The organism is Streptomyces sp. NPDC048277, from assembly GCF_040652235.1.
Taxonomy (GTDB): domain Bacteria; phylum Actinomycetota; class Actinomycetes; order Streptomycetales; family Streptomycetaceae; genus Streptomyces.
Genome location: NZ_JBEZLQ010000001.1, coordinates 55332 through 472074, shown reverse-complemented (window position 1 = coordinate 472074; position 416743 = coordinate 55332). Strand labels below are relative to the sequence as shown.

The following is a 416743-nucleotide window of genomic DNA, read 5'->3' as shown; positions in this document are numbered from 1 at the left end:
GATCCGCATGGCCCGCGTGATCCGCATGGCCCGCGTGATCCGCATGGCCCGCGTGATCCGCATGGCCCGCGTGATCCGCATGGCCCGCGTGATCCGCATGGCCCGCGTGATCCGCGTGATCCGCGTGATCCGCATGGCCCGCGTCGTCCGCGTCGTCCGCGCGATCCGCGTCGTCCGCGTAGTCCGCGTAGTCCGGCTCGTCGAGCAGCAGGCGGGGGACCGCCGGTCCGTCCGGGAGTACGGCGGCCGTGGCGCCCTCGGTGATCAGCAGGGCGGGGGCGGCGTCGCCCAGCATGTAGGCGACGCGGTCGGCGGGCAGTCCGGGGTCCACCGGCAGATAGGCGGCGCCCGACTTCAGGACGGCCAGCAGCGCGACCACCATCTCGGTGGACCGGTGCAGGGCCACGGCCACGATCTGCTCCGGGCCGGCGCCCCGGGCCCGCAGCCGCGCGGCGAGCCGGTCGGCGCGGGCGTCGAGCTCGCGGTAGGTGAGCGCCTCCTCCTCGAAGACGGTGGCGGTCCGGTGCGGACTGCCGGCGGCCTGCCGCTCGAAGAGGTCCACCAGGGTGCCCTCGGGAACGGGGTGGGCGGTATCGTTCCACTCCCGCAGGATGCGGTGGCGCTCCTCGTCGGACAGCAGCTCGACCGCGCCGACCGGGAGGCCGGGCTGTTCGGCCGCCGCGGTGAGCAGCCGCCTCAGCGCGTCGGCCATGCCCTGTGCGGTGGACGTGTCCAGTACGTCGGGCCGGTGGTCCAGGTTGAGGCACAGCCGCTCGCCGGGCAGGACGACGAGGTTGACGGTGTAGTGGGTGGCGTCCGTGCCGTGGACGCCGGCGAGCGTCAGCCCCGCGGCCGCGCTGCTGAGGCTCTCCTCGTCGACCGGGTAGTTCTCGAAAGCCACGGCCGTGTCGAAGAGGGTGCCCAGTCCCGCCTGGCGCTGGATGTCGGCCAGGCCGAGGTGCTGGTGGTCGAGGAGCGGGGTCTGCTCGTCCTGGAACCGTGCCAGGGCCTCGATCAGCGGTTCGTGCTCCCTGATCCGGAAGCGCACCGGGAGCGTGTTGATCAGCAGGCCGACCATGCTCTCGATCCCCGGGAGGTCGGGCGTGCGCCCGGAGACCGTCCCGCCGAACACCACGTCGTCGCGGCCGGTGAACCGGCCCAGCAGGATCGCCCAGCAGCCCTGGACGACGCTGCTCAGCGTCACTCCGGCGGACCGGGCGCGGGCGGCGAGGCGCGCGGTGAGGCCGGCGTCCAGCTCGACGGGGATGCGCTCGGGCAGGACGCCGACGCGGTTGAGTTCGGTGCTCGCCAGGAGGGTCGGTTCCTCCAGTCCGTCCAGGGCCCGCTGCCAGGCGGCGGCCGCGGCGGCGCGGTCCTGGCGGGCGTGCCAGGCCAGGTACGACCGGAAGGGCGCGGCCGGCTCCGGCGTCCACGGGGTGTGCCCGGCGCGGGAGGCGTATGCGGCGAGGAGTTCCTTCAGCAGGACCGCGGCGGACCAGCCGTCCCAGAGGATGTGATGGTTGGTCATCACCAGGCGGTGTTCGGTCTCCCCCAGCCGGACGAGCGTGAAGCGCACCAGTGGCGGCCGGGCGAGGTCGAAGCGGCGCACCCGGTCCTCGCCGAGCAGGCGGTCCAGAGCCTCCTGCCGTTCCTCGTCCCCGAGACCGGACAGGTCCGTGACGTCGAGGGGGGTGTCCGCCCCGGCGAGGACGACCTGGACGGGTTCGGTCAGGCCGTGGTCGGTGAAGCCCGCCCGCAGGGCGTCGTGGCGTCGCAGCAGGGTGCGCAGCGACTCCCGGAGGGCCGGCACGTCCAGCGGGCCCCGCAGGTCGAGGATGAGCTGCCCGGTGTAGGCGTCGACGGTCTGCTCGTCGTACGAGGCGTGGAAGAACAGGCCTTCCTGGAGCGGCGAGAGCGGGAGGACGTCGGTCAGGCCGGGGTGGGCGTCCGCGAGCCGGTCCAACCCGATCTGGTCCAGCCCCACGAGGGGGCAGTCGCCCGAGGTGAGCCGGGGCGCCTCGGCCTCGGCGGAGCAGGCCGCGAGCAGCCTCAGGGCCTGGGCCCAGTCGTCGGCGAAGGCGGCGGCCTCCGTCTCGGAGAGCAGCGCCTGCGGCCAGGTCCACTGCGCGGTCAGTTTGGTGGCACCGGACTCCTCGCGCACCAGGACGTCGATCTGCAGGCAGTGTTCGGCCGGCATGTCCGGCGGGGTGTCGGCCCTGAGGGCGCCGTCCCCGGGCGCCGGGTGCCACGGGCCGGCGTCGGCGGCGGGGAACCGGCCGAGGTAGTTGAAGAGGATGGGCGGCTGCGGCAGTCGGGCCAGTTCGGTGCCGGCTGCCGGGTTGAGGTGGCGCAGCAGGCCGTAGCCGGCGCCGTCGGGCAGGGCCGCGAGGTTGTCCCGTACCCGGCGGGCGAGGTCGGCCAGCGCGGGGCCGCCGCGCCAGGCCGCGGTCAGGTCGAGCCCCCGCAGGTCGAGCCGTGCCGGGTACTGGGTGGTGAACCAGCCGACGGTGCGGGAGAGGTCGAGGCTGCCGGCCGGGTCGGCGTCGCGGCCGTGGCCCTCCAGGTCCACCAGGAGGGAGGCGATCTCGGCCGCCGGGCCGTCGGAGCGCTGCCGCCCGCGGTGCGCGGCCAGAGCCAGGGCCGCGAGCATCAGCCCGTCGGGGCCGGTGCGCAGGGTCGTGGGGGTGGTGGTCAGGAGCGGTTGGACGACCTCGTCGGGAAGGGTGACGGTCAGGGTGCGGGTGGTGGCCGCGGTGTCGCGTGCGGAATCGGGCACCCGGTCGGTCAGCGGGGCGGGGGTGGCGTCGGCAGGGGCGAGGATGTCGCGCCAGAGCGGAAGCTGTGCGGTGGTGGCCGGGTCGAGGGCCAGTGCGGACAGGCGCCGGGCCCAGGCGGGGAAGGAGGTCCCGACCGGCTGGAGCCGGACCGGCACGCCGGCGGACACCGCCGCCCAGGCCTCCGCCAGATCCGCCAGCAGCACACGCCAGGAGACACCGTCGACGACCAGGTGGTGCAGGCAGAGCAGAAGCCGGCCCGGCCGGTCACGGCCGAGGTCGAACCAGACGGCCTGCAGCACCGTTCCGGCCGCGGGATCCAGCCGTCCGGGCGCGGCCTCGGTCTCCTCCGCCACGGCCGCGCGGCGGGCTTCTTCATCGAGGCCGGCCAGGTCGACGCGGGTGAGATGGGCCGCCACCGGTACCCGGGGCTGGATGCGGCAGGCGGGGCGGGCGTCCGCGGTCGTCGCGGTGCGCAGGCGCAGCATCTCGTGGTGGTCGACGAGTGCTTGCAGGGCGGCCGTCAGGCGGTCCGGGTCGGCGTCGGCGGGGGTCTGCACGAGCACCGACTGGCTGAAGCGGTCCACGGGTGAGGGGGTGGCCAGCAGCCAGTGCATGATCGGGGTGAGGGGAACGTCGGGGGCCGCGTCGGTGGCGGGATCCGCCTCGTCGGCCGGTGCCGCCGCCTCGGCGGTGTTGCGGGCCAGCGCCGCCGGGGTGCGGTGGGCGAACACATCGCGCAACGTCATCGCCAGCCCGGCCGCCCGCGCCCGACTCACCAGAGTCAGCGCCGAGATACTGTCACCACCCAACTCGAAAAACGCCTCACCAGCACCCACCGACTCCCGCCCCAACACCTGCGCGAACAGACCGCGCAGCACCTCCTCCACGGCGGAAGCCGGACCGGCGGGAGCAGCCGCTGCTTCGGCGGCTTTACGGGCCAGCGCCGCCGGGGTGCGGTGGGCGAACACATCGCGCAACGTCATCGCCACCCCGGCCGCCCGCGCCCGACTCACCAGAGTCAGCGCCGAGATACTGTCACCACCCAACTCGAAAAACGCCTCACCAGCACCCACCGACTCCCGCCCCAACACCTGCGCGAACAGACCGCGCAGCACCTCCTCCACGGCGGAAGCCGGACCGGCGGAGCTCGGTGCCGAGGCCCTGTCGTCGGTCGGCTCGGGCGGCATGGTGAGTTCCGCGGCGAGGGCCTTGCGGTCCAGCTTTCCGCTGGTGGTCAGCGGCAGGCTCGCCCGGACCACGTAGCTGTGCGGGACCATGTAGCGGGGCAGCGCCTCGGTGAGGTGGGCCTGCAGGGTGGCGGGTACGGGTTCCGCGCCGTCGGCGCCGACCACATGGGCGACCAGCCGCTTGCCTCCGGTCGGCAGCTCCTGGACCAGGACGGCCGCCTGCGCGACAGCCGGGTGCCGGATCAACTCGGCCTCGATCTCGCCCAGTTCGATCCGGTGACCGTTGATCTTCACTTGCTGGTCGATCCGGCCGAGGAACTCCAGCTCTCCCTGGTCGTTCCAGCGGACCAGGTCGCCGGTGCGGTACATCCGCGTACCGGGGGCGGCGGACCAGGGGTCGGGGACGAACCGGTCGGCCGTCAGGGCGGAGCGGCCGAGGTAACCGCGTGCCAGTCCGTCGCCGGAGACGCACAGTTCGCCCGGAACCCCGGGCGGCACCAGACGCAGCTGGGCGTCCACCACGTACAGCCGGTGGTTGACCGTGGGCCGCCCGATCGGCGGGGCCGCGCCCCGCGAGGGTGCGGTGCAGCGGTGCATGGCCACCACGACCGTGGTCTCGGTGGGGCCGTAGGTGTTCCAGACCTCACGCCCGGGGGCCGCCCAGCGGTCCACGACGTCGCCGGACGGGGCCTCACCGCCGGTGGAGACGAAGGTGAGCGCGGGCAGGGCCGAGGGGTCGAGCAGCGGCATCAGGGCGGTGGGCAGGTCGGCGATGGTGACCGCCTGACCGGCCATCAGGGCCTGGAGCCCGTCGATGTCCAGCCGCTCCTCGTCGGTGGCCAGCACCAGCGTCCCGCCGCTGAGCAGCGCCCCGAACATCTCCAGGACGGAGACGTCGAAGGTGAGCGCCGCGAAGCCGAGGAAGCGGGCACCGGGGCCGACGCGGCAGGCGGCGAGGTTCTGCAGGGTGAAGCCGACGGCGGCGCCGTGGCTGACGACCACGCCCTTGGGCTGTCCCGTGCTGCCGGAGGTGTAGAGCATGTAGGCGGCGCGGGCGGGGTCGACGACGGCACCGGCGGCCGGGGTGAGATCCCCGGCTTCCGTCCCGCTCTCCGCCGACGGCTCCGACGGCTCGACCGGGACCACGGTACGGACGGCGGCGGGCAGCCGGTCGGCCAGTTGCGGTCGGCTCACCACGGTGTCGATCGCGGCGTCCTGGACGATGTACTCCAGGCGGCGCGGCGGCAGTCCCGGGTCGAGGGGGACGTAGCAGCCGCCCGCCTTGAGGACCGCCAGCACGGCGGTGACCATGCCCGGGGAACGGTCCACGCAGACGCCGACCGGGCGGTCCGGGCCGATGAGCGGCCGCAGCCGCCGGGCGACCTCCTCGGACCGCGCGTTCAGTTCGCGGTACGTCACCTGCTCGCCGTCGCAGACGACGGCCACCGCGTCCGGGGTGCGCCGGGCCTGCTCCTCGAAGAGCCGGTGCAGGCCATGGCCGGCGGGGACGGGTGCGGTGCCGCCGTCGCCGTACTCCATGAGCAGCCGGAGGTCGGCCGGGGAGAGGAGGTCGAGCCCGCCGACGGTGGTGTCCTCGGCGGCCCGCGCGAAGCGCCCGAAGAAGTCGGCGATACGGTCCTGGTGTGCGGCCAGTTCGTCGAGGTCGCAGCGGGCGGCGTCCACCTCGAACTGGAGGCCGACGGTGCCGTCGCCGCGCTCGTAGACGTTGGTGGAGAGGTAGTCGACCGGTCCGACGCTGAGGTTGTGGGCGGTCGCGGGGAGTCCCGCGAAGGTCACGTCGTAGTCGAACGACATGACGTTGACGGCGGCGTCCCACAGCTTGCGGCCGCTTTCGGCGAGGGCGAGGTCCCGCTTCAGATCGTCGACGGGGTAGTGCTGGTGGCGCAGCCCCTCGCGCACGGCCCTGGAGGTCTGGCGTACGAGGTCGTCGACCGTGGTGGCGGAGGTGACCGTGAGCCTCAGCGGAAGGATGTTGGAGAACATGCCGCGGCCGCTGCGGGCGGCGGGGGTGGTGCGGCCGGTCACCGGCAGGCCCAGGACCAGGTCCTCGGCTCCGCTGATCCGGTGCAGATAGGCGGCGGCCGCGGCCAGCACCACGACCGTCCACCGGGTCCGGGCCCGCCGGGCGACGGCCCGCAGCGCCTCGGCGGTCTCCGGCCCGAGGTCGCTCCTGCGGCGCAGCACCCGGCCCGAGGGGGCCACACCGGTCCGGCCGCCGAAGGCGACGGTCTCCGGCAGGTCCGCCGTCCGCTCCAGCCAGTAGGCCCGGTCCCGCGTGAACTGCTCCGACCGGCGGTAGGCCTGGTCCTCGGCCACGATCTGCCGCAACGGGACACCGGTGTAGGGGGCGATCGGGGTGCCGTCCACCAGCGCGGTGTACACCTCGGCGGCCCGGCGGATCATCATGGCGCCGGTGACGCCGTCGACGACGATGTGGTGGGGCGCGTGGAGCCAGTAGAAGCGCTCGGGTCCGGCCTGGAAGAGGACATGCCGGTCGAGCGGGTCGCGGGCGAGGTCGGTGGGCCGGGCGAGCACCGCCCGCATGTGCTCCTCGGCCGCGGCCCTGGGATCGGGACGGCCGCTGACGTCCACCACCTCCAGTTCCAGCGGCGGCATCCGCTGCGGAACCTGCCAGACCCGGCCGTCCTCCTCCTCGAAGCGCACATGCAGGCATTCGGTCTCGGCGATCATGATGCGCAGGGCTTTCCGGAAAATCCCGGGGTCGATCGCGCCGTGGATTTCCAGGTATTCGGCAATGTGGTAGTCGCAGCTCTCGGGATTGAGCTGCTGGGCAACCCAGATGCCGGCCTGCGGGGACGTCAGAGGTAGACGGTCGCGCTCCTCAGCAGACATGCGGTTGTCTCATCTCACTCGGCGGATCGACGGGCGACGTCGCGGTCGGCGTCCACTGTGCAAGGCGGGAAGAGAGCGCGGAAGTCACGGAAAACAGGCTCTTGACCGTCGAGAACGGCCTGCGGAAAACGCGTGACACAAAACCCCGGTACCGGAAATCCGCGTCTTTCCGCGCCCGTCCGTTTTGGCGACGCTGCCCCTGGCAACCAGGCTGCTTCAGGGAAGGAAAGCGACAGGATGACACCGGAGATCGAAGCTGCTTTCGCGGCGATCAGGGACGAGTACGGCGCCGGGTCGATCGACCGGGTCACCCAGATGCTCGACCCGGACCCGGACGGCCGGCACCCCTTGCAGAAGAAGGCCAAGTGGATCATGCCGGGCATCTCGCAGCGGCCCTGGCACGACCCGTACGGGCACCCCGAGATCGCACCCGTCGTGAGGGCTTTCGAGGCCGGGCACGCCGCGATCAAGGAGGAGCTCGCCTCGGCCTGGGCCGAGCGCCGGAGCCGCTTCTCCGACTACGAGCACTACCTGGTGCGGCAGGAGGACTGGCAGGCGCTCTACCTGTACCGGGCGGGCGGGCTGGTCCCGGAGTCCGGGCCGCTGGTCCCGACGGCCTTCCGGATCCTGCAGGAGACGGCCGTCGAGACGGAGAAGATCTGCCCGCTTCTGGAGAGCCACTTCTCCACGCTGCTGCCGGGCGCGGCCATCGCACCCCACTGCGACCTGTGGAACTTCAGCATCAACCTCCACCTCGCCATCGACATCCCCGAGGGATGCGGTATCAGCGTGGCCGGTGAGGCACGGCAGTGGAAGGAGGGCGAGTGCCTGCTGTTCGACTACTCCTTCGAGCACGAGGCGTGGAACCACGGCACCCGCCCCCGCGCCTGCCTCCTGGTCGACCTCTGGCACCCCGAGACCACCCTGCCGGAACGCCGGGCCCTCACCACCCTGGTCACCGAGGTGCGCCGCCTGACCGGCGAGGCGTGAGCCGCTCCGGCGCCCGGCGCCGGAGTGCCGCCGACACGACGGGAGACACGACGGGACACGTACCGTGATCCCCGGACTTCGGGCCAGGGAGCACGTCAGGGACAGCAGTACGCCCCTTGCGGGAGGCAAGGGGCGTACGGACTGCGACGGAGCCGGACGGACGTGGATGCCGGCCGTCGACCCGGGCCGGCCGGTCACCCGGCGCTCATATATGTCGCATCACTTGGTGTTGACGGTGACCTTGCCGTCGATGATGTCCTGCTTGGCCTTGTCGACGGCGTCGACGACCTTGGTCAGGGCCTTGTACTTCGGGTTGGTGTCGGCGAAGCCGACGCCGCCGGTCTTGAGGGTGCCCTCGACGACACCGCTCTCCGGCTTGCCGTTGTAGACCGACTTCACGAGGTCGTACACGGCGCCGCCGACGTTCTTCAGGGCCGAGCCCAGGATGTAGTCCTTGTACTTGGCGAGCGCGCTCTGGCTGTACTGGTCGGAGTCGACACCGATCGCCCAGATCTTGGCGGTGGCGGCGGCCTCGATCACGCCCTGGCCCGAGAGACCGGCCGCGTGGTAGATGACGTCTGCACCGGCGTCGATCTGGCCCTGCGCCGCGGCCTTGCCCTTGTCGGGGCTGGAGAAGCCGCCCTCCTGGGCCGTCTGGGTCAGGTACTGCGACTCGATCTTGATCTTCGGGTTGACCGACTTGGCGCCCTGGTCGAAGCCCGCCTCGAAGGTGCGGATGAGCGGTACGTCGACGCCGCCGATGAAGCCGATGTGGTCCTTCTTGGTGGCGGACGCCGCGGCCACACCGGCGAGGTACGAGGACTGCTCCGCGGCGAAGACCATGTCGACGACGTTCTTGGCCGTCACCTCGTTGTCGTCGATGATGCCGAAGGTGATCTTGGGGTACTTGGCCGCGACCTCCTTGACCGCGGGCGCGTAGGAGTAGCCGACCCCGATGATCGGGTTGTAGCCGGCCCTGGCCAGCGTGTCGAGGCGCTGCACCTTGTCGGCGTCGGACTCGCCGTCCTGCGGCTCGATGTCCCGGCCGCTGATGCCGAACTCCTTCTCGGCCTTCTGGAAGCCGGCGTAGGCGGCGTCGTTGAAGGACTGGTCGCCCTTGCCGCCGATGTCGTAGGCGAGGCCGATGCCCTTGCCGTTGTACTTGCCGGACGAGTTGGTGCTGGTGGCACCGGTGTCCTGGCTGGACTTACCGCACCCTGCGGCCGCGAGGGCGATGACGGCGACGGTCACCGCAGTTTGGGAGAACCTCGTCCTCCGAGAGACAGAACGCACAGCACGTACCCCTTCGTCCCCACGGCACCGTCACCGGCCCGCTTCCCCAACCGGCCACCCGCGGTGGCGATTTCGGCGCACAGTAACGCGCGTAGAAGCGGAGGGGAACGGGGTTTCTCCGGGCCGTTATCGAACCGTGCCGACTCCGGGTTACAAGGAGAGATCGCCGGTTACAGCGGGGTGACACAAGGGGGCGAAGAGGGACCCATCGGGCACCCCTTCGCCCCCTGCGGCGAACCCACGGCAAGCTGACCGTTTCTCCAGTCGTCTGATACGACTCCCGCTGGTACGACTACCGGGTCGCGTCGATGAGGGCGGCGGCCGTGAACAGCTCCACGCCCACGGTGATCGCCCGCTCGTCGGCGTCGAAGTCGCCCTGGTGGAGGTCCCGCACCGTCCGCTCCCCGGGGGGCCGCACGCCGAGCCGCGCCAGCGCGCCCGGCACCTGCTCCAGGTACCAGGAGAAGTCCTCGCCGCCGAGGCTCTGCTCGGTGCCCTCGATGGAGTCGGCACCGCGCCGGGCGGTCATCGCGTCCCGCAGCAGCTCGGTGATCACCGGGTCGTTGACGACGGGCGGCACCCCGCGCACGTAGGTGATCTCGGACTTGGCCCGGTGCAGGGTCGCGACCTCGTCGATCGCCGCGTGCACCACGTCCGGCGCCTGCCGCCAGGCCTCCAGGTCCAGGCAGCGCACGGTCCCGGACAGCTCGGCGTGCTGCGGGATCACGTTCGGCGCGTGACCGGACTCGATCCGCCCCCAGGTCACGGCGAGTCCGCTACGGCTGTCCACGCGCCGCCCGATGATCGCGGGCACGTCGACGGCGACGCGGGCGGCGGCGGTGACCAGGTCGGTGGTCAGATGCGGCCGGGCGGTGTGCCCGCCGGGCCCGTCGAGGGCCACCTCGATCCGGTCGCAGGCGCTGGTGATGGCCCCGGTGCGCAGGCCGATCCGGCCCGCGTCCACCTTGGGGTCGCAGTGCACGGCGATGATCCGCCCCACCCCGTCGAGGACCCCGCACTCGATGGCGTCGGCGGCACCACCGGGCAGCACCTCCTCGGCGGGCTGGAAGAGCAGCCGCACGGGCCGGGGCAGCAGCCCCCGCTCGTGCAGCTCGGCGAGAACCAGCCCGGCACCGAGCACCACGGCCGTGTGCACGTCGTGCCCGCAGGCATGCGCCCGGTCCGGCACGGTCGACCGGTAGGCGCACTCGGTCTTGGTGTCCGGGATGGGCAGCCCGTCGATGTCGGCCCGCAGGGCGAGCATGGGCAGCCCGTCCCCCACCGGCCCGATGTCACAGATGAGTCCGGTCCCCAGCGCGAGGACCCGCGGCCGCAGCCCGGCCTTCTCCAGCCGTTCCTTGATCGCGGCCGTGGTGCGGAACTCCTGGTTGCCGAGCTCGGGGTGCATGTGCAAGTCGCGGCGGAAGGCCACGAGTTCGGCGTGCAGCTCCTCGCTGAGCACGCCGGGGAGCACATCCCCGGGGAGGTCGGCCTCGGACTCTAGGGACATCAATTGGTTCACCCTCTGAAGGGTAGGACGCCCGGACGGTCAACTGACCCGAGATCAACAAAAGTTCAGCCCGTTAGGGGAAGAAAATCTGACCGCGGAAGCATGACCTCGGACGTGGCTGGGTAACACCTATGTTTCCTCTTCCACGCATACCACGCCTCTCGACGATCACGCCGGTCCTGTCCACGTACCGAAACGGGACCGTGCCGGAACGGCGACTTCCCCACACGCGGCTCACAGGCCCGGTAGCGTGCGCGACCGTGACGGACTCGGAGACGACCGACTTCATAGAAACCACCCGTACGTCCTACGACACGATCGCCAAGGACTACTCCGCCGAATTCCCCGGACTTCCCGACCGACCTGTGGACATGTCCCTGATCGGTGCCTTCGCCGAGCTGGTGAAGGCGAACGGCACCGCCCCCGTGGCCGACCTGGGCAGCGGCCCCGGCCACATCACCGCCCACCTGAACGACCTGGGGGTCCCCGCCTTCGGTATCGACCTCTCCCCCGCCATGGTCGCCCTGGCCCGCGAGAGCCACCCCGGCCTGCGCTTCCACCGGGGCTCGATGACGTCCCTTGACCTCCCCGACGAGACCCTGGGCGGCATCCTCGCCCTCTACTCGATCATCCACATCCCCGACACCCACCTCCCGGCGACCTTCGCCGGCTTCCACCGCGTCCTGGTCCCCGGCGGCCACGTCCTCCTCGCCTTCCAGAAGGGCGAACAGTCCGGCCTCCATGTCACGGAACGCTTCGGCCACGAGATCGACCTCCACTACCACTGGCGCCCGGCGTACGCGGTGAGCGACATGCTCGTGAAGGCGGGCATGGAGGTGGCGGCAACCCTGATCCGGGAACCACTGGGCCCGGAGAAGTGGCCCCGCGCATTCGTACTGGCCCGCAAGCCGGGCTGACGTCCGTTCACCCGACCGACGGCGCGCCGCCCGCGCGCCCGCGCCGGGAACAACTGCCTGGAGATCGCCTCCCGCCCGACCCACACGGCCATCCACACGGCCATCCGCGCGGTTCCGCCCCGTCCGCGTCGGCGGTCGGCGGCGTCCGGCCGGGGAGATCGGCCGGACGCCGTTCCGCTCCGGGTCTACGGCGCCGAGACGAGTGCCGGCTGGGACGACTCCTGGGTCACCGCCGACACGACCTTCGCGGTGCGGTGGGAGATCCGCCAGCCGTCCGGGGTGCGTACCAGGGTGTCGTCGTAGAAGCCGTGGAGCTCCAGGAACTTCTCGGGGTGCGCCCGGTCGGTCTGGAGGACGGCGTTGCCGTGGGAGCGGGCGGTGGCCGTGTCGCCGTCGACGGTGACGACGACGTTGCTGACGTGGTGCACGGTCAGGCCCAGGTCCGCGTGCCATTCGTCCATGAAGGTCGCGAGGTCCTCCCGGTTCGTCCAGGAGCCGGTGGGGAAGTCGGCCGTGACGTCGTCGGTGAAGCAGGTGCGGTACAGCGTCCAGTCCCTGAGGTCGATCGCGGTCGTGTACCGGGTCAGGACGTCGGAGATCGCGGTCCTGTCGTCTTGGTCGATGGGCATGGTGCTTCTTCCTTGTGGTCTTGGTATCGGTTCGTGGCCACGTGTCGATCCTCTGCCAGTCGGTATCCGTTGTGAAGTAGGCACCTTTTTGGTACCCAGGTTCCTCATGGATACCAATGAGCGGGCGGACGGGCTCACGGACGCCGAGTGGTTCGCCGCCCAGATGCGCGACTGCCCCACCCGTACGGTCGTCGAGGTGCTCGCCAGCAAGTGGGTGCTGTATGTGCTCGGCGCCCTCCAGCGCAGCGACGGGCCGATGCGTTTCAGCGAGCTGCGCCGTCTGCTGGACGGCATCACCCAGAAGATGCTCACCCAGACCCTGCGCGCCCTGGAGCGCGACGGTCTCGTCACCCGGGCCGTGTATCCCACGGTGCCGCCCCGGGTCGAGTACGCGCTCACCGAACTCGGCGCGGACATCGCGAGGTTGACCAACGCCCTCGCCGAGTGGTCCTACCTGCACACGGAGCAGATCCTGGCCGCCCGGGGGCGGTTCGACGCCCGTGGCGACGTGACGGAGCCCGTGTCGTCGTAGTTCCGAGGCTGCGGGGCGGGGCGCGGACGCACTCGCCGTCGGCCGAAGCGTTCGTTATAGTGAACGTATCGTTTAGTCGTATGGAGTGTGTGATGCAGGTCAGGACCTATCTAAAGGACACCTACGCGGAGCAGGCCGATACCCGGGTGATCGCCGTGGGCGAACGGGAGGGGCGGTCCTGGGCCGCCGTGGAGCACTGTCTCTTCCATCCGCAGGGCGGTGGGCAGCCCGCCGACCGCGGGTGGCTGGACGACGTCGAGGTCGTCCCCGTCCGGGACGAGTCGTCGGGGCTCGTCGTGGTCGTGGCCGCCGGCGAGGAGGGCGGGTGGCCCGGGTTCGCCGACGGGCAGCCGGTGCGGGCGCGGATCGATCTGGAGACGCGGCTGGCGCATGCTGCGCTGCACACGGCCGGGCATCTGATCGAGTCGGCGGGCCGTGCCCAGGGGTGGGAGCTGGCCGCGAACATCCACTTCCCCGGCCAGGCGCGCATCGAGTTCACCGCGCCGCGGCCGGACCCCCGGCCGGCCGAGCCCGAGGGCCGGGAGGAGGTGCTCGCCGAGCTGCGCAAGGCGGTCGACGCGGCCGTCGCCGAGGACCTGCCGGTGACCGCCGCGGTGGACGGGCAGGGGAGGCGCGTGGTGTCCCTGGGCGCCCTGCACTCGGCCCCCTGCGGCGGCACCCATGTGCGCGGCCTCGGCGACCTCATTGACGTGGAGCTGTCGCTGAAGGTGAAGCGGGGCCGCATCCGGGTGTCGTACTCCGCCGCGCACGGGCCGCGCCGATGACGCCGCCGCCCGGACAGTCGACGAGCAGCACCGCCGCCGCGGTGGGAGCGCAGATCCGCCGGCGCCGTGAACAGCGCGGGATGAGCGGGTCGGAGCTGGCCCGGCGCGCCGGTCTGAGCAAGGCGACGCTGTCGCAGCTGGAGGCCGGCCGGGGCAACCCGACGATCGAGACGCTCGACGCGCTCGCGATCGCGCTCAGGATCCCGCTGACCGACCTGCTGACCCGTGACACCGACCCCGGCCCGGTGTTCCTGGCCGGTACCGACCTCCCCGAGGACGAGGTCGGCCGGGAGCTGCTCCGCCGGATCAGCAGCGGCCACAGTCTGGAGATCTGGCGGCTGCGGATGCCCGCCCACACCGAACTGGCGGGCGTGCCGCACGCCACCGGCACCGTGGAGCACCTGCTCGTCGCCGCGGGCCGGCTGACCGCCGGCCCCTCCGACGCCCCGCGTCTGCTGGGGGCGGGCGACCTGCTCGCCTTCGCCGGAGACGCGCCCCACCTCTACCGCACCGAGACCGAACCGGCGGACGTCACCGTCGTCATCGCCTCGCCCATCGTCAGCTGACCGCCGGCCGACCGACAGCCGACCGACAGCCGACCGCCAACCGACCGACCACGGAAGCCGGAATCGCACCATGAGCACGAGCAGCAGCACGCCCTACGCCCATGCCTTCGCCAGCGACAACGTCGCCGGCGCGGCCCCCGAGATCATCGACGCCGTGGCCCGTGCCGCCGCCGGACCGGCCGCGCCCTACGGCGCGGACGGCATCACCGCCGACGTCCGGCGCCGTCTGTGCGAGATATTCGAGCGCGACGTCGACGTACTGATCGTCTCGTCCGGCTCCGCCGCCAACGCCCTGAGCCTGGCCGCCCTGACCCCGCCCTGGGGCAGTGTGCTGTGCCACCGCGACAGCCACATCAACAACGACGAGTGCGGTGCGCCCGAGTTCTTCACCGCGGGCGCCAAGCTCGTCCCGCTGCCCGGCGACGACGCGAAGATCGCCCCCGGTGCGCTGCGGGCGGCCGCCCGGCACAAGCGGGGGGACGTGCACAGCGTGGAGCCGTCCGTGGTGAGCGTCACGCAGGCCACCGAGAGCGGTGCCGTCTACTCGCTCGACGAACTCCGCACTCTCGGGGCGGTCGCCGAGGAGGCCGGACTGCGCCTGCACATGGACGGCGCGCGGTTCGCCGGCGCGGTCGCCGCGCTCGGCTGTACGCCCGCCGAGACGACCTGGCGGGCGGGTGTCGACCTGCTGTCCTTCGGGGCCACCAAGAACGGCACCATGACCGCCGACGCCATCGTCGTATTCGACCGCTCCCTCACCCCCGAACTGGCCTTCCGCGCCAAGCGCGCCGGCCAGCTCGCCGCCAAGACGCGTTTCCACGCGGCTCAGTTGGACGCCTATCTCACGGACGGCCTGTGGCTGCGGAACGCGGCCCACGCCAACGCCATGGCCGCCCGCCTCCAGGAGGGGCTCAAGACCGTGCCGGGTATCGACCTCCCGGGCACGGCCGAGGCCAACATCGTCTTCTGCCGGCTGCCCCAGCAGGCCATCGACGGGCTCCTGGCGGAGGGCTACGCCTTCTACCACGACCGCTGGGAGCCGGGAGTCGTCCGCCTCGTCACGTCCTTCGCGACCACGGCGCAGGACGTCGACGGCCTGGTCGACGCCGTCCGCCGCCTCACCGTCTGACGGCCGCCTCCGATGGTGCTGGCTACGACCCCGTCGGCGCGGGGGTCGCGCGGGTGAGGCGGGCGCGCAGGCGGGCCGCGTCCTGGACCGGGGGAAGGCCGTATGTGGACCGGTACTCGCGGTTGAACTGGGTGGGGCTGACGTAGCCGACGGCCTGGGCGATCTGGGCCGCCGAGGCGTCGCCGGCGATGAGGCGGCGGCGGGCCTCCTGGAGGCGCAGGTGCTTCTGGTAGCGGAGCGGGCTCATGCCGGTGGCCGCCTTGAAGTGCCGGTGCAGGCCGGCCGGGCTCATGTGCGCCACCGCCGCGATCTCGTCGATGCTGAGCGGCTCCGTGTAGCGGGCGCGGATCCAGCGGGCCACCTCGCGCACCCGGGTCGCGGTGGAGTCGGCCAGCGACCACTGGCGCAGGACGGGGCCGAGGGAGCTGCGCAGCAGCCGGTAGAGGATCTCGCTCTCGACGCGGGCGGCGAGCGGGCGGATGTCCTCGGGGGTGTCGAGGAGTTCGACCCAGCGGGTGACCGCGTCGGCGAGTTCGGGGGACATCGGGGCGGCGACCTGCGCGGGGGCGGCCGACGGGGTGGCCGACGGGGGCGTGTCGGCCAGCTCCAGCAGCAGTTCGGTGAGCGGCTCGCCGTCGAGGTGCAGGGACGCGGACCGGTACGGCACCTGCTCCAGGTCGGCGGTGACCGGCAGGTCGATGGTGGTGAGGAGCATCTCGCCGGGGCGGGCGACCCGGATCAGCTCCCCCGCGGCGGTGCGTTTCGTGCCGGCGGCGACGAAGCAGATCATCGGTTCGTACAGCAGATGGGCGGGCTCGACCGGCTCGTCGACGGAGGCCAGGGAGAGCCGGGGTACGGCGGTGTCCGTGCCCGGTGTCACGCAGTGCCGGTCGACGGCCGCGACGAGTCGGTCCAGCACAGTGCGCTCCGTCCCTGAAGGGTCCCTGAGAGGATCAGGCAATTGTATGCGAGCGGCGGCCCATGACCGCCGGGGTCCGCGTGCCTAGCGTTGACGGCATGGCAGAGCACACCACACACCTCCCGCAGCGCGCCCTCGGCACCCAGGGCCTCACGGCCGGCGCGATCGGTCTGGGCACCATGGGCATGACGATGGCCTACGGCACCCCGGACGAGCAGAGCAGCATCGCCACCCTCCACCGGGCCCACGAACTCGGCGTCACCCTGTTCGACACGGCCGAGCTGTACGGCCTGGGCACCGGCAGCAACGAGCAGCTCCTCGGGCGCGCGGTGAAGGGCTTCCGCGACGAGATCCTGATCGCGACCAAGTTCGGCTTCGACCTCTCCGACCCCAGCCGGATCGGACGCGGCCTGGACAGCCGCCCCGAGCACATCCGCGAGGTCACCGAGAACAGCCTGCGGCACCTGGGCACGGACCGCATCGACGTGCTGTACCAGCACCGGGTGGACCCCGACGTCCCCATCGAGGACGTGGCGGGCACGGTCGGCGAGCTGATCGCCGAAGGCAAGGTCCGGTTCCTCGGGCTGAGCGAGGCCGGCCCGGAGACCATCCGCAGGGCCCACGCCGTGCACCCGGTCTCGGTGCTCCAGACCGAGTACTCGGTGTTCGAACGGGCCGTGGAGGCCGAGATCCTGCCCGTGGTCCGGGAGCTGGGCATCGGCTTCGTGCCGTACTCCCCGCTGGGGCGCGGCTTCCTCACCGGCGCGGTCAAGCCGGCCGACGAGTACGACGCGGACGACATGCGGCGCACCATGGACGAGCGCTGGCTGCCCGGCAACTACGAGAAGAACGTCGCCGCGGTCCAGGAGCTGACCGCCCTGGCGGAGGGCAAGGGCGTCACGGTCACCCAGCTGGCGCTGGCCTGGCTGCTCGCGCAGGGCGACGACATCGTGCCCATCCCGGGCACCCGCAGCCCGCACCGCCTGGCGGAGAACGTGGCCGCCGCGCAGGTCACCCTCACACCCGAGGACCTGGCCCGTGTCCAGGAGATCCTGCCGCACGGAGCGGCCGGCTCCCGCTACCCCGCGGCGGTCATGCCCAGCTGGGAGTGATCAGGCCCCCGGGTGCCCCTGAGAACCACCGGCTACGCCGGGCTGGTCACCGCCGCCAGCCGGTGCACGTCCTTCGCCGTCCCGGTGACCCCGGAGAGGAACCCCTGGGCCCGGGGCGACGCGTTCTCCGTCAGCCAGGCCGGGTCGATGTCGCAGACGGCCACCCGGACGCCCGTGCCGACCAGGGCGAGGGGCAGCGTGTGCACGACGGTCGAGGGGAAGCTCAGGATCGTACGGCCGATGGGGCCGCGGCGGGCGATCAGCTCCAGGGGGAGGTCCGGGCGGACTATCTCCAGGCCCGTCTCGGCCGCCAGGCGGTGCAGCTTCTCCGTGCTCTCGCGGCGGTGGGCGAAGTAGCGGGTCGCGCCGTGGGCCTTGGCGAGGGTCTGGACGGCCTCCAGGTAGCGGTCGCCGTCCACGACCCCCGTCTCCACCAGCGAGGTGCCGACCATGTCCGCGCCCTTGGTGATGCGCGGCGGGCCGAAGCGGGCCCGGGTCCAGCCGAAGTCGTTCGCGGTGACCGTCACGCCCTCCGGCCGCTCCGTCATCGGCATGGAGGAGAAGACCTCCACCCGGCGGCGGGCGCTGGGGGTGAGGCGGCGGCGGGCGGAGGAGGAGACCGGCGCGAAGAGCAGGTCCCGGGCTCCGGGCCGGCCGCCCTTGCGGTGCCAGCGCACCAGGCGTTCGCCGCGCGCCAGCTGGGCGACGAACTCCATCGTCGCGGTGCCGTCGTCGACCACGACCAGGTCACGGGCGCGGGTGATCGTCAGCAGCAGTTGTACGTAGCGGGAGAACGGGTCCCCCATCACGATCCGGTCGGCCCGGCGGAGGGAACCCGCCAGGCCGCCGATCGTCTGGAAGGGCGCGGTCGTACCGCCCCGCGCCTCCTCCCAGCGCACCCGGTACCCCTCGTCCCGGGCCAGGTCCGCCATCCGGCGCAGCTGGCCCCGGGTCATGGGGTCGGTCGGGGACAGGACGACGATCGTGAGTTCCGCGCCGGGTGCGGATATACCGGATACCGAGCGCCGTACCTGGCTGGGCACGGTCGGCACCGGCTCCGCCGCTCCGCGCAGGGCGTGGACATGCGCCCACTCCAGCACGTTGAGCAGCTGCACCGGACTCTCGACGAACGCGAGGGTGTGGGGGCCGGTGTTCCCGGCGCGGGGGCTCATCGACGTACGACCGTCCCGTCGTCGTAACAAATGGATCAGACCTGGACCGGCTCGCCGGCGGCCGCGGCGATCTCCGCCTCGGCGACGACACCGGTGACGCGGCGCAGCTTCTTCATCGGGCCGAGCTCGGAGTCGTAGACCTTCTTGACGCCGTCGCCGAGGGACTCGGAGATGATGCGGATGTCGCGGACCAGGCGGGTGAGGCCCTGCGGCTCCACGGAGGCGGCCTGGTCGGAGCCCCACATGGCGCGGTCGAGGGTGATGTGACGCTCGACGAAGGTCGCCCCGAGCGCGACCGCGGCGAGGGTGGTCTGCAGGCCGGTCTCGTGGCCGGAGTAGCCGATCGGGACGTTCGGGTACTCCTTCTCCAGCGTGTTGATCACGCGGAGGTTGAGCTCGTCGGCCTTCGCCGGGTAGGTGGAGGTGGCGTGGCACATGAGGATGTTCTCGCTGCCCAGGACCTCGACCGCGTGGCGGATCTGCTTCGGGGTCGACATGCCCGTGGAGAGGATGACCGAACGGCCGGTGGCGCGCAGCGCCTTCAGCAGCTCGTCGTCCGTGAGGGAGGCGGAGGCGACCTTGTGGGCGGGGACGTCGAACTTCTCCAGGAAGGCGACGGCCTCGGTGTCCCACGGGGAGGCGAACCAGGCGATGTTCCTGCTCTTGCAGTACTCGTCGATCTGGCGGTACTCGTCCTCACCGAACTCCACACGGTGGCGGTAGTCGATGTAGGTCATGCGGCCCCAGGGGGTGTCGCGCTCGATGTCCCACTGGTCGCGCGGGGTGCAGATCTCCGGGGTGCGCTTCTGGAACTTGACGGCGTCACAGCCGGCCTCGGCGGCGACGTCGATCAGCTTGAAGGCGTTCTCCAGCTCACCGTTGTGGTTGATGCCGATCTCGCCGCAGATGTAGACGGGCTGACCGGGGCCGACCTCACGGGAACCGAACGTGCGCAGGCGGGAGTTGCTCATGACTGTGGGGTGTCCTTACTTCGGGAGGGAGTCGAGAGAGGGGCCGAGGATCCAGCTGGCGATCTCTCGGATCGCGCCGTCACCGCCGGGGAGGGTGGTGACCGCGCGTGCGGCGCCGCGTACGACGTCGTGGGCGCTCGCGACCGCCACGGGCCAGCCGGCTACGGCGAAGCACGGGAGGTCATTGACGTCGTTGCCGACATAGAGCACGCGCTCTGGAGCGATGCCCTGCTCCTCGCACCACTGCTTGAGTGCGAGGTCCTTTCGGTCGATGCCGTGCAGGACCGGGATCTGGAGTTTCCGGGCCCGGGCGGCGACGACCGGGTTCTGCTCCGTGGAGAGGACCAGCATCTTGAGCCCGCTCTTTCGCAGGGCGGCGATGCCGAGTCCGTCGCCGCGGTGCACGGAGACGAACTCCTTTCCATCGGCGTCGATCAGCACCCGGTCATCGGTCTGGGTGCCGTCGAAGTCCAGTACGACCGCGTCGACGTCGTCGGCGGTCGGGAGGGCGCCGGGGCGGTCCGCGTCGAAGAGCGGGGCCAGGGCGCGGGCGCGCGCGAGCTCGTGGTGGTCGTCGATCTCCAGGACGCGCGCGGGGTCGGTCCGCACCAGTTCGGTGTGGCCGAAGAAGCGGTGCTGGTGCTCGCGGAAGCCGTCGGCGCGCATCGCGTAGGCGGCGCCGGTCTCCAGGAAGTCCTGGGGGCGGTCCTGCCGGCGCGGGCGGAACGATTTGTCGTGGTTGACACCGAGGCCGCCGCTGGCCGAGGCCTCGTCGGCGCCCGCCGGCACCGGGGCGTGCACCTCGTCGCGCCACACGAAGCCGTGGAAGGGGGCGACGGTGAGGGCCGTGTCGGCGCCGTTCTCGACGACCGCGCCGGCCACCCCGTCGATGTCCTCGCGGACGATGAACGGGCTGGTGCACTGCACGAGCAGCACGACGTCGACCGGGGCGCCGTGCAGCGCCTCGTGGGCGTCCATGGCGTGCAGGACGGCGGCCTCGGAGGTGGCGGTGTCACCGGCGATGGCGGCGGGACGGAGCACCACCTCGGCGCCGGCCGAGCGGGCGGCGGCGGCGATCGCCTGGTCGTCGGTGGAGACGACCACGTCGGTCACCAGGCGGGAGGCGACGCACTCGCGGACCGCGCGGGCGACCAGCGGGACTCCGCCGACCGGGGCGAGGTTCTTCGCGGGGACGCCCTTCGAGCCGCCCCGGGCGGGGATCACGGCGAGGACGCGGGGCACAACGGCCCCTTCGGGGTGGGACATCGGCTCTGTTCCTTCGGGGACTGACGACGCAGACGGCTCTGACTGCGTCTGACGCGGGATCCGGTCGCTCACAGCTCTCCCATTCGACGGATCACGGGGGCCACCCGCTGGACGCCGTGGCGGTAGGCGCCGCGTGCGGCCCGGCGCACGATCTGGCGGACGGGGCCCGGGGCCTTGTCGGCGGCGGGCGCGCCGGGCAGCGGCACGCCGTCGGGGCCGAGGTGGTGGCGGGCCAGGATGCCGGGCAGGTAGCCGGGCGCGGTCTCGGGCGTGTAGTAGGGGTGCAGCGGCGGCAGCCCGCCGGGCCGGCCGAGCAGCTTCGCGATGCGTTCGCGGGCCGCGTCGAAGGCCCCCTCATAGGACCCTCCCCCAGAGGGGGTACCCCCAGCGGCGACGCCCTGCCGGGCGACCCACTCGGTGTCGGGCGCCGGGCGGTGGCCGGCGTCGAGCTGGTCCCAGGAGGCCAGGCAGCCGGAGCCGACGAAGTGGTGGTTGCCGAGCGCCTCGCGGATGCCGAGGTCGGTGAGGACCACGGTCGGGATCCGGCGGTGCAGGGACTCCAGCGCGGCCGTCGAGCTCATGGTGACCAGCAGGTCGGTGCGGTCGAGCACCTCGCCCATGTGCCCGTACACCAGCTTGAAGTTGGCGGGCACGTCCTTGCCCTGGACCAGCTTCTGGTACGGCAGTTCCTCGATGTGGGTGGTGTGCTCGCCGGGCTTGGAGCGCAGCTTGAGCAGCACCTCCCGCTCGGGGTGCTTGCGGGCGTGCTGGATCAGCCGGTCGAGCAGGTACGTACGGTCCTTGCGGCTGTCGGGGACCGACGGCTGCGCGGCGAACACCACGGTGTAGGGCTCGTGTTCACCTTCGTACGGCTCCCCGCCGAGGAAGGGCAGCGCGACCTCGGTGACCGAGGAGGAGTCGGCGCCGACCCCGTCGTACACCGCCCGGAAGCGGTCCGCGTCCTGGCGGGAGTTGGCGAGGACCAGGTCCGCGCCGTGCCGCAGCAGCAGGCCGTCGGCGAGCTTCTCGTAGACGACGCCGACATAGCCGGTGACGACGACGGGCCGCTTCTCACGGCCGGCCCAGGCGCTGCGCAGGCCGTGCAGCATGGCCTGCACCCCGCCGCCGACGAGGGAGAGGACGAGGAGGTCGTACGACTGCTGCTCCATCTCTCTCAGGAACTCGACGGCCGTGACCTCGCGGAGCGAGTCCGCGTGGACACCGACCTCCTGGAGCTGGCGGGCGGTGGGGGTGGCACGGCCCCGAAGGAGATAGCCGTCGAGCGCGATGTCCGGACTGTCGGTTTCGTTGGGAATCAGGCGCTTCGCGGTGAGCGCCCCCCACTTCCACCGAGTGTCGGAATCCGCCAGGACGGCCACCCGCAGGGACTTCGTTGCACTTGCTGGCACGTCGAAGACGCTAGGAAGCCATTCCGAGGATCTCCCTAACCCAAATCCAACAAACGGTTAACAACACGTCGACGAATGGCGAATCAGCTCGGGATCGCCCCTCGAAAAGTCCCGGTTCACGACCTCGCCACATGTCGTTCACCTGGTATCAAGGCGGCGGTCAAGACGTACGACGGGCGCTCCTCTAACGTCCCCCACGTGGTCAAGCTCTCCGTCATCGTGCCGTTCTACAACGTGCAGCAATACGCGCCCGACACCCTGAGGAGTCTGCGCGCGAACGCGCGTGACGACTTCGAATTCATTCTCGTCGACGACTGCTCGACCGACGGGACACCTGAGATTCTCGCGCGAGCCGAGCGCGAGCTGCCAGGTGCGGTCCATGTCAGACACGAGAAGAACGGAGGGCTGGCCACCGCGCGCAACACCGGCATCGACAAAGCGCGCGGCGAGTACGTGACCTTCCTGGACGGGGACGACTGGCTCGCGCCGGGCTACTACCCCGATCTCGTGGCCGCGATCGAGTCGCTGGGCTGCGACTTCGTGCGCACGGACCATGTCCAGTGCACCGCGCGGGCCCGGCTCGTGCAGCGCGCGCCGATCGGCCGCCGCAACGTCGTGATGAACCCGCGCGACGCGATCCTGCCCGCCGACCGGTCCACCTCCGTCGACTACGCGTACGCGTGGGCGGGTGTCTACCACCGCCGTCTGGTGGACAAGGGTCTCGTGCATTTCACCGACGGGCTCCGCACGGCCGAGGACCGGCCGTGGATCTGGAAGCTGCACCGGGAGGCCGAGTCCTTCGCCGCGGTGAACCTGCTCGGCGTCTTCTATCGTCGTGGCGTGGCCACGTCACTTACCCAGATCGGCGACGTCCGTCAGCTCGATTTCATTCGCGCGTTCGACCAGGTGATCGAGGAAACCGCACAGGACGCCGACGCGAAGGATCTCCTGCCGAAGGCCGTCCGCACGTATTGCGCCATCATTTCCCATCACCTGGGATCCATCGAAAGGTTCGAGCCCGCGGTGGCGAAGAAGCTGAAATCAATGAGTGCCGCGGCCCTGCGGCGCATGCCGCAGGACGTGCTCGACGACGCCCTGGACTCCATGGACCTCCAGCGCGCCACCAAGCTGCGCCGGCTGCGCCGCCGTCCCGCCCCCGCGGGAGCCGCCGCGTGACCACCCAGATCTTCCAGGCGTCCACCCTCTACGGCACGGCCACCCTCGCCGCCGCCCTGGACTCCGGCGCCTTCCGCCCGGCCGACCGGCGCATCCTGCTGGTCTGCAACAACGCGGCGACCCCCGAGACCACCCCGGGCCTGGACGAGGCGCCCGGCTTCGAGCGGCTGCGCGACCGCTTCGACGAGGTGATCTCGTACAACGAGACGATCTTCCCGTTCCACCCGGGCGGCTGGGCCCCGCGCGTCGACGACATGCCGCTGTGGGAACGCTTCCTGCGCCACGAGTGGCGGCTGGGCGACGACGACGTCGAGTTCGCCGTCGAGTCGATCCAGGTCAACCCCTCGCTCAGCCTCACCCAGATCTTCAACGGCGCCCCGGTCACGGTCTACGCCGACGGCCTGATGAGCTACGGCCCGACCCGCAACAAGATCGACCCGCTGGTCGGCACCCGCGTGGACCGCGTCCTGCACCTGGACCTGGTGCCGGGCCTCAAGCCCCTGCTGCTCACCGAGTTCGGCGTCGAGGGCGAGGTCGTCCCGACCGCCGCGTTCACCAAAGTGCTGGCCGAACTCGCGCCCAGCGGCGACGAGTTGCCCGACATCGACGAACCGGCGCTGCTGCTCGGCCAGTACCTCTCCGCGCTCGACATCCTCACCCCGGAGCAGGAGGAGAACCTGCACGTCCGGATGTTGCAGGGCGCCGTCGAACTCGGCCACACCAAGGTCGTGTTCAAGCCGCACCCCTCCGCCCCGGCCCGGTTCGCCCGGACCCTGGAGCAGGAGGCCGAGAAGCACAAGGTCGACCTGACCGTCCTGGACACCACGGTCCTCGCCGAGGTGCTGTACCAGAAGATGCGTCCCGCCCTGGTCGTCGGCTGCTTCTCCACCGCGCTGCTCACCGCGTCCGCGCTGTACGGCCTGCCGACCGCCCGCATCGGCACCGACACGCTCCTCGACAAGCTCACGCCGTACGAGAACAGCAACCGCGTCCCGGTCACCGTCGTCGACGCGCTGGTGCCCCTGCTCACCGACCGCAAGGCCGTCCAGGAGCAGCGTCCCGGCATGGGCGTCGAGGCGCTCGGCGAGCTGATCCGTGCGGTGGGCTTCGCGATGCAGCCGAAGATCTACCCGTATCTGCGCACCGAGACCGAGCGCTATCTGAGCAGGCATCTGAACGACCGCACCATCCGTTACTTCAAGCGCAAGCGGCTGACTTCGCTCGGGCTGCCCGGTGGGGTGCCCGCGCAGCTGGCGTTCCTGCCGCGCAACGCGACGGTTCGGCGGATGGCGCGTAAGGCGCGCAATCTGCGGCGGGTTGTGCGGAAGTAGGTTCCGCGTCGTTTCGTCTGCGGCGCCGTTGGGGCTGGTCGCGCAGTTCCCCGCGCCCCCAGGCGACGGCTGCGCCGCCGATCAGGGGCGGGTCCGGATCTCCGGACCCGCCCCTTCGGCGTTACCTGCCCAGGATCTTCTTGATCGTGGCGCGGTTGTCCTCGGTGACCTTCCAGAGCTGTTCCTGGCGGTCGTGGACGTCGGCGACCGTGCGGCTGTGGTTGTCGAGGATGCCGATCGCGCGCTCGGTGAGGATGTCGCCGAGGTCCTTCTCGTGGACCGAGACGCCCCACTCGGGCCGCTCGATGTCGTTCAGGAAGTACGCCATCTTCGGGTGCGAGATCAGCGAGATGATGGGCGTGCCGACGCCGAACGGGATCATGCCGGCGTGCCCGCGCATGCCGATGACCAGGCGGGTCTTGGCGTACGTCTCGCGGATCTCGTCGTTGGAGAAGTCGTACATCGGGATGACCGGCAGCGAGATGCCGTGCTCGCGGCGCAGGTCGAAGGCGATCTTCTCGTCGTCGAGGGAGTGCGCCACGCACTTGACCTCGGTGTGCTCGCCGATCTTGCGGACGGCCTTGGCCATCTCGGCGAGGAAGTGGCCGTAGTCGTGGCCGAAGCGCAGCCCCGCGCGGTCGTAGGCCGCGTTGAGCATGACCGTGTCCTCGCGGTACGACGGGTCGGTCCAGCCGGCCACCAGCTGACGCATGACGGTGGTCGGGCAGGGCTGGAAGACGACCTTGTCCTGGAGCTCCGGCGGGAGCATGCCGCGGACCTTGGCGATGGAGCCGTGGTTGCGCAGGCCGAAGAAGGAGGACTTCTCGACCAGCAGCCGCAGGCTCTGGTTGAAGCGCTGGGCCCGGTAGGACTGGCCGTCGAAGGCGTTGAAGCCGACCGCGTAGATCATGATCGGGACGTCGATGGCGCGCAGGTGCTCGTCCGGGACGTTCCACTGCCAGGCGCTGTTGCCGTTGGGCATGGTGTCCGGGATGAACAGACCGCCGCCGCCGATGACCAGACCCCGGCGGGCGTTGACGCGCTCCAGGGCGGCCCTGTCGAAGTACCGGTGGGCGTGCACGGAGTGCCAGCGCCGGGAGGTGGTGTCCGGGCCGAAGCCGAGCCGGACGGTCTCCGGGAGCAGCTTGTCGCCCGCGTTGCCCTGCCGGTCCATGTAGAACGCGACGTGCGCCAGCTGGTCCTCGGCGCTGCCCTGCTCCTGGGAGGGGACGGCGGCCGCGCGCTGCGCCCACAGGCGGCTGGAGCGGTGCGTGGGGTCCACGGTGAGGCCGGCGGTGGCGTACCGCAGGGCCTCGGTGTTGTCGCCGTGCACCCAGGCCATCTGGGCGAGCCGGGAGAACGCGGTGGCGGCCCGGTTGGGGGCGGCACTGGCGAGCAGCAGCTGGGTCTTGGCCTCCTCGTAGCGGGAGACGCTCATCAGGGCGTGCCCGAGCACCTCGTGCGGCCAGGCCTCGTCCAGCGGGATGCGGACGCTGCTCATGACGTCGACGGCGTCCTGGTAGTCGCCGGCGGAGACGTGCGCGGCGGCCACCTTGCGGGCGATCTCGACGTCACCGGTGCGGGCGACGTGCGGGGCGCCGAAGTGGACGACCAGGTCGTGGTGGAGGCCGCCGGAGGAGGCGAAGTAGGCCGCGTGGAACTCGGCGTCGGTCATCTCGAACTCGCGCCAGCGGTCCTCCGCCTGCGCGTAGCCGGACTCGCCGCCCTGCCAGGGCTTGTGCCGCCCGGTGAAGTGCAGGATCTTCGTGTCCTCCGGGACGGGGAGGTCGCCGGAGAGCCGCCGCTTGACGAAGTTGTACTTGGCGTCGAGGCGGACGAAGTCGCCGTCCAGGACGGCGTTCAGGATGCCCTGGTCGTGCTTGTCGAGCTCGTAGTCGCCGCTGCGGCCGGTCTTGTCGATCTTCGCGCAGAACTCGTCGGACAGGTACTCCTTCTGGATCACCAGAAGACCGGAGTTCAGCTTGTGCTGCCCGTAGAAGAACTGGGGCACGGCCGCGAGGCCCTCGCGCAGCTCCAGGAGCTCGCCGAGACCGCCGAGGACCACCATGTCGGTGTCCAGGGTGATGACGGTGTCGTAGTCCCGCAGCCGGAAGATGTCGAGGATGAAGTACGCCTTGCGGACCAGGTAGTTGTCCTGGTCGCCCTTGACGTACGAGTCGTAGTGCGTGTCGTTGACCCGCTGCAGCACGATGCGCGGGTGCAGGGCGCGGATCTTCGCGATGGAGGCCGGACGCAGGTCGTCGTAGAGCACGACGAAGTCCTCGCAGACGCCCGGGTTGGACAGGGCGAGGCTGCGCAGCAGGACCAGGAAGCCGGGCAGGTAGTTCTCGTCCACGTAGGACGCGAAGGCTATCCGGCGCTTCTTGGTGAGGGCGCTCGCGTCGGTGTTCGGTACCGCCGGGGTGAAGGTGGTCGTCATCGCAGGGAGATCCTCATGTCCGTCACGCTCTGGGCCCGCTGCATGACCCAGTCCTTCTCGCTGGTGTATTCGTGCACGGAGGTGATGGCGAGCTTCATGGCCTCCTGCACGCGGTACGCGCCGCTCTCGTAGAAGTCGAAGCCGATCAGGTCCAGGGTCGGGCTGACGTCCAGGAAGTCCAGCAGCCACAGCATGTTGAACCCGGAGGTCGGGATGCCCGACCAGGTGTCGGTGCTGATCTGCCCGATGTTGCGCATCGGCCAGCGCAGCGACTCGTCGCCGAGGAACTTCTGGGCGCCGGGCACCAGCTTGTTGCGCAGCGAGTGCTTCCAGTCGCCGGAGACGCCGCCGAAGATCAGCCGGGTGGTCACCGGCTTCTCCCAGTTGAAGGCGTGCTTGTGGATGCTGACGTGGATGTCGGTGCGCTCGCCGGTGTGCTTCGGGTCGATCTTGTACGAGTTGAAGCGCACGACCAGGTCGTAGTCGTCGATCTGCTTGCCGATGCCACTGGCGCCCACGCGGCCGGAGTTGGCGATCAGGCAGACGGACTTGCCGGCGATCTGGTTGCGGAACTCGCCGAGGCTGATCCACTGCACGCCGTCGACGGTCGGGTCGGCGACCGGGCCGCGCATCCGGACGCGGCGCTGCTCGGCGTAGAGCGCGACGGCCTCGCCGAGACCGGCGTCGTTGCCCTCGGCGAAGCGCATGTCCAGGTACTGGCTGAGGAGTTCCTGCCGGTCGTTCACCGGCGCCTCGTCCTCGGAGAGGGCGAGCAGCGCGCCGACCAGGCGGGGCTCGGCGGCCTTCCAGTCGCCGATGGCCTGGAGGGCGAGGCCCTCGGCCCAGGTGGCGGTGGAGGGCTCGCGGACGTGGTCCGCGGCGGCGGGCACCTGGCGCTTCAGGAGGTCGAGGAGTTCGCGTTCGCGTTCACCCGCGCGACGCATGCCGCTGATCCGGTTGGCGACGCCGAAGCCGTCGTCGGTGGTGAGCTCGAGGTAGCGCTCGTAGGCCTCGATGGCCTCGCGCTCCTCGCCGAGGCCCTCCAGGATGCGGGCGCGCAGCCGCCAGCCGGCCCGGGAGTTCTTGCGGTGCACGAGGACGGTGTCGCTGATCACCAGGGCGAGGTTCAACTCGTCGTTGTAACCGCACTCCAGGGCCTTGTTGGCGACGGCGAGCAGGGCGTCCAGCAGGTCGTTGTTGATACCGCCCGAGGGGGTCGCGGCGCCCTTGACGGCGCGCTTGAGCAGAGCGGTGGCACCACCGGCCGAGGCGGGTGCGGACGCGGTGGTGCCTTCGGTGGCGACCACGACCAGCAGCTTGCGCAGCTGCTCCGCGAGTTCGGCGCGACGACGGTCGAGGCTGCCGACGACTTTGCCGCTGTGCACGGCGCAGGCGTGCAGGCAGTCGTCCAGCTCCCCTCCGCGTGCTGGTGCCCGCCTGTTCTGGACCCTCGTCATAGCTCTCCTGATTTTGCCAAGCAAAGCTTGTGTAATGGCTGTGTGCGCTGAGGTGCCCCGCGCCAGGGGGGGATGGATGGAGAAACTAGGAAGCCAAAACGACCATATGGTTAACGAATCCCGACTGGTAAGAGAATGGTTAGGAGGTTCACCGCGCACTTCCTATGATTCGCCCAGCTGACGGTATTGGGCTTCCCACGTCCCGGGGACTCGGTCAACAGATCGGATGATTAACGGGGCACTGCCGGGTAGACGCTTCGAACCATGTCTCTCGCGACCCCCACACTGGCGCCCTCGCCTGCGAAGATCGCTGTCGCACCGGCCCCATCCGGACGGCGGCACACCCGGCTCCTGGCCCTCGACGGGCTACGGCTCGCCGCCGCCCTGATGGTCTGCCTCTACCACTACGCCGGACGCGGCGGAGTCGTCTCCGCGTCCTGGCACCAGAACCCCGCCCAGGTCTTCCCGACCCTGTCCCGGGCGGCCGTCTACGGCTGCCTCGGCGTCGAGTTCTTCTTCGTCATCAGCGGCTTCGTGATCTGTATGAGCAGCTGGGGCCGCTCCCTCGGCGACTTCTTCCGTTCCCGCGTCGCCCGCCTCTACCCCGCCTACTGGGTCGCGCTGGTGCTGGTCACCGGTGCGTCCCTGGTCCTGCCGGCCGTCGTCCACGCGGTCCGGGCCGACGAGTTCCTGGTCAACCTGACGATGCTGCAGCAGCCGTTGGGCGCCCCGCGCGTCCTCGGTGTCTGCTGGACCCTCTGGGTCGAGGTCCGCTTCTACGCCCTGTTCGCGCTGACGGTCGTCCTGCCGGGCGTCACCTACCGCAGGGTGGTGCTGTTCTGCTCGGTGTGGACCCTGGCGGCCGTCCTGTCCACCGCGGCCGGCGGCCCCTGGACCGAGCTGGTCGTGATGCCCGGGTACGCCCCCTACTTCATCGGCGGCCTGGCCCTCTACCTCGTCCACCGCTTCGGCAACCAGGCCCTCCCCTGGGGCATCGTGGCGCTCTCCTGGATCCTCGGACTGCGCATGGCCACACAGGGGTTGTGGCACGCGGACGCGCCCAGGAACCCGTATGCCGTGATGCTGGTCGTCACCCTGGCGTACGCCGCCGTGGCGGCGGTGGCGGCGGGCTGGACCCGGTGGGCGGCCTGGCCCTGGCTGACCACGGCCGGGGCGCTGACGTACCCCTTCTATCTGGTGCACGAACACCTGGGCTGGTTCGTGATCCGGGTGCTGCACCGGGGCTGGGGGGTACCGGCGTGGCCGACCCTGCTCGGCACGGTGGCAACGATGCTCGGCCTGGCATGGCTGATCCACCGGTTCGTGGAGAAACCCCTCGGCCCCCGGCTCAAACGGTCCCTGAAATCCGCACCGCCGGCGGCCGACCGGGCTTAGGGCGGTTTCAGGGCGGCGGAGAGATTCCCTCCGGATTTTCGGCCGGTATGCGGAGGAATGGATTCCTTGGCATTGTCCCGCAATGCGCGTCGCATACCGGCCGGCAATGTGTCGAAACCCTGAATTCCAGCATTCTTCCCGCTGTACAGAAGTAATCGTTCCGCTTATCCAGGTCAGCCGGAAACCGCTTGTGCGACGTGATCAGCTCTCCGTAGCGTGTGATCCGCAAGGAGCCAGTGATAACAGTCGGAACAAAGGAGAGTCCGTGAAGTCACGTTTCCGTTTGTCGGCTGCTGCCGCCGCGGCGGTGTCCCTGGCGGCGTTCGGCGTGGTGGGGATGTCGTCCTCGCCCGCGGCCGCCGCGTCGGCCACCTGCTTCGGTTACACGGGAAACGTCAACGACTACGGGTACAACTACGTCGACTGGCAGTACGGCCCCGACGAATGCTTCGGCGTCGCACCCTCCGGAACCATCTGGCACACCTGGTCGGGCGCCGGCGGCTGGAAGGAAATGCCGGGCAACGGCAAGGCCCTCAGCTTCGTCGCCTTCTTCGAGAGTTCCGCCGGAAAGGCCGTCAAGGTGGTGACGGCGGCCGGAAACTACTACTGCAACTACGACGACTACGCGACCAACACATGGGGCGGCTGGTACGCGACGAACACCGACCACTGCTGAATTCCCCGGGCCCGGTCCAGGGGCGATGTCACCGCATCGCCCGGGACCGGGCTTTTCGCGTTCGGCCGTCCGCCGGAGTCCACCGTTCAGCCGATTCCGTACCGCGCCCCGATTCCCGCGACCACCAGTTCCAGGCCCTCCTCGAAGTGGCGGTCGTAGTCCGCGAAGAGTTCGCCGCCCGCCGCCGCCGACAGGGGGAAATCGGCCAGCAGGCGTGCGCGCTCCGCCACGTCGTAGCCCTCCCGGCGCTCCCCCGGGAGGGGCTGCACGCCCTGCTCCTCGGTCACGAAGCCGACGGTGTAGGCGTTCACGGTCCGGCCCGCCGCCACCGCCTGGGCCAGGGTGAAGCCGGCCTCCGTCATGACCCGCAGGCTCGCCTCCTGCGCGGGGGCGTGGTCGATGCCCGTGAAGCGTGAGCCGCTGTAGACCTTGGCGCCGTCGCGGTAGCCGAGGAGGGCCGTACGCAGCCCCCGGCTCGTCCCGCGCAGGCGGTCCCGCCAGGTGCCGGCGGGGTCCAGCGGCGTGTCCGCGACCATCCGGCGGTACATCTCCGTCGCCATCTCGTCGAGCAGCGCCTGCTTGTCCTTGAAGTGCCAGTACAGGGCCGGGGCCTTGACGTCCAGCTCCCTGGCGATGGCCCGGAGGGTCAGGCCGTCCAGGCCGGTCTCGTTCAGCAGGCGCAGGGCCGTGTCGGCGACCCGTCCACGGTCCAGGGGCGCGCGTCGTTCCGTACTCACACTTGACACCTTAACAGCGTTAAGGGCAGCCTTGCGGTCGACGGCACTTAACAGCGTTAAGGAGATATGCGATGGATGTACTGATTGTCGGCGCCGGTCCCACCGGACTCACCCTCGGCATCGACCTGGCCCGGCGCGGAGTGGACGCGCTGGTCGTGGAGGCGGGCGAGAAGCTGTCCCCGGGCTCGCGCGGCAAGGGGATCCAGCCCCGGACGCAGGAGGTCTTCGACGACCTCGGGGTGCGCGACGCGATCCGTGCGGCGGGCGGCCCCTACCCGCCCCGGCTGCTCTGGAAGAACGGCGAACGGCTCGGGACGGAGCCGATGTTCGACGAGGTGACGGCGGACGAGGGCACGCCGTACACCGATCCGCTGATGATCGCGCAGTGGCGGACCCAGGAGGTGCTGTACGCGCGGCTGCGGGAACTGGGCGGCCGGGTCGGGTTCGGGCGCGGTGTGACGGACCTGGCGCAGGACGCGGAGGGGGTGACGGTCCGCTTCGCCGACGGCACGACGGCCCGGGCGCGGTACGTGGTGGCGGCGGACGGAGGACGGTCGACCGTACGGCGGGCGGTGGGCGTCGGCATGACGGGCGAGTCGGTCGACCCCAGCCCCTTCCTGGTGGCCGACCTGCGGGTGCGGGGCCTCGACCGCGGCCACTGGCACACCTTCGCCGGCGCCGACGGCAACGGGGTGGCGCTGTGCCCGCTGGCCGGCACGGAGGACTTCCAGCTGGCGGCGAGGCTGCCGGAGGGCACGGAACCCGACCTGTCCCTGGACGGGATACGGCGGCTGGTGACGACGTACACCCCGCTCGACCCGGCGGACGTCACCGAGCTGCGCTGGATCTCCGACTTCCGCACCCGCGCCGCCCTGGCCGACCGCTTCCGCGTGGGCCGGGTCTTCCTGGCCGGAGACGCGGCCCATGTCCACTCCCCGGCCGGCGGCCAGGGCCTGAACACCAGCGTCCAGGACGCCTACAACCTGGGCTGGAAACTGGGCGCGGTACTCGGCGGCGCCCCGGAGGAGCTCCTCGACACCTACGAGGAGGAGCGGCGCGCGAACGCCGCCGCCATGCTGGACCTCTCGACGGGCGTGCACCGGGGCGAGGTCCGGCGGGGCGAGGCGACGGTCCAACTGGGCCTCGGCTACCGGGACTCCTCGCTGTCGCGGGAGACGCGGGCGAACCCGGGGCCGGTGCGAGCCGGTGACCGTGCCCCTGACGGCCGGAACGCGGACGGGGTGCGGATGTTCGACGTGTTCCGGGGCCCGCACTGGACCCTGCTGACCCCGGACCCGGTCGACGGCGTCCCGGACCCGGTACACCGGCTCCCGGCCCCGGAGTCGTACGGGCCCGGAGTCTTCCTGGTCCGCCCGGACGGCTATGTGGGCTGGGCGGGCGGGACGGCCGCGGGGCTGCGGACGTACGCGGAGCGCACCGGGGCCCTCGGCGCCCTCGCCCGGTAGGACGCGCAGGTCAGGCGGCGGCGGTCCGGGGCCCCCGCTGAAGGAGACGCAGTGCGGCCCGTATCGCCGGGAGCAGCACCCAGCACAGCGACGCCCAGTGGGTGACGAACGCGACGGGTATCGAGACCAGGAACGTCACCATCATCGCGGTCAGCCAGCCCAGCGTGCCCGACACGGCCTCCGGCGCTCCGGAGGTCCGCAGCAGCCCGGACCTGCGCAGGTCGGCGAAGCCCAGCCGGAAGAACAGGCCCGTCAGGACCTGGTTGGCCGCGTACACGATGAACTGGACCTGGAACGCGTCGGCCTCACTGGTCAGCAGCTTCGTCGTGAACGGCGTGACGACGATCGCGAGCAGCCACAGCAGGTTCCAGCGGATGGCACCGCCGGAGACTCCGGTCACGTACCGGAACAGGCGCTGGTGGACCAGCCAGTGGATGGCGATGGCCCAGAAACTGACCAGGAACGCGCTGTACTCGGCCAGGTGGTCGCGCAGGAAGTGCAGTACGCCGCTGTTGCCGTGGACGTCCCCGGTGGGGACCGGCAGTTCCAGGGCGAGCAGGGTGATGGCGATGGCCACCACCGCGTCCGAGAAGTAGATCAACCGCTCCGGACTGACCGGCCGGTCCCCGTCGGGCGCCTCGTTCTCGACCATCTTCTGTTGCTTCCTTCTTCCTGCTGCGGGGTGGATCCGGGCGGTGGAACGGTCGGTGCGGTCACGCCAGGGCCTGCCCGGCAGCGGTCGCGGCGCGGGCCTTGGCCCGTGCCGCGTACCGGCCGCCGACGGCGAACGGGAGGACGAACGCCAGGACCTGGGCGGAGACGAGCGGCACGGTCGCGGAGTGGTCGTAGCCGACGACGACGGCGCAGGCGAGCGCGCCGAGCGCGAAGCCGGACGCCCAGATGGCGGTCAGAACCATGTTGACCCTGAGGAACCGGGGGGAGTCCCAGAACTCGCGGGGCACCTCGGCCCGGGCGAACACCAGGGTGAAGGGGCGGCGCACGGCCAGCGAGGCCAGGGCGGTGACCGCCAGGGTGCCGTTCGCCAGGGCACAGATCCAGTGCCGCAGTCCCGTACCGGGGTCGGCCAGCGCGACGGCGGCCATGACCACGAAGAACCCGCAGGTGACGGCGGTCAGCAGATCGACCGTCCGCGCGCGGAGCTGCAGGGCGAGCAGATACAGCGCGGCCAGGGCGGCGGCACCCGTGCCCAGCCGCCAGTCGACCGGGCTCAGGGCCGCGTAACACAGCCAGGGCGCGAAGCCGCGGACATAGTTCACCGCTTGTCTCCTTACGGACAGGGCGAGAACAGGGAGTGCGAGCGTCCAATGTTGGACGGTCCAAGCATGGCCGGTCGATCTTGCTCTGTCCACCCGTGACCGGTGAATTCCGGAACGGTAGGGTGAGGCCATGAGCTTGCCCCACGCCCTCCTCGGTCTCCTTGCCGAGCAGCCCGCCAGTGGATACGACCTGCTCAAGAGGTTCGAGACAGGTCTGGCCATCGTGTGGCCCGCCCAGAAGAGCCAGGTCTACGGCGAGTTGGCCAAGCTCAGCGAGAACGGTCTGATCGAGGTCACCGGCACCGGCGCACGCCACCGCCGCGAGTACGGCATCACCGACGCGGGGCGCGCGGAACTGCGCCGCTGGCTCACCGAGCCCGGCCTCGACCTCGCCTTCCGCAGCGCGGCCCTGCTCCGCGTCTTCTTCCTGTGGACCCTCACCCGCGAGGAAGGCGCCGGCTACCTGGAGAAGTTCGCGGAGACGAACCGCGAGCGGCTCGCCGCGCTGCAGTCCATCCACGACAACGCCGAATGGGCCGGGGACCCCGTCCAGGTCTGCGGCTGGCTCATCCTCGAATACGGCCTGCGCGGCTCCAAGACCTCGGCGGAATGGGCGAGTTGGGCCGCGGAGCAACTCACCGAACGCCTGTGAGCGGTGCGCTCAGGCGCTGGCCAGCGTCAGCTTCACCGCGAACCCCAGGAACAGCACCCCCGCCGCCGAGGTGGCCGTCGCCGACATCCGCTTCCGGCGGCGGAACGCGTCGGCCAGCCTGGTGCCGCTGAATATCAGCGCGCTCAGGTACAGGAAGCTCGCCAGCTGCGCGAACGCACCGAGCACCACGAACGACAGGGCGGGGTAGGCGTACCCCGGATCCACGAACTGCACGAAGAAGGCGACGAAGAACAGGATCGCCTTGGGGTTGAAGAGGCTGATCACCAGGGCGCGGCGGTACGGCCGCTCGTGGGCGGCGGCGACCGGTGCGGTCTCCTGCTGTGCCGCCTTCTCCTTCCGCGTCCGCCACATCCCCCACGCCGCCCGCAGCATGCCTATCGCCAGCCAGGTCAGGTAGCCGGCGCCCGCGTACTTCACGATCCCGAACAGCACGGCGTTGGCCTTGAGCAGCGAGGCGACCCCGGCCGCGGACAGCGTCATCAGCACGGTGTCCCCGCACCACACGCCCGCGGCGGCGGTGTAACCGGCGCGGACGCCCTGCCGGGCGGCGACGGACAGCACGTACAGGGAGTTGGGGCCGGGCAGCAGGACGATCAGGACGAGTCCTGCCAGATAGGTGGGGAGATCGATGACGCCGAACATGCGAAGAAGTCTCGCACGGAGGTCCGACAACGCCCCCAGCCGCGGGTCGGAAGACGCCGTCAGAAGGCGTCGGTCGGGACGTACACCCCCCACACCTCCCGCAGCGCGTTGCACACCTCCCCCACCGTCGCCCGGGCCCGCAGGGCTTTCTTCATCGGGTGGAGGACGTTGTCGTCGCCCTCGGCGGCCTTCTTCAGGGCGGCGAGCGCCGAGTCGACGGCCGACCGGTCCCGGTCGGCGCGCAGCCGCGCGAGGCGTGCCGCCTGCCGGGCCTCGATGGCCGGGTCGACGCGGAGCGGCTGGTACGGCTCCTCCTCGTCGAGCCGGAAGCGGTTGACGCCGACCACCACCCGGTCGCCCGCGTCCGTCTCCCGCGCGATGCGGTAGGCGTTGCGTTCGATCTCGGCCTTCTGGAAGCCGTGCTCGATCGCCGCCACCGCGCCGCCCAGGTCCTCGACCCTGCGCATCAGCCCGACGGCCGCGCCCTCCACGTCGTCCGTCATCCGCTCCACCGCGTAGGAACCCGCGAAGGGGTCCACGGTCGCCGTCACGTCGGTCTCGTACGCCAGGACCTGCTGGGTGCGCAGCGCCAGCCGCGCGCTCCTGTCCGTCGGCAGGGCGATCGCCTCGTCGAAGGAGTTGGTGTGCAGGGACTGGGTGCCGCCGAGGACCGCGGCCAGGGCCTGCACGGCCACCCGGACCAGGTTCACCTCCGGCTGCTGGGCCGTCAGCTGGACCCCTGCGGTCTGGGTGTGGAAGCGGAGCATCAGCGACCTGGGGTCGCGGGCGCCGAACTCCTCCCGCATCACCCGGGCCCAGATCCGGCGCGCCGCGCGGAACTTGGCGACCTCCTCCAGGAGGGTCGTACGGGCCACGAAGAAGAAGGACAGCCGGGGTGCGAAGTCGTCGACGTCCATGCCGGCCGCGACCGCCGTGCGCACGTACTCGATGCCGTCGGCGAGGGTGAAGGCGATCTCCTGCGCGGGGGACGCCCCGGCCTCGGCCATGTGGTAGCCGGAGATGGAGATGGTGTTCCACTTCGGGATGCCGGCCCGGCAGTACCTGAAGGTGTCCGCGACGAGGCGCAGGGAGGGCTTCGGGGGGTAGATGTACGTCCCCCGTGCGATGTACTCCTTCAGGATGTCGTTCTGGATCGTGCCGGTCAGCCGGTCGGCGCCGACGCCCTGCTCCTCCGCCACCAGCTGGTACAGCAGCAACAGCACGGCCGCCGGGGCGTTGATCGTCATCGACGTGGAGACGCGGTCCAGCGGGATCCCGTCGAACAGCACCCGCATGTCGTCGATCGAGTCGATCGCCACGCCCACCTTGCCGACCTCGCCGTGCGCGAGGGGTGCGTCGGAGTCGTGGCCCATCTGGGTGGGCAGGTCGAAGGCGACGGACAGGCCGGTGGTGCCGTGGGCGATCAGTTGCCGGTAGCGGGCGTTGGACTCCGCCGCCGTACCGAAGCCGGCGTACTGGCGCACGGTCCAGGGGCGGCCGGTGTACATCGTCGGGTAGACGCCCCTGGTGAAGGGGTACGACCCCGGGTCGCCGAGCTGCTCGGCCGGGTCCCAGCCCGCGAGGGCGGCCGGACCGTAGACCGGCTCGACGGGCAGCCCGGACTCCGACTCACGGACCATGACGGGTGACCTCCGCGGTGCGCCTGTTCGCCGGTACGTCTGTCACTCCCACCATGCCCCCTTGTTCGGCGGCGGTCACGCGGGGAAGCATCCACGGCATGAAGGTGACGGGGTTCTCAGGGATCGTGGGACGGCCCGGCGTCGCGGTCGCCTCGGCGGCCGTACTGGCGGTGCTGTGCGGGTGCACCGTGCGGCCGCCGGACGGCGCGGACGGCAAGCACGACTCGCCCGTCCACATCGAGCTGCCGCCCAGCCGGACGCCCGGCAAGGGGCCCAGCGGGACGACCGGCAGGACGGCCGGTACGGCTCCCGCCCCGGCCCCGTCCGCCGTCGACACCACCCCGCCGCACATCGTCTTCACCCGCGGTGACACCGGCACCGGCGTCCGTGAGCTCCAGGCCCGGCTGCGGCAGGCCGCCTGGCTGTTCGACGGGCCGACCGGGACGTACGACGACCTCACCGCGCGGGCCGTGAAGGGCTTCCAGGGCAAGCGCGGGCTGCCGCAGACGGGTGAGACCGACGCCGTGACCTGGCAGCGGCTGGTGCGGATGACGCACCGGCCGGGGACGTGGGAGCTGTATCTGATGGGCGGTCAGCCGGCCGCCGCGCCCGACCCGCGGTGCCTGACCGGGCGGGTGCTGTGCATCAGCAAGACCAGCCGGACGCTGCGCTGGATGATCGACGGGCGGACGGTGTCGACGATGTCGGTGCGGTTCGGGGCGCAGTACACCCCGACCCGTGAGGGGGTGTTCCAGGTCTACTGGAAGTCACGCCACCACTTCTCCACGCTCTACCACTCCCCGATGCCGTACGCGATGTTCTTCAGCGGCGGCCAGGCGGTGCACTACTCGTACGACTTCGCGGCCCGGGGCTACGCGGGCGGCTCGCACGGGTGCGTCAACGTGCGGGACGAGGCGGCGATCGCGGGTCTGTTCGCGCAGGTGAGGAACGGCGACAAGGTCGTCGTCTACTGGTGAGCGGGGAGCGAGGGGAGTTTGGGGCGCGGGCGGGACCGGGGGAACGTGTCCCGCCCGCGCCAATGCACGAGCCACGGGTACGGGGGGAACCCCGGCTCTGTGCGACGGCCGATGACCAGTCGGCTCATTCAGTACTGCGCCGCCGCCGCCGAAAACGTCACACCCCGCGCGAAAAAAGTTCGGCGAGTTCCGAAACCGCAGGTCACAGCGGTATGCAAAGGTCAGGGTGCGCCGGACGTCAGAGTGCGCTGTACGTCGGGCCGGGCGCGGCGGACGGCTGGTTCGGCAGCATGGGCGTGAAGGCCGTCGGGGCGGGTGAGGCCGCGCCGTTCTCGTGGTGGTCGTTGCCCCCGCCGTTGCCGCCCCCGTCACCCCCGTTGCCGTTCCCGTTGCCGTTGCCGCCCCGGCCCGGCCGGCTGTCGTCGCCGCCCTGGCCGTTGCTGTCGCCCTGGCCACCGCCGCCCCAGCCGGTGTCGTCGCCCTGCCCGCCGGAGGCGCCCTTGTCGTCGCCGGAGTTGTCGCCCTTGCCGGCCGCGCCGGTGCCGAGGACTGCCTTGCAGAACTTGTTCACGCGTTCGGTACCGCCCGCGAGGCCCTCCAGGGCGCGTCTGCGGTCGGCGCCCAGGGGCTTGCCCTCCTGGATGTCACGGCAGGAGGTGAGCGCACGGCCCCAGGCCTTCCCGGAGGTGCCCTTCGAGCCGGTGCCCCCGTCCTTCGCCCTGCCGGAGGGGTCGGGCGAGGACTGCGCGGAACCGCCGGTCGTCGTACCGGAGGAGGGCGCGCCGGTCTCGCCGCCGAGCAGGGACTCGGGCGAGGGCGAGCCGTGCGTGCGTCCGGGGGTGCCGGCGGCCGAGACGGAGGCGGCGGGTCCGGGGCGCTGGTCGCCGAACGGCGTCGGCAGGACGCCGGTGCCGGCGGCGACCGCGACCCCGCCGAGCATGCCGGCGGTCAGCGCGGCAGCCAGGCCGAACCGTGCGGGGCGGGCCCAGCGGGGGGCGCGGGGCCGCGGGGAGCCGGCGCCGATGCGGAAGAGGCCCGCGTCGGCGCCCCGTCCGGACCTGCCCGGCCGCGCCGCCACTGCGGTCCGCTCGTCCTCGGCGGATTCGCGCGCTTTGCGGAAGGCAGCCAGCGCACCTTCCTCACCAGGGAGTTCGGCGCCGGCCGGGGCGGTCCCCGCGGAGAGCGCGCCGAGCGCCTTGCCGAGGCGTTCTGCCTGGTCACGGGCGGAGGCGTCGACGGCTTCGAGCGACTCACCGCGCAGCAGACGTTCCGCCGTCGCCCGGTCCAGCCACTTGTTCTGCTCGTCGGCCATCACATGTCCTTCTGCGTCCGCGAACGCGTATGCGTCACACTGGCGGACGTCACCGCACGATCATCCGGTTCTCGCTGGGGCGGAAGCGCGTCCAGGACGCCCGCCGTCTCCGGGTCGGCGCCGAGCAGTTCCGCGAGTTTCTTCAGGCCCCGGTGGGCCGCCGTCCGGACGGCGCCGGCGCGTTTGCCGAGGGTCTCGGCGGCGGTCTTGGCGTCGAGGCCCACGACGACCCTGAGGACGACCGCCTCGGCCTGGTCCTGCGGCAGCCGGGCGATGAGGGAGAGCGTCGAATCGGTGGTGAGCGCCTCGATGGCCTCGCCCGCGGTGTCCGACTCGGCGGCCCGGCCCGCCAGTTCCGTCTCGTCGCCGCCGATCGCGGGGCGGCGGCCGCGCATCCGTATGTGGTCGAGGGCGCGGTTGCGGGCGATCCGGGCGGCCCAGCCGCGGAACCGGTCCGCGTCGCCGCTGAACCGGTCGAGGTCGCGGGCGATCTGCAGCCAGGCCTCGGAGGCGACGTCCTCGGCGTCCGGGTCGCCGACCAGCGTTCGGACGTATCCGAGCAGGCGTGGCTGGACAGCGCGGTAGACGATGCGGAACGCGGTCTCGTCCCCGTCCTGTGCCGCACGTACCGCGGCGGTCAGCTCCGCGTCGTCCCCCAGCACCCGATATCCCTCTTTGCGCCTAAACCGGCGCCGCTCTCGCGGACGTGGTTCCTCGCCGTCGTGGTTCCTCAATTGATGGTTGCGGTGTTCGGGGCCGTGGATGGTTGCGGTGGTCATGCGTCTTCTACGGCCCGGCGCGAACTGCACGTTACGCACTGAATCCGTTCCCCGTCCACGTCCGTACAAAGCGCAACTAACTCGTGACGCCCTGGGGTGTGACAGAAAACGCACTCATGGCGCTGAACAGAGTACGGACCGCCGCGCGGTCCGTACCGCGCGACGGCCGGGGCCTCTCCTGTGGGGGGTGGCGGCCCCGGCCGTTGCTTCGGTGCCGCTCGACGCGCCAACGTCGGGGCGCGCAGGGCCGGTTGATCGCCCGGCTCCCGATGCGCGGGATCAGTCGCCCTTGCCGCCCGCGGACTTGCCCTTGCCGGAGTTGCCCGTGGTGTCGGGCTTCTTCGTGTTGCCGGAATTGCCGGGCTTCTTCGCGGACGTCGTCGTCTGCGCCAGCAGCTCGGCGCAGTACGCGGTTACGTTCGTCTCACCGCCCGCGGCCCGGATCAGCCGCTGCCAGGCCGTCGAGTCCAGCGCCTTGCCGTTGTCCTTGACCTTCTCGTAGGCCCGGCAGTGGGCCTCGGTGTCCTTCGCGGTGACCGGGCGCTCGGACGGGCCGGTACGGCCGGGCGTGCCGGGGGCGTCCGAGGCGGGCCGGCCGGCGGAGGTGCCGGGGGCGGTGGCCGAGGGGCCGGACCGCCGGCCGCTGTCGTGGCCGCCGGAGGAGTGCACCGAGCCGATCGCCGCGACCGCGACCCCGCCCAGGGTGACGCTCGCCAGGGCCATCGTCACGGTGGCCTTCACCGAGCGGCGGGTGCGCCGCTGTTCGCGCGTCCGCCAGTCGTCCCGGCGCCGGGTCCGTGCCCGGTGCGCGCCGGCGTCCCGGGCGGTGCGGAACGCGGCCACCGCCCGCCGCTCGCCCTCGGTGTCCACGCCGTCGTCCCGGATGGCGGCGGCGAGCAGGACCTCCAGCGCCGCCCCGGCGGGCTCGGGCTCGGCCCCGGGGCCGAGCACATGGCCGTCGGGGCGCACGTGCCGCCGGCCGCGGCCCGCGTCGTCGCTTCGCCGTTCACCCATGTCCCTGTCCATCCCTGTCCGACGGCCGTTCGTGGGGGCCGCCCCTGCCGCCCTCGGCGTTCATGCCGCCGTCGGCGTTCATTTCGATTCCCCCAGCGTCCGGGGGTCCTCCTGCGTCACACCCGCCACGCCCAGCCGCCGGGCCAGGCCCTTCAGCCCGCGATGGGCGGCCGTGCGCACCGCGCCCGGCCGCTTGCCGAGGACCCGTGCGGCGGCGGGACCGTCGAGGCCCACCACCACGCGCAGCAGCACCGCCTCGGCCTGGTCGCGGGGCAGCGAGCGGACCAGTTCCAGGGCCCGCTCCGTGGAGAGCGCCTCCAGCGCCTGGTCGTACGTGCTGTGCGTGCCGGGCAGGTCCAGCAGGTCCTGCTCGTGGGCCGACGCCCGGGGGCGTACCTTGAGCCGGCGCAGATGGTCCAGGGCCCGGTGCCGGGCGATGGTCGCCGTCCAGCCCCGGAACCCGGCCCCGTCGCCCTTGAACCGGCCCAGGTCCCGGGCTATCTCCAGCCAGGCGTCGGCGGCCACGTCCTCGGCGTCGTCACCGACGATCCCGCGGAGATAGCCGAGCAGACCGGGCTGCACAAGCCGGTAGGCGACCGCGAAAGCGGCCTCGTCGCCTTCCTGGGCTCGCGCCACGGCTGCTCCCAGCTCGCCGTCGTACGCCTGCACGCGGCGGGTTTCCCCTCCTTGGCCCAACACGTTCCTCGTTCGTACCGAGTGCGAATCGGGCCCTGCCGAACCCGAACCGGCGCCGTGCGACACGTCCGGTCGTGTGCGCGGCCCCCACGATCACCAGCGTCCGCCCTCACCGAAGTGTCACAGCGGGCCCGATCGCGGCGGCGGCCGGTGACGAGTGACGTTTGGTCAGGTCCGGACGCTGTCTCTAAGAGTCACCTGTGCGACAGGTGTGTCAGGTGTGACAGTCATGGTCTTTCTTCTATGGGGTGGGACGAGTGAGTCCACGCGGGAAGCGTGCGTACAGACCGTTGAGCATGAGGCGACGGGCGTGGCTCACGCTCGGCGCGGTGGTCCTGGGCGGCGGGGGCGTGGTGACGTACGCCGTCGCCAGCCCGTCCTCCGGCCACGGGGCCGGCGGACAGGCCAAGCGGCCGGTGAAGGTCTACGACCTGACGCTGAAGGGCGCCACGAACGGCGGGCGGGAGCTGCCGCGCACGGACACCGAACGGTTCTCGATGCTCGGCGTCTCCTGGACGGGGGCGACGAAGCGACTGCACGGCACGGCCCAGGTACGCACCCGGAGCGTCGAGACCGGCCAGTGGTCCGGCTGGCACGATCTGGAGGCGGCCGACCCGCTGGAGGACCCGGAGGCCGGCCCCGACGCGCGCGGCGCGTCCGAGCCGCTGTGGGTCGGCCCCTCCGACGGCGTCCAGGTCCAGGTCGTCCACCGGGACGGCTCCACCAGCGCCGGTCTGCCCAGGGGACTCCAGGTGAACCTGGTCGACCCCGGGGTGGTGACCGCCGCGGAGACGAAGGCGGAGCCCGCCGCGTACATGGCGGACGCCACCCCGGGCGACAGCGCGTCGCCGACGGATTCCGCCTCGCCCGACGACTCGGCGTCCCCGGCCGACTCCGCCTCGCCCAGCGAATCGGCGACGGCCACCGAGTCCGTGACGCCCACCGACTCGGCGCCGGCCACCGACCCGGCCTCCCCGAGCGACTCCGCGTCCGCCGCACCGACGGACAGCGCCTCCGCGAGCCCGTCGGCCTCCACGCCCACCGCGCCGCCGTCCACCGTGCCCGAGCCGCCGATCGTCTCGCGCTCCGGCTGGGGCGCCGACGAGTCGCTGAGCCCGGACCCGTCGGACTACAACGCGGACGTGAAGGCCGTCTTCGTCCACCACACGGACGGGACGAACGACTACGCGTGCTCCGACTCCGCCGCGCTCGTGCGGGGCATCTACGCGTACCACACGCAGGTCAGCGGCTGGAACGACATCGGCTACAACTTCCTGGTCGACAAGTGCGGCACGATCTTCGAGGGCCGCAAGGGCGGGGTCGACCTGCCCGTGCTCGGCGCGCACACCTACGGCTGGAACCGGGAGGCGGCCGGTATCGCGGTGCTCGGTGACTACACCTCCATCGGCGCCACGGACGCGGCCCTGGCATCGGTCGCCCGCATCGCGGCCTGGAAACTCGGCCAGTACGGCGCCGACCCGGCCACGACCGTGCAGCTCAAGGCGGGCGCGACCCAGAAGAACTTCTTCGGCACCAGCTTCACCGCCGGCACCTCGTACACCTTCAACCGGATCTCCGGGCACCGCGACGGCTTCAACACCCAGTGCCCCGGCAACTCGCTCTACCCCCAGCTGCCGACCATCCGCGCCTGGGCGTCCGGACCGGTGCAGGGCCTCAAACTCACCTCGCTCTCCGGCGCGAGCCTGTCCGGCTCGACGTACTACACCAAGGGCGCGATCACGGCGAAGTGGTCGACCACCACGCCCGGTTCGCTGATCTCGAAGTTCCAGGTGCTGGTGGACGGCAAGGTCGCCGCCACCGCCGCCGGTACGGCGACCTCGGTGGGCGCCACGCTCGGCGCGGGCAGCCACACCGTCGCCGTACGGGCCGTGCACCAGTCGGGCAAGACCACGACGACCGCCGCGCTGACCGTCGTCACCGACACCACCGCGCCCGCCTTCACCACCGCGCCGACGCTCTCCCTGCGCACCGGCACCGTCAGCACCACCGCCGTCCCGGTCACCCTCGGCTGGAAGGCCACCGACAACGCGGCCCTGAAGTCGGTGAGCCTGCTGTCCCCGACGACGGCCACCTTCGGGCCGACCACGACCGGCTCCAGCCGCACCGCCAACTCCGGCACCGCGTCCGTCTGGTCGATGAAGGCGTACGACTACGCGGGCAACACCCGCACCTCGTCCCCGTCCTTCACCCCGGTGATCCTCCAGGAGACCTCGGCCGCCAAGTCCGGTACCTGGACGACCCGTTCGTCCACCAGCTACCTGGGCGGCAAGTCGTACTCCAGCGGCACCAAGGGCGCGAGCCTGAGCTGGACCTTCACCGGCCGGTCCGCCGCCTGGGTGGTCAGCAGGGCGTCCACCTCGGGTCAGGCGTACGTCTACGTCGACGGCACCAAGGTCGCGACCGTCGACCTGAAGTCCTCGACGACCTCCTACCGCCAGGCGGTCTGGACGAAGACCTGGTCGTCCAGTGCCAAGCACACCGTGAAGATCGTCGTCGTCGGCACCAGCGGCCGCCCGACGGTCACGACGGACGGCCTGGTGTACATCAAGTAGGTCTCAGGCAGATCAGCAGCTCAGGTGGCCGAGTCCACCGGTTCGGGCGTCCGTTCCTGCGCGGCTTGCGGGGCGGGCGCCCGGTCCGCGTTCACGACCACTGCGGCCACGAGCGCGGCCAGCAGCAGCGCCGTCATCGCCCACCAGGTGGCCACGTTGAAGCCGTGTACCGCGGCCTTCGCCTCAAGCAGCGCCCGGTTCGGGATGCTCGCGGCGTGCGCGGTGGCGTACCGGGTGGTGACGCTCGCGGCGATGGTGTTGAGCAGCGCCGTACCGATCGAACCGCCCACCTGCTGGGCGGTGTTGAAGGTGGCCGAGGCCGCGCCCGAGTCGCGCGGGGCGACCCCGCCGGTGGCCAGGGAGACGGAGGTCATCATCGCCGTGCCCATGCCGAGGCCGAGCATCAGCATGCCGGGCAGGATGTGCGAGGCGTAGGCCGGTTCGACCCCGACCTGGGCTATCAGCGCCAGCGCCCCGGCGGCCAGCAGCAGGCCCGGGACCATGAGCAGACGGGGCGGGACCCGGTGCAGCAGCCGGGCGGCGATCTGCGTGGAGCCGGTGACCATGCCGACGGTGATGGGGAGATAGGCGACGCCGGTCTTCACGGGCGAGTACCCGAGGACGCGTTGCATGTAGTACGTCAGGAAGAGGAAGACGCCGAACATGCCGATGGTGGTGAGCAGCACGGTGAGGAAGGCGCCGATGCGCTGCCGGTCGCGTACGACGGTCATCGGGAGCAGCGGGACCCGGGCGCGGGTCTGCCAGAGTCCGAAGAGACCGAGCAGCGCGACCCCGCCGAAGAGCAGGGTCAGCACCAGGGAGTCGTGCCAGCTCCGGGACTCCGCCTCGGAGAAGCCGTAGACCAGGGCGAGCATCCCGGCCGAGCCGAGCAGCGCGCCGGGGACGTCGAGGCGGGCGTCGGGGTGGCGGCCGCCGCCGGACAGCAGGACCCAGGCGCCGGCGAAGGCGACCAGCGCGATCGGCACGTTGACGTACAGGCACCAGCGCCAGTCCAGGTACTGGGTGAGGAAGCCGCCCGCGAGCAGCCCGACCGCGGCACCGGCGCCGATGATCGCGCCGAAGATGCCGAAGGCCTTGCCGCGGTCCTTGGGGTCGGTGAACGTCGTCGCCAGCAGCGACAGCGCGGCCGGGGCGAGCAGCGCGGCGAAGACGCCCTGCAGCGCCCGCGCCCCGAACAGCATCCCCTGGTTCACGGCGGCGCCGCCGAGCGCGGAGGCGGCCGCGAAGCCGACCAGGCCGGTCATGAACGCCATCTTGCGTCCGGCGAGGTCGGCGATCCGGCCGCCGAGCAGCAGCAGTCCGCCGAAGGCGAGCGTGTAGGCGGTGATGACCCACTGCCGGTTGCCGTCCGACATGTTCAGATCGGCCTGGGCGGAGGGGAGTGCGATATTGACGATGGTCATGTCGAGCACGACCATCAGCTGGGCCAGCGCGATGACGACCAGGGCCCACCAGCGTCGGTTGTCGGCCATGCGCCAATCGTGCTCCCGCACCGGCCACTTGGGAACGCTCGCGTTTCTTATTACGGGGTTTTTGCCAACTCCCGAGCCACCCCCGGCTACCCCATGGCATCCCGGCACAGCAGCCGCAGCGAGCCATGGCCGCCGTAGCACCGCCGGGCCTCCTCGATCGGGTCCCAGAGCCGGCCGTCGGGGGTGCGGATCCAGTGGTCGCCGCCGGACGCCCACCACTCGGCACCGGCCTGGCGGACGATCACCTCGCCGGCGTAGGCCCCGAGACCGCGCAGCATCTCCCGTACGGCGTCGTACGGCGCGCCCTCCCGGCGTATCTCCTCGACCACCCGGTCGACGCGCCACAGGCTCTGCGCGGAATAGTCGAGGCGGACCCGCGCGCCCTCGCGCATCATGGCCACCGCGTCCGCCGCCCACCGGGCCGGTTTCCCGGCGGCATGCGGCCTGCTCTGCTGCTGTGCTGTCACGTAGTGGGCTGTCACATAGGGAAGAGCGAGGTCAGCCGCGGTTTCGTCACCCTGGATCCGGGTGTTTCCCGCAACCGGCGCAACTCCCTCGCGACACGCTCACAGGTGGTTCACGCGCGGCCTCGGGCCCGGCGTGACACCACCGCGCGCAGCACCCGGCGCCCCTCCGTGGAGACGTCCAGTGCCCGGCGCAGGCCCGCGGCGCCGTGTCCCGCGAGCAGTTCGAGCACGGTGACCTGGCGGCGCAGCTCGGCGGCGACCAGCGGGGACATGCCGTCGGTGCCGCCCTCGCGGCCGGTGTCGGCCGGGGCCGCCGCGTCCCCGACGGGGTCGAGGAGCCGGTGGATCCGGAGCGAGGCGACGGAACAGGCGTCGGCCCACAGCCGGATGTCGGCGGCAGCCTGCGGGGCGGGCGCGGCGTCCAGCATCCGGCGGGCGAGCACCTCGGCCTCGTCGGTCTTGCCGGAAGCCTCTTCGGACGCGCCGAGGGCGCCGCGCGCCTTCTCCAGTCCCTCGCTCCAGTCGGAGCCGTCGGCGAGGCTCGCCCACAGCGGCCGCAGCACCAGGTCGTCCCCGCCGAGCAACGGCACGCACCGATCCAAACAGGCCAACCCGCTGGCGGCCAGTCCGCGTTCATCGGCCTGAGCGATCAGCTCCACCAGGCTCATCCCACGCCTCCACAACGGTACGTACCAAGGCGCCGACCTTTACGGAGCCCGCACTTCCCCTTACTGCGTGCAATGAACCGCCAGTGTCACAGCGGTACGACGCCCAGCGTATCGAGGAGCCCGGGGTAAGGGTTTTCGGCCAACGGCTGGGGCGGCGACGAATCAGAGCGCGGCCGGGACGGTGCCCGCCATCGCCTTCTCGTGCTGCATCCGGGTCAGCCGCACCACGACGAGGATCGCGAGGACGGCGGCGGCGATGTCGAGGGAGTCCGAGAGGATCAGCCGCAGGGCGCCGTCGCGGAGCTGGGCGGCGCCCTCCACGTCGTCGCCGGTCGTCGCGAGGGGGTCGGCGACCAGCGCGGCCAGCCACAGCGTCCACCAGGCGTTGACCAGCGTGTGCGAACGGGTCGTACCCCAGGGGCTGCTGGCGTCCCAGATGTCGAGGGTGATCCGGCGCGGGTACCAGAGGTTCACGACCGGCACGAACCAGCCGCCGATCGCCCAGCCCGGCGACTTGCTCTGCCGGAGCGGGTCCAGCACCTGGGCGTTGGCCCGTACCCGCTGGAACCAGCTCAGGTACACGATCCCGCAGGCGATCAGCGAACCCACCTGGGCACCGCCGGCGACGCCCAGCATCCGCTCGGCGCGGTCGGCCCGGCGGAACGCGGCGGCGCCGGTGTCGCCGTCCGCCAGCGCCCCCGTGGCGTCGTACTGGAGGAAGTCCGCCCAGACGGAGAACAGGTCGGCGGCCACGACCACCCCGAGCAGGACGACGGTGGCCCAGCCGAGGCCCACCGGCGAGCGCAGCCACAGACCCGGCGTGCTGCCGAAGACCGGGGCGGGTTCGGGCGAGTCGCCGAGGCAGCGGTGACACAGGGCGGAGCCGGGCGCGGCGGCGAAGTGGTGGCAGCGGGCGCAGATCAAGACGGTTCCCCCGGGGTGCGGTTGGGCACGGCGCCCTCCCCTGGCCCGCGCGCGGAAGCGGAACATACGGCGCGCCCACGCCGTACGTCCACCCCTGGTCCGTGGCGGATCAGCCCAGTTTGTTCGCGAGGCCCTTGAACTGCGTCCAGGACATCGACGGGGTGCGCGGGTCCCAGAGCTTCTGGATCGTGGCCCGCAGCGGCATCCGGATGCCGGCCGCGACCTGGTCCTGGGTCTGGGAGCCCGCGAGGTCGCACCAGACGGCGAAGGAGCCGCCGAGGATCCGGTCGTCGTACGCCGAGGACACGGCGGCGGTGCCGCGCAGCACCCGCGGGGTCCACTGCTGGTAGATCCGCTGCCCGGTCGGATAGACGAAGGTGTTGGGCTGCCCGAGGACGTAGTAGAGGAACTCGTCGTTGTAGTTGAGGACCTTCCGGCCCGCGCTCAGGTACTCCGCCGGCTGCCGGGCGCCGATCTCCTTGCCGGTCCAGTAGGCGACCTGGAGGTCCTGGGCGGGCTGCACGGAGGTGCCCCGGAAGAAGCCGTCGTTCCAGACCCGCATGGTCCGGTGGTGGGCGCGGACGGTGTCGGCGCGGGCGTTGAGCCAGCCGGTGGTGAGGTCGGCGACCGTGCCGGACGCGCCGTACTTCTGCCGTGCGGCGGCGGCGAGTTGCGGGTAGGAGGCCTGCGGGTTCGCGACGGTCAGGGCCTGGTACTCGTCGCCGCCGAGGTGCCAGTAGGAGCCGGGGAAGACACCCGCGTACTCGCCCAGCAGATCATCGACGATCTTCGCCGACCCGGGCTTGGAGATGTCGATGGCGCCCCTGGTGGCCACGCCCTGCGCGTTGCGGAGCTGCAGATCCGGGTGGGCGGCGATGACCGCGCCCAGATGCCCGGGCGAGTCGATCTCGGGCACGACCTGGATGTGCCGGCTGGCCGCGAGGGCGACGATCTCCTTGACCTGCGCCTTGCTGAGATGGTCCGGGGAGACGATCTCGGGGTGGGTGCTGGACTCGATCCGGAACCCCTGGTCGTCGGAGAAGTGCAGCCCGAACTGGTTGAACTTCAGATCGCCCAGCTCTTTTATCCGGTCCTCGATCCAGGCCGCGGTGAACGGCTTGCGCGCGATGTCCAGCATGAACCCGCGCTGCGGCTTGGCCGGCCGGTCCTTGACGACCCCCTCCGGGGCCGTGCCGCCGCCGTGCACCTCCTGCTTCAGCGTCCGGGTGCCGTAGAAGACGCCCGCGTCACCGGGCCCGCTGATCCGCACCGACCCGCCGCGCACGGTCATGGTGTACGACTCCGGGTCGCCCGTGCCGCCGATGTCGAGCCGGAGGTCCCCGGTCTTGACGTCCTCGTTCGCGCCCTTCTGCCCGGCGTACGACAACCCCAGCTCTCCCGCTATCAGCCGCCCCTCGTCGGCCAGCGCCGCGTTGCTCACCACGACCCGCCCGCCCTGCCGGGGGCGCCAGCCCGGCCCGCGGGCCGCGGTGTGGGAGCGGACGGCGGGGATGGTCCGCGGAGCCTGGGAGAGCGGATAGACGCGGGTGGGTGTGGGGCTGGGGGTCGGTGTCCCGGCCCTGGCCGCGGACGAGGCGGCCTGCCCGCTCCCGGACGGCCGCTGCGCGGTGCCGGCCAGCGGCTCGCCGTCGCTGTGACCCGAGGAGGCCCATACGCCGATACCCGTACCGAGCGCCACGGTTCCCACGAAGGCGGCGGCGACCACCGCCCGCTTCCGTGCGACCTGTCGTCCCGAGGGCCTACGCCTGTGCTGGCTCACAGCGCCACGCTACGACGCATCGCCCACTCAGACGTCATCCAACCGTTCCGAAACTCTCCCGTTCGGGTGAAAAACAAGCAACCAACGGACACGCCGTGAACGTCCTCGATAACGTCGATGACACATCTCTCACAGCTTTCCCTGCCACACCGCATGTGACGCGAGGACCCACGCTGCCCGCCCACCGCCTGCCCCACCTCCCCACTCCACTGGACGCGTTCAACGCCGCCCCCGCCGACGAGGCCGGCGCGCTGCTCCTGCACTGCCTGCACAGCCTGCGTTGGTCCCGCCGCATCACGGACCACCGCCCCTACCCCGACGCGGCCTCCCTCCTGGCAGCGGCGGACGAGGCGACGTACGACCTGTCCCCGGGGGACCTGTCGGAGGCGCTGGCGGGCGAGTGCCTGCCTGAACTGCCGGAGGACACGTACTCGGCGGCCCACACGGCCCTGACGGCGGCCCACGCGGCCTACGAGGCCAAGTTCGGGCACGTGTTCGTCATTTCCCTGGGCGACACACCGCCCGCGGAGTCACTCGACCGCGTCCTGGAGGGCATCCGATCACGTTTGACAAACGATCCGGAGGAAGAACGGGTCATCGCGGCGGAGGAACTCCGACGCCTCGCAAGAGGGCGGCTCGGGTCCCTACTGAGGGGCGCGGGGCAGTATCCATCAGCGGCTCCGCCGCGGGGCGCGACCAGCCCGAACGGCGCCGCACCCGGCAAATAACAGGACACCCCACCCCAGAAGCCGCCCGGCTAACCCATACGCGTGCCGATTTGATCACACCGGTAGGCCCGGCGTAAGCCCAGCACGAGCGCATCGCTACGATGCTGGGGGCCGGTGGACCGTACCCGGCCGGGCCCGACCGACAGCACAAGCCGGCGCGGCCCCAATCCCCGCTCCCGGAGGGACTTCCGTGCCGGCTGGAACGCTGTACCGCGGCCGGGAAGGAATGTGGTCCTGGGTGGCTCACCGAGTCACCGGCGTCCTCATTTTCTTCTTCCTGTTCGTTCACGTGCTGGACACCGCTCTCGTCCGCGTCTCGCCCGAGGACTACGACAAGGTCGTAGCCACGTACAAGACGCCGATCGTCGCACTGCTGGAGTACGGCCTCGTGGCCGCCATCCTCTTCCACGCCCTCAACGGCCTGCGCGTCATCGCCGTCGACTTCTGGTCGAAGGGCCCGCGCTACCAGAAGCAGATGCTCTGGACGGTCGTCGGTGTCTGGGTCGTCCTCATGGTCGGGGCCATCTACCCCGTTCTCGGCCACGCCGCTCGTGTCCTGTTCGGGAGCTGACGCAGATGTCGACCACTGAAACCCCCGCAGCCGGCGTCGGCCCCGTCGAGGGCGAGGCCCTCTACAACGTCGACAACCCGGCCCCGCTGATCGAGGCCCCGCGCAAGCGCACCAAGAAGACCCCGCGCTCCACCCGCGGCAACTTCGAGATGGCCGCCTGGCTGTTCATGCGCCTGTCCGGTGTCGTGCTGGTCGTCCTCGTCCTCGGCCACCTGCTGATCCAGCTGGTGCTCGACGGCGGTGTGTCGAAGATCGGCTTCGCCTTCGTGGCCGGCCGCTGGGCGAGCCCGTTCTGGCAGGTCTGGGACCTCCTGATGCTCTGGCTCGCGATGCTGCACGGCGCCAACGGCCTGCGCACGATCATCAACGACTACGCGGAGCGCGCGAACACCCGGCTGTGGCTCAAGGGCCTGCTCTACACCGCCACGGTGTTCACCATCCTGCTGGGCTCGCTGGTGATCTTCACCTTCGACCCGAACATCCGCTAGGTACGGGGCTGCGAGAATCATGAAGATCCACAAGTACGACACCGTCATCGTCGGCGCCGGCGGCGCGGGCATGCGCGCGGCCATCGAGTCGACGAAGCGCAGCCGCACCGCGGTCCTGACCAAGCTCTACCCCACCCGCTCCCACACGGGCGCCGCGCAGGGCGGTATGGCCGCCGCGCTCGCCAACGTGGAGGAGGACAACTGGGAGTGGCACACCTTCGACACGATCAAGGGCGGTGACTACCTGGTCGACCAGGACGCCGCCGAGATCCTGGCGAAGGAGGCCATCGACGCCGTCCTCGACCTGGAGAAGATGGGCCTGCCGTTCAACCGGACGCCCAACGGCACCATCGACCAGCGCCGGTTCGGCGGTCACAGCCGCAACCACGGCGAGGCCCCGGTCCGCCGGTCCTGCTACGCGGCCGACCGCACCGGCCACATGATCCTCCAGACGCTGTACCAGAACTGCGTCAAGGAGGGCGTGGAGTTCTTCAACGAGTTCTACGTCCTCGACCAGCTGATGACCGAGGAAGACGGCGTCAAGAAGTCCGCCGGCGTGGTCGCCTACGAGCTGGCCACCGGCGAGATCCACCTCTTCCAGGCGAAGTCGGTCATCTACGCCTCCGGCGGCACCGGCAAGTTCTTCAGGGTGACGTCCAACGCGCACACCCTGACCGGTGACGGCCAGGCCGCCTGCTACCGCCGTGGTCTGCCGCTGGAGGACATGGAGTTCTTCCAGTTCCACCCGACCGGCATCTGGCGCATGGGCATCCTGCTGACGGAGGGCGCCCGCGGTGAGGGCGGCATCCTCCGCAACAAGGACGGCGAGCGCTTCATGGAGAAGTACGCGCCGGTCATGAAGGACCTCGCGTCCCGTGACGTCGTGTCCCGCTCCATCTACACGGAGATCCGTGAGGGCCGCGGCTGCGGTCCCGAGGGCGACCACGTCTACCTCGACCTCACCCACCTCCCGCCGGAGCAGCTGGACGCGAAGCTCCCGGACATCACCGAGTTCGCGCGCACCTACCTCGGCATCGAGCCGTACACGGACCCGATCCCGATCCAGCCCACCGCGCACTACGCCATGGGCGGCATCCCGACGAACGTCGAGGGTGAGGTCCTGAGCGACAACACGACGGTCGTCCCGGGTCTGTACGCGGCCGGCGAGGTCGCCTGCGTGTCCGTCCACGGCGCCAACCGCCTGGGCACCAACTCGCTGCTCGACATCAACGTGTTCGGCCGCCGGGCGGGCATCGCGGCCGCCGAGTACGCGCACAAGGCCGAGTTCGTCGAACTCCCGGAGAACCCGGCCGAGTTCGTCGTCTCCCAGATCGAGCAGCTGCGCACCTCGACGGGCAACGAGCGGGTGGCCACGCTCCGCAGGGAGCTGCAGGACACCATGGACGCCAACGTCATGGTGTTCCGCACCGAGCAGACGATCAAGACGGCGGTCGAGAAGATCGCGGAGCTGCGCGAGCGCTACAAGAACGTCTCGATCCAGGACAAGGGCCGGCGTTTCAACACGGACCTCCTGGAGGCCATCGAGCTGGGCAACCTGCTCGACCTGGCCGAGGTGATGGCCGTCTCCGCCCTGGCCCGCAAGGAGTCCCGCGGCGGTCACTACCGCGAGGACTACCCCAACCGCGACGACGTCAACTTCATGCGCCACACCATGGCGTACCGCGAGGTGGGCGACGACGGCGCCGAGTCCATCCGTCTCGATTACAAGCCGGTCGTCCAGACCCGCTACCAGCCGATGGAGCGTAAGTACTGATGGCAACCCCCGTTCTGGACAAGGTGGAGGCGGAGTCCGCCGCGTCCCCCTACATCACGGTCACCTTCCGGGTCCGCCGCTTCAACCCGGAGGTCTCGGCCGAGGCGACCTGGGAAGACTTCCAGCTGGAGATCGACCCGAAGGAGCGCGTCCTCGACGGCCTCCACAAGATCAAGTGGGACGTCGACGGCACGCTGACCTTCCGCCGCTCCTGTGCGCACGGCATCTGCGGCTCGGACGCGATGCGGATCAACGGCAAGAACCGCCTCGCCTGCAAGACGCTGATCAAGGACATCAACCCCGAGAAGCCGATCACGGTCGAGCCCATCAAGGGCCTGACGGTCCTGAAGGACCTGGTCGTCGACATGGAGCCGTTCTTCCAGGCGTACCGGGACGTCATGCCGTTCCTGATCACCAAGGAGACGAACGAGCCGACGCGCGAGCGTCTCCAGTCGGCCGAGGACCGCGAGCGCTTCGACGACACCACGAAGTGCATCCTCTGCGCCGCCTGCACGTCCTCCTGCCCGGTGTTCTGGAACGACGGCCAGTACTTCGGCCCGGCCGCCATCGTCAACGCGCACCGCTTCATCTTCGACTCGCGTGACGAGGCGGGCGAGCAGCGCCTGGAGATCCTGAACGACCGCGACGGCGTCTGGCGCTGCCGCACGACCTTCAACTGCACGGACGCCTGCCCGCGCGGCATCGAGGTCACCAAGGCGATCCAGGAGGTGAAGCGAGCGCTGATCACGCGTCGCTTCTGATCCCCGCCGCACACCGCACCACCGAGGGCCCCGCTCCTGCCCAGGAGCGGGGCCCTCTGCGCGTGGCTCACGTCGGGGGTTCCGGTCCCGACCTAATCTGACTGCATGTCAGATGACGAGTCGTACGAACTGCTCGGGTTCGACAACGTGGTGGTCCCCGTCGGGGATCTCGCGGATGCCGTCGCCTTCTACGAGCGTGCCGGGTTCACCGTCGGTTTCCGGTTCGACGAGGGCGGGATCGCCCTGCTGAGGGTCGGAGGCGAGACGCCCGGGATTCTGCTGCGGGTCGAGGAGGGGCTGGGGTACCGGCCGGCGGTGTGGGGGTCGCCGCGGGTGTGGCTGGAGGTGCCGGATGCGCGGGCGGCGGCGCGGAGGCTGAAGGACGCGGGGATCGCCGTGCTCGACGAGCCGTTCTCCGTCGCCACCGGCTGGACCGTCGAGATCGCCGACCCCTGGGGGAACGTCCTCGGGTTCACGGACTACGTCAAGCGGCCGGAGCTCGCCCGGCGGACGTGAACGGGGTCACTCCACCACCGAGTTGAACGCGTTCAAAACCAGGTCTACAGTCATCCCTGTCAGCGTTTTGAACGCGTTCAAGAAGGGGTGGGGCATGGACCGTACCGTCATCGCCTACGTCATCTACCTGCTCGTCAGCATCGGGCTGACCGTCTGGGTGGCCCGCACGCTCAGCCACAACGGGCGGATCTTCCTCTCCGACGTCCTGCGCGGGAACGAGAAGCTCGCCGACGCCGTCAACCACCTTCTGGTGGTCGGCTTCTACCTCGTCAACCTCGGCTTCGTCGCCCTGTACCTGCACACCAGCGACACCATCGACGACACCCGCGGCATCTTCGAGGCCCTGTCGTCCAAGATCGGGGTCGTGCTGCTCGTGCTCGGCGTGATGCACCTCGGCAACGTGTACGTGCTCAACCGGATCCGGCGGCGCGGGGCGATGGACCGGGAGCAGATCCCGCCGGTTCCGCCGCAGGGCTGGACCGCACCGGCGGCCGGGGCGTGAGCACCGTGACCGCCACCGACGACCGGGGCGCCGTGCGCGTCCCGGTCCACGGGCTCACCGTCCTCTACGACGCCGAGTGCTCCCTCTGCAGCCACCTGCGCGACTGGCTCGTCCGGCAGCCGCAGCTGGTGCCGCTCACCCTCGTCCCCGCCGGGTCGGACGAGGCCCGGGCCCGGTTCCCCGGGCTGGACCACGCGGCCACCTTCGACGAGGTCACCGTCGTCGGCGACGGAGGGCAGGTGTACCGGGACACGGCCGCCTGGATCGTGGTCCTCTGGGCGCTGCGGGAGCAGCGGCCGCTCGCGCACCGGCTGAGCACGCCGACCGGGGCCCGGCTGGCCCGGGGGGCCGTCCTCGCCGCCGCCCGGTGGCGGGGCGCGCAGTGGGGCGGGAAGGTCTACCGGCGCGGGGACGGATGGTCGTACGACCCCGGTCTCGGGTGGACCTACGACCCTCCGGCCTGTGACGGCGGCGTCTGCGCCACTCATTAGGATCTGTCCGTGTCCGCGAAGAACGACGGTCCCGTCGAGGCCGGTGCCCAGAGCAAGTCCGAGCAGACCCGCGCGCTGATCCTGGAGACGGCGATGCGGCTGTTCCGGGAACGCGGCTACGAGAAGACCACGATGCGGGCCATCGCCACGGAGGCCGGGGTCTCCGTCGGCAACGCGTACTACTACTTCGCCGGCAAGGAACACCTGATCCAGGGCTTCTACGACCAGCTCGCCGCCGAGCACCGGGTGGCGGTCCGCGAGGTCCTGGACCGGGAGACCGACCTGGAGGCACGGCTCGCGGGCGTGCACAAGGTGTGGCTGGACATCGCCCAGCCGTACCACGAGTTCGCCGTCCACTTCTTCAAGAGCGCCGCCGACCCCGACAGCCCGCTCAGCCCCTTCTCCCCGGAGAGCGAGCACGCGCGCGAGGAGGCGATCAGCGTGCACCGGGAGGTGCTGGCCGGCGCGAAGACGAAGGTGGCACCCGAACTGCGGGACGTCCTCCCCGAGTTGATGTGGCTCTCCCAGATGGGCCTGGTCCTGTACTGGATCTTCGACCGGACGGAGGGCCGCGAGCGCAGCTACCGGCTGGCCGAGCGCGGAGCCCGGCTCACGGCTCGGGGAGTCTCGCTGGCCCGCTTCCGGATGCTACGACCGCTCGTCCTGGAGGTGCACGAACTGTTCACGGACTTCCTGCCGGGGATGACCCGGGTGCTGCCGGATCCGGGGGGCAAGGGGCGCCGGGGCGAGTGATCACTTTCGGGTGAACGGGGTCGAACGGGACACCGAGGGTGCCGCGTGCCTACGATGATGCTCTCGACACCAGCCCATGGGAGGCACGTGATGTCCGCAGCATCCGTCGAGTATCCCGAGCGTCCGGCGAGCAAAAGCCGCCCCATGACGCTCACCGAAGCTGCTGACCTGTTCAGGGACCGCATGCCGGGTTACCGCGTCGAGATCATCGGAGGCCAGCTCCTCGTGACCCCACCGCCGGACGGCCCCCACGGGGAGGTCCTCACTGACCTGATGCTTCCATTTCTCGCAGCAGGCCTGCACGGCAAGGAGTCCAGGCTGATTCAGGGCATCGGGCTGTCGCTCCCGGAGGGACCAGAGGACTACGCAATCCCAGATCTCTCGCTGGTCGACGCCGACTATGGTGAGCACCGCACTGAGAACGGCTGCTACGACCCTGCGTGCTTCCGCCTGGTCCTGGAGGTCACCTCCAGCAACTACCAACAAGATCTGCGAACCAAGGTGGCCACCTACGCTCAGGCGATGATCCCTGTCTACGTAATCATCGACCGAAAGCACAAGCGCCTCCACGTCCTCACCGACCTCACCAAGGACAGGTACGAAACCCATCGTGTCCACGCCCCCGGTGAGATCGTCAACCTGCCCGACTCCATCGGCGCCAAGGTCAGCCTCGACGTCGACGAGATCCTCAAGGCCGGTCAGCCGCGGACTAGTTGACCGCGTCCACCTCCCCCTCCGCCAGCTCCACGTCGTACACCACCGGCCCCTCCGTCACCGTCACGTGGCGGGCCTTCGAGCCGTACGACGAGGACGTCACCGCGAGCAGATACGAACCCGGGGACGGGACCGAGACGATGTAGGAGCCGTCCGCCAGGGATGTCACGTGGTCCAGTTGGCGGCCGCCCTTGGACATCAGGGTCACCGAGGCGTCCTCCACCGGGTCGCCGTCCGGGGTGCGGACGAAGCCGTGGATCGCCGTGGCCGGGCCGGTCGGCTCGACCGGCTCCGGGGCCGTCTCCTCCGCCGGCTCCACCGCCAGGTGCGGGAGCCGCTTCTCCAGCCAGTCCGGCAGCCACCAGTTGGAGCCGCCCAGCAGGTGCATCGCCGCCGGGACCAGGGCCGTACGGAGGATGAACGCGTCGAGCGCGACCGCCGCCGCCAGGCCCACGCCCGCCGTCGCCGCGCCCGAGTCACCGCTCAGGACGAAGGCCAGGAAGACGCAGACCATGATCAGGGCCGCCGAGTTGATGACGCGGCTGGTCTCCGCCAGGCCGACCCGGACCGCCCGCGCGTTGTCCTTCGTGTGCACCCACTCCTCGTGCATCCGGCTCACCAGGAACACCTGGTAGTCCATGGAGAGGCCGAAGAGGAGGGACAGCATGATGACGGGGAGGAACGCGTTGATCGGGCCCTCCTTGCCGAGGCCCAGCAGGTCCAGGCCCCAGCCCCACTGGAAGACCGCGACGAGGACGCCGAAGGAGGCGGCCGCCGCGATCAGGTTCATCAGGGCCGCCGTCAGCGGGACGACCAGGGAGCGGAAGGCGATCAGGAGCAGCAGGAAGCCCAGGCCGATGATCGTCGCGATGAAGAGGGGCAGCCGGTCGCCGGTGACGGTCGCGAAGTCCTTGGAGACCGCCGTCACGCCGCCCACGTGGGCCTCGGCGCCCGCCTTCGGGATCACCCGGTCGCGGAGGGTGTCGATGAGGTCGTCCGTCTCCTTCGACTGCGGGGACGTCGTCGGGACCACCTGGACGACCGTGACGCCCTGCGCCGGGGGCAGTTCGGCCACCTGGGCGACACCCTTGGTCGCCTTCAGGTCCTTGACCAGCGTGGCCGTGTCGCCGCCGACGCTGACCACCTGGAGCGGGCCGTTGAAGCCGGGGCCGAAGCCCTCGGCGAGCAGGTCGTAGGCCTTCCTGGTGGTCGTGGACGCGTCGTCGTTGCCCTGGTCGGTGGCGCCGAGGCGGAGGGAGAGGACCGGTATGGCCAGGACCGCCATGACGACCAGGGCCAGTGCGGCGATCCTGCGCGGGCGCTGCTGCACGTTCGCCGACCAGCGGGCCGCCAGGCCGCTCGCCCGCTCCGGTTCCGGACCCTCGGCGGCCAGCCTGCGGCGCTGGCGGCGGCTGAGGACGCGCGGGCCGAGGAAGCCGAGCAGGGCGGGGAGGAGGGTAGTGGCCGCCAGGACGCTGAGCACCACCGTCAGGGAGGTGCCGATGACCACGCCTTGCAGGAAGGCCAGCCGCGTGACCAGCATGCCGGCGAGCGCGATGCAGACCGTGCCGCCCGCGAACAGCACCGCCCGCCCCGAGGTGTTGAGGGCGGTGACCGCCGACTCCTCCGGGTCCATGCCCCGCAGGATGCCGCGCCGGTGCCGGGTGACGATGAACAGCGCGTAGTCGATGCCGACGCCGAGCCCGATCAGGGAGGCCAGCAGCGGGGCGATGTCCGGGATGTCGGTGGCGTGGCTGAGGAGCTGGGTGGAGAACAGGCCCATGCCGACGCCGAAGACGGCGATCGCGATGGGGAGCGTCATCGCGAAGAAGGAGCCGAAGGCCAGGAAGAGGACGACCGCGGCCGCGATGATGCCGACCATCTCGGAGAGGCCCTGCGGCGGCTCCTGGACGCGCTGGATGGCCTGGCCGCCCAACTCGACCTGGAGGCCGCCGCGTTCGGCGTGCTGCGCGGTGTCGAGTACCTTCTGGACCTGGTCCTTGGGGATCTCGTTCGCCCGCTTGGTGAAGGTGAGCTGGGCGTACGCGATCCTGCCGTCCGTGCTGATCTGCCCGGCGCCCCGGGTTCCGGCGTAGGGGCTGGTGACCGAGCCGACGCCCGGCAGCTTCGCGATCGTGTCCAGGGCCGGCTCGATACGGCTCCGGACCGCCTGGTCCCTCACCGAGCCCCCGGTGACCTTCCAGACCACGGTGTCCGTGTCACCGGACGTGTTCGGGAAGGCCTTCTCCATCAGGTCGTACGCGGTCTTGGAGTCCGTGTCGGGAAGGGAGAAGACGTTCGCGTAGTTCGTGCCCGCGGACGAGGCCGAGAAGCCCACGCCGAGGAGTGCCCCCACCCACAGCAACAGGACCACCAGCCGGTGCCGGTAGCACCACCGTGCCAATGCCGTCACGTTCAACAGCTCCTTGGAATCAATGTCGTTCGGTCGGTTGGTCCCCCAGGTCCTGGGCAACAGGATTGGCGGCGGAACGTGCGCGGGGACACGCGGCGCGCATGACTCTCAAGGAACTCCAAAGCTGCGGGCCCCCCGCTGTCGGCGGCGGCGCGGATACTGGGGGGCATGACGGCTCCAGGCAGCACCGTGCTGGTCGTGGAGGACGAGCCGAGCATCGCGGACGTCCTCGCCATCGCCCTGCGCTACCACCGGTTCGAGGTGATGACGGCCGGTACGGTCCGTGACGCCCTCGCGCTGACCGAGCGCACCCGCCCGGACGCGGCCCTGCTGGACGTCATGCTGCCGGACGGCGACGGGCGGGCGCTCGCCCGTGAACTGCGCGTCCGGCAGCCGGACCTGGCCCTCGTCTTCCTGACCGCGCGGGACGCCCCGGCCGAGATAGTCGGCGCCCTCGGCTACGGCGACGACTACATCACCAAGCCCTTCAACATCGACGAGGTCGTCGCCCGTATCGGCGCGGTGCTGCGCCGCACCCGCCCGGCCGACGTCATCCAGCAGCGCCCGCCGCTGCGCTACGGCGACCTCGAACTGGACGAGACGACGTACTCGGTGCACCGCGCGGGCCGCACGGTCGAGCTGACCCCGACCGAGTACGCCCTGCTGCGCTTCCTGGTGCGCAACGGCGGCCGGATCGTCCCCAAGGAGCAACTCCTCAAGCACGTCTGGCAGTACGAGCACGTGCCGTCCGAGTCGACCGTCGTGGAGACCTACATCAGCTATCTGCGGCGCAAGCTGGACACCCTGGGAACGCCGGGAGCGCCCGGACCGCCGGTGATCACCACCCGGCGGGGCGTCGGATACGGCCTGGCATGAGCCTCGGCAAGCGCCGGCACCGGCACGGGGTGCACTCGCTGCGCGGCAAGCTCACCCTGGCCAACGTCGGGCTCCTCGCCGTCGGCATCGTGGTGGCGGCCACGGTCAGCATCATGGGCATGCGGCTGTACCTGCTCGACCAGGTGGACTCCGAGCTGCTCAAGACGCGGACCTCGCTGGGGAGTTCGGGGCTCACCCTGCGGCAGGTGGACTCGCTGACCGCGCTCGGCGTGGTCCGCGACCGGATCGCCCCCTCGAAGTCCGATCCGACCCCGGACTCGATCTTCGCCGTCGTGGACACCAAGGGCGACGCCCTGGCCGTCTTCGAGATGACCCCGACCCGGGCCCAGCGCGAGCTCGCGGCCACCGTGCACGACCCGCGCGCCCTCGTCGCCGACCCCGACCCGCACGACGTCACCGTGCACGACGCGGCCTACCGGGTGACGGCGACCCGGCTCGCCGACGGCACGTACGTACTGATGGCCGCGTCCACGGAGCTGCTGCACAAGGGCATAGCGAAGGCGCTCAAGCTGGACTTCGCCGTCGGCGCGCTGCTGCTCGCGCTGCTGTGCTGTCTGACCATGTACAGCGTGCGGCGCCGGCTGCTGCCGCTGGAGGACATGGTGGAGACGTCGTCGGCGATAGCCGAGGGCGACCTGACCCGGCGGGTGCCGTCGAGCCAGCATCCGACGGAGGAGGTCGAGCAGTTGCGGCTCGCCCTCAACTCCATGCTGCACCAGGTGGAGACGGCGTACCGGACCCGGGAGCGCAGCGCGGCGCAGCTGCGCCGGTTCGTCGCGGACGCGTCGCACGAGCTGCGGACACCGCTCGCCGCGATCCGCGGCTATCTCCAGCTGTACGAGAAGGGGATGCTGCGCGAGCCCGGGGAGCGGCGGCGGGCCTGGGACCGGATGCACGGGGAGGTGGACCGGATGGGGCGGCTGGTCGACGAGCTGTTGCTGCTGGCGCGGCTCGACCAGCGGCCGGAGATCCGGTTCCAGAACGTCGACGTGAGCCGGCTGGTACGGGACGCGGCGGAGGATCTGCGGGCGCAGCAGCCGGGACGGCGGGTTGTCGTTTCGGCCGACGGGGCGGTGCTGGTGCGGGCCGATGAGTCGGGGCTGCGGCAGGTGTTGGGCAATCTGTTGGCCAACGTCCGTACGCATACGCCTGTCGAGGCGGCTGTGCGGTTGGGGGTGGAGAGGGAGGACGGGGTGGTGCGGGTGTGTGTCGCGGACGAGGGGCCGGGGTTGGGGGAAGAAGACGCCGGGCGGATCTTCGACCGGTTCTTCCGGGTGGGGAGTGCGGAGGGTAGCGGGCTGGGGATGGCGATCGTGCAGGGGGTGGTGGAGGCGCATGGTGGGGAGGTGTGTGTGCGGACGGCGCCTGGGGAGGGGCTGGCTGTGACGGTTACGTTGCGATCGGTCTGAGCCTTGGCTGCGGGCCGGTGGGGGCTGGTCGCGCCCACGCGGCGGTAGTCGCAAATCGAATACAGCCCCGCGCCCCTGAGGGGGCGCTGTAGTCAGCGCCCAAATGCAAGCCCCGGCCCGCCACCTCGAACTCCCGTTCCAGCAGCGGATGTCCGCCCGTCAGATCCAGTCCAGGCTCCACAGCCGGAACACACCCGTGCTGTCGTTCAGGTACTGGCTGCCGCCCACGTCCTCGCTGCTGACGACGTAGTCCGTGCGCTGCCAGAGCGGGATCAGCGGGACGTCGTCGGCCACGTCCGTCTGGATGTCGCGGAAGTCCTGGTCGACGCGGCTGCGGTCGGCGTACTGCTGGCTGTGCTGGATGAGCCGGTCGACGGCATTGTTGCTGTAGCCGGTGCTCATCACGGAGTTGCTGCCGACCAGGGAGGCGCCGAAGGTGTCCGGGTCGGGATAGTCGGCGACCCAGCCGACCGCCCAGGCGTCCATCTTGCCCTTGGCCCAGGACTCCTGGAAGTCGGTCCACTCGTAGCCCTTGACGTCGACCTTGAACAGGCCGCCCGCTTCCAGCTGCTTCTTCAGCGCCGCGGCCTCCTCGGCTCCCGAGCCGTGGCCGATGCCGTAGCCGAAGGAGAACTCGACCGGAGTGCTGACACCGGCCTCCTCCAGCAGCGCCTTCGCCTTGGCGACGCTCTGCGTCGGGTACGCGTCGAAGAAGGACGTGGTGTGGCCGGTGAGGCCGGTCGGGATCAGCGAGTACAACGGCACCACGGTCCCGTCGTACACGGTGGCGGCCAGGTCCTCGCGGTTGACCAGCCAGGCCAGCGCCCGGCGGACGAGGACGTCGTGCAGGGGCGAGTTCTTACGGGTGTTGAGGTACAGGTTGCGGGTCTCGGAGCTGTCGGACTCCGTGACGCGCTGGTCGGGGTCGCTCGGCGACAGCTTGGACACCATGCCCGGCGGCAGCGTGCGGGTGGCGACGTCGATCCGCTTGGCCTTGTACGCGCTGCTGAGCTTGGCCGAGTCGGTGAAGTAGTCCAGCCGGACGGGACGGCCGGTACCGCTGAGGTCGCCCTTGTAGCGGCCGTTGGGCTCCAGGGTCGCCTGCTTGCCCTTCGTGTACGACGTCAGGGTGTACGGGCCGGTGCCGTCGACCGAGGTACCGGTGCGGAGGCTGTCCGCCGGGTACTTGTCCTTGTCGACGATCGAACCGGCGCCGGTGGCCACCTTGAACGGGAACGTCGCGTCCGCGGCCGACAGGTGGAAGGTGACGGTCCTGCCGGAGGCGGTGACCGAGCGGAGCGTCGAGAGCAGCGAGGCCGGGCCGACGGGGTCGTTGATCTTCTTGACCCGGTCGAAGGAGTACTTCACGTCCTCGGCGGTCATCGTCCGGCCGCTCGGGAAGGTGATCCCGTCGCGCAGCACACAGCGGTACGTCTGCAGGCCGGAGTCCGTGAAGGCACAGCTCTCGGCCGCGTCCGGGACCGGCTTGACGCCGTCCGGCTCGAAGGTGAGCAGCGACTGGAAGACGTTGTTGTACAGCGCCCAGGAACCGGCGTCGTAGGCGCCGGCCGGGTCGAGCGAGGTGACGGCGTCGGTCGTGCCGACGGTGATCGTCTTGTTCTTGTTCTCCTGCGACGGCAACAGCTGCCAGCCGCCGATTCCCACGATCGCCAGTACGAGAAGCGTCACGAGAATCCGCATGCGAACAGATCGCATGGTCGGTGCCCTCCCCAGGACCTCCACAAACGCCACTCCCCTAAGTGACGCGGCTCACCTAATCACAGGTGTTTAAGGTGGGGGAAGAGTGATCTGACTAGATGAGGAAGAACTTACCGAGGGCTTGTTTCCGCCGGATTTCACAGCCCGTCCACAGGCAGTGCGGGCGGCGAACGGCGCAGTTCCGGTCAGGCGCGCTTCGACGCGAGTTCGATGACCGTGATGTCCGACGGGGCGCCCACCCGGGTGGGCGGGCCCCAGGCGCCGGCACCCCGGGAGACGTACAGCTGCGTGTCGCCGTAGCGGTCCAGTCCGGCGACCGTCGGGTTGGCCGCGGCCGCGATGAAGTTCCCCGGCCAGAGCTGGCCGCCGTGGGTGTGGCCGGAGAGCTGGAGGTCGACGTGGTGGCGGACGGCCTCGTGGATCTGGACGGGCTGGTGTGCGAGGAGCACGCAGGCGCGGGCCGGGTCGCGGCCGGCCAGCGCACGGTCGAAGTCCGGGCCCTGGCCGGTGCTTTCGCCGGCGAGGTCGTTCACTCCGGCGAGGTCGAAGTACGCCATTTCGGTACGGGCGTTCTCCAGCGGGTGCAGGCCCAGGGTGCGGACCTCTTCGACCCACTGCCGGGCGCCGGAGAAGTACTCGTGGTTGCCGGTGACGAAGAAGGCGCCGTGGCGTGCCGACAGCTGGGCGAGGGGGGCGGCGGCGGGGCCGAGGTCCTTCACGCTGCCGTCCACGAGGTCGCCGACGACCGCGATCAGGTCGGGCTGGGTGGCGTTGATCGTGTCCACGACCCGCTGCGCGAAGCCGCGGCCGAGGATGGGGCCCAGGTGGATGTCGCTGACGACGGCGATGCGGTAGCCGTGGGCGGCGCGGGGGAGTTTGGCGAGGGGGACGGTGACGCGTTTCACGCTGGGGCCGCGGAGTACTCCGTAGGTGCCGAGGCCGACGGTGGCCGTTGCTGCGGTGGCGGCTGCGCCGGCGACCACGCAGGAGACGAAGAGGCGGCGGGTGGGGGCGGGGTTTTGCGTGCGGGTGAGTTCTTTTGGGGGCGCTTCGGTCTGTGGTGACAGTTGCGCGCCGTCGTGGCTGGTCGCGCCGTTCCCCGCGCCCCTTTCGGGGCGCTCCGGTTCGGGGCGTTCGAGAGCGAAGCGTTTCGAAAGACGACTGACCAGCGGGCGTATCGCCTCCCCCGCCGCCACCGCCAGCAGCAGGTACAGGGACAGGACCATCCACAGGAAGCCGGGCCAGGCCAGTGCGCGTTGGAGGGGGAACGGGGCGTGGCCCACCTCGGTGAAGAGCGCCGCGAACATCAGGACCGGGCCGATGACGAAGACGGCCGTCCCGATGCGGCGCGGCCACGCCCAGCCCGCCGTCGTGTCGCGCACCAGACGGCGCCAGAGGTACCAGTACAGGGCCGCCACCACGGCCAGGGCGAGGAGCCCGAGGACGACGATCACCCTGTGGTGCCTCTCCCCTATGACGTACGGCGCAGTGCGCGTACTCCGCGCAACCCGATGACCCCGATGACCGTCCCCAATACGAAGGAAACGACGGCCAGTGTCAGATGGACCCAGAAGTACGCCGTGGGATGGCCGTTGTCGAAGGCGAGTCCGCTGCCGTCCTTGACGAGATTCTTGACGAAAGTGATCCAGATGAACCAGCTCCACACCCCGAACGCGAGCAGGAACCAGGAGACCGGGCGGCTGAGCTTCATGGGTTCAGTATCGCCGTCCGCTGTCCGGTTCCGATTCCGGGGTGGGGTGGGTGGCGGGACTTCGCCCTCCGTGCCGGGTACGTTCTCGTCCGTGCCCGCACCGAAGCCCTACGCCAGCCGATCTCTGCTGGTCGCCTCCGCCGCCCTGCTGTCCCTGTCGCTCACCGCGCCGGCCGCGCTCGCCGCGCCGACACCGAGGACGAGTCCGTCGGCCACCCCGCCGGCGCACATGTCGACGGTCGGCGGGACCCGGCTGGGCCGGTCCGGTACCCAGGTGAACCTGACCGCCGGGGTGCCGGTGCTGCCGAAGGACGTCACCGCGCGTTCCTGGATCGTCTCCGACGCCGAGTCGGGCGAGGTGCTCGCCGCGCACAACGCGCACTGGCGGCTGCCCCCGGCCAGCACCCTGAAGATGCTGTTCGCGGACACCGTGCTGCCCCGGTTCCCGAAGTCGACCCCGCACAAGGTGGTGCCGACCGACCTCGCGGGCATGGGCGCCGGTTCCAGCATGGTCGGGATAAAGGAGGGCCAGACGTACACGGTGCGGGATCTGTGGCTCGGGGTCTTCCTGCGCTCCGGAAACGACGCCGTGCACGTGCTGTCCGCGATGAACGGCGGTGTCGAGCAGACCGTCAAGGACATGCAGGACCATGCCGACGAACTCCAGGCGCTGGACACGCACGTGGTCACCCCGGACGGGTACGACGAGGCGGGGCAGGTGTCGTCGGCGTACGACCTGTCGCTGTTCGCCCGTTCCGGGCTGCAGAAGAAGGACTTCCGGGAGTACTGCTCGACCGTGCGGGCCAAGTTCCCGGGTGACACGACGAAGAACGCCAAGGGCCAGTCGGCGCGGGGCACCTTCGAGATCCAGAACACCAACCGGCTGCTGAGCGGCGACACCGACGTGTCGGTCTATCCGGGCATCGCGGGGGTGAAGAACGGCAACACCACCAACGCCGGCGCCACCTTCACCGGGGTCGCCGAGCGGGGCGGCAAGGTGCTGCTGGTCACGGTGATGAACCCGGAGAAGAAGGAGCACAACGAGGTCTACAAGGAGACCGCCAAGCTGTTCGACTGGGGTTTCCAGGCGGCCGGCAAGGTGACCCCGGTGGGTGAGCTGGTGCCGCCCAAGGGGGCGGTGGGCTCCAGTGGCCGGCCGGTGGCGAGCGCCTCGGCGACAGCGGCCGGTGCCGGGAAGACCACCGGGTCGAAGCCGGTGGCCGCGGCCTCCGCCAACGGTTCCGGCGGGGTCGGGGTGGCGCTGGCCGTCACGGCCGGGGTACTGGTGCTGCTCGCGGGCGCCGCCTTCCTGGTCAACCGCCGTTGGCCACTGCCGGATCTGGTGCGCCGACGGACTCGCCCCTGAACGCCTCCCGGCCGCTCTCCTCCGCCGTCCAGGCGGCACAGAACAGGACGAGTCTCGCCGTGAAGTTGATCCACAGCAGCAGGGCCACCGGGACGCCGAACGCGCCGTACATGCTCTTCGTGGCGACGCCCTGGATGTAGCCGCTGAGCAGCAGCTTGAGGAGTTCGAAGCCGACCGCGCCGATCAGGGCCCCGACCAGCAGGCGGCGGCGCGGCGGTTCGACTCCGGGCAGCAGCGTGAGGACGTAGAGCAGGAGCAGGAAGTCGGCGGTCACGGCGACGGTGAACGCGGCGATCCGCAGCAGCAGGGTGCCCCAGCCGTGTTCGGCGAGGCCGAGCTGCCGGGACGTCCAGCCGACCGCCGCCGAGGCGATCGTGGACACGGCGATCGTAGCGAGCACCGCGCCGCCGAAGCCGATCAGGATGCCGGCGTCCACCGCCTTGGCGAGGATCGGGTTCTCGTCCTTGTCGGGCAGCTCCCACACCGCGCGCAGGCAGTCCCGCATCTGGCCGACCCAGTTGATGCCGGTGAACAGCAGGACGGCACCGGCGATGAGACCGACGGTGCCGGCGTTGTGGACCAGGGAGTTGATGTCCAGCTGGTTGGAGATGCCGGGCACCTGGTCGGCGATCTTGTCCTGGAGGCTGTGCTGCTGCGACTCGCTCAGCGTGGCCGCGGCGATCACGGCTCCCAGCGTCAGCAGCGGGAACAGCGCGATGAAGCTGATGAACGTCATCGCGGCGGCCAACCGGCTCCACTTCACCCGGTCGAGGCGTTCGTACGACCGCCACGCGTGCGTGGTCATCAGCCAGCGTACGAGCGGGCCGACGACGGGGAGTTTTCTCAGCCAGTCCATGATCCGACTCTGCCCCCTGCGCGGAAGACCAATGTCCGGGTACCCCAGAAACGCAGGACTGTGGCGAGCGCCATGCCGACGACCGCGCCGGAGACGGTGTCGGCGCGCTGCGAGGTGAGGCCGAGTCCGTAGTGGCTGACGGCGAGGCAGAGCATCTGGACGAGGGCGCCGGCGAGGTTCACGGCGACGAAGACGGCGTAGGGGCGCACTCCGGTTGCGCGCGCGTGGCGGTAGGTGCCGCGCGCGTTGCCGAGGTAGGCGACCGTGCAGCCCGCCACGAAGGACAGGGACTTGGCGGTGAGCGGGTCGAGGGCGGCCGGGCCGCGCAGGCTCGTGAAGAGGGCGAGGTCGACGGCGTAGGCGAGCAGGCCGGCGGCGGCGAAGCCGATCAGCTCGCGCCGGTCCGTGCTCACCAGTGGGCCACCGCGAGGCCGTACATCGCCAGCCAGGCCAGGCCGATCAGGGCGAGGGCGCGGTCGCGCAGGACGACGTCCTCGGGTTCGCCGGCGGTGCCCCGGTCGGCGAAGACGGCGTACCGCAGGATCGCCAGGATGAAGGCGACCATGGACAGCTGACGCCAGGGCAGCAGGCCGTCCCCGTGCCCGGTGCCGTGCCCGGTGCCGGGTCCCGTGCCGTGTCCCTCCAGCGCCCACAGGCAGTAGGCGAGGACGGCGACTCCGGCCGCGAGCTGCCAGACGAAGCGGAGGTAGCCGGTGGTGTACTCGGTGAGCAACGCGCGCGTGGCGCCCGCTTTTCCGGCCATCTGGACGGCCTCGGAGTAGCGCTTGGCCGACACCATGAAGAGCGCGCCGAAGCCGGTGGTGATCAGGAACCAGCGGGACAGCGGGATGCCGAGCGCGACCCCGCCGATCGCCGCCCGCATCAGGAAGCCGGTGGTGACGACGACGAGGTCGACGACCAGGACGTGCTTCAGGGCGACGCAGTACGCCAGTTGCATGCCCAGGTAGGCGATCAGCAGGGCCGGCACGAGCGGCGGGGTCAGCCAGGCCGCGAGCAGCGGTCCCAGGGCCGCCAGGACGCCTCCGGCGGCGTAGGCGACGGGGACCGGGACCTGGCCGGCGGCGACCGGACGGCGGCACTTGACGGGGTGGGCGCGGTCGGCCTCGGCGTCGCGGGCGTCGTTGATCAGGTAGACGGCGGCGGCACAGGCCGTGAACAGGGCGAAGGTCACGGTGAGACGGAACAGCGCGTGCAGGGAGAACAGCTGGCCGGCGGCGGCCGGGGCGGCGATGACCAGGGTGTTCTTGACCCACTGCTTGGGGCGGGTGGTCCGCAGCAGGCCCGTGAGGAGTCCGCCGGGGGTGACACGCGCGCATGCCGGTCCGTGCGGCCGGGCGAGGTGGCCGCGCTGCTCGTGCAGAGTCGTTTCAGCAACCGCTTCGCCGGCCGCGTGGGCAGTCTCGGTCACGCGGGCCTCCCCGCGTACGAGGTGCCCGGCGCTCCCCCGCTCACCCAGCGCGCCCCGGCACGCGCGGTGAGCGCCCCGAGGGCCGCGCCCGCCGCCACGTCCGTGGGCCAGTGCACGCCGACGACCAGCCGGGCGAGGCACATGGCGGCCGCGACGGGTGTGCACGCGGATACGCCGAGCGCCCCGAAGGCGACGGCGGCGGCCGCGGCGGAGGTGGCGTGCGAGCTGGGGAAGGAGTGCCGGCCCGCGGTGCGCACCAGGGGCGGGACTTGCGTGGGGCGCGGACGGCGCACGATCCGTTTGACGGCCATACTGCCGAGGTGCGCGCCCGCGACGAGCGCCGTGCCGCGCAGCCAGGCGCCGCGCCGCGCGCCGTCCGCGGCGGCTCCGGCGAGGCCCGCCGCGAGCCAGAGCGCGCCGTGTTCACCGGCGAGGGAGAGACCGCGCGCGGCCGACGCGACGCGTGGATCGGCACCCCAGGCGTGCGCCGCGTAGAGGATCCGGTGGTCCATGTCGTCCATTGGACTCACTGTTCACCTTCACCCCGCCGAAGCTACGACCATATTGAGCGACATTCCGATAATCACCCGTTTCGGGGAGTCAGGCGACCCCCGGCGACCGACAGCGCCAATTGCCCGCGAATTACCCATAACGGGCGTTACGGTCGCCGTATGTCTGGAGACACCGCTTCCGTCACCGGCTGGGGCCGCACCGCCCCCACCGCCGCCCGCCTGATCCGTCCCCGGACCTACCAGGAGGCGGCGAACGCGATCCGGACCTGCGGAGCGCGCGGCGGTATCGCGCGGGGGCTGGGGCGGGCGTACGGGGACGCGGCGCAGAACGCCGGCGGTGCCGTGCTGGACATGACGGGCCTCGACCGCATCCACGCCATCGACGCGGACGGCGGCACGGTCCTGTGCGACGCGGGCGTCTCGCTGCACCGCCTGATGGAGGTGCTGCTGCCGCTCGGCTGGTTCGTCCCGGTGACCCCGGGGACCCGGCAGGTGACGGTGGGCGGCGCGATCGGCGCCGACATCCACGGCAAGAACCACCATGTCTCGGGATCCTTCTCCCGTCACGTGCTGTCCTTCGAACTCCTCACCGCCGACGGCCAGGTCCGTACGGTGAGCCGCGACACCCCGCTGTTCGACGCGACGGCCGGCGGCATGGGTCTGACCGGAGTGATCCTCACGGCGACCGTCCGCCTCCTCCCCGTCGAGACGTCGTACATGTCCGTCGACACCGAACGCGCCGCCGACCTCGACGACCTGATGGCCCGCCTCACCGCCACCGACCACCGCTACCGCTACTCCGTCGCCTGGATCGACCTGCTGGCGCGCGGGGCGGCGACCGGGCGCGCGGTGCTCACCCGGGGCGACCACGCGCCCCTGGAGGCGCTCGGCGAGAGCACGCGCGCCGGGCGCGCACCCCTTGCCTTCCGTCCCCGTCAGCTTCCGGCCGCCCCCGCCTTCGTCCCCGAGGGCCTCCTCGGCCGCACCAGCGTCGGCCTCTTCAACGAACTCTGGTACCGCAGGGCGCCACGCGCGCGTACCGGCCAGCTCCAGCGCATCTCCACCTTCTTCCACCCCCTGGACGGCGTCCCGCACTGGAACCGCGTCTACGGCCGGGGCGGCTTCGTCCAGTACCAGTTCGCCGTCGGACACGGCCGGGAGGACGTCCTGCGCCGGATCGTGACCCGGATCTCCGAGCGCCGCTGCCCGTCCTTCCTGGCCGTCCTCAAACGCTTCGGCGACGCCGACCCCGGCTGGCTCTCCTTCCCCGTGCCCGGCTGGACCCTCGCCCTCGACATCCCGGCCGCCCTTCCCGGCCTCGCGCCCTTCCTGGACGAACTGGACGAGGAGGTCGCGGCCGCCGGCGGCCGTGTCTACCTCGCCAAGGACTCCCGGCTGCGCCCGGAACTCCTCGCCGCGATGTACCCACGACTCCCCGAATTCCGCGCCCTGCGCGCGCGGTTGGACCCCCGCGGGGTGTTCGTCTCCGACCTGTCCCGCCGTCTCGGTCTCTAGCCCCCCGTCTTCAGGAGCTGTCGTGAAGGACGCCTTCGGAATGCCCCAGTCCCTGCTCGTCCTCGGCGGTACGTCCGAGATCGCGCTGGCCACCGCGCGCCGGCTGATCGCCCGCCGCACCCGCACGGTCTGGCTGGCGGGCCGCCCCTCCCCCGCGCTCGACCGGGCGGCCGAGCACCTGCGCGCCCTCGGCCCCGACGTCCACACGATCCCCTTCGACGCGCTGGACCCCGCGTCCCACGAGACGACCCTCGACAAGATCTTCGCCAACGGCGACATCGACATGGTCCTGCTCGCCTTCGGCATCCTCGGCGACCAGGCGACGGACGAACGCGAGCCGGTGAACGCGGTCCGGGTCGCCCAGACCAACTACACCGGCGCGGTCTCGGCGGGCCTGGTCAGCGCGCGGGCCCTGCAGGCCCAGGGCCACGGCTCGCTGGTGGTCCTGTCCTCGGTCGCCGGGGAACGGGCCAGGCGCTCCAACTTCATCTACGGCTCCAGCAAGGCGGGCCTCGACGCCTTCGCCCAGGGCCTGGGCGACGCGCTGCACGGGACGGGCGTGCACGTGATGGTCGTACGGCCGGGGTTCGTACGGTCGAAGATGACACAGGGCCTGGAGGAGGCCCCCCTGGCCACGACACCGGAGGCGGTGGCGACGGCGATCGAGGCGGGGCTGCGCAGGCGCTCGGAGGTGGTGTGGGTACCGGGGGCACTGAGAGTGGTGATGTCAGCGCTCAGGCACGCGCCACGGTCGGTGTTCCGACGCTTGCCGATCTGATTCCGCCCGGCTGCAACGCGCCCCTCAGGGGCGCTGGGGGTCCCCCCGGCCGAAGGCTGGGGGAGGAACTGCGCGACCAGCCCCCACCGGCCGGCAGGCTACCGACTGGCGATGGTCCCCCGCTCCACATGCCCCACCTGAGGAGGCACGACAGAGCCGGCGAACCTGTACTCGTGCAGCTTGCGCCACACGCCGTCGAGCCCCTGCTCGTGCAGCGCGAACCCGGTGCAGGGCCACTCGGCCTCGAAGTCCGCCAGCTCGACGAACGCCCGGTCCATCGCCGCCTCGTCGATCCCATGGGCAACGGTCACATGCGGGTGGTACGGGAACTGCAGCTCCCGGTCGAGCGGCCCCGACGCATCCCGCACCCGCGACTGAAGCCACGCGCAGTCGTCCACGCCCTGGACGACCCGGACGTACACCACCGGCGACAGCGGCCGGAACGTACCCGTACCAGACAGCCGCATCGGGAACGGCCGCCCCACGGCGGCCACTTCACCGAGATGCGCCTGCACGGCCGGCAGCTCGATGTCGGCGATCTCCGTAGGGGGGAGCAGCGTGACGTGCGTGGGGATGCCGTAGGCCGCGGCGTCGCCGAAGCCCGCGCGCCGCTCCTGGAGCAGGCTGCCGTGAGGCTCCGGGACCGCGATCGACACGCCGATCGTTACGGTCCCCACGTCATCTCCCGTCGGTCGTGGTGGTCGGACGCGTGTCGGGTTCGTACCCGGCCGTCCGGCTATCGACTGTACGGCCACGGCCGCCTTCCGGGCAGCCGTGGCCGAAGTGATGTGCAGCGCTCCCGCGCGACCCCCTGAGCGCCCCGAGCGCCCCCTGCGCCTCGCCCGGTGCGTCAGGTGCTTCGCTCAGTGCTTGGCGGGCAGAAAGCCCACCCGGTCGTAGGCCTGGGCCAGCGTCTCCGCGGCGACGGCACGGGCCTTCTCCGCGCCCTTGGCCAGGATCGAGTCGAGCGTCTCGGAGTCGTCCAGGTACTGCTGGGTGCGCTCGCGGAACGGGGTCACGAACTCGACCATGACCTCGGCGAGGTCGGTCTTGAGCGCGCCGTACATCTTGCCCTCGTACTCCTGCTCCAGCTCGGCGACCGTCTTGCCGGTGAGGGTGGAGTAGATGGTGAGGAGGTTGCTGACACCCGGCTTGTGCTCGGCGTCGTAGCGGATCACGGTGTCCGTGTCGGTGACCGCGCTCTTGACCTTCTTCGCCGTCGCCTTCGGGTCGTCGAGCAGGTTGATGAGGCCCTTCGGCGTGGGCGCCGACTTGCTCATCTTGATCGACGGGTCCTGGAGGTCGTAGATCTTCGCCGTCTCCTTGAGGATGTACGGCTTCGGGATGGTGAAGGTCTCGCCGAAGCGGCCGTTGAAGCGCTCGGCGAGGTCACGGGTGAGCTCGACGTGCTGGCGCTGGTCCTCGCCGACGGGGACCTCGTGGGCCTGGTAGAGCAGGATGTCGGCGACCTGGAGGATCGGGTACGTGAACAGGCCGACGCTCGCGCGGTCCGCGCCCTGCTTGGCCGCCTTGTCCTTGAACTGGGTCATCCGGCTGGCCTCGCCGAAGCCGGTCAGGCAGTTCATGACCCAGGCGAGCTGGGCGTGCTCGGGGACGTGGCTCTGCACGAAGAGGGTGCAGCGGTCCGGGTCCAGGCCGGCGGCGAGCAGCTGCGCGGCGGCGAGCCGGGTGTTGGCGCGCAGGTCGGCGGGGTCCTGCGGGATCGTGATCGCGTGCAGGTCGACGACCATGTAAAAGGCGTCGTGGGAATCCTGGAGGGCTACCCACTGGCGGACGGCGCCGAGGTAGTTGCCCAGGTGGAACGAGCCGGCGGTGGGCTGGATGCCGGAGAGCACGCGGGGTCGATCAGAGGCCATGCTCACCATTGTCTCAGAGAGCTCGGGTGGTTTCGGTGCGTGGGAAACCGCGGGCCGGTGGGGGCCGGTCGCGCCCTGCGGCGGAGCCGCAAATGAATGCGGCCCCGCGCCCCTAAAAGCAGGCCGGCTCAGCCCAGGTCGATCTCCGGGTACAGGGGGAAGCCGGCGACCAGGTCCGTCGCGCGCTGGGCGATCTCCGTGGACACCTTCTCGTCCAGGACGTGCGACGCCTTGCTCGGCGCTCCCGACTTCGTCGTGCCCGGCTCCGTCGCGGTCAGGACGCGGTCGATCAGGCCCGCGACCTCGTCCATCTCCGCCGTGCCCAGGCCGCGCGTGGTCAGCGCCGGGGTGCCGATGCGGATGCCGGAGGTGTACCAGGCGCCGTTCGGGTCGGCCGGGATCGCGTTGCGGTTGGTGACGATGCCGGAGTCGAGGAGGGCGGTCTCGGCCTGGCGGCCGGTGAGACCGTAGGAGGACTCGACGTCGATCAGGTTGAGGTGGTTGTCCGTGCCGCCCGTCACCAGCGTGGCGCCCCGGCGCATCAGGCCCTCGGCCAGCGCGCGCGAGTTGTCGACGATGCGCTGGGCGTAGTCCTGGAAGGCGGGCTGCCGGGCCTCGGCCAGGGCGACGGCCTTGGCCGCCATGACGTGCGGGAGCGGGCCGCCGAGGACCATCGGGCAGCCGCGGTCGACCTGGTCCTTGAGGGAGTCGTCGCACAGGACCATGCCGCCGCGCGGGCCGCGCAGCGACTTGTGGGTGGTCGTGGTCACGATCTGGGCGTGCGGGACCGGGTCGAAGTCGCCGGTCAGGACCTTGCCGGCGACCAGACCGGCGAAGTGCGCCATGTCGACCATGAGGGTCGCGCCGACCTCGTCGGCGATCTCGCGCATGATCCGGAAGTTCACCAGCCGGGGGTACGCGGAGTAGCCGGCGACGACGATCAGCGGCTTGAACTCGCGGGCCTGGGCGCGCAGCGCGTCGTAGTCGATGAGCCCGGTGGCCGGGTCGGTGCCGTACGACCGTTGGTCGAACATCTTGCCGGAGATGTTCGGGCGGAAGCCGTGGGTGAGGTGGCCGCCGGCGTCCAGGGACATGCCGAGCATCCGCTGGTTGCCGAAGGCCTGGCGCAGCTCGGCCCAGTCGGCCTCGGAGAGGTCGTTGACCTGGCGGGCGCCGGTCTTCGCCAGGAAGGGGACCTCGACGCGGTCGGCGAGGACGGCCCAGAAGGCGACCAGGTTGGCGTCGATGCCGGAGTGCGGCTGGACATAGGCGTGCCGGGCGCCGAACAGCTCGCGGGCGTGCTCGGCGGCGAGGCCCTCGACGGTGTCGACGTTGCGGCAGCCGGCGTAGAAGCGGCGGCCGATGGTGCCCTCGGCGTACTTGTCGCTGAACCAGTTGCCCATCGCGAGCAGGGTCGCCGGGGAGGCGTAGTTCTCGGAGGCGATCAGCTTGAGCATCTCGCGCTGGTCGGCGACCTCCTGGCCGATGGCGTCGGCGACGCGCGGCTCGACCGCGCGGATCACGTCGAGGGCGGCGCGGTACGCGGTGGACTCGGTGGACAGGGGTGCGGACTGGTCGGACATTCGGGACCTCCGGACATGGCGTTCGGCATTCACGGTTCGGCCCAGGCGCACGGCACTCGATCACACACGAGCCGCTCCCTGATGGTCGGTCCCATCCCAGCGCGCCAGTCACGGCCCGCCGATCACATTACCGGGCACGCCGGGCCCGGGGGCCGTGGCGTCCACCAGTCGGGCACGGACAGACGGTATTAAAGGGATCATCTCGCCGCGTTCTCTGGAGTCGCCGTGACCACTACGGAAGCCCTCATCGCCGCCGCCGACGCGCACAGCGCGCACAACTACCACCCGCTGCCGGTGGTGATCGCGACGGCGGACGGGGCCTGGATGACGGACGTCGAGGGGCGCCGGTACCTGGATTTCCTGGCGGGCTACTCGGCGCTGAACTTCGGGCACGGCCACCCTCGCCTGGTCGCGGCGGCGAAGGCCCAGCTGGAGCGGGTGACGCTGACGTCCCGGGCCTTCCACCACGACCGGTTCGCCGCGTTCTGCACGGAGCTGGCGGAGCTGTGCGGGATGGAGATGGTACTGCCGATGAACACGGGGGTCGAGGCGGTGGAGACCGCCGTGAAGACCGCGCGGAAGTGGGGGTACCGGGTCAAGCACGTGCCCGCGGAGATGGCGAAGGTGGTGGTCGCGAGCGGGAACTTCCACGGGCGTACGACGACCGTGATCAGTTTCTCGACCGATCCGGAGGCGCGGGCGGACTTCGGGCCGTACACGCCCGGCTTCGAGATCGTGCCGTACGGGGACCTGACCGCGATGCGGGCGGCGGTGACCGAGAACACGGTCGCCGTGCTGCTGGAACCGATCCAGGGCGAGTCGGGGGTGATCGTGCCGCCGGCCGGTTATCTGCCGGCGGTGCGGGAGCTGACCCGGGAGCGCAACGTGCTGTTCGTCGCCGACGAGATCCAGTCGGGGCTCGGGCGGACCGGACGGACGTTCGCCTGCGAGCACGAGGGGGTCGTACCGGATGTGTACGTCCTCGGGAAGGCGCTGGGGGGTGGGGTGCTGCCGGTGTCGGCGGTGGTGGCCAGTGCGGAGGTGCTCGGCGTGTTCCGGCCCGGCGAGCACGGGTCCACCTTCGGCGGGAATCCGCTGGCCTGCGCGGTGGGCCTGGAGGTGATCGCGATGCTGCGCACCGGGGAGTTCCAGGAGCGGGCGGCCGTGCTGGGCGAGGTGCTGCATCGGCGGCTGGCGGAGCTCGCGGGCAGCGGGCGGGTGACGGCCGTGCGGGGGCGGGGGCTGTGGGCGGGGGTGGACGTGGATCCGGCGGTGGGGTCGGGACGGGCGGTCTCGGAGCGGCTGCTGGAGCGGGGGGTGCTGGTGAAGGACACGCATGGGGCGACGGTGCGGGTGGCTCCGCCGTTGACCATCGAGGAGGAGGATCTGGAGTGGGGGATCGAGCAGTTGTGGGAGGTTTTGAGCGCCTGATGGGGTGCCGCTGAGGGTTTGATCGCGAGTACCGGTCCGTCGTGGCTTGTCGCGCAGTTCCCCGCGCCCCTTGAGGGGCGCTAAAGGATCACGTGGGGCAGGAAGCGGGCGTAGTCGTCCGTCACCAGACCCTGCGACTCCCTTATGCCCAGGCCCGCGGCCTCCTCCCCGACGACCCACGCACCCAGCACCACATGGTTGCCGTCGAAGTCGGGCAGCGGGGCCAACTGCTGGTAGCAGCAGGGCTCTTCGCGTACGACGGGAGGGCGGCCGGGCTCGTGCACGACCACGCCCGCGCCCTCCCGGCCCAGCAGGGGCTTGCTGACGTAACCCGTCGTGGCGGCCAGTTCCCTGGGCCCGTCCACGTACGCCGGGAGCAGGTTCGGGTGTCCTGGGAACAGCTCCCAGAGGATCGCCAGCAGTGCCTTGTTGCTCAGGAGCATCTTCCAGGCCGGCTCGATCCACATCGTCGTGCCGGTGCCGCCGCCGTTGTCCAGGGTGGCGAGGGCGTGGTCCGCGAAGGCGTCGGTCGTGAGCCATTCCCACGGATAGAGCTTGAAGCAGGCGCGGATGAACCGGAGCCGGTTGTCGACGAAGCGGCCGGAGAGGGTGTCCCAGCCGATCTCCTCCATGGAGATCCAGTCGGTGTCCAGGCCCGCCTGTTCGGCCGTCTCCTTCAGGTACGCGACCGTCATCAGGTCCTCACCGAGTTCGTCGGCGGAGGAGTGGGCGAAGTAGAGGGGGGCGTCCGGCGGGAGGAGGCGGGACTGCTTCCGCCAGGCGGCCACCAGGCGTTCGTGGAGGCTGTTCCACTGGTCGGCGCCCGGGAAGCGGTCCGCCATCCAGAACCACTGGGCCGAGGCCGCCTCCACCAGGGAGGTGGGGGTGTCGGCGTTGTACTCCAGGAGTTTCGCCGGGCCCGTGCCGTCGTAGCGGAGGTCGAAACGGCCGTAGAGGGAGGGGAGTTCGGAGCGGCGCCGCCAGGCCTCGGTCACGGCGGCCACCACGCGCGGGTCCGTGATGCCGAGGTCGGTGAAACGGTCCTTCGCCACGATGTGGCCGGCCGCCGCCAGGCACATCGTGTGCAGTTCCTCGACGGCCTCCTCCAGCGCCTCCACCTCCTCCAGGGTGAAGACGTAGTACGCGCTCTCGTCCCAGTACGGGCGCAGGACGCCGTCGGGGTGGCGGGTGAGGGGGTAGATCAGGCCCTGATCCTCGACGGTCCGCTGCCAGCCGGGGCGGGGGTCGGTCGTACGGCGGCACATGGAACCGGTCAGCCGCCGGAGCTGCCGTGACCGCTGCCGAAGCCGCCGCGGTGGACGCTGTGGCCGTCGCTCGACGAACCGCCCGAGCCCCCGCCGGACTCGCTGAACGAACCGCCCTTGACCCAGCCGCTGCGCTTCTTGCCGCCGTAGTAGTAGTCCGCGTTCACGGTGCTCTTGGTGGCGGTGCAGTTCTTGTCGGTGACGACCCGGTAGCCCTTGCCCGCGGTGTAGCTGCCGCGGTCGACGCAGCGCCTGTCGGGGTCGGAGGAGCAGGCGGTCAGGGCGGCGGCCAGGAGGCCCATACCGCCGAGGACGACCGTGCCCGAGCGCAGTTGCCGGCGCGCGTCCGCCATGTTCGTGCTCCCCCCGTGTGATCTTCGGAGACAGCTTAGACGAATGGTTTCGGCCAGCCCTGAATTGTCATGTACAGGTAAGAAAATCATGTGAAGCCACCGGAGATCCTGTCGGTGCTCCGCGCCCCGCGGGTACCGTCCAGCCTGCCCGTATGTGAACGATCAACTTCGACTCTACGCGCGCAGAACGACCGCCGCAGCACCACCATCAGCACCCGTACCCGCACCGCCATCCCTCTCTCCATCCCCCCACCGACGGAGGAATGACAGATGCCCGGCTTCGCCGCCTCGCGCCGCAAACTCACCACGGCCGCCGCCGTGTTCGGCCTGCTCGCCACCGGTGCCGCCGTCCAGGCCACCACCGCCGCGACCCCCGCCCACGCGGCCACCACCTACAACGTCCTGTTCGACGACGGCCACGCCGAGGAGGCCGGCAACGCGGACTGGATCATCTCCACCAGCAAGCCCGACCCGCTCGGCGAGGACTCCTCCCCGTCGAGTGAGACGGACTGGACCGGGGCGCTGTCGTCCTGGGGCGTCGCGCTCCAGCAGACCGGCGACTACAGCCTGAAGACCGCCACCAGCGCGCTGACGTACGGCGGTTCGTCGTCGACCGACCTGTCGAAGTTCGACGCGCTGGTGCTGCCCGAGCCCAACACCAAGTTCACGACCGCCGAGAAGACGGCGATCATGAAGTTCGTGAAGGCCGGCGGCGGGCTGTTCATGATCTCCGACCACAGCGGGGCCGACCGCAACAACGACGGCTACGACGCGGTCGAGATCCTCAACGACCTGATGACCAACAACAGCGTGGACAGCAACGACCCGTTCGGGTTCTCCATCGACTCGCTGGACATCAGCTCCGGCTACCCGAAGGCCATCAGCGACAGCAGCAACGCGGTGCTGCACGGCGGCTTCGGCACGGTCACCAAGAGCCTGATCGCCGACGGCACGACGGCCACCCTCACGCCCGCCGACAACGCGAACGTGAAGGGGCTGGTGTACCGCAGCGGTTACTCCGGGAACACCGGCGCCTTCTTCCTGACGTCGACGTACGGCAGCGGCCGGATCGCGTTCTGGGGCGACAGCTCGCCCATCGACGACGGCACCGGCCAGTCCGGCAACAAGCTGTACGACGGCTGGAACGACAGCGGCGCCACCAACGCCGCCCTCGCCCTCAACGCCACCGCCTGGCTGGCCGGCGCCAGCTGACGTACGGGGCGAAAGGGAGGAACGGGTCCGGGGGTCGATCACCCCGGGCCCGCTTCTTACTTTTCCGCCGACCGGCCTTTGCTCCCCTCCCCTAGAGTCCCTTTGTGCTCTTTGGAATGGTGTGCGCCCTCGCGGCCGCGATCTGCTTCGGTACGGCGACGGTCCTGCAGGCGGTGGCCGCGCGGGCGGCCGGTGACGGCGCGGGCGGGGAGGCCGCGCTGCTGCTGCGGGCCGTGCGGCAGTGGCGGTACATCGTCGGGCTGGGGCTGGACGGTCTCGGGTTCGTGTTCCAGATCCTCGCGTTGCGGTCGATTCCCATCTACGCCGTGAGCGCGGCCCTGGCGTCGTCCCTCGCGGTGACGGCGGTGGTCGCGGCGCGGCTGCTGCGGGTACGGCTGAGCGGCACCGAGTGGGCCGCGGTGGGGGTGGTGTGCGCGGGGCTCGCGATGCTGGGGCTGGCGTCGGGGCCGGAGGGGAACCGGGCGGGGACCGACGCGCTGACGTACGTGATGCTCGCGATCGCGGTGGGGGTGCTGCTGCTCGGGCTGGTCGGCGGGCGGCTGTCCGGGCGGTGGCGGGCGCTGGTCCTCGGGCTCGGCGCCGGGTTCGGGTTCGGGGTGGTGGAGGTGTCGGTCCGGCTGATCGACACCCTGCGGCCGGCCGGGCTGCTGGCCAACCCCGCGACGTACGCCCTGCTGATCGGTGGCGGCGGCGCCTTCATGCTGCTGACCTCGGCCCTGCAGCGCGGCTCGGTGACCACGGCGACGGCCGGCATGGTGATCGGCGAGACGATCGGCCCGGCGGCGGTGGGGGTGGTGTGGCTCGGGGACCGCACCCGGGAGGGCCTGGCCTGGCTCGGGGTGCTCGGGTTCACGGTGGCCGTGGCGGGGGCGCTGGCCCTGGCCCGGTTCGGGGAGGCGCCGGACACGGAGGGCGCCGACCCCGAGGCGGCGGAACCGGTCAGCCCATCGCGTCCGTGATCCCGTCCCAGAGGCGGGACCTGGCCTCCAGGGCGACGAGGACGGTCTCGACGGCCTCGTGCCAGCGCTGTTCGTCGGTGCCGCACAGGTCGGCGACCATCTGGAGGGCCATGGGGGTGTGCTCCTCGCCGTCGACCTCGATATGGCGGGCGAGGTAGTCACGGAAGAGCGGGAAGCGGTCGGTGCCCTCCTCCTTGACGACCTGGTCGAACATGTCCGGGATCAGGTCCTCGCGGGAGAAGGCGAACGCGGCGGCCCGGCAGTGCAGCGGGCGGTCGGCGATGATCTCGAAGGTCGTGCGCACGAACTCGGCGGCGGGGGCCGGGACCTGGGCCACGCGCAGGGCGGCCTGAACATCGTGGCCCTCGGCGACCAGCGCGACGAAGGTGTCGACGGGGGCGGTGTCGGCCGACGCCTCGGTCATGGCCGCGCGGTAGAGCTCGAAGTGGCTGGTGAAGCCGCCGTTCAGCGCGTCGCTCTCCTCGACCAGCACGATGTCGTTGATCAGCCGGCGCGCGACCGCGGAGCCGCGGGGCACCCAGGGCACGTCGACACAGGTCAGCTCCCGCTGGAGCGACTTGAGCAGGGACATGAAGTCCCAGACGGCGAAGACGTGGTGGGTCATGAACGTCGCCAGGCGATCCCGGTCGGATATCCGCCGGTAAAGCGGGTGGGCGGTCACTTCTTTTCGCGCGGATTCGATCACCGAACGCGCCTGATCAATTGCCTCGCGGCCATCTTCGGACAGATTCCAGACGTACCTCGACACGACGGCTCTCCTTTGTTCCGGGACGGCGATCGTGCAACTTTCACGAGCACCGGGCAAGCACTTTCCGGAATTCCACGAGAGTTACCCGAAGTAGTCGACGACAGAAGACGCCAAGCCCATAGAAAGCGCTATAAAAAGTTACGTTCCGGACACGTTGCGGGCGTCAAAAAATCTCGTTGAACCTTTGAACGCCATGTGTGTCCATTCCGTAAAGGACACCGTGACCAGTAATCCCGTCACCGTCACCGTGGCCTATCACGTGTTGCCGGGTCGCGAGGCCGACTTCCACTCCTGGGGGTGGGCCATGCTGGGCGCGAGCGCCCGTCAGCCGGGGTTCCTCGGCGGTGGCGTCCTTGTCGACCAGGAGGCGGAATGGCATGTCGTGTATCGCTTCGCCACCGAGGACTCGGCGCTGGCCTGGGAGAACTCCCTGGATCGCGGAGAGTGGGAGACCCGGACGAACGGCATCGCCCGGCCCACCGGCCGCCGTAGCGTGCGCGGCTCGAAGGTGTGGTTCGACTCGCTGGCCGGGCCGACTCCGCCGCCTCCGCCGCCCACCCCTCCGGCGAAATGGAAACTGTGGTTCATCAACATGAGCGCGGTTTTCCCACCGGTTCTGCTCTTCAATATCATCGTGATTCCCCATCTCGGTGGCCTGAATCCGCTCATTCGCACCCTGGTGCTCTGCCTCTGTGTGACCGCGCTTGTCACCTGGATTCTCATGCCGCGACTCCAGCGTTTCTTCAAGAAATGGCTGTACCCGCCGCTGCAGGCACTGCGCGGGCGGCACAAACGACGGGCCGCATAGGCCCGGGAACGACCCAAGGGAGGTGGGCGGGTGAAGACCCTGCTCATCGACAATTACGACTCGTACACCTACAACCTGTTCCAGCTGATCGCCGAGGTCAACGGCGAGGAACCGGTGGTGATCCGCAATGACGAGGGGGGCGGCACACCCGCCGGTCTCCCCTTACTCGCGGAGTTCGACAACGTGGTGGTGTCCCCGGGGCCCGGCCATCCGGGAAACAGCCGTGACTTCGGCATCAGCGCCCGGGTGATCGCCGAGTCCACGATCCCCGTGCTCGGCGTCTGCCTCGGCCACCAGGGCATCGCGCTCGGCGAGAAGGCCCGGGTGGCGCCCGCCCCGCAGCCGAGGCACGGGCATCTGACCAGAGTCCGGCACGACGGGCGGGACCTGTTCGAGGGGCTGACCCAGGACTTCACGGCCGTGCGCTACCACTCCCTCGCCGTGCACGAGCCGCTGCCCGCCACCCTGGAGGCCACCGCCTGGGCCGAGGACGGCGTCCTGATGGGCCTGCGCCACCGTCAGCGTCCGCTGTGGGGCGTGCAGTTCCACCCCGAGTCGGTGCTGACCGAGTACGGCCACCGGATGTTGGTCAACTTCCGCAACCTCACGGCCCGGCGGGCCCGCAGAGCCCGCACCAAGAACACCGCGGTCCCGCCGACGGTGGCGGTGATCCCGCGCCCCAGGTCCGCAACCGCACCACGCGGCTCCGCAGCCACCGCATCGGCCGCACCCAGCACGTCCGGGGCCGCGCCCGGCATGTCCGGGGCCGCGCCCGGCACGCCTGGGCCCGTGCCCACCGCCCCTGCCGCATCCGGCGCCCCCGGGTTCGTCCCGACCGCACCCGCCGCGGCCAGCACACCCGGGTCCGCCTCCACCGCACCCGCCGTAGCCGGCACGCTCGGGGCCGAACCCGCCACACCCGCCGCATCCGGCACCCCCGGGTCCACCCCCGCCGCCCCCCTTACCGCCCCCGCGGCAGCCATCCCGCGCCCCCGGCAAGGAGATGCCCCCCGGTCGGCGGATCACCCCCGGCAGGGGGACCGGCCCCGCCCCGTCTACCGGCTGCACACCCGTCAGATCTCCGGTGCCGTCGACACGGAGGCGGCCTTCTCCCGTCTCTTCGCCGCCTCGCCCCGGTCGTTCTGGCTGGACAGTTCGCTCGTCGAGCGGGGGCGGTCGCGCTTCTCCTTCCTGGGTGACGACAGCGGTCCGCTCGCCGAGTTCGTGCGGTACGACGTCACGGCCGGGCGCTGTGTGATCGAGCGGGCCGGACGGCCGCCGCGCAAGGTGTCCGCGAGCGTCTTCGACTATCTGAAGCGGCAGTTGACCAGCCGCCGGGTGGACGCCGACGGGCTGCCCTTCGACTTCACCGGCGGCTATGTCGGCTACTTCGGCTACGAGCTCAAGGCCGACTGCGGCTCCCCGAACCGGCACCGCGCCGACACCCCGGACGCCTGCTGGCTGTTCGCGGACCGGCTGATCGCCGTGGACCACGAGGAGGACGTCACCTACGCGGTCTGCCTGGCGGAGGACACCCCGCGGGCCGCCCGGGAGGCCGGGGAGTGGCTGGAGGCCACCCTGGCCCAGCTCACCTTCCTCGCCCCGGACGCTCCCCGGCCCGCCCCGCCCGCCGCCGAGGCGCCGGACCTGGAGGCCGCCGAACCCTGGCTGGTGCGGGACCGGGCAACCTACCTCGCGGACATCGAGGCCTGCCAACGGGAGCTGCGGGCCGGCACCAGCTACGAGGTCTGTCTGACCGACGCGGCCCGGCTGCCCGCCCCGGCCGACCCCTACGCCTTCTACCGGGAGCTGCGCCGCGTCAACCCGGCGCCGTACGGGGCCATGCTGCGCTTCGGCGACCTGGACGTGGCCGGTTCCTCACCGGAGCGGTTCCTGCGGATCACCCGGGACGGGGTGGCCGAGGCCAAGCCCATCAAGGGCACCGCACCGCGCGGGGCGACCCCCTTCGAGGACGACCGGCTGCGGGACGCGCTCGCGGCGGACGCCAAGACGCGCGCCGAGAACCTGATGATCGTCGACCTGCTCCGCAACGACCTGGGCCGGGTCTGCCGTACCGGAACCGTCCGCGTCCCGCGGCTGATGGCCACCGAGTCGTACGCGACCGTGCACCAGCTGGTGTCCACGGTGACCGGACGGCTGCGCGCGGACACGGACGCGGTGGACTGCGTGCGCGCCTGCTTCCCGGGCGGGTCGATGACCGGCGCCCCGAAGCTGCGCACGATGGAGATCATCGACAGCCTGGAGACCGAGGCCCGGGGCGTGTACTCGGGGGCGCTCGGCTACCTCGGGTGCAGCGGCGGCGCGGACCTCAACATCGTGATCCGCACGGCCGTGATCACCGGCGACCGGATGCAGCTGGGCGCGGGCGGGGCGATCGTCCTGGACTCCGACCCGGCCGCCGAGTACGACGAGATGCTGCTGAAGACGGCCGCGCAGATGCGGGCGCTGCGGGAGCACACGGAGGCCACGGCGGACGCCGTGGAGGAGGCCGCCCGATGACGCTGCCGCTGTCCCGCACGGACGCCCGCGCGAACGCCGACGCCCGCACGAACGCCGACGCCCGGCCGGACGCCCAGTCGGACCCGCGCGCGACCCCCCGGACGAACCCCCGGACGGGCACCCGTACGGACACCGTCAACCTCGCCGGCCACCTGGCCGACCTCGCCGAGCGGCAGGGCTGGGCCGGCCGCCCCGCCTTCCACCAGGGGCACCGCGCCTGGACCCACGGCGAGGTGCACGAGCTCGGGGCCCGGGCCGCCGGTGTCCTCGCCGCACACGGGGTCGGGCCCGGCGACCGGGTGGTGCTGGCGCTGCCGGACGGGATCGCCTGGGTGGTGGCCTTTCTCGCGGTCGCCCGGCTCGGGGCCGTCGCCGTGCTGGTCAACCCCGAACTGCCCGCCGCCGACCACGCGTTCATGGCCGCCGACACCGAGGCCGTGCTCTGCCTGACCGGACCGGGCGCGGAGGATCGTTTCACCGGCCGCCCCCGTCTCGGCGCCGACCAGCTGCTCGCGCTGGCCCCCGCCGCCGACCCGGCGCCCGTCCACCCGGTCGACGCGGACGGCCCGCTGTATGTGCAGTACACCTCGGGGACGACGGGCCGGCCCAAGGGTGTCGTGCACACCCACGCCCACCCGGCCGCCTACCACGACCTCATCGGACGGCGGCTGCTCGGCATCGCCCCGGACGACGTGACCCTGTCGGTGTCCAAGCTGTACTTCGCCTACGGCTTCGGGAACGCCTTCGTCTTCCCGCTCTTCTCGGGGTCCAGCGCCGTCCTGGTGGACCGGCGCCCGGCCCCGGCCGCGGTGGACGAGCTGGTCGCCCGGCACCGGGTGACCCTGCTGTACTCGGTGCCGTCCGCGTACGCGGCGCTGGTCGCCGACCGGGGCACCGGGCAGCACCAGACCTGCTTCGCCTCCGTACGGGCCGCCGTGTCGGCCGGCGAGGGGCTGCCGGCCGGGCTGGGCGACCGGGTCACGGAGCTGCTGGGCGCGCCGGTCCTGGAGCAGATCGGCTCCACCGAAGCCGGGCACGCCTTCTGCGCCAACAGCCTGGACCACGACCACCCGGGCACCGTGGGCCGTCCGGTGCCCGGGTTCGAGGTGGAGCTGCGCGACCGCGACGGACGGCCGGTGCCGGACGGCCACGAGGGCGAGCTGTGGGTGCGCGGGCCGACGGTGACGCCCGGCTATCTCGGCCGGCCCGAGGAGACCGCGCGCACCCTGGTCGGCGGCTGGCTGAACACCCATGACCGGGCGGTCCGCGAACCCGACGGCGCCTACCGCCACCTGGGCCGCTCCGACGACATGGAGATGGTCGGCGGGATCACCGTCTCCCCGCTGGAGGTGGAGGCCGTGCTGCGCACCCACCCGGCGGTGCGGGAGGTGGCGGTGGCCGTGGTCACCGGCCGGCTCCGCGCCTTCGTCGTGCCCGCCGTCACCCCGGCGCCGGAGGGGCTCCAGGAGGAGCTGCTGCGGCTGGCCCGGGAGCGGCTGGCCGCCTTCAAGGTCCCGCGCAGCGTCAGCGTCCTCCCCTCCCTGCCCCGCACCCCGACCGGGAAGCTCCGCCGCCATCTGGTCCGCCAGGGCGCCTGGTGACCGTGCCGGAACGAACGACCTGTCTGAAAGGAACGTCCCATGCAGGAGTCCCTCATCGGTGAGCGCGGGTTCTACCTGGGCCCGCTGTTCCGGCGGGCGGCCGACCGGCACGGCGGGGTGTTCGTCACCCTGGACCGGCCCCTGGACACCCACCCCGACCTCGGCGTCCACCTCAGCTACGGCGAACTGGCCGACGCGGTCGACGAGTTGTCGGCGCGGCTGTGGGCGGCCGGGGTACGGCCCGCCGAGCAGGTCGTCGTACACAAGACGGACAACGTCGACATCGTCCTGCTGACCTGCGCGATCTCCCGGATCGGCGCGGTACCCGTGCTGTTCTCCCCCGCACTGGCCGGCGAGGTGGTCGGCAAGATGCTGCCCAGGCTCCGGCAGCCGTGGCTGGTCACGGACGCGGCGAAACTCAAGGGCCTGGACGTGGCCGGGCTGGTCCGGCAGACCCTCACCGTCGACACCGTGCCCGGCATGGTGTCCCTGGCCGAGCACGCCGGTGCCGAGGTCCCGGCGCCGATCCGGCTGCACCCCCGCGAACCCGCCCTCATCACCCACAGCTCCGGCACCACCGGCGTCCCCAAACTCGCCGTGCACTGCCCCCAGACCATGTGGAACCGGCTGGTCCCGCAGCAGGCGATGGGCTGGCCCACCCGTGGCGAGGTCGCCGCGCTGCACATGTCGTTCGTGCACTCGCGCTTCTACCATCTGCTCGGCGTCCTGCTGCACTTCGGCAGCCCGCTGCTCCTGATCACCGACCCGGACCCGGCGAAGGTCGGCCCGATGCTGGCCCGGCACCGCCCCGGCATCGTCGAGACCCACCCCAACACCTTCGTGCTGTGGGAGGAACTGGCGGACGCGCCCGGTGCCCCGCTGTCGCGGGTCAAGTCGTACGGCTCGACGTTCGACGCGATCCACCCGCGCACGGTACGACGGCTGCTGGGCGCCTCGAAGCGCCGTACCCCCTGGCTGATCCAGCTGTACGGGCAGAGCGAGACGGGGCCGGTCGCCTTCCAGTGGTTCACCCGGCGGAGCGTGGCCCGTGCGGACGGGCGGCGGGTCGGGATCGGGATACCGGGCTTCACCCGCGTCCGGGTCACCGGCCCCGACGGGCAGCCGGTCGCGCCCGGGACACCCGGCCGGATCGAGGCCCGCACCCGCGGCCGCATCCTCACCTACCTCGGCGCCCGCGAGCAGTACGAGCGCCAGCTGGACGGCGAGTGGTGGCAGATGGGCGACATGGGCTACCGGAGCCGGCTGGGCGCGCTGCACCTGATCGACCGGGAGATCGACCAGATCGACTCCGTGCACAGCAATCTGGAGGTCGAGGACGTCCTCATGGACCGGCTGGAGGAGCTGCGTGAGGTCGTCATCGTGCCGGGCGCGGACCGGGAGCCGGTCCCGGTGGTGTGCGTCCGGGGCGAACGGCCGCTGGACCCGGAGCGCTGGCGGGAGGCGACCGCCGACCTGCCCGCGATGGCCGAGCCCCGGCAGTGGAAGTTCGAGGAGCTGCCGATGACGGCGACCTGGAAGGTGAAGCGGGTGGAGATCACCCGGATGCTGGCGGAGGGTGTGCGCGCGTGACACGGGTCGGCGCCCCGGTCGTCGTGGTCGGCGCCGGTCCGGTGGGCCTGTCGGCGGCCCTCGCGCTGCGCGCGCACGAGCTGCCGGTGGTGGTCCTGGAGGCGGACCCCGAGGACCGTGTACGGCCGGGCAGCCGCGCCCTGTTCGTGCACCGCGAGACCCTCGCGCTGCTCGACGCCATGCGGCCGGGGCTGGCCGAGGAGATCACCTCGTACGGGCGGACCTGGCACACCCGGCGCACCCTGTACCGGGGGCGGGAGGTGTACTCCCGCACCTTCCCGCCTCCTTCCGGCCGGCCGCCCTTCACCAGCCTGCGCCAGGTGGACACCGAGCGCTTCCTGCGGGCCGCGTGCGAGAAGGCGGGCGTGGAGTTCGTGTGGGACGCGCGGGTGACGCACGTCCGCACGACCGCCGAGGACGTCTCGCTGCTGTGCACGGACGGCCGGCAGTGGACGTCCGGGTACGTGATCGCGGCGGACGGCGCCCGCTCCGCCGTACGGGCCGGGCTCGGCATCCCCATGGAGGGCACGCACGGCGAGGGCTTCCACGTGGTCGTGGACGTGGCCGACCGGCCCGGCGAGGAGCTGCCGCTGGAGCGGGTCTTCCACTACGAGCACCCGGGGGTCGGCGGCCGCAGTGTGATGCGGGTGCCGTTCACCGGGGGTTTCCAGGTGGACCTGCAGTGCCATGCCGGGGACCGGGCGGAGGAGTACGGCACGGAGGAGGCCGTACGCCGCTGGCTGCCCGGGGTGGTGGGCGAGGGGCACGGAGACTACGCGGACCGGATCCTGTGGGTGTCGACGTACCGCTTCCTGCGCAAGGTCGCGGCCTCCTTCACCGACCCGCACCAGCGGGTGCTGCTGGTCGGGGAGGCCGCGCACCTCTTCCCGCCGTTCGGGGCGCGGGGCATGAACAGCGGGATCGCCGACGCGGCGGCGGCGGCGGACGCGGTCGCGGCGGCCGCCGCGGAGGCGGTGGCGACCGGGGCGGTGGCCGACTTCGCCGAGGTACGGCGGGCCGCGGGCCTGTTCAACAGCGAGGCGGCCGGGGTCGCCCTGGACCATCTGCGGCCCCGGCGCCGGATCGTACGGCTGCGGCAGCGCGCCGCCGCCGCGCTGGCGCCGGTCCTGCCGTCCTGCGGATCCTGGCTGGAGCACGCGCCGTACGGGCCGCGGCACGGGGCGCCCGCGCTGGCGGGCCGGAAGTACTGAGCCAGAAGTACTGAGCCGGAAGTACTGAGGAGGAGGCGAGCGTGGGCTCACAAGTGGCGTTCGGCGAGGGGCTGTTGACGTGGTCTCCGGACGACGGGCTGCGGCCGGCCGCGGACCCGGAGCCCGGCGGGCGGCTGCTCGTCGCGGACTCCTGGCTGGTCCGGGACGGCCGGGTGCGCGCCCTCGACCGGCACAAGGAGCGCTTCCTGCGGTCCTGCGGCGAGTGCGACGGGCCGCCGCCGCGCCGGCTGCTGGAATTCTGGCAGGACATGACGGCCGCGCTGCCCCGCACGGGCGAGTGGTTCCCGCGGGTCGAACTCGGCGCCGGTGCCCTCAGGCTGCGGCTGCGGCACGCACCGGCGCTGGGGTCCGGGATCCGGGTGTGGGCGACCGGTCAGTCCGATCCCCGGACCCTCCCCCGCCGCAAGGGACCGGACCTGGACATGCTGGCCCGGGTCCGCGGCCGGGCGTCCGGCGCCGGTGCGGAGGAGGCGGTGCTGGTCACGCCCTCCGGGATCGTGCTGGAGGCGGCCACCGCCAGTGTGCTGTGGTGGGAGGACGACACGCTGTGCCTGCCCTCGCCGCAGCTGCCCGTCCTGCCCGGGGTGACCGCCGCCCTGATCCAGGAACGGGCCCAGCGGTCCGGGATCCGGCTGGCCCACCGGGAGCGGACCGTGGCCGAGCTGGACGGCCGTGAGGTGTGGCTGGTCAACGCGCTGCACGGGATCCGGCCGGTCACGGGATGGATCGGCGAACCGCCGCGGGCGGCACGGGCGGCGCGCGCCGGGGAATGGCGGACATGGCTGGACGACATCATGGAGCCGCTGCCGAACGACTGAACCCGCCGTTGAACAGAGAATGCGCCGGATCGAATCCGACCCGGCGCATTTTCCGCTGCCCGAATTACCGATAACTGAATTAATTCTGCTTGGGCTGATAAGCGCCCGGAACCATGCGGGTGGCGATGGCGATCCGGTTGTAGGCGTTGATGACGGTGGCCGCCCAGACGAGGGCCGCGATCTGGGCCTCGTCGAAGACCTCGGCGGCCCCGGCGTACACCGCGTCCGGGACATGGCCGTCGGCGACGAAGGTCACGGCCTCGGTCAACTCCAGTGCGGAGCGCTCCCGTTCGGTGAAGAAGGGGGTCTCCCGCCAGGCGTTCAGCGCGTAGACGCGCTGCTCGGTCTCACCCTGGGCGCGGGCGTCCTTGGTGTGCATGTCGAGGCAGAACGCGCAGCCGTTCAGCTGGGAGGCGCGGATTCTGACCAGTTCGAGGAGTTCGGGTTCGACCTTGGCGTCCTGGGCCGCGGTGACGGCGGCGGCATGCAGGGAACCCATCGCCGCGGAGACGTCGGGGGTGATTTTCTTGAGGGCCACACGGGAAATCTGATCAGCATTGCTCATGAGGGAGACTCTAGCCTTCGGAATTGAATTCCGTGGCCCATTCCGAAAGCACCGCGCACAGGAGGTCCAGCGCCCCCGACCAGGCGTGGTCCGCGGGGGTGCCGTAGCCCAGCACGAGGGCGTCCGGCGTCTCGGCGGCGGCCTCGGGGTGGCGGTGGCGCGGGGTGAGGCCCTCGATGGCGAGGCCGCGTTCGGCGGCGGCCCGGATCACCCGGTGCTGGGTGCCGGGCGGGAGCAGCAGGACGGCGTGCAGCCCGGCCGCGATGCCGGTGACCCGGATCGCCGGGGCGCGCTCGGCGAGGGCCGCGACCAGCTCGTCCCGGCGCCGCCGGTAGCGGGAGCGGGCCGCCCGGACATGACGGTCGTAGGCCCCGGAGGTGAGGAACTCGGCGAGCGTCAGCTGGTCCAGCGCCCCGCACGTGTCCACACCGCCCTTGACCTCCGTCACCGCCCGGGCCACCGTCCGCGGCAGCACCATCCAGGCCAGCCGCAGCCCGGGCGCCAGGGACTTGCTGGCCGTGCCCAGGTAGACCACCTCGTCGGGGGCGAGGCCCTGAAGCGCGCCGACGGGCCGGCGGTCGTAACGGAACTCGCCGTCGTAGTCGTCCTCCAGGACCAGGCCGCCGGTGCGCCGCGCCCAGTCCACGACGGCCGCCCGCCGGTCGTGGTGCAGCGCCACGCCCATCGGGAACTGGTGGGAGGGCGTCAGCAGCACCGCGGCCGGGCCCTCGGCCAGTTCCCTGGTGTCGGTGCCGAGTTCGTCGAAGGGCAGCGCACGCATACGGATTCCGGCCGCCGTCAGCAGCTGCCAGTGCTCGTCGAGGCCGTACGACTCCACGGCGACCGTGTCCGTCCCACGTGCCCGCAGCATCCGGCCGAGCAGGCTCAGGCCGTGCGAGAACCCGGCGCAGATCACGATGCGTTCGGGGTCGGCGCGCACGCCCCGGGCACGGGCTAGATAGGAGGCGAGCGCGGTGCGCAGTTCGACGCGGCCGCGGGGATCGCCGTAGCCGAAGGCGTCGTACGGGGCGGCGGTGAGGGCGCGGCGGGCGGCCTTGAGCCACTCGGCGCGCGGGAAGGCGGAGACGTCGGGGAAGCCGGCCCGCAGGTCGTAGGCGGGGCCGTGGGCCGCGGTGCCGCCGGCCGTGGCGGTGGGGCGCGGACCCGGCGGCAGGGCCGGCACCCCGGTCGCCACCCGGGTGCCGGAGCCCTGCCGGGCGGTCAGCCAGCCCTCGGCGACCAGGTCGGCGATGGGGGTCCCCCCGCGCGAGCGAAGCCGAGCGTGGGGGAGTCGGCGACGGTGTTGCGGGCGATGCCCAGGTCGGCGGCGAGGGAGCGGGAGGAGGGCAGCCGGGTGCCGGGCACCAGCCGGCCGCTGCGGACGGCCTCGCGCAGCGCGTCGGTCAGGCCCCGGCGCAGGCCCGAGCCGGTCGGTTCCAGGTGCAGGTCGATCCCCAGAGCCGACCGAGCGGACCGAGTGGACCGAGTGGCCCAGGTTTTCCCCATGGAAATGGACCATACTCCTGGGCTGCCTGGCTCCTAGGCTGGAGACATGACCACCGAAGACACCACCCAGTACGTCCCCGAGCACACCCCCCGCCTCGCCTGGGCGCAGCACGCGCCCGAGGTGTACAAGGCGATGGTCCGGCTGGACGGAGCCGCCCGTAAGGGCCTGGACGCCAAGCTGTTCGAGCTGGTGAAGATCCGCGCCTCGCAGCTCAACCACTGTGCGTACTGCCTCGACATGCACACCAAGGACGCGCTCGCGGCGGGCGAGAGCATCCAGCGCATCGTTCAGCTCAGCGCGTGGGAGGAGTCGAAGCACTTCTACACCGAGCAGGAGCTCGCCGCGATCGAGCTGACCGAGGCCGTCACCGTGCTGACCGACGGTTTCGTGCCGGACGAGGTCTACGAGCGGGCCGCCAAGCACTTCGACGAGGTGCAGCTGACGCAGCTGATCGCCTCGATCATCGTGATCAACTCCTGGAACCGGTTCGCCGTGACGACCCGTATGGTCCCCGGGCACTACCGGCCCGGGGACCACGGATGACGGAGCTCTACGGCTGGGACACCCATGGCTTCCACACGGAGGGGTGGCTGTCCACCCACCTCTTCGCGGCCTCCTGGGGGCTCAGCTTCTGGTCGGCGATCATGAGGGAGACCTGGTCCTGGTCCTCGGTCGTCCACCTGAACTTCTTCAGGAAGGCCGCCGCCCTGCCGCCGGTCCGCGCGAAGTCCGCGTTGAGGTACTTCTGCAGCGGGGTGCGCGGGTAGGCGCAGGCGACCTTGGCCGCGTCGGCGTCGCAGCCCTCCTGGTACGCGGGGAGCCGCACCTCGGTCATCGGCACCTTCTTGAACAGCCACTGGGGCGCGTACCAGTAGGTGAGGAAGGGCTTCTTCTCCTTGGCGAACTGCTTGATCTGGGTGATCTGGGCGGCCTCGGAACCGGCGAAGACGACCTGGTAGTCCAGCTTCAGGTTGTTCACCAGCGCCTTGTCGTTGGTGACGTACGACGGTGAGCCGTCCAGGAGCTGCCCCTTGCCGCCGCTCTCCGCGGTGCGGAAGAGCGAGGCGTACTTGTTCAGGTTCTTCCAGTCCGTGATGTCGGGGTGCTGCTTGACGAGATACGTCGGCACGAACCACCCGATGTGCCCGGTGACCCCGAGCTCCCCGGCACGGCTGATGGTCTTCTTGTCCTCGACGTACCGCTTCTCCTGGTCCGGGTGCCCCCAGTCCTCCAGGATCGCGTCGACCCGCCCCTGGCTGAGCGCGTCCCAGGCGGGGACCTCGTCGACCTGCACGGTGTCGACGCGGTAGCCGAGCTTGTGCTCTAGGAGGTACTGGGCGACAGCCACGTTCGACTGCGCGCCGACCCAGGACTGCACGGACAGGGTGAGGGTCTTCGCCCCCTGGGCGTTGGCGAACGGCGAGGCCTGCCTGGTCATGTCGGCGGCACCGCACCCGGTGGTGAGGACGAGCACGGAGGAGGCGGCGACGAGTGTCGTACGGCGCATGGTCACGCTCCCTTCCTCGTACGGCGTTCCGTGGGCTGGGTGACCCGGTCGAGCATCAGCCCCAGACAGACGATGGCGGCGCCGGCCACCAGGCCCGTCGCCAGGTCGCCCTGGGCGAGCCCGAAGGCGACGTCGTACCCGAGCGCGCCACCGCCCACGAGCCCGCCGATGATGACGACGGCGAGGACGAGCACCACTCCCTGGTTGACGGCGAGCAGCAACGCGGGCCGGGCGAGCGGGAGTTGCACCTGCCACAGCTGCTGACGGCCGGTCGCGCCGAGCGAACGCGCGGACTCCAGGGCGGCGGGGTCGACCTGCCGCAGCCCCTGCGCGGTGATCCGTACGACGGCCGGCAGCGCGTAGACGACCGCCGCGGCGACCGCGGGGGCACGGCCGACGCCGAACAGGGCGACGACCGGGATCAGGTACACGAACTGCGGCATCGTCTGGAAGACGTCCAGGACCGGGCGGAGTGCCCGCTCGACGCGGTCGCTGCGGGCGGCGGCGACACCGGTCGCGAAACCGAGGACCAGCGTGACGGCGACGGCCGCGAGGACCTGCGAGAGCGTGTCCAGTGACGGCTCCCACACCCCCAGCACACCGATCGCGGCCATCGCCAGGACGGCGGTGAGCGCGGTGCGCCAGGTGCCGACCAGCCAGGCCAGGGCGGCGACGAGCAGCAGCACCGCCCACCAGGGCAGCCACTGGAGCCCGTCGCGGACGGGGTCGAGGATCCAGGCGGTGAAGTGCCCCGCCCAGTCGGCGGTGCCGCCGACGACCGGGACACCCGAGTACAGATGGGCGGTCATCCAGTCGACGGCGCGGTCGACCGGTTCGGCGAAGTTCAGGGTCCAGGCGGTGGGCCAGTCGAGACCGCCGAGGAGCCGGGCGGCGACCGCGACGGCCACGGTGGCGCCGAGGGCGTACGCCCAGGTACGCGGGTGGGGCCGGGTGTCGCCCCGCTCTCCCGCGGCCGCGGTGATGCGGTCCAGGACGACCGCGAGGAGCACGATCGGAACACCGGCGGCGAGGGCCGCGCCGACGTCGACCGAGGCGAGGGCCTGGTAGACGCGGTCGCCGAGGCCGCCGGCGCCGATGACGGAGGCGATGACCGCCATCGACAGCGCCATCATGATCGTCTGGTTGAGGCCGAGGAGGAGTTCCCTGCGGGCCAGCGGGAGACGGGCGGTCAGCAGCCGCTGCCGGGGGGTGGCGCCCAGCGACTCCACGGCCTCCAGGACTTCGGGGTCGGCGCCGCGCAGGCCGAGGGCGGTGAGCCGGGCCATGGGCGGGGCGGCGTAGACGACGGTGGCGAGGACGGCGGCGGGGACGCCGATGCCGAAGACCAGGACGACGGGGAGGAGGTACGCGAAGGCGGGGAGCACCTGCATGGTGTCGAGGACGGGGCGCAGGGCGCGGTCCAGCCGGCCGGAGAGCCCGGCACCGAGACCGAGCACGAAGCCGACGGCGACGGACGCGGACACGGCTACGGCCATCAGCGCGAGGGTCTGCATCGTCGGCACCCACATGCCGAGGGCACCGCAGACGAGGAACGCGACGCCCGTGCCGACGGCGAGCCGCGTACCGGCGACCCGGTGGGCGACGACGGCGGCGAGCACGGTCACGCCGGGCCAGCCCGCGGCGAGGAGGGTGAGGTAGACGGCGCGGACGGTGAGGACGACGGCGTTGCTGATGTAGCCGAAGAAGTAGAGGAAGAGGGGGTGGGTGTCGCGGTTGTCGATGACCCAGTTGCCGGCGGAGGTGAGAGGTCCGGACAGGCCGACGGTGAGGCCGTGCGGCCAGGCGGCGGACGCCCAGTGGGAGCGGGCGAGGGGGACGAGGACGGCGGCGACCAGGGCGAGGACGAGGAGCTTGCGTACGGCGGGACGGACCGTGCGCATGGCTCGCGGAGTGGGGACACTGATCGTCGCCATCAGACGCCCTCCGGGTCGGTGCGCGGGGCAGGGGGTGTCACTCGCCCGCGTCGGCGGGGTACCGCTGCACTTTCCAGCAGGCGCTGCGAGTCCCCGCCCAGGGGCGCGGGGAACTGCGCGACCGGCCCCCGCTCGGCCGCGGACGCACTGCTACCTGCGTCTACCTTCGCCACGACTCCGAGCAACGCGTCGGCGTCCACGACCCCGACGCACCGGTCCCCCTCCACAACACGCGCCGGGGCGCCGGCCCCCACCACCACGTCGATCGCCTCGGCGACCGTGGCCGCTGAGCTGACCGCCGGTCCCTCTCCGGTCCCCTCCCCCGCCGCGCGCATAGCGGAACGCACCGTCATCACCTGCTCGCGCGGTACGTCCCGTACGAACTCCCGGACGTAGTCGTCGGCCGGCGAGCCGACGATCTCCTCCGGGGTGCCCAGCTGGACCACCCGGCCGTCACGCATCAGGGCGATGCGGTCGCCCAGCTTCAGCGCCTCCGACAGGTCATGCGTGATGAAGACCATCGTGCGGCCCTCCTCGCGGTGCAGGCGCACGACCTCCTCCTGCATGTCCCGCCGGATCAGCGGGTCGAGCGCGCTGAACGGCTCGTCGAAGAGGAGCACTTCCGGGTCGACGGCCAACGCCCGTGCGAGGCCCACCCGTTGGCGCTGGCCGCCCGACAGCTGGCTCGGGCGGCGCTGTTCCATGCCGTCCAGGCCGACCTTGGCGACGACCTCGGCGGCCCGCTTCCGCCGCTCGGACCTGCCGACACCCTGGATCTCCAGGCCGTACGCCACGTTGTCGAGGACGGACCGGTGCGGCAGGAGCCCGAAGTGCTGGAAGACCATCGCGGCCCGGTGCCGGCGCAGTTCACGCAGCCGGCCCTTGTCCATCGCACGGACGTCCTCGCCGTCGATGGCGATCGTGCCGGCCGTCGGCTCGATGAGCCGCGTCAGACAGCGGACCAGCGTCGACTTCCCGGAACCCGACAGGCCCATCACCACGAAGACCTCGCCCTTGCGCACGTCGAAGGAGACGTCACGGACGGCCGCCGTACAGCCGGTGCGGGCGCGCAGGTCGGCGGGCGACAGCCCGGTCAGGCCCGGGTCCGCCGGGACGCGTTCGGCCTTCGGGCCGAAGACCTTCCACAGCCCGTCGACGGAGAAAACAGGAGCTGTGTTCATCACGCACCGCCCTTCAGCAGGTCCACGGCCCGCTCGCCGACCATCAGTACTCCGATCATCGGGTTCACGGCCGGCATGGCCGGGAAGACGGACGCGTCGGCGATGCGGATGCCGTCGAGGCCGCGGATGCGCAACTCGGGGTCGACGACGGCCTGTCGGTCGTCGGCCGCGCCCATCCGGCAGGTGCCCGCCGGGTGGTACACCGTGTGCGCGGCCTTCCGGGCGTACTCGCTCAGCTCCGCGTCGCCGACGATCTCCGGCCCGGGGCACACCTCGCGCTTCAGCCAGCCGGCCAGCGGCTCGGTGCGCGCGATCTCGCGGGCGATACGGATGCCGTCGACGAGGGTGCGGCCGTCGTAGTCGTCCTCGTCGGTGAAGTAGCGGAAGTCCAGCGCGGGCTTCACGGACGGGTCGGCGCTGGTCAGGTAGAGGCGGCCGCGGCTGTGCGGCTTGGGGATGTTCGGGGTCATCGAGACGCCGTACGGCGGGCGTTCGTAGCCCAGGCGTTCGGGGTTGTCCGTGAACGGGACCTGGTAGAAGTGGAACATCAGGTCGGGGCCCGCGTGTTCGGGGTCGCGGCGGACGAACAGGCCCGCGTCGGAGTCCATCGCGGAGTTCTCGGGGATGGGGCCGTGGGTCTCCCAGACGATCACCGACTCGGGGTGGTCGAGGAGGTTCTCGCCGACGCCGGGGAGGTCGTGCGCGACCGGGATGCCCAGGGCTTCGAGGTCCTGGGCCGGGCCTATGCCGGAGTGCAGCAGCAGCCGCGGGGAGTCGACTGCGCCCGCGCACAGGACGACCTCTTTGCGGGCCCGTATCAGCAGGTCCTCGCCGTCCTCGGTGCGGACGTGCACGCCGTCGGCGCGGGTGCCGTCCAGTTCCAGCCGGTGGGCCCAGGTCTCAAGGAGGATCGTGAGGTTGGGGCGCTCGTCCAGCACCGGGTGGAGGTAGGCCACGGACGCGCTGGACCGCTTGTTGTTCTCGGGGTGGTAGGCGAGGTCGAAGAAGCCGGCGCCCTCGGTGAACGGCCTGCGGTTGAAGCCCTCCACGCGCGGGACGCCCAGCGCCTCCTGCGCCGCGTCGACGAAGTCGCGGGCGATGGCGTTCCGGTCCTTCTCGTCGACCGGCACGATGTTGTTGAGGAGGCGGGCGTAGTACGCCTCCATCGGGACCGCGCCCCAGCCCTTGGCGCCGGCCGCCTCCCACTCGTCCCAGTCGGACGGGAGCGGCTTGAAGGAGATGAGGGTGTTGTGCGACGAACAGCCGCCCAGCACCCGGGCGCGGCTGTGCCGGATGTGGGAGTTGCCGCGCGGCTGTTCGGTGGTCGGGTAGTCGTAGTCCAGCTCGCCGCCGAGCAGGCCCATCCAGCGGCGCAGGGTGAGGACGTCGTCGCGGTCGACGTCACTGGGGCCGCCCTCGATGACGGCGACCGTGACATCGGGGTTCTCGGTGAGCCGGGAGGCGATGACGGAACCGGCGGTTCCGCCGCCTATGACGACGTAGTCGTAGGTGTGGGTGTAGGGCATGGGGAGGTACTCCAGGAAAGCTTTGTGCGTACGGCGGTCGGGTGGGCTCGCGTGGCTCAGCCGGCGAACCAGCGCACCGGCTTCGGCGCGAGGTTCTGGTAGACGTGCTTGGTCTCGCGGTACTCGGCGAGCCCGGCGGGGCCCAGCTCGCGGCCGGTGCCGCTCTTCCCGAAGCCGCCCCACTCCGCCTGCGGGAGGTAGGGGTGGAAGTCGTTGATCCAGACGGTGCCGTGGCGCAGCCGGCCGGCCACCCGGCGGGCGCGTCCCGCGTCGGCGGTCCAGACGGCGCCGGCGAGGCCGTACTCGGTGTCGTTGGCGAGGGCGACCGCCTCGTCCTCGGTGCGGAAGGTCTCGACCGTGAGGACCGGCCCGAAGACCTCCTCGCGTACGACCCGCATCTCGCGGTGGCACTGGTCGAGGACGGTCGGCTCGTAGAAGTAGCCGGTGGCGGGCCGGTCGGCGGCGGGGTCGGGGCGCCTGCCGCCGGAGCGCAGCACCGCGCCCTCGGCCAGCGCCGACGCGACGTACGCCTCGACCTTGGCGCGCTGCTGTTCGGAGACGAGGGGACCGCACTCGACGCCGTCCGCCGTACCGCGGCCCAGCCGGATCTTCGCCGCCCTGCGGGCGAGTTCGGCGACGAACCGCTCCCGGAGATGCTCCTCGACGATCAGTCGGGCGCCGGCCGAGCAGACCTGGCCGCTGTGGATGAACGCGGCGTTGAGGGCCTGGTCGACGGCGGTGTCGAAGCCCTCGTCGGTCGCGCAGGCGTCGGCGAAGACGACGTTGGGGTTCTTGCCGCCGAGTTCGAGGGCGACCTTCTTGACCGACACGGCGGCGGCCTGGGCGACCTTGACGCCGCTGACCAGTCCGCCGGTGAAGGAGACCAGGTCGACGTCGGGGTGCTCGGCAAGACGGGCGCCGACGGTGTGGCCGGGGCCGGTGACGAGGTTCGCGACTCCGGCGGGCAGCCCTGCCTCCGCGAGCAGGCCGACCAGCGCGATCGTGGTCAGCGGGGTGATCTCGCTCGGCTTGATCACGAAGGTGTTGCCGGCCGCGAGCGCCGGGGCGATCTTCCAGCTGGCCTGGAGCAGCGGGTAGTTCCAGGGGGTGATCAGGGCGCACACCCCGACCGGTTCGTGGACGACGACGCTGTGGATGTCGGCCGAGCCGGCGTCGACCACCCGGCCCGCGCCCTCCGCCGCCACCAGGTCGGCGAAGTAGCGGAAGGCGTCGGCGACGCAGTCGATGTCGACACGGCCTTCTTCGAGTGTCTTGCCCGCGTCGCGGCTCTCCAGGAGACCGAGCTCTTCACGGTCGCGTACGAGCAGGTCGGCCACCCGGCGGAGCAGGGCGGCGCGCTCGGCGACGGGGGTGCGGGGCCAGTCGCCGGTGTCGAAGGCGCGGCGGGCGGCGGCCACCGCCGCTTCCGCGTCCTTCTCGTCACCCTCGGCGACCGCGGCGAAGGGCAGCCCGTCCGCGGGGTCGATGATCTCGCGTGTCGCTCCGGAGACGGCTTCCAGCCATTCGTCTCCGACCCGGATGGTCGCTCGTGCCGTTCTGTCCGCCATGATCGGTATTGCCTTCCGTTCCTGTTCAGTGCCCCTGTGTGACACAGGAGTCACACTCGGGGACCGTCACCACCTGCCCGCGGCTCGGAATTGCATGCGCAATCGATGGCCGAAAGTGCGCTGCATCACTGAACAGTCGGTCGAACTCAGACAAATGCTCCATGGAAGGCACGGAAGGCATGGAAGGCACGGAGGGCATCGAGAGCACGGCGGGCGCCGAGGTTTCTCATGGCGTGGCGCTCGACGGCTCGGCGGGGGTGGCGTGCCGGGGCTGGCTCTTCGTCGAGATCTGGCCGACGAGTTCCCAGAAGCACACCAGAGCGGTGACGGGCGGAATCCCGAAGATCACTAAGGAGAGCAGCGCATGTGACGAGTGACTGACACACAGCGCCACGGCCACGACGGAGGCGGCCAGCACCACGCACCAGGACCGCCGGGTGCTCCGGCGCTGGACGGTGGCCCGCACCACGGAGAGCGCCGCCACGAACCACGGCCCGTACACGGTCAGCGGCCAGTACTGCGCCAGCCCCACGGGCAGCACCGACGAGGCGATCCCGCGCAGTTGCTCGTAGGAGTAGCAGACGGACCAGGTCAGCATGCACACCGCGCACAGCGAGACCGCCGCGATCAGGAGCGTGATGTGCGTGACGCGCCGGCCGCCGTCGAGCAGATGGGACTCATGGCGGATCCGCCGGCGGTTGCTACGGCGCCGGGTCGGCACGTCCAGCAGGGTGGGAGCCGCGCTCACACCGGTCGGTGCGGACAGTATCTGCGCCAGCTCCTCGACCGGGTCCCAGTCGCTCGGCGCGACGTCCGGCTCCGGGGCGCCCCAGGCGTGGTCGTAGAGACCTGCAGAGTCATAGCGACCGGTGTTGTCGTAGAGACCCGTGTGATCGTAGAGACCTGCAGGGTCGTAGAGACCCGCATGGTCGTAGAGACCGGTGTCGTGCTGAATCCCGTCCATCGGTAAACCTCCGCCCCCGCCTCAGAACGTTTTGTAAATATCTGCCATCGTCCGCCGATATTCTTTTTCCATCGCGTCGATTCTCTTCAGGAAATCATCGAGCAGGTCCGAGCATGAGGTGATATCCATACTGCCGGGCCAGCGGAGCGCGGCCATCGGGTGATCTTCGGCGGTACGCCAGTCCAATCGCGTCACGGTCACCTAACGACCGCCGCGCGGGGCTGGGTTTGGGGCGTTCGGGGGAATTCAGTCACCCGGAAGAGAACCTATAGAATGCCTGGCGGAACACAATGGAATAAATTCCGAATATGCGGCCGGTTACATTCCGTGAATACGGAGACGCACTCCGGTCGGCGACTCCCGTACGCGGCGGCGCGGCCAGGCAGGGCCGATACCGAGGGGCGGAGCCCGACACGCACTATCGCGTTCAAGAGGGAACGCGTACTATCGCGTTCCATCGGCGCCTGAGCAACTCCCCTCACCATACGGCCCGTTGAGGAGCCACCATGCCCGCACTCCTGAACCCCGTCCTCGATCTGCTGACGCTGCGCGGCACCGTCACCGAGGCCGAACAGATCACCGCCCGGATGCGCCGCCTGCGCATCGACGGCGACCAGCTCGCCGGCCTCGACGTCCGGCCCGGCCAGCAGGTGCGCGTCCTGGTCGCCGGGCTGACCCTTCGCACGTACTCGGTCTGGAGCTACGACCCGTCCGGCGTCGTCGAGTTGTGCGTACTGGACCACGCCGAGGGGGGACCGGGCAGCGAGTGGGGGCGGACCGTCGGGACGGGCGAACAGGTGCGGCTGCGCAAGCCCGAGGGCACCTTCACCCTGCGCCCCGAGGCCGCCCACCATGTCTTCGTCGGCGACGAGACGGCCTCGGTCGCCTTCGGCGCGATGCTCGCCGCGCTGCCGGAGGAGGCCCAGGTCTCCGGCTGCGTGGAGACGGAGACGGCCGCGGACCGGCTGCCGCTCGCGCACGGGGAGCGGATCGACTGGGTGCTCCGGGGCGGGAGTTCACTGCCGGAGGCGGTACGGCGGCTCGCCCCCGAGCCCGGCGGGATCGCGTATGTCGCCGGGGAGGCGCGGGCCGTGCAGGCGGTGCGGAAGGTGCTGGTCCAGGAGGCGGGGTGGGACCGGCGGGCGGTGCTCACTAAGCCGTTCTGGACGCCGGGGAAGAAGGGCATGGAGTGACGACGCTCAGGAGCACTGGGCGTCCGTGGGGCAGAAGGAGTCGACCGCGGCCGTGAGCGGCCCCCGGACCAGGCCGGCGGACAGACTCCCGGGACCGCTGGAGCGGATCGCGTAGAGCGTCCCGTCGGCGGCCTGGAAGCGGTGGTCGACGACCTGGCGGGCGCCCTTGGTCTTGTCGTCGTAGCGGTAGGACAGTTCGGCCCAGGTGTCGCCGGAGGTACGGTCCCCGGCCCGGTAGCCGGGCTGGCGGGAGTAGCCGTAGCCCGGATCGTTCTCGGCGAGGTCGAGGGACTCGGCCGGGGTGGCCTCGGAGAGCTCGAAGATCTGCAACTGGCGCCCGTCGGACGGGGAGTCGTAGTACACGACCGGCGCCTTCTCGCCCTGCTGCTGCCGCCGCGTCCAGCCCCGGGGGACGTCGAGGGTGTAGCCGACGGGATCGTGCGCGACGCGGTAGCCGGAGGGGACGGCGGAGCCGGGGGTCGTCTCGGACGCGGGGGAAGCGGGCGATTCCGGTGCCGGGACGCTCGCGCTCGCGCTCGGGGCCGGGGAGGCGCCGGTGCCGGTGCCGTGGTCTCGCCCCAGGTACCAGACGCCCAGGCCGGCGCCCGTGGCGACCAGCACCAGCGCGAGAACGGCGGCGGCCGTGCGGCCGGTGCGGCGGCGGGGCGGTACGTACCCGGCCGGCGGGGGCCGGTGGCCCGGGGAGGTGGGGGCCGCGGACCAGGGCGGCGGGGTGTAGCTGTGCTGCTCGTCCGGCGACACCGGCGGGGCCGAGAACCCGGCGGGGAGCGGGGGCAGCGCGGAGGGCTGCGTCGGCGTCGGCGCCGGCGCCCAGACGGGACGCCCACTCTCCGCACCGGGCTCACGACCGTCACCGTAACGCTCGTATCCGCCGGGCCGGTTGCTTTCCGGGCGCTCGGGGTACTCCGGGCGCTCCGAGTGCTCTGGATACTCCGGGTACTCCGGGCGCTCCGGGCGTCTCGGCCGGCCGGAGATTTCCGGCACCGGAGGTGCCTCCGCTCCGTTCCGGAGCTCGGTGCGATCCAAGTCCTCCGGCCGCAGCGGTACTTCCCGGCGCCCCGCCGCCTCGGGCCGGTCCGCAGTCTCCGGCGGCTTCGAGAACGCCACGCGCCCCGGGTCCTCCGGCGCCGGAGCCTCCGGGCGCCCTGCAGCCTCCGACCACCCCGCCGTCTCGGGTCGGCCCGCCTTCTCCGGCCGCTTCGAGAACTCCACGCGCCCCCGGCCCTCCGGCACCGGGACCTCCGGGCGCCCCGCCGCCTCCGACCACCCAGCCGCCTCCGACCACCCCGCCGCCTCGGGCCGGTCCGCCGCCTCCGGCCGACCCGTAGTCTCCGGTCGGCCCGCCCTCTCCGGCCGCTTCGAGAAATCCGCAGGACCCCGGTCCTCCGGCGCCGGGTCCTCCCGGCGCCCTGTCGGCTCCGGCCTTTCCTGGATCTCCCGGCGTTCCGCCGGCTCCGGCGCTTCCGGGTTCTCCCGGTGTCCTTGGGGCTCCTGGCCGTCTCCGTCGTTCCGTTCGTTCATCGCGAACCCCCCGATTCACTCCACCGCGTGGCCCTTTCGACGGTAGCGGCGGAAACGGGAACGGGCCCCGTTCCGGACGAAACCGGAGCGGGGCCCGTGTGGTGCGGGGTGGCTCAGATGAGGCCGAGGGCGCGGACCGCGTCGCGCTCCTCCGCCAGCTCCTGCACCGACGCGTCGATGCGGGCGCGGGAGAACTCGCTGATCTCCAGGCCCTGGACGATCTCGTACGTGCCGTCCTTGGTGGTGACCGGGAAGGAGGAGATCAGGCCCTCCGGGACGCCGTAGGAGCCGTCCGACGGGATGCCCATGGAGGTCCAGTCGCCGTCCGCGGTGCCGTTGACCCAGGTGTGGACGTGGTCGATGGCGGCGTTCGCGGCGGAGGCCGCGGAGGACGCGCCACGGGCCTCGATGATGGCCGCGCCGCGCTTGGCGACGGTCGGGATGAAGTCCTCGGCCAGCCACTTCTCGTCGTTGACGACCTCGGCCGCGTTCTTGCCGGCGACGGTCGCGTGGAAGATGTCGGGGTACTGGGTGGCGGAGTGGTTGCCCCAGATGGTCAGGCGCTTGATGTCGGCGACCGTCACACCCGTCTTCTTCGCGAGCTGGGTCAGCGCGCGGTTGTGGTCGAGGCGGGTCATCGCGGTGAAGCGCTCGGCCGGTACGTCCGGCGCGGCGGCCTGCGCGATCAGCGCGTTCGTGTTGGCCGGGTTGCCGACGACCAGGACCTTGATGTCGTCCGCGGCATGGTCGTTGATGGCCTTGCCCTGCGGCTTGAAGATGCCGCCGTTGGCCTCCAGGAGGTCACCGCGCTCCATGCCCTTGGTGCGGGGGCGGGCGCCGACGAGAAGGGCGACGTTGGCGCCGTCGAACGCGACGTTCGGGTCGTCGCTGATGTCGATGCCCTGGAGAAGGGGGAAGGCGCAGTCGTCGAGCTCCATGGCGGTGCCCTCGGCGGCCTTGAGCGCCGGGGTGATCTCCAGGAGGCGGAGCCGGACCGGCACGTCCGCGCCGAGCAGCTGGCCGGAGGCGATGCGGAAGAGCAGGGCGTAACCGATCTGGCCGGCCGCGCCGGTGACGGTGACGTTCACGGGAGTGCGGGTCATGGCGTTCTCCGTTGACAGCTGGCGGTGGGCGTCCTTGCCCTGGCGAGCGGACGTACAAATGATCGATCTCTTGGCATCAAGAGATCCACCGGTCAGGCTATCGCGCATCCCGGATGCCGGACGTGGAGGGGTGGGTGTGGCTCACCCCACACAGCGACGACGGGGCAAGGCGGCGGCCGCCCGTCCGGGAGAGGTGTGACAGGGCGGCCGCCACCCCGGGGTACCGGCGGTATCCGGATCCCGTGGGGGTTACGGTTCGCGTGCCCAGGAATCGGGGTGGCATTCCAGGGCGCCGCAAGTTTCTACGTCGTGCATCCCGTCCGCCCCGACGCCAGCGTGGCGCAGGCCTTCGCCTCTGTCGCGTCCTTCACCGCCACCATCGGCGTGTACGCGATCGTGTCGCCGGTGGCCGTGATGTCGCCGCGCTCCGTGGTGGTGCCGGCCGTGACCCTGACCGAGTCGCCCCGGGCGGCGCCGGTGATCCGGCCCCAGGCGGCGCCGCAGGCCCTGCTGTAGCGGACCTCCAGGGTGGTCGCGCCGACCGTGGCGGTCTTGGCGGTGGTCACGAGGTCGCCGCTGCAGCCCATGGCCTCCGCGTCCTTGCCGGTGCAGCCCGCGCCCGCGCACTTCACCCCGGCCGGCAGGCTGGTACCGGCGCCGGTGGACGGCGCGGCGGAGGCGGTGCCGCCCTGGTTCTTCTTCCCGCCGGAGTCGTTGCCGGTGAGGAAGAAGACGGCGGCGATGACGACGACCACGCCGACGGCCCCCGCGAGGAACATCGTCAGCCGCCGCCTGCCGCTCCCGGCAGCGGCCGGGCCGCCCCGGGGCGCGGCCGGCCCCCGGGAGCCGGTGCCCTCCCGGCGGTTCGCGTCGGGGGCCGTCGGCTGGGGCGGGATGGTGGGCGAGACACCCGCCGGCCCGGCGATGCCCGGCGCCGCGACGGCACTGCCCGCCCGACGCGGCGCCTTGGCACCCGACCCGGACCCGGCAGCGGATGCGGATGTGGCCGGCGGCGCCCCGAACTCCCCCAGCGCGGCCCGCGCCTGGGCGATCCGGATCGCCTCCATGGTCATGTCGTGGCGCTGCTCCGAACGGCTCCAGGCCCGTTCGGCCAGCTCCCACATGGTCGTGAGGTGGACGGGATTGGTGCCGGTGACCTCGGCGAGCGCGACGATCGCGCCCTTGGGTGCGAGCAGACGTCCGCCCAGGTACCGCTCCCAGGACGTCTTGCTGTAGCCGGTGCGGTCGGACAGTGCCGCGACGCTCAGCCCGCTGCGGTCCACGAGCCGTCGCAGCTGGGTCGCGAACTCCCTGACCTGCGGATCGAGTTCATCCGGCAGGGCTTTCCAACGAGGCATTGCTTCCCCCTCTTTCCCCCGGTCCTCTTTCCCCCGGTTCGGTGCCGTGTCCGCCCCCGAGCAGGGGGCGCACAGGAGCACTGGCCCGCCGGAATGCACCGTCGCACGCCGACCCCGACACGGTCCAATGAGCCATCGGCTCGTCCCGATTGGAGACGTTAGCCCGGTTGTGGGTCGGCTTCCTGACATATCCCCGAACTTGTCAACACATCGACACATCGGTCATCCAGCTGTGACCTCGCAGGTCACAGAGTGCTCAGCTCACCCGAGGACCACGGCACCGACGACCGTCACGAGGAGCAGCACGAGGAGCAGCAGCACGGCGTACAGCAGGAGCCGGCCGTGCGGCCGGGGGGCCGGTTCCGGTTCCGGCCGGTCCCACCAGGGGAGGGTCGGATCGTCCTCGTACTCCTCCGCGCCCGGCGGCCGTTCCGGCACGGTCGCCGGGCGCGGCCAGGCCTGGACGGCCAGTTCCCAGCGCACGGCATGCCGTTCGGCGTCCGCGCCGTCGAGGCCCGCGACCCGGCACAGCGCGACGACGGCCTGGCGCGGCGGCGGCTGCACGGCGTTGAGGTAGCGCTGCCAGGAGGACTTGCTGTACGCGGTGCGGGCGCCCAGCGAGACCAGGCTGAGCCCGGTGTCGTCCTTGAGGAGCCGGAGCTGCTCCACGAAGTGCCGTACCTCCGGCGGGAGCCCCTCCGGCAGCGGCTGCCAGCCGCCCATGACGCACCTCCACGGCTTCGCCCGTCGCCGGTCTCGTTGCCAGTTCGTTGCCAGTTCAGACCGGGTGACGACGGCGGGCCGCCGGACGGTTCCCGCAGGTTGCGGCCGTACGGGCGGTCCGTAGCGGAACCGTCACCTCTGTGCCACAGGCACGGTACGGCCGTTGAACGGGCCACGCGCGGTGGGAAGGCTGAATCCCGACGGCGGTCCGTCCTGCTCGGGGGAGGGGACGGGCCGCCCGCACGGTTCAGTTCGCCGGGCCGCCCGGCGTCACCAGCCCCGTCTCGTATGCCACCACCACCGCCTGCGCCCGGCTGCCCAGGTCGAGTTTGGTCATGGTGCGGTTGAGGTGGGTCTTCACGGTCGCCTCGCTGATGTAGAGGCGGTCGGCGATCTCCAGGTTGGACAGCCCGCGCGCGGTGAGCCTGAGAACCTCGACCTCGCGGGAGGTCAGCACCTCCAGGTCGGGCGGCGGCCCGGCGTGGACGTCGCCGCCGCGCTGCCGGGCGAAGGCCTCCACCAGGCGCCGGGTGACACTCGGCGCGAACAGGGCGTCACCGCCGTCCACCGCGGTGACGGCGGCCAGCAGCCGTTCGGGGCCGGAGTCCTTGAGCAGGAACCCGGAGGCGCCGGCGCGCAGCGCGCCGTACACGTACTCGTCGAGGTCGAAGGTGGTCAGCACGAGGACGCGCGGCGGCGGTCCTTCGGCCTGGGCGATGATGCGCTCGGTGGCCTCGATGCCGTTGACGCCGGGCATCCGGATGTCCATGAGGACGACGTCGGGCCGTGTCTCGGCGGCCAGCAGCACCGCCTCCGCGCCGTCCCCGGCCTCCCCGACCACCTCGAACCCGGGTGCGGCCTCCAGCAGCCCCACCAGGCCCGCGCGGATGAGGAACTGGTCGTCGACCACGAGCACTCTGGTCATCCGGTACGGTCGTCCCCCCGCCGTGCGAGTGTGGCCGAGGTCGGCAGGGTCAGCTCGACCGCGAAGCCGCCCTCGGGGCGTGGGCCGACGCTGATCGTCCCACCGTAGAGCTTGGCCCGCTCACGCATGCCGATCAAGCCATGTCCGGCGCCCGTTCGCACTCTGTCCGGATTCACCCCCTCCCCGTCGTCGAGGACGGACACGGTCAGGTCCTGCGGTCCGTACCGCAGCAGCACGCGCGCGTGGGCGCGGCCGGCGTGCTTGAGGACGTTGGTGAGCGCCTCCTGGACGACACGGTAGGCGCACAGCTCGACACCGGGCGGCAGCGGCCGGTGCTCGCCCTCGACCGCGTACTCGACGGGCAGTCCGCCGCTGCGCACCCGCTCGACCAGTTCGGCCAGCCGCTCCAGGGTGGGCATGGGCGCCCGCTCGGCGGCCCGCGGATCCTCCTCGCGCAGCACCTGGAGCATGCGGCGCAGCTCCTCCAGTGCCTCGCCGCTGGTGTCGGCGATGGTGCCGAGGGCGCCCCGCGCCTTGCCGGGATTCGACTCGAAGACGAACCGGGCGAGGCCCGCCTGCACCGAGATCACCGACATGTGGTGGGCGACGACGTCGTGCAACTCCCGTGCTATCCGCCCGCGTTCCTCGGCGACGGCCCGCCGTGCCCGCTCGGCCTGCTCGGCCCGCAGATGCCGGGTGAGTTCGGCGGAACGCTGGGCGAGATGCCCGAACCAGACGAGCACCGTGCAGTAGAGCAGCGCCTGCATGACGACGGACGCCATCGAGGAGTCGGCGGTGACGATCCCGGCGTACACCCACATCCCGGTCATGCAGACCGCACAGCCGACGGCGACCCGGACCGATCGCACCGACGCGATCGTGTACAGCGCCAGCATGGAGCCGAAGGTGCACACCACGGGCCAGTAGCCGAGGCTGACGTAGACGATCGAGGCGCCCTGCATGACGGCGAAGACCGCGACCGGCCACCGGCCCCGCAGGGCGACGGGCAGATGGGCCGCCCCGACCAGCGCGTACGCGCGCGCGTCGGGCATCGGCCACCCCTGCGTGGGCGACTCCCGCCCCAGCAGCACGGCCATCACGACCGTCATGCACGCGATCAGCGTGTCGACGGCCAGTGGGGGCGGGTTGCGGAGGCGCATCGCCGCAGCGTAACGCCGGGATCTTGGACGGCGAGTCAATCGCCGGGAGTACCGCGGAAGTTGTAGGGGGTTCAACCGGGAGAGGGATTCGCCGGGCGGACCGGAACCCTACCTTCGAACCAGGGGGAGGCAGGCCCGCACCCACCGGGGGAGGTGCGGGCCACGCCCTGCCCGAGCCCGGATTCCTAGTTCCGCATCGTGAAGTGCAGTGTGTCCTTCAGGTACGGGATCACCAGCCAGGGGTTCGGCTGCGCCATCAACGCCAGCAGCACGATCCCCAGCCCCAGCACCCCGTACGTCGCGATGTCAGTGAACCGTGACCGGACCGCCAGCATCCCCACGCTCGGCAGTATCCAGCGCATCACCGCCCCGGCGAGCAGCGCCGCCCCGATCAGCAGCGCGCCGACCCGGAAGTGGTCCAGCGAGGTCACCAGCAACCCCACCGCGACGGTCGCCAGGACGACCAGCAGCGGCCACTGCCGGGCCGGCGCCGGCAGGTCCCCCGACGCGGCCCGGCCGCCGCCCTCGGGCCGCGCGGTGTCCCGGGTGAACGACGGGAAGCGCCGGGTCGTACGACGCCCCGCACCGTGCTCGTGGCCGCGGTCAGCCGACACTGCGCTCCGCCGCCTCGACCACGTTGACGAGCAGCTGCGCCCGGGTCATCGGGCCGACGCCGCCGGGGTTCGGGGAGATCCACCCGGCGACCTCGGCGACCCCGGGGTGGACGTCGCCGACGATCTTGCCCTCGGCGTTGCGGGAGACACCGACGTCGAGGACGGCCGCGCCCGGCTTGACGTCCTCGGGACGGATCAGGTGCGGGGAGCCGGCGGCGGCGACGATGATGTCGGCGCGCTTCAGGTGCGAGGAGAGGTCGCGCGTGCCGGTGTGGCACTGCGTGACCGTCGCGTTCTCGCTGCGCCGGGTGAGCAGCAGCGGCATCGGGCGCCCGATGGTCACGCCGCGGCCGACGACCACGACCTCCGCGCCCTTGATCTCGACGCCGTGCCGGCGCAGCAGCGTGAGCACGCCGTTCGGGGTGCAGGGCAGCGGCGCGGGCTCGCCGAGCACCAGCCGGCCGAGGTTCATCGGGTGCAGGCCGTCGGCGTCCTTGTGCGGGTCCATCAGCTCCAGGATGCGGTTCTCGTCGATGCCCTTGGGCAGCGGGAGCTGGACGATGTAGCCGGTGCAGGCGGGGTCGTCGTTGAGCTCGCGGACGATCGCCTCGATCTCCTCCTGGGTCGCGGTGGCCGGGAGTTCGCGCTGGATGGAGGCGATGCCGACCTGCGCGCAGTCGCGGTGCTTGCCGGCGACGTACTTCTGGCTGCCGGGGTCGTCCCCGACGAGGATCGTGCCGAGGCCGGGCGTGACGCCCTTCTCCTTCAGCGCCGCCACGCGGGCGGTCAGATCGGACTTGATCGCGGCTGCGGTGGCCTTGCCATCGAGAATCTGGGCGGTCATGGCTCCATCCTCGCGGATGCCGGTCTCCCGGTTCCAGTCGGGTCTGCGGTCATGATCAATCATGTTGCACTTGCACAACACCTCGCTAATCGGACTGGACAACAACTCGCCCGTCCTCAACGATGAACGGCGCAGTATCGCGGTCCGGTGGGGGGACAAACCGCTCAGTTCATGACGTACCTCCGTCCTTGTCCGCGTCGTCCCCGCAGATCCAACGGAGGAAATCGGCCATGAGTTTCGGCTCGCCCAACAACCCCTACGGCCAGCAGCCCCAGAACCCGCAGCAGGGCCAGCCCGGCTACGGCTACCCGCAGCAGGGTCAGCCCGGCTACCAGCAGGCCCCGCAGGGTGTGCCCCCGCAGCAAGGCTACGGCTACCCCCAGCAGCCGGGCTATCCGCAGCAGGGCGGCTACGGCTACCCGCAGCAGGGGTACGGTGCGACACCGCCGTACGCGAACTGGGGTCAGCGCTTCCTCGGCACGCTCGTCGACGGCCTGGTCTTCCTGGTGCCGTACATCCTGGTGCTCTTCAGCAGCAAGGCCGCGGTGCTGGGGATCATCGGGGGCCTCGCGTTCCTCGGCCTCGCGATCTGGCAGCTGATCATGGAAGGCCGCACCGGCCAGACGGTCGGCAAGAAGGCGCTGGGCATCCGCCTGGTCAAGGAGGCCACCGGCCAGCCGATCGGTGTCGGCATGGCCTTCGTGCGCCGTATCGCCCACGCCCTGGACAGCATCGCCTGCTACCTGGGCTGGCTGTGGCCCGCGTGGGACGCCAAGCGCCAGACGTTCGCCGACAAGGTCTGCGGCACGATCGTGATCCGCAGCAACTGAGCGGGCACGTCGCACGCACTTCAAGGGCCGTGTCCCCCGCGCCGGGGGACACGGCCCTGGTGTTTACGCCTGGACGCCTGCGCGTCCGCGGCTCAGTGGAAGAAGTGCCGCGTCCCGGTGAAGTACATCGTCACGCCCGCCTTCTTCGCGGCCTCGACGACGAGTTCGTCACGGACCGAACCGCCCGGCTGCACCACGGCCTTCACCCCGGCCGCGGTGAGGATCTCCAGACCGTCGGGGAAGGGGAAGAACGCGTCGGAGGCGGCGTACGAGCCGCGCGCCCGCTCCTCGCCGGCCCGCTCGACCGCGAGCTTCGCGGAGTCCACGCGGTTGACCTGGCCCATGCCGACGCCGACCGAGGCACCGTCCTTGGCGAGCAGGATCGCGTTGGACTTCACCGCCCGGCAGGCCTTCCAGGCGAAGGCGAGGTCCGCCAGCTCCGCCGCGCCCAGCGCCTCGCCGGTCGCGAGGGTCCAGTTGGCCGGGTCGTCGCCGTCGGCCTGCAGCCGGTCGGTGACCTGGAGCAGGACACCGCCGTCGACGGGCTTGACCTCGACCGGGTCGGCGGGGGCGCCCGGGGCCTTCAGCACGCGGATGTTCTTCTTCTTGGCGAGGGCTTCGAGCGCCCCCTCCTCGTAGTCGGGCGCGACGATGACCTCGGTGAAGATCTCGGCGACCTGCTCGGCCATCTCCCGGCTCACCGGCCGGTTGACGGCGATGACCCCGCCGAACGCGGACAGCGGGTCGCAGGCGTGCGCCTTGCGGTGCGCCTCGGCGACGTCCGAACCGACCGCGATGCCACAGGGGTTGGCGTGCTTGATGATCGCGACGCACGGCTCGGCGTGGTCGTACGCGGCACGGCGCGCGGCGTCCGTGTCCGTGTAGTTGTTGTACGACATCTCCTTGCCGTGCAGCTGCTCGGCCTTGGCGAGGCCGCCGCCGCTGGCGTCGACGTAGAGGGCGGCGGGCTGGTGCGGGTTCTCGCCGTAGCGCAGGGTGTTCTCGCGCTCCCAGGTGGCGCCCAGGAAGTCCGGGAACTGCGAGTCGTCGACCGGGGCGTACTCCGAGGCGAACCAGGAGGCGACCGCCACGTCGTACGACGCCGTGTGCTGGAAGGCCTCGGCGGCGAGCCGCTTGCGGGTGGCGAGGTCGAAGCCGCCCTCCGCGACCGCGGCGAGGACGTCGGCGTACCGGGCCGGGCTGGTGACGACGGCGACCGAGGGGTGGTTCTTGGCGGCGGCGCGGACCATCGAGGGGCCGCCGATGTCGATCTGCTCGACGCACTCGTCCGGCGAGGCGCCCGAGGCGACGGTCTCGCGGAACGGGTAGAGGTTGACGACGACGAGGTCGAACGGGGCCACACCCAGCTCGTCGAGCTGCTTGCGGTGGCTGTCCAGGCGCAGGTCGGCGAGGATGCCGGCGTGGACCTTGGGGTGCAGGGTCTTCACCCGGCCGTCCAGGCACTCCGGGAAGCCGGTGAGCTCCTCGACCTTGGTGACGGGGACACCGGCGGCGGCGATACGGGAGGCGGTGGAGCCGGTGGAGACGAGCTCCACGCCCGCCTCGTGCAGCCCGCGGGCGAGCTCTTCGAGCCCGGTCTTGTCGTAGACGCTGACAAGCGCACGGCGGATGGCCCGCTTGGCGCTGCTCTCGGCGGTCACTGGATAACTACCTTTCGTCCCTCAATGCGATAGCCGTTGCGGGCGATCCGCCCCACGACCTCGACGAGCAGCCTTCGCTCGACGTCCTTGATGCGCTCGTGCAGAGCGCTCTCGTCGTCCTCGTCCCGGACCTCCACCACGCCCTGAGCGATGATCGGCCCGGTGTCGACGCCGTCGTCGACGAAGTGGACGGTGCAGCCGGTGACCCGGGCGCCGTACGCGAGTGCGTCCCGTACGCCGTGGGCCCCGGGGAAACTGGGCAGCAGGGCGGGGTGCGTGTTGACGGTCCGCCCGCCGAACCGCGCCAGGAACTCCTTGCCGACGATCTTCATGAACCCGGCGGAGATCACGAGGTCGGGCCGGTGGGCGGCGACGGCGTCGGCCAGCGCCCGGTCCCACTCCTCCCGGCTCCCGAAGTCCTTGACCCTGGTCACGAAGGTGGGCAGCCCGGCGCGCTCGGCACGCGCGAGCCCCTCGATGCCGTCGCGGTCGGCGCCCACGGCGACGACCTCGGCACCGTAGGCCTCGACCCCGGTCTCGGCGATGGCGTCGAGGAGCGCCTGGAGGTTGGTGCCGGATCCGGAGACCAGCACGACGAGGCGCTTGGCCACGGGCTTGGCGGCCACGGCGGGGCCCTTTCTCGGGGGAGCGTCGGTACGGCGGCCGGTCCCGCACGGTGTTTGTACATTCGTACGAGTGCTTCACGCCCCGGGATACGGGGAAGTCTACGAAGCGGCCGACCGTCAGCAACGATACCGGCACACCGGGCGGCCCCCACGGGACGGGGGCGTGGCCGGAAGGTAGCGTCTGGGAGGTACCGGGACGGGAACGTGTCCGGGATACGGCACGTTCACGAGGTAACCAGCCGTTTCATCTGCCGTATCGATCCGCCGTATTCATCTACCGCCGTATTCATCTAGGGGAAGACGCTCACTTGATGCCGGACCGCAGCCTGGGACTTCGCCTGCTCCCCCCGCAGTCGGTGCAGGGAGGGACGCGTTTCGCCGTGCTGTTGCGGGAGCGGCCGGTCTCTCCGCCGGACGCGCCCTCGGACCGGCCGAAGGGCGACCAGCAGGACGACAACCCCTTCGCCCCGCCGCCGGAGGGCACGCCGGACAGCCCGTGGCGGCCGCGCCGCCCCTCCGGTGACCGCGACGGGCAGTCGCCCTGGGGCAGCCAGTGGAGCGACCGCCAGCCCGGCCGGCAGTCCGGCGGCTTCGGTGAGCGTCCCGACGGCGGCCCGGGGGGCGGCGGCCAGGGCGGACCCGGCGGACCCGGCATGCGCTGGGACCCGACGGACCCGGCCCAGCGCCGCGCGCGGTACGCCCTGCTGTGCGGGATGTGGGCCTTCTTCTTCGCGCTCTTCAGCTGGCCGTACGTGGCACTGCTGCTGGGCGCGCTGGCCATCTACTGGGGCGTCAGCGCGCTGCGCACCAAGCCGCGCAACCCCGACGAGGCCGCCACCGGCCGCCCGCAGACGACGGCGGCGATCAGCGGCCTGGTCACGGCGTCCCTGGCGCTGTCCCTGGTGGCGGCGACCTTCACGGCCCAGCTGGTCTACCGCGACTACTACACGTGCGTCACGGACGCCCTCACCAACGAGGCCCAGCAGTCCTGCGACCATCTGCTCCCGAAGGAGCTGCGGACCATCCTGGGGAGCACGAACAGCTGACGGGACGGGCGGCGCGTCCGGTCACGACCGGTCCCTACCGTTCCCTGCCCTCGCCCCGCTCGGACGCCTCCCACGACGCCGCCCAGCGGTCCCTGCGCGCCACCTCGTCCTGCCAGACGCCCGACAAGGGGGCTGACCGGGTGTGGTCGTAAGGGTCGGTCGGCGGAACGCCGTACGGCTCGGCCGAGGAAACCCCGTACTGCTCGACCGGCAGCGCCTCGTACCGCTCGAACGTGTCGGCGTCGCCCCGGTCGGGCGGAAGCGCGGCCGCGGGAGCCGGGGGTGCCGGCGGTGCGGCGGTCTCCTTCTGCTTCTGCTTCTGCTTCTGCTTCTGCTTCTGCGCGGGCTGCTTCTCCCCCGCCGTCCGCGTGCTGCCGAACCCCAGCCAGGCCGCGAACGAGGCGATGCTCCGCCCCCGCCACGCCCGTACGCCCAGGACCGTCGACACCCCCACCCCGACGACCCAGGCGGCGCTCGCCGCGCCCGTCTGCCACCAGACCGGGCCGAAACGCGTGAGCCCGGAGACGCCCAGGGGACCACCCGCCAGTTCGGCCAGCGCCGCGAGCAGCAGCGCGCACAGCAGCGCGGCCAGCGCCACCACACCGGCCGTGCGCCCCGCCGACCAGCGCCGCTCGGCCGCCCGCCGCACCACGAACCACGCCACCGTCACCCCGGCCGCCACGGGCACCGTCAGGGCCAGCCAGTTCACCGGCGTCCCGGGCCCGCTCCCCGGTACGGCCGCCAGCAGGGGGAAGGGCGGGAGGAGCGGGGCCGGGTCGGAGGCCAGGGGGTTCACGACATGCCCGGCGCCGAGCGCGAAGCCGGGGCCGACGGCGTACGAGGCCGACCACACCGACGCGTTCGGGATGAGGCAGACGCAGAGGAGCAGGACGGCGCAGCGCCCCGTCCAGCCCGCCGTCAGCTGGAGGAAGGAGGCCCGTGTCGCCTCGCCGTGCGCCAGCAGCGACACCGCGAGCAGCAGCGTCCCGCCCCCGAAGAACACCGTCACCCCGGCGAGGGACGCGCGGACGGCCGTACCCCACCGCACCCGGGTGTCCCGCCCGAGCAGCATGCGCCGTACCGCCCGCGGCAGCAGCGGCAGCAGGCGCAGCAGCGGCTCGCGCGGACGGCCGTACGCCGTCCACACCCCGGCGCCCGCCGCGGCCGTCGCGAGCAGCGGCAGACACACCGCCACCCACCCCCACACGGGGCGCAGTTCACCGCCGGACGCGTAGAGCGCGGCGCAGCCGCCGACGCCGAGGTAGCCGGCGACGACCCCGGTCCACGCGGTACGGGCGCGGACCGGCGGGGGCGGGTCGATGTCGTCGGCGTCGCCGTCGTCGTCGGAGGCGTCCACCGCCTCGCGCGCGCTCCGGTACAGCAGCAGCACCGGCAGCACGAGCAGCAGCAGCGGCGTCACCGCCATCGGGGCCGGTACCCCGGACAGGGTCTGGATGCGGACCAGTTCGACCCCGTGGGCGAGGAGCCACAGCGCCACCGCGAGGTGCAGCGCGCCGCCCGGCCCGCTGTCGGGATACGGCGAACTGACCCACAGCGCCATCACCAGGACGGAGAAGCAGCCGAGCCCGAGCCCGGCCGCGAGCGCACCGCCCAGGAGGCTCGCGGCCAGCCCGGGGGAACGGTCGCGCAACCGGGTGAGCAGGGCCGACAACGACGGTCGGCGGACGGTCATGTTCATCACGACCGCCATGCTCCCAACGACACGCGCTTTCCCGTCGTAACAGGCGAACCGCCGAAGTGTCGCCCAATATACGTTTATGTGTTTTTTCGTAGGAAGGTGCGCACGGTGACGCAGAGCCCTGGCCACACCGACGAGGCACTACCGTCCCCCGCCCTGACGCCCGATCAGGCCTTCGACGCGCTGTACGCGTTCTGCGCCCCGGCCCTCGTACGGCAGACCTATCTGCTCACGGGGCGCCGGGAGCTGGCGCGGGAAGCGGTCGAGCGGGCCTTCCAACTCGCCTGGCAGAACTGGCCGCAGGTGGCCCGCGACCGGGACCCGGCCGGCTGGGTGCGGGCGGCGGCGCACGAGTGCGCGCTCTCGCCCTGGCACCAGTTCCGCCCGCGCTACCGCCACCCCGAATCCCCACCGGCCGACGCGGCCGACCGCGCCCTGCTGGACGCGTTGCTGACACTCCCGCCGTCGTACCGCCGCACGCTCCTGTTGTACGACGGCGTCGGGCTCGATCTGCCGGAGACGGCGGCGGAGACGGAGGCGAGCACGCCCGCGACGGCCGGCCGGCTCACACAGGCGCGCCGGGAGGTCGCGGCGCGGGTTCCGGAACTGGCGGACCCCGCGGTGCTGCACCGGCGGTTGACCGAACTGGCCTCGGTGGAGCGGTTGCGTGCCGCTCAGCCGCCGACGGTACGGACGTTCGCGGAACGCCGGACCCGTTTCTGGACCCGGTCGGCCCTCGCCTTCACGGCGGCGATCGTCGCGGCGACGACGCTGACGCTGCGGACGGCGCCGACGCACTACGAGGCGCCGATCGGCCCGGCACAGGCGATCAGCGGGGTGCCGGCGGAGGTGGGGATGGGGCCGCTGTCGGCGGGCGAACAGGCGCTGCGGGCGAAGCTGCGGGGGCAGGCCGAGAAGGGGCCGGAGAGACTGGTGCCGGTGGCGAGGTAGGCATGCCGTGGGCACAGCGGCACCCCGCAAGCGCGGGTGAGTAAACGTCGGCAGGCCCGCCCCCGCACCGGGGAACGGGCCTGCCGACGTTCAGCTGAACGCGTGTCGCGACGCTCAGCCCGCGAGGATCTCGCGCGCCAGCTTCGCCGTCTCCGTCGGGGTCTTGCCGACCTTGACGCCCGCGGCCTCCAGGGCCTCCTTCTTCGCCTGGGCAGTGCCCGACGAACCGGAGACGATGGCGCCGGCGTGACCCATGGTCTTGCCCTCCGGCGCGGTGAAGCCCGCGACGTAGCCGACGACCGGCTTGGTCACGTTCTCCTTGATGAACGCGGCGGCCCGCTCCTCGGCGTCGCCACCGATCTCACCGATCATCACGATGAGGTCGGTGTCGGGGTCGTCCTGGAACGCGGCGAGCGCGTCGATGTGCGTGGTGCCGATGATCGGGTCGCCACCGATGCCGACGGCGGTCGAGAAGCCGATGTCACGGAGCTCGTACATCATCTGGTACGTCAGCGTGCCGGACTTCGAGACCAGGCCGATACGGCCCGGCTTGGTGATGTCGCCCGGGATGATGCCGACGTTGGACTGGCCGACGGTGATGATGCCGGGGCAGTTCGGGCCGATGATCCGGGTCTTGTTGCCCTTCTTGCCGGCGTACGCCCAGAAGGACGCCGAGTCGTGCACGGCGATGCCCTCGGTGATCACGACGGCCAGCGGGATCTCGGCGTCGATGGCCTCGACGACCGCGTCCTTGGTGAACTTCTCCGGCACGAAGATGACGGAGACGTTGGCGCCGGTCTTCTCGATGGCCTCGGCGACCGTACCGAAGACCGGTACCTCGGTGCCGTCGAAGTCCACCGTCTGCCCCGCCTTGCGCGGGTTCACGCCGCCCACGACGTTGGTGCCGTCGCCCAGCATGAGCTTGGTGTGCTTCATGCCCGTCGAGCCGGTCATGCCCTGGACGATGACCTTGCTGTCCTTGTTGAGCCAGATAGCCATGGTGTGTTGTGTCCTCGTCCTGAGTGCTTACTTGGCGGCGTGGGCCAGCTCGGCGGCCTTGTCGGCCGCGCCGTCCATGGTGTCGACGCGCTGCACCAGCGGGTGCGCGGCGTCGGTGAGGATCTTGCGGCCCAGCTCGGCGTTGTTGCCGTCGAGACGGACGACGAGCGGCTTCGAGACGTTCTCGCCGCGGTCCTCGAGGAGCTTCAGGGCCTGCACGATGCCGTTGGCGACCTCGTCACAGGCGGTGATGCCACCGAACACGTTCACGAACACGGACTTGACGTCCGGGTCGCCCAGGATGATCTCCAGGCCGTTGGCCATGACCTGGGCGGAGGCGCCGCCGCCGATGTCGAGGAAGTTGGCGGGCTTCACGCCGCCGTGCTTCTCACCGGCGTACGCGACGACGTCCAGGGTGCTCATGACGAGACCGGCGCCGTTGCCGATGATGCCGACCTCGCCCTCGAGCTTGACGTAGTTGAGGTTCTTCTCCTTGGCGGCGGCCTCGAGCGGGTTGGCCGCGGCCTTGTCGTGCAGCTCGTCCCAGTCGTGACGGAACTCGGCGTTGTCGTCGAGCGACACCTTGCCGTCGAGGGCGATGACGTCACCGGAGGCGACCTTCGCGAGCGGGTTGACCTCGACGAGGAGGGCGTCCGACTTGATGAAGGTGTCCCAGAGGGTGACCAGGACGTCGGCGACCTTGTCGGCGACCTCGGCCGGGAACTTCGCGGCGGCGACGATCTCCTTGGCCTTGGCCAGGTCCACACCGTCGATCGCGTTGATCGGGGTCTGGGCGACGGCCTCGGGGCGGGTGGCCGCGACCTCCTCGATCTCCATACCGCCCTCGACGGAGGCGATGGAGAGGAAGGTGCGGTTCGCACGGTCGAGGAGGAAGGAGACGTAGTACTCCTCGAGGATCTCCGGGGCGGTCTCGGCGATCATCACCTTGTGGACCGTGTGGCCCTTGATGTCCATGCCGAGGATGTCCGTCGCACGGGCGACGGCCTCGTCCGCGGAGGCGGCCAGCTTGACGCCACCGGCCTTGCCACGACCACCGACCTTCACCTGCGCCTTGACGACGGACTTGCCGCCCAGCCGCTCGGTGATCTCGCGCGCCGCCTCAGGCGTGTCGATGACTTCACCGGCCAGCACCGGTACATCGTGCTTGGCGAAGAGGTCCCTCGCCTGGTACTCGAACAGGTCCACGCGCTTCCGTCCCTATCAGTGATCTCGCGGTTCGTTGGATGCGTGGGCGTGCCGCGAAGGGCAACGTGACGTCCGCATGGGTCACAGGGGAAGCGCACACGGTGTCCGAGCGCGCGGCATGTCCGTCTCGCAGGTTATCGCCGCTTGCAGGGGGTCCCTAAATCGAGGGTCACACCTGAGCGGTGATACCTGTCACATGATGCCGGGTATCCCGGGATTTCCTGGCACGGCGTGCCGCCTTGGCATGCCTTGGGGACGAAGTGCGAGGCCTCACCGGGCTGGGGTTGGCCCGGTGAGGCCTCAGGCCTTCAGGGCCGGCCTTAAGGAACGGCCCTGGAGGCTTGGCCGGCGATCACCGTCCCATGGGGATCGACCGGCCGGATCCGTGGGGCTCCGGCCCGGACGGACCGACGGTGTTCGGTCGTCCGGGCGCGGCCGCCCCTCGGAGTCAGACGGAGTAGGTCCTGGCGGCCTGCGGGCCGTGGACGTACTCCGGGGTCAGGGAGTCGGCGAGCTGCTGAACGCCGGTGACCGCGTGCGCGGCCAGCGGGGTACCGGTCGCGTCCTGCGCGAGCGGCGCGGCGGCCGCCACGACCGGCCGGACGTCGCTCACCACGCCGTGGGCCAGCGCCTCGGCGCCGCCGACGACCGGCCCGGCCAGGTCCTCCGCATAGGTGGCCACCTGACCGGTCACCCCGTACGCGAGCGGCGGGACGGCGCCCACGACCGGCCGGACGTCACCCACCACGCCGTGGGCCAGCGCCCGGGCGTCCGCCACGGCCTGCCCGGCGACCGGCACGACCCCGTGCACGGCGGTCGCGGCGACGGGCGGCAGCACGGCGCCGACGGCGTCCTGAGCGACCTCTCCGGTCAGCCCGGTGGCGTACGGCGGCACGTCCGCGACGGCCGGGTACACACCACCGACGACACCGACGGCGACACCCTGAACACCGGTCACGGCCTCCGTGGCGCTGCCATGGACGCCGGTCACGGCCTCCGCAGCGCTGCCGTGGACGCCGGTCACAGCCTCCGTAGCGGTGCCATGGACGCCGGTCACAGCCTCCGTAGCGGTGCCGTGGACGCCGGTCACCGCGTCCTCGGCGACCGGCAGCACCGCGGCGACGGCGCCGGTGGCCGTGCCCTCGACACCGACGACCGCGCCCCGGGCGACCGGCACGACTCCGGCGACCGCGCCGGTGGCGGCGCCCTCGACACCGACGACCGCGCCCTGGGCCACCGGCACGACTCCGGCGACCGCGCCGGTGGCGGCGCCCTCGACACCGCCGACCGCGCCCTGGGCCACCGGCACGACTCCGGCGACGGCGCCGGTGGCGGCGCCCCGCACTCCCCCGACCGCCGATCCGGCCACCGGCACCACGCCGTGCACCGCGTCGGCGGCCACCGGTGGAACGACCGCGGCGGCCGTGCCGGTGACGACCGGCGTCACCGTCCCCGGCACGGCCCGCACCGTGCCGACCACGTGCTGCCCGACCCCGTCGACCGTCCCGGTGACATGCCCGGGAACACCGACGACGGTCGCGCCGGCCGCGGTCGTCGCCCGGCCGGCCGTGCCGACGACGGGACCGGCGGTACGGCCCGCGCCGGCCACCGTGCTCCGCACCTTCGTGCGCACGGCCCCGTCGACGCCCTGCGCCTGGGTGCGGGCGGCCGCCTGGGTCGCCTGGAGCTTGGTCTGGGCGGCGGCCAGCGCCTGCTCGATCTCCGGGGCGAAGGAGGCGAGGGGGCCGAAGAGGTAGTCGATGTCGTCCCGGGGGACGGCCGGGGAGGCGGCGTCCGTGACGGCCTCGGCGGCCGTGTGGTGGGCGGTGTGCGCGGTGCGCCCCGCGTGGGCCCGGACCTCGGTCGCGGTCTCGGTGACGGTCGCGGCACCGGCCTCCGCCTCGGCCTCGGCCTTCGCCGCGCGGGCCGCCCGGGCGCCCTGGATGGCCTGGCCGCCCCTGATCCTGGCGGCCGCGGTGTGCCGGGCCTGGTCGGCGGTGCCGGTCGAGGTCCCGGTCGACTGCTGGGTGTCGTGCACGGTGGTCGTCGCCTTCGCTGTCGTGTCCGCGACCGTCGAGGTGACGGTGCCGGTGCCGGTGACGTCGGACACGACGCCGTCGACCGTGTCGGTGAGAGTGCCGGTCAGGCTGTCGGTGGCGTCCGATGCGGAGACGGTCGCGGCGGGCAGTTCGTCGGCGCTGGCCGCGGCCGAGCCGAGCGCCCACGCGCCGGTCACTCCGGCGGCTATGACGATGGAGCGGCGGATGTTCTTGTTCATGCGTGCGTCAGATCCTTCGGTGCTCCGGTGCGTTCGGGACGCGGACACGGAGCCGGGAGAGCCTCCGGCGGTGCCGGAAGCGCGGCTGGGGACATCGCCGTCCGGAAGATGCGAAGGGGGATCCGGGGAAGGGGATCCTCAGGGGGGTCCGGACGGACGGGCAGACCTGTTCCGCCCCCGCGCGACAGGTCTGGGGCGGGGAAGGGGGTCGCCGGTCCTAGCCGGGGAAGACGGGGATGTCCCGGAACCGGTCCCGGGTTCCGGCCGCGTCCGCACGCGCGGCGACACCGGGCGCGAGCCTCAGCGGCGCCCGGTCGACGAAGGTCACGGCGTACACGTCACCGTGTCGCGAGGCGGTGCCGTCGGCCGCCGACTTGCCCAGCGCGCCGTCCGGGTCTCCGGTGGGCGCGGGACGGGTGGGCGCGTCGACGGTGCGCACGGCACGGTGGGCGGCGGCACGCAGCGCCCGGTCCGAAGCACGGGTCACAACGGTGATCCGCGGCCCGTACGACACGGCGGCGGTCGCCGCTGCCTTCGTACGGGCCTTGTCCTGCCCGGCGTCGTGCGTGACCGGCGGCTGCGGCTGCCCGGGGCGAGGCGCCGAGGTGACCGGCGCGGGGAGCAACCCGCCCGGCAGCTCGGAGACGATCGGCAGCTCCGGCAGCTGCACCACCGGCGCGGCGGGCAGCACGGGCAGCTGCACCGGCAGCTCCGACACCTGCTGCACGGTCTCGCCGAGCGTCCGGGTCACGGTCGAGGTCACCGTCTCCGTCACGGAACGGACGACCGTGCGCACCTTGGGAAGCTTGGGAACCTCAAGCGCCTTGTCGACCACCGGAACCACGGGCACGGCCTCGGTGACGGGCTTCCGCGTCGCTGTCGCCCTGTGCGGCTGCTGCTTGGCCTTGTGGTGCGGCGCCAGTACGTCCCGCAGCGGCACGTTCTGGGTCACGACCGACGTCAACGACGGTGTCGAGGACACCCCTTCGGCCGCCTGCGCCTGCTCCCCGCACAGGAAGCCGAGCGCGAGCAGTCCGCCGACCAGCAGCGCCAGTTGCAGCGCACGCCGTCCCGTCGCCGTACGCAACACGCGCACGGCGGCACCGGACAGAACTGCTGGCGAGGTCAAGACGGGGAGGATCCTCCCGTGCGGCGGAACGGAGCAGAGGTGGCCCAGCGGCGTGAAGGCCGGTGAAAGACCAGTGGAGACTTCGATCCTTGCACGGGACTCCCGAGGTTGCGCAAGCCCCCCGTTACCGATGGGTAGTCATGTCCGTTTTGACGCCTGCCGCCGGGTATCACTGAGTCGACAAGTCACCCTCCTGATCTGGCCGGTTCAGGCACTCTCAGGCACCGGAATCGGCCGTTTCTCGATCGCCGCCGCCATCACCTCGGGGAACAGATCGGGCGTGCACGCGAACGCCGGTGCTCCCAGTGCCGCGAGTGCGGCCGCGTGCTCCCGGTCGTACGCCGGCGCCCCCTCGTCCGACAGCGCGAGCAGCGCCACGAACTGCACCCCCGACGCCTTCATCGCCGCCACCCGCTTGAGCATCTCGTTCCGTATCCCGCCCTCGTAGAGGTCGCTGATGAGGACGACCACGGTCTCGGCCGGCCGGGTGATCTGCGCCTGGCAGTACGCCAGTGCCCGGTTGATGTCCGTACCGCCGCCGAGCTGGGTGCCGAACAATACGTCCACCGGGTCGTCGAGCTGGTCGGTGAGGTCGACCACCGCCGTGTCGAACACGACGAGCCGGGTGTCGATCGACCGCATGGACGCCAGCACCGCCCCGAACACCGACGCGTACACCACCGACGCCGCCATCGACCCGGACTGGTCGATGCAGAGGACGACCTCCTTCTTCACCGACTGCGAAGCCCGCCCGTACCCGATGAGCCGCTCCGGCACGATCGTGCGGTACTCGGGCAGGTAGTGCTTGAGGTTGGCCGCGATGGTGCGGTTCCAGTCGATGTCGTGGTGGCGCGGCCGGTTGATGCGGGCACTGCGGTCGAGGGCGCCGGTGAGGGTGGCCCGGGTACGGGTGGCCAGCCGCTTCTCCAGGTCCTCGACGACCTTGCGCACGACCGCCCGTGCGGTCTCCTTCGTCGTCTCCGGCATCGCCTTGTTGAGCGAGAGCAGCGTGCCGACCAGGTGCACATCGGCCTCCACGGCCTCCAGCATCTCGGGTTCGAGCAGCAGCGCGGCCAGCCCGAGCCGGTCGATGGCGTCGCGCTGCATGACCTGGACGACGGAGGACGGGAAGTACGTCCGGATGTCCCCGAGCCAGCGTGCCACCGACGGCGCCGACGCCCCCAGCCCCGCCGAACGGTCCCGCCCCGACTGCGGTCTGTCCCCCTTCCCGTACAGCGCGGCCAGCGTCCCGTCCATCGCCGCGTCCCGCCCCGTCAGCGCGCACCCGGTCCCGTCGGCGGCCTCGCCCCCGAGCACCAGCCGCCACCGCCGCAGCCGCTCCCGCGCGGGGTCACCGGTTCCGGTTCCGATTCCGGTCCCGCTGCCGATGTCCGTCGCGTCCGTCGTCATCTCCCGGCCCCCACAAGGTCGTTGTCCGGATTCGTGTCGTCCTTCGTCTCATCTTTCGTCTCGCCGAGGCCGAGCAGCAGCCGCAGCACCGGCAGCACGGCGTCGGCGCGCTCGGTGTCCGCTTCGGCGCCGAAGCCCGGTATCGCGGCGGCCTGTCCGGGTCCCTGGGTCCGCTCCCCCGGTCCCCGGCACACCAGTTCGCCGAGCGTTCTGCGCACCCCCGGCTCGTACGCCGAGAACGTCCGCCGCAGCAGCGGCAGTACGTCCGTGAACGCGTCCGCCGGCACCCCGGTCAGCCAGGTGTCGACCAGGGCGAGCAGCCGCTCGTCGTGCACGAGCAGCATCCCGCCCCCGCCGTTCCCCCCGACGAACCCCTCGATCCAGGCGGCCGCGTCCGCCGGCGGGGTCCCCGGCGAGAGCACCAGCCCCATCAGCCGGGCCGCCTCCGGTGGCCCCAGCTCCCCCTCGTCCAGCAGAATCCGCACGGCCCGCCCGCGCAGCACCCCGGGCACGGTGTCCCGCCCGGAGAGGGTGCGCAGCACGGCCCGCCAGCGGCGGCGCAGGTCACGGTGGCCGGATTCGGACCCCTGCGCGGTCCCGGCCGCTGTCTCGCTCCCGGCCACGCTCCCGGTCTCGCCGAGCAACCCCACCGCCGTGTGCACCGCGTCCACATGGCCCCGCATCTCCTCCGCCGCGTCCGCGTCGAGGGCGGCACAGACCGGCGGGAGTCCGACGAAGACCCGTTCGGCGAGGCCCGCGGCGACCTCGGCGAGCGCCCCGGTGTCGGTGCCCCGTACATCGCCGTAGCGCAGGGAACGGACCAGGGCCGGGAGTGCCTGGGCGAGATGGCCGACGTCCGTGTCCAGCGCGGCCCGGTCGGCGAGCGCCCGCATCACCACCGGCAGTGCCTCGGGCAGACCGGCGAGCAGACAGTGCTCGGCGAGCGCGGTGACCTCGGCGAGGGCCCTCGCCTGCACCGCGTCGGCCTCCGCCCTGGCGGTCGCCGCGCCCTCCACGGTGGTCCCCCACACCCCGGCCTCGGCCACCCGCACCGACAACTCCGGCTCCCAGCGCAGCCGCCAGGTCTCCCGGAACGTCCCCGTGCTGCCCCGTGACTCGGCCGGCTCCCCCCAGCCGACGCCGAGCAGCCGCAGCCGGTGCAGCAGCCGGCTGCGCCCGGCGTCGGTCTCCTTGCGCAGGTCGAGCTCCAACTCCCGCTCCAGCGCCTCGGGCTTGAGCCGGAGCCGGCGCTGCTCCCGGGCCAGGTCCCGCTGCAACGGCACCGCGGGCGCCGCTTCCGGCACCTCCCCCAGCACGTCCCCGACCACCAGCCGGTCGTGCACCAGCGCCAGCGGAACGTCCGAACCCTCGCACAGCACCGCCCGCACCGCGTCCGTCGTCTCGCCCAGGCCGGGCAGCGGGCGGCCGCGCATCACCGCGAGGGTCTCGGCCAGCCGTACCGCCTCGATCACATGGGCGGAGGACACGATCCGGTCCTCCTCGCGGAGCAGTCCGGCGACCCTGGTGAGCCACCGTTCCACCGGCCGGTCCGGGGCCCGGAACAGGTGCCCGTACCAGCCAGGCGAGTCGATGCCCGCGCCGTAGCCGCTCGCCCGGGCCAGCCGCCGGTTGGTCCACGGCACCCAGGTCATGTCCGTCCTGACCTTGGGCAGCCCTTTCAGCAGCTCCTTGTCGGCCGCGACGCTGCTCTTCGCGCGCAGCGCCGGCACATGCCACGCCCCGCACACCACCGCGACCGCTTCTCCGAACTCCCGCTGCGCGGCTCGCAGCCGGAGTCGCATGTGCGCCTCCCGCACGGGATCCCGGTCGCGCCCTCCGGCCCCGTACGTCTCCCGCAGCGCGCCCATCGCCTCCTCGACCGCGGCGAAGGGCGCGAACACGTCCCGCTCGCCGGCCGCGTCCCGGTGCTCGACGACGTCCTCCCACCAGCGCTCGGGATCGTCGTAACCGGCGGCCTCGGCGAGGGCGGCGAGGGGGTCGACACGCATCAGCCGCTCGGCGTCGGGCCCGCCGGCCCCGCCCGCTGCTCCATCCGCTCCCGCCTCATCCGCCTCCGCCCCGTCCGCTCCCGCCTCGTCGCCGTCGGCCGCGGTGTCCTCTTCCCTCCCCCAGGCCAGGGTGTGGGTGGCCGGCAGGTCGATGAAGCGGGCCGGGACCTCGTGCTCCAGAGCCCAGCGGACGGCCACCCACTCGGGGCTGAAGTCGGCCAGCGGCCAGAACGCCGAGCGGCCGGGCTCGTCCACCGCGTGCGCGAGGAGTGCGACCGGTGGCCGCATCTCCGGGTCGGCGGCCAGCGGGATCAGCGCGTCGGCCTCGGGCGGCCCCTCGATCAGCACGGCCCTCGGCCGGGCGGCGTCCAGGGCGGCCCGCACCGCCCGCGCGGAGCCGGGCCCGTGGTGCCGTACCCCCAGGAGCAGCGGCCCGGTCCGCTCCCATGCGGAGTCGGTCATGCGCTCACCTCCCGGCAGGCACGGTAGAAGTCCTTCCAGTCGTCCCGCTCGCGGACGACCGTCTCCAGGTACTCCTGCCAGATGACCCGGTCGGCGGCCGGGTCGCGGACGACCGCGCCGAGGATGCCGGCCGCGACATCGCCGGCCCGGAGCACGCCGTCCCCGAAGTGGGCGGCCAGGGCGAGGCCGTTGGTGACGACGGAGATCGCCTCGGCCGTGGAGAGCGTGCCGCTCGGCGACTTCAGCTTGGTGCGGCCGTCGGCGGTGATGCCGTCGCGCAGCTCGCGGAAGACGGTCACGACCCGGCGGATCTCCGCGATGCCGTCGGGCACGGCGGGCAGGTCCAGGGAGCGGCCGAGCTGGTCGACACGGCGCGCGACGATCTCGACCTCGGCGTCGGGGCTCTCCGGCAGCGGCAGCACGACGGTGTTGAAGCGGCGGCGCAGGGCGCTGGACAGGTCGTTGACACCCCGGTCGCGGTCGTTGGCGGTGGCGATCAGGTTGAAGCCGCGGACCGCCTGCACCTCCTGGCCGAGCTCCGGGATCGGCAGGGTCTTCTCGGACAGGATCGTGATCAGCGTGTCCTGGACGTCGGCCGGGATCCGGGTCAGCTCCTCGACTCTCGCCGTCATGCCCTCCGCCATGGCCCGCATGACCGGGCTGGGCACGAGGGCGTCCCGGCTCGGGCCGTGGGCCAGCAGCTGGGCGTAGTTCCAGCCGTAGCGGATCGCCTCCTCCGGGGTGCCGGCCGTGCCCTGCACCAGCAGGGTCGAGTCGCCGCTGACGGCGGCGGCGAGGTGCTCGGAGACCCAGGTCTTGGCGGTGCCGGGCACGCCGAGCAGGAGCAGGGCGCGGTCGGTGGCGAGGGTGGTGACGGCGACCTCGACGATGCGGCGCGGGCCGACGTACTTCGGGGTGATCACCGTGCCGTCCGGCAGTACGCCGCCGAGGAGATAGGTGGCCACCGCCCACGGCGACAGCTTCCAGCGGGCCGGGCGCGGCCGGTCGTCCTGTGCGGCCAGTGCCGCGAGCTCGTCGGCGAAGGCGTGCTCGGCGTGCGGTCGCAGCGCGCTCTCGGTGGTCGTCGGGTCGGTCGGTTCCACGGACACAGTCATGGCTGAGGCCCCCTCCAGCTCGGCCGGTTCGGATCTGGTGTCCACCGTGCACCACGCCACTGACAATCGCTCTGACCTGCACAAACGCTGCCGTCGGGGCGATTGTCAGTGGCGGGATCTACCTTCGATGGCATGACTCAGCAGGGGGTGCGCTGGAGTGCGGACCAGGTGCTGGCACTGGCGCCTGACGCCGCGTCACGCAAAGCGGGAAGCAAACTCGGAGCGGCCGGGCCGTGGTCCGGGGCGGGGAGTTGCGAGGAGGGGACGGTAGAGGAGGGGACGGTAGAGGAGGGGACGGTATGGGGACTGTGCAAGGGCAGCGGCAGCAAGCCGTACCAGACGATCGTGGACATCGCGGACCCGGCCGGGCCCGCGTACAAGTGCAGTTGTCCGAGCCGGAAGTTCCCCTGCAAGCACGCCCTCGGGCTGCTCCTGCTGTGGGCCGGCGGGGACGACGCGGTGCCGACGGTGGAGCAGGCGCCGGACTGGGCGGAGCAGTGGATCGCGGGCCGGCGCAAGCGTGCGGGGGAGGAACGACCGGCGGGTGGCGGGAGTTCCGCCGCCGCTGACCCCGAGGCGGCCCGGCGGCGGGCGGAGAAGCGGGCCGAGCGGGTCACGGCGGGCGCCACGGAGCTGGAGCAGCGCCTGACCGACCTGCTGCGCGGCGGCCTGGCCGGGGCCGAGCAGTCGGGGTACGGGTTGTGGGAGGAGACGGCGGCCCGCATGGTCGACGCCCAGGCCCCCGGACTGGCCACCAGGGTGCGGGAGTTGGGGGCGATACCGGCCTCCGGCCCGGGCTGGCCGGTGCGGCTGCTGGAGGAGTGCGCGCTGCTGCACCTCCTCGACCAGGGCTGGCTGCACCGCGACCGGCTCCCGGAGGGCCTCGCGGCCACGGTCCGCTCCCGCATCGGCCTGCCCGCGTCGGCGGACGGCCCGCCGGTGCGCGACCGCTGGCTGGTCCTCGCGCAGTACGACACGGTGGACGCGAAGCTGACGACCCGCCGGATCTGGCTGCACGGCGCCGACTCGGGCCGTACGGCACTGCTCCTGTCCTACGGCGCGGCGGGCCGCGCCCCCGAGCTGGCGCTGCCGGTCGGTCTCGCCCTGGGGGCGGAGCTCTCCGCCTACCCCGGCGCGGGCCGGCACCGGGCGGCCCTGGGCGAGCGGTTCGCGGCGCCCGCGCCCCTCTCGATACGGCCGCCCGGCGTGCCGACGGCACAGGCGGCGGCCCGGTACGGGGAGGCCCTGCGCGAGGACCCGTGGCTGGAGTCGGTACCGGTGACGCTGGGCCGGGTCGTGCCCGTCCCGGACGGCGACTCCTGGCAACTGGCCGACGCGGAAACCGAGTTCGCGTTGCCGCTGTCTCCGGTCGCCCGTTCCAGGCCGGGCCTGTGGCGGCTGGTCGCGCTCTCCGGCGGCGCCCCGGTCACGGTCTTCGGCGAGTGCGGCCACCACGGCTTCACCCCGCTGACGGCCTGGCCGGAGGGGACGGGCGAGGCGGTACCGCTGTGCTGACCCGACCGACATCCGAGGCGGCTACAAAAAACCGCCCAACAGCCGAACCGAACCACATCGACCGGCCGGCACCCGTGCCACCCCAGCGAACCCGCCCGGCGCCCGGGCCGACGCGTCGGCACTACAGAAAGGGAACCCCGTGACCGCTTGGGAGGACCTTGTCACCACGGCGCTGCTGGGCACGGACCGGCGCCCGTACGCGACCGGCGGGTCCGGCCGCGAGGCTCCGGTAACCCTGTTGGACGAGGCGGCCGTGACGGCCGTACGCCGGCGGGCCGGGCTGCGTCCGGCACCGGCCGCGCGCCGCCCCGAACCCGCCCCCGAGGACCCGCGTCCCGCGCTGCCCGCCGCGGCGGCGCGCCGGCTGACGATGCTGCTGTCCGACCGCCCCGGCACCGGGACCGGCGGCCGCCGGGGCACCTCGCCCGACCTGATGGAGCTGTTGCCGCAGTGGCTGGCGACGGCCAACGCGCACGGGTACGCCGCGCCTCCCCAGGCGCTGCCCGCACTGCTGGACGCGGCTCGCGGCCGTACCGACCTGCGGCCCGCCGCGCTGGCCTTCGCCGGACCGCGCGCCCTGTGGCTGGCCCGGCTCAACCAGGACTGGCGGTTCGTCCTGCGCGCGGCCCCGGGAGGCGGTACGGCCCTGCCCGATCCCGAGGACGCCGAGGCGGTACGGCAGGTGTGGCAGGAGGGGTTGTTCGCCGAACGGGTCGCGTTGCTGGGCGCGCTGCGCGCCCGTACGCCCGAGGCGGCGCGCGAGTTGCTGGCCGGGACCTGGGCGACCGAGCGGGCCGAGGACCGGCTGATGTTCCTCGACTCGCTGCGCACGGGGCTGGCCGCGGGGGACGAGCCGTTCCTGGAGCAGGCGCTGTCCGACCGCAGCCGCAACGTGCGGACGACGGCTGCGGAGTTGCTGTCCGCGCTGCCGGGTTCGGCGCTGGCGGGGCGGATGGCGGTGCGGGCCGGGGCGTGTGTGGCGGTCGACCACACCGGGGACGGGCCGGTGATCGGGGTGGAGGCGCCGCCGGAGTGCGACGCGGGCATGGAGCGCGACGGGGTCGTGGCCAAGCCGCCGAGCGGTCGTGGCGAACGGTCCTGGTGGCTGGGGCAGTTGGTGGAGGCGACCCCGCTCACCACCTGGTCGGCGCGGCTCGGCGGCCGTACCCCCCGGGAGATCGTGGCGTTGCCGGTGGCGGACGGCTGGCAGGGCGAGTTGCACGCGGCCTGGTGCCGGGCCGCCGTACGGCAGCGGGACGCCGAGTGGGCGAGGGCGCTGCTCGGGGTTCCGGCGGCACCGGAGGCGGGCGGTCCGGGGGCCGTGTCCCTCGCCGAGCGGGCCAAGCTGCTGGGCACGCTGGAGGGCGGGGAACGGGCTGGCTGGGTGGCCGGCTTCATCGCGGCGCACGGTCTGTCGGAGGCGTTCCAGTTGCTGGGCGTGTGCGCCGTCCCGTGGTCCGAGGCGCTCGGCCGGTCCGTGGTGGACGCTCTCGACATCGCGCGGGACGCGGGGAGTTATCCCTGGAGCTTCAGCGGGGTGATGGGGCTGGCCGAGCGCTGCCTCGATCCGGCCGAGGCGTCCCGCCTGGACGGCCTGCTGGCGACACCGGACGAACGGGAGGACGCGTCACCGGGTGCCGGCGGCTACTGGGCGGAGGCGTTCCAGCGCCTGGTGACGACATTGAGACTGCGTGCGGCGATGCTGGAGGAACTGTTCCCACCGAACAGTCAAGCGCCCCTTGACTGAAGCGCGCCCCAAAGGAGCGCGAGGAACTGCGCGACCAGCCCCCACCGGCGCGCAGTTCCCCACGCACCGAAACCACCGATGTCGGCCTACCGCATCCGCGGCCTACGCCCCCGTCGGCTCCCGGACGTTCTCCCGTACCCACTCCACGATCGACGCCGTCGTCGCGCCCGGCGTGAAGATCGCGGCGACGCCCTTCTCCTTGAGGGGGGCGATGTCGTCCTCGGGGATGATGCCGCCGCCGAAGACGAGGATGTCCTCGGCGTCACGCTCCCTGAGGAGGTCGATGACCGCGGCGAACAGGGTGTTGTGGGCGCCGGAGAGGATGGAGAGGCCGATCGCGTCGGCGTCCTCCTGGATGGCCGTGTCGACGATCTGCTCCGGCGTCTGGTGGAGCCCGGTGTAGATGACCTCCATGCCCGCGTCGCGCAGCGCCCGCGCGATGACCTTGGCCCCGCGGTCATGGCCGTCGAGCCCCGGTTTGGCCACCACCACACGGATCGGACCGGCTGCCACACCCATCGCTGCCTCCATGACCATGAAACGAACGCGCCGACATCCATCCGCACCGACGAGTACCGCACGTCTGCCGCGAGCCGCCACCCGCCCGAAGTGAACGAACGTTGTCTCCAGCATCCCGCAACCGGCAGTTTCACGGAGGTTACCGAGGGGTAAATCACCCGCAGTGAGACACGTCAGGGAGCCGCAGCGTGGTCCGCGGGGGCACCAGGGGCAGGCAACGCGGCCCGTCGTCGTACCCCCGCCACCTCCGCTCGGCCTCCCATGAGAGCACGCGGGGGACAGAGGAGTCCTTCGCGCGCCGACAGGAGGTCGGCCGATGAAGGCCACCGAGGTACTGGAGCCCTTTCTCCCGCTCTGCCGTCGTCTCCTCCCCAGCAGACTCGCCGGTCTCTCACTGGCCCTGCTGAAGTCGACCGCCCTGGAGGCGGCCGTCCTCGCCGGGCATCTGCTGCTCTACCCGACCGGTCTCACTCCGGAGCGCCGCTCCCCCGTACCGCCCGCACGGCAGGACGGCACCGACCGGCTGCCGGTCCGCACGGCCCCGCCGGTCGTGCTGCTGCACGGCTTCATCGACAACCGCTCGGTCTTCGTCCTGCTGCGCCGCACCCTCGCCCAGCACGCCGGCCAGCGCGTCGAGTCGCTCAACTACTCGCCGCTGACCTGCGACATCCGCACCGCCGCCGAACTGCTCGGCCGGCACATAGAGGAGATCTGCGAGCGCACCGGCAGCCGCCGGGTCGACATCGTCGGGCACAGCCTCGGCGGGCTGATCGCGCGCTACTACGTCCAGCGCCTCGGCGGTGACCTCCGCGTCCGCACCCTGGTGACGCTCGGCTCCCCGCACTCGGGCACCCGGGTCGTGCCGCTCGCGGACGCGCACCCGATCGTGCGCCAGATGCGCCCCGGTTCGGAGGTGATCGAGGAGCTGACCCGGCCCGCGCCCGGCTGCCGTACCCGGTTCGTCAGTTTCTGGAGCGATCTCGACTCGCTGATGGACCCGGTGGAGACGGCCTGTATCGACCACCCGGACCTCATGGCGACGAACGTGCGCGTGACCGGGATCGGGCATCTCGCCCTGCCCGTCCACCCGGCGATCGCGACCGGAATACGGCAGGCACTCGACGAGGTGCACCCGGAGGAGCAGATGGCGGGCGGTCTGACGGTGGCCTGACGGCGAACCGGATGAGCCGGATGAGCCGGGCATTCGGGTCGGTTCGGGCGGGCAATGACCGCCCGGCGACGCCGACTTGGACCACCGGCTCATCGAACACTTCTCGAACACAAGGCCAAACCCGCGCCCGCCGTCCCCCGAAAGACGGGTGAATGCCCGTTTCCCGAAACCGCGAAACCTGTTGAAGATTGTCGCGCCCGCATACCGCCGGGTACAGTCGCCGCACTGCTCTGGCAGCCCCTGTTGTCGAGGCGAAAGAGAAGTTGGTGAACGACCGTCACCCGTCGGGGACCATGACCACCCCGGCTCCGGCCTCCGACGCCGACCCGGCGCACTACGCGCCGTACGGCACCCAGGAAGCCCAGTACGGCGACTTCACCACGTACGGCGACCACGCCGCTACGGGCGCCGCGTTCCACAGTGACCCGCTCTTCGGCAACCTGCCGGGCGGGGGCCAGACCACCGGCGCGTACGACACCACGCAGTGGCAGACGACCGGCCACCACACGCTGAACTACGACCCGTACGCGGCCCAGCACCACGCCGCCTACGACTCCGGTGCCTACGACAGCACCGCCTGGACCGTCCCGGCGCAGGGCACGGCCGCCGACGTCAGCGGGGAGTGGGACGCGAACGCCTGGCTCCAGCCCGACCAGTCGGCGATGAACGGCGCGACCCAGCAGTGGCAGTGGGGCACCCAGGCCTTCGACACCGGCGCGTACGACGCCACGCAGTGGAACTCCGACGGCACCCCGGCGCAGCCCGCCGAGCCCGAGCACGAGCACGGGGCACAGGCCGACGGCTCCTTCGACGCTCCGGCGACCCAGACGTTCGAGCAGCTCCCCTACGAGGAGTTCGCGGAGGACTTCCCGGACCAGGGGGAGTCGACCGCGACCGGTGAGCTACCTGCAGTAACGCCACTGCTGGAGGACCAGGAAGAGGTCACCCCGGCCACGGCGGTCCCGGCGACACGCGCCGGCTCCCGCGCGGGGGCGCGTTCCCGCCGTCGTACGCCCCCCAAGCGCTCCGCGCTGCTGACGGTCGCCGTGCCCTCCGCGTGTGTGATGGGGGTCGCCGGAATCGCGGCCGCCTCGGTCGGCACGTTCAGCGACGACGGCAAGGACACGACGGCGTCGGCCTCCGACGCGCAGTCGGTGAAACCGTCCACCGCCAACAGCAAGCTGGACGCCCAGCTGAGGACGCTCTCGGCGGGCGCCGACGACTTCGCCGACCGGGCCAGCCGCACGCAGGAGCGCATCGACCTCAAGGCCCAGCAGGAGGCCGAGAAGAAGAAGGCGGCGGCGGAGGCGGCCCGCAAGGAGCGGCTGCGCCCCAAGTACGTCCTCCCGGTCACGCAGAAGGGCCTCAGCGCCTACTTCGGCCAGGCCGGCGTGAACTGGATGTCCGTCCACACGGGCATCGACTTCCCCGTCTCCTACGGCACGACGGTCATGGCCGCGACCGACGGCGTCGTCTCCACCAAGTGGAACAGCGCCTACGGCAACATGATGATCGTGACGGCGAAGGACGGCACGGAGACGTGGTACTGCCACCTCTCGTCGTACCGGGTCGCCGCCGGTACGACCGTCAAGGCCGGCGATCCGATCGCGTACTCCGGCAACTCGGGCAACTCGACCGGCCCGCATCTGCACTTCGAGGTACGGCCGGCCGGTGGCGCCGCGATAGACCCGCTGCCGTGGCTGCGGAGCCACGGGCTCGACCCGACCTGATCCCGACCTGATCCCGATCCGATCGATGAGCCCCGCTTCCCGGAAGCGGGGCTCGTTCGTCTGCGGCTACAGCTTCTCGACCGGCGCGTACCGCAGCAGCAGCCGCTTCGGCTTGCTGTCCCCGAAGTCGATCGTCGCCTCCTCGTTCCCGCCGGTGCCCTTCACCGCGACGACCGTGCCGAGGCCGAACTGGTCGTGGGTGACCCGGTCGCCGACGGCCAGCGAGACTGTCGGCTTCTCCGAGGTCCGCCGGGTGGCGAACCCGGACGCGCCCGACGCCGAGGAGCGCGAGCGGGACGAGGAGAGCGAGGCGGCCACGCCCGACGCGGGCCCGGAGGACACCGGCGCCATCGCCCCCGTCCGCTTCCACTCCAGATACGCGCCCGGGATCTCCTCCAGGAAGCGCGAGGGCGGGTTGTACGACGGCTGGCCCCAGGCGCTGCGCATCGACGACCGGGTGAGGTACAGCCGCTCCCGCGCGCGCGTGATGCCCACGTACGCGAGGCGCCGCTCCTCCTCCAGTTCCTTGGTCTGGCCGAGGGCGCGCATGTGCGGGAAGACGCCGTCCTCCATGCCGGTCAGGAAGACCACCGGGAACTCGAGGCCCTTGGCGGTGTGCAGGGTCATCAGGGTGATGACGCCGTCGCCGTTCTCGTCGTCGTCGGGGATCTGGTCGGAGTCGGCGACCAGGGCCACCCGCTCCAGGAAGGCGGCGAGTCCGGTCGGTGTCTCGCCCTCGCCGGACTCCTGCTCGAACTCCAGGGCCACGGCGGCGAGTTCCTGGAGGTTCTCGATCCGGGTCTCGTCCTGCGGGTCCGTGGAGGCCTGCAACTCGGCGAGGTAGCCGGTGCGTTCGAGGACGGCTTCGAGCACGGTGGCCGGTCCGGCGCCCGACTCGACGATCGTACGGAGGTCCTCCATCAGCGTGTTGAACCGCTTGACCGCGTTCGTCGACCGCGCGGCCATGCCGTACGCCTCGTCGACGCGCTTGAGCGCCTGCGGGAAGCTGATCTTCTCGCGCTGGGAGAGCGCGTCGATCATCGCCTCCGCACGGTCGCCGATGCCGCGCTTGGGGACGTTGAGGATGCGGCGCAGCGGCACCGAGTCCTCGGGGTTGGCGAGGACGCGGAGGTAGGCCAGGACGTCCCGGACCTCCTTGCGCTCGTAGAAGCGCACACCGCCGACGACCTTGTAGGGCAGGCCGACGCGGATGAAGATCTCCTCGAAGACACGGGACTGGGCGTTGGTGCGGTAGAAGACGGCGACATCGCCCGCCTTCGCCTCGCCCGCGTCCGTCAGCCGGTCTATCTCGTCGGCGACGAACTGCGCCTCGTCGTGCTCGGTGTCGGCGACGTAACCGGTGATCTGCGCGCCCGCGCCCGCGTTGGTCCACAGGTTCTTGGGGCGGCGGGACTCGTTGCGCTCGATGACCGCGTTGGCGGCGGACAGGATCGTCTGCGTGGAGCGGTAGTTCTGCTCCAGGAGGATCGTCGTCGCGTTCGGGTAGTCCTCCTCGAACTGGAGGATGTTGCGGATCGTCGCACCCCGGAAGGCGTAGATCGACTGGTCGGCGTCACCGACCACGCAGAGCTCGGCGGGCTGGAGGTCGTGCTCGGCGGGCGGCTCGGCCTCGCCGCGGTCACCGGTGCCCACCAGCTCGCGCACCAGCGCGTACTGGGCGTGGTTGGTGTCCTGGTACTCGTCGACCAGGACGTGCCGGAAGCGTCGGTGGTAGTGCTCGGCGACGTCCGGGAAGGCGCGCAGCAGGTTGACCGTCGTCATGATCAGGTCGTCGAAGTCGAGGGCGTTCGCCTCGCGCAGCCGCGACTGGTAGAGCGCGTAGGCCTGGGCGAGGGTCTTCTCGAAACCGTCGCTCGCCTGGGCGGCGAAGTCCTCCTCGTCGATCAGCTCGTTCTTGAGGTTGCTGATCTTGGCGCTGAAGGACTTCGGCGGGAAGCGCTTCGGGTCGAGGTCCAGGTCGCGGCAGACCAGGGCCATCAGCCGCTTCGAGTCGGCCGCGTCGTAGATCGAGAAAGAGGAGGTGAAGCCGAGCTTCTTGCTCTCCCTGCGCAGGATCCGCACGCACGCGCTGTGGAAGGTCATCACCCACATCGCGTTCGCGCGCGGGCCGACGAGCTGCTCGACGCGCTCCTTCATCTCGCCCGCGGCCTTGTTGGTGAAGGTGATCGCGAGGATCTGGCCCGGGTGCACATGGCGCTCGCCGAGGAGGTGGGCGATGCGGTGGGTGAGCACGCGCGTCTTGCCGGAACCGGCGCCGGCCACGATGAGCAGCGGGGAGCCGGCGTGCACGACGGCCGCCCGCTGGTTGTCGTTGAGCCCCTCCAGGAGCGCGGCCGGGTCCAGGGCCGGGCGGGCGGCGCCGTCGCGGTAGTAGGCGTCCCGGTCCGGGGGCACGTCGAACTTCCCGCCGAACAGATCGTCCGGAATCGGCTCCGGTACGTGCTCGTCCTCGGGCGGCGGCGGGGGTTCCTCCTCGCGGCCGCGCGGGGGCTGGAGGTTCGCCAGGAAGCTGTCGTCAAAGAGGCTGCTCATCGCTCTCCGAGTCTAGGGCGCCCCACCGACAACCGGCCGCCGCCCCGAGAATTCACTCCGGTCACCCACCAGAATCACCCCGTCACGGTTGGCGATCACGCGCCGCGGGCACCCCCGCAACCGTCCGCCGGGCCACCGGCCGCTCAACCATTCCGGACAAGTCGCGCCATATACTCCTTGATCGACCGAGCGGATCGGGTCGCAACACAAAGGTCACGAAAATGTATCGGGCATATCGCACATCAACCTTCACACGGGCCACACGAGTTGGCTAGCGTGCCGGGCAGGCCGTACGACACCCACCGGCGAACGTCGCCGGGCCGTACGGCCTCCGCCGAGTCCGGTGCGCCGCCGCGCCGCCGGAGCCGGGGACCCACACCGACCTTGGGGTGAATCGGTCCCGACTTCCCACCGGGGAACGGACCGTAGGGCAACCCTTCCGAAGCACCCGCCCGAACCCGACAGCTAACTCGGTAGGCGGAACATGGAAGGAGTCGCCTCCGTTGGCGTCGCACCGCAAGTCCCGTCCCTCAGCAACGCGCGTAGCAGGCATACGCACCCCCGCCCTGGCCACCGCCGCCCTCACCTCCGTGGCCCTGCTCTCCCAGACGGCCAACGCCGCGCCCTCCGAGGACGGCAAGCCGAGCCTGGAGGAGGTCGAGAAGAAGGTCGACGCCCTCTACCGGCAGGCCGAGTCGGCGACCGAGAAGTACGACGCGGCCAAGGAGAAGACCGGTACCCAGCGCAAGCAGGTCGACACCCTGCTGGACGACGTCGCCAAGCGCACGGACCGGCTGAACAAGGCACGTGAGGAACTGGGATCGTTCGCCGCGGCCCAGTACCGGACCGGGACCGAGGTCCCCCAGACGGCGACCTTCCTGCTCGCGAACGATCCGCAGGACTACTTCGACCAGTCGCAGCTGATGCACCGGCTGACCTCGCGCCAGAAGGGCGCGGTCGACGACTACGCCACACAGCAGTCCGCGACCATGAAGAAGCGGCAGGAGGCCGCCAAGAGCCTCGAGACGCTCACCGAGACGCAGGACGAACTCAAGACCGCCAAGACCACCGTCCAGACGAAGCTGGCCTCCGCGCGGGAGCTGCTGTCGCAGCTGACGGCCCAGGAGAAGGCCCGGCTCGCGGAGATCGAGAAGCAGCAGCAGGAGGCGGCGGCCCGCAAGGCGGCGGAACTCGCGAAGCAGCAGGCGGCGGCCGCGGCCGCCGCCAAGCAGGACACGTCGTCGTCCTCGACGTCGTCCTCCAGCGGCTCCTCGTCCTCCTCGTCCTCCTCGTCCTCCTCCGCGTACGCCACGAAGGCCGCCAAGGCGATCGCCTTCGCCCGCGCGCAGATCGGCAAGCCGTACGTGTGGGGTGCGACCGGCCCCGGCTCCTACGACTGCTCCGGCCTCTCCCAGGCCGCCTGGAAGGCCGCGGGTGTCTCCCTGCCGCGCACCACGTACGACCAGGTGAACGCCGGCACCACCGTCTCCCTCGCCGACGCCCAGCCCGGCGACCTGGTCTTCTTCTACGACGACGTCAGCCACGTCGGTATCTACATCGGCAACGGCATGATGATCCACGCCCCGAAGCCCGGCGCGTACGTCCGGGAGGAGTCGATCTACTACGGGGGCGAGTCGATCATCCACAGTGTGGTGCGACCGGCCTGAGCCTGTCCCGTCTGCTTGAGGTACCGGGCGGGGGCGCGCACTGAGGATGTGAGCGCCCCCGCCCCCATCCCGCGCCCGCGCGGTTTTCGTGCTCCACGCGCGCGTGCCCCGCCCGCACCCCGGTCCGCGCTCCTTAGCATCGGGAACATGTCCGGCATTTCACCCCTCCGCGTCTGGTGGGCCCAGCGTGAGCCGGCGGCCGGGGCCGCCGTGATGGCCACCGGGATCGTGTCCGTGGCGCTGCATCTGGCGGGGGCGGAGATCCTGTCCCGGGTCATGCTGGTGCTGGCCTGCGCGGCCTGGATCGGGCTGGCCGCGGACTTCGTCGCACGGTTGGCACTCGACCGGCGGCGCTGGGTGACGGAGGCGAGGACACCGGGCGCGCTCACCGCCGTAGCGGCTACGACGGTGCTGGGGACGCGGTTCTCGCTGCTCGGCCGGCAGACCCTCGCCGAGGCCCTGCTGGCGCTGTCGACGGTGCTGTGGCCGCCGTTGCTCGTCCTCGTCGTACGGCACTGGAAGGAGCGGATGCCGGGGGCGGTATTCCTGGGCTGCGTGGCCACGCAGGGGCTCACCGTGCTGGGCGCGGTGCTGGCGGCGGCTCTGACCACGGCGTGGCTCGCGCATCTGTCGCTGGTGCTGTTCTGGCTGGGGCTGGCGTTCTACGGGCTCGCCGTGCCCCGGTTCGACTGGCGGCAGGTCGCCGAGGGGCCCGGCGACCAGTGGATCGCGGGTGGCGCGCTCGCGATCTCCGCGCTCGCCGGGGCGAAGCTGCTGGCGGCCGACAGTGCGCGGCTCTACCTGTGGAACGACGACGACCGCGGTGTGCTGCGCACGGTGACGGTGGCGCTGCTGGTCCTGGACCTGGCCTGGTGCGTCGTCCTGCTGGCCGCGGAGGTGGCGCGGCCCCGGCTGCGGTACGACGTGCGCCGCTGGGCGACGGTGTTCCCGCTGGGGATGACGGCGACGGCGACGCTGTCCGTCGCGGCCGCCGTGGGCATCCCGTGGCTGAGCCGGCCGGGGCGGGTGCTGGTGTGGGTCGCGCTGCTGGCATGGCTGGCGGTGGCCGCGGGAGCGGCGGGGGTCGCCCGCCCCGCGCTCAGGAAGGCTCTGTGACCGTCACGTCCACGGTGACCGTCACGTCCACAGTACGGCGATGAAGATGTTCGCCATGGTCAGCAGGCCCACCAGCCCGAAGGCACCCTTCTCCACCTTCTCGTCGTCGCGCTTCACGTAGACGAGGCCGAGGATGACGATCAGCAGCGCGAGCTTCACGCCGATCTTGATGGTGTTGACGTGATGGCCGTTCGCCTCGTTGAGGCCGACCAGGATCACGCCCGTGGCGAGCATGGTGAACGCGCCGTGCAGCATCCCGGGGACGAACCGGGCCGTGCCCTGGCCCATCGCCTTCATCTGGGTGAGGAAGCCGCCGAGGAGTGCGGCGATGCCGATGATGTGCAGGCCGACGAAGAGATGGATGAGTACGTCCATGGGTGCGGAGCCTAATCAGGCCCCCCTGGGGCGCCGGGCACCGGCCCCTCCCTTCGTGCCCGCGGCCGCACGCCTCCGGGGGGCCGCATATATGCACCCCATAGCACCCCGTGCGCTTCCTGTGTCCCGGAACCGCCGCTTCGGTCAGCACGCCTCGTGAAGCCGACGGCTCCGGACCGGAATCCCGGTCGCTTACCGTCAGGTAACGATCTGGTCACGCCAATTCCGCGCATCGCGTTACCAAGCCGACACAACCGGGCCTAGCGTCCTCCCCCAGGTGCCCGACTCCCCACCGCCGCCCGGGCCAGGGGCGGCAGTCGGACACCACCGCCGAGAAGGTCCGGCGGCGGTCCGCTCCCCCTGTGCGGGCCGCCGCCGGACGCGCAATCCGCATCCCCGCGGCCGTACGTGTGCTCCCCCTGGCGTTCGTACGGACGACACGGCGGTCGTACGAAAGGACGGGACAGTCCAGGTGGCAGCGCACCGCAAGCCCCGACAGCGCTCGCTCAGCGGCGGTACGGCCCGCACGGCCGCCACCCTCGCCCTGGCGGGCGCGGCCACCGCGACGGCCTTCGAAGGAACCGGAAACGCCGAGCCGCAGCTGACACCGGCGCAGGTGAAGGCCGAGGTGGACCGGCTGTACCAGGACGCCGAGGCGGCCACCCAGAAGTACGACGGCGCGAAGGACAGGGCCGATACGGCCCAGCGGCGGCTGAAGTCACTGCAGGACCAGACGGCCCGCAAGCAGGAAGACCTCAACTCCGCGCGGGACGCCCTCGGTTCGACAGCGGCCGCGCAGTACCGCGCCGGCGGGATCGACCCGGCCTGGCAACTGGCGCTGTCCAGCGATCCCGACCGGTACCTCGACGACGCCGCCTTCGCCGAACGGGCCGCCGACCGGCAGGCCGGTGCGGTGGCCCGGGTACGGCAACAACTGCGGGAGATCGAGCAGTTGCGGGGCGCGGCACATGTCGAGCTGACGTCGCTGCGGTCCCGGCAGGCCGAGCTGAGGCGGCAGAAGGACATCATCAACGGCAAGCTCGGCGAGGCCCGGAAGCTGCTGGACCGGCTGTCGCCGCAGCAGCAGGCGGCGGTCACGGCGGACGGCACGTCCTCGCGCGCCTCGCGCTCGGCCTCGGACGGCCGCGTCCCGCTGTCCGCCGGCGACGTCGCCGCCCCCGACTCCCGTGCCGCGGCCGCCGTGGCCTACGCCTACTCCAAGCTCGGCAGCCCCTATGTGTGGGGCGCGACCGGCCCCGACGCCTTCGACTGCTCGGGCCTCGCCCAGGCCGCCTACCGCTCCGCCGGTGTCTCGATCCCCCGCACCACCTACGCCCAGATCGACGCCGGCCACCGCGTCTCCCGCTCCGAACTCCAGCCGGGCGACCTGGTGTTCTTCTACTCGGGCGTCAGCCACGTCGGCATCTACATCGGCAACGGCCAGATGATCCACGCCCCGAACCCGTCGGCCCCGGTGCGGATCGCCCCCATCGACGAGATGCCGTTCGCGGGGGCGACGCGGGTCGTCTGAGCAGCCTCACGCGGCGCCCTGCGCGGCCTCAGACCAGGCGCCGCGCGGTCGCCCACCGGGTCAGCTCGTGCCGGTTGGACAGCTGCAGCTTCCGCAGGACCGCCGACACATGGGACTCGACCGTCTTCACGGAGATGAACAGCTGTTTGGCGATCTCCTTGTAGGCGTAGCCGCGCGCGATGAGACGCAGGACCTCGCGCTCGCGCTGGGTGAGGCGGTCGAGGTCCTCGTCGACCGGCGGGGCGTCGGTGGAGGCGAAGGCGTCCAGGACGAACCCGGCGAGCCGCGGGGAGAAGACGGCGTCGCCCTCCTGGACGCGGAAGATCGAGTCGACCAGGTCGGTGCCGGTGATCGTCTTGGTGACGTAGCCGCGGGCACCGCCCCGGATCACGCCGATCACGTCCTCCGCCGCGTCCGACACGGACAGCGCGAGGAAACGCACCGGCTGCTCGGCGTCCGCCATCAACGGGGCGCACCGGCGCAGTACCTCGACCCCGCCGCCGCCCGGCAGGTGCACATCGAGGAGGACCACCTCGGGCCGGGTCGCGGTGATCACCGTGACCGCCTGGTCGACATCGGCGGCCTCGCCGACCACCTCGACGCCGGTCTGCTCGGTCTGGCCGATCTCGGCCTGGACGCCCGTACGGAACATCCGGTGGTCGTCGACGAGGACCACACGCACCCGACGCCCGGCCTTCTCGGTGCCTTCCGCCGGGCCGTTCGCCTCGGTCGCGTCGCTCATGACGTCTTCTCCACCCTCTCCATCTCCAGCTCGACCTCCGTGCCGCCGCCCGGTACGGACCGCAGCCGTGCCGTGCCGCCGTGACGCTCCATGCGGCCGATGATCGATTCTCTGACGCCCATGCGGTCGACGGGTATCGAATCGAGATCGAAGCCGGGACCGCGGTCACGCACGGACACGAAGACCGTCCTGCCCTCGACCTCGGCGTAGACCTGGACGGCACCGCCCTCGCCACCGTACTTGGCGGCGTTGACCATCGCCTCGCGCGCGGCCTGCATCTGCGCGCCCGTCCCTTCGTCGAGCGGGCAGTCCCCGACCACCACGACCTCGATGGGGACGCCGTGCTTGTCCTCCACCTCCGCCGCGTTGCGCCGGACCGCGTCGGCGAGGGTGGCGGGCTCGTCGGCCTCGTCCTTGCCGGTTCCCTCGGGTTTGTAGAGCCAGGTGCGCAGGTCGCGCTCCTGGGCACGGGCGAGGCGCCGCACCTCGTTCGCGTTCTCCGCGTTGCGCTGGATCAGGGTCAGGGTGTGCAGCACGGAGTCGTGGACATGGGCCGCGACCTCGGCGCGCTCCTGGGCGCGGATGCGCATCAGCCGCTCCTCGGAGAGGTCCTGGGTCATCCGGACGAGATACGGCCCGGCGAGCAGCGTGATGCCGACGACCACGGCGAGCGCGGCCTGGAGCACCGCGCCGATGTGCGCGGTGGAGCCCTGCATGACGAAGACACCCGAGACGCCCGTGGCCACGAGCAGGACACCGAAGCCCGCGCGCAGCAGCGAGAGCGTACGGCGCCGGCTGCCGACCTCGACCCAGCGGGCCCGGCGGGCGTTGTCCGCCTGGCGCCAGACGAGGGCGACACCGGCGGCGACCAGGACCATGGGAAGGAGATACGCCTTGGCGCCGCTGGTCAGGTTGACACTGCCCACGAACACCATGGACACGACGACCATGAGGAGCAGCGCGGCGATCTGGCCCTTGTCCGGTTTCCGGGCGACGAGTCTGCGGCGGCCGTCCGCCGAGGTCTCCGTGGCGACCAGGGAGGGCGGCTTCTGGCCGCCGACCCCGCCGACGCCGAGGGGCACGAAGAACCAGAACGCGGCGTACAGCAGCGCGCCGAGCCCGTTGGCCATGAACAGGCCGACGAAGGCGAGCCGCACCCAGACGACGGGCAGCCCGAGATGCCCGGCGAGGCCCCGCGCCACTCCGCCGAGCCAGCGGCCGTCGCTGCTGCGGTAGAGCTTGCGCGGCGGCCGCGGGTCGTCGAGGGGCACTGCTGCGGCTTCCGGCATGCCATCGATGTTCACACGCCCGGAGTTGCGGAGCATCAGGGTCGACCCCCGATACTCCCCTGATCTTCGGATTTCCCCGCGGCGGGCCCCGGATTCCGCCGCCGAGGTCCGGTTCGAACGCTTCCCGGGACGGCCTCGGGGCAGATTTCAGGGTTCGGCCAGGGTCATCCCGACTGCCGCTGCGGCGGCGCGGCCGTCACCATTGACTCATGACTGATCACGAGCACGCCGCGACGGGTCCGGGACCCGGCCCCGGCCCGCGGCCCGCCCAGGGCACCGGGCCGTCGGATGCCGCGCCCGCCGCGGCGGAAGCGACCGCGACGGGAGCCGAAGCCACCGGCGCCGGAGCGGGTGCGGTCGACGAGGCGTCCCCGCGGTTCCGGCGCGACCGCCGGCACAAGATGATCGCGGGCGTGTGCGCGGGGCTCGGCCGCCACACCGACCTGGACCCCGTGATCTTCCGCATCACCCTCGCCGTGCTGGCCGCGACCGGCGGCATCGGCCTCCTCTTCTACGGCTTCGCCTGGCTCTTCGTGCCGTACGAGGACGAGGAGGAGAACGAGGTCCGCAAGCTGCTGACCGGCCGGGTCGACGGGCAGGCCCTGGCGGCCGTGCTGTTCGCGCTGGTCGGCTGCGGAGTACTGCTGACCATGATCGGGAACGGCCAGGTGCTGGCGTTCGCCGTCGTCCTCTCCCTGCTGCTGGCCGGCGCCGGGTACTGGTCGCGGCGGCGCGGCGCCCCCGATCCCGACCCGCTGGCCGCCCAGGCCGTCGCCGACGCCCCGCCCGAGGCCCAGGCGCCGCCGATATCGGTCACCTTCCCCTCGTGGTGGCGCGACCCGATCGTCAAGGACGGCACGCATGTCGGGGGCACCGGCTATCTGTGGGGCCCCTCCGAAGCCCGCGGCCGGGAGGCCCGGGCCCCCGGACTCGACTTCCGTCTGAGCACCCCGTGGGTCCACGCCCAGGACCTGCACGCCCGGCGCAGCGCGCCCCCGAAGCCGCGCGGGCCGCACTGGATCGGCGGCTGGATCTTCCTGCTGGCCCTGCTGGCGGGCGGCCTGGGCACGGGCCTGACCTGGGACACACACCCGCTGGGCACCAGCCTGCAGACCGGTCTGGCCTGTGCGCTGATCGTGTTCGGCCTGGGTACGGCGGTCAGCTCGTTCCTGGGGCGCACCGGGGCAGGCTCGCTGTTCCTGGCGCTGGTCACGGCGGCGCTCCTCACGGGGGCGACGGCCATGCCGTCCGACATCAGCACCCACTGGACGCGCGTGAGCTGGACACCGGCCACGGCGGCCGAGGTGTCGCCCTCGTACGACCTCGGGACGGGCGTGGCCACCCTGGATCTGACACACATACGCGTCGCCGAGGGGCGGACGGTGTCGACGGCGGCCGAGGTGGGCGCGGGCCGGCTGAGGATCGTGGTGCCGGCGGACGTGACCGTGCGGATGAGCATCGATGTGGGGGTGGGTGACATCCAGTTGCCCGGTGACGACAAGAAGGACGTGGACGTGGAGCCGGGCAGGCACAAGGACGTGACACTGCCGCCGACGAGCGGCACGAAGAACGCGGGCACGCTCGACCTGGATCTCCAGGTCGGCGCGGGACAGGTGGAGGTGAGCCGTGCTGCGGCATGAGTTCCAGCCCGGACGGCTGATCGCCGGGGTCTTCCTGACGGCGACGGGCATCGCCTACGCCGGGGACGCGGCGGGCCTGTGGCGGACCGACTGGTTCGCGGCCGTCCCCCTGATGGTGGCCGGCCTCTTCCTGGCAGGCGTGACCGCGTCCCTGACCCGGGCGATACGCAGGCGCCGCCGCGCACCCGGGGGATGAGAGCTAGAGGCCCACAGAGGCCCGCGCGGACCGGTGTCGGCGTCGGGCATGGAGCATCGCGTCCAGGGAGAGATAGGGGGCGCCCGCGAGGACCAGGGGCAGCCAGGCCATCAGGTAGGCGAGGTCGTTGCCGTAGTAGTACGGGGACGAGGACCAGCTCACCGTCAGCCAGAGGCTGAGCGAGATCAGCGCGCCGCCGAGCGCGGCCAGGCGGGCCAGCAGGCCGAACAGGGTGCCGAGGCCGACGGCGAGCTCGCCGATGGCGATCGCGGTGCCGAACCCGACGGGGTTCTTCAGGGCCAGGTCGACCAGGGCCGGGATGGCCGCGGAGTCACGGACCGCGCGCATGGTGTCCCCGATGGAGCCGGAGCCGCCGGATTTCAGGAAGGCGCTGTCGGTCAGTTTGTCCAGGCCGGCGTAGATGAAGGTGACGCCGAGGAAGATCCGCAAAGGAAGGAGGGCGTATCGGATGGCGGTGTCCCGCAGACCGCGGTCGCCGTCGAGGTAGGGGGGATGCGTGTCCGTACGAATGCCGTGAGTCATCGCCAGTAGCCGCCTCTCGCCGCTGTGCCCAGGCCCCTCAACAGACCATACGTACGGCAACCGGCCCCGGCTCAACCCCCTCCCGGACGTTTTTCCGAATTTCGGCCGGATCTTCGCTGCCGGGCACGGCTGAGGAAGGAGGGTGCGGAGGGTCAGATGTGGGCCCGGCCGGGCTCGGCCCTCAGTCGGTCACCTCGACCACGCACCGGTTGGTGGCCACGCCCGCCGCCGTCACCACCTGGACCTCCACCCAGCCGGGTTCCACGTCGGCGGGGACGGGGACGGTGAGGAGGCTGTCCGTGGGGTTGCTGAAGCCGCCGGTGACGGGGACCAGGGGGACATGGACGTTGACGGCGCCGACGCGGACGACCATGCGGGAGAGGCGGTCGGCGGCCTGGGCGCCGGGCGGGACGAAGCCGGTGCCGCGGATCTCGATGTCGTCGCCGGTGCGGATCGGGGCGTCCAGGTCGCCGGGCTCGCGGGCGCGGACGACGGAGAGGATCACGGGGCGGCCGCCGTCGGCGTACTTGCCGGCGAGGTAGGTCGCGGCGGAGATCAGGACCACCGTCGCGAGGCCCCAGGGCAGGTCGGGAAGCTGGTCGGGGCGGCGGGCGAGCCGTACGGCGGCGAAGACGAGGGCGACGGCGCTGATCACGACGTACTGGATGTCGGCGAAGGTGCCCCGGCCGGAGTCGTCGGTGAGCAGGTCGGCCGCGCGCGGGCGGTGGGCGCGCACTTTCTGCAGGCGCTGGCCGAGGATGCGCAGCCCGACCACCCGGCGCACCAGGACGGCGATACCGCTGACCACGGCCAGGACGGTGACCACACCGGCGCCGCGGGCGAGGTCGAGGCCGGAGATGAGGGAGTCGCGTTCGGCGTGAGAGGAGGCCGCGGCCAGACGGCCGGCCAGGACGAGGACGGCGTAGGCGACGAAGAGGACCCAGGAGGCGGCGACGGTGCGGGAGGTGGACATGCGGTTGTCCTCGCCGATGACAGGGGCGAGCACCCCGCCGCGCGAGCGGTGGAACCAGGAGGCGGCGGTGAGCGCGAGGGCCACGGTCAGGGCGGCGAGCAGTCCGGCGGTGCGGGCGCTGGTCCAGCCCGCGCCGATCGCGGTGGCGGTCTGGGTGAGAAGCAGGACCAGGACGGCTCCCCAGACGGTGTACGCGGTGCGCAGCCAGAGGCGGGCGAGCCAGGCCTCGCCCTCGGCGCGGCCGCGTTCGGCGACGACCTCGGCGGACTGGCTCAGTTCCTCGGAGACCCACTGGCGGGAGGCGGAGGCCGAGTGGGCCACCGCCGCGGGCAGCTCCGCCCCGGCCGCGAACTCGTCGCGTTTGAGGAGGAATTCGGCGACCGCCCGCCGGTGCCCCTCACGTGCCCCGTGCGGACAGTCCCCGCAGGCGCACCCGCCCCCGTGGACACCCGAACCGGTGCCCTGCCTCGCCTCCTGCACGGCCACGCCCGACGCCCGCCTTCCCCACGCCCCGAGGCACGACCGCGGACCGGTTCTCCCCGGGCCCGACGACGCCGTGCAACTCCCCTGTGTCGAGAGCGAATTGTGCCCTACGCCACCCCGTTCGCGTTCAGCAGGTTGGTCCCGACGGGTGAATGCTGCGGCCACCGTGTTGACCCGGCTGCGAGAATTTCTCCATGGCCGAGATCATCCAGCGGGACGGGACCTGGGCCTTCGACGGCAGCACGGTCCGGATCACGCCGGGACGCCACCGCTCCGTACCGCTGTTCCGGCAGACGTACGGGGAGATCGCCGTACCGCTGGAGGCGGTGTCGGGGGTGGTGTACGAGCCGGAGCGCAAGCGGGGGCGGCTCAGGATGCGGCTGCGCGAGGGCGCGGATCCGTTGCTGCAGGCGACGGGCGGACGGCTGCCGGAGGCGGCGGATCCGTACCGGCTGACGGTGGACGCGGACCGGTCCGGGGTGGCCGAGTACGTCGCGGAGGAGATCCGGCAGTCGCTGCTGCTGGACCAGATCCCCACGGAGCCGACGAAGGCGTATCTGCTGCCGGGGCCGCCGGTGCCGGTGTCGGTGCGGTCCTCGGACGGCACGGTGTCCTTCGACGGTACGCAGGTGCGCATCGACTGGGCCGACACCTCGGACCGGGTGAAGCGGGCGACCGGGCCGCGGATCATCGGCGTCGGCGAGCTGGTGCAGGTGGAGTGGCTGCCCAACTCCGGCTACGAGGACGGCTTCCTGCGGTTCGTGACCCGGGAGACGGTGTTCTCGAAGCTGCCGGCGGAGCGCGACCCGTACGCCCTCGACCTGTGGGGCAGCGTCCGCCGCGATCTGCTGACGGCGCTGGTCGCGGCGGCGGTCACGGCGCGGCTGCCGCATCCGTCGACCCGGCCGGGCACGGAGTACACCGACCGGGACCGGGCCACGGCGACCGTGCCGCGCCAGTCGGCCGACCACCACGACGTGCTGCTGCGCAGGCTGCGGGAGTTGGGCGAGCTGCACCGGGACGGGGTGCTCACGGACGAGGAGTTCGCGACGACGAAGGCGGCCGTGCTGCGGAGCTTCTGAGCCGGGGGTCAGCTGAGCAGGTCGGGTTCGCTGCGGCTGATGTCCTGCCACAGGGGCTGGTAGTTGATCCAGGCCACCAGGTCGCCGCCGAGCTGTTCACGGGTGGCCACGGCGAGTTTGTGGTCGATCAGGAGCGGGCGGCCGGCGGCCTTCGCGATCAGCTGGACCTGCGCGGACTTCTCCAGGGACAGGAACCACCAGGCGGCCGCGTCCACCGAGTCGCCGACGGTCAGCAGCCCGTGGTTGCGCAGCACCAGCGCCTTGCGGGAGCCGAGGGCGTTCGCGATCCGGCGGCCCTCCTCGGCGTCGACGGCGACGCCGGTGTAGGCGTCGTAGAGGGCGTGGTCCTCGTAGAAGGCGCAGCTCTCCTGGCTGATCGGGTCGAGCAGGTCGCCGAGGGCCGACAGGGCGCGGCCGTGCACGGAGTGACAGTGGGCGACGGCGACGACGTCCGGGCGGGCCGCGTGCACCTGGACGTGCACGGTGAAGGCGGCCTGGTTGACGTGGTAGCGGCCCTCGATCACCTGGCCGTCCTGGTTGGCCAGGACCAGGTCGCTCACGGTGACGTGCTTGAACGGCATGCCGAACGGGTTGACCCAGAAACAGTTGGAGTATTCGGGGTCGCGGGCGCTGATGTGCCCGGACACCCCGTCCTCGAGTCCGGTCCGGCCGAAGATCCGCAGCGCGCCCGCGAGCCGCTCCTTGCGATGCCGACGCTCGTCGTCGAGCGAGTCGTACATCGGCGGCATCGCGAACTGGAGCTGATCGGTGGGCAGCGGCAGGGGCGGAGTCGGCCCGTGCATAGGTCCTCCTGCACTGGGTGTGTGTTACGGGCGGAAGTTACCGCCGGTCAGTGCAGGAAAACAGAGCTGTTCTGTAAAGATGACGCGCGCGAGCAAATCACGACAGAAGATGTCGGGTATCGGCACCAGACTGGCTCGTATGACACGCACAACCCATGCGACCGGAACAGCCGGTGCCGCCTGGGCGGCCTTCGCCGCCGCCGCGCCCGAGCTGGCGCACACCGCACAGGAGCGCTTCGCCGCCCACCGCCACCACATCCTCGCCACGCTCCGCAAGGACGGCTCCCCGCGCACCTCGGGGCTGGAGGTCCAGTTCCTGGACGGCGAGCTCCGGTTCGGCATGATGCCGGACTCGGTGAAGGCCCTGGACCTGCTGCGGGACCCGAGGTTCGCGCTCCAGGCCAACCCCGGGGAGGGCACCGCGATGGGCGGCACCGGGGACGTACGGATCAGCGGCCGGGCGTACGAGGTGACGGACACGGCGGTGAAGGGGGCGTACGCGAAAGAGGTGGCACCGCCCGAGGGGCCGTTCCACCTCTTCCGTACCGAGCTGACGGAGGTCGTACGGACCTACGTCGAGGACGACACCTATCTGGTCGTCGAGGCCTGGCGGCCCGGTGAACCGGTGCGCATGGTCAAGCGCACCTGAACCCGGGCAGCGGAGCAGCGGGGCCTACTCCCACTCGATGGTGCCCGGCGGCTTCGAGGTGACGTCGAGGACGACCCGGTTGACGTCGCGGACCTCGTTGGTGATCCGGGTGGAGATCTTCGCGAGGACGTCGTACGGCAGCCGGGACCAGTCGGCCGTCATGGCGTCCTCGGAGGAGACCGGCCGCAGGACGATCGGGTGGCCGTAGGTGCGGCCGTCGCCCTGGACGCCGACGCTGCGGACGTCCGCGAGCAGGACCACCGGGCACTGCCAGATGTCGCGGTCGAGACCGGCGGCGGTCAGCTCCTCGCGGGCGATCGCGTCGGCGTCGCGGAGCAGGTCCAGACGCTCCTTGGTGACCTCGCCGACGATCCGGATGCCGAGCCCGGGGCCGGGGAACGGCTGGCGCTGGACGATCTCCTCCGGCAGGCCGAGCTCCTGGCCGACCATGCGGACCTCGTCCTTGAAAAGCTTGCGGAGCGGCTCGATGAGCTGGAATTCGAGGTCTTCCGGCAGGCCGCCGACGTTGTGGTGCGACTTGATGTTCGCGGTGCCGGTGCCGCCGCCGGACTCGACGACGTCCGGGTACAGGGTGCCCTGGACCAGGAACTCGACCGCCGGGCCCTCGTCCGCGATGATCTCGGCCTGGGCCTGCTCGAAGACGCGGATGAACTCGCGGCCGATGATCTTCCGCTTCTGCTCCGGGTCGGAGACACCGGCGAGCGCGTCGAGGAAGCGGGCCTCGGCGTCGACCACGACCAGCTTGACGCCGGTCGCGGCCACGAAGTCCTTCTCGACCTGCTCGGTCTCGCCCTTGCGCATCAGACCGTGGTCGACGTAGACGCAGGTCAGCTGGTCACCGATGGCGCGGCCGACGAGGGCCGCGGCCACCGCGGAGTCCACACCGCCGGACAGCCCGCAGATCGCGCGCCTGTCGCCGACCTGCTCGCGGATCGCGGCGACCTGCTCCTCGATGACGTTGCCGGTGGTCCAGTTCGGCTGCAGGCCCGCACCCCGGTACAGGAAGTGCTCCAGGACCTGCTGGCCGTGCGTGGAGTGCATGACCTCGGGGTGGTACTGGACGCCGTAGAGCTTCTTCTCGTCGTTCTCGAAGGCGGCGACCGGGACGACGTCCGTGGACGCGGTCACGGCGAAGCCCTCGGGGGCGGCGGAGCAGGCGTCGCCGTGCGACATCCACACGTGCTGCTCACCCGGGGTGCCCTCGAAGAGGGTGGACGCCGTCCTGGAGACATGCAGGTCGGTACGGCCGTACTCGCGGGCGCCGGTGTTGTCGACGGTGCCGCCGAGGACCTGTGCCATCAGCTGGAAGCCGTAGCACATGCCGAAGACGGGGACGCCGGCCTCGAAGAGCTCGCGATCCAGGCGGGGGGCGCCCTCCTCGTACACGGACGAGGGGCCGCCGGAGAGGATGATCGCCGCCGGGTTCTTGGCGAGCATCTCGGCGACCGGCATGGTGCTGGGCACGATCTCGCTGTAGACCCGGGCCTCGCGAACGCGACGGGCGATGAGCTGGGCGTACTGCGCGCCGAAGTCGACGACCAGGACGGTGTCGGGAGCGGCGGCAGCGGGAGTCGCTGATGACACGGGGTGCCTTCCGGCGGGTCGGGCGGGGGGCTGTGTCTACCGATTCTAACGGGGTGGGCGCGGGACACCGTGTCGTGTGCGGGAGGCTCCGCCGCCAGACCCCCGGGGGGACCTGTGGCATACTCGCCTTCATGCTTACGCAGACGACCTTCCTCTTTACCTATGGCAACCGGCCCACCGGCTGCCATGGTCGTGCTGCTTGAGCTACTGACAAGCGACTTCCCCAGGCGCCCCGGGCCGACAAGGTCCGGGGCGCCTGGTGTTTCTCCGGATCATCCTGTCGCTCCGGGGCACCCCCTTCAGACGAGGAGCCCCGACATGACCGGTGCCCGTACCCCCGAGGCCGCCGATGTGATCACCGGTGCGCGGGAGCGCATCGACGCGCTCGACGACCGGATCATCGGTCTGATCCAGGAACGGATGGCCGTCTCCGCCGTCGTCCAGGAGGCCCGGATCGCCTCCGGCGGCCGGCGCGTGAACCTGTCCCGGGAGATGGAGATCATCGGCCACTACAGCGAGGCGCTCGGCAAGCCCGGCACCGCCCTCGCCATGACGCTCCTGGAGCTCTGCCGCGGTCGGATCTGAGTCGTCGTATCTGAGTCGGGCGGATCTGAGTTCGGGGTCCTTCTCACCCGTACGGCGCGTGACCGGCACGCGAACCGCTTCGTTGGTGGGGTGTCCGTGTCAGCCAGGGGCGGGCCCGAAAGAACCACGCGTGGCTCACTGGGGCGATGAGGCGTACGGAACGTGCTGTGCGTCGTGGGACCTCGTTCCAGTCAAGTGACCGGACGGCAGGGGACAGCAGCCCGGTCACCCAAGAGACGGTCGGCTCCGGGGACGCCCGGGGCCGACCGGCGGAAAATCGCAAAAATGCACAAGGGCTGGGTCAAACGGTTGCGGAGGCCGCGTACATCCAGCACGATGCGTAGAAGGCTCCCAAGGCCTTCGGAGCTCCCAAGTCCCAGTTCAGGCAACGGTATTGCCGTGTGCCGACCGTCCGCCAAAGGTCGAGACCTGCCGTACGCCCCGAGCGCGCCGGGGCGCCGACCCGGGGCACGGACGGTGGTACAGGGCGCAGAGACCAGCGGCGCAACCCCCCGGCGCCGCTCCCAGGCACCGACGCTGCCCTGACGTCGGTGCTGACGAAAGAAGGGCCCCGCGGCTCCGTCCCGCGGGGCCCTTCGCCTGCCCGCACCTACGTACGGCTCACCGAGCCGCAGCCCTCCTGCCCCTTGCCGAGGGCGCGGCTGCGGTCGTACGGGTCGACCGCGGGGCCGGTCGGGGAGGCGCTGCCCGTCGGGGCCTGGGACGAGAACTGCGGGTGGAAGTAGCCGTCGTTGATGTCGCAGGCCGAGTTGCCGGCGTCCTCGTTGTAGCTCACCAGAGTCAGCTTGCCGGGGGTGACCTGGTAGTGCGTGGGGTCGGGGAGTTCGGTGTCGATGACGCGGCGCACGATGGTGCGGGCGACCTCGGTGGAGCCGTCGTTGCGGACGAGCGGGTAGACGAAGGTGTAGTCCGCGTGCACGGCCACCCCCTCGAACTTGCCCTTCGCGAAGGTGATCCGGCCGCGGATCTTGATGACCTTGCCCGCCAGCTTCAGGTGCTCCGGGTCGAACCGGCTGAAGAGGGAGAGCGGATCGTGGGTCTTGCTCGGGCTGCGCAGCGCGGTGTTGAGCTCGTCGAGCAGACCGGGCTGCTTCGGGTCGAGCACCGAGAGCGCGGCGTCCGGGTGGGCGCCGACCACGACCTCGGGGTCCAGGTTGGCTTCGACCAGCAGCTTCTTGGTCTGCTGGAGCGCCAGTTCCACCCGGTCCTTCGGGATCGGACCGAGCGCGGTGGCCTTCGGCAGCACGATGCCGGCCGCGCCGTCGGCCCAGCGCAGCGCCGGGGATCCGGCGAACGGGTGGGCGAGGGTGGGGGTTCCGGCGGCGACCGCGGAGGGCGGCGCGGTCGGGGCGGCGGTCTCGGCGGGCAGCGGCGAGGTGGCGCGGTCCGTACCGGAGGACGAACCGAAGGGATCGCCGGGGATCAGCGAGGGCCGCATCGCCACGACGGCCACGGCGATCGCCAGCGGCACCCCGATGAGCGCCCATGCCTTCCGGCGCCGGGCGGCCCGCCCGTTCGTCTCCTGCCAGGCGGGCCCGGTCCGCCACCCCTCGGGCTCCCCCTTCTCCCGCTTGAGCCGCTGGGCCACCTCACGGGCCCGGGCGGAGGGCTCCTTGGGAGCGGACTTGCGGATGTCCCGCTCGGAGTCGCGGATGAACTGCTCCCACACCTCGTCGGGTATGGAGGAGGACGACGGCTCGTCCCCCGACGAATCCTCGGACCGTCTGTCAGACATGACACTCTCTCGTTCGGCCGTTCGACGGGGGCGAGAATAACCTTGGAATCCGCTGTGTTCACCCCCGCCGTCGCGATCGGTCCTCGCGCCGCCCCGGAGCCTGCGCACACTCCGCGCCCCCACGCCGAAGTGACGACCGTCACATAAGAATCTGGTGAATGTGGAGGCAACCATTCACAGGATTCGCCGGTCACATCAGCGGAACCAGCGGTCACATCCATCGACCGCGTCTGATGCACGGGGGTCCCCATGAAGCTTCGCCGGGCCATGGCCGCGGCAGCCGCCACGGCTGCCCTCGCGCCGCTCGCCCTGCTGTCCGCGCCGGCCGCGTTCGCGGAGGACTCCGCGTCGCCGTCCGCGTCCGACAGCGCCCCGAGCGAGATCCCGAGCGACACGACGTCGGCTGCCCCGTCGGACTCCGCCTCACCGAGCGACAGCGGGCCGGCGTCCCCCTCCGCACCGCCCGCCGCCTCGCCGAGCGACACCACGAGCGCCAGTGCCTCCGCGTCCGCCTCGGCCGAGCCCTCCGAGTCGGCCGAGCCCAGCGAGGACCCGTCCGACCCGGACGTCCCCTACTGCGAGGACCTCGACGAGGACTTCGGCGACGCCAAGGTGTCCGCCGACATCAAGGGCCTGCCCGGAAAGATCGTCGCGGGCGACGGCTTCCACGGTTTCAGGCTGGTCGTGACGAACGAGTCGAAGGCCGACGTCGACGGCGTCGCCTTCTACGCCGAGATCGAGAACTACGAGTTCGACGAGTCGAAGTACCTCAGCCCGTACGTCGACCTGGAGTTCAAGAACCCCGGCACCGGCTCCTGGGAGCGCATCGGCAGCGACGACTGGGCCGGTGACTACTTCTTCTACGCGCCGAAGCTGAAGTCGGGCGCGAGCAAGTCGGTCGACCTGCGCGTCTCCATCGACGCCGAGGCGCCCGCCGGTGACGCCTACTCCTTCGGCTCGGGCGCCTACCTCGACAAGGTCGAGGGACAGGACTGCATCGCCGAGGGCTGGGCCCAGTACGACTTCACGGTCCTCGACGCCGGTTCGTCCAACGCCGACCCGGGCGAGGCCACGCCGAGCGACAACGGCGGCAAGGACTCCGTGAAGAAGCCGCAGGGCGATGTCTCCGCCCTGCCGACCGGCAACCTCGCCGAGACCGGCACCAGCTCGGCGCTCCCGGTCATCGGCCTCATCGGCGGGGTCGCCGTGGTGGCCGGTGCCGGCGCGGTGTTCGTCGTACGCCGCCGGAAGGCCGGCGCGGACTCATAGGCAAGGTCGCGCCGACCGGCGTAGCACGGCGGCGGCGCACCGATGGAGAGGGACCTGGGCTCGGAGGGGGGCTCAGGTCCCTTTTCGATGTGCGGCTACTTCTTCGGGGGTACGGCCGGGATGCCCAGGAACGGCAGCCGCAGCGCGCCGAAGGCCTCCGGCGGGACGGCGGGGTCGCGGGGCTCGACCGGCTTGAGGCGCTCGTACGCCGCCCCCTGCGCGGGGCGCGGATCCGGCTCGTCCTTGTTGGGCCAGTACGACATCGCGCGCTCGGCCTGCGCGGTGATGGTGAGGGACGGGTTCACACCCAGGTTCGCGGAGACGGCGGCGCCGTCGACCACCGAGATGCCCGGGTGGCCGTACAGCCGGTGGTACGGGTCGATGACCCCGGTCTCGCGTGAGTCGCCGATCGGGCAGCCGCCGAGGAAGTGGGCGGTGAGCGGGGTGCCCATCAGCTCGCCGACGTTGCTGCCGGCGAAGCCGTTGATCTCGGCGGCGAGCACGGTGGCGGCCTCCGAAGCCGCCTTGATCTGCTTGGGGTTGGGGGCGCCGTGGCCCTGGCGGGCGGTGAGCAGGCCCTTGCCTACGCCGTCCGGTTTCAGGTACGTCGTCAGGGAGTTGTCCAGCGACTGCATCACCAGGCCGATGATGGTCCGCTCCGACCAGCGCCGGTTGGAGAGCGAGCGCAGCACGAGGAGGGGGTGGCGGGCCGCGTTCGCCAGCCAGCCGAGGACACGGGAGGAGCCCTCCGCGTACGGCACCTGGAGGATCGACAGGCCGCCCATCGCGTTGGAGCCCTTGCCGTAGCGGACCGGTTCGATGTGCGTGTTCGCGTCCGGGTGGATGGAGGACGTGATCGCGACGCCCCGGGTGAAGTCGGCCTGTGGGGTGCCGTGGGCCTTGCGGTAGCGGCGGTTGTCGGTCTGGGCGCCGACCAGGGCCTCGGAGTTGGTGCGGGTGAGGTCGCCCAGCCGGTCGGAGAGGTACGGCAGCTGGCCGCCCGCCCTCATACGGTGCAGCAGGGTCTGGGTGCCGTACGTGCCGGCGGCGATGACGACCCGGCGGGCCTTGAAGGTCCGGCCCGCCGCCTTCTTGTCGTCGGTGGGCAGGGTCGCGACCGCGTAGCCGCCCTGCGAGTCGTCCGTGACGGACGCGACCGTCGTCATCGGGTGCACCACCGCGCCCGCCTTCTCGGCGAGGTGGAGGTAGTTCTCGTTGAGGGTGTTCTTCGCGCCGTGGCGGCAGCCGGTCATGCACTCGCCGCACTCGGTGCAGGCGTTGCGGGCGGGGCCCGCGCCGCCGAAGTAGGGGTCGGTGACCTGGTCGCCGGGTGCCGCCTTCGACTCGCCGTCGGCGTCCTTGCCGTCGCCGAAGAAGACGCCGACCGGGGCGAGGTGGAAGGTGTCGCCGACGCCCATCTTCTCCGCCGCCGCCTTCAGGTGGACGTCGGAGGGGGTCATGGTGGGGTTGAGCCGTACGCCGAGCATGCGCTGGGCCTGGTCGTAGTACGGCTTCAGCTCCTCCTGCCAGTCCGTGATGTCACGCCACTGGGGGTCGTCGAAGAAGGCCTTCGGCGGGACGTAGAGGGTGTTGGCGTAGTTGAGCGAGCCGCCGCCGACGCCTGCGCCCGCCAGGACCATGACGTTGCCGAGGAGGTGGATGCGCTGGATGCCGTAGCAGCCGAGCTGCGGGGCCCAGAGGTAGTTCTTGATGTCCCAGGAGTTCTTGGGGAGGGACTCGCGGGTGAAGCGGCGGCCCGCCTCCAGGACGCCGACGCGGTAGCCCTTCTCCGTGAGGCGAAGGGCGGTCACCGAGCCGCCGAAGCCGGAGCCGACGACTATGACGTCGTAATCGTAGGTGTCCTGGGGCACGGGGGCTCCTCGTCGAGTTTCGCGTGCGGGTGCTCGGTGGCTGGTCGCGCAGTTCCTCCCCCGGCGCCCTTGAAAACGGGTCGGCTAGCGCAGCCTCAGTGCCTTCATCACCTTCAGGCTCGTGCTCATGAAGGCCGCGTACTTCTCGTCGTCCATGCCCAGTGAGGGGGCCATCGGCAATAGGCGCTGCTGGGCGACCGTCTGGGCCTCGGTGTACTTGAGGATGCCCTCGGAGCCGTGGCGGCGGCCCAGCCCCGAGTCCTTCATGCCGCCCATCGGGGACTGGACGCTGCCGTAGGCGGGGGCGTAGCCCTCGTTGACGTTGACCGTGCCGGTGCGGAGGCGGGCGGCCACGGCGCGGCCCCGGCCGCCGTTCTTCGTCCAGACCGAGGAGTTGAGGCCGTACGGCGTGCCGTTGGCGTGCTCGACGGCCTCCTCGTCCGTCTTGAAGCGGTAGATGGAGACGACGGGGCCGAAGGTCTCCTCCGTGCAGACGGCCATCGCGTCCTCGACGCCGTCGAGGATCGTGGGCTCGTAGAAGTAGGGGCCGATGTCGGGGCGGGCGGTGCCGCCGGCGACGAGGGTCGCGCCCTTCTCCACGGCCTCCTCCACATGCCGCTTGACGGTCTCCAGCTGCCGTTCGCCGACCAGGGAGCCCATGTCGGCGCCGTAGGCGAGGGAGCGGCCGAGGCGCATCGCCTTGGTGCGGGCGGCGAACCGCTCGACGAAGGCGTCGGCGATGGACTCGTGGACGTACAGCCGCTCGATGGAGATGCAGAGCTGTCCGGCCGAGGAGAAGCAGGCACGGACCGCGCCGGCGGCCGCCTTCTCGATGTCGGCGTCGTCCAGGACCAGCATGGCGTTCTTGCCGCCGAGTTCGAGGGACACGCCGACCAGCCGGGCCGCCGCGCCCTGGGCGACCTCGCGCCCGGTGCGGGTGGAGCCGGTGAAGGAGACGTAGTCGGCGTGCTTGACGACCTCGGGGCCGACGACCGGGCCCTCGCCGAGCACCACCTGGAAGACGTCGGCGGGGAGACCGGCCTCGATGAGGAGGTCGCGGGCCCACAGGGCGGTCAGGCAGGTCTCCGTGTCCGGCTTCATGACGACGGCGTTGCCGGCGACGAAGGCGGGCAGCGCGTCCCCGACGGAGAGTTCGAGGGGGTAGTTCCAGGGGGCGATCTGGCCCACCACGCCCCGCGGGTGGCGCAGTTCGGTCACGCGGGTGAGGGTGGGCATGGCGCCCGCGTGCCGCTTGGGCCGGAGGTAGGCGGGGGCCTTGCGGCCGTAGTGGCGGGAGGCGACGGCGACGGCCTGCACCTCTTCGTGGGCGTGCAGCCGGGCCTTGCCGGTCTCCAGCTGGATGAGGTCGAGGACCTCGGCCTGGCGGGCCAGGATCAGGTCGTGGAAGCGGAGCAGGACGGCGGCGCGCTGCCGTACCGGCACCTTCGCCCACACGGCCTGGGCGGCACGGGCCGCGTCGTAGGCCTTGGCCACGTCCTCGGGGGTGGACTCGGGCAGGTCGGCCAGCTTCTCGCCGGTGAAGGGCGTGTGGTTGGCCGTACGACCGGAGCCGGCGACGCCCTTGGTGAGCTGGGCGACCAGCTCGGGTGTGACCACGTCGGCGGCCGTTCGGGCCCCTGCGGGGGCGGGGGCGAGGGGGTTCGTGCCGGTCGTGTCCGTACCGGTCTTCTCCGGGGCCTGCGAGTCCGTCATGAGCCGCAGGGTATTCGGGAGCGGGGCCTTTGGGTACCCGTGGGTAACCCGGTTTCACGGAGTGCACACACACCGCCAGTGATCACTGGCAGAGAATGTGCTGATCAGGGCGTTGGACGGAGACGATCAGCGCCGGTCAGCCGCGTTCCGGTTTTCTGGCGAGGAGAAGACCGAGGGCGGCGAGCGGGGTGAGGCGGCGGGGTTCGGAGGGCGCCGCGGGTGCCGGCACCGCGGTGAGGTCGGGTGCCGGTACCGGGGCCGGAGCCGGGGCCGGGGGCTCGGTCACCCACGCCGGCAGCTTCACCCGGGCGGCCTCCGCGAGCACCTCGGCGGCTTCCTGGGCCGTCGGCCGAGACTCCGGTTCGGCGGTGAGGAGCGCCGCGAGGAGCGGGCCGAGGGCGTCGTCATCGGTACCGCCGGTCGCCGCGCGGAGCAACGCGCCGAGGGACCACAGATCGGACGCGGGCCCGGCACAGCGCCCCTCGGCGCACTCCGGAGCGACGAAGTCGGCGTCGCCCCGCTCGCGTTGCCGGTGACCGATGCCGAAGTCGGTGACGACGACACGCCCGCCGTCCGCTTCGAGGAGCACGTTGGACGGCTTGAGGTCGCGGTGCACCATCCCGACACCGTGGGCGGCGTGCAGGGCCCCGAGGACGGCGAGCCCGATCCGAGCTGCCTCGGCAGCCGGCAGCGGCGCACGGGCGGCGAGGACGGAGCGCAGGGACTCCCCCTCCACCAACTCCATGACGATCCAGGGCAGTTCGTCCTCGAGGAGTACGTCGTGAATGGCGACGGCGGCCGGGTGGTCGACGCGGGCGGCGGCGCGGGCCTCGTGCAGCAACCGGTGTGCGGCCCGTTGCCGCTCCTCGTCCCGCGGATCACCGGCGAGCCGGGGCTCCTTGACGGCGACGTCCCGCTCGTCGTGTTCGTCACGGGCGCGCCACACGGTACCGGTCGGCCCGGAGCCGATGCGGTCGGCGAGCCGGTAGCGCCCGCCGATCAGACGTTCCTCGACCGGCTGTTCGCCGTGTTCGCTCATGCCACATGAGTACCTTGCGCACCACGCCCTTGTCGAAGCGGCGCGGTCAGAGGTGTACGGGCCGCGGGCCCCTCCCTGTGGAAGGGGCCCGCGGGCATCAGATGTCGACGCCTCCGATGCCGAGTTGGTCGATCTGGGTCGGGGTCAGGACGCCCGCGTAGGTGTGCACCTCGTCGATCGCCCCGGCCAGGTGGTCGGTCCCGCCGTCCGGCGTGAGGGTGCGGCCGACCTGGAGGGCGCCGGTGGGCGTCCAGGTGTCCGCACCGGTGACGCTCGCCGTGGCGGCGGGGTAGCCGCCGCCGATGTAGAGGCGGAGTTCGTCGGCCTTCTCGTCGTAGACCAGCGCGAGGTACTCGTCGCTCGACGCGGCCCAGTCGGCGGGCGCGCTGACCGTGGTGGTCGGCGCGCCGGCCCGGTCCTCGTGGGCCACCACGGCCTCCCAGGTCCGGGAGGAGGCGACATAGCGCAGCGTGAACAGGTTCGCGTGGGCGCCGGGCTGGGACAGCACGGTCATGTCGTGGTCGGCCGTGGCGGTGTCGACGCGGGCGTGCGCGGTGACCGAGAAACCGGCGTCGGTCGGGGTGACGGCGGTCGGGGTGCTCGCGTAGTCGCCGTCCCCGTCGAGGAGGAGGTCGCCGGTTCCCCACAGGGGGTAGGCGGCCGGGGTGCAGTCGGGGTTCCAGGCGCAGTCGTCGGTGTCCGTGTGGATGGCGGCGTCCCCGGCGAGGGCCAGCGGCTCACCGCCCGCGTGGGCGGGGCTGCTGCCGTCGGCGGCGGTGTCCAGGTCCCAGTAGCCGAGGCGCTGGGCCGAGCGCCGGGCCGCGTCGCCGGCCTCCCCGGCGACGAGGACACGGTCCCAGACGTTCACGTCGGTGAGCAGGCCGTGCCAGTGCCCGCCGGTCCCGTCGGCGCCGAGCCGCAGCGCCCCCGCACCGCCGCCCGCCACGACGTTCTCCGCCGTGCCGGCCGACGTGCCGTTCACATACAGCCGTACGGTCCGCTGCTCGGCGTCGTACACCCCGGCGAGGTGCGCCCACTCGCCCCGCTCGGGGGCACCGCCGGTGACGCGGGCGGTGCCGCCGTCCCGGGTGGGCACGGTGAAGGACCAGACCGGGGCCCCGGACGTGGGGTCGGCCGCCGTGCCGAGGGTGAAGGCGGAGGAACGGCTGACCGCGGTGCTGTCGCCGTCGAGCGCGTCGGGCCGTACCCAGGCGTCGACGGAGAAGGTGCCGCTCGTGTCGGCGGCCGGGTCGAGGCTCAGATACCCCTCGCCGGTCCCGTCGAGCGCGGCGGCGGAGGCCACGTCCGTGCCGGACGGGCCGGACGCGCCGAGGGTCACTCCGGTGCCGGCGACCGCGCCGGACGGCCGCTCCGGATCCCAGTGGGCGACGGCGGGCCGCCCGTCCTGGACGTTGACGTAGTACGTGGTGCGGGGGCTGACGTTCCCCGCCCCGTCGACGGCCTGGACCTGCAGGTAGGCGACCCCTTCGCGCTCGGGCATCCAGCGCAGCGAGACCGCGCCGCCGGGCTCCGCCGGGACGAGGGTCTTCGTCGAGGTGCCGAGCCAGTTGTAGCGGTAGGACACGACGTCGTCGGAGGCCGAGTCGATCGTGAAGGTCCCGTAGCGCCCCACACCGTCGTGCCAGTCGCCGTCGTCCGGATACTCGGCCGAGGAGACGACCGGCGCCTGCGGCGCGTCGAGGTCGTCCGCCGCGACCGCCGTGGCAGCCGTGGCGGCTGTTGCGCCCACGGTCAGTGCCGTGAGCGCGCACAGCACCGCGGCCCGCCCGAAAACGTAAGGTCTCGCCCTGCCCAAGGTCTCTCCCTCAAGTCCGTCACAAGTCCGGGTCAACACCGGACCAAGAGGAGGATGACCGCAACTCGCGGCTCCGGCAACGCATTTGAACCGGGGCCCCGCCCGTGCGGCCGGCCCCCGCCGGGTAAGACCACCCCGTGAACGACGCAAGAGAAGACTAAATACGGCTAAATGGAGAACCCCGTAAAATCGATGGAATGCCAAGAGTCAAGGTCAGCGTGATCGTTCCCGTCTACAACACCGGGAAGTACGTCGACGAGTGCGCCCCGTCGCTCCTCGGGCAGAGCCTGCCCGCCGACGCGTACGAGGTCATCTACGTCGACGACGGGTCGACGGACGACACACTGTCCCGGCTGGAGAAGATCGCCGCCGCGCACCCGAACGTCCAGGTGCACACCCGGCCGAACTCGGGCTGGCCCGGCGCGCCCCGCAACCTCGGCATGCGACACGCCAAGGGCGAGTACATCCAGTTCGTCGACCACGACGACACGCTCGGCCCCGAGGCCCTGGAGCGGCTGTACGAGCACGCGAAGCGCACCGACGCCGACGTCGTGCTCGGCAAGATGTCCAGCACCATGGTCCGGCCCCGCCGCCTCTTCCGGCACACGGTCGACGCCTGCACCATCGAGAACGACGAGCTCATGCAGAGCATGTCGCCGCACAAGATGTTCCGGCGGGCCTTCGTCGAGGAGCACGGCCTGCGCTTCCCCGAGGGGCCGTGGATCCTGGAGGACCTGCTCTTCGTCAGCGCCGCCTACCTCAAGGCCGAGCGGATCGCGATCCTCGCCGACTACCCCTGCTACTACTGGATGAAGCGGGACGACGGCGGCAACAACACCCAGCACCGGTTCAGCGCGAGACACGGCTTCTGGCCCAACGTCCGCACCGTCGTCCGCCAGATCAAGGACGGCACGCGGCCCTCGGACGACCTCGACGCCCTCCAGAACCGGCTCCTCCACCGGCTCTACCACGTCGAGATCCTCTCCCGGACCCGCGAGCCCGAGATCCTGCGCGAGGACCCCGCCGAGCAGCGGCCCCGCTTCGAGGCGGCCCGCGAACTGGCACGGACGGAGTTCCCGGCGGCCGTACGCGAGGGCCTGCCCGCCGTCTCCCGGCTGCGCGCCGAGTTCCTCGAACGCGACGACTTCGACGGAGCCGTCGCCCTCGCCGAACGCGTCCGGGCGGTCACGGCGCACAGCGAGGTCGGCGCCCCGCGCTGGGAGGACGGCCACCTGGTCGCCGAGGTGACCCTGAGCCTGCTGCGCGGCGACGGCGAGCCGCTGGTCCTCGTCGAACGGGACGGCAGGCAGTGGCTCGACCCGGAGCTGCTGGCCGGGGTGCCGGGCACCGAGGACGGCTGGGAGGTCCGCGATCCGTTCCGGCTGGCCTACGCCGAACTGGTGGTCAAGGACCGGGACCGCGAGGACTGGTGGTACCCGGAGGGCGACCTGGAGGTACGGCTGCGGCCCCTCGGTGAGGGGCGCTCGCAGCCCGTCGCCTCCGGGCGGCTGCGCCTCGACCCCGAACGGCTCGCCGGAGGGCGGCCGTTGGAGCGCGGGGTGCACGACGTGTGGGCGTATGTGCAGCTGCTGGGCATCGACCGGATGGTCCGGGTGACGGGCGAGGGCACAGCGGGGGCCCCGGCCGCCGGTCCGGCGGTGACCGGCGGGCGGCTGGCGCTGCCGTACTGGACGGGGAGCGGGCAGCTGGCCCTTGACATCGACCAGCGGCAGCGGACGGTGGGGGCGGACACGGCGGAGGCCGCGGCGGCGAACTCCGGGCGCGGGGAGGGGGCTTCGCTCCCCGTGCCGTACGTCGCGGCGACGGCCGGCACCCCGGCTCCCGTCAAGGTCACGGTGTCCACGGTGACGGTGAAGGCGGAGCTGGTCCCCGAGGCGGGAGCGGTCCAGCTGCGCCTCCCGGCCCGGCTGCAGCTGCCGTCCGGGCGGCACCCGGTGAAGCTCCCGAAGGCGTCGACGCCGGTCGCGTACGCGGTCGTTCGCAACGGTGCCGTGCTACGGCTGGAGGGCCCGGCGTACCGCCCCGGCGCCGCCCGGCGTCTCCTGGACGCGGTGAAGCGAACTCCGTGAGGGGCGCGGGGCGGTGTCCCGGTCCTCACCCCGCCGCGAACGTGTCGACCGCGACATCGAAGTACTCCCGCGCCTCCCGCACCTTCCCGACGGGCGCCGACACCCACACGTCGTACATCCGCCCGCCCTCCTCCCAGCACAGGTCGTAGGTGTGCCGGGGCCCCTCCGACGCGCTGAAGCCCTCCCAGCTGAACTCCCAGAAGGCGGCGGGGTGTCCGGCATGGGTGGTGTCGGTGACCCGGCCGTCGTGGTAGCCGGGGTTGGTGCTCGGCCCCTCGGCCGCCGCCCGGCGCATCACCGCCCCCGGTCCGCCGATCGCCGGCTCGGCGAGCCTGATACCGAGCCGGAAGGTCTGCCCCGGCGACATGTAGAAGACACGCTCGCCCTGCGGGTCGCGGGTGAAGTCCTCCGGTACGGCGAGGGAGAAGCCGGCCGGGTCCCGCGCGAGCCGGTAACCGGAGGGGGCGGTACGGGAGTCGGTGGGCGAGGCCGACGGGGACGCCGGCGGGGTCGACGGAGTGGACGAGGCGGACGAGGCGGACGAGGCGGACGAGGCGGACGAGGCGGACGAGGCGGACGAGGGTGCCGTGTACGACGTGGAGACGGCCGTCGTACCGCCGGGACCGGGGGCACCGCCGCCCCCGCCCACGTGGAACAGCAGCGCGGCCGCCGACACCCCCGCGCCGGCCATCGCGGCGACCAGCAGCGCGGCGACCAGCATCCCGCGGGGCGAGTACCGCGGCGGCACGGCCGGTTCCGCGGCGGGCGGCCGCGGCACGTCCCGCTGGGTCGGCGAGTACGACGCGACGCCCACGCTCCCCATCGGACTGGCGACCGCGACGGACCCCGACTCCAGGAACCCGCGCAGCATCCGCTCGGCCTCCGCCGCGCCCAGCCGCCGTTCCGGATCCCGCTCCAGCAGCCCTCGTACGACGGGCAGCAGCGGCTCCGCCTGGGCCGGTGGCCGGATCTCGTCGGAGACCACGGCGTGCAGGATCCCGCCGAGCGAGTCGCGCCGGAACGGCGACTCGCCGCTGAGCGCCGCGCACAGCAGCGCACCCAGCGACCACAGGTCGGACGCGGGCCCGGTACGGGAGCCGGACATCCGCTCGGGCGCGGTGTACTCGGGCGAGCCGACGAAGGAACCGGTCTCGGTGAGCGTGGTGGCGCCCGAGACCTGGGCGATACCGAAGTCGGTGAGCACGACACGCCCGGTGCCGGCCTCGACGAGGACGTTCGCCGGCTTGATGTCCCGGTGCAGCACCCCCGCCTCGTGCGCCGTCCGCAACGCGCTCAGCAGGTCGATCCCGATCCGCGCGGCCTCGGCCACGTCCACGGGCCCGCTGCGCGAGATCCGGTCGGCGAGCGAACCGCCGTCGATCAACTCCATGACGATGTACGGCCGTTCACCGTCCTCCACCACGTCGTGGACGACGATGATGTGCGGATGGTGGAGCTGTGCGACGGCCTGCGCCTCACGCAGGGTGCGGTCGCGGCGCAGCCGGGCGTCGTCGTCCGAGAGGGAGTCGTCGAGAGTGAGCTCCTTGACGGCGACCTGCCGCCCCAGCAACTGGTCGGTCGCCCGCCATACGACACCCATCCCGCCCCGCCCGAGCCGCGTTTCCAGGCGATACCGCCCCGCGACCAGACGTACGGCTTCCCCGTCGGTCCCCATGGCCCCATGATGCCCCGCCGGACGGATCTCTTCCGGACGGTGACCGGCCAAGTGTGCCGCCGCCCCGGAATCCGGCAGCGACCGTCAGCCGATTACGTGACCGATCGGCTCGTCTCCCGGCACCCTCACTGCTTGACTTCGCCCTCTCGCCAGCCCTGGAGGACGGAGGTGAACTGCTTGCTGGTGGTGGCCCAGTCGTCGACCGGTGAGGCCGTGAGGATCGCGTACTCGACACCGCCGCTGGTGAAGTAGCCGACGTCGATGCTGCGGTACGGCCCCGGGACCTTCGCGTCCTTCGCCAGCGCGGTCCACGTGTACTCCCAGCGGGCGCTCGGCAGATCGCGGTACACGTCCTTCTTCAGGCTCACCGTCTTGAAGTCCACCAGCTTCGCCTTGAGCTGCTCCTCCAGGTTGCGCATGTGGTCGTACGCGTTGTTGAAGTCCGGTGAGGTGTCGACGGCGACGCGTACGAGGTGCGTGCCCCCGTCGGGCGAGTAGTCGATCTGCTCCAGGCCGTCCGTCTTCTTGATGGACACCGAGCGCTTCCAGCCCGCGGGCAGGTACAGCGTGAAGCCCACGGGGTCGTCGTACTCCTGCCAGCCCGCGGGAATCGTGCCGTCCGGGGCCTTGGTCGCGCCCTGGGAGGAGGAGCTGGACGTGGCCGGCGAGACCGCGCTGCCGCTGTCGTCCTGCTGCTGCCCGGAGTCCCACTTCTGCAGGGCGACGGCCCCGCCGCCGCCGAGCAGCGCGGCCACGGCGACGACGAGCGCGAGCGTGCGCAGCCGGCGCCGCTTGGGCTGGACGGGCGCGGGGGCGGACGCCGAGGCGACCGCCGTCGGCGGGGACATGGAGCTGCCCGGGGGCCGCTGCCCGCCGTACGAGCCGTCGTACGTCCCGGCCTGCGAGCCCCCGTATGTCCCGGCCGGCGAACTGCCGTACGCCCCGTCCGGCGAGCCGCCGTACGAACTCCCGTACGGTCTCTGCTGCGAGCCTCCGGAGTCCAGCCAGGTCTCGCCGCCGGTCTGCGACTGCGTCTGCACATACGCCTGTGCCCCGCTCGGCCGCCGCCCCTCCGCCGCCTCGGCGAGCATCTGCTCGAGCTCTTCGGGGCCGGGCCGCTGGGCCGGTTCCTTGCGGAGCAGTGCGGTGATGACCGGCCCCAGCGGGCCCGCGTTCAGCGGCTCGCCGACCTCGTCCTCGACGACCGCCTGCATGGTGGTCAGCGGCGAGGTGCGGCGGAACGGCGAGCGCCCCTCCACCGCCGTGTACAGCGTCGCGCCCAGCGCCCACAGGTCGGAGGACGGCCCGGGGTCGTGCCCGCGCACGCGCTCCGGCGCGAGGTAGTCGACGGATCCGACGACCTCACCGGTCCGGGTGATCGTCGTGTCACCCTCGATCTGCGCGATGCCGAAGTCGGTGAGGAGGACCCGGCCGTCGCGGCCGATCAGCACGTTGCCCGGCTTGACGTCCCGGTGCAGCACACCGGCGCCGTGCGCGGCGCGCAGCGCGCGCAGCACCCACAGCCCGATCCGCGCGGCCTCCCGCGGCTCGATGCGCCCCTGTTCCTTGACCGCGTCGGCCAGCGAGTGCCCCTCGACCAGCTCCATGACGATCCACGGACGGCCGTCGTGTTCGAGTACGTCGTGGACGGTGACGACGGCGGAGTGGTTGATGCGCGCCGCGGCCCGGGCCTCGGCCCGGGTGCGGGCCAGCAGGACGGCCTGCTCGCTCTCGGAGACGTAGAGCGCGGCCGTCAACTCCTTGATGGCGACCGCCCGGTGCAGCACCTCGTCGTGGGCGCGCCACACCCGGCCCATGCCGCCGCTGCCGATGGTGTCGGCGATCCGGTAGCGGCCCGCGATGAGCAGGCCCTGCATCTGATTCACGTTGCCCCGCAATGCTCTTGTCAGGGTCAGACTAAGGACCGGCCTGCGGTCATGGAACAAGCGGGGTCCCACGGAGACAGCACTGTGACGGTTTTCGCTTTCACCGCGAAACGTGAACCGAATCCGTCCACCGGTACGGGAACCGCCCCGGGCAGCTACGCGTTGACGTAGCTCAGCCCGTGTACCTGTAGGACGCCGACGCCTGTTCGTACAGCGTGGTGACCTCGTCCCGTTGGGACTCCGGGCCGCGTACCTGCACGATGTGGTACCGCCCGTTGATCAGGAAGACCATGTTGCGCACGAACAGGTCGCCCTCCTGGCTGTCCGTCCAGGTGAACTGTCCCTCGGCGGACACCTGCTGGCCCACCGTGATGGTCCGCAGCCCGCCCGCCGTGGCCCAGCTGGAGTCGCGGTACGGCTGCAGCTCCGGCTCCTTGTCCCGCTGGTACGTCATCGGGTCGTTGCCGTACGTGGCCGCGCTGTCCCGCCCGGCCACGACGATCAGCTCGAACCTGCCGTGCGAGTAGATCACCTGGCCGCTGCCGTTCCTCGGCGTACGGCTCCAGCCCTTGGCGACGGCGATCCGGAAGCCGTCCGGGTCGTCGCGCAGGGTGAAGCCGTCGCCGACCGGGGCGCCGCCGGTCGAACCGGAGGTGGTCTGGGTCTCGGTGGACGGGGTCGCCGTCGGTGTGGGCGTCGGACTCGGGCTCGGCGCGGAACTGACCTGGCCGGCCGTGCCCGTCCGGTCACCGGTCGACGCGCCGCTGTCCTCCGCGCTGCCCTTCTTCGGCAGGAAGAGCATGGCGTACGCGACCGCCGCGGCCAGCAGGAGCAGGACCAGCAGAAGCAGCGTACGGCCCAGTCTGCGCGGGGACCCGGTCTGCTGCCGGGCCCGCTTGTGCCGGCCGTGCGGGCCGTTCGCCGGGAGCCCGGCCCGGCGCCAGCGCACCAGCTGCCCGCGCCGCCGGACGATCGGCAGCCGCTTGGGGTCGGTGGGCGGGGCGGCGACGACATAGGTGCCGGCGTCCGGCTCGGGCGCGGACCGCACCAGCGAGCGCAGCCAGCCGCGCAGCTCCTCGAAGTCCAGCCGCTCGGTGGGGTCCTGGCGCAGCAACGACTCCACGACCGGCCTCAGCGACCCGCACTCCTCCGCGAAGGCGGGCGGCTCCGCGCACACCAGCTGGACCAGTTCGGCCGTCGACTCCTCGGGGTACGGCGCGTGTCCCTGCACCGCGCGGAACAGCAGCGCGCCGAGCGCCCACAGGTCGGTGGCGGGTCCGATGGGCGCCGCCAGCTGCCAGTTCTCGTGCACGGGCCCGGCCTGCTCCGGCGCCCACCGCTCGGTCACCGGTCCGACCACGGTCATCCGCACCTGGCGGGCCCGCTCGGCGGCCAGCGCGGTGGCGGGCCCGCGCCGCGCGGGCGCGGGAGCGGCCTGCTCACCCCAGCGGGCCGGGCCCGGTGCGGGCAGCGCCGCCGGCTGCGGGTTCGAACGGGGGGCGGGCACATCGGCGCCGGGTGCCGGAAGGGCGGTGCGCTCCTGGCCGGCGCCCACCGCCGGGGTGCTGCCCGCGGTGGTACCCGGCTGGGGGCGCGGCACGGCGCCGTGCCAGGCCGAGGGCGCGCCCCGCACCCCGTAGGGATCGGCTATCTGCCCGGGCGGCCCGGCCGGTGCCTGCGGCTGCGCCTGCCCGTTGGCGTACGGCGGTTGGGCCGCGCCGTTGGCGTGTCCAGGGGCGTGCGGCGGCTGCGCGGCCCCGCTGTCGCCCTCGGCCGGCGGCCGGGCGCCGGGCAGTGCGGCCCGGCCGTTCTGCTGGGCGTCCTGGACCCGGGCGGCGGCCCTGGCGCCCGCCCGGTACGCGGCGATCGCCCCGGCGCGGGCGGCCCGGATGTCCGCACCGGTCTCCAGCGCCCGCCGCTCCACGGCGCCCGTACCGGTACCGCCCGAACCCTCCTCCGGACCGGCCCCCGGCAGTCCGCCGGCGGCCCGCGCCTGAATGGCGGCGCGCCTCGCGGCCTCGGCATCCACCTCCGGAACACCAGGCGCAGGAGCCTGTCCACCGACTCCGGCGGAACCTTCCGCCTGCCCGGCCGGACGGGGACCGTCGGCCTCCCCGCCGCCCTGTCCCTCGGGAACCGGCACCGGGTCGTACCCGCACAGCGCCTCCTCGGCCGCCCCGACCGCGAGGCCGGTCAGCATCACGCGGCCGTCGTCGCAGACGAGGACCGTGCGGGCGGTGATGTTGCGGTGCACCCAGCCGTGCGCGTGCAGGACCCGCAGCGCCATCAGCACGTCGGAGGCGACCTCGGCCGCCCGGTACGGGGTCAGCGGCTGCTCGGCGAGGACCGCCGCCAGCGACCGCGCGGCGACCGCCTCGCTGACGATCCACAGCGAACCGCCCTCGGCGAACACGTCGAAGACCTGGTCGAGCCGGGGGTGGTCGGGGATCCGGGCGGCGGCCTGCGCGGCCTCGACGGCGCGGCGCACGGCGGGATCGCTGGGCCGGCGTGTCGCGGTGCGGGCCGCCGGCGGCCGGCGCGTGCCGCGGTCACGGGCTGTGAACCCCTCGGGCAGCCCCTCCGCGTCGAGCACCTCCGCCTCGACGACCTCCGGCAACGGCACCTGGCGGACGAACACCTCCTGCCCGCTGTAGGTGTCGAAGGCCCGCGTCTCGGTGTGTTCGTACTCGTCGGAAGGGGGCAGCGGCAGGCGGTAGCGGTCGGCGAGCACCCGACCCGCATAGTCGTCCACGTTGCCTCCCCCGGCCGCCCGGTTGGTCAAATCCGTTCGTTTCACGGCCCGTTCTGTATGCATACCTGGATGCGTACGGTCCGCAACCACTCACGATACGTGCCGGAGGCAATTCGCATTGTGGGGATGCGAATTTGTCACTTGGGCTCGAAGGACGCCGTCAGTGTCTTCCAGGTGTCCTTGCGCAGCTCACTGCTCCAGTCGGCGGCCTTCGCGGTGTACATCAGCGCGTACCCCTGGCTGGAGCTGACGACGAACCCCCGGTCGACCGTGTGGTACTTGGTGCCGCCGTCGACGTAGGTGAACTCCCAGTCGGCCGTGTTCCAGCCGCGATAGCTGACCTGCGCTATCCGGATCTTCTGGTACTGGGAGCGCACCATGTAACGCTCCTGGTTCTCCCAGTCCGCCACCGGGTCGTCCTTGGGCGAACTGGTCCAGGCGATCAGCAGCTTCTGCCCGTCCGGCCCGGTGAAACGGTCACCGGCGGAGCTGCTGGTCTGGAACTTCCACCCCTTGGGCAGCCCGATCGAGTACCCCTGGCTCCCCTTGTACGTCTTCACCGCCGACCCGCTGTCACTGCCACTGGAGTTCGACGCCGAGGTGCCGTCGTCGCTCGACGCGTCCGAGCCCGCGGTGCTCCCGGAGGTCGCGGCCGCCGACGTGTCCCCGTCCGTCCGCGTCCCGCCGCTCGTGTCCTCCTTGGTGGAGGCACTCCCGCCGGACCCCGAACCGGAACCGGCGCTCGCGCTCGCACTCGCCCCCGAGGTCGCCACCGCCTTGGAACCGCCGCTCTTGCCGCTCCCCTTGCTGTTGCTGTCGTCGCCCAGCGTGAGGGCGAGCACGGTACCGAGCACCGCGAGCACCACGACCACGGCGATGATCACCAGGGTCCGCTTCGGCACCACGTCCGTGAGCGGTGCCCTGGGCACGGGCCGGGGCGCCAGGTCCAGGTCCGGCGGCGGCATCTGCGGCCACCCCGAACTCGCCTTCCCGGCGGCGGGCTTGGCCCCCGCCGACGAACCGGCCGAACCGGCCGCACCGGCCCCGCCTGCGGCAGCCGCTCCCCCGGCACCCACGGAAGCCGAACGCGCGCTCCCTACCGAGCCCGATCCAGCACCCGAACCGGTACCGGCACCCGTGCCGGCCGGGCCCGCCGTACCGGCCGCCTCGGCATCCTTACCGCCGCTCTTCGTCCTGGTCGCGGCGGAGGCACTCGCCGTCCCCGCGGCCTTCCCGCTCGCCGACCCCGCGGCCTTCCGCACGGACCGCAACGCCCCGCGCAGCTTCTCGCCGGCCTCCTCGCCCCGCTTGGCCCCGGCGCCCTTCTCCTCCAGCGGCGCGTCGGGCTGCGGAGGCAGCGGCACGACCCGTGTGGCGTCCGCCGGTGCCTCCTCCGGTGTGTTGATCACCGAGTTGAGCATCGCCCGCGCGCCCGCGTCGTCCAGCCGCTTGGCCGGGTCCTTGGTGAGCAGCCCGTAGATGACGTCCCTGAGCGGTCCCGCGTTCTTGGGCTCCTCCAGCGGCTCGGTCATCACCGCGGTCAGCGTGGCGATCGCCGACCCCTTGTCGTAGGGCGGGGCGCCCTCGACCGCCGCGTACAGCAGGCCGCCGAGCGACCACAGGTCGGCCGCCGGGCCGGGCTTGTGACCGCGGGCCCGCTCCGGGGAGATGTAGGAAGGGGCGCCGACGAGCATGCCGGTGGAGGTGATGGACGGGTCGCCCTCGACCTGGGCGATACCGAAGTCGGTGAGCACGACCCGGCCGTCGTGCTCGGAGATCAGCACGTTGGACGGCTTCACGTCCCGGTGCAGGATGCCCTCGCGGTGTGCCGACCGCAGCACGTCCAGGATCGCCAGGCCGACCTCGGCCGCGCGCCTCGGCTTCAGCAGGCCGTCCTCCCGGATGGCCTCGGCCAGCGACTTGCCCTCGACCAGCTCCATCACGATCCAGGGCCGGTCGTCCTCCTCGACCACGTCGAAGACCGTCACCGCGCTGTTGTTGCGGATCCGGGCGATCGCCTTGGCCTCGCGCAGGGTGCGCGTGATCAGGCGCCGCTTCTCCTCCTCGTCGATGTTCGACGGGAACCGCAGTTCCTTGACGGCCACCGTCCGCCCGAGGGTCTCGTCCTCGGCCCGCCACACCGTGCCCATGCCGCCGCGGCCGAGCACTCCCCCCAGCCGATACCGCCCGGCGAGAAGACGCTCGCTGTTGTCCTGACGAGTCTCCTGACGAGAAGTACCCGCCCGCTCCGCCTCCGACATGCGTCCCCTCATGCAACCCGCCCTGACAGAGCCTCCATTGTCCCTCACCCGACAAGTGCCCGACGCCCAGGGGGCCCCTGACCGCGCATCGGGGCCGGCCGAGCGGAACCCCCGGTGACGAGGGCGTCACCCGGGCGCGATGATGAGCCGCGACAAGGGAGGAACCGGGATGCCGCCGCTTCGGACACTGATGGCCATACCGGTCTTTCTCGCCCTGCTGCTCGCCCCGGTGACGGCCGGTTCCGCGTCCTCGACGGAGGCCACGAACCCGTTCCTGTCACAGTTCGTCACCAAAGGCGGAGTACCCGCCGCCGCTCTCCTGGACCGCGACGGCGACGACGTGCACTTCGCGGCCGCCGGCCGGGGCATCACCCGCGCCGACCACTTCCGCGCCGGCAGCATCACGAAGACCTTCATCGCCACGGTCGTCCTGCAACTGGCCGCGGAACACCGGCTGTCCCTGTCCGACCCCGTGGACCGCTATCTGCCCGGGCTGCTGCGCGGGCACGGCACCGACGGACGGCGCATCACCCTGCGCGCCCTGCTCAGCCACACCGGCGGACTCGCCGACTTCACCACGGTCACCCGGGGGGCCGTCCCTGTCACCCCGCTTCAGGCGGTGGGCATCTCGCTCTCCCTCCCCTCGACCCGGCTGGGCCGCTACTCGTACTCCAGCACCGACTACGTCGTGCTCGGCATGGTCATCCAGCGGGTCACCGGCCACTCCTACGCCGCCGAGGCCCGGCGCCGCATCATCATCCCCCTCCGTCTCACGGGCACGTCCTTCCCGGGCGCCCGCACCTCACTGCCCGCCCCGCACGGCCGCGCCTATACGGCCGACGGCGCCGACGTCACCGAGCTCGACCCGCGCGTGGCCGGCGCGGCGGGTGAGCTGGTGACCACGCTCGACGACCTGGACCGCTTCTACGCGGCGCTGCTGAGCGGCGAGCTGCTGCCCTCGCGATGGCTGCGCGAGATGCTCAACACCCGTGCCGCACATGGCGCGTACGGCCTGGGGATCTTTCCGGTGAAGCTGCCGTGCGGGACCACGGTGTGGGGGCACAACGGCCGGATCGCGGGCAGCTATGTGCGGAGCGCTGCCTCGATCGGCGGCCGGCATGTCCTCACGTTCCGTGTGAACACGACGGCGATCAGGGACCCGGACCTCGAACCCGCACTGCTCGCGGCCGAGTTCTGCCCTCGCCATGGGTAGAACGGCCGGGGTCCGGACGGAGATCCCGACGCCGGGTCGCCCGATCGGGTGATATGGACCGGCAGGGCGCCGCACCGGGCGGGGACTCACCGCGGCACGATGTCGGGTGCTCCCAGTCGCGCCGCGTCCGCCGTCTGGTCGTCCGGCTGGAGCTGGGACTCGCGTTCCGCCTCCACCCGCTTCTCGTAGTGCTCCACCTCCCGCTCGATCTGGTCCTTGTCCCAGCCGAGGACCGGTGCCATCAGCTCGGCGGCCTCGCGGGCGCTGCGGGTGCCGCGGTCGAAGGTCTCGATGGAGATGCGGGTGCGGCGGGTGAGGACGTCGTCGAGGTGGCGGGCGCCCTCGTGGGAGGCCGCGTAGACGACCTCGGCGCGCAGATAGTCGTCGGCGGCCGAGAGCGGCTCGCCCAGGCCGGGGTCGGCGGCGATCAGGTCGAGGACCTCCTCCGCCAACGAGCCGTATCGGTTCAGCAGGTGCTCGACGCGCACCACGTGGATGCCGGTGCGGGCGGCGATCCGGGCCCGTGCGTTCCACATCGCCCGGTAGCCCTCCGCGCCGAGCAGCGGGATGTCCTCGGTCACGCACTCGGCGACCCGCATGTCGAGCCCGTGCACCGCCTCGTCGACGGCGTCCTTGGCCATCACCCGGTACGTCGTGTACTTGCCGCCCGCGACGACCACGAGCCCCGGCACCGGATGGGCGACCGTGTGCTCGCGGGACAGCTTGCTGGTGGCGTCGGACTCGCCGGCCAGCAGCGGACGCAGCCCCGCGTACACGCCCTGGACGTCGTCGCGCGACAGCGGCACCGCGAGCACCGAGTTGACGTGGTTCAGCAGGTAGTCGATGTCGGCGCTGGAGGCGGCCGGATGGGCCTTGTCGAGGTCCCAGTCGGTGTCCGTCGTGCCGATGATCCAGTGCCGGCCCCAGGGGATGACGAACAGGACGGACTTCTCGGTGCGCAGGATCAGGCCGGTCGTGGAGTGGATGCGGTCCTTGGGGACGACGAGGTGGATGCCCTTGGAGGCGCGGACGTGGAACTGGCCGCGCTGGCCGACCATCGCCTGGGTGTCGTCGGTCCACACCCCGGTCGCGTTGACGACCTGCTGGGCGCGGATCTCGTACTCCCCGCCGCCCTCCACGTCCTGCACCCGGGCCCCGACCACCCGCTCGCCCTCGCGCAGGAACCCGGTGACGCGCGCGCGGTTGGCGGCCTTCGCGCCGTACGACACCGCCGTGCGCACCAGGGTCGCCGTGTAGCGGGCGTCGTCCATCTGGGCGTCGTAGTACTGGATGGCGCCGACCAGGGCGTCCTTGCGCAGCGCGGGTGCGACACGCAGTGCGTGACGGCGGGTCAGGTGACGGTGGGCGGGGAGGCCCCGGCCGTGTCCGCGGGCCATCGACATCGTGTCGTAGAGCGCGACGCCCGAGCCGGCGTACAGGCGCTCCCAGCCCTGGTGCTGGAGCGGGTAGAGGAAGGGCACCGGTTTGACCAGGTGCGGGGCGAGCCGCTCCAGCAGCAGGCCGCGCTCCTTCAGTGCCTCGCGGACCAGGGCGAAGTCGAGCATCTCCAGATAGCGCAGGCCGCCGTGGATCAGCTTGCTCGACCTGCTGGAGGTGCCGGAGGCCCAGTCACGGGCCTCGACGATGCCGGTGTTCAGGCCCCGGGTGACCGCGTCCAGCGCGGTGCCCGTGCCGACCACTCCGCCGCCCACGACCAGTACGTCCAGCTCGCGCTCGGCCATGGCCGCCAGGGACTCCACACGCTGCTTTGGCCCCAGTGTCGCTGTCCTCACCGCTGCCTCCCGCTCTGCCGCCATCGGTCATGGCTCGTCGTCGGTTCATCGGTCGCGTCGACCGCACCGGCAGCCGACGCCCCTGCCCAAATTCTGACCGGCATGACCGACTTCAGCCACCACTCGCCCCCAGCCTGTGGACAACGGTCCCCGAACCCCCGGAAGACACATGAACACAATCCCACATAACGTTCATATTTACTCCTAGTCTGACATTGCGCTTCGCTCGTTCTGTCCACAGGGCTTGCGCACCTGTCCCGTTTCGGTTACTGGGAGGACGGCCCACACCATGCCCGCAGACCTCGCCGTCATCGGACTCGGTCCCTACGGCCTGCCCCTCGCGCAGGCCGCGGTGGCCGCCGGCATCCCCACCATCGGGTACGCCACCGGTCCCGAGGCGGGCTCGCTCAGCCCCGCCGAGCTGCGCCGGATGCTCTCGGGGGGCTTCCGGCCGGCCAAGGACCCGGCCGAGCTGGGACGCGTCCGTACGGCCGTGATCTGCGCGCCCACCCCGCGCGGCGCCGACGGCCGACTCGACCTGAGCCAGGTGGAGGCCGCCGCCCGCACCCTGGCCGAGCGGCTGCGCCCGTACACGACGGTGATCCTGGAGTCGCCGGTCCCCCCGGGCACCACGGAGGACTTCCTGCGGCCCCTGCTGGAGAAGGGCTCGGGCCTGCGCGCGGGACGCGACTTCCACCTCGCCTGCTCCCCCAGCCGGGTGGATCCCGGCAACCGCGACTTCACTCCCGCCAACACTCCGAAGGTCATCGGCGGCCTCACACCCGCGTGCACCGAGTCGGCCGCCACGTTCTACGGCCGGCTCACCGACAAGGTGGTACGCGCGCGTGGCCTGCGCGAGGCCGAGACCGTGCAGCTCCTGGAGACCAACTTCCGGCACGTCAACATCGCGCTCGTCAACGAGATGGCCGTCCTCTGCCACGACCTGGGCGTCGACCTCTGGGACGTCATCCGCTGCGCGGAGACCAAGCCGTTCGGCTTCCAGGCCTTCCGCCCGGGCCCGGGTGTCGGCGGTCACGGCGTCCCCCAGGACCTGTCCGGCCTCGCGAGCCGCGGCCTGCGCATGGTGGAACTGGCCCAGCAGGTCAACACCCGGATGCCGGGTTACGTCGTCCAGCGCGCCGCCGCCCTCCTCAACGAGCACGGCAAGTCGGCCCGCGGCGCGCGCGTGCTGCTGCTCGGCGTCACCTACAAGGCCGACCTCGCCGACCAGCAGAGCAGCCCCGCCCAGGAGATCGCGATCCGGCTCATGGAACTCGGCGCCTCGGTCAGCTACCACGACCCGCACGTCTCGTCCTGGAGCGTCCTGGACCGACCGGTCCCGCGCGCGGACTCCCTCTACGAGGCGGCCGCCGACGCCGACCTGACGATCCTGGTCCAGCAGCACCGGACGTACGACCTCCAGGGCCTGTCGGTGAAGGCGCAGTTGCTGCTGGACACGCGCGGGGCGACACCGACGGGGGCGGCGCACCGGCTCTGAGCGGGCGCCGGGTGCGCGAAAACCCCAAGGGCGTTGTCACAGGCGGCTGTTAGTCTCCCCTCACTCGTCGCACAGATGTGTGCACGTCTCTTCACTTCACTGTTCTTCCAGTGCTTCGCCAGGGGGGATTTCTGTCATGAGCCAGTCAGCTCTACCACCACCGCAGCCCGAGCAGCAGGCGCCCGCGCCGTACGCCGTCCAGCCCGGCGCCGTACCCCCGCCGCCGGCGCCGCCCGCGCCGGCCCGGGGCAACATGGCCCTCGGCCTCGTCGCCGCCGTCGTCGCGGCCGTGGCCGCCGCCGCGCTCTACGGCGTGGTCATCGGCCTCACCAAGCACGAGATCGGCTGGGCGGCCGTCGGCGTGGGCTTCGTCATCGGCCTCGCGGCCGGCAGGCTCGGCGGCCGCAACCCGGTCCTCGCGATCACCGCGGTCGTCCTGGCCCTCGGCTCCGTCTACCTCGGCCAGCTCGTCGGCGAGGCGATGATCGGCGCCGACCAGCTCGACGTGGCGTTCTCCGAGGTGTTCTTCCAGCACTTCGGCGTCGTCCAGGACGCCTGGAAGGAGGAGGCCGACCCGCTGACCTTCGTCTTCTTCGCGATCGCGGGCTGGGCGGCGTTCTCGGGGGCACAGAAGGCGGCTCGCTGACCGGCGCGCGGGGGTGAAGGGGGGCGCGTGGGTGGTTGTGCCTCTGATGCTGGTGGCGCGCGGTTCCGTGGCGTGGGTAGCGTACGAGATCGGAGCCTGTCGGCCTGGCGGCGAGCTCCGGCCGGTAGCGGGTGTCCGCCCCTAGCTCACTTGGGGGCGGCCGCTCTCCAGTGCTGGGCTGCTGGAGGGAGTATCCGGTACCGTGCAAAAGGTGGAGCCCACCGCAGCGGGTACTGCAGCGGGCTCCTAGCCGGTTTATGGGTATCCGCCCCTAGTCTCTATAGGGGCGGCCACTCACCGGCCGTAAATCCACAAGACACACCTCCTCCGGAACTTGACCAGCCGAAGCCGGAGTCGATCCCAGCGGGTGGGCTTGCATAGACCCGGTAGGCGGTCCGTCTGGAACTCGGGCCGGGCCCCGAGGGCCGGGGTCCGGAACCATCTCCTTGGAAGGGGGCGCCCCAGAGAGCGGGTCGCCGATCGCGGACACTACCGCCCCACTCAGCCCGTTCAGCCCACATTCGCCCCGAACGCAACCGCACGCCCCCTCGTCGCAGAACGCGCCCCCACCAGCGCACTTGGGCATGCGAAAGGGCCGGTCACCCACTCGGGGTGACCGGCCCTTCGTCCGCCGTACGGCCTACCGCTTGTGCTGCGAGTCCGCCACCGTCACCTCGACGCGCTGGAACTCCTTCAGCTCGCTGTAGCCGGTCGTGGCCATCGCGCGGCGCAGGGCGCCGAAGAGGTTCATGGAGCCGTCGGGGGTGTGGGACGGGCCGGTGAGGATCTCCTCGATGGTGCCGACCGTGCCGAGGTCGACCTTCTTGCCGCGCGGGAGTTCCTCGTTGACCGCTTCCATGCCCCAGTGGTGGCCCTTGCCGGGACCGTCGGTCGCGCGGGCCAGCGGGGAGCCCATCATCACCGAGTCCGCGCCGCAGGCGATCGCCTTGGGGAGGTCGCCGGACCAGCCGACACCGCCGTCGGCGATGACGTGGACGTAGCGGCCGCCGGACTCGTCCATGTAGTCGCGGCGGGCCGCGGCCACGTCGGCGACGGCCGTCGCCATCGGGACCTGGATGCCCAGGACGTTGCGCGTGGTGTGCGCGGCGCCGCCGCCGAAGCCCACGAGCACACCCGCGGCACCGGTGCGCATCAGGTGCAGGGCCGCCGTGTAGGTGGCGCAGCCGCCGACGATCACCGGGACGTCGAGCTCGTAGATGAACTGCTTCAGGTTCAGCGGCTCGTGCGAGGACGAGACGTGCTCCGCGGAGACCGTCGTACCGCGGATGACGAAGATGTCGACGCCCGCGTCCACGACCGCCTTGGAGAACTGGGCGGTGCGCTGCGGGGAGAGCGCGGCCGCCGTGACCACGCCGGAGTCGCGCACCTCCTTGATGCGCGCGCCGATCAGCTCCTCCTTGATGGGGGCGGAGTAGATCTCCTGGAGGCGGCGGGTGGCGGTGTCGGCGTCCAGCCCGATGATCTCGTCGAGCAGCGGCTGCGGGTCCTCGTGCCGCGTCCAGAGGCCTTCGAGGTTGAGGACGCCGAGGCCGCCGAGCTCGCCGATGCGGATCGCGGTGGCCGGGGAGACGACCGAGTCCATGGGGGCGGCCAGGAACGGCAGCTCGAAGCGGTAGGCGTCGATCTGCCAGGCGATCGAGACCTCCTTCGGGTCCCGCGTACGGCGGCTGGGGACGACGGCGATGTCGTCGAAGGCGTACGCCCGGCGGCCGCGCTTGCCGCGCCCGATCTCGATCTCAGTCACGTCTGTGGCCTTTCCCTCTGCGTTTCAGCGTCTACCAGTATCGCCGACGGGTACGGCAAGGGCGGCCCCGGTGGGTCCGGGACCGCCCTGGAAAGGCTCTGCCGACTACAGCGGCCGACTACTTGCGGCTGTAGTTCGGCGCCTCGACCGTCATCTGGATGTCGTGCGGGTGGCTCTCCTTGAGGCCCGCCGCGGTGATCCGCACGAAGCGGCCCTTGGACTCCATCTCGTCCACGGTGGCCGCGCCCACATAGCCCATGGTCTGGCGCAGACCGCCGACCAGCTGGTGCAGCACGTTGGCCAGCGGGCCCCGGTAGGGCACCTGGCCCTCGATGCCCTCGGGGACGAGCTTGTCGTCGGAGGAGACCTCGGCCTGGAAGTAGCGGTCCTTCGAGTACGACCGGCCCTGGCCGCGCGACTGCATGGCGCCCAGCGAGCCCATGCCGCGGTACGACTTGAACTGCTTGCCGTTGATGAAGAGCAGCTCGCCCGGGGACTCCTCGCAGCCCGCGAGGAGGGAGCCCAGCATCACCGTGTCGGCGCCGGCCGCGAGGGCCTTGCCGATGTCGCCGGAGTACTGCAGGCCGCCGTCGCCGATCAGCGGGATACCGGCCGGGCCGGCGGCGAGGGACGCCTCGTAGATGGCGGTGACCTGTGGGACGCCGATGCCGGCGACCACGCGGGTGGTGCAGATCGAGCCGGGGCCCACGCCGACCTTGATGCCGTCGACACCGGCGTCGATCAGGGCCTGGGCGCCGTCGCGGGTGGCGACGTTGCCGCCGATCACGTCGACGTCCACGCTCGACTTGATCTTCGCCATCCAGCTGAGGGCGTTGCTGTTGTGGCCGTGCGAGGTGTCGACGACCAGGAAGTCCACGCCGGCCGCGGCGAGCGCCTGGGCGCGTTCGAGGGCCTCGGGGCTGGCGCCGACGGCGGCGCCGACGAGCAGGCGGCCCTCGGAGTCCTTGGCCGCGTTCGGGTACTTCTCGGCCTTGACGAAGTCCTTGACGGTGATCAGGCCCTTGAGGAGGCCCGCCTCGTCGACCAGCGGAAGCTTCTCGATCTTGTGCTTGCGCAGCAGCTCCATGGCCTCGACACCGGTGGTGCCGACCTTGCCGGTGATCAGCGGCATCGGGGTCATGACCTCGCGCACCTGGCGGCTGCGGTCGGACTCGAAGGCCATGTCGCGGTTGGTGACGATGCCGAGCAGCCTGCCGGCCGGGTCGGTCACGGGCACGCCGCTGATGCGGAACTTCGCGCACAGCGCGTCGGCCTCGGCGAGGGTCGCCTCCGGGTGCACCGTGATGGGGTCGCTGACCATGCCGGACTCGGACCGCTTGACCAGGTCGACCTGGTTGACCTGGTCCTCGACGGACAGGTTGCGGTGCAGCACGCCGACGCCGCCGAGGCGGGCCATCGCGATCGCCATGCGGGACTCGGTCACCTTGTCCATCGCCGCGGAGAGCAGCGGGATGTTGACCCGCACGTTGCGGGAGATGCGGGACGAGGTGTCGACCGCGTTGGGGAGCACCTCGGATGCGCCCGGCAGCAGCAGCACGTCGTCGTAGGTCAGCCCGAGTGTCGCGAATTTTCCGGGCACTCCGTCGACGTTGGCAGTCATGACACCTTCCCCAAATGGCCTTGAACGGTGCGGATGTCCATGCTAACGGGAAGCACGGGTCCCAAATTCCACGGTACGACTCAGCTTCGGGCTTCGTATGTTCGTACGGAAATGGGCGTACGCCTGTTCATCGGGGGTGCCGCAACCCGTTCGGCTACTGCCGTCTACTGCTCGGCCAGCGCCCGCAACCGGCTCAGCGCCCGGTGCTGGGCCACTCGCACCGCGCCCGGTGACATTCCCAACATCTGGCCGGTCTCCTCGGCGGTGAGGCCCACCGCGATGCGGAGCAGAAGCAGCTCGCGCTGGTTCTCCGGGAGGTTGGCCAGGAGTTTCTTGGCCCATTCGGCGTCGCTGCTGAGCAGCGCCCGCTCCTCGGGGCCGAGGGAGTCGTCGGGGCGTTCCGGCATCTCGTCCGAGGGGACGGCCGTGGAACCCGGGTGGCGCATCGCGGCCCGCTGCAGGTCGGCGACCTTGTGGGAGGCGATGGCGAAGACGAAGGCCTCGAAGGGGCGGCCGGTGTCGCGGTAGCGGGGCAGGGCGAGCAGGACCGCCACGCAGACCTCCTGGGCGAGGTCCTCGACGAAGTGGCGGGCGTCGCCCGGCAGGCGGGACAGGCGCGTGCGGCAGTAGCGCAGCGCGAGTGGGTGGACATGGGCGAGCAGGTCGTGCGTGGCCTGCTCGTCCCCGTCTACGGCGCGATGGACGAGAGCACCGATCGTCCCTACGGCAGTGACCGCCTCGTCCTCGCGCATCGGTCCATGGTGCCCTGCCGCCTCCGGCTGTGTGGCACCGCGTCCGTCGTTGTGCACCGAAGCGTTATGAGCAGGTGCGCCGGCACTCATCCCCTGCGCCCTCCCCTTCCGCTCGAACGACTCGTCCCCGAGAGACTCCACACCTCAAGGATGCGGCATCCGCGCCGAAACGAGCAGCGGCCCTCGGATGCTCCGTCTTGCGGACCCCGCCCACCGTGGGGTAGGCGGGTGCTTCCGGCCGGTCCGCGTCCCCGCTGCGGCGCAGCTCACCGCCGTACTAACGGACCAGTCCCCAGCGGAAGCCGAGGGCCACCGCGTGGGCGCGGTCGGAGGCGCCGAGTTTCTTGAACAGGCGCCGGGCGTGGGTCTTCACGGTGTCCTCGGAGAGGAACAGCTCGCGGCCGATCTCGGCGTTGGAGCGGCCGTGGCTCATGCCCTCCAGGACCTGGATCTCGCGCGCGGTGAGGGTGGGCGCGGCGCCCATCTCGGCCGAGCGCAGGCGCCGGGGCGCGAGGCGCCAGGTCGGGTCGGCGAGGGCCTGGGTCACGGTGGCCCGCAGCTCCGCGCGCGAGGCGTCCTTGTGCAGATAGCCGCGGGCGCCGGCGGCGACGGCCAGGGCCACGCCGTCCAGGTCCTCGGCGACCGTGAGCATGATGATGCGCGCGCCGGGGTCGGCGGACAGCAGCCGGCGCACGGTCTCGACGCCGCCCAGTCCGGGCATGCGCACGTCCATCAGGATCAGGTCGGATCGGTCGGCGCCCCAGCGGCGGAGGACTTCCTCGCCGTTGGCCGCCGTCGTCACGCGCTCGACGCCGGGCACGGTCGCCACCGCGCGGCGGAGCGCCTCTCGGGCAAGCGGGGAGTCGTCGCAGACGAGGACGGATGTCATGACCGCCCTCCGCAGCTGATGCGCGTCACCTTGAGCCTCCAGGCTGGTACGGAATCGTCACCTGTGCGGTCGAACGTCTCGGACGCCTGCCCGAGCGCTTGTTGCTTCAACCGCCACCGCACTCTCAACGACGGTCACTCGAAAGAGTTACGGGGCTGCATGCCGTCTTCGGCACTCTACGTGAGGGGGCGGACACGGTGGAGACATGGACGTCAGACCCTCAACTTTTCATCACATCCAATGCCCCATTTAGCCCTTTTTCTTCCCGTTTCACGGTGTCTGGGGCTAGATTGCCAATGAGTCATATTTTCATCTCTCTAGACCGGAGATGTACGGTCGTTGGCACCGTATCCGCCCAGAACGGCTACAAGGGGTCACGTAATGGCAGATTTCTCCCGCCTTCCCGGACCGAACGCGGACCTGTGGGACTGGCAGCTCCTCGCTGCCTGCCGTGGGGTCGACAGCTCGCTCTTCTTCCATCCCGAAGGCGAGCGCGGGGCGGCTCGGAGTGCCCGTGAGAACTCGGCCAAGGAGGTCTGCATGAGGTGCCCGGTCCGCGCGGAGTGCGCGGCGCACGCACTGGCTGTACGCGAGCCGTACGGTGTGTGGGGCGGCCTGACCGAGGACGAGCGCGAAGAGCTCATGGGGCGGGCGCGCAACAGGCTGGTGTCGGCGTCGACGACCAGCGGCAGCCCCGCCTCTGACACCTGAAGACGCCTGAAGACACCCGAAAGAACGTTTCTTCACATCAGGAGCGTCTCTTCCGGGCACGCGCGCGTGCCCGGCGTTCTCGTCACGCCCGCCGCGCCGCCCGGCCCAGTTGCTCCAGCGTCGCCGCCACGGCCGGCACCTGTGCCAGGTCGGGCAGGGTGAGGGCGACGATCTCCCGCCGCACCGCCGGTTCCAGCGCCACCGTGCGCGCGCCTCTCGGGCGTACCGACTCGATCGCCAGCTGGGGCAGGACGGCGACGCCCAGCCCCGCGCCGACCAGGCCGACCACGGCCGGGTAGTCGTCGGTGGCGAAGTCGATGCGGGGCGTGAAGCCCGCGCCCTCGCACACCTCGACGAGCTGTCCCCGGCAGCGCGGGCAGCCCGCGATCCAGGGCTCGTCGGCGAGTTCCCCGATGGCGACGGACTCCGCGCGGGCGAGCCGGTGCCGTTCGGGCACCAGGCCGACGAGGCGGTCCGTGAGCAGCGGCCGTACGACCAGGTCGGCCCATTCCTCGGCGCCGTCCGCACCCGTCGCGCCCTCGTAGCGGAAGGCCAGCGCGATGTCGCAGTCGCCGTCGCGCAGCAGCTCCACGGACTTCGGGGGCTCGGCCTCCTCCAGGGAGACGCGGGTGCCGGGGTGCGCCGCGCGCAGGGCGGCGAGGGCCGTCGGGACGAGGGTGGAGCTGCCGCTCGGGAAGGAGACCAGGCGGACCCGGCCGGCGCGCAGGCCGGCGATCGCGGCGACCTCCTCCTCGGCGGCGGTGAGCCCGGCGAGGATCCCGGAGGCGTGCCGGACCAGGGCCTCGCCGGCCTGGGTCAGGCGCATCTCGCGGCCGTTGCGCACCAGCAGCGGGGTGCCGACGGAGGCCTCCAGGGCCTTCATCTGCTGGCTGACGGCGGGCTGGGTGCAGCCCAGTTCGCGCCCCGCCGCCGAGAAGGAACCGGTGGTGGCGACGGCGCGCAGGACACGGAGATGACGGGCCTCGATCACCCTTCGAGCATAAGCGTGCATAAGGCGGGCTTGGACAGAACGCCCGATAACGCGTCGACGCTTTGAGGTGCGGTCCCGTACCGTCGGAGCATGGAGCTTCTCTCGGTCAACCTGGGACGCGCGCGTGCCGTGCCGTACACGGACCAGAAGGACGGCGTGACCGGCATCGACAAGCAGCCGGCGGACGGACCGGTGCGGGTGGCGGCGCCCGGGCCGAAGGGGGCCGCGGGCAGCGGGCTGGCCGGGGACGCGGTCTGCGATCTGCGTCATCACGGCGGCGACGACCAGGCGGTGTACGCGTACGCGCGCGAGGACCTCGACGACTGGGGCGAGGAGCTCGGCCGGCCGCTGGCGAACGGCTGTTTCGGTGAGAACCTCACGACAAACGGGCTGAACGTGTCGGAGGCGCTGATCGGCGAGCGCTGGCGGATCGGTTCCGAGGTCGTACTGGAGGTCACCTCCGGGCGCATCCCGTGCCGTACTTTTCAGGGCCATCTGGGCGAGCGGGGATGGGTGAAGAGGTTCACGCGGAAGGGTGCGACCGGTGCCTACCTCCGGGTGATCGAACCGGGTGAGATCAGAGCCGGCGACCCGATCGAGATCGTGCACCGTCCGGAGCACGGGGTGACGGCGGCGATGCAGTTCCGCGCGGTCACCACGGAGCGGGAGCTGCTGCCGCGGTTGCTCGCGGCGGGCGAGGCGCTGCACTCGGAGGCGCTGGCGCAGGCCCGGAAGTACGTGGCGGCGCAGCCGGCGGCAGGAAGGGACTGAACGGCCGTCACGCATATGCCGTTCACCAGCACTTCACCCTTCGGGAGAGCCGGTGCGCGCAGCGGACGCCGCCGGTCCGGGTAACTACCCTTGGGCCATGACAACGGCTCTGATTACGGGATCGACCGCGGGGATCGGTGCCGCGTTCGCGCGGCGGCTGGCGGCAGACGGGCACAACCTCGTCCTGGTGGCGCGGGACACCAAACGGCTGCGCGAACAGGCGACCGAGCTGCACGACCGGCACGGCATCGAGGCGGAGGTGCTCACCGCCGACCTCGCCGAGGACGCCGGCATCGAGTCGGTCGCCGCCCGCCTCGGCGACCGCAGGAACCCGATCGACCTGCTGGTCAACAACGCGGGCTTCGGGAACAAGGGCCGTTTCCTCGATGTGCCGATGGCCGACGAGCTGCGCATGCTCAAGGTGCACTGCGAGGCGGTGCTGCGGCTGACGGCGGCGGCGGTCGAGGGGATGCGGGAGCGCGGGCGCGGCGGTGTGGTGAACGTGGCGTCGGTGGCGGCCTTCGTGCCGCGCGGTACGTACGGCGCCTCGAAGTCGTGGGTCGTGCAGTTCACGCAGGGCGCGGCGCGCGATCTCGCGGACAGCGGGGTGCGGCTGATGGCGCTGGCGCCGGGGTTCGTCCGTACGGAGTTCCACGAGCGGGCCGGGATGGGCACGGACAACATCCCGGGCTGGATGTGGCTGGACGCGGACAAGCTGGTCGCGGCGGCGCTCGCCGACCTGGCCCGCGGGAGGACGCTGTCGATCCCGGACCCGCGGTACAAGGTGCTGACGGGCCTGGCGAGGATGGCACCGCGCGGCCTGGTGGGCGGGATCAGCTCGAAGACGGGGCGCAAGTACGGGCCGCAGTAGCAGTCGCAGTCGCCGTCGCGCAGGAACGGCGGCCGGGCCGGTGGGAAAATGGGCGTGAGGGACCGGACCCAGGGGGGCCGGAGGCGGTGTCATGACGTTCGTGCAGCTCATCGAGTGCAGAACCAGCCGACTGGACGAGATGAACCGGCTGATCGGCAGGTGGGTCGAGCAGACCAAGGGGAAGCGGACGGCGACGCACGCGGTGGTCGGCAGGGACCGCTCCGACGCGTCGCACGTCGTCGAGATCGTGGAGTTCCCGTCGTACGAGGAGGCGATGCGCAACTCGAACCTCCCCGAGACCGACCGGGTCTTCCACGAGTTGCTGGCGCTGTGCGACGAGATGCCGACGTTCACCGATCTGGACGTGGTGCGCGACGAACGGCTGTACGCCGGTACCGCGCGGCGGTACTTCGAGACGATCGCCGCGGCCGGCCCGCTGGCTCCGCTGGACGGTCTGCTCGCCGAGGACTGTCACGACCACGACCCGGGCAACGAGCAGGCCACCATCGGCATGGACGCGATCCGGCGCGAGATCGAGATGTGGCGGAGCGCCTTCGACTTCACGTTCCATGTCGAGGACCAGTTCACCCAGGACGACCGGGTGTGCACCAGGTGGATCTGGAAGGGCCGGCAGAAGGCGGAGTTCCTGGGGCTGCCGAACAGCCGGCAGCTGGTCAAGATGACCGGGACGACGATCCACCGCTTCGACGACGGCGGGAAGATCGCCGAGGCCTGGTGGGAGTACGACCGGCTCGGACTGATGGGTCAGCTCGGGGCACTGGACGCGCTGGAGAACTGAGACCACAGTGAAAGCCCGCGAGGGGCGAAGCCCCCGCTTCCGGCGGACGACCGGGAGCGGGGGCTTCTTCTGTCAGGCGGGAGTGCCTCAGTGCGCGTGGCCGTGGGAGTGGCCCGCGGCAGCGGCCTCTTCCTCTTCCTTCTTCTCGACGACCAGGGTCTCGGTCGTCAGGAGCAGGGAGGCGATGGAGGCGGCGTTCTCCAGGGCGGAGCGGGTGACCTTGACCGGGTCGATGACGCCGGCCTTGACCAGGTCGCCGTACTCGCCGGTGGCGGCGTTGAAGCCCTGGCCCTTGTCGAGCTCGGCGACCTTGGAGGTGATGACGTAGCCCTCCAGGCCGGCGTTCTCGGCGATCCAGCGCAGGGGCTCGACGACGGCGCGGCGGACGACGGCGACACCGGTCGCCTCGTCGCCGGTCTTGCCGAGGCCGTCCTCCAGGACCTTCGCGGCGTGGACGAGCGCGGAGCCGCCACCGGAGACGATGCCCTCCTCGACCGCGGCGCGGGTCGCGGAGATGGCGTCCTCCAGACGGTGCTTCTTCTCCTTCAGCTCCACCTCGGTGGCGGCGCCGACCTTGATCACGCACACGCCGCCGGCCAGCTTCGCGAGGCGCTCCTGGAGCTTCTCGCGGTCCCAGTCGGAGTCGGTGTTCTCGATCTCGGCCTTGATCTGGGCGACACGCCCGACGACGGCCTCGGAGTCACCGGCGCCGTCGACGACCGTGGTGTCGTCCTTGGTGACGGTGACGCGGCGGGCGGAGCCCAGCACGTCGGTGCCGACCTGGTCGAGCTTGAGGCCGACCTCCTCGGAGATGACCGTGGCGCCGGTGAGGATCGCCAGGTCCTGCAGCATCGCCTTGCGGCGGTCGCCGAAGCCGGGGGCCTTGACCGCGACCGCGTTGAAGGTGCCGCGGATCTTGTTCACCACGAGGGTGGAGAGGGCCTCGCCGTCCACGTCCTCGGCGATGATCAGCAGCGGCTTCGAGGCGTTGGACTGGATGATCTTCTCGAGCAGCGGCAGCAGGTCCGCGATGGAGGAGATCTTGCCCTGGTTGATGAGGATGTAGGGGTCCTCCAGGACGGCCTCCATGCGCTCCTGGTCCGTCACGAAGTACGGGGACAGGTAGCCCTTGTCGAAGGCCATGCCCTCGGTGAAGTCCAGCTCCAGACCGAAGGTGTTGGACTCCTCGACGGTGATGACACCGTCCTTGCCGACCTTGTCCATCGCCTCGGCGATGAGCTCGCCGACCTGCGTGTCCTGGGCGGACAGCGCGGCGACGGCGGCGATGTCGGACTTGTCCTCGATCGCGCGGGCCGAGGCGAGCAGGTCCTCGGAGACGGCGGCGACGGCGGCGTCGATGCCCTTCTTCAGGGCGGCCGGGGAGGCACCCGCGGCGACGTTCTTCAGGCCCTCGCGAACGAGCGCCTGGGCCAGCACGGTGGCGGTGGTCGTACCGTCACCCGCGATGTCGTTGGTCTTGGTCGCCACCTCCTTCACCAGCTGGGCGCCGAGGTTCTCGTACGGGTCGTCGATCTCGACCTCGCGGGCGATGGTGACGCCGTCGTTGGTGATGGTGGGGGCGCCGAACTTCTTGTCGATGACGACGTTGCGGCCCTTGGGGCCGATCGTCACCTTCACCGTGTCGGCAAGCTTGTTGACGCCGCGCTCAAGGGCGCGACGGGCGTCCTCGTCGAACTTCAGGATCTTCGCCATGGCAGCGGGAGCCCTCTCGGAATTCTGGGGTGAACAAGACTGCGCCCCTGGCACCCGGCTTCTCAAACGATCGCGGGGGCCAGGGGCGCAGCTTCAAGCGGAATGCTTGAGGTGGTAAGTCGCAGGCTTACTTCTCGATGATCGCGAGCACGTCGCGAGCCGAGAGGACGAGGTACTCGTCGCCGTTGTACTTCACCTCGGTGCCGCCGTACTTGCTGTAGAGCACGACGTCGCCGACCTTGACGTCGAGCGGCAGGCGCTCGCCGTTCTCGAAACGGCCCGGGCCCACGGCGAGGACGGCGCCCTCCTGGGGCTTCTCCTTCGCGGTGTCCGGGATGACCAGGCCGGAGGCCGTGGTCTGCTCGGCGTCGAGCGGCTGGACCACGATGCGGTCCTCAAGCGGCTTGATGGCAACCTTGGAGCTGGCGGTCGTCACGATCCGACCTCCCCCTTCGGAGATCTCACGGGGTTAACTGTCTGAGGTGGCGACCAGGTGGATCCGTCGTCGCGGGTGCCGGACCTGCCCGTCGCGTTGTTGGCACTCTCATCTGCCGAGTGCCAGAGCCGAGACTATGACCGCGATTAGCACTCGGTCAAGCGGAGTGCCAATTGCCTGCGGCGCGGCGCCGAAAAAGGGCGGCTGGAGTCGGTCGTCCTCGAACGCCGGACGGGCTGAGAGTCCTGCCTACAGGTAGTCCTCCAGCCGTCCCACCGTCAGGCCGCTCGCCTGGACCCGGCGGAGGAGGCGGGCCGTGCGTTCTCGCAGGGTGGGGCCCAGGGCCTCGTCGGGGCCGACCAGGATGATGTCGCCGGGGCGGAGCTGTTTCTCGCCGTTGCGGTACTCGATGCTGTCGGCGGTCATCGCCGCCCGCCACAGGACCACCGCCGTCACTCCGCAGTCGGCCGCCGCACGCAGGGTGGTGGTGTCGTACGTGCCGTAGGGCGGGCGGAAGAAGCGGGGGCGGATGCCGAAGCGGGACTTCAGCTTCTCCTGCTGGCCGCAGATCTCGGCGCGCTGGCCCGCGTACGGCAGGCCGGGCATGGCCGGGTGGTCGAGGGTGTGGTTCTGGACGCTCGCGCCCACCGACTGGAGCCGGGCGAAGTGGCCGTAGCCGGGGCCGACCACGCTGTCCGTGAGGAACATGCTCACCGGCAGGCGCAGTTCGCGGACCATGTCCACGAAGCGGGGGTCCTTCTCGGCGCCGTCGTCGTAGGTGAGGAAGACGACCCGGTCGGTGGTGGCGACGTGGTCGACGACCGGGGGCAGCGTGGCGTGGACGGAGAGCGGGTGGGACGGGGGGTGCGGGGCCGCCGGGAGGGGCGCGGTGAGGCCCCAGTGCCGGTACGGCTGTTCGCCCGCCGGGCTGTGCGGCCGAACCCCGTCCGCGGCCTTCTTGCCCAGCCGCTCGATGGGGTCCACGGACTGGGCACAGCTCGCGAGCAGGAGGGCGGCGGCGGTCAGGAGCGCCGCCGCCCTCGGGCGGCTCACAGGTAGTCCTCCAGGCGCGCCACCGCGTATCCCTCGCGTGTGACCTTGTTCAGGAAGCGGCGCATGTCGTCGACCATCGTGCCGTTCCACTCGTTCAGGCCCCGGAAGTGGGTGAGCACGATGTCCCCGGGGTGCAGGCTGCGGTCGTCCTCGCGGTACTCCCAGTGGTCGACGTACACCTCCTCGTCCCAGATCGGCGCGTACTTGATGCCGCAGGCCTTGGCGGCGCGCAGGGTGTCGCCGTTGTAGTTGCCGTAGGGCGGGCGGAAGACCGTCGGCGCCTTTCCGAACTCCCTCTTCATGATCGTCTGCATCCCGCAGATCTCGTGCTTCTGCTCCTCGTAGCTCAGGCCCGGCAGGTAGGGGTGGGTCAGGGTGTGGTTGTTCAGGGTGTGGCCCTCGGCCTGCATCGTCCGGAAGTAGCCGTAGTCGTCCTTGACCAGGTAGTTGCTGAGGAACGCGCTGTAGGGGATCTTCAGGTCGCTCATCATCCGGAGGAACCGCGGGTCCTTCTCGGCGCCGTCGTCGATCGTGAGGAAGACGACCTTCTGCCTGGTCGGGACCGTGGTGAAGACCGGGGGCAGGTCGTCCTCCTCCTGCCCGTCCACCTCGAAACCGGCGCGCGCGGTGATCCTCGGCTTGCGCTTCGGCGGGGCCGGGGGGCTGAGCGGGACCGCGTCCAGGTCCCACCTGCTGGTGGCGGCGATCAGGGCGGCACGGGAGTCGGGGGCGGCGGCGTGGTGCGCCTGCTGGCCGGCGGCGGGACGGGCGGCGGAGTCGGTGTCCGATCCCGCACAGCCGGACAGCAGGGCGGCGGCGGACGCGATGGACAGGAGACCCACCACGCCCGCTCTCAACCCATTTTTGTCATTTTGTACGACTGCTCGCATGGCGTCGGATCCTTCCAGGCCCCCGCCCGGAACCGGGGCAGACACCGCCGCCGGAGGCGAACCATCCACCGACTGGCCGACAATGAACCGGTGAACGAACCGGTGAACCTGGTGAACGACCCCCTCGCCCCCCTCCTCACCCCCGAGGGCCGCGCCCTCCTCGACGAGGTGCGCGGCACCGCGCCCGCCGACGAACTCGCCGTGGCCACCCGGCTGCGCCGCGAGCACCCGGCCGAGCTGGTGTCGGCGGCGCTCGCCCAGGCCCGGCTGCGGCAGCGGGCGGCGGCGAAGTTCGGGGACGCGGACGCGGACCGCATGTTCTTCACGCCGAACGGGGTCGAGCAGTCGACGCGGGCGAGTGTCGCCACGTACCGGGCGGAGCGGCTGAAGGCGCTCGGGGTGACCTCGGTCGCCGACCTGTGCTGCGGGATCGGGGGCGACGCGATCGCGCTCGCGCGGGCGGGGATCCGGGTGCTCGCCGTGGACCGGGATCCGGCGACGGCGGCCACGGCCCGGGCGAACGCCGACGCGCTCGGCCTCGCCGGCCTGGTCGAGGTACGGGAGGCGGACGTCCAGGAGGTGGACACGGCCGGCTACGACGCCGTGTTCGTCGACCCGGCCCGGCGCGGCGGCCGCGGCCGCATCTTCGACCCGGAGGCCTACTCGCCGCCCCTCTCCTGGGCGGTCGGGGCCGCGTCGACGGCCAGGGTCGCCGCGCTGAAGATCGCCCCCGGAGTCCCGCACGAGGCGATCCCGGCGGACGCCGAGGCGGAGTGGATCTCGGACGCGGGCGAGGTGAAGGAGGCGGTCCTCTGGTTCGGGACGGAACCGGGGGCGGTGCGCGCCACCCTCCTCCCCGGCCCGCGCACGCTGCTCGGCAGGGGCCTGCCCGATCCGCGCGTCCGGCCCGTGGGCCGTTACCTGTACGAACCCGACGGCGCCGTCATCCGCGCCCACCTGGTCGCCGAGGTGGCCGAACAGCTCGACGGCGGCCTGATCGACCCGACGATCGCGTACGTCACGGCGGACGCGCTCCACGCGACCAACTACGCGTCGGCGTACGAGATCACCGACCGCCTCCCGTTCAACGTGAAGAAGCTGAAGGCCCTGCTGCGGGAGCGCGAGGTCGGCGCCCTGACCGTGAAGAAGCGCGGGTCGGCCGTGGAGCCGGAGGAACTGCGCCGCAAGGCCCTGCCGAAGCCGCAGGGACGCAACACGGCGACCGTGTTCCTGACCCGGGTGGCGGGCGCCCCGACGATGCTGCTGGGCCACCCGGCGCGGTCCTGAGCGGTGCGGCGCGGTGCGCGGCGATGGGCCGCGATGGGCCGTCGGGTGTCTGCCGCACCGTCGTGGCTGGTCGCGCAGTTCCCCGCGCCCCTGAAGGGGCGCTCACCCTGGCCCCCTGCTTTCAGGGGCGCGGGGAACTGCGCGACCGGCCCATACCGGGCCGCACCCTGGCGACCGGGCTAGAGCTCTCGTGCCCGCCGCAGCAGCAGCTCGCGTTCGCGTTCGTTGCGGGCCAGTCGGGCAGCGCGTTCGAACTCGGTACGGGCCTCCGCCGTGCGGCCCAGGCGGGCGAGCAGGTCGCCCCGGACGCTGGGCAGCAAGTGGTAGTCGCGGAGGGCCGGTTCGGCCGTCAGCCGGTCCGCGATCTCCAGACCGGCCGCCGGTCCCCGCGCCATCGACACGGCCACGGCCCGGTTCAACTCGACGACGGGGGACGGGGACCGGACGGCCAGCAGCCCGTAGAGGGTGGCGATGGCCGTCCAGTCCGTCTCCTCGTACGTGTACGCGTGCGCGTGGCAGGCCGCGATGGCCGCCTGGAGGGCGTACGGCCCCGGGGCGCCGGTGGCCGTGGCGTCGGCGCGGGCCAGGGCCCTGATGCCCCTCGCGACGAGCATGCGGTTCCAGCGGCGGCGGTTCTGGTCCCTGAGGAGGACCGGTGCGCCGTCGGGGCCGGTGCGGGCGGCGGCCCGGGACGACTGGAACTCCAGCAGCGCGGTCAGGGCGTGCACCTCCGGTTCCTTCGGCATCAGGGAGGACAGCACCCGGGCCAGGCGCAGGGCGTCCTCGCAGAGCGACGGGCGCAGCCAGTCGTCGCCCGCCGTGGCCGCGTACCCCTCGTTGTAGATCAGGTAGATGACGTCCAGGACGGAGCCGAGACGGGCCTCGCGGTCCGGACCGTACGGCACCTCGAAGGCGATGTTCCTGCTCGCGAGGGTGCGCTTGGCGCGGACGATGCGCTGGGCGATCGTCGGTTCCGGGGTCAGGAACGCGCGGGCGATCTCGGCGGTGCTCAGGCCGCCGAGGAGGCGCAGGGTGAGGGCGGTGCGGGCCTCCGGCGACAGCACCGGATGGCAGGAGGTGAAGACGAGCCGGAGCAGGTCGTCGTCGATGTCGTCCGGGTCGGCGGGTTCCTCCGGCGGGGCGGTCGTCTCGGTGCTGCGGCCGATCTCCGCGAGCTTGCGGGCGTAGTTCTCCCGGCGCCGGACGAGGTCGACGGCGCGATGGCGGGCGGTGGCCATGAGCCAGGCGCCCGGGTTGTCGGGCACGCCGTCGCGGGGCCACTGCTCCAGGGCGGCGACCAGGGCGTCCTGCGCGAGTTCCTCCGCGATGCCGACGTCCCGGACGATCCGGGCGACGCCGGCGATCACGCGGGGCGACTCCAGCCGGAAGACGGTCTCGATGGCGTGCCGCGGGTCGGCCCCGGCGGGGGGCTGTGTGCTCACAGCCCCCCATGCAACACCCACCGTCGGACATGTGCCAGGAAGGTCAGCCCTCCGCGATCTCCCGCACCTCGCAGGTGACCGTCCAGAACTCCTCGTGCACCTTCAGGAACCGCTTGGTCCACTCCAGGGCCTCGGCCTTGTCCTTGCACTGCATGATCGCGTAACCGCCGACGACCTCCTTGGACTCGGTGAACGGCCCGTCGGTGACGGAGATCTTCCCGCCCTCCCAGTGCACCCGGGTGCCGTCGGCGGTCGGCGTCAGCCCGGCGGTGTCCAGCATCACGCCGGCCTTGGTGATCTCCTCGATCAGCTCCCCCATCCGCTGCATCAGCGCCTCGCTGGGGCCCTCGGCGGGGACGGAGCTCTCGTCGATGCGCACGAGCGACAGGTAACGGGGCATGGTGACTCCTCGGGATCCACTGCTGCGGGGTCTCTCCCCGCATCTCACCCTTGCGTCGAACGGCCCGCCGCCGGATCGACACGCCCGCCGGAATTCCCCGAAGTTTTTTTCCGCCCCGCCTACCGCACTGCCTACCGCACCGCCTACTGCAACGACTTCCACAGCTTGCTCGCCGCCGGCTCCTTCGCGATCACGCGGTTGGGATCCGAGGGCGCGGTCACCACGGGCATCATCACCGTCTTGACGTTGTCCGAGGTCAGGCCCTTCAGGCTCTGGCCCAGGCGCATCAGTTCGCTGAGGGAGTCCAGGCCGGTGTCGGTGGTGAGGCTGGAGGTGACCGCGTCGGCGACCTCGTAGAGCTTGGCCGGATCGGTGAGGAGGCTGATCGAGGCCATCCGGTCGAGGAGGGCCTTCACCAGTTTCTGCTGGAGGCCTATCCGGCCGAGGTCGCTGCCGTCGCCTATGCCGTGCCGGGTGCGGGCGAGGGCCAGGGCCGTGGTGCCGTCGAGGTGGTGGGTGCCCTTCTTCAGGTGCAGGTGGCTGTCGTCATCGTTGATGTCCTGGTCGGTCGTGACCGTCACCCCGCCGAGCGCGTCCACGAGCTTCGCGAAGCCCGAGAAGTCGATCTCCAGGTAGTGGTCCATACGGACGCCGGTGATCGACTCGACCGTCTTCACCGCGCACACCGCGCCGCCCACCGAATAGGCGCTGTTGAACATCGAGTTGTAGGCGACGGCCGTCGAGCCGCCGGAGGACAGCGGGCAGGAGGGGCGGGTGACCAGGGTGTCGCGCGGGATGCTGACGACGGTCGCCGACGTCCGGCCGGCGTCGATGTGCACGACCATCGCGGTGTCGGACCGGGCGCCCGAGCTGCTGCCGCCGCCGAGTTTCTTGTTCTCCTTGCCGCTGCGCGAGTCCGAGCCCAGCACCAGGATGTTCACGGAACCGGTGGGCAGCGGGGACGCGGAGGCCGACGCGGTCGCCGTGGGCGTCGTCACCGCCTTCGCCGGGCGGTCGTCCCCGAGCGCACTGTTGATGTCGACGCTCTTGATGTTGTCGTTGAGGTGCACATAGACCCACCCCGCGGCCGCGATGCCGAGCGTCATGACCCCCGCCAGGGTGAGACCGACGATCTTCAGCGCTCTGGACCGCCGGCCCACCCGTCTGCCCGCTTCGACTTGCTCCTCGTGTCCCGTCACGGGCAGGAACGTAAGTCCGAATTATTAGGGGAGTGTTAGTGGAAGCGTCGTGAAGAGGTTTTCTTCGGAAAATCTCACGCTTCTCAGTCCTCCCTTACCGTCGGCCCGCTCACCCGAGGGTCACCGTGGGCACCGGATTGCTCCCGCTCCAGGACGCGTTGAACCCGAAGGTCACCGAACTGCCGTCTCCGACAGTCCCGTTGTAGGAGGCGTTCGCACAGGACACGGCCGCGCCCGACTGGGTGCAGGTGGCGTTCCAGGCCTGCGTGATCTGCTGCCCGGCGCCGTACGTCCAGTTCACCTTCCACGAGGACAGCGCGGCCCCCGAGCAGGAGATGGTGACCTGGCCGGTGAAGCCGGTGTTCCACTGGCTGCTCACGCTGTAGGCGGCGGCGCAGGCACCGGTCGGCGGCGTGGTGGTCGTCCCGCCGAGCGCCTCCGAGATGCCGTAGTACGCCGGTTTCGGGGCGTAGTTCGCGTCGTACGGCGTCGCCGCCCCGTACCCGGGGAACGTGCTGTCCACCCAGGAGTCGGAGTCGGTGAAGCCCCACACGGTGACGTTGACGCAGCGGGTCACGGCCACGCACGCGGCCACCACCGACTTGAAGTCGGCCTTCTGCTGGGCGAGTTCGGTGCTGTCGGCGGGCAGCGCCATCCGGACGTCCAGCTCGGTGATCGCCACGTCGACGCCGAGGTCGGCGAAGCGCTGGATGTTCTGCTGGAGGGTGGCGGGGACCTGCCCGAGGATCAGGTGCGCCTGGAGCCCCACCCCGTCGATCGGGACGCCCGCCGCCTTCAGCGACTTGACCAGGTTGTACAGGGCCGTGCTCTTCGCGTTGACGCCCTCGACGTTGTAGTCGTTGATGTACAGCTTGGCGGCCGGGTCGGCCGCGTGTGCCCAGGTCAGGGCGTTGGCGATGTAGTCGGCGCCGAGGCCGTTGTACCAGAGGGTGGACCGGTAGGTGCCGTCCTCGTTGAAGGGCTCGTTGACGACGTCCCAGGCGGCGATCTCGCCCTTGTAGCGGCCGACCTCGGTGCTGATGTGGTTCTGCAGCAGGCTGCCGAGCTGGGCGGAGGTCCAGGTGCCGTTAACTCGATCGCGTGATGGTCGGCTTGCGGACTTGCAGTGGTTTGGGCTGTTCGGGCTACGGTGATCGTGCGATCTGGGACGCCGGGCATGGCGCCAGCGTGCGGGGCCCCCGTTCCACCGGAGTGATGGTTCGGGGCCTCCCCGTCGCCCCTGGCTATGCTCATATGGCCAGGTCGTGAGGGAACTGGCCTCCCGGGATCGGACCACGGACAGGTTCCGTGTCGCTGCCCCGGGGTCGAGTACGCCGGGGACCAGTGCGCCCAAGACCGTTCGGGGCGTGCGGCTGAGCGGACTCACTCCTGCTCAGTCCACAGGGACGGTAAGCCGATTCTCAGAGTCGCCTCAAGCTCCTCCGAAAGTTTCGGTCGACGAACCGATTGGCTTCGGGGGAGTATGGGGAGTGCCCACGCACCCGTCAGTACGTCAACTTCCGGCCACCTGCGTCACGGCGCCGCCGTGCTCGACCGCACCACCAGGCTCGTCGCCAGCTCCACCCGGGTCGCGGTCGTGGCCTCCTCCGCCCGCCCCATCTCCAGGACCAGCCGCGCCGCCGCCTCGGCCATCTCGGTCAGCGGCTGCCGTACGGTCGTCAGCGGCGGCCCCACCCAGCGGGCCACCGGCAGATCGTCGAACCCGACGATGCTCACGTCCTCCGGGATGCGCAGCCCCAGCTCACGCGCGGCCTCGTACAGCCCGAGGGCCTGGAGGTCGTTGCCGGTGAAGATCGCGGTGGGCCGGTCGGGCATGCGCAGCAGCTCCAGGCCGAGCCGGTAGCCGGCGTCGTGGTGGAAGTCGCCGGCCTTGATCAGCCCCTGGTCGACGGGCAGCCCTGCGGTCTCCAGGGCGGCCCGGTACCCGTCCACCCGGGCCCGGCTGCACATCATCCGGGAGGGCCCGCTGATCGCCCCGATGCGCCGGTGCCCCAGCTCGACGAGGTGCCGGGTGGCGGCGAGGCCCCCCTGCCAGTTGGTCGCCCCGATCGACGGCACGTCCGGCCCCGGATCGCCCGCCGGGTCCATCACCACGAACGGGATCGACCGGCTCATCAGCAGCGCCCGCTGCGACTCGTCGAGCCCGGACAGCACCAGCACCACCCCGTGCGGCCGCCGCGCCGCCACCTGGTCCGCCCAGGTCCGCCCCGGGGTCAGCCGCCCCGCGGACTCGCTCAGCACCACGCTCAGCCCGGCGTCCCGGGCCACGTTCTCCACTCCCCTGATGACCTCCATCGCCCAGGCGCTCTCCAGCTCGTGGAAGACCAGGTCGATCAACGGCGAACGGGAGGCCTCGGCGCGCCGGCGCCGGTAGCCGTAGGCGCGCAGCAGCTCCTCGACCCGGGTGCGGGTCGCCGGGGCGACATCGGCGCGGCCGTTGAGGACCTTCGAAACAGTCGGAGCGGACACGCCGGCCTCACGGGCGATTTCGGCGAGTGTCGCCGTCTGCGTTTCTGCGGGCTTCGGAGGCGTCATGCCCGCGATCGTATCCCTGCGCTCCCCCTTGACGAAGACCTTCGTGCGCCATAGGTTCCCGGAACATTCGGTGTGTGGTACGAAACATTCGCAGCAGCGTTCGTAGCAGAGATCCCGCGGAGAACCCGCGAGAGCAGAGACGGGAGTTTCATGACCACCGCTCCTTGGCGCGACCCCGCACTGCCCGCCACCGCCCGCGTCGACGACCTGCTCTCCCGGATGACCCTGGAGGAGAAGACCGCCCAGCTCTACGGCGTCTGGGTCGGTGCCGCCACCGACGGCGACGGAGTCGCCCCGCTGCAGCGCGAGATGACCGCCGACTACGACTGGGACGAGCTGATCACCCTCGGCCTCGGCCAGCTGACCCGTTCCTTCGGCACCGCCCCGGTGGCCCCGGCGCTGGGCGCGCGAGCACTGGCCCGCGCCCAGCGCCGGATCACCGAGGCCGGCCGCTTCGGCATCCCGGCGATCGCCCACGAGGAGTGCCTGGCCGGCTTCACGGCCTGGCAGGCCACGGCCTATCCCGTCCCGCTCGCCTGGGGAGCCGCCTTCGACCCGCCCCTGGTCGAGGAACTGGGCCGGAGGATAGGTGAGGACCTCCGCTCGGTCGGCGTCCACCAGGGCCTGGCCCCCGTCCTGGACGTGGTCCGCGACCCGCGCTGGGGACGGGTCGAGGAGACGATCGGCGAGGACCCGTACCTGGTCGGCACGGTCGGCACGGCGTACGTCCGGGGCCTGGAGTCGGCCGGGATCATCGCCACGCTCAAGCACTTCGCGGGCTACGCCTCCTCCGTCGGCGCCCGCAACCTCGCCCCGGTCCGGGCGGGGGTGCGGGAGTTCGCGGACGTCACCCTGCCCCCCTTCGAGATGGCCCTCCGCGAGGGCGGGGCGCGCTCGGTGATGGCGGCGTACAACGAGACGGACGGCGTACCGGCCTCCGCGGACCCCCGCCTGCTGACCGAACTCCTGCGCGACGAGTGGGACTTCGAGGGAACGGTGGTCGCCGACTACTTCGGCATCGGCTTCCTGCAGTCCCTCCACCGGGTGGCCGGTACGGAGGCGGAGGCGGCCCGACTGGCGCTCGCGGCGGGCATCGACGTCGAGCTCCCCACCCTGAAGTGTTACGGCCGCCCCCTGGTGGCAGCGGTCCGCGAGGGCACGATCCCGGAGTCGCTCGTCGACCGCGCGGCCCGCCGGGTCCTGCTCCAGAAGTGCGAGCTGGGACTGCTGGACGAGGACTGGGCGCCTGCGCAGGAGGCGGAGACCCCGATCGACCTCGACTCGACGGCGAACCGCGCGCTGGCCCGCCGCCTCGCCGAGGAGTCCGTGGTCCTGCTCGACAACCCCGACGGCGTACTCCCCCTGGCCCCCGACACCCGCATCGCCGTGGTCGGCCCCCGGGCCGCCGACGCCCTCGCCATGCTCGGCTGCTACTCCTTCCCCTCCCATGTCCTCACCCACCACCCCGAGGTGGACCTGGGCATCTCCATCCCCACGGTCCTCAAATCCCTGCGCGCCGAACTCCCCGACGCCAAGGTCACGTTCGCCGAGGGCTGCGACGTCTCGGACCCCGACACCTCCGGCTTCGAGGAGGCGGTGGCCCGCGCCGCGGAGGCGGACGTGTGCGTGGCGGTCCTGGGCGACCGCGCGGGCCTGTTCGGACGCGGCACCTCGGGCGAGGGCTGCGACGTGACCGACCTGGGCCTGCCCGGCGTGCAGGCCGGCCTGCTGGACGCACTGCTCTCGACGGGCGTCCCGGTGGTCCTCGTCCTCCTCACCGGGCGCCCGTACGCACTGGGCCGCTGGCACGGCCGGCTCGGCGCGGTGGTCCAGGCGTTCTTCCCCGGGGAGGAGGGCGGCCCGGCGGTGGCGGGAGTGCTGTCGGGCCGCGTCAACCCGTCGGGCCGCCTCCCGGTGAGCGTCCCGCACGTGCCGGGGGGCCAGCCGTGGACCTACCTCCAGCCCCCGCTCGGCCTCGCGGGCGAGGTCAGCAACCTGGACCCGACCCCGCTGTATCCCTTCGGGCACGGCCGCGGGTACACGACGTTCGCATGGGCCCTCGTCTCACCGGACACGGCCGAGATCACCACGGACGGCTCCTACGACGTGACGGTCACCGTCCGCAACACGGGTGAGCGCGCGGGCACGGAGGTCGTACAGCTGTACCTGCACGACCCGGTGGCCTCGGTGACCCGCCCGGACGTCCGGCTGATCGGCTACCAGCGGCTGGAGTTGCCTCCGGGCGAATCGGCGAGGCTGACCTTCCACTTCCACGCGGACCTGTCGGCGTTCACGGACCGGGAGGGGACGCGGGTGGTGGAACCGGGCGCGCTGGAGCTACGGCTGGCGGCGTCGAGCGCGGAGACCCGAGCCGTGACCCGACTCCAACTGACGGGCCCGGTACGACGATTGGGCCCCGACCGGATGCTGCGCTGCGAGACAGAGGTGAACTGACCGTCAGAACGCGTCAGCGTGCGCGACGAAGGGGGCCCAGGCGGCGGGGGTGAGGGTGAGGTGGGGGCGGGTGCGGTCTTTGGAGTCGCGGAGGTGGATGGTGCTGGGGGTGGGGGCGACGGCTACTTCTATGCAGTTGTCGCCCGCAGTGCCGCTGTAGCTGGACTTGAACCACGCGAGTTCAGTGGTGCTCATAGCTCTCCTCTGATGCGCTCCAGCAGGCCGACGGAGTCCAGGGGGCTGAGAGCCTGCGCGCGCAGTGTCGCATACCTGCGATGCAGGACGGCTGCCTCTTTCGGGTCGGCGATCAAGCGGCCGGTCTCCTGCCCCTCGGCGTAGGCCAGACGCCTTCCGTCCGGGGTCTCCAGCAAGGCCAAGGGACCGTCCAGCCCCGCATGTGCCCGGCAGTCGAGCGGCATGATCTGGACCTCGACGTTGCGCAGCTGGGCGTACCCGAGCATATGGTCCAGTTGCGCTCGTGCGACCTCGTCGTCACCCAGGCGCCGTCGCACAATGTGCTCGTCCATGACGAAACTGAACGAGGTGTTGGGGCGCTCGCGGAGCATCTGTTGGCGCTCCATGCGGGCTGCCGCCTGCGCCTCCACCTGTTCGTCCAACAACAACGGAATGCGGTTGCCGAACACCACACGCGCGTAGGTCTCACACTGCAACAGCCCCGGAACCAGACGGCATTCGTACGTCGCCAGGCTCACCGCTTCCTGTTCCAACGCGGCCCACTTCCGGAACCAGACCGCGAAGCCCGGTTGCCGCGCCACCTTCTCGAACGCCTTCCGCAGCGCCCCCGTGTTCCCCAGTGCCGCCTCCGCCAGCTCCACGAACCGCTGATCCGGCAGCCTCCGCCCCAACTCAATGGAAGCAACCGTGTGCTTGGACATATGGACGAGCGCGCCGAACTCCTCCCGGCTCAACCCCATATGCTCCCGCAGTCCCTGCAGGAACGCCCCGAATGTCTTCATACTGTCCGACGACTCGGGCTCACCATTCACCTCAACGCCACCGTTCATGCACCCAGGGTGACGGAGCCGGAGTCCTACTGTCCACGAAAGAGAGGAGTCAGGCGACGATGCAGGCGTCGGAGATCCCGCGTGCCGTGGCCGCGGCCATGTCGACCGCCTCGTCACTCGGCCTGCCGGCCGACGACGCGATCGTTCTTCAGGACTCGAACAGGCTCACTCTGCGTCTGCTGCCCTGTGACGTCCTGGCCCGGGTGGCCCCGGCAGCGCACCAGGCCGCCCGGTTCGAAGTCGATCTCGCGCTGCGGCTCGCGGAATCCGGGTGCCCCGTGGCGGCTCTGGAGCCGCGAGTGGAGCCACGCGTCCATGAGCGTGACGGCTTCACGGTCACGCTGTGGACCTACTACGAGCCCGTGGCACCGCACGAGATCCCACCGGCCGACTATGCCGACGCGCTCGGGCGGCTGCACGCCGGCATGCGCACGCTCGACGTCCCGACGCCGCACTTCACGGACCGGGTCGAACAGGCTCAGCGCCTCGTGGCGAACCGCGACCGCACTCCGGAACTCGCCGACGCGGACCGGCAGCTGCTCGGCGACACGTTACGACGCCTGAGCCGATCGATCGGCGAGCGCGGCGGCGCCGGGCAGTTGCTGCACGGCGAGCCCCACCCGGGCAATGTGCTCACCACGGAGAACGGGCTGCTGTTCACAGACCTTGAGACATGCTGCCGCGGGCCCGTCGAATTCGACCTCGCCCACGCGCCCGATGAAGTCGGCGAGCACTATCCGGGCGTCGATCAAGACGTGTTGCGCGAGTGCCGAATCCTCGTGCTGGCGATGATCACGACGTGGCGCTGGGACCGGGACGACCGACTGCCCGACGGACGCCGGCTGGGCACGGACTGGCTCGGTCAGATGCGAGCAGCCCTCGGTCGGGACTGATGCGGCACTAGCCCTCGTCCACCGACTCGAACCGCCAGCGGTGCACGGGCCGGGTGACCAACTCGCCGGGCGGGTCCGCGAGTTCGGGGAGGTCCGGGGAGTCGTACGACGCCTCCCACCACGTGATCACCAGCACCCGGTCCTGCGGTGCCCGGAAGGTCTCCCGGCGCAACGGGGCCTCGGGGAGCTTCTGTTCGCGCGCCCACGCGACGAGTTCCGCGCCCCGGCCCTGCACCGCCCGCGCCTCCCACATCAACGCGACCGTCACGAGTACAGGTTCTCCTTGCTGACCTCGTGGACGTGGTCGTGATCGTGGTTGCCCGGGACGTGCGGGTCCGTCACCGGGAGGGAGCTGTCCGCGGAGAGGTCCCAGCTCGACGCGGCCCGGTTGCGGGCGACCATCTCGGCGCCCAGCGCGGCCACCATCGCGCCGTTGTCCGTGCACAGCTTGGGGCGGGGGACGCGGAGCCGGATGCCCGCGGCCTCGCAGCGCTCCTGGGCCAGGGCGCGCAGCCGGGAGTTGGCGGCCACGCCGCCGCCGATCATCAGATGGTCGACGCCCTCGTCGCGGCAGGCGCGGACGGCCTTGCGGGTCAGGACGTCGACGACCGCTTCCTGGAAGGACGCGGACACATCGCGGACCGGGACCTCCTCGCCCGCCGCCCGCTTGGCCTCGATCCAGCGGGCCACGGCGGTCTTGAGACCGGAGAAGGAGAAGTCGTAGACGGGATCGCGGGGGCCGGTGAGGCCGCGCGGGAAGGCGATCGCCGAAGGGTCGCCCTCCTTCGCGTACCGGTCGATGACGGGACCGCCCGGGAAGCCCAGGTTCAGCACGCGCGCGATCTTGTCGAAGGCCTCGCCGGCCGCGTCGTCGATGGTCGCGCCGAGCGGTCGTACGTCGGAGGTGATGTCCGACGACAGCAGCAGGGACGAGTGACCGCCGGAGACCAGCAGCGCCATCGTCGGCTCGGGGAGCGGACCGTGTTCCAGCTGGTCGACGCAGATGTGGGAGGCGAGGTGGTTGACGCCGTACAGGGGCTTGCCGAGGGCGTACGCGAACGCCTTCGCCGCCGAGACGCCCACCAGCAGCGCGCCCGCGAGCCCCGGGCCGGCCGTGACCGCGATGCCGTCCAGGTCCCTCGCGCTCACGCCCGCGTCCTTCAGCGCGCGCTCGATGGTCGGGACCATCGCCTCCAGGTGCGCCCGGGACGCCACCTCCGGCACCACCCCGCCGAAGCGGGCGTGCTCGTCGACGGAGGAGGCGATGGCATCGGCCAGCAGGGTCGTGCCCCGGACGATGCCGACGCCGGTCTCGTCGCAGGAGGTCTCGATCCCCAGTACCAGGGGTTCGTCAGCCATTGATCTCGGTTCCTTGTACGGAGGAGGAAGGGTCGGTCAGCCGCATCACCAGGGCGTCCACGTTCCCCGGCTGGTAGTAGCCGCGTCTGAACCCGATGGGCTCGAAGCCGAACCGCTCGTAGAGCTTCTGGGCGCGGATGTTGTCGACCCGGCATTCGAGCATGACCTCGGCGCACTCGAAGGCGGTCGCGGCCCGCAGCAGTTCGGTGAGGAGTTCGCCGCCGAGCCCGGTGCCCCACTGGTCACGGCGTACGGCGATGGTCTGGATGTCGCCCAGTTCGCCCTGGGCGGCCAGCCCGGCGTACCCGGCGATCCGGTCGTCCTCAAGGGCGACGACGTACCGCCGGGTCGCCTCCGGTCCCCTCGCGTGCGCCAGTTCGGACCAGAACATCCCCCGCGACCAGGCGTCCTCGGGGAACAGGTCCCTCTCCAGCTCCAGGACCCGGTCGATGTCCCACCAGCGCATCTCGCGCAGCTGTGCCGTCACTTGGGCGTGACCACCTTGTAGTTCTTGGGCACCTGGGCGTCCGGGCGGCGCAGGTACAGCGGCCGGGGCGCGGGGAGTTCCTCGCCCGCGGCCAGCTTCTCGGCGGCGAGCGAGGCGAGGGCCGCGGCGGAGACGTTCTCGGGTTCGTGCACGACCGGGAAGGCGTCGGGGTAGAGCAGCGCGCCGGCGCCGACGGCGGGCAGCCCGGCCACCTTCTCCGCGATGTCCCCCGGCCTGTCCACGGCCGGTTCCGTGAGCCGGGTGCGCGAGTCGGCGTACGTCGCCCAGTAGACCTCTTTGCGACGGGCGTCGGTCGCCACGACGAACGGCCCCTTCTCGATGTCGGCCGCGTAGGCGAGCCCGTCGAGCGTGCACAGGCCGTGCACGGGCACGCCCAGCGCGAGCCCGAAGGTGTCCGCGGTCATCAGACCGACCCGCAGGCCGGTGTAGGGGCCGGGACCGATGCCTGTGACGATCCCGGTGACGGCGTCCAGCGTGACCCCGGCCTCGGCGAGGACGCGGTCGACGGCCGGCAGCAGCAGCTCGCCGTGCCGGCGCGCGTCCACCTGGCTCGACGAGGCGATGACGGCCGTACCGTCGTGCAGCGCGACGGTGACGGCGGGGGTGGCGGTATCCAGAGCGAGCAAGAGCACGCGAACAGCCTACGGCTCCTGCGCCGCGAGCACGGCGCCCGGGACGGAAGGTCACCGACTGCTACGGTCTGTACGAAGTACGACATATACGGCGAGACGTACAGCGGGATCGACGGCGAGGCAGAGGTGGCGCACGTGGCAGGGACCAGCTCGGGAATCGTGGCCGGCCTCACCGCGGCGGCCGTCGGGACGGTCGGTCTCCTCGCCTACCAGGCCTCGGCCACCGTCCCGCCCGGCCTGGGCGGCAGACCGGCGGCGAGCGGCATGCCCGGAGCGCCCGGGGCGTCGGCCTCCAAAGCCCCCCGCGACCGCCGCCACCCCACCGCCCTGCCGACGGCCTCCGGAACGGGTGAACGGGTGGTGTACTCGGTGGACGACGACCGGGTCTGGCTCGTCAACGAGCGGGGCCGCGTGGAGCGCACCTTCAAGGTGAACCCCGGCACCCTCGACCCGGCCCCCGGCGCCTACTGGGTGACGTCCCGCGCCAAGGCCGTGACGGGCACGGACGGCCTCCCCATCGAACACGTGGTCCGCTTCACCACGACGAAGGACGGCATGGCGATCGGCTTCAGCGCGGTCACCGCGAACGCGGCCACGGACCCCCCGGACCCGACGGTGAAAACGGGCGGCATCCGGGAAACCCGCCGAGACGGCGAAGCGGTATGGAAGTTCGCGACGATCGGCGTCAAGGTGATCGTGATCCGCTGAGCGCCCCGCGAGTTGAGCGCCCCGAAGGGGCGCGGGGAACTGCGCGCTCAGCCCCCACCGGCCCGCAGCATCCGCCTACGCCGCCTTACGTTTCTGCTCAACCCGCGGAGCGACCGGCGCTCTAGGCGGCCGAGACACCGCGTCAGCGGCCGCACAGGCCGCCAGCAGCTCACGCATCGACACTCCGGCCACCACAACCGGCGGCCTCTCCGGGCACGACCCCGTGGACATGGGCGCCTCCTGAGGTACGGGGGCGGATGTAGTTAGGTACACCTAACTACGAGCTGGGTACCATGTGACCACGCCCGATACGCCCGACGCAACATCTTGCCGACGCCCTGTCGGAATGTTCACGAGGTCCTCAGGCGGAGAGCACCCCCAGATCCACCCCGGCCCACCGCTCCCCCAGCCCCGCCAGGGTCACGTGCCGTACCTCGTCGGCCGTGTCCCCGACCGCCCGGTGGATCCGGACCATGAGCCGGTCCTCGGTCAGCTCCTCGACCTTGCCCTCGCCCCACTCCACGACGATCACGGAATCGGACAGCGAGACGTCGAGGTCGAGGTCCTCCATCTCGTCGAGCCCGCCGCCCAGGCGGTACGCGTCGACGTGGACGAGCGGCGGCCCGTCCCCCAGGGACGGATGCACGCGGGCGATGACGAACGTCGGCGAGGTGACGGCCCCGCGCACGCCGAGCCCCTCGCCCAGCCCGCGGGTCAGCGTCGTCTTGCCGGCGCCGAGCTCCCCGCTGAGCATCACGAGATCACCGGCGCGCAGCAACTTGGCCAGTCGGCGGCCCAGCTCCCCCATCTGTTCGGGAGAGGTGATGGTCAGCGGGGTCTCAGCAGAGTTGTGCGGTGCGGCGATTGATTCCATCGTCACTCACTTGCAGTAGTACACTGATGACATCCCGTGAGGGACCGGTCCGGGCTGGACCGCAGCCGGAAGGCTGGAAGCCACCTCTCAGGAGGAGGCGGAGTCACAGCCACTTACCGTAGCCGCAAGTGGCACTGCCCCAGCGCGGGCGAGCAAATCAGCGAGGCGGTCTATGACCACTTCCGGGTGCTCCAGCATGACCAGGTGCCCGGCGTCCGAGACGAGTACCAGCTCGGCGTCGGGCAGCAGGTCAGCGATGACCTCGCTGTGCTCGCTGGGCGTGACAAGGTCCTGCACCCCGGCCAGCACCAGCACGGGAATCTTCTGGAAGTGGGCGAGGGCCGCGGTCTTGTCGTGGTCGACGAAGGCCGGGTAGAACTCGGCGACCACGTCGATGGGCGTGGACTCGATCATCCGCTCGGCGAACCGCTCGACCGCCGGGTCGACGTCCCTGGACGCGAACGAGTACCGCTTGATGATCCCGGCGAAGAGGTCGGCCGTGACCCGTCGGCCCTTCTCCACCAGCGCGGCCTGCGCCCCCAGCGCCTTCAGTACTCCGGGCAGCACCCGGCGCACCGCGTTGACGCCGGCGACGGGCAGCCCGAAGGTGACCTCGCCGAGCCGTCCCGACGACGTACCCACGAAAGCCGTCGCCACGACCCGTTCGCGTACCAGCTCGGGGTACTGGGCGGCGAGCGCCATCACGGTCATGCCGCCCATCGAGTGCCCGACAAGGACGATGGGCCCTTCGGGAACAGCGGCGTCGAGCACGGCCTTCAGGTCCCGGCCGAGCTGGTCGATGGTGACGGGCACGCCGTCCTCGTGCTGGGCGACACCCCGCTCGGAGCGGCCGTGGCTGCGCTGGTCCCAGTGCACGGTGCGGACGACCCCGCGCAGGGCCGCGCGCTGGAAGTGCCAGGAGTCCTGGTTGAGGCAGTAGCCGTGGCTGAAGACGACGGTGACGGGAGCGGGCGCCTTGCGGCCGAAGAGCCGGCGGCGGCGCGGCGAGACGGCCGGGCCGAGGTCGGGTTCCACCTCGTCGACCTCGTAGTACAGCTCGGTGCCGTCGTCGGCGGACGCCTTGCCGGGGGTGCCGCGCAGCGTGCCGTACGGTCCCGCGGAGTCCAGGGCCAGCCGGGCCTTGCGGCGCATCCCGCGGCCGACGGTCATCCGCTCCAGGGCGACCCCGGCGGCCGCGCCCGCCGCGAGGACTCCTATGGCGGCGCCGGCGACGCCGGTCACCTTGCGCCAGTTCCCGCCGTCCACGCCCGTGGCGGAGGCGACGGCCGCCGCGGCGTCCGCTACGGCCTCCGCACTGCTCTCGCTCACGTACCGCTCCTCTTCGCCGTACTGCAGTTCGCTGGTTCGGTGATACGGGTGTTACTGACGAGGTGACTGGTGCTGCTGTTACAGGTGTAACCGGGTTGTGCCGCCGACGAACCCCGGAGGTCAGTTGCCGTCCCCTGGTTCTTGCCCACTCGGTTGCTCGTTCACATAGACGCGGGGAACCCGCGTTCCGATGCGCGTGACGATTTCGTACGCGATCGTGCCGGCGGCCTGGGCCCAGTCCTCGGCGGTGGGCTCGCCCTGGTCGCCGGGGCCGAACAGCACGGCCTCGGAGCCGACTTCGGGCTCGTCGCCGCCGAGGTCGACGACGAACTGGTCCATGGCGACGCGTCCGGCGACCGTCCGCCATTTGCCGCCGACCAGCACCGGCCCGGTGCCGGAGGCGTGCCGCGGGATGCCGTCCGCGTAGCCGACGGGGACGAGGCCGAGGGTGGTCTCGCCGGGCGTGACGTAGTGGTGCCCGTAGCTGACGCCGTGCCCGCCCGGTACGTGCTTCACCAGGGCGAGGGAGGCGGACAGGGTCATCACCGGGCGCAGGCCGAAGTCGGCCGCGCTGCCCAGCTCGGGGCTGGGCGAGACGCCGTAGAGCGCGATGCCCGTGCGGACCAGGTCGAAATGGGACTCGGGGAGGGTGAGGGTGGCCGGCGAGTTGGCGATGTGCCGCACCTCGGGGCGCACGCCCCGCTCCTCGGCGTGGCCGAGCATCTCCCGGAAGAGGGTGAGCTGGGCGGCGATGGAGGGGTGCCCGGGTTCGTCGGCGCAGGCGAAGTGGGACCACAGCCCGGTGATCCGGACCAGCCCCGCGGCCTCGGCGCGCAGCGCCTCGCCGACCAGTTCGGGCCAGTCGGCGGGCTGGCAGCCGTTGCGCCCGAGCCCGGTGTCGGCCTTGAGCTGCACACGGGCGGGGCGACCGGCCTCCTCGGCCGCCGCGGCCACCTCGCGCAGGGCCCACATCCCGCTCACCGACACGTCGAGGCCGGCCTCGACGGCCTGCCGCCACGGCCCGCCCGGGGTCCACAGCCAGCACATGATCCGCACGTCCGCGGGCAGCCCCGGGTCCGCGCGCAGCGCCAGGGCCTCCTCCGGGGTGGCCGTGCCCAGCCAGCTCGCGCCCGCCTCGACGGCGGCGCGGGCACACCGGACCGCCCCGTGGCCGTACGCGTCGGACTTGACCACGGCCATCAGGGCCGCGCCCGGCGCGAGGGCACGCAGGGTCCGCACATTGGCCCGCAGGGCGGCCAGATCGATCTCGGCGCGGGCGCGCAGGGGCGCGGTCGGTGCAGGTGCTGTCTCACTCATCGCGCCCCCAGTGTCTCAGAGGCCCCTGACAGCCCTCCGGCGCAGGCCCCCGTACAGGGCCCGGACACCTCAGGTACCCGTACGGTGGCCCCACACGTAGACCTTGTCGCCCTTCTTCAACACGCTCCACAGCTTCTTCGCGTCGCCGAGCCTGAGGTTCACGCACCCCCAGGAGCCGACGGTGGTGTAGATGGACCCGTAGACGGCGTGGAAGGCCTGTCCGCCGTCGAAGAACTGGGCGTACGGCATGGGCGAGTTGTACAGGGTCGACCAGTGGTTCTTGTGCCGCCAGTAGACGGAGTGCCAGCCGGCCCGCGTCGCGTACCCCTTGCGCCCGCTGCGCATCGGCACCGGCCCGAAGACGACCTTGCCGCCCTTCTGCACCCAGGTGACCTGGCGGTTGAGATCGACACAGGCGACCTTGTACGACTTCACGGGGCAGTTCTTCTGGGCGTTGGGGTTCTTCCTCGCCGAGAGGAGCATCATCTGGTACCAGGTCACCGGACCGGCGAACCCGATGGCGGGCTTGATGCTGTACTGCTTCTGGAACTTCTGGATGGCCTTGCAGTCGGCGGTGGACTGCTTCCCGTCCGCCTTCAGCCCCAGCCACTGCTCGATCTGCCTCTGGTACGGCCCCGTCAGCTTGGAGCAGCTCACCTTGGAGGCGGCGTCGCTGAGCGGCACGTACTCGATGAGGTCGTACGTCCCCGGCGGCGCCGCCTTGGGCTCGACGGCGTCCTCCTTGGCGCTGGGCGTGTACACCTTCGGCGGCAGCATCTGGTCGGGGGTGTCGATCTGCCAGGGCTGCGCCGGCCCGGGCGCGACTCCGGGCACCAGGTCCGACTCGGGGACGGCGGCGGGGGGTTCGGGAAGGGTGCCGGCGACGGCACTTCCGGCACCGAGGGAGAGAACGCTCACGACGGCGACGAGCCCGACCGCGGCACCGCGAGCCACACCACACCGATCACGCACGATTCGTCCACTGATCATGCGATCAGACAACCCCTCGGGGCCCGCGATTCCGGGGAGCCGCGCGGGGAGGTCACCCGGGGGATGCAGAGCGCCCCGTGAGGGGCGCGGGGAACTGCGCGACAAGCCCCCACACACCCGCAGTCGGACTACAGCCGAACCACCCCTAGGGTGACCTCTCGACCTACCGAGTCGGGCGGGCGGGTGGAAAAACCCCCCGCCAAGCCGCCCCCAGCTGCGCAGCAACCTCGTGGGCCACCGTCGGCGCCCCCTCCGCCGCGAACCGCCCCGCGAGCCCGTGCAGATACGCGGCCACACTCCCCGCGTCCCGCCCGTCCAGCCCGGACGCCAGCAGCGAACCCGCCAGTCCCGACAGCACATCCCCGCTCCCGGCGGTGGCGAGCCACGGCGTCCCCGTCGCGTTCACCCGTACGGCCGCGCCTCCCCCCGCCGAGGCCACCAGCGTCGTCGACCCCTTCAGCAGCACCGTCGCCCGATAGGCCGCCGCCAGCTCCCGCACCGCCGCGAGCCGGCCGGCCTCGACCTCCTCACGCCGTACCCCCAACAGCGCGGCGGCCTCCCCGGCGTGCGGCGTCATCAGCGTGGGCGCCGTACGCCCCCGCACCACGTCCCGGTCGGCCAGCCGCAGCCCGTCCGCGTCGACCAGCACCGGCACCTCCTCCGCCAGCACCTCGGCGACGGCGTCGGCGTCGTCGCCGACCCCCGGTCCGGCCACCCACGCCTGCACCCGCCCGGCCTTGCGCGGCCCCCCGTCCGACACCAGCGTCTCGGGAAAGCGGGCGAGCACCTCGTCCCCGGCGAACCCGACGTACCGTACGGCCCCCGCCCCGCCCCTGAGCGCCCCCGCGACGGCGAGCACGGCGGCGCCCGGATAGCGCGCCGACCCGGCCGCGATCCCGACCACGCCCCGCCGGTACTTGTCGCTCTCCGCCGACGGCGCCGGCAGCAGCCGCGCCACGTCCACGTCCTGCAACGCCTCCAGTTCGGCCTGCTCGGGCAGTTCGAGCCCGATGTCGACGAGCCGTACCGAACCCGCGTACTCCCGCGCGGGGTCGATCAGCAGCCCCGGCTTGTGCGTCCCGAAGGTGACGGTGAGGTCGGCCCGTACCGCCGCCCCCCGCACCTCACCGCTGTCCGCCTCGACCCCGCTGGGCAGGTCCACGGCGACGACGGCGGCCCGGGACCGCTCCACGACCGCGACCAGCGCGGCCGCGTCGGGCCGCAGCCCGCCCTTCCCGCCGATCCCCACGATCCCGTCGACGACGAGATCGGCCCGCAGGATCAACTCCTCACCGCCGGCGGCCCGTACGGTGGTCCCGCCCGCCCGGCGCAGCGCGGCCAGCCCGCCCGCGTGCGTGCGCTCCGGCGCCAGCAGCACGGCCGCGACCCCCGCGCCCCGCTTCGCCAGCCGGGCCCCGGCGTACAGCGCGTCGCCGCCGTTGTCCCCGCTGCCGACCAGCAGCACCACCCGGCTGCCGTACACCCGTCCGAGCAAGTCCGCGCAGGCGGCGGCCAGCCCGGCGGCGGCCCGCTGCATCAGCGCCCCCTCCGGCAGCCGCGCCATCAGCTCCCGCTCGGCCGCCCGTACCGTCTCCACGCTGTAAGCAGTCCGCATGCCCCGAGTCTCCCCCGGAACCGGCGGGCCGCGCATCCGCCGACGGCCCCGCGGGTCAGCCCTCCGCGATCACCACCGCCGACGCCACCCCCGCGTCGTGACTGAGCGACACATGCCACGACCGCACGCCGAGTTGCGCCGCGCACGCGGCCACGCTGCCCTTCACCTGCAGGCGCGGCCGGCCGCTGTCCTCGACGACGACCTCCGCGTCCGTCCAGAGCAGCCCGGGCGGTGCGCCCAGCGCCTTGGCCAGCGCCTCCTTCGCCGCGAACCGCACCGCGAGCGAGGCGACACCGCGCCGCTCCCCGCTCGGCAGAAACAGCTCCCGCTCCACGAACAGCCGCCCGGCCAGCCCGGGAGTCCGCTCCAGCGACTCCTTGAACCGGTCGATCTCGGCGACGTCGATTCCGACCCCGATGATGCTCATGGTCAGCACCCTAAGGTCACTCCACGGTGACCGACTTCGCCAGGTTGCGCGGCTGGTCCACCTCGTTGCCCCGGGCGGTGGCCAGTTCACAGGCGAAGACCTGGAGCGGGACCGTCGCGACGAGGGGCTGGAGAAGGGTCGGGGTGGCCGGGATGCGGATCAGGTGGTCGGCGTACGGGGCGACCGCCTCGTCGCCCTCCTCCGCGATCACGATCGTGCGGGCGCCGCGGGCGCGGATCTCCTGGATGTTGGAGACGATCTTGTCGTGCAGGACCGAGCGGCCGCGCGGCGAGGGCACGACCACGACCACCGGCAGGTCCTGCTCGACCAGCGCGATCGGGCCGTGCTTCAGCTCGCCCGCCGCGAAGCCCTCGGCGTGCATGTACGCCAGCTCCTTGAGCTTGAGCGCGCCTTCGAGGGCGACCGGGTAGCCGACGTGCCGGCCGAGGAAGAGCACCGTCTTCTTGTCGGCCAGGGAACGCGCCAGCGCCCGCACCGGCTCCATGGTCTCCAGGACCCGGTCCACCGCGTCGGAGATCCGGGACAGGTCCCGGATCACGGCGCCGATCTCGTCGCCCCACTTGGTGCCCCGCACCTGGCCGAGGTAGAGGGCCACCAGGTAGCAGGCGACCAACTGGGTGAGGAACGCCTTGGTGGAGGCGACCGCGACCTCCGGGCCCGCGTGGGTGTACAGCACCGCGTCCGACTCGCGCGGGATCGTCGAGCCGTTGGTGTTGCAGATGGCCAGCACCTTGGAGCCCTGCTCGCGGGCGTGCCGGAGGGCCATCAGGGTGTCCATCGTCTCGCCGGACTGCGAGATGGCGATGACGAGGGTGCGCGAGTCGAGGATGGGGTCGCGGTAGCGGAACTCGCTGGCCAGCTCCACCTCGCACGGGATGCGGGTCCAGTGCTCGATGGCGTACTTGGCGATCAGCCCGGCGTGGAAGGCCGTACCGCACGCCACGATGACGACCTTGCCGACCTCGCGCAGCTCGGCCGCGCTGATCCGGACCTCGTCGAGCTTCAGCGAGCCGTTCGCGTCGATGCGGCCCAGGAGCGTATCGGCGACCGCCTTGGGCTGCTCGGCGATCTCCTTGAGCATGAAGTAGTCATAACCCCCCTTTTCCGCCGCCGACGCGTCCCAGTCGACGTGGTACGGGCTGACGTCCGCCGGGGCGCCGTCGAAGCCCGTCACCGTCACGCCGTCCCGGCGCAGCTCCACTACCTGGTCCTGGCCCAGTTCGATCGCCGACCGCGTGTGGGCGATGAACGCGGCGACGTCCGAGGCGAGAAAGGCCTCGCCCTCTCCGACGCCCACCACGAGCGGGGAGTTCCGGCGCGCGCCCACGACCACGTCCGGCGCGTCGGCGTGCACCGCGACCAGCGTGAACGCGCCCTCCAGGCGCCGGCACACCAGCCGCATCGCCTCCGCGAGGTCGGCGGTGCCGGAGAACTCCTCGGCGATGAGGTGCGCGACCACCTCGGTGTCCGTCTCCGAGGCCAGGTCGTGGCCCCGCTCCGCCAACTCGGCGCGCAGCGCGGCGAAGTTCTCGATGATGCCGTTGTGGACGACGGCGACCCGGCCCGCGTTGTCGAGGTGCGGATGCGCGTTGGCGTCCGTCGGCCCGCCATGGGTGGCCCAGCGGGTGTGGCCGAGGCCGGTGGAGCCGGTCGGCAGCGGCCGCTCCAGCAGCTCCTTCTCCAGGTTGACCAGCTTCCCGGCCTTCTTCGCCGAGGCCAGCCCGCCGTCCGCGAGCACCGCGACACCGGCCGAGTCGTACCCCCGGTACTCCAGCCGCTTCAGCCCGGCGACCACCACATCGAGCGCCGACTGCGCCCCCACGTATCCCACGATTCCGCACATGGGCGGCAGCCTAGGTGCCGGACCCCGCCCGAACACGGCGCAGCGTGCCCGAAATCGGAAATTCGTCTGCCCGACCGGACCGCCCTACACCCCACGTGACCGACCCCACCCGCCGTTCCGTTCAAACTCCGTTAACAATGGAATGTGATCTCTCCGGTCTCCTCGATCTCCCGGAGCGCCCACCGGCACAGGCCGGAGGCGACTCCCTACGTCGACCTCACCCGTTCCGAGTGGAGCGCGCTGCGCGACAAGACGCCGCTGCCGCTCTCCGCCGAGGAGGTCGAGAAGCTGCGTGGCCTCGGCGACGTCATCGACCTCGACGAGGTGCGGGACATCTATCTGCCGCTGTCCCGGCTGCTCAATCTGTACGTCGGCGCCACGGACGGCCTCAGAACCGCGCTGAACACCTTCCTCGGCGAACAGGGCTCCCAGTCCGGCACCCCGTTCGTGATAGGCGTCGCCGGCTCCGTGGCCTGCGGCAAGTCCACCGTCTCGCGACTGCTGCAGGCCCTGCTCTCCCGCTGGCCCGAGCACCCGCGCGTCGAACTGGTCACGACGGACGGTTTCCTGCTCCCCACCAAGGAACTCGAAGCCCGCGGCCTGATGTCCCGCAAGGGCTTCCCCGAGTCGTACGACCGCCGGGCCCTCACCCGCTTCGTCGCCGACATCAAGGCGGGCAAGGACGAGGTCACCGCCCCCGTCTACTCCCACCTCATCTACGACATCGTCCCGGACCGCAAGCTCACGGTCCGCCGCCCCGACATCCTGATCGTCGAGGGCCTCAACGTCCTGCAGCCCGCGCTCCCCGGCAAGGACGGCCGCACCCGGGTCGGCCTCGCGGACTACTTCGACTTCAGCGTGTACGTCGACGCGAGCGCCGAGGACATCGAGAGCTGGTACCTCAACCGCTTCAGGAAACTGCGCCAGACCGCCTTCCAGGACCCGGACTCGTACTTCCGCAAGTACACCCAGGTGTCGGAGGAGGAGGCCCTGGACTACGCCCGCGGCCTCTGGCGGACCATCAACAAGCCCAACCTGGTGGAGAACATCGCCCCCACCCGCGGCCGCGCCACCCTGGTCGTCAGAAAGGGCCCGGACCACAAGGTGCAGCGGCTGAGGCTCCGCAAGCTCTGACACCCCCACCTGCCAGAGCCTGTTAGAAAGGCGCCATGCTGCATCTGCGCCTGATCACCCCGGCGGACCGCACGGACGACGTGGTCCGGCTGATCGAGACAACGGTCGGCACGGCCCACCTCGTCGTCCTGCCGGGCGCCGCCCGCAACCCCGCCGGAGACGTCGTGCTGTGCGACGTGGCCCGCGAGGCGGGCGACGAACTCATCGGCGCCCTAAGGGCGTTGGACCTCGACCGGACCGGCTCGATCGCCGTGGAGAACATCGACCTGTCCCTCTCCCACCGGGCCGACAAGGCCGAGGCGGAGGCGCCGGGCGAGGGCGCCGACGCGGTCCTGTGGGAGGGGCTGACGGACGCGACCCACGAGGAGTCGACGCTGTCCGTCACCTACGTCGCCTTCATCACGCTGGCCACGATGATCGCGGCCTGCGGCGTCGTCCTGGACAACGCGATCCTGATCGTGGGGGCGATGGCGGTGGGCCCGGAGTTCGGCCCGCTGGCCGGCATCTGCACGGCGCTGGTCCAGCGTCACCCCCGCCTGGCGCTCCGCTCCCTGACCGCACTGCTCGTCGGCTTCGCGGTGGCGATGCTGGCGACGGTCGGCTTCACCCACCTGATGGACGTCATGGGCCTGTTCACCAGGGTCCAGCTGGAGGCGGAGCGCCCGAACACCAACTTCATCTACCGCCCGGACGCGTTCTCGTTCGTGGTGGCGGTCCTGGCCGGTATCGCGGGCATACTCTCCCTGACCTCGGCCAAGTCGGGCGCGCTGGTGGGCGTGGCGATCTCGGTGACCACGGTCCCGGCAGCGGCCAACGCGGCGGTGGCCTTCGCGTACAGCGAGTACCGCCAGGCATGGGGCTCGACCGAGCAACTGCTCCTGAACCTGCTGGGAATCGTCCTGGCAGGCACGGCGACGCTCATCGCCCAGAAATGGCTGTGGAGAAAACCGAGCTAGGGGCCAACGCGCCCCAAAGGGGCGCTGGGGGTACCCCCGGCCGAAGGCTGGGGGAGGAACTGCGCGACCAGCCACGACGAACCGTCAGCCCGCCACGCACATCCCCGGCACCCCGAACCCGGAAAAACGACCTACCCCAGCGCGGACTTGACGGCGTCGGCCAACCGCCCCGCCACCGACCGGGCCTGCTCGATATCGGCCGCCTCGACCATCACCCGTACCAACGGCTCGGTCCCGGAGGGCCGGAGCAGGACCCGCCCCGTCGCCCCCAGCTCCCGCTCCGCCTCGGCGACCGCGGCGGCGAGGTCCGCCGAGGTCCGGACCCGGGCCCTGTCCACGTCCGGCACATTGATGAGCACCTGCGGCAGCCGCTCCATCACCCCGGCCAGCTCCCGCAGGGACTTCCCGGTCTGCGCGACCCGCGCCGCCAGCAGCAGCCCGGTCAGCGTGCCGTCGCCGGTCGTCGCGTGGTCGAGGATGATGACGTGCCCGGACTGCTCGCCGCCGAGGGCGTAGCCGTGCTCCTTCATCTCCTCCAGGACGTACCGGTCGCCGACCGCGGTCTGGACGAGCTGCAGCCCCTCCCGCTCCAGCGCCAGCTTGAAGCCGAGGTTGGACATCACGGTGGCGACGACGGTGTCGGCGCGCAGCGCGCCCCGCTCGCGCAGGGAGAGCGCGATTACGGCCATGATCTGGTCGCCGTCGATCTCCTCACCGGCGTGGTCGACGGCGAGACAGCGGTCCGCGTCCCCGTCGTGCGCGATGCCGAAGTCCGCCCCGTGCTCGACGACCGCGGCCTTCAGCGGGCCGAGATGCGTGGAGCCGCAGCCGGCGTTGATGTTGAGCCCGTCCGGCTCCGCGCCGATGGTGACGATCTCCGCGCCCGCCTGCCGGAACGCCTCCGGCGAGACCCCCGCGGCCGCGCCGTGCGCTTCGTCCAGAACGATCTTCAGACCGTCGAGCCGGTTCGGCAGGACGGACAGCAGGTGACCGACGTACTGCTCGGAGCCCTCGTCGTACGACCGCACCCGCCCGACGCCCGAGCCGGTCGGCCGCTCCCACGGCTCGCCGTGCCGGTGGGACTCGTACACGGCCTCGATCTTGTCCTCGAGCTCGTCGTCGAGCTTGTGCCCGCCGCGGGCGAGGAACTTGATGCCGTTGTCGGGCATGGCGTTGTGGCTGGCGGAGAGCATGACACCGAGGTCGGCGCCGAGCTCGCCGGTGAGGTAGGCGACGGCGGGTGTCGGCAGGACACCGACCCGCAGGACGTCCACGCCGGCGCTGGCCAGGCCCGCGACCACGGCCGCCTCCAGGAACTCCCCGGACGCACGCGGATCCCGTCCGACGACCGCCGTCGGCCGGTGGCCCTCGAACGTGCCCGTCTCGGCCAGCACGTGCGCCGCCGCGACGGACAGGCCGAGCGCCATTTCGGCGGTCAGGTCCGCGTTGGCGACACCGCGCACGCCGTCCGTGCCGAAGAGTCGTCCCACTTGTCCTCCTGAGGAAGCGTCCTTGCTGCCAGGACATGATGGCAGGCGCTTTGTCATGCGATCACACCAGCCTTTGAGCGTCTTGTGTCGTTATACGCCCTTGGCCGGGATAAACGAACGCCCCGACGGCACATGTGGCGTGCCGCCGGGGCGTTCGGAGTACGTGCAGGCGACTGAGATTAGCGCTTGCTGTACTGCGGGGCCTTGCGGGCCTTCTTCAGACCGGCCTTCTTGCGCTCGACCGCACGGTCGTCGCGCTTGAGGAAGCCGGCCTTCTTGAGCGGGCCGCGGTTGTTGTCGACGTCGGCCTCGTTCAGCGCGCGGGCGACACCGAGACGGAGCGCACCGGCCTGACCGGAGACACCGCCACCGGCGATGCGGGCGACGACGTCGTAACGGCCCTCGAGCTCGAGCACCTTGAAGGGCTCGTTGACTTCCTGCTGGTGCACCTTGTTCGGGAAGTAGTCCTCGAGGGTGCGACCGTTGATCTTCCACTTGCCGGTGCCCGGGACGATCCGGACGCGGGCGATGGCGTTCTTGCGACGGCCCAGGCCGGCGGCCGGCTGCGGGTCGCCGAAGCGGGACGCGAGAGACTCGGAGGTGTACTCGCCCTCGACGGGCACCTCGGACTCGGTGGTGTAGCTGTCGATGTCGACGAGCTCGGTCTCGGTCTCTTCGACCGGCTGCTCAACAGTGGTCTCGGCCACGATGCTCCTCAGATTCTTTTCTGTCTTAGGGGGTGGCCGGAACTACTGCGCGACCTGGGTGATCTCGAACGGCACCGGCTGCTGCGCAGCGTGCGGGTGCACGTCACCCTTGTAGACCTTCAGCTTCGAGAGCATCTGACGGCCCAGCGTGTTCTTGGGGAGCATGCCCTTGACGGCCTTCTCGATGGCCTTCTCGGGGTTCTTGTCCAGCAGCTCGTCGTAGCGGACGGAGCGCAGACCACCCGGGTAGCCGGAGTGGCGGTACGCCATCTTCTGGGTCCGCTTGTTGCCGGAGAGGTGCACCTTGTCGGCGTTGATGATGATGACGAAGTCACCGGTGTCGACGTGGGGCGCGTAGATCGGCTTGTGCTTGCCGCGGAGAAGGGACGCGGCGGTGGTGGCGAGACGGCCCAGGACGACGTCCTGAGCGTCAATGACGTGCCACTGGCGAGTCACATCGCCGGGCTTGGGGCTGTACGTACGCACTTCGCAGCCTTCTTCTTCAGTGGATGGGTGCTGACACATGGCATCACTGAAGCGATCGTGCAGCTGGGGACGACAATGCCGGGAACGATGCCCGTATGCCGCCCACTGGTAACTGCTCCAGGGAACCTAGGTAGAGGCCACTCCCGTGAAAATGAGCGAGCCAATACACAACGAAGAGCAAGCGTACAAGGACGGGCCCAGGCGGGTCAAAACGAGTCCCCGCGAGCCTCGGCGGCGCGCAATGACGCCGGGATGCTCCCCCGTGCCCCAAAGGTCCACTATCACCGTTCGTACTGTCGCACCGGCACCCCCTGTACGCCGTCTAAGATGCGCCCCATGACTTATGGGCAGGGGGGACCCCAGTCCCAGTGGGATCCCTGGAAACCGCAGTCTCAGCAGCCCTGGCGCGACAGCTCCGGACCCACTCCGGACTGGGCCGCGCTCGCGGATGCCTCGGAAACGCGGAACAAGCGGCGCAGAGTGCTGTTCATCGGCGGCGGTGTGGTCGCCACGCTGGCGATCGGCACCGCCGTCGCCATGGCCGTGGTGTCCGCGAACGGCGACAACACCGCCTCCGGCACGCCCACGAACCTGCCCGCGAGCCAGTCGCTGCCGAGCGACTCGGCGGACTCGGCGCCGTCCTTCGCGCCGACCAGCGCTCCGCCGCCGCTCGACCCGCAGGACTTCATAGCCAGCGTGCAGAAGGACACCGCACCGCTGAGCGCCGAGACCCTCTTCCCGGGCACCCAGCTGACCATGGGCGAGACGGTCTACAAGAAGGGCGCCACGGCCGACACCAAGAACTGCGCCTCGGTCGCCAAGGGCACCCTCGCCGGCGTCCTCACCAAGAACAACTGCACCCGGGTGCTGCGCGTCACGTACAGCAAGGACGGCGTCGCGGTGACGGTCGGCGTGGCCGTCTTCAACACCGAGGCCCAGGCCACCAAGGCCAAGACCCAGGCCGACAAGAAGGGCTTCGTCACGGCGCTCGCCGGCGCCGGTGTGAAGACCTTCTGCGACTCCGGCGTCTGCCGTACGACGGCCAACTCCTACGGCCGCTACGCCTACTTCACCACCACCGGCTTCGTCAACGGCAAGGACGTCACCACCAAGGACACCAAGGTCTTCCGGACCGGTGACGACCTGGCCGAGTTCACCTTCCGCCAGATACGCAGGCGCGGCGAGGCCCAGGCCTCGGCCGCCGCCAACCAGTGATCCCGGACACCTCCGGTCAGCTCCGCTCCCAGGAGACCTGCAGCACCGGCTCCTGGGGCTCGCCGCGCGCGACCGTGCGCGACGAGGGGCCGGCGGCGGTCCTGAAGACCCAGGTGCGGTAGGACCAGAAGCGGAACAGGGTCGCGATGCCGATGCCGAGGAACTTGCTGACGTTGTAGGCGAGCGTGCCCTGCCAGCCGAACCCGTAGGTGGTCGCGTAGAGGACCCCGTTCTCGATGACCAGGCCGACCGCGCTAAAGAAGAGGAAGAGACCCAGCTCCTTCCGGCCGCCGCGGTCGCCCCGATCACCGTCGAGGTCGCGGTCACGGTCCCGGTCGCGGTCCCGGTAGGCGAAGTACCGCAGGCCCACGTAGTTGCCCAGCACGGCGCAGGCCGTCGCGAGCACGCTCGCGCGCACCGGCTGCCAGTGGGCGACGGTCCTGACGAGGTTGAAGACCGCGAGATTGACGACGCATCCCGTGAGCCCCACCAGGCCGAACTTCGCGATCTCGCGGTACAGGCTCCCCCACCGGGAGGGGAGCGCGTGCCGCCCGCTCACTGTCCCGTACGGCTCTGCCGGTGGCGCAGGCGCAGCCGCAGCGGCATCACCGCGGACTCGATCTGGGTCGCGAGGCTCATCTTGGACACGCCCTCGGTCCGCTCCTCGAAGCGGATCGGGACCTCGACGGCGCGGTGCCCGGCCCGGACGGCCTTGAACTTCAGCTCGACCTGGAAGCTGTAGCCGGCACTGTCCAGGGTGGTCAGGTCCACGTCCTTCAGGGTGGCCGCGGACCACAGGTTGAATCCGGCCGTGATGTCCCGGATCTCGGTGCCGAGCACGGTCCGGGCGTAGCGGTTGGCGAACCGGGAGAGCAGGACGCGGTGCCTGCCCCACTCCTCGTCCAGCGAGCCGCCCGCCACGTACCGGCTGCCGACGACCAGGCCCGCCCCCTCGGTCAGGGCCGCGTCGAGCATCCGGACGACCGCCTCCGCGGGGTGGCTGCCGTCGGCGTCCATCTGGACGACGTACGCGGCGCCCTCCGCCAGCGCCGCGGTCATCCCGGCGACGTACGCCCGCCCGAGGCCGTCCTTCTCGGTCCGGTGCAGCACGCTCATGCGGTGCCGCCCGGCGGGCCGGCCGGCGTTGTACTTCTCCGCGAGCTCCTCGGCGATCCGCCCGGTGCCGTCCGGGCTGGAGTCGTCGACGATCTTCAGATGCAGCCCGGAGACGGGCAGGCCGAGGACCAGCTCCGCCATCCGGGGCAGGTTCGCCGCCTCGTTGTAGGTCGGCATCACCACGGTGACCGGTACGCCGGGGTCTCTGTCGAGCTCCGTCATGGTCTTCTCTTCTCCTCCCCCGGGAGACCCGTGGCGGGCCTCTCCCCAGCGGGCGCGGGTCTGCCCAGCGCCCGGAAATGCCAGCCCGCCGCGGTCCAGCGGTCCGCGTCGAGCGCACCCCGCCCGTCCACGATCCGCGGCCGGCCGACCAGCGTGGCGGCGCGCTCCGGGTCGATCTCCCGGAACTGCGGCCACTCCGTCAGATGCAGCACGAGGTCGGCCCCCCTGAGCGCCTCCTCGGCTGACAGGGCGTAGCCGAGCAGCGGGAACGCCTTGCGGGCGTTGTCCAGCGCCTCGGGGTCGTAGACCGTGACGTCGGCCCCCTCCAGGCGCAGCCGGGCGGCGACGTCGAGCGCGGGCGAGTCCCGGATGTCGTCCGAGTCCGGTTTGAAGGCCGCGCCGAGTACGGCGACACGGGCGCCCTGGACCGCACCCCCGCACAGTTCCCGGGCCAGTGCGACGACCTTGTCGCGGCGGCGCAGGTTGATCGCGTCGACCTCGCGCAGGAACGCCAGCGACACGCCCAGTTCGTCGGCGCGGTGGGCGAAGGCGCGGATGTCCTTGGGCAGGCAGCCGCCGCCGAAACCGACGCCGGCCCGCAGGAACTTACGGCCGATCCGGTCGTCGTACCCGATCGCCTCGGCGAGGACGCCGACGTCGCCGCCGGCCGCCTCGCAGACCTCGGCCATCGCGTTGATGAAGGAGATCTTGGTGGCGAGGAAGGCGTTGGCGGCCGTCTTGACCAGCTCGGCGGTCGGGAAGTCGGCGACCACGAGAGGGGCCCCGGCGGCCAGCACAGGCGCGTACACCGCGCGCAGAATCGATTCGGCACGTGCCGACCCCACCCCGAACACCAGCCGGTCGGGCCGCAGCGTGTCCTCGACCGCGAACCCCTCCCGCAGGAACTCGGGATTCCAGGCGACCTCGGCGTCGAGGGCCGCGGCCAGCCGCCCGGCCGTCCCGACCGGCACGGTCGACTTGCCGACGAGCAGCGCGCCGGGCGCCGCGTGCCCGGCGATCGCCGCGAAGGCCGCGTCGACGTAGGTCAGGTCGGCGCCCTCGGAACCGGACCGCTGCGGGGTGCCGACGCACACGAAGTGCACCTCGCCGAAGGCGCCCGCCTCCGCGTAGTCGGTCGTGAACCGCAGCCGCCCGCTCGCCGTGTGCTTCGCGATCAGCCCGGGCAGCCCCGGCTCGTGGAACGGCACCCGCCCCGCCCGCAGCGCGGCGACCTTGTCCGGGTCCACGTCGACCCCGAGCACCTCGTGCCCGAGCTCCGCCATGCAGGCGGCGTGGGTGGCACCGAGGTAGCCGGTGCCGATGACAGTGAGCCGCATGGGTACGGCCTTTCGTGACTGCGGAAGGGGACAGGAACAGCGGCGGGCGACCGGCTCATGACGTCTTCGTCCAGATCTGGTACGAGCCGGTACCGCCCGAGCTGAGCTCGAACGGGATCTTGCCGACCAGGCGGTAGCTCCCGTTCCTGGTCACCTGCTGTTCGAGGTAGTCCTCGAGGTCCGGCGTCGCGATGCCGTCCAGGACGACCAGGTCGAAGTAGCCGGCCTGGATGGCGAGCCGGTACCCCTCCTGTCCGTGGTGGATCGTGCCGTTCCTGTCCGAGTAGCCGATGCCGTACGTCGACGTCCACTGGTCCTGGTCCGTCTTGTCCCGCAGGTAGTAGACGGGCACCTCGTAGGTGGCGCCGAGGTACTTGCCCTTGGGCTTCATGTACGGCTCGATCGCCTTCACGAGCGGTGTGGAGTCCGGCCACAGACCGAACCGCCACTCCGACTGCGAGACACCGAGGCACAGCGCGGTGACCCAGAGCAGGATGCCCAGCTGCGGATAGCGGAAGTGCTTGCCGACCAGCCGGATCACGCCGACGCCGGCCATGGGGGCCGCGAAGAGCAGTCCGAAGTCGAGGTGCTTGTAGAGCGAGACGGACGTGCTGAGGTGGATCTGGTACGCCGGGGCCAGCAGGGCGGTGCCCGCCAGCACCAGGCCCGTCAGGGCACGCCAGCGCCAGCCGGGGCCCGCCAGGCCGTGGGAGCGCGGCGACTCGTTCATCCGGCCGCGCAGCGTGTAGGCGACCGCGCCCGCGACGGCGGCGGCGAACATCAGCCCGCCCCATTCCGCCGACTTCTGCACCAGGGACACGGCGGTGTCGGTGCCGTGGGCACGGTTGGTGGTCGTCTGCTTCACACCGGCGAGCACATCGGTGTACATCAGGCCGACGCCGGCCAGCGCGGCGGTGCCGAGGCCGAGCAGGGACGCCCGCAGCAGACACCGCCAGCCCTTGTGGTGCCAGGCGGTGAGCGCGGCGAGCACGACGAGGGTGGGCACGTACAGCGCGGACGCGTACTTCACCGCGACCGCCAGCACCATCACCGGCGCCGCGAGCAGCACGGCGATCGCGGGTGCCTTGTTGGTGCGGACGACGATCCACGCGGCCAGCGCCAGCAGGAAGATGGCCGGGGCGTCGTAGGTGGCGAACCAGCCGAGCACGATGGTCGGCTGGGTGACCGCGAACAGCGCCGCGGCGACCAGGGCGACCCGCTCGTTGAACATGCGCCGGGTGAAGGAGTACAGCAGCGCGGTCGCGCCCAGCATGCACACCAGGCTCAGCAGCCGGGCCCCGGACAGCCCGAAGTACCCGTCGACGACGGCCGCGACGACCGGGTACAGCATCGGCGAGCCGGAGAAGTACGACTCGTACCCGCTGTGCAGCGGGGTGCCGTTCGCCCAGTGCTCCATGATGTTGTGGCCCGCCGCGAGGTACAGGGCCTCGTCCTGGAACGCCGTGTTGGACAGCCGCAGCGACAGCACGGCCTGGATGAGCAGGACGACCGCCAGGACACCGCGGCTGACCCACGACCGCCGTCTGCTCGGGGTGTCGTCCCAGCCGGCGTCCGGCGTCTCGGGGATGTGGTAGCCGGGCTCGTCGTCCGGCACCTGCTGGTACTGGACCGTGCGCAGGGCGTACGTCGGCTGGTCGTCATGGCCGCTCTGCGGCTGCTGCGGGACGGCGGGCGCGTACGGCTGCTGAGGCTGCTGCCCCTGAGGGGGGTGCTGCCCGCCGTCGTACCCGTACCCGTACCCGTGCTCCGCCTGCTGGTACTGCTCCTGCTGGTACTGCTGCCGCGGCGCCCGGCCGTCGGAGTTGAACCAGCTGCCGTCGTCCTCGTAGGGATCGTAGGGCTGCGGTGTGTAGTGATCGGGGCGGGAGGTCATCACGGCTTCCGTACGTCGAAGCCGAAACGGTCGTCGGCGGCCAGGCGCTTGAACTCCTGCAGCGCCAGCGGGCTCGCCTCCAACCGCCAGTCGGCACGCTTCTTGTGGTTGAACCAGATGAAGCCGAGCATGGTGTCGTCGGCCTCCACGCCCGCGAACAGGTTGCGGATGTCGGCCCGGCGCCGCTCACCCGCCATCGCGGCGGTCTCCGCCAGGATCATGGGCTTCTTGGTGAAGGCACGGATCTCGTCGACGGTCGGCCCGAAGACGCTGCTGAAGGCGTTGTCCTGCCCGAGCGTCCAGTAGCCGACGAGGCCGACCCAGTCGACGTAGGCGTCGCCCGGGTAGTACGGCTCCAGCCGCACGCTCTTGGCCGGGTTGATGATGTTGGGCGTCCAGGCCCAGATCACGTTCGAGGCACCGGCGTCGAGGAACGTGTCGTGGATGTGCCGCCAGGCGGCCACGTACTGCTTGGGGGTGACGTACTTCGTACCCCACTTCTCCCAGTTGCCGTTGAACTCGTCGGCGAAGTCGATCACCACGGGCAGGTTCAGCTTGCGGACCGCGGTCGCGTACTTCTTGATGTACGCGTCCGACGTGCCGGCCGCGATGTCGGCGAGGGTGGCGTCGAAGGGCTCCCAGGACATCAGCGTCAGGGCGCCCTCCTTCCAGGCGTTGCGCACACCGCTGGCGTCGAAGCCGTCGCCCCAGGCCGCGTAGTACTCGACGAGGTTCGGCTGCTTGCCGGTCATCGCGGTGTACGCGTCGACGCCCTTCATGGAGGTCGGCGCGCCCTCGACGGCGGCTCCGTAGTACTTCTTCGCCGGCTTGAGCAGCGGTACGACGTCGTACGGGATGTCCGAGTCCGCGCTCTCCGACGAATCCGCGCCCTTCCCGGCCTGTCCGGCCTGTCCGGCGGATGAGGCCCTGCCCGAGCCGTCGAGCACGGAGCAGTCGCTGAGGGCGAGGACGCCGATCAGGACGGCCGCGAGCGCGGTACGTGTGCTGGTGAGGAGTCGCATGTCAGACAGCCGCCTTCTCCCGCGGCTGGACCAGCACACGGCCCACCACCAGGGCGTAGAAGAGTCCGGAGGTCAGGACCAGGGCGAAGTCCGGGGCGTCCATGGTGAACGTCCGGTAGACCGCTGCCACGACCCAGACCAGCGCGGTGCCGCCGCTCCAGACCCACATGCCGATCCAGAAGCGGCGGGTCTTGTTCTTCTTGGCACCGGAGGATCCCGTGGGCTGCCAGCCCATCCGGTTCTTGCGCAGGATGTCCCAGATGGCGAAGACGTGGGCCCAGCCGTACATCATGCGGGCGGCCCAGGCCTCCAGGCGGTAGGGCGCCTTGTGCCACATCGGGAAGATGATCGTGGTGTAGACGATGCTGGGTGCCACCAGGAGCAGATGCTCGACCTTCAGCTTCTCCGGCATCATCACCAGCAGCACGATCGGGATGACCGGCGCCGCGAAGGTGAACAGCGCCGTGTGGATGTAGTAGAAGAACCCGGACATGTAGCACAGGCGGCTGGAGAGCCTGATCTTGCGCTCCCAGAACTTCCTGCTGCCGAGCAGGCTCATCGATCCTGAGCACCAGCGGTACTGCTGGTTGAAGAAGGCACCGGCGGTGTCCGGGCACACGCCCGTCGAGACGGCGACCGGCACATAGCGCAGGTCCCAGCCGAGGCCCCGCAGGTCGAAGCCGGTGTGCACGTCCTCGGAGTGCTCGATCAGCGTCGTTCCGCCGTTGGTCTCCAGGGCGGCCCGCCGGTACACGGCGCAGGAGCCGACGCAGATCGCTCCGTCACTGCCCTGCCGGGAGACCTGCACGGACCGGTAGAACAGCTCCTGAACGGCGCCCGCGCCGCGCTCGATCCAGTTCTGCGAGTCGAGCACGCGGAAGTACTGCGGGGACTGCACGATACCGATGGACGGGTCCGACTCCATGTACGGCAGCAGCTCTTCGAGCAGGTCGGCGCGTGGCGTGAAGTCGGCGTCCAGGATGAGGATGTACTGGCCGTCGGACTGCCCGAACCCGAAGTGCAGATTGCCGGCCTTCTTGAACCAGCCGCGGTTCTCCCGGGTGCCGTAGCGGAACCCGAAATCGCGGGCCATCGCCTCCAGCTGGGGATCGGCGCCGTCGTCCAGCACGAACGGGACGCAGACGCCCGGGTAGTGGTCGGCCATCTGCCGCACGTGCCGCCAGGTGTTGTGGAGGACCTCGATGGGCTCCCCGCACACGGGCAGGAACACGTCCACCGTGGGGTAGACCTCGGGCCGCCAGTTGTGCACCAGCTGCTTGTGGTACGCGATGTCGAAGTCGCTGGTGAAACCATTCACCCGAAGGGATATCAGGTAGTAGATGACCGTGAAGACCAGCAGCGGCGTGTATATCCACAGCACCGGCGTGGACTGGGCCAGCTTGAACTGGCTCATCACGAGGCAGCAGAAGCTGATCAGCGAGCTGATCGTCAGGATCCACAGGTTCCGGCGGGCGTAGGAGTACTTCTCCCTGTCCGTGGGCGGCAGCGGCAGCAGCCCCAACGGAGCACCGTTGTCCCGCCCGGCCTTTCTTCGCCCGCCGCTCTGACGCGCGGCACGGCGCCCCCCGGCCCGTACCGGGCCAACTGAACTCATGAAGGAAACCACCCCATGGGCCCGACCGGCCCGTTGACCCCACCCTTGCCCGGCCCGCCCATGTCGAACTGGCGCCCGAGCGACGAAACAATATCCGAGAGGTGAGAAGGTCGTAAGAGGCAAGAGGTGGCTTACGCCCGGTAAGTTCGCAAATGCAGATTATATTCGTTGAAAATACAGCTAAGTGAGAGTTTTCACTTCCGGAACGCCACCGCCGAACCCGGATGTCTAGCCGCAGCACCCGCTCCGCAGCGGCAGCGACCGCTTGTTCCGCGCCTCCCTGTTCCGCGCGGCCAGCAGTTCGTCGGCCGGGTAGCCGACCTCCTCCAGGGTCAGCCCGTGCGGTCGTACGACGTGCACGGCCGAGTCCCTGACCCCCGCGGCCAGCACCTTCCCCGGCCACTCGGGCCCCCGGTGCCCGTCCCCCACGAACAGCAGCGCGCCGATCAGGGACCGCACCATGTTGTGGCAGAAGGCGTCGGCGCGCACGGTGGCCGTGATGATGCCGTCCGCCCCGCGCTGAAGGCTCAGCTCCTGGAGCGTCCGGATGGTCGTGGCCCCCTCCCGCCGCTTGCAGTACGCGGCGAAGTCGTGCTCGCCCAGCAGCCGCGCCGCCGCCTCGTTCATGGCCGCCACGTCCAGGGGCCAGTCGTGCCACAGGACGTGGTTGCGCAGCAGCGGGTCGACACCGCCGGGGTTGTCGGTCACGCGGTACGCGTAGCGGCGCCAGACGGCCGAGAAACGCGCGTTGAATCCCGCCGGAGCCTCCGTCAGGGACCACACCCGGACGTCCTTCGGAAGCCGTCCGGCGAGCCGCTTCAGCAGCTTCTCCCGGTGCTCCGCCCACAGCTCGCCCGGCAGGTCGACGTGCGCGACCTGCCCACGGGCGTGCACACCCGCGTCGGTACGTCCGGCCACGGTCAGCTCGTAGGTCGTGTCCTTGGTACGGGTCACCGTCCGAAGGGCGTCCTCGATCTCCCCCTGCACGGTCCGCTTCCCGCCGGCCTGCTTGGCCCACCCGTGGAAGTCGGACCCGTCGTAGGACAGGTCGAGACGGACACGCACGTAACCGGGCTGAACTTCGTCACTCACCGGACAATCCTCTCAGGACATGAAAGCGGGCCCGTCCCATAACGGAACGGGCCCACTCAAGCGCCCCGTCAGGGGCGCGGGGAACTGCGCGACCAGCCACGACGGACCGGCAGCCAAAGGACGGCTTACGCCTCCTTCGACTCCTCGGCGTCAGCCTCCGGCGCCGCGTCCTCGACGACCTCGTCGGCCTTGGTCTCCTCGACCTTGACCTCCTCGGCCTCCTTGACCGCACGCTTCGTCGCGGCCTCGGCCTCGCCGGTCGCCTGCTGCGCCACCGTCAGCGCCTCGACCAGCTCGATGACAGCCATGGGCGCGTTGTCGCCACGGCGGTTACCGATCTTGGTGATGCGGGTGTAGCCACCCGGACGGTTCTCGTAGCGCGGACCGATCTCGGTGAAGAGCGTGTGGACGACGCTCTTGTCCGTGATGACCTGGAGCACCTGACGGCGGTTGTGAAGGTCGCCCTTCTTCGCCTTGGTGACCAGACGCTCGGCGTACGGGCGCAGGCGGCGGGCCTTCGCCTCGGTGGTGGTGATACGGCCGTGCTCGAAGAGGCTCTTCGCCAGGTTCGCGAGGAGCAGCTTCTCGTGCGCGGCGCTGCCGCCCAGACGGGCACCCTTGGTGGGCTTCGGCATTGTTCTTCTCCTGTGTGTCTGCCCCGGCCGTGTCAGGTACCGAAGTCAGTATCCGAGCAGACGGTTGTCTGTCGGAGATCCGGGCGTCCTTTCAGACGCCCGGAGGGTCCACGCCCCGTCAGGGGCGCGGGGAACTGCGCGACCAGCCACAGCGGGCCCGCAGTCACAGTACCGGCCTCCTCGCGGAGCTCTCAGTACTGCTCGGTCTCGACGAACCCGGCATCCACGTCGTCGTCGGCGCCAAAGGCATCCGCCGCGGCCGTGGGGTCGAATCCGGGCGGGCTGTCCTTCAGGGCCAGGCCCATGCCGGCCAGCTTCGCCTTGACCTCGTCGATGGACTTCGCACCGAAGTTGCGGATGTCCAGCAGGTCCGCCTCGGAGCGGGCGACGAGCTCACCCACGGAGTGGATGCCCTCACGCTTGAGGCAGTTGTAGGAACGGACGGTCAGCTCGAGCTCCTCGATCGGGAGCGCGAGGTCGGCCGCCAGCGCCGCGTCCGTGGGGGACGGGCCCATGTCGATGCCCTCGGCGTCGATGTTCAGCTCGCGGGCGAGACCGAACAGCTCGACCAGGGTCTTGCCCGCGGAGGCCATGGCGTCACGGGGACGCATCGCCTGCTTGGTCTCGACGTCGACGATCAGCTTGTCGAAGTCGGTGCGCTGCTCGACACGGGTCGCCTCGACCTTGTACGTGACCTTCAGCACGGGGCTGTAGATGGAGTCGACCGGAATACGGCCGATCTCCTGGCCCACCTGCTTGTTCTGCACGGCGGAGACATAACCGCGGCCACGCTCGACCGTCAGCTCCATCTCCAGCTTGCCCTTGCCGTTCAGCGTGGCCAGCACCAGATCGGGGTTGTGCACCTCGACACCGGCCGGGGGCGCGATGTCGGCGGCGGTGACCAGACCCGGACCCTGCTTGCGCAGGTACATCACGACCGGCTCGTCGTGCTCCGAGGAGACGACCAGCTGCTTGATGTTGAGGATCAGGTCGGTGACGTCCTCCTTGACGCCCGGCACGGTGGTGAACTCGTGCAGCACGCCGTCGATCCGGATCGACGTGACAGCCGCTCCGGGAATCGAGGACAGGAGAGTACGACGGAGGGAGTTGCCGAGGGTGTAGCCGAAGCCCGGCTCCAGCGGCTCGATCACGAACCGGGAGCGGAACTCGTCGACGACCTCTTCGGTCAACGAGGGGCGCTGAGCGATCAGCATGTGTGGATCAGATCCTTCTTTCGTGGACGCCCGCTATTTGACGTCCGACGGAAACCGCACCCGTAGGAGTGCGGGTGATGCAAGGGTACGGGCGGCACGCCCTTACGGAGCAGTGCCGCCCGAATCCTCAAGCCTGCCGTGCGTCAGACGCGGCGACGCTTCGGCGGACGGCAGCCGTTGTGCGGGGTCGGGGTGACGTCCTGGATGGAGCCGACCTCGAGGCCCGTGGCCTGCAGGGAGCGGATCGCGGTCTCACGACCGGAACCCGGGCCCTTCACGAACACGTCGACCTTGCGCATGCCGTGCTCCTGGGCGCGGCGGGCAGCCGACTCGGCGGCCATCTGCGCGGCGAACGGCGTGGACTTCCGGGAGCCCTTGAAGCCGACGTGGCCGGCGGAGGCCCAGGAGATCACGTTGCCGGACGGGTCCGTGATCGAGACGATCGTGTTGTTGAACGTGCTCTTGATGTGCGCGTGGCCGTGAGCGACGTTCTTCTTTTCCTTGCGGCGCACCTTCTTGGCAGCGCCCTGACGACCCTTGGGGGGCATCTACAAACTCCTACGGGGAGGTGGTCGGTCCTACAGCGAAGACCGCTGATGAAGCGTTGTCCGCTGAGGACTACTTCTTGCCCGGCTTCTTCTTGCCGGCGATGGCGCGACGCGGGCCCTTGCGGGTGCGGGCGTTGGTGCTGGTGCGCTGACCACGGACGGGCAGACCACGACGGTGGCGCAGACCCTGGTAGCAGCCGATCTCGACCTTGCGGCGGATGTCGGCCTGGATCTCGCGACGGAGGTCACCCTCGGTCTTGATGTGGTTGTCGACGTACTCGCGAATGGCGACCAGCTGCTCTTCGGTCAGGTCGCGAACGCGGGTGTTCGGGTCGATACCGGTCTCCGCCAGCGTCTGCTGGGAGAGCGTCCGGCCGATGCCGAACACGTAGGTGAGGGCGACCTCCACGCGCTTTTCGCGCGGGATGTCAACACCGGAAACGCGTGCCATTCAATGGCTCCTGGTGATCTTCGGAGGTCTTCCACAAGACCGGATCCCAGCCGCCGTACCAGGTACGAACTGGGTCCCCGGCCTCCGAACCGGGGGTGTCGAGCCGTGACCGGCTCGGGTCCTGCGTATGAACATATTCAGCTTGCGTCGCGCGAAACTCTGCGATGAGTGCAGAGGGATCGGTCGTGCGTCAGCCCTGGCGCTGCTTGTGGCGCGGGTTCTCGCAGATGACCATGACCCGACCGTGACGGCGGATCACCCTGCACTTGTCGCAGATCTTCTTGACGCTCGGCTTGACCTTCATGGGATTGAGGTTCTCCGGGTCAGTGCCACCACCCCGCCGGAACGGGATGCGGGCAAGATCTACTTGTATCGGTAGACGATCCGGCCACGCGTCAGGTCGTACGGAGACAGCTCCACCACGACCCGGTCGTCAGGGAGGATGCGGATGTAGTGCATACGCATCTTGCCGCTGATGTGTGCCAGGACCTGGTGGCCGTTCTGGAGCTCGACCTTGAACATGGCGTTCGGAAGAGACTCGACGACAGTGCCCTCGATCTCGATGGCACCTTGCTTCTTGGCCACGCTTCGCCCTTCGAATCGACTACCTTGATCGACTCCCGTGCTTTCCCTCGCGGGCGCATGCGGACATGCGGGTGCACAAGAGCCGACGAGTCAGTCTACGTCAGCGCACCCGGAAAGACGAATCGAGAAAGACTGCCCCACCGGGCAGATCATTAAGCACGCGCGAGTGAAGCGCCCCGTCAGGGGCGCTGGGGGTACCCCCGGCCGAAGGCTGGGGGAGGAACTGCGCGACCGGCCACAGAAAACCCGCAGCCGCCACGCAACAGATCAGCCCACCCCAGTAGGCGAACTCAGCCCAACGGATCCGGCGCAGCGACGATCCCGTGCTCCGCCAGCTTCGCCCTGCCCCCGTCGGGAGACGTCAGCACCAGCGGACCCTCCGGCGTCAGCGCAACGCTGTGCTCCCAGTGCGACGACCATGTACCGTCCGTCGTGATCACGGTCCAGTCGTCCGACAGGACCTCCGTACGGGGCGTCCCCAGCGACACCATCGGCTCGATCGCCAGGCAGAACCCGGGGACCAGCTTCGGCCCCTTCCCCCGCCGCCGGTCGACGTAGTTCAGCAGGTGCGGGTCCATGTGCATCTCGGTGCCGATGCCGTGGCCGCCGTAGTCCTCGATGATCCCGTACTTGCCGCCGCCGGGCTTCGGCTGGCGGCGGATGTACGTCTCGATCGCCCTCGACACGTCCACCAGCCGCTGGCCCTGCTTCATCGCCGCGATGCCGGCCCACATCGACTCCTCGGTCACCCGGGAGAGCTCGATCAGCTCCGGGGCGTGACCGGAGCCCACGAACGCCGTGTAGGCCGCGTCGCCGTGCCAGCCGTCGACGATCGCGCCGCAGTCGATGGAGATGATGTCGCCGTCCTTGAGAACGACATCCTCAGAGGGGATGCCGTGGACGACCACGTCGTTGACGGACGTGCAGATGGTGGCCGGGAAGCCGCCGTAGCCGAGGAAGTTCGACTTCGCGCCGTGCTCGGCGAGGACCTTGCGGGCCACCTCGTCCAGGTCCTTGGTGCTGGCGCCGGGGACCGCCGCCTCACGCGTCGCCGCGTGGATGGCGGCGACGACCAGGCCCGCCGCACGCATCTTGGCGATCTGCTCGGGCGTCTTGATCTGCACCATGGATGGCCTGCGCTCTCCGTCACTCATGTCTACGTCGATGTCGACGTCAACCGAATATGTACACAACAGTACGGCCGCGGCACCCGAGCGGGCACCGCGGCCGGAACCGCCGTGGAACTACTTCTTGTCGTCCTCGTCCCGCCCCAGCGCGTCCAGCGCCCGCTGCGTGACCTCGTCCACCGGGCCCAGGGAGGAGATCGTACGGACCAGGCCCTGCGACTTGTAGTAGTCGATGATGGGCTCGGTCTGCGTGTGGTAGACCTCCAGCCGCGTGCGGACGGTGTCCTCGGAGTCGTCGTCGCGCTGGTAGAGCTCGCCGCCGCAGACGTCGCAGACACCCTCGACCTTCGGCGGGGTGTACGTGACGTGGAAGACGTGGGACGAGTCGTTGCGGCAGATGCGGCGGCCCGCGATCCGCTTGACGACCTCGTCCTCCGAGACCTCCAGGTCCAGGACGGCGTCCAGCTTGATGTTCTCGTTCTTCAGCAGCTCGTCGAGCGCCTCGGCCTGCGAGACGTTGCGCGGGAAGCCGTCGAGCAGGAAGCCGGGCTGGGCGTCCGACTGCTCCATGCGGTCCTTGGCCATCGCGATGGTGACCTCGTCGGGGACGAGGTTGCCGGCGTCCATGTAGGACTTCGCGAGTTTCCCGAGCTCCGTCTGCTGGCTGATGTTGGCGCGGAACAGGTCGCCCGTGGAGATGTGCGGGATCTTCAGCTCCTTGGCAAGGCGAACGGCTTGCGTTCCCTTACCGGCGCCAGGCGGCCCGACGAGGACGATTCGCATCAGCGGAGGAACCCTTCGTAATTGCGCTGCTGGAGCTGGCTCTCGATCTGCTTCACCGTTTCGAGGCCCACACCCACGATGATCAGGATGCTGGTGCCACCGAACGGGAAGTTGTTGCTCGCCCCAAAGCCCACCAACGCCATCGTCGGCACGAGAGCGATCAGCCCCAGATACAGCGAACCCGGCCAGGTGATCCGGTTGAGCACGTACGACAGGTACTCAGCGGTCGGTCGGCCAGCCCGGATGCCCGGGATGAAGCCACCATACTTCTTCATGTTGTCGGCTACTTCCTCGGGGTTGAAGGAGATAGCGACATAGAAGAACGCGAAGAAAACGATCAGCAAGAAGTACGAAACGATGTAAATGGGGTGGTCACCCTTGGTGAGGTTCTGGGTGATCCATGTCTTCCAGCCGGAATTACCGCCGGCGAACTGCGCCACGAGCGCCGGAATGTAGAGCAGCGACGAGGCGAAGATGACCGGAATCACACCGGCCTGGTTCACCTTGAGCGGGATGTACGTGGACGTCCCGCCGTAGGAACGGCGACCGATCATGCGCTTCGCGTACTGCACCGGGATACGGCGCTGGGCCTGCTCGACGAAGACCACCAGCGCGACCATGACCAGGCCCACCGCGATGACCGAGCCGAACTCGATCCAGCCGCCGGCCAGGGTGCCCTGCTTCTTGATGGCCCACAGCGCGGACGGGAAGGTCGCGGCGATCGAGATGAACATCAGGATCGACATGCCGTTGCCGATGCCGCGGTCGGTGATGAGCTCGCCGAGCCACATGACGACGGCCGTACCGGCGGTCATGCAGATGACCATCGTGATGGTGGTGAAGATCGCCTGGTCCGGGACGATGCTGGAGGCGACCGTGCAGCCGGAGAAGAGGGCGCCGCTGCGGGCGGTGGCGACCAGGCCGGTGCCCTGCAGGATGGCGAGCGCCACCGTCAGGTATCGGGTGTACTGCGTGATCTTCGCCGTACCCGCCTGGCCCTCCTTCTTCAGGGCCTCCAGGCGCGGGATGACCACCGTCAGCAGCTGAAGGATGATGCTGGCCGTGATGTACGGCATGATGCCGAGCGCGAAGATCGTGATCTGGAGCAGCGCGCCACCGCTGAACATGTTGACGAGACCGAACAGGCCCTGGTTGCCGGAGGCCTCGTTCACACACGTCTGGACGGCTTTGTAGTTGACGCCGGGGATCGGGATGTGGGTGCCGACCCGGTAGACCACGATGATGGCCAGCGTGAAGAGCAGCTTCTTGCGCAGGTCGGGCGTCCTGAACGCCCGGGCGAACGCGGTGAGCACGGTGCCTCCTGCGACCCCCGCGCAACTGCGTCAAGGGTGACGGTCTTGAGGTTCGACGAATAAGAAAAAGAGAACAGCGTTGGCCACCTTACCGGCGACCACGCCCCCCTAGGAACGACCAACCGGGGATACCCCATTGTGAGGTATCCCCGGTCGGGATTCGCTTACGTCATCGAGACGTCCGGAAAACTCAGACGAGCTCGGTGACGGTGCCGCCGGCGGCGGTGATCTTCTCCTTGGCGGAGCCGGAGACGGCGTCGACCGTCACCTGCAGCGCCACGGAGACCTCACCCTGGCCGAGGACCTTGACGAGGCTGTTCTTGCGAACGGCACCCTTGGCGACGAGACCCTCGACGGTGACCTCGCCACCCTCCGGGTACAGCGCGGCCAGCTTGTCGAGGTTCACGACCTGGTACTCGGTCTTGAACGGGTTCTTGAAGCCCTTCAGCTTCGGAAGGCGCATGTGGAGGGGCATCTGGCCACCCTCGAAGCGCTCCGGAACCTGGTAACGGGCCTTCGTGCCCTTGGTACCACGACCGGCCGTCTTACCCTTCGACGCCTCACCACGACCGACACGGGTCTTGGCGGTCTTGGCGCCGGGGGCCGGACGGAGGTTGTGGATCTTGAGCGGGTTGCTCTCCGCCATGATCAGTCGACCTCCTCAACCGTCACGAGGTGGCGGACGGTGTGCACCATGCCGCGGAACTCGGGGCGGTCCTCCTTGACGACCACGGTGTTGATCCCCTTGAGACCAAGCGACCGCAGGGTGTCACGGTGGTTCTGCTTGCTGCCGATGTACGACTTCGTCTGCGTGACCTTGAGGCGAGCCATTACGCACCCGCTCCCGCACGTGCACGCAGCAGGGCCGCGGGGGCGACGTCCTCGAGGGGCAGGCCGCGGCGGGCCGCGATCTCCTCGGGACGCTGCAGGCCCTTGAGGGCCTCCACGGTCGCGTGCACGATGTTGATCGCGTTGTCGGAGCCCAGGGACTTCGACAGGATGTCGTGAACGCCGGCGCACTCCAGGACGGCACGCACCGGGCCACCGGCGATAACGCCGGTACCGGGGGAAGCCGGCTTGAGCAGGACGACGCCCGCGGCCTTCTCACCCTGGATCGGGTGCGGGATGGTGCCCTGGATACGGGGGACCTTGAAGAAGTGCTTCTTGGCCTCCTCAACGCCCTTGGCGATGGCGGCCGGCACCTCCTTGGCCTTGCCGTAACCGACACCCACGGTGCCGTCACCGTCGCCCACCACGACCAGCGCGGTGAAGCTGAAGCGACGACCACCCTTCACAACCTTGGCGACGCGGTTGATCGCGACGACGCGCTCAACGTACGCGGTCTTCTCGGCGGCAGCAGCGCCGCCGTCACGGCCCTTCCGGTCCCGCCGCTCGCCGCCACCGGCACCGCCACCGCGGCGCTGGGGTCCAGCCATTGGATTACCTCTCTCTTTCCGCTAGCTACAAGCGGCTCAGAACTTGAGCCCGGCCTCGCGGGCGGCGTCCGCCAGGGCGGCGATGCGCCCGGCGTACTGGTTGCCACCACGGTCGAACACCACGGCCTCGACACCGGCGGCCTTGGCACGCTCGGCGACCAGGGCGCCGACCTGCTTGGCCTGCGAGGACTTGTCGCCCTCGCCACCGCGGACCGAGGTGTCCAGCGTGGACGCCGACGCCAGGGTGTGACCCTTGATGTCGTCGATCACCTGGGCCACGATGTGGCGGTTCGAGCGGGTAACGACCAGACGGGGACGCTCCGCCGTACCGGAAAGGTTCTTGCGGATCCGGATGTGACGGCGCTTGATCGCGGCGCGCTTGTAGGCGTCGCCCTTGAGGATCTTCTGTCCGTATGCCATGGCTTACTTACCCGCCTTTCCGACCTTGCGGCGGATGACTTCGCCCTCGTACTTGACGCCCTTGGCCTTGTACGGGTCGGGCTTGCGCAGCTTGCGGATGTTGGCCGCAACCTCGCCGACCTTCTGCTTGTCGATGCCCTCGACCTGGAAGCGGGTCGGGGTCTCCACCTTGAAGGTGATGCCCTCGGGCGCCTCGACGGTGATCGGGTGGCTGTAGCCGAGAGCGAACTCGAGGTTCGAACCCTTGGCGGTCACGCGGTAACCGACACCGCTGATCTCGAGCTTCTTCACGTAACCCTGGGTCACGCCGGTGATCATGTTCGCCACCAGCGTGCGGGACAGGCCGTGCAGGGCCTTGCTCTGACGCTCGTCGTTGGGGCGGGTCACCGCGAGAGTGCCGTCCTCGCCCTTGGCGATGTCGATCGGAGCCACGATGGTGTGGGTCAGCTCGCCCTTGGGGCCCTTGACCTGCACCGTGCGGCCGTCGATGGTGACGTCCACGCCGGCGGGAACCGCGATGGGGAGCTTGCCGATACGCGACATAGCTGTTTCCTCCGTTCCCTTCTGCTACCAGACGTAGGCGAGGACTTCCCCGCCTACGCCCTTCTTGCCGGCCTGCTTGTCGGTGAGGAGCCCGTGCGACGTGGAGATGATCGCCACGCCGAGGCCGCCCAGCACCTTCGGCAGGGAGGTGGACTTCGCGTACACCCGGAGACCGGGCTTGGAGATCCGCTTGATGCCCGCGATGGAGCGCTCACGGTTGGGACCGAACTTCAGGTCCAGGACGAGGTTCTTGCCGACCTCGGCGTCCTCGACCTTCCAGCCCGTGATGAAGCCCTCCTGCTGGAGGATCTCCGCGATGTGAGACTTGATCTTGGACGCCGGCATCGTCACGGAGTCGTGGTACGCCGAGTTCGCGTTCCGCAGACGCGTCAGCATGTCTGCGATCGGATCAGTCATGGTCATGAATTGGCCTGTGGCCTCTCTCGCCGGGGTTTCCTGGTGCGCCATCCCTCTCCCCGATCCGAGACGGGACGGGTGCGGCGCGGTGGACCTACGGCGTAGTAAGTCGTACGGGCGACCGTCAGGCGCCCAACCCTCCAAGCCTAAGCCATGGAAGGGAGGGCGCCTGACACGCCCATTGCTTACCGAGAGCCCTGGGAATCCCTAAAAAGGGGGATTACCAGGAGCTCTTGGTCACGCCCGGCAGCTCGCCACGGTGAGCCATCTCACGAAGGCACACGCGGCAGAGGCCGAACTTGCGGTACACGGAGTGCGGACGGCCGCAGCGCTGGCAGCGCGTGTAGCCACGCACACCGAACTTGGGCTTGCGGGCGGCCTTGGCAATCAGAGCCTTCTTCGCCATCTCGCTCACGCCTCCTTGAACGGGAAGCCGAGGTGACGAAGGAGCGCGCGGCCCTCAGCGTCGTTGGTCGCCGTGGTGACCACGGTGATGTCCATGCCCCGGGTACGGTCGATCTTGTCCTGGTCGATCTCGTGGAACATGACCTGCTCCGTGAGACCGAAGGTGTAGTTGCCACGGCCGTCGAACTGCTTGGGGGACAGACCACGGAAGTCGCGGATGCGCGGCAGCGCGAGCGACAGGGTGCGGTCCAGGAACTCCCACATGCGGTCGCCACGGAGCGTGACGTGGGCACCGATCGGCTGGCCCTCACGCAGCTTGAACTGCGCGATGGACTTGCGAGCCTTGGTGACCTGCGGCTTCTGACCAGTGATCGTGCTGAGGTCGCGGATGGCGCCCTCGATCAGCTTCGAGTCACGGGCGGCGTCGCCGACACCCATGTTGACCACGATCTTGACGAGACCGGGGATCTGCATGACGTTCTCGTACTTGAACTCGTCACGCAGCTTGCCCGCGATCTCCTCGCGGTACTTCTGCTTCAGACGCGGGCTGGTGGTGGTCGTCATCAGATGTCCTCACCCGTCCGCTTGGCAACGCGGATCTTGTTGCCTTCGTCGTCGAAGCGGTAACCGACACGCGTGACGACCTTCTGACCGTCCTTCTCAACGACCAGCTGGACGTTGGAGACGTGGACCGGCGCCTCGGTCGTGACGATGCCGCCGGCCTGCGAACCGCGAGCGGTCGGACCGGCCTTGGTGTGCTTCTTGACCCGGTTGACACCCTCGACCAGGACGCGGTCCTCGCGGGGGTAGGCCGCGATGACCTTGCCCTGCTTGCCCTTGTCCTTACCGGTGATGACCTGGACCAGGTCGCCCTTCTTGATCTTCATGCTTACAGCACCTCCGGCGCGAGCGAGATGATCTTCATGAACTTCTTCTCGCGCAGCTCCCGGCCGACCGGGCCGAAGATGCGGGTGCCACGAGGGTCGCCGTCGTTCTTCAGAATGACGGCGGCGTTCTCGTCGAAGCGGATGTACGAGCCGTCCGGACGGCGGCGCTCCTTGACGGTGCGAACGATGACCGCCTTGATGACGTCACCCTTCTTCACGTTGCCGCCGGGGATCGCGTCCTTGACGGTGGCGACGATGACGTCACCGATGCCCGCGTAGCGGCGACCGGAGCCACCGAGCACACGGATGCAAAGGATCTCCTTCGCACCAGTGTTGTCGGCGACGCGCAGTCGCGACTCCTGCTGGATCACGTCTATCTCCTGTGTGTCTGCCGGTTCCCCGGGAGCCGCTCAGCGGAGCGGCTCCCGGAGCCTGGCGGAACTGTCCTGCGAGGAATGCCCCGCAGGAGACTTACTTGGCCTTCTCGAGGATCTCGACGACGCGCCAGCGCTTCGTCGCGGACAGCGGCCGGGTCTCCATGAGGAGGACACGGTCGCCGACACCCGCGGCGTTCTGCTCGTCGTGCGCCTTGAGCTTGTTCGTACGGCGGATGACCTTGCCGTACAGCGCGTGCTTGACGCGGTCCTCGACAGCGACGACGACGGTCTTGTCCATCTTGTCGCTGACGACCAGACCCTCACGGGTCTTGCGGAAGCTACCGCGCGCCTCAGTGTTCTCAGTCACGTTGCTCTCGCTCATCAGGCGCTCTCCACCGTTTCGATGCCCAGCTCACGCTCGCGCATCAGGGTGTAGATCCGCGCGATGTCCTTGCGGACCGCCTTCAGACGGCCGTGGTTCTCGAGCTGTCCGGTCGCCGCCTGGAAGCGGAGGTTGAACAGCTCTTCCTTGGCCTCGCGGAGCTTGCCCAGAAGCTCCTCGTTGCCCAGCTCGCGCAGCTCGGACGCCTTGGTACCGGCCGACATCACGCTTCACCTGCCTCGCGCTTGACGATCCGGCACTTCATCGGCAGCTTGTGGGCCGCACGAGTGAGGGCCTCACGCGCAATCTTCTCGTTGGGGTACGACAGCTCGAACATCACGCGTCCGGGCTTGACGTTGGCGATCCACCACTCCGGGGAACCCTTACCGGAACCCATGCGGGTCTCGGCGGGCTTCTTGGTGAGGGGACGGTCCGGGTAGATGTTGATCCAGACCTTGCCACCACGCTTGATGTGACGCGTCATGGCGATACGAGCGGCCTCGATCTGACGGTTCGTCACGTAAGCCGGGGTGATGGCCTGGATGCCGTACTCGCCGAACGCAACCTGGGTACCGCCCTTGGCAGCGCCGTCGCGCTTCGGGTGGTGCTGCTTGCGGTGCTTGACCCTACGGGGGATCAGCATGACGGTCAGGCCTCCGTTCCGGTGCTCTCAGCCGGAGCGGCGGCGGGGGCCTCGGCCTTGGGGGCCTCGGCGCCGGCAGCCTGCTGCGGCTTGCGACCACGCCGCTCGCCACCGCGGCCACCACGGGCCGGGCGGTCGGCAGCGCCACCGCGGGCCGGGCGGTTACCCGCACGGGCGGCAGCGTTCTCGGCGCGGACCTCGGCGATGTTCTTGACGTCGCCCTTGTAGATCCAGACCTTCACACCGATACGGCCGAAGGTCGTCTTGGCCTCGAAGAAGCCGTAGTCCACGTTCGCGCGGAGCGTGTGCAGGGGCACACGGCCCTCGCGGTAGAACTCCGAGCGGGACATCTCGGCGCCGCCGAGGCGACCGCCGCACTGGATCTTGATGCCCTTGGCGCCGGCCTTCATCGCCGACTGCATGCTCTTGCGCATGGCACGGCGGAAGGAGACGCGGGAGGAGAGCTGCTCGGCAACGGCCTGAGCAACCAGCTGAGCGTCCGTCTCGGGGTTCTTGACCTCGAGGATGTTCAGCTGGACCTGCTTGCCCGTGAGCTTCTCGAGGTCACCGCGGATGCGGTCGGCCTCGGCGCCACGGCGGCCGATGACGATGCCCGGACGCGCGGTGTGGATGTCCACCCGCACACGGTCACGGGTGCGCTCGATCTCCACCTTCGAGATACCGGCGCGCTCCATGCCGGACGTCATCATCCGACGGATGGCGACGTCTTCCTTGACGTAGTCCTTGTACAGCTTGTCGGCGTACCACCGGGACTTGAAGTCCGTGGTGACACCGAGCCGGAACCCATGCGGGTTAACCTTCTGGCCCATTACCGGGTTCCTTCCTTGCTGCTGACGACCACGGTGATGTGGCTGGTCCGCTTGCGGATCCGGTAGGCGCGGCCCTGGGCACGCGGACGGAACCGCTTCAGGGTCGGGCCCTCGTCGACGTACGCCTCGGAGATGAAGAGGCTGTCGGCGTCGGTGTGGTCGTAGTTGTGCGCGGCGTTGGCGATGGCGCTGTCGAGCACCTTGCCGACGGGCACGGAGGCTGCCTGCGGAGCGAATCGCAGAACAGCCTGAGCCTCCGTGGCGTCCATGCCACGGATCAGGTCCACCACGCGGCGGGCCTTCATGGGCGTGACGCGGATGTACCGCGCCTGGGCCCTGGCTTCCATGGTTGTCCCTCTCAGTTACTTACGTGTCTGAATGCGATCCGCTGTTAGCGGCGCTTCGACTTCCGGTCGTCCTTGACGTGACCCCGGAAGGTGCGCGTCGGCGAGAACTCGCCGAGCTTGTGGCCGACCATCGACTCGGTGACGAACACCGGGATGTGGGTCTTGCCGTTGTGCACCGCCAGCGTGTGACCCAGCATGGCCGGGACGATCATGGAGCGGCGGGACCAGGTCTTGATGACGTTCTTGGTGCCGGCTTCGTTCTGGGCGTCCACCTTCTTGATCAGGTGGTCGTCGACGAAGGGCCCCTTCTTCAGGCTACGAGGCATCTCAACCCGTCCTTAGCGCTTCTTGTTCGTCTTGCGGCGGCGGACGATGTACTTGCTCGACGCCTTCTTGGGCGAGCGAGTACGGCCTTCCTTCTTGCCCCACGGGGACACGGGGTGACGGCCACCGGAGGTCCGGCCCTCACCACCACCGTGCGGGTGGTCGACCGGGTTCATGACGACACCACGGACGGTCGGGCGAACGCCCAGCCACCGCTTGCGGCCGGCCTTGCCCCAGTTGATGTTCGACTGCTCGGCGTTGCCGACCTCACCGACGGTGGCGCGGCAGCGCGCGTCCACCATGCGGATCTCGCCGGACGGCATACGGAGGGTCGCCATGGCGCCCTCACGGGCGAGCAGCTGCACCGAGGCACCCGCGGAGCGGGCGAACTTGGCGCCACCGCCGGGACGGAGCTCGATCGCGTGGACCGTGGTACCGACCGGGATGTTACGGAGGGCCAGGTTGTTGCCCGGCTTGATGTCGGCCCCGGGACCGTTCTCCACGGTGTCGCCCTGCTGCAGGTTGCGCGGGGCGAGGATGTAGCGCTTCTCGCCGTCCGCGTAGTGCAGCAGCGCGATGCGCGCGGTGCGGTTGGGGTCGTACTCGATGTGCGCGACCTTCGCCGGCACGCCGTCCTTGTCGTGACGACGGAAGTCGATCACTCGGTAGGCGCGCTTGTGTCCGCCACCCTGGTGGCGAACGGTCACACGACCGGCGTTGTTACGGCCGCCCTTGCTGTGCAGGGGGCGGACCAGCGACTTCTCCGGCGTGGACCGCGTGACCTCGACGAAGTCGGCGACGCTGGCGCCACGACGGCCCGGCGTAGTCGGCTTGTACTTGCGGATTCCCATTTCTCAGTCCTCGTCCGATATCGGACGATCCGACCCGCTTACGCGGTCGGACCGCCGAAGATGTCGATACGGTCGCCCTCAGCGAGGGTCACGATCGCGCGCTTGGAGCCCGCGCGCTGACCGAAACCGGTCTTGGTGCGCTTGCGCTTGCCCTGGCGGTTGAGGGTGTTGACCCCGGTGACCTTGACCGAGAAGACCGCCTGGACGGCCTGCTTGATCTGGGTCTTGTTGGCGCCCGGGGCGACGACGAACGTGTACTTGTTCTCGTCCAGGAGCGCGTAGCTCTTCTCCGAGACGACCGGCTTCAGCAGCACGTCACGGTGGTCCGTGAACGACTTGCTGATCGGGGTCTCGACGGTGTTCTTGCCCTCGGCCTCGTGGCGGCGCGCCTTGGCGACGCGCGCGGCCTTGGCGGCCTTCGCGGCCTTCGAGGCAATGCTCGGGTGACGGGTAGCCATCAGACCTCGGTCCCTTCGGTGTCGTTGGCCTTCGGGCCGGCGACGAAGGACTCGAGAGCGGCCTGGGTGAAGACCACGTCGTCCGAGACGATCACGTCGTACGTGTTCAGCTGGCCCGGCTCCAGGATGTGGACCTGGGGCAGGTTGCGGGCGGACAGCCACGCGGCCTCGTCGGCGCGGTCGACGACCAGGAGCAGGTTCTTGCGCTCCGAGATCTTGCCGAACAGCGTGCGAGCGGCCTTGGTGCTGGGGGTCTCGCCCTCGATCACGCCGGTGACGACGTGGATGCGGTTGTGGCGGGCCCGGTCGGTGAGGGCGTGGCGCAGGGCCGCGGCCTTCATCTTCTTCGGGGTCCGCTGCGAGTAGTCACGCGGCTGCGGGCCGTGGACGACGCCACCACCGGCGAACTGCGGCGCGCGGGTCGAGCCCTGACGGGCGCGGCCGGTGCCCTTCTGGCGGTACGGCTTCTTGCCGCCACCACGGACCTCGCCACGGGTCTTGGTCTTGTGCGTGCCCTGACGGGCGGCCGCGTTCTGCGCGACGACGACCTGGTGGATCAGCGGGATGCTGACCTTCTCCACGCCGAAGATCTCCGCGGGGAGCTCGACGCTACCGGTCTTCTCGCCGGCAGGCGAAAGGATGTCAACAGTGCTCATCGGTTACCTCAGGCCCCCTTGGCCGCGGTGCGGACCAGGACGAGGCCGCCGTTCGGACCGGGAACCGCGCCCTTGATGAGCAGCAGACCCTTCTCCGCGTCAACGGCGTGGACGGTCAGGTTCTGGGTGGTGACACGCTCGTTGCCCATGCGACCCGCCATGCGGAGGCCCTTGAACACGCGGCCCGGGGTGGCGCAGCCACCGATGGAACCGGGCGAGCGGTGCTTGCGCTGGGTGCCGTGACCGGCGCCGAGGCCCTTGAAGTTGTGACGCTTCATGACACCGGCGAAGCCCTTGCCCTTGCTCTTGCCGGTGACGTCGACCTTCACGCCGGCCTCGAAGACCTCGGCGGTGACTTCCTGGCCGAGCGTGTACTCGGAGGCGTCAGCCGTACGGATCTCGACGAGGTGGCGACGGGGGGTGACGTCGGCCTTCGCGAAGTGGCCCTTGAGGGGCTTGTTCACCTTGCGCGGGTCGATCTCGCCGAAGGCGATCTGGACCGACTCGTAGCCGTCGACGTCGTTGGTACGGACCTGGGTGACGACGTTGGGGCCGGCCTTGACGACGGTGACCGGAACAACACGGTTGTTCTCGTCCCACACCTGCGTCATGCCGAGCTTCTCGCCCAGGATGCCCTTGATCTGCTTAGCCATTCTCAGCTCACCGACCCTCAGAGCTTGATCTCGATGTCGACACCGGCCGGGAGGTCGAGTCGCATCAGAGAGTCAACGGTCTTGGGGGTGGGGTCGAGAATGTCGATCAGGCGCTTGTGCGTGCGCATCTCGAAGTGCTCGCGCGAGTCCTTGTACTTGTGCGGCGACTTGATGACGCAGTACACGTTCTTCTCAGTGGGCAGCGGCACCGGGCCCGCGACCGACGCACCAGTGCGGGTCACCGTCTCGACGATCTTCTTCGCCGAGGAGTCGATGACCTCGTGGTCGTAGGCCTTGAGCCGGATGCGGATCTTCTGTCCCGCCATGGCTACTCAGTAGTCCTGTCTCTGTTTAACGCTCTGGAACCCGGCGTCTTTTCGTATCCGTCTCCGACCCACGCGGTCGGGTGTGTCGCGCTCCCGCTGACAGAAATGTCCCTTGTTCGAACATCCCTGCGGGAATGCACACGGCCCTTCCGGAACCGCAGGCCGAGGGCGGAAGGCCCACCGGGCGCCTGGCCGGTGCCGCACCGCACTTCCCGAAAGATTCCCGTACGTCCGCCCCAGCGCTGCCGTGTGGCAGTTAAGGCGACGAGTACTGTGGGACTCGCTTCCGGTCCTCCCGGCGGGAGGCGCGCAGCATCAACACTCGACCGAGCAACCCCGCTAGTCTGCCATACGGGGCGGGGGGCTGGCCAATCGGGCCGGGGAGCATACCCCCGGAGTGACGCAGGTCAAACCCGGCCCCTCCCCGGCGGTGTTCCCGAGGGCCGCGGCCGATCCCGGCCGCACCGTAATCCACTCGCCCGCCGTCACCCCGCGCCCCTACGCTGACCAGGCACGTCGGCTGTCACGGGGGACGTTCACCATGCGTACGCACTATCCACGGACCCGGCATCTGCCCTGGTCGCCCGGCGCGACCGCCGATGATCTCCGGGTCACCGACCTGTCCGGCCTGCGCGGCCGCGAGGTCGTCGTGACCGAGAAGCTCGACGGCGAGAACACCACCCTGTACGCCGACGGTCTGCACGCCCGTTCGCTGGACTCGGCCCACCACCCCTCCCGCGCCTGGGTCAAGGCCCTCCAGGCCCGGATCAGCCACGGCATCCCCGAGGGGTGGCGGGTGTGCGGGGAGAACATGTTCGCCCGGCACTCGATCGCCTACGACGAGCTGGACAGCTATTTCTACGGCTTCTCGGTGTGGGACGGGGAGGGCCGCTGCCTGGACTGGGACCGGACGGCGGTCTTCCTGCGGGGGCTCGGCGTTCCCGTTCCCCGGGTGCTGTGGCGGGGCGTGTTCGACGAGCGGGCGCTGCGCGCTCTGCGGCTGGATCCCGGGCGGCAGGAGGGGTACGTCGTCCGGGTCGCGGACGGGTTCGCCGCGCAGGAGTTCGGCGAGCGCGTGGCCAAGTGGGTACGGGCGGGACACGTGCGGACGGACACGCACTGGATGCACGCGGCCGTCGTCGAGAACGGCCTCGGGGCGGGGGCGCCCCTGTGGGCGGTGCGATCGGGAGCGGCCGTCGACGCACGGGCACTGGAGGAGGCCGTGGGGCTGCCCGGCGAGGGGGACGCGCGGGCCCTCGCCCGCTTCGATCCGGCGGGACGATCGGGGGACGACCTGCTGACCGGCGTCCTGGCCACGCTGCTGCACGGCGGACGACGGGGACGGCTGGCGGCGCGGCTCGCCACGGTGGCGGGCATACCGCTCGCCCGCCGGGTCGCCGACCTCGTGGGGCTGCACCCGGCGCTGCACCGGCCGTATCCGGACGAGGACCGGCGGACCGGTCTGGTGCGCCTGTCGTACGCCGCCGACCTGGGCCTGCTGCACGCGGTCGCCCGGGCCACCGCGCACACGGACGCGGCGCGCGAGCAGGTGGAGTGGTCGGCGCTGCACGCCGAGGACGTGCGGAGCCTGGAGCTGCGGGAGGTGTTCGCCGGGCTGCCGGCCGACACGGCCGCCCGGTGCCGGGCCGAGGCCCGGGAGGCGTACGCGCTGGGGCGGATCGGCAGTGCCGACGAGGCCGTCGCCGCGACCTGGCGCCTGCGGTCCGGCGCGTTCCCGAAGCTGATCCAGACGGTCGGCCCGGCGGGCAGCGGCAAGAGCACCTTCGCCCGGGGACTCACGGGCGTGGACGCGTACGTCTCCCTGGACGACCTGCGCGAGGCGCGCGGCTCACGCGCCGACCAGCGGGCCAACGGCGAGGTCCTCCGCGAGGGAATCGACCGGCTGGACCGGGCCCTGGCCGCCGGCGGGACCGCGGTGTGGGACGCCACGTCCCTCAACAAGCAGCAGCGCTCGCTCGTACACACGGTCGCCCACCGCCGTGACGCCCTGATCACGCACGCCGTGGTCCTGGTGGACGAGGACGAGCTGGTACGGCGCAACACCCGCCGCGAGCACCCGGTGCCGCCCGAGGTGCTCACCGGCCAGCTGCGGCGCTTCGTCCCGCCGTATCCCGGGGACGCGCATCGCACCTGGTACATCGGGGCGAGCGGGACCGTCGAGGAAGAGGTCTGACCCGTGCGTACGAGCGAGGAGATCTATCACCGGGTGCGCTGGGACGCGCGCTTCGACCCGGCGCGCTTCGTCCTCGGCGTCCTCCAGCGCGGCGCCGCGACCAAGCGGGTCCCGCTGCCCGCGTTCGTGCCCGGGGGCGAGATCCCCTGGCACCGGGTGCTGTTCATCGAGGCCGACGGCGAGGTGGTGTGGGACCGGGCCACGGGGGTGGACCGGATCGACGCGACGGAGGCGGGGCGGGTCCGGGAGGCCCGGCTGCTCCGGGCGCCGTTCTTCACGGCGCGTACGCCGTACGCGTGGGACGGCGAGGACTGGCGGCCCGCGCGACGCGGGGACGCGTCCGGCGGTGTACGGGTATCCGGCGGTGTACGGCTGTCCGGCGGTGTGCGGGTACTGACCTGGAACACCCTCTGGGACCGGTACGACGCCGACCGCATCGACAGTGCCCGGCGCAGGCCTCTCCTGCTGCGGGCCCTGCGCGACGCGGACGTGGACGTGATCGCGTTGCAGGAGGTCGAGGCGGAACTCCTCGCCCTGCTGCTGGCCGAGGAGTGGGTGCGGGCGGGCTGGACCCTGGGCACGGACCCGCGGGGGCGGGACGTCGACGCGTGCGGTCTGCTGCTGCTGAGCCGGTTGCCCATCCGTGAGGCCGCGCACCACGAACTCGGCCCGCACAAGGCGGTGACCGCCCTCGTCGTGGAGGCGGGCGGACGGCCCGTGGTCATCGCGGCGACCCATCTGAGCAGCGACCACTCGGAGAACGGCGCGGAGCGGCGCACGGCGGAACTCACCCGCGTCGCCGAGGGGCTCGCGGGCGTGGACGCCGAGCTGGTCCTGATGGGCGACTTCAACGACGGCGGCCGCACACCGCAGGTGACGCTGGGCCTGCGGGACGCGTGGAGCGAGGTGCACGGCGCCGACGACACGACCCCGACCTTCGACCCGGCCGGCAATCCGCTGGCCGCGGTCTCGTCGCTGACGGGCCGGGCCTCGCGGCTGGACCGGGTGCTGCTGCGCGGGGAGGGGCTGCGGGTACGGTGCGCCGAACTGTGCGGTGACGTGCCGTCGGCGGAGGGGACGTACATCTCCGACCACTACGGTGTCCTGGCCGAGCTCGCGGTGGGCGTTCCGGAGGCGGACACCCTGGAGTACCTCGCCGAAGGGCCGACGCCCCGTACGGCACTGGCGTGGCTGCCTCCCGAGGAGCTGTGGGCCCCGCTGCAGGAGATCCGCCGGGACCACGACCCGCAGATCCGCCGCTGGCCACCGCATGTGAACCTGCTCTTCGGGTTCGTACCGGAACACGCCTTCGAGCGGGCGGCGGCGGTGCTCGCGGCGGCCGCCACCGCTCCCTTCGACGCCCGGCTGGAGGGGGTGCAGTGGTTCGGCCACCGGGACGACGCGACCGTCTGGCTCGACCCCGCGGCCGCGGGTGAGGAACCCTGGGCCGACCTGCACCGCACGCTCCTGCGCCACTTCCCGCGCTGCGGCGGCCGGCACCCGGGGTTCACCCCGCACCTCAGCCTGGGCCGCACCACCGACCCGAACACCCTGGCCGACGCCTGCGCGACCCGGCTCGCCCCGATGCCGGTGAGGGTCGGCGAGTTGGCACTGCTGTCGCGGCGCGGGGACGAGCCGATGCGGGTGCGGGCCACGGTGACGCTGGGAACGGGCGAGGTGCGGTGGACGGAGGAGGCCGCGGGGAGCGGGGCGCGGGACATGGTGGCGCGGCTGGCCGAGGAGACCACCCGCCGTGTCGAGGACGCGCTCCCCGACGGCGTCGTCCATGTCGTCGGCTCCCGGCGTATGGGCTGCGCGCTGCCCGGTGCGGACCTGGACCTGGTGGCGGTACTGCCCGGCACGGCCGAACTCCCCGCCGTACAGGCACGGTTGACCACAGCCTTCCCCGAGGCGACGGACGTGCGTGAGGTGGTCGGGGCCCGTGTACCCGGTCTGCGGCTGCGGATCGACGGGCTGGACGTGGACCTGGTCGTGGTCGCCGCGGGCTCGACGGACCCCGCGGAGGCGGTTTCACGCCGGACCGAGCTGGGCGAGGCGGCCGCGATCGCGCTCAGCGCGGTGAGCGACGCCGACGCGGTACTGGCCTCGGTGGGCGGGCACGGGCCTGCCTTCGCCCGGCTGGCCACGCAGGTCAAGGCATGGGCGAAGGCCCGGGGCCTGGACTCGGCACCGTTCGGAGGTCTGCCGGGCCTGGCCTGGTCGATCCTGGCCGCCCGCACCACGGCCGAGGCCGGCGACCTCGCACCGGGCGATCTCCTACGGCACTTCTTCGCGACGTGGGCGGCCTGGGACTGGCGGGAGCCGGTGGGCCGGACAGCCGATCGCCCCCAGCCCCTTCTCCCCGCCCCTCTCCCCCTCACCATCACGACACCCTCCGCTCCCGTACGCCCCTGCACCGACCAGGTGACGGCGGGCATGCGCGACCTGGTGGCCCAAGAGCTGTTCCGGGCCTGGGAGTTGCTGGAGGGAACCACGGACCCCTACCCCCGGGCCGAACTCCTCGCCCCTCCCCCGCTCCACCGCCGCCACGCGGCCTGGGCGGTCCTGACGGTGGGTGCGGACGCGGACGAGGGCCGGGTGCGGGGCAGGATGCGAGCCCTCGTCACCGACCTCTCGGCGTCGGCCCCCGACTGCCACGCCTGGCCCCGCCCCTTCACCACGCACCCCGTCCGCTACGCCATCGGCCTGGGCTCCACCCCGCCGACCGCCGCCGATCTCACGGCTCTCGCGGAACGCCGACTGCGCGGCCTGACCGGAGTCACGCTGACGCGGACCGAAGGGGGCGGGGTACCGACCCTGCGCTGACGCTCCACGTCGGACGGCGCGCGCTCAGAAGCCCCAGGGGTCGGGATGAGGCTTGGCCGCGGGGTCCTCGGACCAGGTCAGACCGAACCTCGATCTGGTCCCCGGTGAGCCCGAGGAGCCGATCGACGGCCCAGCCGTTCCTCACCGTTCCGCTTCGGCTTGGACGACCAGCCCGGTGGGTCGCTCCGCTTCGCCGCCCAAACGCTGCCAGCGCATGGCCGACTCTCGTCCGTGCCGTTCGGACACAGCGTCCCGTAGTCGCTCAGGCTCGGCAGAAGCCGGTAGACCGCCGGGCCCCCTCGGGGCTGCCAGACATACAGGGCGTACTCGTCCGGCTCGGAGCCCGGTGTACGGACGGGGACGAGCCGGCCGGTCTGGTCCAGCCGCTCCTGCCCGACCCGGTCGACAAGGCGTCGGCTCAGGATCGGGGCACCCGCTACACGGCGGAAGGGAGATCCATGGTCCCTTCCGGGGTGTCCGGGTCGGCCACGGTCACCATCGCTCCGCGCGACGTCGGAAGAACGCCTGGATCACAACTCGATCGGACGGTAGGCCAGTGCCTGATCCACCACTTCCTCAGCCGTGAGATCTCGGTCCGAATAGTAGATCAAATCGGTCACCCTAGGATGCGGCACGCTCTGCTTCAGTTCCTCCACCAGCGCATCCTCCTCCGCCTCGGGGAGACGTGCGTCAATGAGCTGCTGCACCATCTGAATGAGTTCTTCACGCGTTTTCGAGATCACGCAATTCACCCTCTCGACCTGATCCTGCTAACTGCCGAAATGGTAACCACCGTCCAGGACCTCCTTATGGTATCGCGGCGTTACGACCACCAGGTTGTCGAGGTCGTATACGCCGCCACCTCGCCCGATGGGTTGAACGTGATGCAGCACGTAACGCCCCTGGCCCGGAATGGCCTGATCGACAGCAGTGAAGGGCGCCTTCCCGTCGGCCATGGCCGTCTGGCCCGACTTCTTGAACTGTCCGGCCAGTTCCGGATTCTTGGAGACCTCTTCCCAGAACGCCGCCCTGAAGTGGTCAAAACTCTTGAACTCGCGCCCTTGCAGCCCGCGGGCCACCTGCCCGGGAATTCTCCCTGCATTTCCATGGCTCCCCCTCAGCCACTTGCCGGTGATATCCGGAAGCCGGTCGCCTCCTGTGACCATGCCCGGAGAATTGCGAAGCTCCGTCGCACTCTTCCGGGCCGCGATCGCGCAGGGCGTGAGGCCAAGCGGATCGCCCCATGTGTGCGGATTATGCACATATGCAACAGGATTGGGGGCCGGCTCCAGTCCGAGCGGGTCCTGGGTGAGATAGAGAGCCGTTTCAGGGTCGTAGTAACGAAAGCAGTTGTAGTGCAGGCCCGTTTCCGGGTCGTGGTACTGCCCCGGAAAACGGAGCGGCGTGTGAGCAGTGCTGTTCGCCGCCCACGCGGTGACACCCCACAGGGTGCTGCAGGCGCGCCCGGCGACGTTCCCGGTTTCGTCGACGAGTTCGGTCGGAGTGCCGACGACATCGGTGACGATCGCGAAGAAGCGGGCATCGACCTCGTCCTGGGGTGCGTCCGCGGCCGACATCCGCTCCGTCTGGGCCACCGGCGCCAAGCCTTGGTAGTCCCAGGTGAGGGTGACCAGGTTGTCGAGTGACGTCGATGTGGTGGTCTGTTCGCAGAGAGCCGTACCGTCCCAGGTGAACTCGACCCGTTCGACCACGGTGACACCGTCGTCGGCGAGCCGCAGTTTCGCCGCCCTGCGTCCCAACGGGTCGTATTTGTACCGCCAGTGCGAGCCGTCGGGCGTGATGACCGAGATGAGCCGGTCCTCGGCATCCCAGGTGTAACGCCAGGTGTCGGGCTTGCGGGACAGTCGCGTCTTCTGCCGCAGGGTCACCCGGCCGAGTTCGTCGTGTTCGTAGCGGACCTTCCCGGCCCGTGTAAGCCGTGTACCGCGGTATGCGCGCTCTCCGGTGGCTTCGTGGCCGGGGTGGGTGCCGGGCCAGTCGGCCTGAGTCTGGTTGCCGGCACTGTCGTAGGCGTAGGCCTCGGTCCAGTTGTCCGCCCGCACCGCGGTCACCCGCCCGGCGGCGTCCAGATCGAAGCGACGGCTTCCGAGGAACGAGCCGTCGACCCCGGTCAGATTCCCGTCGGCCCGGTAGGCAAAGGACCGGTGCAGGACGGACGGGCTGCCGGTGCCCGTGATCGTCTGGCTCGTCAGGCGCCCCGCCTCGTCGAACGCCTGGGCCAAGGTCGCGGCGGCGCCGATGCGCCGCGTCACCTCCCGGCCCGCCGCATCATGCTCGAAGTCGATGGCTCGTCCGGAGCTGACCAGACGGGTGAGCCGCCCCGCTTCGCCGTAGGTACGGCCGCTCGTGGCACCGGAAGGGGTGACACGGCCCACAAGCTGCCCCGCCACGTCATAGGAATGAGTCACGGTCCGTCCGTCGACCGTCTCGGCCAGGAGACGGCCGACGCTGTCGCGCTCAAGGATGAGCGCGCAGTCGGGTCCGGTGGCATGCGTGAGGTTGCCGAGCAGGTCGTACGCCCACGTGGTGACGGCCCCGCACGAGTCCTTGCGCACCAGCTGACCGAGGACGTCATAGGCGAAGGTGACGGTCTGGCCGAGTGCGTCGGTGCGGGAAACAAGGCGCCCGGCGGCATCGTGGGCATAAGTGAGGACGCGACCGTCGTAGTCGGTCTCCGATTTCAGACGACCGGCTCGGTCATAGTCGTAACTCCAGCTCAGGCCCAGAGGGTTGGTGACGCGGACGAGCCGCAGGGACGCGTCGTAGGAGAACTCGTGGCGGGACCCGTCCGGGCCTGTGCGGGCCGCGAGCAGATCGAAGTGGGTGTAGTCGGAACGGGACACCTGCCCCAACTGGTCGATGTGGCTGGTGCAGTTGCCTTCGCCGTCGTAGCTCCACTCCTCCACGGCACCGTCCGCTGTCGTACGGCGGCGAAGCCGACCCTCCGTCGACCAGGCCAGTCGCGTGGTGTGCCCCAGCTCATCGGTGAGGGTGACGGGGTTCCCGAACGCGTCACGTTCCCAGCTGGTGGCACCCAGCTGGTCGGTGACCTCAAGAGGCAGGCCCGCACGATCGCAACGCACGGTGGTCGTGCGGCCCAGAGGATCGGTGACGGTGAGGGGATGACCTTCTGGCGTGTAGGTGCTGCGAGCCGTTGCACCACCCGGATCGGTGATCGACGTGCAGTTACCGCGTTCGTCGTAGGAGTACCGCCATGAGCTGCCGTCCGGCAGGCTCACGCACGTGGTGAGATGGAGATCGTTGTACTCGTATCGGACCGTGACGCCGTCGGGTCCCGTGATCGCGACCGGCCGCCCCAGTTCGTTGACGCCGATCCTCGTGGTGTGGCCGAGCTGATCCGTCGTCGAGGTGACGTGCTGGTGGGCGTCATAGCCGGTGCGCACCATACCGCCCAGCGGGTCGATCTCGGCGATGACGAGGCATCGCTCGTCGACGACGAAACGACTGGTGGCACCGTCCGCGCCGGTGACCTCCGTGATACGGCAGTCGGGCCAGGCAGGGGCGGCCTGGTCGTAGACGAAGGTGTTGGCCATGTGCCCGGCCTCACCGCCTTGGGCGACGCACCGGTCCTGCTCGTCGTAGGTGTACGCATAGCGGCGGTGGTTCGTGTCCTGCCATGACGTGATGCGCTGCCGCTCGTCGTAGGTGAATCGCGTAGGCATGCCGGCCGAGTCGGCGACTTCGGTGAGGTTCCCGGCGATGTACCCGTACTGCTTGACCGTGACGTCCCGCCCGTCTTCGCCCGCGCCGACCAGTCCCAACCCGGTGACGTACCCGTCTTCCACGGTGACCTTGAGGTGATACCCACCGGAGTGCCGGATGGCCTGAGGAGCACCCTCGTCGTCGTAGTCGAAGTCGATGGTGTTGCGGTTGCGGTCGGCTATTCGCTCCACGAGCGCCACGCCACCGGCAGGAGCGGCGAAGCGACGGCTGATGCCCGTGAGCGGCTCGGTGATGAGGTAGCCACCCGCGTCCAGGCGGGTCAGCGGCCAGGAAGGGCCGCTCTCAGGAGTTACGGAGACCGCGGGCCCCCCGGGGTGCGGATACGCCAGCAGCATGCCGTCCTCGGTGACGAACACGACCCCGTGCTCGTCGATTTCGAGGCGCTGGTCGACCGTGGAGGACCAACTGGGTCCGAACCACCGCCCCGAGCGGCAACCCGATGAGGCACGGCGGGTGAAGTCAAAGGCCAGGGTTCCCGGCAAGGCGACATCGGTCTGAGCCAGGTACATGTGTCCCGTGGCCGGATCGATCGGGTCGCCGCATCCTTTGATCAGGCCCTTCAGCCTGCTGTAGGCGCCCTTTGAGCCTTCCGCGAGCAATCCTCGGGCGGACTTGAGGCCCCGCAGCCCTCCAGCCATCGCCTTCATGCCGCCCTTGATGTTCTTCAGTTCCTTGAGCCCCTTGGCGAGCTTGCCGAGGCTGGTGATGCCCTTGCCGCCGGGTATGCAGTCGAGTGCGGCGAAGGCCACGTCCCACAGGGATGCTTGGCCCTTGGAGTATTTGTAGAGGGTGTCCGCGAGGACCACGAGCGCGGCCACCAGCACGATCGCGCCGAGGATCGGCCCGCCGATGATCATCGCGATGATTCCGACGACCGCGACGACGACCTTGCAGACGGTGACGATGGTGTCCCAGTTGTCCTCGAACCAGTGGCCCACGTCCTGCCACCAGTGCCGGTTCGGGATCCCGGCATCCGAGGCCTCGTCGATCTTCCGCTTCGCCTCACCCGCAGCGTCGTCACGCATCTTCCGCGCGTCCTCGGCCATCTTCTTCGCGGCATCGAGGGCGCTCTGCGCGCTGGTGACGTCCGACTGGGCCTGGGTGTGGGCGGACTTGGCGCTCTGCACGTCCCGGGTGGCGGCCCGGACCTTGCCCTCGTCCGGCTTGTCGGCGCTGGACTTACTGCCGGTGGGGTCGTCCTTGTACTTGTCCGCTTCCTTCGTCGCCCGCGTCACCCACGAATCGGCCGAGGACAGACGGGACTTGGCGGAGGAGAGATCGGACTGGGCCTCCTTCGCCTTCGCCAGGGCCTTGTCGGCAAGCGCCTGCGCACGCTCCAGCTTCGGCCAGTAGTCCGCGAGCGCGTCACCGCACAGCTCGTACGACTTCTTCAGCTTCTTCAGGTTCTTCGGAACGTCCTTGAACTGCTCCTTGAACACCTCCGCCGACTTGCCCGCCCACTGCAGGAGCGTGTCCTCACCCGCCATCCCCTTCACCAGACGCAACGCGTCCGAGACATCGTCCGCGAAGGAGTGGAGCCGGGTGGCGAGGGTGCGGACGCGTTGCGGATCGCCGGGTGTCGGGTCCCTGTCGAGGTCGAGTGGATGCCAGTCCGCCGGTCGGTACCCCGCCATAACCCCGCAACCCCCGTCGCGTACGTCCCATCAACAAGCCTGTGCACACGCGAACTTACAAGGAACGGCCGTTCGAGGTGAAGCCCGATGGTTAAGGCAGCCGCGTCAGCAAGAGCTCAGCTTCGCGACCCGCGCAGCGCCTGCCGGCCGTCTTCGGCCGCGTCCGTGATGCACAGCCACCAGTACTCCAGCTTGTCGTGCACCCTCACATACAGCCGCAGACGCTTGAGCCACGGCGGCAGGTCCCGGTGGGGCACGAAGGTCAGGGTGTCCCTGATCGCGTCCTCGGCCGGGCCGCCGAGGCCCTCCGCGCGCAGTGCCGCGTACAGCTCCGGGGTCAGCCGGCCGTTGAGGCGGGCCGCGGTGCCGGCGGCGGTGAAGGCGTACCCTCGCTGGTTCCGGTCCGGCAGGCCGATCGCACGGACGATCCGCGGGGACGCCTCCTCCAGCGGGCAGTTGAAGGCCAGGCCGATCACCGCCGTACCGAGATGATCCTCGCCGCGCTCGAACGCGGCATCCCACTCCGCCGGGTCGTCGAGACCCAGCAGACCCTCGCCACTCGCCCAGTCCGGAGAGTCCACTCCGCTCAGTCCGCTCAGTCCGCTCAGTCCACGAACCGGAACGTCGACGTGATCGCGTCGAAGATGTCGAAGAAGGAGTCGGCGAGGTCGAGGACCTGGCTGCTGCCCGCCACCAGCGCGACCTTGCCCTCCTGGCCGGGGACCGGGATGAAGGTCTGCATCAGGACCGCTCGGATCGTGCGGCCCAGGCTGTCCTCGGGGATCGGGATGTCCTCGATGCCGTACGTCCGGGCCGCGGGGCCGACGCCGGGGATGTCGACGGTCGTCACCTTGCGCCAGGAGTCGCCCTCCCGGTGGGCCTCCTTGGGCGCGAGCTGGGCGGCGATGGCGGCCGGGTCGTTGGAGAGGGGCGCGCCCTCGCGTGTACGGCCGCCGACCAGCGACACCGTGACCGAGCCCGTGATCGGGGTGTCCCCGCCGAAGCTCTCCGCCATGCAGCCGCAGTACATCGCGCCCGACTTCCACGCGTCCGCCGCGGACTTGCGCAGGAAGCCGACGTAGGTGTCGCGGTACTGCGCGAGCTCCGGGTACTGCGCGACCCGCTCGTTCACCATCCGCCGGATCGAGTCGTCCCGCGACTCCGGCCGCACGTCGAACTCCCACCACGACTCCGGCACCTTGATCCGGAAACCGCCGCGCTCGATCGTGAGCGTCTCCATGTAGCGGGCCATGGTGTACGTCGTCCCCCGTCTGATGGTCTGATATACGGTGCGGCCAGACTACGAGATGCGCGAACGGGGGACGGTCACGTGGGCAAAGGCAAGAGCGACCTCGCGATACCGCTGAGCGAGCTGGAGGACTACGGCCGTCAGCTGCGTTCCATCAAGGAACGTCTCAACCACACCAAGAAGATGTTCGAGTCCTACCGGGACGACATCGGCAGCGGCACGGTCTACGACGCCCTCGACGACTTCGAGTCCAACTGGCACGACGGCCGCGAGGACATCACCAAGCAAATCGATTCGCTGGCCGACATGTCCGACACGGTGGTCCGCGAGTTCAAGAAGCTGGACGACGACCTCGCGAAGAAGGCGAAGGACGCGGTACGGCCGGAGGGCCAGCAGCAACCGCAGAGTGGCGGCGGGAACAAGGCGGAGTAGTCCGCGCTCTCCGGGGACAGACTCACGACGAGGCACGCCTGGGGAGGGTCGCCCAGCTGGCGGATCGGGCCCGCGCCGCCGACGTACCGGTGGTCTACCTGCGGCAGCAGTTCGGTCAGGTGCGCCCGGAGTGGCTCGAAGTTCATCCGACGCTGACGCCCCGGCCGGGGGACGTCGTCCTGGACAAGGACAGCGCGGACTCGTTCCTCGGCACGGCACTCGGCGAGGTCCTGGCCGAGCTGGCGGTACACCGTCTCGTCGTCACCGGCTACGCCTCCGACTTCTGCGTCGACTCCACCAGCCGCAGCGCACTCTCTCACGGCCGCGCAGATCGTCGCCCATCACAACGAGATCTTCTCGGGCATCCAGTACGCGGGTCGGTCGGTCACCGTGGCCCCTGCGGCGGAGGTCCGCTTCGGCGCCTCACCGGCCGTCTGAACGGTCGATGTCGTCCATGTTCCACGCCTGCGGCAGTTCGCCGCCGCAGAAGACACAGACGAAGTCGGCCTCCCGGACGATGTTGTGCTCCGCGCAGGTCGGGCAGCGGCGGAACACCACCTCGTGGGTGAAGGCGGCGGGGCGGCGGAGCGGGATGCCATCGAGTGCGCGGGCCACCGCGGTCCACGACGTGACGTCGGGGCAGTAGCCCGTCGACTGGTTACTCACCTCTCCCACCGACCAGTTACCTGCCTCGCTCACGAAGGCGATCTCCCCGGCGCCGAACACGGCCGCTCCGCCCGCGCAGGCCACGTGCTCGCTCCGGCGAGGGGCCAGTCGTAGCAGCCCGTCGAGGCCGACGACGTACGTAAACGGCTCGGTCAGCTCCGCCCGCGCCTGCCGTCCGGCCCACGCCTCGAAGTCGGCCACGGAGGTGATGCGGGTGCCGGGGTCCGTGGATCGCCGTGCCGTGACGGCGAGTTCGGCGGGGCCGACATAGCGGTAGCCGCGCTCCGGCGGGCCGCCGCCGAGCAGTTCCTCCAGCGTCCTGTCGTACGACCGGAACCCCGCCTTGACGTGGTCCGCAGTGGATGAGTCCGGGCGGAGCGCCGACGGCAGAAGGGCGACTCGCCACGTGCGGTGGACGTGGTGCGGGGTGATGTTCCCAGCCGGGTCCGCCAGGTCGCAGGCGGCGGTGAGGATCTCGATGACCTGGGGTGCGCCGGTAGCAGCGTCCGTACCCGCGTCGAGGGTCACTCCCACCAACATGTCCAGGAGCTCGGTCAGTTGGAGGTCGGCGGCCATGCGGCACATACGGCGTACGACCGACGGGGACGGGTCGTGCAGGCTCTCGACCCCAGTCACTCCTGCAGACCAGAGGACGAGGAGCGGCGCGGACAGGTCGTAGTCGCGGAAATAGCCCATCTCGTCGGCGATCGCCGCCGCCTCGTCACGGTCGAAGGCGCAGAGCGCGCAGACCGCGGTGAAGAGGCGGTCCCACTGCTGCCGTCTGCCCGCCAGGAACGCGCCGACCGAGACGTCGGCGAACGACCAGGTGCCGGTGGCGTTCAGCGCACCCACGGCCACGACCGCTCCGAGGGGTGCGAACAGCTCGCGGGCGTACCTCACTCGCCGACGACGGCCGCGTGGGAAAGGAAGGCCGTCCAGGTGGCGGGCGGGAAGGCGAGGTGGGGGCCGCGGGAGGGGGCCGCGGTGTTCTTGGAGTCGCGCACGTGGACGGTGGCGGGGCTGAGGGCGACTTCGACGCAGGAGTCGCCCTCGCTGCCACTGCTGTAGCTGCTCTTGAACCACGTCAGACCGGAGGCGTCCTCGGCCGAGGTCCTGCGGATCATGTCTCCCCCAGCAGTTGTTCGATGAAGGCCGTCGACTCACGCGGAGTGAGCGCCTGCGCCCGGATGATGCCATACCGCAGTTCAAGGATACGGAGCTGCTTCGGATCGGACACCGGTCGGCCGTTGGCCACTGCTGGCGAACGCCCCACCGCCGAGCCGTCCTCGGACTTCAGCACCTCGATTCCGCCGTCGACCCCGGCGTGCTCGTCACGGTCCATCGGCATCACCTGAAGCTCGACGTTCCGCAACTGCGCTGCCTCCAGCAGGTGTTCCAGCTGTTGACGGAGCACCGCGCGCCCGCCGAGCGGTCGCCGAAGCGTCCATTCCTCCAGGACGAAGCTGAGTTCGGGCGCCGGGTCCCGCGCGAAGACGGTCTTACGGGCCACGCGTGCGGCGATGAACCGCTCCACCTCGTCCCCGGTGTACGCCGGGCGACGCATCAGGAGCAGCCCGCGCGCGTATTCGGGTGTCTGCAACAACCCGTGGATGTGGAGCGGGTCGTAGAGCTGGAGCTCCACCGCACTCGCCTCCAGCTGCGCCAGGTCACGCACCTTCTTGGGGTACCGGACCCGCCCTACGTCCTCCTTCATCGCCGAGAGCAGCCCGCCCGCCCCCAGCACCTCGTCCGCCCTGTCCAGGTACTCCGGCCGGGGAATCCGCTTCCCACCTTCGATTTTGTAGACCATGTCCTCCCCGTACCCGACCGCCACCCCGAACTCGGCGGCCCGCATCCCCACCGCCTCCCGCCGCAGCTTCAGCTGGCGCCCGACGGTCGCGATGACCGCGACGCCCCACTCGTCATCAGGGTCCACCTCCCAACCCGGCTCGTCCGCCTCGCTCCTGAGCCGCCCCACCGCGCCGTCCACGCTCATCCCGCCACCCCTCAGTCGTACGACCGTGCCTCGACGACGCCCTACCCGTACGACCGCGTCCGACAGCCCGGACAGCGCCGGACAAGCAGCGGACAGTGACCGTACGCAACGACTCCGTCACTGTTCACGGTAGGCGCAGGCGGCCACGCTGAGTGACGTGAACCAGGAAATCTCCACCCCCCTCGACTGCCCGATCCGCAACTTCAGCGTGCTGCTGTCACCCACACGCAGAGGAGCCCGGCTGGCACGGCTGCTGGCGACCGAGCAACTGCGGTCCTGGGGGCTGCCGTCAGAAGACGCGGCGCACGTCGTCGCGGAACTCGCGGCCAACGCGGCGACGCACGGGCGGACGGCGGGCCGTGGTTTCCGGCTGTTGATGTACGTCGTCAGGAACACGGTCCGTATCGAGGTGACCGACACCTGCGAGGAGCACCGCCCCCGCGTGCAACTCCCCTCCGGGGAGGACGAGAACGGTCGCGGACTGGTGATCGTCGACGCCCTCGCCGACCGCTGGGGCGTCTCCCTCGGGCCCCGTCCCCGCAAGACCGTCTGGGCCGAAGTGACCGTCACGCGGTCCGCCGCGAGACGGTGACGCCCGCCGCCAAGTAGTTAAAAACCCCGGGGAAATTCCCCTCCCCAACCCCACCCGCCTCCCCGCCGCCGCCCGTCACCCTCCGGAGTGAACATGGCCAACTGGGCTGGATTCGGTGCCGGTTGCCGGGCATATGCTCGCCGCGACAACACCGGGTGACGGCCAGGGCAACACACGGTCACCCGTCATCCGCGACGCACATACGACGGCCCCCGGCCGGGACTAGCGATCCCGATCGAGGGCCTGACCACCTAGGAAGCACTACCTTCCCGATGGATGCAGAGCACACTAGCGCGCCCTCGCGCCCCCGGTCAGCCGTTCCCGGGTCGAACCCCTCGTACGGGGTGACCCACGTCAACGTCCGGCTCACCACGCGGTACACGGTGGTCGACAACCGCCTTCTCCAGCACCGCGAACTCTCCCTCACCGCGATCGGACTCGCCGGCCACATCCAGTCGCTGCCGACCGGTGCCCGCGTGGACATCAAGTCCCTGACCGGGCGCTTCCCGGAGGGCGAGGTGCGGATCGCGGCGGCGCTGCGCGAACTGGAGGCCCACGGCTACCTGTCCCGGACGCGTGAGCGGCTGCCGAACGGCCGGATGGTCTCGCGGACGGTGTCGTACAACCGGCCGACGGGGGCAGAGGAGGGACGAGAGGTTACGCCGCCACCGGCACCGGCACCGGCGCCCCGCCCGGATCGGACACATCCCCCGGCAGCACCGCCGCCGCGCCCGCCGAAGCCGCCTCTGCCGGAACCCACGCGCAGCACGCCCGATCCGCAGCGCACGGCCGCCACCCTCCTCTCCCGCCTCCACCACGACGACCCCCGCCTCCTCCTCCCCGAACGCGAGGTACGACGGCTCGCCCCGGCCGTCGACGCCTGGCTGGAACGCGGCGCCTCGCCCGAAGCCGTACGCCGCACCCTCACCTCCTGCCTCCCGGCCGAGCCGCTCCGCCACCCAGCGGGCCTCCTGGCCCACCGCCTCACGGAGTACCTGCCACCGCCACCACCGCCCGCCCCACCGCGTCCGCTCCCCTTCCAGGACTGCGACGGCTGCGACCGCCCGTTCCGCGCGGCGCAACCCGGCCGCTGCCGTGACTGCCGCACCCATCGGCCGCTGCAGAGAACGGCCTGACCACCCAGGTCCGTACGACTACGACGAGAGGCCTCGACCCCCCTCATGGTCAGTTCCCCGCACGAAGCGATGCACCGGATCTTCCAGCAGGATCCGGGGCTCTTCCCCCGAGCCGTAAGGGCGCTCGGCGTCTCCTTCGGCGATCCGGTCTCGGCGTCGCCGTTTCCCACGGACCTGACGGAGAACCGCCCCCTGGAACGCCGCGTCGACACACTCCTCCGCCTCGACACGGTGAAAGACGGCAGCTTCCTGCTCGCCGTGGAGGCCCAGGGAGGACAGGACGCCGACAAGCCCGCCAGCTGGGCCTATTACCTGGCGCATCTCTACGCCAAGTACAAGATGCCGGCGGTACTGCTGGTCGTCTGCCGGGACAGGCACACGGCCGCCTGGGCGGCACAGCAGGTCAGTCTGGGTCCCCCGCAGTGGCCCACCCTCACCCTGCGCCCGCTCGTCCTCGGCCCGGACACCGTGCCCGTCATCGACACTCCTGAAGCGGCCGCCAAGGACATCTCCCTCGCGGTGCTGTCGTCCGCGCTGCACAGCCGTGCGCCGGAGTCCGATGCCATACTGAAAGCACTGGCAGCCGCTCTGAAGGGCCTGCAGGCCGACGACGAAGACACCGCGAGCATCTACATCGAGCTCACCGAACAAGGCCTGGGCAAGACGCCGGCCGCAGACCTCTGGAGGCACCTCATGGCCGTCGACCTCTCCATCTTCCAGTCCCAGACGGCCCAGGCCCTGCGCGCCGAAGGCCGCTCAGAAGGCCTCTCCCACGGCCTCGCCGAAGCCCTCCTCGTCGTCCTCGCCGGTCGCGGCGTCGGCATCAGCGACGAAGCCCGCGACCGCATCACCTCCTGCGACGACCACGACACCCTCACCACCTGGCTGACCCGCGCCGCGACGGCCACCACCACCGCCGAACTCTTCGCCGACGCCGACGACTAGCCAGCCGAAGTAAAAGGACGGGTGAATTCCAGGTTATTTGGAATGGTCATCCCTCGAAAAGGCTACTCACATCTGCCTGTGAGCAGCCTTTTCAGAATATTTTCGGGGCCTGTGACATTCTCTGACCTTGGCTTTACCATCACCCAATGCGTATTTCCGAGGTCGAAGCCGCCAACGCCCGCATGCTGGCCCACGCACCGTCGGTCAGGCCGGTCGCCACCGGGGACATCATCCGCGTGCACCGCAAGAAGTTCCCGTACCGGGGCTACGTGGAGATCGAGTCGCCGTACTGTCCGCCGTTCGTGATGTTCTGCGTGAACGACGATGCGGTCGCCATGGACACGCTGTGGAACGGGACGTTCGGCTACGAGCCCGGCACCCTCGCCACCTGGTCCCGGCTGGCCGCGCGGAGTTCGACGATCGCGGACGTCGGCGCACACGTCGGCTACTTCTCGATGATCGCCGCGCTCGCCAACCCGCAGGCGAAGGTGCATTCCTTCGAACCGGTCGACCAGATCCACGCCCGGCTCTCGGTGAACGTCCGCTCCAACGGCCTCCAGAACGTCAAACTCCACCAGGCCGGCGTCTCCAGCGCGCCCGGCTGGGCCGACATCAGCGTCCGTTTCTCCGGGAACCTGCTCTCCACCGGCTCCACCCTGGAGGGCGCCGCCCCCGACGCCCAGCTCAAGCGCATCCAGCTCCTCACCCTCGACGAGGTGTTCGCCGACACCAGGCTGGAGCTCGTCAAGATCGACGTGGAGGGGCACGAGATGTCGGTGCTGCGCGGAGCCCGCCAGGTGCTGAAGCGCGACCGGCCGACCCTGGTGATGGAGGCCCTGGTCGACGCGGCCCTCGGCGAACTCGTCGCCGAGTTCGAGCCGTTCGGGTACGACGTCCACTGGATCGCCGAGCACGACGGTGCGTTGGTGCCCTGGAACGAGCCCCGGCCGCCGCACACCCGCAACCTGCTCTTCACTCCGCAGGCTCCGTAGCCTCCGTAGCCTCCGCGGGCTCCGCGGGCTTCATAGGGCTGAGGCTGTCCCCCACCCCCGTGCCACCCGTCTGCCGGATGGCCCGGACCCCCGGCGTCCGGCAACGTGATGGACGCAAGCGTCAGTCGCGTGTGGGTGGAAGGACGCCATCGTGCGAAACGTCGTCGGGACCGCAGCTCTTCTCCTCACCCTGGCCGTCGCCGTCTCGGCGCCGGAGGCACTCGAAGCCAGGGCGAGCAGGGACGGCGTGTGGCGTACGGACGGGTACGGCACCGTTCTCGCCGTCGACGGCCGGGGGATTCAGGAGTACCAGACGACCGCCGTCAGCTGTCTCAAGGGGGACTTCTCGGAGGCGGCGAAGCAGAGGACGTACGACTCCGACGGCGACGTCCTCACCATGCGGCTGGCAGCCGACGGCGAGCACGCGCAGCTCAGCGCGGACAGTTCGGTCGGGCATCGGCAGCTGCGACGGATCGCTTCCCTCCCCGCCGCCTGCACCCGCCCGCCCTCGACCGACCCCCGCACCGCCTTCGACGTCTTCTGGCAGTCCTTCGAGGAGAACTACCCCTTCTTCGCGGCCAAGGGCATCGACTGGCACGCGGCACGGGACCGCTACCGGCCCCTCGTGCACAAGGACACCACCCGCGCCGAACTCTTCGACGTCTTCAGCCGCATGATCACCCCGCTCCACGACGCACACGTTCTCGTCGAGGACGGCGACCGCCACTACGGCGTGGTGCGACCGGGCACCGTCGTACCGTCCCCGGAACTCGACGCCAAGGTGAAGAAGTTCGTCCTCGCCCACGACCTCAAGGGAGCCACCGACCGGCGGGACTTCGCGGACGGCCTCATCACCTTCGCGGACCTCGGCAAGGGCCTGGCGTATCTACGCATCGCCGACTTCGACGGATACGACCCGGACGACGACGCGCACTCCGCCGACCTCGCCGAACTCGACCGGGCACTGCACCCCCTCCTCACCGGCTCCCTCCGGGGCCTGATCATCGACCTCCGTGTCAACGGCGGCGGCTCCGACGCCCTCGGCATCCACATCGCCGAACGCCTCACGGACACGCCGTACGTCGCCTACTCCAAGCGCGCCCGCAACGACCCGGCCGACCCCACCAGGCACACGCGCCCCGAGCCGATCCCGGTCACCCCTGCGCGCGGCCCCCGCTACACCGGCCCGATCGCCCTCCTCACCGGCGGCTCGACGGTCAGCGCCGGCGAGACCTTCACCCAGGCCCTGATCGACCGCCCCGGCCGCACGATCCGCATCGGCCAGCCGACGCAGGGCGTCTTCTCGGACGTCCTGGTCCGCAACCTCCCCAACGGCATGTCCCTCTGGCTCCCGAACGAGGAGTACCTCACCCGCACCGGCCACACCTTCGACGGCCCCGGAATCCCACCACAGATCACCGAACCGGTCTTCACGGGCGACGAGTTCACGAGGGGACGGGACTCCGCGTTCGACCGGGCGGTGCTCTTGCTCAGGCCCGCCCCCTGACCTCTCCTACACCCGTCGGCTCTCCAGCGGGCCCAGATACGTCGGTGTCAGGCCGCCCGTGTCGATCACCAGCCGTTGCAGCACCACCGTGGGGTCCACCGCGCTGAACTTCAGGCGGTGGACCCCGGCGCGTGCGATGACGTGTCTCGTCGCCGAGCGGTTCACGTTGTCCGACGTGTTGCGTGCCCAGACCGTGTTCAGCAGGCCGTCGTCCGCGCCCGCCGTGATGTCCACCGGCCGGGGCTCGTCGTCGTCGAAGGACAGCGCGTAGTGCAGTCCCGCGGAGGACAGCGCCGGGTTGCGCGGCGACAGGTACGCCCACACCGTCACCTCACCCGCCGCCAGCAGGCTCACCTCGTACTCCAGACGGGGCGCGGAATCCGCGGTCCAGCCGCCGGTCACCGGCCACGCCGTCATCCCCGCCCCGGTCCGGCCGATCCCCTCCAGCCGGCGCCACTGCCCGACCGCGCGGTCGTAGTGCTCCGCGTCGATCGCCACATAGCCGCCCGCTTCGACGAAGCCCCGCAGGCCGCGGGCCGAGGGCCGCTCGGCGACGCACGTCACCGTCACCGACTCCCCCGCCCCGCTCACCGTCAGCACCCCGGAGGACCGTCCGGCCGGTGCCCGCGACCAGTGCACCCGGACCTCCAGCCTGACCTGCTGGGTCACCCGGCCCCGCGGCCGGTCCACCACCAGCCAAGGAACCGAGGAGTCCACCCGGTAGTCGAAGGGGGTACGGCCCCGGTTGAAGACCTCGACGTACTGCTGCGGCCTGGTCTGGTACGGGCTGAACGACGGCAAGAAGTCGACAGCCGTCCCCTCGTCGCCGTCCACCGACACCCCCAGCCCCGCCGCCTCCGGCACCTCGATCCGTCGTACCGCGGGGAAGAGCACGTCCGGCAGCGCCACGTTGTCCTTCTCCGGCTGCTGCCAGGGCGCGTTGGGGCCGTACCGGTCCACGTCGCCGTAGTCGATGTGGGGCTGGGTCTGGAAGCCCTTCCATTTGCCCCCGGCCACCTGGGAGTTGAAGCGGTCGGCCAGGGCGAAGTCCCGCTCCAGCCCCTGTTCCGCCTCCGCCGCGCGGTCGTTCGTCGCCGCCCTGCCCTGCCGGGCGTACCGGAGATTCGTGAACTCGGCCTCCCGCAGCGCGTACAGGTTCGCGGTCGCCGCCACCTCGTAGCCGACCAGCTCGAACCACGCGTCCTGCGCGGCCTCCGGCAGCCGGCGGGCGATCCGCGCCGCCCGCCGTCCCAGCTCCCGCCACTCCTCGGTGACCCGCTCCAACTCACGGTGGGCGAAGGAGAACGGCGTCTGCTGGTCGTCGTACACCACCTCGCCGGTGTCGGCGAGCGTGATCCGGCGGTTCAGCAGTTCCGGTTTGCGGCGGGCCTGCAACCGGCCGTACGCGGCGAGCAGTTCGGCCGTCTCCTCCGCCACCGCCGCGCCGAAGTTCTGTCGCGCGTACCGCCGTTCCCACTCGCCCAGTCGGTCGGCGTCCCAGCGCGACGGATCCCACGCGTAGGTGAGGAAGAACTCCGTCGGAAGCTCGTTGCCCTTCAGGTCGCCCACGTTCGCCACCCAGAGGCCGTGGTTGCCGTAGGCGTGCGCCTGGTGGAGCTGGTCCCAGACGTTGCGGAGGTTCGCCGTGTCGACCCACTTGTAGTTGCGGCCTGCTCCGACGTAGTCGAAGTGGTAGTAGAGGCCGTAGCCGCCGGCGCGCGGCTCGTCCGGGGAGGGGTGCTTGCGGATGTTGCCCCAGTTGTCGTCCGTCAGGACCACCGTGACATCGTCCGGTGCGCGCAGACCGCGGTCCCAGTAGCGCTGGACCTCCTTGTAGAGCGTCCACACCTGCGGGGTCTCGGCGGCCGGTCTCCCCGTCACCTCCTCGATGATCCCCCGCTGCGCCGCGATGATCTCCTGCATCAGCTCGATGCCGTCCCCGTCGGGGAGGCTGGTGTCGCCGTTGCCGCGCATGCCCAGCGTCACCACCCCCTCGAAGCCCTCGTCCACCATGCGCTGGATGCCGGCCCGCCAGTACGCCTTGATCGCCGACGAGTTGCGGCGGTACGACCACTCGCCCGTGCCTCCGTAGGGGTCGGTGCCGGCGCCCGCGTGCCGGTTCCACTCCTCGATCCCCCGCATCATCGGCGCCTCATGAGACGTGCCCATGACAACGCCGTACTCCGCGGCCCGCCGGTGGTTCTCCGGGTCGTCCTCCGCGAACGCCCTCCCCCACACCGCCGGCCAGAGGTAGTTGCCCTTCAGCCGCAGCAGCACCTCGAAAACGCGGGCGTAGAAGTCCGCGTTGAAGCCGCCCGGGTAGCCGGGTGCCTTGCCGGGGCCGAAGTGGGCGGGGGCCCAGGTCCCGAGCGCCGGGTTCTCGTCGTTGACGAAGAAGCCCCGATACCGCACCGCCGGCGTGCCCTGGGTGAAGCGGCCGGGCAGCACCCACACCCGGTCGCGGTGCACCGGCGGTACGTCGTCCCACCAGTACCAGGGCGAGACCCCGATGCCGTACGAGACGTCGTACGCCCCGAAGATCGTGCCGCGCGGATCGCTGCCCGCGATGACGAAGGCCCGGTCGACGCCGGGCAGGGGATGGTCGACCACCGTCTGGAGCGAGGTCTCCCAGCGGCCGCGGAGCCCCGACACGTCCAGTCTGCCGGCGGCCACCAGGCCGTCGATCAGGGGGCTGCGGCCGATCGTGCCGACCAGCACGGCGTGCCGGGCGATCGTCGCGCCCGGCCTGACGTCCGTCACCCGTTCGAGGTCGTCGCGGAGGTCGCCGGCCACCCGTACCACCCCCGGGTGGTCCTCGGCGCTCACCACGACCGGGGCGCCGACCAGCGAGAACGCCCCGCCGGTGAAGGAGATGTACGCACCCGGGTCCGTCACCCGCGGCTCATCGCCGGCGCCCTCGGCCCACGCGTTTCCCGACGACAGCACCGGTACCGCGGCCGCACCGACACCTGCGCCCAGCACAGCCCTCCGGCTGACAGACATGGCCCACCCCTCCACCCGAATTTGGTCAGCGGCATGACAAATAGTGGGGTGAGTGGCCCGTGCGAACCAGGGGTCGTACGCGCCGAATAGTTTCGAGCCGCACAGACATCCGGGAATGCCGAAGGGGCCCGTACGACCGAAGTCGTACGAGCCCCTTCAGAGTCCTGCCAGGTCAGCCCTTGCGGGCCGAGATCACTTGTTGATCTTGGTGACCTGGCCGGCGCCGACCGTGCGGCCACCCTCACGGATGGCGAACTTCAGGCCCTCTTCCATGGCGATGGGCTGGATGAGCTCCACCTTCATCTCGGTGTTGTCACCCGGCATGACCATCTCGGTGCCCTCGGGGAGGGTCACCACGCCGGTCACGTCCGTCGTACGGAAGTAGAACTGCGGACGGTAGTTGTTGAAGAACGGCGTGTGGCGGCCACCCTCGTCCTTGGAGAGGATGTAGGCCTGCGCCTCGAACTCGGTGTGCGGGGTGACCGAGCCCGGCTTGATGATGACCTGGCCGCGCTCGACGTCCTCGCGCTTGATGCCACGGAGGAGCAGACCGACGTTCTCACCGGCCTGGCCCTCGTCGAGCAGCTTGCGGAACATCTCGATGCCGGTGACCGTGGTGGTGGTCTTCTCGGTCTTGATGCCGATGATGTCGACGGTCTCGTTGACCTTGAGGACACCACGCTCGATACGACCGGTGACGACGGTGCCACGACCGGTGATCGTGAAGACGTCCTCGATCGGCATCAGGAACGGCTTGTCGACGTCACGCTCGGGCTGCGGGATGGACTCGTCGACGGCCTTCATCAGGTCGAGGACGGTCTGGGTCCACTCAGGGTCGCCCTCAAGAGCCTTGAGCGCGGAGACCTTGACGACCGGCAGGTCGTCGCCCGGGAACTCGTACTCGGAGAGCAGCTCACGGACCTCGAGCTCGACGAGCTCCATGATCTCCTCGTCGTCCACCATGTCGGCCTTGTTCAGGGCGACGACGATGTACGGAACGCCGACCTGGCGGGCCAGGAGCACGTGCTCCTTGGTCTGCGGCATCGGGCCGTCGGTGGCGGCGACAACCAGGATCGCGCCGTCCATCTGCGCGGCACCGGTGATCATGTTCTTGATGTAGTCCGCGTGACCCGGGCAGTCGACGTGGGCGTAGTGACGGGTCTCCGTCTGGTACTCGACGTGCGCGATGGAGATGGTGATACCGCGCTGACGCTCCTCGGGCGCCTTGTCGATGTTGTCGAACGCGGTGGCCTCGTTCAGGTCCGGGTACGCGTCGTGCAGCACCTTGGTAATGGCGGCCGTGAGGGTCGTCTTACCGTGGTCGATGTGACCGATGGTGCCGATGTTGACGTGCGGCTTAGTCCGCTCGAACTTCGCCTTCGCCACTGGGGTCCTCCTGTGGAGTGGTTCTGTACGCCTGGGTTCAGTCGGCGCCAGGTGATCTTTGCTGTTGGGTCCCGAACCCCGGGTCATTCCGCCACGAATGCGGAGGAACGACCCGTGAGGCTCCGGGGTCAAGCCTAAAGCGTGCTGCGCGGTGCGTTAAACGCGGTGCGTCACTCGCCCTTGGCCTTCGCGATGATCTCCTCGGCGACGTTCCGCGGAACCTCGGCGTAGGAGTCGAACTGCATGGAGTAGCTGGCCCGGCCGGACGTCTTGCTGCGCAGGTCGCCGACGTAACCGAACATCTCCGAGAGGGGCACGAGGCCCTTCACGACGCGGGCACCGGCCCGCTCCTCCATGGCCTGGATCTGACCACGGCGGGAGTTGATGTCGCCGATGACCTCACCCATGTAGTCCTCGGGCGTGGTGACCTCGACGGCCATCATCGGCTCGAGGAGCACGGGCTTGGCCTTGCGCGCGGCCTCCTTGAAGGCCTGCGAACCGGCGATCTTGAAGGCGAGCTCGGAGGAGTCGACCTCGTGGTAGCCACCGTCGAGAAGCGTGACGCGGACGCCCGTCATCTCGTAGCCGGCGAGGATGCCGAACTGCATGGCCTCCTGCGCACCGGCGTCGACCGAAGGGATGTACTCCTTCGGGATGCGACCACCGGTCACCTTGTTCACGAACTCGTACGACGCGTCGCCGCCCTCGATGGGCTCGATCGCGATCTGCACCTTGGCGAACTGACCGGTACCACCGGTCTGCTTCTTGTGGGTGTAGTCGACGCGGTCGACGGCCTGACGGATCGTCTCGCGGTACGCGACCTGCGGCTTGCCGACGTTGGCCTCGACCTTGAACTCACGGCGCATACGGTCGACCAGCACCTCGAGGTGCAGCTCGCCCATGCCACCGATGATGGTCTGGCCGGTCTCCTCGTCCGAGTGAACCTGGAACGACGGGTCCTCCTCGGCGAGGCGCTGGATCGCGATGCCGAGCTTCTCCTGGTCGCCCTTCGACTTGGGCTCGATGGCGACCTGGATGACCGGAGCCGGGAAGTCCATGGACTCCAGGATCACCGGGGCCTTGTCGTCGCACAGCGTCTCACCGGTCGTGGTCTGCTTGAGACCCATGACGGCGATGATGTCGCCGGCGCCCACCGACTCGATCTCCTCACGCTTGTTCGCGTGCATACGGTAGATCTTGCCGATGCGCTCCTTCTTGCCCTTGACGGAGTTCAGCACGGCGGTGCCGGACTCCAGGCGGCCCGAGTAGACCCGGACGAAGGTGAGCTTGCCGAGGTGCGGGTCGCTCATGATCTTGAACGCCAGCGCGGACAGCGGCTCGTCGTCGGACGGCTTGCGCTTGACCACGACCTCCGGGTCCTTGACGTCGTGACCCTCGATGGCCTCGACGTCCAGGGGGGAGGGCAGGTAGCGCACGACCGCGTCGAGCAGGGGCTGGACGCCCTTGTTCTTGAACGCGGTGCCACAGAACACCGGGGTGACGGTGATGTCCTTGGACTTGCCGGACGCGATGGTGATCCGACGGATCGCGGCGTACAGCTGCTCCACGGAAGGCTCCTGGCCCTCCAGGAACAGCTCCATGATCTCGTCGTCGTTCTCGGCGACGGTCTCGACCAGCTTGCCGCGGTACTCCTCGGCAGCCTCGGTGTGGGTGGCCGGGATGTCGACGACGTCGTACATCTCGCCCTTCTCCGCCTCCGCGGACCACACGAGCGCCTTCATCGTGACCAGGTCGACGACGCCCTTGAAGTCGGCCTCGGCACCGATCGGGAGCTGCATGACGATCGGCTGCGCGCCCAGGCGGTCGCTGATCATGTCGACACAGCGGTGGAACTCGGCACCGGTGCGGTCGAGCTTGTTGACGAAGCAGATACGGGGGACGCCGTAGCGGTCCGCCTGACGCCACACGGTCTCGGACTGCGGCTCGACACCCGCGACGCCGTCGAACACCGTCACCGCACCGTCGAGCACGCGGAGCGAACGCTCCACCTCGACGGTGAAGTCGACGTGACCCGGGGTGTCGATGATGTTGATGGTGTGGTCGACGTCTTCCAGCGGCCAGTGACAGGTGGTGGCAGCAGAGGTGATCGTGATGCCACGCTCCTGCTCCTGCTCCATCCAGTCCATGGTGGCAGCGCCGTCGTGGACCTCACCGATCTTGTACGACACACCGGTGTAGAACAGGATCCGCTCGGTCGTGGTCGTCTTGCCCGCGTCGATGTGGGCCATGATCCCGATGTTGCGGACCTTGGCCAGGTCAAGTGAAGTGGTAGCCATAAGGCTTCGGTCTTCTCTCGGTCTCGATGGGGGTAGCGACTACCAGCGGTAGTGCGCGAAGGCCTTGTTGGACTCGGCCATCTTGTGCGTGTCCTCGCGCTTCTTGACGGCCGCACCGAGGCCGTTCGAAGCGTCGAGAAGCTCGTTGAGCAGACGCTCGGTCATGGTCTTCTCGCGACGGGCGCGGGAGTAACCGACCAGCCAGCGCAGCGCGAGCGTGTTGGCGCGACCGGGCTTGACCTCGATCGGAACCTGGTACGTCGCACCACCGACACGGCGGGACTTGACCTCGAGGGTCGGCTTGATGTTCTCCAGCGCGCGCTTCAGCGTGATGACCGGGTCGTTGCTGGTCTTCTCGCGCAGACCCTCCATGGCGCCGTAGACGATGCGCTCGGCGGTGGAGCGCTTGCCGTTCAGCAGCACCTTGTTGATGAGGGAGGTCACCAGAGGAGAACCGTAGACCGGGTCGATGATGACCGGGCGCTTCGGGGCGGGGCCCTTACGAGGCATTCTTACTTCTCCTTCTTGGCGCCGTAGCGGCTGCGGGCCTGCTTGCGGTTCTTGACACCCTGGGTGTCGAGCGAGCCGCGGATGATCTTGTAGCGAACACCGGGCAGGTCCTTCACACGGCCGCCGCGCACGAGCACGATGGAGTGCTCCTGGAGGTTGTGTCCCTCACCCGGAATGTAAGCGGTGACCTCGATCCCGCTGGTCAGACGCACACGCGCGACCTTACGCAGGGCCGAGTTCGGCTTCTTCGGGGTGGTCGTGAACACACGCGTGCAGACGCCCCGGCGCTGAGGGGAACCCTCAAGTGCGGGCGTCTTGTTCTTCTCGACCTTGTCCTGCCGGCCCTTACGGACCAGCTGCTGGATCGTAGGCACTACTTCTCCGGTTTCTGTGTGCCGAATGGTGAAGCTAACCTGGAACATCGCCGACCCACGCGGTCGGGTGTGTCGGATTCCGCGGACTCCTGCCGGAAGGCAGAAGGGGGCGCGGATCGCGGTGGCCGCTTCGTCACTCAGGTGCGGTTTGAAGGCACGCACGAGGGTCAGGGCACACCCCAGGCACAAGGTCTGAGCGTACCCAGCGCAATCACTCCGGTCAAAACAAAAGGACGGGGACCGGTTGCGGAGGACCTGAGCTGCGGTTTTGAGAAGGGTTCCGATATACCACGAAGGCGAACGACACGCGAACGGAAGCGAAATCGACCTGCCACGGAGGAGGTGGGCGACCGCAGCGCCCCCTCAGGGGCGCGGGGCTGCATACATGTGCGGCTCCGCCGCGTGGGCGCGATCAACCACAATGAACCCGCAGCCGCCCGACCAGGCCGGCAGCCGCTACGGCGTTCTCCAGGGGGCTTCACGGTCATGAGCACGGTTCGGAGCGATACCGCAGCGACCACCGAAACCCCGCAGCCCTTTCGCCTCCCCCCGGCCCTCCGCCCCTACCTCCCACCCCTATCCCTCTACGCCGCCGCCAAGCTCACCGGCCTCCTGGTCTTCGCCTGGCTGCTGACCTACGCCGGCGACTTCCGCACCAAGGACCCCCGCTTCGGCGGCGGCGCCCACTGGTGGGACGTCCTGTCCACCTGGGACGGCTGGTGGTACCTCCAGGTCGCACAGAAGGGCTACCACCCCGAGCCGCTGCACCCCCTCGCCCCCGGCGGCCAGTTCGCCGCCGAACAGAACTCGGTCGCCTTCTTCCCCCTCTACCCCGGCCTGATCCGGGCCGTCTCTGAAGTCACGGGCCTCGGCCTCTACGGCGCGGCGATCCTCGTCTCGGTGCTGTGTTCGTTCGTGGCGGCGGCCGGCATCTACGCGGTGATCTCCCTGCTCGCCGGTACCCGGGCCGGCACCGTCGCCGCCGGCCTGTGGGCCGTGGCCCCCGCCGCCGGCGTCGAGTGGGCCGTCTACACGGAGTCCCTGTTCGTGGCGATCGCCGCCTGGACCTGCCACGCCGTGATGAAGCGCCGCTGGGTGGCGGCCGGCCTGCTCGCGTTCCTGTCCGGCCTGAGCCGCCCGACGGCGGCCGTGCTGATCGGCGCGGTGGGCCTGGCGGCGCTGGTGACCCTGCTACGACGCGACAGCCGACGCGAGCAGGGAGTGGCGGCCCCGCTGTACGCGGTGATCGCGGCCCCGCTCGGCCTGCTCACCTACCTCGCCTGGGTCGGCTGGTCGATGGGCGGCCTCGGCGCCTACTTCGCGTTGCAGCGTGAGGCCTGGGCCCACTACTTCGACTTCGGCGCGTACACCCTGGACGTGCTGCGGAACGTGGCGGTGGGGCACGGCGACTATCTCTTCGCCTACTCGGTACCGGACCTGATCGCCGTGCAGCTGGTGGTGGCGCTGCCGTTCCTGGTCGCGCTGATGCTGCGGAAACGTCCGCCGCTGGTGCTGACGGCGTACACCCTCGCCTCGATCGTGACGATCCTCGGCACCCAGCAGATGTTCGGCAACACCCCGCGCTACCTGCTCCCCGTCTTTCCCCTGCTCCTGGCCCCGGCGGCGGCGATGAGCCGGTTGCGGTGGCCGAGCCTGCTGGTGTTCTTCTCTACGGCGGCGGTGGCCTCGGGGTGGTACGCGCACTATGTGATCTTCGAGCTGGGGATTCCCTAGGGGCGGGGCCGGGGCAGCCGCGTTCCGTGGTCCCACCCCGGCCGCGTCCCTAGGGGGCGGGGCCGGGGCAGCCGCGTTCCGTGGTCCCACCCCGGCCGCGCCCCTGGTCCGCTGCGGACGGCGGACGGCCCCGGTCCGCTACGGCCGCCGGGCAGCCGCGCGTTCCGCCGCGAAGACGTCCTCCAGGCGGAACAGGGCCGCCCGGCCCGCCTTGCCGGCGGCCGTGAGATGGCCGAGCTGGACCCATTTGCGGATGGTCGCCGGGGCGACGCCGGCCTCCCGGGCGGCGAGGGGCCCGGGGACGAGAGTGGGTGAACCCTGGGTCGCCTTCACCGGTGGCTCCACTCCCCCTCGTCCCAGGCGTGCCGGTAGGCCGGGTCGTCGTGGCAGCCGCAGTCGGGGTCCGTACAGCGGCAGGCCGGGTTGACGCAGAGGACGGCGGCGCGGTCCGGGAAGGCGCGCAGGGAGACGGAGTCGCACCAGGGGCAGCGTCCGGAGACGCGGACGACGGTCTCGGTGTCGCCCAGGGCACGGGCGCAGCGCCGGGCCATCCGGCGGGTCTCGTCCCGGACGTGGGCGGCGAGGACGGGGTCGGCGGCGATGCCGTCGAGGAGGCCGACGATCCGGCGCAGCCGCTCGGGCACGGAGGCGCGGCGGACGCGCGGTAACCCGAGCCGGTCCCGTACCGCCTCCTCCAGCTCCACGACCCCGTCGGTGATGTCCCGGATGGTGTCGGAGATGTGCAGCCGCAGCGGCGCGGCGCTGTGACCGGGGGCGACGAGTCCGTGGGCCTGCTGGAGCTGCAGCGCCTCGGCGCGCTCCTCGCGGAGCCGGTCGGCGAGGTCGGCGGGGGGCGGGGCGGGTGTGGGCCGGTGGGCCGGGGTGGCGCCGCGGCCGGGAGCGAGCTCGACGGCCAGCTCGGGGAACTGCTGGAGGAGCAGGCCGATCCAGAGGGCGGCGTTGTCGGCGGCGGGGTCGTCGGAAGGTCGGTGTGCAGGGGCCGTACGACGGTCAGGCAACGGAGCCTCCGCGGCGCAGGGCGCCCTGGACGACCGGGCTCTGCACGACCGGGAGGAGCTGCGCGGGGATCTCGACCGGGCGGCCCCGGCGCCACAGCCGGCCGCCGCAGACGCCGTCGAACCAGTTGGCGGCGGGGGCGACGGCCTCCTCGCAGTCACGCCGGACCGGGCAGCGGGCGCAGGCCCGCAACGCGGGGGCAGCCTCCTTCACCTTCTTCGAGAAGACGACCCGGGGCGGAAGCCCGGCGCAGGCGGCCGCGGCCTGCCAGGCGGGTGGTGGGCATGAGCTGTCGATGACGGACATGGGGCCTCCCGATGCGGCTCCGGTGGGGCTGGTGTGAGGCGAGCGCCGTCCAGACTTACAGATTGCGCGCGCGCCCGCAACAAATATGCCCCTGACCCATTCGGGAGATCATGGAAGGATCGGGATCACCCGGGCGCTCCACCACCGAATCTCCCCCATATTGCGGGGATTTTCCTCAGTGCTTGCACGAGAGCACGTAATTCTGTGCGCGCAAGCAAGCTAAACTTGCTGCCCTCTAAAGGAAGCGAGCCCTCAGATGACCAGCCAGGATCTGGACGCGTTCGCCGCGTGGGTCGAAGACCTGATGCGCGACCGCGGCTACGACATCGACAGTCCACGCGGTGGCGGCAAGTCCCGGATAGCGGACGAGGCGGGGGTGCACCGGGCCGCCGTCACCCGCCTGCTGCAGCGCCAGAGCATGCCGGACCTGGAGACCACGCGCCGGCTCGCCCGTGTGCTGGGCGTCCAGGTCCGCGAGATGCTCATCCGCTCCGGCCGCCTGACGGCGGAGGAACTGTCCGACCCGCACGACTACTTGACCTCCCCGGCACCGAGCGCGGAGTTCGCCCGCCGGCCCACACTGGAGGAGGTCGCCGACCTGCTGGGGGTACCGGCGGACCGGCGGGAGATGTTCGTGCGGGTGGTGGAACAGTTCCTGCCCAACGACGCACACGACGAGCCGATGGGCGCGGCGACGACGACCGCGGACTGAACGCCCAACCGCTGGAAGCGCCACCGAGGACACCCGTGGGCCGACGGGTGCCCGCGCGGGCGCGACCAGCCACAACGCACCCGCAGCGAACCCCCTGCCCCAGCCCCCTCCCCCTCTCCTTCCATCACCTCGCAGATTTAGTTGCGTGCGCGCACGATCCCTGTCACAGTTGCTGCAGCGGCGGAGCTGTGCCCGGCGCCCCGCCCCCTCCGCACGCATCCCACCCGCTGCCCCGAGGTGATCCGGCATGACCACACCCACCCCACCCGCCTCGTTCCCCGACGTCGAGGCGATGATCGTCGACGTCCTGGAGGACGACGCGCGGCTCTCCGGCGCCACCGTCGCCGTACAGGCGCCGACCGGCTTCGACGGCACCACCGCCGCCGTCTTCGTGAACCGCCGCGGCGGTGCCTGGGTCGGCGAACGCCACGTCGACCAGCCGCTGATCGAGCTGGAGGTGTACGGCCCGACCAAGCAGGCCGCCCACGTCCTGGCCAACGACGCCCGCCAGATCCTGCTGTCCATGGCGAACAACCGCTACGGCACCAACCTCGTCACGGAGGTCGAGGAACAGGACGGCCCGCGCTGGCTGCCCGACTACCTCTACTCGGCGGCCAACCGCTACGTCACCGTGATGAAGGTGTACGTCGACGTCTACTGACCGTCGGCCCCACAGACCGAAGGCCCCGCCACCCCGGCGGGGCCTTCGTCGTACCCGGACACCCCCGGGTACGGCACCCCACCCGAACAACACGCCTCATTACAAGGAGAAACCACCATGGCAGGAACCAACTCCTCCGAGATCCGCATCGCCGGCGTAGGCCGCCTCTACGTCGCCACCGCCGACACCAAGGTGCCGACGACCTTCTCCTCCGACACCTCCGCCGACTGGGCGAGCTGGAAGAACCTCGGCTTCACCTCCGGCGACGGCGTCACCTTCTCCAAGAAGGACAAGCTGGAGCCGGTCGACGTGTGGCAGGCCGTCAGCCCGGTGCACTTCGTGTACTCGGACCGCGACCTGACCCTGAAGTTCTCGCTGATGCAGTTCAACGAGGACACGCTGCCGTTCTTCATGGGCGGCGGCACGGTGGACGCGGTGACCGGTTCGACCGGCGTCTACAAGTACGACATCGCCGACCGGCCGTTCGCCGACGTGCGCGCCCTCGGCCTGGAGTTCACGGACGTCCGGGCGAGCGACGGCACCACCGTCACCTACCGCTTCGGCATCCCGCGCGGCCAGGTCACCGCGGCGGACGACATCAAGCTGGCCCGCAAGTCGGCGGCCCAGCTCGGCATCACCTACACGGCGATGGCCGCCGCCGACGGCTCGGCGCTGGCCAGCTTCGTGATGAAGGACGCCGCGTACGCCGCGTCCTGACCCCCCGGGGTGGGGCGGCCCCCTGGTCCGCCCCACCCCGGACCCGTACCACTCACACCCTGTTTCCGCCTGAGGAGCACACATGACCCGTTTCGACGTCAACGCCGCGCGCGCCCAGCGCCTCGAAGCCCTCGGCCGTACCTGGTCGTTCGAACTCGACGACGAGAGCTACACCCTGCCCACCGAGCTGACCCGCGCGACCGCGAAGGCCCTGCGCAAGCTCGATGACAACGACGTGGACGGGCTGCTGCGCCTGCTGCTCGGCGAGAAGCAGTTCACCCGCTTCGAACAGCACGAGGTCACCATGCAGGACATCGCCGCCATCCTGGAGGCCTACGGCAAGGAGACCGGGCTCGGCCTGGGGGAAGACTGAGCCTCGTCGGGTTCGTCGAAGAACACGCCGAGGCCCTCGAAGCGGACCTGCTCCGCTACTACGGCACCGACCTGCTCGACTGGCACCGCGAGACGCTCACCGCACGGCGTCTCGCGCTGCTCATCAAGCACCTGCCGCGCGACAGCGCGCTGAACAGGGAGCTGCACGGCGAGGCCGCGGACTGGTCGGTCTCCGACCACCTCCTCGCCGCGGCCGTGGACCATCTGGCGGCCGCGAACTGGATGTTCGCGAGCGTCAACTCGGAGGAGGGCGACCAGCCGGAGCCTCCGGCACCGGTGCCGAGGCCGTCGTACGACGACGCGGCGCAACCGGCGGACGGCGAGGAACCGGAGCCGGCCGCGGCCGCCCCGCCCGCCTCGGACTCGGCCCCCTCGGCCGTACAACTGGCCCGCTTCTTCGGCTGATTCAGCTGTACGGCACCACCGCCCCGGTCGGCCCGCTCACTCGTCCCGGCGCCGACCGGGGGCCCGGCCCTCCAGCTCGTCCGCGAGGGCCCGGGCCTTGTCGGAGAGCCGGCGGCCGGGAGCATCGGCAGACTCCTGCTGCTCCCGCTCCCCACCGCCACCGTCCCCCCGGCGCCCCTTGTCCCGGCCACCGCCCGGACCGTCCCGGTTGAGGGGCGGCACACTGGGCCGTCCGTTCCGCCGTACGACCGAACGCCGTTCGGCGGCGGCCGGTACCGCCCGCTTCCCCCGCACCTCACGCGCGGACAGCAGGGTGTCGGCCCCGGGCCCGGCGTCCACGCCCTCGTCGCCGTCATCGAAGTCGTCGACGCCCTCGGCGTCCTCCACGGCCTCGATCTCGTCGACGATGCCGTCCCACGGTGTCGCGTCCGCGACGGACCGCTCCCGCTCCCCGCGCTGCTCTACCCGCGTCAATTCCGACGGCGGACGCAGAAGTTGGACATAGGGCAGCGGAATGACCTCGCCGCCCCGCTCGCCCTCCGCCCGGCGCGCGCGCCGAGGCCGGCGCCCGGTCCGGGCGTCCTCCTGCCCCTGCAGATAGGCGGCCGTGATCCGGTGTTCGTACGCCCGCCGCACCGCCGGGAGTTGCTCGTCGACCACATCGGCCCAGCCGGCGCTGTAGGAGGCCATCTCCCGCCGGTCGAGTTCACCGCGCGGAAGGATCACCAGGTCCTCGGGCTCGTACCCGAAACTCAGGACCAGTTCGGAGAGACGGGCGATGAGATGCGGCAGATCGGAGGCCTGTTCCAGCCAGTCGATCACGTGCCGTTGCCGCGCGTTGGTCGCGTCCCCGTCCACCCCGTAGGCCTTGCTCTCGTCCCTGCCCCCAGCGCGCCCCCCGCGCGAGGACGGCCGCCCGTTGGCCGTCCACCGTCGTATGACAGGCCCTCAGGTCCGTTGTCAGGCCACACCGTTCACTTTCGATTCACCGACGGGAGAACGGCCGGATCCTACTCCACGGATCTGACACAACATCCACTGCACCCCGGCATCACCGCAGGTCCGGACCGGGTGGCAACGGAGAGTGAGATAAACCGGCTTCCGCAAACACGGAGCGACACCACGAGATTACTCGTACACTAGTTCGAACAGACGCTTCGAGCGCGTCAGGAGCGCCCACCTGTACCACCAGCCCAGCGGACAGACCGGAAAGCAGGACGACGACATGGCGACTGGCACGAGCAACTTCCCGCAGCAGCCGATCGACACCTACTCCCGCCTCGCCCACCTCCTGCACTCCCCCGCGCCCGACCGCGAGGCACTGCTCGACCGGCTCTACGAGGAACTGCTCACCCGCGAGTCCCGCGCCTACGCCGCCGGCTGGACGGACGCCCTGACGGAAGCCCGCCGAAGCCGCCGGTAGCCCCGGCGGGCTCATACGGCGAACGCGCACCGCAGCCGACTTCTCGCCGCACCCCGCCCGGTGCCACCCCCACCGTCGCGACACCGCCTCGACCAGCCGCAGCCCCCTCCCGCTCGCACCCGACGGGTCGCTGCTGACGGCGAGTCGAGGCCCCCCGACACCGGCTTCAGCGCAGCTTCTCGGCTTGACTCCAGCGAGTGAAATCCCGCAGGAAAGCCCTCCACCGCCACCTCAGCCCCATGTGAAAGCGGAGTTGAGGCAGGACTCCGCCCCGATGCAGGGCGTCCTTCGTCCAGAAGGTGTAGTTGATGTCGCCGGGATCGCCGAAGAACTGCCAGAAGACAGCCGGGCCGCCCTCCTTGGCGATGCAGCGGACGATGTCATCGGCCTGAGTCATCCGGTCGAGCCAGAACAGCACGAGCGTGGCCTCGCCACGCGGGGCACTCTCCTTGCACACCGTCCGCACGGCCGGCAACGGGAGGCTGTACCACGGGCTGCCGGCGGCTCCCAGGCGCTTTTCCACCTTGCTGGCGGGCACTGCGTCTGCGAAGAGCCCCTGCTTCGCGTTCGGCCTGGTCGCCCAGTCGCCGGTCCATTCACGCAACGACGCCCGGTCCAGGCTCGTGCGGATCACTTCGGTTCCGTCGCCGCCTTTTTTTGGTTGCCCGTAGAGGTAGACATCTATTCCTTGCCCCGGAGAAATCCTGTCCGCCATACGCAGAGCGCGTTCCGCATACCAGGTGATGGAATTCTTCTTGTCCGGCTCGAAATACCATTCCCAGCTCGTCGGCACCACAAGGAGAACGCGAGCACCCGCAGAATCCGGACCATTCAGGCCATTCGGCACACCAGGATCACCCATAACCGAACGCTACCACGAAAGGCGACACGAGAGGCGACCATGACGAGAACCCTGGCACAACTGGACTCGGACCTCAAAGACACCGACAAGGACATAACCCAACTCAAGGAGAAACTCGCTCGGACCGCCAAGTCCACGACGAACGCCCAGACCGGATTCTCCACGGCGCTCACCGCTCTGACGGGCACCGTGACCGCCCTGACCCTCTGGTCTGCCGGTATCTCACTCCTCAAGATCGACGAGAAAGGGATCACCTTTCTGGGTGCCACCAGAGAATGGCCCTGGAAGAAGAAGATAGACGAACTCCAGAAGTGGTTCGAGTCCTCCACCCAGAAGGCGGACCGACGAAAGAAGGAGGCACGCGAGGAACTCATCGATGAAAACAGAACATACATCGAGAACCTGAAGAACTACGAGGAAAGATATTACCAGAAATCCCACGCCGTCCACCTGAGCGATCGCATCGAAACGGCCAAACGCTCGGCGGACCGCGCCAATGGGGAAATCGCCAGACTGCGTACGCAACTGCGCTCTGTGGCAGCGGCAGGAACACCGAACACCGTGGCGGCGAATCTGAGCGCGAAAAGGGACGTGACTGACCTCAGATCCTCCGTCACCGCGCTGAGTCAGGCCCTCGCAGGCATCTGAGCCCGGCCGGTCGAAGCAGACCAGGTATGACCCAGAACTTGCGAAAGGATCGGACAACTGATGTCTCTCGTTCAAGCACTCACCAGATCGGCCACCGGACTCAGGAACTTCCAGACCCAGGCGGGCGCGGCTGGTACGGCCGCAAGAGGTGTCGGCGACAAGGCGCTGGCCGGCGAGGGCGGGCTGAAACAGTTCAAGACCGCCGCCCAGGGCTCCGGAAAGGAGCTGAAGGACCTCAAGACCGCCTCGGACCAGGCCGAGAAGTCGCTCGGGAAGGCCGGCAGGACCGGATCCAGCGCCGGCACCAACCTCGGGAAGTACGAGTCCGGGGCGAGCAAGGCGGCCAAGGGCCAGGACAGGATGAACAAGTCGATGAAGGGCAACTTCTTCGGCCTGCTCATGCAGCTCCTGCAGCCGCTCATCAGCAAGGTCATCGACATGGTGACCAACTCGAAGACCATGCAGAAGGTCCTCAAGCAGGCCTTCGAGGTCATCAAGACCGTGATCAGCAACGTCATGAAGGCCATCGGGCCGATCATGAAGAACGCCGGCAAGCTGATCAAGTCGGTCTGGAGCGGCATCAAGACGGCGGTCACGAACATCGTGAAGGCCGTCGCCGCCGTCATCCGCACCTACGTCACCATGTGGAAGACGATCATCACCGGCGTGCTCAACGCGATCCGCTCGGTCGTCTCCGGGGTGTGGAAGGGCATCAAGGCCGTCATCTCGCCGGTCGTCAGCTGGATCAAGTCGGCGATCCCGAACGCCTTCCAGGCCGTCAAGAACCGGCTCTCCAGCATCTGGGGCGGGCTCAAGGGCATCGCGGGCCGCGCCTTCGACGGCATCAAGGGCGCCGTCCGGGGCCCGATCAACGCGGTCATCGGCATCATCAACTCCGCGATCGGCGCCCTCAACGGCATCCACGTCTCCATCCCGGGCTGGGTCCCGATGGTCGGCGGCAAGACCTTCGGCGTCAGCCTGCCGAGGATCCCCGCGCTGGCCACCGGCGGTGTCGTCATGCCCCGCTCCGGCGGTGTCCCGGCGCTGCTCGCCGAGGCCGGTGAGGCGGAGGCCGTGCTGCCGCTCAGCAAGCTCGACCGGCTGCTGAAGCGGGCGGCCGCGCGCGGCCGGGTATCGGGCGCGAGCGACTCCGCCGGCGCGCTGCACATCGAGCACTACTACGCCGCCGAGACCAGCAGCCCGCAGCGGACCGCCGACGCGCTGATGTTCCTGGCGAAGGCGCGCGGATGAGCAGCGCGGTGAGCTCCGCGGGTGGTCTGCCCAAGGACCCGTTGGCCGGAGTCGCACCGGTACTGCGCTCGTTCCAGTCCCAAGTGGAGCGGTCCGGTAGCGCCTTGCGTTCCCTGATCGACCGGATCAAAGGCGCCGCCTCCGGCCTCGAACGCATCAGTACGTCGGCCGGCCAGAACGCCACGGCCGTCAAGCAGATCAAGACAAGCGCCGACGCCACCGCCCGCTCCGTCGCCAGGACCGGCCAGACCGCCACCGGATCCGCCTCGGGCATCAAGTCCGCAGGAAGCAAGGTCAACAGCGCGGGAAAGTCCCTCGGAAAGCTCAAAGCCGGCCTCGGCGGAGTCTTCGCCCTCGTCGGCTCCCTCATCGCCGCCTCCGGTGTCCTCGGCGGTCTCCTCGACACTTTCGGCACCGCCATGACCATCGGCTCCGGCGTGATGATCCTGATCAACGTCCTGACCCGCGCCAACCCCATCGGCTTCGTCACCGGGATCCTGCTCCCCGTGGCCGGCTGGCTGATCGACATCGCCGTCAACTCCGAGACCGGGCAGCGACTGATGGACCAGCTCGCCAAGCTGATCCTGCAGTACGTGCAGAGCTACCTGACCATCCTCACCCCGATCCTCAAGGCGATCGCCGGTGCCGTGAACACGTACGTCACCGGCTACCTCACCGTCGTCACCGGTGTCCTCAAAGCCATCGGCACCCTCGTCGGCACCGGCTTCGCCGTCCTCAAGGCGCTCACCACCGGCGACACCCGGGCGCTGAGCGGCAAGGTGTCGGCGGTCTGGAGCGGGTTCAAGAACGCCGTCCGCCCCGTCCTGGACTGGATCACCAAGGACATCCCCCGCGGCTTCACCCGGATCAAGGACGCCACCTCCAGCACCCTGCACGCCATGGGCCGGTTCGTCACCACCGGCGCGCAGACCGTCGCCGGGGTGATCAAGGGCCCGGTCCAGGGGCTGATCGCCTTCGCGAACTGGGTGATCGACGGACTGAACAAGCTCAGCTTCAGCATCCTCGGCAAGAAGTTCGGCGTCCACCTGGGCAAGATCCCGATGCTGGCGGAGGGCGGGGTCGCCGTCCCCGGCGCCGCCCGGACCGGCAGGGTGCTCTCCCTCACCGCCCTGGAGCGCCAGCGGGCCCTCGCCCGCCGCAACGGCACGAAGGGCCAAAGCCCCCACCGCATCGGGGAGTTCCACGAGAGCCACGGCGCCGGCGCCCACGCCACCGCGACCGACCTGCTCTTCCTGGCCGCCGCGCACGCCTGCGCATGACGGCATCGACGACTGTGAGGTGAAGGCCCGATGGCCGACCTGACCACCACCGCATACACCGACGACGTTCCCCCCGGCTCACTCATCACCCGCGACGGGCAGATGCAGTGGGCCGGACTGCTGCTCGGCCCCGGTACGCCGTACGAGATCGGCAGTGACGGGCTCACCGGGTGGGAGGACCTGCCGGACTACGACACGACGGACGCCGACCACCCGACCGCGCACGGCGCCTGGCCGGGCGCGCGCTACGCCAAGCCCCGCAAGGTCGGCGGCACGGTGTGGACCGTACCGCCGTCCGACGACACCGACTCCTACCTCTCCGTGACCCGCGCCCTGCGCCAGACCCTGCTGCTGGGCGACGACGAGCGCTGGCTCGCGGTGCGGCTGCACGGCGAGACGCTCGCCGTGCGGGCCAGGGTCGCGCAGCGCGTGCTCGCCGCCGACCGGACGTACACCACGCAGGGCGTCTCCAAGGCGTCCGTGCAGTGGTACGCCACCGACCCGCGCCGCTACGCCGTCGACGAGCAGGCGGCCGTGACCGGCGCCCCGCAGCCGGAGAGCGGGCTGACCTGGCCGCTGACCTGGCCGCTGTACTGGGGCCAGGCGGCCTCCACGGGCGATGTCAGCGCCGACAACAACGGCTCGGCACCCACCCACCCCGTCCTCACCTTCACCGGCCCGTGCGCCAACCCGACGGTCACGGACCGGACTTCGGGCCGCAGGCTCCGCTACGAGATCACGCTCGCGGCGGGCGACGAGCTGGTCGTGGACACGGCGGAGGGCACCGTCACCCTCAACGCCACCGCCTCCCGCCGCCACACGGCCGCCGCCGACAGCAGCCCCGAGGAGCTGTTCGCCTTCGAACCGGGCCGCGCCCAGCTCGCGTTCCGCCCCGACACCTACGGCACCGGCGCCCAGCTGTCCGTCCGCTGGCGCTCGGCGGAGTGGTGACCGCATGACCGCCGCAGCCTCCCGGCTCAGTGCTACCCGATGGCCGTGACCGACCCGGAGACCCTCACCGTGCCGGACGGCGACGCCCGGTACTCCCGGATCGACCTCATCGAACTCGCCGTACTCGACGACGAGTTCGACGGGTCGAGGGCGACCGGCGCGGTCGTACGGCTGGTGAAGGGCCCCCGACCCTCCCGCAAGCAGACACAGGAGACCCGCAGATGAACCTGCGCAGCTCATGGGTGGCCGAGACCGGCCAGACCCGCGAGGACACCCGGCTGACCCAGCTGGGCGCGACCACCCCGGCCAACCCGCTCGAAGTGCGTTCCGGCATCCTGCCGGGGTCCTACGACGGCCTCTACCGGATGTCCGGCTTCTGGATGGAGGGCACCGGCGGCAGCATGAAGGCCACCGTGCACGAGGGCCGGGCGGTCATCGCGGCCGGTGCCACCCAGGGCGCCTACCCGGTCACCCTGCCGGAGCCCGCGACCCTCACCTTCGCCGACGGCGACGCCACCAACCCGCGCATCGACCTCGTCGTCCTGCGGATCTACGACTCGCTGTACGACAACTCCGGGCAGACCAAGCCAGCCCTGGAGATCGTCCAGGGCACCCCGGCGACCACCCCGGTCGCGCCCGCCGCCCCGGCCATCGCGCTCCCGATCTACCAGGTGAAGGTCCCCGCCGGAGCCAGCGCCGGCAAGGGCGGCCTGGACTGGAGCGCCGCCCTCACCGACCTGCGCACCCCGACCGTCGCGGTCGGCGGCATCCTGCCGGTGTACGGCGAGACGGGCAACGGCGCCTACCCGGGCCAGTACCGGGACTCCGGGGGCGCGCTGCAGCGCTGGGACAGCTCGGCGTGGGTGTCGTACCCGAGTGCGCTGGGCGGGATCGCCCCGGCCGGCGCCGTCACCACCGCGAGCTACACCGGGCAGTACCGGGACTCCTCCGGCGGGCTGCTGCAGCGCTGGAACGGCTCGGCCTGGGTGTCGTACCAGCCGGTGCCGACCTGGACCGACTACACACCCGTCTGGGGCGCCGAGACCGGCACCGCGCCGAGCATCGGCAACGGCACGCTGGCCGGGTCGTACGTGAAGACCGGGACGGTCGTGGACGTCCGGATCTATCTGAAGATCGGTTCCACGACCAACCTCACCGCCCAGGACGCCAACGCCAACTGGACGTTCTCGCTGCCGGTCGCGCCGACCTCCGTCGCGTGGAAGCTGGACGGACGGGTGCTGAACTCCGAGGCGTTCGACGCCTCGTCCTCGCTGCTCTACCAGGGCTCCGGCCTGCTCGCGGTGACCGGCGGCGCCGGCTATGTCCGCTCGCTGCGCGACACCCTCGGCACCACCACCGGCATCTGGGACAAGTCGCTGCCCTTCATCTGGGCCTCCGGTGACGTGCTCACCGTCCACGGCACCTACGAATCCGCGTCCTGACCCGAGAGGGGTTGCCTTCATGACCGTACGCTCCGCCTGGCTCTCCCCGGACGGCCAGAGCCGGGAGGACACCCGCGCCAACCAGGCCGGCGCGCTCACCCCGGCCACCGACAGCACGGGCCGCTCCGGAGGCGCGGTGCTGATCGGCATCGGCGCCCGGCTGCGCACCGCCGGATCCGTCTCCACGGTCTTCCGCTACGCGCTGACCGCCGGGACGAGCTACACCGTGACCGCTCTCCACCGCTCCAGCGACTCGGCCGTCACCTGCACCGTCGACAACATCTTCGTGCCCGTCGATCCGGCCAACTGACCTTACCCACAAAGGAGTTCACCATGCCCGTACGTTCCGGCTGGCTGTCCCCCGACGGCCAGACCCGTGAGGACACCCGGCTCGTCGCCCTCGGCGCCCTCACCCCGACCTCGACCGTGGCCACCCGCTCCGGCATCCTGCCGGGCTCGCCCGACGGCCAGTACCGGATCTCCGGATTCACCCTCACCGGCGCCACCGGCACCATGACCGCGAGCGTCAGCCCCGGCCGGGCCGTCGTCCAGGGCACCGACGCCCAGGGCGCCTACCCCGTCGCGCTGACCGAGTACCTGAACCTCACCTTCGCCGCCGGCGACGCCCAGTACGGGCGGATCGACCTGGTCGTGCTGCGCGTCTACGACGACGTCTACAACGGCTCCGGCCGCACCGAGGCCGCCGTCGAGATCGTCCAGGGCGCCCCCGCCGCCACCCCGGTCGCACCCGCGACGCCGGCCCTGGCGCTCCCGCTCTACCAGGTCACCGTGCCCAAGGGCGCGAGTGCCGGTGCCAACGCCATCGACTGGACCAGCGGGATCACCGGCGTACGGACCAGCACCGTCGGCATCGGCGGCATCCTGCCGGTCACCAGCGACACCAGCAACGGCGCCTACCCGGGCCAGTACCGCGACGCCGGCGGCGTACTCCAGCGCTGGTCCGGTACCGCTTGGGCCGACTACCAGCCGCCCCTCGTGGTGGAGACCGCCACGACCGGCGCCACCGCCACGGGCAGCTGGACCCTGGGGTCCTTCACCGCCCGGCGCACCCGCGGTGTCTGCTCGCTCACCCTCGCCCTCACCCGCACCACGAGCAGCCTCACCGCGACCGCGGCCGGCACCACCAACCCGGGCAACGTCTCCGACGAACTGATGGGCACCCTGCCCGCCGGCTGGCGGCCCGCGGCCGACAGCTACGCCGTCGCCACCGACGGATACGCGAGCGGCGCGGCCCGGATCACCACCGACGGCTCCGTCTACCTCATCACCTGGGCGACCAGCGGTGTGATCCAGGTCGGCAACAACGTGCGCGTCTCCACCTGCTTCGTGCTCTGACCACCGCCCGGCCAAGGAGCTGACAGCCCATGACCACGGACACGCCCTACCGGGCGATCTTCTGCGACCTGCTCACCGACCGCACCATCGACATCCTGCCGCTGCGCGACGTCACCGTCGACGACTACATCGGCAAGGCCGGCTCGCTCTCCGGCACCGTCCCCGTCCCCAACGCGGAGGTGGCCGCCCGGGTCCGCCGCATCGAGGAGGGCCGCACCTCGGTCTACCTGCAGCGCGGCACCGACCTGTGGTGGGGCGGGATCATCTGGACCAGCACCCTGCAGAGCGACGACCAGGGCATCCTCACCCTCGGCATCCAGGCGGCGACCTTCGAGTCGTACGCGGGACGGCGGATGATCCGGGCGAAGACGTCCGCGTACGACCCCCAGTACACGCTCCCCTTCGCGGGCGTCGACCAGCTGGACGTCGCCCGGGGCCTGTGGAACGACATGCAGACCGCGCTGGACGGCGGGAACATCCTCGTCACCTACGGCGCCGAGACCTCCGGTGTGACCCGCACGATCACCTACCGGGACGGCGACGAGACCAGCTACCAGGACGCCCTGGACTCCCTGGCCGCGCTGGACGACGGCTTCGAGTACCACGTCACCGTCTACACCGACCCGGTCTCCGGGAGCCGGGTGCGACGGCTGGTGCTGGGTCACCCGAGGATCGAGACCGGCTCCACCCCGCTGGTCCTGGACCGGCCCGGCACGATCCTGTCGTACTCCTTCCCCCGCGACGCCACCCGCGGCGGCACCACCGCCCGGGCCCGCGGCGCCTCCACCAACACCGACCAGGCCACCGAGTCCCGGCCGCTGGCCTCCGCCGTCGCCTGTGCCCACCAGCTGATCGGCACCGGGGAGGGGCACGCCGGCTATCCGCGCATCGACCTGACCTCCGACCACAACGACATCTCCGACCAGCACACCCTGGACGCCCTCGCCAAGACCGAACTGGCCGCGGCGACCGGCGCGGTGGTGATCCCCGAGATCAGCATCCGCCTCGACGACCTGGTGCCGACCGCGCTGCTCGGCCGGACCGCGCGCATCCGGATCACCGACGAGTGGTTCACCGAGGGCCTCGACGCCACCTACCGGATCATCGGCGTCAAGGTCAGCCCGGCCCAGCGCGGCCGCCCGGACACCGCCGAGCTCTACCTGGAGGAGGCCGCCTGATGCCCCAGCTCCCCGAAGACATCATCGACCGGCTCACCCAGATGGAACGCCGGATCCAGCAGCTGTCGACGGCCGTCAACACCCGGCCCGCGCTCAACACGGTCACCGGCGGCGCCCTCTCGGTCGGACCGGCCGACGGACCGGCCATCTTCCGGGTCGGCAACTGGAACGGCAAGGAGTACCAGCTGGAACTCCTGCGTCAGACCGGCCACCGGGCCATCAGCATGTACAACGGCGACGGCACCGCCACCTCGGAACAGCCGCTGCGCGTCTACGACTCCGCCGGGCGCGAGATCTTCTCGGACGACGTCGGTGCAGGCGGCATCGCCCGGCCATGGCTGAACATGCTGCCGCCCCAGGACACGACCGCGACCCGCTGGCCGCAGACCACCGTGACCAGCCAGTTCACGACGATCGCGATGTCGTACAACGTCGTCTGGCAGCCGAACATGCGGCTGCTGATCAACACCCGGACCAGCTCCGGCGCCACCGGTCAGGTCCAGGTCCTGGTCAACGGCGCCCAGTGGGGCGGGGTGGCCACCGCTCCGGCCGACTTCGACTACTCGGGGCCGGTCAGCTCCGACTTCGCCTCCGTCTACAACACGCTGCTCAAAGTGGAGATCCAGGCCCTGGTCACCAGCACCTCCGGCACCGTCTACGCCAACCCCGTACTGATGTACGGCCGCCAGACCTGAGAGAGGAACGCATGGACATCGACACCACCCAGCCCTGGGGTCTCGCGATCGACTTCGCGGGCCGGGCCACCATCACCGAGGCCGGCCACACCGTCTACATCAAGGTCTCCGACACCAGCCTGAGCGACATCATCGGCCCGGACTCGATCACCGGCACCTACTCGCCCGTCAGCGTCACCGCCCAGCTCACCGAGTCCGGCACGAACAACTCGGCGCTGCGCGGCATCGGCCGGATCACCGTCTCACCCGTCGGCACGGCCCCGGTCGTCCCCGACCAGACCGCGATCCAGCGCGCGGTGGCCGTGGCCCTCACCAACTTCGCGGACAACACGGCGGCTTACACAGCCCTCTGCACGAAGTGGACGACCACCGACGGCAGTTCGGGCGGCACCGATTCAACCGACGACCCATCCAACGCCCGGTAAGGGGCGCGGGGAACTGCGCGACCAGCCCCCACCCACCCGCACACCGCACACCACCCGAGCCGCCCTCCCCCGGCCCGGGTTTTTTCATGCCCTCCCGCCCCTCGACAAGGAAGCCCATGGCCACACCCCTCACCGCAGACGCCCTCCTGTCCGCCCTCGCAGCCGAAGGCGTCACCGTCGTCGAACACGACGGCTGGCGCACCCACAACCGCGCGGGCCACGGCGCCTGGGGCCCGGTGAACGGCGTGATCATCCATCACACCGTCACCTCCGGCACCAGCACCTCCGTCAGCATGTGTTTCAACGGCCGCTCCGACCTCCCAGGCCCCCTCTGCCACGGCGTCATCGCCAAGGACGGCACGGTCCACCTCGTCGGCAACGGCCGCGCCAACCACGCCGGCACCGGCGACGGCGACGTCCTGGCCGCCGTCGTCGCCGAGAGCACCACGCTCCCCGCCCCGCACCAGAACAACACCGACGGCAACGTCCGCTTCTACGGCTTCGAGTGCGTCAACCTCGGCGACGGCAAGGACCCCTGGCCCGACGTCCAGCTGGACGCCATGGTCCGGGCGTCGGCCGCGCTGTGCCGCGCGCACGGCTGGAGCGCGCGCTCGGTGATCGGCCACAAGGAGTGGACGAACACGAAGATCGACCCCAAGGGCTTCGCGATGGCGGACTTCCGCGGCCGGGTCGCCACCCGACTGCGGACGAAGAACCCCCCGACGACCCCCACCACCCCCGCCTACCAGCCCTTCCCCGGTGCCGCGTGGTTCCGGAAGAACCCGAAGTCGGCGATCGTCACCGCGATGGGCAAGCGGCTGGTGGCCAACGGCTGTTCGGCGTACTCCGCAGGACCCGGCCCCCAGTGGACCGAGGCCGACCGGGCGTCGTACGCCAAGTGGCAGCGCAGGCTCGGCTACACCGGCTCCTCCGCCGACGGCTGGCCGGGGGCGAAGTCCTGGGCGGCTCTCAAGGTCCCCTTCGTCACGGAGGTCTGACCCGTGACGGAACCGACCAGGCGCACGCTGCGCACCGTCGTGCAGACAGCCGTCGGCCTGTGCGTCCTGCTGCCGGCGGTCGTCGACGCCGCCGGCGTCCCGGACACCCTGCCCTGGGTCGCCGGCGCACTGGCCGTCGCCGCGGCCGTCACCAGGATCATGGCCGTACCCGCCGTACAGGCGCTGCTGCCCGCGTGGCTGCGGACGGGAGGCGCCGATGACCGACCCTGATCCGAACGACCCGGTCACCGTCGCCCTGGAACTGGAGCGTCTGCGCGGCACGTTGGAGGCCGGCTTCGCCCGGGTCGACGGCTCGCTCGCGCTGCTCGTCCAGCGCAGTGACCAGACCGACAGGCAACTCGCCGATCACGAGCACCGGTTGGACGCCCTGGAGCGTTCCCGCTGGCCGCTGGCGAGCATCGGCGCGCTGGCCGCCGTGGCGGCGGTGGTCGTCACGGCGCTCGAAGTCACCGCACGCTGACGCAACGCCGAAGGGCGGTCACCCCGTACGAAACGGGGTGACCGCCCTTCGACTCATGCTCGCTTACTGGTTGTACGGACCGTAGTCGTAGTCCTCCAGCGGAACGGCCTGGCCGGAGCCCGTGCCGAACGGCGAGTAGTCGATGTCGTCGTAGCCGACGGCCGAGTACATCGCGGCCTTCGCCTCCTCGGTCGGCTCGACCCGGATGTTGCGGTAGCGGGACAGACCCGTACCGGCCGGGATGAGCTTACCGATGATGACGTTCTCCTTGAGGCCGATGAGCGAGTCGGACTTGGCGTTGATCGCCGCGTCGGTGAGGACTCGCGTCGTCTCCTGGAAGGACGCCGCCGACAGCCAGGACTCCGTGGCCAGCGAGGCCTTGGTGATACCCATGAGCTGCGGACGACCGGAGGCCGGGTGACCGCCCTCCTGGACCACACGACGGTTCTCGTGCTCGAACTTCGAGCGCTCGACCAGCTCGCCGGGCAGCAGCTCGGCGTCGCCGGACTCGATGATCGTCACACGGCGCAGCATCTGCCGGATGATGATCTCGATGTGCTTGTCGTGGATCGACACACCCTGCGAGTTGTACACCTTCTGGACCTCGCCGACCAGGTGGACCTGGACGGCACGCTGGCCCAGGATGCGCAGCACGTCGTGCGGGTTGGTGGCACCCACGGTGAGCTTCTGGCCCACCGAGACGTGCTCGCCCTCGCTGACCAGGAGCCGGGCGCGCTTCGAGATCGGGAACGCCGTCTCGTCGCTGCCGTCGTCCGGGGTGATGACGATCTTCTTGGTCTTCTCGGTCTCCTCGATCCGCACCCGGCCCTCGGCCTCGGAGATCGGGGCGACACCCTTCGGGGTACGGGCCTCGAAGAGCTCGACGACACGCGGCAGACCCTGGGTGATGTCGTCACCGGCCACACCACCGGTGTGGAAGGTACGCATCGTCAGCTGGGTACCGGGCTCACCGATGGACTGGGCGGCGATGATGCCGACCGCCTCACCGATGTCGACCAGCTTGCCGGTGGCCAGCGAGCGGCCGTAGCACATGGCGCAGGTGCCGACGGCGGACTCGCAGGTCAGGACCGAGCGGGTCTTGACCTCCGAGACGCCACGGGCGACCAGCTCGTCGATGAGGACGTCACCGAGGTCGGTGTTGGCCGGGGCCAGCACCACGCCGTCGACGACGATGTCCTCGGCCAGCGCACGGGCGTACACGCTGGTCTCGACGTTCTCCGCCTTGCGCAGCACGCCGTCCGCGCCGACCTCCGCGATGTGCAGCTTGAGGCCGCGCTCGGTGCCGCAGTCCTCCTCGCGGATGATGACGTCCTGCGAGACGTCCACCAGACGACGGGTCAGGTAACCCGAGTCGGCGGTACGCAGGGCGGTGTCGGCCAGACCCTTACGGGCACCGTGCGTGGAGATGAAGTACTCCAGCACGGACAGGCCCTCGCGGAAGGACGCCTTGATGGGACGCGGGATCGTCTCGTTCTTGGCGTTCGACACCAGACCACGCATACCGGCGATCTGCCGCATCTGCATCATGTTTCCTCGGGCACCCGAGTCAACCATCATGAAGATGGGGTTCGTCTTGGGGAAGTTCTCGTTCATCGCCTCGGCGACCTCGTTGGTCGCCTTGGTCCAGATCGCGATGAGCTCCTGAGTGCGCTCTTCCTTGGTGATCAGACCGCGCTCGTACTGCTTCTGGACCTTCTCGTCCTGCGCCTCGTAGCCGGCGACGATCGCCTTCTTCGCCTCGGGGACGACGACGTCGGAGATGGCCACGGTGACACCGGAGCGGGTGCCCCAGTAGAAGCCGGCCGCCTTCAGGTTGTCGAGCGTCGCCGCCACGATGACCTTGGGGTAGCGCTCGGCCAGGTCGTTGACGATCTCGCCGAGCTGCTTCTTGCCCACCGAGTAGTCGACGAACGGGTAGTCCTCGGGCAGCAGCTCGTTGAAGAGCGCGCGGCCCAGGGTGGTGCGCAGCCGGAAGGTGTCACCGGTCTGGTACTCCGGCTCGCCCTCCTCGACGGCCGGCGGGGTCCAGCCGCGCGGCGGGATGGTGCCCACCGGGAAGCGGATGTCGATCGCCGACTGCAGCGCCAGCTCACCGGCGTCGAACGCCATGATCGCCTCGGCCGTGGAGCCGAACGCGCGGCCCTCGCCCTTGACGTCACGCAGTTCGCCGTCGGTGGTGAGGAAGAACAGACCGAGGACCATGTCCTGGGTCGGCATCGTCACCGGACGGCCGTCGGCGGGCTTGAGGATGTTGTTCGAGGACAGCATCAGGATGCGGGCCTCGGCCTGCGCCTCCGCGGACAGCGGCAGGTGCACGGCCATCTGGTCGCCGTCGAAGTCCGCGTTGAACGCGGTGCAGACGAGCGGGTGGATCTGGATGGCCTTGCCCTCGACCAGCTGCGGCTCGAAGGCCTGGATACCGAGGCGGTGCAGGGTGGGCGCACGGTTCAGCAGCACCGGGTGCTCGGCGATGACCTCTTCGAGGACGTCGTACACGACGGTGCGGCCGCGCTCCACCATGCGCTTGGCGGACTTGATGTTCTGCGCGTGGTTCAGGTCGACCAGGCGCTTCATCACGAACGGCTTGAAGAGCTCCAGCGCCATGGCCTTCGGCAGACCGCACTGGTGCAGCTTCAGCTGCGGACCGACGACGATCACGGAACGCGCGGAGTAGTCCACACGCTTGCCGAGCAGGTTCTGACGGAATCGACCCTGCTTGCCCTTCAGCATGTCGCTGAGGGACTTCAGCGGACGGTTGCCGGGGCCCGTGACCGGGCGACCACGACGGCCGTTGTCGAAGAGCGCGTCGACGGCCTCCTGGAGCATGCGCTTCTCGTTGTTCACGATGATCTCGGGCGCACCGAGGTCGAGAAGGCGCTTCAGGCGGTTGTTGCGGTTGATGACACGGCGGTACAGGTCGTTCAGGTCGGAGGTCGCGAAGCGGCCACCGTCCAGCTGCACCATCGGACGCAGGTCCGGCGGGATGACCGGCACGCAGTCGAGCACCATGCCCTTGGGGCTGTTGCTGGTCTGCAGGAACGCGGAGACGACCTTCAGGCGCTTGAGCGCACGGGTCTTCTTCTGGCCCTTGCCGGTGCGGATGATCTCGCGGAGCTTCTCGGCCTCCTCGTCGAGGTCGAAGGACTCCAGGCGCTTCTGCAGCGCCGCGGCACCCATCGAGCCGTCGAAGTACGTGCCGAAGCGGTCACGCAGCTCGCGGTAGAGGAGCTCGTCGCCCTCCAGGTCCTGGACCTTGAGGTTCTTGAAGCGGGTCCACACCTCGTCGAGGCGGTCGATCTCGCGCTGCGAACGGTCGCGCAGCTGCTTCATCTCGCGCTCGGCACCTTCGCGCACCTTGCGGCGCACGTCGGCCTTGGCACCCTCGGCCTCCAGCTCGGCCAGGTCGCCTTCCAGCTTCTTGGCGCGGGCCTCCAGGTCGGCGTCCCGGCGGTTCTCGACCTGCTGGCGCTCCACGGAGACATGCGCCTCCAGGGAGGGCAGGTCGCGGGTACGGCGCTCCTCGTCGACGAACGTGATCATGTACGCCGCGAAGTAGATGACCTTCTCGAGGTCCTTGGGAGCCAGGTCGAGCAGGTAGCCCAGCCGGCTCGGGACACCCTTGAAGTACCAGATGTGCGTGACGGGCGCGGCCAGCTCGATGTGGCCCATCCGCTCACGGCGCACCTTGGCGCGGGTCACCTCGACGCCGCAGCGCTCACAGATGATGCCCTTGAAGCGGACGCGCTTGTACTTGCCGCAGTAGCACTCCCAGTCCCGGGTGGGGCCGAAGATCTTCTCGCAGAAGAGCCCGTCCTTTTCCGGCTTGAGGGTGCGGTAGTTGATCGTCTCGGGCTTCTTGACCTCGCCGTGGCTCCACTGACGGATGTCGTCCGCGGTGGCCAGGCCGATCCGGAGCTCGTCGAAGAAGTTGACGTCGAGCACTATGCGTCAATCCCTCTCAGGGTTGTAAGTCTGTGGTCTGAAACGGGGGCCTGGGGGTCGGCGGGGCCCTGATCGCTCAGGGCCCGCCGGACTCCCGTCAGACCTCTTCGACGCTGCTCGGCTCGCGCCGGGACAGGTCGATGCCGAGCTCCTCCGCAGCGCGGAAGACGTCCTCGTCGGTGTCACGCATCTCGATGGACATACCGTCGCTGGACAGCACCTCCACGTTCAGGCAGAGCGACTGCATCTCCTTGATGAGGACCTTGAAGGACTCGGGGATGCCGGGCTCGGGGATGTTCTCGCCCTTGACGATGGCCTCGTAGACCTTCACGCGGCCGGTGACGTCGTCGGACTTGATGGTGAGCAGTTCCTGGAGCGCGTAGGCGGCGCCGTAGGCCTCGAGGGCCCACACCTCCATCTCGCCGAAGCGCTGGCCACCGAACTGCGCCTTACCACCCAGCGGCTGCTGGGTGATCATCGAGTACGGGCCGGTCGAACGGGCGTGCAGCTTGTCGTCGACCAGGTGGTGCAGCTTGAGGATGTACATGTAGCCGATGGAGATCGGGTCCGGGAACGGCTCACCGCTGCGGCCGTCGAACAGCCGCGCCTTGCCGGACGGCTGCACCAGGCGGTCGCCGTCGCGGTTGGGGATGGTGTGCTGCAGCAGACCCGCCAGCTCGTCCTCACGGGCACCGTCGAAGACCGGGGTGGCGACGTTGGTGCGCGGGGCGACCTGGTCGGCACCGATGGCCTGCAGACGCTGGGCCCAGTCGTCGGCGAGGCCGGAGACGTCCCAGCCGCGGCTGGCGAGCCAGCCGAGGTGGATCTCCAGGACCTGTCCCGGGTTCATTCGGGACGGGACACCGAGCGGGTTGAGGATGATGTCGACCGGGGTTCCGTCCTCGAGGAACGGCATGTCCTCGATGGGCAGGATCTTGGAGATGACACCCTTGTTGCCGTGGCGGCCGGCGAGCTTGTCACCGTCGGTGATCTTGCGCTTCTGCGCGACGTAGACGCGCACCAGCTGGTTCACACCCGGGGGAAGCTCGTCGCCCTCCTCGCGGTCGAAGACGCGCACACCGATGATCTTGCCGATCTCGCCGTGCGGCACCTTCAGCGAGGTGTCGCGGACCTCACGGGCCTTCTCACCGAAGATCGCGCGCAGCAGGCGCTCCTCGGGGGTCAGCTCGGTCTCGCCCTTGGGCGTGACCTTGCCGACGAGGATGTCACCGGCGACGACCTCGGCACCGATCCGGATGATGCCGCGCTCGTCGAGGTCGGCGAGGACCTCCTCGGAGACGTTCGGGATGTCCCGGGTGATCTCCTCGGGGCCGAGCTTGGTGTCACGGGCGTCGACCTCGTGCTCCTCGATGTGGATCGAGGAGAGGACGTCGTCCTGCACGAGGCGCTGCGACAGGATGATCGCGTCCTCGTAGTTGTGACCCTCCCACGGCATGAACGCCACGAGCAGGTTCTTGCCGAGGGCCATCTCGCCGTTCTGGGTGGCCGGACCGTCGGCCAGCACCTGGCCGGTGATGATGCGGTCGCCCTCGTCGACGATGACCTTCTGGTTGACCGAGGTGCCCTGGTTGGACCGGGAGAACTTGGCCAGGCGGTACGTGATGTACGTGCCGTCGTCGTTGGCGGTGGTGATGTAGTCCGCGGAGACCTCCTGGACCACACCGTCCTTCTCGGCCTTGACCACGTCGCCGGCGTCGACGGCGGAGCGGTACTCCATGCCGGTGCCGACGAGCGGGGACTCGGACTTGATCAGGGGCACGGCCTGGCGCATCATGTTCGCGCCCATGAGGGCACGGTTGGCGTCGTCGTGCTCGAGGAACGGGATCATGGCGGTCGCGACCGACACCATCTGGCGCGGCGAGACGTCCATGTAGTCCACGTCGTCACCGGCGACGTAGTCGACCTCGCCGCCACGGCGGCGGACCAGGACGCGGGCCTCGGAGAAGCGCATGTCGTCGTTGAGGCCGGCGTTGGCCTGCGCGATGACGAAGCGGTCCTCCTCGTCGGCGGTCAGGTAGTCCACCTCGTCGGTGACCTGGCCGTCGACGACCTTGCGGTACGGGGTCTCGACGAAACCGAACGCGTTGACGCGGCCGTAGGAGGCGAGCGAGCCGATCAGACCGATGTTCGGGCCTTCGGGGGTCTCGATCGGGCACATACGGCCGTAGTGCGACGGGTGCACGTCACGGACCTCGAAGCCGGCCCGCTCACGGGAGAGACCACCCGGGCCAAGAGCCGACAGACGGCGCTTGTGGGTGAGACCCGACAGCGGGTTGTTCTGGTCCATGAACTGGGACAGCTGGCTGGTGCCGAAGAACTCCTTGATGGAGGCGACGACCGGCCGGATGTTGATCAGGGTCTGCGGCGTGATCGCCTCGACGTCCTGGGTCGTCATGCGCTCCCGGACGACGCGCTCCATACGGGCCAGACCGGTACGGACCTGGTTCTGGATGAGCTCGCCGACGCTGCGCAGACGACGGTTGCCGAAGTGGTCGATGTCGTCGGTCTCGACGACGATGTTCGTACCGCTGTCACCGACCGTCTCGGTCTCGCCGGCGTGCAGCTTCACCAGGTACTTGATCGTCGAGATGACGTCCTCGACGGTCAGGACGCCCGCGTCCAGCGGAGCCTCCGCACCCAGCTTCTTGTTGACCTTGTAGCGGCCGACCTTGGCGAGGTCGTAACGCTTCGGGTTGAAGTACAGGTTCTCCAGCAGCGTCTGCGCGGCCTCACGCGTGGGGGGCTCGCCCGGACGCAGCTTGCGGTAGATGTCGAGCAGCGCGTCGTCCTGGCCCTGGGTGTGGTCCTTCTCCAGGGTGGCGCGCATGGACTCGTACTCGCCGAACTCCTCGAGGATCTGCTCGGTGGTCCAACCGAGGGCCTTGAGAAGGACGGTCACGGACTGCTTGCGCTTGCGGTCGATACGGACACCGACCATGTCGCGCTTGTCGATCTCCATCTCCAGCCAGGCACCCCGGGACGGGATGATCTTGGCGGAGAAGATGTCCTTGTCGGACGTCTTGTCGATGGAGGAGTCGAAGTAGACACCGGGCGAACGGACCAGCTGCGACACCACGACACGCTCGGTGCCGTTGATGACGAAGGTGCCCTTGTGCGTCATGAGCGGGAAGTCGCCCATGAAGACCGTCTGGGACTTGATCTCGCCGGTCTCGTTGTTGGTGAACTCGGCCGTGACGAAGAGCGGGGCGGCGTACGTGAAGTCGCGCTCCTTGCACTCGTCGATGCTGTTCTTCGGCGGCTCGAAGCGGTGGTCGCGGAACGTCAGCGACATCGACCCGGAGAAGTCCTCGATCGGGGAGATCTCCTCGAAGATCTCCTCCAGACCGGACTTGGTGGGGACGTCCTGACCTGACTCCAGAGCCTCCTCGACCCGACTCTGCCAGGCGGTGTTGCCGAGCAGCCAGTCAAAGCTCTCGGTCTGCAGCGCGAGCAGGTTGGGAACCTCGAGAGGCTCCTTGATCTTTGCAAAAGAGATGCGCAGCGGGGCGGTGCTGGCGCCGTTGTTCATATTCGCGTTCGAGGCAGTGCGCGAGGCGGCCAAGAGGGGGTCCTTCCGAGGGCTCGGACTCACTACGCGCTCCCCGGTCCCTTCCCGGACACAGAGACAGAAACCCCAGTTCAGAGGAGGTTCGGTCGTCGGCGTTCGGGTGAGGGCAGACCCCTGGTGACGGGCAGGGGAAGGCTAACAGGCAGCGCAAAGGGTCAGTGTAGCCACTTGGCACACTGATGTCCAGTCTCCATTTTCTGAGACCCTCTTCATCGTCAACGCCTGCGTCATGCCTGCCCTCAACGCACGTTGATACTGCCCTCTTCGTCGCCGATCCATGCCTCGGATTCGGACCGTTCTGGCGACGCGTCCTGAGAATTGCGCGCTGCGTGCGGTTCGTCAAGGCCCCCCTGCGCAAACCCGGTGCGCCGGGGACACGACGAAGATCACCATACCCCCCGCCGTCACGGGTGCAAGGCAACCGCGGTCGGCCTCCCGGGAACGCCGAAGAGCGACCACCCGGATGGATGATCGCTCTTCGCGGTCTGCGCGTTACAGCCCCCGAGGGGGTGTTTCAGCACACAGAGGTCTCGACGACCTCAGAGGCCTTACTTGACCTCGACGGAGGCGCCGGCGCCCTTGAGGGACTCGGCGGCCTTCTCGGCGGCCTCCTTGGCGACCTTCTCGAGGACGGGCTTCGGGGCGCCGTCCACGAGGTCCTTGGCCTCCTTCAGGCCGAGCGAGGTGAGCTCGCGCACGACCTTGATGACCTGGATCTTCTTCTCGCCGGCACCGGTGAGGATGACGTCGAACTCGTCCTGCTCCTCAGCGGCCTCGGCCGGGGCGGCCGGACCGGCCGGACCCGCGACGGCAACCGCGGCGGCGGCGGTGACGTCGAACTTCTCCTCGAACGCCTTCACGAACTCGGAGAGCTGGATCAGGGTCATCGACTCGAACTCGGCGAGCAGTTCGTCCTGGGTGAGAGCCACGATGGCTTTCCTTCCACTAATTTCGGCTGGTGCCGTGATGTACATGTCTGGCGGGCGTACGTTCGGCCCGCTACGACCGTTGCCTTCGGCGGGCTGCCTCAGGCTGCGGTCATTTCGCGAGCCGAGTTACTCGGCACCGCCCTGCTCGGCCTGCTTGGCACGAAGCGCCTCCGCGGTGCGGACGAACTTCGAGGGGAGCGCCTGGAAGACCTGAGCAGCCTGCGTCTGCTTGCCCTTCATGGCACCCGCCAGCTTGGCGAGCAGAACCTCGCGGGACTCGAGGTCCGCAAGCTTCTTGATCTCGTCGGCGGACAGCGCCTTGCCGTCAAGGACACCGCCCTTGATGACGAGGTTCGGGTTGTCCTTGGCGAAGTCACGAAGACCCTTCGCCGACGTCACCGGGTCACCGGTGATGAAGGCAACCGCCGTCGGACCGTTGAACAGGTCGTCGAGCGTCGAGATCCCGGCCTCGTTGGCCGCGATCTTGGTCAGCGTGTTCTTCACCACGGCGTACTGGGCGTCTTCACCGAGCGAACGACGCAGCGTCTTGAGCTGCGCCACGGTGAGACCCCGGTACTCGGTCAGCACGGCGGCGTTCGAGCTGCGGAACTGCTCCGTCAGCTCGGCTACCGCGGCAGCCTTGTCGGGCCTTGCCATAGAGCGTCGGCCTCCTTCCGGGTGATGAGGACCGCTCGGAAGGGGCTGGGGAAAACGAAACGCCCCGGCGCAGGCGCACGGGGCGTAGCTCGACCGGGCACACACACGCTGAGCATGTGTTCCGGGAGCACTTCCACAGTCACCTGCGCGGGTCGTCCGCGGTTCAGCGGATCCTTCGGCCACCGCACCCCCTTGCGGGCGAGCGGCAACGACCAGCGGTCTTTGGCTTCCTGAGAAGGGTACGGGACCGCTGCACTGTCAAGCAAATCGGCTCCGTACGACCACTCTCACGAGGCCGGCGTGCCGCCCTGCTTCTTCAGCAGCGTCCGGAAGTCCTCGGTGTCACCGGCCGGCGGCTTCCGCGCGCTGACCTTGACGCCGTAGTCGCTGTAGTACGCGGTCTGGGTCATCGCGCCGTTCGCCGTGTCGGCCTTCTCGACCTTCTTGACCAGCAGGTCCTTGCCGTCGACCCAGATGTCGACGGACTCCTTGCCGACGCCGGCCTGGCTGAGCTGCTTCTGCAGTTCGCCGTCGCCGGCCAGGTCGGAGACGTGCACCGTGCCCGAGTAGTGGGTGGTGGGCACGCCGGAGACCTTCTCCCGGCCGACCTTCCGTACGTCCCCGGCGGCCAGCAGCAGCCGTACCGACTGGTTGGGCGTGGTGTTGCGCATCAGGTCCGTCATCATCGCGCCGGAGCCGCCGCCGAGGGTGGCTAGGTAGTCGTACGTGTACCTGATCCAGTGCCTGCCGCCCAGCTGCCGGGCGAACCTCTCGCCGACCTTGGCGTAGTAGGCGTCCTTGAGGTAGCGGGTCTCCAGGGACGTGGAGTCGAGCCCCCGCATCAGGTCGGCGGTGGTGCCGCCGGTGTAGGTGATGGTGAGGGTGCCGGTGAGGCCGTCGGTCCAGCCGAGGGCGCCCTCGGCCCTGGTGGACATCAGGGAGCCGAGGGTGGTGGTGGAGCGGACCCGGACCGACCGGGCCCGGTGCGTGGACCGCTCGGCGGTGCGCAGGGCGGCCAGGGACCGCTTCTGGTGGGCGGTGCCGCTTCCCGTCTCCGGGCCCGCCGAGGAGGTACAGGCACCCACCCCGCTCAGCGCGGTCACCGCCGCGACCGCCAGGACCACCCGGCGCACACCCCTGTTCGTCATCCCGCCCCACCCCCCATACGAGCCCCGCACCCCCGACGCTAACCCAGCCCACCGACACCGTGCGGGAACTCGACGAGGGCCGAGAGCCACCGCACCCGACCGGGGAGCCGGTCACACCCGGCCGAAGAGCCGTCGGGCCCGGTCGGGGATCCATCGGGCCCGGCCGGAGAGGCGTCACGCCCGGTCGGGGAGGCGTCACACCCGGCCGAAGAGCCGTCAGGCCCGGCCGAGGATCCATCGGGCCCGGCCGGAGAGGCGTCACGCCCGGTCGGGGAGGCGTCGTACCCGGTCGGAGAGCCGTCACGCACGGCCGGAGAAGCCGTCACGCACCGTCAGAGAGCCGCCGTGCCCGGTCGGAGAAGCCGTCGCGTCCGGTCGCGGAGCTCCCGCACCCCGTCCGGGAGCCGCCATACCCCGTCCGGGAGCCGCCATACCCGGTCCGCGAGCCGTCGGACCCGGTCACGGAGCCCGCCCCCGTACCCGGTCCGGGAAACGCGAGGGGCCCCGCGATCCTTTCGGATTGCGGGGCCCGCTCTGCTGCTGACGCGTCCCTGACGCGGCTACCGGACCGAGCGCGGGGCTCAGACGGCGGCCGGGTCCTCCTCGACGAGGAGGTTGCGGGTGCGGTTCGAGTCGACCGGAATGCCGGGGCCCATCGTGGTGCTGATGGCGGCCTTCTTGATGTATCGACCCTTGGCGGCGGACGGCTTCAGACGGAGGATCTCCTCCAGCGCGGCGCCGTAGTTCTCCACCAGCTTGTCGTCCTCGAAGGACGTCTTGCCGATGATGAAGTGCAGGTTCGAGTGCTTGTCGACGCGGAACTCGATCTTGCCGCCCTTGATCTCGGTCACAGCCTTGGCGGTGTCCGGGGTCACGGTGCCGGTCTTCGGGTTCGGCATCAGACCACGCGGGCCGAGGACGCGGCCGAGACGGCCGACCTTGCCCATGAGGTCCGGGGTGGCGACGACGGCGTCGAAGTCCAGACGGCCCTTCGCCACCTCGTCGATCAGTTCGTCGGCGCCGACGATGTCGGCGCCCGCGGCACGCGCGGCCTCGGCACGGTCACCGGTCGCGAAGACCAGGACCCGGGCGGTCTTGCCGGTGCCGTGCGGGAGGTTCACGGTGCCACGGACCATCTGGTCGGCCTTGCGCGGGTCGACACCCAGGCGGAAGGCGACCTCGACGGTGCCGTCGAACTTGGTCGTGGAGGTCTCCTTGGCGAGACGGACGGCCTCGAGCGGGGCGTACAGCTTCTCCCGGTCGACCTTGGCGTCCGCAGCGCGGAGAGCCTTGCTGCGCTTGCTCACAACTGCTCCTGTGTTCTTGATGAGGAGTCGTGGTGTACGGACCGAGCAGGCCCTACCACGGTGGTTCTACGAAGGTGGGGCTCAGCCCTCGACCGTGATGCCCATGGAGCGGGCGGTGCCGGCGATGATCTTCGACGCGGCGTCCAGGTCGTTGGCGTTCAGGTCGGGAAGCTTGGTCTGGGCGATCTCGCGGACCTGCGCCTCGGTGATCTTGGCGACCTTGGTCTTGTGCGGCTCGCCGGAGCCCTTCTCGACACCAGCGGCCTTGAGGATCATCTTCGCGGCCGGCGGGGTCTTGGTGACGAAGGTGAAGGAGCGGTCCTCGTAGACCGTGATCTCCACCGGGATCACCCAGCCACGCTGCGACTCGGTCGCCGCGTTGTAGGCCTTGCAGAACTCCATGATGTTGACGCCGTGCTGGCCGAGCGCGGGGCCGACCGGCGGGGCCGGGTTCGCCGCACCGGCGTTGATCTGGAGCTTGATGAGCCCCGTGACCTTCTTCTTCTTGGGAGGCATTACTCTCCGGGTCCTTTCATTCGGGTCCTGCCCGCATCCGAGGACCACCCGGTTGCAGGCATACCGCACAACGATAGCGGGTATAGATGCGCGGCCAAAAACCGAGCAGGTCAGGCGAGGGCCTGACCTGCTCGGAAGCGGTTACGTCCGGAAGGAACTGGAAGGAACTAGTTCTTCTGGATCTGGTCGAACGACAGCTCGACCGGCGTCTCACGCCCGAAGATCTCCACCAGGCCCTTGACCTTCTTGGAGTCCGGGTTGATCTCGTTGATCGTGGCCTGCAGCGTGGCGAACGGACCGTCCGTGACGGTGACCGAGTCGCCCACCTCGAAGTCCAGCACCTGGACCTCGACCTTGCGCTGCGGCGCCGGCTTGCCCTCGGCCTCGGCCGCCTCGCGGGCCGCCTTCTCCTCGGCCTCCGGAGCGAGCATCTTGACGATCTCGTCCAGGGTCAGCGGGTAGGGGTCGTAGGCGTTGCCGACGAAGCCGGTGACACCGGGGGTGTTGCGGACGACACCCCAGGACTCGTTCGTCAGGTCCATGCGGACGAGCACATAACCGGGCAGCTTGTTCTGCTTGATGGTCTTGCGGTCGCCGTTCTTGATCTGGACGACCTCTTCCTGCGGCACCTCGGCCTGGAAGATGTAGTCCTCGACGTTCAGCGAGACGGCGCGCTGCTCCAGGTTGGTCTTCACGCGGTTCTCGTAGCCGGCGTAGGTGTGGATGACGTACCACTCGCCGGGGAGCAGGCGCAGTTCGTCGCGCAGGGCCTGGACGGGGTCGACCGGCTCGGCGGGCTCTTCCTCGACGGCCTCTTCCTCGGCGTCCTCTTCCTCGGCGTCCTCTTCCTCGGCGTCCTCGTCCGCGAGAGCCTCGGCGTCCTCGGCTTCATCGAGGTCCTCGGCGTCCTCGTCCTCGACGTGGACCGCGGTCTCCTCGGCCGGCTCCCCCAGTTCGGCCTCGGCAGCCTCGAACTCGTCCTGCTCGTCCGCGCCCTCGACGATGTCCAGCTCGTCGTCGACGGCGTCGACAGCCTTTTCCGGGTCGACGGCGTCGTTCAGGTTCGGGTCAGACACGATGGCTGCTTCTTCCTGGATACATAGGGGTGGAACATGCGAAAACGGGCGCCGGTACCACGGCGCCCTTCGCTCTGTGCTCAGCCGAAGACGTACTTGGCCGCGTGGTTGAGTCCATAGTCAATCACGGTCACCAGAGCGATCATGATGGCGACGAAGAAGATCACCACGGTGGTGTACGACGTCAGCTGGTTACGAGTCGGCCAGACGACCTTGCGGAGCTCCGCAATGATCTGGCGATAGAAGGTACCGAGGCGCTTCAGCGGGCCCTTCTTGGCACGCTTGCCGCCCTTGCGGGCCTTCTTGTTGGACTCCGACACCTCGTCCTGGGCATCAGGCGTGTCGATGGAGCCCACGGCGTCCGCCATTCGTCCTCACCTGTTCCCGGGTCGTGGCCGTGCCGCGCCCGGTTCCTGAGCCGCACGGCGGTGCAATGCTTGTACGTACATGCGCACACATCCTGGCTGTGTGTGTAGCAGGGCCGGAGGGACTTGAACCCCCAACCGCCGGTTTTGGAGACCGGTGCTCTACCAATTGAGCTACGACCCTTTGTGTGTCCCCCAACGTACCGCATCCGGCCGGGTGCTCGGTGTGCACCCGCTCAGGCACGGCTGTTGGTGGCCAACGAGGTGAGAGTGTACGTGGTCCGCGGCCCGGCGTCGAACAGAAAGTGCCTGCCCGAGGCGCCGGGCCGAAGATCGTCCTGGCGGGAGGCCGGTTTAGAACTCCCGTTCACGTCTCAACCCGTGCTGTTCAGTCTGCCGCCTCCTCAGCCGTGAATCGCCGAGCATGACTCCCGGCTCTCCACACTTCGTCGCGCTCCGCGCCACCGCCGGCTGCGGCGTCGAGGTCGCATCCGCCCTGCCGGGCGCGGGGCCGACGGCAAGGCCCCACACCGGGGAGACCCGGTGACGCCAGCCCGGTCAACACCAAAAACAACCGTGTCCCCGGCGAGCCGGTTCGTGCCTTCAAGACCTCACAGGCTGGCTTCATCAGCGTACAAATGAAACCGGCGTGCCGTTGAGGTTTCCAGTCTGAAACCATGGGCCCCATGAGCGCTGCAACCCCTCCCACCGAGCGCCGGGTCTCCGCCCGAGTCGGCGCGATCTCCGAGTCCGCCACCCTCGCCGTGGACGCCAAGGCCAAGGCCCTGAAGGCCGCCGGGCGCCCGGTGATCGGCTTCGGCGCCGGTGAGCCCGACTTCCCGACTCCGGACTACATCGTCGAGGCCGCCATCGAGGCCTGCAAGAACCCGAAGTACCACCGCTACACCCCGGCCGGCGGCCTGCCCGAGCTGAAGGCCGCGATCGCCGCGAAGACGCTGCGCGACTCCGGCTACGAGGTCGACGCCGCCCAGGTCCTCGTCACCAACGGCGGCAAGCAGGCCATCTACGAGGCCTTCGCCGCGATCCTCGACCCGGGCGACGAGGTCATCGTCCCCGCCCCGTACTGGACGACGTACCCGGAGTCGATCCGTCTCGCCGGCGGTGTCCCGGTGGACGTCGTGGCCGACGAGACGACCGGCTACCGCGTCTCCGTCGAGCAGCTGGAGGCGGCCCGCACCGAGAAGACGAAGGTCGTGCTCTTCGTCTCCCCGTCGAACCCGACCGGCGCCGTCTACAGCGAGGCCGAGACCGAGGCGATCGGCCGCTGGGCCGTGGAGCACGGCCTGTGGGTCCTCACGGACGAGATCTACGAGCACCTGGTCTACGGCGACGCGAAGTTCACCTCGCTGCCGGCGGTCCTGCCCGAGCTGCGCGACAAGTGCATCGTCGTCAACGGCGTCGCCAAGACGTACGCCATGACCGGCTGGCGGGTCGGCTGGGTCATCGGCCCCAAGGACGTCGTCAAGGCGGCCACGAACCTCCAGTCGCACGCCACGTCGAACGTCTCCAACGTGGCGCAGGTCGCCGCCCTGGCCGCCGTCACCGGTGACCTGGCGGCCGTGGCGAAGATGCGCGAGGCCTTCGACCGGCGCCGTCAGACGATCGTGCGGATGCTCAACGAGATCGACGGCGTGGTCTGCCCGGAGCCGGAGGGCGCCTTCTACGCGTACCCGTCGGTCAAGGCGCTGCTCGGCAAGGAGATCCGCGGAAAGCGCCCGGCCTCCTCGGTCGAGCTGGCCGAGCTGATCCTGGAGGAGGCCGAGGTCGCGGTCGTTCCCGGCGAGGCCTTCGGCACGCCCGGCTATCTGCGCCTGTCGTACGCGCTCGGCGACGAGGACCTCGTCGAGGGCGTGAGCCGACTGCAGAAACTGCTGGCCGAGGCGAAGGACTGACCGTCCACGGCGCACAAGCGGGCCTCCGGCCGAGCCGGGGGCCCGCTTGTGCGTTCAGGCACGCGCCCGTTCGGGAAACTCGCTGCCTGGACCAGGATTTCTACGGCAGGATCCTGGAGTGACTCCGCCCCTGAGGGCTTCCCGTTCGGCTGATGCCCAACGGCGGACAAGCCCTGCCCGGCACCTTTCGGCACGGAGCGGAGCCTAGCGCACACGGAGAGTTCATGGAGACGGTTCGAGACGTTCGGCTGCTGCCGAAAGCCCACCTGCACCTGCACTTCACCGGTTCCATGCGGCCGAAGACCGTCCTGGAACTGGCCGACAAGTACGGCGTACGCCTCCCCGAGGCGCTGACAGACGCTCTGACCAGCGGGGAGCCGCCGAGACTGCGGGCCACCGACGAACGGGGCTGGTTCCGCTTCCAGCGGCTGTACGACGCCGCGCGCTCCTGCCTGAGAGAGCCCGAGGACATCCGGCGGCTGGTCCGGGAGGCCGCGGAGGAGGACGTCAGGGACGGCTCGGGCTGGCTGGAGATCCAGGTGGACCCGACGTCGTACGCCCCCAGGCTGGGCGGTCTGATCCCGGCCCTGGAGATCATCCTGGACGCGGTGGAGACGACGTCCCGGGAGACCGGTCTCGGTATGCGCGTCCTGGTGGCCGCGAACCGTATGAAGCACCCGCTGGACGCGCGCACGCTCGCGCGGCTGGCCGTGCGGTACGCGGACCGGGGTGTGGTCGGCTTCGGGCTGTCGAACGACGAGCGGCGGGGCCTGGCCCGGGACTTCGACCGGGCGTTCCACATCGCGCGCGAGGGCGGCCTGCTGGCGGCTCCGCACGGCGGCGAGCTGACGGGCCCGGCGTCGGTCCGGGACTGCCTGGACGACCTGCACGCCTCCCGGATCGGGCACGGCGTGCGGGCGGCGGAGGACCCGAGGCTGCTCAAGCGGCTCGCGGACCGGGGCATCACCTGCGAGGTGTGCCCGGCCTCCAATGTGGCCCTGGGCGTCTACGAGAAGCCCGAGGACGTCCCGCTGCGCACGCTCTTCGAGGCGGGCGTCCCGATGGCGCTGGGCGCCGACGACCCGCTGCTGTTCGGCTCCCGGCTGGCCGCCCAGTACGACATCGCGCGCGTGCACCACGGTTTCACGGACGCCGAACTGGCGGAGCTGGCCCGGCAGTCGGTGCGGGGTTCGGCGGCACCCGAGGACATGAAGGCGAAGCTCCTGGCGGGCATCGACGCCTGGCTCACCACCCCGGTGTCCTGACCGGGGCTTCGTCAGGGTCTTCGGATCAGGGTCTTCGGAAGTGGGCGTATGGCGGGTACGCCTTGAAGCAGACCAGCACCTCGACGGGGTGCCCGCCGCCCGGCGGCTGCTTCAGCCCCCACAGTCCCGACACGAGTGCCGCGTGCCCCGCGGCCACACCCTTGCGGCGCGGCCCCCACCCGGCCGCGTAGGCCAGGGACATGGCGGCCTCGGCGAAGACGTACCGGCTGCCGAAGAGGAAGAGCGTGCTCGCGTGGGTGCTGTGCCGGAAGCACTCCCGGCGGTCGCCGTGCTCGGTGCGGGCGCGCCAGGCGGCCGCGTCCCGCGCGGTGCGCGCCTCGTCGGTGCGGACGGTGAGCGGGGTGCCCTGCCGCAGCCGGTGGCGCAGGCCGGGCCACTGGGCGGCGCGCAGTCCGAGCGCGTGATGGGCCAGGACGAGGTCGACGAGGGGGCCCTGCCCCTCGTCCGGCGGCACTCCGTCCCGCAGCGGCACATGGACGATCGTGTGCCGTGAGTGGGCGGCGAACGAGAGCAGTCCGGCGAGCCGGTTGAGCCCGTCGTGTTCGCCCGTGAGCGTGCCGACGGGCGCGGGGGCGCGCAGTGAGGTGTGGCGCAGCGGCTGCCAGGGCTGGACGATCCGGTGTTCGTGGGGGCCGGTGCGGGGCCGGAACTCGCGCAGTCTCAGCCGCATGCGGGATGCCTCATGGCATCAGCGTCACGGGTGGGCGGGGTCCTCGGCAACGGAGATTCCGCTCAGCAGGGTGCGCGCGAGCCGGGCGGCGAACTCGTCCACCGGCGGGCGGGCGCCGGTCGCGGTCGCCTCGTAGGCGAAGACGCGCTGGACACAGGCGCCGAGCAGCAGGGAGGCGGCCGCGGTGGTGTCGGCGTCGGGGCGGATCCGGCCGATCGCCTTCTCGGCGCACAGGTAGGCGTCGAGGGCCCTCATCGGCACATGCGGTCCGGCGCCGATGGTGCGCAGTCTGTCGTCGAGCTTCCGCTTGAGCTGCTGTTCGGCGTACAGGGACGCGGCGATCGGGAAGCTCTCTTCGTAGAACAGGGCGGCCTGCCGGGCGATCTGGGTGAGGTTGCCCTCCAGGGTGCCGCGGCCGGGTTCGACGGTGAGCTCGCCGAGCAGCGGGAGGAGCCGTGGCAGGCGCTCGGCGAGCACGTGCACGAACAGCTCTTCCTTGCTGGGGAAGTACTTGTAGAGGGCCGCCTCGGAGCAGCCGGCCGCCCTGGCGATCTCCTTGGTGGTGGTGCGGGCGAGCCCGATGGTGAGCATCAGCTCGTGAGCGGCGTCGAGGATGCGGACGCGGGCCGGTTTCTGCTGCATGACGCCCAAGGATCACATGTCCTTTCCAGCGGGTGCGGCGGATGTCCCGAAGAGGCTTGACGGGTGGGTGAGTACTTACCCACTCTAGAGACCGACACGAGGTGAGTGAACACTCACCCACCAGTTGGCGCTCGACCACTCGGGAGCAGTCATGAATCTCACCGTCTTCGGTGCGACCGGCGGAACAGGCCGGGAGATCGTCCGCCAGGCGCTGGCGTCCGGCCATCGGGTCACGGCGGTCGTCCGGGACCCCGCGCGGCTGACCGTGACGGGCGCCGGCCTGGAGGTCGTCCGCGCGGACCTCACCGACCCCGAGGCGGTCCGCCCGGCGGTCGCGGGCCGGGACGCGGTCCTGTCCGGCCTGGGCGCGCGCAGCCGCAAGGAGGCCGGGGTGGCCGCCCGTCTGACCCGCACGGTGCTGTCCGCCATGCAGGCGGAGGGCGTACGGCGGCTGGTGGTGGTCAGCGCGGCACCGGTGGGCCCGGAGCCGGACGACGGCTTGCTGGACCGCTCCGTACGCGCCCTGGTCGGCAGGATCCTCAAGCCGGTCTACGACGACCTGCGCGAGATGGAGGCGGAACTGTCCCGCAGCGGCACCGACTGGACGTCGGTGCGCCCGCCCCGCCTCCAGAACAAGCCCCTGACCGGCACCTACCGCACGGTGATCGGCGGCTTCCCGCCGAAGGGCCGCTTCATCGCCCGGGCGGACGTGGCCCACGCGATGCTGGCGATGATCGAGGACGAGGGAACGGTGAAGCAGGGGGTGGGGGTGGCGTACTGACCCCTGGCTCCCTAGAGGTTCACACCGACGGTCACCGGCTCATTGACGAGAGTCACGCCGAACGCGTCGCGGACCCCGGCGACGACCTCGCGCGCCAGCTCCAGCAGATCCTCCGTCGTGGCCCCGCCCCGATTGGTCAGCGCCAGCGTGTGCTTCGTGGAGATCCGGGCCGCTCCGCTGCCGTACCCCTTGGTGAACCCGGCCTTGTCGATCAGCCAGGCCGCCGAGGTCTTGGTACGCCCCTCCCCCGCGGGGTAGGCGGGCGGCTCGGTCCCGTCGCCCAGCCGCTCGCGCACGCGCGCGTGGAAGTCGGCGAACTGCGCATCCGTAAGGATCGGGTTGGTGAAGAAGGACCCTGCCGACCAGGTGTCGTGGTCCTCGGGATCCAGCACCATCCCCTTCCCCGCGCGGAGCTTGAGCACGGTCTCGCGCGCGTCGGCGAGCGGAACCCGGTCCCCCGGTTCCACTCCGAGCGCCCGCGCGGCCTCGGCGTACCGCACCGGCGCCGACATCCCGCCCGCGTCCTCCAGTTCGAAGCGCACGCGCAGGACGACGTACCGCTCGGGGTCGCCCTTGAACCGGCTGTGCCGGTAGGAGAACGCGCACTCCTCGTCGGTGAGCGTCACGGTCTCGCCGGCCCGCCGGTCGTAGGCGACGACCTGGGTGATGGTGGAGGAGACCTCCTGGCCGTAGGCCCCCACGTTCTGGATCGGCGTGGCACCCGCCGAACCCGGGATCCCGGCGAGGCACTCGATGCCCGCGAGGCCCGCCTCGACGGCGCGGGCGACCGCGTCGGTCCACACCTCGCCGGCCGCCAGGTCCAGCGTCGTACCGCGCAGTTCGAAGCCGGTGGTGGCGATGCGCAGGGCCGTGCCGTCGAAGCCCTTGTCGCCGATGACCAGGTTCGAGCCGCCGCCGATGACCAGCAGCGGGGTCCCGCTGTCGTCGGCCTCGCGGACGGCGGCGATCACCTCGGCGTCGGTGGCCGCGGTGATCAGCCGGGTGGCGGGGCCGCCGAGCCGGAAGGTGGTGAGGGGGGCGAGGGGGGCGTCGTGGAGTTCCTGCACGCGCCCAAGAGTACGAGACGCCGCCGGCAGTCCCGCCGCCACGAGCCGTACGCGCGCGTGGGGCCCCGTCCGCCGGAAACGGGGCCCACGCGCGCGTGCCGTCTGGTGTCGTCAGCCGCCGACGGTCGCCGGCTCCGGGGTGAGCTCCCCCTCGGCGACGATCCGCGCGGCCCGGCGCCGGCCGGGGATCAGCAGTGCGGAGATCCCGGCGAGGGCGACCACCGCGGCTCCGGTGAAGAGGGCGGGCCGCAGCCCGTCCACGAAGCTCTGGGCGCTGTCGTAGCCGCCCTGGGCCGAGAAGATGGACGACATGACCGCGACGCCGAGTGCGCCGCCGACCTCGCGCAGGGCGTTGTTGGCGCCGGAGGCGATGCCCTGTTCCTGCGGGCGTACGGCGGACATCACGAGGTTGGCGGCCGGGGCGAAGTACAGGGCCATGCCGATACCGCTGACGATCAGACCGGGCAGCTGGGCGCCGTAGGAGGCGTCCGCGGTGACGACGGAGGCGAGGTAGCCGAGCCCGACGGCCTGGAGGAAGAGCCCGGCGGCGACGACGGGGCGCCCCCCTATCCGGTCGGAGAGGATGCCGGCGATCGGCGCGACGAGCATGGGCATGCCCGTCCAGGGCAGCATCCTGAGGCCGGCCTCGGTGGGCGAGTAGCCGAGCACGCCCTGCATGTACTGGCTGAGCAGGAAGATCGAGCCGAACATGCCGAGGAACATCAGCAGGCTCGCGGCGTTGATGCCGGAGAACGCGCGGGAACGGAAGAGCCGCATCGGCAGCATGGGGTTCTTGGCGCGGCTGCCGTGCAGGACGAACCCGGCGAGCAGCGCGCCACCGGCGAACAGTCCGGTCAGCACAAGGGGGCTGGTCCAGCCGTCGGCGGGGCCGCGGACCAGGCCGTAGACGATCCCGAAGAGGCCGCCGCTGGCGAGGAGGGTGCCGGGGACGTCGAGCGGGGCGCCGGTGCCGTGGGACTCGGCGAGACGGAGGCGGGCGAGCGGCAGCAGGGCGACGCCGAGCGGGACGTTCAGCCAGAAGATCCAGTGCCAGGACACGTGTTCGGTGAGGCTGCCGCCGATGAGCGGCCCGGAGGCGACCGCGAGCCCGTTGACGGCGCCCCAGATGCCGTACGCCATCCCGCGCTTGGCCGCCGGCACGGCCGCCGTCAGCAGGGTGAGGGTGAGCGGCATCATGACGGCCGCGCCGACGCCCTGTACCGCGCGGGCGGCGATCAGGGAGTCGATGCCGGGTGCCATGGCGGCAGCGGCGGAGGCGCCGGTGAAGACGGTGAGCCCGGCGAGGAAGAGCCGGCGGCGGCCGAAGCGGTCACCGAGGGCGGCGCCGAACATCAGCAGGACGGCGAAGGTGAGCGTGTAGGCGCTCACGGTCCATTCGAGGTCGTCGAGCGCCCCGCCGAGGTCCTTGCGGATGGAGGGCAGGGCGGTGGTGACGACGAGGTTGTCGAGGGCCGCCATGAATCCGGCGACGCTGGTGATGACGAGCGCCCATGCGGCGCCTCCGCGCGGTGCGGTCTGCCGTTCGGTCTGCTGTGCGGTCTCTTGTGACATCGCTCCCCCAGAGCGTGCTCTGAACGTTGATTAGTTATTGATCACTAATTTTCTGGCTCATGAAAAGCCCGGGCCGGGAACGGCGAACCGCCCCCTCACCCGTCGCTGCACTTCTCCAGCCGCCCCGTGGTCCCGGCGTCCGGGTACATCCCCTGCCAGACCCGGTGCTCGGGCGGAAACCCCATGGCCGTATAGGTGTTGATGAGCATCCCCTTGGCCAGGAAGGTCGTGGTGCGGTCGACGTCGGCACCCGAGAGCAGGTGCACGGTCTCCCAGAGCCGCGACCAGCCGGCCCGTACGAGCTCGCCGAACTCGTGCTCGCCCTCCGCCTCCGCGGCCGCGACGGTGATGTACGTCTGCATCTGCATCTGGAGCCGCTCCGGCCGCTCCTGGATGAGCCGCACATACGCGTCGCCCATGGCATGCAGGGCTTCCTCGCCCTCCAGCCCCTCCGCCGCCTTCTCGAAGAGCTCGCGCATCTCGTCGATGCAGCGCTGCGAGGCGACGGCGAAGATCGCCTTCTTGCCCGGGAAGAGCCGGAAGAGGTACGGCTGCGAGACCCCGACCCGCTTGGCGATCGCCTCGGTGGAGGTGCCGTAGTAGCCCCTCTGTGAGAACTCGGCGATCGCCGCGCGGATGACGCTCTCACGCCGCTCCTCGGCACTCATCCTGACCATGCGACGAAGTTAGTACTCAATCACTAACTACGTCAAGGGCCTTGCCCCTCCCGCCGGGAACGCCCCCTCGCCTGCGACCGTTTCACAGGTAGGGGCGACAACCACGTAAGGGGCGCCCCGCAATGGAGAACGCCCCTTACCTCCGCCCGCGCGGACCGGCCGCCTACGCGGGCGGACCGACCGCCGACGCGGGCCGGCCCCGTCGTTCAGCCCAGCCGTACGACCGCGCGCGACATGCCCAGCACCTTCTGCCCGGCGCTCGTGGCCGTCAGGTCGACACGCACGGTGTTGTCGTCGAGTTTGGCCGCGACCTTGCCGCTGACCTCGATCAGGGCGCCCTGGTCGTCGTTCGGGACGACGACGGGCTTGGTGAAGCGGACGCCGTACTCGACGACCGCGCCCGGGTCGCCGGTCCAGTCGGTGACGACGCGGATCGCCTCGGCCATGGTGAACATGCCGTGCGCGATGACGTCCGGCAGGCCCACCTCCTTGGCGAACTTCTCGTTCCAGTGGATCGGGTTGAAGTCGCCGGAGGCGCCCGCGTACCGCACCAGCGTGGCGCGGGTCACGGGGAAGGTCTGCACCGGCAGTTCGGTGCCGACCTCGACGTCCTCGTACGTGATCTTCGACGTCATCGGATCCTCACGCCCCCTCTTCCACGTCCGCCGCGCGGGCCACCAGCTTGGTGAGGGCGCTCACCACGAGTTCGCCCGCCTCGTCGTGGACGTCGCCGCGGATGTCGATGATGTCGTTGCCCGCGAGGGACTTGACGGCCTCGATGGTGGAGGTGACGCTCAGCCGGTCACCGGCACGCACCGGGCGCCGGTAGGCGAACTTCTGGTCGCCGTGCACGACCCGGCTGTAGTCCAGGCCGAGCTGCGGGTCCTCGACGACCTGTCCGGCCGCGCGGAAAGTGATCGAGAAAACAAAAGTCGGCGGGGCGATCACATCGGAATAGCCGAGCGCCTTGGCGGCCTCCGGGTCCGTGTACGCCGGGTTGGCGTCGCCCACCGCCTCGGCGAACTCACGGATCTTCTCCCGGCCCACCTCGTAGGGCTCGGTGGGTGGGTAGGTACGTCCCACGAAGGACTGGTCGAGCGCCATTGGCCCGGCACCTCCTGATGTCTGCTGTGATGCCCCACAAACTAGCGGGAAAGCCGTGTGCCGAAACGCCGTGAGGCCGCCCCCGGCAGGGGACGGCCTCACGGACGAGCCTGTTTGTTATCGCGTTTCGCGGTGCGCGGTGTGCGCGTTGCAACGCGGGCAGTGCTTCTTCATCTCAAGACGGTCCGGGTTGTTACGCCGGTTCTTCTTGGTGATGTAGTTCCGCTCCTTGCACTCCACGCAGGCCAGCGTGATCTTCGGGCGGACGTCGGTGGCAGCCACGTGAGTGCTCCTAAGACGAACGGATGGACTGATTCAACGCACAAAAGAGTAGCCGATCGAAGGACCGACCCCGCAATCGGCTACTGTCAGTAGCGGTGACCGGACTTGAACCGGTGACACAGCGATTATGAGCCGCTTGCTCTACCGACTGAGCTACACCGCTTTGATGAGATCGGACCCGCCTTGCGACGGGACCTCTCACACCAGAGCCCCAATACGGAATCGAACCGTAGACCTTCTCCTTACCATGGAGACGCTCTGCCGACTGAGCTATTGGGGCGAGCGATGAAGACATTACACGCTCCGCCGCCGTTCACCCAAATCCGTTTCCCGCCGCCCTTCCCGGCCCCTTCCGCCCGGCTCACGACAGCCTCTCGGACCCCTTCCGGCGCTCCCCACGCACGCGTGCCGCACCCTTCCCATCAGGTGCGACGGCGCCGGTACGACTATTGCGCTCCTCCCCGCCCGACGCGGCTCGCCACCCTAGGCTCGACTCACTCTGCGTGATCTTGAGTCCCATGCCTGGACCGACCTTCCTGGAGCGCGATGCCCGACAGCCAGCCGCAGCCGCCCTCGTCGTCGTCCAACTCCTCGGGTTCCTCGGGCTCCTCGGGTCCCTCGGGCCAGTCCGACCAGTCCGCGCTCCTGCTGTGCGGGGCGCGGCTCACCGACGGCCGGACGGTGGACGTACGGCTGGGCGGCGGGCGCATCGAGGCGGTCGGCACGGCCGGCAGCCTGGCACCGGGACCGGCCCGCGCGGGCGGCACGCGCGTGGACCTGAGCGGCTACCTCCTCCTCCCGGCCCCGGCCGAACCGCACGCCCACGGCGACACCGCGCTCTCCGCCGATCGCGACGGCCCCGTCTCGTACGACCCCGAGGACGTCCAGCGCCGCGCCACCGAGGCAGCCCTGCTGCAACTCGGGCACGGTGCCACGGCGGTACGCGCGCACGTGCGCGTGGGCGACGTCCAGGGCCTGGGCGCCCTGGCGGCCGTCCTCCAGGCGCGCCGCTCGCTGCGCGGGCTCGCGGAGCTCACGGCGGTCGCGATGCCGCGCGTGCTGACGGGACGCGTCGGGGCCGACGGGCTGGCGATACTGCGGGACGCCGCGAAGATGGGGGCGTCCGTGCTGGGCGGCTGTCCCGATCTGGATCCCGATCCCACCGGCTACGTGGAGGCGGTCCTGGAGGTCGCCTCCGAGCACGGCTGCCCGGTCGACCTGCACACGGACGCCGTCGATCCGGCTCGGCTGGCCCGGCTCGCGGTGATGGCCGGGGGCATGCGCCCCGGCGTGACGCTCGGCCCGTGCGCCGGGCTCGCGCGCCTGCCGGCCGAGGCGGCCGCGCGGGTCGCGGACCAGCTCGCCGCGGCCGGCGTCACGGTGGTGTGCCTGCCCCAGGGCGGCTGCGGCTCCGTCGACCGCCGTGGCACGGCTCCGGTACGGCTGCTGCGCGCGGCCGGGGTGCGGGTCGCCGCCGGCAGCGGCGCCCTGCGCGACCTGTCGAACCCCGTGGGCCGCGGCGACCCCCTGGAGGCCGCCTACCTCCTGGCCTCCCGCCACGGCCTGCGTCCCGAGGACGCCTACGACACCGTGAGCGCCTCCTCGCGCGCCGCCCTCGGTCTCCCCGAGGTGCGCGTCGAGGCCGGCTTCCCGGCCGAACTCCTCGCCGTGCGGGGCGACCATCTGGCGGGCGCCCTGTCCCTCGCCTACAGCCGGATCGTGGTGCACCGGGGGCGCGTGGTGGCACGGACGAGCGCGGTCCGCGAGTACTGCAACTCGGCTGTGGCGGCGGAACTCGGGCTGCCTCGGCAGGGGCGGGGCGAGTTGTCCTGACGGGAGCGGGGGACGGCGGTGCGGTTCGGAGCGGGGTGCGGCTCGGTGCGAGGGTGCGTGGTGCGGAGTGCGGAGTGCGCGCACGGCGCGGCGGGCATGAGGGGGCGCGTGGGGCGCATGAAGTCGTGCGGCGGATGCGGTGCTTCGGGCGTACGGTCGGAGACATGCGCATTGTCATCGCTGGTGGTCATGGTCAGATCGCGTTGAGGCTGGAGCGGCTGCTCTCCGCGCGTGGGGACGAGGTCGCGGGGCTCATCCGGAATGCCGAGCAGGGCGACGACCTGCGGGCGGCCGGTGCCGAACCGGTGCTGCTCGACCTGGAGTCGGCGTCGGTGGAGGAGGTCGCGGCGCATCTGCAGGGGGCGGACGCGGCGGTCTTCGCGGCGGGCGCGGGCCCGGGCAGCGGTACGGCCCGCAAGGACACGGTGGACAAGGGCGCGGCGATGCTGTTCGCGGACGCGGCCGTGCGCGCGGGCGTACGCCGTTTCGTGGTCGTCTCCTCGATGGGCGCGGATCCGGCGCACCGGGGCGACGACGTCTTCGACGTGTATCTGCGGGCCAAGGGCGCGGCCGACACGTATGTCACCCGGCAGAGCGCCCTCGACTGGACCATCCTGCGCCCCGGTTCGCTGACGGACGAGGCGGGCAGCGGCCTGGTGCGTCTGGAGGCGCACACGGGGCGGGGTTCGGTCAGGCGCGACGACGTGGCCGCCGTACTGGCGGAGTTGGTGGACACCTCGGCGACGGCCGGTCTGACCCTGGAGCTGATCGGCGGGTCGACGCCGGTCTCGGTGGCCGTGAAGTCGGTGGCCGGGAACTGAATCAGCCGCCCGGCCGTTGGGGCTGGTGACGGCGGTCGGCCGCCGTTCTCAGAACAGCGGCAGCTGTCCGGGGAAGTCCGGCACGACGTATCCGTCCAACGACGGCTGGAGCGCCCCGAGTTCGGCCGGCCGCCGCGAGCCCGAGCAGGAGACCAGGTCGCCGGTCCCCCGCACCCCGGGTGGGTCGTGCCGCGCGAAGCGCCCCGCGACGACGGCGATTTCGCGACGGCACACCGGACAGGTTCTACGACGGGAGGACATGTGTTCAGTGTGCCCCCTGGGCGGGGGCGAGGCATGATTGCGCTGCCGGAACCCCCGGTGCCATGAGGTCACCGGGGTTCTGCTGTCAGTCGCTGCTCAGCAGTTGGTCGCGCCGGGCTGTCCGCGGGAAGGGTTCCTGCAGGTGTTGAGGCCTGGGCCGCCGTCGTTGGTGTTGGTGCCCTGCTGACCGTCGAGGACGTCGTTGCCGTCTTCGCCGAAGCTGTTGTCGTTGCCGGTACCGCCGAGGACGACGTCGTTGCCCGCGTCCCCGTGCAAGGTGTCGTCTCCCGCGTTCCCGTTGAGGACGTCGCTGCCGTTGCCGCCCTCGATACGGTCGTTTCCGTCGCCTCCGTTGAGGACGTCGTTGCCGTCACCGCCGCACAGCAGGTCGTCGCCGCCGAGACCGTTGATGACGTCGTTGCCGCCGAGACCGAAGATCGCGTCGGGTCCCGGGGTTCCGGTGAGGATGTCGGAGCGGCTGGTGCCGGTGATGATGTTGAACCCTTGCGGGTTGGCCGGGGTGACGTTCGCACACGTCGCCGGGATCAGCGTGTAGGAGATCACGACCTTCGGTGTGCCGGTGGTGTCGGGGGCGGCATGGGCGGTGCCGCCGGTGTCGTCCGAGTCGGGCGCGTAGGACGATCCCGCACCGGCCCCGTCGTCGGAGCCGCCGCCACCACCGCCGAACCAGCCGCCGCCACCACCGCCGCCACCGCCCTCGTCACTGGGACCGCTGGCCATACTGCCCACGCCCCCTACGGCGACGACACCGGAACCGCCACCGGGGCCACCGCCCCCACCGGTGGCGCCGCCGCCACCACCGCCCCCGTGGAGGCCTGCGCTCTCGCCTCCGCCGCCGCCTGCGACATGGGGTGCGACACTGCCGCCCGCGCCACCGCCGGGGCCGGCGCCCGTGCCGCCGCCCGTGCCGAAGCCCCCGTTGCCGGCGCCGGCGCCGCCGTGGCCGAACCTGCTGCCGGCCCCGCCGCCGGCGACGAGGAGACGGGGGTCGCTGCCATCGGTGTTGCCGGTGTAGCTGCCGGTGCAGGTACTGCTGCCGGTGGAGCAGGTCTGGATGGCGCTGGCACCCCCACCGGCCCCGCCCGCGCCCAGGGTGCCGCTGGAGCTCCCGCCGCCGTTGCCACCGCCGTTGAAGCCGCCGGGGCTGGAGAGCGCGCCTCCGTTGGTGCCGTTGCCGGCGACCTCGACGTAGAGCGTGCTGCCGGCGGAGACGGTCAGGCCGGCGCCGGTCACGCCGGCGGCCACGCCTCCGGGAACCCCGATGGAAGGACCGCCGTCGCCGCCCGTGCCTCCGACGGCGCTCGCGGCGAGTGTGGTCACGCCGCTGGGGACGGGGAACTGGAACTCACCGCCGGTGTTGCCGGAGACGGTGTAGGTGTAGGTGCAGGTGGTCGTGGAGCCGCTGGTGCTCGTCGTCAGGACGGCGCCCGTGGGGGCCGGTTGACAGGTGCCGGCCGCGTGCGCCGTACCGGCGGTGAGCCCGGTCAGGCCGCCGGGGACCAGGAGCGTCGCGCCGAGCAGGGCAGCGGCGCGCCGGGCCCCTGGGCCTCGCTGTCGTGTGTCGCCGTAGCGGGTTCCGCGCTGTCTGCCCGCGGTGTGTCCGCGCTGTGTCACCGACTCGAGCACCAGGTCCTCCATGGACAAAGGGTGGAAGATCCTCCCGGGAAGGATCACGCAGGTCCATGCATTGCCCCGCCCTGTCCCGTGACAGCCCTCGGCACGCCCAAGGCCACCCGGAAAGCGCACCGCCGTCACGCCCAGGCCCCCGGCCACGCCTCCGCACCGGCCCCGCCCCGCTGCCGGCACTGCGCTGCCCCTGACAGCGGGCGCTGCCGAGGCCGCGGGGTCCCTGGGGGAAACGAGCCGGCAGGCGGCCGACCGCGGCCTGACAACCGCCCCCGGCGGGTCCGGCGCGCCCAACCTAGACTCAAGGGGACGGAGCTCACCGCGAGACCGCCCTGCTGATGGCTCGACCACTGGTTCGTGTGCGGGGCAGGGGATGCGCATGTCAGGTCCACGAAAGAGACGCGCGCGCGTGGGGCTGGTGCCCCTTGCCGCCGTCGCCGGTGGGCTGCTCGCCCTGCTGATCGGGCTGGCCTTCATGATGCTGCTCTGGTCGATCATCGGGCTCGGTGAGTCGACGGTTGCCGACCGCCACGCACAGGCGGCACTCGCCCAGGCGAGGACGGTCGAGGGACTCGTCGTCGACCTGGAGACCGGCCAGCGCGGCTTCGTCATCACCGGGGAGAAGCAGTTCCTCGAGCCGTGGCAGACCGCCCGGACCACGTTCTCCGGCCAGGCAGAGCGACTCGTGCGCCTCAGCACCACCCCCGGCCAGCGGACACTGGCCCAGCGCATCAGGCAGGCCGGCGAGTCCCTCATCCACGACTACTCGATTCCGCTGGTCGCGGCCGCGAGCCGAGGGGAGCCCCGTGCACGCGGCGTGGAGGCGACGCTCGAAGGCAAGCGGCGCGTCGACGCGCTCAGGAACCAGTTCGACCAGTACGGCTCGACCCAGGAGACCCTGATCGCGGCGCGTGAGAGCGCGGCCAACGCCGACGCCCGGGAAGCGGTCGTGGCGGCGTCGATCGGCCTCGCAGGCTCGATGCTCCTCATCGTGACCTTCGCCGGGTACGTGATCCGGGCCGTTGTCTGGCCGGTCCGCAAGGCGGCCGGCGTGGCGTCCCGGCTCGCCGGTGACGACCTCTCCGCGCGCATGCCCGAAACCGGCAGGGGCGAGATCGGGCAGCTCGGGACAGCGTTCAACACCATGGCCTCCTCGCTCGAGGAGAGCCGTGAGCAGGCACGTCACGCCCATGAGCGCCTCGGGCTGTTGTACGAAGCCAGCATTGTGATCGGCACGACTCTCGACACGAAGCAGACCGCACAGGAACTGGTGCGCGTGCTGGTGCCACGCTTCGCCGACTTCGCCACCGTCGATCTGGCCCTGCCCGTCCTGCTCGTCGACGAGCCGCTCTCCGACCACGGTGCGGGGGCTCGCCGCGTCGCCCTGGGCGGGGTCCGCGATGCCCCGCCGCTCGCCCCTGTGGGCTCACAGATCGCTCTCTCGACCGCGAACGCGGCCTTCGTGCCGGACCTCCGTACCTCCTCCGTATGGCAGGCCCAGCACGGCCACCGGGCAAGGAGGCTGCTGGACTACGGCATGCACTCGCTGATCACCGTCCCGCTGTACTCACGGCGCACACTTCTGGGTGCGGTCGGCCTCTGGCGGGCGGAGAACCCCAGCCCGTTCGCGGAGGCCGAGCTGTCCGATGCCGAGGAGATCGCGGCCAAGGCCGCCGTGTCGATCGACAACGCCCTCAGCTACGCCCGCGAGCACGACACGGCTCTGACGCTGCAGCGAAGCCTGCTGCCCCGCAGCTTCAACCCTCCCGGCGGTATCGAGATCGCCCACCGCTATCTGCCCGCCTCCGACGCCAACGAGGTGGGCGGCGACTGGTACGACGTGGCCGGTATGACCCCTGGCAAGGCTGCGCTGGCCATCGGCGACGTCATGGGGCACGGCATCCCGGCCGCCGCCGTCATGGGGCAGATGCGCAGCACACTCCGTGCCCTCGTCCGCCTGGACCTGCCCCCCGACCAACTCCTGCACCACCTTGATCAGACGATGCAGGACCTCGACGGCCCGATCCTGGCCACCTGTCTGTACGGCGTCTGCGACGCCGCGGCCAGCCGCTGCCGGCTGGCCCGGGCCGGACATCCCCCACCTGCCCTGATCACCCCCGACGGCACCGCCCGCCTCATCGACCTGCCCTCCGGCGCACCGCTCGGCATCGGTGGCATCTCCTACACGACCACCGAGATCTCCCTCGCTCCCGGGACCGTGCTCGTCCTCTACACCGACGGGCTCGTCGAAGCCCGGGAGCACGACCTCGACGAGCGCCTGGCGGAGCTCACCCACCTCCTCGCCGGTGCCCATCCGTCCCTCGACGAACTGGCCGACACCCTCATCGACCGCCTCGCCCCCACCCCCGCGCAGGACGACATCGCCCTCCTCATCGCCCGCGTCGGCACTGCGATCCCCCGGTGAACGCCCCTGCAGCTGTCCGCGCCCTGCAGCCGGCCGGGAAGGAGGCGTCGCCGCGCACCGCGATGCGAAAGCGAGCGCGCCCGAGCGACGTTCTCGGACTCGCCCTGGAAGGGCGGTACTTCACCGTGCCGGTCGACCCGCGCCAAGTCGGCGCGCTGTCGGCAGGAGTGCACGAGCAGGGGCAGCGCGGGCCACCGACAAGCCACAACGGCCCGCTCGGAGTGCGTGCGGCGGGCCGGACACGGCATCGCGGTACTGCACAAGGTGTACGCCAAGGTGCTTGCCCAGACCCGGGAAGGCTCCAACAGCCGGATCAATCAAGCACTTCGGGAAAGGAATGAACCGGAGTGATCATGCTCACCCACGCCGGAATCGCACACCGACAGTCAATGAAAAACCCCCTCCGACCAGGTAAGTAACCTGTTCAGAGGGGGTCTTCCCCGAAGTGGCGGCGCCAGGATTCGAACCTGGGAAGGCTGAGCCGGCAGATTTACAGTCTGCTCCCTTTGGCCGCTCGGGCACACCGCCGGGGTTTGCTGCCCAGTCGAACCGCTTTTCGGCGGTGCTCCCTGGCAACGACGTAAACAATACCCGATCCCGAGGGGTGCTCCGCCACCCGATTGATCGGCGCCTGAGGGACTCGGGGTGGCTAGGCTGGTGCGGATGCGGCCCGGTCCCCACACCGGGCCGGCGGCCGCCGCCGCACGCCGGAACGCACCCCGTTACGCCCCCCGATACAAGGAGCCACAGGACATGGCCGACTCCAGTTTCGACATCGTCTCGAAGGTCGAGCGGCAGGAGGTCGACAACGCCCTCAACCAGGCCGCCAAGGAGGTCTCGCAGCGCTACGACTTCAAGGGCGTGGACGCCTCGATCGCCTGGTCCGGCGAGAAGATCCTGATGCAGGCGAACTCCGAGGAACGAGTCAAGGCGATCCTCGATGTCTTCCAGTCGAAGCTGATCAAGCGCGGCATCTCGCTGAAGGCGCTGGACGCGGGCGAGCCGCAGCTCTCCGGCAAGGAGTACAAGATCTTCGCGTCGATCGAGGAGGGCATCTCCCAGGAGAACGCGAAGAAGGTCGCGAAGATCATCCGCGACGAGGGCCCCAAGGGCGTGAAGGCCCAGGTCCAGGGCGACGAGCTGCGCGTCAGCTCCAAGAGCCGCGACGACCTCCAGGTCGTGATCGCACTCCTGAAGGGCCAGGACTTCGACTTCGCGCTTCAGTTCGTGAACTACCGGTAGGCAGCACCGGCAGGCAGCCGGGAAGGGCGGGCCCTCGCGGGTGCCCGCCCTTCCCGGCTGCCTGCCGCGGTCAGGTGCGCTCAGTCACGCGAGTTGCCGAACAGAAGGCGGTAGGCGATCAGCAGGACCAGCGAGCCGCCGATCGCCGACACCCAGGTCGCGCCGTCGTAGAAGTTCTTGGCGATCGGATGGTCCAGCCAGCGGGCCGATATCCAGCCGCCGAGGAACGCACCCACGATGCCGATGAGAGTCGTGCCGATGAAGCCGCCCGGGTCGCGTCCGGGCAGCAGGAATTTGGCGATGGCGCCGGCCAACAGTCCCAGGATGATCCAACTGATGATGCCCATGCCCTGAACCTGCCCTTCCGCGCTGTGTTCGCACTGTTCCGGCCCTGTGATTTCGCTCCGGGCCCACTGTGCGGGACATAATGTCCGAACCATCCGGACTTGTCCGTCACGCAGCTGTTCGTTCCTTGTTACTGACGAGGACGACACGGCGATGCCGCGCGGTTGCAGCCGTCATTAGGCTGCGGCGCATGCCCTCCTCTCCTCCAGGTCTTCGGCGCTCCCTGGGCGTGCGCGACGCCGTGATCGTCGGCCTCGGCTCGATGATCGGGGCCGGCGTGTTCTCCGCCCTGGGCCCCGCGGCCCGCGCGGCCGGGTCGGGGCTGCTGCTCGGGCTCGCCGTCGCCGCCCTGGTCGCCTACTGCAACGCCGTCTCCTCGGCCCGCCTCGCCGCGCGCTACCCGCAGTCGGGCGGCACCTATGTGTACGGGCGGGAGCGGCTCGGCGCCTTCTGGGGGTACCTCGCGGGCTGGGCGTTCGTCGTCGGGAAGACGGCGTCCTGCGCGGCGATGGCGCTCACCGTCGGCGCGTACGTCTGGCCGGGGCAGGCGCACGCGGTGGCGGTCGCGGCAGTGGTGGCGCTGACCGCCGTGAACTACGGCGGCATCCAGAAGTCGGCCTGGCTGACGCGGGTGATCGTGGCCGTGGTGCTGGCGGTCCTCGCTTCCGTGGTGGTCGTGTGCCTGGCCTCCGGGCGGGCGGACGCCGGGCGGCTGGACATCGGGCTGTCGGCGGGCGTCGGCGGGGTGCTTCAGGCCGCCGGCCTGCTGTTCTTCGCGTTCGCCGGGTACGCGCGGATCGCGACCCTCGGCGAGGAGGTCCGGGATCCGGCGCGCACCATCCCGCGCGCGATTCCGCTGGCCCTGGCCATCGCGCTGGTCGTGTACGCGTGCGTGGCGGTGGCAGTGCTCTGCGTGCTCGGCGCCGATGGGCTGGGGCGGGCGCAGGCGCCGCTGGCCGACGCGGTACGGGCGGCCGGGGTGCCGGGGCTGGTGCCCGTGGTGCGGGTGGGGGCCGCGGTGGCCGCGCTCGGCTCGCTGCTGGCGCTGATCCTCGGGGTGTCGCGGACGACGCTCGCCATGGCCCGCGACGGCCATCTGCCCCCGGCTCTGGCCGCCGTGCACCCCCGTTTCCAGGTACCGCACCGAGCGGAACTGGCCGTCGGCGCGGTGGTCGCCGTGGCGGCGGCGACGGCGGACGTCCGGGGTGCCATCGGTTTCTCCTCCTTCGGCGTACTGGCGTACTACGCGGTGGCCAACGCCTCGGCGTGGACACTCGATCCGGCGCCGCGTGCGCGCGTGGTCCCGGTGGTGGGCCTCCTGGGCTGCACGATCCTCGCGTTCGCGCTGCCGGTGATGTCGGTGGTCTCAGGGGCGGCCGTACTGGCGGTGGGCGCGGCGGCGTACGCCGTACGACGGTGGGCGGTGGCTCGGTAGGCGGTGTGGCCGTCCCTTGCGGCGAACCGCGGTGGACGGCGGCTCGTTGGTCGGTCGCGGCGGTCTACGGCGTTCGGCCCATGGCGGCGTACGGCGGTGTACGACGGCGTACGGCTGCGGGCGGTGACCCGGTGGTCTCGGCCGGGGCCTGGTTCCTCAGGAGGCCTGCTGCGGGGTCGTGCGTCTCCGGTAGTCGTCCCAGGGCACCAGGTCCGTGCCCTCGTCGGTCTCCTCGTACCAGCCCGTGCCGTCCAGCCAGACGCGCAGCCAGTCGGTGAGGGTGGGCGCGTCCACGAACCAGGCGCCGTCGGCGTCGTCGGCGTTCGGCTCGTAGAGCAGGACCGTGGCCTCCGGGGTACGGCAGTCCACGCACGCGTACATGCCGCAGCCCCAGTGGGATATCGGCAGGACGCCCTCGGGCCAGGGCCACTCCGGGTTCTTGCGGCCGTATTCCCGGTTGGCGAGGTACTGGGCGACGGCGGCCGGTTCGCCGGAGGGTTCGGCGTCGAGCAGGGGCAGCAGGCCGTACGACGGGCCGAAGCCGCCGTCGCCCACCTGCTCGTAGAGCGCGGCGAGCAGGGGCGGCAGGGGGAAGCCCAGGGTCTCCCGGGCGCGGTCGAGCGTGGCCGCGTCGACGGGCGCGGGAAGGGAAGGCCAGCCCCATGGACGGGAGTTGCGGGCCTGTGTCGTCACCCGTGTCAGCAACTGCTCGATCTCGGTCATGGCTTCATGATGCAGGCCGCCACTGACAATCGTGGCGGCCTGTGGACAACCTCCGGCACAGGTGCGGGCCTGTGGACAACTCGCGTGCCGGAAGCACTGGGTGAGGTGCGGTCAGCGGGTCGCGAACGGCTGGTCCGTGGGTACGATCTCGCGGCCCAGCGGGAGCAGGGAGACCGGGATCAGCTTGAAGTTGGCGATGCCGAACGGGATCCCGATGATCGTCAGGCACATGGCGATGCCCGTGACGATGTGGGCGAGGGCCAGCCACCAGCCCGCGAGGACCAGCCACAGGACGTTGCCGACACAGGAGGGGGCGCCCGCGTCGCGCCGCTCGACGGTCGTGTACCCGAAGGGCCACAGGGCGTAGAGGCCGATACGGAAAGCCGCTATGCCAAAGGGAATTCCGATGATCGTGATGCAGAGGATCACGCCCGCGAGCAGGTAGCCGAGGAACAGCCAGAAGCCGCTCAGGACGAGCCAAATGATGTTCAGGATGGTCTTCACTGCTGGCGACCTGCCATCTTCTCTAGCCGGGCGATCCGGTCCGCCATGGGCGGGTGCGTAGAGAACATCTTGGACAGTCCCTGGCCCGGACGGAAGGGGTTCGCGATCATCATGTGACTCGCGGTCTCGATCCGGGGCTCAGGGGGCAGCGGGAGCTGCTTGGTGCCGGCGTCCAGCTTGTGCAGGGCGCTGGCGAGGGCGAGGGGATCGCCGGTGAGCTGGGCACCGGAGGCGTCCGCCTCGTACTCCCGGGAGCGGCTGATGGCCAGCTGGATGACGGTGGCGGCGAGCGGGCCCAGGATCATGATCAGCAGCAGGCCGAGGAAACCGGGGCCGTCGTCGTCATCCGAACGGCCGACCGGGATCAGCCACGCGAAGTTGACGAGGAACATGATCACCGAGGCGAGGGCGCCGGCGACCGACGAGATGAGGATGTCGCGGTTGTAGACGTGGCTGAGCTCGTGGCCGATGACGCCGCGCAGCTCGCGCTCGTCCAGGATTCGCAGGATGCCCTCCGTGCAGCACACGGCGGCGTTGCGCGGATTGCGGCCCGTCGCGAAGGCGTTCGGTGCCTCGGTCGGTGAGATGTAGAGGCGGGGCATGGGCTGGCGGGCCTGGGTGGAGAGCTCGCGGACCATCCGGTACAGGGCCGGGGCCTCGAACTCGCTGACAGGGCGCGCACGCATCGCGCGTAGCGCCAGTTTGTCGCTGTTCCAGTACGCGTACGCGTTCGTGCCGAGGGCGACGAGGACCGCGACGATCAGACCCGTCCGGCCGAAGAAGCTGCCGATGACGATGATGAGTGCCGACAGTCCCCCGAGGAGAACTGCGGTCCTGAGTCCGTTGTGCCGGCGGTGCACGGTACGCCCTCCAAGTCGTGCGGCAGGGGAACCCTTTGCCTGCGGTGCTGCCTTCCGATCTGCGATGCCACCGGTGTCGTGGTGTCACGTCCAGTGGACTCTCCCGCACTGGTCAACGCCAGGCGGCGGCCACTAGTTCCCTTGTGTCCGCTGTGCGCCGCGTGAGCCGTCCGGGTGAGAACGGCCGCACGCGTGCGTGAACGGCTTCCCGCGCGCGTGCAGGGCGTCAGAACAGGCCGGTGGCGGCGAAGCGGAGTACCAGCTGCGGGGCTCCGGAGAGGGCGACGCCGAGGGCGCCGGTGAGGGCGAGTGCGGCTGTGAGGGGGGCCGGGAGGTGGTGCTCGGCGGTTTCGCCCTCGGGGGCGCGGAACAGCAGGGCCGTCCACTGGAGGTAGTAGAAGAGGGCGATCACGACGTTGACGGCCATGACGACGGCGAGCCAGCCGAGTCCCGCGTCGACGGCCGCCGAGAAGACGGTGACCTTCGCGAACAGGCCGATGATGCCCGGCGGGAGTCCGGCCAGGCACAGCAGGAAGAACGCCAGGAGCAGCGCGGTGAGCGGGTTCCTGGCGTACAGGCCGCGGTAGTCGGAGATCCGGTTGAGTTCCTTCGTACGGCTGACCAGGGCGGCCACCGCGAAGGCGCCGAGGTTCACGGCCGCGTACATGAGGGCGTAGGCGACGGTGGAGCCGATGGCCTTCTGGGCGTCCTTGGCGTATCCGGCGGCGGCGATCGGCACCAGCAGGTAGCCGGCCTGGCCCACCGACGACCAGGCGAGCAGCCGTACCGCGCTGTACGCGCGCGTGGCCTGCTGGCGCAGGGCGGCGACGTTGCCGACGGTCATGGTGAGGGCGGCCAGGGCGGCGAGCGCGGGGCCCCAGACGTCGGCGTACGACGGGAGGGCGACGACGGTGACCAGGATCAGGCCGGAGAAGCCGACGGCCTTGCCGACGACCGACAGGTAGGCGGCGATCGGGAGCGGGGCGCCGACGTAGGTGTCGGGCACCCAGAAGTGGAAGGGGACGGCGGCCGTCTTGAACGCGAAACCCACGAGGGTGAGGACGACACCCGTCTGGGCGAGGGTGTGCAGCTGTCCGTCGACGTGCTGGATGCGGTCGGCGACCTGGGTGAGGTAGAGGCTGCCGGTGGTGGCGTACACGAAGCTGATGCCCAGGAGGCTGACGGCGGTCGCGGTCACCGAGGACAGGAAGAACTTCAGGGCCGCTTCGGAGGACTTCGCGTCACCGTGCCGGATGCCGACCAGGGCGAAGGCGGGCAGGGAGGCGACCTCCAGGGCGACGATCAGGGTGGCGAGGTCGCGGGAGGCGGGCAGCAGGGCGGCGCCGGCGGCCGAGGAGAGCAGCAGGAACCAGAACTCGCCCTGGGGATGGCGGCGGTTGCCGTCCTTCAGCGCGGTGACGGACAGCAGGGCCGTGAGCAGGGCGCCGCCGAGGACCAGGAACTGCACGATCAGGGTGAACCGGTCGGCCGTGTAGCTGCACGCGCGCGTGGCGCCCGTCAGGCAGAAGGTGCTGCGGTCGTGGTCCAGGAGCGGCAGCAGCAGGACGGCCGACGCGGCGAGTCCGGCGACCGACACCCAGCCGAGCAGCGGCTTCCTGGCCTCGGGCACGAACAGGTCGGCGACCAGGACGGCGAGGGCGACGACCGCGGTCAGGGTGGGCGGCGCGATGGCGAGCCAGTCGACGGACTGGACGAGGTTCGCGGCCGGTGGCTGGGCCAGGGCGCTCATCGGATGCCTCCCGCGAGGAGTTGCTGTACGGCCGGGTCGGTCAGCCCGAGCAGGGCCCTGGGCCACAGTCCGGCGACGACGGTGAGGACGACGAGCGGGGTCCAGGCCGCGAGCTCGTACGTGCGGACGTCGGCGAGCTTCGGCACCTCCTGCGCTGCGGAGCCCATGCAGACGCGGCGGACCACGGCGAGCATGTACGCGGCCGTCAGCAGGGTGCCGAACGCGGCGATGGCCATGAAGGTCAGGAAGGCCGGGCGGCTGAGGTCGGCGGCGGGCTTGAACGCGCCGAACAGGGCCAGCATCTCGCCCCAGAATCCGGCGAGGCCGGGCAGCCCGAGCGAGGCGACGGCTGCGAACGCGACCAGTCCGCCGAGGCGTGGCGCCCTGCCGTACAGCGCGGCGCCGGTCTCCTCCGCGAGGGTGTCGAGGTCGGTGGTGCCGGTGCGGTCCTTGAGGCCGCTGACCAGGAAGAACAGCAGGCCGGTGATGAGGCCGTGGGCGATGTTGGCGAACAGGGCGCCGTTGACGCCGGTCGGGGTCATGGTGGCGATGCCGAGCAGGACGAAGCCCATGTGGCCGACGGAGGAGTAGGCGATCAGGCGTTTGAGGTCGCCCCGCGCGCCTTGCCTGGCCAGGTTCAGGCAGGCCAGGGATCCGTAGATGATCCCGACGACGGCGAGGGCGGCGAGGTACGGCGCGAAGGTGCGGAATCCGTCCGGCGCGACCGGCAGCAGGATCCGTACGAACCCGTACGTGCCCATCTTCAGCAGGACACCCGCCAGCAGGACCGAGCCGACGGTCGGCGCGGCGGTGTGGGCCTCCGGCAGCCAGCTGTGCAGGGGCCACATCGGGGTCTTGACCGCGAGCCCGATCCCGATCGCCAGAACGGCGATGACCTGCACGGATGTGGTCAGGGACCGGCCGTTGTCAGTGGCGAGTGCCACCATGTCGAACGTGCCCGCCTTGATTCCGATCAGGAGCAGGCCGAGCAGCATGACGACGGACCCGAGCAGGGTGAAGAGGATGAACTTCCAGGCGGCCCGGGTCCGCCCATCGCCGCCCCAGCGGGCGATGAGGAAGTACATAGGGATGAGCACCGTCTCGAAGGCGAGGAAGAACAGCAGCAGGTCGAGGACGGCGAAGCTCGCGAGGGTGCCGGACTCCAGGACGAGCAGCAGGGCGACGAAGGCCTTCGGGGACGGGCCCGCTGGCATGTTGAAGTACGAGTAGAGCGCGCAGAGGAAGGTCAGCAGCGCGGTCAGGACCACGAGGGGGAGGGAGATGCCGTCGATGCCGAGGTGGATGCGCACGTCGAGTGCGGGGATCCAGCTGATGTCGGTCGTGGCCTGCATCCTCGACGGGTGGTCGTTGTCGAAGCCGAGCGCGAGGACGATCGCGGCGACGAGGATCGCGCCGGTCACGGTCACGCCGTGCCGGAGCACGGCCTGCTCGGGCGACTTCCCCTTCAGCCCGGGCGGGGCGGGCAGCAGGGCGGCGACGGCGCCGAGGAGCGGGCCGACGACGACGAACGCCAGAAGGAACTGCATCACGGACTCGCTGATATCGATCACGCCTGCTCACGCTCCCGTGGCGACGAGGAGGACGGCGACCGCCAGGACGACGGTGCCGGCGAGCAGCGCGCTCACATAGGTCTGGACATTGCCGGTCTGGGCGCGCCGTACGGCGGCACCGAGCAGGCGGGGCAGAGCGCCCGCGCCACGGACGTAGGTGTCGACGACCTCGCGGTCGAGGAACTGGACGAGGCTCGCCGCGGCCAGGACGGGGCGGACGAACAGCACGTCGTAGACGTCGTCCAGGTGGAAGCCTTCGGCCGCGTGGCGGTGCAGCGGGCCGAGCAGCAGTCGGCCGGGATCCGCCGGATCGGGTGCGTAGGCCACATCGCCGAACACCTGCTTGTGGGCGGCGATGGCCTCTGCCTCGACGAGCCCGGGTTCGGCCTCGGGGTGGGTGACGACCGCCCCCATGGGGACGCGGGCGGCCAGTGCCCGGGTGCGCTGCCAGGCGCCGTAGGTGACGAGTCCGCCGACCAGCGCGAGGCCGGTGCCGAGGACCGAGGTGGTGAGGGTCGGGGTGAGGGCGCGGCCGTCGAACCAGTCGGGCAGCGAGCGGTAGGCGAGTCCGCCGAAGGCGAGGGACGGGACGGCCAGCACCCACAGCACCACGGTCATGGACAGCGGCTGCCGTCCGTGGTCCGCGGCCTCGGTTCCCCGGCCCCGGAAGGCGAGCAGCCACAGCCGGGTCGCGTACGCGGCGGTGAGCAGGGCGGTGACCAGGCCCGCGACGAGGACGATCCAGCCGGCGCTGCCGGGGGCGTGCTCGGTGTGGCCGGTGGCGACGTGCTCGGCGGCGCCGAGGACGGACTCCTTGGAGAAGAAGCCGCTGAAGGGAGGGATCGCGGCGAGCGCGAGGAGGGCCACGGTCATCGTCCAGTAGGCGTCCGGGACGCGGTCGCGCAGGCCGGAGGTGCGGGACATGACGGCCAGCGAGTTGGTGCCGGCGGCGTGGATGATCACGCCGGCCGCGAGGAACAGCAGTGCTTTGAAGGCGCCGTGGGACAGGAGGTGGAAGACGGCGGCACCGCGGTCGCCGACGGCGAGGGCGCCGGTCATGTAGCCGAGCTGGCCGATCGTCGAGTAGGCGAGGACGCGCTTGATGTCGTCCTGGGTGAGGGCGGCGACGGCCGAGCCGGCCATGGTGACGGCGGCCATGACGGCGAGGACGACCATCGCGGCCTGGGAGGCCTCGAAGACGGGGAGGAGACGGGCGACGAAGTAGACACCGGCCGCGACCATCGTCGCGGCGTGGATGAGCGCGGAGACGGGGGTCGGGCCTGCCATCGCGTCGGGGAGCCAGGTGTGCAGCGGGAACTGCGCCGACTTGCCCGCCACGCCCGCCAGGAGGAGCAGTGCCACCAGGGTCGGGTGGTGCAGTCCCCCGTTCGCGACGGTGGCGAGGACCGTCGTGATGCGGAACGACCCGGCGTCGGTGGCCAGCGCGAACAGGCCGATCAGGAACGGCACGTCGCCGAGCTTCGTGACGAGGAAGGCCTTGATGGAGGCGGCGCGGGCCTCGGGGGTCTCCCAGTAGTGGCCGACCAGGAAGTAGGAGCAGATGCCCATGACTTCCCAGCCGACCAGCAGCACGATCAGGTCGCCGGAGTAGACGACCAGCAGCATCGCGGAGGTGAAGAGGGAGACGAGGGCGGCGTACGAGGGGTAGCGCGGATCGTCGCGCAGGTAGCCGGTCGAGTAGATCTGCACGCAGGTGGCGACGAAGGCGACCAGGACGGCGACGAGGGCGGCGAAGCCGTCGATGTCCAGGGCGAGTTCGATCGGGACCGAGCCGGTCGGGGTGAGCTGGGTGTGGGCCTCGACGGCCCGGCCGCCGCCCTGGCCGACGGCGACCGCAATGGCCAACGCCAGCGCGGTGAGGGTCGGCAGGACCGCGAGCGGGCGGACGAATCCGGGCGCGGTACGGCCCACGAGCAGGCCGGCCGCGGCGGCGAGGAACGGCAGGAGGGGGACGAGGACGGCGAGGGTGGTCGTGGTCACGCGGTGGCCTCAGCCTTCTCGTCGGCCGTCCCGTCCGTGGGCGTGCCGCTCTCGTGGCCCTCGGCGGTGTCACGGAGCCGGTCGATGTCGGAAGTTCCGCGGTTGCGGTAGACGGCGAGGACGATCGCCAGGCCGATACCGATCTCGGCGGCGGCGATGGCGATGGTGAACAGGGTCAGCGCCTGGCCGGAGTGCAGGGTGTCCCGGGCGGCCTTGCTCAGCCACACGTCGAAGGCGACGAGGTTGAGGTTGACGGCGTTGAGCATCAGCTCGACCGACATCAGCACGAGGATCGCGTTGCGCCGGGCGAGGACGCCGTACAGGCCGGTGCAGAAGAGGAGGGCGGAGAGAACGGCGGGATAGGCGAGGTGCATCAGCGGGCGCCTTCCTGCTCGATCGGGTGAATCCCGGAATCCGTGACGGAGGGGGAACTCTGTGTGACGGCCCGGCCGTTCACAGGGGGCGGGGCCGAATCCGCCTTCGCCTTCCGGGACAGGACGATCGCGCCGACCAGGGCCGCGAGGAGGAGGACGGAGAGGGCCTCGAAGGGCAGGACCCAGTTCTGGAAGAGGCTCTCGCCGGTGACCTTCGTCGAACCGGCGGCGCCGCCCAGGTCGATCCAGGTGGTGCGGAAGGCGTCCACGACCACCCAGACCAGGGCGGCGGCCGCAACCACGGCGACGGCCAGCGCGACCCAGCGGTTCCCGGAGTCGGCGTCCGGGGAGCGGCCGATCGGGGCCCTGGTCAGCATCAGACCGAAGAGGAGGAGGACGACGACGGAACCCACGTAGATGAGGACCTGCACCCAGGCGATGAACTCGGCGGTGAGCAGCAGGTATTCGACGGCGAGACCGCCGAGCGCGACCACCAGCCACAGGGCGGCGTGCACCAGTTGGCGAGTGGTGACCGTGACGAGCGCGGCTCCGAAGGTGACCAGGCCGACGAGGAGGAAGGCGATCTCCACGCCGGTCGGCGACAGGAAGCCCTGCGGCGCCTGGGCGAGGGGACTGGCGAGGGGACTCACGGCTGTTCCTCCCCCGGCTCGGTCCGGGCGGCCGCGAGCTTCTCGGCGGTCTTGCGGGCGGCGGCGAGCTCCTTCGGTTCCTCCGCGCCGGCATCGAGGGCGGGCGGGGCTGGCACCGTCCACATCCACTCGCGGAGTTTGTCGCGCTCATGGGTGAGTTCGCGGATGTCGGTCTCGGCGTACTCGAACTCCGGGGACCAGAACAGGGCGTCGAAAGGACACACCTCGATGCAGATACCGCAGTACATGCACAGGGAGAAGTCGATGGCGAAGCGGTCCAGGACATTGCGGCTGCGCTCGCGGCCGCCCGGGGCCGCCGCCGGGACGGTCTCCTTGTGGGAGTCGATGTAGATGCACCAGTCGGGGCACTCACGGGCGCAGAGCATGCAGACCGTGCAGTTCTCCTCGAACAGGCCGATCACGCCCCGGGTGCGGGGCGGGAGTTCGGGAAGGGCGTCCGGGTACTGCTCGGTGACCGATTTCCGGGTCATCGTGCGCAGGGTGACGGCCAGGCCCTTGGCGAGGCCGGAGCCAGGGATGGGGGCCACTAGGAGATCACCACCTTGACGATGCCGGTGAGGGCGATCTGGGCGAGAGAAAGGGGGACGAGGAGGGTCCAGGAGAACTTCTGGAGCTGGTCCTCGCGCAGACGGGGGTAGGTCACACGGAGCCAGATCACGACGAAGGCGAGGACCGCCGTCTTCAGGAGGGTCCACAGCCAGCCGAGGCCGTCGGCGCCCCACGGGCCGTGCCAGCCGCCCAGGAAGAGGACGGTGGTCAGGCCGCACAGGACGACGATCCCGGCGTACTCGGCGAGCAGGAACAGGGCGAACCGCAGGCCGGTGTACTCGGTGTACGCCCCGAAGATGATCTCCGAGTCGGCGACGGGCATGTCGAACGGGGGCCGCTGGAGTTCCGCGAGGCCGGCGGTGAAGAAGACCAGACCGCCGGTGATCTGCCAGGGCAGCCACCACCAGTGGAAGGCCTCGACGATGCCCGGCAGGGAGACGGTGCCGGCCGCCATCGCCACGGAGGCGGCGGCGAGCAGCATCGGGAGTTCGTAGGCGAGGAGCTGAGCGGCGGTGCGCAGGCCGCCGAGGAGGGAGAACTTGTTGGCACTGGCCCAGCCGGCCATGAGCGAGCCGAGGACGCCGACGCCCATCACGGCCAGCACGAAGAACACACCCGCGTCCAGCGCCTGGCCGACGGCACCCTCGCCGGGGCCGACCGGGATGGCGAGCAGCACGAGCAGATACGGGAGGAGGGCCACCGCGGGGGCCAGCTGGAAGATACGGCGGTCCGCGCCCGCCGGGACCACGTCCTCCTTCTGCGCGAACTTCACGCCGTCGGCGATCAGCTGGGCCCAGCCGTGGAAACCACCCGCGTACATCGGGCCGAGGCGGCCCTGCATATGGGCCATCACCTTGTGCTCGGTCTGACCGACGATCAAGGGGAAGGTGAGGAAGACGACGAACACGGCGAGGAGCCGCAGGGCGACGTCCAGAGCGTCGTTCACTGCGCGCCTCCTGGGTGGTCGTCGCGGGGAGCGGGAGGTTGTCCGGTGGCGGTGCCGTCGGAGGCCGGGGCTTCCGAGCCGACGGGAGCATCGGCGACGGGGGTCTCGGGGTTCGGGGAATCGGGGTCCGGGGAATCGGAGTCCGGGGCGTCAGGGGCAGCGGCATCGGGCGCTGGGGTCCCGGTTCCGGTGTCCTCGGGCTCCTCCGGCTCTTCGGACGCGGCAGGCTTCGGCGCGGCTGAGTCTGGTGCGATGTGCCCGGGCGTGGCCGACTTCGGCGCAGCCGACGGGGGCCCATCCGACTCGGGACCAGCCGACTCCGGCGCATCCGACTCGGGCGTTGTCGCCTCCGGCGTCGCAGGCGTAGGCGCGACCGGCTCCGTCGTCGGCGCCCCCGCCCCCGTCCCCGCCTTTGCCCCCGGCTCCTCGGTAGTGGGCCTGGGCTCGGTCCCGCCCGTCTCCGTCGGCTCTGTTGTGGCCCCGCGCTGCTCCCCCGCCTCCGGTTCGTCGAAGGCCGGGCGGGCGTGGTGCCACGGGGCGTCCGAGCTGCGCGGGGGCGAGGGGCGGGCCGGGGTGGCCGGTTCTGCCGCCGGTGCCGTCTCCTGGGCTCGCTGTGAAGCGGAGCCGCCCGAGGCGGTACGAGCCCGGCGCGGCCCACGGGGCGCGGCCGACGGCTCCGCCGCCTGAGCGGTCTCCCCGGCGACGGATTCCGCCCTCGGTGAAGCTGCGCCCTCGCTCGCGCTCCCTGCCGGGCGGTGGTCGGTCGGCGACTGCTCCTCGGCAGCGGTCCGCTGTGAGGCAGGGCCCCCGCCCGGTGAAGGTGCGCCCTCGCCCGTGCTCCCTGCCGGGCGCAGGTCGGCCGGCGGCTGCTCCTCGGCGGCGGCCCGTTGTGAGGCAGAGCCTCCGCCCGCGGTGCGTGCGCGGCGCGGGGTGGCTGTCGGCTGGGCCTCGGGAGACGGCGGTCCCTCGGGCACAGGCGGCTGTCCGGCGGTGTCCGTCTCCGCCGTCGTCCCGGGCGTCTGGCTGGCCGAACCCTCCGCGGCCGTGCGGGAGCGCCGTACCGGACGTTCACCGGCCGCGCGGGCCGGGCGTTCGCCGGTGGCGCGGCCTGCTGCGGCTCGGGCCGGCCGGGCGGGGGCAGGGGGGAGCTGGCCTTTCAGGGGGCCCCACTCGTTCGGGTCGGGGACGCCCGGGGGGAGCATCTGGCGGCGCTTGGGGCCGCCGTGATCGGACTCGCCCGGTTCCTTGGCGCCGGGCCAGGCCTTGGCGACGCGGGCCGCCAGGACGAAGTCCTTGCGGAGGGGGTGGCCCTCGAAGGTTTCCGGAAGGAGGAGGTGGTCCAGGCCGGGGTGGCCGGTGAAGCGGACGCCGAACATCTCGTGGGTCTCGCGTTCGTGCCAGCGGGCGCCCGCGTAGACACCGACGGCGGACGGGAGTTCGGGGGCGGTGTGCGGCACGGTCGTGCGCAGGAGCAGGCGGCGGACCGGGGCGAGGGCGAAGACATGGGCACAGACGCGGAAGCCGGTGCCGGGTTCGTCGACCGCGCTCAGCCAGTCGAAGTAGGTGCAGGAGACGGTCGTACGGGCGGTTTCCAGGGCGGTGAGCCAGGAGGAGGGAGGGACGTCGACGGTCAGGACCTCGTAGGACTCGTCGGCCGTGGCGTCCGGGCCGAAGAGTTCCTCGACAGGGGCCGGCAGCCAGCCGGTCGAGGCGGTCATCGCCCGTCCCCTTCCCCCGCGGGGGCGGGCGGCTGCACCAGGCCGCTCTGGAGGGCGGCGGCGGAGGGGCGGACGGTGCCGTAGCGCTCGCCGAGGGACTCGGCCGCGATCTTCTCCTGGAGTTTGAGGATGCCCTGGAGGAGGGCCTCGGGGCGTGGCGGGCAGCCGGGGACGTAGACGTCGACCGGGATGATCTGGTCGACGCCCTTGGTGACGGAGTAGGAGTCCCAGTAGGGGCCGCCGCAGTTGGAGCAGGCGCCGAAGGAGATGACGTACTTGGGCTCGGGCATCTGCTCGTAGAGGCGCTTGACCGCCGGAGCCATCTTGTCCGTGACCGTGCCGGAGACCACCATCAGGTCGGCCTGGCGGGGGCCCGGCGCGAAGGGGATCACGCCGAGGCGGATGAAGTCGTGGCGGGCCATCGACGCGGCGATGAACTCGATCGCGCAACAGGCGAGGCCGAAGTTGAAGACCCAGAGCGAGTAGCGGCGGCCCCAGTTGAGGACGACCTTCATCGGTTCGGGGGCGAGGCGGGCGAGCGTGCCCAGCCTTTTCGGCTCCGGCAGCAGAACGGGCTCCGGCGTCACGTCCATGTCAGGACGCCCTTCTTGTATGCGTACAGCAGGCCGACGGCGAGGAAGCCGAGGAAGATGAACATCTCCACCAGCGTGGTGGCGCCGTAGCCGGGGGCGGCGAAGACCGTCGCCCAGGGGAACAGGAAGATCGAGTCGACCGCGAAGATGACGTAGAGGAAGGCGTAGACGTAGTAGCGGACCTGGGTGTGGGCCCAGCCCTCGCCGACGGGGTCGACTCCGCACTCGTAGGTCAGGAGTTTCTCGGGGGTGGGGACCACCGGACGCAGCAGCCGGCCGGCCCCGAAGGCGACGGCGACGAAGAGCACGCCGACGACTGTCAGCAGTCCCACGACCGAGTAGGACGCGAAGTAGCCCGCCGCGACGATCACGGTCGGCTCACCACCCACCGTTTCCGGCATCGTCCGTCCCTCACTCCCTCGACAGACAGCAGACCTGGCCCGGTCCGGTGTCGTGACCTCAGTCAACTCTTGATTCGACGATCTGTACGCACGGGAGTCTAGGCCCTGATAAAGACACGGTAAGCAGGCCGTCACAGGGTGGGATGCGACGCCGGGGAGACCGGTGGGGTTTTCCCCAGGGTGACCCGGGCGGCGAACTCCATGGCGCGGCGCCACGGCGCACGGCACGCTGGCGCATATGACCGCACCCGCACCCCGTTCCCCCGGCTCCACCGACGGCAGAGATGACCGCGAGCGGCTGCCGCCCGTGCGCCTCGCCTACGACAGTCACACCTGGAAGGAGATCGCGCACCTCCTGCTGAACCTGCCGATATCGGTGTTCGGCTTCGTCTACGCCTTCACGGTGCTGTGGGTGAGCGGTCTGCTGACGCTCACGGTGGTCGGCATACCCCTGCTCGCGGCGTCGCTCCTGGGCGCCCGGCAGCTGGGGAAGATGGAGCGGGCACGCGCGCGTGCGTTGCTCGGGGTGCGGGTGGACGAGCCGAGTCCGATGCCGAGGGCCACGCGTGGTGCGGGCACACAGCGGTTGTGGATGGCGCTGAAGGATCCGGTGGGCTGGCGGACGCTGCTGTACGACTTCATCCGGCTGCCCTGGGGCATCCTCACGTTCTGCACCGTGCTGACCTCTCTGTTCGTGTTGTGGCCGGTGCTGCCGTTCATCGCGCGCGGGCTGGCGAACGCGGACCGGGCGATGGTCCGCGGGCTGCTGTCGCCCTCCGACGAGCTGGAGCGCCGGATCGCCGAACTGGAGTCGGACCGGGGGGTCGTGGTGGACACGGCCGCCGCCGATCTGCGGCGCATCGAGCGGGATCTGCACGACGGCGCGCAGGCCCGTCTCGTCAACCTCGCGATGGGGCTCGGTCTGGCGAAGGAGAAGCTGCTGGAGGATCCCGACTCGGCCGCCGCGATGGTCGAGGAGGCGCACGGCGAGGTGAAGCTGGCGCTGCAGGAGCTCAGGGACCTCGCCCGCGGCATCCACCCGGCGGTGCTGACCGACCGGGGGCTGGACGCGGCGCTGTCCTCGGTCGCCTCGCGGTGCACGGTGCCGGTGCAGGTGACCGCCGACCTGCCGGCCAGACCGGCGCCGGCGATCGAGGGCATCGCCTACTTCACCGTCTCCGAGCTGCTGCAGAACATCAGCAAGCACAGCGGGGCGCGCAGGGCCTCGGTCGACGTGTGGCGGACCGACGACCGGCTGCTGATCCAGGTGCAGGACGACGGGCGCGGCGGGGCGAGCCTGGACCGTGGCACCGGGATGCGGGGGCTCGCGGACCGGCTGGGCGCGGTGGATGGCCTGTTCGTCGTCGACTCACCGGCCGGCGGCCCCACGACGGTCACCGCCGAGCTGCCCTGGCGCGACCGGTCGTAGCACGGGAACGGGGGGTGGGGTAAACCCCCCGTCCGAGACGCCGACGGCCTCCATGGTCCGTGGACCTGCGGCACAGCAGGGTGGAGCTACGGCAGGACAGGGCCGATGGGACTGGGACAGGACGGGACGGGACGACGCCGATGGCCACGGAGTACGGACACGGGTACGGGCAGGACCACGGCGGGTACGACCAGGGGCCGTACGGGCTTTACGAGCCGTACGGGCTTTACGAGCCGTACGGTGAGCGTCGGCATCGCGTGCCGGCCGTGCTGCGGGCGCCGTTCGAGGCGCGCAGCTGGCGTGAGTTCGCCTATGTCCTGCTGGGCTTTCCGATCGGCGTCACGCTGTTCGTGTGGACGGTGACGATGCTGTCCCTCGGTGTCGGTCTGCTGGTGACCTTCATCGGGGTCCCGCTGCTGGCGATGGCCCTCGCCGGGTGCCGGGGTTTCGGGGTGCTGGAGCGGGCACGCGCGCGTGGGCTGCTGAGGCTGGAGGTGGCCGACCCGGAACCGCTCAGGATGCGCAAGCCGGGGTTCTTCGCCTGGATCGGCGCGGTGCTGAAGAGCGGCACGTCCTGGAAGCACCTGCTGTACGCGGTCCTGCAGTTCCCCTGGTCGATGTTGTCGTTCGTCGTCGCGCTCAATTTCTGGGCGTACGGCTGGGTCCTGCTGACGTACCCGCTGTGGTTCTGGGTCTTCCCGGTGTGGGTCGGCCAGGGCGGGATTCAGCTGTACGGCGACGCGCACCACAGCGTCTACCTCGACAACCCGTTCGAGATCACCGTGACGGCGCTGGTGGGGCTGCTGTTCACGCTGGCCACGCCGTGGATCGTGCGGGCGCTGACGCTGGTGGACCGGGTGATGGTGCACGGGTTGCTCGGGCCGTCGAAGCTGGCGTCGCGGGTGGTGGAGCTGGAGTCCGACCGGGGGGTGGTCGTCGACACGGCCGCCGCCGATCTGCGGCGCATCGAGCGGGATCTGCACGACGGCGCGCAGGCGCGGCTGGTGGCGCTGGCCATGGATCTGGGGCTGGCGAAGGAGAAGCTGCGGGAGGACCCCCAGGCCGCGGCGCGGATGGTGGACGACGCGCACGGTGAGGTGAAGACCGCGCTGCAGGAGCTCAGGGACCTGGCCCGCGGGATCCATCCCGCCGTGCTGACCGACCGGGGGCTGGACGCGGCGCTGTCCTCGGTGGCCTCGCGGTGCACGGTGCCGGTGCGGGTGGAGGTGGACCTGGCCGAGCGGCCGGCGGCGGCGATCGAGGGGATCGCGTACTTCACGGTGTCCGAGCTGCTGCAGAACATCAGCAAGCACGCGCGGGCGAGCGCGGCGGCGGTGGATGTGTGGCGCAGCGAGGACCGGTTGATGCTGCAGGTCGTGGACGACGGGGTGGGGGGTGCGGACACGGCCGGGGGGTCGGGGCTCGCGGGGCTGGCCGAGCGGCTGGACGCGGTCGACGGGATCCTGGTGGTCGACTCCCCGGCGGGCGGGCCCACGCGAGTGACGGCGGAGCTGCCCTGGCGAGGCTGAGCACCCTCCTCGGACACCGGCCGGGCTGATTTGGCCCGCCTCCTCTCCTTACCCCGACGCACTCCGATCCGAATGCTGGAATGCTGGACTTTCGGACAGGGCAGGCATGTACGCCGGACGGGGTTGTGGGGGGCCGGGAGATCGTGGAGGACAGGGTGCGGGTGGTCATCGCCGAGGATTCCGTGCTGCTCAGGGAGGGGCTGACCCGGCTGTTGACCGACCGGGGGCACGATGTCGTCGCGGGTGTCGGAGACGCGGAGGCGCTGCTCAAGACCATCGCCGATCTGAACGCGCAGGGGGCGATGCCGGACGTCGTCGTGGCGGATGTGCGGATGCCGCCGACGCACACCGACGAAGGGGTGCGGGCCGCCGTGCGGCTGCGGAAGGCGCATCCGGAGCTCGGGGTGCTGGTGCTGTCACAGTACGTGGAGGAGCGCTACGCCACCGAACTGCTGGCCGGTTCCAGCCGGGGCGTCGGTTACCTGCTGAAGGACCGGGTCGCCGAGGTGCGGGAGTTCGTGGACGCCGTCGTGCGGGTCGCCGAGGGCGGTACGGCGCTCGATCCCGAGGTGGTCGCGCAGTTGCTCGGACGCAGCCGCAAGCAGGACGTGCTGACCGGGCTGACCCCGCGGGAGCGGGAGGTGCTGGGGCTGATGGCCGAGGGGCGGACGAACTCGGCGATCGCACGGCAGCTGGTCGTGAGCGACGGAGCCGTCGAGAAGCACGTCAGCAACATCTTCCTCAAGCTCGGGCTGTCACAGAGCGAGGGGGACCACCGGCGCGTTCTGGCCGTTCTGACCTATCTGAACTCGTGACGGAACGCGACCGTGTCGGCACCTGAAGGCAGCAAGAGGGAGGGAAACTCGTGTCAAGTCAGGGCAAAAGGTCGTTTCGATGTGCCGTCCGTCACGCGAGCGGACACGGGAAGGCGACCCTAACCGACGTAGGGTTGAAGGTGGGATGGTACGTGGGACGACCACGCCCGGGCAGCCGCCTCGAAGGAGGTCCAGTTCAGTGACCAGCCAGGTCAGCAGGACAACGGAACAGGCCGACGGAACCGTCGTAGGAGAACAGCGCAAGCCGGGCGGTGTGAAGACCGTCCGGCGTCTGGATCGGGTGATCATCCGGTTCGCGGGGGACTCGGGTGACGGTATGCAGCTCACCGGTGACCGGTTCACGTCGGAGACCGCGTCTTTCGGCAACGATCTGTCCACCCTGCCGAATTTCCCCGCCGAGATCCGGGCACCCGCAGGCACTTTGCCGGGGGTTTCCTCGTTCCAGTTGCATTTCGCCGACCATGACATCCTCACCCCGGGCGACGCGCCGAACGTACTGGTCGCGATGAACCCGGCCGCTCTGAAGGCCAACATCGGGGATCTGCCGCGCGGCGCGGAGATCATCGTCAACACGGACGAGTTCACCAAACGGGCGATGCAGAAGGTCGGGTACGACACCTCGCCCCTGGAGGACGGGTCGCTCGACGGCTACAGCCTGCACCCGGTGCCGCTGACCACACTGACCGTGGAAGCCCTGAAGGAATTCGACCTCACCCGCAAAGAGGCCGAGCGCAGCAAGAACATGTTCGCGCTCGGCCTCTTGTCATGGATGTACCACCGGCCGACCGAGGGCACGGAGAAGTTCCTCCAGCAGAAGTTCGCACGCAAGCCCGAGGTCATGAACGCCAACCTGGCGGCCTTCCGGGCGGGCTGGAACTTCGGGGAGACGACCGAGGACTTCGCCGTCTCGTACGAGATCGCCCCGGCGACGACCGCCTTCCCGGTCGGCACCTACCGGAACATCTCCGGGAACCTGGCCCTGGCGTACGGCCTGGTCGCCGCGTCCCGGCAGGCCGATCTGCCGCTGTTCCTCGGGTCGTACCCGATCACCCCGGCCTCCGACATCCTGCACGAGCTGAGCAAGCACAAGAACTTCGGCGTGCGCACCTTCCAGGCCGAGGACGAGATCGCCGGCATCGGCGCGGCCCTGGGGGCGGCCTTCGGCGGCTCGCTGGCCGTGACGACGACCTCCGGTCCGGGTGTGGCGCTGAAGGCGGAGACGGTCGGGCTCGCCGTCTCGCTGGAGCTGCCGCTGCTGGTCGTCGACATCCAGCGCGGCGGGCCGTCCACCGGTCTGCCGACCAAGACCGAGCAGGCGGACCTGCTGCAGGCGATGTACGGCCGCAACGGCGAGGCGCCGGTCCCGGTGATCGCCCCGCGGACCCCGGCCGACTGCTTCGACGCGGCGCTGGAGGCCGCCCGGATCGCGCTGAAATACCGGACCCCCGTGATGCTCCTCTCGGACGGCTACCTGGCCAACGGCAGCGAACCCTGGCGCGTCCCGGAGCTGGAGGAGCTCCCGGATCTGCGGGTGCAGTTCGCGAGCGGCCCCAACCACACCCTCGACGACGGCACCGAGGTCTTCTGGCCGTACAAACGCGACCCTCAGACCCTCGCGCGACCGTGGGCGATCCCCGGCACGCCCGGCCTCGAACACCGCATCGGCGGCATCGAGAAGCAGGACGGCACGGGCAACATCTCCTACGACCCCGCCAACCACGACTTCATGGTCCGCACCCGGCAGGCCAAGATCGACGGCATCGACGTACCGGACCTCGAGGTCGACGATCCGGACGGAGCGAGGACCCTGGTGCTGGGCTGGGGTTCGACGTACGGGCCGATCACCGCGGCGGTCCGCCGGCTGCGCCGGGACGGCGAGGCGATCGCGCAGGCGCATCTGCGGCACCTCAACCCCTTCCCGAGGAATCTCGGCAGCGTACTGGGGCGTTACGAGAAGGTCGTGATCCCCGAGATGAACCTCGGTCAGCTCGCCACGCTCATCCGGGCGAGGTACCTGGTGGACGCCCATTCGTACAACCAGGTCAACGGCATGCCGTTCAAGGCCGAGCAGCTCGCCGCGGCGCTCAAGGAGGCCATCGATGACTGATGCGATCGACGCCACCGACGGACTGCTCCAGCTCGTCCCCAAGGCCGAGGCCAAGCAGTCCATGAAGGACTTCAAGTCCGACCAGGAGGTGCGCTGGTGCCCCGGCTGCGGCGACTACGCGATCCTGGCGGCCGTACAGGGCTTCATGCCGGAGCTGGGACTGGCGAAGGAGAACATCGTCTTCGTCTCGGGCATCGGCTGCTCGTCCCGTTTCCCGTACTACATGAACACGTACGGCATGCACTCCATCCACGGCCGGGCGCCCGCGATCGCCACCGGGCTGGCGACCAGCAGGCGGGACCTGTCGGTCTGGGTGGTGACCGGTGACGGCGACGCGCTGTCCATCGGCGGCAACCACCTGATCCACGCCCTGCGCCGGAACGTCAACCTGAAGATCCTCCTCTTCAACAACCGCATCTACGGGTTGACGAAAGGGCAGTACTCACCGACCTCCGAGGTCGGAAAAATCACCAAGTCGACACCGATGGGTTCGCTGGACGCTCCCTTCAACCCGGTGTCCCTCGCCATCGGCGCCGAGGCGTCCTTCGTCGCCCGCACCATCGACTCCGACCGCAAGCACCTGACCGAGGTGCTGCGCGCGGCCGCCGCCCACCCCGGCACGGCCCTGATCGAGATCTACCAGAACTGCAACATCTTCAACGACGGCGCCTTCGACGCCCTGAAGGACAAGCAGTCCGCCGAGGAGGCGGTGATCCGCCTGGAGCACGGGCGGCCCATCCGCTTCGGCGCGGACGGCGCGCGCGGTGTCGTACGCGACCGGCTCACCGGTGATCTGTTGGTGGTCGACGTGACGGCGGAGAACGAGTCCGAGATCCTCGTCCACGACGCCCACTCGCCCTCCCCCACCACGGCGTTCGCGCTGTCCCGGCTGGCGGACCCGGACACCCTGCACAACACGCCCGTGGGCGTCTTCCGCGCGGTGGAACGGCCCGTCTACGACGTCCAGATGTCAGGGCAGCTGGACACCGCCGTGGAACAGCACGGCAAGGGCGACCTCGCGGCCCTGCTGGCCGGCGGGGACACCTGGACGGTCGTGGGCTGACGAGCCAGGCAGCCATGAGGCGGGGCCCGGACGCGATGTCCGGGCCCCGCCTCACGTTCCGGGCCCCTGGCTCCTAGGCGCGCTTCGCCTCGTCGTAGGCCTCCCGGGCCCGTGCCACGTCCGGCATCCGCCGTTCGGTCCACAGGGCCAGATCCTTCACCTGCAGGGCCGCCTCGCGGCCGAGGTCGGTGAGGGAGTAGTCGACCCGGGGCGGGATGACCGGCTTGGCGTCCCGGTGGACGAGGCCGTCGCGTTCCAGCGTCTGGAGGGTCTGGGTGAGCATCTTCTCGCTGACCCGGCCGATCGCGCGGCGCAGTTCGCTGAAGCGGTAGGGGCGGTCGAGGAGCTGGATCAGGACCAGGACGCCCCAGCGGCTGGTGACGTGCTCCAGGACCAGACGGTAGGGGCACATCGCCTCACCGACGACGTACCGGTCGGCTCCGCCCGCCGGGACGACTGCTTCCGGGGTACTTACGGTCATGCAAGTACCTTACTTCAAAGTGGGTACTTTCTTTCAGTTAGCGCTCCTCCTAGGGTTAGTGCCAACGGAACCCCACAAGGAGATCGCAGACCATGAGCATCGTTGTCACCGGAGCCACCGGACACCTCGGCCGTCACGTCGTGACCCAGCTGCTGGAGAAGGTCCCGGCCGAGCAGATCACCGCCGTCGTGCGCGACGAGGCCAAGGCCGCCGACTTCGCCGCCAAGGGCGTGAAGATCGCCGTCGCCGACTACAACGCCCCCGAGACCTTCGACGGCCTCTTCGCCGCCGGCGACAAGGTGCTGCTGATCTCCGGCAACGAGTTCGACAAGGGCCGCCCCGCCCAGCACCAGGTCGTCATCGACGCCGCCAAGGCGGCCGGCGTGGCCCTGCTCGCCTACACCAGCGCCCCGGGCAGCCTGCACGCCTCGCTGGTCGACGACCACCGCGCCACCGAGGAGGTGCTGCTCGCCTCCGGTCTGCCGTACACCCTGCTGCGCAACGGCTGGTACCACGAGAACTACACCGAGAACCTCGCCCCGGTCCTGGAGCACAACGCCGTCGTCGCGGCGGCCGGCGAGGGCCGTGTCTCCTCCGCCTCCCGCGCCGACTACGCGGCCGCCGCGGTCGCCGTGCTGACCGGTGAGGGCCATGAGAACCAGACGTACGAGCTGGGCGGCGACGTCGCCTGGAGCTTCGCCGAGTACGCGGCCGTGATCGCCGAGCAGACCGGCAAGGACATCGCCTACAACTCCGTGCCCGGCGAGGTGCTCCAGGGCATCCTGACCGGCGCCGGGGTGCCCGAGATGTTCGCCGCGATCCTGGTCGACGTCGACGCGTCGATCGCCAAGGGCGAACTGGTCGTCGACTCCGGCGACCTCTCCCGCCTGGCCGGCCGCCCGACCTCCCCGATCTCCGAGGCCGTCGCCGTCGCACTCAAGGGCTGACCTGCCCGGATGCACCCACCCTTGTCTGTCATGACCGTATGCCGATACGGCCATGACAGACAGGGGTTCCCGGCGTTACCTTCGTCCAGGCGTGCTGAAACCGGGGACGAGGAGGGCCTGTGGCCGACATATCGAAGGGCGAGCGGCGGGCAGGGCTGCTGAACGGCTTCGCGGCTTACGGGATGTGGGGCCTGGTCCCCCTCTTCTGGCCGCTGCTGAAGCCCGCCGGTTCGGTGGAGATCCTGGCCCACCGGATGGTGTGGTCCCTGCTCTTCGTCGTCGTGGCACTGCTCTTCGTACGACGCTGGGCCTGGGCCGGTGAGCTGCTGCGGCAGCCCCGCCGACTGGCGCTGGTGACGGTCGCCGCCACCGTGATCACCGTCAACTGGGGCGTCTACATCTGGGCCGTCAACGCCGGGCACGTGGTCGAGGCCTCGCTCGGCTACTTCATCAACCCCCTGGTGACCATCGCCATGGGCGTGCTGCTGCTGAAGGAACGGCTGCGGACCGTGCAGTGGGCGGCGGTGGGCGTCGGTTTCGCCGCCGTCGTCGTGCTGGCCGTCGGCTACGGGCAGCCGCCGTGGATCTCCCTCGTCCTCGCCTTCTCCTTCGCCACCTACGGGCTCGTCAAGAAGAAGGTCAACCTCGGCGGCATCGAGTCACTCGCGGCGGAGACCGCGATCCAGTTCCTGCCCGCGCTCGGCTATCTGCTGTGGCTGGCCGGCCACGGCGAGTCCAGCTTCGTCAACGACGGCGCCGGGCACGCGGCCCTGCTGGCCTCCACCGGCATCGTCACCGCGCTCCCCCTGGTCTGCTTCGGCGCCGCCGCGATCCGCGTCCCGCTCTCGACGCTCGGCCTGCTGCAGTACCTCGCGCCGGTCTTCCAGTTCCTGCTCGGCATCCTCTACTTCCACGAGGCCATGCCCACCGCACGCTGGGCCGGCTTCGCCCTGGTCTGGCTCGCCCTCGCCCTGCTCACCTGGGACGCGCTGCGCACCGCCCACCGGGCCGCGCGTGCCCTCGCGACAGCGCCCCTGCCACGGCCGGCGACGCCCGCCGCGGAGACTCCCGCAAGTCCGGTGTGAGGTCCCCGGCCGTCGGCTATAAGTGGGCGGCATGACGCAGACGCCCGCACCCCTGCACTGGAAACTCGTCATCGACGCCCGCGACCCGCACGCACAGGCCGACTTCTGGGCCGCCGCGCTGCACTACGTGGCCGAGGACAACAGCGCGTTCGTCGAACGCCTGCTGGAACTGGGCGCGCTGCCCGGCGCGGCCACCGTCGAGTACCACGGGCGTGCCGCCTTCCGGGACCTGATCGCCGTACGGCATCCGGACGACCCGTACGACGAGGAGCGCGGCACGGGGCTGGGGCGGCGGCTGCTGTTCCAGCGAGTGCCGGAGGCGAAGTCCGGCAAGAACCGGCTGCACGTCGATCTGCACTCCGGGCACGGACAGCGGGCGGACGAGGTGACGCGCCTCGAGGGGCTGGGCGCGACCGTGGTACGGCATGTGTCCGAGCCGGCCGGTGAGTGGACCGTGATGGCCGACCCGGAGGGCAACGAGTTCTGCGTGCAGTAGCGCCAGCTTGCTGTGCAGTGACGCCTACTGCCCGCTCTCGACTGCTCGCTTTCGGCTATTTGTTCTCGGCCGCGCGGCGGGCGCGTTCCGTGAGGCGGGCCATGCGGGCGCGGGCCGACTCCAGTTCGTCGGGCTCGTCGGCCGCCGGACCGTCCTCGGTGGTGAGCTGCGTCCACAGGTCGATCAGGTCGTGGCCGAGGCGCAGGCCGTGCTCCGGGTCGCGCACCGCGCGCCAGGCGGTGGCCGCGCTGCGCACATTGCCGTACGCACCCTCGGCGTCCCGCGCCTGCCGGCGCTGCCGGGCCAGGTCGAGGGAGAGGTGGAAGGCGCGCAGCGGGTCGCCCGCGAGGTAGGCGATGTACGCGGTCAGTTCGCGCAGGTGCAGCACCTCGGTGTGGCGGTCGCCGAGGATCGCGGACGCCTCGGCGACGGTGCGCTCAGCGAGCTCGGCCGCCGCTTCGATACGGCCCGCCCGGACGGCCTCGTTGATCCGCGCCATCGGCTCGGTGAGCAGCGCGGCCCCCTCCGCCGTCACGGTCACGGGCTCGTCCCCGAGCACCTCCTCGGCGACCGCGTCGAAGCCGCGGGCGGGGGTGTGCCTGGGGTCGGGCTCCCGTTCGACGAGCGGCTCGCCGAGAAGGACGGGATCCGGGGCTGAGGCCGGGGCCGGAGCGAGAGCCGGAGCCGGGACCAGGGCGCTCATGACGGGCGGCGGGCCGAAGCTGCCGGTGGGCGCCTGGACGGTACCCGGTGCGGGGGCGGGCGGTACGGCCGGTGCCGGTGGGGCGGGCGGTTCCGGTACCGCCCGCAGCAGGGGGAACGACGGGGCCGCGTCCCGTACGGGAGCGGGCTCGTCGACGGCCCGCAGGAGAGGAGCCGACCGGTCCCGGCGGGGCTGCCGCTCGGGCTCGGCGGCCGGTGCGGGTTCCTTCGGCTCGGCCGACGCGGTCATCCGTACCGGGTCGCCGGTGAAGCTGCTGGAGCCGTCCAGATTCACCCGTAGGGAGACGACATAGCCGATACGGGTGTCCTGGACCGTGGCCAGGACCGGGCGGCCGGTGGTGCGGGCGAGGTGGTGGAGGTGGTTGAGGACCGCGTGCTGGGGTTCCTCACCGGGCCCCGGAAGCAGCGGTACGCCGTCCACGGACGCGGCGCGGTCCGCCACCCGGACGTCGACCGGAACCAGGCACCCTTCCTCCTGGACTTCCCGCTGCTCCTTGCTGCTGAGTCGGGACATCGGCCCTCATTCCCCCGGCGTCACCATCCGGTCGTACCCGTGCGTACGATCCAGTCTCTCCGCTCGGCGCGGCTCCCACGTCACCGCGACGTCACAGCCTCGCACCAGGAAGGGGGCGGCAGCCGTGCGGCGCCCGGGTGGCCGGACCGCTCCGCTACGCGGTGATGTCCTTCGTGGTGAACCGCGCCCAGGCCGCCGAACCGAACACCGCCGCGTACAGGGCCTGCAGTTCCAGGTTCTTGACGAGGTCGTCCCAGTAGACGGGGTCGCGCATCAGGTCGGCGAAGGACAGCCAGTAGTGGGAGAAGAAGTACGGCTGGAGGGCGTGCAACTGGGGGATCTGGTCGAGGATCTGGACGGTGATGAGCAGGCCGACGGTGGTGGCCATCGCCGCGATCCCGCTGCTGGTGAGAGTGGACACGAACAGGCCGAGGGCGGCTATGCCGGTCAGGGACGCGGCCACCACCAGGGCGATCAGCAGGGCGCGGCCGAGTCCCTCGGCGAAGGAGATCTGGGTGCCGGAGATCGTCGTCAGGTCGCCGAGCGGAAAGAGGAGCGCGCCGACGGCGAGGGCGGAGGCGGCCACCACCAGGGTGGCGAGCAGGCAGAAGGCCATCGTCGTCGCGTACTTGGTGAGCAGCAGGCGGGTACGGCCCGCCGGGGCGACGAGCAGATAGCGCAGGGTGCCCGCGTTGGCCTCGCCCGCGATCGCGTCCCCGGCCACCACGCCGACGGCCATCGGCAGGAAGAACGGCAGGGTGGCGGCCAGTGCCGTGAACACCAGGAACAGTCCGTTGTTGGTGATCTGCGAGATGAACGCCGGGCCCCCGCCGCCGCCCCGGCCGACCTGTCCGTCGCCGCTCGTCTCGATCTTCACGGAGATGCCGACCAGAATCGGCACCGCCGCGAGCACGCCGAGCAGCGCGAGGGTGCGCCAGCGCCGGAGGGTGGTGACCAGTTCGCTGCGGAGCAGACCGAGGGTCCACAGCGGGTTGGGCCGTACGGCCGTTCCGTCCGCTCCTGCTACGACCGCCACGTCAGCCTGCGACATCGAAGCCCTCCCCGGTCAGCGCCACGAACGCGTCCTCCAGCGAGGCCCGTTCGAGCGTGAAGCCCCGGACCCGGACGCCTGCCGCGACGAGCGCCGCGTTCACCTCGGCGAGGTCGCGCTCGGGCGGCTCGCCGGTCACCCGGTCCTCGGCGGCGACGACGTCCGCGACGCCCTGTTCCTTGAGCACCCGGGCGGCGTCACCGGTGTCCGGGGTGGTCACGACGAGCCGGCCGCGCGCACCGGCCGCCAGGTCGGCGACCGGGCCCTGGGTGATCAGCCGGCCCTGGGCCATCACGGCCACGTGGGTGCAGACCTGCTCGATCTCGTCGAGGAGGTGGGAGGAGAGGAAGACGGTGGTGCCGTCCCCGGCCAGCTCCCGCACCAGGGAACGGATCTCCCGCATGCCCTGGGGGTCCAGGCCGTTGGTCGGCTCGTCCAGCACCAGCAGTCTGCGGGGCTGCAGCAGCGCGGCGGCCAGGCCCAGGCGCTGCTTCATGCCGAGGGAGTAGGCCTTGGCCTTCTTCGCGGCGGCGGCCGTCAGCCCCACCCGGTCCAGCGCGGCCTCGACGCGGGCGCGCCGGGTGCGGGGGTCGGCGGTCGGGTCGGCGGCGTCGTAGCGCAGCAGGTTGTCGCGGCCGGAGAGGAAGCCGTACAGGGCCGGGCCCTCGATGAGGGCGCCGACGTGCGGCAGTACGGCGCGGGAGGCGCGCGGCATGGGGCGGCCCAGGACGCGGGCCGTGCCCGAGGTGGGCTCGATCAGGCCCATCAGCATGCGGATGGTGGTGGTCTTGCCGGAGCCGTTGGGACCGAGGAAGCCGAAGACGCTGCCCGCCGGGACGGTCAGGTCGAGACCGTCCACGGCGAGCTGTCCGCCGCGGTAGCGCTTGGTGAGGCCACGGGTGTCGATGACGCTCGCGCTCGCCGGAGCTTCGCCTCCAGAGCCCCCCGAGCCAGCCGAGCCGGCGGGGTCCCCCGAGTTTCCCGAGCCATCCGGGTCCCCTGAGCTCCCCGGTTCCTCCGGCTTCCGCTCCGTGGCGGACGGCTGGTCCATCGGCTCCCTCGATTCGTCGTGCGGAACAGGGTACTTGCGGTACCCACCCCGCCTTTCGCTACCCCGCGTTCGCCGCCTTCACCAGCGCGGCCTTGTTCACCGCGCCGACGTAGACCTTGCCGTTGTCGGTGATCAGGGCGTTGATCAGCCGGGTGGAGAAGACCGTGCCCTTGCCGAACTTGCCGGAGACCGGGTCGCCGAGCGAGCCGAGGAAGCCGCTCAGGTCGCCGCTGCCGGAGGCGGAGCCGGTGGGCAGGCCGCCCTTGCTGCCGGTGTCGAGGACGGCTATGGAGTTCCAGCCCTTGCCGAGGACGTCGAAGCCCTCCTTGCCGAGGTCCTTCGCGGAGCCGTTGCCGGGCGTCTCGGAGGCCTTGCCGCCCTTGTCCCGCCCGTCGGCCTTGCCTGCCTTGCCTGCCTTGCCGACCTTGTCGCCCTCGGTGACCTTGGCGCCCTTGGGCGGGGTGAATTCGAAGGTCGAGGCGGCCGGGGCGGCGAAGCTGACCTGGGTGTAGCCGGCGTCGACCACGGCCGCGCCGCCGCTCGACGGGGTGAGCGTGAACTTCAGCGGGGTGCCGGTCTTGGCGTCCACCGCGATGCTGATCGCGCCGACCGTCGTGCCGGACTGCTTGGGCTTGATGACGAGGCGGTAGGCGTCGCGGCCGGCGACCTGGGCGGTGCCGTCGACCGTCACCGAGGTGGTGTCGTCGACCGACTTGAGGACCTCGTCGGCGAAGTCCTTGGGCGTGGCGGGCACTTCGTGCTGCTCGGCCTTGCCGGAGTCGGCGACGGTGGAGTGGTAGACCTCGTTGGACTTGCTGTCGTAGCCCCACACGTCCGTGCCGTTGTGGATGAGGCTGTACTCGGCGCCGCTCTCCAGCAGCGACACCTTCTGCTTCTCGGGGCCGTCGGCGGCGACACGCAGCGTGTGCGTGCCGGAGGCCAGCTCGGTGAGCTTGCTCGACGGGTCGGCGGACGAGCCGTCGCCGCTGCCCCGGGTGGCCCCGGACATCAGGCTGCTCTCCAGACCGCCGAGGTCGGGCAGCCCGAGGTCGGTGCTGATCTTGACGGTGCCGGACAGCTGCTGCACGTCCGACTTGGCGATCTTGTTGATGAGTTCCTGAGCGGTGATCTTCGGCAGGTTGGGGTCACCGGAGTCGGCGAGCGCCGGGACCAGCCCGATCGTGGCCGCGGCCACCCCCATCACCGCGACCGGGACGACGTACCGTGCGGCCTTGCGTCGCCGCTCGGCACGCGTCTCGTCGTCGCCCTGCGCGGCCCCCGTGCTGTCGTCGGATTCGTACGGTGCCATGTGTGCCTTACCTCCGTCGTCGGCGGCGGCCGTCCTCGCACGTGTCCCACCCTGAGCCGCCATTCTCACCCGAATCGGTGAGTGGTGGTGATTTCCCTGGTTTCCATCTCACCAAATCGGAGGCCCGGAAGCGTCAGACCCGGGAGCCAACTCCGCGTACGACTGCGGTATGACACAAGGGTGGAGACGCCTCCCCCGACCCGTAGGGGTCGTGCGGCGAAGGCGCCTCTTCTCACTCGTCCGCTTGCTCGGTGATGCTGCTTGCTCAGTGCTGCTGCACGAACACATCGTCCGCGCGGTACGGAACGCCCCGCCGGGGAAGTCGGCGGTGTGCAGGTTGGCGCAGAAGGCGCCGCGGTCGGTGGTGAGCTGCGCACCCTTGGCGCCCTGGTGGATGTGCAGGTCGGTCGGCCTGCCGGTGCCGCGCCAGGTCACGGCGATGGCCACCGTGTCCCCCTTGACCTGGATGGACTCCAGCGCGGCGCCGTCCTTGTCACCGACGGCGGGTCCTCCGGCGACGGGCACCTCGTAGGCGCCGCGCAGGCCGGTCGGCCGCCGAGTCGGCCGGGGTCAGCCGGCCCGGTGCACCACCGCGTCGCAGAGCTCCAGGAGTGTCACCTTCGCGTCGCACTCCGGCAGCGGCGCCAGCGCGGCCCGCGCCTCCTCCGCGTAGCGGACCGTGTCCCGGCGCGCCTGCTCCAGCGCCGGATGCACCCGCAGCGCCGCCAGGGCCTCCGCGTGCCGCGCGTCGTCCGTGAGGTCGGAGTCCAGCAGCTCGCACAGCGCGATGTCCTCGGCCAGCCCGAGCCGTGCCGCCCGCTCCCGCAGCCGGAGCACCGGCAGGGTGGGGATGCCCTCGCGCAGGTCGGTCCCGGGGGTCTTGCCGGACTCGTGGGAGTCGGAGGCGATGTCCAGGACGTCGTCGGCGAGCTGGAAGGCGACGCCGAGCCGTTCGCCGTACTGGGTGAGGACGTCCACGACCGTCTCGTCGGCACCGGACATCATGGCGCCGAAGCGGCAGGAGACCGCCACCAGCGAGCCGGTCTTGCCGCCGAGCACGTCGAGGTAGTGGTCGACCGGGTCCCGGCCGTCCATCGGGCCGGCCGTCTCCAGGATCTGGCCGGTCACCAGCCGTTCGAACGCGAGGGCCTGGACCCGGACCGCCTCGGGTCCGAGGTCGGCGAGGATCTGTGAGGCGCGGGCGAAGAGGAAGTCGCCGGTGAGGACGGCGACCGAGTTCCCCCAACGGGTGTTGGCGCTGTCGACACCGCGCCGCACGGAGGCCTCGTCCATGACGTCGTCGTGGTAGAGCGTGGCCAGGTGGGTGAGCTCGACGACGACGGCCGACGGCACGACGCCCGGCGCGTACGGGTCGCCGAACTGCGCGGCGAGCATCACGAGCAGCGGCCGGAACCGCTTTCCGCCGGCCCGCACGAGGTGCTGCGCGGCCTCCGTGATGAACGGGACCTCACTTTTGGTGGCTTCTAGCAAGCCTTCCTCGACAGCCGTCAATCCGGCCTGGACATCGGCTTCCAGAGCCTGGTCCCGCACGCTCAGCCCGAACGGCCCGACGGTCACGAGGGGTCTCCTGTCTGCTGGTGTCCACTGCCGGTTACACGGTTTGTCGATAGGTCGCTGCCATCACTCAAGTCAGCGTATCCGGTCAGGTTTCGATCACCGATAGCGCCCACGGTTACACCCTGGGCGCTATCGGATCACGACCGGTATGTTTTTGATCAGCCGATACGACCTGACATCCACTGACTTAACAGGAAGTAACGACAGTTGTCCCGAACCGCGACATAAGCCGTGTCCCGAACCAGGGCATACACCGCACCGCGGACCGCTCACACCGCCACACATGACGGCGGACCGCCCGAGGGAGCGCCCGCCCACGGACGACCACCCCTTCTCCGGTCGGCGTCACCTGCCCGGACGTACCTCCTCCGCCGCCCGCCGACGCCGACGGGGACACGCGACACCCATCAATACATCCCTCCCTCACGAGACCGCACACGACGACCTCCACATCCCCTTGACCGACGGAACCTCGCCCTCACGCGCGCGTGGCACCCACTGCCGGACGAGCCCGCACCCTCGCCGCACCGGCCCACCCCCTCCCCCGCCGAGTGACGAGAGCCCGGCGGACGGGAGCACCGCCGTCCAGCGACCGGCGGCACACCCTTGACCCGACGGAGCCGCCGCCTCCTGGGGTGCCTGCGCTTCCTTCCGGATCACGGCCCTCACGCCCGGGCCGCCCAGACTGCCGCCACGGCCCGCCCCACCGGCGACCGCCATGACAACGACCCGCACGACAAAGGAAGTTCCGCCCTCACGTGACCAGGATCACGCACACGCCGGAACTCCCGGCACCCCCTTGCCCCTTGGAACCACCGCCCCCCAGGCGCCTGGTCGACGCGAGTCGATGCCGCACATCGACCTCCCGGCCGCGCTCGACGAGCAGGACCCACTGCCGGCCCACACCCGATCAGGCTCGTCGATTTGCCCGATGGGCCCGAAATTCCGCTAAAACGACAATTCGGGCAATCCGTGAAGTCGCCTGCGGCGCGGGCCCCTTCAGCACCCCCAGGCGGGGTGGTTCACCCGGATGACGGCGGAGCATTTTTGTGTTGAAGTTTCAAAAAACGGATTTCATGAATCCGGCATGTCCCATTTTGCCGTGATTGCGGTTTCGTGAAGTAGGTCACGCGCACCCAAAAGCCGCAGAGCCCGTAAGGCAACCCTTCCTTCCCTTTTCCCGTAGGCCAGTTGAGGCTTGGCAACCGCAAAGGATCAAGCGCCCCATATGCCTCAGATCAAGGTCAATCGGTGTGTTGCGGGAATCAGGTACTTGTTCCGGACATGTGCTCTCGCATACGTTCCGGCTCACCGGGCGGACGCCGAATCCTGCCGCCGCCCGTCGTAACCCATCGACGAGTTCATTTCGTACGGCAGGAGCGGGGGAACCAGGTAAGTCGCCGGACCGGGCGGCCGACGTCACTCACGGACGTCGTTCCGGAACGGCTAGGGGTCAAGTCGCCCCGCCCTCGGGCGGTGCGGCCGGGCACTCCCCGAGCCCGAACCCGACAGCTCACCTCGCAGGCGACGGAGAGGAACTTCGCCATGCCTACTGCCGCTCAGCCCCGTCGCACCCGCATCGCCCGCACACTCACCGCCGTCGGCACCGGCGCCGCCCTGCTCGCCCTCCCGATCATCGGGGCGACCACCGCCGCCGCCACCACCGCCACCTCCACCACGACGCCCTCGAAGACGCTCGCCGGGTACCCGAACAACCTCGACGGCTGGATCCGCGAGTCGCTCGCGATCATGGCCCAGAAGGGCATCCCCGGCTCCTACAACGGCATCCACCGCAACGTGATACGCGAGTCGTCCGGCAACCCTCGGGCCATCAACCTCTGGGACTCCAACGCGGCCAAGGGCATCCCGTCCAAGGGCCTGCTCCAGGTGATCAACCCGACGTTCAACGCCTACCACGTTGCCGGCACGTCGTACGACATCTACGACCCGGTCGCGAACATCACCGCCGCCTGCAACTACGCCGCCCACCGGTACGGCTCGATCGACAACGTCTTCGGCGCGTACTGATCGAGGTTTGAGGAGCCTTCGACGGCTTAATGCCCGCGAATGGCTTCACGGCTTCACGGCGTCATGGCCATACGGCCTTACGGCCTTACGGCCTTACGGAAACAGTCTTTCGAGGACGACGGCGATGCCGTCGTCCTCGTTCGACAAGGTGATCTCGTCGGCCACGGCCTTGAGTTCGGGGTGGGCGTTGGCCATCGCCACCCCGTAGCCCGCCCATTCGAACATGGGAATGTCGTTGGGCATGTCGCCGAAGGCGACGGCCTGTTCGGGGCTCAGCCCCAGATGGTCGGCGGCCAGCGCGAGCCCGGTCGCCTTGGTCACCCCGCACGGCTGGAGCTCCACCGTCCCCGGCCCCGACATGGTGACCGTCGCCAGCGATCCCACCACCGACCGCGCGGTCGTCGCCAGTTCGTCGTCGGACAGGGTGTGGTGGCGCAGCAGCACCTTGCTGATGGGCTCGCACCACAGGTCGTCACGCCGGCCGACGCGCAGCGCGGGCAGCGTGGGGTGGGGCATCAGATAGCCCGGCTCGATGAGCGTGAGCCCGTCGACTCCGTCCTGGTCGACCGCCGCGTACACCTGGCCGACCTCGGCCTCGATCTTGCCGAGCGCGGTCTCCGCCAGTTCCCGGTCCAGGGTGACCGACCACAGCAGCCGGTCCGCGCCGGCGTCGTACACCTGCGCGCCCTGGCCGCAGACCGCGAGTCCCGTGCAGCCGAGGTCGTCGAGGAGCGGGCGCACTCTCGGCGCGGGGCGGCCGGTCACCACGAGGTGCCGGGCGCCGGCCCGGCCGGCCCGCGTGAGCGCGGCGAGCGACCGTTCCGAGAGCGTGTCGTCGCCGCGCAGCAGCGTGCCGTCCAGGTCGGTGGCGATCAGTGAGTACGGGGAGGGTGCGACCATGATCAGAGAATACGGACAGCACGCCGCTGGTACTCACAGTGCGTTTCGGCCTCAAGTGGCGCCCGCCGCTTAGGTGATGGGGGTGTTGTCAGTGGGGCGCGTTACGTTTGCGGTGAGTTGGTTGCACCGATCCGACGGGGGCGGGCGTGGTGACGGACGTGCGGGGAGACTTCCGGGCGCATCTGCTGGAGGCGGCGACCGGTGTGCTGGAGCGGTTCCCGCTGGAGTTGCGGCCCCAGATCTATGCGTTGTCGTTCCATATCTGGCGCGTGGACGACGACTACCGCAGACCGTATGTGGCGATCGGCTACAACACGGAGACCCAGTACGAGGCCGAAAGACGCCTGGCGGACCCGGGCGAGGCTCGCTGGAACTACGCGTGCTGGCTCCTGGACGGCTTCGAGACGCTCGGCAACTGTCCCGAGGACCCGGTCGGCGGCGCGCTGTACGCCGAGGAGACGGGGCGGCTCGGACTCCGGTTCGACGGGGACGGCGACGACGCCGAACTGGACGCCAGGACCGACCTGTTGATGCTGCATTTCGCCGACGCGTGCATACAGCTGGCCCGGGATCTGCATGCCGGGGATCGGATCGAGAAGGTCCTCGGGCGGCCGCTGCCGGTGGTGGTCTTCGACATGTACTGCCCGGGCTGGGAGGTGGAGGCCACGGAGGCGGCCAACCCGCCCGGGCTGATCGAGGAGTTCCTGGCCTGGCAGCGGGCGGCCGAGGAGGTCGAGGAGGTCTAGGGGGATGTGCGGGCCGGGTGGCGGCCCGGTCCTCTGTGTCAGGCGTGGGCCGCTGCCAGGTGCTTGGCCAGGCGCGGTGAGGCGAACTCCGTGCCGCACACGAACCGCATCACCGGCCCGTACGAAGCGGCCGCGGGGAGGCCGGTGAAGTACAGGCCGGGTATCGAGGAGACGTATCCGGCGCCGAGTTTCGGGGCGCCGCGGCTGACGGCGACGTGGGTGCGCAGCTCGGGGCCGAGGAAGTCCATCGCGGCGATGTCGACACGGTAGCCGGTGGCGGCGATGACGTGGTCGGCGGTGAGGCGGTCGGTGCGGCCGTCCTGGGTGCGGACGGTGAGGACCGGGGCGCCGTCGGAGGTGTCGGCACCGGTCACGGCGGCGACCTCGTGGACCTGCACCTTGCCCTCGAAGCGGTCGCGCAGCCACCAGGCGCCGAGCGGGCCGAGGACCCGGCGGACCAGGTAGTGGCGGGTCCCCGCCGGGAGGTAGCGGTAGGGGTGCGGGTAGTAGCTGAGCGCCCACAGGGACCAGGCCCGGCCGAACGGCGACTCCGGGCGCAGCTTCGGCTGGTCCCAGGGCGGGGCGCCGAAGGCGACCCTGCCGCGCCCGCGCGAGACCACCCGGACCTGGGCGCCCGCCTCGGCCGCCAGGGCCGCGGTCTCCAGCGCGGACTGCCCGGCGCCGACGACGATCAGCTCCTTTCCGGAGAACCGAGTGAGGTCGTGGTGCTGGGAGCAGTGGGAGACGGGTCCCGCCGCTCCGTCCGCCGCCGCCTTCACGAGCTCCGCGGGGAGGTGGGCGAGCCCCGACAGGCCGGTGGCGACGACGACCGCGCGGGCGGTGAACGACTCCCCCGAGTCCAGCTTGAGTTCGAACCCCGCCGCCTTGTCGCGGTCCACCGAGACCACCCGCACCCGCTCCAGCTCGGGCACCAGCTTCTGCTGGAACCACTCGCCGTAGCCGATGAACGTCTCCACCGGGATGATGTCCTCGTCGGTCACCAGCCTGCGTATGCCCGCCGCGTCGCAGTAGTCGGCGAGGGTGTGCCCGCGCTGCGGGCAGTCCAGGTTGGAGGCGGCCGGGGTGGACTTCAGGATCATCCCGGTAGGCATGTGGTCGCGCCAGCTGACCATGGGGTCGCCGAAGACCCGGACGGGGATGCCGCGCGCCCGCAGATGGGCGGCGGTGGACAGGCCGAAGGGCCCGGCACCGATGACTGCTACCGGTTGGATCACGAAGTCCCTCCCAGGAACGGTGGTGCCTACTTCGTGGAGGTACTGGAGCCGCGGCGGTTGGTGCGCCACAGCTGATAGAGGTGCTTCGCGCCCGGACGCACGAAGCGGGCGAGCATCGTGACGAACGGCAGCGGGTCGTCACCCGCCAGCCAGGCCAGCTCGGTCCCGCTCGGCCGCGCGGGCGCATGCGGTGTCGTATAGCCGCTGCGGCGGTAGGCGAGGAGGGCGGGCAGGTCGATGTTCTCCACGAGGTACCGGTGGCCGGCGCGCTGTTCCCCCTCCGGAACCCGGCGCCCGGTCAGGTCCAGGTGCATGGCGCGGACGACGTCCACCCCCGACTCGCTCTCGAAGAGCCGGAACTGGGCGCCCATGCGTGGGTTGAAGTCGAGCAGCTTGTACTGCCCGTCGCGCCGGTCGAAGCGCAGATCGAGGTCGATGATGCCGGAGAAGCCGATCTGTTTGATGAAACGCGCGGCGAGGTCGGCGAGTTCCGGGTTGTCGACGACGTACGCGTTCGCTGTCATGCCGGCATGCGGCGGCCAGGAGCGGACCTTGACGCCGGTGAACAGCGCGCGCGGGGTGGAGTCGGCGTCGAAGTAGGCGTGCACGATCCAGTCCTCGGCCTCCTCCCTCGGCAGGTACTCCTGGAGGATGACACCCGGATGGGTGCCCCAGTCACGGGCGAGCGTGAGCAGTCCCTCGCGGGTGGCGATCCGCGTCGTGCCGTTGACAGCGGGCTGTTTGCGCCGGACGAACGCCTCACGGTTCTTGGCCACGATCGGGAAGCGGGCCTTCTCCGCGAAGTCGACGATCTCGTCGTACGTCTGCGGGAAGGCGGCCGACGGGCTGGGGATGCCGTGCTCCACGCACAGTTCGTGCAGGCCCTGCTTGCTCGCCAGGCGGCGGGGCAGTTCCGGCTCCACGCGCGGGAAGAGGAATCGGTCGCCGAGTGCGTCCTGGTGCTCGGCGATCAGGACGGCGGCCTCCTCGTCGGTGGGGATCAGCACGGTCGGACGGCCGATCCGGCGCCCGATCCGCAGCAGTCCCTCGACCAGGTGATCCGGTTCCTCGGCACCTGTTGTCGGCCACACGAACGCCCGTTTGAGATAACGGGAAGAGGCCGCCGGCGTGTACGGATCCTCCGTGATCGCGTACATGGGAACGCCGAGGCGCCCCAGACTGCGAATCGCGCCGACCCCGCCGTGATGCAGCGGATAGTCGCCGAACTTGACGATCAGGCCGGGCACGTCGCGGTCCGCCTCGAACGGCACGCTGACGGTATTCCTGGCCACGGGTCCCCCCACGTGTCCCCCCTACGGACCGGACCCACCCCGTCCGTGTCCCCCAAAGGACGCTAAGCCGGAATTGCCCCCTCCGACAAGGCCTATTCGGACATTGCGAACTCTTTAGACACTGCCACGACAGCCAACTCACCCGTAACGTGTGGCGCGACCACATGGAATGCCGCGCAACGCCATAGCGACGTCGCCACACAGTCGGCCCAGCACGCGGCACGGATGAGAGCGAGGCAGTCACCCCATGCCCCCCTTGCCCCCCTTCGAGGTCCCCGAGGGCGACCCCTTCGGCTCGCACAACCTTCCGTATGGCGTGTTCTCGACCTCCGAGAGCACGGAACGGAGGGTCGGCGTCCGCCTCGGCGACCACATCCTCGACGCCGGTGCCGCGGCCCTCGCACTCGGCTCCCCGTACGCCTCCCTGCTCGCCCGGCCCACCCTGAACCCGCTGCTGGCGGCGGGCCGCACCACCTGGTCGGACGTACGGCGCGCCCTGACCGCCTGGGTGACGGTGCCCGCGTACCGCGAGGCCCTCGAACCCCTCTTCCACTCGCTGGCGTCGGTGGCCTTGCATCTCCCCTTCGAGGTCGCCGACTACGTCGACTTCTACGCCTCCGAGAACCACGCCCGGAACGCCGGCCGCATCTTCCGCCCCGACGCCACCGAACCGCTCACCCCCAACTGGAAGCACCTGCCGATCGGTTACCACGGCCGCGCGGGCACGGTCGTCGTGTCGGGCACGGATGTCGTACGGCCGTCGGGCCAGCGGAAGGCACCTTCGGACCCGGAACCGGTGTTCGGCCCGTCGACGCGGCTGGACATCGAGGCCGAGGTCGGCTTCGTCGTCGGCACGCCGTCGCAGCAGGGCAAGCCGGTCGCACTCGGCGACTTCCGGGAGCACGTGTTCGGGCTCACGCTCCTGAACGACTGGTCCGCGCGGGACATCCAGGCCTGGGAGTACGTCCCCCTCGGCCCGTTCCTCGGCAAGTCGTTCGCCACGTCGGTCTCGGCGTGGATCACCCCGCTGGAGGCACTTGAGGACGCCCGGGTCGCCCCGCCGAGGCGGACGCATCCGCTGCTGCCGTACCTCGACGACTCCACGGAGGAGCCCGCGGGTTACGACCTGCGGATCTCGGTCGCGATCAACGGGGAGACGGTGTCCGAGCCGCCGTTCTCCACCATGTACTGGACCGCCGCCCAGCAACTCGCCCACCTGACCGTCAACGGCGCCTCCCTGCGCACCGGCGACCTGTACGGCTCCGGCACGGTGAGCGGCGCGGAGCCCGGACAGCGCGGATCCCTGCTGGAGCTGACCTGGAACGGGCGGGACCCCCTCGAACTCCCCGACGGGAAGCGGACGTACCTGGAGGACGGCGACGTGGTGACGCTGTCGGCCTGGGCGCCGGGGCCGGGCGGGAGCCGGGTGGGGCTCGGCGAGGTCAGCGGGCGGATCGTGGCGGGGTGAGGGCGGTGGGCGCCACGGGCGAGGAGGTGCCGGAGGCGATACGACAGGCATCGCGCACGTAGGGACGCGCGAGCCGCCGGGGCCGGAGACGAGGACGCCCGGATCGTCGTCGACGCCTGACTGACGGCGCCCGGCACCGTCATACTGACGGGACACGCACCATGCGATGCGCCCGCACGCGCAGCATGCGAGGCGCCGGCGCACGCATCAGGTGATGCGCCGGCGCGCGCACCTTGTAGCGCAACGGCGCATCACCCCCGCACCACCCATCACCCGCACGCCTCTCCGATCAGAAAACGGAGCCCCGGCATGACCGTCTGCCTGCTCCTGCTGAGCGCCGTCGCCCTGACGGCCGCGGTGCCCGCGCCGCGGGCGCTGGTGCGCGCCCTGTGGCCCGAGCGGGAACCGGTGGTCGCGCTGTGGGTGTGGCAGTGCCTGGTCGCCACCGTGCTGATGTGCTGCCTGGCCGCGCTGGTCCTGGGCGCGGCGGCCGTCTTCCACACCGTGCGCGACCAGGTGTTCGCGCCGGCGCCCCCGGCGGTCACCGCCGCGTACGACCTCTCCGTCGCGCCCCTGTGGGCGGTCGCCCTCACGGTTCTGATGGCATGTGGGGCCGCGTGGACGACGGCGATGCTCGCCCGGGAACTCGTCGAGGCCCGGCGACGCCGTGACCAGACCCGCGCACACCTGCGCGAACGGGCGCCGGAACTGCCTGCCGGGCTGCCCGCGGCGCGCGGGCCGATGCTGGTGCTGGAGGACGAGTACCCGGACGCCTGGTGGATGCCGGGCCATCCACCGCAGCTGGTCGTGACGACGGGCGCGCTGCACCGCCTCACCGACCACCAGTTGGACGCCGTCCTCACCCACGAGCGGGGGCACGCCCGCGCCCACCACGACTGGCTGCTCCACCTGTCCACCGCACTGGCCACCGGCTTCCCGCGCGTGCCGCTCTTCTCGCACTTCTGCGACCAGACGCACCGGCTCGTCGAACTCGCCGCGGACGACACGGCATCCCGCCGCTGCGGCCACCTGACCACCGCGCTGGCCCTCATCGAACTGAACCAGCACCGCGGAGTCCTGTCCTGCGCCTCGAGCCGCCGACTGCTCGGCGAGCGGGTGGACCGCCTGCTGGAACCTCCGCCACGGCTGCTGCTGCGCCACCGCGCCCTGACGACGACGGTGGCCGCACTGGTCCCCCTGCTGCCGCTGCTGATCACGTTCGCACCGGGGCTGACAGCGCTCGGCTAGGGTCTGCCCGCCAACGCCCGGTCCGTACCGGCAACGCCTGTCAGCGCGGCGTACGGCGCACTCTAGGAGGCACCGTCGCCGGCGGCCCCGCCACGGCGGAGCGGTTCGATGCGGTCGACCACATGCTCGCTCCATGCCCGGATGGCCGCCGCCTGCCCGGGAGTGAGTGAGTCGAGGGCATGGCGGCGAACGTTGGTGCCGTGCACGAGGATGGCGCTCTGCGCGGCACGGCGGCCCTCGGCGGTCAGCCCGATTCCCGCGCGGCGACCGTCGGCTCCGTACTGGGTGCGCTCGACGAAGCCGCGCTTCTCCATACGGGTCAGCTGATGGGAGACGCGGCTCTTGTCCCAGTCGAGCGACTCGGAGAGTTCGCCGACCCGCATCTCGCGGTCTGCGGCCTGCCACAGCGTCACCAGCACGCTGAACTCGGCCTTCGAGATGCCGCAGTCACGCTGCAGATCCCGCTCCAGTTCCCTGGCCAGCAGGCGCTGCGCGCGCATCCAGGTATCCCAGAACTCCCACTCCTCGGGTTCCAGCGATCGAGTCTCCGTCATGCCGCCAAGGATAGCGTGACCAGCAGAGTTGTCACATCAACTCCTTCCATCCTAGAGTTGACACGACAACTCCGCTGGAAGGGGAGCCATGACACTCCGCATCGCACTCGTCCTCGCAAGCACCCGCCCCGGGCGCCGTGGCGACCAGATCGCCACCTGGGCCCTGGACACCGCCCGCGCCCACGGCGGCGCCGACTACGACCTCGTCGACCTCGCCGACCACGACCTCGGCAACCTCGACGAGCCCGGCAACCCGAACTTCCAGCAGTACCAGCACGACCACACCCGCGCCTGGGGCGAACTCATCGACAGCTACGACGGCTTCGTCTTCCTCGTCCCCGAGTACAACCACTCCTTCCCCGGAGCCTTGAAGAACGCCCTGGACTACGTCTACCGGGAGTGGAACGACAAGGCCGCCGGAATCATCAGCTACGGCGGCTGGGCCGCCGGGGTACGGGCCGCCGAAGCGCTGCGACTCGTCCTTGCCGAGCTTCAGGTGGCCACGGTCCGCGCCCAGCCCACCATCTCGACACACCCCTCGTTCTCCACCGGCGCCTTCTCCCCTCAAGAGGGCCTCGACACCGCAGTCCGCGGCATGCTCGACCAGGTCATCACCTGGTCCGGCGCGTTGCGCGGGGTACGCGAAGCCAAGGCGCAGACGGCCACAGCCGCCTGAGGCCCGGTTCGCGGCGGTCGGGTCGAGCAAGCCCTCTCGTTCTGCCGTTCTGCGCTCATAGCCGTCCGCGGGCAAGGTGCCGGCCACAGCCACTCGATCACCACGCCCCACGAGCGCGATCGTTCAAGATCTGCTTTCGCGACAGACCACCAGGGCGCGAGTGAACAAGCCATGGACGGTGTCAACAACGCGGTCGTCCCGGGTCGGGCCGAGCCCGACGACTACGTCGCCGAGATCACCCGCGCCAATGACGGGATCGTCGACCAGTCCACGGTCCGGCAGACGGCGACGCGTGGTTTTGCCATGGTCCAGCGCCTGGAGTCGTACGGGGTCAAGTTCGAGAAGGACGAGCATGGCGCGTACGCGGTCCGCCAGGTGCATCGCTCCGGTTCGTACGTACTGCCGATGCCGGAAGGCAAGGATGTCCAGAAGGTCCTGTACCGGCAGTTGCGGCGTCGTGAGATGCGGGAGCGGATCCGGATCGAGAACCGGGTGATGCCGGTGCGGGTGCTGACGGCGGCGGGGCGTGCGGTGGGGGCGGCGGGGTTCAACACCCGCACGGGGGCCTTTGTCGTCGTCCGCGCGGGTGCGGTCGTTCTCGCGACCGGTGCGGCCGGGCGGCTCGGGCTTCCCGCCTCCGGGTACCTGTACGGGACGTACGAGAATCCGACCAACGCCGGTGACGGTTACGCCATGGCCTACCACGCGGGCGCGGAGCTGACGGGGATCGAGTGCTTCCAGATCAATCCCCTGATCAAGGACTACAACGGTCCTGCGTGCGCGTACGTCGCCAACCCGTTCGGTGGCTACCAGGTCAACCGGCACGGTGAGCGGTTCGTCGACTCCGACTACTGGTCCGGGCAGATGATGGCCGAGTTCGCCGCCGAGGTCGCCTCCGACCGGGGTCCGGTCTACCTGAAGCTGAGCCATCTGCCCGAGGAGTCGGTCTCCGCCCTGGAGTCGATCCTGCACTCCACAGAGCGGCCCACCCGGGGCACCTTCCATTCCGGGCGGGGGCACGACTACCGGACCCACGACGTCGAGATGCACATCTCCGAGATCGGTCTGTGCGGCGGTCACTCCGCCTCCGGGGTCCGGGTCGACGACCACGCCCGTACGACCGTTCCCCGGCTGTACGCTGCCGGTGACCTGGCCTGTGTCCCGCACAACTACATGATCGGGGCGTTCGTCTTCGGTGATCTGGCGGGTGCGGACGCCGTCCAGTACTCGGCGTACGAAGGGGAGTTGCCGGCCGACCAGGTGCGTGAGGCGCACGAGCTGGTCTACCGTCCGCTGCGCGACCCGGACGGCCCGCCGCAGCCCCAGGTCGAGTACAAGCTGCGCCGCTTCGTGAACGACTACGTGGCCCCGCCGAAGTCCGGGGCCCGGCTCTCCCTCGCCCTGGAGTCGTTCGAGCGGATGCGTGACGACATCGCCGCGATGGGGGCCCGGACCCCGCACGAGCTGATGCGCTGCGCCGAGGTCGGTTTCATCCGTGACTGCGCGGAGATGGCCGCCCGCGCCTCCCTGGCCCGTACGGAGTCCCGCTGGGGTCTCTATCACGACCGGCTCGATCACCCCGAGCGTGACGACGCCTCCTGGTTCCATCATCTCGATCTGCACAAGTCCCCCTCTGGTGCGATGGAGTTCACGGCTCGTCCCGTGGCTCCGTATCTGGTGCCGGTCGAGGAGTTCACCCCGGTCGGCGGTGCGTCCCGGCATATCGGCGAGGTGCGTCCGCTGGACGTGGCGACGGCGGGCGCTCGTGATGTGCCGCCGGTCTCCGCGGGGCCGGTGGCGGCCTCCTCCACCGCGCGGCCCGTGGAGCTCGACCGGGCCGAGCCGGCCTCACCGCGTCTGCTGGAGCTCCTCGCCCTCGCCGAGGAGGAGCCCGAACTCGTCGCCCTCGAGCCTTACTTGGCCGACGTTGATCCTTCGGTCCGCCGTACCGCCGTGTCGGTCCTCACGGAGACGGCGCCGCCGGGCACCGGGCAGGCGCCGGCGGATGCGTTGGCCGACCCCGACGCCGGGGTCCGTTCGGCCGCTGCCGCTTCGCTGCGTGAGCTGGTCGAGACGGTTGTGTCCGATGCGGCTGTGTCCGATGCGGCGCTGCGTGACGCCCTCGCCGGTGCGCTCGCCGTGGCCGATCCGGTCGTCCGTGCCGCCGCGCTCGGTGTGCTGCGGGCGCTGCGTCTGGGCGACGCCGGTCTGTTCGCCGTCTCCTTGTCCGACGCCGATCCGGCGGTGCGGATCGAGGCGGTGCGGGCGCTGGTCTCGGTGGATGCCGCCGATGCCCTGGCCCGTGCCGTCGCCGATCCGTCCCGGGAGGTACGGGTGGCGGTGGCGAAGGCTCTCGGGACGGTGGGGGCCGCCGGAGCCGCCCCGCAGAGGGACGGCATCCTGGATGCCCTCGGCGCGCTCACCGGCGACACCGATGTGCTGGTCCGAGGCGCGGCGTACGAAGCCCTCGCGGGTGTCGGCTGCCCTCCGCCACTGGCGGAGAGTGCCGTGGCCGCGCTGGCCGACCCCGCCTGGCAGGTGCGTGTCGGTGCCGCCAGGGCGCTGGGCGCTGCCGGGGCCGCCGTGGCGGTGCCCGCTCTCGGCAGGTCGTCCCTCGCCGACCCGAACGCCGACGTCCGCAAGGCGGCCGTTCTCGCCCTGTCCCGGCACGCCGGTGTCGAGGAGGCCCGCGCCGCGCTGGCCACGACGACGGCGGACTCCGATGCGGACGTCAGGGCGTATGCGGCAAGGGGGTTGTGAGCGCCCCGGGTGGCTGCCCCGGGCGCTCCCCTTATATCCAGTCCTCCGGCTCCGGCTCCGCGTCCATCTCGGGCCAGTGGTCCTCGTCCCCGGTTCCGGCCGCCGCAGGAGCCGGGGAGGGCGGTGCCTTCAGTGATGCCAGTACTTCGAGGACGCCTTCGCCGTATGTCATCAGCTTCTTCTCGCCGACGCCGCCGACGGTGGCCAGCTCGGCGATCGACTCGGGCCGCCGGCTGACGATCTCCCGCAGGGTGGCGTCGTGGAAGATCACGTATGCCGGGACGCCGTGTTCGCGGGCCTGCTCGGCACGCCAGGCGCGCAGTGCCTCGAACGCGGGGAGCAGTTCCTCGGGCAGCTCTGCCACGGCCGTCTTCGTCTTGCCCGCGCTCTTCCCGGAGGTGCCGGTGGACCGCGAGGCGGCCGGCTTCTTCGGCTCCTTGCGGAGCGGGACCTCTCGTTCCCGCCGCAGTACCGTGCCGCTGGCGTCGGTGAGGACCAGCGTGCCGTACTCGCCTTCGACCGCGAGCAGTCCCTGGGCGAGCAGTTGCCGGACGACGCCCCGCCATTCGCCTTCGTCGAGGTCGGCGCCGATGCCGAAGACGGACAGCTGGTCGTGGTCGAACTGTATGACCTTGCCGGTGCGCTTGCCGAGCAGGATGTCGACGATCTGCACGGCCCCGAACTTCTGCCCGCGTTCGCGCTGCAGTCGTACCACTGTGGAGAGGACCTTCTGGGCGGCGATGGTGCCGTCCCAGGTCTCGGGCGGGGTGAGGCAGGTGTCGCAGTTGCCGCAGCCCGTCGGGTCGGGGTCCTGGCCGAAGTAGTTCAGCAGCTGTCCGCGGCGGCACTGGGCGGTCTCGCACAGGGCGAGCATGGAGTCGAGGTGGGCCTGGGCGCGGCGGCGGAAGGCCTCGTCGCCCTCGCCGGACTGGATGAGCTTGCGCTGCTGTATGACGTCGTTGAGGCCGTAGGCCATCCAGGCGGTGGAGGGCAGGCCGTCGCGGCCGGCGCGGCCGGTCTCCTGGTAGTAGCCCTCGACGGACTTGGGCAGGTCGAAGTGGGCGACGAAGCGGACGTCGGGTTTGTCGATGCCCATGCCGAAGGCGATGGTGGCGACCACGACCAGGCCGTCCTCGCGGAGGAAGCGGGACTGGTGGGCCGCGCGGGTGGCCGCGTCGAGGCCGGCGTGGTAGGGCACGGCCTCGATGCCGTTGTGTGAAAGGAATTCCGCGGTGGACTCGACGGACTTGCGGGAGAGGCAGTAGACGATGCCCGCGTCGCCCTCGTGTTCCTGGCGGAGGAAGGTGAGCAGCTGTTTCTTGGGGTCGGCCTTGGGGACGATCCGGTACTGGATGTTGGGCCGGTCGAAGCTGGCCACGAAGTGCCGGGCCGTCGGCATGTGCAGCCGCTGGGTGATCTCCTGGTGGGTCGCGTGGGTGGCGGTGGCCGTGAGCGCGATCCGCGGGACGTCCGGCCAGCGCTCGCCGAGGAGGGAGAGGGCCAAGTAGTCGGGGCGGAAGTCGTGTCCCCACTGGGAGACGCAGTGCGCTTCGTCGATCGCGAAGACGGCGATCTTGCCGCGGCCGAGCAGGTCCAGCGTGGAGTCCAGGCGGAGCCGCTCGGGGGCCAGGTAGAGCAGGTCGAGCTCTCCCGCGAGGAACTGTGCTTCGACCACGCGCCGCTCGTCGAAGTCCTGGGTGGAGTTGATGAACCCGGCGTTCACGCCGAGGGCGCGCAGGGCGTCCACCTGGTCCTGCATGAGGGCGATGAGTGGTGAGACCACGACGCCCGTACCCGGTCTGACCAGGGCGGGGATCTGGTAGCACAGTGACTTTCCGCCGCCGGTCGGCATGAGGACGACGGCGTCGCCGCCCGCCACCACGTGCTCGATGATCGCTTCCTGCTCGCCTCGGAAGGCGTCGTACCCGAAGACCCGGTGCAGGGTGCCCAGTGCCTCGCTGTCCACCGGTCCGGGCGTCTGCCGCGCCCCCGGTGTCTCGGTCGTCCCTGGCATCTCGTCGGTTCCGCCCGTCCCGCCCATCGTCGTGTCCCCCGTACGTCGTCCCTCGACCACTGCCTCCACGATAGGGGTCCGGACCGACAGCGCCGGAGTTATCCACAGGCTGGGGTCCGGAAGGGGGACGGGAAGTGGGTGTCGCCCTTCCATCGGCATCCCCCCATCTGGCTGTGCCCCCGCCCGGCGGTGTCCTCAGTCCTTTGGCCGTCTCCGCGTGGCGGGCCGGATGCGGTGCGGGCCATGCTGCACGGGCGGGACCGGGGAGACCCGCGTTGCAAGGAGGCGCCGTACTCACGTGCCTCTTCCGCCCCGAGGAGCATCAGGATGTCTCTCAGGTCCCGCACCGTCGGCGCCGTTCTGACGCTGGCCGTGCCGTTCGCTCTGGCCGCGGTTCCCGCCGACTCGGCTCCCGTCCCGGAGGCCGACCCGTTCGTGTGGACGGATCTGACCCCGACGTACACGGCGACGGCGGACTATCAGTACGAGCCGTTCGCGATCACGGACGGATACAGGCGCGCCGACACCTGTGACCGGACCGGCCGGGGAGGGGCGGGCTACCACTACGTCACATCGGCCGGCCTCGGCAGCCTGGACCCGGCCGAGCCCGCGGGTCTCCTCTACGAGTCGGACACCGACGGCAGCCGTGCCCTGGTCGGGGTGGAGTGGATCGTGCCCGCCGGCACCGGCAGCACCGTGCCGACGCTGTTCGGGCAGACGTTCCAGGGGCCGACGACGGTTCCCGGTGTCCCGGGGTCCGTGTACACGTTGCGTGCCTGGATCTGGAAGGACAATCCGAGCGGTCTGTTCGCGCCGTGGAACCCGACGGTGAAGTGCCCGTAGCCCTGTGCCGCGCACGTGCGCGTGGGCATGGGCGTGGGCCCCGGTTCCTCCGCGAGGAACCGGGGCCCGTGGCCGTAAAGGACGGCTTCAGCGCACGAACACGCCCGCCTGGCTCGCCAGGTCCAGGAAGTACTGCGGTGCCACGCCGAGCACCAGCGTGACCGCCACGCCCACTCCGATCACCGCCATGGTCAGCGGTGACGGCACGGCGACCGTGGGGCCCTCGGGCCGCGGTTCGCTGAAGAACATCAGGACGATCACGCGGATGTAGAAGAACGCGGCGATCGCCGACGAGATCACACCGATCACGACCAGCGGGGCCGCCCCGCCTTCCGCCGCCGCCTTGAACACGGCGAACTTCCCGGCGAAGCCGGAGGTCAGCGGGATGCCGGCGAAGGCCAGCAGGAACACCGCAAAGACGGCCGCGACCAGCGGTGAGCGGCGGCCAAGGCCGGCCCACTTGGACAGGTGTGTGGCCTCGCCGCCCGCGTCGCGCACCAGGGTGACCACGGCGAAGGCGCCGATGGTCACGAAGGAGTACGCGGCCAGGTAGAAGAGGACGGACGACACGCCGTCCTTCGAGGTCGCGATGACACCCGCGAGGATGAATCCGGCGTGGGCGATCGACGAGTACGCGAGCAGTCGCTTGATGTCGGTCTGGGTGATCGCGACGATCGCGCCGCCCAGCATGGTGATGATCGCGACGCCCCACATGACCGGCCGCCAGTCCCAGCGCATGCCGGGCAGGACGACGTAGAGCAGCCGCAGCAGCGCGCCGAAGGCGGCGACCTTCGTGGCCGCGGCCATGAAGCCGGTCACCGGGGTGGGTGCGCCCTGGTAGACGTCGGGCGTCCACATGTGGAAGGGGACCGCGCCGACCTTGAAGAGCAGGCCCATGACGACCATCGCGGCGCCGATCAGCAGCAGCGCGTCGTTGCCCATGGTGTTGGCAAGGGCCGGGTCGACGTTGGTGACGCTGCCGTCGACGACCTGGGCGATTGTGGCGTACGAGACGGAGCCGGCGTAGCCGTAGAGCATGGCGATGCCGAACAGGGTGAACGCGGAGGCGAAGGCGCCGAGCAGGAAGTACTTGACGGCGGCTTCCTGCGACATGAGGCGCTTGCGGCGGGCCAGGGCGCACATCAGGTAGAGCGGGAGGGAGAAGACCTCCAGGGCCACGAAGAGCGTCAGCAGGTCGTTGGCCGAGGGGAACACCAGCATGCCCGCGACCGCGAAGAGCAGGAGCGGGAAGACCTCGGTGGTGGTGAAGCCGGCCTTGACGGCGGCCTTCTCGGTGTCGCTGCCGGGGACTGCGGCGGCCTGGGCGGCGAAGGAGTCGACGCGGTTGCCGTGGGCGGCCGGGTCGAGGCGGCGTTCGGCGAAGGTGAACAGGCCGAGGAGGCCGGCCAGCAGGATCGTTCCCTGCAGGAACAGGGACGGTCCGTCGACGGCGATCGCGCCCATGGCGGCGATGTGCGCCTTCGTGGTGCCGTATCCGTCCGCGGCCAGTGCGACGACCGCCGCGAAAGCCGCGCACAGCGCCACTGCGGAGACGAACACCTGTGCGTAGTAGCGGGATTTGCGCGGGACGAACGCCTCGACCAGGATCCCGACGATCGCCGCGCCGACGACGATCAGGGTGGGCGACAACTGTCCGTATTCGATCTTCGGCGCCTGGAACTTCGTGATCGGCTCGGCCGCGGTTGTCCACAGGCTGTGGACGGCTGCTGTGCTCACTTGGCCGCCTCCACCGGGGGCTTGGGGTCGGTCTTGTGTACGTCCGACATGGTCTGCTTGACCGCCGGGTTGACGATGTCCGTGACGGGCTTCGGATAGACGCCCAGGAAGATCAGCAGGACGATCAGCGGGGCGACGACCACGAGTTCACGCGCGCGCAGGTCGGGCATCGCGGAGACCTCCGGCTTCACCGGGCCCGTCATCGTCCGCTGGTAGAGGACGAGGGTGTAGAGCGCGGCGAGGACGATGCCGAAGGTGGCGATGATCCCGATCGCCGGGTAGCGCGTGAACGTGCCGACCAGGACGAGGAATTCGCTCACGAAGGGCGCGAGGCCCGGCAGGGACAGGGTTGCCAGGCCGCCGATCAGGAAGGTGCCGGCGAGCACCGGGGCGACCTTCTGCACACCGCCGTAGTCGGCGATGAGCCGGGAGCCGCGGCGGGAGATCAGGAAGCCGGCGACCAGCATCAGCGCGGCCGTCGAGATGCCGTGGTTGACCATGTAGAGGGTGGCGCCGGACTGGCCCTGGCTGGTCATCGCGAAGATGCCCAGGATGATGAAGCCGAAGTGCGAGATCGACGCGTAGGCGACCAGGCGCTTGATGTCCCGCTGCCCGACGGCGAGCAGTGCGCCGTAGATGATGCTGATCAGGGCGAGGACGAGGATGACGGGCGTCGCCCACTTGCTGGCCTCTGGGAAGAGCTGGAGGCAGAAGCGGAGCATCGCGAACGTGCCCACCTTGTCGACGACCGCGGTGATGAGGACGGCGACGGGGGCGGTGGACTCCTGCATGGCGTTGGGCAGCCAGGTGTGCAGCGGCCACAGCGGCGCCTTCACCGCGAAGGCGAAGAAGAAGCCGAGGAACAGCCAGCGCTCGGTGCTGGTCGCCATGTGCAGGGTGCCGTTCGCGCGAGCCTGCGCGATCTCCGTGAGGGAGAAGTTCCCGGCGACCACGTAGAGGCCGATCACCGCGGCCAGCATGATCAGCCCGCCGACCAGGTTGTAGAGGAGGAACTTCACCGCGGCGTACGACCGTTGCGTGGACGCCGCCGCCTCGCCCTGCGCGTGGGCGCGGTCGCCGAAGCCGCCGATGAGGAAGTACATCGGGATGAGCATGGCTTCGAAGAAGATGTAGAAGAGAAAGACGTCGGTGGACTCGAAGGAGATGATCACCATCGCCTCGACGGCCAGGATCAGGGCGAAGAAGCCCTGGGTCGGCCGCCACCGCCTGCTTCCGGTCTCCAGCGGGTCGGCGTCGTGCCAGCCCGCCAGGATGATGAACGGCATCAGCAGGGCGGTCAGTGCGATCAGGGCGACCGCGATGCCGTCCACGCCGAGGTCGTACCTGACGCCGAAGTCCGCGATCCAGGGACGCGATTCGGTGAGCTGGTAGCGGGCGCCGCCCGGGTCGAAGCGGACCAGGATGACGATCGCCAGCGCCAGGGTGGCGAGCGAGACCAGCAGCGCGAGCCATTTGGCGGCGGTGCGCCGTGCGGCCGGTACGGCGGCCGTGGCGACCGCGCCGACGGCCGGGAGTGCCGCCGTCGCTGTCAGCAGAGGAAAGGACATCGGTATCAGACCGCCCTCATCAGCAGGGTCGCGGCGACCAGGAGGGCCGCGCCGCCGAACATCGAGACCGCGTACGAGCGCGCATAGCCGTTCTGGAGTTTGCGCAGTCGGCCGGAGAGTCCGCCGAAGCCCGCCGCCGTGCCGTTGACGACCCCGTCGACCAGGGTGTGGTCGACGTACACCAGGGAGCGGGTGAGGTGTTCGCCGCCGCGGACGAGGACGACGTGGTTGAAGTCGTCCTGGAGGAGGTCACGGCGGGCCGCGCGGGTGAGCAGCGAACCGCGCGGGGCGACGGCCGGGACGGGACGGCGGCCGTACTGCAGGTAGGCGATGCCGACGCCGATGATCAGGCACACCATGGTGGCGCCGGTGACGACGCCCGCGCTGATCGGGGAGTTGCCCTCGCTGTGTCCGGTGATCGGCTCCAGCCAGTGCAGGAAGCGGTCGCCGATGCTGAAGAACGCGCCGCCGAAGACCGAGCCGACCGCCAGGACGATCATCGGGATGGTCATGACCTTCGGGGACTCGTGCGGGTGCGGCTCGTGACCGTGCTCGTCGGGCTGCCAGCGCTTCTCGCCGAAGAAGGTCATCAGCATCACGCGCGTCATGTAGAACGCGGTGATGGCCGCGCCGACCAGGGCGCAGGTGCCGAGGATCCAGCCCTCGGCGCCGCCCTTGGCGAACGCCGCCTCGATGATCTTGTCCTTGGAGAAGAAGCCGGACAGTCCCGGGAAGCCGATGATCGCGAGGTAGCCGAGGCCGAAGGTGATGAAGGTGACCGGCATGTATGTGCGCAGGCCGCCGTACTTGCGCATGTCGACCTCGTCGTTCATGCCGTGCATGACGGAACCGGCGCCGAGGAAGAGGCCTGCCTTGAAGAAGCCGTGGGTCACCAGGTGCATGATCGCGAAGACGTAGCCGATCGGGCCGAGGCCCGCGGCGAGGATCATGTAGCCGATCTGCGACATGGTCGAGCCGGCGAGGGCCTTCTTGATGTCGTCCTTGGCGCAACCGACGATCGCACCGAAGAGGAGGGTGACGGCGCCGACGACGGTGACGGCCAGCTGGGCGTCGGGGGCCGCGTTGAAGATGGCTCCGGAGCGGACGATCAGGTAGACGCCCGCGGTCACCATGGTCGCCGCGTGGATGAGGGCGGAGACCGGGGTCGGGCCCTCCATGGCGTCCCCGAGCCAGGACTGCAGCGGCACCTGGGCGGACTTGCCGCAGGCGGCGAGCAGCAGCATCAGGCCGATCGCGGTGAGCTTGCCCTGGGAGGCGTCGGTCGCGTGGCTGAAGACCGGGCCGAAGGCGAACGTGCCGAACGTCGTGAACATCAGCATGATCGCGATCGACAGGCCCATGTCGCCGACGCGGTTGACCAGGAAGGCCTTCTTGGCCGCCGTGGCCGCGCTGGGCTTGTGCTGCCAGAAGCCGATCAGCAGGTACGAGGCGAGACCGACGCCCTCCCAGCCGACGTACAGCAGCAGGTAGTTGTCGGCGAGGACGAGCAGCAGCATCGCCGCGAGGAACAGGTTGAGGTAGCCGAAGAAGCGGCGGCGGCGCTCGTCGTGCTCCATGTACCCGACCGAGTACAGGTGGATGAGCGAGCCGACGCCGGTGATCAGCAGGACGAACGTCATCGACAGCTGGTCGAGGCGGAAGGTGACGTCCGCCTGGAAGCTGCCGACGGAGATCCACGTCCACAGGTGCTGGGTGAGCGTGCGGTGTTCGGCGTTCTTGCCCAGCAGGTCGGCGAAGAGGATCACGCCGAACACGAAGGAAGTCGTCGAAAGGAGCGTGCCGATCCAGTGGCCCACGGCGTCCAGGCGGCGGCCGCCGACCAGGAGGACGGCCGCTCCGAGCAGGGGCGCCGCGATCAGCAGCGCAATCAGGTTCTCCACGATTCAGCGACCCCCTACAGCTTCATGAGGCTGGCGTCGTCGACCGAGGCCGAGTGGCGGGTACGGAACAGCGACACGATGATCGCGAGCCCGACCACGACCTCCGCGGCGGCGACGACCATCGTGAAGAAGGCGATGATCTGGCCGTCGAGATTGCCGTGCATGCGGGAGAAGACGACGAACGCGAGGTTGCAGGCGTTGAGCATCAGCTCGATGCACATGAAGACGACGATCGCGTTCCGTCTGATCAGCACACCGGTGGCGCCGATCGTGAACAACAGGGCGGCGAGGTAGAGGTAGTAGACGGGGTTCACTTCGACGCCTCCTCGGGCCGCTTGTGGTTCCCGGGCTCGATCGGGCCGCGCTCCAGCCGTTCCTCGGCGCGTTGTTCCAGGGCCCGCAGGTCGCCCAGCGCCTGCGCCGACACGTCACGGATCTGGCCGCGGTCGCGGAGTGTCTTGCTGACCGTGAGCTCGGACGGGGTGCCGTCGGGCAGCAGGCCGGCGATGTCGACGGCGTTGTGCCGGGCGTAGACACCGGGGGCGGGCAGCGGCGGCAGGTGCTTGCCGTCGCGGACGCGCTGTTCGGCCTGCTCGCGCTGGGTCTTGGCGCGCTCGGTGCGCTCGCGGTGGGTGAGCACCATGGCGCCGACGGCGGCCGTGATGAGCAGGGCGCCGGTGATTTCGAAGGCGAAGACGTACTTGGTGAAGATGAGGGCGGCGAGGCCCTCCACATTGCCGTTGGCGTTGGCCTGGCCGGTGCCGTCGAAGTCCTTCAGGGAAGCGTTGGCGATGCCCGCGAGGAGCAGGACGCCGAAGCCGACCCCGCAGAGAAGGGCCAGCCAGCGCTGGCCCTTGATGGTCTCCTTCAGCGAGTCGGCGGCGGTCACGCCGACGAGCATCACCACGAAGAGGAACAGCATCATGATCGCGCCGGTGTAGACGACGATCTGCACGATGCCGAGGAAGTAGGCACCGTTGGCGAGGTAGAACACCGCCAGGACGATCATGGTTCCGGCGAGGGAGAGCGCGCTGTGCACGGCCTTCTTCATGAAGACGGTGCCCAGGGCGCCGAGCAAGGCGACGGTACCGAGGACCCAGAACTGGAAGGCCTCACCGGTGGAGGTGGTGTAGGCGGCGAGCTGAGGGCTCATGCTTCCACCTCCTCGTCCTCCGGCCGCTCTCCCTTGGAGACGGCCACCTGGCGTACGGTCCCGGGCGCGGCCTCGGTCACCAGGCCCCGGTAGTAGTCCTGTTCGTCGGTCCCCGGGAAGATCGCGTGGGGGGTGTCGACCATGCCCTCTTCGAGGCCGGCGAGCAGCTGTTCCTTGGTGTAGATGAGGTTGGCGCGGCTGGTGTCGGCCAGTTCGAACTGGTTGGTCATCGTGAGCGCGCGCGTGGGGCACGCCTCGATGCACAGGCCGCACAGGATGCAGCGGGCGTAGTTGATCTGGTAGACGCGGCCGTAGCGCTCGCCCGGCGAGTAGCGCTCCTCGTCGGTGTTGTCGGCGCCTTCCACGTAGATGGCGTCGGCGGGGCAGGCCCAGGCGCACAGCTCGCAGCCGACGCACTTCTCCAGGCCGTCCGGATGGCGGTTGAGCTGGTGCCGTCCGTGGAACCGCGGGGCCGTGGTCTTCTTCTGTTCCGGGTACTGCTCGGTCAGCCGCTTCTTGAACATGGCCTTGAAGGTCACGCCGAAGCCGGCCACGGGGTTCAGGAAGCCAGGCTTCAACTGCTCGGTCTCCTTGGGCTCCTCAGCCATCGGACGCCTCCTTTCCATCCGTAGTTCCGTCACTCACAGTGTCGGTCCCGCCACTGACAATCAGCTCCCGCTCCCGGCGGGGGCTGCGCCGGGGCACCGGTGGCAGTTCCTGTCCGGGCAGCGGTGGTACGGGGAATCCGCCCGCCATCGGGTCGAATCCGGCCGGCTCCGCGGCGGGCTGCTCGGCCTGGCCGCTCTTGTCGCCCTTGTCGCGGAACATGTCGACGACGAAGGACAGGAGCAGCAGGGCGAGGACTCCGCCGCCGACGTAGAGGGCGATGTCGGCGAAGTCGTAGTTCTGGTTGCGCAGGGTCCGTACGGTCGCGACGAGCATCAGCCAGACGACCGAGACCGGGATGAGGACCTTCCAGCCGAGCTTCATCAGCTGGTCGTAGCGCACGCGCGGGAGCGTGCCGCGCAGCCAGACGAAGAAGAACAGCAGCAGGACGACCTTGGCGACGAACCAGAGCATCGGCCACCAGCCGTGGTTGGCGCCGGCCCAGACGGTGCTGATCGGCCACGGGGCGCGCCAGCCGCCGAGGAACAGGGTGGTCGACACCGCCGAGACGGTCACCATGTTGACGTACTCGGCGAGCATGAACATCGCGAACTTGATCGACGAGTACTCGGTGTTGAAGCCGCCGACCAGGTCGCCCTCGGACTCCGGCATGTCGAAGGGGGCGCGGTTGGTCTCGCCGACCATGGTGACGATGTAGAGGATGAACGAGACCGGCAGCAGCAGGATGTACCACCGGTCCTGCTGCTGGGCGACGATCGTCGACGTCGACATCGACCCGGAGTAGAGGAACACGGAGGCGAACGCGGCGCCCATGGCGATCTCGTAGGAGATCATCTGTGCGCAGGAGCGGAGGCCGCCGAGGAGCGGGTAGGTGGATCCGGAGCTCCAGCCGGCGAGGACGATGCCGTAGATGCCGACCGAGGCGACCGCGAGGATGTAGAGCATCGCGATCGGCAGGTCGGTGAGCTGCATCGTGGTGCGGTGACCGAAGATCGAGACCTCGTTGTCGGCGGGGCCGAACGGGATGACCGCGATCGCCATGAACGCCGGGATGGCCGCGATGATCGGCGCGAGGATGTAGACGACCTTGTCGGCGCGTTTGACGACGACGTCTTCCTTGAGCATCAGTTTGATGCCGTCGGCGAGCGACTGGAGCATGCCCCAGGGGCCGTGCCGGTTGGGGCCGATACGCAGCTGCATCCAGGCGACGACCTTGCGCTCCATGACGATGGAGATCAGCACGGTCACCATCAGGAACGCGAAGCAGAAGACCGCCTTGACGACGACCAGCCACCAGGGGTCGCGGCCGAACATGGAGAGGTCTTCAGCGGCGAGGTACGGGTTCATGCCTCCACCTCCTTGGGAGCCTCACCGGCGGTGGCCGCCGGGCCGATGCGGACGAGGGAGCCGGGCAGGGTTCCCGTGTCGGAGGCGGCGCCGCCGCCCACGGAGTTCAGCGGGAGCCAGACCACGCGGTCGGGCATCTCGGTGATCTGGAGCGGGAGTTCGACGGTCCCGGAGCCCCCGGTGACGGCGATGAGCTCGCCGTTGCCGATGCCGGCCTCGGCGGCGGTCGCGGCGGACACGCGCGCGTGGGCGGCGTGCCGGGTGCCGGCGAGCGCCTCGTCGCCCTCCTGGAGGACACCGTGGTCGAGGAGGAGCCGGTGTCCGGCGAGCACGGCCTCCCCGGCCGCGGGCCTGGGCAGCGACACCGACGTCTCCGCCGGTTCCGAGGCCCTCGTCCCGTCCCAGGCGCCGAGCCGGTCCAGTTCCGCACGCGCGGTGCGCAGATCCGGCAGGCCGAGATGGACGTCCATGGCGTCGGCGAGCATCTGCAGCACGCGCGCGTCGGTGGGCGCGAGCCGGCGGGTCATCTGGTCGGGCTTGAGGGCGGCCTCGAAGAGGCGTGCCCGGCCTTCCCAGTTGAGGAAGGTGCCGGCCTTCTCGGGGACCGCGGCGACCGGGAGGACGACGTCGGCGTGCTCGGTGACCTCGCTGGGCCGCAGCTCCAGGGAGACCAGGAAGCCGACGCCTTCGAGTGCCGCACGCGCGCGTGCCGGGTCGGGCAGGTCGGCGACCTCGACGCCGGCGACCAGCAGGGCGGACAGTTCGCCGCGGGCGGCGGCCTCGATGATCTGGCCCGTGTCGCGGCCGTAGCGGAGCGGGAGTTCGGAGACGCCCCAGGCGGCGGCGACCTCTTCACGCGCGCGTGGGTCGGTGGCCGGGCGGCCGCCCGGCAGCAGCGACGGCAGCGCGCCCGCCTCGACCGCGCCGCGTTCCCCGGCCCGGCGCGGGATCCACACCAGCTGGGCGCCGGTGGCGGTGGCGGCGCGTACGGCGGCGGTGAATCCGCCGGCGACCGACGCCAGCCGTTCGCCTACGACGATCACCGCGCCCTCGGTGCGCAGCGCCTCGGCGGCCCGGGTGCCGGGTTCCTCCAGGCCGACGCCGCCGGCGAGGGCGTCGAGCCATTCGGTCTCGGTGCCGGGCGCGGCCGGCAGCAGGGTGCCGCCCGCCTTCTCCAGACCGCGCGTGGCGTACGTGGCGAGGGAGTACACCTTCTGTTTGCGCTTGCGCCAGGCCTTGCGCAGCCGCAGGAAGACGCCGGGGGCCTCCTCCTCCGACTCGAATCCGACCAGGAGGACGGCGGGTGCCTTCTCCAGGGAGGTGTAGGTGACGCCCGTGCCGTCGAGGTCACGGCCGCGTCCCGCGATGCGGGCGGCCAGGAAGTCGGCCTCCTCGCTGCTGTGCACGCGCGCGCGGAAGTCGATGTCGTTGGTGTCGAGCGCCACGCGCGCGAACTTGCTGTACGCGTAGGAGTCCTCGACGGTGAGCCGTCCGCCGGTGAGGACGCCGGCCCGGGAGCGGGCGGCGGCAAGTCCCCGCGCGGCCGCGTCGAGGGCCTCCGGCCAGGAGGCGGGTTCGAGGACGCCCTGGGCGCCTCGGACCAGCGGGGTCTCCAGGCGGTCCTTCTGATGCGCGTACCGGAACGCGAAGCGTCCCTTGTCGCAGATCCACTCCTCGTTGACCTCGGGGTCGTTGGCGGCGAGCCGCCGCATGACCTTGCCGCGCCGGTGGTCGGTGCGGGTGGCGCAGCCGCCCGAGCAGTGCTCGCACACGGACGGCGAGGAGATCAGGTCGAAGGGGCGGGAGCGGAAGCGATACGCCGCCGAGGTCAGCGCGCCCACCGGGCAGATCTGGATGGTGTTGCCGGAGAAGTACGACTCGAACGGGTCGCCCTCGCCGGTGCCGACCTGCTGGAGCGCGCCGCGTTCCAGGAGTTCGATCATCGGGTCGCCGGCGACCTGGTTGGAGAACCGGGTGCAGCGTGCGCACAGCACGCACCGCTCGCGGTCGAGGAGCACCTGGGTGGAGATCGGGACGGGCTTGGCGTAGGTGCGCTTCCTGCCGTCGAAGCGGGACTCGGCGTTGCCGTGGGACATCGCCTGGTTCTGCAGCGGGCACTCGCCGCCCTTGTCGCAGACCGGGCAGTCCAGCGGGTGGTTGATGAGCAGCAGCTCCATCACCCCGTGCTGGGCCTTCTCGGCCACGGGTGAGGTGAGGTGAGTCTTCACCACCATCCCGTCCGTACAGGTGATCGTGCAGGACGCCATGGGCTTGCGCTGGCCCTCGACCTCGACGATGCACTGGCGGCAGGCGCCGGCCGGGTCCAGCAGGGGGTGGTCGCAGAAGCGCGGGATCTCGATGCCGAGTTGTTCGGCGGCGCGGATGACCAGGGTGCCCTTGGGCACGCTGATCTCGGCGCCGTCGATCGTCAGCGTGACGAGGTCCTCCGGCGGGACCGCCGCCGTTCCCCCCGAGGAGGGGGAACTCGTGGTCACGGTCATGCGTTCACCTCCGGGCGGTCCGCCCAGGCCGTCGACTTGGCCGGGTCGAAGGGGCAGCCCCGGCCCGTGATGTGCTGTTCGTACTCCTCGCGGAAGTACTTGAGCGAGGAGAAGATCGGGGATGCGGCGCCGTCGCCGAGGGCGCAGAAGGACTTGCCGTTGATGTTGTCGGCGATGTCGTTCAGCTTGTCGAGGTCGGACATCACGCCCTTGCCGGCCTCGATGTCGCGCAGCAGCTGCACCAGCCAGTAGGTGCCTTCGCGGCAGGGGGTGCACTTGCCGCAGGACTCGTGGGCGTAGAACTCGGTCCAGCGGGTGACGGCGCGGACGACGCAGGTGGTCTCGTCGAAGCACTGCAGGGCTTTGGTGCCCAGCATGGAACCCGCGGCGCCCACTCCTTCGTAGTCGAGGGGGACGTCGAGGTGCTCGTCGGTGAACATCGGTGTCGAGGAGCCGCCGGGCGTCCAGAACTTGAGGCGGTGGCCGGGGCGCATCCCGCCGCTCATGTCGAGGAGCTGGCGCAGGGTGATGCCGAGCGGTGCCTCGTACTGGCCGGGGCTGGTGACATGGCCGCTGAGGGAGTAGAGCGTGAAGCCGGGCGACTTCTCGCTCCCCATCGACCTGAACCATTCCTTGCCGTTTTTCAGGATGGCGGGAACCGAGGCGATGGACTCGACGTTGTTCACAACAGTCGGGCAGGCATAGAGCCCTTCGACGGCCGGGAAGGGGGGACGCAGCCGCGGTTGGCCGCGGCGGCCTTCGAGCGAGTCGAGCAGTGCGGTCTCCTCACCGCAGATGTACGCGCCGGCGCCGGCGTGCACGGTGAGGGTCAGGTCGAGACCGCTGCCGAGGATGTTCTCGCCGAGATAGCCGGCCTCCTGGGCCTCGCGCACGGCCTCGTGCAACCGCCGCAGGACGGGGACGACTTCACCACGCAGATAGATGAAGGCATGCGACGACCGGATGGCATAACACGCGATCACGATGCCCTCGATGAGGCTGTGCGGGTTCGCGAAGAGGAGCGGGATGTCCTTGCAGGTCCCGGGCTCCGATTCGTCGGCGTTGACAACTAGATAGTGCGGTTTGCCGTCTCCCTGCGGAATGAACTGCCACTTCATCCCGGTCGGGAACCCCGCGCCGCCGCGGCCGCGCAGCCCGGACTCCTTGACGTAGGCGATCAGGTCGTCCGGTGACATCGCGAGCGCCTTGCGGAGCCCCTCGTACCCTTCGTGCCTTCGGTAGACGTCCAGCGTCCAGGACCGGTCCTCGTCCCAGAAGGCCGACAGCACGGGTGCGAGCAGCTTCTCGGGGCTGGTGTCCTTGAGGTCGGGTACCACCGTCATCACTCCCCCTCCTCTGCGGGCGGCGTGTCCTGGGACCCCTGGGCACGCGGATGGACCACGCGCGCGGGTGCGGTCTCTCCCCTGGCCAGGCGGAGGCCGACCAGCGAGGCGGGTCCCGCGCCGCCGCTCTCCTCGACGGCCCCGGGACGCTCGTCGGGGAAGCCGGCGAGGATGCGCGCGGTCTCCTTGAAGGTGCACACGCGGGCCCCGCGGGTGGGTTCGACGTCCCGGCCGGCGCGCAGGTCGTCGACCAGGCGCTTGGCGCTCGCCGGGGTCTGGTTGTCGAAGAACTCCCAGTTGACCATCACGACCGGGGCGAAGTCGCAGGCCGCGTTGCACTCGATGTGCTCCAGGGTGACCTTGCCGTCGTCGGTGGTCTCGCCGTTGCCGACGCCCAGGTGCTCCTGGAGGGTCTCGAAGATCGCGTCGCCGCCCATCACCGCGCACAGGGTGTTGGTGCAGACGCCCACCTGGTAGTCGCCGGAGGGCCTGCGCCGGTACATGGTGTAGAAGGTGGCGACGGCGGTGACCTCGGCCGTGGTCAGCTCCAGGACGTCCGCGCAGAACTGCATCCCGGTGCGCGTGACGTGCCCTTCCTCCGACTGCACGAGATGCAGCAACGGCAGCAGGGCGGACCGGGAGTCGGGGTAGCGGGCGATGATGTCGCGCGCGTCCGTCTCCAGGCGGGCCCGGACGTCGTCCGGATACGCGGGCGCGGGCAGCTCGGGCATGCCCAGGCTGACGCCCCGCTCCGTAGAGGACGTGGAAGAGGTGTTCACCGGTCGACGCCTCCCAGTACGGGGTCGATGGAAGCGATGGCGACGATGACGTCGGCCACCTGGCCGCCCTCGCACATCGCCGCGATGGCCTGGAGGTTGGCGAAGGACGGGTCGCGGAAGTGGACCCGGTAGGGGCGGGTGCCGCCGTCGGAGACCGCGTGCACCCCGAGTTCGCCCTTGGGTGACTCGACCGCCGTGTAGACCTGTCCGGGCGGGACCCGGAAGCCCTCGGTGACCAGCTTGAAGTGGTGGATCAGGGCCTCCATGGAGGTGCCCATGATCTTCTTGATGTGGTCGAGGGAGTTGCCGAGTCCGTCCGGTCCCAGGGCGAGCTGGGCGGGCCAGGCGATCTTCTTGTCGGCGACCATGACCGGACCGGGCTGCAGCCGGTCCAGGCACTGTTCGACGATCCTGAGCGACTGGCTCATCTCCTCCAGGCGGACCAGGAAGCGGCCGTAGGCGTCGCAGGTGTCGGCGGTCGGGACGTCGAACTCGTAGTTCTCGTAGCCGCAGTACGGCTGGCTCTTGCGCAGGTCGTGCGGGAGACCCGTGGCGCGCAGGATGGGCCCGGTGGCGCCGAGGGCCATGCAGCCGGCCAGGTCGAGGTAGGCGATGTCCTGCATGCGGGCCTTGAAGATGGGGTTCCCGGTGGCGAGCTTGTCGTACTCCGGAAGGTTCTTCCGCATCTTCTTGATGAACTCGCGGATCTGGTCCACCGCGCCGGGCGGCAGGTCCTGGGCGAGTCCGCCGGGGCGGATGAACGCGTGGTTCATCCGCAGGCCGGTGATGAGCTCGAACAGGTCGAGAATCATTTCACGATCACGGAATCCGTAGATCATGATCGTGGTGGCGCCCAGCTCCATGCCGCCCGTGGCGATGGCGACCAGGTGGGAGGAGATCCGGTTCAGCTCCATCAGGAGCACCCGGATGATCGTGGCGCGGTCGGTGACCTGGTCGTCGATGCCGAGGAGTTTCTCGACGGCGAGACAGTAGGCGGTCTCGTTGAAGAAGGACGTCAGGTAATCCATGCGCGTGACGAAGGCGGAGCCCTGCGTCCACGTGCGGTACTCGGTGTTCTTCTCGATGCCGGTGTGCAGATAGCCGATGCCGCAGCGGGCCTCGGTGACGGTCTCGCCGTCGATCTCCAGGATGATCCGGAGCACTCCATGGGTGGAGGGGTGCTGGGGACCCATGTTGACGACGATGCGCTCGTCGTCGGCGCGGACCGCGGACTGGACGATCTCGTCCCAGTCGCCACCGGTGACCGTATATACGGTGCCCTCGGTGGTCTCGCGCGCCGAGGCGGCCGACGCGGCGGATGTGGACTGTGTGCTCACGAGTACGACCTCCGCTGGTCCGGAGCCGGGATCTGGGCGCCCTTGTACTCGACGGGGATGCCGCCGAGCGGGTAGTCCTTGCGCTGCGGATGGCCCTGCCAGTCGTCCGGCATGATGATCCGGGTCAGGGCCGGGTGACCGTCGAAGACGATCCCGAAGAAGTCGTAGGTCTCCCGCTCGTGCCAGTCGTTGGTCGGATAGACCTCGACCAGGGACGGGATGTGCGGGTCGGCGTCCGGGGCGCTGACCTCGAGGCGGATCAGCCGGTTGTGGGTGATCGAGCGCAGGTGGTAGACGGCGTGCAGCTCGCGGCCCTTGTCGTGGGGATAGTGGACGCCGCTGACGCCGGTGCACAGCTCGAAGCGGAGCGCCGGGTCGTCGCGCAGGGTGCGGGCGACGCGGAGCAGGTGCTCGCGTTCGATGTGGAAGGTGAGTTCGCCGCGGTCGACGACCGTCTTCTCGATGGCGTTGGCGGGCAGGAGTCCCTGTTCCTCCAGGGCGCCCTCCAGTTCGTCGGCGACCTCGTCGAACCAGCCGCCGTAGGGGCGGGCCGCCGGTCCCGGGAGTCGGACCGAGCGGACCAGGCCGCCGTAGCCGGAGGTGTCGCCGCCGTTGTTGGCGCCGAACATGCCGCGCTGGACGCGGATCTCCTCACCGCCCTGGCCGCGCTGGCCGGGGAGGTTGTCGGCGGCGAGGTCCTTCTCGGGGTTGACCCCGTTGTGGCCGTTCGCGTCGCTCACCGCAGCAGCCCCTTCATCTCGATCGTCGGCAGGGCCTTGAGCGCCGCCTCCTCCGCCTCGCGGGCGGCTTCCTCGGCGTTGACGCCGAGCTTGGAGGTCTGGATCTTGTGGTGGAGCTTGAGGATCGCGTCCATCAGCATCTCGGGGCGCGGCGGGCAGCCCGGCAGGTAGATGTCGACGGGGACGATGTGGTCGACGCCCTGGACGATGGCGTAGTTGTTGAACATGCCGCCCGAGGAGGCGCAGACGCCCATGGAGATCACCCACTTGGGGTTGGGCATCTGGTCGTAGACCTGGCGCAGGACGGGCGCCATCTTCTGGCTGACCCGGCCGGCGACGATCATCAGGTCGGCCTGGCGCGGTGAGCCGCGGAAGACCTCCATGCCGAACCGTGCCAGGTCGTACCTGCCCGCGCCCGCCGTCATCATTTCGAAGGCGCAGCAGGCGAGGCCGAAGGTGGCGGGGAAGACGGACGCCTTGCGCACCCAGCCCGCGGCCTGCTCGACGGTGGTCAGCAGGAATCCGCTCGGCAGCTTTTCTTCGAGTCCCATGTCTATTGGCCCCTCAGTCCCATTCCAGGCCGCCGCGCCGCCATACGTACGCGTACGCGACGAAGACGGTGAGCACGAAGAGCAGCATCTCCACGAGCCCGAAAACACCCAGGGCGTCGAAGGTGACGGCCCAGGGGTAGAGGAAGACGATCTCGATGTCGAAGACGATGAAGAGCATCGCCGTCAGGTAGTACTTGATCGGAAAACGCCCGCCGCCGGCCGGCGTGGGGGTCGGCTCGATACCGCACTCGTAGGCTTCGAGTTTGGCGCGGTTGTACCGCTTCGGACCGATCAGCGTGGCCATGACCACGGAGAAGATCGCAAAGCCTGCCCCGAGGGCTCCCAGTACGAGGATGGGCGCATACGCGTTCACCGCTCCTCGCTCCTCTCAGTCGGCACTGACTGGTGGCGGTTCGGCCGGGCTCCCACCCGCCTCAGCCGTCACACGAACCCCGCGCGTCCCGGGCGAAGATCGCGAACATGTGAAGCAGGTCACAAGCCCAACTGCCTCGCATCTTATGCCCGCCGCTCTGTGATCTGCGACACGGGGTATTACACAAGCTTTGTGATCTCCACCACCTGACGATCGATCATGAAGTCGGATGAGTGGTGATCTTCATACGCGAAGCGTTCAGGTGATCACCAGAAGTGACATTTTCGATCGTCACTGCAGGCGGGAGGGGGTTCCGAGTGGGCGTCTCTATATCAAGAGAGTTCCCCTGCATGCAAATTGGAGATGGACCGGGCGTGCTGATAGTGGACCGCATTCACACATCGGAGGGAGGCGCGGGACGCGATGTGGACGCGTGCACGCGTTCACGAACTCGAGGGGCTCCGCTCCTGCCCCGATCCCCGCGCGAGACGCACCCCTCCTGGTGACCGTTCCGTGACCTCCGCCACATCGATGAGAGGCGTCTGAGAACGGGGCTTGGCCAACGACCGCAACCGATGGTAGGCGGCGGGCAATTCGGGCGTAATGGCGAAAGAACGTGATCACAGGCGTGATCACGGACGCCCGCAATGTCCGTTACGGCGTCAATAAAGAACGACACGCGAGGGATTTACGGTCTCGATTGAACAACTGTGGCGCAGGACACGTTTCTTGAAGATATGAAGGAGCCCCTGGTACCGGTTATCCCCATGTCCCACACCGCTCACATACGCAGCCACCGGAAGCCCCGCCGCAGCGCGACAACGAACATCGCCGTGCGCGCCGGAGTTGCCAGTGGCGTCCTCGGCATGGCAGCGGCGGGCGCGGCGTCGGCGAGTGCCGCCGAACCCGTGACGCAGACGCTCGAACTGCCCACTCTGACGGCCGACCTGGCCACTCAGGTGGCCCAGTCCGCCGACGCCACGCAGCAGACCGCGGCGAACTACACGCTCCAGACCGAGCGTGACGCGGCCGCCGCAAAGGCCGCGAAGCAGGCCAAGGCGGACCTCGCCGACGCGAAGCAGAAGGCCGAGGCCAAGAAGAAGAAGGCCGAGGAGGCCCGTAAGGCGGCCGCAGAGCGCGCTTCGCGCAACGCCGAGCGGACCACCCTCAGTGCCACCTCCACGAGCTCCAGCACCTCCACGAGCACGTCCACGGCGACGGGTTCGGCCGCCGCGGTGGTCGCCTTCGTGAAGGCGCAGATCGGCGACGCCTACGTCTCCGGCGGCACGGGCCCCAACTCGTGGGACTGCTCGGGTCTCGTCCAGGCCGCCTTCAAGTCGGTCGGCGTCAGCCTGCCGCGGGTCTCCCAGGACCAGTCGACGCAGGGCACCCAGGTCTCGCTGAGCAACCTCCAGCCCGGCGACATCCTCTACTGGGGCAGCGCAGGCAGCGCGTACCACGTGGCGGTGTACGTCGGCGACGGCATGTTCGTCGGCGCGCAGAACCCGTCCAGCGGCGTCGGGGAGCACCCGCTGTCGTACGACCCGCCGACCGGCGCGGTGCGGGTGCTCTGACCAACCCGGACAACCCGGGCAACCCGAATAACTCGGGCACCACACAAGCACGGTAGGGCCGCAGCCGCTCGGGGGCAGCGGCCCTTCCGGCTTTCCACGGGCCGCTCGTGAACGTTTTCCACAGGTCGGCCCGGCGGGTTTTCCACAGGCCCCCCGCGAAGCCGGTGGCTCCTGGGATCCTCGATGCAGGCCGCTCGCACGGAGCGGCCCGAGACCCACGAAGGAGACACCGCGATGCCACGCGTCTTCGTCCAGGGAACCCCCATGGACCACTTCCCCCGGCACGCCCCCGAGGCCGGGCGCGGTTCGGTGCGCCGGATCACCGAGACCGGTGAGGAAGTCCTGCACAAGCCGTGCCGGGACGTCACGGAGTTCGGGCCCGACCTCGCCGCACTCATCGACGACATGTTCCTCACCATGTACATCGCCGACGGAGCCGGCCTCGCGGCCAACCAGGTCGGGATCGATCTGCGGCTGTTCGTGTACGACTGCCCCGACGACGACGGTGTCCGACATGTCGGACACATTGTCAATCCCGTACTGGAGACCCAGGACCCGGCCGAGCGTCGGCTGCTCGACGACTGCGAGGGCTGCCTGTCGGTGCCGGGTGCCGTCATGGACGTACCGCGACCGGACCGGGCGGTCGTGCGCGGACAGGACAAGGACGGCAATCCGCTCACCCTTGAGGGAACGGGGTATTTCGCCCGCTGTCTCGCGCACGAGACGGACCATGTGAACGGGCGCGTGTATCTCGACCGGCTCTCGAAGCGCGAGCGGAAGGAAGCGCTGAGGCAGGTGGCGGACCGGCGGGAGGACGTCTACGCCCGCCGGGCCGCCAACATCGAGGCGACCGGCTCCTAGGAGCGGTCAGGCCTTCGGGGCCACCTTGCTCAGGCCGTTGATGATGCGGTCCATCGCGTCGCCGCCGGTCGGGTCGGTGAGGTTCGCCAGGAGCTTCAGGGTGAACTTCATCAGCAGCGGGTGGGTCAGGCCGCGCTGGGCGGCGATCTGCATGACCTTCGGGTTGCCGATGAGCTTCACGAAGGCACGGCCGAGCGTGTAGTAGCCGCCGTAGGTGTCCTTGAGGACGCGCGGGTAGCGCTGCAGGGCCATCTCGCGCCCGCTGGGCGTGGCCCGCGCGTGGGCCTGGACGATGACGTCGGCGGCGATCTGGCCGGACTCCATGGCGTAGGCGATGCCCTCGCCGTTGAAGGGGTTCACCAGGCCGCCGGCGTCGCCGACGAGGAGCAGGCCGCGCGTGTAGTGGGGCTGGCGGTTGAAGGCCATGGGGAGGGCGGCGCCGCGGATCGGGCCGGTCATGTTCTCGGGGGTGTAGCCCCAGTCCTCGGGCATGGAGGCGCACCAGGCCTTGAGGACCTCGCGCCAGTCCAGTTCCTTGAAGGAGCCGGAGGTGTTCAGGACGCCGAGACCCACGTTGGAGGTGCCGTCGCCCATGCCGAAGATCCAGCCGTAGCCGGGAAGGAGGCGGTCCACGGGGCCGCGGCGGTCCCAGAGTTCCAGCCAGGACTCCAGATAGTCGTCCTCGTGACGGGGGGAGGTGAAGTAGGTCCGGACGGCCACGCCCATCGGGCGGTCCTCGCGGCGGTGCAGGCCCATCGCGAGGGAGAGCCGGGTGGAGTTGCCGTCGGCGGCCACCACGAGCGGCGCGCGGAAGGTGACTTCGCGCTTCTCCTCGCCGAGCTTGGCGTGGACGCCGGTGATGCGGCCGGTGCGGTCGTCGATGATCGGGGCACCGACGTTGCACCGCTCGTACAACCGCGCACCCGCCTTCTGCGCCTGGCGGGCGAGCTGTTCGTCGAAGTCGTCGCGTTTGCGGACCAGGCCGTAGTCGGGGAAGGAGGCGAGATCCGGCCAGTCCAGCTGGAGGCGGGTACCGCCGCCGATGATGCGCAGCCCCTTGTTGCGCAGCCAGCCGGCCTCCTCGGAGATGTCGATGCCCATGGCGACCAGCTGCTTCACCGCGCGCGGGGTGAGTCCGTCGCCGCACACCTTCTCGCGCGGGAACTCGGTCTTCTCCAGCAGGAGTACGTCCAGGCCGGACTTGGCCAGGTGGTACGCCGTCGTGGAGCCGGCTGGCCCCGCGCCGACGACGATGACATCGGCGGTGTTTTCGGAGAGGGGCTCGGTCACGACGGGGGCTCCCCAAGGCTCGAAATCTGCGTGCCGACCGGCACTGGACATGGGCAGTCTATTCAGCGGTACTGATCACCCGGCTGAAGGGCTGCCCCTGTGAACCGAGCTCTCCCCGCGGTACGGCTGCGTGTGCCCACGCACGAGGACGCGTTCGCCTGGCACGGGATCTTCGCGGACCCCGAGGTCATGGAGTTCCACGGCGGGCAGGCCGCCGAGTTGTCGGAGTACGAGGAACTCACCGCCCGGCAGCGCCGGCACGACGCCGAGCGGGGGTTCTGCCTCTGGTCGGTGCTCGACGAGAGCGGTGAGGTCGTCGGCTTCACGGGCGCCCAGCCCTGGGAGCACGCGTGGGGGCCGACGGGCGAGATCGAGATCGGCTGGCGGCTGCGGCGCTCGCACTGGGGGCAGGGGTATGTCACGGCGGCCGCCCGGGAGACGGTGCGGCGGCTGCGGGCGGCCGGGGTGCCGAGCGTGGTGGCGATGGTCGACGCCCGCAACGAACGTTCCATCGCGGTGACGCGACGGCTGGAGATGCGGCTCGCGGAGAGGTTCCGGACGCCGCGGTGCGAGCGAGAGGGGCACTGCTATCGCCTTGACCTTCGACAAGGCGACCCGGAGACCAACGATCAGTAACAGAAAGTAGCGATCTGTTACAGAAAGACACTTGGCGCTTCCGATCGCCATGTGCCGGGGGTTACCCTTCCAGTACCGCTGGGGGTGACATCTGTGCGTATAACACCCAAAACACCCGAAGTGCGCGTTCCACGGCTGGTCGGGCTGATGGCCGTGGACGCGCGTGAGACCGCCCAGGCGCGGGGACTGTTCCTCAACGCGCCGGACCGGCCGGACTTCCATCTCACGGTCGTCGAGTACGTCGTACGCCAGTTCCCGCAGCCCGGTGCCGAGGTACCGCGGGAATCGATGGTGTACGTGTGGTTCGACTTCGGTGAGGGCGAGGGCGGCGGGGGCGTGCGCGAGCCGCGCATCCCACGGCCGCCGAAGGGCGGGCTGCAACGGGAGCTGGACCAGCCCGGGGACGCCTTCGAGGTGAGCAGCCTGTGAGTCCCCGGCCGGGGCTCAGGCCGCCTTGAAGCCGCGGTGCAGGGCGACGATCCCGCCGCTGAGATTGCGCCAGGCCACCTTCGACCAGCCGGCCTCGCGCAGCCGTCCGGCCAGCGCGGGCTGGTCGGGCCAGGCGCGGATGGACTCGGCGAGGTAGACGTAGGCGTCCGGGTTGGAGGACACCGCGCGGGCCACCGGGGGCAGCGCCCGCATCAGGTACTCGGTGTAGACGGTCCTGAAGGGCGCCCAGGTCGGGTGCGAGAACTCGCAGATCACCACCCGGCCGCCGGGCCGTGTCACCCGGTACATCTCGCGCAGGGCCGCGTCGGTGTCCTGGACGTTGCGCAGCCCGAAGGAGATCGTCACGGCGTCGAAGGTGTCGTCCTTGAACGGCAGCTTCGTGGCGTCCCCGGCCGTGAAGGGCATCCAGGCGGTGCGCCGCTTGCCGACCTGGAGCATCCCGAGGGAGAAGTCGCAGGGCACGACGAAGGCGCCGGCCCGGGCGAACGGCTGGGAGGAGGTGCCCGTGCCGGCCGCCAGGTCCAGGATCTTCTGCGCGGGCCGCGCGTCGACCGCCCTGGCGACCTCCTTCCGCCAGTGCCGGTCCTGGCCGAGCGACAGCACGTCGTTGGTCAGGTCGTACCGTTCCGCCACGTCGTCGAACATCGAGGCGACTTCGTGCGGCTGCTTGTTCAGGGAGGCGCGGGTCACGCCGCCCATTCTTGCAGGGCCCCCTCAGGGGAGAAGCTTCGGCTTCTTCTTCGCGGCGACGTCCTCCACCCAGCCGCACAGCACGACGAAGACCGCGATCAGGATCCAGCCGACGCCGAACATGAACCACTGGCTGTCCAGCGGGAGCCACTTCTCGAACGCGGGCACGTTCCACATCCGGTCGATCAGCGGGACCGCCAGGACCAGGGCGATCTCGTGCCAGAGGTAGATCGTCACGGCGCGGGCGTTGAAGACCGTCACCGTCCGGTCCAGCCGCTTGAAGCGGGTCAGCCAGGCGAAGTCGATCCTGAAGTACGCCTTCGCCCACATCAGCAGCATGACGAACCCGGCCGACCAGAAGGCCTGCGCGAGGGGGTTCTCGTCGAGGTCGTACGTGCCGAAGTCGGACTGGTGCGCGAAGGCGTACCAGCCGCCGTAGGCGACCGCGGCCAGCGAGCCCACGACCACCAGGGCCGGCTTCATCCTCTGGAGCACGCCGTCGCGGTGGGCGAAGCCGAGGATCCAGCAGAAGAGGTACGTCGACAGGTCCCACAGGGCGCTGCCGAAGCGGTTGTCGGGGCCCGACCAGACGAAGTTCAGGACCAGGATCGGAGCCAGGGACAGGAGGAGGACCGGTATCGGGGCTTTGCGGAAGATCCACAGCAGGGCCGGGGAGAGAAGGACGAACCACAGGTACGTCCGCAGGTACCAGAGGATCTCCCAGGCCTGCTCGCCCCACGCGTTGCCCGGCGGGTCGCCGAGCGGCACGACCCAGTAGACGATCTGCCAGCCGGGCATCCAGTCGTGGATCAGCATCGCCAGGACGACGAAGAAACCCCAGAACCAGAACGGCGGGAGGAGACGGCGCAGGCGGCTCTTGACGACCTTGAACGCGGGGCGCTCCAGGGACTTCGCCATCAGCGTGCCGGCGAGGCCGAACATGATGCCCATGGAGGGGAACACCATGCCGCACCAGGCCCAGCCGAAGGTGTGGTAGGTGACGACCCGGACGAGGGCGACCGCACGGAGCGTGTCGAAGTAGCGGTCGCGTCCCGTGGGCCTGAGCTGCGGGTCGGGGGCGGGGTCGGGGGCGGACGTCGGCTGTGGGTCGCGGGCCGGGTTCGGCTCGTCGACGCCGGCCGCCGATTCCCGGGCGGGCTCCGGCGCGGGTTCCGGCTGCACCGGCGGCAGCGGTGCGGTGGCCTCCACCGCCGGGGTGTGGCCGTAGCCGGTGTACTGCTCCTGCTGCGGGTACGGCTGCTGCGCGTACTGCTGCTGGCCGCCGTACGGGCCGTAGTCGTAGCCGTTGGCATGGCCGTAGCCGTTGTTGCCGTAGCCCTGCTGGTACGGCTGCTGTTGCTGGTCCCAGGTCATCAGCCGCTCACTCCCGCCGGGGTGCCTACCTCGCCCGTGCGCTTGAGTTTCTGCCAGCGCAGGCGGCCGCCGGTGAGGGCGGTGATACAGGAATGGATCAGGACCAGGTACATCATCTGACGGTAGGCCAGTTGCTGGAGCGGCATCATCAGCAGGTAGCGGTACCGCTCCTTGTCGAGGCGGAACGCGTAGGCCGCGCAGGCCAGTTGGACGCCGAGGACGGCGAGCCAGGCCAGCAGGGCCGCCTCGAAGTCGACGAAGATCATGGAGTAGACCGTGAAGACGTCGATGAGCGGGGCGAAGACGGGTGTGACGATCTGGAAGAGCACCACCAGGGGCATGCCGACCCGGCCGAAGCGGCCCGAAGGACCCTTGTCCGTCAGGGACTTGCGGTGCTTCCACAGGGCCTGCATGGTGCCGTACGACCAGCGGTAGCGCTGGGACCACAGCTGCTTCAGCGAACCGGGCGCCTCCGTCCAGGCCTTGGCGTGCTCCTGGTAGACGACCCGCCAGCCCGCGCGGTGCATGGCGATGGTGATGTCGGTGTCCTCGGCGAGGGTGTCCTCGCTCATCCCGCCGACCTGGAGCACCGCGTCGCGGCGGAACGCGCCGATCGCGCCGGGGATGGTCGGCATGCAGCGCAGCAGGTCGTACATGCGGCGGTCCAGGTTGAAGCCCATCACGTACTCGATGTGCTGCCAGGCGCCGATGACCGTGTTGCGGTTGCCGACCTTGGCGTTGCCGGCGACCGCGCCGACCTCGGGGTCGGCGAACGGCTGCACCAGCTGGTACACCGCGTCCGGCTCGAAGACCGTGTCGCCGTCCATCATGATGACGATGGGGTAACTGGCGTTGCGGACACCGTTGTTGAGGGCGGCGGGCTTGCCCGCGTTCTCCTGCCGGATGACCCGGACGTTGCTCATGCCGAGCTTGTCGGCGGCGGCGCGGGCGATCTCCGAGGTGCCGTCCGTCGAACCGTCGTCGACGACGATGATCTCGATCGGGTGGGTGCTCTGCGCCAGCGACTCCAGGGTGTTGGCGATGCACTCCTTCTCGTTGTACGCCGGGACGATCACACTCACCGGTCCGGTCACCTCCGGTCCCCAGCTGAATCTGCGTTTGTTGCGCAGCCGGTAGTGGCGGCGGGCGATGAGCAGCATCATCCCGAAGCGGCCCATCACCGCGATGCCGACGACCAGCAGCAGGTAGGAGAGGACGGGTAGCGCCCATTCGGCGATCGCGACCGCCACGATGAGCGCCTTGCCCTCGTAGAGGGTCATACCGGTGGCGGTGCGGTGGGCCGCCTGGAGGCGGGCGGTGGTGGAGCGGTTCTGGCCGTTCGGGGCGGTTCCGGTGCCGGTGCCGGTGCCTCCGCTCGGGGCGCCTTCCCCGTTCGGGGCGGTGCCGCCGGGCTGGGAACCCGTGCCGGTGCCGGTACCAGTGCCGGATCCGGATCCGGTTCCGGTTCCGGTGAGCGCGCCGGCTTCGGTGACCCCGGTGGCGGTCTGGTCGCTTGTGCCACTCGTGCCGCTCGTGCCGGTGCTCGCCGTGGCGGTCTCACGGTTCGCGGCGTTCCGCTTCTGGACGACACCGCTGATGGTGGTGAAGGTGTAGCCCTTCGCCTTCATCTTCTTGATGTACGTCGGCAGCGCCTTGATGGTCTGCGAGCGCTCGCCACCGGCGTCGTGGAAGAGGACCGCGGCGCCCTTGTTCTTCTTCGGCGTGGCCCATTTGATGATCTTCGAGACGCCCGGCTTCTTCCAGTCGTCGCTGTCGGTGTCGACGAAGACGCTGGTGTAGCCCTCCTTGCCGAGCTTCTTGTAGACGGGCCAGCTGTAGTTGTCGATGGCGTCCGTCTCGGAGGAGTACGGCGCGCGGAAGAGGGTCGTCGTGATCCCGGCCGCGCCGGCGAGCGCGAGCTGGGTCTGCTGCATCTCGCGGTTGATCCGGGCGTCGCTCTGGTACGACAGGTCGACGTGCGTGAAGGTGTGGATGCCCACCTCGTTGCCCTGCTGGACCATCGACTTCACGATGCTCGGGTAGCGCGACACCATCGAGCCGACCAGGAAGAACGTGCCGGGCACGTCGTACTGCTCAAGGATCTTGAGGACCTGCGGGGTCCAGGTCGGGTTCGGGCCGTCGTCGAAGGTGAGCGCGATGGTCTTGGAGGGGACGGAGACGGTGGTCGCCTGGCCGCCCCGGAAGGTGAGGATCGGGCCGCCGTCGAGGATCTTGTCCGGCACCTTGCTGGAACTGGCGCCGGTGCGGACCCGCTGGTCGCCGCCGACCTCTGCGCGCAGATAGCCGTCGAGCAGCATCACGCAGGTCAGCGCCAGCAGAAGCAGCAGGGCGAGGATGACACGTGGTTTCTGCAGCGCCGCGGCCCGGCCCGCCGCCCGCTCGATACGGGAGGGGGCGCGCCTGCGGCCGCGTGAGGACGTCGGTGTAGTCATGGGGAGAGGCCTGCGTTTCCGGTCAGTCGGCGGTGGCGGATGCGGAGGCGGACGGGGTGGCGGTGGTCGACGTGTTCGACGTGGTCGACGGCGGTGCCGACGGGCGGCCGCTGGGCACGCCGACCTGGCGGCCGATGCCGCCCTGCGGGCGTTCGCCACCGGGAGCGGTGCCGCCGCGTGCGAAGTCGGGGATCAGCGAGGACGGGGTGAGCGAGGTGCCCCAGCCCATGAAGGCGGCGCCGAGCACTCCCGTGTAGGCGAGGCAGACGACGCCGAGGAGGAGGCCGACGCGGCGCAGCACCTTGGACCGGCGTCCCGAGGAGTCGACGAACACGGGCCCTTCGACAGACCCGTTGCCCTGTTTGCGGCGGCGACCGCGCGCGGCGGTGCGGCTTTCGATGGCAGGCTCGGATTGCATTCCTCGGATATTAGGGAGTCTTTATGTGACCGCCTTCGGGGTTCATGTGAGGCGCCCATGAGAAACGCCTTAACCTGTCTTTTCACTGAGAGATTCTATGAACACCTGCGGAGGTCACACAGGAAGGGAATCAATCTCAACATCCCTTTTGCGCTGCCCCATTGATCCGATTCACGCCCTTCCTTCCATGAGTTTTCTATGTATCGATCGGAACGTTGAACACCAGGTCCGTGTGAGACGTTTTCCTTTGGAATCAGGCTTTGTTTCGATCCTGAGACACAAATCACGAGAGCGGGTGCATCTTAATGCGGGGTTTCCTGAGGCCGGCTGCTGGGCTTACCTGCCTGTTTGCCATGGCAGTGACGGGGTGCTCCTCGGGCTCCGCCGGCACGTCGGACGCGGCACCCGCGCCGCCCAAGCGGCAGTCGGCCTCGCCCAGTGCGACCGATGCGTCGGGCACGTCGGGCACGTCGTACGCGCCCTACGTCAGCGCGACCGAGGCCGCCGACACGGACGACTCGGGCACTCCGTCGACGTACAACCTGGCCTTCGTGATCGCCAGTGGCAGCAGTTGTACGCCGGAGTGGAACGGGACGACCGCGATAGGGAGCTCGGCCGTGAAGTCCCGGATCTCCAAGCTGACGGAGGGCGGCGCGAGTGTCCGGGTGTCCTTCGGCGGGGCCTCGGGGAAGGAGCTGGCGACGACGTGCTCCAGCGCGTCGAAGCTCGCGGCGGCATACGGGGCCGCGCTGGACGCCGCCGGCTCCTCCCAGGCCGACTTCGACATCGAGGGCGACACGCTGACCGACTCCGACTCGGTCGCCCTGCGGTCGGAGGCGATCGCACAACTCCAGAAGGAACGGCCCGACTTGGAGGTCTCCTTCACGCTGCCCGTGATGCCGTCGGGGCTCGACTCCGACGGCCTCGCGCTGCTGGAGTCCGCGAACAAGTACGACGTGCAGGTCTCGACGGTCAACATCATGACCATGAACTACGGCGAGTCGTACGACGGGGACATGGGCGACTACGCGCTCACCTCGGCGAAGGCCACGCAGAAGCAGCTGAAGAAGGTGTTCGGGCTGTCGGACGCGAACGCGTGGGGCGGGATGGCGCTGACCTCGATGATCGGGGTGAACGACGTGGACGGGGAGACGTTCTCGCTGTCGGACGCGGCCGATGTGCGGGCGTTCGCGGAGGAGAAGGGGATCGCGTGGGTTTCGATGTGGTCGACGTTCCGGGATGTGCAGTGTGAGAGCGGTTCGGAGGATGACGACGCCGCGACCAACTGCAGTGGGGTTTCTCAGAGTTCGGGGGCGTTCGGGAAGGCGTTCGCGGGCTGAGTGTCGTGTGCGGGTTCGCGGGGGCTGGTCGCGCCCACGCGGCGGTAGCCGCATATTCAATACAGCCCCGCGCCCCTGACGGGGCGCTCACTACTTGCGTCTATGGACAAGGCGGCCGGCGCACACCGTTGCGATGCACTCCCCCGACTCGTCGAACACCGCCAAGTCGGCTCGGCCGGTCTCGATGATCGCGGTCTTTCGGGCCGCGCCCGGCAGCACGGCGACATCGTTGCGCTCCGCCGCCGCCCGCAGCTCGGGTGAGGTGGTGTGCTGTTCCAGGACCGCCGTCGCTCCCAGCTTCAGTACCGCGTGCACCCGTTCGCGTGGGCTGGGGGCGTCCGGGAGGGGGCCGTCGTGGACGTGGGCGGGGCCGAGGGCGCCCGGCCAGGTGCGGACCCGCGCCAGGGGAAAGCGGGCGCGCAAATCGTCGTACGGCCCCACCGCGGCGATCCGGTCGTGCACGACCACCACGGCGCCGTGCCCGATCGGCTCGGCGTCCCAGGTGACACAGACCCGGTCCGCCGTGTGAATCGTCTCCACCGCCGGGTCAGTTGGCGCTGAGCAGCTTCAGCTCGGGGTGCGCGGTGCCGCCCTCGATCGCCGTCGACGAGATGTGGGACATGACGCGCTCGTCGACCGGGTCGTTCGCCGGGTCGTCGTGGACGACGAGGTGCTCGTACGTCGTCGCGCGCTGCGCCGGGACGCGGCCCGCCTTGCGGATCAGGTCGATGATCTCCAGGCGGTTGGAGCGGTGCTTGGCACCGGCCGAGGAGACGACGTTCTCCTCCAGCATGATCGAGCCGAGGTCGTCCGCGCCGTAGTGGAGCGAGAGCTGGCCGACCTCCTTGCCGGTGGTGAGCCAGGAGCCCTGGATGTGGGCGATGTTGTCCATGAAGATCCGCGCGATCGCGATCATCCGCAGGTACTCGAAGAGCGTCGCCTGGGTGCGGCCCTTCAGGTGGTTGTTCTCGGGCTGGTAGGTGTACGGGATGAAGGCCCGGAAGCCGCCCGTGCGGTCCTGGACGTCCCGGATCATCCGCAGGTGCTCGATGCGCTCGGCGTTCGTCTCGCCCGTGCCCATCAGCATCGTCGACGTGGACTCGACGCCCAGCTTGTGGGCCGTCTCCATGATCTCCAGCCAGCGCTCGCCGCTCTCCTTGAGGGGCGCGATGGCCTTGCGGGGGCGTGCGGGGAGAAGTTCCGCGCCGGCGCCCGCGAAGGAGTCCAGGCCCGCCTCGTGGATACGGGTGATGGCCTCCTCGACGGAGACGCCGGAGATGCGGGCCATGTGCTCGACCTCGGAGGCGCCGAGGGAGTGGATGACCAGCTGCGGGAACGCGTCCTTGATCGCCTTGAAGTGCTTCTCGTAGTACTCGACGCCGTAGTCGGGGTGGTGGCCGCCCTGGAACATGATCTGGGTGCCGCCCAGCTCGACCGTCTCCGCGCAGCGGCGCAGGATGTCGTCGAGGTCGCGGGTCCAGCCCTTGGCGGTGTCCTTGGGGGCCGCGTAGAAGGCGCAGAACTTGCACGCCGTGACACACACGTTCGTGTAGTTGATGTTCCGCTCGATGATGTACGTCGCGATGTGCTCGGTGCCCGCGTACTTGCGGCGGCGTACGGCGTCGGCGGCGGCGCCCAGCGCGTGCAGGGGCGCGTCGCGGTAGAGGTCGAGCGCCTCTTCCGGGGTGATCCGCCCACCGGCAGCGGCACGGTCGAGGACGGACTGAAGGTCGGCCTTCTCGGTCACCGGGCGCGTCCCTTTCGTAATGGCTTGTGGACGGACCGAACCAGCCTACGCCAGCCCTGTGCCGGCCCTGCGCCTGGCCTTGGAACGGCCCGACCTCAGGCCGTGTACGCGCCGACCAGCAGCCCCGCGAACGCGCCCGCGATCAGGAACGGCCCGAACGCGATCGCCGTCTTGCGCCCGGCCCGCCGTACGACGACGAGCGCACCGCCGTACAACGCGCCCAGCAGGAACCCGGCGAAGGTGCCGAACAGCACGGTGGGCCAGCCGTACCAGCCGAGTACGGCGCCCGTGCCGAGGGCCAGCTTCACGTCGCCGAAGCCCATGCCGCCGGGGTTGACGAGGAAGAGGAGGAAGTAGCAGGCGCCGAGCGCGAGGGCCGCGTAGAGGGAGGTGAGCCAGTGGCCCGCGTGCTCGGGGAGAAGGGCGGCTGCGCCGAGGAGGGCGAGGGCGGCGGCCGCGAGGGGGAGGGTGAGGGGGTCGGGGAGGCGCTGGACGCGGAAGTCGACGACCGCGAGGAGCACGCCGACGGGGGCCAGGAGCAGCCAGACGGCGAGTTCGGGGCGGGGGCCGGTGGCGAGGGCGAGGGCCGTGCAGACGAGGGCGGTGGTGAGGGCGAGGGGGGCGGGTGCGGGGGCGGGGGCGGGGGCGGGTGGCCCCTGTGGGGCGTCCTCGCCGTCGGCGGCCACCGGTTCGGCGGGGGTGGGTGCCGGGGTCGTACAGGCGGCGCAGTGTGCGGTGCCCAGCCAGCCCCTGATGGGGTGGCCCGCCGGGCACTCCTTGCGCCAGTCCTCCCCCGCCGGTACCGAGAAGCGGTGGGCGGCGCGGGGCAGGAGTGTGCCCGTCGCCGCGCCCCAGAGGGCGGCGGTGACGGGCAGGGCGAGGTCCAGGGCGTCCAGGGCGGTCATCCCGTCGCGGCGGCGCCGTCGCGCCAGGTCGGGAGGAGTTCGTCGAGGAGCGCCTCGGTGCGCGGGGGCAGGCCGCGCGCACCGCTGCGGGCGATCAGGTCGGCCGCGAGGGCGCGGACGCGGTCCGGGTCGCCGGTGGCGTGGGTGGCACGCAGCAGCTCGTTCCAGAGGCGTTCGTCGGCCGGGGCGGTCCGCAGTGCCGCCGCGAGCGCCTCGATCGCCTTCTCCGCGCGGTCCTTCTCCAGGTGGAACGCGGACAGGGCGAGGCCGATGTCGGCGACGAGGAGCGGCAGTTGGGCGTCGATGATCTCGTGCGTGAGCCAGCGGTAGCGGCCCTCCGCGCGGTCGGCGAGCAGCGGGCCGCGGACCAGCACGAGCGCGTCCGTGAGGAGGCGGCCGCGGACGGCGCGGCTCTCGACGCCCTTGCCCTGCGTGGCCTCGTAGTAGAGGGAGCGCAGCACGTCGAGGTCGGAGACCACCGTCTTGGCGAGCACGAGCCGTCCGGTCCCGTCCGTCCGCAGCCGGGGGCTGCCGTCCGGGTCGGTGCCGAGCCAGCCGCGCAGCCGGTCCAGGAGGGCGTCGCGGACGTCCTCCGTCACCCCGCGCGGCCACAGCGCGGACGACAGCACGCGCGGGTGCACGCCCTCGCGGTGCAGGAGGAGCAGCGCGAGGGCCTCGTGGAGGAGTGCGCTGCGCTCGCCGTCGGGGGTGTCGAGGCCGATGATCTCGTACGGCCCGACGAGCCGCGCGTACACCGCGGGACGGCCCTGTTCGCTGATGTCGACGAGGAACGGCGGGGCGTTGGTCGGCCCGTCCGGGTCGCGCTCGGGGTCGGCCTCGACGAACAGCTCGACCACCGCGCGCTGTTGCACGCCGGGCAGCAGCTGGGCCTGGAGTTCGAGGCCGAGGAGCGGGGCGAGGAGCCTGCCGTCCGGGGTGATCTCCATCGCCCAGGCGGCGCCGGGCAGGTCGTCGCTCTCGGTGCCGACCAGGTAGCCGATGCCCAGCCGGCCGGCGTCGGCGGCGAGTTCGGCGAGCCGTACCGCGTCCTCGGCGGACGGCTGGGCGGCGAGCAGCACCAGGTTCGGCGCCCAGCGGGTGTGCTGGGCGGGGCCGGTGCGGCCGGTGAGGACCGAGTCGTGCCCGGCGGCGCCGAGCGCGCCGCGCCGCTGCCGGGTCTCGGCCTCCATCGTCTCGAACAGCGCGTCCACGTCGTCGAGATGGCGCAGCCGGTTGGGGGCGAGCGGGGTGAGGTCCGCGCCGAAGCCGACGAGGGTGATGGTCATGCGGTCCGACCAGCCGTTGGTGGCGAGTTCGGCGGCGACGGAGGCGAACACGGCGGCCCGGTCGGCCTCCCGGCCGCTCAGCGAGACGATGCCGGGCACGGCCTCCAGGTTGAGCAGCAGCCGCGAGTCGTCCATGGTGCCGAGGCTGACCAGGCCGGGGTACGGGGCGGCGGCGTCGGTGTCCTCGTAGTGCCCGGCGTCCGCGCGGGACAGCGTCCAGAACGTCTGGTCCTGGCCGAGCTGCCAGGGCGCCGGGGGCTTGCCGGCCGGCTGGGCGAGCTGGAGGTGCAGATCGCCGTGGCTGAGCCAGGCCGCGTACACGACGGGCAGGGACCTGGACTCGGCGGTGAGGGCGGCGGCCAGCCCGCGCAGGGAGCGGTCGAGCAGTCGTACGCCCTCCGGGTCCGCGCCCACCAGCAGCGCGTCCTGCACGTCCTGGGCGTCGCCGGTGGGGGTCGGCGGCTCCATGCCGCGCCGGCCGCCGACGGCACCGAGCGCCGACTGCCACAGGGCCTGCCGGCGTCGGCGGCCGAGGGCGGCGAGCAGGCCCGCGGCGAGGAGGGGGGCGCCGAGGAGTGCCTCGGGAAGACCGAAGGAGTGGCCGCCGGTCTCGTGCGTGTGCGCGGCGGGCGTGCCGGTGTTGTCGCCGGCGGGGCGCTGACCGGGCACGGTGATCTGTGCGGTGGCGCCGTCCTGGTCCGCGTGCTGACCGCCGCCCTGCTGCTGGTGCCGCTGCTGGGCGTGGTCTCCGGTCTTCGCGTAGTCGCCGATCTGCTGCTGGACCTCCGGGGAGACGTGCGCGTCGGGGTTCTCGACGAGCTCGCCGCCGTGCGCGTCGCCGGGCATCTCCATGATCCAGCCGGGGCGGATGAGGCTGGCCTCGGAGAGCCGGGAGCCGTCGGGCTGGACGCGGTCCTTGTTGAGCTCGTAGATCTCCTTGTACCGGCGGCCGTCGCCGAGATGGCGCTGCGCTATCTCCCAGAGGGAGTCGTGGTGGCGGCCCTCGGGCGGCTGGATCCGGTAGTACTTCGTCGCCCCGTGGGCGGCGGTGGAGCCGTGTTCGGCCTGGGCCGCGGCATGGTTTGCCTGTTCGGCGAGGGCGGCCGCGGTGCTCTTCGCCTGCTCCTGCTGCTGGGCGAGGAGGCCGGGGGTCGCCTGGGCGGCGGCCACCGTGCCCTGCTGGTTTCCCTCCAGGCTGTGGCCGAGCTGCGAGAGGCCCGGGGTGAGGCTGGCGGCGGTGGCGCCGACGAGCAGCAGGGCGGCGACGAGTTGCCGGGCGAGCAGCTGGCTGGGGCCGGCGCCGGGGACGCGGCTGGGCAGGCCGACGCCGGAGACGGCGGCCTTGACCTCGACCAGCACACAGGCCGTGAACTGGGCCCAGGCCAGCCAGACGACGACCGTCAGGGCGTTCAGGAACGTCTCGACGCCGATCGGCTGCGACAGCCAGTCCATGCTGGGCGCGCTGTGCGGCAGGGGCCAGCCGATGGTCACGGCGAGGGCGCCGGGGACGCCGACGACGAGCACGAGCAGCACGACGAAGGCGAGGAACGCCTTGACGAAGTCCCCGAACGTACGCCGCCGCAGCCGCACCGGCTGCGGGGTCCGGTTCCGCGGACCCGACGACGGATTCCCCGTCGCTCTTCCCGTCGAGCTTGATGTGCTGCGTCGCGCCATGGCGGGTGTCCTGGGTCGTCGTGTGTGGAAGGAGTGGGCCGGGGGCGCAACGAGCCTGTCGAGGTCCCCTTGACGATCCTATTGACTGGCACCGACAGCGTCGAAGGGGAAGAACGGCGAACGGCCGCCCGAATTCACCCCTTTCATCAAGCGGGGCCCGGTTGGCCGGAGTTACCGCCCCCCGGTCCGCACACCACCCCTCCACAGGCCCCGCACAAACCGGGGCACGCGGGCCGTCAGCCGCCGACCCTGAGCGAGGACAGCAGGAAGCGGGTGAGGGCGGAGGTGGGGAAGCTGATCGCCGCCACCCCCTCCTCCGCGCGGAGTTCGACGACCGTGCGGGAGGTTCCGTACGGCCGCACCTGTACGTTGCCCAGCACGGCCGGGCGGCCCGCCAGTCCCTCCTCCAGCAGGGCCCGCGCGAAGGTCCAGGTGACCTCCTCGCCGTCCAGGGAGATCCACGGCGGGAAGACGAAGTGCACGGCCTGCGGGTCGGCCGAGGTGTAGCGGAGGGTCGCGGGGACCGCCACCTCCTGTTCGTCGGCGGTGAGCAGGCGGGCGCCGGTGGGCTGCTCGAGCGTGATGGGCACGGGTCTTCTCCGGGGGTGCGGTGGTGGGCCGTCGTACAAGTGAGAGCAGCCTGCGGCGAATTGATTACGCGGGAAACGCCAGCAAGTTGAGTGACTTGTGTCACTTTCCGATGCGCTTGAAACTGTGCTTGAAAGTTTTGCCATCTACCCTGACAAACCCCTTCCCCGCCCCACGCCGGCAACTGGAGCGTTCCGCCATGCACGACGGTTCCTCTGCAGTCATCAGCACCACCGCCTACGCCCGGATCTACGAGGAACAGCAGCCGCGGCTCGTCGCGTACGCGCGCTCGCTCACCCGCAACGCCTGGGTCGCCGAAGACCTCGTCGCCGAGGCGCACTTCCGGGTGTGGCGCCGGCTGGCGGAGGGACACGAGATCGACAACGTGTCCGCGTATCTGATGACGACCGTCCGGCATCTCGCGTACGCCGCCGGCGGCACCGCGCGTGAGACTCCCAGGGATCCGCACGGCGAGGACCACGCCGAGGTCGGCCGGCACGGGGACGACCCCGCCGAGCGCGTCTCCTCCGTCGATCTGCTCGTGCGCGTGCTGGCCCAGTTGCCCGAACGCTGGGTCAAGGCCCTCTGGCTGGCCGAGGCCGAGGGCCAGCCACTCGCCCAGATCGGGCCGCAGCTGGGCACCAAGGAGGGCGCCACCGCCGTCCTGCTGCACCGCGCCCGGGAGGGGATGCGCCAGGCGTTCCTCGGCACGCAGACCGGCGCCCCGGACGACCCGGCCTGCCAGGTCCACGTGAGCCGGATGCCGGCGTACGTGCGCGGCGCCGCGACGGAACGTCAGTCCGACCGGCTGCTCGGCCATGTGGACACCTGCGACGACTGCCGCACCCGGCTCGCCGCGCTGATGAGCGCCAACGACCGGCTCCCCGCGCTCGTCGGCCCGGCGCTGCTGGTGTTCGCGGTCGGGGGTGCGGCCGGCAAGTTCCTGCTCACCCTCACCGCCGCGGGCGCCTCGGCCGGCGGGCACGGGAGCGGGCTGCTGCACGGCGTACGGCAGGCCGCCACGGCGGGCGGGACGAAGACGCCCGTCGCGGTCGCCGCCGGGGCGGTGGTGGCGGGCGCCGTGGCGCTGGTGCTCGTCCTCGGCCCGGGCCAGTCCAGCTCGATACCGAGCCGGCGGACGCCGGTCGCCGACGCGCCGGGGGGCAGGGCGCCGGTGGCCGGGACGCCGGTGGCGCCGGAGGCCACGCCCGCCACGACACCGGTGGCGGCGACCGTCGAGGACGGGGCGGCGACCGAGGGCGGGACCGGTGGTGCGGTCGTGACGCAGCCCTCGGACGGGGACACGGCCGCGCCGGATCCGGCCGGAAAGGGCTCCGGAGGCGGGAGCGGGGGCGGGAGCGGGGGCGGGAGCGACGACACCGCGCCGCCCGTGACGACCGAACCGTCGCCCGACCCCTCGCCGTCCGAGCCCGCGCCCTCCGCCCCCGCGGACCCGTCCCCCAGCGCCCCGACGGAGCCCACCGAGCCGACGACGCCGGCCGAACCGACACCCCCGTCGACGCCGACGGACCCCACTCCCCCCGCCGAGCCGACGGACCCGGCCCCCGTGACCACCCCGCCGGCCGACAACACCACCCCGGACCCGGTCACCCCGCCCGACGACGACTGCCCGCCCACGCACGCGCACGGCAACGGCAACGGTGGCACCGGCCACCGGGGGCCGAAGCAGCAGCCGTCGTCGGACCAGTGACGTACTCTCAGCCGACCTCGTTCTCGGCGGTCGCCTGGCCGTGCACCACGATCGCGCCGCCGTAGAACATGCCCGTGAAGACGGGTTCGTACGTCAACTGGACCTCGACCTGGACCTGTTGGGCGTCGGCGGCGATACAGTGCGTGCCCGCGATGTCGGCGGTGGACATGTCCATCTCGCGGGCGAAGGTCTTCACCCGGGCGTCGCAGTCCTGGTAGTTGATCGGCGCGGCGCCCTGGTTCTCGTACAGCGCTGCCTTGTCGATGTCCTGCGCCGCGTAACGGGCCGCCTGTTCCGCGATGTCGGCGGCGCGTTCGCGCTTGGAGATGGACAGGCCGCCGTCGATGACGAAGGCGGAAAGGGAGAGGAAGACGAGCGCGAAGATGATGACCGCGCCCGCGCCCGAGCCCCGGTCGTCCATGCGGAGCCGGCGCGCGATCCACCAGGTGCGCAGCAGCGCGATGCTCACGCCGACCTCCGGAACGGGTCGAGCGGCGAGGAGAAGCTCGCGGAGAGGGTGGTCGGGATGTCCAGGCCCAGCATGGCCAGGCCCCGCACCTCGCAGCTCACCTCGACCGTGAAGATGGTGTCGGGCGCGAAGCCCTCGCTGGTCTGTACGACGGAGACCGGGCCGGAGCAGACGTCCGACAGGTCCGCGTCGGCGGCCTTCTGCGCCTCCGACATGGCCGTGGCGTGGTCCTTCTGGATGGACCCCGCGCGGGCCGCGTCACGTGCGGCGCCGTCGATCGCGCCCCGCCCGTCCACGAGTTGGCCGAAGGCGACCAGGACGAGAATGAACAGGATCATGACCGGCGCGAGGATGACGACCTCGATGGTCGACAACCCCCGGTCGTCCGACCGTTTTTCTTCAGGGGAGGACATCTAGTTCGTATCCTCCACGAACCGCTCCACCGGCCCCGACGACTGCGCGTGCACCGTCAGGTCCAGGCCCGGGAACACCGTCGGGATGCGGGCCGAGATCTCGACGCCGACCGTGTTCTGTTCCGGCTGGAGCATCTTCACATCGGGCGACAGCACCAGCTGCGGCCCGAGTTGGCTGATGTAGGAGTCGACCACGGTCTGCGCCTCGCCGCGCCAGGCGCCGGGCTGGGCGTCGGCGGTGGCGCGGGCCTTGCGGGCGCCCGCCTGGGCCGCCGCCTGGGCCACGTGGTCCGCGAAGAAGTACAGCGCGAACTGCACCGTCGCGAAGATCATGAAGAAGAGAACGGGGGTGAGGAACACGAACTCGATGGCCGTCATGCCCGAGTCGCGTGAGTCGCCGCGCGCGGCGGCCGTCCGGCGGCGTACCCAGCCGCGCAGGCCTCTGCCCATGCCCGCAGACGTCCCCGTCCCCGTCGTCACCCCGTCACCCCCGTCGTCGTACGTCCGCCCGCTCAGCAGGTCTTGCTCGCGCTGGCGCCCTTGATGCAGTCGCCGACCTTGTTGGCGCCGTCGCTCAGCGCGGTGTTGATGATGGCGGCCACCACGCCGACGATCGCCACGACGACCGCGGAGATGATGACCCACTCGACGGCGGAGGCACCGCGGTCGAGTTCGCCGGAGCGGGCGCGCTGGACGCGGCCCCGCAGGAAGGTGACCAGGAAGTCCACCGCCGGGATCCCGGTGCTGACGTTCCGTCCGTTCATGATGACGTGTCCTCTCGATACAGCAGTTGGCGAAGGTTCTCGAATCAGCTCATTCCGAAGCACAGGACATCAGCCCACCTGGAACACCCGCATCGCCGCCGGGAAGATCAGGAAAACCAGGAAGCCGGCGCACAGCAGCAGCTGGGCGACGAGCATCGACTGGGACTTCTCGCCCGCGCTGCCCTCGATCTCGGCGAGTTCGCGGTGGCGCATGGTCTCGGCACGGGAGGCGAGGGACTCGCGGACCTTGGCGCCGTCGTCCGCGACCAGGGCCAGCGAGGCCGACAGGTCCTTCAGTTCCTCGACGCCCAGTTCCTCGCCGAGCGCGCCGAGGGCCTGCCACTGGCTGACGCCGGTGATGCGGGCGTCGGCGAGGGCGTTGCGGATGCGCTGGTTGGCCCAGCCGTCGGAGACATCGGCGGCCGCCATCAGGGCCTCGGGCAGACCGCGGCCACCGGCGAGGCTCATCGACACCAGGTCGAGGTACGCCCCGATGACCCGCCTGAGGTCCCGGCGCTTCTCGGCCGCGTCCCGTCGTACCTCCAGGTCGGGCAGGAAGAAGAACAGGGCCGCGCAGACCAGGGCCAGCCAGACCGGGATGACCGGGCTGTGGCCGACGCCGAGCGTCCAGACGACGGCGAACAGGAACGGGCCGAAGATCAGACCGGCCGCCGCGAGCAGCACCTTGGTCGCGAGGAACTTCTCCCAGCCGCGGTCCAGGACGGCGAGGTCGGCGCGGAGCGAGCGCTGTTCCCAGCCCTGCTGCCGGTAGAACTCGGCCACCCGGTCGCCGACTTCGGCGCGCAGCGAGCCGAACCGGCCGGTGTCCCGCGTCTGCCGTGCGGACTCGTAGGCGGCGCCGCGCGCCCGCATCGCGTCGATCCGGGCGACCTGCGCGACCGCGCTGCGCTTCGACGGCATCAGCGCGCGGATCAGGGCGTACACGCCCAGTCCCAGGATCACGCCGACGACGATCGGCATCGTGAGGCTCATCGGCGTACTCCTTCCTCAGTGGGGAGCTGTTGCTGACCGGGCTGCCCCGGCTGCCCCGGCTGGCCGGGTGCGGTGCGGGGCGGTCGTACGAACTGGACGGAGGACTGGTCGCGGACCAGGAACCGTTCCGGGGTCTCGATGGTGGACAGCTTGCGCAGCCACCAGAAGCCGAGTGCGAACAGGCCGCAGACCAGGGCGAGTACGAGCTGGCCGACGGCGGTGCCGTACGGCGCGACGAAGTCGCGGTTGAAGACGGCAAGGCCGAGCACGAAGGCCACCGACACGGCGACGACGATCTGCACCGACCGCCGGGTGGAGGCGCGTTGGGCCATCACGCGCTGGCGCATGTCGACCTCTTCACGGGCCGACTTGGCGAGCGCGCCGAGCACCTGGCGCAGACCGGGCCCACGCAGCCGGGCGTTGAGGATGAGCGCGGCCACGATGATGTCCGCGGACGCGTCGTTGATCTCGTCGGCGAGGTGCTGGAGCGCGTCGGGCAGCGGGGTGCGGGCGCGCAGCCGGTCGACGAGGGCGTCGAGGTGCGGCCGCAGGATCGGGGCCGCGGCCCGTGCCGAGGCGGGGATGGCCTGCTCCAGGCCCACGGCGCCGGCGATCGTGTCGCGCAGCGACTCGGTCCAGGAGGCGAGGGCCTCCACGCGCTTCATCGCGGCCCGCTCCTCGGCGGCGCCGCCGAACAGCTTGTCCCAGAAGAAGACCAGGACACCGGCCGCGATACCGGCCACCGCCCAGCGGGTGAGCAGCAGGACGACGAGTCCGACGATGGCGGCGAGGGAGCCGCGCCGGCCGGCGAACCGGATGAGTTCGGCGGCCCGTTCGTTGGCCTTCTGCTTCTCGTGGTCGGGTTTGGCGGGCAGGCCGCGGATCGCCAGGATCAGCAGCGCGAGTCCGCCGCCGGCGGCGACTCCGCAGCCGAGGGCGTAGAAGACGGTGGTGGAGAAGAGCCCGCCCATGGACCCCAGGGAATCCAGGTTCATGTCACGTCACCCCCAAGCCCCGTGCGGCTGGTAGCCGTAGGCCATCAGGTCCTCCAGGCAGGCTATGGGCGCATGCGGTACGACCCGGCCGTCGGGTGCCTCCGCGAAGACCTCGCTGGACAGCACCCGGCCGTCGACTCCGTTGACCTCGCGGACGGAGGTGACCATGCGCTGGAGACGGCCGCCGGTCTGGTAGTTGTTGCGCCGCTGGATGAAGACGACGAAGTTCACCGCGCCCGCGATCAGCATCTGGCTGGCCTCGATGGGCAGCCGCTCGGAGGCCTGGAGCGCGTAGGTGGAAATACGGTTGAAGACTTCGCTGGAGCTGTTGGCGTGGATGGTCGAGAGCGACCCGTCGTTGCCCTGCGACATCGCGTTCAGCATGGTCACGATCTCGTCGCCGAGGACCTCGCCGACGATGACCCGGGAGGGGTTCATACGGAGGGAACGGCGGACCAACTCGGCCATGGCGATGGCGCCTTGGCCCTCGGAGTTGGGCAGCCGCTCCTCGAACGCGACGACGTTCGGGTGCAGATCGTGGAAGGTGTCGAGCCCGAGCTCCAGGGCGCGCTCGACGGTGATGAGCCGCTCATGGGGCGGGATTTCGTTGGCCAGCGCTCGCAGCAGGGTCGTCTTCCCGGCGTTGGTGGCTCCGGCGATCATGATGTTCTTGCGGGCGCGCACGGCGCAGGCCATGAAGTGCGCGACCTCGGGCGTGAGCGTGCCGTTGCCGACCAGGTCGGAGATGAAGACCTTGCCCATGCGGGCGCGCCGGATGGAGAGCGCGGGCCGCCGCGCCACGTCCATGACCGCCGACAGCCGCGACCCGTCGGGAAGCCGGAGGTCGAGCTGCGGGTTGGCGGAGTCGAACGGACGCGACGACAGACCCGAGTAGGCGCCGAGCACCTGGATCAGCTCGATGAGCTCCTCGTCGGTCTCCGCGACGGGATCCCCTTTGGCCTCACGGCCGTCGCTGAACCCCACGAACACCTGGTCGCAGCCGTTGATGTCGATGTTCTCGACGTCCGGGTTGTCGAGCAGCGGCTGCAGCCGCCCCACGCCGAAGAGCGCCGCGTGCACGGCGGCGGCGTACTGCTCCTCGGTCTCCGCGTCGAGCGGGGTGCGCCCGGCGTTGATCTCCGCGCGGGCGTACTCCTCCAGGATCTGGGCTATGACCGCGCGGGCGTACTGCCGTTCGTCCTCGGTGGACATCGGCGTCACGCCGGACGCCTGGTCCTGCCGGCGCTGCTCGGCGATCCGGTCGCCGGCGTCCTGCCGGAACCGCTTGACCAACTGGTGGTCGACAGCGGTCATCGGCCGGCCCCCGCGTGGGGCGCCTGCGTCGGTACGGCCCAGGTGGCGCCGTACTGCTGGTGGAGGTCGGCGGTGACCTTGCGGGCCGAGCGGATGAGCAGGGACTTGTCGAGGCGCCCGCGCTTGCGGCCGGCCAACTGGTCGGCGCCGGTGGGGTCGTCGGCGATCGTGCCGACGACGCGGGCACCGGTCTGGGCGTGCACGAGCATGTCGTTGACCTGGTTGACCAGCTTGCCGGAGCTGGACGGGTCGGTGATCAGGACGACCCCGATCAGCGGGGTGGCCAGGGCGGCGGCGCCGCGCGGACCGCCGTGCAGCTTCTGCGCGAGCGCGGCGGCGCGGTCCCGGACCCGGGCGATGGCCTCCGGCTCGGTGCGCGAGACGAGCAGCACGAGCGCGGCGTGCGGGAACAGTTCGACGGCCGGGGTGTCGCCGCTGATCCGTCCGCAGTCGGCGATGACGTCGGCGGGCGTGTTCGGGGAGTCGGCGAGGGCGGCGAAGGCGTGCCCGAGGGTGGGCCACAGCCCCGCGAGACCGGCGGCGTGCTCGGCGATCCCGAGCCCGACCAGCACCTCCAGCCCGCCGCTCAACGGCTGGACGTGATCCCAGAGTTGGTCGGGCACGAGTCCGCGTCGGGCCGTGGCGGCGATGGACAGCATGCCGGTGTTGGGGTTGAGCGGTCCGCCGTGCGCGGCGGCGCTGCGGTAGACGAGGTCGCCGCCGGCCGGGTCGGCCTCGGCGAGCAGGACCCGGCGCGGCCAGACCGCGGCCAGTGCGACGGCCGCGGTGGTGACGCCGGGGGAACCCTTGTCGGCGGCGATTGCGATGAGCGCCATGGGGTGGGTGTCGCCTTCTAGTTACCGTTGCTGGATACGCCAGGGACAAGGACGAGGGCGACCGAGTTGGTCGCGGCGGCCTGGGCCAGCGCGGCGGCGTCGTCGCTGTTCACGGTGAGCGTGACGGCGAGGTTGGTGCTGCTGACGAATTCGGAGTCGCCGCTCTTGCCGTCCGGCACGTAGCTGACCTTGGCCTGGCCGACGATCGGCGAGTCACCGCCGGCGGACGAAGAGGAGGAGGAACTGCCGGTGGTCGAGGAGCCGTTGCTGCTGACGCGGTAGGCGGCGACGACGTCACCGACCTTGAGCCCGGCCGGGTACTGGCCCTCCTTGAGGGAGAGGCCGACAACGGCCTTGCCGGCGGCGAGGGTGCTTCCCTTGTCGAACATCTGCCCCATGACGACCGTGTCCTTGTAGATGGTCGTCTTGGCCTTGAAGGTCTTCAGGGTGGCGAGCTGGGACCACTTGACGTAGTTGATGCTGTCGTCGGCCGCGACCATCACGGACGTCACGTTGCTGTTGCTGACGGACTCGCCGGGCTGGATGTCCGCGGTCACCTTGATGACCTCGATCCGGTTGCCGGCCTGCAGCACGAGCGTCGTGGCACCGAGTGCGCCCAGCAGAATCAGCAGCACCGCGAGCGCGGCCAGTGCGGGCTTGCGCTCCCGGGGAGCGGTGGGAAGCCGGTCACCGACCGAAGGCTGAGCCGGACCGGCGGAACGCCCTGAGCCCGCCCCCGTACGCTCTTGGATCTTCACGCAACCGCTCCCCGTAACAGCCAGACTTCGTCTGTCAAGAACCCTGAAACACCGTCAACGCCCTCAGCACCGTGAAAGCGGACACTCGACACGAATCACCCCGACTCGGCCGATTACTCTGCCGCAGGGCGAGTGTCAAGCGATCGCACCGTATCAGCCGCACATAAGCCCCTCAAGGCGCGCCCGGACACCTTGACCTCACTGAAATCGTCGTTGCGATCTGCAACGACGGGGACTCGTGCGACGGTTGGGAGTACGGGGACACGACAGGAAGCCGAACTGTGCACCGGTGAATCCAGAACGCCCTGCTCGCGCACGGTCCACACCCACGACCGTCACCACGCACCCATGAGGCCTGCACGAATCACTCACGTCGGTCCGGCCGGCACACGCCGGGACCGGCGACCCGATGGAGGGCGGGAACTGCGGTCGGCACCGGGACGGTTGCCGACGGACGCCCGGAGTACGATCACCCGGCCGGGTGAGGGTTCGCTGCCGTGAATGGCCGGGAGGAAACCAGACCGTGATCGAACCGTCGTACCGCCACCACTGGAAGCCTCCCGCGGGCGAGGAACTCGTGACGCGCGGCCGGGTGTCCTTCGCGACGGGAACGGCGGGCCGGGTAGCCGGACGGCGCTGGTTCCGGGACAACGAACGCCGGGACATTCAGGGCGAGTTGGCGGGCTGGCCCACGAGACCGCCATACCGCCGCCGCTCCTGGTTCGCCTGGGCGATCTGGGACAGCCTGCTGCTCCTCCTCATATTCCTTCTCACCCTCGTCGTCGGGCTGCTCGGCGGCAGCCCGAACACCGAGGACGGCCTCGGCAAGAGCGACGACCCGGAGAACGAGAAGACGGACTTCCCGGTGCTGTGGGCGGCCCCCGGCACGATCGCCCGTACCGTCCCCTGGCAGCTGGACCCCGACCGCCGCGCCGACACTGGCGTGACGGAACTGGCTCTGACCGACCGTCGCCTGCTGGTCATCGGCGGACTGAAGGACCCCAGGGAGCCGTGGGAGGAAGTCCTCTGGGAGACGGACCTGAGCACGGTCGCCACGGTCGAGCAACTCCCGTTCAGCACCGGCAAGCGGGACTTCAGGATCACCTTCACGGACGGCTCCTGGTGCCGGCTGGCGTCCTTGGAGGGGGTAGCTCTCATCCGTCACCTCACCGCCGCCTGATCACAGAAGCGGCAGTGCCGGTGAGCCGATCCGGCATGGCCGCATAACCAGGTCATGACCCGGACGGTCTGCGCCAACGCGCCGGCCAGCTCGCACGGGGCGTCCGTGCGGGCCGGCGCCCGCCAGTTGACACAGGCACTCACGCCACCTCCACGCAATCACCACCATGCCCACGCGGCTGCCCCAGGAGCGGGAATCTCTACGCCACCACCACAGGGCCGCACCTCCCGCGAGCACCCCGAATGCCCGTTAATCGCCATATTTACAGGGAAGTTCGCGGTGGCGAAACCCGGGATCCCGCGGATACCGTTTGCACTCTTGACGAACTTCATTCTCACGGGGGTCCACAGTGAAGCGCCGCACCTTGCCCGTTGCCGCCGCGCTCGCCGCGACCGCAGCCCTGCTGTTGACGGCTTGCGGAGGCGGGGACGACAGCTCCAAGGACAAAGACAAGATCGCGGGGGCCGGTGCGGGAGGGTCGGGCTCTCCGTCGCCTTCCGTCTCCGCCTCGGCCGACAAGAACGCGCCGACCTTTGCGTTTCCGTCGGACATCACGGTGACTGTGGACCGAGAGTCGACCGGGGACACCACGAAGGACGCGATCCTGCGGGACGTGGCTTACTCGACCCAGGCGAATATCGAGGCCTTCGCCAAGGGTGTCGGGCAGACCACCAACATGAACCGTTACTTCGCGGCAGCCGCCCTCACCTATTGGGCCAACCGTGTTGAGACAGTCAAAAAGGACGGACTCACCGTCACCGGCGACTACCGGTACTACAACTTCGAGGTCACGGACGTCGCGAACGGCAAGTCCGCGGCGGCTCGCTACTGCGAGGACCAGAGCAAGGCGTACGGCAAGGAGATCAAGTCGGGGAAGGTGCTGCGCACCAAGACCAGCAACAACAGCTTTGTCCTCTACACGCTCCAAGCTCAGAAGGACTCAGCCGGAGACTGGCAGGTGACGCAGCAGAACTGGAAGAAGGGGGACGCTTCGTGCGTACAGAGGTAGAGGCGAGGGTTGTTCGTCCTGCTGTGTGGGCGACCGCCGTAACCAGTCTCGCCCTGGCATTGTGGGCGCCGTTCCCGGCTCACGCGGACGACATCCGGGGCAACGGCGGCGGTACGGGAACCGCCACCCCGCCGGACAACGGCTCCGGCTCCGGCTCCGGCTCCGGCTCCGGCGGTGATTCCAGCCCCGGCACCATCGGCGCCCACATCCGCATCAGCCAGAAGACGCCCGGCGCATCCACCTCCACGGCGACCGCCACGTCCTCGAACACCAACTGGAAGCCGCCCGTCTGCTGGTACGAGCCGATGTACACGCCGGACGAGTACGAGGAGTTCATCAAGTCCGCGTACAAGGGCGCCCAGGAGCCGGCCGCAAGCTACGCCAAGAAGCGCGCCGACGAGGACTACCACAAGGGCGACAAGGGCCTGTGGTGGCAGGTGCAGTTCCGCAACGACGCTTACAACGAGGCCTGCCCCGTCACCCCCGACAACTGGGAGATCTGGGTCCCGCCGGCCCAGCCGAAGGTGGACCCCAACCAGCTGACGCCGGAGATCCTCTCCGGACTCGCCTACAACTCCACGAAGTTGCCCACGCCGCCGGTGGTATTGAGCCCGAAGGGCGACCGCCTCGTCGTGAACCTCGGTACGCGCGTGAAGCTCGACGGCGACTTCGACCGGGTCTGGACGACCGCAAGCATCAACTACAAGGGCGTCGCGATGGCCGCGACGACCGTCGCAACCCCCGTGGCGCTCAAGGTCGACGCGGGTACGGCGGACGCCGATCCGCAGACGTGTACGTACGACCTGGTGAAGGGCGACAACGGCTACACGGTCGACAGCAAGGACGCTGCCTGCAACGTCACCTACCAGCGCTCGTCCGGAACCGGCACCTACCCCTTCAAGGCGTCGATCACCTGGCAGGTGACGTGGACCGACTCCGCCGACCCCGATGGAGCGCCCCGGCAGCCGGCCCTGCCCGACGGCCTGTCCACGTACGAGCAGAACGTGACCGTGAAGGAAATCCAGGCGGTCAACCGCTGATGAGATGTGAGCGGCCCACGGAGTTGCCGTCGGCCGCCTCAGGAGACCGGAATCCGACATGAGTGATCTGCGCCTCGAAGACACGATCTTCCAGGACCTGAAGAAGACGTTCTCGTCGATCAGCGACCGCATGGAGACGACCCGCCGCACCCTCCGCAGCGCTGACGCTTCGGCGGTCGGTGAGAAGCAACTCGTAGAAGACGTGCAAGACTTCGCCGACGACTGGGGCTACGGCATCAAGCAGCTCGGCAAGCACACCCACGGCGCCGTGAAGATGATCAACAAGATCGGGGAGAGCTTCGGCAAGCTCGACCTGGATCTGGCCGAGTCCCTCAAGGCTCCACAGCAGAAGGGCAAGTGACGTGGCTGGGCAACGGCCTGCCTTCCCCCATATAGGCTGGGACCCGACTCCGGGAAGCGTGGAGGACACGCGGGACCTCGCAAAGCAACTCGGCAAGCTGGCCGGCGAACTGGGTACGGCGCTCGGCGAGCTGGAACGCATCGAGTGCGGGGCCTGGAAGGGCAAGACCGCGATCGCGTTCACGGACTACATCGACAAGGACGTCACCCCGCTCGTCCGCAAGAGCCACGACTCCTTCGACAAGGCCTCCCGCGCCCTGCACCGCTGGGCAGGCGAACTCCAGGACTTCCAGGACCGGGCGGACCGCCTGGAGAAGAGCGCCGGGGACAAACTCGACGCCAAGGCCGAGGCCGAGGGAAAAGCCGGCAGCGACGGCAGCATGGAACTCGGCAAGGCCTCAAGCGCCGTGGACGGAGTCATCCAGAAGGTCCATGAGCTGGAGGAGGACTACCGGGCGGCGGCACGTCAGGTCAGCAAGGAACTGAACAAGGCCGGTGACATCGCTCCCGATGAGCCCGGTTTCTGGGACAAGCTCGGGCATGGCATCACGGATGCATGGGACGCCACCGGCGACTGGATCAAGGATCACGCCGACCTGATCAAGTTGGTGGGTGACCTTCTCAGCGACCTGAGCGGCATCCTGGGCGTAATCGCGATCATCACCGCACCGTTCGAGCCCATCGGCGCGATCTTCGCCGCAGCCGCAGTGGTCAGCAGTGGTCTTGCTCTGCTGACCCACCTGGTGGCCAAGGCCGCCGGTGCCGACGTGAGCTGGCTGAGCATGGGATTCGACGCGCTGGGCGCCATTCCCGGAATCGGCGCCTTCGCCAAGGGGGTCAAGGTCGCCGACGGAGCCGTTGCCGCCGCACGCGCGGCCGAACTGGGCGAGGGGTTCAAGGGGGTGACCACCATCGGGCGAAACATCATCGGCGTCGGTGACAATGTCGCGGGCGCTGCGAGCCTCGAGATCTTTGGAAAGGAGATCAAGCTCTTCGGCCTCAAGGCCGGCGGACATATCTCCACCGAAGGCGGCATCATGAACCGCATCAACCTCGTCGCCGAGAACAACATCCGCCGGGGCCAGTTACTCGGTACCCGCGGTATCCCGGGACTCAACAAGATTGACTCGATGAGCGGGCTCGGGCGAGGCATCGACGCGACCATCAAGCTCCTGCCCAAGACGTTTTCGATCCCGTCTCACATCGGAGAGATGATGAATCCGGGGGATCGTTTCCAGGAATCCGCGACAGCGCACTGAGAGGACCCGAGCTGTGGACTGGTACCCGCCTTCGGGTGAGAGCCTGCTCATGCGAGCGAACGTCACCTTCGCCACTGGACTGGCGCCGCGTGTGGCCGGCCTGCGCTCGTTCCGCGACGCCGAGCGGCACGACATTGAAGCCGAGCTGACCGGCTGGCCTCCCGGGCCCGGTTTCGTTCCTCGTGGCAAGGCCGACCAGGCAGGTGTACGTGCCCTGGACATCGCACTGCTGGGCATCCCCCGCTTGATCAACATGATCGGGAACATTGGGGCGCCCAGTGGCCAACTCGTAGGTGAGCCGGGCAGTCCCGGGAAATCTCAGGAACCTGAGAACGAAGTGGACGACTTTCCGGTGATGTGGGCGGCCGAGGGCACTGTCGCCCGTACCCTCCCCTGGCAGCTGGACCCGGCCCGCCAGCCGAAGCGGTACCGCACCGAACTCGTACTGACCGACCAAAGGCTGCTCATCCTCGGGGTGGACGCGTCGGCCGGGCTGGCACCAGCCCAGGAACTGTGGCAGGTGCCCAGGAGTTCCGTCGCCGCGATCGAGCGCCTGGCCTATCCCCAGAACGGGTCCCATGTCAGGGTCCGGTTCACCGACGGATCGTGGACCCGGTGGAAGGTCGGAGACGCCGGCAAGTTGGCATCCCGTTTCCTCGGAGAACGGAAACGGGTGGCAGAGGAGGCTCTCACTCCTCAGCAACGGGAGCGTGTCGCGGAGTTGCTCGCCGATCCCCCGCTGATGGTCGCCCGCTCGGTCGGCAGGATCCTGCCGGTCACGGAACCGCCGACGCTGGAACTCCTCCCCGACGGCACCGTGGCTGTCGAGTTGCGTGTCCCCCTCTCTAACGGCACCGATCAGACTCTCACCCGATACCTCTCTCCGTCCGGTACGGATGTGCTACCGAAGGACGCCACGAAGTGACGGAAGCAGTGCGGCTGGACGCGCCAACGGACGCGCAGATCATCCCGCCTATGACTTTCGTCGTCCCGGAAGGCATCCACGCCCTCCCCGTCGACGTGTCCGGAGCGGAACGGCTCGATGCCACCGTGGAGTTCGTACGCGACCTCTACCCCGGCGGCGACGATGCGCTCTGGCAGTCAGCCGCCCCCTTCTACGCATCTGTCACGGAAGCGATGGCGAGCGCTGGACTGGCGTTCTCGGGCTTCGGCCTCTTCGCCTTGGACGCCGGAGGCGTGGCCCATTGCTCCTTCACCGTGGCCGCGTATGCCTCCGACCACACGGACCCGGAGATAGCCGCCCAGGGAATCCTGGCGATACTCACATCCGATCCGATGAATGATGCCCGCTGGCTCGATCTCCCCTGTGGCCCAGCTGTCTCATGCATCACCCTGCGCGAACTCACCCTCAGCGCCGAGATGACGGCGAGTGGTGAACAGACCAAGCTCCTCACTGGCCAGATCCAGATCCACGTGCCGTTCCCGACAGGCCCGTTCACCGCAGTGTTCACCATCGACACCGCTGCGATGGACTACTGGGGCGAGTTCTGCGACATGACGACAGCCATCCTGCAGACCGTGTCCTTCAACGACCTCGCAGCTGAGTAACCGACACGGCTCAAAGACAGCCGACGGGGCCCGACAACGCAAATCGCGGCTCCTTCAGACGTTCGATCCGTCCCCTTCGGAGGCGTCGTCGCCTGAGTCGGGCATGCCGATGACGTACGTCCCCTTCGCGGGCAGCGTCGCGACCAGCCCTCGTTTGCGGAGTTCGACGATCGCGC

At 70.7% G+C, this 416743-nt stretch carries 383 protein-coding genes, 4 tRNA genes, 3 pseudogenes and 3 riboswitches (1 of these 393 running past the window's edge); of the genes and pseudogenes, 138 read left to right on the top strand and 252 right to left on the bottom strand.

What is annotated here, in order from left to right:
• The coding region (locus AB0D85_RS02240) for an amino acid adenylation domain-containing protein (RefSeq protein ID WP_362312514.1) at positions 1-6838 on the bottom strand (6838 nt) is incomplete at its 3' end.
• A 237-nt stretch (positions 6839-7075) separates the two neighbouring features.
• Between AB0D85_RS02240 and AB0D85_RS02235 the strand changes: the two genes are divergently transcribed.
• Positions 7076-7828 carry an aspartyl/asparaginyl beta-hydroxylase domain-containing protein gene (locus AB0D85_RS02235; RefSeq protein ID WP_362312512.1) on the top strand — a complete coding sequence of 251 codons (753 nt, stop codon included), beginning with the start codon at positions 7076-7078 and terminating at the stop codon, positions 7826-7828.
• 219 nt (positions 7829-8047) lie between these two features.
• On the opposite strand, the gene AB0D85_RS02230 is transcribed toward AB0D85_RS02235, so the two are convergent.
• Together AB0D85_RS02230 and AB0D85_RS02225 are read right to left on the bottom strand one after the other, a co-directional pair.
• Positions 8048-9079 (bottom strand): BMP family ABC transporter substrate-binding protein, encoded by a 1032-nt coding sequence (locus tag AB0D85_RS02230; protein WP_362312510.1) that lies wholly within the window; start codon positions 9077-9079, stop codon positions 8048-8050.
• A 334-nt stretch (positions 9080-9413) separates the two neighbouring features.
• Complete coding sequence (locus AB0D85_RS02225) at positions 9414-10631, bottom strand: M20 family metallopeptidase (RefSeq protein ID WP_362312508.1); 1218 nt, start codon at positions 10629-10631, stop codon at positions 9414-9416.
• A 260-nt stretch (positions 10632-10891) separates the two neighbouring features.
• Here AB0D85_RS02225 and AB0D85_RS02220 point away from each other — a divergent pair, with 260 nt between their 5' ends.
• The gene (locus AB0D85_RS02220; RefSeq protein ID WP_362312506.1) at positions 10892-11548 is read left to right on the top strand and encodes a class I SAM-dependent methyltransferase; all 657 of its coding nucleotides are present in this window, start codon (positions 10892-10894) and stop codon (positions 11546-11548) included.
• Positions 11549-11733: 185 nt separating this feature from the next.
• Here the strand turns inward: AB0D85_RS02220 and AB0D85_RS02215 are convergent, their stop codons facing one another.
• A complete protein-coding gene (locus AB0D85_RS02215; protein ID WP_362312504.1) occupies positions 11734-12177 on the bottom strand; it encodes a nuclear transport factor 2 family protein in 444 nt (147 codons plus the stop codon).
• A gap of 106 nt (positions 12178-12283) precedes the next feature.
• On the opposite strand from AB0D85_RS02215, the gene AB0D85_RS02210 reads away from it, so the two are divergent.
• The 4 genes from AB0D85_RS02210 to AB0D85_RS02195 all read left to right on the top strand — a co-directional run bounded on the left by AB0D85_RS02210 (position 12284) and on the right by AB0D85_RS02195 (position 15189).
• Complete coding sequence (locus AB0D85_RS02210) at positions 12284-12709, top strand: helix-turn-helix domain-containing protein (RefSeq protein ID WP_362312502.1); 426 nt, start codon at positions 12284-12286, stop codon at positions 12707-12709.
• Between the two features lie 92 nt (positions 12710-12801).
• Entirely contained in the window at positions 12802-13494 is a 693-nt protein-coding gene (locus AB0D85_RS02205; protein WP_362312500.1) for a metal-dependent hydrolase, read from the top strand.
• Positions 13491-14060: an XRE family transcriptional regulator gene (locus tag AB0D85_RS02200; RefSeq protein WP_362312498.1), complete on the top strand. Its 570-nt coding sequence runs from the start codon at positions 13491-13493 to the stop codon at positions 14058-14060. The genes AB0D85_RS02205 and AB0D85_RS02200 overlap by 4 nt, the downstream gene beginning before the upstream one ends.
• 70 nt (positions 14061-14130) lie before the next feature.
• Entirely contained in the window at positions 14131-15189 is a 1059-nt protein-coding gene (locus AB0D85_RS02195) for a beta-eliminating lyase-related protein (protein WP_362312496.1), read from the top strand.
• Positions 15190-15211: 22 nt separating this feature from the next.
• Here the strand turns inward: AB0D85_RS02195 and AB0D85_RS02190 are convergent, their stop codons facing one another.
• On the bottom strand, positions 15212-16108 hold the full coding sequence (locus tag AB0D85_RS02190) for an AraC family transcriptional regulator (protein ID WP_362312494.1): 897 nt from the start codon (positions 16106-16108) through the stop codon (positions 15212-15214).
• A 98-nt stretch (positions 16109-16206) separates the two neighbouring features.
• Here AB0D85_RS02190 and AB0D85_RS02185 point away from each other — a divergent pair, with 98 nt between their 5' ends.
• Positions 16207-17220, top strand: coding sequence for an aldo/keto reductase (locus AB0D85_RS02185; protein ID WP_362312492.1), 1014 nt, complete (start codon positions 16207-16209; stop codon positions 17218-17220).
• A 32-nt stretch (positions 17221-17252) separates the two neighbouring features.
• On the opposite strand, the gene AB0D85_RS02180 is transcribed toward AB0D85_RS02185, so the two are convergent.
• The 4 genes from AB0D85_RS02180 to AB0D85_RS02165 all read right to left on the bottom strand — a co-directional run bounded on the left by AB0D85_RS02180 (position 17253) and on the right by AB0D85_RS02165 (position 22038).
• Entirely contained in the window at positions 17253-18392 is a 1140-nt protein-coding gene (locus tag AB0D85_RS02180) for a hypothetical protein (RefSeq protein WP_362312490.1), read from the bottom strand.
• A 35-nt stretch (positions 18393-18427) separates the two neighbouring features.
• Positions 18428-19363: an N-acetylneuraminate synthase family protein gene (locus AB0D85_RS02175; protein WP_362312488.1), complete on the bottom strand. Its 936-nt coding sequence runs from the start codon at positions 19361-19363 to the stop codon at positions 18428-18430.
• A gap of 15 nt (positions 19364-19378) precedes the next feature.
• Complete coding sequence (locus AB0D85_RS02170) at positions 19379-20629, bottom strand: acylneuraminate cytidylyltransferase (RefSeq protein ID WP_362312486.1); 1251 nt, start codon at positions 20627-20629, stop codon at positions 19379-19381.
• Between the two features lie 68 nt (positions 20630-20697).
• The gene (locus tag AB0D85_RS02165; protein ID WP_362312484.1) at positions 20698-22038 is read right to left on the bottom strand and encodes a DUF6716 putative glycosyltransferase; all 1341 of its coding nucleotides are present in this window, start codon (positions 22036-22038) and stop codon (positions 20698-20700) included.
• A 198-nt stretch (positions 22039-22236) separates the two neighbouring features.
• Here AB0D85_RS02165 and AB0D85_RS02160 point away from each other — a divergent pair, with 198 nt between their 5' ends.
• Positions 22237-23214 carry a glycosyltransferase family 2 protein gene (locus AB0D85_RS02160; RefSeq protein ID WP_362312483.1) on the top strand — a complete coding sequence of 326 codons (978 nt, stop codon included), beginning with the start codon at positions 22237-22239 and terminating at the stop codon, positions 23212-23214.
• Positions 23211-24545, top strand: a complete 1335-nt coding sequence (locus tag AB0D85_RS02155; protein WP_362312481.1) for an alpha-2,8-polysialyltransferase family protein — start codon at positions 23211-23213, stop codon at positions 24543-24545. The genes AB0D85_RS02160 and AB0D85_RS02155 overlap by 4 nt, the downstream gene beginning before the upstream one ends.
• A 121-nt stretch (positions 24546-24666) precedes the next feature.
• On the opposite strand, the gene AB0D85_RS02150 is transcribed toward AB0D85_RS02155, so the two are convergent.
• Both AB0D85_RS02150 and AB0D85_RS02145 read right to left on the bottom strand, forming a co-directional pair.
• Positions 24667-26985 (bottom strand): glycosyltransferase, encoded by a 2319-nt coding sequence (locus AB0D85_RS02150; RefSeq protein ID WP_362312479.1) that lies wholly within the window; start codon positions 26983-26985, stop codon positions 24667-24669.
• Positions 26982-28442, bottom strand: coding sequence for a glycosyltransferase family 29 protein (locus AB0D85_RS02145; protein ID WP_362312477.1), 1461 nt, complete (start codon positions 28440-28442; stop codon positions 26982-26984). Before AB0D85_RS02145 ends, AB0D85_RS02150 begins: the two co-directional genes overlap by 4 nt.
• Before the next feature lie 264 nt (positions 28443-28706).
• On the opposite strand from AB0D85_RS02145, the gene AB0D85_RS02140 reads away from it, so the two are divergent.
• Positions 28707-29837, top strand: coding sequence for an acyltransferase (locus tag AB0D85_RS02140; protein WP_362312476.1), 1131 nt, complete (start codon positions 28707-28709; stop codon positions 29835-29837).
• A gap of 265 nt (positions 29838-30102) precedes the next feature.
• Positions 30103-30513, top strand: a complete 411-nt coding sequence (locus AB0D85_RS02135) for a hypothetical protein (protein WP_362312474.1) — start codon at positions 30103-30105, stop codon at positions 30511-30513.
• 86 nt (positions 30514-30599) lie between these two features.
• Here AB0D85_RS02135 and AB0D85_RS02130 read toward each other — a convergent pair whose 3' ends face one another.
• Positions 30600-31250 carry a TetR/AcrR family transcriptional regulator C-terminal domain-containing protein gene (locus tag AB0D85_RS02130; protein ID WP_362312472.1) on the bottom strand — a complete coding sequence of 217 codons (651 nt, stop codon included), beginning with the start codon at positions 31248-31250 and terminating at the stop codon, positions 30600-30602.
• A 71-nt stretch (positions 31251-31321) separates the two neighbouring features.
• Here AB0D85_RS02130 and AB0D85_RS02125 point away from each other — a divergent pair, with 71 nt between their 5' ends.
• Positions 31322-32716 (top strand): FAD-dependent monooxygenase, encoded by a 1395-nt coding sequence (locus tag AB0D85_RS02125; protein ID WP_362312469.1) that lies wholly within the window; start codon positions 31322-31324, stop codon positions 32714-32716.
• 10 nt (positions 32717-32726) lie between these two features.
• On the opposite strand, the gene AB0D85_RS02120 is transcribed toward AB0D85_RS02125, so the two are convergent.
• Both AB0D85_RS02120 and AB0D85_RS02115 read right to left on the bottom strand, forming a co-directional pair.
• The gene (locus tag AB0D85_RS02120) at positions 32727-33368 is read right to left on the bottom strand and encodes a TMEM175 family protein (RefSeq protein ID WP_362312467.1); all 642 of its coding nucleotides are present in this window, start codon (positions 33366-33368) and stop codon (positions 32727-32729) included.
• A gap of 61 nt (positions 33369-33429) precedes the next feature.
• Complete coding sequence (locus tag AB0D85_RS02115; protein ID WP_362312465.1) at positions 33430-33993, bottom strand: hypothetical protein; 564 nt, start codon at positions 33991-33993, stop codon at positions 33430-33432.
• A 130-nt stretch (positions 33994-34123) separates the two neighbouring features.
• Here AB0D85_RS02115 and AB0D85_RS02110 point away from each other — a divergent pair, with 130 nt between their 5' ends.
• Positions 34124-34645 carry a PadR family transcriptional regulator gene (locus AB0D85_RS02110; RefSeq protein ID WP_362312463.1) on the top strand — a complete coding sequence of 174 codons (522 nt, stop codon included), beginning with the start codon at positions 34124-34126 and terminating at the stop codon, positions 34643-34645.
• 9 nt (positions 34646-34654) lie between these two features.
• Here AB0D85_RS02110 and leuE read toward each other — a convergent pair whose 3' ends face one another.
• Together leuE and AB0D85_RS02100 are read right to left on the bottom strand one after the other, a co-directional pair.
• Complete coding sequence (gene leuE / locus AB0D85_RS02105) at positions 34655-35308, bottom strand: leucine efflux protein LeuE (RefSeq protein WP_362312461.1); 654 nt, start codon at positions 35306-35308, stop codon at positions 34655-34657.
• Between the two features lie 59 nt (positions 35309-35367).
• On the bottom strand, positions 35368-36948 hold the full coding sequence (locus tag AB0D85_RS02100) for a methylmalonyl-CoA mutase family protein (protein ID WP_362312459.1): 1581 nt from the start codon (positions 36946-36948) through the stop codon (positions 35368-35370).
• A gap of 98 nt (positions 36949-37046) precedes the next feature.
• On the opposite strand from AB0D85_RS02100, the gene AB0D85_RS02095 reads away from it, so the two are divergent.
• Complete coding sequence (locus AB0D85_RS02095) at positions 37047-37925, top strand: L,D-transpeptidase family protein (RefSeq protein WP_362312457.1); 879 nt, start codon at positions 37047-37049, stop codon at positions 37923-37925.
• A gap of 238 nt (positions 37926-38163) precedes the next feature.
• Here the strand turns inward: AB0D85_RS02095 and AB0D85_RS02090 are convergent, their stop codons facing one another.
• The 4 genes from AB0D85_RS02090 to AB0D85_RS02075 all read right to left on the bottom strand — a co-directional run bounded on the left by AB0D85_RS02090 (position 38164) and on the right by AB0D85_RS02075 (position 41726).
• Positions 38164-39237 (bottom strand): hypothetical protein, encoded by a 1074-nt coding sequence (locus AB0D85_RS02090; RefSeq protein WP_362312455.1) that lies wholly within the window; start codon positions 39235-39237, stop codon positions 38164-38166.
• Complete coding sequence (locus tag AB0D85_RS02085; protein WP_362313443.1) at positions 39237-39899, bottom strand: RNA polymerase sigma factor; 663 nt, start codon at positions 39897-39899, stop codon at positions 39237-39239. The genes AB0D85_RS02090 and AB0D85_RS02085 overlap by 1 nt, the downstream gene beginning before the upstream one ends.
• A 396-nt stretch (positions 39900-40295) precedes the next feature.
• Positions 40296-41030 (bottom strand): hypothetical protein, encoded by a 735-nt coding sequence (locus AB0D85_RS02080; RefSeq protein ID WP_362312454.1) that lies wholly within the window; start codon positions 41028-41030, stop codon positions 40296-40298.
• A gap of 78 nt (positions 41031-41108) precedes the next feature.
• Positions 41109-41726: an RNA polymerase sigma factor gene (locus AB0D85_RS02075; protein WP_362313440.1), complete on the bottom strand. Its 618-nt coding sequence runs from the start codon at positions 41724-41726 to the stop codon at positions 41109-41111.
• A 296-nt stretch (positions 41727-42022) separates the two neighbouring features.
• Here AB0D85_RS02075 and AB0D85_RS02070 point away from each other — a divergent pair, with 296 nt between their 5' ends.
• On the top strand, positions 42023-44299 hold the full coding sequence (locus AB0D85_RS02070; protein ID WP_362312453.1) for an N-acetylmuramoyl-L-alanine amidase: 2277 nt from the start codon (positions 42023-42025) through the stop codon (positions 44297-44299).
• Positions 44300-44319: 20 nt separating this feature from the next.
• Here the strand turns inward: AB0D85_RS02070 and AB0D85_RS02065 are convergent, their stop codons facing one another.
• The 5 genes from AB0D85_RS02065 to AB0D85_RS02045 form a co-directional block, all read right to left on the bottom strand.
• Entirely contained in the window at positions 44320-45792 is a 1473-nt protein-coding gene (locus tag AB0D85_RS02065; protein ID WP_362312452.1) for a DHA2 family efflux MFS transporter permease subunit, read from the bottom strand.
• 86 nt (positions 45793-45878) lie between these two features.
• Positions 45879-46259 carry a hypothetical protein gene (locus AB0D85_RS02060; RefSeq protein ID WP_362312451.1) on the bottom strand — a complete coding sequence of 127 codons (381 nt, stop codon included), beginning with the start codon at positions 46257-46259 and terminating at the stop codon, positions 45879-45881.
• A gap of 110 nt (positions 46260-46369) precedes the next feature.
• Positions 46370-46927: a hypothetical protein gene (locus tag AB0D85_RS02055; protein ID WP_362312449.1), complete on the bottom strand. Its 558-nt coding sequence runs from the start codon at positions 46925-46927 to the stop codon at positions 46370-46372.
• A gap of 162 nt (positions 46928-47089) precedes the next feature.
• Positions 47090-47851, bottom strand: coding sequence for a DUF4328 domain-containing protein (locus tag AB0D85_RS02050; protein WP_362312447.1), 762 nt, complete (start codon positions 47849-47851; stop codon positions 47090-47092).
• A gap of 109 nt (positions 47852-47960) precedes the next feature.
• On the bottom strand, positions 47961-49631 hold the full coding sequence (locus tag AB0D85_RS02045; protein WP_362312445.1) for a glycoside hydrolase family 20 protein: 1671 nt from the start codon (positions 49629-49631) through the stop codon (positions 47961-47963).
• A gap of 155 nt (positions 49632-49786) precedes the next feature.
• Between AB0D85_RS02045 and AB0D85_RS02040 the strand changes: the two genes are divergently transcribed.
• From AB0D85_RS02040 to AB0D85_RS01995, 10 genes are all read left to right on the top strand, one after another.
• Positions 49787-50359: a 2-oxo-4-hydroxy-4-carboxy-5-ureidoimidazoline decarboxylase gene (locus AB0D85_RS02040; RefSeq protein ID WP_362312443.1), complete on the top strand. Its 573-nt coding sequence runs from the start codon at positions 49787-49789 to the stop codon at positions 50357-50359.
• A gap of 190 nt (positions 50360-50549) precedes the next feature.
• Positions 50550-50930 carry a succinate dehydrogenase, cytochrome b556 subunit gene (sdhC, locus tag AB0D85_RS02035; RefSeq protein ID WP_362312441.1) on the top strand — a complete coding sequence of 127 codons (381 nt, stop codon included), beginning with the start codon at positions 50550-50552 and terminating at the stop codon, positions 50928-50930.
• Between the two features lie 5 nt (positions 50931-50935).
• Positions 50936-51418 (top strand): succinate dehydrogenase hydrophobic membrane anchor subunit, encoded by a 483-nt coding sequence (locus AB0D85_RS02030; protein WP_362312439.1) that lies wholly within the window; start codon positions 50936-50938, stop codon positions 51416-51418.
• A 19-nt stretch (positions 51419-51437) separates the two neighbouring features.
• The gene (sdhA, locus tag AB0D85_RS02025) at positions 51438-53192 is read left to right on the top strand and encodes a succinate dehydrogenase flavoprotein subunit (protein ID WP_362312437.1); all 1755 of its coding nucleotides are present in this window, start codon (positions 51438-51440) and stop codon (positions 53190-53192) included.
• Positions 53192-53953, top strand: coding sequence for a succinate dehydrogenase iron-sulfur subunit (locus AB0D85_RS02020; protein WP_362312435.1), 762 nt, complete (start codon positions 53192-53194; stop codon positions 53951-53953). Before sdhA ends, AB0D85_RS02020 begins: the two co-directional genes overlap by 1 nt.
• A gap of 105 nt (positions 53954-54058) precedes the next feature.
• Positions 54059-54469 carry a VOC family protein gene (locus AB0D85_RS02015; RefSeq protein WP_362312434.1) on the top strand — a complete coding sequence of 137 codons (411 nt, stop codon included), beginning with the start codon at positions 54059-54061 and terminating at the stop codon, positions 54467-54469.
• Between the two features lie 94 nt (positions 54470-54563).
• Positions 54564-54971 carry a hypothetical protein gene (locus AB0D85_RS02010; protein WP_362312432.1) on the top strand — a complete coding sequence of 136 codons (408 nt, stop codon included), beginning with the start codon at positions 54564-54566 and terminating at the stop codon, positions 54969-54971.
• Positions 54968-55462 carry a DCC1-like thiol-disulfide oxidoreductase family protein gene (locus AB0D85_RS02005; protein ID WP_362312430.1) on the top strand — a complete coding sequence of 165 codons (495 nt, stop codon included), beginning with the start codon at positions 54968-54970 and terminating at the stop codon, positions 55460-55462. The genes AB0D85_RS02010 and AB0D85_RS02005 overlap by 4 nt, the downstream gene beginning before the upstream one ends.
• A gap of 9 nt (positions 55463-55471) precedes the next feature.
• Positions 55472-56215 (top strand): TetR family transcriptional regulator, encoded by a 744-nt coding sequence (locus AB0D85_RS02000; RefSeq protein ID WP_362312428.1) that lies wholly within the window; start codon positions 55472-55474, stop codon positions 56213-56215.
• 90 nt (positions 56216-56305) lie between these two features.
• Positions 56306-56932, top strand: coding sequence for a Uma2 family endonuclease (locus tag AB0D85_RS01995; protein ID WP_362312426.1), 627 nt, complete (start codon positions 56306-56308; stop codon positions 56930-56932).
• Here AB0D85_RS01995 and AB0D85_RS01990 read toward each other — a convergent pair.
• On the bottom strand, positions 56925-59333 hold the full coding sequence (locus AB0D85_RS01990; protein ID WP_362313437.1) for an MMPL family transporter: 2409 nt from the start codon (positions 59331-59333) through the stop codon (positions 56925-56927). The genes AB0D85_RS01995 and AB0D85_RS01990 overlap by 8 nt on opposite strands.
• Before the next feature lie 177 nt (positions 59334-59510).
• On the opposite strand from AB0D85_RS01990, the gene AB0D85_RS01985 reads away from it, so the two are divergent.
• Complete coding sequence (locus AB0D85_RS01985) at positions 59511-60218, top strand: response regulator transcription factor (RefSeq protein WP_362312424.1); 708 nt, start codon at positions 59511-59513, stop codon at positions 60216-60218.
• A complete protein-coding gene (locus AB0D85_RS01980) occupies positions 60215-61648 on the top strand; it encodes a HAMP domain-containing sensor histidine kinase (protein WP_362312422.1) in 1434 nt (477 codons plus the stop codon). Before AB0D85_RS01985 ends, AB0D85_RS01980 begins: the two co-directional genes overlap by 4 nt.
• A gap of 159 nt (positions 61649-61807) precedes the next feature.
• Here AB0D85_RS01980 and AB0D85_RS01975 read toward each other — a convergent pair whose 3' ends face one another.
• The 3 genes from AB0D85_RS01975 to AB0D85_RS01965 all read right to left on the bottom strand — a co-directional run bounded on the left by AB0D85_RS01975 (position 61808) and on the right by AB0D85_RS01965 (position 65078).
• Positions 61808-63364: an ABC transporter substrate-binding protein gene (locus AB0D85_RS01975; protein WP_362312421.1), complete on the bottom strand. Its 1557-nt coding sequence runs from the start codon at positions 63362-63364 to the stop codon at positions 61808-61810.
• A 188-nt stretch (positions 63365-63552) separates the two neighbouring features.
• Positions 63553-64821: a metallophosphoesterase gene (locus AB0D85_RS01970; RefSeq protein WP_362312419.1), complete on the bottom strand. Its 1269-nt coding sequence runs from the start codon at positions 64819-64821 to the stop codon at positions 63553-63555.
• 17 nt (positions 64822-64838) lie between these two features.
• On the bottom strand, positions 64839-65078 hold the full coding sequence (locus AB0D85_RS01965; protein ID WP_362312417.1) for a hypothetical protein: 240 nt from the start codon (positions 65076-65078) through the stop codon (positions 64839-64841).
• A gap of 91 nt (positions 65079-65169) precedes the next feature.
• Between AB0D85_RS01965 and AB0D85_RS01960 the strand changes: the two genes are divergently transcribed.
• A complete protein-coding gene (locus AB0D85_RS01960; protein WP_362312415.1) occupies positions 65170-66444 on the top strand; it encodes a D-alanyl-D-alanine carboxypeptidase in 1275 nt (424 codons plus the stop codon).
• On the opposite strand, the gene AB0D85_RS01955 is transcribed toward AB0D85_RS01960, so the two are convergent.
• The 4 genes from AB0D85_RS01955 to AB0D85_RS01940 form a co-directional block, all read right to left on the bottom strand.
• Positions 66392-67300, bottom strand: a complete 909-nt coding sequence (locus AB0D85_RS01955; RefSeq protein ID WP_362312414.1) for a YihY/virulence factor BrkB family protein — start codon at positions 67298-67300, stop codon at positions 66392-66394. The genes AB0D85_RS01960 and AB0D85_RS01955 overlap by 53 nt on opposite strands.
• Positions 67288-67713 carry a GtrA family protein gene (locus AB0D85_RS01950; RefSeq protein WP_362312412.1) on the bottom strand — a complete coding sequence of 142 codons (426 nt, stop codon included), beginning with the start codon at positions 67711-67713 and terminating at the stop codon, positions 67288-67290. Before AB0D85_RS01950 ends, AB0D85_RS01955 begins: the two co-directional genes overlap by 13 nt.
• A complete protein-coding gene (locus AB0D85_RS01945; RefSeq protein ID WP_362313433.1) occupies positions 67710-68600 on the bottom strand; it encodes a decaprenyl-phosphate phosphoribosyltransferase in 891 nt (296 codons plus the stop codon). Before AB0D85_RS01945 ends, AB0D85_RS01950 begins: the two co-directional genes overlap by 4 nt.
• Before the next feature lie 125 nt (positions 68601-68725).
• The gene (locus AB0D85_RS01940) at positions 68726-69250 is read right to left on the bottom strand and encodes a phosphatase PAP2 family protein (RefSeq protein ID WP_362312411.1); all 525 of its coding nucleotides are present in this window, start codon (positions 69248-69250) and stop codon (positions 68726-68728) included.
• Between the two features lie 150 nt (positions 69251-69400).
• Between AB0D85_RS01940 and AB0D85_RS01935 the strand changes: the two genes are divergently transcribed.
• Positions 69401-70756, top strand: a complete 1356-nt coding sequence (locus AB0D85_RS01935) for an FAD-binding oxidoreductase (RefSeq protein WP_362312409.1) — start codon at positions 69401-69403, stop codon at positions 70754-70756.
• Positions 70757-70778: 22 nt separating this feature from the next.
• Entirely contained in the window at positions 70779-71534 is a 756-nt protein-coding gene (locus tag AB0D85_RS01930; RefSeq protein ID WP_362312407.1) for a decaprenylphospho-beta-D-erythro-pentofuranosid-2-ulose 2-reductase, read from the top strand.
• 98 nt (positions 71535-71632) lie between these two features.
• Here AB0D85_RS01930 and AB0D85_RS01925 read toward each other — a convergent pair whose 3' ends face one another.
• The 3 genes from AB0D85_RS01925 to AB0D85_RS01915 all read right to left on the bottom strand — a co-directional run bounded on the left by AB0D85_RS01925 (position 71633) and on the right by AB0D85_RS01915 (position 74994).
• The gene (locus AB0D85_RS01925; RefSeq protein ID WP_362312405.1) at positions 71633-72211 is read right to left on the bottom strand and encodes a 2'-5' RNA ligase family protein; all 579 of its coding nucleotides are present in this window, start codon (positions 72209-72211) and stop codon (positions 71633-71635) included.
• A gap of 186 nt (positions 72212-72397) precedes the next feature.
• Positions 72398-73411: a tryptophan--tRNA ligase gene (gene trpS / locus AB0D85_RS01920; protein WP_362312403.1), complete on the bottom strand. Its 1014-nt coding sequence runs from the start codon at positions 73409-73411 to the stop codon at positions 72398-72400.
• A gap of 128 nt (positions 73412-73539) precedes the next feature.
• A complete protein-coding gene (locus AB0D85_RS01915) occupies positions 73540-74994 on the bottom strand; it encodes a glycine hydroxymethyltransferase (protein WP_362312402.1) in 1455 nt (484 codons plus the stop codon).
• Positions 74995-75026: 32 nt separating this feature from the next.
• A riboswitch (ZMP/ZTP riboswitch) is annotated at positions 75027-75116 on the bottom strand.
• A 103-nt stretch (positions 75117-75219) separates the two neighbouring features.
• Between AB0D85_RS01915 and rocD the strand changes: the two genes are divergently transcribed.
• Complete coding sequence (gene rocD, locus AB0D85_RS01910) at positions 75220-76425, top strand: ornithine--oxo-acid transaminase (RefSeq protein ID WP_362312400.1); 1206 nt, start codon at positions 75220-75222, stop codon at positions 76423-76425.
• Positions 76426-76505: 80 nt separating this feature from the next.
• Here the strand turns inward: rocD and AB0D85_RS01905 are convergent, their stop codons facing one another.
• Together AB0D85_RS01905 and AB0D85_RS01900 are read right to left on the bottom strand one after the other, a co-directional pair.
• Positions 76506-77690 (bottom strand): glutathionylspermidine synthase family protein, encoded by a 1185-nt coding sequence (locus AB0D85_RS01905; protein WP_362312398.1) that lies wholly within the window; start codon positions 77688-77690, stop codon positions 76506-76508.
• Between the two features lie 8 nt (positions 77691-77698).
• Positions 77699-78043 (bottom strand): hypothetical protein, encoded by a 345-nt coding sequence (locus AB0D85_RS01900; protein ID WP_362312397.1) that lies wholly within the window; start codon positions 78041-78043, stop codon positions 77699-77701.
• Between the two features lie 270 nt (positions 78044-78313).
• Here AB0D85_RS01900 and AB0D85_RS01895 point away from each other — a divergent pair.
• Both AB0D85_RS01895 and AB0D85_RS01890 read left to right on the top strand, forming a co-directional pair.
• Positions 78314-79252 (top strand): annotated as a pseudogene (locus AB0D85_RS01895) (hydrolase); the annotation flags it as partial.
• Between the two features lie 119 nt (positions 79253-79371).
• On the top strand, positions 79372-80235 hold the full coding sequence (locus AB0D85_RS01890; RefSeq protein WP_362313430.1) for a DMT family transporter: 864 nt from the start codon (positions 79372-79374) through the stop codon (positions 80233-80235).
• On the opposite strand, the gene AB0D85_RS01885 is transcribed toward AB0D85_RS01890, so the two are convergent.
• Positions 80216-80941 (bottom strand): DUF3050 domain-containing protein, encoded by a 726-nt coding sequence (locus tag AB0D85_RS01885; RefSeq protein WP_362312396.1) that lies wholly within the window; start codon positions 80939-80941, stop codon positions 80216-80218. The genes AB0D85_RS01890 and AB0D85_RS01885 overlap by 20 nt on opposite strands.
• Before the next feature lie 283 nt (positions 80942-81224).
• On the opposite strand from AB0D85_RS01885, the gene AB0D85_RS01880 reads away from it, so the two are divergent.
• From AB0D85_RS01880 to AB0D85_RS01855, 6 genes are read left to right on the top strand one after another with little or no spacing between them, the layout of a single operon-like run.
• The gene (locus tag AB0D85_RS01880; protein WP_362312394.1) at positions 81225-81812 is read left to right on the top strand and encodes a hypothetical protein; all 588 of its coding nucleotides are present in this window, start codon (positions 81225-81227) and stop codon (positions 81810-81812) included.
• Positions 81813-81842: 30 nt separating this feature from the next.
• Positions 81843-84332, top strand: coding sequence for an aminodeoxychorismate synthase component I (pabB, locus tag AB0D85_RS01875; protein WP_362312392.1), 2490 nt, complete (start codon positions 81843-81845; stop codon positions 84330-84332).
• Entirely contained in the window at positions 84329-85933 is a 1605-nt protein-coding gene (locus tag AB0D85_RS01870; protein ID WP_362312390.1) for an AMP-binding protein, read from the top strand. Before pabB ends, AB0D85_RS01870 begins: the two co-directional genes overlap by 4 nt.
• Positions 85934-85972: 39 nt before the next feature.
• On the top strand, positions 85973-87523 hold the full coding sequence (locus tag AB0D85_RS01865; RefSeq protein ID WP_362312388.1) for an AMP-binding protein: 1551 nt from the start codon (positions 85973-85975) through the stop codon (positions 87521-87523).
• Positions 87520-88734 carry an FAD-dependent monooxygenase gene (locus tag AB0D85_RS01860; protein ID WP_362312386.1) on the top strand — a complete coding sequence of 405 codons (1215 nt, stop codon included), beginning with the start codon at positions 87520-87522 and terminating at the stop codon, positions 88732-88734. Before AB0D85_RS01865 ends, AB0D85_RS01860 begins: the two co-directional genes overlap by 4 nt.
• A 41-nt stretch (positions 88735-88775) precedes the next feature.
• Positions 88776-89573, top strand: coding sequence for an aminotransferase class IV (locus AB0D85_RS01855; protein ID WP_362312384.1), 798 nt, complete (start codon positions 88776-88778; stop codon positions 89571-89573).
• A gap of 79 nt (positions 89574-89652) precedes the next feature.
• Here the strand turns inward: AB0D85_RS01855 and AB0D85_RS01850 are convergent, their stop codons facing one another.
• The gene (locus tag AB0D85_RS01850; RefSeq protein ID WP_362312382.1) at positions 89653-90138 is read right to left on the bottom strand and encodes a carboxymuconolactone decarboxylase family protein; all 486 of its coding nucleotides are present in this window, start codon (positions 90136-90138) and stop codon (positions 89653-89655) included.
• 10 nt (positions 90139-90148) lie between these two features.
• Positions 90149-91644: pseudogene (locus AB0D85_RS01845) on the bottom strand (PLP-dependent aminotransferase family protein).
• 46 nt (positions 91645-91690) lie between these two features.
• On the opposite strand from AB0D85_RS01845, the gene AB0D85_RS01840 reads away from it, so the two are divergent.
• The gene (locus AB0D85_RS01840; RefSeq protein ID WP_362312380.1) at positions 91691-92188 is read left to right on the top strand and encodes a carboxymuconolactone decarboxylase family protein; all 498 of its coding nucleotides are present in this window, start codon (positions 91691-91693) and stop codon (positions 92186-92188) included.
• 7 nt (positions 92189-92195) lie between these two features.
• Here the strand turns inward: AB0D85_RS01840 and AB0D85_RS01835 are convergent, their stop codons facing one another.
• The 7 genes from AB0D85_RS01835 to AB0D85_RS01805 form a co-directional block, all read right to left on the bottom strand.
• A complete protein-coding gene (locus tag AB0D85_RS01835; RefSeq protein ID WP_362312378.1) occupies positions 92196-93152 on the bottom strand; it encodes an ABC transporter substrate-binding protein in 957 nt (318 codons plus the stop codon).
• Positions 93153-93154: 2 nt separating this feature from the next.
• The gene (locus AB0D85_RS01830) at positions 93155-95086 is read right to left on the bottom strand and encodes an ABC transporter permease subunit (RefSeq protein WP_362312376.1); all 1932 of its coding nucleotides are present in this window, start codon (positions 95084-95086) and stop codon (positions 93155-93157) included.
• Positions 95086-96267 (bottom strand): glycine betaine/L-proline ABC transporter ATP-binding protein, encoded by a 1182-nt coding sequence (locus AB0D85_RS01825; RefSeq protein WP_362312374.1) that lies wholly within the window; start codon positions 96265-96267, stop codon positions 95086-95088. Before AB0D85_RS01825 ends, AB0D85_RS01830 begins: the two co-directional genes overlap by 1 nt.
• Positions 96267-97793 (bottom strand): GMC oxidoreductase, encoded by a 1527-nt coding sequence (locus tag AB0D85_RS01820; protein ID WP_362312372.1) that lies wholly within the window; start codon positions 97791-97793, stop codon positions 96267-96269. Before AB0D85_RS01820 ends, AB0D85_RS01825 begins: the two co-directional genes overlap by 1 nt.
• Before the next feature lie 56 nt (positions 97794-97849).
• Complete coding sequence (locus AB0D85_RS01815; protein WP_362312370.1) at positions 97850-99361, bottom strand: aldehyde dehydrogenase family protein; 1512 nt, start codon at positions 99359-99361, stop codon at positions 97850-97852.
• Positions 99362-99587: 226 nt separating this feature from the next.
• Positions 99588-100325, bottom strand: coding sequence for a DUF2637 domain-containing protein (locus AB0D85_RS01810; RefSeq protein ID WP_362312368.1), 738 nt, complete (start codon positions 100323-100325; stop codon positions 99588-99590).
• A 21-nt stretch (positions 100326-100346) separates the two neighbouring features.
• Positions 100347-100526, bottom strand: coding sequence for a hypothetical protein (locus AB0D85_RS01805; RefSeq protein WP_362312366.1), 180 nt, complete (start codon positions 100524-100526; stop codon positions 100347-100349).
• Positions 100527-100831: 305 nt separating this feature from the next.
• Between AB0D85_RS01805 and AB0D85_RS01800 the strand changes: the two genes are divergently transcribed.
• A complete protein-coding gene (locus tag AB0D85_RS01800; protein ID WP_362312364.1) occupies positions 100832-101518 on the top strand; it encodes a siderophore-interacting protein in 687 nt (228 codons plus the stop codon).
• A 6-nt stretch (positions 101519-101524) separates the two neighbouring features.
• Here the strand turns inward: AB0D85_RS01800 and AB0D85_RS01795 are convergent, their stop codons facing one another.
• The 8 genes from AB0D85_RS01795 to AB0D85_RS01760 all read right to left on the bottom strand — a co-directional run bounded on the left by AB0D85_RS01795 (position 101525) and on the right by AB0D85_RS01760 (position 109787).
• Positions 101525-102523 carry a hypothetical protein gene (locus AB0D85_RS01795; protein WP_362312362.1) on the bottom strand — a complete coding sequence of 333 codons (999 nt, stop codon included), beginning with the start codon at positions 102521-102523 and terminating at the stop codon, positions 101525-101527.
• Positions 102524-103173: 650 nt separating this feature from the next.
• Positions 103174-104163: a malate dehydrogenase gene (locus AB0D85_RS01790; RefSeq protein ID WP_362312360.1), complete on the bottom strand. Its 990-nt coding sequence runs from the start codon at positions 104161-104163 to the stop codon at positions 103174-103176.
• Positions 104164-104465: 302 nt separating this feature from the next.
• Entirely contained in the window at positions 104466-105521 is a 1056-nt protein-coding gene (locus tag AB0D85_RS01785) for a DUF2690 domain-containing protein (protein WP_362312358.1), read from the bottom strand.
• A 261-nt stretch (positions 105522-105782) separates the two neighbouring features.
• Positions 105783-106244, bottom strand: coding sequence for a helix-turn-helix transcriptional regulator (locus AB0D85_RS01780; protein ID WP_362312356.1), 462 nt, complete (start codon positions 106242-106244; stop codon positions 105783-105785).
• A 247-nt stretch (positions 106245-106491) separates the two neighbouring features.
• Positions 106492-107169 carry a response regulator transcription factor gene (locus AB0D85_RS01775; protein ID WP_362312354.1) on the bottom strand — a complete coding sequence of 226 codons (678 nt, stop codon included), beginning with the start codon at positions 107167-107169 and terminating at the stop codon, positions 106492-106494.
• A complete protein-coding gene (locus AB0D85_RS01770; RefSeq protein ID WP_362312352.1) occupies positions 107166-108329 on the bottom strand; it encodes a sensor histidine kinase in 1164 nt (387 codons plus the stop codon). The genes AB0D85_RS01775 and AB0D85_RS01770 overlap by 4 nt, the downstream gene beginning before the upstream one ends.
• Positions 108330-108514: 185 nt before the next feature.
• Complete coding sequence (locus tag AB0D85_RS01765; RefSeq protein ID WP_362312350.1) at positions 108515-108943, bottom strand: DUF3017 domain-containing protein; 429 nt, start codon at positions 108941-108943, stop codon at positions 108515-108517.
• Positions 108933-109787: a bifunctional methylenetetrahydrofolate dehydrogenase/methenyltetrahydrofolate cyclohydrolase gene (locus AB0D85_RS01760; protein WP_362312348.1), complete on the bottom strand. Its 855-nt coding sequence runs from the start codon at positions 109785-109787 to the stop codon at positions 108933-108935. Before AB0D85_RS01760 ends, AB0D85_RS01765 begins: the two co-directional genes overlap by 11 nt.
• Positions 109788-110017: 230 nt before the next feature.
• On the opposite strand from AB0D85_RS01760, the gene AB0D85_RS01755 reads away from it, so the two are divergent.
• Positions 110018-110617, top strand: a complete 600-nt coding sequence (locus AB0D85_RS01755; protein ID WP_362312346.1) for an RDD family protein — start codon at positions 110018-110020, stop codon at positions 110615-110617.
• Between the two features lie 92 nt (positions 110618-110709).
• Here the strand turns inward: AB0D85_RS01755 and purH are convergent, their stop codons facing one another.
• A complete protein-coding gene (purH, locus tag AB0D85_RS01750; protein WP_362312344.1) occupies positions 110710-112278 on the bottom strand; it encodes a bifunctional phosphoribosylaminoimidazolecarboxamide formyltransferase/IMP cyclohydrolase in 1569 nt (522 codons plus the stop codon).
• A complete protein-coding gene (purN, locus tag AB0D85_RS01745; protein ID WP_362312342.1) occupies positions 112275-112904 on the bottom strand; it encodes a phosphoribosylglycinamide formyltransferase in 630 nt (209 codons plus the stop codon). The genes purH and purN overlap by 4 nt, the downstream gene beginning before the upstream one ends.
• Before the next feature lie 311 nt (positions 112905-113215).
• On the opposite strand from purN, the gene AB0D85_RS01740 reads away from it, so the two are divergent.
• A complete protein-coding gene (locus AB0D85_RS01740) occupies positions 113216-113950 on the top strand; it encodes a hypothetical protein (RefSeq protein WP_362312340.1) in 735 nt (244 codons plus the stop codon).
• 34 nt (positions 113951-113984) lie between these two features.
• Here AB0D85_RS01740 and AB0D85_RS01735 read toward each other — a convergent pair whose 3' ends face one another.
• Complete coding sequence (locus tag AB0D85_RS01735) at positions 113985-115661, bottom strand: DUF6350 family protein (protein WP_362312338.1); 1677 nt, start codon at positions 115659-115661, stop codon at positions 113985-113987.
• Between the two features lie 87 nt (positions 115662-115748).
• Here AB0D85_RS01735 and AB0D85_RS01730 point away from each other — a divergent pair, with 87 nt between their 5' ends.
• A complete protein-coding gene (locus AB0D85_RS01730; protein WP_362312336.1) occupies positions 115749-116600 on the top strand; it encodes an RNA polymerase subunit sigma-70 in 852 nt (283 codons plus the stop codon).
• Positions 116601-116714: 114 nt separating this feature from the next.
• Here AB0D85_RS01730 and sucD read toward each other — a convergent pair whose 3' ends face one another.
• From sucD to AB0D85_RS01695, 7 genes are all read right to left on the bottom strand, one after another.
• Positions 116715-117599, bottom strand: coding sequence for a succinate--CoA ligase subunit alpha (sucD, locus tag AB0D85_RS01725; protein WP_362312334.1), 885 nt, complete (start codon positions 117597-117599; stop codon positions 116715-116717).
• Between the two features lie 27 nt (positions 117600-117626).
• A complete protein-coding gene (sucC, locus tag AB0D85_RS01720) occupies positions 117627-118805 on the bottom strand; it encodes an ADP-forming succinate--CoA ligase subunit beta (protein WP_362312332.1) in 1179 nt (392 codons plus the stop codon).
• 448 nt (positions 118806-119253) lie between these two features.
• A complete protein-coding gene (locus tag AB0D85_RS01715) occupies positions 119254-121083 on the bottom strand; it encodes a hypothetical protein (RefSeq protein WP_362312330.1) in 1830 nt (609 codons plus the stop codon).
• 217 nt (positions 121084-121300) lie between these two features.
• Positions 121301-122212 carry a hypothetical protein gene (locus tag AB0D85_RS01710; protein ID WP_362312328.1) on the bottom strand — a complete coding sequence of 304 codons (912 nt, stop codon included), beginning with the start codon at positions 122210-122212 and terminating at the stop codon, positions 121301-121303.
• A 207-nt stretch (positions 122213-122419) separates the two neighbouring features.
• Positions 122420-123622, bottom strand: a complete 1203-nt coding sequence (locus tag AB0D85_RS01705; RefSeq protein WP_362312326.1) for a VWA domain-containing protein — start codon at positions 123620-123622, stop codon at positions 122420-122422.
• Positions 123619-126093, bottom strand: a complete 2475-nt coding sequence (locus AB0D85_RS01700; RefSeq protein ID WP_362312324.1) for a DUF5682 family protein — start codon at positions 126091-126093, stop codon at positions 123619-123621. The genes AB0D85_RS01705 and AB0D85_RS01700 overlap by 4 nt, the downstream gene beginning before the upstream one ends.
• On the bottom strand, positions 126090-127208 hold the full coding sequence (locus tag AB0D85_RS01695; protein WP_362312322.1) for an AAA family ATPase: 1119 nt from the start codon (positions 127206-127208) through the stop codon (positions 126090-126092). The genes AB0D85_RS01700 and AB0D85_RS01695 overlap by 4 nt, the downstream gene beginning before the upstream one ends.
• A 132-nt stretch (positions 127209-127340) precedes the next feature.
• Here AB0D85_RS01695 and AB0D85_RS01690 point away from each other — a divergent pair, with 132 nt between their 5' ends.
• The gene (locus AB0D85_RS01690; RefSeq protein WP_362312320.1) at positions 127341-128723 is read left to right on the top strand and encodes an SWIM zinc finger family protein; all 1383 of its coding nucleotides are present in this window, start codon (positions 127341-127343) and stop codon (positions 128721-128723) included.
• A gap of 139 nt (positions 128724-128862) precedes the next feature.
• Entirely contained in the window at positions 128863-130470 is a 1608-nt protein-coding gene (locus AB0D85_RS01685; protein WP_362312318.1) for a DUF5691 domain-containing protein, read from the top strand.
• Positions 130471-130572: 102 nt separating this feature from the next.
• On the opposite strand, the gene AB0D85_RS01680 is transcribed toward AB0D85_RS01685, so the two are convergent.
• Complete coding sequence (locus AB0D85_RS01680; RefSeq protein WP_362312316.1) at positions 130573-130989, bottom strand: cobalamin B12-binding domain-containing protein; 417 nt, start codon at positions 130987-130989, stop codon at positions 130573-130575.
• 316 nt (positions 130990-131305) lie between these two features.
• On the opposite strand from AB0D85_RS01680, the gene AB0D85_RS01675 reads away from it, so the two are divergent.
• Positions 131306-132160: an alpha/beta fold hydrolase gene (locus AB0D85_RS01675; protein WP_362312314.1), complete on the top strand. Its 855-nt coding sequence runs from the start codon at positions 131306-131308 to the stop codon at positions 132158-132160.
• 266 nt (positions 132161-132426) lie between these two features.
• Positions 132427-133890 (top strand): M23 family metallopeptidase, encoded by a 1464-nt coding sequence (locus AB0D85_RS01670; protein WP_362312312.1) that lies wholly within the window; start codon positions 132427-132429, stop codon positions 133888-133890.
• A gap of 66 nt (positions 133891-133956) precedes the next feature.
• Here the strand turns inward: AB0D85_RS01670 and pcrA are convergent, their stop codons facing one another.
• Positions 133957-136443 carry a DNA helicase PcrA gene (gene pcrA / locus AB0D85_RS01665; RefSeq protein WP_362312310.1) on the bottom strand — a complete coding sequence of 829 codons (2487 nt, stop codon included), beginning with the start codon at positions 136441-136443 and terminating at the stop codon, positions 133957-133959.
• A 322-nt stretch (positions 136444-136765) separates the two neighbouring features.
• A riboswitch (cyclic di-AMP (ydaO/yuaA leader) is annotated at positions 136766-136938 on the top strand.
• A gap of 8 nt (positions 136939-136946) precedes the next feature.
• On the opposite strand from pcrA, the gene AB0D85_RS01660 reads away from it, so the two are divergent.
• Together AB0D85_RS01660 and AB0D85_RS01655 are read left to right on the top strand one after the other, a co-directional pair.
• Positions 136947-138110 carry an NlpC/P60 family protein gene (locus tag AB0D85_RS01660; protein WP_362312308.1) on the top strand — a complete coding sequence of 388 codons (1164 nt, stop codon included), beginning with the start codon at positions 136947-136949 and terminating at the stop codon, positions 138108-138110.
• Between the two features lie 147 nt (positions 138111-138257).
• A complete protein-coding gene (locus AB0D85_RS01655) occupies positions 138258-139226 on the top strand; it encodes a tellurite resistance/C4-dicarboxylate transporter family protein (RefSeq protein ID WP_362312306.1) in 969 nt (322 codons plus the stop codon).
• Positions 139227-139247: 21 nt separating this feature from the next.
• Here AB0D85_RS01655 and AB0D85_RS01650 read toward each other — a convergent pair whose 3' ends face one another.
• Positions 139248-139601, bottom strand: coding sequence for a hypothetical protein (locus AB0D85_RS01650; RefSeq protein ID WP_362312304.1), 354 nt, complete (start codon positions 139599-139601; stop codon positions 139248-139250).
• A gap of 472 nt (positions 139602-140073) precedes the next feature.
• Here AB0D85_RS01650 and AB0D85_RS01645 point away from each other — a divergent pair, with 472 nt between their 5' ends.
• Positions 140074-141132 (top strand): NlpC/P60 family protein, encoded by a 1059-nt coding sequence (locus tag AB0D85_RS01645; RefSeq protein ID WP_362312302.1) that lies wholly within the window; start codon positions 140074-140076, stop codon positions 141130-141132.
• 28 nt (positions 141133-141160) lie between these two features.
• Here AB0D85_RS01645 and AB0D85_RS01640 read toward each other — a convergent pair whose 3' ends face one another.
• Together AB0D85_RS01640 and AB0D85_RS01635 are read right to left on the bottom strand one after the other, a co-directional pair.
• A complete protein-coding gene (locus AB0D85_RS01640; protein WP_362312300.1) occupies positions 141161-141874 on the bottom strand; it encodes a response regulator transcription factor in 714 nt (237 codons plus the stop codon).
• A complete protein-coding gene (locus tag AB0D85_RS01635) occupies positions 141871-143199 on the bottom strand; it encodes a PspC domain-containing protein (RefSeq protein ID WP_362312298.1) in 1329 nt (442 codons plus the stop codon). The genes AB0D85_RS01640 and AB0D85_RS01635 overlap by 4 nt, the downstream gene beginning before the upstream one ends.
• 173 nt (positions 143200-143372) lie before the next feature.
• On the opposite strand from AB0D85_RS01635, the gene AB0D85_RS01630 reads away from it, so the two are divergent.
• Together AB0D85_RS01630 and AB0D85_RS01625 are read left to right on the top strand one after the other, a co-directional pair.
• Positions 143373-144803, top strand: a complete 1431-nt coding sequence (locus AB0D85_RS01630; protein WP_362312296.1) for a PspC domain-containing protein — start codon at positions 143373-143375, stop codon at positions 144801-144803.
• Positions 144790-144999, top strand: a complete 210-nt coding sequence (locus tag AB0D85_RS01625) for a hypothetical protein (protein ID WP_362312294.1) — start codon at positions 144790-144792, stop codon at positions 144997-144999. The genes AB0D85_RS01630 and AB0D85_RS01625 overlap by 14 nt, the downstream gene beginning before the upstream one ends.
• A gap of 3 nt (positions 145000-145002) precedes the next feature.
• Here the strand turns inward: AB0D85_RS01625 and AB0D85_RS01620 are convergent, their stop codons facing one another.
• Both AB0D85_RS01620 and AB0D85_RS01615 read right to left on the bottom strand, forming a co-directional pair.
• Entirely contained in the window at positions 145003-145542 is a 540-nt protein-coding gene (locus AB0D85_RS01620) for a DoxX family protein (RefSeq protein ID WP_362312292.1), read from the bottom strand.
• 181 nt (positions 145543-145723) lie between these two features.
• Entirely contained in the window at positions 145724-147001 is a 1278-nt protein-coding gene (locus tag AB0D85_RS01615) for a hypothetical protein (protein WP_362312290.1), read from the bottom strand.
• A gap of 191 nt (positions 147002-147192) precedes the next feature.
• Here AB0D85_RS01615 and AB0D85_RS01610 point away from each other — a divergent pair, with 191 nt between their 5' ends.
• A complete protein-coding gene (locus AB0D85_RS01610; RefSeq protein ID WP_362312288.1) occupies positions 147193-148080 on the top strand; it encodes a DUF4429 domain-containing protein in 888 nt (295 codons plus the stop codon).
• 8 nt (positions 148081-148088) lie between these two features.
• Here the strand turns inward: AB0D85_RS01610 and AB0D85_RS01605 are convergent, their stop codons facing one another.
• Positions 148089-148883 (bottom strand): class II aldolase/adducin family protein, encoded by a 795-nt coding sequence (locus AB0D85_RS01605; protein ID WP_362312286.1) that lies wholly within the window; start codon positions 148881-148883, stop codon positions 148089-148091.
• Between the two features lie 139 nt (positions 148884-149022).
• Between AB0D85_RS01605 and AB0D85_RS01600 the strand changes: the two genes are divergently transcribed.
• The gene (locus AB0D85_RS01600; protein ID WP_362312284.1) at positions 149023-149532 is read left to right on the top strand and encodes a pyridoxamine 5'-phosphate oxidase family protein; all 510 of its coding nucleotides are present in this window, start codon (positions 149023-149025) and stop codon (positions 149530-149532) included.
• A 24-nt stretch (positions 149533-149556) separates the two neighbouring features.
• On the opposite strand, the gene guaA is transcribed toward AB0D85_RS01600, so the two are convergent.
• On the bottom strand, positions 149557-151137 hold the full coding sequence (gene guaA / locus AB0D85_RS01595; RefSeq protein ID WP_362312282.1) for a glutamine-hydrolyzing GMP synthase: 1581 nt from the start codon (positions 151135-151137) through the stop codon (positions 149557-149559).
• Between the two features lie 318 nt (positions 151138-151455).
• Here guaA and AB0D85_RS01590 point away from each other — a divergent pair, with 318 nt between their 5' ends.
• A complete protein-coding gene (locus AB0D85_RS01590) occupies positions 151456-151722 on the top strand; it encodes a chorismate mutase (protein WP_362312280.1) in 267 nt (88 codons plus the stop codon).
• A 610-nt stretch (positions 151723-152332) separates the two neighbouring features.
• On the opposite strand, the gene AB0D85_RS01585 is transcribed toward AB0D85_RS01590, so the two are convergent.
• Positions 152333-153478, bottom strand: coding sequence for a hypothetical protein (locus tag AB0D85_RS01585; protein WP_362312278.1), 1146 nt, complete (start codon positions 153476-153478; stop codon positions 152333-152335).
• A gap of 249 nt (positions 153479-153727) precedes the next feature.
• On the opposite strand from AB0D85_RS01585, the gene AB0D85_RS01580 reads away from it, so the two are divergent.
• Positions 153728-154747: an LAETG motif-containing sortase-dependent surface protein gene (locus tag AB0D85_RS01580; RefSeq protein WP_362312276.1), complete on the top strand. Its 1020-nt coding sequence runs from the start codon at positions 153728-153730 to the stop codon at positions 154745-154747.
• 95 nt (positions 154748-154842) lie between these two features.
• On the opposite strand, the gene AB0D85_RS01575 is transcribed toward AB0D85_RS01580, so the two are convergent.
• From AB0D85_RS01575 to AB0D85_RS01560, 4 genes are all read right to left on the bottom strand, one after another.
• Positions 154843-156618, bottom strand: coding sequence for a GMC family oxidoreductase (locus AB0D85_RS01575; protein ID WP_362312273.1), 1776 nt, complete (start codon positions 156616-156618; stop codon positions 154843-154845).
• Between the two features lie 84 nt (positions 156619-156702).
• Positions 156703-158331, bottom strand: coding sequence for a succinic semialdehyde dehydrogenase (locus tag AB0D85_RS01570; protein WP_362312271.1), 1629 nt, complete (start codon positions 158329-158331; stop codon positions 156703-156705).
• Between the two features lie 136 nt (positions 158332-158467).
• The gene (locus AB0D85_RS01565; RefSeq protein ID WP_362312269.1) at positions 158468-159370 is read right to left on the bottom strand and encodes a serine/threonine-protein kinase; all 903 of its coding nucleotides are present in this window, start codon (positions 159368-159370) and stop codon (positions 158468-158470) included.
• Between the two features lie 97 nt (positions 159371-159467).
• Entirely contained in the window at positions 159468-161186 is a 1719-nt protein-coding gene (locus AB0D85_RS01560; protein WP_362312267.1) for a LamG domain-containing protein, read from the bottom strand.
• Between the two features lie 197 nt (positions 161187-161383).
• Between AB0D85_RS01560 and AB0D85_RS01555 the strand changes: the two genes are divergently transcribed.
• The gene (locus AB0D85_RS01555; protein ID WP_362312265.1) at positions 161384-163276 is read left to right on the top strand and encodes a glycosyltransferase family A protein; all 1893 of its coding nucleotides are present in this window, start codon (positions 161384-161386) and stop codon (positions 163274-163276) included.
• 25 nt (positions 163277-163301) lie between these two features.
• Here AB0D85_RS01555 and AB0D85_RS01550 read toward each other — a convergent pair whose 3' ends face one another.
• From AB0D85_RS01550 to AB0D85_RS01535, 4 genes are all read right to left on the bottom strand, one after another.
• Positions 163302-164951, bottom strand: a complete 1650-nt coding sequence (locus AB0D85_RS01550) for a serine/threonine-protein kinase (RefSeq protein WP_362312263.1) — start codon at positions 164949-164951, stop codon at positions 163302-163304.
• A 125-nt stretch (positions 164952-165076) separates the two neighbouring features.
• Positions 165077-166828, bottom strand: a complete 1752-nt coding sequence (locus tag AB0D85_RS01545; RefSeq protein ID WP_362312261.1) for a serine/threonine-protein kinase — start codon at positions 166826-166828, stop codon at positions 165077-165079.
• A 181-nt stretch (positions 166829-167009) separates the two neighbouring features.
• On the bottom strand, positions 167010-169589 hold the full coding sequence (locus AB0D85_RS01540) for a protein kinase (protein WP_362312259.1): 2580 nt from the start codon (positions 169587-169589) through the stop codon (positions 167010-167012).
• A 137-nt stretch (positions 169590-169726) separates the two neighbouring features.
• A complete protein-coding gene (locus AB0D85_RS01535; protein WP_362313426.1) occupies positions 169727-171850 on the bottom strand; it encodes a serine/threonine-protein kinase in 2124 nt (707 codons plus the stop codon).
• A gap of 169 nt (positions 171851-172019) precedes the next feature.
• Between AB0D85_RS01535 and AB0D85_RS01530 the strand changes: the two genes are divergently transcribed.
• Positions 172020-173063 carry a serine hydrolase domain-containing protein gene (locus AB0D85_RS01530; protein ID WP_362312257.1) on the top strand — a complete coding sequence of 348 codons (1044 nt, stop codon included), beginning with the start codon at positions 172020-172022 and terminating at the stop codon, positions 173061-173063.
• Positions 173064-173149: 86 nt separating this feature from the next.
• On the opposite strand, the gene AB0D85_RS01525 is transcribed toward AB0D85_RS01530, so the two are convergent.
• Positions 173150-174856, bottom strand: a complete 1707-nt coding sequence (locus tag AB0D85_RS01525; RefSeq protein WP_362312255.1) for a glycerol-3-phosphate dehydrogenase/oxidase — start codon at positions 174854-174856, stop codon at positions 173150-173152.
• A gap of 289 nt (positions 174857-175145) precedes the next feature.
• Here AB0D85_RS01525 and AB0D85_RS01520 point away from each other — a divergent pair, with 289 nt between their 5' ends.
• Positions 175146-176354: a nucleotide sugar dehydrogenase gene (locus tag AB0D85_RS01520; protein ID WP_362312253.1), complete on the top strand. Its 1209-nt coding sequence runs from the start codon at positions 175146-175148 to the stop codon at positions 176352-176354.
• 136 nt (positions 176355-176490) lie between these two features.
• Entirely contained in the window at positions 176491-177000 is a 510-nt protein-coding gene (locus AB0D85_RS01515; RefSeq protein ID WP_362312251.1) for a hypothetical protein, read from the top strand.
• A 640-nt stretch (positions 177001-177640) separates the two neighbouring features.
• Here AB0D85_RS01515 and AB0D85_RS01510 read toward each other — a convergent pair.
• The 4 genes from AB0D85_RS01510 to AB0D85_RS01495 all read right to left on the bottom strand — a co-directional run bounded on the left by AB0D85_RS01510 (position 177641) and on the right by AB0D85_RS01495 (position 182027).
• Positions 177641-178765 carry a GuaB3 family IMP dehydrogenase-related protein gene (locus tag AB0D85_RS01510; protein WP_360517689.1) on the bottom strand — a complete coding sequence of 375 codons (1125 nt, stop codon included), beginning with the start codon at positions 178763-178765 and terminating at the stop codon, positions 177641-177643.
• Positions 178766-178883: 118 nt separating this feature from the next.
• On the bottom strand, positions 178884-180386 hold the full coding sequence (gene guaB, locus AB0D85_RS01505; RefSeq protein WP_362312249.1) for an IMP dehydrogenase: 1503 nt from the start codon (positions 180384-180386) through the stop codon (positions 178884-178886).
• Positions 180387-180550: 164 nt separating this feature from the next.
• Positions 180551-181138, bottom strand: coding sequence for a sigma-70 family RNA polymerase sigma factor (locus AB0D85_RS01500; protein ID WP_352359547.1), 588 nt, complete (start codon positions 181136-181138; stop codon positions 180551-180553).
• Between the two features lie 277 nt (positions 181139-181415).
• Positions 181416-182027 carry a response regulator transcription factor gene (locus AB0D85_RS01495; RefSeq protein WP_003948568.1) on the bottom strand — a complete coding sequence of 204 codons (612 nt, stop codon included), beginning with the start codon at positions 182025-182027 and terminating at the stop codon, positions 181416-181418.
• A gap of 381 nt (positions 182028-182408) precedes the next feature.
• On the opposite strand from AB0D85_RS01495, the gene AB0D85_RS01490 reads away from it, so the two are divergent.
• Positions 182409-182738, top strand: a complete 330-nt coding sequence (locus tag AB0D85_RS01490; protein ID WP_351714072.1) for a WhiB family transcriptional regulator — start codon at positions 182409-182411, stop codon at positions 182736-182738.
• An 82-nt stretch (positions 182739-182820) separates the two neighbouring features.
• Here AB0D85_RS01490 and AB0D85_RS01485 read toward each other — a convergent pair whose 3' ends face one another.
• A complete protein-coding gene (locus AB0D85_RS01485; RefSeq protein ID WP_362312246.1) occupies positions 182821-183729 on the bottom strand; it encodes a LysR family transcriptional regulator in 909 nt (302 codons plus the stop codon).
• 90 nt (positions 183730-183819) lie between these two features.
• On the opposite strand from AB0D85_RS01485, the gene AB0D85_RS01480 reads away from it, so the two are divergent.
• The 3 genes from AB0D85_RS01480 (at position 183820) to AB0D85_RS01470 (ending at position 186170) form a co-directional block, all read left to right on the top strand.
• Positions 183820-184500: an MOSC domain-containing protein gene (locus AB0D85_RS01480; RefSeq protein ID WP_362312244.1), complete on the top strand. Its 681-nt coding sequence runs from the start codon at positions 183820-183822 to the stop codon at positions 184498-184500.
• A gap of 97 nt (positions 184501-184597) precedes the next feature.
• Positions 184598-185371 carry an SDR family oxidoreductase gene (locus AB0D85_RS01475; RefSeq protein ID WP_362312242.1) on the top strand — a complete coding sequence of 258 codons (774 nt, stop codon included), beginning with the start codon at positions 184598-184600 and terminating at the stop codon, positions 185369-185371.
• 91 nt (positions 185372-185462) lie between these two features.
• Complete coding sequence (locus tag AB0D85_RS01470; RefSeq protein ID WP_362312241.1) at positions 185463-186170, top strand: ester cyclase; 708 nt, start codon at positions 185463-185465, stop codon at positions 186168-186170.
• 87 nt (positions 186171-186257) lie between these two features.
• Here the strand turns inward: AB0D85_RS01470 and groL are convergent, their stop codons facing one another.
• From groL to AB0D85_RS01450, 4 genes are all read right to left on the bottom strand, one after another.
• Positions 186258-187883, bottom strand: a complete 1626-nt coding sequence (gene groL / locus AB0D85_RS01465) for a chaperonin GroEL (RefSeq protein WP_362312239.1) — start codon at positions 187881-187883, stop codon at positions 186258-186260.
• 127 nt (positions 187884-188010) lie between these two features.
• The gene (gene groES / locus AB0D85_RS01460; RefSeq protein ID WP_004955293.1) at positions 188011-188319 is read right to left on the bottom strand and encodes a co-chaperone GroES; all 309 of its coding nucleotides are present in this window, start codon (positions 188317-188319) and stop codon (positions 188011-188013) included.
• A 249-nt stretch (positions 188320-188568) separates the two neighbouring features.
• Positions 188569-189372: a polysaccharide deacetylase family protein gene (locus AB0D85_RS01455; protein ID WP_362312238.1), complete on the bottom strand. Its 804-nt coding sequence runs from the start codon at positions 189370-189372 to the stop codon at positions 188569-188571.
• Positions 189369-190262, bottom strand: a complete 894-nt coding sequence (locus AB0D85_RS01450) for a polysaccharide deacetylase family protein (protein WP_362312237.1) — start codon at positions 190260-190262, stop codon at positions 189369-189371. Before AB0D85_RS01450 ends, AB0D85_RS01455 begins: the two co-directional genes overlap by 4 nt.
• A 111-nt stretch (positions 190263-190373) precedes the next feature.
• On the opposite strand from AB0D85_RS01450, the gene AB0D85_RS01445 reads away from it, so the two are divergent.
• The gene (locus tag AB0D85_RS01445) at positions 190374-191549 is read left to right on the top strand and encodes a class I SAM-dependent methyltransferase (RefSeq protein ID WP_362313423.1); all 1176 of its coding nucleotides are present in this window, start codon (positions 190374-190376) and stop codon (positions 191547-191549) included.
• Between the two features lie 179 nt (positions 191550-191728).
• On the opposite strand, the gene AB0D85_RS01440 is transcribed toward AB0D85_RS01445, so the two are convergent.
• The 5 genes from AB0D85_RS01440 to AB0D85_RS01420 all read right to left on the bottom strand — a co-directional run bounded on the left by AB0D85_RS01440 (position 191729) and on the right by AB0D85_RS01420 (position 197146).
• On the bottom strand, positions 191729-192991 hold the full coding sequence (locus AB0D85_RS01440; protein ID WP_362312235.1) for an RNA polymerase sigma factor: 1263 nt from the start codon (positions 192989-192991) through the stop codon (positions 191729-191731).
• Positions 192992-193034: 43 nt separating this feature from the next.
• Positions 193035-193391 carry a YciI family protein gene (locus tag AB0D85_RS01435; RefSeq protein ID WP_123974762.1) on the bottom strand — a complete coding sequence of 119 codons (357 nt, stop codon included), beginning with the start codon at positions 193389-193391 and terminating at the stop codon, positions 193035-193037.
• Positions 193392-193534: 143 nt separating this feature from the next.
• Positions 193535-194590 carry an LCP family protein gene (locus tag AB0D85_RS01430; protein WP_362312233.1) on the bottom strand — a complete coding sequence of 352 codons (1056 nt, stop codon included), beginning with the start codon at positions 194588-194590 and terminating at the stop codon, positions 193535-193537.
• A 109-nt stretch (positions 194591-194699) separates the two neighbouring features.
• Positions 194700-195887 carry an endo-1,4-beta-xylanase gene (locus AB0D85_RS01425; protein WP_362312232.1) on the bottom strand — a complete coding sequence of 396 codons (1188 nt, stop codon included), beginning with the start codon at positions 195885-195887 and terminating at the stop codon, positions 194700-194702.
• Positions 195888-196123: 236 nt separating this feature from the next.
• Positions 196124-197146, bottom strand: coding sequence for a LacI family DNA-binding transcriptional regulator (locus tag AB0D85_RS01420; protein ID WP_362312230.1), 1023 nt, complete (start codon positions 197144-197146; stop codon positions 196124-196126).
• 150 nt (positions 197147-197296) lie between these two features.
• Here AB0D85_RS01420 and AB0D85_RS01415 point away from each other — a divergent pair, with 150 nt between their 5' ends.
• On the top strand, positions 197297-199600 hold the full coding sequence (locus AB0D85_RS01415) for a glycoside hydrolase family 3 N-terminal domain-containing protein (RefSeq protein WP_362312229.1): 2304 nt from the start codon (positions 197297-197299) through the stop codon (positions 199598-199600).
• Positions 199601-199603: 3 nt separating this feature from the next.
• Here AB0D85_RS01415 and AB0D85_RS01410 read toward each other — a convergent pair whose 3' ends face one another.
• Positions 199604-199795 (bottom strand): DUF397 domain-containing protein, encoded by a 192-nt coding sequence (locus tag AB0D85_RS01410; RefSeq protein WP_362312227.1) that lies wholly within the window; start codon positions 199793-199795, stop codon positions 199604-199606.
• The gene (locus AB0D85_RS01405) at positions 199792-200625 is read right to left on the bottom strand and encodes a helix-turn-helix transcriptional regulator (protein WP_362312226.1); all 834 of its coding nucleotides are present in this window, start codon (positions 200623-200625) and stop codon (positions 199792-199794) included. The genes AB0D85_RS01410 and AB0D85_RS01405 overlap by 4 nt, the downstream gene beginning before the upstream one ends.
• A gap of 59 nt (positions 200626-200684) precedes the next feature.
• Here AB0D85_RS01405 and AB0D85_RS01400 point away from each other — a divergent pair, with 59 nt between their 5' ends.
• Positions 200685-201518: an aminoglycoside phosphotransferase family protein gene (locus AB0D85_RS01400; protein WP_362312225.1), complete on the top strand. Its 834-nt coding sequence runs from the start codon at positions 200685-200687 to the stop codon at positions 201516-201518.
• Positions 201519-201525: 7 nt separating this feature from the next.
• Here AB0D85_RS01400 and AB0D85_RS01395 read toward each other — a convergent pair whose 3' ends face one another.
• The 4 genes from AB0D85_RS01395 to tsaB are packed head-to-tail and all read right to left on the bottom strand — an operon-like array spanning position 201526 to position 204017.
• On the bottom strand, positions 201526-201786 hold the full coding sequence (locus AB0D85_RS01395) for a hypothetical protein (RefSeq protein WP_362312224.1): 261 nt from the start codon (positions 201784-201786) through the stop codon (positions 201526-201528).
• Positions 201783-202877 (bottom strand): tRNA (adenosine(37)-N6)-threonylcarbamoyltransferase complex transferase subunit TsaD, encoded by a 1095-nt coding sequence (tsaD, locus tag AB0D85_RS01390; RefSeq protein ID WP_362312223.1) that lies wholly within the window; start codon positions 202875-202877, stop codon positions 201783-201785. Before tsaD ends, AB0D85_RS01395 begins: the two co-directional genes overlap by 4 nt.
• Complete coding sequence (gene rimI, locus AB0D85_RS01385; protein ID WP_362313420.1) at positions 202870-203343, bottom strand: ribosomal protein S18-alanine N-acetyltransferase; 474 nt, start codon at positions 203341-203343, stop codon at positions 202870-202872. The genes tsaD and rimI overlap by 8 nt, the downstream gene beginning before the upstream one ends.
• Before the next feature lie 17 nt (positions 203344-203360).
• On the bottom strand, positions 203361-204017 hold the full coding sequence (tsaB, locus tag AB0D85_RS01380; RefSeq protein ID WP_362312221.1) for a tRNA (adenosine(37)-N6)-threonylcarbamoyltransferase complex dimerization subunit type 1 TsaB: 657 nt from the start codon (positions 204015-204017) through the stop codon (positions 203361-203363).
• A 135-nt stretch (positions 204018-204152) separates the two neighbouring features.
• Between tsaB and AB0D85_RS01375 the strand changes: the two genes are divergently transcribed.
• Positions 204153-204725, top strand: a complete 573-nt coding sequence (locus AB0D85_RS01375; protein WP_362312219.1) for a hypothetical protein — start codon at positions 204153-204155, stop codon at positions 204723-204725.
• Between the two features lie 361 nt (positions 204726-205086).
• On the opposite strand, the gene tsaE is transcribed toward AB0D85_RS01375, so the two are convergent.
• The 7 genes from tsaE to glmS form a co-directional block, all read right to left on the bottom strand.
• A complete protein-coding gene (gene tsaE / locus AB0D85_RS01370) occupies positions 205087-205599 on the bottom strand; it encodes a tRNA (adenosine(37)-N6)-threonylcarbamoyltransferase complex ATPase subunit type 1 TsaE (RefSeq protein WP_362312217.1) in 513 nt (170 codons plus the stop codon).
• An 87-nt stretch (positions 205600-205686) separates the two neighbouring features.
• A complete protein-coding gene (locus AB0D85_RS01365; protein ID WP_362312215.1) occupies positions 205687-206928 on the bottom strand; it encodes an alpha/beta hydrolase in 1242 nt (413 codons plus the stop codon).
• A 120-nt stretch (positions 206929-207048) separates the two neighbouring features.
• Positions 207049-208245 (bottom strand): alanine racemase, encoded by a 1197-nt coding sequence (gene alr / locus AB0D85_RS01360; protein ID WP_362312214.1) that lies wholly within the window; start codon positions 208243-208245, stop codon positions 207049-207051.
• A 69-nt stretch (positions 208246-208314) separates the two neighbouring features.
• Positions 208315-209163: a L,D-transpeptidase gene (locus AB0D85_RS01355; protein WP_362312212.1), complete on the bottom strand. Its 849-nt coding sequence runs from the start codon at positions 209161-209163 to the stop codon at positions 208315-208317.
• A gap of 235 nt (positions 209164-209398) precedes the next feature.
• Positions 209399-210850 (bottom strand): NAD(P)H-hydrate dehydratase, encoded by a 1452-nt coding sequence (locus AB0D85_RS01350; protein ID WP_362312210.1) that lies wholly within the window; start codon positions 210848-210850, stop codon positions 209399-209401.
• A gap of 55 nt (positions 210851-210905) precedes the next feature.
• The gene (locus AB0D85_RS01345; protein ID WP_362312208.1) at positions 210906-211277 is read right to left on the bottom strand and encodes a holo-ACP synthase; all 372 of its coding nucleotides are present in this window, start codon (positions 211275-211277) and stop codon (positions 210906-210908) included.
• Between the two features lie 16 nt (positions 211278-211293).
• Complete coding sequence (gene glmS / locus AB0D85_RS01340; RefSeq protein ID WP_362312206.1) at positions 211294-213141, bottom strand: glutamine--fructose-6-phosphate transaminase (isomerizing); 1848 nt, start codon at positions 213139-213141, stop codon at positions 211294-211296.
• Between the two features lie 144 nt (positions 213142-213285).
• Between glmS and coaA the strand changes: the two genes are divergently transcribed.
• Both coaA and AB0D85_RS01330 read left to right on the top strand, forming a co-directional pair.
• The gene (gene coaA / locus AB0D85_RS01335; RefSeq protein ID WP_362312204.1) at positions 213286-214275 is read left to right on the top strand and encodes a type I pantothenate kinase; all 990 of its coding nucleotides are present in this window, start codon (positions 213286-213288) and stop codon (positions 214273-214275) included.
• A gap of 35 nt (positions 214276-214310) precedes the next feature.
• A complete protein-coding gene (locus AB0D85_RS01330) occupies positions 214311-215231 on the top strand; it encodes a DUF389 domain-containing protein (RefSeq protein WP_362312202.1) in 921 nt (306 codons plus the stop codon).
• A 131-nt stretch (positions 215232-215362) separates the two neighbouring features.
• On the opposite strand, the gene glmM is transcribed toward AB0D85_RS01330, so the two are convergent.
• The 3 genes from glmM to rplM all read right to left on the bottom strand — a co-directional run bounded on the left by glmM (position 215363) and on the right by rplM (position 217914).
• Positions 215363-216721 (bottom strand): phosphoglucosamine mutase, encoded by a 1359-nt coding sequence (gene glmM / locus AB0D85_RS01325; protein WP_362312200.1) that lies wholly within the window; start codon positions 216719-216721, stop codon positions 215363-215365.
• A 179-nt stretch (positions 216722-216900) separates the two neighbouring features.
• Positions 216901-217428, bottom strand: coding sequence for a 30S ribosomal protein S9 (gene rpsI / locus AB0D85_RS01320; RefSeq protein ID WP_046730620.1), 528 nt, complete (start codon positions 217426-217428; stop codon positions 216901-216903).
• Between the two features lie 42 nt (positions 217429-217470).
• Positions 217471-217914, bottom strand: a complete 444-nt coding sequence (gene rplM / locus AB0D85_RS01315; protein WP_020941688.1) for a 50S ribosomal protein L13 — start codon at positions 217912-217914, stop codon at positions 217471-217473.
• 336 nt (positions 217915-218250) lie between these two features.
• On the opposite strand from rplM, the gene AB0D85_RS01310 reads away from it, so the two are divergent.
• The gene (locus AB0D85_RS01310) at positions 218251-219129 is read left to right on the top strand and encodes a hypothetical protein (RefSeq protein ID WP_362312197.1); all 879 of its coding nucleotides are present in this window, start codon (positions 218251-218253) and stop codon (positions 219127-219129) included.
• Between the two features lie 16 nt (positions 219130-219145).
• Here the strand turns inward: AB0D85_RS01310 and AB0D85_RS01305 are convergent, their stop codons facing one another.
• The 37 genes from AB0D85_RS01305 to rpsJ form a co-directional block, all read right to left on the bottom strand.
• A complete protein-coding gene (locus tag AB0D85_RS01305) occupies positions 219146-219688 on the bottom strand; it encodes a GtrA family protein (protein ID WP_362312196.1) in 543 nt (180 codons plus the stop codon).
• The gene (locus AB0D85_RS01300; RefSeq protein ID WP_362312194.1) at positions 219685-220467 is read right to left on the bottom strand and encodes a polyprenol monophosphomannose synthase; all 783 of its coding nucleotides are present in this window, start codon (positions 220465-220467) and stop codon (positions 219685-219687) included. The genes AB0D85_RS01305 and AB0D85_RS01300 overlap by 4 nt, the downstream gene beginning before the upstream one ends.
• On the bottom strand, positions 220464-221804 hold the full coding sequence (locus tag AB0D85_RS01295; RefSeq protein WP_362312192.1) for a UDP-glucose/GDP-mannose dehydrogenase family protein: 1341 nt from the start codon (positions 221802-221804) through the stop codon (positions 220464-220466). The genes AB0D85_RS01300 and AB0D85_RS01295 overlap by 4 nt, the downstream gene beginning before the upstream one ends.
• Positions 221805-221859: 55 nt before the next feature.
• Positions 221860-223698 carry a glycosyltransferase family 39 protein gene (locus tag AB0D85_RS01290; RefSeq protein WP_362312190.1) on the bottom strand — a complete coding sequence of 613 codons (1839 nt, stop codon included), beginning with the start codon at positions 223696-223698 and terminating at the stop codon, positions 221860-221862.
• Positions 223698-224720: a glycosyl hydrolase gene (locus tag AB0D85_RS01285; protein ID WP_362312188.1), complete on the bottom strand. Its 1023-nt coding sequence runs from the start codon at positions 224718-224720 to the stop codon at positions 223698-223700. Before AB0D85_RS01285 ends, AB0D85_RS01290 begins: the two co-directional genes overlap by 1 nt.
• 1 nt (position 224721) lies before the next feature.
• Complete coding sequence (locus tag AB0D85_RS01280; protein WP_362313417.1) at positions 224722-226137, bottom strand: glycosyltransferase family 2 protein; 1416 nt, start codon at positions 226135-226137, stop codon at positions 224722-224724.
• A gap of 426 nt (positions 226138-226563) precedes the next feature.
• On the bottom strand, positions 226564-227427 hold the full coding sequence (gene truA / locus AB0D85_RS01275; RefSeq protein ID WP_362312186.1) for a tRNA pseudouridine(38-40) synthase TruA: 864 nt from the start codon (positions 227425-227427) through the stop codon (positions 226564-226566).
• A 125-nt stretch (positions 227428-227552) separates the two neighbouring features.
• Positions 227553-228062: a 50S ribosomal protein L17 gene (gene rplQ / locus AB0D85_RS01270; protein ID WP_362312184.1), complete on the bottom strand. Its 510-nt coding sequence runs from the start codon at positions 228060-228062 to the stop codon at positions 227553-227555.
• A gap of 191 nt (positions 228063-228253) precedes the next feature.
• Positions 228254-229276 (bottom strand): DNA-directed RNA polymerase subunit alpha, encoded by a 1023-nt coding sequence (locus AB0D85_RS01265; RefSeq protein ID WP_019055532.1) that lies wholly within the window; start codon positions 229274-229276, stop codon positions 228254-228256.
• A 143-nt stretch (positions 229277-229419) separates the two neighbouring features.
• Complete coding sequence (rpsK, locus tag AB0D85_RS01260; RefSeq protein ID WP_003956432.1) at positions 229420-229824, bottom strand: 30S ribosomal protein S11; 405 nt, start codon at positions 229822-229824, stop codon at positions 229420-229422.
• A 70-nt stretch (positions 229825-229894) separates the two neighbouring features.
• Positions 229895-230275: a 30S ribosomal protein S13 gene (gene rpsM / locus AB0D85_RS01255; protein WP_362312182.1), complete on the bottom strand. Its 381-nt coding sequence runs from the start codon at positions 230273-230275 to the stop codon at positions 229895-229897.
• A 190-nt stretch (positions 230276-230465) separates the two neighbouring features.
• Entirely contained in the window at positions 230466-230579 is a 114-nt protein-coding gene (gene rpmJ / locus AB0D85_RS01250; protein ID WP_003998809.1) for a 50S ribosomal protein L36, read from the bottom strand.
• A 59-nt stretch (positions 230580-230638) separates the two neighbouring features.
• Positions 230639-230860: a translation initiation factor IF-1 gene (infA, locus tag AB0D85_RS01245; RefSeq protein WP_003948620.1), complete on the bottom strand. Its 222-nt coding sequence runs from the start codon at positions 230858-230860 to the stop codon at positions 230639-230641.
• A 290-nt stretch (positions 230861-231150) separates the two neighbouring features.
• Positions 231151-231987: a type I methionyl aminopeptidase gene (gene map / locus AB0D85_RS01240; protein ID WP_362313414.1), complete on the bottom strand. Its 837-nt coding sequence runs from the start codon at positions 231985-231987 to the stop codon at positions 231151-231153.
• A 117-nt stretch (positions 231988-232104) separates the two neighbouring features.
• Entirely contained in the window at positions 232105-232770 is a 666-nt protein-coding gene (locus AB0D85_RS01235; RefSeq protein WP_362312180.1) for an adenylate kinase, read from the bottom strand.
• Positions 232770-234083 (bottom strand): preprotein translocase subunit SecY, encoded by a 1314-nt coding sequence (gene secY, locus AB0D85_RS01230; RefSeq protein WP_362312179.1) that lies wholly within the window; start codon positions 234081-234083, stop codon positions 232770-232772. Before secY ends, AB0D85_RS01235 begins: the two co-directional genes overlap by 1 nt.
• A gap of 190 nt (positions 234084-234273) precedes the next feature.
• The gene (gene rplO / locus AB0D85_RS01225; protein ID WP_121894842.1) at positions 234274-234729 is read right to left on the bottom strand and encodes a 50S ribosomal protein L15; all 456 of its coding nucleotides are present in this window, start codon (positions 234727-234729) and stop codon (positions 234274-234276) included.
• Between the two features lie 2 nt (positions 234730-234731).
• Positions 234732-234914 (bottom strand): 50S ribosomal protein L30, encoded by a 183-nt coding sequence (rpmD, locus tag AB0D85_RS01220; RefSeq protein WP_006376032.1) that lies wholly within the window; start codon positions 234912-234914, stop codon positions 234732-234734.
• The gene (rpsE, locus tag AB0D85_RS01215; RefSeq protein ID WP_030788249.1) at positions 234914-235519 is read right to left on the bottom strand and encodes a 30S ribosomal protein S5; all 606 of its coding nucleotides are present in this window, start codon (positions 235517-235519) and stop codon (positions 234914-234916) included. The genes rpmD and rpsE overlap by 1 nt, the downstream gene beginning before the upstream one ends.
• A gap of 36 nt (positions 235520-235555) precedes the next feature.
• Positions 235556-235939, bottom strand: a complete 384-nt coding sequence (gene rplR, locus AB0D85_RS01210) for a 50S ribosomal protein L18 (protein ID WP_362312176.1) — start codon at positions 235937-235939, stop codon at positions 235556-235558.
• A 3-nt stretch (positions 235940-235942) separates the two neighbouring features.
• Positions 235943-236482 carry a 50S ribosomal protein L6 gene (rplF, locus tag AB0D85_RS01205; RefSeq protein WP_362312174.1) on the bottom strand — a complete coding sequence of 180 codons (540 nt, stop codon included), beginning with the start codon at positions 236480-236482 and terminating at the stop codon, positions 235943-235945.
• Positions 236483-236506: 24 nt separating this feature from the next.
• The gene (rpsH, locus tag AB0D85_RS01200; RefSeq protein WP_089099428.1) at positions 236507-236905 is read right to left on the bottom strand and encodes a 30S ribosomal protein S8; all 399 of its coding nucleotides are present in this window, start codon (positions 236903-236905) and stop codon (positions 236507-236509) included.
• Between the two features lie 214 nt (positions 236906-237119).
• On the bottom strand, positions 237120-237305 hold the full coding sequence (locus AB0D85_RS01195) for a type Z 30S ribosomal protein S14 (RefSeq protein ID WP_003948630.1): 186 nt from the start codon (positions 237303-237305) through the stop codon (positions 237120-237122).
• A 5-nt stretch (positions 237306-237310) separates the two neighbouring features.
• Positions 237311-237868 carry a 50S ribosomal protein L5 gene (gene rplE / locus AB0D85_RS01190; protein ID WP_362312171.1) on the bottom strand — a complete coding sequence of 186 codons (558 nt, stop codon included), beginning with the start codon at positions 237866-237868 and terminating at the stop codon, positions 237311-237313.
• Entirely contained in the window at positions 237868-238191 is a 324-nt protein-coding gene (rplX, locus tag AB0D85_RS01185; RefSeq protein ID WP_362312169.1) for a 50S ribosomal protein L24, read from the bottom strand. The genes rplE and rplX overlap by 1 nt, the downstream gene beginning before the upstream one ends.
• Positions 238192-238193: 2 nt before the next feature.
• Entirely contained in the window at positions 238194-238562 is a 369-nt protein-coding gene (gene rplN / locus AB0D85_RS01180) for a 50S ribosomal protein L14 (protein WP_003992364.1), read from the bottom strand.
• A 100-nt stretch (positions 238563-238662) separates the two neighbouring features.
• Positions 238663-238950, bottom strand: coding sequence for a 30S ribosomal protein S17 (gene rpsQ / locus AB0D85_RS01175; protein ID WP_189268843.1), 288 nt, complete (start codon positions 238948-238950; stop codon positions 238663-238665).
• Complete coding sequence (gene rpmC, locus AB0D85_RS01170; protein WP_030174543.1) at positions 238950-239174, bottom strand: 50S ribosomal protein L29; 225 nt, start codon at positions 239172-239174, stop codon at positions 238950-238952. The genes rpsQ and rpmC overlap by 1 nt, the downstream gene beginning before the upstream one ends.
• A complete protein-coding gene (gene rplP / locus AB0D85_RS01165; protein ID WP_362312166.1) occupies positions 239174-239593 on the bottom strand; it encodes a 50S ribosomal protein L16 in 420 nt (139 codons plus the stop codon). Before rplP ends, rpmC begins: the two co-directional genes overlap by 1 nt.
• 5 nt (positions 239594-239598) lie before the next feature.
• Positions 239599-240423 (bottom strand): 30S ribosomal protein S3, encoded by an 825-nt coding sequence (rpsC, locus tag AB0D85_RS01160; protein ID WP_123974797.1) that lies wholly within the window; start codon positions 240421-240423, stop codon positions 239599-239601.
• Entirely contained in the window at positions 240423-240770 is a 348-nt protein-coding gene (rplV, locus tag AB0D85_RS01155) for a 50S ribosomal protein L22 (RefSeq protein WP_003974262.1), read from the bottom strand. Before rplV ends, rpsC begins: the two co-directional genes overlap by 1 nt.
• Before the next feature lie 44 nt (positions 240771-240814).
• Positions 240815-241096 (bottom strand): 30S ribosomal protein S19, encoded by a 282-nt coding sequence (gene rpsS, locus AB0D85_RS01150; RefSeq protein ID WP_003992359.1) that lies wholly within the window; start codon positions 241094-241096, stop codon positions 240815-240817.
• Between the two features lie 12 nt (positions 241097-241108).
• Positions 241109-241945, bottom strand: a complete 837-nt coding sequence (gene rplB, locus AB0D85_RS01145; protein WP_362312164.1) for a 50S ribosomal protein L2 — start codon at positions 241943-241945, stop codon at positions 241109-241111.
• Positions 241946-241983: 38 nt separating this feature from the next.
• Positions 241984-242403 (bottom strand): 50S ribosomal protein L23, encoded by a 420-nt coding sequence (rplW, locus tag AB0D85_RS01140; RefSeq protein WP_362312162.1) that lies wholly within the window; start codon positions 242401-242403, stop codon positions 241984-241986.
• Complete coding sequence (gene rplD / locus AB0D85_RS01135) at positions 242403-243059, bottom strand: 50S ribosomal protein L4 (RefSeq protein WP_123974799.1); 657 nt, start codon at positions 243057-243059, stop codon at positions 242403-242405. The genes rplW and rplD overlap by 1 nt, the downstream gene beginning before the upstream one ends.
• Positions 243060-243067: 8 nt before the next feature.
• Positions 243068-243712: a 50S ribosomal protein L3 gene (gene rplC, locus AB0D85_RS01130; RefSeq protein WP_062706771.1), complete on the bottom strand. Its 645-nt coding sequence runs from the start codon at positions 243710-243712 to the stop codon at positions 243068-243070.
• A gap of 17 nt (positions 243713-243729) precedes the next feature.
• Entirely contained in the window at positions 243730-244038 is a 309-nt protein-coding gene (gene rpsJ, locus AB0D85_RS01125; RefSeq protein ID WP_003948644.1) for a 30S ribosomal protein S10, read from the bottom strand.
• A 541-nt stretch (positions 244039-244579) separates the two neighbouring features.
• On the opposite strand from rpsJ, the gene AB0D85_RS01120 reads away from it, so the two are divergent.
• Positions 244580-246232 (top strand): RNA ligase family protein, encoded by a 1653-nt coding sequence (locus AB0D85_RS01120; RefSeq protein ID WP_362312159.1) that lies wholly within the window; start codon positions 244580-244582, stop codon positions 246230-246232.
• A gap of 3 nt (positions 246233-246235) precedes the next feature.
• Entirely contained in the window at positions 246236-249058 is a 2823-nt protein-coding gene (locus AB0D85_RS01115; protein WP_362312157.1) for a poly(A) polymerase, read from the top strand.
• A gap of 530 nt (positions 249059-249588) precedes the next feature.
• Here AB0D85_RS01115 and AB0D85_RS01110 read toward each other — a convergent pair.
• The 4 genes from AB0D85_RS01110 to AB0D85_RS01095 form a co-directional block, all read right to left on the bottom strand.
• Positions 249589-249801: a bacteriocin immunity protein gene (locus AB0D85_RS01110; protein ID WP_316773517.1), complete on the bottom strand. Its 213-nt coding sequence runs from the start codon at positions 249799-249801 to the stop codon at positions 249589-249591.
• Positions 249802-249828: 27 nt separating this feature from the next.
• Positions 249829-254457 (bottom strand): DUF6531 domain-containing protein, encoded by a 4629-nt coding sequence (locus AB0D85_RS01105; RefSeq protein WP_362312155.1) that lies wholly within the window; start codon positions 254455-254457, stop codon positions 249829-249831.
• Between the two features lie 116 nt (positions 254458-254573).
• Positions 254574-255038, bottom strand: a complete 465-nt coding sequence (locus AB0D85_RS01100; RefSeq protein ID WP_362312153.1) for a hypothetical protein — start codon at positions 255036-255038, stop codon at positions 254574-254576.
• Between the two features lie 23 nt (positions 255039-255061).
• Positions 255062-255709 carry a hypothetical protein gene (locus tag AB0D85_RS01095; protein ID WP_362312152.1) on the bottom strand — a complete coding sequence of 216 codons (648 nt, stop codon included), beginning with the start codon at positions 255707-255709 and terminating at the stop codon, positions 255062-255064.
• Positions 255710-255787: 78 nt separating this feature from the next.
• On the opposite strand from AB0D85_RS01095, the gene AB0D85_RS01090 reads away from it, so the two are divergent.
• Both AB0D85_RS01090 and AB0D85_RS01085 read left to right on the top strand, forming a co-directional pair.
• The gene (locus AB0D85_RS01090; RefSeq protein ID WP_362312149.1) at positions 255788-256138 is read left to right on the top strand and encodes a hypothetical protein; all 351 of its coding nucleotides are present in this window, start codon (positions 255788-255790) and stop codon (positions 256136-256138) included.
• Positions 256139-256176: 38 nt separating this feature from the next.
• Positions 256177-256401: pseudogene (locus AB0D85_RS01085) on the top strand (isochorismatase family protein); the annotation flags it as partial.
• A gap of 160 nt (positions 256402-256561) precedes the next feature.
• Here AB0D85_RS01085 and AB0D85_RS01080 read toward each other — a convergent pair.
• The 3 genes from AB0D85_RS01080 to AB0D85_RS01070 form a co-directional block, all read right to left on the bottom strand.
• Positions 256562-257110, bottom strand: coding sequence for a hypothetical protein (locus AB0D85_RS01080; RefSeq protein ID WP_362313412.1), 549 nt, complete (start codon positions 257108-257110; stop codon positions 256562-256564).
• Between the two features lie 590 nt (positions 257111-257700).
• Complete coding sequence (locus tag AB0D85_RS01075; protein ID WP_362312148.1) at positions 257701-257928, bottom strand: DUF397 domain-containing protein; 228 nt, start codon at positions 257926-257928, stop codon at positions 257701-257703.
• Positions 257925-258800 (bottom strand): helix-turn-helix transcriptional regulator, encoded by an 876-nt coding sequence (locus AB0D85_RS01070; protein ID WP_362312147.1) that lies wholly within the window; start codon positions 258798-258800, stop codon positions 257925-257927. Before AB0D85_RS01070 ends, AB0D85_RS01075 begins: the two co-directional genes overlap by 4 nt.
• Positions 258801-258957: 157 nt before the next feature.
• Here AB0D85_RS01070 and AB0D85_RS01065 point away from each other — a divergent pair, with 157 nt between their 5' ends.
• From AB0D85_RS01065 to AB0D85_RS01045, 5 genes are all read left to right on the top strand, one after another.
• Positions 258958-259392 carry an ATP-binding protein gene (locus AB0D85_RS01065; protein WP_362312145.1) on the top strand — a complete coding sequence of 145 codons (435 nt, stop codon included), beginning with the start codon at positions 258958-258960 and terminating at the stop codon, positions 259390-259392.
• 344 nt (positions 259393-259736) lie between these two features.
• A complete protein-coding gene (locus AB0D85_RS01060; protein WP_362312143.1) occupies positions 259737-260528 on the top strand; it encodes a helix-turn-helix domain-containing protein in 792 nt (263 codons plus the stop codon).
• 45 nt (positions 260529-260573) lie between these two features.
• Positions 260574-261473 (top strand): hypothetical protein, encoded by a 900-nt coding sequence (locus tag AB0D85_RS01055; RefSeq protein WP_362312141.1) that lies wholly within the window; start codon positions 260574-260576, stop codon positions 261471-261473.
• A gap of 146 nt (positions 261474-261619) precedes the next feature.
• Positions 261620-262465: an FkbM family methyltransferase gene (locus AB0D85_RS01050; protein WP_362312139.1), complete on the top strand. Its 846-nt coding sequence runs from the start codon at positions 261620-261622 to the stop codon at positions 262463-262465.
• Between the two features lie 151 nt (positions 262466-262616).
• Positions 262617-263972 carry a S41 family peptidase gene (locus AB0D85_RS01045; protein WP_362312137.1) on the top strand — a complete coding sequence of 452 codons (1356 nt, stop codon included), beginning with the start codon at positions 262617-262619 and terminating at the stop codon, positions 263970-263972.
• 6 nt (positions 263973-263978) lie between these two features.
• On the opposite strand, the gene AB0D85_RS01040 is transcribed toward AB0D85_RS01045, so the two are convergent.
• The 5 genes from AB0D85_RS01040 to rpsL form a co-directional block, all read right to left on the bottom strand.
• Positions 263979-266975 (bottom strand): glycosyl hydrolase 115 family protein, encoded by a 2997-nt coding sequence (locus AB0D85_RS01040; RefSeq protein ID WP_362312135.1) that lies wholly within the window; start codon positions 266973-266975, stop codon positions 263979-263981.
• Positions 266976-267167: 192 nt separating this feature from the next.
• Entirely contained in the window at positions 267168-268361 is a 1194-nt protein-coding gene (gene tuf, locus AB0D85_RS01035) for an elongation factor Tu (RefSeq protein WP_362312133.1), read from the bottom strand.
• Between the two features lie 170 nt (positions 268362-268531).
• Positions 268532-270658, bottom strand: coding sequence for an elongation factor G (fusA, locus tag AB0D85_RS01030; RefSeq protein WP_362312131.1), 2127 nt, complete (start codon positions 270656-270658; stop codon positions 268532-268534).
• Between the two features lie 39 nt (positions 270659-270697).
• Positions 270698-271168 (bottom strand): 30S ribosomal protein S7, encoded by a 471-nt coding sequence (gene rpsG / locus AB0D85_RS01025; protein WP_005481264.1) that lies wholly within the window; start codon positions 271166-271168, stop codon positions 270698-270700.
• 2 nt (positions 271169-271170) lie between these two features.
• A complete protein-coding gene (rpsL, locus tag AB0D85_RS01020) occupies positions 271171-271542 on the bottom strand; it encodes a 30S ribosomal protein S12 (protein ID WP_003948652.1) in 372 nt (123 codons plus the stop codon).
• 486 nt (positions 271543-272028) lie between these two features.
• Between rpsL and AB0D85_RS01015 the strand changes: the two genes are divergently transcribed.
• Positions 272029-273276, top strand: coding sequence for a glycosyltransferase family 39 protein (locus AB0D85_RS01015; RefSeq protein WP_362312128.1), 1248 nt, complete (start codon positions 272029-272031; stop codon positions 273274-273276).
• Positions 273277-273414: 138 nt separating this feature from the next.
• Here AB0D85_RS01015 and AB0D85_RS01010 read toward each other — a convergent pair whose 3' ends face one another.
• From AB0D85_RS01010 to AB0D85_RS01000, 3 genes are read right to left on the bottom strand one after another with little or no spacing between them, the layout of a single operon-like run.
• Positions 273415-273609 (bottom strand): hypothetical protein, encoded by a 195-nt coding sequence (locus AB0D85_RS01010; protein WP_362312126.1) that lies wholly within the window; start codon positions 273607-273609, stop codon positions 273415-273417.
• Positions 273606-274295, bottom strand: coding sequence for a hypothetical protein (locus AB0D85_RS01005; protein ID WP_362312124.1), 690 nt, complete (start codon positions 274293-274295; stop codon positions 273606-273608). The genes AB0D85_RS01010 and AB0D85_RS01005 overlap by 4 nt, the downstream gene beginning before the upstream one ends.
• On the bottom strand, positions 274288-274599 hold the full coding sequence (locus tag AB0D85_RS01000; RefSeq protein ID WP_362312123.1) for a WhiB family transcriptional regulator: 312 nt from the start codon (positions 274597-274599) through the stop codon (positions 274288-274290). Before AB0D85_RS01000 ends, AB0D85_RS01005 begins: the two co-directional genes overlap by 8 nt.
• Before the next feature lie 256 nt (positions 274600-274855).
• Between AB0D85_RS01000 and AB0D85_RS00995 the strand changes: the two genes are divergently transcribed.
• The 5 genes from AB0D85_RS00995 to AB0D85_RS00975 all read left to right on the top strand — a co-directional run bounded on the left by AB0D85_RS00995 (position 274856) and on the right by AB0D85_RS00975 (position 277487).
• Positions 274856-275311: a helix-turn-helix transcriptional regulator gene (locus AB0D85_RS00995; protein ID WP_362312121.1), complete on the top strand. Its 456-nt coding sequence runs from the start codon at positions 274856-274858 to the stop codon at positions 275309-275311.
• A gap of 247 nt (positions 275312-275558) precedes the next feature.
• Positions 275559-275972, top strand: coding sequence for a hypothetical protein (locus tag AB0D85_RS00990; RefSeq protein ID WP_362312120.1), 414 nt, complete (start codon positions 275559-275561; stop codon positions 275970-275972).
• A gap of 117 nt (positions 275973-276089) precedes the next feature.
• Positions 276090-276689, top strand: coding sequence for a phage tail protein (locus AB0D85_RS00985; RefSeq protein ID WP_362312118.1), 600 nt, complete (start codon positions 276090-276092; stop codon positions 276687-276689).
• Between the two features lie 82 nt (positions 276690-276771).
• Positions 276772-277062, top strand: coding sequence for a hypothetical protein (locus tag AB0D85_RS00980; protein WP_362312117.1), 291 nt, complete (start codon positions 276772-276774; stop codon positions 277060-277062).
• 47 nt (positions 277063-277109) lie between these two features.
• Positions 277110-277487, top strand: a complete 378-nt coding sequence (locus AB0D85_RS00975) for a hypothetical protein (RefSeq protein WP_362313409.1) — start codon at positions 277110-277112, stop codon at positions 277485-277487.
• Positions 277488-277523: 36 nt separating this feature from the next.
• Here AB0D85_RS00975 and AB0D85_RS00970 read toward each other — a convergent pair whose 3' ends face one another.
• On the bottom strand, positions 277524-278345 hold the full coding sequence (locus AB0D85_RS00970; RefSeq protein ID WP_362312115.1) for a hypothetical protein: 822 nt from the start codon (positions 278343-278345) through the stop codon (positions 277524-277526).
• A 367-nt stretch (positions 278346-278712) separates the two neighbouring features.
• Here AB0D85_RS00970 and AB0D85_RS00965 point away from each other — a divergent pair, with 367 nt between their 5' ends.
• Positions 278713-278910 carry a hypothetical protein gene (locus AB0D85_RS00965; protein WP_089099458.1) on the top strand — a complete coding sequence of 66 codons (198 nt, stop codon included), beginning with the start codon at positions 278713-278715 and terminating at the stop codon, positions 278908-278910.
• 166 nt (positions 278911-279076) lie between these two features.
• Here AB0D85_RS00965 and AB0D85_RS00960 read toward each other — a convergent pair whose 3' ends face one another.
• Complete coding sequence (locus AB0D85_RS00960) at positions 279077-279772, bottom strand: hypothetical protein (RefSeq protein WP_362312113.1); 696 nt, start codon at positions 279770-279772, stop codon at positions 279077-279079.
• Between the two features lie 39 nt (positions 279773-279811).
• Here AB0D85_RS00960 and AB0D85_RS00955 point away from each other — a divergent pair, with 39 nt between their 5' ends.
• The 14 genes from AB0D85_RS00955 to AB0D85_RS00890 all read left to right on the top strand — a co-directional run bounded on the left by AB0D85_RS00955 (position 279812) and on the right by AB0D85_RS00890 (position 290477).
• Positions 279812-280420, top strand: a complete 609-nt coding sequence (locus AB0D85_RS00955) for a hypothetical protein (RefSeq protein WP_362312112.1) — start codon at positions 279812-279814, stop codon at positions 280418-280420.
• Positions 280421-280480: 60 nt separating this feature from the next.
• Positions 280481-281671: a phage tail protein gene (locus AB0D85_RS00950; protein WP_362312110.1), complete on the top strand. Its 1191-nt coding sequence runs from the start codon at positions 280481-280483 to the stop codon at positions 281669-281671.
• Positions 281668-282951 carry a tape-measure protein gene (locus AB0D85_RS00945; protein ID WP_362312108.1) on the top strand — a complete coding sequence of 428 codons (1284 nt, stop codon included), beginning with the start codon at positions 281668-281670 and terminating at the stop codon, positions 282949-282951. The genes AB0D85_RS00950 and AB0D85_RS00945 overlap by 4 nt, the downstream gene beginning before the upstream one ends.
• A 30-nt stretch (positions 282952-282981) precedes the next feature.
• A complete protein-coding gene (locus AB0D85_RS00940; protein ID WP_362312106.1) occupies positions 282982-283902 on the top strand; it encodes a phage tail protein in 921 nt (306 codons plus the stop codon).
• A 45-nt stretch (positions 283903-283947) separates the two neighbouring features.
• Positions 283948-284127 carry a hypothetical protein gene (locus AB0D85_RS00935; RefSeq protein ID WP_362312104.1) on the top strand — a complete coding sequence of 60 codons (180 nt, stop codon included), beginning with the start codon at positions 283948-283950 and terminating at the stop codon, positions 284125-284127.
• A complete protein-coding gene (locus AB0D85_RS00930; protein ID WP_362312102.1) occupies positions 284124-285344 on the top strand; it encodes a hypothetical protein in 1221 nt (406 codons plus the stop codon). Before AB0D85_RS00935 ends, AB0D85_RS00930 begins: the two co-directional genes overlap by 4 nt.
• A gap of 19 nt (positions 285345-285363) precedes the next feature.
• A complete protein-coding gene (locus tag AB0D85_RS00925) occupies positions 285364-285654 on the top strand; it encodes a hypothetical protein (protein ID WP_362312100.1) in 291 nt (96 codons plus the stop codon).
• Positions 285655-285677: 23 nt separating this feature from the next.
• The gene (locus tag AB0D85_RS00920) at positions 285678-286700 is read left to right on the top strand and encodes a hypothetical protein (RefSeq protein ID WP_362312098.1); all 1023 of its coding nucleotides are present in this window, start codon (positions 285678-285680) and stop codon (positions 286698-286700) included.
• Between the two features lie 29 nt (positions 286701-286729).
• Positions 286730-287878 carry a hypothetical protein gene (locus AB0D85_RS00915; RefSeq protein WP_362312096.1) on the top strand — a complete coding sequence of 383 codons (1149 nt, stop codon included), beginning with the start codon at positions 286730-286732 and terminating at the stop codon, positions 287876-287878.
• The gene (locus AB0D85_RS00910) at positions 287878-288573 is read left to right on the top strand and encodes a hypothetical protein (protein ID WP_362312094.1); all 696 of its coding nucleotides are present in this window, start codon (positions 287878-287880) and stop codon (positions 288571-288573) included. The genes AB0D85_RS00915 and AB0D85_RS00910 overlap by 1 nt, the downstream gene beginning before the upstream one ends.
• 11 nt (positions 288574-288584) lie before the next feature.
• Positions 288585-288998 carry an ATP-binding protein gene (locus AB0D85_RS00905; protein ID WP_362312092.1) on the top strand — a complete coding sequence of 138 codons (414 nt, stop codon included), beginning with the start codon at positions 288585-288587 and terminating at the stop codon, positions 288996-288998.
• Positions 288999-289114: 116 nt separating this feature from the next.
• Positions 289115-289996 (top strand): peptidoglycan-binding protein, encoded by an 882-nt coding sequence (locus AB0D85_RS00900; protein WP_362312090.1) that lies wholly within the window; start codon positions 289115-289117, stop codon positions 289994-289996.
• A gap of 3 nt (positions 289997-289999) precedes the next feature.
• A complete protein-coding gene (locus AB0D85_RS00895; RefSeq protein WP_362312088.1) occupies positions 290000-290227 on the top strand; it encodes a hypothetical protein in 228 nt (75 codons plus the stop codon).
• Entirely contained in the window at positions 290214-290477 is a 264-nt protein-coding gene (locus AB0D85_RS00890) for a hypothetical protein (protein WP_362312086.1), read from the top strand. The genes AB0D85_RS00895 and AB0D85_RS00890 overlap by 14 nt, the downstream gene beginning before the upstream one ends.
• Before the next feature lie 63 nt (positions 290478-290540).
• On the opposite strand, the gene AB0D85_RS00885 is transcribed toward AB0D85_RS00890, so the two are convergent.
• The 10 genes from AB0D85_RS00885 to AB0D85_RS00840 all read right to left on the bottom strand — a co-directional run bounded on the left by AB0D85_RS00885 (position 290541) and on the right by AB0D85_RS00840 (position 304211).
• A complete protein-coding gene (locus tag AB0D85_RS00885; protein WP_362312085.1) occupies positions 290541-294440 on the bottom strand; it encodes a DNA-directed RNA polymerase subunit beta' in 3900 nt (1299 codons plus the stop codon).
• 97 nt (positions 294441-294537) lie between these two features.
• Positions 294538-298023, bottom strand: a complete 3486-nt coding sequence (gene rpoB, locus AB0D85_RS00880) for a DNA-directed RNA polymerase subunit beta (RefSeq protein ID WP_362312083.1) — start codon at positions 298021-298023, stop codon at positions 294538-294540.
• A gap of 554 nt (positions 298024-298577) precedes the next feature.
• Positions 298578-298961, bottom strand: coding sequence for a 50S ribosomal protein L7/L12 (gene rplL / locus AB0D85_RS00875; RefSeq protein WP_362313407.1), 384 nt, complete (start codon positions 298959-298961; stop codon positions 298578-298580).
• A 123-nt stretch (positions 298962-299084) separates the two neighbouring features.
• Complete coding sequence (rplJ, locus tag AB0D85_RS00870; RefSeq protein ID WP_362312082.1) at positions 299085-299615, bottom strand: 50S ribosomal protein L10; 531 nt, start codon at positions 299613-299615, stop codon at positions 299085-299087.
• A gap of 287 nt (positions 299616-299902) precedes the next feature.
• A complete protein-coding gene (locus tag AB0D85_RS00865; RefSeq protein WP_362312080.1) occupies positions 299903-300763 on the bottom strand; it encodes a hypothetical protein in 861 nt (286 codons plus the stop codon).
• Positions 300764-301344: 581 nt separating this feature from the next.
• On the bottom strand, positions 301345-302070 hold the full coding sequence (gene rplA / locus AB0D85_RS00860) for a 50S ribosomal protein L1 (RefSeq protein WP_362312078.1): 726 nt from the start codon (positions 302068-302070) through the stop codon (positions 301345-301347).
• A gap of 81 nt (positions 302071-302151) precedes the next feature.
• The gene (rplK, locus tag AB0D85_RS00855) at positions 302152-302586 is read right to left on the bottom strand and encodes a 50S ribosomal protein L11 (protein ID WP_037858373.1); all 435 of its coding nucleotides are present in this window, start codon (positions 302584-302586) and stop codon (positions 302152-302154) included.
• Between the two features lie 167 nt (positions 302587-302753).
• Complete coding sequence (gene nusG / locus AB0D85_RS00850) at positions 302754-303662, bottom strand: transcription termination/antitermination protein NusG (protein ID WP_362312075.1); 909 nt, start codon at positions 303660-303662, stop codon at positions 302754-302756.
• An 80-nt stretch (positions 303663-303742) separates the two neighbouring features.
• Entirely contained in the window at positions 303743-304030 is a 288-nt protein-coding gene (gene secE / locus AB0D85_RS00845) for a preprotein translocase subunit SecE (protein ID WP_362312073.1), read from the bottom strand.
• Positions 304031-304138: 108 nt separating this feature from the next.
• A tRNA-Trp gene (locus AB0D85_RS00840) sits at positions 304139-304211 on the bottom strand.
• 502 nt (positions 304212-304713) lie between these two features.
• On the opposite strand from AB0D85_RS00840, the gene AB0D85_RS00835 reads away from it, so the two are divergent.
• Together AB0D85_RS00835 and AB0D85_RS00830 are read left to right on the top strand one after the other, a co-directional pair.
• On the top strand, positions 304714-305940 hold the full coding sequence (locus AB0D85_RS00835) for a pyridoxal phosphate-dependent aminotransferase (protein WP_362312071.1): 1227 nt from the start codon (positions 304714-304716) through the stop codon (positions 305938-305940).
• A gap of 224 nt (positions 305941-306164) precedes the next feature.
• A complete protein-coding gene (locus AB0D85_RS00830) occupies positions 306165-307205 on the top strand; it encodes an adenosine deaminase (RefSeq protein ID WP_362312069.1) in 1041 nt (346 codons plus the stop codon).
• Positions 307206-307230: 25 nt separating this feature from the next.
• Here AB0D85_RS00830 and AB0D85_RS00825 read toward each other — a convergent pair whose 3' ends face one another.
• Both AB0D85_RS00825 and AB0D85_RS00820 read right to left on the bottom strand, forming a co-directional pair.
• A complete protein-coding gene (locus AB0D85_RS00825; RefSeq protein WP_362312067.1) occupies positions 307231-307896 on the bottom strand; it encodes a hypothetical protein in 666 nt (221 codons plus the stop codon).
• A 24-nt stretch (positions 307897-307920) separates the two neighbouring features.
• A complete protein-coding gene (locus AB0D85_RS00820; RefSeq protein ID WP_362312066.1) occupies positions 307921-308538 on the bottom strand; it encodes a helix-turn-helix domain-containing protein in 618 nt (205 codons plus the stop codon).
• Positions 308539-308689: 151 nt separating this feature from the next.
• Here AB0D85_RS00820 and AB0D85_RS00815 point away from each other — a divergent pair, with 151 nt between their 5' ends.
• Positions 308690-309319: an SDR family oxidoreductase gene (locus AB0D85_RS00815; protein ID WP_362312064.1), complete on the top strand. Its 630-nt coding sequence runs from the start codon at positions 308690-308692 to the stop codon at positions 309317-309319.
• Positions 309320-309330: 11 nt separating this feature from the next.
• Here the strand turns inward: AB0D85_RS00815 and AB0D85_RS00810 are convergent, their stop codons facing one another.
• From AB0D85_RS00810 to AB0D85_RS00775, 8 genes are all read right to left on the bottom strand, one after another.
• Positions 309331-310386 (bottom strand): UDP-N-acetylmuramate dehydrogenase, encoded by a 1056-nt coding sequence (locus tag AB0D85_RS00810; RefSeq protein ID WP_362312062.1) that lies wholly within the window; start codon positions 310384-310386, stop codon positions 309331-309333.
• Between the two features lie 111 nt (positions 310387-310497).
• Complete coding sequence (locus tag AB0D85_RS00805; RefSeq protein WP_362312060.1) at positions 310498-311958, bottom strand: DHA2 family efflux MFS transporter permease subunit; 1461 nt, start codon at positions 311956-311958, stop codon at positions 310498-310500.
• A 95-nt stretch (positions 311959-312053) separates the two neighbouring features.
• Complete coding sequence (locus tag AB0D85_RS00800) at positions 312054-312635, bottom strand: TetR/AcrR family transcriptional regulator (RefSeq protein ID WP_362312058.1); 582 nt, start codon at positions 312633-312635, stop codon at positions 312054-312056.
• Positions 312636-312841: 206 nt separating this feature from the next.
• Entirely contained in the window at positions 312842-313270 is a 429-nt protein-coding gene (locus tag AB0D85_RS00795) for a MaoC family dehydratase (protein ID WP_316773571.1), read from the bottom strand.
• Between the two features lie 7 nt (positions 313271-313277).
• The gene (locus tag AB0D85_RS00790) at positions 313278-313739 is read right to left on the bottom strand and encodes a MaoC family dehydratase N-terminal domain-containing protein (protein WP_362312056.1); all 462 of its coding nucleotides are present in this window, start codon (positions 313737-313739) and stop codon (positions 313278-313280) included.
• Between the two features lie 117 nt (positions 313740-313856).
• Positions 313857-314021, bottom strand: coding sequence for a 50S ribosomal protein L33 (gene rpmG, locus AB0D85_RS00785; RefSeq protein WP_003948671.1), 165 nt, complete (start codon positions 314019-314021; stop codon positions 313857-313859).
• A 90-nt stretch (positions 314022-314111) separates the two neighbouring features.
• Positions 314112-314184, bottom strand: a tRNA-Met gene (locus AB0D85_RS00780).
• A gap of 44 nt (positions 314185-314228) precedes the next feature.
• Positions 314229-314301, bottom strand: a tRNA-Thr gene (locus tag AB0D85_RS00775).
• A gap of 266 nt (positions 314302-314567) precedes the next feature.
• On the opposite strand from AB0D85_RS00775, the gene AB0D85_RS00770 reads away from it, so the two are divergent.
• Positions 314568-315854: an amidohydrolase family protein gene (locus AB0D85_RS00770; protein WP_362312054.1), complete on the top strand. Its 1287-nt coding sequence runs from the start codon at positions 314568-314570 to the stop codon at positions 315852-315854.
• Between the two features lie 164 nt (positions 315855-316018).
• A complete protein-coding gene (locus AB0D85_RS00765; protein ID WP_362312052.1) occupies positions 316019-316675 on the top strand; it encodes an SDR family oxidoreductase in 657 nt (218 codons plus the stop codon).
• Positions 316676-316723: 48 nt separating this feature from the next.
• Here the strand turns inward: AB0D85_RS00765 and AB0D85_RS00760 are convergent, their stop codons facing one another.
• Together AB0D85_RS00760 and AB0D85_RS00755 are read right to left on the bottom strand one after the other, a co-directional pair.
• Complete coding sequence (locus AB0D85_RS00760; protein ID WP_362312050.1) at positions 316724-316936, bottom strand: hypothetical protein; 213 nt, start codon at positions 316934-316936, stop codon at positions 316724-316726.
• Between the two features lie 96 nt (positions 316937-317032).
• Positions 317033-318595, bottom strand: a complete 1563-nt coding sequence (locus AB0D85_RS00755) for a calcium-binding protein (RefSeq protein ID WP_362312048.1) — start codon at positions 318593-318595, stop codon at positions 317033-317035.
• A gap of 397 nt (positions 318596-318992) precedes the next feature.
• On the opposite strand from AB0D85_RS00755, the gene AB0D85_RS00750 reads away from it, so the two are divergent.
• On the top strand, positions 318993-321008 hold the full coding sequence (locus AB0D85_RS00750) for a SpoIIE family protein phosphatase (protein ID WP_362312046.1): 2016 nt from the start codon (positions 318993-318995) through the stop codon (positions 321006-321008).
• Between the two features lie 446 nt (positions 321009-321454).
• Here the strand turns inward: AB0D85_RS00750 and AB0D85_RS00745 are convergent.
• Positions 321455-321536 (bottom strand) — tRNA-Tyr (locus tag AB0D85_RS00745).
• Positions 321537-321761: 225 nt separating this feature from the next.
• Between AB0D85_RS00745 and AB0D85_RS00740 the strand changes: the two genes are divergently transcribed.
• Positions 321762-322250, top strand: coding sequence for a YajQ family cyclic di-GMP-binding protein (locus tag AB0D85_RS00740; protein ID WP_089099493.1), 489 nt, complete (start codon positions 321762-321764; stop codon positions 322248-322250).
• Between the two features lie 80 nt (positions 322251-322330).
• Here AB0D85_RS00740 and AB0D85_RS00735 read toward each other — a convergent pair whose 3' ends face one another.
• Entirely contained in the window at positions 322331-322597 is a 267-nt protein-coding gene (locus AB0D85_RS00735; protein WP_123974862.1) for a GlsB/YeaQ/YmgE family stress response membrane protein, read from the bottom strand.
• A 188-nt stretch (positions 322598-322785) separates the two neighbouring features.
• Between AB0D85_RS00735 and AB0D85_RS00730 the strand changes: the two genes are divergently transcribed.
• Positions 322786-324030 (top strand): amino acid permease, encoded by a 1245-nt coding sequence (locus AB0D85_RS00730; RefSeq protein WP_362312043.1) that lies wholly within the window; start codon positions 322786-322788, stop codon positions 324028-324030.
• A 156-nt stretch (positions 324031-324186) separates the two neighbouring features.
• Here AB0D85_RS00730 and AB0D85_RS00725 read toward each other — a convergent pair whose 3' ends face one another.
• The 13 genes from AB0D85_RS00725 to AB0D85_RS00665 all read right to left on the bottom strand — a co-directional run bounded on the left by AB0D85_RS00725 (position 324187) and on the right by AB0D85_RS00665 (position 336691).
• Positions 324187-324753 carry an SMI1/KNR4 family protein gene (locus AB0D85_RS00725; protein WP_362312042.1) on the bottom strand — a complete coding sequence of 189 codons (567 nt, stop codon included), beginning with the start codon at positions 324751-324753 and terminating at the stop codon, positions 324187-324189.
• A 111-nt stretch (positions 324754-324864) separates the two neighbouring features.
• A complete protein-coding gene (locus AB0D85_RS00720; RefSeq protein ID WP_362312040.1) occupies positions 324865-325257 on the bottom strand; it encodes a YccF domain-containing protein in 393 nt (130 codons plus the stop codon).
• Positions 325254-326117 carry a zinc metalloprotease HtpX gene (htpX, locus tag AB0D85_RS00715; RefSeq protein WP_362312038.1) on the bottom strand — a complete coding sequence of 288 codons (864 nt, stop codon included), beginning with the start codon at positions 326115-326117 and terminating at the stop codon, positions 325254-325256. Before htpX ends, AB0D85_RS00720 begins: the two co-directional genes overlap by 4 nt.
• Positions 326118-326343: 226 nt before the next feature.
• A complete protein-coding gene (locus AB0D85_RS00710; protein ID WP_362312036.1) occupies positions 326344-327867 on the bottom strand; it encodes an NADH-quinone oxidoreductase subunit N in 1524 nt (507 codons plus the stop codon).
• Positions 327864-329438 (bottom strand): NADH-quinone oxidoreductase subunit M, encoded by a 1575-nt coding sequence (locus AB0D85_RS00705; RefSeq protein ID WP_362312034.1) that lies wholly within the window; start codon positions 329436-329438, stop codon positions 327864-327866. Before AB0D85_RS00705 ends, AB0D85_RS00710 begins: the two co-directional genes overlap by 4 nt.
• A gap of 6 nt (positions 329439-329444) precedes the next feature.
• Positions 329445-331439, bottom strand: a complete 1995-nt coding sequence (locus tag AB0D85_RS00700; RefSeq protein WP_362312032.1) for an NADH-quinone oxidoreductase subunit L — start codon at positions 331437-331439, stop codon at positions 329445-329447.
• Positions 331436-331813, bottom strand: coding sequence for an NADH-quinone oxidoreductase subunit NuoK (gene nuoK, locus AB0D85_RS00695; RefSeq protein WP_362312030.1), 378 nt, complete (start codon positions 331811-331813; stop codon positions 331436-331438). Before nuoK (AB0D85_RS00695) ends, AB0D85_RS00700 begins: the two co-directional genes overlap by 4 nt.
• The gene (locus AB0D85_RS00690; protein ID WP_362312028.1) at positions 331813-332463 is read right to left on the bottom strand and encodes an NADH-quinone oxidoreductase subunit J; all 651 of its coding nucleotides are present in this window, start codon (positions 332461-332463) and stop codon (positions 331813-331815) included. Before AB0D85_RS00690 ends, nuoK (AB0D85_RS00695) begins: the two co-directional genes overlap by 1 nt.
• Entirely contained in the window at positions 332460-333011 is a 552-nt protein-coding gene (locus tag AB0D85_RS00685; protein ID WP_362312027.1) for an NADH-quinone oxidoreductase subunit I, read from the bottom strand. Before AB0D85_RS00685 ends, AB0D85_RS00690 begins: the two co-directional genes overlap by 4 nt.
• Positions 333011-333979 (bottom strand): complex I subunit 1 family protein, encoded by a 969-nt coding sequence (locus AB0D85_RS00680; protein ID WP_362312025.1) that lies wholly within the window; start codon positions 333977-333979, stop codon positions 333011-333013. The genes AB0D85_RS00685 and AB0D85_RS00680 overlap by 1 nt, the downstream gene beginning before the upstream one ends.
• Complete coding sequence (locus AB0D85_RS00675) at positions 333976-335697, bottom strand: NADH-quinone oxidoreductase subunit C (protein ID WP_362312023.1); 1722 nt, start codon at positions 335695-335697, stop codon at positions 333976-333978. The genes AB0D85_RS00680 and AB0D85_RS00675 overlap by 4 nt, the downstream gene beginning before the upstream one ends.
• Positions 335694-336290: an NADH-quinone oxidoreductase subunit B family protein gene (locus tag AB0D85_RS00670; protein WP_362312021.1), complete on the bottom strand. Its 597-nt coding sequence runs from the start codon at positions 336288-336290 to the stop codon at positions 335694-335696. Before AB0D85_RS00670 ends, AB0D85_RS00675 begins: the two co-directional genes overlap by 4 nt.
• Positions 336281-336691 carry an NADH-quinone oxidoreductase subunit A gene (locus tag AB0D85_RS00665; RefSeq protein ID WP_362312019.1) on the bottom strand — a complete coding sequence of 137 codons (411 nt, stop codon included), beginning with the start codon at positions 336689-336691 and terminating at the stop codon, positions 336281-336283. The genes AB0D85_RS00670 and AB0D85_RS00665 overlap by 10 nt, the downstream gene beginning before the upstream one ends.
• 238 nt (positions 336692-336929) lie before the next feature.
• Between AB0D85_RS00665 and AB0D85_RS00660 the strand changes: the two genes are divergently transcribed.
• The 5 genes from AB0D85_RS00660 to AB0D85_RS00640 all read left to right on the top strand — a co-directional run bounded on the left by AB0D85_RS00660 (position 336930) and on the right by AB0D85_RS00640 (position 343655).
• The gene (locus AB0D85_RS00660) at positions 336930-338120 is read left to right on the top strand and encodes a sensor domain-containing protein (RefSeq protein WP_362312017.1); all 1191 of its coding nucleotides are present in this window, start codon (positions 336930-336932) and stop codon (positions 338118-338120) included.
• A gap of 140 nt (positions 338121-338260) precedes the next feature.
• Complete coding sequence (locus AB0D85_RS00655; protein WP_362312015.1) at positions 338261-339649, top strand: sensor domain-containing protein; 1389 nt, start codon at positions 338261-338263, stop codon at positions 339647-339649.
• 155 nt (positions 339650-339804) lie between these two features.
• The gene (locus AB0D85_RS00650; RefSeq protein WP_362313404.1) at positions 339805-340464 is read left to right on the top strand and encodes a response regulator transcription factor; all 660 of its coding nucleotides are present in this window, start codon (positions 339805-339807) and stop codon (positions 340462-340464) included.
• 199 nt (positions 340465-340663) lie between these two features.
• Complete coding sequence (locus AB0D85_RS00645; protein ID WP_362312013.1) at positions 340664-342592, top strand: 2-oxoacid:acceptor oxidoreductase subunit alpha; 1929 nt, start codon at positions 340664-340666, stop codon at positions 342590-342592.
• Entirely contained in the window at positions 342585-343655 is a 1071-nt protein-coding gene (locus AB0D85_RS00640; protein WP_362312011.1) for a 2-oxoacid:ferredoxin oxidoreductase subunit beta, read from the top strand. The genes AB0D85_RS00645 and AB0D85_RS00640 overlap by 8 nt, the downstream gene beginning before the upstream one ends.
• A 73-nt stretch (positions 343656-343728) precedes the next feature.
• Here AB0D85_RS00640 and AB0D85_RS00635 read toward each other — a convergent pair whose 3' ends face one another.
• A complete protein-coding gene (locus tag AB0D85_RS00635) occupies positions 343729-344136 on the bottom strand; it encodes a helix-turn-helix domain-containing protein (protein WP_362312009.1) in 408 nt (135 codons plus the stop codon).
• A 92-nt stretch (positions 344137-344228) separates the two neighbouring features.
• Here AB0D85_RS00635 and AB0D85_RS00630 point away from each other — a divergent pair, with 92 nt between their 5' ends.
• The 3 genes from AB0D85_RS00630 (at position 344229) to AB0D85_RS00620 (ending at position 346664) form a co-directional block, all read left to right on the top strand.
• Positions 344229-345083 carry an SDR family oxidoreductase gene (locus AB0D85_RS00630; RefSeq protein ID WP_362312007.1) on the top strand — a complete coding sequence of 285 codons (855 nt, stop codon included), beginning with the start codon at positions 344229-344231 and terminating at the stop codon, positions 345081-345083.
• A gap of 119 nt (positions 345084-345202) precedes the next feature.
• Positions 345203-346168, top strand: a complete 966-nt coding sequence (gene rarD, locus AB0D85_RS00625) for an EamA family transporter RarD (RefSeq protein ID WP_362312005.1) — start codon at positions 345203-345205, stop codon at positions 346166-346168.
• Positions 346169-346199: 31 nt separating this feature from the next.
• A complete protein-coding gene (locus AB0D85_RS00620) occupies positions 346200-346664 on the top strand; it encodes a VOC family protein (protein WP_362312003.1) in 465 nt (154 codons plus the stop codon).
• Between the two features lie 55 nt (positions 346665-346719).
• On the opposite strand, the gene AB0D85_RS00615 is transcribed toward AB0D85_RS00620, so the two are convergent.
• The 6 genes from AB0D85_RS00615 to AB0D85_RS00590 all read right to left on the bottom strand — a co-directional run bounded on the left by AB0D85_RS00615 (position 346720) and on the right by AB0D85_RS00590 (position 352890).
• Positions 346720-347901 (bottom strand): tetratricopeptide repeat protein, encoded by a 1182-nt coding sequence (locus tag AB0D85_RS00615; RefSeq protein ID WP_362312001.1) that lies wholly within the window; start codon positions 347899-347901, stop codon positions 346720-346722.
• Positions 347902-348055: 154 nt separating this feature from the next.
• Positions 348056-348952, bottom strand: a complete 897-nt coding sequence (locus AB0D85_RS00610) for an ABC transporter permease (protein WP_362311999.1) — start codon at positions 348950-348952, stop codon at positions 348056-348058.
• Entirely contained in the window at positions 348939-350003 is a 1065-nt protein-coding gene (locus AB0D85_RS00605) for an ABC transporter ATP-binding protein (RefSeq protein WP_362311998.1), read from the bottom strand. The genes AB0D85_RS00610 and AB0D85_RS00605 overlap by 14 nt, the downstream gene beginning before the upstream one ends.
• A 58-nt stretch (positions 350004-350061) precedes the next feature.
• Positions 350062-351312 (bottom strand): DUF2092 domain-containing protein, encoded by a 1251-nt coding sequence (locus tag AB0D85_RS00600; protein WP_362311996.1) that lies wholly within the window; start codon positions 351310-351312, stop codon positions 350062-350064.
• 108 nt (positions 351313-351420) lie between these two features.
• Entirely contained in the window at positions 351421-351855 is a 435-nt protein-coding gene (locus tag AB0D85_RS00595) for a CHRD domain-containing protein (protein ID WP_362313402.1), read from the bottom strand.
• Between the two features lie 27 nt (positions 351856-351882).
• Positions 351883-352890: a polyprenyl synthetase family protein gene (locus AB0D85_RS00590; RefSeq protein WP_362311994.1), complete on the bottom strand. Its 1008-nt coding sequence runs from the start codon at positions 352888-352890 to the stop codon at positions 351883-351885.
• A 1343-nt stretch (positions 352891-354233) separates the two neighbouring features.
• Positions 354234-354430, top strand: a riboswitch (cyclic di-AMP (ydaO/yuaA leader).
• Between the two features lie 5 nt (positions 354431-354435).
• Between AB0D85_RS00590 and AB0D85_RS00585 the strand changes: the two genes are divergently transcribed.
• Positions 354436-354918 (top strand): transglycosylase SLT domain-containing protein, encoded by a 483-nt coding sequence (locus AB0D85_RS00585; RefSeq protein WP_362311992.1) that lies wholly within the window; start codon positions 354436-354438, stop codon positions 354916-354918.
• Positions 354919-355011: 93 nt separating this feature from the next.
• Here AB0D85_RS00585 and AB0D85_RS00580 read toward each other — a convergent pair whose 3' ends face one another.
• Positions 355012-355818, bottom strand: coding sequence for a Cof-type HAD-IIB family hydrolase (locus tag AB0D85_RS00580; protein ID WP_362311990.1), 807 nt, complete (start codon positions 355816-355818; stop codon positions 355012-355014).
• 146 nt (positions 355819-355964) lie between these two features.
• On the opposite strand from AB0D85_RS00580, the gene AB0D85_RS00575 reads away from it, so the two are divergent.
• A complete protein-coding gene (locus AB0D85_RS00575) occupies positions 355965-356564 on the top strand; it encodes a hypothetical protein (protein ID WP_362311988.1) in 600 nt (199 codons plus the stop codon).
• Between the two features lie 38 nt (positions 356565-356602).
• Here the strand turns inward: AB0D85_RS00575 and AB0D85_RS00570 are convergent, their stop codons facing one another.
• Positions 356603-357799, bottom strand: coding sequence for an FAD-dependent oxidoreductase (locus AB0D85_RS00570; protein ID WP_362311986.1), 1197 nt, complete (start codon positions 357797-357799; stop codon positions 356603-356605).
• A 26-nt stretch (positions 357800-357825) separates the two neighbouring features.
• Positions 357826-359091 carry an ATP-grasp domain-containing protein gene (locus AB0D85_RS00565; RefSeq protein ID WP_362311985.1) on the bottom strand — a complete coding sequence of 422 codons (1266 nt, stop codon included), beginning with the start codon at positions 359089-359091 and terminating at the stop codon, positions 357826-357828.
• 256 nt (positions 359092-359347) lie between these two features.
• Between AB0D85_RS00565 and fahA the strand changes: the two genes are divergently transcribed.
• Both fahA and AB0D85_RS00555 read left to right on the top strand, forming a co-directional pair.
• Positions 359348-360559 (top strand): fumarylacetoacetase, encoded by a 1212-nt coding sequence (gene fahA / locus AB0D85_RS00560; RefSeq protein WP_362313399.1) that lies wholly within the window; start codon positions 359348-359350, stop codon positions 360557-360559.
• Positions 360560-360868: 309 nt separating this feature from the next.
• On the top strand, positions 360869-361807 hold the full coding sequence (locus AB0D85_RS00555) for a M56 family metallopeptidase (protein ID WP_362311984.1): 939 nt from the start codon (positions 360869-360871) through the stop codon (positions 361805-361807).
• Between the two features lie 62 nt (positions 361808-361869).
• On the opposite strand, the gene AB0D85_RS00550 is transcribed toward AB0D85_RS00555, so the two are convergent.
• Positions 361870-362361 carry a MarR family transcriptional regulator gene (locus AB0D85_RS00550; protein WP_362311983.1) on the bottom strand — a complete coding sequence of 164 codons (492 nt, stop codon included), beginning with the start codon at positions 362359-362361 and terminating at the stop codon, positions 361870-361872.
• Between the two features lie 88 nt (positions 362362-362449).
• Here AB0D85_RS00550 and AB0D85_RS00545 point away from each other — a divergent pair, with 88 nt between their 5' ends.
• Together AB0D85_RS00545 and AB0D85_RS00540 are read left to right on the top strand one after the other, a co-directional pair.
• Entirely contained in the window at positions 362450-363037 is a 588-nt protein-coding gene (locus AB0D85_RS00545; RefSeq protein ID WP_362311982.1) for an NAD(P)H-dependent oxidoreductase, read from the top strand.
• A 57-nt stretch (positions 363038-363094) separates the two neighbouring features.
• Positions 363095-365797: a fumarate reductase/succinate dehydrogenase flavoprotein subunit gene (locus tag AB0D85_RS00540; RefSeq protein WP_362313396.1), complete on the top strand. Its 2703-nt coding sequence runs from the start codon at positions 363095-363097 to the stop codon at positions 365795-365797.
• Positions 365798-365828: 31 nt separating this feature from the next.
• Here AB0D85_RS00540 and recQ read toward each other — a convergent pair whose 3' ends face one another.
• Positions 365829-367811 carry a DNA helicase RecQ gene (gene recQ, locus AB0D85_RS00535; protein WP_362313393.1) on the bottom strand — a complete coding sequence of 661 codons (1983 nt, stop codon included), beginning with the start codon at positions 367809-367811 and terminating at the stop codon, positions 365829-365831.
• 327 nt (positions 367812-368138) lie between these two features.
• On the opposite strand from recQ, the gene AB0D85_RS00530 reads away from it, so the two are divergent.
• Positions 368139-368654 carry a hypothetical protein gene (locus tag AB0D85_RS00530; protein ID WP_362311980.1) on the top strand — a complete coding sequence of 172 codons (516 nt, stop codon included), beginning with the start codon at positions 368139-368141 and terminating at the stop codon, positions 368652-368654.
• A gap of 87 nt (positions 368655-368741) precedes the next feature.
• Here the strand turns inward: AB0D85_RS00530 and nuoN are convergent, their stop codons facing one another.
• From nuoN to AB0D85_RS00460, 14 genes are read right to left on the bottom strand one after another with little or no spacing between them, the layout of a single operon-like run.
• Positions 368742-370391, bottom strand: coding sequence for an NADH-quinone oxidoreductase subunit NuoN (gene nuoN / locus AB0D85_RS00525; protein WP_362311979.1), 1650 nt, complete (start codon positions 370389-370391; stop codon positions 368742-368744).
• Entirely contained in the window at positions 370388-371959 is a 1572-nt protein-coding gene (locus AB0D85_RS00520; protein ID WP_362311977.1) for an NADH-quinone oxidoreductase subunit M, read from the bottom strand. Before AB0D85_RS00520 ends, nuoN begins: the two co-directional genes overlap by 4 nt.
• 5 nt (positions 371960-371964) lie before the next feature.
• On the bottom strand, positions 371965-373860 hold the full coding sequence (nuoL, locus tag AB0D85_RS00515; RefSeq protein WP_362311975.1) for an NADH-quinone oxidoreductase subunit L: 1896 nt from the start codon (positions 373858-373860) through the stop codon (positions 371965-371967).
• Between the two features lie 14 nt (positions 373861-373874).
• Complete coding sequence (gene nuoK / locus AB0D85_RS00510; protein WP_046726439.1) at positions 373875-374174, bottom strand: NADH-quinone oxidoreductase subunit NuoK; 300 nt, start codon at positions 374172-374174, stop codon at positions 373875-373877.
• Positions 374171-375013, bottom strand: coding sequence for an NADH-quinone oxidoreductase subunit J (locus AB0D85_RS00505; RefSeq protein ID WP_362311973.1), 843 nt, complete (start codon positions 375011-375013; stop codon positions 374171-374173). Before AB0D85_RS00505 ends, nuoK (AB0D85_RS00510) begins: the two co-directional genes overlap by 4 nt.
• The gene (gene nuoI / locus AB0D85_RS00500) at positions 375010-375621 is read right to left on the bottom strand and encodes an NADH-quinone oxidoreductase subunit NuoI (RefSeq protein ID WP_362311971.1); all 612 of its coding nucleotides are present in this window, start codon (positions 375619-375621) and stop codon (positions 375010-375012) included. The genes AB0D85_RS00505 and nuoI overlap by 4 nt, the downstream gene beginning before the upstream one ends.
• Entirely contained in the window at positions 375614-376987 is a 1374-nt protein-coding gene (gene nuoH / locus AB0D85_RS00495; protein WP_362311970.1) for an NADH-quinone oxidoreductase subunit NuoH, read from the bottom strand. Before nuoH ends, nuoI begins: the two co-directional genes overlap by 8 nt.
• A complete protein-coding gene (locus tag AB0D85_RS00490) occupies positions 376984-379488 on the bottom strand; it encodes an NADH-quinone oxidoreductase subunit G (RefSeq protein WP_362311968.1) in 2505 nt (834 codons plus the stop codon). Before AB0D85_RS00490 ends, nuoH begins: the two co-directional genes overlap by 4 nt.
• Positions 379485-380834 carry an NADH-quinone oxidoreductase subunit NuoF gene (gene nuoF, locus AB0D85_RS00485; protein WP_362311966.1) on the bottom strand — a complete coding sequence of 450 codons (1350 nt, stop codon included), beginning with the start codon at positions 380832-380834 and terminating at the stop codon, positions 379485-379487. Before nuoF ends, AB0D85_RS00490 begins: the two co-directional genes overlap by 4 nt.
• Positions 380831-381562 (bottom strand): NADH-quinone oxidoreductase subunit NuoE, encoded by a 732-nt coding sequence (nuoE, locus tag AB0D85_RS00480; protein WP_362313390.1) that lies wholly within the window; start codon positions 381560-381562, stop codon positions 380831-380833. The genes nuoF and nuoE overlap by 4 nt, the downstream gene beginning before the upstream one ends.
• A 44-nt stretch (positions 381563-381606) precedes the next feature.
• Positions 381607-382947, bottom strand: coding sequence for an NADH-quinone oxidoreductase subunit D (locus AB0D85_RS00475; protein WP_362311964.1), 1341 nt, complete (start codon positions 382945-382947; stop codon positions 381607-381609).
• Positions 382944-383687, bottom strand: coding sequence for an NADH-quinone oxidoreductase subunit C (locus AB0D85_RS00470; RefSeq protein ID WP_362311962.1), 744 nt, complete (start codon positions 383685-383687; stop codon positions 382944-382946). Before AB0D85_RS00470 ends, AB0D85_RS00475 begins: the two co-directional genes overlap by 4 nt.
• Complete coding sequence (locus AB0D85_RS00465; RefSeq protein ID WP_362311960.1) at positions 383684-384238, bottom strand: NADH-quinone oxidoreductase subunit B family protein; 555 nt, start codon at positions 384236-384238, stop codon at positions 383684-383686. Before AB0D85_RS00465 ends, AB0D85_RS00470 begins: the two co-directional genes overlap by 4 nt.
• Positions 384239-384251: 13 nt before the next feature.
• Complete coding sequence (locus tag AB0D85_RS00460; protein ID WP_007383963.1) at positions 384252-384611, bottom strand: NADH-quinone oxidoreductase subunit A; 360 nt, start codon at positions 384609-384611, stop codon at positions 384252-384254.
• 767 nt (positions 384612-385378) lie between these two features.
• Between AB0D85_RS00460 and AB0D85_RS00455 the strand changes: the two genes are divergently transcribed.
• Positions 385379-386185 carry a C40 family peptidase gene (locus AB0D85_RS00455; protein WP_362311958.1) on the top strand — a complete coding sequence of 269 codons (807 nt, stop codon included), beginning with the start codon at positions 385379-385381 and terminating at the stop codon, positions 386183-386185.
• 234 nt (positions 386186-386419) lie between these two features.
• Positions 386420-387046, top strand: a complete 627-nt coding sequence (gene def / locus AB0D85_RS00450; RefSeq protein ID WP_362311956.1) for a peptide deformylase — start codon at positions 386420-386422, stop codon at positions 387044-387046.
• Between the two features lie 6 nt (positions 387047-387052).
• Here def and AB0D85_RS00445 read toward each other — a convergent pair whose 3' ends face one another.
• Entirely contained in the window at positions 387053-388387 is a 1335-nt protein-coding gene (locus AB0D85_RS00445) for a geranylgeranyl reductase family protein (protein WP_362311954.1), read from the bottom strand.
• A 48-nt stretch (positions 388388-388435) separates the two neighbouring features.
• Between AB0D85_RS00445 and AB0D85_RS00440 the strand changes: the two genes are divergently transcribed.
• Both AB0D85_RS00440 and AB0D85_RS00435 read left to right on the top strand, forming a co-directional pair.
• Positions 388436-388972, top strand: a complete 537-nt coding sequence (locus tag AB0D85_RS00440; RefSeq protein ID WP_362311952.1) for a GNAT family N-acetyltransferase — start codon at positions 388436-388438, stop codon at positions 388970-388972.
• Positions 388973-389092: 120 nt separating this feature from the next.
• Entirely contained in the window at positions 389093-389401 is a 309-nt protein-coding gene (locus tag AB0D85_RS00435) for a PASTA domain-containing protein (RefSeq protein WP_362311950.1), read from the top strand.
• 15 nt (positions 389402-389416) lie between these two features.
• Here AB0D85_RS00435 and AB0D85_RS00430 read toward each other — a convergent pair whose 3' ends face one another.
• Genes AB0D85_RS00430 through AB0D85_RS00415 form a run of 4 tightly spaced genes read right to left on the bottom strand, consistent with a single transcriptional unit; the run spans position 389417 to position 394357 of the window.
• Positions 389417-390112 (bottom strand): demethylmenaquinone methyltransferase, encoded by a 696-nt coding sequence (locus AB0D85_RS00430; RefSeq protein WP_362311949.1) that lies wholly within the window; start codon positions 390110-390112, stop codon positions 389417-389419.
• Between the two features lie 24 nt (positions 390113-390136).
• On the bottom strand, positions 390137-391486 hold the full coding sequence (locus AB0D85_RS00425; protein ID WP_362311947.1) for an acyltransferase family protein: 1350 nt from the start codon (positions 391484-391486) through the stop codon (positions 390137-390139).
• The gene (locus AB0D85_RS00420) at positions 391486-393939 is read right to left on the bottom strand and encodes a glycosyltransferase (protein WP_362311945.1); all 2454 of its coding nucleotides are present in this window, start codon (positions 393937-393939) and stop codon (positions 391486-391488) included. Before AB0D85_RS00420 ends, AB0D85_RS00425 begins: the two co-directional genes overlap by 1 nt.
• A gap of 22 nt (positions 393940-393961) precedes the next feature.
• A complete protein-coding gene (locus tag AB0D85_RS00415) occupies positions 393962-394357 on the bottom strand; it encodes a hypothetical protein (RefSeq protein ID WP_362311943.1) in 396 nt (131 codons plus the stop codon).
• Between the two features lie 305 nt (positions 394358-394662).
• On the opposite strand from AB0D85_RS00415, the gene AB0D85_RS00410 reads away from it, so the two are divergent.
• Complete coding sequence (locus AB0D85_RS00410) at positions 394663-395697, top strand: hydrolase (protein ID WP_362311941.1); 1035 nt, start codon at positions 394663-394665, stop codon at positions 395695-395697.
• 90 nt (positions 395698-395787) lie between these two features.
• On the opposite strand, the gene AB0D85_RS00405 is transcribed toward AB0D85_RS00410, so the two are convergent.
• The 5 genes from AB0D85_RS00405 to AB0D85_RS00385 all read right to left on the bottom strand — a co-directional run bounded on the left by AB0D85_RS00405 (position 395788) and on the right by AB0D85_RS00385 (position 401899).
• A complete protein-coding gene (locus AB0D85_RS00405) occupies positions 395788-396237 on the bottom strand; it encodes a hypothetical protein (protein WP_362311939.1) in 450 nt (149 codons plus the stop codon).
• Positions 396238-396244: 7 nt separating this feature from the next.
• Positions 396245-397444 carry a cyclic dehypoxanthinyl futalosine synthase gene (gene mqnC / locus AB0D85_RS00400; protein WP_362311937.1) on the bottom strand — a complete coding sequence of 400 codons (1200 nt, stop codon included), beginning with the start codon at positions 397442-397444 and terminating at the stop codon, positions 396245-396247.
• A 95-nt stretch (positions 397445-397539) separates the two neighbouring features.
• A complete protein-coding gene (locus tag AB0D85_RS00395) occupies positions 397540-398349 on the bottom strand; it encodes an A24 family peptidase (protein WP_362311935.1) in 810 nt (269 codons plus the stop codon).
• Positions 398346-401309: a BTAD domain-containing putative transcriptional regulator gene (locus AB0D85_RS00390; RefSeq protein ID WP_362311933.1), complete on the bottom strand. Its 2964-nt coding sequence runs from the start codon at positions 401307-401309 to the stop codon at positions 398346-398348. Before AB0D85_RS00390 ends, AB0D85_RS00395 begins: the two co-directional genes overlap by 4 nt.
• A 236-nt stretch (positions 401310-401545) precedes the next feature.
• The gene (locus tag AB0D85_RS00385) at positions 401546-401899 is read right to left on the bottom strand and encodes an SsgA family sporulation/cell division regulator (RefSeq protein WP_362311931.1); all 354 of its coding nucleotides are present in this window, start codon (positions 401897-401899) and stop codon (positions 401546-401548) included.
• Between the two features lie 197 nt (positions 401900-402096).
• Between AB0D85_RS00385 and AB0D85_RS00380 the strand changes: the two genes are divergently transcribed.
• On the top strand, positions 402097-403608 hold the full coding sequence (locus tag AB0D85_RS00380) for a sigma-70 family RNA polymerase sigma factor (RefSeq protein ID WP_362311929.1): 1512 nt from the start codon (positions 402097-402099) through the stop codon (positions 403606-403608).
• A 7-nt stretch (positions 403609-403615) separates the two neighbouring features.
• On the opposite strand, the gene AB0D85_RS00375 is transcribed toward AB0D85_RS00380, so the two are convergent.
• From AB0D85_RS00375 to AB0D85_RS00335, 9 genes are all read right to left on the bottom strand, one after another.
• Complete coding sequence (locus tag AB0D85_RS00375) at positions 403616-404029, bottom strand: pilus assembly protein TadG-related protein (RefSeq protein WP_362313388.1); 414 nt, start codon at positions 404027-404029, stop codon at positions 403616-403618.
• Between the two features lie 44 nt (positions 404030-404073).
• Positions 404074-404490, bottom strand: a complete 417-nt coding sequence (locus AB0D85_RS00370; RefSeq protein ID WP_362311928.1) for a TadE/TadG family type IV pilus assembly protein — start codon at positions 404488-404490, stop codon at positions 404074-404076.
• Positions 404491-404940: a TadE family protein gene (locus AB0D85_RS00365; RefSeq protein WP_362311926.1), complete on the bottom strand. Its 450-nt coding sequence runs from the start codon at positions 404938-404940 to the stop codon at positions 404491-404493.
• A 62-nt stretch (positions 404941-405002) separates the two neighbouring features.
• Positions 405003-405254 (bottom strand): hypothetical protein, encoded by a 252-nt coding sequence (locus AB0D85_RS00360; protein WP_362311924.1) that lies wholly within the window; start codon positions 405252-405254, stop codon positions 405003-405005.
• Between the two features lie 69 nt (positions 405255-405323).
• Positions 405324-406247 carry a type II secretion system F family protein gene (locus AB0D85_RS00355; protein ID WP_362311922.1) on the bottom strand — a complete coding sequence of 308 codons (924 nt, stop codon included), beginning with the start codon at positions 406245-406247 and terminating at the stop codon, positions 405324-405326.
• Positions 406244-407218: a type II secretion system F family protein gene (locus AB0D85_RS00350; protein ID WP_362313386.1), complete on the bottom strand. Its 975-nt coding sequence runs from the start codon at positions 407216-407218 to the stop codon at positions 406244-406246. The genes AB0D85_RS00355 and AB0D85_RS00350 overlap by 4 nt, the downstream gene beginning before the upstream one ends.
• 30 nt (positions 407219-407248) lie before the next feature.
• Positions 407249-408556: an ATPase, T2SS/T4P/T4SS family gene (locus AB0D85_RS00345; protein WP_362311920.1), complete on the bottom strand. Its 1308-nt coding sequence runs from the start codon at positions 408554-408556 to the stop codon at positions 407249-407251.
• Entirely contained in the window at positions 408553-409392 is an 840-nt protein-coding gene (locus AB0D85_RS00340) for a hypothetical protein (protein WP_362311918.1), read from the bottom strand. The genes AB0D85_RS00345 and AB0D85_RS00340 overlap by 4 nt, the downstream gene beginning before the upstream one ends.
• Before the next feature lie 17 nt (positions 409393-409409).
• On the bottom strand, positions 409410-410150 hold the full coding sequence (locus AB0D85_RS00335) for a hypothetical protein (RefSeq protein WP_362311917.1): 741 nt from the start codon (positions 410148-410150) through the stop codon (positions 409410-409412).
• Positions 410151-410673: 523 nt separating this feature from the next.
• Here AB0D85_RS00335 and AB0D85_RS00330 point away from each other — a divergent pair.
• The 7 genes from AB0D85_RS00330 to AB0D85_RS00300 all read left to right on the top strand — a co-directional run bounded on the left by AB0D85_RS00330 (position 410674) and on the right by AB0D85_RS00300 (position 416567).
• Entirely contained in the window at positions 410674-411330 is a 657-nt protein-coding gene (locus AB0D85_RS00330) for a hypothetical protein (RefSeq protein WP_362311915.1), read from the top strand.
• 349 nt (positions 411331-411679) lie between these two features.
• The gene (locus AB0D85_RS00325; protein ID WP_362311913.1) at positions 411680-412339 is read left to right on the top strand and encodes a hypothetical protein; all 660 of its coding nucleotides are present in this window, start codon (positions 411680-411682) and stop codon (positions 412337-412339) included.
• Entirely contained in the window at positions 412324-413379 is a 1056-nt protein-coding gene (locus tag AB0D85_RS00320) for a hypothetical protein (protein WP_362311911.1), read from the top strand. Before AB0D85_RS00325 ends, AB0D85_RS00320 begins: the two co-directional genes overlap by 16 nt.
• Before the next feature lie 58 nt (positions 413380-413437).
• The gene (locus AB0D85_RS00315; RefSeq protein WP_316773726.1) at positions 413438-413740 is read left to right on the top strand and encodes a hypothetical protein; all 303 of its coding nucleotides are present in this window, start codon (positions 413438-413440) and stop codon (positions 413738-413740) included.
• A gap of 58 nt (positions 413741-413798) precedes the next feature.
• On the top strand, positions 413799-414998 hold the full coding sequence (locus AB0D85_RS00310; RefSeq protein ID WP_362311909.1) for an enoyl-CoA hydratase/isomerase family protein: 1200 nt from the start codon (positions 413799-413801) through the stop codon (positions 414996-414998).
• Between the two features lie 91 nt (positions 414999-415089).
• Positions 415090-415923 carry a hypothetical protein gene (locus tag AB0D85_RS00305; RefSeq protein ID WP_362311907.1) on the top strand — a complete coding sequence of 278 codons (834 nt, stop codon included), beginning with the start codon at positions 415090-415092 and terminating at the stop codon, positions 415921-415923.
• Positions 415920-416567, top strand: a complete 648-nt coding sequence (locus AB0D85_RS00300; RefSeq protein ID WP_362311905.1) for a hypothetical protein — start codon at positions 415920-415922, stop codon at positions 416565-416567. The genes AB0D85_RS00305 and AB0D85_RS00300 overlap by 4 nt, the downstream gene beginning before the upstream one ends.
• A 54-nt stretch (positions 416568-416621) precedes the next feature.
• On the opposite strand, the gene AB0D85_RS00295 is transcribed toward AB0D85_RS00300, so the two are convergent.
• Positions 416622-416743, bottom strand: partial view of a winged helix-turn-helix domain-containing protein gene (locus tag AB0D85_RS00295; RefSeq protein ID WP_362311903.1) — the final stretch only. Its footprint extends 148 nt past the window's final position; only the last 122 of its 270 coding nucleotides appear in the window; its start codon lies beyond the right edge, outside the window; its stop codon occupies positions 416622-416624.

Bases quoted from the DNA above. Each gene is read 5' to 3' on its own strand.
- AB0D85_RS01890 (WP_362313430.1), top strand. From the start codon at position 79,372: ATGGTGTGCGCCCTCGCGGCCGCGATCTGCTTCGGTACGGCGACGGTC.
- AB0D85_RS01700 (WP_362312324.1), bottom strand. From the start codon at position 126,093: ATGACCGACTCCGCATGGGAGCGGACCGGGCCGCTGCTCCTGGGGGTA.
- rpmD (WP_006376032.1), bottom strand. From the start codon at position 234,914: ATGGCTCGCCTCAAGGTCACGCAGACGAAGTCGTACATCGGCAGCAAG.
- AB0D85_RS00375 (WP_362313388.1), bottom strand. From the start codon at position 404,029: ATGGACGACCGGGGCTCGGGCGCGGGCGCGGTCATCATCTTCGCGCTC.
- AB0D85_RS01350 (WP_362312210.1), bottom strand. From the start codon at position 210,850: ATGCGGACTGCTTACAGCGTGGAGACGGTACGGGCGGCCGAGCGGGAG.
- rplR (WP_362312176.1), bottom strand. From the start codon at position 235,939: ATGGCATACGGACAGAAGATCCTCAAGGGCGACGCCTACAAGCGCGCC.
- AB0D85_RS00410 (WP_362311941.1), top strand. From the start codon at position 394,663: ATGCGGGGTTTCCTGAGGCCGGCTGCTGGGCTTACCTGCCTGTTTGCC.
- AB0D85_RS01310 (WP_362312197.1), top strand. From the start codon at position 218,251: ATGACTTATGGGCAGGGGGGACCCCAGTCCCAGTGGGATCCCTGGAAA.
- rplX (WP_362312169.1), bottom strand. From the start codon at position 238,191: ATGAAGATCAAGAAGGGCGACCTGGTCCAGGTCATCACCGGTAAGGAC.
- AB0D85_RS01770 (WP_362312352.1), bottom strand. From the start codon at position 108,329: ATGCGCCTCCGCAACCCGCCCCCACTGGCCGTCGACACGCTGATCGCG.
- AB0D85_RS02120 (WP_362312467.1), bottom strand. From the start codon at position 33,368: ATGGTCGAGAACGAGGCGCCCGACGGGGACCGGCCGGTCAGTCCGGAG.
- AB0D85_RS00505 (WP_362311973.1), bottom strand. From the start codon at position 375,013: ATGAGCCCTCAGCTCGCCGCCTACACCACCTCCACCGGTGAGGCCTTC.
- nuoI (WP_362311971.1), bottom strand. From the start codon at position 375,621: ATGGCTGAGGAGCCCAAGGAGACCGAGCAGTTGAAGCCTGGCTTCCTG.
- AB0D85_RS00315 (WP_316773726.1), top strand. From the start codon at position 413,438: ATGAGTGATCTGCGCCTCGAAGACACGATCTTCCAGGACCTGAAGAAG.
- AB0D85_RS02185 (WP_362312492.1), top strand. From the start codon at position 16,207: ATGGCAGAGCACACCACACACCTCCCGCAGCGCGCCCTCGGCACCCAG.
- AB0D85_RS01870 (WP_362312390.1), top strand. From the start codon at position 84,329: ATGACGCTGCCGCTGTCCCGCACGGACGCCCGCGCGAACGCCGACGCC.
- rplK (WP_037858373.1), bottom strand. From the start codon at position 302,586: ATGCCTCCCAAGAAGAAGAAGGTCACGGGGCTCATCAAGCTCCAGATC.
- AB0D85_RS00580 (WP_362311990.1), bottom strand. From the start codon at position 355,818: ATGGTCGCACCCTCCCCGTACTCACTGATCGCCACCGACCTGGACGGC.
- AB0D85_RS00980 (WP_362312117.1), top strand. From the start codon at position 276,772: ATGACCCGTTTCGACGTCAACGCCGCGCGCGCCCAGCGCCTCGAAGCC.
- AB0D85_RS01055 (WP_362312141.1), top strand. From the start codon at position 260,574: ATGGTCAGTTCCCCGCACGAAGCGATGCACCGGATCTTCCAGCAGGAT.
- AB0D85_RS01435 (WP_123974762.1), bottom strand. From the start codon at position 193,391: ATGCCCCGTTACCTGTCGCTCGTGCGCATCGACGAGAGCTCCGTCCCC.
- AB0D85_RS01755 (WP_362312346.1), top strand. From the start codon at position 110,018: ATGAGTTTCGGCTCGCCCAACAACCCCTACGGCCAGCAGCCCCAGAAC.
- AB0D85_RS01965 (WP_362312417.1), bottom strand. From the start codon at position 65,078: ATGAAGCTCAGCCGCCCGGTCTCCTGGTTCCTGCTCGCGTTCGGGGTG.
- AB0D85_RS00735 (WP_123974862.1), bottom strand. From the start codon at position 322,597: ATGGGCATCATCAGTTGGATCATCCTGGGACTGTTGGCCGGCGCCATC.
- AB0D85_RS01495 (WP_003948568.1), bottom strand. From the start codon at position 182,027: ATGACATCCGTCCTCGTCTGCGACGACTCCCCGCTTGCCCGAGAGGCG.
- AB0D85_RS02020 (WP_362312435.1), top strand. From the start codon at position 53,192: ATGGCAACCCCCGTTCTGGACAAGGTGGAGGCGGAGTCCGCCGCGTCC.
- AB0D85_RS01995 (WP_362312426.1), top strand. From the start codon at position 56,306: ATGTCCGCAGCATCCGTCGAGTATCCCGAGCGTCCGGCGAGCAAAAGC.
- AB0D85_RS00360 (WP_362311924.1), bottom strand. From the start codon at position 405,254: ATGAACGGACGGAACGTCAGCACCGGGATCCCGGCGGTGGACTTCCTG.
- AB0D85_RS01955 (WP_362312414.1), bottom strand. From the start codon at position 67,300: ATGGACTGGCTGAGAAAACTCCCCGTCGTCGGCCCGCTCGTACGCTGG.
- AB0D85_RS00830 (WP_362312069.1), top strand. From the start codon at position 306,165: ATGGAGACGGTTCGAGACGTTCGGCTGCTGCCGAAAGCCCACCTGCAC.
- AB0D85_RS01415 (WP_362312229.1), top strand. From the start codon at position 197,297: ATGACCACCGCTCCTTGGCGCGACCCCGCACTGCCCGCCACCGCCCGC.
- AB0D85_RS01650 (WP_362312304.1), bottom strand. From the start codon at position 139,601: ATGGACGTACTCATCCATCTCTTCGTCGGCCTGCACATCATCGGCATC.
- AB0D85_RS01640 (WP_362312300.1), bottom strand. From the start codon at position 141,874: ATGAGCGACGCGACCGAGGCGAACGGCCCGGCGGAAGGCACCGAGAAG.
- AB0D85_RS00800 (WP_362312058.1), bottom strand. From the start codon at position 312,635: ATGGTCAGGATGAGTGCCGAGGAGCGGCGTGAGAGCGTCATCCGCGCG.
- AB0D85_RS01935 (WP_362312409.1), top strand. From the start codon at position 69,401: ATGTCTGGAGACACCGCTTCCGTCACCGGCTGGGGCCGCACCGCCCCC.
- AB0D85_RS01580 (WP_362312276.1), top strand. From the start codon at position 153,728: ATGAAGCTTCGCCGGGCCATGGCCGCGGCAGCCGCCACGGCTGCCCTC.
- AB0D85_RS01630 (WP_362312296.1), top strand. From the start codon at position 143,373: ATGACTGATCACGAGCACGCCGCGACGGGTCCGGGACCCGGCCCCGGC.
- AB0D85_RS01500 (WP_352359547.1), bottom strand. From the start codon at position 181,138: ATGCGCGAGGACGAGGCGGTCACTGCCGTAGGGACGATCGGTGCTCTC.
- rplP (WP_362312166.1), bottom strand. From the start codon at position 239,593: ATGCTGATCCCCCGTAGGGTCAAGCACCGCAAGCAGCACCACCCGAAG.
- nuoE (WP_362313390.1), bottom strand. From the start codon at position 381,562: ATGCCCGAGCTGCCCGCGCCCGCGTATCCGGACGACGTCCGGGCCCGC.
- rplB (WP_362312164.1), bottom strand. From the start codon at position 241,945: ATGGGAATCCGCAAGTACAAGCCGACTACGCCGGGCCGTCGTGGCGCC.
- AB0D85_RS01675 (WP_362312314.1), top strand. From the start codon at position 131,306: ATGAAGGCCACCGAGGTACTGGAGCCCTTTCTCCCGCTCTGCCGTCGT.
- AB0D85_RS01830 (WP_362312376.1), bottom strand. From the start codon at position 95,086: ATGGCGACGATCAGTGTCCCCACTCCGCGAGCCATGCGCACGGTCCGT.
- AB0D85_RS00890 (WP_362312086.1), top strand. From the start codon at position 290,214: ATGACCGACCCTGATCCGAACGACCCGGTCACCGTCGCCCTGGAACTG.
- AB0D85_RS00905 (WP_362312092.1), top strand. From the start codon at position 288,585: ATGGACATCGACACCACCCAGCCCTGGGGTCTCGCGATCGACTTCGCG.
- AB0D85_RS01825 (WP_362312374.1), bottom strand. From the start codon at position 96,267: ATGAACACAGCTCCTGTTTTCTCCGTCGACGGGCTGTGGAAGGTCTTC.
- AB0D85_RS02215 (WP_362312504.1), bottom strand. From the start codon at position 12,177: ATGCCCATCGACCAAGACGACAGGACCGCGATCTCCGACGTCCTGACC.
- AB0D85_RS00420 (WP_362311945.1), bottom strand. From the start codon at position 393,939: ATGACTACACCGACGTCCTCACGCGGCCGCAGGCGCGCCCCCTCCCGT.
- AB0D85_RS00670 (WP_362312021.1), bottom strand. From the start codon at position 336,290: ATGGACGTGACGCCGGAGCCCGTTCTGCTGCCGGAGCCGAAAAGGCTG.
- AB0D85_RS00820 (WP_362312066.1), bottom strand. From the start codon at position 308,538: ATGCAGCAGAAACCGGCCCGCGTCCGCATCCTCGACGCCGCTCACGAG.
- AB0D85_RS02080 (WP_362312454.1), bottom strand. From the start codon at position 41,030: ATGGGTGAACGGCGAAGCGACGACGCGGGCCGCGGCCGGCGGCACGTG.
- AB0D85_RS02070 (WP_362312453.1), top strand. From the start codon at position 42,023: ATGAGGCGACGGGCGTGGCTCACGCTCGGCGCGGTGGTCCTGGGCGGC.
- AB0D85_RS00640 (WP_362312011.1), top strand. From the start codon at position 342,585: ATGACTGATGCGATCGACGCCACCGACGGACTGCTCCAGCTCGTCCCC.
- AB0D85_RS02065 (WP_362312452.1), bottom strand. From the start codon at position 45,792: ATGGCCGACAACCGACGCTGGTGGGCCCTGGTCGTCATCGCGCTGGCC.
- rpsM (WP_362312182.1), bottom strand. From the start codon at position 230,275: ATGGCACGCGTTTCCGGTGTTGACATCCCGCGCGAAAAGCGCGTGGAG.
- AB0D85_RS01715 (WP_362312330.1), bottom strand. From the start codon at position 121,083: ATGAACAAGAACATCCGCCGCTCCATCGTCATAGCCGCCGGAGTGACC.
- AB0D85_RS00965 (WP_089099458.1), top strand. From the start codon at position 278,713: ATGGCGACTGGCACGAGCAACTTCCCGCAGCAGCCGATCGACACCTAC.
- rplD (WP_123974799.1), bottom strand. From the start codon at position 243,059: ATGAGCACTGTTGACATCCTTTCGCCTGCCGGCGAGAAGACCGGTAGC.
- AB0D85_RS01405 (WP_362312226.1), bottom strand. From the start codon at position 200,625: ATGAACGGTGGCGTTGAGGTGAATGGTGAGCCCGAGTCGTCGGACAGT.
- AB0D85_RS00725 (WP_362312042.1), bottom strand. From the start codon at position 324,753: ATGACCGAGATCGAGCAGTTGCTGACACGGGTGACGACACAGGCCCGC.
- AB0D85_RS02015 (WP_362312434.1), top strand. From the start codon at position 54,059: ATGTCAGATGACGAGTCGTACGAACTGCTCGGGTTCGACAACGTGGTG.
- AB0D85_RS01490 (WP_351714072.1), top strand. From the start codon at position 182,409: ATGGCAGATTTCTCCCGCCTTCCCGGACCGAACGCGGACCTGTGGGAC.
- AB0D85_RS00355 (WP_362311922.1), bottom strand. From the start codon at position 406,247: ATGAGCCTCACGATGCCGATCGTCGTCGGCGTGATCCTGGGACTGGGC.
- AB0D85_RS01520 (WP_362312253.1), top strand. From the start codon at position 175,146: ATGCCCGCAGACCTCGCCGTCATCGGACTCGGTCCCTACGGCCTGCCC.
- AB0D85_RS02175 (WP_362312488.1), bottom strand. From the start codon at position 19,363: ATGAGCAACTCCCGCCTGCGCACGTTCGGTTCCCGTGAGGTCGGCCCC.
- AB0D85_RS01695 (WP_362312322.1), bottom strand. From the start codon at position 127,208: ATGACTGTGTCCGTGGAACCGACCGACCCGACGACCACCGAGAGCGCG.
- AB0D85_RS01905 (WP_362312398.1), bottom strand. From the start codon at position 77,690: ATGTGCCGCCGTACGACCGACCCCCGCCCCGGCTGGCAGCGGACCGTC.
- AB0D85_RS02225 (WP_362312508.1), bottom strand. From the start codon at position 10,631: ATGTCCCTAGAGTCCGAGGCCGACCTCCCCGGGGATGTGCTCCCCGGC.
- AB0D85_RS02200 (WP_362312498.1), top strand. From the start codon at position 13,491: ATGACGCCGCCGCCCGGACAGTCGACGAGCAGCACCGCCGCCGCGGTG.
- AB0D85_RS01735 (WP_362312338.1), bottom strand. From the start codon at position 115,661: ATGGCGGTCGTGATGAACATGACCGTCCGCCGACCGTCGTTGTCGGCC.
- AB0D85_RS00555 (WP_362311984.1), top strand. From the start codon at position 360,869: ATGACCGTCTGCCTGCTCCTGCTGAGCGCCGTCGCCCTGACGGCCGCG.
- AB0D85_RS01835 (WP_362312378.1), bottom strand. From the start codon at position 93,152: ATGCGCCGTACGACACTCGTCGCCGCCTCCTCCGTGCTCGTCCTCACC.
- AB0D85_RS01120 (WP_362312159.1), top strand. From the start codon at position 244,580: ATGCGTACGCACTATCCACGGACCCGGCATCTGCCCTGGTCGCCCGGC.
- def (WP_362311956.1), top strand. From the start codon at position 386,420: ATGCCACGCGTCTTCGTCCAGGGAACCCCCATGGACCACTTCCCCCGG.
- rplV (WP_003974262.1), bottom strand. From the start codon at position 240,770: ATGGAAGCCAGGGCCCAGGCGCGGTACATCCGCGTCACGCCCATGAAG.
- groL (WP_362312239.1), bottom strand. From the start codon at position 187,883: ATGGCGAAGATCCTGAAGTTCGACGAGGACGCCCGTCGCGCCCTTGAG.
- AB0D85_RS00815 (WP_362312064.1), top strand. From the start codon at position 308,690: ATGAATCTCACCGTCTTCGGTGCGACCGGCGGAACAGGCCGGGAGATC.
- AB0D85_RS01740 (WP_362312340.1), top strand. From the start codon at position 113,216: ATGCCGGACCGCAGCCTGGGACTTCGCCTGCTCCCCCCGCAGTCGGTG.
- AB0D85_RS01515 (WP_362312251.1), top strand. From the start codon at position 176,491: ATGAGCCAGTCAGCTCTACCACCACCGCAGCCCGAGCAGCAGGCGCCC.
- AB0D85_RS00770 (WP_362312054.1), top strand. From the start codon at position 314,568: ATGCCCGACAGCCAGCCGCAGCCGCCCTCGTCGTCGTCCAACTCCTCG.
- nuoK (WP_362312030.1), bottom strand. From the start codon at position 331,813: ATGCACCTCGCCTATCCCGCCGTTCTCTCCGCCCTCCTCTTCTGCACC.
- AB0D85_RS02205 (WP_362312500.1), top strand. From the start codon at position 12,802: ATGCAGGTCAGGACCTATCTAAAGGACACCTACGCGGAGCAGGCCGAT.
- rpsQ (WP_189268843.1), bottom strand. From the start codon at position 238,950: ATGAGCGAGAGCAACGTGACTGAGAACACTGAGGCGCGCGGTAGCTTC.
- AB0D85_RS00915 (WP_362312096.1), top strand. From the start codon at position 286,730: ATGACCACGGACACGCCCTACCGGGCGATCTTCTGCGACCTGCTCACC.
- AB0D85_RS00710 (WP_362312036.1), bottom strand. From the start codon at position 327,867: ATGAGCGCCCTGGCCCAGCCACCGGCCGCGAACCTCGTCCAGTCCGTC.
- AB0D85_RS00615 (WP_362312001.1), bottom strand. From the start codon at position 347,901: ATGTCCCGACTCAGCAGCAAGGAGCAGCGGGAAGTCCAGGAGGAAGGG.
- AB0D85_RS00910 (WP_362312094.1), top strand. From the start codon at position 287,878: ATGCCCCAGCTCCCCGAAGACATCATCGACCGGCTCACCCAGATGGAA.
- AB0D85_RS01290 (WP_362312190.1), bottom strand. From the start codon at position 223,698: ATGACCTCCCGCCCCGATCACTACACACCGCAGCCCTACGATCCCTAC.
- glmS (WP_362312206.1), bottom strand. From the start codon at position 213,141: ATGTGCGGAATCGTGGGATACGTGGGGGCGCAGTCGGCGCTCGATGTG.
- AB0D85_RS02145 (WP_362312477.1), bottom strand. From the start codon at position 28,442: ATGACGAGGGTCCAGAACAGGCGGGCACCAGCACGCGGAGGGGAGCTG.
- AB0D85_RS00960 (WP_362312113.1), bottom strand. From the start codon at position 279,772: ATGGGTGATCCTGGTGTGCCGAATGGCCTGAATGGTCCGGATTCTGCG.
- AB0D85_RS02180 (WP_362312490.1), bottom strand. From the start codon at position 18,392: ATGAGCCCCCGCGCCGGGAACACCGGCCCCCACACCCTCGCGTTCGTC.
- tsaD (WP_362312223.1), bottom strand. From the start codon at position 202,877: ATGGCTGACGAACCCCTGGTACTGGGGATCGAGACCTCCTGCGACGAG.
- AB0D85_RS00550 (WP_362311983.1), bottom strand. From the start codon at position 362,361: ATGACGGAGACTCGATCGCTGGAACCCGAGGAGTGGGAGTTCTGGGAT.
- rpsJ (WP_003948644.1), bottom strand. From the start codon at position 244,038: ATGGCGGGACAGAAGATCCGCATCCGGCTCAAGGCCTACGACCACGAG.
- AB0D85_RS00795 (WP_316773571.1), bottom strand. From the start codon at position 313,270: ATGACGTCGAAGATCACGTACGAGGACGTCGAGGTCGGCACCGAACTG.
- AB0D85_RS01780 (WP_362312356.1), bottom strand. From the start codon at position 106,244: ATGGGCGGCTGGCAGCCGCTGCCGGAGGGGCTCCCGCCGGAGGTACGG.
- AB0D85_RS01050 (WP_362312139.1), top strand. From the start codon at position 261,620: ATGCGTATTTCCGAGGTCGAAGCCGCCAACGCCCGCATGCTGGCCCAC.
- AB0D85_RS01820 (WP_362312372.1), bottom strand. From the start codon at position 97,793: ATGCCCTACACCCACACCTACGACTACGTCGTCATAGGCGGCGGAACC.
- AB0D85_RS01610 (WP_362312288.1), top strand. From the start codon at position 147,193: ATGGCCGAGATCATCCAGCGGGACGGGACCTGGGCCTTCGACGGCAGC.
- AB0D85_RS00955 (WP_362312112.1), top strand. From the start codon at position 279,812: ATGACGAGAACCCTGGCACAACTGGACTCGGACCTCAAAGACACCGAC.
- rimI (WP_362313420.1), bottom strand. From the start codon at position 203,343: ATGCGCTGGTGGGACATCGACCGGGTCCTGGAGCTGGAGAGGGACCTG.
- AB0D85_RS01810 (WP_362312368.1), bottom strand. From the start codon at position 100,325: ATGGACGGGATTCAGCACGACACCGGTCTCTACGACCATGCGGGTCTC.
- AB0D85_RS01600 (WP_362312284.1), top strand. From the start codon at position 149,023: ATGACACGCACAACCCATGCGACCGGAACAGCCGGTGCCGCCTGGGCG.
- AB0D85_RS01410 (WP_362312227.1), bottom strand. From the start codon at position 199,795: ATGAGCACCACTGAACTCGCGTGGTTCAAGTCCAGCTACAGCGGCACT.
- AB0D85_RS00995 (WP_362312121.1), top strand. From the start codon at position 274,856: ATGACCAGCCAGGATCTGGACGCGTTCGCCGCGTGGGTCGAAGACCTG.
- AB0D85_RS00350 (WP_362313386.1), bottom strand. From the start codon at position 407,218: ATGGGCGGGCTCTTCTCCACCACCGTCTTCTACGCCCTCGGCTGCGGA.
- AB0D85_RS02095 (WP_362312457.1), top strand. From the start codon at position 37,047: ATGAAGGTGACGGGGTTCTCAGGGATCGTGGGACGGCCCGGCGTCGCG.
- AB0D85_RS00825 (WP_362312067.1), bottom strand. From the start codon at position 307,896: ATGCGGCTGAGACTGCGCGAGTTCCGGCCCCGCACCGGCCCCCACGAA.
- AB0D85_RS01470 (WP_362312241.1), top strand. From the start codon at position 185,463: ATGACGTTCGTGCAGCTCATCGAGTGCAGAACCAGCCGACTGGACGAG.
- AB0D85_RS01550 (WP_362312263.1), bottom strand. From the start codon at position 164,951: ATGGGGACCGACGGGGAAGCCGTACGTCTGGTCGCGGGGCGGTATCGC.
- AB0D85_RS02090 (WP_362312455.1), bottom strand. From the start codon at position 39,237: ATGGCCGACGAGCAGAACAAGTGGCTGGACCGGGCGACGGCGGAACGT.
- AB0D85_RS02150 (WP_362312479.1), bottom strand. From the start codon at position 26,985: ATGACGACCACCTTCACCCCGGCGGTACCGAACACCGACGCGAGCGCC.
- AB0D85_RS02170 (WP_362312486.1), bottom strand. From the start codon at position 20,629: ATGTCCCACCCCGAAGGGGCCGTTGTGCCCCGCGTCCTCGCCGTGATC.
- rplE (WP_362312171.1), bottom strand. From the start codon at position 237,868: ATGACGACCACCACCAGCCCGCGTCTGAAGCAGAAGTACCGCGAGGAG.
- rpsG (WP_005481264.1), bottom strand. From the start codon at position 271,168: ATGCCTCGTAAGGGCCCCGCCCCGAAGCGCCCGGTCATCATCGACCCG.
- AB0D85_RS00345 (WP_362311920.1), bottom strand. From the start codon at position 408,556: ATGACCGCTGTCGACCACCAGTTGGTCAAGCGGTTCCGGCAGGACGCC.
- AB0D85_RS01295 (WP_362312192.1), bottom strand. From the start codon at position 221,804: ATGCGGCTCACTGTCATCGGCACCGGCTACCTCGGTGCCACCCACGCC.
- AB0D85_RS00465 (WP_362311960.1), bottom strand. From the start codon at position 384,238: ATGGGACTCGAAGAAAAGCTGCCGAGCGGATTCCTGCTGACCACCGTC.
- AB0D85_RS00760 (WP_362312050.1), bottom strand. From the start codon at position 316,936: ATGTCCTCCCGTCGTAGAACCTGTCCGGTGTGCCGTCGCGAAATCGCC.
- AB0D85_RS00675 (WP_362312023.1), bottom strand. From the start codon at position 335,697: ATGACCGCCTCGACCGGCTGGCTGCCGGCCCCTGTCGAGGAACTCTTC.
- tsaE (WP_362312217.1), bottom strand. From the start codon at position 205,599: ATGGAATCAATCGCCGCACCGCACAACTCTGCTGAGACCCCGCTGACC.
- AB0D85_RS00395 (WP_362311935.1), bottom strand. From the start codon at position 398,349: ATGACCGCCCTGGACGCCCTGGACCTCGCCCTGCCCGTCACCGCCGCC.
- AB0D85_RS00530 (WP_362311980.1), top strand. From the start codon at position 368,139: ATGTCTCTCAGGTCCCGCACCGTCGGCGCCGTTCTGACGCTGGCCGTG.
- AB0D85_RS01680 (WP_362312316.1), bottom strand. From the start codon at position 130,989: ATGGGTGTGGCAGCCGGTCCGATCCGTGTGGTGGTGGCCAAACCGGGG.
- pcrA (WP_362312310.1), bottom strand. From the start codon at position 136,443: ATGAGCAGCCTCTTTGACGACAGCTTCCTGGCGAACCTCCAGCCCCCG.
- AB0D85_RS01865 (WP_362312388.1), top strand. From the start codon at position 85,973: ATGCAGGAGTCCCTCATCGGTGAGCGCGGGTTCTACCTGGGCCCGCTG.
- AB0D85_RS00490 (WP_362311968.1), bottom strand. From the start codon at position 379,488: ATGACCGTGACCACGAGTTCCCCCTCCTCGGGGGGAACGGCGGCGGTC.
- AB0D85_RS00455 (WP_362311958.1), top strand. From the start codon at position 385,379: ATGTCCCACACCGCTCACATACGCAGCCACCGGAAGCCCCGCCGCAGC.
- AB0D85_RS01040 (WP_362312135.1), bottom strand. From the start codon at position 266,975: ATGTCTGTCAGCCGGAGGGCTGTGCTGGGCGCAGGTGTCGGTGCGGCC.
- AB0D85_RS01265 (WP_019055532.1), bottom strand. From the start codon at position 229,276: ATGCTGATCGCTCAGCGCCCCTCGTTGACCGAAGAGGTCGTCGACGAG.
- AB0D85_RS02235 (WP_362312512.1), top strand. From the start codon at position 7,076: ATGACACCGGAGATCGAAGCTGCTTTCGCGGCGATCAGGGACGAGTAC.
- AB0D85_RS00445 (WP_362311954.1), bottom strand. From the start codon at position 388,387: ATGTCCAGTGCCGGTCGGCACGCAGATTTCGAGCCTTGGGGAGCCCCC.
- AB0D85_RS00755 (WP_362312048.1), bottom strand. From the start codon at position 318,595: ATGGAGGACCTGGTGCTCGAGTCGGTGACACAGCGCGGACACACCGCG.
- AB0D85_RS00730 (WP_362312043.1), top strand. From the start codon at position 322,786: ATGCCCTCCTCTCCTCCAGGTCTTCGGCGCTCCCTGGGCGTGCGCGAC.
- rplJ (WP_362312082.1), bottom strand. From the start codon at position 299,615: ATGGCAAGGCCCGACAAGGCTGCCGCGGTAGCCGAGCTGACGGAGCAG.
- rplQ (WP_362312184.1), bottom strand. From the start codon at position 228,062: ATGCCGAAGCCCACCAAGGGTGCCCGTCTGGGCGGCAGCGCCGCGCAC.
- AB0D85_RS01000 (WP_362312123.1), bottom strand. From the start codon at position 274,599: ATGTCCGTCATCGACAGCTCATGCCCACCACCCGCCTGGCAGGCCGCG.
- AB0D85_RS00610 (WP_362311999.1), bottom strand. From the start codon at position 348,952: ATGTCGCAGGCTGACGTGGCGGTCGTAGCAGGAGCGGACGGAACGGCC.
- AB0D85_RS01420 (WP_362312230.1), bottom strand. From the start codon at position 197,146: ATGACGCCTCCGAAGCCCGCAGAAACGCAGACGGCGACACTCGCCGAA.
- AB0D85_RS01800 (WP_362312364.1), top strand. From the start codon at position 100,832: ATGCCCGCACTCCTGAACCCCGTCCTCGATCTGCTGACGCTGCGCGGC.
- AB0D85_RS00835 (WP_362312071.1), top strand. From the start codon at position 304,714: ATGAGCGCTGCAACCCCTCCCACCGAGCGCCGGGTCTCCGCCCGAGTC.
- AB0D85_RS02195 (WP_362312496.1), top strand. From the start codon at position 14,131: ATGAGCACGAGCAGCAGCACGCCCTACGCCCATGCCTTCGCCAGCGAC.
- AB0D85_RS00900 (WP_362312090.1), top strand. From the start codon at position 289,115: ATGGCCACACCCCTCACCGCAGACGCCCTCCTGTCCGCCCTCGCAGCC.
- AB0D85_RS01590 (WP_362312280.1), top strand. From the start codon at position 151,456: ATGACCGGTGCCCGTACCCCCGAGGCCGCCGATGTGATCACCGGTGCG.
- AB0D85_RS01330 (WP_362312202.1), top strand. From the start codon at position 214,311: ATGCTGCATCTGCGCCTGATCACCCCGGCGGACCGCACGGACGACGTG.
- AB0D85_RS01760 (WP_362312348.1), bottom strand. From the start codon at position 109,787: ATGACCGCCCAGATTCTCGATGGCAAGGCCACCGCAGCCGCGATCAAG.
- AB0D85_RS00545 (WP_362311982.1), top strand. From the start codon at position 362,450: ATGACACTCCGCATCGCACTCGTCCTCGCAAGCACCCGCCCCGGGCGC.
- AB0D85_RS00990 (WP_362312120.1), top strand. From the start codon at position 275,559: ATGACCACACCCACCCCACCCGCCTCGTTCCCCGACGTCGAGGCGATG.
- AB0D85_RS00620 (WP_362312003.1), top strand. From the start codon at position 346,200: ATGACGCAGACGCCCGCACCCCTGCACTGGAAACTCGTCATCGACGCC.
- rpsH (WP_089099428.1), bottom strand. From the start codon at position 236,905: ATGACCATGACTGATCCGATCGCAGACATGCTGACGCGTCTGCGGAAC.
- AB0D85_RS01785 (WP_362312358.1), bottom strand. From the start codon at position 105,521: ATGCCTCGTTGGAAAGCCCTGCCGGATGAACTCGATCCGCAGGTCAGG.
- AB0D85_RS00380 (WP_362311929.1), top strand. From the start codon at position 402,097: ATGCACGACGGTTCCTCTGCAGTCATCAGCACCACCGCCTACGCCCGG.
- AB0D85_RS00865 (WP_362312080.1), bottom strand. From the start codon at position 300,763: ATGACGAACAGGGGTGTGCGCCGGGTGGTCCTGGCGGTCGCGGCGGTG.
- rplC (WP_062706771.1), bottom strand. From the start codon at position 243,712: ATGGCTAAGCAGATCAAGGGCATCCTGGGCGAGAAGCTCGGCATGACG.
- AB0D85_RS01300 (WP_362312194.1), bottom strand. From the start codon at position 220,467: ATGACGGAGCTCGACAGAGACCCCGGCGTACCGGTCACCGTGGTGATG.
- AB0D85_RS00655 (WP_362312015.1), top strand. From the start codon at position 338,261: ATGGCCACGGAGTACGGACACGGGTACGGGCAGGACCACGGCGGGTAC.
- secE (WP_362312073.1), bottom strand. From the start codon at position 304,030: ATGGCGGACGCCGTGGGCTCCATCGACACGCCTGATGCCCAGGACGAG.
- AB0D85_RS00665 (WP_362312019.1), bottom strand. From the start codon at position 336,691: ATGCCGGAAACGGTGGGTGGTGAGCCGACCGTGATCGTCGCGGCGGGC.
- AB0D85_RS01940 (WP_362312411.1), bottom strand. From the start codon at position 69,250: ATGGACGACATGGACCACCGGATCCTCTACGCGGCGCACGCCTGGGGT.
- rplF (WP_362312174.1), bottom strand. From the start codon at position 236,482: ATGTCGCGTATCGGCAAGCTCCCCATCGCGGTTCCCGCCGGCGTGGAC.
- rplO (WP_121894842.1), bottom strand. From the start codon at position 234,729: ATGGCGGAGAGCAACCCGCTCAAGATCCACAACCTCCGTCCGGCCCCC.
- AB0D85_RS01555 (WP_362312265.1), top strand. From the start codon at position 161,384: ATGCCAAGAGTCAAGGTCAGCGTGATCGTTCCCGTCTACAACACCGGG.
- AB0D85_RS00790 (WP_362312056.1), bottom strand. From the start codon at position 313,739: ATGGCGCTCGACCAGTCCTTCGTGGGACGTACCTACCCACCCACCGAG.
- AB0D85_RS01565 (WP_362312269.1), bottom strand. From the start codon at position 159,370: ATGAGCGAACACGGCGAACAGCCGGTCGAGGAACGTCTGATCGGCGGG.
- AB0D85_RS01690 (WP_362312320.1), top strand. From the start codon at position 127,341: ATGACTCAGCAGGGGGTGCGCTGGAGTGCGGACCAGGTGCTGGCACTG.
- AB0D85_RS00605 (WP_362311998.1), bottom strand. From the start codon at position 350,003: ATGGACCAGCCGTCCGCCACGGAGCGGAAGCCGGAGGAACCGGGGAGC.
- AB0D85_RS01075 (WP_362312148.1), bottom strand. From the start codon at position 257,928: ATGATCCGCAGGACCTCGGCCGAGGACGCCTCCGGTCTGACGTGGTTC.
- AB0D85_RS01635 (WP_362312298.1), bottom strand. From the start codon at position 143,199: ATGCTCCGCAACTCCGGGCGTGTGAACATCGATGGCATGCCGGAAGCC.
- AB0D85_RS01095 (WP_362312152.1), bottom strand. From the start codon at position 255,709: ATGGCCCGCTACATGGAGACGCTCACGATCGAGCGCGGCGGTTTCCGG.
- AB0D85_RS02100 (WP_362312459.1), bottom strand. From the start codon at position 36,948: ATGGTCCGTGAGTCGGAGTCCGGGCTGCCCGTCGAGCCGGTCTACGGT.
- AB0D85_RS02030 (WP_362312439.1), top strand. From the start codon at position 50,936: ATGTCGACCACTGAAACCCCCGCAGCCGGCGTCGGCCCCGTCGAGGGC.
- AB0D85_RS00365 (WP_362311926.1), bottom strand. From the start codon at position 404,940: ATGGGCAGAGGCCTGCGCGGCTGGGTACGCCGCCGGACGGCCGCCGCG.
- trpS (WP_362312403.1), bottom strand. From the start codon at position 73,411: ATGGCCTCTGATCGACCCCGCGTGCTCTCCGGCATCCAGCCCACCGCC.
- AB0D85_RS01545 (WP_362312261.1), bottom strand. From the start codon at position 166,828: ATGCAGGGCCTGCTCATCGCGGGCCGCTACCGGATCGCCGACACCATC.
- AB0D85_RS00340 (WP_362311918.1), bottom strand. From the start codon at position 409,392: ATGGCGCTCATCGCAATCGCCGCCGACAAGGGTTCCCCCGGCGTCACC.
- sucD (WP_362312334.1), bottom strand. From the start codon at position 117,599: ATGGCTATCTGGCTCAACAAGGACAGCAAGGTCATCGTCCAGGGCATG.
- AB0D85_RS02210 (WP_362312502.1), top strand. From the start codon at position 12,284: ATGGATACCAATGAGCGGGCGGACGGGCTCACGGACGCCGAGTGGTTC.
- AB0D85_RS02140 (WP_362312476.1), top strand. From the start codon at position 28,707: ATGTCTCTCGCGACCCCCACACTGGCGCCCTCGCCTGCGAAGATCGCT.
- AB0D85_RS01535 (WP_362313426.1), bottom strand. From the start codon at position 171,850: ATGTCGGAGGCGGAGCGGGCGGGTACTTCTCGTCAGGAGACTCGTCAG.
- AB0D85_RS01070 (WP_362312147.1), bottom strand. From the start codon at position 258,800: ATGAGCGTGGACGGCGCGGTGGGGCGGCTCAGGAGCGAGGCGGACGAG.
- AB0D85_RS01620 (WP_362312292.1), bottom strand. From the start codon at position 145,542: ATGACTCACGGCATTCGTACGGACACGCATCCCCCCTACCTCGACGGC.
- AB0D85_RS00765 (WP_362312052.1), top strand. From the start codon at position 316,019: ATGCGCATTGTCATCGCTGGTGGTCATGGTCAGATCGCGTTGAGGCTG.
- AB0D85_RS00370 (WP_362311928.1), bottom strand. From the start codon at position 404,490: ATGTCCTCCCCTGAAGAAAAACGGTCGGACGACCGGGGGTTGTCGACC.
- leuE (WP_362312461.1), bottom strand. From the start codon at position 35,308: ATGTTCGGCGTCATCGATCTCCCCACCTATCTGGCAGGACTCGTCCTG.
- AB0D85_RS01975 (WP_362312421.1), bottom strand. From the start codon at position 63,364: ATGCGATCTGTTCGCATGCGGATTCTCGTGACGCTTCTCGTACTGGCG.
- rpsE (WP_030788249.1), bottom strand. From the start codon at position 235,519: ATGGCTGGACCCCAGCGCCGCGGTGGCGGTGCCGGTGGCGGCGAGCGG.
- AB0D85_RS00520 (WP_362311977.1), bottom strand. From the start codon at position 371,959: ATGTCCTTTCCTCTGCTGACAGCGACGGCGGCACTCCCGGCCGTCGGC.
- AB0D85_RS00660 (WP_362312017.1), top strand. From the start codon at position 336,930: ATGACCGCACCCGCACCCCGTTCCCCCGGCTCCACCGACGGCAGAGAT.
- AB0D85_RS01345 (WP_362312208.1), bottom strand. From the start codon at position 211,277: ATGAGCATCATCGGGGTCGGAATCGACGTCGCCGAGATCGACCGGTTC.
- AB0D85_RS02110 (WP_362312463.1), top strand. From the start codon at position 34,124: ATGAGCTTGCCCCACGCCCTCCTCGGTCTCCTTGCCGAGCAGCCCGCC.
- AB0D85_RS00930 (WP_362312102.1), top strand. From the start codon at position 284,124: ATGAACCTGCGCAGCTCATGGGTGGCCGAGACCGGCCAGACCCGCGAG.
- AB0D85_RS01235 (WP_362312180.1), bottom strand. From the start codon at position 232,770: ATGCGAATCGTCCTCGTCGGGCCGCCTGGCGCCGGTAAGGGAACGCAA.
- AB0D85_RS01195 (WP_003948630.1), bottom strand. From the start codon at position 237,305: ATGGCGAAGAAGGCTCTGATTGCCAAGGCCGCCCGCAAGCCCAAGTTC.
- AB0D85_RS00985 (WP_362312118.1), top strand. From the start codon at position 276,090: ATGGCAGGAACCAACTCCTCCGAGATCCGCATCGCCGGCGTAGGCCGC.
- AB0D85_RS01980 (WP_362312422.1), top strand. From the start codon at position 60,215: ATGAGCCTCGGCAAGCGCCGGCACCGGCACGGGGTGCACTCGCTGCGC.
- AB0D85_RS00920 (WP_362312098.1), top strand. From the start codon at position 285,678: ATGCCCGTACGTTCCGGCTGGCTGTCCCCCGACGGCCAGACCCGTGAG.
- AB0D85_RS00630 (WP_362312007.1), top strand. From the start codon at position 344,229: ATGAGCATCGTTGTCACCGGAGCCACCGGACACCTCGGCCGTCACGTC.
- AB0D85_RS01450 (WP_362312237.1), bottom strand. From the start codon at position 190,262: ATGCGAGCAGTCGTACAAAATGACAAAAATGGGTTGAGAGCGGGCGTG.
- AB0D85_RS01480 (WP_362312244.1), top strand. From the start codon at position 183,820: ATGGAGCTTCTCTCGGTCAACCTGGGACGCGCGCGTGCCGTGCCGTAC.
- AB0D85_RS01285 (WP_362312188.1), bottom strand. From the start codon at position 224,720: ATGCGACTCCTCACCAGCACACGTACCGCGCTCGCGGCCGTCCTGATC.
- AB0D85_RS00585 (WP_362311992.1), top strand. From the start codon at position 354,436: ATGCCTACTGCCGCTCAGCCCCGTCGCACCCGCATCGCCCGCACACTC.
- AB0D85_RS00600 (WP_362311996.1), bottom strand. From the start codon at position 351,312: ATGGCACCGTACGAATCCGACGACAGCACGGGGGCCGCGCAGGGCGAC.
- nuoH (WP_362311970.1), bottom strand. From the start codon at position 376,987: ATGAACCCGTACCTCGCCGCTGAAGACCTCTCCATGTTCGGCCGCGAC.
- guaB (WP_362312249.1), bottom strand. From the start codon at position 180,386: ATGACTGCCAACGTCGACGGAGTGCCCGGAAAATTCGCGACACTCGGG.
- AB0D85_RS01400 (WP_362312225.1), top strand. From the start codon at position 200,685: ATGCAGGCGTCGGAGATCCCGCGTGCCGTGGCCGCGGCCATGTCGACC.
- AB0D85_RS01815 (WP_362312370.1), bottom strand. From the start codon at position 99,361: ATGGCGGACAGAACGGCACGAGCGACCATCCGGGTCGGAGACGAATGG.
- rpsC (WP_123974797.1), bottom strand. From the start codon at position 240,423: ATGGGCCAGAAGGTTAACCCGCATGGGTTCCGGCTCGGTGTCACCACG.
- AB0D85_RS00635 (WP_362312009.1), bottom strand. From the start codon at position 344,136: ATGACCGTAAGTACCCCGGAAGCAGTCGTCCCGGCGGGCGGAGCCGAC.
- AB0D85_RS00925 (WP_362312100.1), top strand. From the start codon at position 285,364: ATGACCGTACGCTCCGCCTGGCTCTCCCCGGACGGCCAGAGCCGGGAG.
- rpmC (WP_030174543.1), bottom strand. From the start codon at position 239,174: ATGTCGGCCGGTACCAAGGCGTCCGAGCTGCGCGAGCTGGGCAACGAG.
- rpsK (WP_003956432.1), bottom strand. From the start codon at position 229,824: ATGCCCCCCAAGGGTCGTCAGGGCGCTGCCAAGAAGGTGCGCCGCAAG.
- AB0D85_RS02010 (WP_362312432.1), top strand. From the start codon at position 54,564: ATGGACCGTACCGTCATCGCCTACGTCATCTACCTGCTCGTCAGCATC.
- AB0D85_RS01105 (WP_362312155.1), bottom strand. From the start codon at position 254,457: ATGGCGGGGTACCGACCGGCGGACTGGCATCCACTCGACCTCGACAGG.
- AB0D85_RS01790 (WP_362312360.1), bottom strand. From the start codon at position 104,163: ATGACCCGCACTCCCGTGAACGTCACCGTCACCGGCGCGGCCGGCCAG.
- AB0D85_RS01775 (WP_362312354.1), bottom strand. From the start codon at position 107,169: ATGACCAGAGTGCTCGTGGTCGACGACCAGTTCCTCATCCGCGCGGGC.
- sdhA (WP_362312437.1), top strand. From the start codon at position 51,438: ATGAAGATCCACAAGTACGACACCGTCATCGTCGGCGCCGGCGGCGCG.
- fusA (WP_362312131.1), bottom strand. From the start codon at position 270,658: ATGGCTACCACTTCACTTGACCTGGCCAAGGTCCGCAACATCGGGATC.
- alr (WP_362312214.1), bottom strand. From the start codon at position 208,245: ATGAGTGAGACAGCACCTGCACCGACCGCGCCCCTGCGCGCCCGCGCC.
- AB0D85_RS01585 (WP_362312278.1), bottom strand. From the start codon at position 153,478: ATGTCTGACAGACGGTCCGAGGATTCGTCGGGGGACGAGCCGTCGTCC.
- AB0D85_RS02055 (WP_362312449.1), bottom strand. From the start codon at position 46,927: ATGAGCCTGGTGGAGCTGATCGCTCAGGCCGATGAACGCGGACTGGCC.
- AB0D85_RS01900 (WP_362312397.1), bottom strand. From the start codon at position 78,043: ATGGCGGACGCGCGCCGGCAACTGCGCTCGGGCACGGTCGTCCTCGGC.
- AB0D85_RS01985 (WP_362312424.1), top strand. From the start codon at position 59,511: ATGACGGCTCCAGGCAGCACCGTGCTGGTCGTGGAGGACGAGCCGAGC.
- AB0D85_RS00940 (WP_362312106.1), top strand. From the start codon at position 282,982: ATGGCCGACCTGACCACCACCGCATACACCGACGACGTTCCCCCCGGC.
- AB0D85_RS00945 (WP_362312108.1), top strand. From the start codon at position 281,668: ATGAGCAGCGCGGTGAGCTCCGCGGGTGGTCTGCCCAAGGACCCGTTG.
- AB0D85_RS00805 (WP_362312060.1), bottom strand. From the start codon at position 311,958: ATGTCACAAGAGACCGCACAGCAGACCGAACGGCAGACCGCACCGCGC.
- AB0D85_RS01015 (WP_362312128.1), top strand. From the start codon at position 272,029: ATGAGCACGGTTCGGAGCGATACCGCAGCGACCACCGAAACCCCGCAG.
- AB0D85_RS01475 (WP_362312242.1), top strand. From the start codon at position 184,598: ATGACAACGGCTCTGATTACGGGATCGACCGCGGGGATCGGTGCCGCG.
- map (WP_362313414.1), bottom strand. From the start codon at position 231,987: ATGGTGCAGATCAAGACGCCCGAGCAGATCGCCAAGATGCGTGCGGCG.
- AB0D85_RS01705 (WP_362312326.1), bottom strand. From the start codon at position 123,622: ATGACGACGGACGCGACGGACATCGGCAGCGGGACCGGAATCGGAACC.
- rplW (WP_362312162.1), bottom strand. From the start codon at position 242,403: ATGGCTACCCGTCACCCGAGCATTGCCTCGAAGGCCGCGAAGGCCGCC.
- AB0D85_RS01850 (WP_362312382.1), bottom strand. From the start codon at position 90,138: ATGAGCAATGCTGATCAGATTTCCCGTGTGGCCCTCAAGAAAATCACC.
- AB0D85_RS00950 (WP_362312110.1), top strand. From the start codon at position 280,481: ATGTCTCTCGTTCAAGCACTCACCAGATCGGCCACCGGACTCAGGAAC.
- AB0D85_RS01530 (WP_362312257.1), top strand. From the start codon at position 172,020: ATGCCGCCGCTTCGGACACTGATGGCCATACCGGTCTTTCTCGCCCTG.
- AB0D85_RS01570 (WP_362312271.1), bottom strand. From the start codon at position 158,331: ATGACGGACTCGCAGGCCCCGGAGAAGACCGGTACGGACACGACCGGC.
- AB0D85_RS01840 (WP_362312380.1), top strand. From the start codon at position 91,691: ATGACCACCGAAGACACCACCCAGTACGTCCCCGAGCACACCCCCCGC.
- AB0D85_RS01915 (WP_362312402.1), bottom strand. From the start codon at position 74,994: ATGTCCGACCAGTCCGCACCCCTGTCCACCGAGTCCACCGCGTACCGC.
- AB0D85_RS02125 (WP_362312469.1), top strand. From the start codon at position 31,322: ATGGATGTACTGATTGTCGGCGCCGGTCCCACCGGACTCACCCTCGGC.
- rpsS (WP_003992359.1), bottom strand. From the start codon at position 241,096: ATGCCTCGTAGCCTGAAGAAGGGGCCCTTCGTCGACGACCACCTGATC.
- AB0D85_RS00415 (WP_362311943.1), bottom strand. From the start codon at position 394,357: ATGCAATCCGAGCCTGCCATCGAAAGCCGCACCGCCGCGCGCGGTCGC.
- rpmJ (WP_003998809.1), bottom strand. From the start codon at position 230,579: ATGAAGGTCAAGCCGAGCGTCAAGAAGATCTGCGACAAGTGCAGGGTG.
- AB0D85_RS01655 (WP_362312306.1), top strand. From the start codon at position 138,258: ATGTCCGGCATTTCACCCCTCCGCGTCTGGTGGGCCCAGCGTGAGCCG.
- AB0D85_RS01605 (WP_362312286.1), bottom strand. From the start codon at position 148,883: ATGCACGGGCCGACTCCGCCCCTGCCGCTGCCCACCGATCAGCTCCAG.
- AB0D85_RS00390 (WP_362311933.1), bottom strand. From the start codon at position 401,309: ATGGCGCGACGCAGCACATCAAGCTCGACGGGAAGAGCGACGGGGAAT.
- AB0D85_RS00740 (WP_089099493.1), top strand. From the start codon at position 321,762: ATGGCCGACTCCAGTTTCGACATCGTCTCGAAGGTCGAGCGGCAGGAG.
- AB0D85_RS00425 (WP_362311947.1), bottom strand. From the start codon at position 391,486: ATGACCTGGGACCAGCAACAGCAGCCGTACCAGCAGGGCTACGGCAAC.
- recQ (WP_362313393.1), bottom strand. From the start codon at position 367,811: ATGCCAGGGACGACCGAGACACCGGGGGCGCGGCAGACGCCCGGACCG.